Annotated in this window: 410 protein-coding genes, 1 tRNA gene, 3 rRNA genes, 8 pseudogenes and 3 riboswitches (2 of these 425 only partly in view); of the genes and pseudogenes, 161 read left to right on the top strand and 261 right to left on the bottom strand. The window is 71.9% G+C overall.

Going from position 1 to position 453,955, the window contains the following annotated elements; genetic code table 11:
• On the top strand, positions 1-1,017 hold the 3' portion of the coding sequence (locus OHS82_RS32910) for a PucR family transcriptional regulator (protein WP_328435090.1). 627 nt of this gene lie to the left of the window's left edge; the window shows 1,017 of its 1,644 coding nt (coding positions 628-1,644); its start codon lies beyond the left edge, outside the window; it ends in the stop codon at positions 1,015-1,017.
• 20 nt (positions 1,018-1,037) lie between these two features.
• Here OHS82_RS32910 and OHS82_RS32905 read toward each other — a convergent pair whose 3' ends face one another.
• From OHS82_RS32905 to OHS82_RS32885, 5 genes are all read right to left on the bottom strand, one after another.
• Positions 1,038-2,165: a glycosyltransferase family 4 protein gene (locus tag OHS82_RS32905; protein ID WP_328435089.1), complete on the bottom strand. Its 1,128-nt coding sequence runs from the start codon at positions 2,163-2,165 to the stop codon at positions 1,038-1,040.
• Between the two features lie 275 nt (positions 2,166-2,440).
• Positions 2,441-4,159, bottom strand: a complete 1,719-nt coding sequence (gene recN / locus OHS82_RS32900) for a DNA repair protein RecN (protein ID WP_266723960.1) — start codon at positions 4,157-4,159, stop codon at positions 2,441-2,443.
• A gap of 164 nt (positions 4,160-4,323) precedes the next feature.
• On the bottom strand, positions 4,324-5,229 hold the full coding sequence (locus OHS82_RS32895; protein WP_057579867.1) for an NAD kinase: 906 nt from the start codon (positions 5,227-5,229) through the stop codon (positions 4,324-4,326).
• A complete protein-coding gene (locus OHS82_RS32890) occupies positions 5,226-6,041 on the bottom strand; it encodes a TlyA family RNA methyltransferase (RefSeq protein ID WP_057579869.1) in 816 nt (271 codons plus the stop codon). The genes OHS82_RS32895 and OHS82_RS32890 overlap by 4 nt, the downstream gene beginning before the upstream one ends.
• Before the next feature lie 59 nt (positions 6,042-6,100).
• Positions 6,101-6,412, bottom strand: coding sequence for a hypothetical protein (locus OHS82_RS32885; RefSeq protein ID WP_328435088.1), 312 nt, complete (start codon positions 6,410-6,412; stop codon positions 6,101-6,103).
• Positions 6,413-6,454: 42 nt separating this feature from the next.
• Between OHS82_RS32885 and OHS82_RS32880 the strand changes: the two genes are divergently transcribed.
• Positions 6,455-6,802: an SCP2 sterol-binding domain-containing protein gene (locus OHS82_RS32880; protein WP_057579873.1), complete on the top strand. Its 348-nt coding sequence runs from the start codon at positions 6,455-6,457 to the stop codon at positions 6,800-6,802.
• Here OHS82_RS32880 and OHS82_RS32875 read toward each other — a convergent pair.
• Genes OHS82_RS32875 through OHS82_RS32860 form a run of 4 tightly spaced genes read right to left on the bottom strand, consistent with a single transcriptional unit; the run spans position 6,786 to position 10,891 of the window.
• Positions 6,786-7,691 (bottom strand): ABC transporter ATP-binding protein, encoded by a 906-nt coding sequence (locus OHS82_RS32875; RefSeq protein ID WP_328435087.1) that lies wholly within the window; start codon positions 7,689-7,691, stop codon positions 6,786-6,788. The two genes, OHS82_RS32880 and OHS82_RS32875, sit on opposite strands and share 17 nt — an antisense overlap.
• The gene (locus OHS82_RS32870) at positions 7,688-8,776 is read right to left on the bottom strand and encodes a FecCD family ABC transporter permease (protein ID WP_443061813.1); all 1,089 of its coding nucleotides are present in this window, start codon (positions 8,774-8,776) and stop codon (positions 7,688-7,690) included. The genes OHS82_RS32875 and OHS82_RS32870 overlap by 4 nt, the downstream gene beginning before the upstream one ends.
• Positions 8,773-9,819 carry a FecCD family ABC transporter permease gene (locus tag OHS82_RS32865; RefSeq protein WP_328435086.1) on the bottom strand — a complete coding sequence of 349 codons (1,047 nt, stop codon included), beginning with the start codon at positions 9,817-9,819 and terminating at the stop codon, positions 8,773-8,775. Before OHS82_RS32865 ends, OHS82_RS32870 begins: the two co-directional genes overlap by 4 nt.
• Positions 9,820-9,862: 43 nt before the next feature.
• A complete protein-coding gene (locus tag OHS82_RS32860; protein WP_328435085.1) occupies positions 9,863-10,891 on the bottom strand; it encodes an HAD hydrolase-like protein in 1,029 nt (342 codons plus the stop codon).
• 73 nt (positions 10,892-10,964) lie between these two features.
• Here OHS82_RS32860 and OHS82_RS32855 point away from each other — a divergent pair, with 73 nt between their 5' ends.
• A complete protein-coding gene (locus tag OHS82_RS32855) occupies positions 10,965-12,248 on the top strand; it encodes a DUF1015 domain-containing protein (protein ID WP_057579882.1) in 1,284 nt (427 codons plus the stop codon).
• Positions 12,249-12,332: 84 nt separating this feature from the next.
• On the opposite strand, the gene OHS82_RS32850 is transcribed toward OHS82_RS32855, so the two are convergent.
• From OHS82_RS32850 to OHS82_RS32825, 6 genes and pseudogenes are all read right to left on the bottom strand, one after another.
• Positions 12,333-13,130: a tetratricopeptide repeat protein gene (locus OHS82_RS32850; RefSeq protein WP_057579921.1), complete on the bottom strand. Its 798-nt coding sequence runs from the start codon at positions 13,128-13,130 to the stop codon at positions 12,333-12,335.
• A gap of 495 nt (positions 13,131-13,625) precedes the next feature.
• A pseudogene (locus tag OHS82_RS43600) lies at positions 13,626-14,393 on the bottom strand (tetratricopeptide repeat protein); the annotation flags it as partial.
• A 94-nt stretch (positions 14,394-14,487) separates the two neighbouring features.
• A 5S ribosomal RNA gene (rrf, locus tag OHS82_RS32840) occupies positions 14,488-14,604 on the bottom strand.
• 101 nt (positions 14,605-14,705) lie between these two features.
• Positions 14,706-17,828 (bottom strand): 23S ribosomal RNA (locus tag OHS82_RS32835).
• A gap of 315 nt (positions 17,829-18,143) precedes the next feature.
• A 16S ribosomal RNA gene (locus OHS82_RS32830) occupies positions 18,144-19,669 on the bottom strand.
• The 16S, 23S and 5S rRNA genes sit together here, the layout of an rRNA operon.
• A gap of 529 nt (positions 19,670-20,198) precedes the next feature.
• Entirely contained in the window at positions 20,199-20,840 is a 642-nt protein-coding gene (locus OHS82_RS32825; protein ID WP_057582310.1) for a DNA-3-methyladenine glycosylase, read from the bottom strand.
• A gap of 155 nt (positions 20,841-20,995) precedes the next feature.
• On the opposite strand from OHS82_RS32825, the gene OHS82_RS32820 reads away from it, so the two are divergent.
• The 3 genes from OHS82_RS32820 (at position 20,996) to OHS82_RS32810 (ending at position 23,064) form a co-directional block, all read left to right on the top strand.
• Positions 20,996-21,778: a sporulation protein gene (locus tag OHS82_RS32820; RefSeq protein ID WP_057582309.1), complete on the top strand. Its 783-nt coding sequence runs from the start codon at positions 20,996-20,998 to the stop codon at positions 21,776-21,778.
• 42 nt (positions 21,779-21,820) lie between these two features.
• Positions 21,821-22,360, top strand: a complete 540-nt coding sequence (locus tag OHS82_RS32815) for a YbhB/YbcL family Raf kinase inhibitor-like protein (protein ID WP_057582308.1) — start codon at positions 21,821-21,823, stop codon at positions 22,358-22,360.
• Positions 22,361-22,557: 197 nt separating this feature from the next.
• Complete coding sequence (locus OHS82_RS32810; RefSeq protein ID WP_057582307.1) at positions 22,558-23,064, top strand: HNH endonuclease; 507 nt, start codon at positions 22,558-22,560, stop codon at positions 23,062-23,064.
• A gap of 64 nt (positions 23,065-23,128) precedes the next feature.
• On the opposite strand, the gene OHS82_RS32805 is transcribed toward OHS82_RS32810, so the two are convergent.
• The 3 genes and pseudogenes from OHS82_RS32805 to OHS82_RS32795 all read right to left on the bottom strand — a co-directional run.
• The gene (locus tag OHS82_RS32805) at positions 23,129-24,097 is read right to left on the bottom strand and encodes an SPFH domain-containing protein (RefSeq protein ID WP_328435084.1); all 969 of its coding nucleotides are present in this window, start codon (positions 24,095-24,097) and stop codon (positions 23,129-23,131) included.
• A 142-nt stretch (positions 24,098-24,239) separates the two neighbouring features.
• Complete coding sequence (locus tag OHS82_RS32800; RefSeq protein WP_057582305.1) at positions 24,240-24,671, bottom strand: NfeD family protein; 432 nt, start codon at positions 24,669-24,671, stop codon at positions 24,240-24,242.
• 320 nt (positions 24,672-24,991) lie between these two features.
• Positions 24,992-25,522, bottom strand: a pseudogene (locus tag OHS82_RS32795) (ABC transporter ATP-binding protein); the annotation flags it as partial.
• A gap of 153 nt (positions 25,523-25,675) precedes the next feature.
• On the opposite strand from OHS82_RS32795, the gene OHS82_RS32790 reads away from it, so the two are divergent.
• Positions 25,676-26,464, top strand: a complete 789-nt coding sequence (locus tag OHS82_RS32790; RefSeq protein ID WP_328435083.1) for a hypothetical protein — start codon at positions 25,676-25,678, stop codon at positions 26,462-26,464.
• A 114-nt stretch (positions 26,465-26,578) separates the two neighbouring features.
• On the opposite strand, the gene OHS82_RS32785 is transcribed toward OHS82_RS32790, so the two are convergent.
• The 4 genes from OHS82_RS32785 to OHS82_RS32770 all read right to left on the bottom strand — a co-directional run bounded on the left by OHS82_RS32785 (position 26,579) and on the right by OHS82_RS32770 (position 29,189).
• Positions 26,579-26,818 carry a chaplin gene (locus OHS82_RS32785; protein ID WP_057582302.1) on the bottom strand — a complete coding sequence of 80 codons (240 nt, stop codon included), beginning with the start codon at positions 26,816-26,818 and terminating at the stop codon, positions 26,579-26,581.
• Positions 26,819-27,009: 191 nt separating this feature from the next.
• Positions 27,010-27,255, bottom strand: coding sequence for a chaplin (locus tag OHS82_RS32780; RefSeq protein WP_057582301.1), 246 nt, complete (start codon positions 27,253-27,255; stop codon positions 27,010-27,012).
• A gap of 154 nt (positions 27,256-27,409) precedes the next feature.
• Positions 27,410-28,051 carry a response regulator gene (locus OHS82_RS32775; RefSeq protein ID WP_057582300.1) on the bottom strand — a complete coding sequence of 214 codons (642 nt, stop codon included), beginning with the start codon at positions 28,049-28,051 and terminating at the stop codon, positions 27,410-27,412.
• On the bottom strand, positions 28,044-29,189 hold the full coding sequence (locus OHS82_RS32770) for a GAF domain-containing sensor histidine kinase (protein ID WP_057582299.1): 1,146 nt from the start codon (positions 29,187-29,189) through the stop codon (positions 28,044-28,046). The genes OHS82_RS32775 and OHS82_RS32770 overlap by 8 nt, the downstream gene beginning before the upstream one ends.
• Positions 29,190-29,428: 239 nt before the next feature.
• Between OHS82_RS32770 and OHS82_RS32765 the strand changes: the two genes are divergently transcribed.
• The 3 genes from OHS82_RS32765 to OHS82_RS32755 all read left to right on the top strand — a co-directional run bounded on the left by OHS82_RS32765 (position 29,429) and on the right by OHS82_RS32755 (position 32,417).
• Entirely contained in the window at positions 29,429-30,127 is a 699-nt protein-coding gene (locus OHS82_RS32765; RefSeq protein ID WP_057582298.1) for an SDR family NAD(P)-dependent oxidoreductase, read from the top strand.
• Positions 30,124-31,233 carry an S-adenosylmethionine:tRNA ribosyltransferase-isomerase gene (locus OHS82_RS32760; RefSeq protein WP_057582297.1) on the top strand — a complete coding sequence of 370 codons (1,110 nt, stop codon included), beginning with the start codon at positions 30,124-30,126 and terminating at the stop codon, positions 31,231-31,233. Before OHS82_RS32765 ends, OHS82_RS32760 begins: the two co-directional genes overlap by 4 nt.
• Positions 31,234-31,691: 458 nt before the next feature.
• Positions 31,692-32,417: a transglycosylase SLT domain-containing protein gene (locus tag OHS82_RS32755; protein ID WP_057582296.1), complete on the top strand. Its 726-nt coding sequence runs from the start codon at positions 31,692-31,694 to the stop codon at positions 32,415-32,417.
• Between the two features lie 83 nt (positions 32,418-32,500).
• Here OHS82_RS32755 and OHS82_RS32750 read toward each other — a convergent pair whose 3' ends face one another.
• Positions 32,501-35,023: an ABC transporter ATP-binding protein/permease gene (locus tag OHS82_RS32750; RefSeq protein WP_057582295.1), complete on the bottom strand. Its 2,523-nt coding sequence runs from the start codon at positions 35,021-35,023 to the stop codon at positions 32,501-32,503.
• 246 nt (positions 35,024-35,269) lie between these two features.
• Between OHS82_RS32750 and OHS82_RS32745 the strand changes: the two genes are divergently transcribed.
• Together OHS82_RS32745 and serB are read left to right on the top strand one after the other, a co-directional pair.
• A complete protein-coding gene (locus OHS82_RS32745; protein WP_328435082.1) occupies positions 35,270-37,231 on the top strand; it encodes a streptophobe family protein in 1,962 nt (653 codons plus the stop codon).
• Positions 37,232-37,528: 297 nt separating this feature from the next.
• A complete protein-coding gene (serB, locus tag OHS82_RS32740; RefSeq protein WP_057582293.1) occupies positions 37,529-38,743 on the top strand; it encodes a phosphoserine phosphatase SerB in 1,215 nt (404 codons plus the stop codon).
• 131 nt (positions 38,744-38,874) lie between these two features.
• Here the strand turns inward: serB and OHS82_RS32735 are convergent, their stop codons facing one another.
• From OHS82_RS32735 to OHS82_RS32720, 4 genes are all read right to left on the bottom strand, one after another.
• Positions 38,875-39,393 (bottom strand): SixA phosphatase family protein, encoded by a 519-nt coding sequence (locus tag OHS82_RS32735; protein WP_057582292.1) that lies wholly within the window; start codon positions 39,391-39,393, stop codon positions 38,875-38,877.
• A 77-nt stretch (positions 39,394-39,470) separates the two neighbouring features.
• Entirely contained in the window at positions 39,471-39,680 is a 210-nt protein-coding gene (locus OHS82_RS32730; protein ID WP_057582291.1) for a hypothetical protein, read from the bottom strand.
• Between the two features lie 189 nt (positions 39,681-39,869).
• Positions 39,870-39,986: an SGM_5486 family transporter-associated protein gene (locus OHS82_RS32725; RefSeq protein ID WP_107105320.1), complete on the bottom strand. Its 117-nt coding sequence runs from the start codon at positions 39,984-39,986 to the stop codon at positions 39,870-39,872.
• 62 nt (positions 39,987-40,048) lie between these two features.
• Positions 40,049-41,566, bottom strand: coding sequence for a CynX/NimT family MFS transporter (locus OHS82_RS32720; RefSeq protein ID WP_328435081.1), 1,518 nt, complete (start codon positions 41,564-41,566; stop codon positions 40,049-40,051).
• A gap of 82 nt (positions 41,567-41,648) precedes the next feature.
• Here OHS82_RS32720 and OHS82_RS32715 point away from each other — a divergent pair, with 82 nt between their 5' ends.
• Complete coding sequence (locus OHS82_RS32715) at positions 41,649-42,374, top strand: FadR/GntR family transcriptional regulator (RefSeq protein WP_057582289.1); 726 nt, start codon at positions 41,649-41,651, stop codon at positions 42,372-42,374.
• On the opposite strand, the gene OHS82_RS32710 is transcribed toward OHS82_RS32715, so the two are convergent.
• The 3 genes from OHS82_RS32710 to fabG form a co-directional block, all read right to left on the bottom strand.
• On the bottom strand, positions 42,355-42,705 hold the full coding sequence (locus tag OHS82_RS32710; protein WP_057582288.1) for a hypothetical protein: 351 nt from the start codon (positions 42,703-42,705) through the stop codon (positions 42,355-42,357). The genes OHS82_RS32715 and OHS82_RS32710 overlap by 20 nt on opposite strands.
• Before the next feature lie 175 nt (positions 42,706-42,880).
• Positions 42,881-43,648, bottom strand: a complete 768-nt coding sequence (fabI, locus tag OHS82_RS32705) for an enoyl-ACP reductase FabI (RefSeq protein WP_057582287.1) — start codon at positions 43,646-43,648, stop codon at positions 42,881-42,883.
• Between the two features lie 5 nt (positions 43,649-43,653).
• On the bottom strand, positions 43,654-44,373 hold the full coding sequence (gene fabG / locus OHS82_RS32700; protein WP_057582286.1) for a 3-oxoacyl-[acyl-carrier-protein] reductase: 720 nt from the start codon (positions 44,371-44,373) through the stop codon (positions 43,654-43,656).
• Positions 44,374-44,617: 244 nt separating this feature from the next.
• Here fabG and OHS82_RS32695 point away from each other — a divergent pair, with 244 nt between their 5' ends.
• Genes OHS82_RS32695 through tyrS form a run of 3 tightly spaced genes read left to right on the top strand, consistent with a single transcriptional unit; the run spans position 44,618 to position 48,853 of the window.
• Positions 44,618-46,141, top strand: coding sequence for a TldD/PmbA family protein (locus tag OHS82_RS32695; RefSeq protein ID WP_057582285.1), 1,524 nt, complete (start codon positions 44,618-44,620; stop codon positions 46,139-46,141).
• Entirely contained in the window at positions 46,138-47,532 is a 1,395-nt protein-coding gene (locus OHS82_RS32690; RefSeq protein ID WP_057582284.1) for a metallopeptidase TldD-related protein, read from the top strand. The genes OHS82_RS32695 and OHS82_RS32690 overlap by 4 nt, the downstream gene beginning before the upstream one ends.
• A gap of 55 nt (positions 47,533-47,587) precedes the next feature.
• Positions 47,588-48,853, top strand: coding sequence for a tyrosine--tRNA ligase (gene tyrS, locus OHS82_RS32685; RefSeq protein ID WP_328435080.1), 1,266 nt, complete (start codon positions 47,588-47,590; stop codon positions 48,851-48,853).
• A gap of 68 nt (positions 48,854-48,921) precedes the next feature.
• On the opposite strand, the gene OHS82_RS32680 is transcribed toward tyrS, so the two are convergent.
• Positions 48,922-49,200: a GlsB/YeaQ/YmgE family stress response membrane protein gene (locus OHS82_RS32680; RefSeq protein WP_057582282.1), complete on the bottom strand. Its 279-nt coding sequence runs from the start codon at positions 49,198-49,200 to the stop codon at positions 48,922-48,924.
• A 202-nt stretch (positions 49,201-49,402) separates the two neighbouring features.
• Between OHS82_RS32680 and OHS82_RS32675 the strand changes: the two genes are divergently transcribed.
• Both OHS82_RS32675 and OHS82_RS32670 read left to right on the top strand, forming a co-directional pair.
• Positions 49,403-49,810 (top strand): DUF3099 domain-containing protein, encoded by a 408-nt coding sequence (locus tag OHS82_RS32675; protein ID WP_057582281.1) that lies wholly within the window; start codon positions 49,403-49,405, stop codon positions 49,808-49,810.
• 197 nt (positions 49,811-50,007) lie between these two features.
• On the top strand, positions 50,008-50,241 hold the full coding sequence (locus tag OHS82_RS32670) for a hypothetical protein (protein WP_057582280.1): 234 nt from the start codon (positions 50,008-50,010) through the stop codon (positions 50,239-50,241).
• Between the two features lie 43 nt (positions 50,242-50,284).
• On the opposite strand, the gene moaA is transcribed toward OHS82_RS32670, so the two are convergent.
• From moaA to OHS82_RS32655, 3 genes are all read right to left on the bottom strand, one after another.
• Positions 50,285-51,274, bottom strand: a complete 990-nt coding sequence (gene moaA, locus OHS82_RS32665; RefSeq protein WP_057582279.1) for a GTP 3',8-cyclase MoaA — start codon at positions 51,272-51,274, stop codon at positions 50,285-50,287.
• Between the two features lie 159 nt (positions 51,275-51,433).
• Positions 51,434-53,059: a solute symporter family protein gene (locus OHS82_RS32660; RefSeq protein ID WP_057582278.1), complete on the bottom strand. Its 1,626-nt coding sequence runs from the start codon at positions 53,057-53,059 to the stop codon at positions 51,434-51,436.
• Positions 53,056-53,412 (bottom strand): DUF485 domain-containing protein, encoded by a 357-nt coding sequence (locus OHS82_RS32655; RefSeq protein ID WP_057582277.1) that lies wholly within the window; start codon positions 53,410-53,412, stop codon positions 53,056-53,058. Before OHS82_RS32655 ends, OHS82_RS32660 begins: the two co-directional genes overlap by 4 nt.
• 304 nt (positions 53,413-53,716) lie before the next feature.
• On the opposite strand from OHS82_RS32655, the gene OHS82_RS32650 reads away from it, so the two are divergent.
• Both OHS82_RS32650 and OHS82_RS32645 read left to right on the top strand, forming a co-directional pair.
• Complete coding sequence (locus OHS82_RS32650) at positions 53,717-55,246, top strand: S8 family serine peptidase (RefSeq protein ID WP_328435079.1); 1,530 nt, start codon at positions 53,717-53,719, stop codon at positions 55,244-55,246.
• Between the two features lie 180 nt (positions 55,247-55,426).
• Positions 55,427-56,836 carry a CoA transferase gene (locus tag OHS82_RS32645; protein ID WP_328435078.1) on the top strand — a complete coding sequence of 470 codons (1,410 nt, stop codon included), beginning with the start codon at positions 55,427-55,429 and terminating at the stop codon, positions 56,834-56,836.
• Positions 56,837-56,849: 13 nt separating this feature from the next.
• Here OHS82_RS32645 and OHS82_RS32640 read toward each other — a convergent pair whose 3' ends face one another.
• The 3 genes from OHS82_RS32640 to OHS82_RS32630 all read right to left on the bottom strand — a co-directional run bounded on the left by OHS82_RS32640 (position 56,850) and on the right by OHS82_RS32630 (position 59,431).
• Entirely contained in the window at positions 56,850-57,530 is a 681-nt protein-coding gene (locus OHS82_RS32640) for a lysoplasmalogenase (RefSeq protein WP_057582311.1), read from the bottom strand.
• On the bottom strand, positions 57,527-58,495 hold the full coding sequence (locus tag OHS82_RS32635) for a sterol desaturase family protein (protein ID WP_328435077.1): 969 nt from the start codon (positions 58,493-58,495) through the stop codon (positions 57,527-57,529). The genes OHS82_RS32640 and OHS82_RS32635 overlap by 4 nt, the downstream gene beginning before the upstream one ends.
• Positions 58,496-58,720: 225 nt before the next feature.
• A complete protein-coding gene (locus OHS82_RS32630; RefSeq protein WP_057581322.1) occupies positions 58,721-59,431 on the bottom strand; it encodes a VIT1/CCC1 transporter family protein in 711 nt (236 codons plus the stop codon).
• A gap of 301 nt (positions 59,432-59,732) precedes the next feature.
• Between OHS82_RS32630 and OHS82_RS32625 the strand changes: the two genes are divergently transcribed.
• The 5 genes from OHS82_RS32625 (at position 59,733) to OHS82_RS32605 (ending at position 64,799) form a co-directional block, all read left to right on the top strand.
• On the top strand, positions 59,733-60,734 hold the full coding sequence (locus OHS82_RS32625; protein ID WP_057581345.1) for a DEDDh family exonuclease: 1,002 nt from the start codon (positions 59,733-59,735) through the stop codon (positions 60,732-60,734).
• A 117-nt stretch (positions 60,735-60,851) separates the two neighbouring features.
• Positions 60,852-61,085, top strand: coding sequence for a hypothetical protein (locus tag OHS82_RS32620; protein ID WP_079041440.1), 234 nt, complete (start codon positions 60,852-60,854; stop codon positions 61,083-61,085).
• A 93-nt stretch (positions 61,086-61,178) separates the two neighbouring features.
• Positions 61,179-61,970, top strand: a complete 792-nt coding sequence (locus OHS82_RS32615) for an SURF1 family cytochrome oxidase biogenesis protein (RefSeq protein ID WP_277922406.1) — start codon at positions 61,179-61,181, stop codon at positions 61,968-61,970.
• Positions 61,971-62,250: 280 nt separating this feature from the next.
• Complete coding sequence (locus OHS82_RS32610; protein ID WP_328435076.1) at positions 62,251-64,038, top strand: glycoside hydrolase family 15 protein; 1,788 nt, start codon at positions 62,251-62,253, stop codon at positions 64,036-64,038.
• A 5-nt stretch (positions 64,039-64,043) separates the two neighbouring features.
• Positions 64,044-64,799 carry an SDR family oxidoreductase gene (locus tag OHS82_RS32605; RefSeq protein ID WP_328435075.1) on the top strand — a complete coding sequence of 252 codons (756 nt, stop codon included), beginning with the start codon at positions 64,044-64,046 and terminating at the stop codon, positions 64,797-64,799.
• Positions 64,800-64,949: 150 nt separating this feature from the next.
• Here OHS82_RS32605 and amaP read toward each other — a convergent pair whose 3' ends face one another.
• From amaP to OHS82_RS32580, 5 genes are read right to left on the bottom strand one after another with little or no spacing between them, the layout of a single operon-like run.
• A complete protein-coding gene (amaP, locus tag OHS82_RS32600) occupies positions 64,950-65,528 on the bottom strand; it encodes an alkaline shock response membrane anchor protein AmaP (protein WP_057581311.1) in 579 nt (192 codons plus the stop codon).
• A gap of 5 nt (positions 65,529-65,533) precedes the next feature.
• Positions 65,534-66,169 carry a DUF6286 domain-containing protein gene (locus tag OHS82_RS32595; RefSeq protein ID WP_328435074.1) on the bottom strand — a complete coding sequence of 212 codons (636 nt, stop codon included), beginning with the start codon at positions 66,167-66,169 and terminating at the stop codon, positions 65,534-65,536.
• Positions 66,166-66,594, bottom strand: a complete 429-nt coding sequence (locus tag OHS82_RS32590) for an Asp23/Gls24 family envelope stress response protein (protein ID WP_107105293.1) — start codon at positions 66,592-66,594, stop codon at positions 66,166-66,168. The genes OHS82_RS32595 and OHS82_RS32590 overlap by 4 nt, the downstream gene beginning before the upstream one ends.
• A complete protein-coding gene (locus tag OHS82_RS32585) occupies positions 66,591-66,776 on the bottom strand; it encodes a hypothetical protein (RefSeq protein WP_057581307.1) in 186 nt (61 codons plus the stop codon). The genes OHS82_RS32590 and OHS82_RS32585 overlap by 4 nt, the downstream gene beginning before the upstream one ends.
• Positions 66,777-66,820: 44 nt before the next feature.
• Positions 66,821-67,294 (bottom strand): Asp23/Gls24 family envelope stress response protein, encoded by a 474-nt coding sequence (locus OHS82_RS32580; protein WP_057581340.1) that lies wholly within the window; start codon positions 67,292-67,294, stop codon positions 66,821-66,823.
• Positions 67,295-67,403: 109 nt separating this feature from the next.
• Here OHS82_RS32580 and OHS82_RS32575 point away from each other — a divergent pair, with 109 nt between their 5' ends.
• Entirely contained in the window at positions 67,404-68,261 is an 858-nt protein-coding gene (locus tag OHS82_RS32575; RefSeq protein WP_328435073.1) for a nucleopolyhedrovirus P10 family protein, read from the top strand.
• A 142-nt stretch (positions 68,262-68,403) separates the two neighbouring features.
• Here OHS82_RS32575 and OHS82_RS32570 read toward each other — a convergent pair whose 3' ends face one another.
• From OHS82_RS32570 to abc-f, 3 genes are all read right to left on the bottom strand, one after another.
• Positions 68,404-69,207, bottom strand: a complete 804-nt coding sequence (locus OHS82_RS32570; RefSeq protein ID WP_057581303.1) for an enoyl-CoA hydratase/isomerase family protein — start codon at positions 69,205-69,207, stop codon at positions 68,404-68,406.
• A 151-nt stretch (positions 69,208-69,358) separates the two neighbouring features.
• Positions 69,359-69,580, bottom strand: coding sequence for a helix-turn-helix domain-containing protein (locus tag OHS82_RS32565; RefSeq protein ID WP_004002281.1), 222 nt, complete (start codon positions 69,578-69,580; stop codon positions 69,359-69,361).
• 414 nt (positions 69,581-69,994) lie between these two features.
• Entirely contained in the window at positions 69,995-71,593 is a 1,599-nt protein-coding gene (gene abc-f, locus OHS82_RS32560; protein ID WP_057581301.1) for a ribosomal protection-like ABC-F family protein, read from the bottom strand.
• Positions 71,594-71,823: 230 nt separating this feature from the next.
• On the opposite strand from abc-f, the gene OHS82_RS32555 reads away from it, so the two are divergent.
• The gene (locus OHS82_RS32555) at positions 71,824-72,237 is read left to right on the top strand and encodes a VOC family protein (RefSeq protein ID WP_057581338.1); all 414 of its coding nucleotides are present in this window, start codon (positions 71,824-71,826) and stop codon (positions 72,235-72,237) included.
• Positions 72,238-72,321: 84 nt separating this feature from the next.
• Here the strand turns inward: OHS82_RS32555 and OHS82_RS32550 are convergent, their stop codons facing one another.
• From OHS82_RS32550 to OHS82_RS32540, 3 genes are all read right to left on the bottom strand, one after another.
• A complete protein-coding gene (locus OHS82_RS32550; RefSeq protein ID WP_199863886.1) occupies positions 72,322-73,755 on the bottom strand; it encodes a hypothetical protein in 1,434 nt (477 codons plus the stop codon).
• 226 nt (positions 73,756-73,981) lie between these two features.
• Positions 73,982-75,136: an alpha/beta hydrolase gene (locus tag OHS82_RS32545; RefSeq protein WP_328435072.1), complete on the bottom strand. Its 1,155-nt coding sequence runs from the start codon at positions 75,134-75,136 to the stop codon at positions 73,982-73,984.
• A 103-nt stretch (positions 75,137-75,239) separates the two neighbouring features.
• Positions 75,240-75,938 (bottom strand): class II aldolase/adducin family protein, encoded by a 699-nt coding sequence (locus tag OHS82_RS32540; RefSeq protein ID WP_057581295.1) that lies wholly within the window; start codon positions 75,936-75,938, stop codon positions 75,240-75,242.
• 164 nt (positions 75,939-76,102) lie between these two features.
• Here OHS82_RS32540 and OHS82_RS32535 point away from each other — a divergent pair, with 164 nt between their 5' ends.
• The 8 genes from OHS82_RS32535 to OHS82_RS32500 all read left to right on the top strand — a co-directional run bounded on the left by OHS82_RS32535 (position 76,103) and on the right by OHS82_RS32500 (position 84,863).
• Positions 76,103-77,356 (top strand): inorganic phosphate transporter, encoded by a 1,254-nt coding sequence (locus OHS82_RS32535; RefSeq protein ID WP_328435071.1) that lies wholly within the window; start codon positions 76,103-76,105, stop codon positions 77,354-77,356.
• Between the two features lie 34 nt (positions 77,357-77,390).
• On the top strand, positions 77,391-77,612 hold the full coding sequence (locus OHS82_RS32530) for a hypothetical protein (RefSeq protein WP_057581292.1): 222 nt from the start codon (positions 77,391-77,393) through the stop codon (positions 77,610-77,612).
• A 222-nt stretch (positions 77,613-77,834) separates the two neighbouring features.
• Positions 77,835-77,974: riboswitch (cobalamin riboswitch) on the top strand.
• Positions 77,975-78,074: 100 nt separating this feature from the next.
• Positions 78,075-79,019, top strand: a complete 945-nt coding sequence (locus OHS82_RS32525) for a cobalamin biosynthesis protein (RefSeq protein ID WP_328435070.1) — start codon at positions 78,075-78,077, stop codon at positions 79,017-79,019.
• Positions 79,016-80,548, top strand: a complete 1,533-nt coding sequence (locus OHS82_RS32520) for a cobyric acid synthase (protein WP_057581288.1) — start codon at positions 79,016-79,018, stop codon at positions 80,546-80,548. The genes OHS82_RS32525 and OHS82_RS32520 overlap by 4 nt, the downstream gene beginning before the upstream one ends.
• Positions 80,545-80,709 (top strand): hypothetical protein, encoded by a 165-nt coding sequence (locus tag OHS82_RS32515; RefSeq protein WP_328435069.1) that lies wholly within the window; start codon positions 80,545-80,547, stop codon positions 80,707-80,709. Before OHS82_RS32520 ends, OHS82_RS32515 begins: the two co-directional genes overlap by 4 nt.
• Positions 80,706-82,772 carry a putative cobaltochelatase gene (locus OHS82_RS32510; protein WP_057581286.1) on the top strand — a complete coding sequence of 689 codons (2,067 nt, stop codon included), beginning with the start codon at positions 80,706-80,708 and terminating at the stop codon, positions 82,770-82,772. The genes OHS82_RS32515 and OHS82_RS32510 overlap by 4 nt, the downstream gene beginning before the upstream one ends.
• On the top strand, positions 82,772-83,371 hold the full coding sequence (cobO, locus tag OHS82_RS32505; RefSeq protein ID WP_057581284.1) for a cob(I)yrinic acid a,c-diamide adenosyltransferase: 600 nt from the start codon (positions 82,772-82,774) through the stop codon (positions 83,369-83,371). The genes OHS82_RS32510 and cobO overlap by 1 nt, the downstream gene beginning before the upstream one ends.
• A 4-nt stretch (positions 83,372-83,375) precedes the next feature.
• Positions 83,376-84,863: a cobyrinate a,c-diamide synthase gene (locus OHS82_RS32500; protein WP_443042378.1), complete on the top strand. Its 1,488-nt coding sequence runs from the start codon at positions 83,376-83,378 to the stop codon at positions 84,861-84,863.
• Positions 84,864-84,949: 86 nt separating this feature from the next.
• Here OHS82_RS32500 and OHS82_RS32495 read toward each other — a convergent pair whose 3' ends face one another.
• The gene (locus OHS82_RS32495; protein ID WP_057581280.1) at positions 84,950-85,678 is read right to left on the bottom strand and encodes a ZIP family metal transporter; all 729 of its coding nucleotides are present in this window, start codon (positions 85,676-85,678) and stop codon (positions 84,950-84,952) included.
• A gap of 126 nt (positions 85,679-85,804) precedes the next feature.
• On the opposite strand from OHS82_RS32495, the gene cobC reads away from it, so the two are divergent.
• The gene (cobC, locus tag OHS82_RS32490; protein ID WP_328435068.1) at positions 85,805-87,487 is read left to right on the top strand and encodes an Rv2231c family pyridoxal phosphate-dependent protein CobC; all 1,683 of its coding nucleotides are present in this window, start codon (positions 85,805-85,807) and stop codon (positions 87,485-87,487) included.
• A gap of 164 nt (positions 87,488-87,651) precedes the next feature.
• Here cobC and OHS82_RS32485 read toward each other — a convergent pair whose 3' ends face one another.
• The 5 genes from OHS82_RS32485 to OHS82_RS32465 form a co-directional block, all read right to left on the bottom strand.
• On the bottom strand, positions 87,652-88,638 hold the full coding sequence (locus tag OHS82_RS32485) for an SCO1860 family LAETG-anchored protein (RefSeq protein WP_057581278.1): 987 nt from the start codon (positions 88,636-88,638) through the stop codon (positions 87,652-87,654).
• 218 nt (positions 88,639-88,856) lie between these two features.
• Positions 88,857-89,948: an amidohydrolase family protein gene (locus OHS82_RS32480; protein WP_057581276.1), complete on the bottom strand. Its 1,092-nt coding sequence runs from the start codon at positions 89,946-89,948 to the stop codon at positions 88,857-88,859.
• Positions 89,949-89,957: 9 nt separating this feature from the next.
• Positions 89,958-90,752: an amino acid ABC transporter ATP-binding protein gene (locus OHS82_RS32475; RefSeq protein WP_057581274.1), complete on the bottom strand. Its 795-nt coding sequence runs from the start codon at positions 90,750-90,752 to the stop codon at positions 89,958-89,960.
• The gene (locus OHS82_RS32470; RefSeq protein WP_057581334.1) at positions 90,749-91,582 is read right to left on the bottom strand and encodes an amino acid ABC transporter permease; all 834 of its coding nucleotides are present in this window, start codon (positions 91,580-91,582) and stop codon (positions 90,749-90,751) included. Before OHS82_RS32470 ends, OHS82_RS32475 begins: the two co-directional genes overlap by 4 nt.
• Entirely contained in the window at positions 91,579-92,430 is an 852-nt protein-coding gene (locus OHS82_RS32465) for a transporter substrate-binding domain-containing protein (protein WP_328435067.1), read from the bottom strand. Before OHS82_RS32465 ends, OHS82_RS32470 begins: the two co-directional genes overlap by 4 nt.
• A 174-nt stretch (positions 92,431-92,604) precedes the next feature.
• On the opposite strand from OHS82_RS32465, the gene OHS82_RS32460 reads away from it, so the two are divergent.
• The 6 genes from OHS82_RS32460 (at position 92,605) to thpD (ending at position 97,821) form a co-directional block, all read left to right on the top strand.
• Positions 92,605-93,705, top strand: coding sequence for an aminotransferase class V-fold PLP-dependent enzyme (locus tag OHS82_RS32460; protein WP_057581270.1), 1,101 nt, complete (start codon positions 92,605-92,607; stop codon positions 93,703-93,705).
• A 72-nt stretch (positions 93,706-93,777) separates the two neighbouring features.
• A complete protein-coding gene (locus tag OHS82_RS32455) occupies positions 93,778-94,305 on the top strand; it encodes a DinB family protein (protein ID WP_057581269.1) in 528 nt (175 codons plus the stop codon).
• A gap of 269 nt (positions 94,306-94,574) precedes the next feature.
• The gene (ectA, locus tag OHS82_RS32450) at positions 94,575-95,081 is read left to right on the top strand and encodes a diaminobutyrate acetyltransferase (protein ID WP_057581268.1); all 507 of its coding nucleotides are present in this window, start codon (positions 94,575-94,577) and stop codon (positions 95,079-95,081) included.
• Between the two features lie 76 nt (positions 95,082-95,157).
• Complete coding sequence (gene ectB / locus OHS82_RS32445; RefSeq protein ID WP_057581267.1) at positions 95,158-96,429, top strand: diaminobutyrate--2-oxoglutarate transaminase; 1,272 nt, start codon at positions 95,158-95,160, stop codon at positions 96,427-96,429.
• A gap of 94 nt (positions 96,430-96,523) precedes the next feature.
• Positions 96,524-96,937: an ectoine synthase gene (locus OHS82_RS32440; RefSeq protein WP_057581266.1), complete on the top strand. Its 414-nt coding sequence runs from the start codon at positions 96,524-96,526 to the stop codon at positions 96,935-96,937.
• Positions 96,934-97,821, top strand: coding sequence for an ectoine hydroxylase (thpD, locus tag OHS82_RS32435; RefSeq protein ID WP_328435066.1), 888 nt, complete (start codon positions 96,934-96,936; stop codon positions 97,819-97,821). The genes OHS82_RS32440 and thpD overlap by 4 nt, the downstream gene beginning before the upstream one ends.
• A 75-nt stretch (positions 97,822-97,896) precedes the next feature.
• On the opposite strand, the gene OHS82_RS32430 is transcribed toward thpD, so the two are convergent.
• The 5 genes from OHS82_RS32430 to OHS82_RS32410 form a co-directional block, all read right to left on the bottom strand.
• A complete protein-coding gene (locus OHS82_RS32430) occupies positions 97,897-98,949 on the bottom strand; it encodes an aminotransferase class V-fold PLP-dependent enzyme (RefSeq protein WP_328435065.1) in 1,053 nt (350 codons plus the stop codon).
• 95 nt (positions 98,950-99,044) lie between these two features.
• Positions 99,045-99,761, bottom strand: coding sequence for a DsbA family oxidoreductase (locus tag OHS82_RS32425; RefSeq protein ID WP_057581263.1), 717 nt, complete (start codon positions 99,759-99,761; stop codon positions 99,045-99,047).
• A 136-nt stretch (positions 99,762-99,897) separates the two neighbouring features.
• Positions 99,898-100,404: a GNAT family N-acetyltransferase gene (locus OHS82_RS32420; RefSeq protein ID WP_199863885.1), complete on the bottom strand. Its 507-nt coding sequence runs from the start codon at positions 100,402-100,404 to the stop codon at positions 99,898-99,900.
• 56 nt (positions 100,405-100,460) lie between these two features.
• Positions 100,461-101,069 (bottom strand): DUF1349 domain-containing protein, encoded by a 609-nt coding sequence (locus OHS82_RS32415; protein WP_057581262.1) that lies wholly within the window; start codon positions 101,067-101,069, stop codon positions 100,461-100,463.
• A 37-nt stretch (positions 101,070-101,106) separates the two neighbouring features.
• On the bottom strand, positions 101,107-102,636 hold the full coding sequence (locus tag OHS82_RS32410; RefSeq protein WP_079041438.1) for an aldehyde dehydrogenase (NADP(+)): 1,530 nt from the start codon (positions 102,634-102,636) through the stop codon (positions 101,107-101,109).
• Between the two features lie 123 nt (positions 102,637-102,759).
• Here OHS82_RS32410 and OHS82_RS32405 point away from each other — a divergent pair, with 123 nt between their 5' ends.
• From OHS82_RS32405 to OHS82_RS32395, 3 genes are all read left to right on the top strand, one after another.
• Entirely contained in the window at positions 102,760-103,533 is a 774-nt protein-coding gene (locus tag OHS82_RS32405) for an IclR family transcriptional regulator (protein ID WP_057581260.1), read from the top strand.
• A gap of 33 nt (positions 103,534-103,566) precedes the next feature.
• On the top strand, positions 103,567-104,037 hold the full coding sequence (locus tag OHS82_RS32400; RefSeq protein WP_057581259.1) for a GNAT family N-acetyltransferase: 471 nt from the start codon (positions 103,567-103,569) through the stop codon (positions 104,035-104,037).
• 79 nt (positions 104,038-104,116) lie between these two features.
• Positions 104,117-105,574, top strand: a complete 1,458-nt coding sequence (locus OHS82_RS32395) for a peptidoglycan D,D-transpeptidase FtsI family protein (protein WP_057581258.1) — start codon at positions 104,117-104,119, stop codon at positions 105,572-105,574.
• A gap of 45 nt (positions 105,575-105,619) precedes the next feature.
• On the opposite strand, the gene OHS82_RS32390 is transcribed toward OHS82_RS32395, so the two are convergent.
• The gene (locus OHS82_RS32390; protein ID WP_057581257.1) at positions 105,620-107,071 is read right to left on the bottom strand and encodes an NCS2 family permease; all 1,452 of its coding nucleotides are present in this window, start codon (positions 107,069-107,071) and stop codon (positions 105,620-105,622) included.
• Between the two features lie 264 nt (positions 107,072-107,335).
• Here OHS82_RS32390 and OHS82_RS32385 point away from each other — a divergent pair, with 264 nt between their 5' ends.
• A complete protein-coding gene (locus OHS82_RS32385; protein ID WP_057581256.1) occupies positions 107,336-107,899 on the top strand; it encodes a SigE family RNA polymerase sigma factor in 564 nt (187 codons plus the stop codon).
• Positions 107,896-108,765 (top strand): hypothetical protein, encoded by an 870-nt coding sequence (locus OHS82_RS32380; protein WP_057581255.1) that lies wholly within the window; start codon positions 107,896-107,898, stop codon positions 108,763-108,765. The genes OHS82_RS32385 and OHS82_RS32380 overlap by 4 nt, the downstream gene beginning before the upstream one ends.
• Positions 108,766-108,810: 45 nt before the next feature.
• Here the strand turns inward: OHS82_RS32380 and OHS82_RS32375 are convergent, their stop codons facing one another.
• The 17 genes from OHS82_RS32375 to OHS82_RS32290 form a co-directional block, all read right to left on the bottom strand.
• Positions 108,811-109,608, bottom strand: a complete 798-nt coding sequence (locus OHS82_RS32375) for an HAD family acid phosphatase (protein WP_057581254.1) — start codon at positions 109,606-109,608, stop codon at positions 108,811-108,813.
• 76 nt (positions 109,609-109,684) lie between these two features.
• Positions 109,685-110,797 carry a right-handed parallel beta-helix repeat-containing protein gene (locus OHS82_RS32370; protein ID WP_057581253.1) on the bottom strand — a complete coding sequence of 371 codons (1,113 nt, stop codon included), beginning with the start codon at positions 110,795-110,797 and terminating at the stop codon, positions 109,685-109,687.
• A gap of 139 nt (positions 110,798-110,936) precedes the next feature.
• Positions 110,937-111,968, bottom strand: coding sequence for a pectinesterase family protein (locus tag OHS82_RS32365; RefSeq protein WP_057581330.1), 1,032 nt, complete (start codon positions 111,966-111,968; stop codon positions 110,937-110,939).
• 4 nt (positions 111,969-111,972) lie between these two features.
• Positions 111,973-113,088: a pectinesterase family protein gene (locus OHS82_RS32360; protein WP_328435064.1), complete on the bottom strand. Its 1,116-nt coding sequence runs from the start codon at positions 113,086-113,088 to the stop codon at positions 111,973-111,975.
• An 89-nt stretch (positions 113,089-113,177) separates the two neighbouring features.
• On the bottom strand, positions 113,178-114,497 hold the full coding sequence (locus OHS82_RS32355) for a pectate lyase family protein (RefSeq protein ID WP_057581252.1): 1,320 nt from the start codon (positions 114,495-114,497) through the stop codon (positions 113,178-113,180).
• A gap of 57 nt (positions 114,498-114,554) precedes the next feature.
• On the bottom strand, positions 114,555-115,352 hold the full coding sequence (locus tag OHS82_RS32350; protein WP_057581251.1) for a rhamnogalacturonan acetylesterase: 798 nt from the start codon (positions 115,350-115,352) through the stop codon (positions 114,555-114,557).
• A 93-nt stretch (positions 115,353-115,445) separates the two neighbouring features.
• Complete coding sequence (locus tag OHS82_RS32345; protein WP_057581250.1) at positions 115,446-116,783, bottom strand: ABC transporter substrate-binding protein; 1,338 nt, start codon at positions 116,781-116,783, stop codon at positions 115,446-115,448.
• Positions 116,784-117,340: 557 nt separating this feature from the next.
• Complete coding sequence (locus OHS82_RS32340; RefSeq protein ID WP_328435063.1) at positions 117,341-118,861, bottom strand: glycoside hydrolase family 43 protein; 1,521 nt, start codon at positions 118,859-118,861, stop codon at positions 117,341-117,343.
• Positions 118,858-119,712: a PmoA family protein gene (locus tag OHS82_RS32335; protein ID WP_057581248.1), complete on the bottom strand. Its 855-nt coding sequence runs from the start codon at positions 119,710-119,712 to the stop codon at positions 118,858-118,860. Before OHS82_RS32335 ends, OHS82_RS32340 begins: the two co-directional genes overlap by 4 nt.
• Positions 119,712-120,872 carry a Gfo/Idh/MocA family protein gene (locus OHS82_RS32330; protein ID WP_057581247.1) on the bottom strand — a complete coding sequence of 387 codons (1,161 nt, stop codon included), beginning with the start codon at positions 120,870-120,872 and terminating at the stop codon, positions 119,712-119,714. The genes OHS82_RS32335 and OHS82_RS32330 overlap by 1 nt, the downstream gene beginning before the upstream one ends.
• Before the next feature lie 193 nt (positions 120,873-121,065).
• Positions 121,066-121,965, bottom strand: a complete 900-nt coding sequence (locus OHS82_RS32320) for a carbohydrate ABC transporter permease (protein ID WP_328435062.1) — start codon at positions 121,963-121,965, stop codon at positions 121,066-121,068.
• Complete coding sequence (locus OHS82_RS32315) at positions 121,962-122,897, bottom strand: carbohydrate ABC transporter permease (protein WP_057581245.1); 936 nt, start codon at positions 122,895-122,897, stop codon at positions 121,962-121,964. The genes OHS82_RS32320 and OHS82_RS32315 overlap by 4 nt, the downstream gene beginning before the upstream one ends.
• Before the next feature lie 192 nt (positions 122,898-123,089).
• Entirely contained in the window at positions 123,090-124,811 is a 1,722-nt protein-coding gene (araD, locus tag OHS82_RS32310) for an L-arabinonate dehydratase (protein WP_057581244.1), read from the bottom strand.
• A complete protein-coding gene (locus OHS82_RS32305; RefSeq protein ID WP_057581243.1) occupies positions 124,808-125,719 on the bottom strand; it encodes a dihydrodipicolinate synthase family protein in 912 nt (303 codons plus the stop codon). The genes araD and OHS82_RS32305 overlap by 4 nt, the downstream gene beginning before the upstream one ends.
• Positions 125,716-126,390, bottom strand: coding sequence for a GntR family transcriptional regulator (locus tag OHS82_RS32300; RefSeq protein WP_057581242.1), 675 nt, complete (start codon positions 126,388-126,390; stop codon positions 125,716-125,718). The genes OHS82_RS32305 and OHS82_RS32300 overlap by 4 nt, the downstream gene beginning before the upstream one ends.
• Before the next feature lie 220 nt (positions 126,391-126,610).
• Entirely contained in the window at positions 126,611-127,372 is a 762-nt protein-coding gene (locus tag OHS82_RS32295) for an MBL fold metallo-hydrolase (protein ID WP_328435061.1), read from the bottom strand.
• A 74-nt stretch (positions 127,373-127,446) separates the two neighbouring features.
• Positions 127,447-128,043 (bottom strand): TIGR03086 family metal-binding protein, encoded by a 597-nt coding sequence (locus OHS82_RS32290; protein ID WP_328435060.1) that lies wholly within the window; start codon positions 128,041-128,043, stop codon positions 127,447-127,449.
• Positions 128,044-128,200: 157 nt separating this feature from the next.
• Between OHS82_RS32290 and OHS82_RS32285 the strand changes: the two genes are divergently transcribed.
• Positions 128,201-129,445 carry an MFS transporter gene (locus tag OHS82_RS32285; RefSeq protein WP_328435059.1) on the top strand — a complete coding sequence of 415 codons (1,245 nt, stop codon included), beginning with the start codon at positions 128,201-128,203 and terminating at the stop codon, positions 129,443-129,445.
• On the opposite strand, the gene OHS82_RS32280 is transcribed toward OHS82_RS32285, so the two are convergent.
• The gene (locus OHS82_RS32280; RefSeq protein WP_057581238.1) at positions 129,382-130,548 is read right to left on the bottom strand and encodes a hypothetical protein; all 1,167 of its coding nucleotides are present in this window, start codon (positions 130,546-130,548) and stop codon (positions 129,382-129,384) included. The genes OHS82_RS32285 and OHS82_RS32280 overlap by 64 nt on opposite strands.
• Positions 130,545-131,489, bottom strand: coding sequence for a 5-dehydro-4-deoxyglucarate dehydratase (locus OHS82_RS32275; protein ID WP_057581328.1), 945 nt, complete (start codon positions 131,487-131,489; stop codon positions 130,545-130,547). Before OHS82_RS32275 ends, OHS82_RS32280 begins: the two co-directional genes overlap by 4 nt.
• Positions 131,490-131,716: 227 nt before the next feature.
• Between OHS82_RS32275 and OHS82_RS32270 the strand changes: the two genes are divergently transcribed.
• Positions 131,717-132,526: an NAD-dependent epimerase/dehydratase family protein gene (locus tag OHS82_RS32270; RefSeq protein WP_057581237.1), complete on the top strand. Its 810-nt coding sequence runs from the start codon at positions 131,717-131,719 to the stop codon at positions 132,524-132,526.
• A 124-nt stretch (positions 132,527-132,650) separates the two neighbouring features.
• On the top strand, positions 132,651-133,829 hold the full coding sequence (locus OHS82_RS32265) for a TerD family protein (RefSeq protein ID WP_107105289.1): 1,179 nt from the start codon (positions 132,651-132,653) through the stop codon (positions 133,827-133,829).
• 64 nt (positions 133,830-133,893) lie between these two features.
• On the opposite strand, the gene OHS82_RS32260 is transcribed toward OHS82_RS32265, so the two are convergent.
• From OHS82_RS32260 to OHS82_RS32235, 6 genes are all read right to left on the bottom strand, one after another.
• Positions 133,894-134,466, bottom strand: a complete 573-nt coding sequence (locus tag OHS82_RS32260) for a TetR/AcrR family transcriptional regulator (protein ID WP_057581235.1) — start codon at positions 134,464-134,466, stop codon at positions 133,894-133,896.
• A gap of 78 nt (positions 134,467-134,544) precedes the next feature.
• Entirely contained in the window at positions 134,545-135,561 is a 1,017-nt protein-coding gene (locus tag OHS82_RS32255) for a 1-aminocyclopropane-1-carboxylate deaminase (RefSeq protein WP_057581234.1), read from the bottom strand.
• Between the two features lie 121 nt (positions 135,562-135,682).
• Positions 135,683-136,372: a GntR family transcriptional regulator gene (locus tag OHS82_RS32250; RefSeq protein WP_057581233.1), complete on the bottom strand. Its 690-nt coding sequence runs from the start codon at positions 136,370-136,372 to the stop codon at positions 135,683-135,685.
• Between the two features lie 102 nt (positions 136,373-136,474).
• Positions 136,475-138,058 carry a TROVE domain-containing protein gene (locus OHS82_RS32245; RefSeq protein WP_057581232.1) on the bottom strand — a complete coding sequence of 528 codons (1,584 nt, stop codon included), beginning with the start codon at positions 138,056-138,058 and terminating at the stop codon, positions 136,475-136,477.
• Positions 138,059-138,577: 519 nt separating this feature from the next.
• A complete protein-coding gene (locus OHS82_RS32240) occupies positions 138,578-140,053 on the bottom strand; it encodes an alkaline phosphatase PhoX (RefSeq protein ID WP_057581231.1) in 1,476 nt (491 codons plus the stop codon).
• Positions 140,054-140,225: 172 nt separating this feature from the next.
• Entirely contained in the window at positions 140,226-141,653 is a 1,428-nt protein-coding gene (locus OHS82_RS32235; protein ID WP_328435058.1) for a hypothetical protein, read from the bottom strand.
• 292 nt (positions 141,654-141,945) lie between these two features.
• Here OHS82_RS32235 and OHS82_RS32230 point away from each other — a divergent pair, with 292 nt between their 5' ends.
• A complete protein-coding gene (locus OHS82_RS32230; protein ID WP_057581229.1) occupies positions 141,946-143,772 on the top strand; it encodes an endonuclease/exonuclease/phosphatase family protein in 1,827 nt (608 codons plus the stop codon).
• 12 nt (positions 143,773-143,784) lie between these two features.
• Here the strand turns inward: OHS82_RS32230 and OHS82_RS32225 are convergent, their stop codons facing one another.
• The 3 genes from OHS82_RS32225 to OHS82_RS32215 all read right to left on the bottom strand — a co-directional run bounded on the left by OHS82_RS32225 (position 143,785) and on the right by OHS82_RS32215 (position 145,971).
• Positions 143,785-144,516 carry an SRPBCC domain-containing protein gene (locus tag OHS82_RS32225; protein ID WP_328435057.1) on the bottom strand — a complete coding sequence of 244 codons (732 nt, stop codon included), beginning with the start codon at positions 144,514-144,516 and terminating at the stop codon, positions 143,785-143,787.
• Positions 144,517-144,532: 16 nt separating this feature from the next.
• Entirely contained in the window at positions 144,533-145,144 is a 612-nt protein-coding gene (locus OHS82_RS32220) for an ArsR/SmtB family transcription factor (RefSeq protein WP_328435056.1), read from the bottom strand.
• A gap of 344 nt (positions 145,145-145,488) precedes the next feature.
• Positions 145,489-145,971, bottom strand: a complete 483-nt coding sequence (locus OHS82_RS32215; protein ID WP_057581226.1) for a DUF3618 domain-containing protein — start codon at positions 145,969-145,971, stop codon at positions 145,489-145,491.
• Between the two features lie 259 nt (positions 145,972-146,230).
• Between OHS82_RS32215 and dapA the strand changes: the two genes are divergently transcribed.
• The 3 genes from dapA (at position 146,231) to OHS82_RS32200 (ending at position 148,242) form a co-directional block, all read left to right on the top strand.
• Positions 146,231-147,163 carry a 4-hydroxy-tetrahydrodipicolinate synthase gene (dapA, locus tag OHS82_RS32210; RefSeq protein ID WP_057581225.1) on the top strand — a complete coding sequence of 311 codons (933 nt, stop codon included), beginning with the start codon at positions 146,231-146,233 and terminating at the stop codon, positions 147,161-147,163.
• Between the two features lie 232 nt (positions 147,164-147,395).
• Positions 147,396-147,998: a hypothetical protein gene (locus OHS82_RS32205; protein WP_057581224.1), complete on the top strand. Its 603-nt coding sequence runs from the start codon at positions 147,396-147,398 to the stop codon at positions 147,996-147,998.
• Positions 147,979-148,242 carry a hypothetical protein gene (locus OHS82_RS32200; protein WP_328435055.1) on the top strand — a complete coding sequence of 88 codons (264 nt, stop codon included), beginning with the start codon at positions 147,979-147,981 and terminating at the stop codon, positions 148,240-148,242. Before OHS82_RS32205 ends, OHS82_RS32200 begins: the two co-directional genes overlap by 20 nt.
• A 61-nt stretch (positions 148,243-148,303) precedes the next feature.
• Here OHS82_RS32200 and dapD read toward each other — a convergent pair whose 3' ends face one another.
• A complete protein-coding gene (gene dapD, locus OHS82_RS32195) occupies positions 148,304-149,293 on the bottom strand; it encodes a 2,3,4,5-tetrahydropyridine-2,6-dicarboxylate N-succinyltransferase (protein ID WP_057581222.1) in 990 nt (329 codons plus the stop codon).
• Positions 149,294-149,490: 197 nt separating this feature from the next.
• On the opposite strand from dapD, the gene OHS82_RS32190 reads away from it, so the two are divergent.
• Positions 149,491-150,375: a winged helix-turn-helix transcriptional regulator gene (locus tag OHS82_RS32190; RefSeq protein ID WP_328435054.1), complete on the top strand. Its 885-nt coding sequence runs from the start codon at positions 149,491-149,493 to the stop codon at positions 150,373-150,375.
• Between the two features lie 58 nt (positions 150,376-150,433).
• Here the strand turns inward: OHS82_RS32190 and OHS82_RS32185 are convergent, their stop codons facing one another.
• Entirely contained in the window at positions 150,434-150,997 is a 564-nt protein-coding gene (locus OHS82_RS32185) for a TetR/AcrR family transcriptional regulator (protein ID WP_057581220.1), read from the bottom strand.
• On the bottom strand, positions 150,997-151,317 hold the full coding sequence (locus OHS82_RS32180; RefSeq protein ID WP_057581219.1) for a DMT family transporter: 321 nt from the start codon (positions 151,315-151,317) through the stop codon (positions 150,997-150,999). The genes OHS82_RS32185 and OHS82_RS32180 overlap by 1 nt, the downstream gene beginning before the upstream one ends.
• A 323-nt stretch (positions 151,318-151,640) precedes the next feature.
• On the opposite strand from OHS82_RS32180, the gene OHS82_RS32175 reads away from it, so the two are divergent.
• Positions 151,641-152,483 (top strand): AbfB domain-containing protein, encoded by an 843-nt coding sequence (locus tag OHS82_RS32175; protein ID WP_057581218.1) that lies wholly within the window; start codon positions 151,641-151,643, stop codon positions 152,481-152,483.
• Between the two features lie 109 nt (positions 152,484-152,592).
• Here OHS82_RS32175 and OHS82_RS32170 read toward each other — a convergent pair whose 3' ends face one another.
• The 8 genes from OHS82_RS32170 to OHS82_RS32135 form a co-directional block, all read right to left on the bottom strand.
• Positions 152,593-152,925, bottom strand: a complete 333-nt coding sequence (locus OHS82_RS32170; protein WP_005477879.1) for a metal-sulfur cluster assembly factor — start codon at positions 152,923-152,925, stop codon at positions 152,593-152,595.
• On the bottom strand, positions 152,922-153,392 hold the full coding sequence (sufU, locus tag OHS82_RS32165; protein WP_057581217.1) for a Fe-S cluster assembly sulfur transfer protein SufU: 471 nt from the start codon (positions 153,390-153,392) through the stop codon (positions 152,922-152,924). Before sufU ends, OHS82_RS32170 begins: the two co-directional genes overlap by 4 nt.
• A 19-nt stretch (positions 153,393-153,411) precedes the next feature.
• The gene (locus tag OHS82_RS32160) at positions 153,412-154,668 is read right to left on the bottom strand and encodes a cysteine desulfurase (protein ID WP_057581216.1); all 1,257 of its coding nucleotides are present in this window, start codon (positions 154,666-154,668) and stop codon (positions 153,412-153,414) included.
• Positions 154,665-155,429 (bottom strand): Fe-S cluster assembly ATPase SufC, encoded by a 765-nt coding sequence (gene sufC, locus OHS82_RS32155; protein WP_057581215.1) that lies wholly within the window; start codon positions 155,427-155,429, stop codon positions 154,665-154,667. Before sufC ends, OHS82_RS32160 begins: the two co-directional genes overlap by 4 nt.
• 7 nt (positions 155,430-155,436) lie before the next feature.
• The gene (locus OHS82_RS32150; protein ID WP_057581214.1) at positions 155,437-155,754 is read right to left on the bottom strand and encodes a non-heme iron oxygenase ferredoxin subunit; all 318 of its coding nucleotides are present in this window, start codon (positions 155,752-155,754) and stop codon (positions 155,437-155,439) included.
• On the bottom strand, positions 155,754-156,935 hold the full coding sequence (sufD, locus tag OHS82_RS32145) for a Fe-S cluster assembly protein SufD (protein ID WP_057581213.1): 1,182 nt from the start codon (positions 156,933-156,935) through the stop codon (positions 155,754-155,756). Before sufD ends, OHS82_RS32150 begins: the two co-directional genes overlap by 1 nt.
• Positions 156,936-156,997: 62 nt before the next feature.
• On the bottom strand, positions 156,998-158,419 hold the full coding sequence (sufB, locus tag OHS82_RS32140) for a Fe-S cluster assembly protein SufB (RefSeq protein WP_057581212.1): 1,422 nt from the start codon (positions 158,417-158,419) through the stop codon (positions 156,998-157,000).
• Positions 158,416-159,159: a helix-turn-helix transcriptional regulator gene (locus OHS82_RS32135; protein WP_057581211.1), complete on the bottom strand. Its 744-nt coding sequence runs from the start codon at positions 159,157-159,159 to the stop codon at positions 158,416-158,418. Before OHS82_RS32135 ends, sufB begins: the two co-directional genes overlap by 4 nt.
• Positions 159,160-159,342: 183 nt before the next feature.
• Here OHS82_RS32135 and OHS82_RS32130 point away from each other — a divergent pair, with 183 nt between their 5' ends.
• The 4 genes from OHS82_RS32130 to OHS82_RS32115 all read left to right on the top strand — a co-directional run bounded on the left by OHS82_RS32130 (position 159,343) and on the right by OHS82_RS32115 (position 163,000).
• On the top strand, positions 159,343-160,140 hold the full coding sequence (locus OHS82_RS32130; protein WP_057581210.1) for an aminoglycoside N(3)-acetyltransferase: 798 nt from the start codon (positions 159,343-159,345) through the stop codon (positions 160,138-160,140).
• Positions 160,141-160,228: 88 nt separating this feature from the next.
• Positions 160,229-161,152, top strand: a complete 924-nt coding sequence (locus OHS82_RS32125; RefSeq protein ID WP_057581209.1) for an ABC transporter ATP-binding protein — start codon at positions 160,229-160,231, stop codon at positions 161,150-161,152.
• Between the two features lie 50 nt (positions 161,153-161,202).
• Positions 161,203-161,919, top strand: coding sequence for an ABC transporter permease (locus OHS82_RS32120; RefSeq protein ID WP_057581326.1), 717 nt, complete (start codon positions 161,203-161,205; stop codon positions 161,917-161,919).
• A 55-nt stretch (positions 161,920-161,974) separates the two neighbouring features.
• Positions 161,975-163,000 (top strand): COX15/CtaA family protein, encoded by a 1,026-nt coding sequence (locus OHS82_RS32115; protein ID WP_328435053.1) that lies wholly within the window; start codon positions 161,975-161,977, stop codon positions 162,998-163,000.
• A 24-nt stretch (positions 163,001-163,024) separates the two neighbouring features.
• Here the strand turns inward: OHS82_RS32115 and OHS82_RS32110 are convergent, their stop codons facing one another.
• The 3 genes from OHS82_RS32110 to OHS82_RS32100 form a co-directional block, all read right to left on the bottom strand.
• Entirely contained in the window at positions 163,025-164,131 is a 1,107-nt protein-coding gene (locus OHS82_RS32110; RefSeq protein WP_057581207.1) for an amidohydrolase family protein, read from the bottom strand.
• A 91-nt stretch (positions 164,132-164,222) separates the two neighbouring features.
• Positions 164,223-164,579, bottom strand: coding sequence for a hypothetical protein (locus OHS82_RS32105; protein ID WP_057581206.1), 357 nt, complete (start codon positions 164,577-164,579; stop codon positions 164,223-164,225).
• 107 nt (positions 164,580-164,686) lie between these two features.
• On the bottom strand, positions 164,687-165,640 hold the full coding sequence (locus OHS82_RS32100) for a heme o synthase (protein WP_057581205.1): 954 nt from the start codon (positions 165,638-165,640) through the stop codon (positions 164,687-164,689).
• A 354-nt stretch (positions 165,641-165,994) separates the two neighbouring features.
• Here OHS82_RS32100 and tkt point away from each other — a divergent pair, with 354 nt between their 5' ends.
• Genes tkt through pgl form a run of 5 tightly spaced genes read left to right on the top strand, consistent with a single transcriptional unit; the run spans position 165,995 to position 172,680 of the window.
• The gene (tkt, locus tag OHS82_RS32095) at positions 165,995-168,082 is read left to right on the top strand and encodes a transketolase (protein ID WP_328435052.1); all 2,088 of its coding nucleotides are present in this window, start codon (positions 165,995-165,997) and stop codon (positions 168,080-168,082) included.
• 33 nt (positions 168,083-168,115) lie between these two features.
• Positions 168,116-169,234, top strand: a complete 1,119-nt coding sequence (tal, locus tag OHS82_RS32090; RefSeq protein ID WP_057581203.1) for a transaldolase — start codon at positions 168,116-168,118, stop codon at positions 169,232-169,234.
• 4 nt (positions 169,235-169,238) lie between these two features.
• Positions 169,239-170,762: a glucose-6-phosphate dehydrogenase gene (gene zwf, locus OHS82_RS32085; RefSeq protein ID WP_057581202.1), complete on the top strand. Its 1,524-nt coding sequence runs from the start codon at positions 169,239-169,241 to the stop codon at positions 170,760-170,762.
• The gene (opcA, locus tag OHS82_RS32080) at positions 170,759-171,901 is read left to right on the top strand and encodes a glucose-6-phosphate dehydrogenase assembly protein OpcA (RefSeq protein ID WP_057581201.1); all 1,143 of its coding nucleotides are present in this window, start codon (positions 170,759-170,761) and stop codon (positions 171,899-171,901) included. The genes zwf and opcA overlap by 4 nt, the downstream gene beginning before the upstream one ends.
• A complete protein-coding gene (gene pgl, locus OHS82_RS32075; RefSeq protein WP_057581200.1) occupies positions 171,898-172,680 on the top strand; it encodes a 6-phosphogluconolactonase in 783 nt (260 codons plus the stop codon). Before opcA ends, pgl begins: the two co-directional genes overlap by 4 nt.
• 100 nt (positions 172,681-172,780) lie before the next feature.
• Here the strand turns inward: pgl and pgi are convergent, their stop codons facing one another.
• The 11 genes from pgi to uvrC all read right to left on the bottom strand — a co-directional run bounded on the left by pgi (position 172,781) and on the right by uvrC (position 187,533).
• Entirely contained in the window at positions 172,781-174,436 is a 1,656-nt protein-coding gene (pgi, locus tag OHS82_RS32070) for a glucose-6-phosphate isomerase (RefSeq protein WP_328435051.1), read from the bottom strand.
• A 374-nt stretch (positions 174,437-174,810) separates the two neighbouring features.
• Positions 174,811-175,146 (bottom strand): RNA polymerase-binding protein RbpA, encoded by a 336-nt coding sequence (locus OHS82_RS32065; protein ID WP_078615979.1) that lies wholly within the window; start codon positions 175,144-175,146, stop codon positions 174,811-174,813.
• A gap of 211 nt (positions 175,147-175,357) precedes the next feature.
• Complete coding sequence (gene secG / locus OHS82_RS32060) at positions 175,358-175,594, bottom strand: preprotein translocase subunit SecG (protein WP_079041347.1); 237 nt, start codon at positions 175,592-175,594, stop codon at positions 175,358-175,360.
• A 158-nt stretch (positions 175,595-175,752) separates the two neighbouring features.
• Complete coding sequence (gene tpiA, locus OHS82_RS32055) at positions 175,753-176,529, bottom strand: triose-phosphate isomerase (protein ID WP_057580305.1); 777 nt, start codon at positions 176,527-176,529, stop codon at positions 175,753-175,755.
• 6 nt (positions 176,530-176,535) lie between these two features.
• On the bottom strand, positions 176,536-177,747 hold the full coding sequence (locus OHS82_RS32050) for a phosphoglycerate kinase (RefSeq protein WP_057580304.1): 1,212 nt from the start codon (positions 177,745-177,747) through the stop codon (positions 176,536-176,538).
• A gap of 133 nt (positions 177,748-177,880) precedes the next feature.
• Positions 177,881-178,891 (bottom strand): type I glyceraldehyde-3-phosphate dehydrogenase, encoded by a 1,011-nt coding sequence (gene gap / locus OHS82_RS32045; RefSeq protein WP_057580303.1) that lies wholly within the window; start codon positions 178,889-178,891, stop codon positions 177,881-177,883.
• Between the two features lie 230 nt (positions 178,892-179,121).
• On the bottom strand, positions 179,122-182,076 hold the full coding sequence (locus OHS82_RS32040) for a M14 family metallopeptidase (protein WP_328435050.1): 2,955 nt from the start codon (positions 182,074-182,076) through the stop codon (positions 179,122-179,124).
• A 144-nt stretch (positions 182,077-182,220) separates the two neighbouring features.
• Complete coding sequence (gene whiA, locus OHS82_RS32035; RefSeq protein WP_057580302.1) at positions 182,221-183,210, bottom strand: DNA-binding protein WhiA; 990 nt, start codon at positions 183,208-183,210, stop codon at positions 182,221-182,223.
• Positions 183,201-184,268, bottom strand: coding sequence for a gluconeogenesis factor YvcK family protein (locus tag OHS82_RS32030; protein WP_057580301.1), 1,068 nt, complete (start codon positions 184,266-184,268; stop codon positions 183,201-183,203). Before OHS82_RS32030 ends, whiA begins: the two co-directional genes overlap by 10 nt.
• Positions 184,265-185,332, bottom strand: coding sequence for an RNase adapter RapZ (rapZ, locus tag OHS82_RS32025; protein ID WP_079041345.1), 1,068 nt, complete (start codon positions 185,330-185,332; stop codon positions 184,265-184,267). Before rapZ ends, OHS82_RS32030 begins: the two co-directional genes overlap by 4 nt.
• Positions 185,329-187,533 carry an excinuclease ABC subunit UvrC gene (gene uvrC / locus OHS82_RS32020; protein WP_328435049.1) on the bottom strand — a complete coding sequence of 735 codons (2,205 nt, stop codon included), beginning with the start codon at positions 187,531-187,533 and terminating at the stop codon, positions 185,329-185,331. Before uvrC ends, rapZ begins: the two co-directional genes overlap by 4 nt.
• Positions 187,534-187,806: 273 nt before the next feature.
• Between uvrC and OHS82_RS32015 the strand changes: the two genes are divergently transcribed.
• Positions 187,807-188,775, top strand: coding sequence for a hypothetical protein (locus tag OHS82_RS32015; RefSeq protein ID WP_057580299.1), 969 nt, complete (start codon positions 187,807-187,809; stop codon positions 188,773-188,775).
• A 444-nt stretch (positions 188,776-189,219) separates the two neighbouring features.
• Here OHS82_RS32015 and uvrA read toward each other — a convergent pair whose 3' ends face one another.
• On the bottom strand, positions 189,220-192,246 hold the full coding sequence (uvrA, locus tag OHS82_RS32010; RefSeq protein ID WP_328435048.1) for an excinuclease ABC subunit UvrA: 3,027 nt from the start codon (positions 192,244-192,246) through the stop codon (positions 189,220-189,222).
• A gap of 234 nt (positions 192,247-192,480) precedes the next feature.
• On the opposite strand from uvrA, the gene OHS82_RS32005 reads away from it, so the two are divergent.
• A complete protein-coding gene (locus OHS82_RS32005) occupies positions 192,481-193,167 on the top strand; it encodes a maleylpyruvate isomerase family mycothiol-dependent enzyme (protein ID WP_328435047.1) in 687 nt (228 codons plus the stop codon).
• Positions 193,168-193,176: 9 nt separating this feature from the next.
• Complete coding sequence (locus tag OHS82_RS32000; protein ID WP_057580296.1) at positions 193,177-193,830, top strand: MBL fold metallo-hydrolase; 654 nt, start codon at positions 193,177-193,179, stop codon at positions 193,828-193,830.
• A gap of 312 nt (positions 193,831-194,142) precedes the next feature.
• On the opposite strand, the gene OHS82_RS31995 is transcribed toward OHS82_RS32000, so the two are convergent.
• The 4 genes and pseudogenes from OHS82_RS31995 to OHS82_RS31980 form a co-directional block, all read right to left on the bottom strand.
• Positions 194,143-194,388, bottom strand: a complete 246-nt coding sequence (locus tag OHS82_RS31995; RefSeq protein WP_157876376.1) for a hypothetical protein — start codon at positions 194,386-194,388, stop codon at positions 194,143-194,145.
• A gap of 495 nt (positions 194,389-194,883) precedes the next feature.
• A pseudogene (locus OHS82_RS31990) lies at positions 194,884-195,219 on the bottom strand (MerR family transcriptional regulator); the annotation flags it as partial.
• A 26-nt stretch (positions 195,220-195,245) separates the two neighbouring features.
• Positions 195,246-196,016 (bottom strand): SDR family NAD(P)-dependent oxidoreductase, encoded by a 771-nt coding sequence (locus OHS82_RS31985; protein WP_328435046.1) that lies wholly within the window; start codon positions 196,014-196,016, stop codon positions 195,246-195,248.
• Positions 196,017-196,567: 551 nt separating this feature from the next.
• On the bottom strand, positions 196,568-197,494 hold the full coding sequence (locus OHS82_RS31980; RefSeq protein ID WP_057580326.1) for an NADP-dependent oxidoreductase: 927 nt from the start codon (positions 197,492-197,494) through the stop codon (positions 196,568-196,570).
• A 137-nt stretch (positions 197,495-197,631) separates the two neighbouring features.
• On the opposite strand from OHS82_RS31980, the gene OHS82_RS31975 reads away from it, so the two are divergent.
• A complete protein-coding gene (locus OHS82_RS31975; RefSeq protein WP_443041032.1) occupies positions 197,632-198,675 on the top strand; it encodes a GlxA family transcriptional regulator in 1,044 nt (347 codons plus the stop codon).
• 72 nt (positions 198,676-198,747) lie between these two features.
• Here OHS82_RS31975 and OHS82_RS31970 read toward each other — a convergent pair.
• Positions 198,748-198,878, bottom strand: a pseudogene (locus OHS82_RS31970) (IS630 family transposase); the annotation flags it as partial.
• Between the two features lie 193 nt (positions 198,879-199,071).
• Between OHS82_RS31970 and OHS82_RS31965 the strand changes: the two are divergent.
• The 4 genes and pseudogenes from OHS82_RS31965 to OHS82_RS31950 form a co-directional block, all read left to right on the top strand.
• A pseudogene (locus OHS82_RS31965) lies at positions 199,072-199,197 on the top strand (hydrolase); the annotation flags it as partial.
• Between the two features lie 345 nt (positions 199,198-199,542).
• Positions 199,543-200,427 (top strand): ABC transporter substrate-binding protein, encoded by an 885-nt coding sequence (locus OHS82_RS31960; RefSeq protein ID WP_057580293.1) that lies wholly within the window; start codon positions 199,543-199,545, stop codon positions 200,425-200,427.
• The gene (locus tag OHS82_RS31955; RefSeq protein ID WP_057580292.1) at positions 200,424-201,350 is read left to right on the top strand and encodes an amino acid ABC transporter permease; all 927 of its coding nucleotides are present in this window, start codon (positions 200,424-200,426) and stop codon (positions 201,348-201,350) included. Before OHS82_RS31960 ends, OHS82_RS31955 begins: the two co-directional genes overlap by 4 nt.
• Positions 201,347-202,120, top strand: coding sequence for an amino acid ABC transporter ATP-binding protein (locus tag OHS82_RS31950; RefSeq protein WP_199863819.1), 774 nt, complete (start codon positions 201,347-201,349; stop codon positions 202,118-202,120). The genes OHS82_RS31955 and OHS82_RS31950 overlap by 4 nt, the downstream gene beginning before the upstream one ends.
• Before the next feature lie 107 nt (positions 202,121-202,227).
• Here the strand turns inward: OHS82_RS31950 and aroQ are convergent, their stop codons facing one another.
• On the bottom strand, positions 202,228-202,701 hold the full coding sequence (aroQ, locus tag OHS82_RS31945; protein WP_057580291.1) for a type II 3-dehydroquinate dehydratase: 474 nt from the start codon (positions 202,699-202,701) through the stop codon (positions 202,228-202,230).
• Between the two features lie 96 nt (positions 202,702-202,797).
• Here aroQ and OHS82_RS31940 point away from each other — a divergent pair, with 96 nt between their 5' ends.
• Together OHS82_RS31940 and OHS82_RS31935 are read left to right on the top strand one after the other, a co-directional pair.
• On the top strand, positions 202,798-203,844 hold the full coding sequence (locus tag OHS82_RS31940) for a S66 family peptidase (RefSeq protein WP_328435045.1): 1,047 nt from the start codon (positions 202,798-202,800) through the stop codon (positions 203,842-203,844).
• Between the two features lie 103 nt (positions 203,845-203,947).
• On the top strand, positions 203,948-205,219 hold the full coding sequence (locus tag OHS82_RS31935; protein ID WP_328436134.1) for an MFS transporter: 1,272 nt from the start codon (positions 203,948-203,950) through the stop codon (positions 205,217-205,219).
• 95 nt (positions 205,220-205,314) lie between these two features.
• Here the strand turns inward: OHS82_RS31935 and OHS82_RS31930 are convergent, their stop codons facing one another.
• The 7 genes from OHS82_RS31930 to OHS82_RS31900 form a co-directional block, all read right to left on the bottom strand.
• Positions 205,315-206,415 (bottom strand): calcium:proton antiporter, encoded by a 1,101-nt coding sequence (locus tag OHS82_RS31930; protein ID WP_328435044.1) that lies wholly within the window; start codon positions 206,413-206,415, stop codon positions 205,315-205,317.
• A gap of 100 nt (positions 206,416-206,515) precedes the next feature.
• Positions 206,516-206,827: an antibiotic biosynthesis monooxygenase family protein gene (locus tag OHS82_RS31925; RefSeq protein WP_057580287.1), complete on the bottom strand. Its 312-nt coding sequence runs from the start codon at positions 206,825-206,827 to the stop codon at positions 206,516-206,518.
• Positions 206,828-206,955: 128 nt separating this feature from the next.
• Entirely contained in the window at positions 206,956-207,957 is a 1,002-nt protein-coding gene (locus OHS82_RS31920; protein ID WP_107105249.1) for a TerC/Alx family metal homeostasis membrane protein, read from the bottom strand.
• A gap of 222 nt (positions 207,958-208,179) precedes the next feature.
• Positions 208,180-210,231: a TerD family protein gene (locus OHS82_RS31915; RefSeq protein ID WP_328435043.1), complete on the bottom strand. Its 2,052-nt coding sequence runs from the start codon at positions 210,229-210,231 to the stop codon at positions 208,180-208,182.
• 62 nt (positions 210,232-210,293) lie between these two features.
• Entirely contained in the window at positions 210,294-210,872 is a 579-nt protein-coding gene (locus tag OHS82_RS31910) for a TerD family protein (RefSeq protein ID WP_057580284.1), read from the bottom strand.
• Positions 210,873-211,033: 161 nt separating this feature from the next.
• Positions 211,034-213,178, bottom strand: coding sequence for an excinuclease ABC subunit UvrB (uvrB, locus tag OHS82_RS31905; protein ID WP_057580283.1), 2,145 nt, complete (start codon positions 213,176-213,178; stop codon positions 211,034-211,036).
• A 72-nt stretch (positions 213,179-213,250) separates the two neighbouring features.
• The gene (locus OHS82_RS31900; protein ID WP_057580282.1) at positions 213,251-214,117 is read right to left on the bottom strand and encodes an MHYT domain-containing protein; all 867 of its coding nucleotides are present in this window, start codon (positions 214,115-214,117) and stop codon (positions 213,251-213,253) included.
• A 280-nt stretch (positions 214,118-214,397) separates the two neighbouring features.
• Between OHS82_RS31900 and OHS82_RS31895 the strand changes: the two genes are divergently transcribed.
• From OHS82_RS31895 to OHS82_RS31885, 3 genes are all read left to right on the top strand, one after another.
• On the top strand, positions 214,398-215,270 hold the full coding sequence (locus OHS82_RS31895) for a glycerophosphodiester phosphodiesterase (protein WP_328435042.1): 873 nt from the start codon (positions 214,398-214,400) through the stop codon (positions 215,268-215,270).
• Positions 215,271-215,328: 58 nt separating this feature from the next.
• Positions 215,329-215,883: a methylated-DNA--[protein]-cysteine S-methyltransferase gene (locus OHS82_RS31890; protein WP_057580280.1), complete on the top strand. Its 555-nt coding sequence runs from the start codon at positions 215,329-215,331 to the stop codon at positions 215,881-215,883.
• 202 nt (positions 215,884-216,085) lie between these two features.
• Positions 216,086-217,378: an MFS transporter gene (locus tag OHS82_RS31885; protein WP_057580279.1), complete on the top strand. Its 1,293-nt coding sequence runs from the start codon at positions 216,086-216,088 to the stop codon at positions 217,376-217,378.
• Here OHS82_RS31885 and OHS82_RS31880 read toward each other — a convergent pair.
• Positions 217,369-217,797, bottom strand: coding sequence for a VOC family protein (locus OHS82_RS31880; RefSeq protein WP_057580278.1), 429 nt, complete (start codon positions 217,795-217,797; stop codon positions 217,369-217,371). The genes OHS82_RS31885 and OHS82_RS31880 overlap by 10 nt on opposite strands.
• 99 nt (positions 217,798-217,896) lie before the next feature.
• On the opposite strand from OHS82_RS31880, the gene OHS82_RS31875 reads away from it, so the two are divergent.
• On the top strand, positions 217,897-218,805 hold the full coding sequence (locus OHS82_RS31875; RefSeq protein WP_057580277.1) for a pseudouridine-5'-phosphate glycosidase: 909 nt from the start codon (positions 217,897-217,899) through the stop codon (positions 218,803-218,805).
• A 28-nt stretch (positions 218,806-218,833) separates the two neighbouring features.
• Here OHS82_RS31875 and OHS82_RS31870 read toward each other — a convergent pair whose 3' ends face one another.
• Complete coding sequence (locus OHS82_RS31870; protein WP_328435041.1) at positions 218,834-219,136, bottom strand: hypothetical protein; 303 nt, start codon at positions 219,134-219,136, stop codon at positions 218,834-218,836.
• Between the two features lie 28 nt (positions 219,137-219,164).
• Between OHS82_RS31870 and OHS82_RS31865 the strand changes: the two genes are divergently transcribed.
• Positions 219,165-220,109: a carbohydrate kinase family protein gene (locus tag OHS82_RS31865; RefSeq protein ID WP_057580323.1), complete on the top strand. Its 945-nt coding sequence runs from the start codon at positions 219,165-219,167 to the stop codon at positions 220,107-220,109.
• Between the two features lie 169 nt (positions 220,110-220,278).
• On the opposite strand, the gene OHS82_RS31860 is transcribed toward OHS82_RS31865, so the two are convergent.
• A complete protein-coding gene (locus OHS82_RS31860) occupies positions 220,279-221,073 on the bottom strand; it encodes a methyltransferase domain-containing protein (protein WP_057580322.1) in 795 nt (264 codons plus the stop codon).
• Between the two features lie 233 nt (positions 221,074-221,306).
• On the opposite strand from OHS82_RS31860, the gene OHS82_RS31855 reads away from it, so the two are divergent.
• Complete coding sequence (locus OHS82_RS31855) at positions 221,307-222,434, top strand: magnesium and cobalt transport protein CorA (protein ID WP_057580275.1); 1,128 nt, start codon at positions 221,307-221,309, stop codon at positions 222,432-222,434.
• A gap of 21 nt (positions 222,435-222,455) precedes the next feature.
• Here the strand turns inward: OHS82_RS31855 and OHS82_RS31850 are convergent, their stop codons facing one another.
• On the bottom strand, positions 222,456-222,890 hold the full coding sequence (locus tag OHS82_RS31850) for a CBS domain-containing protein (protein ID WP_057580274.1): 435 nt from the start codon (positions 222,888-222,890) through the stop codon (positions 222,456-222,458).
• Between the two features lie 187 nt (positions 222,891-223,077).
• The gene (locus OHS82_RS31845) at positions 223,078-223,710 is read right to left on the bottom strand and encodes a hypothetical protein (protein WP_057580273.1); all 633 of its coding nucleotides are present in this window, start codon (positions 223,708-223,710) and stop codon (positions 223,078-223,080) included.
• Positions 223,711-223,790: 80 nt separating this feature from the next.
• Here OHS82_RS31845 and OHS82_RS31840 point away from each other — a divergent pair, with 80 nt between their 5' ends.
• The 3 genes from OHS82_RS31840 (at position 223,791) to OHS82_RS31830 (ending at position 226,993) form a co-directional block, all read left to right on the top strand.
• On the top strand, positions 223,791-224,528 hold the full coding sequence (locus OHS82_RS31840) for a DUF2293 domain-containing protein (protein WP_079041342.1): 738 nt from the start codon (positions 223,791-223,793) through the stop codon (positions 224,526-224,528).
• A 351-nt stretch (positions 224,529-224,879) separates the two neighbouring features.
• Positions 224,880-225,359 (top strand): anthrone oxygenase family protein, encoded by a 480-nt coding sequence (locus OHS82_RS31835; RefSeq protein ID WP_057580271.1) that lies wholly within the window; start codon positions 224,880-224,882, stop codon positions 225,357-225,359.
• A 146-nt stretch (positions 225,360-225,505) separates the two neighbouring features.
• Positions 225,506-226,993, top strand: a complete 1,488-nt coding sequence (locus OHS82_RS31830; RefSeq protein ID WP_057580270.1) for a glutamate synthase subunit beta — start codon at positions 225,506-225,508, stop codon at positions 226,991-226,993.
• 43 nt (positions 226,994-227,036) lie between these two features.
• Here OHS82_RS31830 and OHS82_RS31825 read toward each other — a convergent pair.
• A pseudogene (locus tag OHS82_RS31825) lies at positions 227,037-227,276 on the bottom strand (carboxymuconolactone decarboxylase family protein); the annotation flags it as partial.
• A 38-nt stretch (positions 227,277-227,314) separates the two neighbouring features.
• On the opposite strand from OHS82_RS31825, the gene pdxR reads away from it, so the two are divergent.
• Positions 227,315-228,757: a MocR-like pyridoxine biosynthesis transcription factor PdxR gene (pdxR, locus tag OHS82_RS31820; RefSeq protein ID WP_057580269.1), complete on the top strand. Its 1,443-nt coding sequence runs from the start codon at positions 227,315-227,317 to the stop codon at positions 228,755-228,757.
• Positions 228,758-229,156: 399 nt separating this feature from the next.
• Here the strand turns inward: pdxR and OHS82_RS31815 are convergent, their stop codons facing one another.
• Together OHS82_RS31815 and OHS82_RS31810 are read right to left on the bottom strand one after the other, a co-directional pair.
• The gene (locus OHS82_RS31815; RefSeq protein WP_057580268.1) at positions 229,157-229,411 is read right to left on the bottom strand and encodes a DUF397 domain-containing protein; all 255 of its coding nucleotides are present in this window, start codon (positions 229,409-229,411) and stop codon (positions 229,157-229,159) included.
• Entirely contained in the window at positions 229,412-230,272 is an 861-nt protein-coding gene (locus tag OHS82_RS31810; RefSeq protein ID WP_057580267.1) for a helix-turn-helix domain-containing protein, read from the bottom strand.
• Between the two features lie 267 nt (positions 230,273-230,539).
• On the opposite strand from OHS82_RS31810, the pseudogene OHS82_RS31805 reads away from it, so the two are divergent.
• The 3 genes and pseudogenes from OHS82_RS31805 to OHS82_RS31795 form a co-directional block, all read left to right on the top strand.
• A pseudogene (locus OHS82_RS31805) lies at positions 230,540-231,235 on the top strand (ATP-binding protein); the annotation flags it as partial.
• A 224-nt stretch (positions 231,236-231,459) separates the two neighbouring features.
• Positions 231,460-231,906 carry a hypothetical protein gene (locus OHS82_RS31800; RefSeq protein WP_057580263.1) on the top strand — a complete coding sequence of 149 codons (447 nt, stop codon included), beginning with the start codon at positions 231,460-231,462 and terminating at the stop codon, positions 231,904-231,906.
• 342 nt (positions 231,907-232,248) lie between these two features.
• Entirely contained in the window at positions 232,249-234,063 is a 1,815-nt protein-coding gene (locus OHS82_RS31795) for an ABC transporter ATP-binding protein (RefSeq protein ID WP_242433201.1), read from the top strand.
• Between the two features lie 56 nt (positions 234,064-234,119).
• On the opposite strand, the gene OHS82_RS31790 is transcribed toward OHS82_RS31795, so the two are convergent.
• The 5 genes from OHS82_RS31790 to OHS82_RS31770 all read right to left on the bottom strand — a co-directional run bounded on the left by OHS82_RS31790 (position 234,120) and on the right by OHS82_RS31770 (position 239,819).
• Entirely contained in the window at positions 234,120-234,296 is a 177-nt protein-coding gene (locus OHS82_RS31790; protein WP_199863817.1) for a hypothetical protein, read from the bottom strand.
• A 231-nt stretch (positions 234,297-234,527) separates the two neighbouring features.
• On the bottom strand, positions 234,528-236,516 hold the full coding sequence (locus OHS82_RS31785) for an FUSC family protein (protein ID WP_057580261.1): 1,989 nt from the start codon (positions 236,514-236,516) through the stop codon (positions 234,528-234,530).
• 326 nt (positions 236,517-236,842) lie between these two features.
• Positions 236,843-237,220 (bottom strand): hypothetical protein, encoded by a 378-nt coding sequence (locus tag OHS82_RS31780; protein ID WP_057580259.1) that lies wholly within the window; start codon positions 237,218-237,220, stop codon positions 236,843-236,845.
• 314 nt (positions 237,221-237,534) lie between these two features.
• Positions 237,535-238,326: an aspartate/glutamate racemase family protein gene (locus OHS82_RS31775; protein WP_242433199.1), complete on the bottom strand. Its 792-nt coding sequence runs from the start codon at positions 238,324-238,326 to the stop codon at positions 237,535-237,537.
• A 14-nt stretch (positions 238,327-238,340) separates the two neighbouring features.
• Positions 238,341-239,819, bottom strand: a complete 1,479-nt coding sequence (locus OHS82_RS31770) for an NCS1 family nucleobase:cation symporter-1 (RefSeq protein ID WP_057580257.1) — start codon at positions 239,817-239,819, stop codon at positions 238,341-238,343.
• Positions 239,820-239,973: 154 nt separating this feature from the next.
• On the opposite strand from OHS82_RS31770, the gene OHS82_RS31765 reads away from it, so the two are divergent.
• Positions 239,974-240,639, top strand: coding sequence for a GntR family transcriptional regulator (locus tag OHS82_RS31765; RefSeq protein ID WP_057580256.1), 666 nt, complete (start codon positions 239,974-239,976; stop codon positions 240,637-240,639).
• 86 nt (positions 240,640-240,725) lie between these two features.
• On the opposite strand, the gene OHS82_RS31760 is transcribed toward OHS82_RS31765, so the two are convergent.
• The 3 genes from OHS82_RS31760 to OHS82_RS31750 form a co-directional block, all read right to left on the bottom strand.
• Complete coding sequence (locus OHS82_RS31760; protein WP_079041339.1) at positions 240,726-241,610, bottom strand: uracil-DNA glycosylase; 885 nt, start codon at positions 241,608-241,610, stop codon at positions 240,726-240,728.
• A gap of 74 nt (positions 241,611-241,684) precedes the next feature.
• Positions 241,685-242,128, bottom strand: a complete 444-nt coding sequence (locus OHS82_RS31755) for a DoxX family protein (RefSeq protein ID WP_057580254.1) — start codon at positions 242,126-242,128, stop codon at positions 241,685-241,687.
• A 229-nt stretch (positions 242,129-242,357) separates the two neighbouring features.
• Complete coding sequence (locus OHS82_RS31750; RefSeq protein WP_057580252.1) at positions 242,358-243,095, bottom strand: class I SAM-dependent methyltransferase; 738 nt, start codon at positions 243,093-243,095, stop codon at positions 242,358-242,360.
• 179 nt (positions 243,096-243,274) lie between these two features.
• On the opposite strand from OHS82_RS31750, the gene OHS82_RS31745 reads away from it, so the two are divergent.
• Positions 243,275-243,541: a DUF6343 family protein gene (locus OHS82_RS31745; protein WP_057580250.1), complete on the top strand. Its 267-nt coding sequence runs from the start codon at positions 243,275-243,277 to the stop codon at positions 243,539-243,541.
• Positions 243,542-243,551: 10 nt separating this feature from the next.
• Here the strand turns inward: OHS82_RS31745 and OHS82_RS31740 are convergent, their stop codons facing one another.
• From OHS82_RS31740 to rpsA, 4 genes are all read right to left on the bottom strand, one after another.
• Positions 243,552-243,932, bottom strand: a complete 381-nt coding sequence (locus tag OHS82_RS31740; protein WP_057580247.1) for a tetratricopeptide repeat protein — start codon at positions 243,930-243,932, stop codon at positions 243,552-243,554.
• A 50-nt stretch (positions 243,933-243,982) separates the two neighbouring features.
• Positions 243,983-244,603, bottom strand: a complete 621-nt coding sequence (gene coaE, locus OHS82_RS31735; RefSeq protein ID WP_057580245.1) for a dephospho-CoA kinase — start codon at positions 244,601-244,603, stop codon at positions 243,983-243,985.
• A 102-nt stretch (positions 244,604-244,705) separates the two neighbouring features.
• On the bottom strand, positions 244,706-245,644 hold the full coding sequence (locus tag OHS82_RS31730) for a PAC2 family protein (RefSeq protein ID WP_057580244.1): 939 nt from the start codon (positions 245,642-245,644) through the stop codon (positions 244,706-244,708).
• Between the two features lie 202 nt (positions 245,645-245,846).
• Positions 245,847-247,352: a 30S ribosomal protein S1 gene (gene rpsA / locus OHS82_RS31725; protein WP_057580242.1), complete on the bottom strand. Its 1,506-nt coding sequence runs from the start codon at positions 247,350-247,352 to the stop codon at positions 245,847-245,849.
• Positions 247,353-247,727: 375 nt separating this feature from the next.
• On the opposite strand from rpsA, the gene OHS82_RS31720 reads away from it, so the two are divergent.
• Together OHS82_RS31720 and hrpB are read left to right on the top strand one after the other, a co-directional pair.
• A complete protein-coding gene (locus OHS82_RS31720) occupies positions 247,728-248,552 on the top strand; it encodes a class I SAM-dependent methyltransferase (RefSeq protein ID WP_370444152.1) in 825 nt (274 codons plus the stop codon).
• Between the two features lie 141 nt (positions 248,553-248,693).
• Entirely contained in the window at positions 248,694-251,237 is a 2,544-nt protein-coding gene (gene hrpB, locus OHS82_RS31715; protein ID WP_057580319.1) for an ATP-dependent helicase HrpB, read from the top strand.
• Here hrpB and OHS82_RS31710 read toward each other — a convergent pair.
• The 3 genes from OHS82_RS31710 to OHS82_RS31700 form a co-directional block, all read right to left on the bottom strand.
• Complete coding sequence (locus tag OHS82_RS31710; RefSeq protein WP_057580238.1) at positions 251,227-252,219, bottom strand: DUF3068 domain-containing protein; 993 nt, start codon at positions 252,217-252,219, stop codon at positions 251,227-251,229. The genes hrpB and OHS82_RS31710 overlap by 11 nt on opposite strands.
• 29 nt (positions 252,220-252,248) lie before the next feature.
• Positions 252,249-252,383, bottom strand: a complete 135-nt coding sequence (locus tag OHS82_RS31705) for an SPW_0924 family protein (protein ID WP_107105248.1) — start codon at positions 252,381-252,383, stop codon at positions 252,249-252,251.
• Between the two features lie 192 nt (positions 252,384-252,575).
• Positions 252,576-254,327 (bottom strand): lytic transglycosylase domain-containing protein, encoded by a 1,752-nt coding sequence (locus OHS82_RS31700; protein WP_057580236.1) that lies wholly within the window; start codon positions 254,325-254,327, stop codon positions 252,576-252,578.
• A 308-nt stretch (positions 254,328-254,635) separates the two neighbouring features.
• Between OHS82_RS31700 and OHS82_RS31695 the strand changes: the two genes are divergently transcribed.
• Positions 254,636-255,508, top strand: a complete 873-nt coding sequence (locus tag OHS82_RS31695; protein WP_057580234.1) for a DUF4184 family protein — start codon at positions 254,636-254,638, stop codon at positions 255,506-255,508.
• Here the strand turns inward: OHS82_RS31695 and OHS82_RS31690 are convergent.
• Complete coding sequence (locus OHS82_RS31690) at positions 255,474-255,899, bottom strand: hypothetical protein (RefSeq protein WP_157876375.1); 426 nt, start codon at positions 255,897-255,899, stop codon at positions 255,474-255,476. The genes OHS82_RS31695 and OHS82_RS31690 overlap by 35 nt on opposite strands.
• 676 nt (positions 255,900-256,575) lie before the next feature.
• On the bottom strand, positions 256,576-259,302 hold the full coding sequence (gene polA / locus OHS82_RS31685) for a DNA polymerase I (RefSeq protein ID WP_057580230.1): 2,727 nt from the start codon (positions 259,300-259,302) through the stop codon (positions 256,576-256,578).
• Positions 259,303-259,585: 283 nt separating this feature from the next.
• Here polA and OHS82_RS31680 point away from each other — a divergent pair, with 283 nt between their 5' ends.
• The 7 genes from OHS82_RS31680 (at position 259,586) to OHS82_RS31650 (ending at position 268,698) form a co-directional block, all read left to right on the top strand.
• A complete protein-coding gene (locus OHS82_RS31680) occupies positions 259,586-261,865 on the top strand; it encodes an FdhF/YdeP family oxidoreductase (protein ID WP_057580229.1) in 2,280 nt (759 codons plus the stop codon).
• Between the two features lie 52 nt (positions 261,866-261,917).
• Positions 261,918-262,406 (top strand): PaaI family thioesterase, encoded by a 489-nt coding sequence (locus OHS82_RS31675; protein WP_057580227.1) that lies wholly within the window; start codon positions 261,918-261,920, stop codon positions 262,404-262,406.
• Between the two features lie 586 nt (positions 262,407-262,992).
• Complete coding sequence (locus tag OHS82_RS31670) at positions 262,993-264,222, top strand: branched-chain amino acid ABC transporter substrate-binding protein (RefSeq protein WP_370444150.1); 1,230 nt, start codon at positions 262,993-262,995, stop codon at positions 264,220-264,222.
• Positions 264,223-264,336: 114 nt separating this feature from the next.
• Positions 264,337-265,266 (top strand): branched-chain amino acid ABC transporter permease, encoded by a 930-nt coding sequence (locus OHS82_RS31665; protein ID WP_057580225.1) that lies wholly within the window; start codon positions 264,337-264,339, stop codon positions 265,264-265,266.
• Between the two features lie 5 nt (positions 265,267-265,271).
• Positions 265,272-267,104 carry a branched-chain amino acid ABC transporter permease gene (locus OHS82_RS31660; RefSeq protein WP_079041338.1) on the top strand — a complete coding sequence of 611 codons (1,833 nt, stop codon included), beginning with the start codon at positions 265,272-265,274 and terminating at the stop codon, positions 267,102-267,104.
• A 5-nt stretch (positions 267,105-267,109) separates the two neighbouring features.
• Complete coding sequence (locus tag OHS82_RS31655; protein ID WP_057580316.1) at positions 267,110-267,985, top strand: ABC transporter ATP-binding protein; 876 nt, start codon at positions 267,110-267,112, stop codon at positions 267,983-267,985.
• Complete coding sequence (locus OHS82_RS31650) at positions 267,982-268,698, top strand: ABC transporter ATP-binding protein (RefSeq protein WP_057580223.1); 717 nt, start codon at positions 267,982-267,984, stop codon at positions 268,696-268,698. The genes OHS82_RS31655 and OHS82_RS31650 overlap by 4 nt, the downstream gene beginning before the upstream one ends.
• Before the next feature lie 68 nt (positions 268,699-268,766).
• Here the strand turns inward: OHS82_RS31650 and OHS82_RS31645 are convergent, their stop codons facing one another.
• Entirely contained in the window at positions 268,767-269,423 is a 657-nt protein-coding gene (locus OHS82_RS31645) for an ANTAR domain-containing response regulator (protein ID WP_057580221.1), read from the bottom strand.
• 100 nt (positions 269,424-269,523) lie between these two features.
• Here OHS82_RS31645 and OHS82_RS31640 point away from each other — a divergent pair.
• Positions 269,524-269,596, top strand: a tRNA-Leu gene (locus OHS82_RS31640).
• Between the two features lie 106 nt (positions 269,597-269,702).
• The gene (locus OHS82_RS31635; protein WP_057580219.1) at positions 269,703-270,461 is read left to right on the top strand and encodes a helix-turn-helix domain-containing protein; all 759 of its coding nucleotides are present in this window, start codon (positions 269,703-269,705) and stop codon (positions 270,459-270,461) included.
• Between the two features lie 10 nt (positions 270,462-270,471).
• Here OHS82_RS31635 and pyk read toward each other — a convergent pair whose 3' ends face one another.
• Positions 270,472-271,908 (bottom strand): pyruvate kinase, encoded by a 1,437-nt coding sequence (pyk, locus tag OHS82_RS31630; RefSeq protein WP_057580217.1) that lies wholly within the window; start codon positions 271,906-271,908, stop codon positions 270,472-270,474.
• 194 nt (positions 271,909-272,102) lie between these two features.
• Positions 272,103-272,804 carry an SIMPL domain-containing protein gene (locus tag OHS82_RS31625; protein WP_057580215.1) on the bottom strand — a complete coding sequence of 234 codons (702 nt, stop codon included), beginning with the start codon at positions 272,802-272,804 and terminating at the stop codon, positions 272,103-272,105.
• Positions 272,805-272,953: 149 nt separating this feature from the next.
• Here OHS82_RS31625 and OHS82_RS31620 point away from each other — a divergent pair, with 149 nt between their 5' ends.
• Complete coding sequence (locus OHS82_RS31620) at positions 272,954-274,768, top strand: bifunctional metallophosphatase/5'-nucleotidase (RefSeq protein WP_057580213.1); 1,815 nt, start codon at positions 272,954-272,956, stop codon at positions 274,766-274,768.
• A 96-nt stretch (positions 274,769-274,864) separates the two neighbouring features.
• Here OHS82_RS31620 and OHS82_RS31615 read toward each other — a convergent pair whose 3' ends face one another.
• The 4 genes from OHS82_RS31615 to OHS82_RS31600 all read right to left on the bottom strand — a co-directional run bounded on the left by OHS82_RS31615 (position 274,865) and on the right by OHS82_RS31600 (position 281,196).
• Positions 274,865-276,292 carry a lysine N(6)-hydroxylase/L-ornithine N(5)-oxygenase family protein gene (locus tag OHS82_RS31615; RefSeq protein WP_057580211.1) on the bottom strand — a complete coding sequence of 476 codons (1,428 nt, stop codon included), beginning with the start codon at positions 276,290-276,292 and terminating at the stop codon, positions 274,865-274,867.
• Positions 276,289-277,722 (bottom strand): pyridoxal phosphate-dependent decarboxylase family protein, encoded by a 1,434-nt coding sequence (locus OHS82_RS31610; protein WP_328436132.1) that lies wholly within the window; start codon positions 277,720-277,722, stop codon positions 276,289-276,291. The genes OHS82_RS31615 and OHS82_RS31610 overlap by 4 nt, the downstream gene beginning before the upstream one ends.
• A 409-nt stretch (positions 277,723-278,131) precedes the next feature.
• Positions 278,132-280,624 (bottom strand): aminopeptidase N, encoded by a 2,493-nt coding sequence (pepN, locus tag OHS82_RS31605; RefSeq protein WP_057580209.1) that lies wholly within the window; start codon positions 280,622-280,624, stop codon positions 278,132-278,134.
• A gap of 221 nt (positions 280,625-280,845) precedes the next feature.
• Positions 280,846-281,196: a chorismate mutase gene (locus tag OHS82_RS31600; RefSeq protein ID WP_057580207.1), complete on the bottom strand. Its 351-nt coding sequence runs from the start codon at positions 281,194-281,196 to the stop codon at positions 280,846-280,848.
• Between the two features lie 86 nt (positions 281,197-281,282).
• Between OHS82_RS31600 and OHS82_RS31595 the strand changes: the two genes are divergently transcribed.
• Positions 281,283-282,179 (top strand): hypothetical protein, encoded by an 897-nt coding sequence (locus OHS82_RS31595; RefSeq protein WP_057580205.1) that lies wholly within the window; start codon positions 281,283-281,285, stop codon positions 282,177-282,179.
• Positions 282,180-282,227: 48 nt separating this feature from the next.
• On the opposite strand, the gene OHS82_RS31590 is transcribed toward OHS82_RS31595, so the two are convergent.
• Both OHS82_RS31590 and OHS82_RS31585 read right to left on the bottom strand, forming a co-directional pair.
• A complete protein-coding gene (locus OHS82_RS31590) occupies positions 282,228-283,133 on the bottom strand; it encodes an SDR family oxidoreductase (RefSeq protein ID WP_057580202.1) in 906 nt (301 codons plus the stop codon).
• A gap of 67 nt (positions 283,134-283,200) precedes the next feature.
• Positions 283,201-283,971, bottom strand: coding sequence for an SDR family oxidoreductase (locus OHS82_RS31585; RefSeq protein ID WP_057580200.1), 771 nt, complete (start codon positions 283,969-283,971; stop codon positions 283,201-283,203).
• A gap of 54 nt (positions 283,972-284,025) precedes the next feature.
• Here OHS82_RS31585 and OHS82_RS31580 point away from each other — a divergent pair, with 54 nt between their 5' ends.
• Genes OHS82_RS31580 through OHS82_RS31565 form a run of 4 tightly spaced genes read left to right on the top strand, consistent with a single transcriptional unit; the run spans position 284,026 to position 287,399 of the window.
• A complete protein-coding gene (locus OHS82_RS31580) occupies positions 284,026-284,799 on the top strand; it encodes an enoyl-CoA hydratase family protein (RefSeq protein ID WP_057580198.1) in 774 nt (257 codons plus the stop codon).
• Positions 284,792-285,628, top strand: coding sequence for a CoA transferase subunit A (locus OHS82_RS31575; RefSeq protein WP_057580196.1), 837 nt, complete (start codon positions 284,792-284,794; stop codon positions 285,626-285,628). Before OHS82_RS31580 ends, OHS82_RS31575 begins: the two co-directional genes overlap by 8 nt.
• The gene (locus OHS82_RS31570; RefSeq protein ID WP_057580194.1) at positions 285,625-286,344 is read left to right on the top strand and encodes a CoA-transferase subunit beta; all 720 of its coding nucleotides are present in this window, start codon (positions 285,625-285,627) and stop codon (positions 286,342-286,344) included. Before OHS82_RS31575 ends, OHS82_RS31570 begins: the two co-directional genes overlap by 4 nt.
• Entirely contained in the window at positions 286,344-287,399 is a 1,056-nt protein-coding gene (locus tag OHS82_RS31565) for an NAD(P)H-dependent flavin oxidoreductase (protein WP_057580192.1), read from the top strand. Before OHS82_RS31570 ends, OHS82_RS31565 begins: the two co-directional genes overlap by 1 nt.
• Positions 287,400-287,515: 116 nt before the next feature.
• Here the strand turns inward: OHS82_RS31565 and OHS82_RS31560 are convergent, their stop codons facing one another.
• The 3 genes from OHS82_RS31560 to OHS82_RS31550 are packed head-to-tail and all read right to left on the bottom strand — an operon-like array spanning position 287,516 to position 290,148.
• Positions 287,516-288,673 carry an acetyl-CoA C-acetyltransferase gene (locus tag OHS82_RS31560; RefSeq protein ID WP_057580190.1) on the bottom strand — a complete coding sequence of 386 codons (1,158 nt, stop codon included), beginning with the start codon at positions 288,671-288,673 and terminating at the stop codon, positions 287,516-287,518.
• A gap of 35 nt (positions 288,674-288,708) precedes the next feature.
• Positions 288,709-289,344 (bottom strand): TetR/AcrR family transcriptional regulator, encoded by a 636-nt coding sequence (locus OHS82_RS31555; RefSeq protein ID WP_370444149.1) that lies wholly within the window; start codon positions 289,342-289,344, stop codon positions 288,709-288,711.
• A gap of 15 nt (positions 289,345-289,359) precedes the next feature.
• Positions 289,360-290,148, bottom strand: coding sequence for an SDR family oxidoreductase (locus tag OHS82_RS31550; protein WP_057580186.1), 789 nt, complete (start codon positions 290,146-290,148; stop codon positions 289,360-289,362).
• A 72-nt stretch (positions 290,149-290,220) separates the two neighbouring features.
• On the opposite strand from OHS82_RS31550, the gene OHS82_RS31545 reads away from it, so the two are divergent.
• Positions 290,221-291,360 carry an acyl-CoA dehydrogenase family protein gene (locus tag OHS82_RS31545; RefSeq protein WP_057580184.1) on the top strand — a complete coding sequence of 380 codons (1,140 nt, stop codon included), beginning with the start codon at positions 290,221-290,223 and terminating at the stop codon, positions 291,358-291,360.
• Entirely contained in the window at positions 291,357-292,355 is a 999-nt protein-coding gene (locus tag OHS82_RS31540) for an acyl-CoA dehydrogenase family protein (protein WP_277922398.1), read from the top strand. Before OHS82_RS31545 ends, OHS82_RS31540 begins: the two co-directional genes overlap by 4 nt.
• A 212-nt stretch (positions 292,356-292,567) precedes the next feature.
• Here OHS82_RS31540 and OHS82_RS31535 read toward each other — a convergent pair whose 3' ends face one another.
• Entirely contained in the window at positions 292,568-293,059 is a 492-nt protein-coding gene (locus tag OHS82_RS31535) for an FBP domain-containing protein (RefSeq protein WP_057580182.1), read from the bottom strand.
• Between the two features lie 104 nt (positions 293,060-293,163).
• Here OHS82_RS31535 and OHS82_RS31530 point away from each other — a divergent pair, with 104 nt between their 5' ends.
• Positions 293,164-293,733: a TetR/AcrR family transcriptional regulator gene (locus OHS82_RS31530; protein ID WP_057580180.1), complete on the top strand. Its 570-nt coding sequence runs from the start codon at positions 293,164-293,166 to the stop codon at positions 293,731-293,733.
• Positions 293,730-294,932 carry a GDSL-type esterase/lipase family protein gene (locus tag OHS82_RS31525; RefSeq protein WP_057580178.1) on the top strand — a complete coding sequence of 401 codons (1,203 nt, stop codon included), beginning with the start codon at positions 293,730-293,732 and terminating at the stop codon, positions 294,930-294,932. Before OHS82_RS31530 ends, OHS82_RS31525 begins: the two co-directional genes overlap by 4 nt.
• Here OHS82_RS31525 and qcrB (OHS82_RS31520) read toward each other — a convergent pair.
• The 5 genes from qcrB (OHS82_RS31520) to OHS82_RS31500 all read right to left on the bottom strand — a co-directional run bounded on the left by qcrB (OHS82_RS31520) (position 294,883) and on the right by OHS82_RS31500 (position 304,721).
• Positions 294,883-296,547, bottom strand: a complete 1,665-nt coding sequence (gene qcrB, locus OHS82_RS31520) for a cytochrome bc1 complex cytochrome b subunit (RefSeq protein ID WP_057580314.1) — start codon at positions 296,545-296,547, stop codon at positions 294,883-294,885. The genes OHS82_RS31525 and qcrB (OHS82_RS31520) overlap by 50 nt on opposite strands.
• A gap of 129 nt (positions 296,548-296,676) precedes the next feature.
• Complete coding sequence (locus OHS82_RS31515; protein WP_057580176.1) at positions 296,677-297,399, bottom strand: vWA domain-containing protein; 723 nt, start codon at positions 297,397-297,399, stop codon at positions 296,677-296,679.
• Between the two features lie 157 nt (positions 297,400-297,556).
• Complete coding sequence (locus OHS82_RS31510; RefSeq protein ID WP_057580174.1) at positions 297,557-299,017, bottom strand: glutamate synthase subunit beta; 1,461 nt, start codon at positions 299,015-299,017, stop codon at positions 297,557-297,559.
• Positions 299,010-303,608 (bottom strand): glutamate synthase large subunit, encoded by a 4,599-nt coding sequence (gltB, locus tag OHS82_RS31505; protein WP_199863816.1) that lies wholly within the window; start codon positions 303,606-303,608, stop codon positions 299,010-299,012. Before gltB ends, OHS82_RS31510 begins: the two co-directional genes overlap by 8 nt.
• 381 nt (positions 303,609-303,989) lie before the next feature.
• Positions 303,990-304,721 (bottom strand): VIT1/CCC1 transporter family protein, encoded by a 732-nt coding sequence (locus OHS82_RS31500; RefSeq protein ID WP_057580170.1) that lies wholly within the window; start codon positions 304,719-304,721, stop codon positions 303,990-303,992.
• Positions 304,722-304,991: 270 nt separating this feature from the next.
• Between OHS82_RS31500 and OHS82_RS31495 the strand changes: the two genes are divergently transcribed.
• The 7 genes from OHS82_RS31495 to OHS82_RS31465 are packed head-to-tail and all read left to right on the top strand — an operon-like array spanning position 304,992 to position 313,040.
• Positions 304,992-306,137, top strand: a complete 1,146-nt coding sequence (locus OHS82_RS31495) for an ADP-ribosylglycohydrolase family protein (RefSeq protein WP_242433197.1) — start codon at positions 304,992-304,994, stop codon at positions 306,135-306,137.
• Positions 306,134-307,507: an ADP-ribosylglycohydrolase family protein gene (locus OHS82_RS31490; RefSeq protein WP_328435040.1), complete on the top strand. Its 1,374-nt coding sequence runs from the start codon at positions 306,134-306,136 to the stop codon at positions 307,505-307,507. The genes OHS82_RS31495 and OHS82_RS31490 overlap by 4 nt, the downstream gene beginning before the upstream one ends.
• Before the next feature lie 8 nt (positions 307,508-307,515).
• Complete coding sequence (locus OHS82_RS31485) at positions 307,516-308,703, top strand: ADP-ribosylglycohydrolase family protein (protein WP_057580168.1); 1,188 nt, start codon at positions 307,516-307,518, stop codon at positions 308,701-308,703.
• On the top strand, positions 308,691-310,070 hold the full coding sequence (locus OHS82_RS31480) for an ADP-ribosylglycohydrolase family protein (protein ID WP_057580166.1): 1,380 nt from the start codon (positions 308,691-308,693) through the stop codon (positions 310,068-310,070). Before OHS82_RS31485 ends, OHS82_RS31480 begins: the two co-directional genes overlap by 13 nt.
• Positions 310,067-310,960, top strand: coding sequence for a ribokinase (gene rbsK / locus OHS82_RS31475; protein WP_057580164.1), 894 nt, complete (start codon positions 310,067-310,069; stop codon positions 310,958-310,960). Before OHS82_RS31480 ends, rbsK begins: the two co-directional genes overlap by 4 nt.
• A complete protein-coding gene (locus tag OHS82_RS31470; RefSeq protein WP_328435039.1) occupies positions 310,957-312,213 on the top strand; it encodes a CaiB/BaiF CoA transferase family protein in 1,257 nt (418 codons plus the stop codon). The genes rbsK and OHS82_RS31470 overlap by 4 nt, the downstream gene beginning before the upstream one ends.
• The gene (locus tag OHS82_RS31465; RefSeq protein WP_057580162.1) at positions 312,210-313,040 is read left to right on the top strand and encodes an HpcH/HpaI aldolase/citrate lyase family protein; all 831 of its coding nucleotides are present in this window, start codon (positions 312,210-312,212) and stop codon (positions 313,038-313,040) included. The genes OHS82_RS31470 and OHS82_RS31465 overlap by 4 nt, the downstream gene beginning before the upstream one ends.
• Before the next feature lie 95 nt (positions 313,041-313,135).
• Here OHS82_RS31465 and lgt read toward each other — a convergent pair whose 3' ends face one another.
• The 11 genes from lgt to hisI all read right to left on the bottom strand — a co-directional run bounded on the left by lgt (position 313,136) and on the right by hisI (position 322,171).
• The gene (gene lgt / locus OHS82_RS31460; protein ID WP_328435038.1) at positions 313,136-314,254 is read right to left on the bottom strand and encodes a prolipoprotein diacylglyceryl transferase; all 1,119 of its coding nucleotides are present in this window, start codon (positions 314,252-314,254) and stop codon (positions 313,136-313,138) included.
• 96 nt (positions 314,255-314,350) lie between these two features.
• Positions 314,351-315,127, bottom strand: coding sequence for a thioredoxin domain-containing protein (locus tag OHS82_RS31455; RefSeq protein ID WP_057580159.1), 777 nt, complete (start codon positions 315,125-315,127; stop codon positions 314,351-314,353).
• Positions 315,128-315,204: 77 nt separating this feature from the next.
• Positions 315,205-316,023, bottom strand: coding sequence for a tryptophan synthase subunit alpha (trpA, locus tag OHS82_RS31450; protein WP_057580157.1), 819 nt, complete (start codon positions 316,021-316,023; stop codon positions 315,205-315,207).
• Positions 316,020-317,303, bottom strand: a complete 1,284-nt coding sequence (gene trpB, locus OHS82_RS31445; protein WP_057580155.1) for a tryptophan synthase subunit beta — start codon at positions 317,301-317,303, stop codon at positions 316,020-316,022. Before trpB ends, trpA begins: the two co-directional genes overlap by 4 nt.
• A 74-nt stretch (positions 317,304-317,377) precedes the next feature.
• Positions 317,378-317,593 carry a tryptophan biosynthesis modulator TrpM gene (trpM, locus tag OHS82_RS43595; protein ID WP_368082551.1) on the bottom strand — a complete coding sequence of 72 codons (216 nt, stop codon included), beginning with the start codon at positions 317,591-317,593 and terminating at the stop codon, positions 317,378-317,380.
• A 21-nt stretch (positions 317,594-317,614) separates the two neighbouring features.
• A complete protein-coding gene (gene trpC / locus OHS82_RS31440; protein WP_057580152.1) occupies positions 317,615-318,424 on the bottom strand; it encodes an indole-3-glycerol phosphate synthase TrpC in 810 nt (269 codons plus the stop codon).
• Between the two features lie 146 nt (positions 318,425-318,570).
• Entirely contained in the window at positions 318,571-319,005 is a 435-nt protein-coding gene (locus tag OHS82_RS31435; protein WP_057580150.1) for a DUF2752 domain-containing protein, read from the bottom strand.
• Positions 319,006-319,105: 100 nt separating this feature from the next.
• A complete protein-coding gene (locus tag OHS82_RS31430; RefSeq protein ID WP_057580147.1) occupies positions 319,106-319,372 on the bottom strand; it encodes an HGxxPAAW family protein in 267 nt (88 codons plus the stop codon).
• Positions 319,373-319,527: 155 nt separating this feature from the next.
• Positions 319,528-320,175: a TIGR02234 family membrane protein gene (locus OHS82_RS31425; protein ID WP_057580145.1), complete on the bottom strand. Its 648-nt coding sequence runs from the start codon at positions 320,173-320,175 to the stop codon at positions 319,528-319,530.
• An 86-nt stretch (positions 320,176-320,261) separates the two neighbouring features.
• A complete protein-coding gene (locus OHS82_RS31420; protein WP_328435037.1) occupies positions 320,262-321,749 on the bottom strand; it encodes an anthranilate synthase component I in 1,488 nt (495 codons plus the stop codon).
• An 11-nt stretch (positions 321,750-321,760) separates the two neighbouring features.
• Positions 321,761-322,171 (bottom strand): phosphoribosyl-AMP cyclohydrolase, encoded by a 411-nt coding sequence (hisI, locus tag OHS82_RS31415; protein ID WP_328435036.1) that lies wholly within the window; start codon positions 322,169-322,171, stop codon positions 321,761-321,763.
• An 83-nt stretch (positions 322,172-322,254) separates the two neighbouring features.
• On the opposite strand from hisI, the gene OHS82_RS31410 reads away from it, so the two are divergent.
• Positions 322,255-322,890 carry a TIGR03085 family metal-binding protein gene (locus tag OHS82_RS31410; protein WP_057580139.1) on the top strand — a complete coding sequence of 212 codons (636 nt, stop codon included), beginning with the start codon at positions 322,255-322,257 and terminating at the stop codon, positions 322,888-322,890.
• Between the two features lie 51 nt (positions 322,891-322,941).
• On the opposite strand, the gene OHS82_RS31405 is transcribed toward OHS82_RS31410, so the two are convergent.
• From OHS82_RS31405 to hisD, 10 genes are all read right to left on the bottom strand, one after another.
• The gene (locus OHS82_RS31405; protein ID WP_057580312.1) at positions 322,942-324,126 is read right to left on the bottom strand and encodes an MFS transporter; all 1,185 of its coding nucleotides are present in this window, start codon (positions 324,124-324,126) and stop codon (positions 322,942-322,944) included.
• 244 nt (positions 324,127-324,370) lie between these two features.
• Positions 324,371-324,970 carry an ArsR/SmtB family transcription factor gene (locus OHS82_RS31400; protein ID WP_057580137.1) on the bottom strand — a complete coding sequence of 200 codons (600 nt, stop codon included), beginning with the start codon at positions 324,968-324,970 and terminating at the stop codon, positions 324,371-324,373.
• A 151-nt stretch (positions 324,971-325,121) separates the two neighbouring features.
• On the bottom strand, positions 325,122-325,877 hold the full coding sequence (hisF, locus tag OHS82_RS31395) for an imidazole glycerol phosphate synthase subunit HisF (protein WP_057580133.1): 756 nt from the start codon (positions 325,875-325,877) through the stop codon (positions 325,122-325,124).
• Positions 325,874-326,287: a RidA family protein gene (locus OHS82_RS31390; protein ID WP_057580130.1), complete on the bottom strand. Its 414-nt coding sequence runs from the start codon at positions 326,285-326,287 to the stop codon at positions 325,874-325,876. The genes hisF and OHS82_RS31390 overlap by 4 nt, the downstream gene beginning before the upstream one ends.
• A complete protein-coding gene (gene priA / locus OHS82_RS31385; protein WP_057580127.1) occupies positions 326,284-327,009 on the bottom strand; it encodes a bifunctional 1-(5-phosphoribosyl)-5-((5-phosphoribosylamino)methylideneamino)imidazole-4-carboxamide isomerase/phosphoribosylanthranilate isomerase PriA in 726 nt (241 codons plus the stop codon). The genes OHS82_RS31390 and priA overlap by 4 nt, the downstream gene beginning before the upstream one ends.
• Positions 327,006-327,662 (bottom strand): imidazole glycerol phosphate synthase subunit HisH, encoded by a 657-nt coding sequence (gene hisH / locus OHS82_RS31380; RefSeq protein WP_057580124.1) that lies wholly within the window; start codon positions 327,660-327,662, stop codon positions 327,006-327,008. The genes priA and hisH overlap by 4 nt, the downstream gene beginning before the upstream one ends.
• Positions 327,653-327,817 (bottom strand): hypothetical protein, encoded by a 165-nt coding sequence (locus OHS82_RS31375; RefSeq protein WP_057580120.1) that lies wholly within the window; start codon positions 327,815-327,817, stop codon positions 327,653-327,655. The genes hisH and OHS82_RS31375 overlap by 10 nt, the downstream gene beginning before the upstream one ends.
• A gap of 4 nt (positions 327,818-327,821) precedes the next feature.
• On the bottom strand, positions 327,822-328,424 hold the full coding sequence (gene hisB, locus OHS82_RS31370) for an imidazoleglycerol-phosphate dehydratase HisB (RefSeq protein WP_057580118.1): 603 nt from the start codon (positions 328,422-328,424) through the stop codon (positions 327,822-327,824).
• Positions 328,421-329,530, bottom strand: a complete 1,110-nt coding sequence (locus tag OHS82_RS31365; protein WP_057580115.1) for a histidinol-phosphate transaminase — start codon at positions 329,528-329,530, stop codon at positions 328,421-328,423. Before OHS82_RS31365 ends, hisB begins: the two co-directional genes overlap by 4 nt.
• Positions 329,527-330,852: a histidinol dehydrogenase gene (hisD, locus tag OHS82_RS31360; protein ID WP_057580113.1), complete on the bottom strand. Its 1,326-nt coding sequence runs from the start codon at positions 330,850-330,852 to the stop codon at positions 329,527-329,529. The genes OHS82_RS31365 and hisD overlap by 4 nt, the downstream gene beginning before the upstream one ends.
• Before the next feature lie 165 nt (positions 330,853-331,017).
• Here hisD and OHS82_RS31355 point away from each other — a divergent pair, with 165 nt between their 5' ends.
• The 4 genes from OHS82_RS31355 (at position 331,018) to ybaK (ending at position 335,035) form a co-directional block, all read left to right on the top strand.
• A complete protein-coding gene (locus OHS82_RS31355) occupies positions 331,018-332,592 on the top strand; it encodes an oxidoreductase (RefSeq protein WP_370444148.1) in 1,575 nt (524 codons plus the stop codon).
• Positions 332,593-332,728: 136 nt separating this feature from the next.
• Positions 332,729-333,772 carry a hypothetical protein gene (locus OHS82_RS31350; protein ID WP_057580110.1) on the top strand — a complete coding sequence of 348 codons (1,044 nt, stop codon included), beginning with the start codon at positions 332,729-332,731 and terminating at the stop codon, positions 333,770-333,772.
• A gap of 11 nt (positions 333,773-333,783) precedes the next feature.
• Positions 333,784-334,524 carry an LON peptidase substrate-binding domain-containing protein gene (locus OHS82_RS31345; protein WP_057580107.1) on the top strand — a complete coding sequence of 247 codons (741 nt, stop codon included), beginning with the start codon at positions 333,784-333,786 and terminating at the stop codon, positions 334,522-334,524.
• Positions 334,525-334,531: 7 nt separating this feature from the next.
• The gene (gene ybaK, locus OHS82_RS31340; RefSeq protein ID WP_057580104.1) at positions 334,532-335,035 is read left to right on the top strand and encodes a Cys-tRNA(Pro) deacylase; all 504 of its coding nucleotides are present in this window, start codon (positions 334,532-334,534) and stop codon (positions 335,033-335,035) included.
• A 205-nt stretch (positions 335,036-335,240) separates the two neighbouring features.
• On the opposite strand, the gene OHS82_RS31335 is transcribed toward ybaK, so the two are convergent.
• From OHS82_RS31335 to OHS82_RS31320, 4 genes are all read right to left on the bottom strand, one after another.
• Positions 335,241-335,924, bottom strand: a complete 684-nt coding sequence (locus tag OHS82_RS31335; RefSeq protein WP_079041334.1) for a DUF2567 domain-containing protein — start codon at positions 335,922-335,924, stop codon at positions 335,241-335,243.
• Positions 335,925-335,958: 34 nt separating this feature from the next.
• A complete protein-coding gene (locus OHS82_RS31330) occupies positions 335,959-336,783 on the bottom strand; it encodes an ABC transporter permease (RefSeq protein WP_443061812.1) in 825 nt (274 codons plus the stop codon).
• Between the two features lie 103 nt (positions 336,784-336,886).
• Positions 336,887-337,861 (bottom strand): ABC transporter ATP-binding protein, encoded by a 975-nt coding sequence (locus tag OHS82_RS31325; RefSeq protein WP_107444481.1) that lies wholly within the window; start codon positions 337,859-337,861, stop codon positions 336,887-336,889.
• 107 nt (positions 337,862-337,968) lie between these two features.
• Positions 337,969-339,189 (bottom strand): NYN domain-containing protein, encoded by a 1,221-nt coding sequence (locus tag OHS82_RS31320; protein ID WP_057580101.1) that lies wholly within the window; start codon positions 339,187-339,189, stop codon positions 337,969-337,971.
• A gap of 224 nt (positions 339,190-339,413) precedes the next feature.
• On the opposite strand from OHS82_RS31320, the gene OHS82_RS31315 reads away from it, so the two are divergent.
• Positions 339,414-339,578, top strand: a complete 165-nt coding sequence (locus tag OHS82_RS31315) for a hypothetical protein (RefSeq protein ID WP_199863815.1) — start codon at positions 339,414-339,416, stop codon at positions 339,576-339,578.
• Between the two features lie 91 nt (positions 339,579-339,669).
• Here the strand turns inward: OHS82_RS31315 and dnaE are convergent, their stop codons facing one another.
• Positions 339,670-343,209 carry a DNA polymerase III subunit alpha gene (dnaE, locus tag OHS82_RS31310; protein WP_057580098.1) on the bottom strand — a complete coding sequence of 1,180 codons (3,540 nt, stop codon included), beginning with the start codon at positions 343,207-343,209 and terminating at the stop codon, positions 339,670-339,672.
• Positions 343,210-343,423: 214 nt separating this feature from the next.
• Between dnaE and OHS82_RS31305 the strand changes: the two genes are divergently transcribed.
• The 5 genes from OHS82_RS31305 to OHS82_RS31285 all read left to right on the top strand — a co-directional run bounded on the left by OHS82_RS31305 (position 343,424) and on the right by OHS82_RS31285 (position 348,720).
• Positions 343,424-344,749, top strand: coding sequence for a DUF2252 domain-containing protein (locus OHS82_RS31305; protein ID WP_057580095.1), 1,326 nt, complete (start codon positions 343,424-343,426; stop codon positions 344,747-344,749).
• A 68-nt stretch (positions 344,750-344,817) separates the two neighbouring features.
• Positions 344,818-345,513 carry a hypothetical protein gene (locus OHS82_RS31300; protein ID WP_057580093.1) on the top strand — a complete coding sequence of 232 codons (696 nt, stop codon included), beginning with the start codon at positions 344,818-344,820 and terminating at the stop codon, positions 345,511-345,513.
• Positions 345,514-345,704: 191 nt separating this feature from the next.
• Positions 345,705-346,526, top strand: a complete 822-nt coding sequence (locus OHS82_RS31295; RefSeq protein WP_057580090.1) for a thioredoxin domain-containing protein — start codon at positions 345,705-345,707, stop codon at positions 346,524-346,526.
• A gap of 34 nt (positions 346,527-346,560) precedes the next feature.
• Positions 346,561-346,770, top strand: coding sequence for a hypothetical protein (locus tag OHS82_RS31290; RefSeq protein ID WP_328435034.1), 210 nt, complete (start codon positions 346,561-346,563; stop codon positions 346,768-346,770).
• Between the two features lie 267 nt (positions 346,771-347,037).
• Positions 347,038-348,720 carry an alkaline phosphatase D family protein gene (locus OHS82_RS31285; protein ID WP_057580085.1) on the top strand — a complete coding sequence of 561 codons (1,683 nt, stop codon included), beginning with the start codon at positions 347,038-347,040 and terminating at the stop codon, positions 348,718-348,720.
• Positions 348,721-348,732: 12 nt separating this feature from the next.
• On the opposite strand, the gene OHS82_RS31280 is transcribed toward OHS82_RS31285, so the two are convergent.
• Positions 348,733-349,302: a dienelactone hydrolase family protein gene (locus OHS82_RS31280; protein WP_057580083.1), complete on the bottom strand. Its 570-nt coding sequence runs from the start codon at positions 349,300-349,302 to the stop codon at positions 348,733-348,735.
• A 98-nt stretch (positions 349,303-349,400) separates the two neighbouring features.
• Here OHS82_RS31280 and OHS82_RS31275 point away from each other — a divergent pair, with 98 nt between their 5' ends.
• A complete protein-coding gene (locus tag OHS82_RS31275) occupies positions 349,401-350,501 on the top strand; it encodes a mechanosensitive ion channel family protein (RefSeq protein ID WP_057580081.1) in 1,101 nt (366 codons plus the stop codon).
• A 108-nt stretch (positions 350,502-350,609) separates the two neighbouring features.
• Here the strand turns inward: OHS82_RS31275 and OHS82_RS31270 are convergent, their stop codons facing one another.
• The 5 genes from OHS82_RS31270 to OHS82_RS31250 form a co-directional block, all read right to left on the bottom strand.
• Complete coding sequence (locus tag OHS82_RS31270; RefSeq protein WP_057580074.1) at positions 350,610-352,196, bottom strand: Na+/H+ antiporter; 1,587 nt, start codon at positions 352,194-352,196, stop codon at positions 350,610-350,612.
• A gap of 65 nt (positions 352,197-352,261) precedes the next feature.
• The gene (locus OHS82_RS31265) at positions 352,262-352,735 is read right to left on the bottom strand and encodes a GNAT family N-acetyltransferase (protein ID WP_057580073.1); all 474 of its coding nucleotides are present in this window, start codon (positions 352,733-352,735) and stop codon (positions 352,262-352,264) included.
• Positions 352,732-353,676, bottom strand: coding sequence for an RluA family pseudouridine synthase (locus OHS82_RS31260; RefSeq protein ID WP_328435033.1), 945 nt, complete (start codon positions 353,674-353,676; stop codon positions 352,732-352,734). Before OHS82_RS31260 ends, OHS82_RS31265 begins: the two co-directional genes overlap by 4 nt.
• Before the next feature lie 75 nt (positions 353,677-353,751).
• The gene (gene lspA / locus OHS82_RS31255) at positions 353,752-354,348 is read right to left on the bottom strand and encodes a signal peptidase II (RefSeq protein WP_057580068.1); all 597 of its coding nucleotides are present in this window, start codon (positions 354,346-354,348) and stop codon (positions 353,752-353,754) included.
• A 67-nt stretch (positions 354,349-354,415) separates the two neighbouring features.
• Entirely contained in the window at positions 354,416-355,393 is a 978-nt protein-coding gene (locus OHS82_RS31250) for a TraR/DksA family transcriptional regulator (RefSeq protein ID WP_328435032.1), read from the bottom strand.
• Positions 355,394-355,996: 603 nt separating this feature from the next.
• Between OHS82_RS31250 and ileS the strand changes: the two genes are divergently transcribed.
• The gene (gene ileS, locus OHS82_RS31245) at positions 355,997-359,128 is read left to right on the top strand and encodes an isoleucine--tRNA ligase (protein ID WP_057580064.1); all 3,132 of its coding nucleotides are present in this window, start codon (positions 355,997-355,999) and stop codon (positions 359,126-359,128) included.
• Positions 359,129-359,535: 407 nt separating this feature from the next.
• Here ileS and OHS82_RS31240 read toward each other — a convergent pair whose 3' ends face one another.
• From OHS82_RS31240 to rsmH, 16 genes are all read right to left on the bottom strand, one after another.
• Positions 359,536-360,792, bottom strand: coding sequence for a DivIVA domain-containing protein (locus OHS82_RS31240; RefSeq protein ID WP_328435031.1), 1,257 nt, complete (start codon positions 360,790-360,792; stop codon positions 359,536-359,538).
• Between the two features lie 52 nt (positions 360,793-360,844).
• Positions 360,845-361,129 carry a YggT family protein gene (locus OHS82_RS31235; protein ID WP_055633825.1) on the bottom strand — a complete coding sequence of 95 codons (285 nt, stop codon included), beginning with the start codon at positions 361,127-361,129 and terminating at the stop codon, positions 360,845-360,847.
• Positions 361,130-361,202: 73 nt separating this feature from the next.
• Positions 361,203-361,844: a cell division protein SepF gene (locus tag OHS82_RS31230; RefSeq protein ID WP_057580060.1), complete on the bottom strand. Its 642-nt coding sequence runs from the start codon at positions 361,842-361,844 to the stop codon at positions 361,203-361,205.
• 128 nt (positions 361,845-361,972) lie between these two features.
• Complete coding sequence (locus OHS82_RS31225) at positions 361,973-362,692, bottom strand: YggS family pyridoxal phosphate-dependent enzyme (RefSeq protein WP_057580058.1); 720 nt, start codon at positions 362,690-362,692, stop codon at positions 361,973-361,975.
• Positions 362,693-362,698: 6 nt separating this feature from the next.
• Complete coding sequence (gene pgeF / locus OHS82_RS31220; RefSeq protein ID WP_057580056.1) at positions 362,699-363,427, bottom strand: peptidoglycan editing factor PgeF; 729 nt, start codon at positions 363,425-363,427, stop codon at positions 362,699-362,701.
• Positions 363,424-364,614 (bottom strand): cell division protein FtsZ, encoded by a 1,191-nt coding sequence (gene ftsZ / locus OHS82_RS31215; RefSeq protein WP_057580054.1) that lies wholly within the window; start codon positions 364,612-364,614, stop codon positions 363,424-363,426. Before ftsZ ends, pgeF begins: the two co-directional genes overlap by 4 nt.
• Positions 364,615-364,891: 277 nt before the next feature.
• Complete coding sequence (locus OHS82_RS31210) at positions 364,892-365,686, bottom strand: cell division protein FtsQ/DivIB (protein ID WP_328435030.1); 795 nt, start codon at positions 365,684-365,686, stop codon at positions 364,892-364,894.
• 27 nt (positions 365,687-365,713) lie between these two features.
• Positions 365,714-366,811 (bottom strand): undecaprenyldiphospho-muramoylpentapeptide beta-N-acetylglucosaminyltransferase, encoded by a 1,098-nt coding sequence (murG, locus tag OHS82_RS31205; protein ID WP_057580051.1) that lies wholly within the window; start codon positions 366,809-366,811, stop codon positions 365,714-365,716.
• Positions 366,812-366,817: 6 nt separating this feature from the next.
• Positions 366,818-368,182, bottom strand: a complete 1,365-nt coding sequence (ftsW, locus tag OHS82_RS31200; protein ID WP_328435029.1) for a putative lipid II flippase FtsW — start codon at positions 368,180-368,182, stop codon at positions 366,818-366,820.
• Between the two features lie 108 nt (positions 368,183-368,290).
• The gene (gene murD / locus OHS82_RS31195; protein WP_266727412.1) at positions 368,291-369,709 is read right to left on the bottom strand and encodes a UDP-N-acetylmuramoyl-L-alanine--D-glutamate ligase; all 1,419 of its coding nucleotides are present in this window, start codon (positions 369,707-369,709) and stop codon (positions 368,291-368,293) included.
• Complete coding sequence (mraY, locus tag OHS82_RS31190; RefSeq protein WP_057580045.1) at positions 369,691-370,764, bottom strand: phospho-N-acetylmuramoyl-pentapeptide-transferase; 1,074 nt, start codon at positions 370,762-370,764, stop codon at positions 369,691-369,693. The genes murD and mraY overlap by 19 nt, the downstream gene beginning before the upstream one ends.
• Positions 370,761-372,191, bottom strand: a complete 1,431-nt coding sequence (locus tag OHS82_RS31185; RefSeq protein ID WP_057580042.1) for a UDP-N-acetylmuramoyl-tripeptide--D-alanyl-D-alanine ligase — start codon at positions 372,189-372,191, stop codon at positions 370,761-370,763. Before OHS82_RS31185 ends, mraY begins: the two co-directional genes overlap by 4 nt.
• Before the next feature lie 4 nt (positions 372,192-372,195).
• Positions 372,196-373,719: a UDP-N-acetylmuramoyl-L-alanyl-D-glutamate--2,6-diaminopimelate ligase gene (locus OHS82_RS31180; protein ID WP_328435028.1), complete on the bottom strand. Its 1,524-nt coding sequence runs from the start codon at positions 373,717-373,719 to the stop codon at positions 372,196-372,198.
• 273 nt (positions 373,720-373,992) lie between these two features.
• Complete coding sequence (locus tag OHS82_RS31175; protein WP_277922397.1) at positions 373,993-375,960, bottom strand: peptidoglycan D,D-transpeptidase FtsI family protein; 1,968 nt, start codon at positions 375,958-375,960, stop codon at positions 373,993-373,995.
• Positions 375,961-375,965: 5 nt separating this feature from the next.
• Positions 375,966-376,529 carry a septum formation initiator family protein gene (locus tag OHS82_RS31170; RefSeq protein ID WP_328435027.1) on the bottom strand — a complete coding sequence of 188 codons (564 nt, stop codon included), beginning with the start codon at positions 376,527-376,529 and terminating at the stop codon, positions 375,966-375,968.
• Between the two features lie 45 nt (positions 376,530-376,574).
• Entirely contained in the window at positions 376,575-377,531 is a 957-nt protein-coding gene (rsmH, locus tag OHS82_RS31165) for a 16S rRNA (cytosine(1402)-N(4))-methyltransferase RsmH (RefSeq protein WP_079041332.1), read from the bottom strand.
• A 260-nt stretch (positions 377,532-377,791) separates the two neighbouring features.
• Between rsmH and OHS82_RS31160 the strand changes: the two genes are divergently transcribed.
• The 4 genes from OHS82_RS31160 (at position 377,792) to OHS82_RS31145 (ending at position 383,558) form a co-directional block, all read left to right on the top strand.
• A complete protein-coding gene (locus OHS82_RS31160) occupies positions 377,792-378,400 on the top strand; it encodes a beta-class carbonic anhydrase (protein ID WP_079041331.1) in 609 nt (202 codons plus the stop codon).
• 252 nt (positions 378,401-378,652) lie between these two features.
• Positions 378,653-379,687 (top strand): AAA family ATPase, encoded by a 1,035-nt coding sequence (locus OHS82_RS31155; RefSeq protein WP_328435026.1) that lies wholly within the window; start codon positions 378,653-378,655, stop codon positions 379,685-379,687.
• Positions 379,687-381,060: a DUF58 domain-containing protein gene (locus OHS82_RS31150; RefSeq protein WP_057580308.1), complete on the top strand. Its 1,374-nt coding sequence runs from the start codon at positions 379,687-379,689 to the stop codon at positions 381,058-381,060. Before OHS82_RS31155 ends, OHS82_RS31150 begins: the two co-directional genes overlap by 1 nt.
• Positions 381,057-383,558 carry a transglutaminase TgpA family protein gene (locus OHS82_RS31145; protein WP_057580030.1) on the top strand — a complete coding sequence of 834 codons (2,502 nt, stop codon included), beginning with the start codon at positions 381,057-381,059 and terminating at the stop codon, positions 383,556-383,558. The genes OHS82_RS31150 and OHS82_RS31145 overlap by 4 nt, the downstream gene beginning before the upstream one ends.
• Positions 383,559-383,642: 84 nt before the next feature.
• On the opposite strand, the gene OHS82_RS31140 is transcribed toward OHS82_RS31145, so the two are convergent.
• From OHS82_RS31140 to OHS82_RS31130, 3 genes are all read right to left on the bottom strand, one after another.
• A complete protein-coding gene (locus OHS82_RS31140) occupies positions 383,643-384,047 on the bottom strand; it encodes a DUF3040 domain-containing protein (protein WP_057580028.1) in 405 nt (134 codons plus the stop codon).
• 276 nt (positions 384,048-384,323) lie between these two features.
• Positions 384,324-385,115, bottom strand: coding sequence for a class I SAM-dependent methyltransferase (locus OHS82_RS31135; protein ID WP_057580026.1), 792 nt, complete (start codon positions 385,113-385,115; stop codon positions 384,324-384,326).
• A gap of 294 nt (positions 385,116-385,409) precedes the next feature.
• Positions 385,410-385,976, bottom strand: coding sequence for an SAV_6107 family HEPN domain-containing protein (locus OHS82_RS31130; RefSeq protein WP_057580024.1), 567 nt, complete (start codon positions 385,974-385,976; stop codon positions 385,410-385,412).
• Positions 385,977-386,146: 170 nt separating this feature from the next.
• On the opposite strand from OHS82_RS31130, the gene OHS82_RS31125 reads away from it, so the two are divergent.
• From OHS82_RS31125 to OHS82_RS31105, 5 genes are all read left to right on the top strand, one after another.
• Complete coding sequence (locus tag OHS82_RS31125; RefSeq protein WP_057580022.1) at positions 386,147-387,019, top strand: ATP-binding cassette domain-containing protein; 873 nt, start codon at positions 386,147-386,149, stop codon at positions 387,017-387,019.
• Positions 386,991-389,075, top strand: a complete 2,085-nt coding sequence (locus tag OHS82_RS31120) for a YhgE/Pip family protein (protein WP_057580021.1) — start codon at positions 386,991-386,993, stop codon at positions 389,073-389,075. The genes OHS82_RS31125 and OHS82_RS31120 overlap by 29 nt, the downstream gene beginning before the upstream one ends.
• A gap of 44 nt (positions 389,076-389,119) precedes the next feature.
• Entirely contained in the window at positions 389,120-389,746 is a 627-nt protein-coding gene (locus tag OHS82_RS31115; RefSeq protein WP_057580019.1) for a TetR/AcrR family transcriptional regulator, read from the top strand.
• Positions 389,747-390,189: 443 nt separating this feature from the next.
• Positions 390,190-390,804: a DUF4126 domain-containing protein gene (locus OHS82_RS31110; RefSeq protein ID WP_057580017.1), complete on the top strand. Its 615-nt coding sequence runs from the start codon at positions 390,190-390,192 to the stop codon at positions 390,802-390,804.
• 37 nt (positions 390,805-390,841) lie between these two features.
• Complete coding sequence (locus OHS82_RS31105; protein WP_057580015.1) at positions 390,842-392,326, top strand: phytoene desaturase family protein; 1,485 nt, start codon at positions 390,842-390,844, stop codon at positions 392,324-392,326.
• Positions 392,327-392,461: 135 nt separating this feature from the next.
• Here OHS82_RS31105 and OHS82_RS31100 read toward each other — a convergent pair whose 3' ends face one another.
• The 6 genes and pseudogenes from OHS82_RS31100 to OHS82_RS31075 all read right to left on the bottom strand — a co-directional run.
• A complete protein-coding gene (locus OHS82_RS31100; RefSeq protein WP_057580013.1) occupies positions 392,462-393,469 on the bottom strand; it encodes an SCO2102 family sporulation regulator in 1,008 nt (335 codons plus the stop codon).
• A gap of 56 nt (positions 393,470-393,525) precedes the next feature.
• Positions 393,526-394,449, bottom strand: a complete 924-nt coding sequence (gene metF / locus OHS82_RS31095; protein WP_057580011.1) for a methylenetetrahydrofolate reductase [NAD(P)H] — start codon at positions 394,447-394,449, stop codon at positions 393,526-393,528.
• A 154-nt stretch (positions 394,450-394,603) separates the two neighbouring features.
• Complete coding sequence (gene thiE, locus OHS82_RS31090) at positions 394,604-395,251, bottom strand: thiamine phosphate synthase (protein WP_328435025.1); 648 nt, start codon at positions 395,249-395,251, stop codon at positions 394,604-394,606.
• 76 nt (positions 395,252-395,327) lie between these two features.
• Positions 395,328-395,693, bottom strand: coding sequence for an Rv2175c family DNA-binding protein (locus OHS82_RS31085; protein ID WP_057580009.1), 366 nt, complete (start codon positions 395,691-395,693; stop codon positions 395,328-395,330).
• A gap of 65 nt (positions 395,694-395,758) precedes the next feature.
• Positions 395,759-397,000, bottom strand: coding sequence for an NAD(P)/FAD-dependent oxidoreductase (locus OHS82_RS31080; RefSeq protein WP_079041330.1), 1,242 nt, complete (start codon positions 396,998-397,000; stop codon positions 395,759-395,761).
• A gap of 161 nt (positions 397,001-397,161) precedes the next feature.
• A pseudogene (locus tag OHS82_RS31075) lies at positions 397,162-397,494 on the bottom strand (hypothetical protein); the annotation flags it as partial.
• A gap of 52 nt (positions 397,495-397,546) precedes the next feature.
• Positions 397,547-397,658, top strand: a riboswitch (TPP riboswitch).
• On the opposite strand from OHS82_RS31075, the gene thiO reads away from it, so the two are divergent.
• The 5 genes from thiO to OHS82_RS31050 all read left to right on the top strand — a co-directional run bounded on the left by thiO (position 397,656) and on the right by OHS82_RS31050 (position 402,867).
• Positions 397,656-398,822, top strand: coding sequence for a glycine oxidase ThiO (thiO, locus tag OHS82_RS31070; RefSeq protein ID WP_057580006.1), 1,167 nt, complete (start codon positions 397,656-397,658; stop codon positions 398,820-398,822). Its footprint overlaps the riboswitch before it by 3 nt.
• Positions 398,823-398,830: 8 nt before the next feature.
• Entirely contained in the window at positions 398,831-399,031 is a 201-nt protein-coding gene (gene thiS / locus OHS82_RS31065; protein ID WP_057580307.1) for a sulfur carrier protein ThiS, read from the top strand.
• Between the two features lie 3 nt (positions 399,032-399,034).
• Positions 399,035-399,829 carry a thiazole synthase gene (locus OHS82_RS31060; protein WP_057580004.1) on the top strand — a complete coding sequence of 265 codons (795 nt, stop codon included), beginning with the start codon at positions 399,035-399,037 and terminating at the stop codon, positions 399,827-399,829.
• Positions 399,830-400,013: 184 nt separating this feature from the next.
• On the top strand, positions 400,014-401,954 hold the full coding sequence (gene pknB, locus OHS82_RS31055; protein ID WP_328435024.1) for a Stk1 family PASTA domain-containing Ser/Thr kinase: 1,941 nt from the start codon (positions 400,014-400,016) through the stop codon (positions 401,952-401,954).
• A gap of 34 nt (positions 401,955-401,988) precedes the next feature.
• Positions 401,989-402,867: a deoxyribonuclease IV gene (locus tag OHS82_RS31050; RefSeq protein WP_079041329.1), complete on the top strand. Its 879-nt coding sequence runs from the start codon at positions 401,989-401,991 to the stop codon at positions 402,865-402,867.
• 22 nt (positions 402,868-402,889) lie between these two features.
• On the opposite strand, the gene OHS82_RS31045 is transcribed toward OHS82_RS31050, so the two are convergent.
• Positions 402,890-403,522 carry a sulfite oxidase-like oxidoreductase gene (locus tag OHS82_RS31045; RefSeq protein WP_057579999.1) on the bottom strand — a complete coding sequence of 211 codons (633 nt, stop codon included), beginning with the start codon at positions 403,520-403,522 and terminating at the stop codon, positions 402,890-402,892.
• 185 nt (positions 403,523-403,707) lie between these two features.
• Here OHS82_RS31045 and bfr point away from each other — a divergent pair, with 185 nt between their 5' ends.
• Positions 403,708-404,187 carry a bacterioferritin gene (gene bfr / locus OHS82_RS31040; protein ID WP_057579997.1) on the top strand — a complete coding sequence of 160 codons (480 nt, stop codon included), beginning with the start codon at positions 403,708-403,710 and terminating at the stop codon, positions 404,185-404,187.
• A 7-nt stretch (positions 404,188-404,194) separates the two neighbouring features.
• Here the strand turns inward: bfr and OHS82_RS31035 are convergent, their stop codons facing one another.
• Both OHS82_RS31035 and OHS82_RS31030 read right to left on the bottom strand, forming a co-directional pair.
• Positions 404,195-404,437 (bottom strand): (2Fe-2S)-binding protein, encoded by a 243-nt coding sequence (locus OHS82_RS31035; RefSeq protein ID WP_328435023.1) that lies wholly within the window; start codon positions 404,435-404,437, stop codon positions 404,195-404,197.
• A gap of 123 nt (positions 404,438-404,560) precedes the next feature.
• Positions 404,561-405,913: a class II 3-deoxy-7-phosphoheptulonate synthase gene (locus tag OHS82_RS31030; protein WP_057579993.1), complete on the bottom strand. Its 1,353-nt coding sequence runs from the start codon at positions 405,911-405,913 to the stop codon at positions 404,561-404,563.
• 119 nt (positions 405,914-406,032) lie between these two features.
• Here OHS82_RS31030 and OHS82_RS43590 point away from each other — a divergent pair, with 119 nt between their 5' ends.
• Entirely contained in the window at positions 406,033-406,089 is a 57-nt protein-coding gene (locus tag OHS82_RS43590) for a trp operon leader peptide (RefSeq protein WP_078912442.1), read from the top strand.
• 112 nt (positions 406,090-406,201) lie between these two features.
• Positions 406,202-408,064 carry an anthranilate synthase family protein gene (locus OHS82_RS31025; RefSeq protein ID WP_057579991.1) on the top strand — a complete coding sequence of 621 codons (1,863 nt, stop codon included), beginning with the start codon at positions 406,202-406,204 and terminating at the stop codon, positions 408,062-408,064.
• A gap of 4 nt (positions 408,065-408,068) precedes the next feature.
• Here the strand turns inward: OHS82_RS31025 and OHS82_RS31020 are convergent, their stop codons facing one another.
• The 4 genes from OHS82_RS31020 to OHS82_RS31005 are packed head-to-tail and all read right to left on the bottom strand — an operon-like array spanning position 408,069 to position 411,974.
• Entirely contained in the window at positions 408,069-409,097 is a 1,029-nt protein-coding gene (locus tag OHS82_RS31020; protein ID WP_057579989.1) for a 6-phosphofructokinase, read from the bottom strand.
• A 54-nt stretch (positions 409,098-409,151) separates the two neighbouring features.
• A complete protein-coding gene (locus OHS82_RS31015) occupies positions 409,152-409,847 on the bottom strand; it encodes a response regulator (RefSeq protein ID WP_057579986.1) in 696 nt (231 codons plus the stop codon).
• Positions 409,844-411,070 (bottom strand): MacS family sensor histidine kinase, encoded by a 1,227-nt coding sequence (gene macS / locus OHS82_RS31010; protein WP_057579985.1) that lies wholly within the window; start codon positions 411,068-411,070, stop codon positions 409,844-409,846. The genes OHS82_RS31015 and macS overlap by 4 nt, the downstream gene beginning before the upstream one ends.
• Positions 411,071-411,110: 40 nt before the next feature.
• Positions 411,111-411,974: a lysophospholipid acyltransferase family protein gene (locus OHS82_RS31005; RefSeq protein ID WP_328435022.1), complete on the bottom strand. Its 864-nt coding sequence runs from the start codon at positions 411,972-411,974 to the stop codon at positions 411,111-411,113.
• Positions 411,975-412,132: 158 nt separating this feature from the next.
• On the opposite strand from OHS82_RS31005, the gene OHS82_RS31000 reads away from it, so the two are divergent.
• Entirely contained in the window at positions 412,133-412,912 is a 780-nt protein-coding gene (locus OHS82_RS31000) for an alpha/beta hydrolase (protein ID WP_057579981.1), read from the top strand.
• The gene (locus OHS82_RS30995) at positions 412,905-413,543 is read left to right on the top strand and encodes a hypothetical protein (RefSeq protein WP_057579979.1); all 639 of its coding nucleotides are present in this window, start codon (positions 412,905-412,907) and stop codon (positions 413,541-413,543) included. The genes OHS82_RS31000 and OHS82_RS30995 overlap by 8 nt, the downstream gene beginning before the upstream one ends.
• A gap of 318 nt (positions 413,544-413,861) precedes the next feature.
• On the opposite strand, the gene OHS82_RS30990 is transcribed toward OHS82_RS30995, so the two are convergent.
• From OHS82_RS30990 to OHS82_RS30965, 6 genes are all read right to left on the bottom strand, one after another.
• The gene (locus OHS82_RS30990; RefSeq protein ID WP_057579978.1) at positions 413,862-414,617 is read right to left on the bottom strand and encodes an endonuclease/exonuclease/phosphatase family protein; all 756 of its coding nucleotides are present in this window, start codon (positions 414,615-414,617) and stop codon (positions 413,862-413,864) included.
• 92 nt (positions 414,618-414,709) lie between these two features.
• Positions 414,710-415,663 (bottom strand): ROK family glucokinase, encoded by a 954-nt coding sequence (locus tag OHS82_RS30985; RefSeq protein WP_057579976.1) that lies wholly within the window; start codon positions 415,661-415,663, stop codon positions 414,710-414,712.
• Between the two features lie 67 nt (positions 415,664-415,730).
• Entirely contained in the window at positions 415,731-416,246 is a 516-nt protein-coding gene (locus OHS82_RS30980) for a DUF5304 domain-containing protein (protein ID WP_057579974.1), read from the bottom strand.
• A gap of 81 nt (positions 416,247-416,327) precedes the next feature.
• A complete protein-coding gene (locus OHS82_RS30975) occupies positions 416,328-417,503 on the bottom strand; it encodes an ArsA family ATPase (protein WP_328435021.1) in 1,176 nt (391 codons plus the stop codon).
• Positions 417,504-417,630: 127 nt separating this feature from the next.
• Positions 417,631-418,074 carry an SRPBCC family protein gene (locus OHS82_RS30970; protein WP_057579970.1) on the bottom strand — a complete coding sequence of 148 codons (444 nt, stop codon included), beginning with the start codon at positions 418,072-418,074 and terminating at the stop codon, positions 417,631-417,633.
• An 80-nt stretch (positions 418,075-418,154) separates the two neighbouring features.
• Complete coding sequence (locus OHS82_RS30965) at positions 418,155-418,910, bottom strand: metallophosphoesterase family protein (RefSeq protein ID WP_057579968.1); 756 nt, start codon at positions 418,908-418,910, stop codon at positions 418,155-418,157.
• Between the two features lie 365 nt (positions 418,911-419,275).
• Between OHS82_RS30965 and OHS82_RS30960 the strand changes: the two genes are divergently transcribed.
• Positions 419,276-421,072, top strand: coding sequence for an AMP-dependent synthetase/ligase (locus OHS82_RS30960; RefSeq protein ID WP_328435020.1), 1,797 nt, complete (start codon positions 419,276-419,278; stop codon positions 421,070-421,072).
• Positions 421,073-421,100: 28 nt separating this feature from the next.
• On the opposite strand, the gene OHS82_RS30955 is transcribed toward OHS82_RS30960, so the two are convergent.
• The gene (locus OHS82_RS30955) at positions 421,101-422,687 is read right to left on the bottom strand and encodes a GMC oxidoreductase (RefSeq protein ID WP_057579963.1); all 1,587 of its coding nucleotides are present in this window, start codon (positions 422,685-422,687) and stop codon (positions 421,101-421,103) included.
• Positions 422,688-422,892: 205 nt separating this feature from the next.
• Positions 422,893-424,047: a glycosyltransferase family 4 protein gene (locus tag OHS82_RS30950; RefSeq protein ID WP_328435019.1), complete on the bottom strand. Its 1,155-nt coding sequence runs from the start codon at positions 424,045-424,047 to the stop codon at positions 422,893-422,895.
• Positions 424,048-424,169: 122 nt separating this feature from the next.
• Here OHS82_RS30950 and OHS82_RS30945 point away from each other — a divergent pair, with 122 nt between their 5' ends.
• Positions 424,170-425,426, top strand: a complete 1,257-nt coding sequence (locus OHS82_RS30945; RefSeq protein WP_443041033.1) for a glycosyltransferase 87 family protein — start codon at positions 424,170-424,172, stop codon at positions 425,424-425,426.
• Here the strand turns inward: OHS82_RS30945 and OHS82_RS30940 are convergent.
• Positions 425,387-426,751: an MATE family efflux transporter gene (locus tag OHS82_RS30940; RefSeq protein WP_328435018.1), complete on the bottom strand. Its 1,365-nt coding sequence runs from the start codon at positions 426,749-426,751 to the stop codon at positions 425,387-425,389. The genes OHS82_RS30945 and OHS82_RS30940 overlap by 40 nt on opposite strands.
• A 120-nt stretch (positions 426,752-426,871) precedes the next feature.
• Here OHS82_RS30940 and OHS82_RS30935 point away from each other — a divergent pair, with 120 nt between their 5' ends.
• Positions 426,872-427,408 (top strand): PadR family transcriptional regulator, encoded by a 537-nt coding sequence (locus tag OHS82_RS30935; RefSeq protein WP_328435017.1) that lies wholly within the window; start codon positions 426,872-426,874, stop codon positions 427,406-427,408.
• A gap of 130 nt (positions 427,409-427,538) precedes the next feature.
• Here OHS82_RS30935 and OHS82_RS30930 read toward each other — a convergent pair whose 3' ends face one another.
• From OHS82_RS30930 to OHS82_RS30910, 5 genes are all read right to left on the bottom strand, one after another.
• A complete protein-coding gene (locus OHS82_RS30930) occupies positions 427,539-428,741 on the bottom strand; it encodes a hypothetical protein (protein WP_328435016.1) in 1,203 nt (400 codons plus the stop codon).
• Between the two features lie 39 nt (positions 428,742-428,780).
• Positions 428,781-429,803 carry a C40 family peptidase gene (locus OHS82_RS30925; protein WP_057579954.1) on the bottom strand — a complete coding sequence of 341 codons (1,023 nt, stop codon included), beginning with the start codon at positions 429,801-429,803 and terminating at the stop codon, positions 428,781-428,783.
• Between the two features lie 196 nt (positions 429,804-429,999).
• Positions 430,000-431,034, bottom strand: coding sequence for a C40 family peptidase (locus OHS82_RS30920; RefSeq protein WP_057579951.1), 1,035 nt, complete (start codon positions 431,032-431,034; stop codon positions 430,000-430,002).
• A gap of 213 nt (positions 431,035-431,247) precedes the next feature.
• Positions 431,248-432,591 carry an NYN domain-containing protein gene (locus tag OHS82_RS30915; RefSeq protein WP_057579950.1) on the bottom strand — a complete coding sequence of 448 codons (1,344 nt, stop codon included), beginning with the start codon at positions 432,589-432,591 and terminating at the stop codon, positions 431,248-431,250.
• Between the two features lie 69 nt (positions 432,592-432,660).
• Positions 432,661-432,900 (bottom strand): hypothetical protein, encoded by a 240-nt coding sequence (locus OHS82_RS30910; protein ID WP_020129990.1) that lies wholly within the window; start codon positions 432,898-432,900, stop codon positions 432,661-432,663.
• Positions 432,901-433,082: 182 nt separating this feature from the next.
• Between OHS82_RS30910 and OHS82_RS30905 the strand changes: the two genes are divergently transcribed.
• Together OHS82_RS30905 and OHS82_RS30900 are read left to right on the top strand one after the other, a co-directional pair.
• Entirely contained in the window at positions 433,083-433,868 is a 786-nt protein-coding gene (locus OHS82_RS30905; RefSeq protein ID WP_057579948.1) for a rhomboid family intramembrane serine protease, read from the top strand.
• The gene (locus OHS82_RS30900; protein WP_057579946.1) at positions 433,865-434,146 is read left to right on the top strand and encodes an Lrp/AsnC family transcriptional regulator; all 282 of its coding nucleotides are present in this window, start codon (positions 433,865-433,867) and stop codon (positions 434,144-434,146) included. Before OHS82_RS30905 ends, OHS82_RS30900 begins: the two co-directional genes overlap by 4 nt.
• Before the next feature lie 92 nt (positions 434,147-434,238).
• Here the strand turns inward: OHS82_RS30900 and OHS82_RS30895 are convergent, their stop codons facing one another.
• The 6 genes from OHS82_RS30895 to ctaE form a co-directional block, all read right to left on the bottom strand.
• Positions 434,239-435,603: an aminotransferase class V-fold PLP-dependent enzyme gene (locus tag OHS82_RS30895; protein WP_057579945.1), complete on the bottom strand. Its 1,365-nt coding sequence runs from the start codon at positions 435,601-435,603 to the stop codon at positions 434,239-434,241.
• Between the two features lie 180 nt (positions 435,604-435,783).
• Positions 435,784-435,900: riboswitch (SAM riboswitch) on the bottom strand.
• Between the two features lie 75 nt (positions 435,901-435,975).
• Positions 435,976-437,040, bottom strand: coding sequence for an anthranilate phosphoribosyltransferase (gene trpD / locus OHS82_RS30890; RefSeq protein ID WP_057579943.1), 1,065 nt, complete (start codon positions 437,038-437,040; stop codon positions 435,976-435,978).
• 146 nt (positions 437,041-437,186) lie between these two features.
• On the bottom strand, positions 437,187-438,833 hold the full coding sequence (qcrB, locus tag OHS82_RS30885; RefSeq protein ID WP_057579937.1) for a cytochrome bc1 complex cytochrome b subunit: 1,647 nt from the start codon (positions 438,831-438,833) through the stop codon (positions 437,187-437,189).
• A complete protein-coding gene (gene qcrA, locus OHS82_RS30880; protein ID WP_057579933.1) occupies positions 438,830-439,888 on the bottom strand; it encodes a cytochrome bc1 complex Rieske iron-sulfur subunit in 1,059 nt (352 codons plus the stop codon). Before qcrA ends, qcrB (OHS82_RS30885) begins: the two co-directional genes overlap by 4 nt.
• Positions 439,885-440,697 carry a cytochrome bc1 complex diheme cytochrome c subunit gene (qcrC, locus tag OHS82_RS30875; RefSeq protein WP_057579932.1) on the bottom strand — a complete coding sequence of 271 codons (813 nt, stop codon included), beginning with the start codon at positions 440,695-440,697 and terminating at the stop codon, positions 439,885-439,887. Before qcrC ends, qcrA begins: the two co-directional genes overlap by 4 nt.
• A 62-nt stretch (positions 440,698-440,759) precedes the next feature.
• Positions 440,760-441,380, bottom strand: a complete 621-nt coding sequence (gene ctaE, locus OHS82_RS30870; protein ID WP_057579930.1) for an aa3-type cytochrome oxidase subunit III — start codon at positions 441,378-441,380, stop codon at positions 440,760-440,762.
• A gap of 178 nt (positions 441,381-441,558) precedes the next feature.
• Between ctaE and OHS82_RS30865 the strand changes: the two genes are divergently transcribed.
• Positions 441,559-441,963 carry a hypothetical protein gene (locus OHS82_RS30865; protein ID WP_266727309.1) on the top strand — a complete coding sequence of 135 codons (405 nt, stop codon included), beginning with the start codon at positions 441,559-441,561 and terminating at the stop codon, positions 441,961-441,963.
• Between the two features lie 45 nt (positions 441,964-442,008).
• Here the strand turns inward: OHS82_RS30865 and OHS82_RS30860 are convergent, their stop codons facing one another.
• The 4 genes from OHS82_RS30860 to ctaC all read right to left on the bottom strand — a co-directional run bounded on the left by OHS82_RS30860 (position 442,009) and on the right by ctaC (position 446,481).
• Positions 442,009-443,262, bottom strand: coding sequence for a L,D-transpeptidase (locus OHS82_RS30860; RefSeq protein ID WP_057579925.1), 1,254 nt, complete (start codon positions 443,260-443,262; stop codon positions 442,009-442,011).
• Between the two features lie 131 nt (positions 443,263-443,393).
• Positions 443,394-443,792 carry a cytochrome c oxidase subunit 4 gene (locus OHS82_RS30855; protein ID WP_057579922.1) on the bottom strand — a complete coding sequence of 133 codons (399 nt, stop codon included), beginning with the start codon at positions 443,790-443,792 and terminating at the stop codon, positions 443,394-443,396.
• The gene (ctaD, locus tag OHS82_RS30850) at positions 443,789-445,525 is read right to left on the bottom strand and encodes an aa3-type cytochrome oxidase subunit I (RefSeq protein WP_328435015.1); all 1,737 of its coding nucleotides are present in this window, start codon (positions 445,523-445,525) and stop codon (positions 443,789-443,791) included. The genes OHS82_RS30855 and ctaD overlap by 4 nt, the downstream gene beginning before the upstream one ends.
• The gene (gene ctaC / locus OHS82_RS30845; RefSeq protein ID WP_057583403.1) at positions 445,522-446,481 is read right to left on the bottom strand and encodes an aa3-type cytochrome oxidase subunit II; all 960 of its coding nucleotides are present in this window, start codon (positions 446,479-446,481) and stop codon (positions 445,522-445,524) included. Before ctaC ends, ctaD begins: the two co-directional genes overlap by 4 nt.
• A gap of 334 nt (positions 446,482-446,815) precedes the next feature.
• On the opposite strand from ctaC, the gene OHS82_RS30840 reads away from it, so the two are divergent.
• On the top strand, positions 446,816-448,270 hold the full coding sequence (locus OHS82_RS30840) for a cysteine desulfurase/sulfurtransferase TusA family protein (RefSeq protein ID WP_328435014.1): 1,455 nt from the start codon (positions 446,816-446,818) through the stop codon (positions 448,268-448,270).
• Between the two features lie 17 nt (positions 448,271-448,287).
• On the opposite strand, the gene OHS82_RS30835 is transcribed toward OHS82_RS30840, so the two are convergent.
• The gene (locus OHS82_RS30835) at positions 448,288-449,262 is read right to left on the bottom strand and encodes a carbohydrate kinase family protein (protein WP_057583399.1); all 975 of its coding nucleotides are present in this window, start codon (positions 449,260-449,262) and stop codon (positions 448,288-448,290) included.
• A 130-nt stretch (positions 449,263-449,392) separates the two neighbouring features.
• On the opposite strand from OHS82_RS30835, the gene OHS82_RS30830 reads away from it, so the two are divergent.
• Both OHS82_RS30830 and OHS82_RS30825 read left to right on the top strand, forming a co-directional pair.
• The gene (locus OHS82_RS30830) at positions 449,393-449,602 is read left to right on the top strand and encodes a hypothetical protein (protein ID WP_057583397.1); all 210 of its coding nucleotides are present in this window, start codon (positions 449,393-449,395) and stop codon (positions 449,600-449,602) included.
• Between the two features lie 165 nt (positions 449,603-449,767).
• The gene (locus OHS82_RS30825; RefSeq protein ID WP_328435013.1) at positions 449,768-451,843 is read left to right on the top strand and encodes a hypothetical protein; all 2,076 of its coding nucleotides are present in this window, start codon (positions 449,768-449,770) and stop codon (positions 451,841-451,843) included.
• Between the two features lie 168 nt (positions 451,844-452,011).
• On the opposite strand, the gene OHS82_RS30820 is transcribed toward OHS82_RS30825, so the two are convergent.
• Positions 452,012-452,368: a HesB/IscA family protein gene (locus OHS82_RS30820; protein ID WP_015033024.1), complete on the bottom strand. Its 357-nt coding sequence runs from the start codon at positions 452,366-452,368 to the stop codon at positions 452,012-452,014.
• A gap of 323 nt (positions 452,369-452,691) precedes the next feature.
• Between OHS82_RS30820 and nadA the strand changes: the two genes are divergently transcribed.
• Positions 452,692-453,876 (top strand): quinolinate synthase NadA, encoded by a 1,185-nt coding sequence (gene nadA / locus OHS82_RS30815; RefSeq protein WP_057583475.1) that lies wholly within the window; start codon positions 452,692-452,694, stop codon positions 453,874-453,876.
• Positions 453,877-453,930: 54 nt separating this feature from the next.
• On the opposite strand, the gene OHS82_RS30810 is transcribed toward nadA, so the two are convergent.
• A protein-coding gene (locus OHS82_RS30810; protein WP_057583394.1) for a protein kinase domain-containing protein crosses the window boundary here: on the bottom strand, positions 453,931-453,955 show its 3' portion. The gene runs 2,192 nt beyond the window's last position; the window shows 25 of its 2,217 coding nt (coding positions 2,193-2,217); its start codon lies beyond the right edge, outside the window; its stop codon occupies positions 453,931-453,933.

Here is a 453,955-nt window from a genome sequence, read left to right as displayed (position 1 = left end):
TGGGAGGGGCTGCGCGGCCCGCAGAAGGACGCGCCGCCGCCCGCGGGCTCGGTGCTGGTGGACGTGCCCGGCGGCGGTCCGGGGGCGGGTTCGGTACGCGCCCGGCTCGTGCTGCTGCCCGTGCGCGCCCCTCTCGCACCGGTGCACCGGATCGCCGCCGACCGGGCGGCCGGGATCCTGGCCGTGGTGCTGATGCAGGCCCGCCAGGAGGAGGAGCTCGCCGCCCGCGGCCGGGGCGACTTCTTGACCGACCTCGCCGAGGGCCGGATCGCCGCGCAGGACGCTCCGGCGCAGGCGCGGGTCCTCGGGTTCCGGCCCGGCGCCGGCCCGTTGCTCCCGGTCGTCATGAGGCTGGGCGAAGGGATCTCCCCGGGCGCGGGCTGGGCGGTGCTGGCCCGGGCGGTCGCCGAGGAGCTGACGTCGGTCGGTGTGCCGGTGCTGCTGGGCGTGCGGCCGGTGGAGGGACGGGTGCCGGTGCTGCTGGGCCTGCGCACGGAGCAGGAGCGTCCGACGGTGGCGGACCGGGTCGCGGCGGCGCTGCGGGCGGGAGTGGAACGGGCCGGGATGCGGCGGCCGGGGGCGCAGCCGCCCGTGGTCGTCGTCGGGGTGGCGGGCGGCTGGGCGGCCGCCTCGGCGGGACTGCGGCACGCGGCGGAGACGGCGACGGCCGCTCAGGGTCTGCCGGACCGCCCCTGGTACGACGCCCGGCGCCTGGACATCGACCTGCTGCTGTGGCGGTTGCGCGGCCACCCGGACCTCGCGGCCTTCGTCGACCGGGCGATCGGCCCGGTCCGTGACCACGACAGTCGCTCCAAGCCTTTGCTGCTGCCGACCCTGGAGACCTACCTGGCCCATGCCGGACGGAAGGCGGAGACGGCCCGCGAACTGCATCTGAACCGGCAGACGCTCTACAACCGCCTCGCCCGCATCGGCGAGCTGCTCGGCACCGATCTGGACGACCCGCAGACGGTCCTGGCGTTGAGCCTGGCCCTGCGGGCGCGCAGGCACCTGCCCTGACGGTCCGCGGACGACCGGTGTCAGATCATGGGCCGGGGCTGCGTCAACTCGTCGTAGACGCTGAGGACCTGGGCGACGGTCTCGTCCTCGGTGGGCCAGGTGGCCGTCTGCCGGGTGCCCAGGTCCCGCAGCCGCTCGCACCGTTCGGGATCGTCGAGCAGGCGTACGACGGCGGCGGAGAAGGCGTCGGCGTCGCCGGCGGGCACCAGTTCGGCCGCGTCGCCGACGAGTTCGCGGACACCGCCGGCCAGCGCCGCGACGAGCGGCACACGCGCGTGAAGGGCCTCCTGCGCGAGGACGGACCGCGACTCCCCGCCACCGGGCAGGAGCGCCAGGTCGGCGGCGGCGAGCAGCTCACTCGCGTCCTCCCGTCGGCCGAGCAGCCGGACCGGCAGTTCCTCGTCCTCGATGCGGCGCTGGAGCTCCGCCCGCTGCGGACCCTCGCCCGCGATCACGACCAGGGGCGCGCAGTCGAGCCTGCGCCATGCGCGGGCGGCGTCCAGCAGGAGGCCGTAGCCGCGGTGACGGTCCAGGGAGCCGACCGCCATGAGCAACGGGCGTCCGACGGCGCCCAGTTCGGCTTTCAGCTTGGAGGCCGGCCGCTCGGTGTCCTGCGGGTCCCCGTCCCGGCGGGGGCCGGGCAGCGCCACGGCGGCGAGCCGCGCGTCACGGGCTCCCGTGCGCCGGGCCCGGTCGACGAGGTCGGAGGTGGTGCCGAGGACGACCGCGGCCGTCCTCGCGACCCGGCGCTCCAGCAGCCGCAGCAGATGGGCGCGGGCGCCCTCGGCGTGCGCACGGTTGTGCCAGGTGACGACGAGCGGGGTGGAGCGGCCGCTGAGCGCGAGGACGGCGCGGAAGGAGGCGTGCAGTCCGTGCGCGTGGACGAGGTCGGCGCCCGTGCAGGCCGCGCGGAGCGCCGCCACGGACCCCGGATCGCTGCTGCGGGGCACGTGCACGTGTTCGGCGCCGACACCGGTGAAACCGTGGGCGTGATCGGCTTCGACGGGGGCGCACACCGTCACCCGCACGCCCCGCGCGAGGAGCCCCGCTGCCAGGGAGCGCACGTGTGCGCTGCTGCCGGCGTTGCCCCCGCCGAGCACCTGTACGGTGCGCAGCGACGACTGGCCGTTCGGTGAGGGACTGCTCACGTGGCCGGGGCTCCTGGTTCGGCGTCGGACGGTCACGGGGAAACGTACAGAAGGTCCGCGGGCGGAGGGTGGACCGCCGGCGTTCCTCCACGTACTACGCCCAAGGATGCCAGCACGCACCGGTGTTCCGTGCCCTGGAGCCCCACGGCGAGGGGCCACAGACCCCACTCTGTCACCCACACGGGTGAAGAGAGCCGCAACTTCGTTCGCACTGCCGAGCCGAACGCCGACCGAGTCCGCCGGTCGCCCTTCGGCCGGCCTCGACGCCCCCGCCGCTACCCGTCCGCCCGGGCCGTGGCGAGGAGTTCCTCCGCGTGGGCGCGGGCCGTCTCGGAGTCCTCCTGGCCGGCGAGCATGCGTGACAGCTCGCGGATGCGCTCCTCGCCCTCGAGGACCTTCACCCCGGACCGGGTCACCGTGCCGTCGTTGGTCTTCTCCACCAGCAACTGCCGGTCGGCGAAGGCCGCGACCTGCGGAAGGTGTGTGACGACCACGACCTGAGCCGTCTTCGCGAGCCGCGCCAGCCGCCGGCCGATCTCCACGGCCGCCTTGCCGCCGACGCCCGCGTCGACCTCGTCGAAGAGATACGTCGGAACCGGGTCCGTCCCCGCGAACACGACCTCGACGGCCAGCATCACCCGGGACAGCTCACCGCCGGACGCGCCCTTGGCGATGGGCCGCGGCGGCGCGCCGGGATGCGGGGCGAGCAGCAGCTCGACCTCGTCCACACCGGCCGGACCGTAGGCGACCGGACGGCCGCCGACCTCGACGCCCTCCGGGTCCTCGGTCTGCCCGATCGCGAAGGACACGCGCGCGTGCGGCATCGCCAGCGACGCCAGCTCGGCGGTCACCGCGGCGGCGAACTGCCCGGCGGCCTCCGTGCGCGCGTCCGTCAGCGCCTGCGCCAGCCCGCCCAGTTCGGCCCGCAGGGCGTCCCGCTCGGCGGTCAGCTCGTCGATCCGCTCGTCGTCGCCGTCCAGTTCGGTGAGCCGGGAGGCGCTCTGCTCGGCCCAGGCGAGGACGGAGTTCACGTCCTGCCCGTACTTGCGGGTGAGCGCGGTCAGCGCGGCCCGCCGCTCCTCCACGGCCGACAGCCGCAGCGGATCGGCGTCGAGGTCGTCGGCGTACCCGGCCAGTTCCCCGGCCACGTCGCCGAGCAGGATCCCGATCTCCCCGATCCGGTCGGCGAGCGCCGCCAGCGCCGGATCGTGCGACCTGACGGCCTCCAGGGCCCGCTGTGCGCCCGCGACGAGGGTGGCCGCGTCGATGCCCTCGGGGTCCTCGGGATTGGCGGCGAGAGCGGCGTGGGCGGCCGTGGCGGCCGAGGACAGCGCCTCCGCGTGCCCGAGCCGCTCGGCCTCCTCCGCGAGCTCCACGTCCTCGCCGGCGCGCGGCTCGACGCCGGCGATCTCCTCGAGCCCGAAGCGCAGCATGTCGGCCTCCTGGGCCCGCTCACGCGCGCGCGTGACGATCTCCTCCAGCTCGCCGGCCACCGCCCGCAGCCGCCGGTAGGCCTCCGTGTACTTGGCGAGCGGCACGGTCACCGTGTCGCCCGCGTACCGGTCGAGCGCCTGCCGCTGCCGGGACTGCTTCAGCAGCCCCTGCTGGTCGGTCTGGCCGTGCACGGCCACCAGCTCGTCCGCGAGCTCGGCGAGCACGCCCATGGGCACGCTCCGCCCGCCCACGTGCGCCCGCGACCGCCCCTCGGCGGAAACGGTACGGCTGATGAGCAGCGCTCCGTCGTCGAGCTCGGCCCCGGCCTCCTCGGCCCGGACGACCACCGAGGAGCCGGCGGGCAGGGCGATCCGCCCCTCGACCACCGCCTTCTCCGCGCCGATCCGCACGAGCGCGGGATCGGCACGCCCGCCCAGCAGCAGCCCGAGGCTGGTGACGACCATGGTCTTGCCCGCGCCCGTCTCGCCCGTGACCGCGGTGAACCCCGGCGACAGCTCGACGACCGCGTCGTCGATGACACCGAGCGACCGTATCCGCATCTCCTCCAACACGGAGAAGACCTTACGAGGTCCGGCGGCAGAAGTGCGAGGCACCCTGTCACCCGCGCGGGTGGAGATGACCGGTGGCGCGCCATCCGCGCGACCGGCCGCTCACTCTCCGCAGCCGCCGCCCGGCCCGCCGGCCCCGCGGACCTGCGGCGCTCTCAGTGCCGCGCGCCGCGCCACCCGGACACCGGCAGCGCGAACTTCGCCACGAGACGGTCGGTGAAGGAGGCGTGGTGCAGCCGCGCCAGCCGTACCGGCACACTGCCCCGCCGCACCTCGACCCGGGCGCCCGGAGGCAGCTCGAAGGTCCGCCGCCCGTCGCACCACAGGACGCCCGGCGGGATGTGCGGCAGCAGTTCCACGGCCAGCACCGAGTTCGGCGAGGTCACCAGGGGCTTGGCGAACAGCGCGTGCGCGCTGATCGGCACCATCAGCAGGGCCTCGACCTCGGGCCACACCACGGGACCGCCGGCCGAGAAGGCGTACGCCGTGGAGCCGGTCGGGGTCGACAGGACGATGCCGTCGCAGCCGAACCCGGTGACCGGCCGCCCGTCGATCTCCAGCACGACCTCCAGCAGCTTCTCGGCGCCGGCCTTCTGCACCGCCGCCTCGTTCAGCGCCCAGTCGGTGTGCACGATGTCACCGTTGCGGTGCACGATGACGTCGACGGTCATCCGCTCCTCGACCTCGTACGACTTCGTCACCACCCGGTCGACGACCTTGTCCAGGTCGTCCCGCTCGGCCTCCGCGAGGAAGCCGACGGAGCCGAGGTTGACGCCGAGCATCGGCACCCCGGAGGCCCGCGCGAACTCCGCGCCGCGCAGCAGCGTGCCGTCGCCGCCCAGCACGATCAGCAGCTCGCAGCCCTCGAGGCACTGCGGGGTGGCCTCGGAGACCAGCTCCACCTCGTCCGGCAACGGCAGGTCGGCGGCCTCGTACTCGAGGACGCGCACCCCGATGCCCTCGCGCAGCAGCCCCTTGACGACCAGCTCGGCACTGCGGATGGCCGCCGGCCGCCCGGTGTGGGCGAGCAGGAAAACAGTACGAGCTCGGTTCAGAGTCACCGCGGCCCCTCCGCAACTGCACGGTCGACGTCGGCCGGGTCGAGGACAGGAGCCCCGGCCCGAAGCCACAGAAAATACTCGACATTGCCCGACGGCCCGGGCAGCGGACTGGCGGTGACGCCCTGCACCCCGAGCCCCAGGTCCCACGCCTTCCCGGCGACCCCCCGCACGGCCTCGGCCCGCAGCTGCGGACTGCGCACGACGCCGCCGCTGCCGAGCCGTTCCTTCCCCACCTCGAACTGCGGCTTGACCATCATCACCAGGTCCGCGTCCGGCCCGGCGCACCGGGCCAGGGCGGGCAGCACCAGCCCCAGCGGGATGAAGGACAAGTCCCCCACGACAAGATCCACAGGCTCCCCATCGATCGCTTCAAGCGTCAACTCGCGTACGTTCGTACGGTCCTTGACGGTGACGCGTTCATCGCTCTGCAGAGACCAGGCGAGTTGTCCGTATCCGACGTCGACGGCGACGACGTGCGCGGCCCCCGCCCTCAGCAGCACGTCCGTGAACCCGCCGGTCGAGGCTCCGGCGTCCAGCGCCCGCCGCCCCTTCACCACGAGCCCGCGCGGCACGAACGCCTCCAGCGCGCCGGCCAGCTTGTGGCCGCCGCGGGACACGTAGTCGGGGTCGTCGGCGTCGACGGAGACGACGATCGCGGCCGCCGTCTCCACCTGCGTGGCCGGCTTGGTCGCGACGGTCCTGCCGACGGTGACCCGCCCGGCGGCGATCAGCTGCCCGGCGTGCTCACGCGAACGCGCGAGCTTGCGGCGGACCAGCTCCGCGTCCAGACGGCGACGTGCGACTCCTGCCACGTTCGGTTCAGCTCCTGTGTTGTCCGTACGGCGATTCGGGGGGGCGAGACCGGACGGTCTCATCCAGGGGTGACGGTCGGGCGACCGGCGGGACCCGCAGGCCCCGGGCGGGCGTCGAGCGCCGTGAGCGCGTCGCGCAGCCCCCGGTGTACATCCTCGTACACCTCGAGGTGTCCGTCGGTTGCGAGGTGGTCGGCGTCGGCCAGCCGTTCCAGGTGCGCGTCCGCCTCGGCGTGGCCGGTGGGGGTGCGCGGCACGCCCAGCGGGGCGGGGGCGGCCGGGTCGTGCTCCGGCTCCGGCTCCGGCTCCCGCTCCTCGGGCGCGGTCCGTGCCTGCGGCTCCGTCCCCGTCTGCGGCACTGTGTCGCTCATGCCCAGACGCTACCTCGAACGTCTGGGGTACCGTCGGTCGCCATGGCCACGATCGAGGAGTGCCGCGCCGCACTCGAGAAGCTCTCGGACAACATGAGCCGCGCCGAGGGGGACGTCCGGGCGGCCGCGGCCCTGGACCGCTCGGTGAGCTGCCGGATCACCGACCTGGACGTCACGTTCGTCGGCCGGATGACGGCCGGCCGGATCACCGTCCACGACACCCTGCAAGGTCCCCCTCGGGAGAAGGCCGAGATCCGGCTGACGATGACCGGCGACGACCTGGTCGCGCTGGTCGCCGGCGAGCTGAACTTCGCCAAGGCGTGGGGCTCCGGGCGGGTCGGGCTCGAGGCCGGCCTGCGCGACCTGTTCCAGCTCAGGAAGCTTCTGTAGCGACCGCCGAAGCCGGTGCGGCGACCGCCGTTACCGCCCGCCCGGCCTGCGCCCGCGCCCTCCGCGCCGCCGGCACCACCAGCGGCGTCCCGGTCTCCGGATCGTCGATGACCTGGCAGCGCAGTCCGAAGACCTCCTCCACCAGCCCGGCCGTGACGACGTCGTCCGGCGCACCCTGCGCGATGACCTCGCCGCCCTTCAGCGCGATCAGGTGGGTGGCGTACCGGGCCGCGTGGTTGAGGTCGTGCAGCACGGCCACCAGCGTGCGCCCGTGCTCCTCGTGCAGCTCGGCGCACAGGTCGAGCACGTCGATCTGGTGCTGGATGTCGAGGAACGTGGTCGGCTCGTCGAGCAGCAGCAGCGGGGTCTGCTGGGCGAGGGCCATCGCGATCCACACCCGCTGGCGCTGACCGCCGGACAGCTCGTCGACATACCGGTCGGCCAGCTCGCCGACCCCGGTCCGTGCCATGGACTCGCGCACGACCCGCTCGTCCTCGGCCGACCACTGGCGCAGGATCCCCTGGTGCGGGTAGCGGCCCCGCCCGACGAGGTCGGCGACGGTGATCCCGTCGGGGGCGACGGACGACTGCGGCAGCAGCCCCAGCGTCCGCGCGACCTTCTTCGCGGGCATCGACTGGATGACCTGCCCGTCGAGCAGCACCCGCCCCTGGTGCGGCTTCAGCATCCGCGACAGCGCACGCAGCAGCGTCGACTTGCCGCAGGCGTTCGGGCCGACGATCACCGTGAAGGAGTGGTCCGGTATCTCCACCGACAGCTCTTCGGCGATGACCCGCTGGTCGTAGGCGAGGGTCACGTTCTCGGCGGACAGGCGGTTCACGGTGCTCCTTCGGTTGTTCGGCCCACGGCCCTCGCGGGCGGGGGTGTTCATATCCGGCCCGCCTTGCGCTCGGTGACGAGGAGCCACAGCAGGTAGACGCCGCCCAGCACGCCGGTGACCACGCCCACGGGCAGCTGTCCGTTCCCGAAGAGCCGTTGCGCGGCCAGGTCGGCGGTGACCAGCAGGGCGGCGCCCATGCACAGGGACGGCACGAGGTTCGGGCCGGGCGAGCGGGTCAGGCGCCGGGCGAGCTGCGGCGCGGTGAGCGCCACGAAGCTGACGGGGCCCGCGGCCGCGGTCGCGGCGGCGGTGAGCAGCACGGCCGCGACCATCACCACCAGCCGCACCCGCTCCACCCTCACCCCCAGCGCATGGGAGACGTCGTCGCCCATCTCCGTCATCCGCAGCCCGCGCGCGTGGGCGAGGACGAGCGGCACGAGCACACAGGCCAGCGCGAGCAGCGGCCACACCTGCTTCCAGTCACGGCCGTCGAGGGTCCCGGTCATCCACACGACGGCGCGCGCCGCGTCGACGAAGTCGGCCTTGGTCATCAGATAGCCGTTGACCGCCGTCGCGACGGCCGAGACACCGATGCCGACGAGCACCAGCCGGTACCCGTGCACCCCCCGCCGCCATGCCAGCAGGTAGATGAGGGCCCCGGTCACCAGGCCGCCCACCAGCGCGCCGACGGTCACCTGGGTGGCGCTCCCGGAGAACAGCACGATCATCACGAGCGCGCCGGCCGTCGCCCCCTGGCCGAGCCCCAGCACGTCCGGGCTGCCCAGCGGATTGCGCGAGACGGCCTGGAACAGGGCTCCGCCGAGCCCGAGCGAGGCGCCGACGAGCAGCCCCACCAGGACCCGCGGCAACCGCAGTTCGTCGACGATGAACTCCTGTCCGGCGTCGCCGTCGCCGAGCAGCGTCCGGACGACGTCACCCGACGAGATGGGGAAGTCCCCGGTACCGATCAGCACCACGCTCGCGGCGAGCGCGGCCACCACCAGCAGCACGACGACGGTGAGCGCCCGCACGTCCAGGCGGACGGACAACCCGCCCGGGCCGCGCAGCGCACGGCTGCCGCGAGAGGTCCGGCGCTCGGGCTCCTGCGCGCTGTTGGGCCTTTGCGCGGTCTTCACAGCTGGGCCGTCCTACGCCGTCGTACGAGAAAGATGAAGACCGGGCCGCCGATGATCGCGGTGACGATGCCGACCTGGACCTCCGACGGACGGGCCACGACCCGGCCGACGACGTCCGAGCCGAGCAGCAGCACCGGCGACAGGACCGCCGCGTACGGCATGATCCAGCGCAGGTCGGGGCCGGTGAACGAGCGGACGACGTGCGGGACCATCAGGCCGACGAACACGATCGGCCCGCAGGCGGCGGTCGCGGCGCCGCTCAGCACGGTCGCGGCGAGCATCGACAGCGCCCGGGTGCGGGTGAGGTCCGCGCCGAGCGCCCTCGCCGTGTCGTCGCCCATGGCCACGGCGTTCAGCGGCCGGGCGAGCACGAACGCGAGGAGCGTGCCGACCACCAGGAAGGGCAGCACCTGCCGGACGGTTTCCTCGGTCGCCGACGACAGCGAGCCCACCGTCCAGAAACGCATCCGGGCGAGCGCCGCGTCGTCCATGATCATCACGGCCTGGAGGTAGCCGTAGAGGGCGGCGCTGATCGCGGTGCCGGCGAGCGCGAGCCGCACCGGTGTGGCCCCGCGGCTGCCACCGAGGAACCAGACCAGCGCACCGACCGCCGCCGCGCCGAAGAACGCGAACCACACATAGCCGTTGAGGCTCGTGACACCGACGTAGGTGATGGCGGTGACGACGGCCGCCGACGCGCCCGCGTTGATGCCGAGCAGCCCGGGGTCGGCCAGCGGATTGCGCGTCAGCGCCTGCAGCACGGCCCCGGACAGGCCGAGCGCGGCCCCGACGAGCAGCCCCAGCACGGTCCGCGACAGCCGCTCGTCGACGACGACGTCCGCGTACGTGCCCGAATCCGCGAACAGCCCGTGCCAGACCTGCGCGACGGACAACTCCTTGGCGCCGACGGCGATGCTCGCCACCGCCACCAGCAGGAGAAGCACCAGGGCGGCGAGGAGCCCCACGGCCCGCGACGCCGCCCGCCGGTTCGGCGGCGCGAGGGCGGCCTGCGCACGCTGTTCGGGAACACTGTCGACCAACACCCAGTTAGGTTAGCCTACCCTCTCATCCTCTTCGGAGCCGGTGTCACAACCCCAGTCTCGCCAGCGCCTTCCCGGCGCCCAGCTCGCAGACCCCCTCGCCCGCGGCCGCCCAGGCCGTCGCGCACAACGCCCGCAACCCGTCCAGGCTTTCGCCCTCCCCCGACAGCTCCAGCCTTTCGGCGCCGGCGCTCGCCGTCCAGCCGCCGCAGCGGAAACCCTCGCCGTCCGCGGTGACCTCCGGCTGCCCGGTGAGCATCCCGCGCAGGTCCGCGTCGACATACGTCGGCCGGTGCTGCGGCGGCGCGGCCAGCAGCTGCGCCCCGTCGGTGACCCCGGTGAGGACGAGCAACGAGTCGACCTCGCCGTTGAACGCCCCCTCGATGTCCGTGTCGAGCCGGTCCCCGACGACCAACGGCCGCTCGGCGCCCGTCCGCAGGATCGTCTCCCGGTGCATGGGAGGCAGCGGCTTGCCCGCCACCTGCGGCTCGGCACCGGTCGCGATCCGCACCACCTCGACCGCCGCACCGTTGCCCGGCGCGATCCCCCGGCCGCTGGGAATCGTCAGATCCGTGTTGGACGCGAACCACGGCACCCCGCGCGCGACCGCGTACGACGCCTCCGCGAACCGCCCCCACGCCAGATCGGGCCCGCCGAAGCCCTGCACCACGGCCGCCGGATCGTCGTCCGCCGACTCCACCGGCACGAGCCCGCGCTCCCGCAACGCGACCCGCAGGCCCTCCCCGCCGATCACCAGCACCCGCGCCCCCGCCGGCACCTGCTCACTGATCAGCCGCGCCACCGCCTGCGCCGAGGTGATGACCTCGTCGGCGCCCGTCGGTATCCCCAGCTCGGTGAGGTGCCCGGCCACCGCGTCGGGTGTGCGCAGCGCGTTGTTGGTGACATACGCGAGCCGCATGCCCCCCGCGCGCGCGGTGGCCAACGACTCGACCGCGTGCACGATCGCGTTGCCGCCCGCGTACACCACCCCGTCGAGATCGAGCAGCGCCGTGTCGTACGCCTCGCTCAGGGCCTGCCCACTGGCCTCGGGCCTCGTCCTGACGCTTCGGCTCATTCCGCATCGCTCCTCGTTCGCTCCGCTTTCCCCCGATCATCCCGCATGCCACCGACACACGTACGATGCCGGGATGAACTCAGCAGGTCACTCGGAAGCGACGGCGCCCCGAGGCCTGGAACTCACCCCGTTCCGAGGCCTGCGCTACGACCCCGACCGGGTCGGCAGTCTCGCCGCCGTCACCTCCCCGCCCTATGACGTCGTGGTACGCCCCGACGGCCTGCACCACCTCCAGGACGCGGATCCGTACAACATCGTCCGGCTGATCCTCCCTCAGGCCACCAGCCCCGAGGACCGCAACCGACAGGCCGCCGGCACCCTGCGGCGCTGGCTGGCCGAGGGCGTCCTGACGGCGGACGCAGAGCCCTCCCTGTACGTCTACGAACAGCGGCACGCGGACGGCATGCTCCAGCGCGGCCTCATCGGCAACCTGCGGGTCTCGGACCCGTCGGAGGGGACCGTCCTCCCCCATGAGGACGTCATGCCGCACGTCGTCGCGGACCGCGCGGCGCTGATGCGCGCCACGCACGCGAACCTCGAGCCGCTCCTGCTCACGTACCGCGGCGGCGGCGCGGCGACGGAGACGGTCGACCGCACGGCCGCCGGCCCCCCGCTGCTGTCCACCACCACGGACGACGGCTACAGCCACCGCCTGTGGGCGATCACGGACCCCGCCGAGACGGCCCGCGTCCAGGCGGATCTCGCACACCGCCAGGCACTCATCGCCGACGGCCACCACCGCTGGGCGACCTACCTGCGACTCCGCGCGGAGCACCCGTCGCCCAGCCCCTGGGACCAGGGCCTGGTCCTCCTGGTCGACACCGCCCGCTACCCCTTGCGCGTCCGTGCCATCCACCGCCTCCTGCACGGCCTGCCGGTCGCCGACGCCCTGTCCGCGCTCGAGGGCCTGTTCCGCGTCCGCCGGCTGGACGTCTCCCTCCCGGAGGCCCTCGACGCCCTCGCCGACGCCACGACCGCGGGCAACGCGTTCCTGCTGGCCGGCGACGACGCCTTCCATCTCGTCGACCGCCCCGATCCCGCCCTCCTGGACCGGACGGTTCCGGTCGACCGCCCCGAGGCCTGGCGCACCCTGGACGCGACGGTCCTGCACGCCACGCTCCTGGCGCACGTATGGCACGTCCCCGAGGACGACCCGGCCCGCATCGCCTACATCCACGACACGGCGGCCACGGTGCGCAAGGCGCGACGCGACGGAGGCACGGCGGTCCTGCTCCACCCCGTCCGCGAGGAGGTCGTCCGCGACCTGGCCCGGCAGGGCGTCATGATGCCCCGCAAGTCCACGTCCTTCGGTCCCAAACCGGCCTCGGGCCTGGTCCTGCGCGCCCTGGACGTCTGAGAGGACGCGCCCCGAACGCACGAAGGGGCGGGACCCGGTGACCCGGATCCCGCCCCTCTTCGCCGTCACCGACGCGCGCGCACGTCAGTCCTCGTCGCGGTCGTCCCCGCGGTCGTCCTTCTCCGCAGCCGCGTCGTCGTCCTCGGCCGCGTTCGCCGCCGCCTCGACGACGCCCTCGTCGGTGTCGCCCTCGCCCTCGCTCTCGTCGAGAGCGTCGACGAAGTCCACCCCGTCCAACTCGGCAAGCCGGTCGGAGGCGTCGGTGCTGCCGTCCCGGTCCGCTTCCACGGCCTTGGCGAACCACTCGCGCGCCTCGCCCTCACGCCCTGCGGCGAGCAGTGCGTCGGCGTACGCGTACCGCAGCCGCGCGGTCCACGGCTGGACGGCGCTCGCGGCCAGCTCGGGGCTCTGCAGCGTCACGATGGCCGCGTCCAACTGCCCCATGTCGCGCCGGGCGCCGGCGGCGACGAGCCGCATCTCCACCTGGCCGGCCTTGTCGAGCTTGTTGACCTCGGGGGCGCCGGCCATGTCCAGGGCCTTCTCCGGCCTGCCGAGCCCACGCTCGCAGTCGGCCATGACGGGCCACAGCTCCGCGCTGCCGGTCATCCGCCGTGCGGCCCGGAACTCGGCGAGCGCCTCGCTGTACTTCTGGTTGGCGTACGCGGCGAACCCGCCCGCCTCCCGCACAGCGGCGACGCGCGACGCCAGGCGCAAGGCGATCTTGGAGTACGCGTAGGCGCGCTCGGGGTCCTCGTCGATCAGCCGCGCGACCATCACCAGGTTCTTCGCGACGTCCTCGGCGAGCGTCTTGGGCAGGCTCAGCAGCTCCTGCCGGACGTCCTTGTCGATCTCCTCGCCGGTGACGTCCTCCGGAATCGGCAGCCGCTTGATCGGCTCCCGGTCCCGGTCGTCACGGAAACGGCTTCCGCCGCCCTGCCGGTCGTCCCGGCCGCGGAAACCGCCACCCGGTCGCCCACCACGGTCGTCCCGACGGGGGCCGCGGTCGTCCCGCCCACGGAACCCACCGCGTTCCCCGCCACGGTCATCCCGCCGACCGAACCCACCACGGTCATCACGCCGGTCATCACGCCTGTCGTCGCGCCGCTCGTCCCGACGGAACGCCGGACGGTCACCGCGGTCATCCCGACGGTCGTCACGCCGGTCGTCCCGGCGGAACGCCGGACGGTCCCCACGATCGTCACGGCGATCGTCCCGACGGTCGTTGTCCCGACGGAAGGCCGGACGGTCCCCACGGTCATCCCGACGGTCGTCGCGGCGGTCGTCGCGGCGGTCGTCGCGGCGGAACGGGGGTCGGTCGTCGCGGCGGTCGTCGCGGCGGAACGCCGGACGGTCGCCGCCGCGGTCGTCCCGGCGCGGGGCGGGCCGGTCGGCGCGGTCGTCGCGACGGAACGCCGGACGGTCACCGCCGCGGTCGTCCCGACGCGGTCCGCGGTCACCTTCACGCCGGTCGTCCCGGCGGTCGTCGCGCCGGCCGAAGCCACCACGGTTGTCGTCACGACGGAAACCACCACCGCTGTCGTCCCGACGGCCGAAGCCGCCGCCGGCCCGGTTGTCGTCCCTGCGGAAACCGCCACGGTTGTCGTCCCGACGGTCGTTGTCCCGACGGAAGGCCGGACGGTCCCCACGGTCATCCCGACGGTCGTCCCGGCGGTCGTCGCGGCGGAACGGGGGTCGGTCGTCGCGGCGGTCGTCGCGGCGGAACGCCGGACGGTCGCCGCCGCGGTCGTCCCGGCGCGGGGCGGGCCGGTCGGCGCGGTCGTCGCGACGGAACGCCGGACGGTCACCGCCGCGGTCGTCCCGACGCGGTCCGCGGTCACCTTCACGCCGGTCGTCCCGGCGGTCGTCGCGCCGGCCGAAGCCACCACGGTTGTCGTCACGACGGAAACCACCACCGCGATTGTCGCCACGGCGGTCGTCGTCCCTGCGGAAACCACCGCGCTCACCGCGGCCGGCGGAACTCTGGTCGTCGCGACGACCATTGCTCCCGCGGTCGTTGTCACGCCGGTCGTTGTCGCGGCGGAAACCGCCACGCTCACCACGGTTGGCTCCGCGGTCGCCGCGGTCCCCACTGTCCCGTCGCCGCTGGTCGCGCTCCGGTCGGTCGTCGGGAGAGTTGGTGGACATCGGTGACTCCTGTCTTCGGTACCGCAAACATTGTAAAAACAAAAGGACCCCTGGTCCCAGCTGAACGCTGGGACCAGGGGTCCTTCCAAAGATTGCTCGGCGGTGTCCTACTCTCCCACAGGGTCCCCCCTGCAGTACCATCGGCGCTGTGAGGCTTAGCTTCCGGGTTCGGAATGTAACCGGGCGTTTCCCTCACGCTATGACCACCGAAACCCTAATGGTTTCGAGCGAACAAGCACACTTTTCACTTGTTTCGAGCTCTTACCGGCAACAGTCGTTGCCTCAGAACTAACACAGTGGACGCGAGCAACTGAGGACAAGCCCTCGGCCTATTAGTACCAGTCAGCTTCACCCATTACTGGGCTTCCACATCCGGCCTATCAACCCAGTCGTCTACTGGGAGCCTTACCCCATCAAGTGGGTGGGAATACTCATCTCGAAGCAGGCTTCCCGCTTAGATGCTTTCAGCGGTTATCCCTCCCGAACGTAGCCAACCAGCCATGCCCTTGGCAGAACAACTGGCACACCAGAGGTTCGTCCGTCCCGGTCCTCTCGTACTAGGGACAGCCCTTCTCAATATTCCTGCGCGCGCAGCGGATAGGGACCGAACTGTCTCACGACGTTCTAAACCCAGCTCGCGTACCGCTTTAATGGGCGAACAGCCCAACCCTTGGGACCGACTCCAGCCCCAGGATGCGACGAGCCGACATCGAGGTGCCAAACCATCCCGTCGATATGGACTCTTGGGGAAGATCAGCCTGTTATCCCCGGGGTACCTTTTATCCGTTGAGCGACGGCGCTTCCACAAGCCACCGCCGGATCACTAGTCCCGACTTTCGTCCCTGCTCGACCCGTCGGTCTCACAGTCAAGCTCCCTTGTGCACTTACACTCAACACCTGATTGCCAACCAGGCTGAGGGAACCTTTGGGCGCCTCCGTTACTCTTTAGGAGGCAACCGCCCCAGTTAAACTACCCATCAGACACTGTCCCTGATCCGGATCACGGACCCAGGTTAGACATCCAGCACGACCAGACTGGTATTTCAACGACGACTCCACCTGAACTGGCGTCCAAGCTTCACAGTCTCCCAGCTATCCTACACAAGCCGAACCGAACACCAATATCAAACTGTAGTAAAGGTCCCGGGGTCTTTCCGTCCTGCTGCGCGAAACGAGCATCTTTACTCGTAGTGCAATTTCACCGGGCCTATGGTTGAGACAGTCGAGAAGTCGTTACGCCATTCGTGCAGGTCGGAACTTACCCGACAAGGAATTTCGCTACCTTAGGATGGTTATAGTTACCACCGCCGTTTACTGGCGCTTAAGTTCTCAGCTTCGCCACACCGAAATGTGACTAACCGGTCCCCTTAACGTTCCAGCACCGGGCAGGCGTCAGTCCGTATACATCGCCTTACGGCTTCGCACGGACCTGTGTTTTTAGTAAACAGTCGCTTCTCGCTGGTCTCTGCGGCCACCCCCAGCTCATGGAGTAAATCCAATCACCAGTGATGGCCCCCTTCTCCCGAAGTTACGGGGGCATTTTGCCGAGTTCCTTAACCATAGTTCACCCGAACGCCTCGGTATTCTCTACCTGACCACCTGAGTCGGTTTAGGGTACGGGCCGCCATGAAACTCGCTAGAGGCTTTTCTCGACAGCATAGGATCATCCACTTCGCCACAATCGGCTCGGCATCAGGTCTCAGACTATGTGGTGTGCGGATTTGCCTACACACCGTCCTACACCCTTACCCCGGGACAACCACCGCCCGGGATGGACTACCTTCCTGCGTCACCCCATCACTCACCTACTACAAGTCTGGTCCGTCGGCTCCACCACTTTCCATTCCCCGAAGGGTCCGGAACGGCTTCACGGACTTAGCATCGCCTGGTTCGATGTTTGACGCTTCACAGCGGGTACCGGAATATCAACCGGTTATCCATCGACTACGCCTGTCGGCCTCGCCTTAGGTCCCGACTTACCCTGGGCAGATCAGCTTGACCCAGGAACCCTTAGTCAATCGGCGCACACGTTTCTCACGTGTGAATCGCTACTCATGCCTGCATTCTCACTCGTGAACCGTCCACAACTACCTTCCGGTGCTGCTTCACCCGGCACACGACGCTCCCCTACCCATCACGATCCCCGTTGGGGGTATATATCGCAATGACACGACTTCGGCGGTACGCTTGAGCCCCGCTACATTGTCGGCGCGGAATCACTAGACCAGTGAGCTATTACGCACTCTTTCAAGGGTGGCTGCTTCTAAGCCAACCTCCTGGTTGTCTCTGCGACTCCACATCCTTTCCCACTTAGCGTACGCTTAGGGGCCTTAGTCGATGCTCTGGGCTGTTTCCCTCTCGACCATGGAGCTTATCCCCCACAGTCTCACTGCCGCGCTCTCACTTACCGGCATTCGGAGTTTGGCTAAGGTCAGTAACCCGGTAGGGCCCATCGCCTATCCAGTGCTCTACCTCCGGCAAGAAACACACGACGCTGCACCTAAATGCATTTCGGGGAGAACCAGCTATCACGGAGTTTGATTGGCCTTTCACCCCTAACCACAGGTCATCCCCCAGGTTTTCAACCCTGGTGGGTTCGGTCCTCCACGAAGTCTTACCTCCGCTTCAACCTGCCCATGGCTAGATCACTCCGCTTCGGGTCTTGAGCGTGCTACTGAAACGCCCTGTTCGGACTCGCTTTCGCTACGGCTACCCCACTCGGGTTAACCTCGCAACACACCGCAAACTCGCAGGCTCATTCTTCAAAAGGCACGCAGTCACGAGACGCCAAGCAAGCTTGACGTCCGACGCTCCCACGGCTTGTAGGCACACGGTTTCAGGTACTATTTCACTCCGCTCCCGCGGTACTTTTCACCATTCCCTCACGGTACTATCCGCTATCGGTCACCAGGGAATATTTAGGCTTAGCGGGTGGTCCCGCCAGATTCACACGGGATTTCTCGGGCCCCGTGCTACTTGGGTGTCTCTCAAACGAGCCGTTGATGTTTCGACTACGGGGGTCTTACCCTCTACGCCGGACCTTTCGCATGTCCTTCGCCTACATCAACGGTTTCTGACTCGCCTCACAGCCGGCAGACTGTGAAAGAGAGATCCCACAACCCCGTACACGCAACCCCTGCCGGGTCTCACACGTATACGGTTTGGCCTCATCCGGTTTCGCTCGCCACTACTCCCGGAATCACGGTTGTTTTCTCTTCCTGCGGGTACTGAGATGTTTCACTTCCCCGCGTTCCCTCCACATACCCTATGTGTTCAGGTATGGGTGACAGCCCATGACGACTGCCGGGTTTCCCCATTCGGAAACCCCCGGATCAAAGCCTGGTTGACGGCTCCCCGGGGACTATCGTGGCCTCCCACGTCCTTCATCGGTTCCTGGTGCCAAGGCATCCACCGTGCGCCCTTAAAAACTTGGCCACAGATGCTCGCGTCCACTGTGCAGTTCTCAAACAACGACCAGCCACCCATCACCCCCAACCTGAGCTGGAGTTCACTGGGGCCGGCATCAGAAGGACGACCTCACGGCCATACCCTCAGACACCCAACAGCGTGCCCGGCACCCCCGCCACTCGTGATCAGCTTTCCACGCTCCGAAGAGCAGTACTTGCAGCCCGAGATGACTGAGAGTGCCGAATAATCAACGTTCCACCCATGAGCAACCAGCATCGGACGTTCGCCGATGAACTGGCCTCTGAACCAGCCCCGAAGGACCGGCTTAGAAGTGCTCCTTAGAAAGGAGGTGATCCAGCCGCACCTTCCGGTACGGCTACCTTGTTACGACTTCGTCCCAATCGCCAGTCCCACCTTCGACAGCTCCCTCCCACAAGGGGTTGGGCCACCGGCTTCGGGTGTTACCGACTTTCGTGACGTGACGGGCGGTGTGTACAAGGCCCGGGAACGTATTCACCGCAGCAATGCTGATCTGCGATTACTAGCAACTCCGACTTCATGGGGTCGAGTTGCAGACCCCAATCCGAACTGAGACCGGCTTTTTGAGATTCGCTCCACCTCACGGTTTCGCAGCTCTTTGTACCGGCCATTGTAGCACGTGTGCAGCCCAAGACATAAGGGGCATGATGACTTGACGTCGTCCCCACCTTCCTCCGAGTTGACCCCGGCAGTCTCCTGTGAGTCCCCATCACCCCGAAGGGCATGCTGGCAACACAGAACAAGGGTTGCGCTCGTTGCGGGACTTAACCCAACATCTCACGACACGAGCTGACGACAGCCATGCACCACCTGTACACCGACCACAAGGGGGCGACCATCTCTGGCCGTTTCCGGTGTATGTCAAGCCTTGGTAAGGTTCTTCGCGTTGCGTCGAATTAAGCCACATGCTCCGCTGCTTGTGCGGGCCCCCGTCAATTCCTTTGAGTTTTAGCCTTGCGGCCGTACTCCCCAGGCGGGGAACTTAATGCGTTAGCTGCGGCACCGACGACGTGGAATGTCGCCAACACCTAGTTCCCACCGTTTACGGCGTGGACTACCAGGGTATCTAATCCTGTTCGCTCCCCACGCTTTCGCTCCTCAGCGTCAGTAATGGCCCAGAGATCCGCCTTCGCCACCGGTGTTCCTCCTGATATCTGCGCATTTCACCGCTACACCAGGAATTCCGATCTCCCCTACCACACTCTAGTCTGCCCGTATCGAATGCAGACCCGGGGTTAAGCCCCGGGCTTTCACATCCGACGTGACAGACCGCCTACGAGCTCTTTACGCCCAATAATTCCGGACAACGCTTGCGCCCTACGTATTACCGCGGCTGCTGGCACGTAGTTAGCCGGCGCTTCTTCTGCAGGTACCGTCACTTTCGCTTCTTCCCTGCTGAAAGAGGTTTACAACCCGAAGGCCGTCATCCCTCACGCGGCGTCGCTGCATCAGGCTTTCGCCCATTGTGCAATATTCCCCACTGCTGCCTCCCGTAGGAGTCTGGGCCGTGTCTCAGTCCCAGTGTGGCCGGTCGCCCTCTCAGGCCGGCTACCCGTCGTCGCCTTGGTGAGCCATTACCTCACCAACAAGCTGATAGGCCGCGGGCTCATCCTTCACCGCCGGAGCTTTCAACCCCCACCCATGCGAGTGGAAGTGATATCCGGTATTAGACCCCGTTTCCAGGGCTTGTCCCAGAGTGAAGGGCAGATTGCCCACGTGTTACTCACCCGTTCGCCACTAATCCCCACCGAAGTGGTTCATCGTTCGACTTGCATGTGTTAAGCACGCCGCCAGCGTTCGTCCTGAGCCAGGATCAAACTCTCCGTGAATGTTTTCCCGTGATCGGGATCGCACACACGAGAGCGGAACGTCGAGCGGAATAAGCCCGGCGTTCACAACGTCCTCGCTGTGTTTGTTTCAAAGGAACCTCATCCTCGGCTATCACTGCCGGGGACGGGGTATCAACATATCTGGCGTTGATTTTTGGCACGCTGTTGAGTTCTCAAGGAACGGACGCTTCCTTTGTACTCACCCTCTCGGGCTTTCCTCCGGGCAGTTTCCCTTCGGTCTTGCGTTTCCGACTCTATCAGACCGTTTTCCGATCCGATTCCCTGTCGGGGGGTTTGCCTCAAGGCTTCGGGCTTTCGCCCTGCGGCCTTTCGACATTCACTACGCTAGCCGATTCCCCTCGTAACTCATAATCGAGTTCCGCAGGGTTCGAATTCAGGCATGCAGGCATGCCGAAATCGCTCCCGTTGAGGGATGTTGTAGGTAGTGGGTTGGCCACTTCCGGCTGCAGGCGATCGCCGTACCCGGTTCAAGCGGCTCGGGCTACGTTACGCCCAGGCCAACAGCGAGTCAACTTGGGCGACGCCTGGGGGCATGGGCCCGGTAGGGGCTCACCGTCGGGTCGTCAGCTACCCAGTAACGCCAGGGGTGTACGGCTCCGTCGCCGGAGACTCCGGTGCGCGGACCGCTGCGTACCTGGTCCGAGGCGACGGAGGCGCCGGTCAGGATGCGGAGGGGGGTCTCCTCGGCGGCACAGGCGTCCGTCCCGTCGAGTGCCCGGTCCACGCCCAGGGCGGTGGCCAGGCGGGCAGGGCCTTTGGCCAGTTCCTTGTCATTTCGGGCCGAGAGTCGACGTTTACGTGCCGCTTCGGTCCCCTCGACGATCTCCCCGGCGCGCAGCAGGACGGCACTCGCCCTGCCCTCCGGACCGCAGACGAGGTTCATGCAGTGCCACATGCCGTAGGTGAAGTAGACGTACACGTGTCCGGGGGGACCGAACATCACGCTGTTGCGGGCCGTGGGGCCGCGATAGGCGTGGGAGCCGGGGTCGTTCGGGCCGTCGTAGGCCTCGACCTCCGTGAGACGCAGGACGATCGGACCGTCGGGGGTCGTGCGGACCAGGAGCCGGCCGAGGAGATCGGGCGCCACCTCCAGGACAGGGCGGTCGAAGAAGGTCCTGGGCAGGGGCGTACGGTCGGGGGTCGCGATCATGCCCTCCGAGCGTAGTGCAGACCGGGGGGTGCGTCGGGGTGGTCAGCGGGCACTCGGCTTGCCAGGGTGAGGAACGCGGAACCGGCCTCGTCCGGATCGCGTTTGTAGGGATCGAGGGATCCCGTCCGCAGAAGGTCGTAGGTAGAGGGAGAGTCATGGCGTTCAAGAAGCTGCTCGCGAGTCTGGGGGCCGGCGGGGCTTCGGTCGAGACCGTGCTGACCGAGGTCAACGTCGTTCCGGGCGGTGTCGTCCAGGGCGAGGTGCGGATCCAGGGCGGGTCCGTCAACCAGGAGATCGAGGGGCTGTCCGTCGGGCTCCAGGCCAAGGTCGAGGTCGAGAGCGGGGACCAGGAGTACAAGCAGGACATCGAGTTCACCAAGCAGCGGCTCGGCGGCGCGTTCGAGCTCCAGGCCGGCGCGGTGCACGCGGTGCCGTTCGGGCTGGAGATCCCGTGGGAGACGCCGATCACGATGATCGACGGGCAGGCGCTGCGCGGGATGCACATCGGTGTGACGACCGAGCTGGCGATCGCGCGGGCCGTGGACTCCGGTGACCTGGACCCGGTCAACGTGCATCCGCTGCCGGCGCAGAAGGCCATCCTGGACGCCTTCGTCCAGCTGGGCTTCCGGTTCAAGAACGCGGACATGGAGCGCGGGCACATCCGGGGCACGCGCCAGAAGCTGCCGTTCTACCAGGAGATCGAGTTCTTCCCGCCGTCCCAGTACCGGGGGCTGAACCAGGTCGAGCTGAGCTTCGTGGCCGACGAGCACACGATGGACGTCGTGCTGGAGATGGACAAGAAGCCCGGACTGTTCAGCGAGGGCAGTGACACCTTCCGTTCGTTCCAGGTGGGTCTGCAGGACTACCACGGGACGGACTGGGCCGGGTACCTCAACCAGTGGCTGTCCGAGGTCGGCAGCAGGCGCAACTGGTTCTAGGCTCGGAACCGCAGACTCCAGAACCGTTCAGGAGGTACCCAGGTGACCGAGCTCAAGAGGCGGCCGCTCCCCCATGACTTCCATCCTCCCGTGCCGTCGTTCACGGTGACGAGCGAGGACGTCGAGGAAGGGGGCACGCTCAAGGCCGACCAGGTCCAGGCCAAGGGCAACACCTCTCCGCATCTGCGGTGGGAGGGCTTCCCGTCCGAGACCAAGAGCTTCGCCGTGACCTGCTTCGACCCCGACGCCCCGACGGGCAGCGGGTTCTGGCACTGGGTCGTGTTCGACATCCCGGCCTCGGTGACCGAGCTGCCGGCGGGTGCGGGCGGCGGCAGCTTCGAGGGGCTGCCGGAGAGCGCCGTGCAGGTGCGCAACGACTACGGCAGCAAGGACTTCGGCGGAGCCGCCCCGCCGCCCGGGGACGGGCCGCACCGGTACGTCTTCACGGTGTACGCGGTGGACCAGGAGAAGCTCGGTCCGGACGCGGAGGTCTCTCCCGCCGTCGTCGGCTTCAACCTTCGGTTCCACGCCATCGCCCGCGCTCAGCTGATCGGTGAGTACGAAGATCCCACGGAGGGATGATTCAGCTCATCGTTCATGGAACGTTTGCCCGCCCCTGGTCTTGGAAGTGATCAGGGGCGGGCATTTTTGTTGCCGGGGGTCGCGGGGGTCGCCTCCCGTGGAGCAGCAGATATTGCGTTGTCCATCTCGGCGTGCCCGGCCAGAGTTGGTCCCAGCCTGCCACGGGGTGGGCCGGTGCACACAGGAGGTGGGCTGGTATGCGGGACACGCTGGTGCTGAACGCGAGCTTCGAGCCGCTGTCGACGGTGACGTTGAACCGAGCCGTCGTTCTGGTGCTCCAGGACAAGGCCGTGGTCGAGCAGGCCCACCCCGAACTGCGGATGCGCGGTGCCGAGGTCGACATCCCGGCGCCCCGGGTGATCAGACTGTGCAGGTACGTACGGGTGCCGTTCCGAAGACAAGCGCCGTGGTCGAGGCGCGGTGTGCTGATCAGGGACCGTCACCGGTGCGCGTACTGCGGTCGTCGGGCGACGACCGTGGACCACGTGGTGCCTCGGGCTCAGGGTGGTCAGGACGCGTGGCTGAACACGGTCGCCTCGTGCGCGGAGGACAACCACCGCAAGGCGGACCGGACTCCGGAGCAGGCGCAGATGCCGTTGCTGCGGCAGCCGTTCGAGCCGACTCCGGCGGACGCCATGCTGCTGGCGCTGGGGCAGGACGACCTGGCCGCGCTGCCGGAGTGGCTGACGCTGGACGCCGCGTAGCCCGTATCCGTACGTGTGTGGGGCCCGCCTTCTGTCGGAAGGCGGGCCCCACACACGTCGGCGGTCAGTCGAGGGACGGCTTCTCACGCCGCTCGTTGCCGCCACCGTTGTTGCTGTTGTTTCCGTTGTTGCCGTTTCCGTTGCCGGAGTTGCCGCCGAACGGGCCGAAGTTGCCCATGGCGCCGGACAGTCCCTTCAGGGCGTCGCCGATCTCGCTGGGCACGATCCACAGCTTGTTGGCGTCGCCTTCGGCGATCTTCGGGAGCATCTGGAGGTACTGGTAGGAGAGCAGCTTCTGGTCCGGGTCGCCGGCGTGGATCGCCTCGAAGACGGTGCGCACGGCCTGCGCCTCGCCCTCGGCACGCAGGGCGGCTGCCTTGGCCTCACCTTCGGCGCGCAGGATCTGCGACTGCTTCTCGCCCTCGGCCGTGAGGATCGCGGCCTGGCGGGTGCCTTCGGCGGTGAGGATCGCGGCGCGCTTGTCGCGGTCGGCGCGCATCTGCTTCTCCATCGAGTCCTGGATGGAGGTCGGGGGCTCGATGGCCTTGAGCTCCACGCGGTTGACGCGGATGCCCCACTTGCCCGTCGCCTCGTCGAGGACGCCGCGCAGGGCCGCGTTGATCTCCTCACGGGAGGTCAGGGTCCGCTCGAGGTCCATGCCGCCGATGATGTTGCGGAGCGTGGTGACGGTGAGCTGCTCGATGGCCTGGATGTAGCTGGCGACTTCGTACGTCGCCGCCCGGGCGTCGGTCACCTGGTAGTAGATGACGGTGTCGATGTTCACGACCAGGTTGTCCTGGGTGATCACCGGCTGCGGCGGGAACGGCACGACCTGTTCGCGCAGGTCGATGCGGTTGCGGATGGTGTCTATGAACGGAACGACGATGTTGAGGCCCGCGTTGAGTGTCCGCGTGTAGCGGCCGAACCGCTCCACGATGGCGGCACTCGCCTGCGGGATGACCTGGATCGTCTTGATCAGGGCGATGAAGACCAACACCACCAGAATGACCAGGACGATGATGACCGGTTCCATCGCGGCTCCCCGTACCTTTCTCCGCCTCGGCGCTTTCGGAAGATCTTATGTCTGTTGAAGATCTTGCTGGTCGAGTCTGACAGACCGTCGTGCGGCTCGCGAGGTGTTCGGTTCACTTACGTCGTACGGGAGTTGTGCAAGGTCAGATGACGATCGCCGTGGCTCCCTCGATGTCCACGACGTCGACCTCCTGCCCCACGTCGTAGGCGCGTTCGGTGTCCAGCGCGCGGGCCGACCAGATCTCCCCGGCGAGCTTGATGCGGCCCCCCGCGCCGTCGACGCGTTCCAGCACGACGGCGTGCTTGCCCTTCAGGGCGTCGATGCCCGTGGCGAGTCGGGGACGCTGCCGGTCGTGCCGCATCGCGATGGGCCGGACGACGGCGATGAGGGCGACGGAGACGACGATGAACACGAGTACCTGCGCCACCGCGCCGAGGCCGAGGCCCGCGGCGATCGCGGCGGCCACGGCGCCGACCGCGAGCATGCCGAACTCGGGCATCGCGGTCACCACGAGCGGGATGCCCAGTGCTGCCGCGCCGACGAGCCACCACACCCACGCGTCGATGTCGTTCACACGGTCATGGTAGGGCCGTACGTCCCGCCGGGGACAGGGCGCGTAGGGGGCGGTCAGGACAGCGGAAGGCCCTGCGCCGTCCAGCGGTCACCGACCTGTTCCACGACGAGCGGGAGGCCGAAGCAGAGGGAGAGGTTGCGGGACGTGAGCTCGAGTTCGACCGGGCCCGCGGCGAGGACCTTGCCCTGGCGGATCATGAGGACGTGGGTGAAGCCGGGGGCGATCTCCTCGACGTGGTGGGTGACCATGATCATCGAGGGGGCGACGGGGTCCCGGGCGAGGCGGCCGAGGCGGCGGACGAGGTCCTCGCGGCCACCGAGGTCGAGGCCGGCGGCCGGCTCGTCGAGGAGCAGCAGTTCCGGGTCGGTCATCAGGGCGCGGGCGATGAGGGTGCGCTTGCGCTCGCCCTCGGAGAGGGTGCCGAACTTCCGGTCGAGGTAGTCGCTCATGCCGAGGCGGTCGAGGAAGGCGCGGGCGCGCTGCTCGTCGACGTCCTCGTACTCCTCCTGCCAGCCTGCCGTCATGCCGTAGGCGGCGGTCAGGACGGTCTGCAGGACGGTCTGCCGCTTGGGGAGCTTGTCGGCGAGGGCGATGCCGGCCATGCCGACGCGCGGGCGCAGTTCGAAGACGTCGGTGCCGGGCTTGCCGAGGGGCTCGCCGAGGACGGTGACGTCGCCGGAGCTCGGGAAGAGGTAGGTGGAGGCGATGTTCAGGAGGGTCGTCTTGCCGGCTCCGTTCGGGCCGAGGATGACCCAGCGCTCGCCCTCCTTGACCGACCAGGAGACCTGGTCCACCAGAGCCCGGCCCTCACGGACCACGGATACGTCCTGAAGCTCCAGAACATCGCTCATGAGCGCGTTGTCTCCCCTTGCAGTGTGGCCGGTCGTCTGTCGCGGGCGCCAGTGGCTCGGACCGCCGCGCGTGGGTGGGCGCGGCCCCTCCGGGAAAATCTACGCCACCGGTCGGGCGGCCCGTTCCATCGGTCCGGTCCTTAGGGTGGGGGGATGCTTTCGGAACCGCGCTCTGGTCGCCTTGCCGCTTGGGGAAATGCCCTGTTGGCCGGATTCGTCTCGCCGGACGACGCCGTCCTCGCCGTCGTCGGGGAGGACGCCGTGCATCGCGTGGAGGGGCTGCCCGGTGAGACGGGGCCGGTCGGGCTCACGCTCGCACTGGGCCGGCTGCGGACCCTCGGCGTCACCGGACTGCGGGTGGCGCTGCCCGTGCCGGGACATCCGCTGGGGCTGAGCGGGCCGCCGGAGTTCAACGCGCGGGCGCTGGAGGCGGAGGAGGCGGTGGTCGGTCACGGCGCCGGGTACGGGCTGGTGCCCCAGGTGTACGAGGCCGGGCCCGAGGGCGATGTGCACGTCGAGGTGGTGTGGCACTGCCTGGCGGTGCGGGAGGCGCCGCCGGCCGACGTGCCGTCGCTGGGCGAGGCGGAGCGGGAGCTGGCGGAGGCGTTGCGGGACGCCACGGCGGTGTTGTCACGGCTGGACCTGGCCGGGTCGGGGCCGGTCGCGGAGGCGGCGATCGACGCGTACCGGGCGCGGGCCGAGCGGGGGCGGGAGGTGCTGGCGCCGGGGTATCCGCCGCGGGCGGTGCGGGTGCTGGAGCTGGCGCAGCGGGTGGGGATGCTGGTGTCCCTGGCGTACGAGAAGGGGCCTGGGGGCGCGGTCACCTCCGGTGAGATGGCGGCGCGGGGCGAGGCGTTGCGGCCGGTGGAACGGACGGCCCGGCGGGCACTGGTCGCCGCGTACAACTCCGTTGTGGAGGAGCGGGAGCGGGGGGTGCGGTGAGCGGTGTCTGTGACCGGTTGCCGCTTCGTTGGTGCGGGCGGCCGGGGTGGGGTGTGCGGAGGGGCCCACGCGTCTGTGTCGACGGGTGGGCCCCTCCGGGGTGTGGCTGCGAACTCAGTCGTTGAAGCAGGTGTTGCCGAACGCCGGGTTCAGGGCGCCGATCACGTTGATCGTGTTGCCGCAGAGGTTGATGGGGACGTGCACCGGGACCTGGACCAGGTTGCCCGAGATGACGCCCGGCGACTTCACGGCCGCGCCCTCGGCACCCGCGTCGGCGACAGCGGCACCGGCCGAGGCTCCCGCGGCGATACCGGCGACGGTGAGGGCGACGGCGGCCTTCTTGGCGATGTTCATGGAAAGCATTCCTCCTGCGGTTGCGTGTCCGACCCGGCCGCGGGTCGTGCGCTGCCCAACGCGGCAGCTCCCGGGACGGTGTGGGGCGGGCCGGGAAGACACCTCGTTCGGATGATTGGGGCGACAAACAGACCGGCCTCCCACGGTGGGCGCCGGGGTGGCCGGAGGTCACTGCGGGACCGGCAGTGGTGTCAGTGGTTGAGTCCCAGGTTGCCGAAGGCCGGGTTCAGCACGCCGATGACGTTGACGCTGTTGCCGACGACGTTGACCGGGACCTGCACCGGGGCCTGGACGAGGTTGCCCGAGACGACGCCCGGCGAGCCCTTGGCCTCGCCGAGGGCGGTGGCGCCGTCGGCGGCGGAGGCCATGCCGGCGCCGGCGGCCATCAGCCCGCCGGCCACCATCGTCACGGCCGCTGCCTTCTTCAGGTTCTTCACTTCTGAGCCCTCCTGGTGATCGCCGCGGCAGTCACCGCGGCACGCACGGGAGAACGGCCGGGAGCCCCCCGGAGATACGCCGTCCGGGGGACATTCCCACGACGGTATGAATCTCGGATCGGAAGTTAACCCTCCGCATCGCCCTTCCGGGACCTCAGCCGGCCACTCCGTGGCGGACCGCCCACAGTGCGGCCTGGGTGCGGTCCGCCAGGTCGAGCTTCATCAGGATGTTGGAGACATGCGTCTTGACGGTCTTCTCGGAGAGCACCAGCGCGCGGGCGATCTCCCGGTTGGACCTGCCGTCCGCGATCAGGCCGAGCACCTCGCGTTCGCGTTCGGTGAGCGAGCCGCCCCTTCCCTGGCCCGAGCCGCTCTCCTCCTGGGACAGGAGTGCGTCGGCCACCTCGGGCTGCAGCAGGATGTGGCCGGCGTGCACCGAGCGGATGGCGCCGGCCAGGGCGTCGGGGTCCACGTCCTTGTAGACGTACCCGGCGGCGCCCGCGCGCAGGGCGGGGACCACCGTGCGCCGTTCGGTGAAGCTGGTGACGATCAGCACACGCGCGGGGTTGTCGAGATCGCGGAGCTTGCGCAGCGCCTCGACACCGTCCATCCCGGGCATCTTGACGTCCATCAGGACGACGTCGGGTCTCAGCTCCTCGGCGAGGGCGACCCCGTCCGCGCCGTCGGCGGCCTCGCCGACGACCTCTATGTCGTCCTGCACCTCCAGGAAGGTGCGCAGACCCCGGCGGACGACCTGGTGGTCGTCGACGAGCAGCACCTTGATTGGGTCAGCCACCAGGAGCCTCCATCTCGATCGTGGTGCCCTCGCCGGGCGCCGATACCACCGTGAGCGTGCCGCCGACCCCGCTCGCGCGGTCGCGCATGGACACCAGTCCGAGATGGCGGCCGGCCCGGCGGACCGTCGTCGGGTCGAAGCCTGCGCCGTCGTCGGTGACGCGCAGGACCGTGTCCGGGCCGCGCTTGCCGAGGGTCACGGCGACGTGTTCCGCGCCGGAGTGGCGCAGGGCGTTGTGCAGGGCCTCCTGGGCGACCCGCAGCAGCGCCTCCTCCTGGGCGGCGGGCAGGGCGCGGACGCCGTGGCCGGCGAAGGTCACCCGCGCGGAGTGGGCGCGGTCGAGGACCTGGATGTGAGTGCGCAGGGTGGCGACGAGGCCGTCCTCGTCGAGGGCGGCCGGGCGCAGTTCCACCACGGCGGCGCGCAGCTCGTCGGCGGCCTCGGCGGCGAGGGCGGCGACCTGGTGCAGCTCCCCCTTCGCGCGCGCGGGGTCGCGGTCGACGAGGGTCGCGGCGGCCTGGGCCGTCAGACGCAGGGAGAACAGCTTCTGGCTGACCGCGTCGTGCAGTTCGTGGGCCAGCCGGGAGCGCTCCTCGGCGATGGTCAGTTCGCGGCTGCGCTCGTACAGGCGGGCGTTGGTCAGGGCGATCGCGGCGTGCTGGGCGAGGATCGACAGCAGTTCCTCGTCGTCCTGCGTGAAGCCGCAGCCGCCGTCGGGCTTCGGACAGTTCTTGTTCGCCAGGAACAGGGCTCCGATGACCTCGTCGCCGTCACGGATGGGCAGGCCCAGGAAGTCGGACATGTCGGGGTGGGCGGAGGGCCAGCCCTCGAAGCGCGGGTCCTCGCGGACGTCGGCGAGGCGCTCGGGGCGGGCCTCGCGCAGCATGGCCGCCAGAATGCCGTGCTGGCGGGGCAGCGGGCCGATGGCCTTCCACTGCTCGTCGCTGACGCCGTCGACCACGAACTGGGCGAAGCCTCCGTGGTCGTCGGGGACGCCGAGGGCCGCGTACCGGGCGTCGAGCAGCTCACGGGCGGAGGCCACGATCGTCTTGAGGACGTCGCGCACCTCGAGGTGCCTGCTCATGGCCAGCAGCGCGGAGCTCACGGCGGCGAGGCCGGACCGGGGGCCTTGACTCATGTCCTCACGGTACCGGCGGGGTCCGACAGCGCGGATCGGACCTGTGACGGCCGCGGACCCGGGCGGGAGACCTAGGACCGAGGTCCTCGGTCCGGCGGCCTGGGTCCGGGGACCGGGTGCGCGGGCGTACGTCGAAGGGACCCGCCGGGCTGCGTCCGGCGTCCGACGCGGGAGCGGCCGGCCCGTTCCTACGGTGGGCGCACCGCCGGACGAGGCGGTCGGACGAGGGGACGGTTGTCATGCCGGTAGCGATCATCACGGGGGCGTCGAAGGGGCTGGGCCGGGCGCTGGCGGAGGCGCTGGCCGCGCGGGGCTGGGATCTGGTGCTGGACGCGAGGACGGGGGAGGTGCTGAAGGAGACGGCGGCGGCCGTGGCGTCGTACGGGACGCGGGTCGAGGCGCTCACGGGGGACGTCACGGACCCGGGGCACCGGATCGGGCTGGTGGCGGCCGCCGGGCGGCTCGGCGGCTGCGACCTGCTGGTGAACAACGCGAGCGCGCTGGGGGCCGAGCCGCTGGTGCGGCTGGAGAAGCTGCCTCTGGACGGGCTGCGGCGGGCGCTGGAGGTGAACGTGGTGGCGGCGCTGGGGCTGGTGCAGGAGGCTCTGCCGCTGCTGCGCGGGGCGCCGGCCGGCGCGGTGATCACCGTGAGCTCGGACGCGGCCGTGGAGGCGTACGAGTCGTGGGGCGGGTACGGGGCGTCCAAGGCGGCCCTGGACCGGCTCGCGGCGGTGCTCGGGGTGGAGGAGCCGGGGATCGCGGTGTGGGCGGTCGATCCCGGGGACATGGCGACGGACCTGTATGCGGCGGCCGTCCCGGACGACGGTGATCCCCGGCCGGATCCGGCCGGGGTGGCGGCGGCCTTCGTGCGGCTGTTGGACGAGCGGCCTGCCGGCGGGCGGTACGGCGCATCGGCCCTTCTGGGCGGACGGCGATGAGGCCGGCGGCGGGGACCGCCCCGTACGAGCACGTCCGGGAGTGGGAGCGGGTGCCCGAGGAACTGTCGGCGCGGGTGCCGGCCGAGCAGCGCGGGCCGGGGCGCGGCCGGGACGACGTACGGCTGCTGGTGTCGCGGGGGACGGAGGTGACGCATCACGCGTTCCGGGAGCTGCCGGGTGTGCTGCGGGCCGGGGACCTGCTCGTGGTGAACACCTCCCCGACGCTGGCGGCGGCCGTGGACGGGCGGATCGGTCACGCGCGCGTGGTGGTGCACTTCTCCACGCGCGGAGACGACGGGCGGTGGGCCGTCGAGCTGCGGGATCCGGACGGGGCCGGTTCGACACGCGCGCGTGCGGGCGGGCCGGCGGGGGCGGAGGTCCGGGTGCCCGGGGGTGTGCGGCTGGCGCTGGAGGAGCCGCTGAGTCCGGGCGGAGGGCGGTTGTGGTGGGCTCGGGTGTCGCCGGGCGGCTCGGTGCCCGGCCTGCTGCGGGAGCACGGCCGGCCCATCCGTTACGCCTACACGGAGCGGGACCAGCCGCTGTCCGCCTACCGGACGGTGTTCGCGCTGCCCTCTGCGGACGGGGCGGGCAGCGCGGAGATGCCGAGCGCGGCACGTCCTTTCACGGCGGGGCTGGTGGCGGAGCTGGTGAGCCGGGGGGTGCAGTTCGCGCCGGTCGTCCTGCACACCGGGGTGTCGTCGGCGGAGGCGCACGAGCCGCCGTACCCGGAGCGGTTCGCGGTGCCGCAGACGTCGGCGCGGCTGGTGAACGCGGTGCGGGCCGGGGGCGGGCGGGTGATCGCGGTGGGGACGACCGCTGTGCGGGCGCTGGAGTCGGCGGCCGGGGCGGACGGGGTGGTCCACGCGCGTGCGGGGTGGACGGAACTGGTCGTCACTCCGGAGCGCGGGGTGCGGGCGGTGGACGGTCTGCTGACCGGGCTGCACGAGCCGCAGGCGTCGCACCTGCTGATGCTGGAGGCGGTGGCGGGCTCGCCGGCGCTCGACCGCGGCTACGGCGCGGCGCTGCGCGGGCGCTACCTGTGGCACGAGTTCGGGGACGTGCACCTCCTCCTGCCCCCGGAGGGCGCCGCCTCGGCCCGGGGCTGACTCGGAGGACGGGGCGCGGAGCACGGCCGCGGACACGGACGTGTGCGTGGGCGTGGGTACGAGTACAGGACACCGGTGCGGGCATGGGTGCGAGGCATGGGTGGGACGTTGGCGCGAGGCACTGACGCAGAGCATTGCTTCGGCAACCAGCTGTGAGAACGATCTGTGCGCCATGTGAGCCCGCACATAGGGCCCACATCACGTACTAGGGGCATTAGGAGACAAAGGGGCACGCGATGAACGGGGCAGATGGTTCTATCTGTCCCGTTTTGCCCTTCCCCGATCCACTATCGGGGATCGTACGTCACACCTTTGCCTGGGCATTTTGCGGCCGCTAAGAATTGCTCTCGTCGCTCAGCGCCGTGGGTTCGCCCCACGGTGCTCGTGCCTCAAGCACCCGCTGTCCGGCCGTCGGACGAAGAGAGCGACCTCCGCGCTATTCGAAGAGGTCCTTCCGCATGCCCAAGAACACTCACAAGATCGCGATCGCCGGTGCCGCCACGCTCGGTGCAGCCGCCCTCGCCTTCTCCGTGGTGCCGGCCGACGCGCAGACGACCACTACGGACGCCGTCTCCACGGCCCGGGTCGCCTACAGCTCCAAGCCCGTGCAGGACGTCAAGGCCGACGTGACCGACCAGCTGGCCGCCAAGAGCGTGAAGGTCGAAGCCATCGCGGCGAAGAAGAAGGCCGCCGCGGCCGAGGCAGCCAAGAAGAAGGCCGCGGCGAAGGCCGCAGCCGCGAAGAAGAAGGCCGCCGCCGCTGCGGCCGCCAAGCGCAAGGCCGCCGCAGCGCACAAGGCCAAGGAGGCCGCGAGCCGGTCCGCCAAGCGCGCCGTGATCAAGAAGGCGTCCGTCAAGCGGTACGCCAACAACCTCGACGGCTGGATCAAGCACTCCCTGGACATCATGAAGGCCAAGGGCATACCGGGCTCCTACGAGGGCCTGCACCGCAACATCATCCGGGAGTCCTCCGGTAACCCGAACGCCATCAACAACTGGGACATCAACGCCATCAACGGCATCCCGTCCAAGGGGCTGCTCCAGGTGATCCCGCCGACCTTCAAGGCGTACCACGTCGCCGGCACGTCGTGGAACATCTACGACCCGGTCGCCAACATCACCGCCGCCGCGAACTACGCGGCCGACAAGTACGGCTCGATGGACAACGTCGACAGCGCGTACTGAGACCCCCGCACGCCGAAGGGCGGCACCCCGACGCAGGGGTGCCGCCCTTCGGCGTGTGCGCGCACCGAACCGGTGCGGGAGACCTACTTGCGCATGACCTCGGGCTCGTGACGGCGCAGGAAGCGGGCCACGAAGAAGCCGCAGATCACGCCGAGGACGACGAGCGCCGCCATGTCGAGGCTCCAGGCGCCGACGGTGTGCTCCCACAGCGGGTCCGTCCCGCCGCCGTCCTTGGGCGGGCTGATCTTGTTGAAGTCCAGCGTGGCGCCCGCGGCGGCGACGGCCCAGCGCGACGGCATCAGGTACGAGAACTCGTTGACGCCGACCGCGCCGTTCAGGGTGAACAGGCAGCCGGTGAAGACGACCTGGATGATCGCGAACATCACCAGCAGCGGCATGGTCTTCTCGGCCGTCTTCACCAGCGACGAGATGACCAGTCCGAACATCATCGACGTGAAGCCCAGCGCCATGATCGGGATGGAGAGCTCGAACATGGTGGCGGTGCCGAGGACCAGGCCCTCCTTCGGGATCTCCCGGCTCGCGAAGCCGATGACGCCGACCATCAGGCCCTGGAGCAGGGTGACCACGCCGAGCACGAAGACCTTGGACATCAGGTACGCGGAACGGGACAGGCCGGTGGCGCGTTCCCGCTCGTAGATGACCCGTTCCTTGATGAGCTCGCGGACCGAGTTGGCGGCGCCCGCGAAGCAGGCCCCGACCGCGAGGATCAGCAGGACGGTGGTGGCCGTGCCGTTGGGGATGATCCGGCCGGTCTTCGGGTTCACCGGGTTGGGCAGCAGGCTGTTGCCGGAGTCGATGAGCAGGCTCACCGCGCCGAGGACGGCCGGCAGGATCACCGTCAGGGCCAGGAAGCCCTTGTCGGAGGCGATCACCGAGGCGTAGCGGCGCACCAGGGTGACGAACTGGGACATCCAGCCCTGCGGCTTCGGCGGCTTCATCGCCTGCATCGGCGGCATCTGTACGGACTGCGGCGCGATGGCGTCGATGTCCGCGGCGTACATCTGGTAGTGCTGCGAGCCCTTCCAGCGGCCCGCCCAGTCGTAGTCGCGGTAGTTCTCGAAGGCGGAGAAGACATCGGCCCAGGTGTCGTAGCCGAAGAAGTTCAGTGCCTCCTCGGGCGGGCCGAAGTAGGCGACCGCACCGCCCGGCGCCATCACCAGCAGCTTGTCGCAGATCGCGAGTTCGGCCACCGAGTGCGTGACGACGAGGACCGTGCGGCCGTCGTCGGCGAGACCGCGCAGCAGCTGCATGACATCGCGGTCCATGCCCGGGTCGAGGCCGGACGTCGGCTCGTCCAGGAAGATCAGCGACGGCTTGGTGAGCAGCTCCAGGGCCACCGAGACGCGCTTGCGCTGGCCACCGGAGAGGGAGGTGACCTTCTTCTCCTTGTGGATGTCCAGCTTCAGCTCGCGCAGCACCTCGTCGATGCGGGACTCGCGCTCGGCGGGCGTGGTGTCGGCCGGGAAGCGCAGCTTGGCCGCGTACTTCAGGGCCTTCTTGACGGTCAGCTCCTTGTGCAGGATGTCGTCCTGCGGGACCAGACCGATGCGCTGGCGCAGCTCGGCGAACTGCTTGTAGAGGTTGCGGTTGTCGTAGAGGACGTCGCCCTGGTTGGCGGGCCGGTAGCCGGTCAGCGCCTTGAGCAGCGTCGACTTTCCGGAACCGGACGGTCCGATGACCGCGATCAGCGACTTCTCCGGGACGCCGAAGGAGACGTCCTTGAGGATCTGCTTGCCGCCGTCGACCGTGACGGTCAGGTGGCGGGCGGAGAAGGAGACCTCACCGGTGTCGACGAACTCCTCGAGCCGGTCGCCGATGATCCGGAACGTCGAGTGGCCGACGCCGACTACGTCGGTCGGACCGAGCTGGACCGAGCCGCCCTTCGGGATCGGCTGGCCGTTGACGTAGGTGCCGTTGTGCGAGCCGAGGTCGCGGATCTCCATCCGGCCGTCGGGCGTCGAGTGGAACTCGGCGTGGTGACGGGACACCTGCAGGTCGGAGACGACCAGTTCGTTCTCCAGCGCACGGCCGATGCGCATCACGCGGCCGAGGGAGAACTGGTGGAACGTGGTCGGGCTGCGATCGCCGTAGACCGGCGGCGCCCCCGCGCCTCCACCGGGCCCGCTCTGCGCGTACGGCTCGCCCGCGCCCTGCTGCTGCGGGACGTGCGCCCCCGGCTGCGGCGGCGGCCACCCGGCCTGCCCGGCCTGCGGCTGCGGCGCGGCCTGCTGGGCCCAGCCCGGGTTCGCGGCCTGCGCCGCGTACGGCTGCTGGGGCTGCGCGGCGGGCGCCTGCGCCCCCGCAAGGCTCAGCCGCGGCCCGTCGGTCGCGTTGCCCAGATGCAGCGCCGAGCCGGGACCGACCTCCAGTTGGTGGATCCGCTGCCCCTGCGCGAACGTGCCGTTGGTGCTGCCGTGGTCCTCGACGACCCAACTGCGGCCGTTGAAGCTGACCGTGGCGTGACGCCAGGAGACCCTGGCGTCCTCCAGGACGATGTCCCCCTGCGGATCCCGTCCGAGGGTGTAAGACCTGGACGGATCGAGCGTCCAGGTGCGTCCGTTCAATTCCAGTACGAGTTCCGGCACTCCAGCCCCACTGAGTTGTCCCCCGAGTAGCCCCATCAACGGGGAGTCTAGGGATGTCGAACATCGGGGGGAACTATTTCAGTAGCGGCCCCCTGACCGAAAGTCGGGCCTTGTGAAGAGCGTGCGCGGACGCATCGGCCGTTGACGTTGACGGGGTTGAAAACGGGCCGGAGAGTGGTAAACGCACGCGAGGGGGACGGAAGCGGCGATCTTCGCCCGCCCCGCGCTGCGGATCGGGGGGTCTGCATGGGTTCCGGTACGGATGTCGGCGGCCGTGGGAAGACGGTGGACGCCGGGGGCGTGCCGTGGCTGGACGTGCTGCTGGCCGCGATCGCCGCGGTGAGCTGGGCGTTGATCGCCATGGCGGGCACGGCGGCGCTGGGCCTGCATCTGCTGGAGGCGGACTCCGCCGGGTCGTTGGGCCCGATGACGGCCGCGGTGGTGGTCCTGGGCGCCGGCGGCTCGGTGACGCCGTCGGGTGACGTGTCCGCTTTCGGTCTCACCGGCGCGCAGACGACCACGGCCATCGAGATCACGCCATTGGGGGTGAGCCTGGTGGGCGCGCTGCTGCTGTCCTGGTTCTTCCTGCGGTCCCTGCGCGGGGCCGGAGTTGCGATCGCCCCGGCCGAACTCCTCGCACGGGTGGGCTCGGTGGTCGCGCTCTTCGTGGCGATGCTCGGCGGACTCGCCTGGGCGGGGCACGACGTCATCACGCTCGACGGGGGCGCACTGGGCCTTGACGACCTTCCCGGAGGCGGCGGGGGCGGTCTCGAGGTTCCGGGTCTCGGGGACATCGGGGGTCTGCTGCCCGATCGGCTCGGCGATCTGGTCGACGCGCGGGCCGCGGTCGGCTTCCGCGTCGACACGGCGCCCACGCTGCTCGGCGGCCTCGGCTGGTCGCTCGGCATCCTGCTGATCGCTCTGCTGGCCTCACGCCGGACGCCGTTGCCGCGCGGCTGGGAGCCGGTGCACCGGGTGGTGCGTCCGGCGGCGTCGGCCGTCGTCACCGTGCTGCTGGTGGCCGTGGCGGCCGGGTCCGCCGCGGCGGCGTACGCGGCGGTCGGCGACGACCATCCCCGGCGGATAGCGGGAGCGGCGCTGCTCGGCGCACCGAACGGGGTCTGGCTGGGGGTTCCGCTCGGCCTGTTCGTCCCGTGGGACGGCCGGGCCACGGGTGCGCTGACGAGCCTGCTCCCGCACCCCCTCGACGACCTCCTGCGGGCCGGCACCGAACAGCCGGTGACCCTGAGCCGCCTCGCGGAGCTGGACGGACGGGTGTGGCTGCTGGGAGTGGCCACGGCACTGATGATGCTGCTGGCGGGGGTGCTGACGGCCGTACGGACGCCGGTGGAGGCAGCCGGGGCAGCGGGCGGGGCGGGCACGATGGGCGCGGTGGGGGCGGTGGGCGCGGTGGAGGCCGGCGCGGGGGCGGGGCAGGTCGGCGTCGGCGGTTTCGTGGCGCGCTGCGCCCTGCGGCTGGGGGTCGTGACGGCCCTGGCGTTGTTCCTGCTCGTCCGGCTGACGGGGGTGTCCGTGAACGCCTCGCTCTCCGTGCTCGGGTTCGACGCGTTCGGGGCCGGTGTCCAGCTGCACGGGCGGCCGGGCACGGCACTGCTGCTGGGCGGCGCGTGGGGGGCGGGGGCGGGCGCCGCCGGGGCGCTGTTGGCCCGGCTCACGGGGGCCGCGGGACGGTGGGCGTGGGCGGCGGAGACGGCACGGGGTGACGCGGGGCGCACGCGGCCGACGGCGCACGCGGCGGGCAGGGGTCGGCAGGATTACGGATCTCCGGGAGACGCGGGTGACCCGGCCGGACCGTACGCGCCGAGCGGGTCGTACCGGCCGCCGAACCCGGCGACCAATCCCTACCTGCGCGTTCCGGACGAGCTCAGGGACCCGCAGGAGCCGAGGGCACCGGAGGACGCGCGGCCGGGGGCCACCCGGGAGGGCGGGGCCGGGCCGTCGGGGCCCTACGGCAGTTCACGGCGGGACGAACCGCCGCCCGGGCCTGACGACGTCTACGGCGCCCCGACCGTCGTCCGCCCCCTGGGTCCCTCGCCCCGCTCACCCCGACGGCCTGCGGGCCCGCGCCCCGGTCCGCGCGCGGGCGAGCGCCCGCCGACGGGACCGGAGGACGGCCCGCCGCCGCCACCGCCTCCCCCGCCGCCTGCGCCGCCCCGGGGGCCGAGGACACCGCGGGGACCCCGGTGAGGAAGGGGCCGCCCCCGGCGCCCGACGGGCGGGCGGGACCGGCGAAGCGGGGCGGGACGGGGCCGCCCCGGGCCCGAGCGGTCGGGGCGGGGGCACCGGCGTGGGGCGGACGGAGCGTCGCCGTTCGCCGAGGCGGGCGTCGGCCCGAGCGACGGCCTGGGCGTCGTCCAGAGCATCGGCCTGGGCATCGGCCGGAGCATGGGCCGGGGCGTCGTCCGGGAGACGCGAACCGTTCGCTGTCCGTCAGGCGGACCTGAGCGGCGGGCGGCACTGGGTGCCGGATACGGTGGGTACACCATGAGCGCTTTGCAGACTTCGTCCTCTGACGTGCCCACGCTCCTTGTCAAGATCTTCGGCAAGGACAGGCCGGGCATCACGGCCGGCCTCTTCGACACCCTCGCCGCCTACTCCGTCGACGTGGTCGACATCGAGCAGGTCGTCACGCGAGGCCGGATGGTGCTGTGCGCGCTCGTGACCGAGCCGCCGGCCGGCCTCGAGGGGGACCTGCGCTCGACGGTGCACAGCTGGGCCGAGTCGATGAAGATGCAGGCCGAGATCATCTCCGGCACCGGCGACAACCGTCCGCGCGGTGTCGGCCGGTCGCTGGTCACCGTGCTCGGGCACCCGCTCACCGCGGAGGCCACGGCGTCGATCGCCGCGAAGATCACGAAGGCCGGCGGCAACATCGACCGTATCTTCCGGCTCGCCAAGTACCCGGTCACCGCCGTCGAGTTCGCCGTCTCCGGTGTGGCCGCCGGGCCGCTGCGCACCGCCCTGGTCACGGACGCGGCGGCGCTCGGCGTGGACGTGGCCGTGGTGGACGCCGGTCTGTACCGGCGGGCCCAGCGGCTCGTCGTCATGGACGTCGACTCCACGCTCATCCAGGACGAGGTGATCGAGCTCTTCGCCGCGCACGCCGGCTGCGAGGACGAGGTCGCCGCGGTGACGGCTGCGGCGATGCGCGGCGAGCTCGACTTCGAGCAGTCGCTGCACGCGCGTGTGGCGCTGCTGGAGGGGCTGGACGTCTCGGTCGTGGACAAGGTGCGCGCCGAGGTGCGGCTGACCCCCGGCGCGCGGACGCTGATCCGGACGCTGAAGCGGCTGGGCTACCAGGTGGGCGTCGTCTCCGGCGGATTCACCCAGGTCACGGACGATCTGCAGGACCGGCTGGGGCTGGACTTCGCCCAGGCCAACACGCTGGAGATCGTCGACGGGAAGCTGACCGGCCGGGTGACGGGCGAGATCGTCGACCGCGCGGGCAAGGCGCGGCTGCTGCGCCGGTTCGCCGCCGAGGCCGGTGTGCCGCTGTCGCAGACCGTGGCGATCGGCGACGGCGCCAACGACCTGGACATGCTGAACGCGGCCGGACTGGGAGTCGCCTTCAACGCGAAGCCGGTGGTGCGCGAGGCCGCGCACACGGCGGTGAACGTGCCTTTCCTGGACACCGTCCTGTATCTGCTCGGCATCACCCGCGAAGAGGTCGAGGCCGCCGAGATGCACGACGAGCAGTAGCCCGACCCTCGCGAGGGCACATCCGTTCGGAATCCGATCGGCCGAGTACACCGGCCCGCAGTGACGGGCGCGGACGAGCACGGAGGGCCCGGCGCTACGGCGGCGCCGGGCCCTCCCATGTGCCGGTCGGGTTACTCGGAGGGGGCCCAGTAGTCGAGCAGCGTGGCGACGCCCGGCTCCAGCGACTTCCAGGAGCCGTCGAAGGAGATGACGGCGAAGGCGGCGGCCGGGAAGCCTCGGCTGTGCATGCGCTCCCCCGCGTCCCCGTCGACCTGGCCGGAGAGGACGTCGGCGAGCCCCTGGATTCCGGGGTTGTGGCCGATCAGGACGAGGTTGTGCACGTCGTCGGAGGTTTCGTTGAGCAGGGCGATCAGCTCGCCCGGCGAGGCTTCGTAGATCCGCTCCTCATAGACGGTTTTCGGCCGGTGCGGGAACTCCTGGACGGCGAGCTTCCACGTCTCCCGGGTGCGGACCGCGGTGGAGCACAGGGCCAGGTCGATGGGGATGCCGGTGTCGGTCAGCTTGCGTCCGGCGACGGCGGCGTCCTTCCGGCCCCGTTCAGCGAGCGGACGCTCGTGGTCGATCACCTGCGGCCAGTCGGCTTTCGCATGGCGGAAGAGGACGATCCTGCGGGGTTCTGCGACGCTCATGACTCCCAGCTTCGCACGAAACAGGCCATGGGGCGCAGGGAGTTGACATGCGGTCCCACCAGCGGTCCCGAGCCGGCCTAGCGGGCGACGAGCTGCTGGACGCGCTCGACGAGATGGGTGATCGCCGGGTCGCCGCCCGCCGCGTGGGCGTCGACGGGGTTCAGTATCAGCACCAGCAGGGTGATGAAGGCCAGCGTCGGGAGGGCGAGCGCCCACCAGGGCAGCAGGTTGTCGACGCCGCCCCGGGCGGCTGCCGGGTGGGCCTTGGAGTGCGTGGGGGCCGGCATGGGTGCCTCCGCTGTCTTCGAGTCGTCCGCAGGCCGTGGCCGGTGATCCGCGTCGTGCGGTCACAGTTCGAAGTTACGGAAACGGGCGCCGTCAACCCATCCGGTGACCCACCCACTTGACCCTGACCCTCACCCCCTAGGGGACAGGGGGGTTAACCCCACCCCCGGCGGCACGCCGGGCCGTCCGGGTCAGGGGGAGGCGACGGTCGCGATGACGGCGATGATCACGAAGATGGCGAGGAACGAGCCGAAGACGAGGAGCATCTTCTTCTGGCCGTTGCGCGGGTTCGGGTCGAGCACTGGCATGCGGCCAGTCTCGCACCCGCAGGCCCGGGCGGTGGCGTCGGGGGTCCGCGGGGCCCGTCCGGTCAGCGGGCGGCCTCATCCTCCACCGTGCGGTCACGGCCCGCCAGGACGCCGACGACCGTCTGCGGGATCATCAGCGCCGTCATGAGCGCGAGGGGCAGACCCCAGCCGCCGCTGTGCTGGTAGAGCACCCCGACCAGCAGCGGACCCGGAATGGAGATCAGGTAGCCGGTGCTCTGGGCGAAGGCGGAGAGCTGGACCACGCCCGCGCCGGTCCTGGCGCGCATCCCGACCATGGTGAGCGCCAGCGGGAAGGCGCAGTTGGCCACGCCCAGCAGCAGGGCCCAGGCCCAGGCGCCACCGGCGGGAGCCAGGTACAGGCCGGCGTACCCGACGAGACCGCAGGCGCCGAGCGCGACCACGATCGGGCCCTGGTGCGGCAGCCGGGTGGCGACGCGCGGTATGACGAAGGCCAGCGGCACGCCCATCGCCATCGTGACGGCGAGGAGCAGTCCGGCGGTGCTCGCCGGAACGCCCGCGTCGCGGAAGATCTGCGGCATCCAGCCCATGGTGATGTAGGCGGCGGTGGCCTGGAGGCCGAAGAAGACGGCGAGCGCCCAGGCGGTGCGACTACGGGTGATGCGCAACGGGGCGGCGGACGGCCGGACGGACGGGAGACCGGTGGACGGGCGGCCGGTGGACGGGCGGCCCTTGGACGAGTGGCCCATGGACGAGTGGCCACCCGACGGTGCCCGGTCCGAGGGCACCCGGTCCGAGGGCACCGGGTCCGGCGACGAGCGGTCCGACCGGGAGCGACCCGGCGCGTGCCGGCCGAACGGCTGCTGCTGTGCTTCCCGGGCGGGAGCCGGGTCGGGACGCGCGGCCGTACGCGCCCCGCCCGCAACCGTGACGCGTCCGTGCCCGTTGCCGACGGCGCTGTCACCCTCGCGCACCAGCGGCAGCCACGGCAGGACGGCCGCCGCCGCGAGGCCGGCCCACACCGCGAGGCCGGTCTGCCAACTGCCGCCGAGGGCCCCGGTCATGGGCACCGTGACGGCGGCGGCGACGGCGGTGCCGAGGGCGAGGGCCATCGAGTACAGGCCGGTCATGGAGCCGACCCTGTCAGGGAAGTGGCGCTTGACGATGACGGGCATCAGGACGTTGCTGACGGCGATGCCCATGAGGGCGAGGGCGCTGGCGGCGAGGAAGCCGGCGGCGCCGCCGACGTAGGGGCGCATCAGCAGTCCGGCGGTGATGGCGGCCATGCCCGCGCACACGACCGCGCCGGCCCCGAAGCGGCGGGCGAGGCGGGGGGCCGTGACGCCGAAGGCGGCGAAGCAGAGCGGGGGCACCGAGGTGAGCACGCCGGCCACGCTGCCGCTCATGCCGAGCCCGTCGCGGACCTCTTCGAGGAGCGCGCCGAGGCTGGTGATGGCCGGGCGCAGGTTGACGGCGGCCAGCACGATGCCGACCACGAGCAGCCGTGTCCGCCACACGCGCGTGGCGGCGTTCGAGGGCTCGTCCGTGGGCTGCGCACGGGTGGGCGGTGCGGCCATGGGCCGTGTCTGCTCGCTTGCCATGCCGTCCATCATAGAATCATAGGATGATTGGTTGTCCATGCCCGGGCGTCACCCCACCGCCCAGCCCGTGCGAAGGTGTGCCATGCCCCTGAGCCATCCCCGCCGCTCGGCGCTGTCCGAGCAGGTCATCGCCGCGCTGCGCTCCCAGATCACCTCGGGCGAGTGGCCGGTCGGCGCGCGCATCCCCACGGAACCGGAACTGGTCGAGCAGCTGGGCGTCGCGCGCAACACGGTCCGAGAGGCGGTCCGGGCGCTGGCGCACAACGGGCTGCTGGACATCCGGCAGGGTTCGGGCACGTACGTCGTGGCGACCAGCGAGCTGGCGGGCGTGATGCACCGCCGTTTCGCCGACGCCGACCCCGGGCACATCGCCGAACTGCGCGCCACGCTGGAGTCGAGCGCGGCGAAACTGGCGGCCGTACGGCGCACCGAGAAGGACCTCAAGCAGCTGGACGCTCTTCTGCTGCGGCGCGAGGAGGCGTGGGCGTCCGGCGACGCGGAGACGTTCGTGGCGGCCGACACGACCTTCCACCTGGCCGTCGTGGCGGCCTCCCACAACGACGTCATGACGGCGATGTACGCGGACCTCGGCGAGGTGCTGCGCGACTGGCTGCGCGAGGACGTGGGCGCGGAGCTCACGCCGGATACCTACATGGACCACACCCGGCTGGTGGATGCGATCCGCGCGGGCGAGGCGGAGGCGGCCGCCGTCGAGGCGGCGAGCTATCCGCTGGTGTGCCGGCCCGGCCGGTTCGGCTCGCCCGCCGGCGGACCGCCCCCCTCAGGGCTCACACCTGCTGGTGGCTGACCCAGGCCGAGCGGACCTCCTTCCAGCAGCGTCCGGTGAGCCGTACGGTCCGGGCGGGGTCCGCGTCGGCGGGGGCGCCGTCGGTGTCGAGGTCCCACCAGCGGTCGCACTCGATGTGCAGACGGACCCGGTCGGTGTCGGCGTAGGGGTTGTGGCAGTAGGCGACGACGCGGGAGCCGTGGACGCCGACGCGGCACTCCGCGCCGAACGGCTTCGGCACGGCGGCTTCGCGCGTCTTCACGCGTGCGTGCGGCGACGCGTCGTACGGCAGCGAGAACACGAGACAGAGCGCGACGACGGTCGCTGGGGCCAGGCTGCGGGACAGGCGCACAAGGGGGACCTCCTCGGCCGAGCTGGGGAGGGAACCACGCGTCGTACGGGGCGCGCACTCCAGCGTGCCCGGTCGTGGCCGTCCGCCGCCCGGACAGGTACGCCGAACGAGTGACGCCCCGCCCCCCGCGCGATGCGGGGAGCGGGGCGCCGAAAAGCCGGCCGGAGGCCCGGGATCAGGCTCCGATGGCGTGCAGACCGCCGTCCACGTGGACGATCTCGCCGGTCGTCTTCGGGAACCAGTCGCTGAGCAGGGCGACGACGCCGCGGCCGGCCGGCTCGGGGTCCTTGAGGTCCCACTCCAGCGGCGAGCGGTCGTCCCAGACGGCGGCCAGCTCGGAGAAGCCCGGGATGGACTTGGCGGCCATCGAGCCGATCGGGCCGGCGGAGACCAGGTTGCAGCGGATGTTCTGCTTGCCCAGGTCGCGCGCCATGTAGCGGCTGGTGGCCTCCAGGGCGGCCTTGGCCGGGCCCATCCAGTCGTACTGGGGCCACGCGAAGGACGCGTCGAACGTGAGGCCGACGACCGAGCCGCCGTTCTGCATCAGCGGCAGGCAGGCCATGGTGAGCGACTTCAGGGAGTACGCCGAGACGTGCATGGCCGTGGCGACCGACTCGAACGGCGTGTTGAGGAAGTTGCCGCCGAGGGCGTCCTGCGGCGCGAAGCCGATGGAGTGCACGACGCCGTCGAGGCCGCCGAGCTCCTCGCCCACGATGTCCGCGAGACGGCCGAGGTGCTCCTCGTTGGTGACGTCGAGCTCGATGACCTTGGTCGGCTTCGGCAGCTTCCTGGCGATGCGCTCGGTCAGCGTGGGCCGCGGGAACGCGGTCAGGATGATCTCGGCGCCCTGCTCCTGGGCCAGCTTGGCGGTGTGGAAGGCGATGGAGGACTCCATCAGCACACCGGTGATCAGGACGCGCTTGCCCTCGAGAATTCCGCTCATGGTGATCAGTGACCCATTCCCAGTCCGCCGTCAACGGGGATGACGGCTCCAGTGATGTACGCGGCGTCGTCCGAGGCGAGGAACCGCACCGCCGCGGCGATCTCGTGCGGCTGCGCGTACCGGCCGAGCGGGACCTGCGAGACGATGCCCGCGCGCTGCTCGTCGGTGAGCACCTTGGTCATGTCGGTGTCGACGAAGCCGGGCGCGACGACGTTGAAAGTGATGTTGCGGGATCCCAGCTCACGGGCCAGGGAGCGCGCGAAGCCCACCAGGGCGGCCTTGGAGGCGGCGTAGTTCGCCTGTCCCGGCGAGCCGTACAGCCCGACCACCGAGGAGATGAGCACGACGCGGCCCTTCTTGGCGCGCAGCATGCCGCGGTTGGCGCGCTTGACCACGCGGAAGGTGCCGGTCAGGTTGGTGTCGACGACCGAGGTGAAGTCCTCCTCGGACATGCGCATCAGCAGCTGGTCCTTGGTGACGCCGGCGTTGGCGATCAGGACCTCGACGGGGCCGTGCTCGGCCTCGATCTCCTTGTAGGCCTGCTCCACCTGCTCGGAGTCGGTGATGTCGCACTTGACGGCGAGGCAGCCCAGTTCCGTCAGGGCGGCCGGCGGCTCGCCCGTGCGGTACGTGATGGCGACCTTGTCGCCGGCGTCGGCGAACGCGCGGGCGATGGCGAGGCCGATGCCCCGGTTTCCTCCGGTGACGAGAACCGAGCGGCTCAACGGATCACCCTTTCGATAGGGGTCTGACGCACCCGCCCGAACTCTGGGTGGCAGGCGGCTTCCCCCGAAACCTATCGGTCTGCTTCCTCACGACGACATTCGGGCACCGACAGTGGCTCACGGGGCTGACTGTGGGGTCTCTACAGAAAGTTTGCGCAAGCGGCCCGGAAAGGTGTGGTCCGGGGGCCGCCGGGCGCGACATGATCGAGGTCTTCACCCGCGACGACACCAGGGAGAGACCTAGGTGCCCCATACCATCGATGAAAGCTTCACGGCACTACCCCTGCGCGCACTCGCCGACGCCGCGCTCGCACGCGCGCGTGCGCTGGGCGCGGAGCACGCGGACTTCCGGTTCGAGCGGGTGCGCAGCGCGTCCTGGCGGCTGCGGGACGCCAAGCCCGCCGGGTCCTCGGACACGACCGACCTCGGGTACGCGGTGCGGGTGGTGCACGGCGGCACGTGGGGGTTCGCGTCCGGCGTGGATCTGACGATGGACGCCGCGGCCAGGGTCGCCTCGCAGGCGGTGGCGATGGCCAAGCTCTCCGCACAGGTGATCAAGGCCGCCGGCTCGGACGAGCGGGTGGAGCTGGCGGACGAGCCGGTGCACGCGGACAGGACGTGGATCTCGTCGTACGAGATCGACCCGTTCACCGTGCCGGACGAGGAGAAGGCGGCGCTGCTCGCGGACTGGAGCACGCGGCTGCTGGCGGCGAACGGCATCAACCACGTCGACGCCTCGCTGCTGACCGTCCACGAGAACAAGTTCTACGCCGACACGGCCGGGACGGTGACCACCCAGCAGCGGGTGCGGCTGCACCCGGCGGTGAACGCGGTGTCGGTCGACGAGTCCAGCGGCGAGTTCGACTCGATGCGCACCGTCGCGCCGCCCGCCGGACGCGGCTGGGAGTACCTGACCGGCACCGGCTGGGACTGGGACGACGAGCTGGCCCGGATCCCCGAGCTGCTCGCCGAGAAGATGCGCGCGCCGAGCGTGGACCCGGGGCTCTACGACCTGGTCGTCGACCCGTCCAACCTGTGGCTGACCATCCACGAGTCCATCGGGCACGCCACCGAGCTGGACCGCGCCCTCGGCTACGAGGCCGCCTACGCCGGCACCTCCTTCGCCACCTTCGACCAGCTCGGGAAGCTGCGCTACGGCTCGGAGCTGATGAACGTCACGGGCGACCGCACCGCCGAGCACGGCCTGGCGACCGTCGGGTACGACGACGAGGGCGTCGAGAGCCAGTCCTGGGATCTGGTGAGGGACGGCACGCTCGTCGGCTACCAGCTGGACCGGCGGATCGCGAAGCTCACCGGATTCGAGCGGTCCAACGGCTGTGCGTTCGCCGACTCCCCCGGCCATGTGCCGGTACAGCGCATGGCCAACGTGTCGCTGCGGCCTGATCCGGCCGGGATGTCCACCGAGGACCTCATCGGCAGCGTCGACCGGGGCATCTACGTCGTCGGCGACCGCTCCTGGTCCATCGACATGCAGCGCTACAACTTCCAGTTCACCGGGCAGCGGTTCTTCCGGATCGAGAACGGGCGGATCACCGGACAGCTGCGGGACGTGGCCTACCAGGCGACGACCACCGACTTCTGGGGTTCGATGGCGGCGGTGGGCGGTCCGCAGACGTACGTCCTCGGCGGTGCCTTCAACTGCGGAAAGGCCCAGCCGGGTCAGGTGGCGGCGGTGTCGCACGGCTGCCCGTCGGCCCTGTTCAAGGGCGTCAACATTCTGAACACCACGCAGGAGGCCGGTCGATGAGCGCCCGTAGCACCAAACCGCACGAGGTCGTCGAGCGCGCCCTCGAGCTGTCGCGGGCCGACGGCTGTGTCGTCATCGCCGACGAGCAGTCGACGGCGAACCTGCGCTGGGCGGGCAACGCGCTGACGACGAACGGCGTCACCCGCGGGCGCACGCTCACGGTGATCGCCACGGTCGACGGCAAGGAGGGCACGGCCTCCGGCGTCGTCTCCCGCGCCGCGGTGACCGGGGACGAGCTGGAGCCCCTCGTGCGGGCCGCCGAGGCCGCCGCGCGCGGTGCGCACCCCGCCGAGGACGCCCAGCCCCTGGTCACAGGCGTGGCGCCGTCTCCCGAGTTCACGGAGGCGCCGGCCGAGACCTCGTCCGCGGTGTTCGCCGACTTCGCGCCGGCCCTGGGCGAGGCGTTCGCACGCGCGCGTGCGGGCGGCCGCGAGCTGTACGGGTTCGCCAACCACGAGCTGGTCTCGACGTACGTGGGCACCTCGACGGGTCTGCGGCTGCGGCACGACCAGCCGAACGGGACGCTCGAGCTGAACGCCAAGTCCCCGGACCGCACGCGTTCGGCGTGGGCGGGACGATCGACCCGCGACTTCAAGGACGTCGACCCGGCGGCGCTCGACGCCGAGCTCGCCGTACGGCTGGGCTGGGCGGAGCGGCGGATCGAGCTGCCGGCCGGCCGGTACGAGACGCTGCTGCCGCCGACCGCGGTGGCCGACCTGATGATCTACCAGCTGTGGTCGGCGTCCGGCCGGGACGCGACCGAGGGCCGGACGGTGTTCTCCAAGCCCGGCGGCGGCACCCGGGTCGGCGAGAAGCTGACCGACCTGCCGCTGACCCTGCGCAGCGACCCGAACGAGCCCGGCCTGGAGTCCGCGCCGTTCGTCATCGCGCACACCTCCGGCGGTGACCAGTCGGTGTTCGACAACGGGCTGCCGCTGCGGTCCACGGAGTGGGTCGGCGGGGGCGAGCTGAAGAACCTGACGACCACCCGGCACAGCGCGGCGCTGACCGGACTGCCGGTGGCGCCGGGGGCCGACAACCTGATCCTGGACGGCGGGGCGGACCGCTCGCTGGAGGAGATGGTGGCCGCCACCGGTCGCGGTCTGCTGCTGACCTGTCTCTGGTACATCCGCGAGGTCGACCCGGCGACCCTGCTGCTGACCGGTCTGACCCGGGACGGCGTGTACCTCGTCGAGGACGGCGAGGTCGTCGGCGAGGTCAACAACTTCCGGTTCAACGAGTCGCCGGTCGACCTGCTGGGCCGGGCGACGGAGGCGGGGCGCACGGAGAAGACGCTGCCCCGGGAGTGGAGCGACTGGTTCACCAGGGCCGCGATGCCCGCCCTGCGGGTGCCGGACTTCAATATGAGCTCTGTCAGTCAGGGCGTATAACCTCGTAGCCGGCAGTCACCCGGCTGCGCGAAGATCATCAAGGAGACCGAGAACTGTGACGGACATCGTCGACGAACTGACGTGGCGGGGGCTGATCGCCCTCTCCACGGACGAGGACGCATTGCGCAAGGCGTTCGCGGACGGTCCTGTCACGTTCTATTGCGGCTTCGACCCGACCGCGCCCAGCCTGCACCTCGGCAACCTCGTGCAGATCCTGACGATGCGCCGCATCCAGCAGGCGGGCAACCGTCCGCTGGGCCTGGTCGGGGGCGCCACCGGTCTGATCGGCGACCCGAAGCCGAACGCGGAGCGCACGCTGAACGCGCCCGAGGTCGTCGCCCAGTGGGTGGAGCGGCTGCGCGCGCAGATCGCGCCGCTGCTCGACTTCGAGGGCCCGAACGCGGCCGTCATGGTCAACAACCTGGACTGGACCCAGGGCATGTCGGCCATCGAGTTCCTGCGCGACGTCGGCAAGCACTTCCGGGTGAACAAGATGATCGCCAAGGAGGCCGTCTCCCGGCGGCTCAACTCCGACGCGGGCATCAGCTACACCGAGTTCAGCTACCAGATCCTGCAGGGCATGGACTTCCTGGAGCTGTACCGGCGGCACGGGTGCACCCTGCAGACCGGCGGCAGCGACCAGTGGGGCAACCTCACCTCGGGCACCGACCTGATCCACCGGGTCGAGCCCGACGCCGTGGTGCACGCCCTGGGCACCCCGCTGATCACCAAGGCGGACGGCACCAAGTTCGGCAAGACGGAGTCCGGCACGGTCTGGCTGGACCCCGAGATGACGACGCCGTACGCGTTCTACCAGTTCTGGCTGAACGCGGACGACCGGGACGTCTCGAAGTTCCTGCGCATCTTCAGCTTCCGGTCCCGTACGGAGATCGAGGAGCTGGAGCGGCAGACCGAGGAGCGGCCGCAGGCCCGGGCCGCGCAGCGCGCGCTGGCGGAGGAGCTGACGACGCTGGTCCACGGTCCCGACCAGACGGCGGCGGTGGTCGCCGCGTCCAGGGCCCTCTTCGGGCACGGCGAGCTGGGCGACCTCGACGCGCGGACGCTGGCCGCGGCCCTCTCCGAGGTGCCGCACATCCAGGTCGCCGAGCTCGGGCCGGTCGTGGACCTGTTCGCCGAGGTCGGCCTGGTGGCCAGCAAGTCGGCGGCGCGGCGGACCGTGAAGGAGGGCGGGGCCTACGTGAACAACGTCAAGGTCACGGCCGAGGACGCGGTGCCCGCGGCGCAGGAGCTCATCCACGGGCGGTGGCTGGTGCTGCGGCGAGGGAAGAAGAACCTGGCCGCCGTGGAGGTCACCGGCTGACGGCCTGAGCGGCAGTGGCGCGAAGGGGCGGCTTCCCGTGGGAGGCCGCCCCTTCGTCGCGTGCGCGCTCAGGCCCGGTGCTTCCTCTTGCCCAGCGTCGCCATGTAGAGCATGTCGCCGAGGGCGACGATGATGATGGCTGCGATCAGCTGGAACGCGTGCCGGCTCCAGTCGATGCCGGACGTGGACTCGACGCCTGCCGCGCGGGCGATCGCGTTGCCCACGATCGCGCCCAGCATGCCGAAGATCGTGGTCAGCCAGAGAGGGCTGTGCTGCTTGCCCGGGATGATCGCCTTCGCGATCAGGCCCAGCACGAATCCGACGATGATCGCCCACAACCAGCCCATGGCTGCCTCCTTTTCCGGCTCTGCGTGAGCAGTGGCCTCAAGTCTCGAGCCGCTCGCCGTACGACGCATGTCGGGTACGGCCGTACGCGGGACGGCGCAGTAGGGTCGCCCGGACCGCAGACGCCCCGGTCTCCAGGACTGCGCAGCCGCGGCGTAACGTGGAGAGCCGGGGGAAGGACGACGCGGGCGGACGGGGAATGTCATGCGGAAGCAGGGTGGCGGCGGGAACGCCCAGGTGTTCCGGATCACCGGCGCACGCCAGGGGCTCCAGGACGATGTGCGGGGCCGGCAGCGGCGCTACATCATCTCGATGTCGGTCCGCACGGTGGCGGTGATCCTGGCGGCGACGCTGTGGAACGTGGAACGGCATGTGGCCGTGGTGGCGCTGGTTCTGGGCCTGGTGCTGCCCTATATCGCGGTGGTGGTCGCCAACGCCGGCCGGGAGAACGTGCCGTCGCTCCCCTCGACGTTCGTCGGCGTGCCCGTGCGGCCCATGATCGCGGCCCCGCACGCGGACGACGGCGCCGCGCGATCCGCCCCCGAAGAGGAGGGCTTCGCGGAACCCGGCGGGGAGGAACCGGCGCCCGGACAGGCTGAGCGACAGCCGTGAACGGGCCATGAGCGGACTGTGCGCCAAGCTCAGGAAAAGCTCAGATCAATCATGTTGTTCCAGTGCCGTGGGGGTGGTCCGTCGTGACATACTTCGTACGCGCTCCGCATCCCCCGTCGGAGCGACGGACCGACGCCGGGCAGCTCCCCCCGTGGCTGCTCGGCGTCGCCTTTGTGTGCGTGTGGTGAGACGACTCTGTGAGTGACGAGACCCCCATCTGTTCTGCCAAGGGCTGCCGTGTCGACGCGGTGTGGGTGCTGGCCTGGAACAACCCGAAGATCCATACGCCGGAGCGGCGCAAGACGTGGCTCGCGTGCGAGGAGCACCGCGAGCATCTGTCGCAGTTCCTCGGCGTCCGGGGCTTCCTCAAGGACGTGGTCGCGCTGACCGATTGGGAACCCCCGGAGGGGTCCCGGGACAAGGCCGTCTGAAGGCCGTCCGAGCGGTCCCGGCACCCGCCGGTCCGGGGCCGCGCTAGCCGCCGATCGCCGACATCGGCCGGTCCGGCTGCAGGAAGCTCGGGTCGTCCAGACCGGAGCCCGCCTTCTTTCCCCACATGGCCAGGCGCCAGATGCGGGCTATCTCCTCGTCGGGGGCGCCGGAGCGCAGGGCCGCTCGCAGGTCCGTCTCCTCGCGGGCGAAGAGGCAGGTGCGGACCTGGCCGTCGGCGGTGAGGCGGGTGCGGTCGCACGCGGCGCAGAAGGGCCGGGTGACGGAGGCGATGACGCCCACGCGGTGCGGGCCGCCGTCCACCAGCCAGCGTTCGGCCGGGGCCGAACCGCGTTCCTGCTCGCCCTCGGCGGTGAGGTCGAAGCGGGTGCGCAGGGAGGCCAGGATGTCCCCGGCCGTCACCATGCCCTCGCGCTTCCAGCCGTGCTGGGCGTCCAGCGGCATCTGCTCGATGAAGCGCAGCTCGTAGTCGTTCTCCACGGCCCAGGCGAGGAGGTCGGGAGCTTCGTCCTCGTTGAGGCCCGGCATCAGGACCGAGTTCACCTTCACCGGTGTCAGGCCCGCCTCTCGGGCGGCTTCGAGGCCCTCGAGGACGTCCTTGTGACGGTCCCTGCGGGTGAGGGTCTTGAAGACGTCGGGGCGCAGGGTGTCGAGGGAGACGTTGACCCGGTCCAGGCCGGCCGCCTCGAGGGCCCGGGCGGTGCGGCGCAGGCCGATGCCGTTCGTCGTGAGGGACATCTGGGGGCGGGGCTCCATCGCGGCGACGCGCTCGACGATGCCGACCAGGCCCGGGCGCAGCAGGGGCTCGCCGCCGGTGAAGCGGACCTCCTCGATGCCGAGGGAGGTGACCGCGACGTCGATGAGGCGGACGATCTCGTCGTCCGTGAGGAGGTCGGGCTTGGCCAGCCACTGCAGGCCCTCCTCGGGCATGCAGTAGGTGCAGCGCAGGTTGCACCGGTCGGTCAGTGAGACCCTCAGGTCGGTGGCCACTCGGCCGTAGGTGTCGATGAGCACGTGGGCCCCCTCCCTCGTGGTGGATCGCGTGACTGTTCCGTCACTTGCGAGCCTACGTGACACCGCCGACAGCGACAGGGCCCGATCCCACGAGGTGGGACGCGGCCGCTTCGTAGGGATCTACGACGCGGCCGCGGTCGGGGCGGGGCGGACGGCCGCTCAGTGGGCCCCGGTGCCGGTCAGGGAGCGCACCTCCAGCTCGGCGTACTTGGCGTCGTCGGGCTTCTCCTTCGACAGGAGGGTGCCGACGATGCCCAGCAGGAAGCCGACCGGGATCGAGATGAGGCCGGGGTTCTCCAGGGGGAACCAGTGGAAGTCGACGTCGGGGAACATCGAGCTGGGCTTGCCGGAGACGACCGGCGAGAACAGCACCAGGCCGACGGCGGTGACCAGGCCGCCGTAGATCGACCACAGGGCCCCGGACGTGGTGAACCGCTTCCAGAAGAGGCTGTAGAGGATCGTCGGGAGGTTGGCGGAGGCGGCCACCGCGAAGGCGAGGGCGACCAGGCCGGCGACGTTCAGGTCGCGGGCGAGGGCGCCGAGCAGGATGGAGACCGCGCCGATGCCGACGGTCGCGTATCGGGCCGCGTTGATCTCCTGCTTCTCGGAGGCCTGCCCCTTCTTGATGACGTTGGCGTAGATGTCGTGCGCGAAGGACGAGGACGACGCCAGGGTGAGGCCGGCGACCACCGCGAGGATGGTGGCGAAGGCGACCGCCGAGATGGTGGCCAGCAGGATGGCGCCCCAGTTGGAGTCGACGCCGCCCAGATGCAGCGCCAGGAGCGGGGCGGCCGTGTTGCCTGCCTTGTTGGAGGCGATGATCTCGTCCGGCTTGATGAGCGCGGCGGCGCCGAAGCCGAGGGCGAGCGTCATCAGGTAGAAGGCGCCGATCAGGCCGATGGCCCACAGGACCGACTTCCGGGCGGCCTTGGCGGTGGGCACCGTGTAGAAGCGGATCAGGATGTGCGGCAGGCCGGCGGTGCCCAGGACGAGGGCGATGCCGAGCGAGATGAAGTCCAGCTTGGTGGTGCCGGTGGCGCCGTACTTCAGGCCCGGCTCCAGGAAGGCCGCGCCCTTGCCGCTGTTGTCGGCGGCCGAGCCCAGCAGGTCGGAGACGTTGAAGTCGAACTTGAGCAGCACCAGGAAGGTGAGCAGCAGGGCGCCGGCGATGAGCAGGACGGCCTTGACCATCTGCACCCAGGTGGTGCCCTTCATGCCGCCGATGGTGACGTAGACGATCATCAGCACGCCCACGAGGGCGACGATGCCGATCTTGCCGGCGTCGCTGGTGATGCCCAGCAGGAGCGAGACCAGGACGCCCGCGCCCGCCATCTGGGCGAGCAGGTAGAAGATCGAGACCACGATGGTGGAGGTGCCGGCGGCGGTGCGGACGGGACGCTGGCGCATGCGGTACGCGAGGACGTCGCCCATGGTGTAGCGGCCGGAGTTGCGCAGCGGCTCCGCCACCAGCAGGAGGGCGACCAGCCAGGCCACCAGGAAGCCGATGGAGTACAGGAAGCCGTCGTAGCCGAAGAGGGCGATGGCGCCCGCGATGCCGAGGAAGGACGCGGCGGACATGTAGTCGCCGGAGACGGCGAGGCCGTTCTGGAAGCCGGTGAACTGGCGGCCGCCGGCGTAGAAGTCGGCGGCGTCCTTGGTCTGGCGGCCGGCCCAGACGGTGATGACGAGAGTCGCGGCGACGAACACCGAGAACAGGACGATGATCAGTGTGCGGTGCTCACTGGCCTCGCCCGCGGCGAGCAGGGTCTGCTGGGCGGTGCTCATTCTCCGCTCTCCATCCGGGACTTGATCGCGTCGGCCTTGGGGTCGAACTTGGCGGCGGCGGTGCGCGCGTACCACCAGGCGATGAGGAACGTGGTGAGGAACTGGGCGAGGCCGAGGGTCATCGCCACGTTGAAGTTGCCGAAGAGCTTGGTGCCCATGAAGTCGCCCGCGTAGTTGGAGAGCAGGACGTACAGCAGGTACCAGGCGATGAAGGCGACGGTCAGCGGGAAGGCGAAGCCGCGGTAGGCGCCGCGCAGTTCACCGAACTCCGCGCTCTCCTGCACCGCGACGAACTCCTCGGTGGTGGGGAGCCGGCTGGGGGTCTTCGAGGGGGGCGGTGTCTCGGTGGCCACGGAGTCTCCTCGCATTGCGGACGGGCGGGACGGGCGGGTCGGGCGGGGCTCGATCGTGCACGGGCTCCCTGACCAAGGGCACGGCGGCGCGCTAGGGGCGGTTCAACTCGATCGGGTACTTGTCGCCCGGGTTCCGTCGCGTCCGTGCGGGCAGCGGCGGCGGTCCCTTCCGGAAGTCGTCGCCCGAGGTCGTTGCTGGCCGGCGAGTCAGTTGGATAGCTTCGGCACAGCACCACCCGTCATGTACCTGCCGAGCAGGATCTGTGCTCGGCCAGGTCCCCTTTCCGGATGATGTGGAGACCCCATGGCTCATCTGCCTTCCAAACGCCGCCTCGCACTCGCGGTACCCGTCGTGCTGTCGCTGACCGCCTCTCTCGGCTTCCTGCCGACTGCGGCCTCCGCGGCTCCCGCCACGACATCCGCCACCCGGGCGACCGACGCCCCGGCGCTGGCGTACGTCGTCAACACGAGGGTGGACCACCGCACGATCGGGTCGGTGAAGAAGGCGATCGCCTCGGTCGGCGGCACCGTCGTCGCGTCCTACGAGAGGATCGGCGTGCTCGTCGTCCACTCGGCGAACCCCGACTTCGGTCCGCGGATACGCGCGGTGCGGGGTGTGCAGTCGGCCGGCGCCACCCGCACGACTGCGCTGAGCCCCGCCGGGACCACCGACGAGGGCGCGGTGCAGGTCCTGTCGAAGGCGGAGGCCGCGAAGGTCGCGAAGGCGTCCGGCACGGCGGGGCAGAGCGAGCCGCTCGAGGCGGACCAGTGGGACCTGCGTGCGATAGGCGCCGACAAGGCCGCCGAGATCAACCCGGGCAGCAGGCGGGTGACGGTCGCCGTGATCGACACCGGCGTCGACGACACCCACCCGGACCTCACCGCGAACTTCTCCGCGTCCCAGTCGGCGAACTGCGTCGGCGGCGTCGCGGACACCAGCGCGGGCGCCTGGCGTCCGTACACCGCGGAGGACTACCACGGCACCCATGTCGCCGGTGAGATCGCGGCCGCCCGCAACGGCGTCGGCGTCGCCGGCGTGGCACCGGGCGTCAAGGTCGCGAGCATCAAGGTGAGCGACCCCAAGGACGGCCTCTTCTACCCGGAGAACGTCGTCTGCGCGTTCGTGTTCGCCGCCGACCACGGCGTCGAGGTCACGAACAACAGCTACTACGTCGACCCGTGGCTGTACAACTGCATGGACGACCCGGACCAGCGGGCCATCGTGGACGCGGTCAACAGGGCCCAGCTGTACGCCCAGAAGAAGGGCACGCTCAACGTGGCCTCGGCGGGCAACTCCAACCACGACCTCGACTCCGACGCCATCGTGGACGCGTCCAGCCCCGACGACGCCACGCCGGTGACGCGCACGATCGACCCGCACGAGTGCTTCGACGTGCCGACCCAGCTGCCGGGTGTCGTCACCGTGAGCGCCACGGGCGTCAAGGGCACCAAGTCGTACTACTCCAGCTACGGCCTCGGCGCGATCGACGTGGCGGCTCCGGGCGGCGACAAGTACCAGATCCCGGGCACGCCGTCCGCCAACGGACGCATCCTGTCGACGCTGCCGAACAACACGTACGGCTACCTGCAGGGCACCTCGATGGCGTCGCCGCACGTGGCCGGTGTCGCCGCGCTGCTCAAGTCGACGCATCCGTACGCGAGCCCCGCCCAGCTGCAGGCGCTGCTCAAGCTCCAGGCGGACAGCACCGCCTGCCCGACCGAGCCGTACGACGGTGACGGCAACGGCGTCGTCGACGCGACCTGCGTGGGCGGGAAGCGGCTCAACGGCTTCTTCGGCCACGGTGTCGTGAACGCGCTGCGCGCCGTGAAGTAGTAGCTCAGGCCGCCACGACCGTGGCGCACGAGGTTCGAGGGCCGGGCGGTCATCCGCCCGGCCCTTTCGCGTGCGGCGACACCTGCTCGACGGACGGGGTGGACGGGAGGGACGGGGTGGAGGGGGTGGAGGGAGTGGAGGGCATATATATTGATCGAATCAATAATGCATCATACAGTCATGACTGACATCGAGTTCGCATGGTCGGAACTGGGCGGCGATCCCGCTCTCCTCACGCGCGTGTCGACGGTCGTCCGGGACGGCGCGCTGCCGGCGCGGCTGCCCGTACGGCAGCTGGCGCGCGCCTGTGTGGGCGCGTGCGCGCTGGCCGCCGCCGAGCTGGGGGCGCGACGGGCGGGCCTGCCCGAGACGCCCGAAGTGCGGGTGGACGACGCAGCGGTCGCCGCGGCGTTCGTCAGCGAACGGCAGACGCTGGTCGACGACCGGGCGCCGGTGCTCTTCGCCCCGCTGTCCCGGTTCTGGCGGACCGCCGACGGCTGGGTGCGCACCCACGCCAACTACCCGCACCACCGCGAGCGCCTGCTGAGCGCGCTCGGCCTGCCCGCGGACGCCGACAGTGCGAACTCCCGTCCCGCCGCCGTCGAGAGCGTTCTCGCCGGTCGCCGGGCAGGGGACGTCGAGGACGCGGTGCACGCGGCAGGCGGTCTGGCGGTCGCACTGCGCACGCCTCGGCAGTGGGCGTCCCACGAGCAGGCCGCCGCCATCGCCGGCCGGCCCCTCGTCGAGCGGAGCAGGCTGGACGGAGCACGCGTGCGTGCCCTCGCGCCGGTGGGCGGCGGCCCCCTGCTGCCGGCCGCCGGAGTACGCGTCCTGGACCTGACCCGGGTCCTCGCCGGGCCGGTCGCCACCCGCACCCTCGCCCTGCTGGGCGCCGACGTCCTGCGCGTGGACGCTCCCGGTCTGCCCGAACTGCCGGACCAGCACGCCGACACGGGCTTCGGCAAGCGCTCGGCCCTGCTGGACCTCGCCGTGGACCGGCGGACCTTCGAGGAGCTGCTCGCGACGGCGGACGTCGTCGTCACCGGGTACCGGCCGGGCGCGCTCGACCGGTTCGGGCTCGCCCCCGAGGCACTGGCCGAACGCCGGCCCGGAGTGGTCGTCGCACAGGTGTCGGCGTGGGGGGCGTACGGGCCCTGGGGCGACCGACGGGGCTTCGACAGTCTGGTGCAGGCGGCCACCGGCATCGCGGCCGTCGAGGGCTCGGCCGAACGGCCCGGAGCGCTGCCGGCGCAGGCCCTGGACCACGGGACCGGCTATCTGCTGGCGGCCGGCGTGCTGCGTGCGCTGACCGAGCAGTCGGCCGACGGCGGCGCCCGCCTCGTCCGGCTGGCCCTGGCCCGGACGGCGGCATGGCTGACCGACGACGCCCGGAGCGGGGAAGGAGACCCGGGTCAGGACGTGCGGCGAACCGGGGACGACCGCCTCGACCCGACGCCGTGGCTCGCGCACACCGACAGTCCTCTCGGGCGGCTGCGGTACGTCCTGCCGCCGGTGCGCTTCGTCGGCGGGCCGGCCGACTGGGCGCGCCCGCCGGGCCGCTGGGGGGCCGATCCGGCCCGCTGGCTCTGAACGGCGGGGCCCGTCACCCGGGGCCGGCGAGGACCTGCCTGCCGCCGGCCTGTTCCTGCGCCGGGCGTCGCCCGCCGAGGGCGCCTCGGACCAGCAGGAACTGCGCGGCGATATAGGTGAGCATGATCCACAGGTCGGGGCGCGGCGGCTGCGGCCAGTCCGCGACGCCGGTGGCGATGAGCGTGTCGGAGAGCAGGAAGAGCGCGCCACCGGCGCCGGCGACCGCGCCGACCCGGGCGGCGGCGGTGTAGGCCATGGCCGTGAGCAGGGTGCTGTAGGCGGCGACGGGCAGGCGCAGCTCCGCGGGCAGGTCGGGCCGGAGCAGGACGACCGTCGTGATCAGGGCGACGGCGTAGCAGGGAGCGAGGAGCAGGGCGCCCGCGCGGGAGCGGCCGGCGCGGGTGAACAGCACGAGGTAGCAGACGTGCCCGGCGGCGAAGGACGCCATGCCGGCGAGGAAGGCGGCGTCGGCGTCGAACAGCAGGAGGGTGTCGCCGCCCCAGCCGCACAGCAGGGCGGCGACGAGGAGCCGGGGGGCGCCGCGCAGGGCCGCCCAGGCCGCGAGGAGAGGCATCAGGAGCGGCTTGGCGACGGCGTGTCCGGGCTCGAGGCCGACGGCGAGGCTGAGCAGGTCGACGGCGGCGGCGAGCGCGAACAGGCCGAACAGGGCCGACGGGACGCGGGAGCGGGTCACGCGGCCGTGGTCTCCCCGACCGGCGCGGCCGGCGCGGCCGGCGACGCCGGCGCGGTCGCGGTCGGCCCGGTGGGAGACGGCTCGGTGGGGGCCGGCTCGGTGGGGGGCGGCTCGGTGGGGGGCGGCCCGGGCCGGGCCGACGGCTGCCAGCCCGGCCCGCCGAAGACCCGCCCCGCCCGTTCGCGCCAGCCCGCCGCGGCCCTGACGTCCTTGGCGATGGCGACGTACTCGTGGGTCGCAACCTTGATCGGGTTGAACGTGTTGATGTTCTTGGTCAACCCGTACACGGGCCGGTCGGTCTCGGGCACGAAGGAGCCGAACAGCCGGTCCCACACGATGAGGATGCCGCCGAAGTTGCGGTCCAGGTAGCCGCCCTGGGAGGCGTGGTGGACGCGGTGGTGGGACGGCGTGTTGAACACGAACTCGAACCACCGGGGCATCCGGTCGATCCGCTCGGTGTGGATCCAGAACTGGTAGACGAGGTTGGCCGAGGAGCAGAAGGCCAGCGCGGCCGGGTGGACGCCGGCGGCGATCAGCGGAACGTAGAAGGGCCAGACGGTCAGCGTGGTCCAGGGCTGGCGCAGCGCGGTCGTGAGGTTGAACTTCTCGCTGGAGTGGTGGACCACGTGACAGGCCCACAGGACCCGGATGACGTGGTGGCCGCGGTGGGACCAGTAGTAGAAGAAGTCCTGCGCCAGCAGCATCAGCGGGAGCGTCCACCACAGGACGGGCACGCGCAGCGGCGTCAGCTCGTAGATCGCGGTGTACGTCGCGACGATCGGGATCTTCCAGACGAGGTCGAAGACGAGGCTCCCGAGCCCCATGCCGACGCTGGTCGCGGCATCCTTCGTCTGATACCCGGCGGCGTCCTCGTCGGGGTGGACGCGGACGCTGATGATCTCGATCACGGTGAGCACCACGAAGGCGGGTATCGACCACAGCACGACATCGGGCAGGTTCGGCATGCCGGCACCGTAGAACCGCTGGTGGGCTGCGGCTAGACGGTGTTACCGACAAGTATTTCCAGGGGTATGCGCTTGCTTATTGGTGATCCCCGCCAAGCCGCGACGACGCACCCCGCCCGCTTCACGCCTCCATCACACCTCGTCGCCATACCGCCGCCGCCTCGGGCGCGCGGCCGCCCCACACCCCTGTCGCCCACGCCCCGGCCTGCTCACACCCCAGGCCGCTCACACCCCCGTGGCCCCCATGAGCGAGCCGACCAGGTACGTCACCCCCATCGCCAGGGCTCCGCCGCTCACATTGCGCACCACCGCCCGCCCGGGGGCCGCGGCGCCCAGCCGGGCGCCGGACCAGCCCGTGGCGGTCAGGGCCACCAGGACGGACACGACGGTCACCGGGAGGCGCCGGTCGGCCGGGGGCAGCACGACGGCCAGGAGCGGCAGCAGGGCGCCCACCGTGAAGGCGAGGAAGCTCGCCCAGGCCGCATGCCAGGGATCGGTGAGGTCGTCGGGGTCGATCCCGAGCTCCACGCGCGCGTGCGCCCGCAGGGCGTCCCGTTCCGTGAGCTGGACGGCCGCCTCCCGGGCCACGTCCCGGGACAGGCCCCGCTCCTCCAGGAGCTCCGTCAGCTCCTCCAGCTCGGCCTCGGGCTGCTCTCTCAGTTCCCGCCGCTCCAGCGCGAGCGCGGCCTTCTCGGAGTCCCGCTGGGTCGACACGGAGACGTACTCGCCCGCCGCCATGGACATCGACCCGGCGAGCAGCCCGGCGAGGCCGGCCGTCAGCAGCGCGGAGCGGTGGTCCGTGGCGCCGGCCACGCCGACGACGAGACCGGCGGTGGAGACGATGCCGTCGTTGGCGCCGAGGACCGCGGCGCGCAGCCAGTTGAGCCGGGATCCGAGCGAGCCGTCGTGGGCCTCGGCGTGGGTGGGTTCCGTCACAGGACGGAGGATGACACCTCGCAGGCCGAGGGTCGTGCTGCGACGCCCGGCTGCGGGAGCGGACGAGCGGGCGGCCGGGCGGGCGGCCGGGAACGAGGAGGGAGTCGGACGAGGGGCGGACGAGGGACGAAGAAGCGGAACGGCGTTGGAGGCGACCGGAGTTGCGCCGCCGTCGGCCGGGTGCCGGGCGCACGCGTGCGTACGCCCCGCGAACTCCCGTGCGACCCGGAGGACTTCCCACGCCCTGCGGCACGGGGCGGGGGCGTCGGGGTGTCGGTGGCGGCCCGTATCCTCAGTGACCATGCTCGAAGACCACACGACGACAGCGTCGTCCCCCACGGAGTGGCCGACCGCGTATCCCCGGGGATACGCGGTCGTTGACGTGGAGACCACCGGCCTGGCGCGGGACGACCGGATCATCTCCGCGGCCGTCTACCGGCTGGACGCGCGCGGCGAGGTCCAGGACCACTGGTACACGCTGGTCAACCCGCAACGCGACCCGGGCCCGGTGTGGATACACGGTCTGACGAGCGACGTACTGGCGGGCGCGCCCCTCTTCCACGAGGTGGCGGAGGAGTTCGCCGCCCGGCTCGACGGCCGGGTGCTCGTCGCGCACAACGCCGTCTTCGACTGGCAGATGATCGCGCGGGAGTACGCGCGCGCGGAGCGCGAGGCACCCGTGCGGCAGCGGCTGTGCACCATCGCGCTGTCCAAGGAGTTGGGGCTGCCGCTGCCCAACCACAAGCTGGAGTCGCTCGCGGCCCACTTCGGCGTCGTACAGCAGCGGGCGCACCACGCGCTGGACGACGCCCGCGTGCTGGCGGAGGCGTTCCGGCCGAGCCTGCGGGCCGCGGCGGAGGGCGGAGTCCGGCTGCCGCTGCTCGAGTGCCGTCCGCTGACGGAGTGGGCCGACCGTCCGGCGCCCCTGATCGGGCGGCAGGCGAGCGGCCCGGGGGGCGGCTACGGCGGCTACCGGCCCAGCAGTTGGCGACCGTCCCGGAAACGGCCGGTGTGCCCGCATCCGAACCCGGGGCGGTACGAGGACGGCCGACGGCTCAAGCAGGGCATGCGGGTCGCCTTCTCGGGAGACACCTCGGTCGAACGCGAGCTGCTGGAGGACCGTGCCGCCGAGGCCGGGCTGCATGTCGCCACGAGCCTGTCCCGGCTGACCAGCCTGCTGGTCACCAACGACCCCGACTCGGGCACGTCGAAGGTGGTGAAGGCGCGGCAGTTCGGGACGCCCGTGGTGGACGAGGCCGCGTTCGGGCAGCTCCTGCGGGATGTGGAGCCCGCCGACGAGTGACCCGCGCGGACGACTGCGCGAACCCCGCCGGCGCCGACCGGTGCGTACGGGTGATTGCCGCGCGACTCGCCCGCCGCCCGCTCGCCCGCGCGGGGGCGACGGCTCACCCTGTGGCGCATGGCGAGATGCGAAGTTTGCGGCAATGACTACGGAATGACCTTCGAAGTGCACGCGCAGGGCGCGGTCCACGTCTTCGACTGCTTCTCCTGTGCGATCCATCGCATGGCACCCATCTGCGAGCACTGCAGGGTGCAGATCATCGGCCAGGGCGTCGAGGTGGAGGGTCACTGGTACTGCGGCGCGCACTGCGCCCGCGCGGAGGGCCGGGTGGGGATCGTCGACAAGGTCTGAGCCCGCTTCCGGCAGCCCGTGACGGCCGGCCGCCGAGGACGTCCCGCGGCACCCGGCCGCATGCGCCCCACGACCGAGTTGTACGGTCGTGGGGTGTACCGCTTCCTGTTGTCCCGGCAGTGGGTGATCCTCACGCTGGTCTCCCTCCTCCTCATCCCCACGATGATCAGGCTGGGCTTCTGGCAGATGCACCGCTACGAGGAGCGCACCGCGCGCAACCAGCTCGTCTCCGACGCGCTGGCCGCCGACGCGGTGCCCGTCGAGAAGCTGACCGCCGTCGGCCATGTCGTCACCCGCAGCGAGCGCTACCACAACGTGAGCGCCACCGGCGTCTTCGACGCCGGGCACGAGGTCGTCGTCCGGCGCCGGGTGAACGCCGACGAGACGGTCGGGTTCCACGTCCTCACCCCGCTCGTCCTGACGGACGGCAAGGTGCTGCTGGTCAACCGGGGCTGGATCGCCGCGGACGGCCCGAGCCAGACCGCCTTCCCCGAGATCCCCGCGCCGCCCGGCGGCAGGGTCACGGTCACCGGGCGGCTGATGCCCGACGAGACGACCGCGGCGAGCGGCATCAAGGACCTCAAGGGACTGCCGGACCGGCAGGTCATGCTGATCAACAGCGAGCAGGAGTCCCGGCGGCTCGGCGCCCAGGTGCTCGGGGGCTACATCGCGCTGACGGCGCCCGCGCCCAAGGGCGACAGCCCCGAACTGCTGGGCCCGCCCGGCAGCGAGGACGCGGCGCTGAACTTCGCGTACACCATCCAGTGGTGGCTGTTCGCCGCGGGCGTCCCCGTCGGGTGGCTGATCCTCGTCCGGCGCGAGGCCCGCGACCGGGCCGCGGCGGCCGCCCGGGAGCCGGAGCCGGCCGAGCCGGCGACGGTGTAGCACCGCCTGCCCGGCCGGACCCCGACACGCCACCCGCCCCGCCACGCCCGCCGCCCTGTCCGCTCCGGCGTCCCGCGCGTCAGCGGCGGCGGCTGCTCGTGCTCGCCGTGCTGATGGCCGTCGTCTTCGCCCTGGCGACACTGATCGGCCTGTGGGTGCTGAACCGGGCGCCGTCGGACCGGGGCGTCGTCCTCTCGTCGACGGCGGCCCGGCGCACCCGACGTCACTCACCCGGCCGCACCCCTGATTGCCTCCCCGGTCCGCCGGGAAACCGCAAGGCGTGCACCCCCGCATCGAGGACTACGCCCTCATCGGCGACGAGCAGACCGCCGCCCTGGTCGGCATGGACGGTTCCGTCGACTGGCTCTGCCTGCCCCGCTTCGACTCCGGAGCCTGCTTCGCCCGCCTCCTCGGCGACGAGGAGAACGGTCACTGGCGCATCGCCCCGCAGGGCGTGACGGGCGCCTGCACCCGGCGCGGCTACCGGCCCGACACGCTCGTCCTGGACACCGAGTGGGAGAGCGCCGACGGCGCGATCCGGGTCACCGACCTGATGCCGCAGCGCGATCAGGCCCCCGACGTGGTGCGCGTCGTCGAAGGGCTGCGCGGCCGGGTCGCCGTCCGCAGCACGCTGCGGCTGCGCTTCGACTACGGCTGGGTCGTGCCGTGGATGCGCCGCGCCGACGGGCACCACGTGGCGGTCGCCGGACCCGACGCGGTCTGGTTCCGCAGCGAACCGGGCGTGCACACCTGGGGCGAGGACTTCACCACGCTCTCCGAGTTCACCCTCGCCGAGGGCGAGTCGGTCGCCTTCGTGCTCACCTGGCATCCCTCGCACGAGTCCCGCCCAACGCTCGTCGACCCGTACGAGGCGCTCGCCACCAGCGTCGACGACTGGCGGCGATGGGCCGCCCGCTGCCGCTACACCGGCCCCCACCGGGACGCCGTCGTCCGCTCCCTGATCACCCTCAAGGCCCTCACCTTCCAGCCGACCGGCGGCATCGTGGCCGCACTCACCACCTCGCTGCCGGAGGAGGTGGGCGGCGTCCGCAACTGGGACTACCGCTTCTGCTGGCTGCGCGACTCCACCCTCACCCTCGGCGCCCTCCTCGCGGCCGGGTACGAGGAGGAGGCCGAGGCGTGGCGCAACTGGCTGCTGCGAGCCGTCGCGGGCGATCCGGCGGACCTGCAGATCATGTACGGGCTGTCCGGCGAGCGGCGGCTGCCCGAGTCCGAGCTGCCTTGGCTCTCCGGCTACGAGGGCTCCACGCCCGTACGCATCGGCAACGGCGCCGTACAGCAGCTCCAGCTGGACGTCTACGGCGACGTGATGGACTCCCTGTCGCTGGCCCGGACCTCGGGCATGTCGCCCCGGCCGCACATGTGGTCCCTGCAGTGCGCGCTGATGAACTGGCTGAGCGACAACTGGCGGCAGCCGGACGAGGGGCTGTGGGAGGTGCGCGGCGGCCGGCGGCAGTTCGTGCACTCCAAGGTCATGGTGTGGGTCGCCGCCGACCGGGCCGTCCGCGCGCTGGAGGCGTACCCGGAGCTCAGCGGCGACCTGACCGGCTGGCGGGACCTGCGCGACGAGGTGCACCGCGAGGTGTGCGAGAAGGGCTACGACCCGCGGCGCAACACGTTCACCCAGTACTACGGCTCGGCCGACCTGGACGCCTCCCTGCTGCTCATCCCGCGCGTCGGCTTCCTGCCGCCGGACGACCCGCGCGTCGTGGGCACCGTCGACGCGATCCGTGCGGAGCTCGGGCACGACGGCCTGCTGCACCGCTACAGCACCGAGGGCGCGCCCGTCGACGGTCTGCCGGGCGACGAAGGGGCTTTCCTGGCCTGCTCGTTCTGGCTCGCCGACGCCCTGCACATGACGGGCCGCACGAAGGAGGCCCGCGAGCTGTTCGAACGGCTCGTGGGTCTGGCCAACGACGTGGGGCTGCTGGCGGAGGAGTACGACCCGGTGGCCGGGCGGCACCTCGGCAACTTCCCGCAGGCGTTCAGTCACGTCGGCCTGGTGAACACCGCCCTCACCCTGTTCGACGGCGAGGAGGCAGGATAGGAGCCATGGATCTTGGACTGAAGGACCGGGTGTACGTCGTCACCGGGGCCACGCGCGGACTCGGCAACGCCGCCGCGCGTGAGCTCGTCGCGGACGGCGCGAAGGTCGTCCTCACCGGACGGGACGAGAAGCGCGTCGCCGACGCCGCGGCCGAGCTGGGCCCGAACGCCCTCGGCGTCGCCGTGGACAACGCCGACCCCGGCGCCGCGGCCCGGCTGATCGCGGCGGCCCGGGACGCGTTCGGCGGGTTCGACGGGGTGCTGGTGAGCGTGGGCGGCCCGCCGCCCGGGTTCGTCGCCGACAACACGGACGAGCAGTGGCAGAGCGCCTTCGAGTCGGTGTTCCTCGGGGCGGTCCGGCTGGCCCGGGCGGCCGCCGCCGAGCTGGAGGCGGGCGGGGTCGTCGGTTTCGTGCTGTCGGGCTCGGTGCACGAGCCGATTCCCGGGCTGACCATCTCCAACGGCCTGCGGCCCGGGCTCGCCGGGTTCGCCAAGTCGCTCTCCGACGAGCTGGGGCCGCGCGGCATCCGGGTGGTGGGCCTGCTGCCGGCGCGCATCGACACCGACCGGGTGCGGGAGCTGGACGGTCTGTCGGCCGACCCCGAGGCGACCCGGGCCGCGAACGAGTCCCGGATTCCGCTGCGGCGCTACGGCCTGCCGGAGGAGTTCGGACGGACGGCCGCGTTCCTGCTGTCGCCGGCCGCCTCCTACCTGACCGGGATCATGGTGCCCGTCGACGGCGGTATGCGGCACGGCTTCTGAGCACCGCACATCGCCGCAATCACCGAGTCGGAGCGGGCCGGGCGCCCGCCCGCGACCCGCGACGGGTCGTCCCCGCGCGGGTGGCCGGGCGGCCCCGCGCGAGTCGTCGGCGCGGGCGGCCGGGCGGGTGCCCGTACCCGTCCGCGCCGGTCAGGTGACCCGCTCCGACTTGTGCCCGGCCGCCGTGAGGCGGACTTCGGCCGGCAGGGCCCGCAGCGCCGCGGAGTCCCGCGCGTGGGCCAGCGCGTGGTCGCTGAGGTCGTCCAGGACGGTCACCGGCTCCGCGTGCGGCTCCAGCAGCAGACGCGCCCGGGCCTCGGGGGCCTCGCTCCGCCCGGCCAGCCGGACGTGCGCCTGGGCGACGCCGTCCAGCCGGGACGCCTCACCCGACAGCACCCCTTCCAGGGCGCGACCGCGCAGCAGCGCTCCCGCGCCGTCTCCGGTGTCGACGAGGACCTCGGCGAGGCGGCGGCGGTGCAGCACCGCGCCCAGCCACCACAGCGTGAGCAGGACGAGAAGGGCCAGGACGGCGATCACCGTCGGCCACCACCACGCCTCGCCGCGCCAGTGGGTGCGTTCGGCGGCGCTGAGGAGCGCGTCGTGCGGGCCGTCGTGCAGCCACCAGGACGGCGGGGGCGCGCCGAGCCCCACGGCCAGCACCGCGCCGCCGACGGCGAGCAGCACCAGTCCGACGAGGGCGAGGAGCACACGGTTCACGGTTGCGGGCATCGCCCTCACCCCTTCTTCCCGGCCCGGCGCACATGGACGGAGAGCGTGAGCGGCCGGACCAGCCCCAGGCCGTGGACCGCGTCGGTGAGGACGGAGTCCAGGTCGGCGCGGACGTCGTCCGGATCGCGGAAGTGGGAGACGACGGACACGTCGGCCCTGCGACGGCCCGCGCGCGCCCGCGCCGACCGCACGCCGGCGACCTCCATGGCCCGGTCGCGCAGCACCAGGGCGGCGGCGGCACGGTGCAGACCCGCGCGCACGTCGGGGCGCGGGCGGCGCATCGGCAGCATCTGCCGGACCCCCGGCGTGACGGCCAGGACGATCAGCCACAGGCCGAGCGCGGCCGCGACCCCGGCGCCGACGAGCACCCATGTGTCGTCGACGGGACGGTCGGCGAGCTGGTGGGCGAGTCCGCGCCGCCAGGCCATGGCGGGCCGGTGGACGCGCACGGCGACCACGTCGTAGAGGAACACACCCGCGACCGCCGCCAGCAGGACCGCGACGACGCCGGCCGGGACGCGGCGCGCCGACCAGAACCGGTGGTCGGCGCGGCCGTCGCCGTCCCGGCCGGGCGGGGCCTTTGCCGGTGCCTTCTCCAGGACGTGCGCCGTGCCGTTCCGCGGGCCTCCCGGCTCGCTCATCGCGTCCTCCCGTGTGCCGCACCGGGGTCCGGCGCCAGGTGGAGCCGTTCGACCTGGACGGCGACCTCCGGAACCGTCATTCCCGCCAATGCGCCTACCCGCTCGGTGACATGCCGACGCACGGCGCGACAGCGCGCGCCGAGGTCGCTCGGGTAGTCGAGTTCGAGTTGGACATGGACGTGCGCGGCGTCGACGGGGCCTCCCCCGCCCGAGCCGGGGTGCGCCGGGCGCACGACGACGGTGGCGTGCGGGCGGCCGGCGTCGGGCGGCAACGGGCCCACCGCCTCGCGCGCGGCCTCGGCGGCGATCTTCGCCACGACCCGGTCGGCGATGCGGGTCGCGCCGCGTCCGCCCGGGGGGACGGCGGCGGCCCGGCGTGCGCCGAACCCGTCATCGGCGTCGCCTCCCCCGCTCACCGGGTTCACCGGCGCCGGTCGTCGCGGGTGCGGAAGAAGTCGCCGAGCTCCAGGTCCCCCTCCAGGAACCTGCCGACGACGAACCCGACGACGCCCAGCGCCGCCACCAGCAGAAAGGCCCCGAACCCGCCGAAGTACCCGGCGAAGCCCAGCGCCATGCCGGCGATCATGCCGACCACGGCCATGCTCAAGGTGCTCTCCCCTCGGCGGTCCGGTCACCCGGCCGTCTCTCGTCTCACTGGATCCGGGGCTCCGGCTCCTCGTCCTCTTCGTCGGGCAGTTTGACGTCGCTCACCGCGACGTTGACCTCGACGACCTCGAGGCCCGTCATCCGCTCCACCGCCGCGATCACGTTCTCCCGCACGGCCTGGGCGACGTCGGCGATGGCCACGCCGTAGTCGACGACGATCTCGAGGTCGAGCGCCGTCTGCACTTCGCCGACCTCGGCCTTGACGCCACGGGAGACCGACTTCGAGCCGCCGGGCACCCGGTCGCGCACGGCGCCGAAGGTACGGCTGATGCCGCTGCCCATGGCGTGGACGCCGAGCACGTCGCGGGCCGCGAGGCCGGCGATCTTCTCCACGACACCGTCGGCGATGGTGGTCCGCCCGCGGGTCGCCGGGGCCCCGCCGCCGCGCCGGGCCGCCTTGCGGGTCTGCAGCGGTTCGGTCCCGCCCTCGGGGGTCTGCGTACGGATCTGCTGCTCCATCGACTCGCTCATCGCCGTACGTCCTTACGTCCGGTTCGTTTCGTCATCCCTCCGACCACGGTAAGCGCGGTTGCCCGACCTCGCTTACGGGATGCGGCAGGCTTGAGCAATGACGTCGGACGGATGGACGGGCGCGGTGCGGCGCCGGCTGGGACTCGGCAGACTGCTTCCCCTCGGTGGGCCGCGGGACGGCGCGTGGCTCACCGAGGCGGCGGCGGAGGCGGTGTTGCGCCGGGCGGCGCACAACGTGGCAGGTGTACGGCTGGGAGTGCTGCGACTGGAGCTCGCCGATCCGGACGGGCCGTTCGAGCCCGCCGTGCCGGCTCCGCCGAGTGCGCTGCCGCCGGGGCCCCTGCGGGTGACCGCGGAGTGCGCGGCGGCGGCGTACGAGCCGCTGCCGACGACGACGGAACGGCTGCGCAGCGCGCTGGCGACGACCGCCACGCTGCGGCTCGGACTGGTGGTGTCGGAGATCGACCTGCGGGTGACGGAACTGCTCGACAGGGGGCCGGAGAGTGAGGCGGACACCGGGGTGAGACCGGACGCCGGTGCGGGCGCGGGCGCGAGGCCGGACATGGCGACGGGACCGGAGACGGGCGCGGAGTCGGGACCGGAGAGGGGCGCGGCACCGGGCCCGGGGCCCGGCCGGCAGCCCCGGCCGGGCGTCACACCGGCGTCGGCCCCGGCGCCGGGCGGTGCCGACCTGGCGGGCGACGAGGCTCTCGCCGCCGCGGCGGCCCTGGCCGTGCCGGGGGTGACCGGTACGAGCGGCGTCCTCGGGCGGGCGGTCCGGCTCGAGGGGCGTCACGACGCGACGGCAGCTCTGCCTCGCCGCCACGTCCAGCTGGAGATCACCGCGGCCGCGACCCCTCGCACGCTGGACGTGGCGCTCGCGGTCCGCACCGCCGTGTCGGCGGCCCTGCCGGACCGTCCGACGGTCGCCGTGCTGGTGACGGCGGTCGACTGAGAGCGGGCGGCCGAGGGCGGCGGCCGGCGCCCGCCCTCCTCCGCGGCGCCGGCCGGACGGGGCTCACAGGTGGCCCAGGCGGCGCCGGGGGCACAGGGGGCACGGGTCACGACGGACGCCGGGCGGCGGCCTCAGCCGGTGGTCACTCCCCCAGACCGGCCATGTCGCGCAGACGGCGGGCCTGGGCGGCGCGTTCGGCGGCTCGCTGGGCGTCGTAGGTGCGGTCGCCCGCGCCGCGCAGCAGCGCCTTGGTCTCGATGACGGCCTCGCGGGGCGCGGCGAGGATCGCCGTGGCCAGTTCCCGGACCGTGGCGTCGAGGTCCTGCACGGGAACGGCGATGTTGGCGAGCCCGGTGCTCACCGCCTCCTCGGCGTGCACGAAGCGGCCGGTCAGGCAGATCTCGACCGCGCGGCCGTAGCCGACGAGGGAGACGAGGGGGTGGGTGCCCGTCAGGTCCGGCACGAGGCCGAGGCTGGTCTCGCGCATGGCGAACTGCACGTCGTCCGCGACGACGCGCAGGTCACAGGCGAGGGCCAGCTGGAAGCCCGCTCCGATGGCGTGTCCCTGGACGGCGGCGATGGACACGACGTCGTTGCGCCGCCACCAGGTGAAGCCCTCCTGGAACCCGGCGATGGCGGCGTCGAGTTCGGCGTCGTCACCGCGTGCGAGATCGATGAAGGACGGTTCGCCCTCGATCCCCTCGGGCGTGAACATCTGCCGGTCGAGCCCCGCGGAGAAGGACTTGCCCTCGCCGCGCAGCACGACCACGCGGACGGAGCCCGGCACCAGCCGCCCGGCCTCCGCGAGCGCCCGCCACATGGCAGGGCTCTGCGCGTTGCGCTTGGCCGGGTTGGCCAGCGTCACCGTGGCGAGCGTGTCGTCGACGGTGAGCCGTACGCCGTCCTTGTCGAGCAGGGGAACGAGTTCCTGGTCGGGCGTGGCCATGGGGCGCCTCCGGTGGGTGCGGTCAGCTAGCGGTCAGCTAAGTGACTGCACAGTAACCACCCGGCCGGTCTCAGGTTCTCCCGGGCCCCTCACAGGACCCGGAAGGACGCCGGCCGAGTGACCACCGTCGAAGCCGATGGGCCGCCCCCGGTCAGGACGAGGCGGCCTTCTTGCCTCGAGTCGCCCCGCCACGCCCACGGAGCGTGACGCCCGACTCGCTGAGCATCCGGTGCACGAAGCCATACGAGCGGCCGGTCTCCTCGGCCAGCGCCCGGATGCTCGCACCGGAGTCGTACTTCTTCTTCAGGTCTGCCGCGAGCTTGTCGCGCGCGGCGCCGGTCACCCGGCTGCCCTTCTTCAGAGTCTCGGCCACCCGTGCCTCCTCATGGGAAGTGCGCTCTGGTCTCCTCATGATCACCCCTCAGCGGCCCGATGGCCACCCATTCGGCAAGGTCCGTGCGACAGGGTTTTGACGACGGGAGCGGGCGCCCACAAACGGAATCCATGATTCCAGCCGACGGCGTTCGTACGACCGAACGGGTTGCTCCGCGAAAGGGCAGGTCAGAGACGCGCGACGGCCGACCCCCTGTCGACAAAGGGATCGGCCGTGACATGGATGTAGGACACACCTCGATACGAGGAGATCTCACACAGATGATGGATCACCGGTAGGCCGAATGATCCAGACGGATGATCCACCACGCGGGATCGGGCATCGGCCCGGGTCTCCTCGCGGCGGACCGCCGGACTCCGCGCGGCTCCGGCGGCTCCCGTCGCCGGGCGCCGGTCAGGCCAGGGCGACCAGGTCCGCGTAGTCGGCGCCCCACAGGTCCTCGACGCCGTCGGGGAGCAGGATGATCCGCTCGGGCTGCAGTGCCTCCACCGCGCCCTCGTCGTGCGTGACGAGGACGACCGCGCCCTTGTAGGTGCGCAGCGCGCCGAGGATCTCCTCGCGGCTGGCCGGGTCGAGGTTGTTGGTGGGCTCGTCGAGCAGCAGCACGTTGGCGGAGGAGACCACCAGGGTCGCGAGGGCCAGCCGGGTCTTCTCACCGCCGGAGAGGACGCCGGCGGGCTTGTCGACGTCGTCGCCGGAGAACAGGAACGAGCCGAGCGTCTTGCGGACCTCGACCAGGTCCAGGTCGGGGGCGGCGGACCGCATGTTCTCCAGGACCGTGCGCTGCGGGTCGAGCGTCTCGTGCTCCTGCGCGTAGTAGCCGAGCTTGAGACCGTGACCGGCGACGACCTCACCCGTGTCGGGCTGCTCGGCGCCGCCGAGCAGCCGCAGCAGGGTCGTCTTGCCGGCGCCGTTCAGACCGAGGATGACGACGCGCGAGCCCTTGTCGATGGCCAGGTCGACGTCGGTGAAGATCTCCAGCGAGCCGTAGGACTTCGACAGGCCCTCGGCCATCAGGGGCGTCTTGCCGCAGGGGGCGGGCTCGGGGAAGCGGAGCTTGGCGACCTTGTCGGAGGCGCGCACGGCCTCCAGGCCGGAGAGCAGCTTGTCGGCGCGGCGGGCCATGTTCTGCGCGGCGACCGTCTTGGTGGCCTTGGCGCGCATCTTGTCGGCCTGCGAGTGCAGCGCGGCGGCCTTCTTCTCGGCGTTCTGCCGCTCCCGCTTGCGGCGCTTCTCGTCTGACTCGCGCTGCTGCTGGTAGAGCCGCCAGCCCATGTTGTAGACGTCGATCTGGGAGCGGTTGGCGTCCAGGTAGAACACCTTGTTGACGACCGTCTCGACCAGGTCGACGTCGTGGCTGATGACGATGAAGCCGCCGCGGTAGGTCTTGAGGTAGTCGCGCAGCCAGACGATCGAGTCGGCGTCGAGGTGGTTGGTCGGCTCGTCGAGAAGCAGCGTGTCCGCGTCGGAGAAGAGGATGCGGGCGAGCTCCACGCGGCGGCGCTGACCGCCGGAGAGCGTGTGCAGGGGCTGGCCGAGCACCCGGTCGGGCAGGTTGAGCGCGGCGGCGATGGTGGCGGCCTCGGCCTCGGCGGAGTATCCGCCCTTGGTGAGGAACTCCGTCTCCTGGCGCTCGTACTGGCGCATCGCCTTGTCGCGCGTGGCGCCCGAGCCGTTGGCGATCCGCTGCTCGTTCTCGCGCATCTTGCGGATCAAAACGTCGAGGCCGCGCGCGGAGAGGATGCGGTCGCGCGCGAGGACGTCGAGGTCGCCGGTGCGGGGGTCCTGCGGGAGGTAGCCGACCTCTCCGGAGCGGGTGACGGTGCCGCCCGCCGGGATGCCCTCGCCGGCCAGGACCTTGGTCAGCGTCGTCTTGCCGGCGCCGTTGCGCCCGACCAGACCGATGCGGTCGCCCTTGGCCACACGGAAGGAGGCGTTCTCGATGAGGATGCGGGCGCCGGCGCGCAGCTCGATGCCGGAGGCGGAGATCACGGACAGACTCCAGTGCGAGGTCGTTGGCGGGATGGGCGGCTGAGGACGTTCCCGCCGTCTAATGCGCGAGGAGAATGGCCATGGGGGCCAGTCTAACGGGACCGTGCAAGCACTTTTTCTGCGTTCAGGTGTTCGATCTTCGCGGGAGGCGTCGTCGCGGGGCGTTGTCGGTGGTGGCTGCCAGACTGGGCGGGCACGAATCCGGCACGGGTCACAAGGGAGTGATCGGCATGGCAGGCACGAACGGCGGGCGCCCGAGCGTCTTCCCGACGGTGTTGTACGCCGACGCGAAGGCCGCGATCCGGCAGCTCACGGAGGCCCTGGGCTTCACCGAACTGTCCGTGTACGAGGGCGAGGACGGCAAGGTCCTGCACGCCGAGCTGGTGCAGGGCAACGGCGCGGTGATGCTCGGCTCGAAGGGCCGCGGCGGCGTCTTCGACACGGCGATGAGGCAGGCGGGCCCGGCCGGCGTCTACGTCGTGGTGGACGACGTGGACGCACACCACCGGCGGGCCGCGGAGCACGGCGCGGAGATCCTGATGCCGCCGACCGACCAGGACTACGGCTCTCGCGACTACATGGCCCGCGACCTCGAGGGCAACATCTGGAGCTTCGGCACGTACGCGCCCGAGACCTCGGGCTGAGCGCCCGTCGGCCGTCCCGCCATGGGCCGTCCCGCGGTCGGCCGCCTCGCGGCCGGGTCGCCCCGCGCTCGGTCGCCCCGCGGGTCAGCTGCCGCCGGTGTGCACCTGGAAGGCGGCCCGGCGGACCGCCTTGGCCAGCGCCGGATCGGGATGCGCGGCGGCCAGCGCCACCAGCACCTGCACGGTGCGCGGATGCCCTACGGCCCGCACCTCGGTCAGCAGGGCCGGCACGGTCGGCTGCAGCGCGGACTCCAGGTGGCGGACCAGCATGGGCGCCTCCCCGTGGTCGGCGACGGCCGCGGCGGTGTCGACCCACAGCCAGGTGGCCTCCTCCCGGGTGAGCACCTCGTGGGCGTCCTCCGGGTCGACGCCGTCGTGCTCGGCGAGCCACAGCAGGGCGTACGGCCGCAGGGCGGGCTCCTCGACGACGGCACGGACGTCCGGCTCGGCGGGGGCGCCGACCACGCGCAGCGCCTCGAAGGCGAGCCCGCGCAGCAGGGCGTCGTCGCCGCGGGCGGCGAGCAGCAGTTCGTTGACGGCGCTGCCGACGGTCCGGGCGGCGAGCCAGGCGCGGTACTCGGCGCGGGCCGCGTTCGGCCGGAGCTGGGCGCAGCCGCGGAGCATGCCCTCGGCCGACTGCTCGATGTTGCCGGCGGGGCTCTGCGCGGCGACGCAGATCTGCTCCAGCTTGACCCAGACCGCCCAGCTGCCCAGCGGCGTCAGGGTGGCCTGCCCGCCGCCGCAGGTGAGCGCTCCCACCGAGGCGAGGGCGTGCAGGGCCCAGTCGAGGAGGGGAGCGAGCTCGGCGTCCTGGGCGGGCTCCGCCGGGTCGGCGTCGACGGGGACCGGGGCGAGCGGGGCCGCGGGTTCGGACCCTGCGCCGTAGGGCACCTCGCAGCGCTCGGTGCGCAGTTCGGTGACGCGCTGGCGCAGCAGGTCCAGAAGCTGCTCCACGGGGACGGGCCCGGCGGACAGCTGGAGGAAGGAGAGCACCTGCGGCATGGCCGAGACGACCTCGGCGACGGCGGCCGGCTCCTGCTCCTCGGGTTCCGGTGAGGCGAGCGACCAGGCGTCGAACAGGGCGACCCAGCCGCGCAGGACGGCGCTGTCGTCACGGTCCCAGGCGCGCAGCCGCCAGCCGGGCCGGGCGCTGTCCCCGTGCACCTCGACCAGTCCGGCGAGGCGGGCGGTGTCCCAGTCTGCGCGGATCCGATCGGTCGTCAGACCCAGATCGGAGGCCGCCCGTTCGGCGGTCGTCTCCGAGAGGGTGGCCTTGCCGTCGGCCGTCGCCGCGTCACGGCCGGGGCCGAGGGCGTTGTCCGCCCAGCGGGCGACGCGGGCCGCGGCGGCCAGTCCGGAGCGCGCCATTCTGGCCAGCTCCGCGGGCGCCGGAGTGCCCTCCGGCGGGCGGGGGGCGGGGCGGCGCGGGCGCCGCTCGTTCACAGCTGAGGGGGCGGCGGCCAGGGGTCGCGGGCGGACGAGTCGAAGCCTGGAGTCGCGCGGGATACGGGACGTCACGGGTGCAGTCTTCCGGTTGACGGTCCGAAAACCCAAACGGAATGGCTCGGCGGGCCGCAGGACCGCCCGGATCACGGGGTGCCGTGAGGGCCGCGGAGACGTCTTCAAGCCAGTGGTACCGGGTTAAACGGAACGAACCGTCCCGCTCCGCTCGGACCACGACGAGACGCCGGTCCCGGCCGGGGCGCGGGCAGGGACGCGGGGCAAGGACGCGGCCGGGGGCGGGTCACATCAGGGGGGTCAGGAAGCGGCGGAGGGTTTCCTCGTAGGCGCGGGGGTCGGGGTTCCACATGGCGCCGTGCGGGGCGTGCGGGACGGTGTGGAGGGCTACCAGGTCGGGGCGGCGGTCGGCGAGCCGGCGACTGTCGGCCCAGGGGGCGACGGCGTCGTCGGGCCCGTGGAACACCAGCGTCGGGACCCGCAGCCGCGCCGGGCTGCCGTCCGCGCCGCCGGGACCGCCCGTGCCGCCGGTGCCGGGGGAGCCGCCCGCCATGCCGGCGCGGCCCTCGGCGGCGCGGACGGCGAGCGGCAGCAGGGCGGCGGGCGTGTGCCGGGCGGCGGCGAGGGCGCGCACCGTGGACCGCCAGTCGAGGACCGGGGAGTCCAGCACGAGTCCCGAGACCAGGTCGCGCAGGCCGGAGTCGGCGGCGGCGCGCAGGGCCATGGCGGCGCCCGTGGACCAGCCGAGCAGGACGACCCGCCGGGCGCCGTAGCGCGCGGCGTACCGCATCGCCGCGTCCAGGTCACGCCACTCGGTCGCGCCGAGGTGGTTCAGGCCGTCCGGGGGACGGGGCGCGCCGAGGTCGCCGCGGTAGGCGAGGGCGAGCACGGGGAAGCGGGCGCCGTGCAGGAAGCCGATGAGGTTGAGGGCGTGCTCCCGGGTGGTCCCCAGACCGTGCACGGCGATCACCCAGGTGCGGCGGGCTCCGGGGACGAACCAGGCGGGCAGGTTGCCCAGTTCGCCGGGCACGTCGACGTCGGCGTGGTCGAGGCCGAGGGCGCTGCCGGGGTCGCCGACGTACAGGTTCGGGGTGAGCCAGACCGCGTCGCCGGCGTCCAGGGAGCCGTGGGTGACGCGTTCCAGCCGGCGCACGACGGTGTCGGCGGAGTGCGGGGCGTCGGGCAGGACCGGGCCGACGACGGCGTGGGAGCCGTTGCCGGAGAGGCCGTAGGCGCCGGGGCGCAGGGCCGCGAGGTCGCGCGTGAGGGTGACCTGTCCGGCGGCCGTGCCGTGCACGGTGAGCCGGGGCTCGGTGGGCAGGGGCCGGCCGGGCGGCGCCTTCAACGCGGCGTCGCTGGCGAACCGCCCGACGGCGACACCGGCGGCGCCGGCGGCCAGGGCTGCGGTGACGGCGGCGGCCGTCGCTGTGACAGTGCGCACGAGCCCAGTGTCGTGGCCATTGCGCAGACCGGCCAGTGGTGCGGCCGCCGGGGGTGACGCACGCGGGAAAGCCGACCGCCCGCCCGGCCGTCGGCCCCGGCCGTCAGCCGGGCTGCCCGTACCCCCGCAGACGCTCCCCCACCTGGGCGACCTGTTCCTCCGTCAGGAGTGCGGGCGTGCGGCCGGGCACCGAGGAGGCGGTCAGCCACAGGCGGCACATCCACTCCAGTTGGGCCGTGCGGTCGTACGCCTGGTCGAGGCCGGCGCCGTGGGTCAGGGTGCCGTGGTTGCGCAGGAGGCAGCCGGACCGTCCCTCGAGGGCCCGGAGCGTGTGCGCGGCCAGCTCCTCGGTGCCGTACGCGGCGTAGGGCGCGACGCGGACGGGTCCGCCGAGCGCGCTCGCCATGTAGTGGACGAGGGGGAGCTCGTCGACGAGGGTGGAGACGGCCGTGGCGTGCACGGCGTGGGTGTGCACGATCGCCCCGGCGTCGGTGGCCCGGTACACGGCCAGATGCATGGGCAGTTCGCTGGTGGGGACCAGGGCGCCGAGGACCTGCCGGCCGGTGAGGTCGACGCCGGTGACGTCGTCCGGGGCGAGCCGGTCGTAGGGCACGCCGGACGGCGTCACGAGCACGGTGTCGCCGACACGCACCGAGACGTTGCCCGAGGTGCCGACGACCAGCCCGTCGGCGACCGTGCGGCGGGCGGCCGCCACCAGTTCCGTCCAGGCCCGCGCCTCCTCGGGGGACGCCCGCCGCCCCTGCCGCCGGACGTCCGGTCGCTCGCCTCGATGCTCAGCCATGCCGCGATCCTGCCAGGCGCTCCCGGGGCCCGCCCGTGCCCCTCGCGCGGGCGATATCGCAACCCCGCCATCCGGACACCGTGACGCCCGCCTCAGTTCATCTTCCGTTCACCCAGGTTGCCTACGGTCAATCAGCCAATGACTTCGAACGATTGCCTGGGTAAATGGAAAACTTCTCGCTGATCCTCGCGATTGTGGTGGTAACCGCACTTGCGTTTGATTTCACGAACGGTTTTCACGACACCGCCAACGCGATGGCCACGACCATCTCGACCGGTGCACTCAAGCCCAAGGTCGCGGTGGCCATGTCCGCCGTGCTGAACCTTGTGGGAGCCTTCCTCTCGGTGGAGGTCGCCAACACGATCTCCAAGGGTCTCGTCGACGAGACCGGCATCCGTCCCGAGGTCATCTTCGCCGCCCTGGTCGGCGCGATCCTCTGGAACCTGCTGACCTGGCTGGTGGGCCTGCCCTCCAGCTCCTCGCACGCCCTGATGGGCGGTCTGATCGGCGCCACCATCGCCTCGGCCGGCACGGGCGCCGTGCACGGTGACGTGCTGGTCACCAAGGTGCTGCTGCCGGCGGTCGCCGCGCCGATCGTCGCGGGCCTCGCGGCGATGCTCGCCACCCGCCTCTCCTACACGCTGGGCCGCAAGGCCGACGGCAGGGCCGCGGACAAGGGCTACCGCGCGGGCCAGATCGCGTCGGCCGGCCTGGTCTCCCTCGCCCACGGCACGAACGACGCCCAGAAGACGATGGGCATCATCACCCTCGCGCTGGTCGCCGGCGGCGCCGTGGCCCCCGACTCCGACCCGCCCACCTGGGTCATCCTGTCCGCCGGTCTGGCCATCGCGCTCGGCACCTACCTCGGCGGCTGGCGCATCATCCGCACGATGGGCAAGGGGCTGACCGACCTCCAGCCGCAGCAGGGGTTCGCGGCCCAGACCAGTGCCGCGACGGTCATCCTGGCCTCCTCGCACCTCGGCTTCTCCCTCTCCACCACGCATTCGGTCTCCGGTGCGGTGATGGGCGCGGGGCTGGGCCGCAAGGGCGGCGTGGTCCGCTGGTCGACGGCGACCCGCATGTTCGTCGCCTGGGGTCTGACCCTCCCGGCCGCGGCCCTGGTGGGCGCACTCGCCGAGTCGGTCACCGGGCTCGGCGACTGGGGCACGGGCGTGGTCGCCGTCTTCCTGATCGCCTCCAGCGCGGCCATCTGGAAAATCTCCCGTCGCGAGGTCGTCGACGCGTCGAACGTCAACGAGGCCGAGGAGCCGGCCGGTGTGATCACCACGGCCATCGCCATGGTCGCGCCGCCTCCCACGGGCATGCCGGCCGAGGACGTCACGACGGACCTGACGGCCACCATCCCGGCGCCGGCCGCGCCGCCCGCCCCCGCCGCTCCCCCGGCCGCGGCCGTCTGAGCCCGCGCCACCGGAACGAAGGAAGAGAACCGGCATGAAGATCGACTGGGCAGCCCTGGGCTCCGTGTTCGGCGTCAGCCTCGTGGTCACCGTGGGCCTCGTCGCCCTGTTCACCCTCGGGGTCATGGGCCTGTCGCGCAGGGAACGCGCGACGGCCGAGGGCGGCTCGGCCGCCCTCGCGGTGACGGGCGCGTACGCGTGCTTCGCCGCCTGCGCGGCGGCGGTGGCCTACGGCATCTCGCTGATCGTGGTCTGACACGTCGTCGTCCGACGGGTCGCGGTTCGGCAGGTCGTGGTTCGACGGATCGTGGACCTTCGCGGGGTGCGGGACGGATCGCCGTCCCGCACCCCGTTCCCGTACCTCGTCCGCGTGCCCGGTGCGCGTACCCGCGCTCCGCACCCCGTTCCCGAACCCCGTCGGCCCCGCCGTGTGGGGTTCTGCACATCCTCCCCGCGCAGGTCAACAGCAAGTTGACGGCCCTTCCGGGCCCGTGGTGGACTGCCCGGGCCATTACGGCGGCAGAAGAGGAAGCCGGTGCGAGTCCGGCGCGGTCCCGCCACTGTCACCGGGGAGGAAATCCCCCGGGAGCCAGGAACTCTCGCCGCCGGTCTCGTCGAACCAGGGCGCGGACACCCTGAGTGAGGACCTCTGCCATGTGCGGCTGCCGACCGAGCGTCACCACCGAGCCGACCCCCGCCCCCACAGCCGGCTGACCCGATGGGTGCCGAGCGCGTCCACGCGTACGGCGCCGCCGCCGGCCTTCTCGGCGACCTGCTCCTCGGCGACCCCCGCCGCGGGCATCCGGTCGCCGTGTTCGGGCGGGCCGCGGGCGCCGTCGAACGGCTGCTGTGGCGCGACCACCGGGGGTGGGGCGCCCTGCACACCGTCGTGTGCGCCGGCGGCGCCGTCGCCCTGGGGGCCGTCGCCTCGCGGGGTGCGCGCCGCTCCCCCGCCGCCTCCGTCGCCCTGACCGCCGCCGCCACCTGGGCCGTCGTCGGGGGCAGTTCACTCGTCCGCGAGGCACGCGCGATCGGGCGGGCCCTGGAGGCGGGGGACGTCGAGGCGGCCCGCGCACGACTGCCGCACCTGTGCGGGCGGGATCCCCAGGCGCTGGACGCCGACGGGATCGCCCGGGCCGTCGTGGAGTCCGTCGCCGAGAACACCTCCGACGCCGTCGTCGGGGCGCTGGTGTGGGGCGCCGTGGGCGGCGTGCCGGGACTGGTCGGGTTCCGGGCCGTCAACACCCTTGACGCGATGGTCGGTCACCGCTCGCCGAGGTACCTGCGGTTCGGCTGGGCCTCCGCCCGGCTCGACGACCTCGCCGGGTGGCCGGGGGCGCGGCTGACCGCCGTGCTGGCCGCCGCGGCGGGGGACGATCCGCGCGGCGCGCTGCGGGCCTGGCGAGCCGACGCCCGCAGTCACCCGAGCCCCAACGCGGGCCCCGTGGAGGCCTCCTTCGCGGGCGCCCTCGGGGTGCGGCTGGGCGGGACCCTGGCGTACGACGGGCGGGTCGAGCACCGGCCGGTGCTCAACGGGGCGGCCGGACGGGCCGTCGCCGTGCACGACATCGAACGCGCCGCACGGCTCTCCCGCCGCGTCGGTCTGCTCGCGCTCGGCGTCACCGTCGCCGCGCGCCTGGTCGCGAAGGGACGTCAGTCATGAGCGGGGGGCTCCTCGTCGCCGGCACCACCTCGGACGCCGGCAAGAGCGTCGTCACCGCGGGGATCTGCCGGTGGCTGGTGCGACAGGGCGTCAAGGTCGCGCCGTTCAAGGCGCAGAACATGTCCCTCAACTCCTTCGTGACGCGCGAGGGCGCCGAGATCGGACGGGCGCAGGCCATGCAGGCGCAGGCCTGCCGGGTGGAGCCGACCGCGCTGATGAACCCCGTGCTGCTCAAGCCGGGCGGGGAGCGCAGCAGCCAGGTCGTGCTGCTGGGCAGGCCGGTGGGCGAGATGAGCGCCCGCGGCTATCACGGAGGCCGGCAGCAACGACTCCTCGGCACCGTTCTCGACTGTCTCGCCGAGTTGCGGGGCACGTATGACGCGGTGATCTGTGAGGGGGCGGGCAGTCCCGCCGAGATCAACCTGCGGCGGACCGACATCGTGAACATGGGGATCGCGCGGAGCGCGCGGCTGCCCGTGCTCGTCGTCGGCGACATCGACCGGGGCGGGGTGTTCGCGTCGTTCTTCGGCACGGTCGCCCTGTTGTCGCCCGAGGACCAGGAACTGGTCGCCGGGTTCCTCGTCAACAAGTTCCGGGGGGACGTCTCCCTGCTGGAGCCGGGCCTGGACATGCTGCACGGGCTCACCGGGCGGCGGACGTACGGGGTGCTGCCGTTCCGGCACGGGCTCGGGATCGACGAGGAGGACGGGCTGAGGGTCTCGCTGCGGGGAACCGTGCGGGAGTCGAACACCGCCCCGCCGGTCGGCGAGGACGTGCTGCGGGTCGCCGTCTGCGCGGTTCCGCTGATGTCCAACTTCACCGACGTGGACGCGCTGGCCGCCGAGCCCGGCGTCGTCGTGCGGTTCGTCGACCGGCCCGAGGAACTGGCCGACGCCGACCTGGTCGTCGTACCGGGGACCCGGGGCACCGTGCGGGCGCTGGAGTGGCTGCGCGAGCGCGGGCTGGCCGACGCGCTGGTGCGCCGGGCCGCCGAGCAGCGGCCCGTCCTCGGCGTCTGCGGGGGCTACCAGATCCTCGGCACGCGGATCGAGGACGAGGTCGAGAGCCGGCTCGGCCGGGTCGACGGGCTCGCACTGCTCCCCGTGCGGGTGCGGTTCGCCCCGGAGAAGACCCTCACCCGCCCGGTCGGCGAAGCCCTCGGCGAGCCCGTCGAGGGGTACGAGATCCACCACGGGGTGGCCACCGTGGACGGCGGGGAGGCGTTCCTCAGCGACGACCGCGGGAACCCCCTGGACGGCTGCCGGGTCGGTCAGGTCTGGGGCACGCACTGGCACGGCTCGCTGGAGTCGGACGGGTTCCGGCGGGCCTTCCTGCGCGAGGTGGCCGCGGCCGCGGGCCGGCGTTTCGTGCCCGCTCCCGACACCTCGTTCGCCGCGCTGCGCGAGGAGCAGCTGGACCGGCTCGGCGATCTGATCGAGGAGCACGCGGACACCGACGCTCTGTGGCGGCTGATCGAGTCGGGCGCGCCGCCGGGGCTGCCGTTCGTTCCCCCGGGGGCTCCCGCATGAGCGGCCGCGCTCGCGCCCGCACGGGGGCCGGGCCGTCGCCGTCGGCCGGCGGCGTCCCGTTCACGGGGGAGTCCGGCCGGTGGCCGCGGCGCGACACCACCGAACGGCTGCGGGACGTCCGTCCCGAGCCGGAGGGCGAGTTGGAAGGCAACGAGAAGTGAGTACTCCTTTCCCGTTCACGGCCGTCGTCGGCCAGGACGACCTGCGGCTCGCGCTGCTGCTGAACGCCGTGTCGCCGGCGGTGGGCGGTGTGCTGGTGCGCGGCGAGAAGGGCACCGCCAAGTCGACGGCGGTACGGGCGCTGTCCGCGCTCATGCCGGCGCTGGACGCGGTGACCGGCTGCCGGTTCTCCTGCGACCCGGCCTCGCCCGACCCGGCCTGCCCGGACGGACCGCACGAGCCGGGGGCGTCCGAGACGCGGCCTGCGCGCATGGTCGAGCTGCCGGTCGGCGCCTCCGAGGACCGGCTGGTGGGCGCGCTGGACATCGAACGGGCGCTGGCGGAGGGCGTGAAGGCCTTCGAGCCGGGGCTCCTCGCCGACGCGCACCGGGGCATCCTCTACGTCGACGAGGTCAACCTCCTCCACGACCACCTGGTCGACCTGTTGCTGGACGCGGCCGCGATGGGCGCCTCGTACGTCGAGCGCGAGGGCGTCTCCGTACGGCACGCGGCCCGGTTCCTGCTCGTCGGCACCATGAACCCCGAAGAGGGCGAGCTGCGGCCGCAGCTGCTCGACCGGTTCGGGCTGACGGTGGAGGTGGCGGCCTCGCGCGAGCCCGACCAGCGGGTGGAGGTGGTGCGGCGGCGGCTCGCGCACGACGACGATCCCGAGGCGTTCGCCGCGCGCTGGGCGGACGAGGAGGCCGCCGTCCGCAGCCGGATCGCGGCCGCGCGCGAGCTGCTGCCGTCGGTGCGGCTGGGCGACGCGGCGCTGCGTCAGATCGCGGCGACCTGCGCCGCGTTCGAGGTGGACGGCATGCGCGCCGACATCGTCATGGCGCGCACAGCCACCGCGCTGGCCGCGTGGGCGGGACGGACCGACGTGCTCGCGGAGGACGTACGGCAGGCGGCGCTGCTCGCGCTGCCGCACCGCAGGCGGCGCAACCCCTTCGACGCGCCCGGACTCGACGAGGACAAACTCGACGAGACGCTCGAGGAGTTCGGCGGCTCGGACGACGAGGACCCCGACCCCGGCCCGCAGGGCCCCGAGGGCGGCCCCGGCGACGGTCCCGAGGGCGGCCCCGACGGCGGGGGCGGGCTGCCGCCGGGGTCGGGCGACGCGGTCGGCGACGCCACCGTGCCGCCGCAGGGCGACGGCGCCGGCCCCGACGCCGGGCGCGGGGAGGGCGGCGCGGAGCCGGCGCCGGCCGGCCCGGGAGCCGGGGAGCAGTCCCCCGTGCGGGCCGCCGAGCCGTTCCGCACCAAGACGCTGAGCGTGCCCGGCATCGGCGAGGGCGCCGCCGGGCGGCGGTCGCGGGCGCGTACCGAGCACGGCCGGACCACGGGCGCCCGGCGCCCCAGGGGCGCCCTCACCAAGCTGCACCTGGCGGCGACCGTGCACGCCGCCGCCCCGCACCAGCGGGCGCGGGGCCGGTCCGGGCCGGGGCTGGTGGTGCGGCGCGACGATCTGCGGCAGGCGGTCCGGGAAGGGCGTGAGGGGAACCTCGTGCTGTTCGTCGTGGACGCCTCGGGGTCGATGGCCGCCCGGCAGCGCATGGGCGCCGTGAAGGGCGCGGTGCTGTCGCTGCTGCTGGACGCGTACCAGCGGCGGGACAAGGTCGGGCTCGTCACCTTCCGCGGCTCGGGCGCGGACGTCGCGCTGCCGCCCACCTCGTCGGTGGACGCGGCCGCCGTACGCCTGGAGTCGCTGCCCACCGGAGGGCGCACGCCGCTGGCCGCCGGGCTGCTGCGGGCGCACGACGTGCTGCGCGTGGAGCGGCTGCGGGATCCCGCGCGGCGGGCGCTGGTCGTCGTGGTGACGGACGGACGGGCCACCGGGGGCCCCGAGCCGGTCGCGACGGCCGGACGGGCCGCCCGGCTGTTCGCGGCCGAGGGCGTCGCGAGCGTCGTCGTCGACTGCGAGTCGGGGCCGGTACGGCTCGGGCTCGCCGGGGAGCTCGCCGCGGAGCTGGGGGGAACCGCCGTCACGCTGGACGAGCTGCGGGCGGACTCCATCGCGGGACTGGTGAAAGACGTGCAGGGGACTTCGAGGAGGGCCGCTTAATGCCGCAGGGACAGCCGAGTGTCGTGCCGGACGACGGACTGACGACGCGTCAGCGTCGCAACCGGGCGCTCGTCATGGTGCACACGGGCATCGGCAAGGGGAAGTCGACCGCCGCCTTCGGGCTCGCGCTGCGGGCCTGGAACCAGGGGTGGCCGATCGGGGTGTTCCAGTTCGTCAAGTCGGCGAAGTGGAAGGTCGGCGAGGAGAACGCGCTGCGGGTGCTGGGGGCGTCCGGCGAGGGCGGTTCCGTCGACTGGCACAAGATGGGCGAGGGCTGGTCGTGGGTGCAGCGCGACGAGCAGCTCGACAACGAGGAGAAGGCCCGCGAGGGCTGGGAGCAGGTCAAGCGGGACCTCGCCGCCGAGGCGTACAAGCTGTACGTGCTCGACGAGTTCGCCTATCCGCTGCACTGGGGGTGGATCGACGTCGACGAGGTGATCTCGGTGTTGCGGGACCGGCCGGGGACGCAGCACGTCGTGATCACCGGACGCAACGCGCCCGAGAAGCTCGTGGACTTCGCCGACCTGGTCACCGACATGTCCAAGGTCAAGCATCCGATGGACGCGGGGCAGAAGGGGCAGAGGGGCATCGAGTGGTGACGCCGTGCTGACGCCCCCCGCTGCGACGCCGTCCGCGCCCCCGGCGCCGGCGCCCGCGGCCCCCTCCTGCGTGCCCCGGCTCGTGATAGCCGCGCCCTCCTCGGGCAGCGGCAAGACCACCGTCGCGACGGGGCTGATGGCCGCGTTCGCCGCGCGCGGGCTCGCCGTGTCCCCGCACAAGGTCGGGCCGGACTACATCGACCCCGGGTACCACTCGCTCGCGACCGGGCGGGTGGGCCGCAACCTCGACGCGTACCTGTGCGGGCCGGAGCTGGTCGGCCCGCTGTTCGCGCACGGCGCCCGCGGCTGCGACCTGGCGGTCGTCGAGGGCGTGATGGGGATGTACGACGGGGCCGCGGGAGAGGGCGAGCTGGCCTCCACCGCCCAGGTGGCGAAGCTGCTGCGGGCGCCGGTGGTGCTCGTGGTCGACGCCTCGTCGCAGTCCCGGTCGGTGGCGGCGCTCGTGCACGGGTTCGTTTCCTGGGACCCGCAGGTGCGGGTCGGGGGCGTGATCCTCAACAAGGTCGCCTCGGACCGGCACGAGGAACTGCTGCGGGACGCGCTGGAGTCGGCCGGGACGCCGGTGCTCGGCGTGGTGCGGCGGGCCTCGCGGGTGGACACGCCGTCCCGGCACCTGGGGCTGGTGCCGGTCGCCGAACGGCGGGCCGAGGCGGTCGACTCCGTCGCGGCGATGGCGGCGCAGGTGGCGCAGGGGTGCGACCTCGAAGCGCTGCTCGCGCTGGCGCGCGGGGCGGGAGAGCTGTCCTGCGCGCCGTGGGACGCGGCCGAGGCCCTGCGTGCCGCCGTGCCCGTGCCGGCGCCCGTGCCGGCCCTCGACGCCCGGGCTCCGCGGTCCGACGCCCGCGGGCCGGCGTCGGGGGGCACGGGCCGGCCGGTGGTCGCCGTGGCCGGCGGCTCCGCCTTCACCTTCTCCTACGCCGAGCACGCCGAGCTGCTCACCGCCGCCGGCGCCGACGTCGTCCCCTTCGATCCGCTGCGGGACGAGCGACTGCCCGAAGGAACCGCCGGGTTGGTCGTCGGGGGCGGATTCCCCGAGATGTACGCGGCCGAGCTGTCCGCCAACGAGCCGCTGCGCAAAACGGTGGCGGCCCTCGTGGACCAGGGGGCGCCCGTCGCCGCCGAGTGCGCCGGACTGCTCTACCTGTGCCGCGAGCTGGACGGGCAGCCCATGTGCGGGGTGCTCGACGCGACCGCGCGGATGAGCGGACGGCTCACGCTCGGCTACCGGGACGCGGTCGCCGTGAGCGACAGCGCGCTGGCCGTGGCCGGGACCCGGATGCGGGGCCACGAGTTCCACCGGACCGTCGTGGAGCCCGGCGCGGGCGCCACCCCGGCGTGGGGGCTGCGGACCCCGCAGCGGCGGCTCGAGGGGTTCGTGGAGCGGGGTGTGCACGCGAGCTATCTGCACACGCACTGGGCGTCCGAGCCGGGTGTGGTGCGCCGGTTCGTGGAGAGGTGCCGGACGTCATGAGCGGCGGGCCGGCCGTGCGGGCCGTCGGGGAGCCGGAACCGCGCGCCGCCGCGACCGGCCCCCTTCCGACGCGCGTGCACAGGCGCTCAGGACGCCAGGCCGACCACCAGCCAGATGAAGGCCGCGCCCGCGATCGTGCACAGGACGGTCGAGCGCGCCGGGTGCTCGTGGTGGGCCTCGGGGAGGATCTCGGCGGCCGCCAGGTACAGCAGCGCGCCGCCGAAGAACCCCAGGTAGCCGCCGAGCACCTGCTCCGGGATGGTGACGAAGGACGTCGAGGCCGCGCCCACGACCGGCGCCGCCGCGTCCGCCACCAGCATGGCCTGGGCCTTGCGGCGGGCGTTCCCGTAGAGGCTCGTGATCGTGTACGTGTTGAAGCCGTCCGCGAAGTCGTGGGCGATGACCGCGAGCGCCACGGCGGCTCCCATGCCGCCGTCCACCTGGAAGGCCGCACCGATCGCCACGCCGTCCATCGCGCTGTGCCCGACCATCGCGGCGGCGGCCGTGAGACCCACCTCGGGCGCGCGCAGGACCGCCTCCTCCGCGCCGTGCGCGGCCTGGCGGGCCGCGAGCAGCCGTTCCACCAGATGGGCCAGCAGGAACCCGGCCACGAAGAGCAGCAGCGCGGCCGGCACGCCGAAGACCTCGGTGCCGGCGGCGTCGAGCGCCTCCGGCAGCAGGTCCAGCCCGACCACGCCCAGCATCAGGCCGCCGGCCAGGCCCAGCACGAGGTGACGGCGGTCGGTCACGCGCTGTGCCGTCCAGCCGCCGGCCAGCGTCATGAGGAACGCGCCGAGCGCGACGAAGACCGCCATGGACCCTTGCTATCCGATCGACCCCCGATCGCGCACATCCGCGCCACGACCTGACGGCCGCGAAGCCCTGACGAAACACCCGATACCGCCTGAACCGCACAGACCATGGTGAGAGGACGTGCCCGCATGACCGACGCCGCCACCGGCCCCGGGCACGGCCCCGCGACGTCCGGGACCGCGGGCGGGCATGCCGCGGCCGCCCTCGTCGTCGGGGTCGGGGCGTCCACGGGGGTTCCCGCCGCCGAGGTGTTGGAGCTGGTGGAGAACGCGTTGCGGGAGGCGGGAGGGTCCGTGCGCGACCTCGCCGAGCTCGCCACCGTCGACGTCAGGGCCGGCGAACCGGGCGTCGTGGAAGCCGCCCGCCGGCTGGGGGTGCCCGTGGTGACGTACTCCGCGCGGGAGCTGGCGGGTGTGGCGGTGCCCCACCCCTCCGACGCGCCGTTCGCCGCCCTGGGCACCGCGTCGGTGGCGGAGGCGGCCGCGCTGATCGGCGGCGGTGAGCTCGTGCTGCCCAAGCGCAGGTCGGCCGGGACACCGGCGAGGGCGACGTGCGCCGTCGCGCGCCGGCCGGGCCACCCCGGCCCACCGGACCCGCCCGCCGAAACCGCGCGCACGCCGCCGGAAACCGCGACGCGCGCCACCCGCACGGACACCCCCCACCCGGGCATCACCCTCACGGACAGGGAAACGCGCACTCCCATGCACACTGACGGACAAGCTGACGAGCTCACCGACGGCCTGGCCGGCGTTCCCGACGGCGGGCACGACCTGCGCCATCACGGGGACGCCGAGACGCGGGACGACGGCTCGGCCCTGGTCGATCTCGCCGTGAACGTCCGCGCGGACACGCCTCCGCGCTGGCTGCTCGAGCGGGTCGCCGCGTCCCTGAGCGGCCTCGCGGCCTATCCGGACGGGCGGGCCGCGCGGGCGGCCGTCGCGGCGCGGCACGGGCTGCCCGTGGAGCGGGTGCTGCTGACGGCGGGCGCGGCGGAGGCCTTCGTGCTGCTGGCGCGGGCCCTGCGGGTGCGGCGGCCGGTGGTCGTGCATCCGCAGTTCACCGAGCCGGAGGCGGCGCTGCGCGACGCCGGGCACCAGGTGGGCCGGGTGCTGCTGCGCGCGCGGGACGGCTTCCGGCTGGATCCGGCGGCGGTTCCCGACGACGCCGACCTGGTGGTGATCGGCAATCCGACGAACCCCACGTCGGTGCTGCACCCCGCGGACACCCTCCGACGGCTGGCGCGGGCCGGACGGACGCTGGTCGTCGACGAGGCGTTCATGGACGCGGTGCCGGGCGAACGGGAGGCTCTCGCCGAACGGACGGACGTGCCCGGTCTGGTGGTGCTGCGCAGCCTGACCAAGACCTGGGGGCTCGCGGGGCTGCGGATCGGGTACGTCCTCGCCGCGCCGGAGACGATCGCCGAGCTGGAGCGGGCACAGCCGCTGTGGCCGGTGTCCACGCCGGCGCTGGCCGCCGCGCAGGCGTGTGTGGAACCGCGGGCGCTGGCGGAGGCCGTGCACGCGGCGCACCGCATCGCCGCGGACCGGGCCCATCTCGTCGCCGGTCTCGAGGAGTTCGCCTCGGACGGGCTGCGGGTCGCGGGGCCTGCCGAGGGCCCCTTCGTGCTCGTCCGGCTGCCGCGGGCCGCCGCGGTCCGCCGGCAGCTGCGGGTCCTGGGGTTCGCGGTCCGGCGCGGGGACACCTTCCCGGGACTGGACGAGGAGTGGCTGCGGCTGGCGGTACGGGACCGGGCGACGGTGAACCGTTTCCTCCAGGCGCTGGACCAGGCGCTGGCGCTGACGCGCGACTGACGGGACTCGGGGTACGGGACGCGAGGGACGGGACGCGAGGGAGCCGGCGGGGGAGCCGCGACAGGACGGGGCGCAGAGGCTCGGACGGGGCGCAGAGGCGGCGCGACGACCGGGCGGGGCACGGGCACCGGGGGACGTCGGCGCCCGTGCCCCGCCCCGTTCGGTCAGCCCCGCCGACGGGTCAGCGCCACCGCTCCCCCGCCCGCGAGCAGCAGAGCCACGGCGCCGCCCGCGACGTACGGGGCCGGCGAACCGCCGCCGGTCCGCGCCAGGTCGGCCTCGGCGGGCGCGGCCTGCGGTCGGACGTCAGGGGCCACGGCGGCGCTCGGCGCGGCCGGCCGTTCCTGCTCCTCCCCCTGCTCCTCCTTCCCCGTCCCCTCCCCCTGTGGCCCGCCCTGTTCTCCGGCCCGCTCCCCCGGCTCTGCGACGGGCGCCTCGCAGGTGGCCTCGGCGAGCGTCACCGTGCCGGTGACGTCGGCGACGTTGAGCTGCAACGGGTCGACGGAGACGGTGAGTTCGAGGGCGGTGGCGGCGGCCGTGCGGGTGGTGGTCCCGCGCTGGGACAGGTCGAGCCGGACCTGTCCCACACCCGGCACCTTCACGTCCGTCGTGCCGCCCGTGCTCACCGACACCTTCTTGCCCAGGACCGTCAAGGAGCCGAGCAGGTTCGCGACGGCGACCGGAGGCCGGCCGGTCTCGCAGGTCGCCTTCGAGGTGACCGTGCCGACCTCGACGAGGGAGAGCAGCGGGAGGCCGGGGACGTGCAGCCTGGCGTGGACGACTCGGGTGGACGCCTCGGCCTTCCTCTCGTCCACCGTCGCCCTGGCCTCGGCGACGTCGGCGCGCAGCACGCTGAACGGCCTTCCGCCTGCGACGCCGTCCAACTCGGCTGTCAGCGCGGTCTTCTCGGCGCTCTGCGGCGCGTGCACCTCGTTGAGGGAGACGGCGAGCGGGACGCCGGCGGATCTGTTGAGCAGGGCCACGTCGAGGCCGGTGCGCAGCACGGCGGCGCTCGCGCGGCCCCGGCCGTCGCCCGCGTGGGCGGGGCCCGCGCCGGCCAGGGCCGCGGGACCGGCGGCGAGGGCCGTGGCCGCCGCGACGGCGGCGACGCGACGGGCGCGTGCGGGCATGCGGAAGGTGTTGCCGTTCAAGGGTGGGACCCCCAGAAGAGACGCTTCGGGACCCCGCAAGAATCGCGTACGAAGGGTGAACGGTCAGCGCGCCGACCCGAGTTCACTCCAACGTGAGATTTCCGCGCACACCTTCGAATCCACCGGCACGTACGTTCTGCGTCGTCACCCTCGCGGCACACTCCTCGGAGCGCCTCAGGCCACGGTCCGCGCGCCTCAGGTCACCGGTTCGGCGCGCCTCAGCCCACGATCTTCCCGTTCAGCACGACCCTGCGGGGCGCCGCCAGCACGCGGACGTCCGCCCGCGGGTCCGTCTCGTACACCACCAGGTCCGCCGGAGCGCCCTCGTCCAGGCCGGGGCGTCCGAGCCACGCGCGTGCGCCCCACGTCGTCGCGGAGAGCGCCTGCAACGGGGGGATGCCCGCGGTCACCAGCTCGGCGACCTCCGCCGCCACCAGACCGTGCGGCAGCGTGCCGCCGGCGTCCGTGCCGACGAAGACCGGGATGCCGGCGTCGTAGGCGGAGCGGACGGTGTCGTACCGGTGGGCGTGGAGCCTGCGGATATGGGCCGACCAGCGCGGGAACTTGGCCTCCCCGCCGGCGGCGAGATCCGGGAAGGTGGCGATGTTGACCAGGGTCGGGACGATCGCCACGCCCCGTTCGGCGAACAGCGGGACGAGGTCGTCCGTCAGACCCGTCGCGTGCTCGATGCAGTCGATGCCGGACTCGACCAGATCACGCAGCGAGTTCTCGGCGAAGCAGTGCGCCGTGACGCGCGCGCCCAGCCGGTGGGCCTCGGCGATGGCCGCCTCGGCCGCCGCCCGCGGCCAGCTGGGGGCCAGATCGCCGGCCTCGCGGTCGATCCAGTCGCCGACCAGCTTGACCCAGCCGTCGCCGCGCCGGGCCTCCCGGGCGACGTACGCGACGAGGTCGTCGGGCTCGATCTCGTGCGCGTAGCCGCGCAGATATCGGCGGGTGCGGGCGATGTGCCGGCCCGCCCGGATGATCTTCGGGAGGTCGTCGCGGTCGTCGGTCCAGCGGGTGTCCGAGGGTGAGCCGGCGTCCCGCAGCAGCAGGGCGCCGGCCTCGCGGTCGGTGAGCGCCTGCTTCTCCGCGACGTCGGGTTCGACCGGCCCGTGCCCTCCGAGGCCCACATGGCAGTGCGCGTCGACGAGACCGGGCAGCGCCCAGCCCTCGACGGTGCGGACCTCACGGGCCCCTGCGGGACGGTCGTAGGAGATCCGGCCGTCGACGACCCACAGCTCGTCGCGGACGTCGTCGGGCCCGGTCAGGACCCTGCCCTTCACGTGCAGCACCGGATGATCGCTCATGCGTGCACCCTAGCCAGTGCTCCTGCCCACCTGGTCGGAGGTCTCCTCCTCCACGTCGGCCATCGCCGGGTCGAGGAGGCGGGAGAGGAAGTGGCGGGTGCGCTCGTGCCGCGGTGCGCCGATGACCTGGGCGGGGGCGCCGTCCTCGACGATCACTCCGCCGTCCATGAAGACGACCCGGTCGGCGACCTCGCGGGCGAAGGTCATCTCGTGGGTGACGACCATCATCGTCATGCCCTCGTTCGCCAGCATGCGCATGACGGCCAGGACGTCGCCGACCAGCTCCGGGTCGAGCGCCGACGTCGGCTCGTCGAAGAGCATCACGTCGGGGCCCATGGCCAGGGCGCGGGCGATCGCGACGCGCTGCTGCTGGCCGCCGGAGAGGGAGGCGGGATAGGCGTGCGCCTTCTCCGACAGGCCCACCCGCTCCAGGTTCTGGGCGGCGACCTTCGCGGCCTCCGCCTTGCCACGGCCCAGCACCCGGCGCTGCGGCAGCGTCAGGTTCTCGGTCACCGACAGGTGCGGGAACAGGTTGAACTGCTGGAAGACCATGCCGATACGGCGTCGCACGGCGTCGATGTCGACGTCGGGGTCGGTGAGCTCCGTGCCGCCGACGAAGACCTGGCCGCTCGTGGGCTCCTCCAGCAGGTTCACGCAGCGCAGCAGCGTCGACTTGCCGGAGCCGGAGGGGCCGATCACGCAGACGACCTCGCCCCGGCCGATCTCCAGGTCGATGCCCTGGAGCACCTCGTTGTCGCCGAACGCCTTGTGCAGGCCGCGCACTTCGATCTCGGGTCGGCTCATTTCACGGCCTCCTGGGCCTTGGCCTCCATGCGGCGCACGACGAAGCCGAGCGGGACGGTCACCAGCAGGTAGCACAGGCCGGCGACCAGGATCGGCGTGGAGTTGGCGGTGTCGCTGGCCAGGTCCCGGCCGAACTTGGACAGTTCGCGCTCCTCAAGGGTCACGCCGAGGAGCAGGACCAGGGAGGAGTCCTTGAAGAGGATGATCAGTTCGTTGGTGAGCGGCGGCAGGATGATCCGGAACGCCTGCGGGATGACGATGGAGATCATCGCGCGGGCCGGCGAGAAGCCGAGCGAGCGCGCCGCCTCCATCTGCCCCTTGGGCACCGCCTGGATGCCCGCGCGGAACGTCTCCGCCATGTACGCGGCGCCCACCAGGCCGAGCGCGAGGGCCGCCTTGCCGTAGGTGCCGCCGACGATCTCCGTGCCGGGGAAGGCCAGCGGCACGGCCACGCCGATGAACACGAAGATCAGCAGGGCGGGCAGACCGCGGAAGATCTCGATGTACACGCCGGCCACCCAGCGGTACGGGCCGACCGAGGACAACCTCATCAGCGCGATGACCAGGCCGAGCACCAGCCCCAGCAGGAAGCCCGACAGCGTGTACAGGACGGTGTTCTTCAGCGCGAGCGTGATGACGTCCGGGAACATCTCCTTCGCGATGTCCCACTGGGCGAACTGGTTCTTCAGCCGGCCCCAGTCGGCCGTCACCGCGAAGACGATCACGGCGGCGACGAACACGGCGTACTGCGCGCCGCGGGACAGCCGGCGCTTCTGCCGCCGGGTCAGTCCCTTCTTCTTCGGCTGGAGCGGTACGTCCGCGGCGGTCATGACGCCGACGGGGAGGCCGCGGACGCGTCGTACGGGCCGATCCACTTCTCGTACAGCGTCTTGTACGTGCCGTCGGCCTTCGCGTCCGCCAGCGCCTTGTTGATCGCGGCGACCAGCTTCGCGTTGCCCTTCTTCACCGTGAAGCCGTACTGCTCGCCGGTGTTGAGGTTGTCGACGACCTTGAAGGCGTCGGCGTTGGCCTTGTCCTTCAGCCAGCCCTGGACCACCGGGTAGTCGATGATGACGGCCTTGACCTGGCCGGTGCGCAGTCCGTTGAGGACGGCGTCGGAGGACTCGAAGGAGACCGCGTCGAAGCCCTGCTTCTCGGCATAGTCCTCGCCGGTGGTCTGCGCCTGCGCGCCCAGCTTGACGCCCTTGGACTTCACGTCGGCGAGCGAGGAGACGCCCGCGCCCTTGTCGACGAGGACGGCCTGCGTGGCCTCGAAGTAGGGGTCGGAGAAGTCGACGTTCTTCTTGCGCTCGTCGGTGATGGTCATGCCGGCCGCGGCGAGGTCGCACTGGCCGGAGTTGAGGAAGGCGCCGGTCTTGAAGTTCTCGAAGGGCGTGTCGACGATCGCCTGCTTCACGCCGAGGTTCTTGGCGACCAAGTCGATCAGGGAGACGTCGAAGCCCTGCACCTTGCCGTCGATCTCCGACTGGAAGGGCGGGTAGGGCAGGTGGGTGCAGGTGGTGAGCTGGCCCGCCTTGACGAGCTCGACCCCGCCGGCGGCGGTCTTGGAGCCACTGCCGCCGCCGTCGCTCGACGTGCAGGCGGCCACGAGCACGAGCCCGGCCGTCGCGGTGGCAGCGGCCAGGATGCGGGTCCGGCGCCCGGAGAGGGTGATCACGGCGGGCCTTCCTGTAAGGGAACTAAGGGTTCCGATTATAAGGAGATGTTTGGGAGTCTCAAACCAATCCGATGGTCACGAGGCCGTCGGGCCTGCGAAGTCACCGGTGGGGAGGGGGGAGGACGTCCCGGTTACTCTCGTCACCTCTACCCCGTCAGTGAAGAGAGCACCGTCGTGACACACCCGTTCCTGGACCTCGCACCGCTGAGCGCCGCACATTTCGCCTCGATCGAGGCCCGGGTGGCGCGACTGCTGGACACCCGGCAGGACGTCGTGGTCACGCAGGGCGAGGCGCTGCTGCCGCTGGAAGGGGCGATCCGGGGCGCCGCGGGTCCGGGCACCACGGCCCTCAACGTGATCACCGGCCCGTACGGGCAGACCTTCGGCGACTGGCTGCGGGACTGCGGCGCGACCGTGATCGACCTGGCGGTCCCCTTCCACACGGCGGTGACGGCCGCACAGGTCCGCGAGGCGTTCGCCGAGCACCCGGAGATCGACTTCGTGTCGCTGGTGCACGCGGAGGCGGCGACCGGCAACACCAACCCGGTCGCCGAGATCGGCGAGGTGGTGCGGGAGCACGGCGCGCTCTTCTCGCTGGACGCGGTCGCCTCGATCGGCGCGGAGCCGGTGCTGCCGGACGCGTGGGGCGTGGACCTGTGCGTGATCGGCGCGCAGAAGGCGATGGGCGGCCCGGCAGGCGTCTCGGCGGTCGCGGTGAGCGAGCGGGCGTGGGCGCGGATGTCCGCGAACCCGACAGCCCCGCGCCGCTCGTACCTGTCCCTGCTGGACTGGAAGCAGCGGTGGATCGACGGCGGCCGCAAGGCCCTGCTGCACGCGCCGGCGCAGCTGGAGATGCTGGCCCTCGAGGCGTGCGTCGAGCGGATCGAGACCGAGGGGCTGAAGACGTTCATGGCCCGGCACGCGTCCGCGGCGGCGGCGACGCGGGCGGGCGCGCTGGCGCTGGGCGGCGGGCTCGAGCCGTACGTGCACGACCCGGCGGAGGCGGCGCCGGTCGCCACGACGCTGCGGGCGCCCGCGGGCGTGCCGGCGTCGGAGCTGGTGGCCCGGGCGCTGGCGAGCGACCCCGCACTGCCGCTGGCCGCGGGCGGCGGCGCGCTGGCCGGCGAGATGATCCGGGTCAACCACTACGGGGCGGACGCCACCCTGGACGCGGTGCGCGGATCCCTGGCCGCTCTGGGCGCCGCACTGGCGGAGAGGGGCCTGACCGTCGACCCGGCCGCCGCCCTCCGGGCCACGGAGGACGACCGGAGCTGAGGGGAGCGACGGGACCGGCCGGAGGCGGCCGGAATCGACCGTCGGCGCCGGGGCGGATGGCATGCTGCCGGAATGACGACGGATGCGCACCGGACACTTCCCGACGGCCGCCCGGTCCCGCTGCTGACCGGCGAGGAACTCCCCATGCTGGAGAGCTGGCTGGCGTTCCACCGGGCGACGCTGGAGCTGAAGTGCGCCGGGCTGGACGACGAGCAGGCGCGGACGGCGTCCGCCGAGCCGTCCTCGCTCACCCTCCTCGGTCTGGTGCAGCATCTCGCCGAGGTCGAACGCAACTGGTTCCAGCGGGCGTTCGCCGGTCTCGAGGTGCCGCCGGTCTTCGGGGAGAGGACCGGCTACGCACTCGACGCGGACCGCGGGCTCGACGAGGCGCTGACCGTCTGGCGGCGGGAGATCGCCCGCGGGCGCGAGCTGATCGCCGGGCGGTCGCTCGAGGACACCGGCCGGATCGTGGACGGCCCGATGACCGGGCTCGAGATCAGCCTGCGCTGGGTGCTCCTCCACATGATCGAGGAGTACGCCCGCCACAACGGCCACGCCGACATTCTCCGCGAGCGCCTCGACGGAGTGACCGGAACCTGAACGGAAGGTAATTCGGGAATTCATTCCAGGTATTTTCCAGGGAACTTCCCGACGATAGGTTTCCCGAGTTCTTCTGCCCCGCTCCCGAATATCTAAACGCAGCGATTTCCGGACGCCCGGGAACTGCGTGACGCATTGCACAAGCTCGACTATATGCACCTTTTGCACGGTGCGAAAGCGGACAAACTGACGTTCAGTCTCTGTGGCATCACGGAATCACCACGGCCTCTCCATGCGTTATCGAATTTCGCTCGGTAAGTTCAATCCGCATGACTGCCGCACAAGCAGACCTGCGTATCGACCGCCCGTCGGTGGCTGACGGAGCCGCCCTCTGGCGTCTCGCCAAGGAATCCGGAACGCTCGATCTGAACTCCTCCTACAGCTACCTGCTGTGGTGCCGCGACTTCGCCGCCACCTCGGCGGTGGCGCGTGCGGAGGGCGGCGAGCCGGTCGGGTTCGTCACCGGCTACGTACGGCCGCAGGACCCGCACACCCTGCTGGTCTGGCAGGTGGCCGTCGACGCCGCACACCGGGGTCGCGGACTCGCCGCCGCACTGCTCGACGGGCTGACCGCGCGGCTCGCCGCGCAGCGCCCGCTCACCGCCGTCGAGACCACCATCACGCCGGGCAACACCGCCTCCGAGCGGCTGTTCGCCTCGTTCGCCGAACGGCACGGGGCGACCGTCACCCGCGAGGTGCTGTTCGACGCCGGGCTGTTCCCCGACGGCCCGCACGACCCCGAGGTGCTGTACCGGATCGGCCCGCTCTCCTTCTGATCTCCCCGCGCTCCCCCGCGTCCGCGCACCCCGTTACCGCTCTCCTGCCGACCCCACACCAAGGAGTGTTTTCGCCGTGACCCTCACCCAGCCCGACCTCAGCGTCTTCGAGACCCTCGAGTCCGAGGTGCGCAGCTACTGCCGCGGCTGGCCCGTCGTCTTCGACCGCGCGCAGGGCAGCCGCATGTACGACGAGGACGGCCATCGGTACCTGGACTTCTTCGCCGGCGCCGGATCGCTCAACTACGGCCACAACAACCCCGTGCTGAAACGGGCGCTGATCGACTACCTGTTGCGGGACGGCGTCACGCACGGGCTCGACATGTCGACCGTCGCCAAGCGGACGTTCCTGCAGACCTTCCAGGACCTGGTGCTGCGCCCCCGTGACCTGCCCTACAAGGTCATGTTCCCGGGCCCGACCGGCACCAACGCCGTGGAGTCCGCGCTGAAGCTGGCGCGCAAGGTGAAGGGCCGCGAGGCCATCGTGTCGTTCACCAACGCGTTCCACGGCATGTCCCTCGGGTCGCTCGCCGTGACCGGCAACGCCTTCAAGCGGGCCGGCGCCGGCGTCCCCCTGGTGCACGGCACGCCCATGCCGTTCGACAACTACTTCGACGGTCAGGTCCCGGACTTCCTCTGGTTCGAGCGGCTGCTCGAGGACCAGGGCTCCGGCCTCAACAAGCCCGCCGCTGTGATCGTCGAGACCGTGCAGGGCGAGGGCGGCATCAACGCCGCGCGTCCGGAGTGGCTGCGCGCGCTCAAGGAGCTGTGCGAGCGCCAGGACATGCTGCTGATCGTCGACGACATCCAGATGGGGTGCGGGCGCACCGGGGCCTTCTTCTCCTTCGAGGAGGCCGGAATCGTCCCGGACATCGTCACGGTGTCCAAGTCCATCAGCGGCTACGGGCTGCCCATGTCGCTCTGCCTGTTCCGGCCGGAGCTCGACGTGTGGGAGCCGGGCGAGCACAACGGCACCTTCCGCGGCAACAACCCGGCCTTCGTCACCGCCACCGCCGCGCTCGAGACGTACTGGGCCGACGGGTCGGCCATGGAGAAGCAGACCCGGGCGCGCGGCGAGCAGGTCGAGCAGGGGCTGATCTCGATCACCGAGGAGAACCTCGCCGACGTCAAGGAGTACCGGGGCCGCGGTCTGGTGTGGGGCCTGGAGTTCCACGAGAAGGCGCGGGCCGGCCGGGTGGCGCAGCGCGCCTTCGAACTCGGGCTGCTGATCGAGACGTCCGGCCCGGAGAGCGAGGTCGTCAAGCTGCTGCCGGCGCTGACCATCACCCCGGAGGAGCTGGACGAGGGCCTCAGCATCGTGGCCCGGGCCGTGCGGGAGACCCTCTGACGCTCCCGTGCGGGCCGGGCGCGACCCCGGCCCGCCCACCCGGCCGCTTCCGCGGCCGGCCATCCGTCACCTACCTAGGAGGCATCGCGACACCGTGATCGTCCGTTCGTTCAAGGACATCGAGGGCACCGACCGGCATGTGCGGGCGGCGTCCGGCACCTGGGAGAGCAAGCGCATCGTCCTGGCCCGGGAACGGGTCGGATTCTCGCTGCACGAAACGATTCTGTACGCGGGCACCGAGACGTCGATGCACTACGCGAACCACATCGAGGCCGTCGTCTGCGTCGAGGGCGAGGCCGAGCTGACCGACCACGAGAGCGGGCTGACGCACACCGTCACGCCCGGGACCATGTACCTCCTCGACGGGCACGAGCGGCACACGCTGCGCGTCAAGGAGGACTTCCGCTGCCTCTGCGTGTTCAACCCGCCGGTGACCGGACGGGAGGACCACGACGAGAACGGCGTCTACCCCCTGCTGACCGAGCCCGAGGAGGTGCAGGCATCGTGACCACGCTCACCGATCTCTACCCCACCCGTGGCACCACCGAGGTGTCCGTCCCCCGTCAGGACCCCGTCGTCTGGGGCTCCCCCGACGCCCCCGGCCCGATCCCGGCCGCCGGTCTGCGGTCGTACGAGCGCGACGGCTTCCTCACCGTCGACCAGCTGATCGGCGACGACGAGGTCGCCGTGTACCGGCGTGAGCTGGAGCGGCTCGTCGCCGACCCGGAGATCCGGGCGGACGAGCGGTCGATCGTCGAGCCGCGTTCGAAGGAGATCCGGTCCGTCTTCGAGGTGCACAAGATCAGCCAGGTGTTCGCCGCGCTGGTCCGTGACGAGCGGGTCGTCGGCAGGGCCCGGCAGATCCTGGGGTCGGACGTGTACGTCCACCAGTCGCGGATCAACGTCAAGCCGGGCTTCGGGGCCGGGGGCTTCTACTGGCACTCCGACTTCGAGACCTGGCACGCCGAGGACGGTCTGCCGAACATGCGGACGGTGTCCGTGTCGATCGCGCTGACCGAGAACTTCGACACCAACGGCGGGCTCATGATCATGCCGGGCTCGCACCGGACGTTCCTCGGCTGCGCCGGCGCCACGCCCAAGGACAACTACAAGCAGTCGCTGCAGATGCAGGACGCCGGCACGCCGTCCGACGAGGCGCTCACCTCGCTGGCCGGCGACCACGGCATCAGGCTGTTCACCGGCAAGGCCGGGTCGGCGACCTGGTTCGACTGCAACTGCATGCACGGGTCGGGCGACAACATCACGCCGTTCCCGCGCAGCAACGTCTTCATCGTGTTCAACAGCGTGGAGAACACGGCCGTGGAGCCGTTCGCGGCGCCGATCCGCCGTCCGGAGTTCATCGGGGCGCGGGACTTCACCCCGGTGCGGTGAACCGCTGCGCGGCCCCCTGACGCCGGGCTGACCCGACCGACCGCCGCCGGAACCTTCCGGGGGCGGTCGGTCGCGTCAGCCCGCCAGGACCTCCAGCAGACGGTCGACGTCGGCCTCCGTGTTGTAGAGGTGGAAGGCGGCGCGCAGATTGCCGGCGCGGTCGGAGACCTGGATGCCCGCCGCGGCCAACCCGGGCTGACGATGACCGAGTCCGGGCACCGAGACGATCGCGGAGCCGGGCGCGGGGAGGGGTTCGTGTCCGAGCGTGGCGAGTCCGGCGCGGAAGCGGTCGGCGAGGGACAGGTCGTGGGCGCCGATCGCCTCGACGCCGATCTCCTCCACCAGTTCGAGGGAGCGTCGCAGGCCGGCGTAGCCGGACAGGGCGTGTGTCAGGTCGAACCGCCGTGCGGAGCGGGCGAGTTCGGCCACCGGGCCGTAGCAGCTGTTCCAGGGCTCCTCGCCGGCCACCCATCCCGCGAGGATCGGCGCCAGCCCGCCGAGGTCCTCCGGGACGACGAGGAACGCCGTGCCGTGCGGGCCGAGCAGCCATTTGAAGGACACGGCGGCGGAGAAGTCGTACGCGCCGGCCTCTGCTGGCAGCCATCCGGCCGCCTGCGAGAAGTCGACGTAGGTGCGCGCCCCGTGCTCCCGGGCCGCTTCCCGCAGGGCGGGCAGGTCGGCGATCCGGCCGTCGGCGGACTGCGCGGCGCTGACGGCGACCAGCGCGGTGCCGGGACGGACGGACTCGGCGATCCGCTCCAACGGGACGGCACGGACCTTGAGGTCGCCGCGGACGTGGAACGGGTTCAGCACGGACGTGAAGTCGTCCTCGGCGGTGAGCACTTCGGCGCCGGCCGGGAGCGAGGCGGCGATCACACCGGAGTGCGCGGCGACCGAGGCGCCGAGAGCCACCCGGGTCGCGGGGACGCCGGTCAGCCGGGCGTATGCGGCCCGGCAGGCCTCGACGTCCTCGTACAGCGGGGTCAGCGGCCGGCCCTCCGCCCGCAGCAGCGCCGCCTCCTGCAGGGCGGCGACGGCCCGCGCGGGCAGCAGACCGTTGCTCGCGGTGTTCAGGTACGTGGTCTTCGGGGTGAACTCGGCACGGACGAGGCTCTCGAAGGTCTCCATGCGTCCACTCTGGGCCCCGCGGATCTCCCCGTCCATTGCCGATTTTTACGCGATTCCGCTAAGCAACACTTATGGATGGGCGCTGACCTGCGGTTTCAGCGCTGGGGAACCTCGCAGCCGTCCGGGCCGCAGGCCTGCGCGCCACCGTCGTCGATCAGCTGCAGCGGTGAGCGGTCCCCCCACGCCCGGTTCAGGGCCTGGGTGAAGACCTCCGCGGGCTGGGCGCCCGAGACTCCGTAGGCGCGGTCGAGGACGAAGAACGGCACGCCGTTCGCGCCGAGCTCCGCGGCCTCGCGCTCGTCGGCGCGGACCTCGTCGGCGTACGCGGTCCGGTCGGCGAGGACCGTGCGGGCGGCGTCGGCGTCCAGACCGGCCTCCACCGCCAGCTCCACGAGCCGCTCGTCGCCCTCGGTGAAGACGGACCGCTCCTCGGCGAAGTTCGCCCGGTAGAGGATCTGGATCAGCTCGTCCTGGCGGCTCTGCTCCTTGGCGAAGTGCAGCAGACGGTGCATGTCGAAGGTGTTGCCGTGGTCGCGGTCCCGGGTGCGGTAGTCGAGGCCCTCGGCGGCGGCCTGCGCGCCCAGGTTCTCCTCGCCGGCCTGCGCCTGCGCCTGGCTCATCCCGTACTTCTTGGTGAGCATGGCGAGCACGGGCTGGACGTCGCCCTTGGCACGGCCCGGGTCCAGCTCGAAGGAACGGTGGATCACCTCGACCTGGTCGCGGTGCGGGAAGGCCTCGAGCGCCTTCTCGAAGCGGGCCTTGCCCACGTAGCACCACGGGCAGGCGATGTCGCTCCAGATCTCGACGCGCATGTCTCGGCTCTCTTCAGGTCGTGCGGCTGACACGGAGGTTCCCTCCGCCAGGTGCATGAACGTTCAAGCAGCCCGCTTCATTCCCCGTTCGCCGCCCGCCGCTCCCGCCCGCCGCTCCCCACTCCCCCGCCGCCGGTCAGGAGCCGTCGGGCACCCGGAACCTGAGCCACAGGTGGTGATCCCCCTCGGCGGGCGGGTGCTCCGGGTCCGGGACCCAGCCCTGACGGGTGTAGAAGGCCTGCGCCCGCCGGTTGTCGACGTGCACGTCGAGCACGGCCGTGCGGCGGCCGTCCGCCCGCCACTGCTGGACACAGGCCGCGTGCAGGGCCGTACCGATCCCGGCACGCCAGTGGCCGGGGTCGACGTGGAACTGGAACAGCTTGACCGCGTGCGCGGGCGCGCCCTCCGGCGTGCGGAAGGAGGCCAGGCCGACGATCCGCCCCCGCTCGAGGACGCACAGCACATGCCCGTCCCGCCGCTCGACGGCCGTGCGCCAGTTGGCGAGCCAGTCCGTGCCGTCCTCGGGGACCCCGTCGGGGTAGTACGTGGCCCGCGCCCGCGCGTGCAGGGCGGCGACCGCCGCCGTCTCGGCGGGCACGGCCGTGCGGATCACCCGGTCTGCGGTGACGCGATCTCCGATCATGCCCGGGAGGACGTGACGACCGTCGCCCCGGTTCCGTCCCCCGGTCGCGAAACCGGTCAGCTGCCGTCCCTCAGGTCGTCCGGCCACTCGGGCCTGAACTCGAGGTGGTCGTAGGTCACCACGCATCCCTCCCCGATCGGCGACTGCGTCATGAAGCCGACCAGGGCCGCGCCGGTCAGCTCCTCGTCGCCCAGGGTGAACAGGCGGACGAAGGTCCAGCGGCGGCCGTCGCGGGAGGCGTGGAAGGCGAAGGCGCGACCGGTCCGGCTCACCCGCAGCCAGACCGAACTCCCCTCCACGGTGAAGGCGTTGGCGTCGTCGGAGTGTCCCCGGGTGACCACCGTGCAGACGGTCGCCACGTCCGGGGAGTACTCCAGACAGAGCTTGGCCCAGGCCCGCTCGCCGACCTGGACGTACAGCGTCCCCGCGTCGAAGGCCCCGGTGAATCCGACCGTGACCCGCGCGATCAGCTGGAAGTCGCCCTCCGGGGCCCCCAGCAGCCGGGGGGCGTCGGCGGCGGCGTCCAACGCCTCCCCGGTGGGCGTCACGAACCGGTCCTGCCGCGCTCCGGCCCACCCGGTGAGCACCCCGTCCTCGTGGAACCAGTGCCCGTCGGGCCCGTACGTCCGGAGGGGAAAGGGCAGTTCGGGGAGCGAGAAGTCCATGGTCTGATTATCGGACGTCCGCGCGCAGGCTCATGCGCTATCGCTCCAGCCGCCCGTTGAACCGGCGCGGAAGACCCAGCTCGTTGTCGTCCCGCAGCTCCACGGGGAGCAGCGCGGCGGGGGTGTTCTGGTAGGCGACCGGCCGCAGCCACCGTTCGATCGCGGTGCCGCCCACCGAGGTGGAGGTCGACGTGGTGGCGGGATAGGGCCCGCCGTGGTGCTGCGCCGGTGCGACGGCGACGCCGGTCGGCCAGCCGTTCACCAGCACGCGCCCGGCCAGCGGCGTCAGCTCGGCGAGGATCTCCCCGCCGCGTCCCTCGCCGGCCGCCTCGCCCTCGGACAGCTGGACGGTCGCCGTGAGGTTGCCCGGCAGCCGCGACAGCACGGCCCTGACCTCGTCGTCGTCCTCGTAGCGGGCCACGACGGTGACCGGCCCGAAGCACTCCTCGAGCAGCAGGTCGTGCTCGCCCTCGGCGGTGAGCCGGGCGGCGGGCACGGTCAGGAACCCCGCGCTGACGGTGTGCTCCCCGCCCGCGCCGGGGGTGACCGGCGACTCCACGTCGGGCAGCCCGGCGCGCTCGGCGACCCCGGCGACGAAGTTGTCCCGCATCCGGTGGTCGAGCAGCACGCCCGCCTCGGTGTCGCTCACGGCGTCGGTCAGGGACTTGAGCAGCCCGTCGCCGGCCGCGCCGGACGGCACCAGGACCAGCCCGGGCTTGACGCAGAACTGCCCCACGCCCAGCGTCATCGACCCGGCGAGACCGGTCCCGATGGCCTCGGCGCGCTCGGCGGCGGCCGCCTCGGTCACCACGACGGGGTTCAGCGACCCCAGCTCCCCGTGGAACGGGATCGGCGTCGGCCGGGCGGCCGCCGCGTCGAACAGGGCCCGTCCGCCCCGGATCGAGCCGGTGAAGCCGGCGGCGGCGACCAACGGGTGCCGGATCAGCTCGAGGCCGGCGTCGAAGCCGTGCACGAGGCCGAGCACGCTCGCCGGGACGCCGTGCTCGGCGGCGGCCGTGCGCACCACCTTGGCGACCAGCTCGGACAGCCCCGGGTGGTCGGGGTGGGACTTGACGACGACCGGGTTGCCGGCCGCCAGCGCGCTGGCGGTGTCGCCGCCGACGACGGAGAAGGCGAAGGGGAAGTTCGACGCCGAGTACACGGCCACCACGCCGAGCGGCACCTTGTAGCGGCGCAGGTCGGGAACGGGCGGGGTGGCGGTGTCGTCGGGGTGGTCGACGACGACGTCGAGGAAGGCGCCCTCGTCGACGATGTCGGCGAACGCGCGCAGCTGGTAGCAGGTGCGGGCGAGCTCGCCGTTCAGCCGGACCGGGCCGAGCGCGGTCTCGGCGTCGGCCACCTCGACGAGGGTGTCCTTTGCGGCCTGGAGGCGGTCGGCGGCGGAGCGCAGGAAGGCCGCGCGGACGGTGCGGTCCGTGAGGGAGCCGCGCGTTTCGTGGGCGGCACGGACGACGGCGTCGACCTCCTGGGCTGTGGCCTCCACCGCAACCTGTTCGCGCTGCTTCCCGGTTCGGGGGTCGACACTCCAGACTGGTGCTGCTGCCACCGCGGGTCCCTCCACGTTTGGTACTGGCTCATCCACCAGGGGCGTTCGATAGGCTGAACGCTGTCTCTGATGCTGAATATGCTGTCGGAGCGTATTTCCCGTCGAACGAAGGGGTCAAGGGCGATGTCGGCTGTCGAGACGGGGGGCGGAGCGCAGGTCAAGTCCGCGGTGAGAACGGTTGAGCTGCTGGAATACTTCGCCGGCCGCCCCGGGATGCACTCCCTCGCGTCGGTCCAGGAGGCCGTCGGATACCCCAAGTCGAGTCTGTACATGTTGCTGCGCACGCTCGTGGAACTGGGCTGGGTGGAGACGGACGCGACGGGCACGCGGTACGGCATCGGGGTGCGAGCGCTGCTCGTCGGCACCTCGTACATCGACGGCGACGAGGTGGTCGCCTCCGCCCGGCCGACCCTGGACCGGCTCTCGGACGACACCACCGAGACCATCCACCTGGCCCGGCTGGACGGCACGAACGTCGTCTACCTCGCCACCCGCCAGTCGCAGCACTACCTGCGCCCGTTCACCCGCGTCGGCCGCCGGCTGCCCGCGCACTCCACCTCGCTCGGCAAGGCCCTGCTGAGCACCCACACCGACGAGCAGGTCCGCAAGCTGCTGCCGGAGACGCTCCCGGCGCTCACCGAGCACACGATCACGGACCGCGAGAAGCTCATCGAGGAGCTGCACCAGGTCCGCGAGCAGGGCTTCGCGGTGGACCGCGAGGAGAACACCCTGGGCCTGCGCTGCTTCGGCGTGGCGATCCCCTACCGCACACCGGCCCGGGACGCGATCAGTTGCTCGGTTCCGGTGGCGCGGCTCACGCCGGCCCACGAGCAGCTGGTGAAGGACGCCCTGTTCGACGCACGCGACCGGCTGACCCTGGCCACCCGGCGGCTGTGAACGCCGGGACGGCAAGGCTCTAGGCTCTGCGGTATGCCGATCGCTCTGCGCCGGGTCCACGACAGCGATCTGCCGGTGTTCTTCCGGCAGACGAACGACCCCGAGTCCCTCGCCATGGCCGCCTTCACCCCGGAGGACCCGACCGACCGGGACGCCTTCGACGACCGCTGGAAGAGGATCCGCGCCTCCTCCGCCGTGGTGCGCACGATCCTGGTGGACGGAGACGTGGTGGGCAGCGCGGCCGTGTACGGGGAGCCGGGCGAGCGCGAGGTGACGTACTGGGTGGACCGTGCGTACTGGGGCCGGGGCATCGCCACGGCGGCGCTGACGGTCCTGCTCGCCGAGGTCCCGGAGCGTCCGCTGTTCGCGCGGGCGGCGGCCGACAACGCCGGTTCGCTCCGGGTCCTCGTGAAGTGCGGCTTCGTGCCCACCGCCCGCGCCACCGGGTACGCCGCCGCGCGCGCGGCGGAGATCGAGGAAGTCGTCCTGCGGCTGGAGAACTGAGCCGGGCGCAGATGAACAGGCGATGAGAAACCGGGACGGAGGGAACGCACCCCCCCGTCCCGTTCGTCTTTCCCATGCCATGAACAAGACGATCAGACGCGCCTCGGTCTTCACGCTGCTGCTGGTGTTCGCCCTGCTGCTGCGGGCGACCTGGGTGCAGTTCTACGAGGGCCGGGCGCTCGCGGACGACACCCACAACCGGCGCAACGCGATCACGACGTACGCGGCGCCGCTCGGGAACATCATCGTGGCCGGGAAGGCGATCACCGGCTCGGCCGTCACCTCGGACAGCGACCTCAGATACAAGCGCACCTACACGAACGGCGAGCTGTACGCGGCGGTCACCGGCTACGCCTCGCAGAGCTACGCCCCGACGCAGCTGGAGGGCGTGTACGCGGACCTGCTCAACGGCACGGACCCCCGGCTGAAGACGGTCCTGGACACGGTCACGAACCAGCGGGCGGACCCGGGCGACGTGCTCACCACGATCGACCCGGCGGTGCAGAAGGCGGCGTACGACGCGCTCGGCGACAAGAAGGGCGCGGCCGTCGCCATCGACCCGGCGACGGGCCGGATCCTCGCGGTCGTCTCGACCCCGTCGTACGACCCGTCGTCGCTGACCGACGCCGACACCGCCGGCACGGCCTGGAAGAAGCTGAACGCCGACCCCGACAAGCCCCTCGTCAACCGGGCGCTGCGGCAGCCGCTGGCGCCGGGCTCGACGTTCAAGCTGGTGGTGGCCGCCGCCGCGCTGGAGGACGGGCTGTACACGTCCGTGGACGAGAGGACCGACAGCGCGGACCCGTACACCCTGCCGGGCACGCGGACGGACCTGAACAACGAGAACACGTCCGCGCCCTGCGAGGACGCCTCGATCCGGGTCGCGCTGCAGTACTCCTGCAACAACGTCTTCGCGCACATGGCCGTCCAGCTCGGTCAGGACAAGCTGAAGACGATGGCCGACAGGTTCGGCTTCGACGACGACAGCCAGGACGTGCCGGTACGGGCCTACGCGAGCGTGTACCCGTCCGGCATGGACGCCTCGTCGACCGCGCTGACCGGCATCGGCCAGTTCGACGTGACGGCGACCCCGCTGCAGATGGCCATGGTGTCGGCGGCCCTCGCCAACGGCGGCAAGCTGGTCTCGCCGCACATGGTCGAGCAGATCACGAACGGCGGCGGCGACGTCCTGGAGGACTACGACGACAAGGCGGCCACCACCCAGGTGGTCAGCTCCTCGACCGCCGAGCAGCTGCGGTCGGCGATGCAGACGGTCGTCGAGAAGGGCACGGGCACCAACGCGCTCATCGACGGCGTCACCGTAGGCGGCAAGACGGGCACCGCCCAGAACGGCGAGAACAACAGCAAGGCCCCGTACGCCTGGTTCACCTCGTACGGCAAGTCGGACTCGTCCGGCGCGCAGGTCGCCGTCGCGGTCGTGGTCGAGCAGTCGGACGCGGCGCGTTCCGAGGTCAGCGGCAACGGCCTGGCCGCGCCCGTCGCGAAGGCGATGATGAAGGCGGCGCTGCGGAAGTGACCGGCGGTTGCGGGGGCGGACCGGGGAACGGCCGCCCCCGTCACGTCACTTGACGCCGAGGATCTGCTCGATCGGGTCGATCGCGAAGTACACCAGGAACATCGCCGAGGCCCCCCACAGCAGCCAGTGCACCTCCTTCGCCTTGCCGAGCACGGTCTTGACGACGACGTACGCGACGAAGCCGGCGCCGATGCCGTTGGTGATCGAGTAGGTGAAGGGCATCACCGCGATGGTGAGGAAGGCCGGGATCGCGATCTCGTACCTGTCCCAGTCGATGCTCTTGACCTGGGTCATCATCAGGAAGCCGACGGCGACGAGGGCCGGGGCGGCCGCCTGGAGCGGGACGATGGTGAGGACCGGCGTGAGGAACAGCGCGAGGGCGAAGAGCGCGCCGGTGACGAGGTTGGAGAACCCGGTGCGCGCGCCCTCGCCCACGCCGGCCGCCGACTCGATGTAGGAGGTCGCGGAGGACGACGAGGCCGCGCCGCCCGCGACCGCCGCCGCGCCGTCGATGAGCAGCACGCGGCCCAGGTTGGGCACCTCGCCCTTGTCGTTCAGCAGTCCGGCCTCGGCGCTGATGCCGACGACCGTGCCCATGGTGTCGAAGAAGTCGGACAGGAGGAGCGTGAAGACCAGCAGGACGACGGTGACCACACCGGTCTGACCGAACGCGCCGAACAGGCTGAAGTGTCCGATCAGCCCGAAGTCCGGGGCGCCGACGACGTCGTCCGGCCACGAAGGCGTGGTCAGTCCCCAGGACTTGATGTCGGCGAGCGAGTCGATGACGATCGCGAGCAGCGTCATCGTCACGATGCTGATCAGGATCGCGCCCTTGACCTTGCGGGCGAGCAGTGCGACGGTCAGCAGCACGCCGAGGCAGAAGACGAGGACGGGCCAGCCGCCCAGCGTGCCGGTGCCGCCGAGCTGGACGGGGACGGTGGTGTGCGCGGCGTCGGGGATGCGGCTGACGAAGCCGGCGTCGACGAAGCCGATGAAGGCGATGAACAGGCCGATGCCGACGCTGATCGCCTGCTTGAGCGGCTGCGGGATGGCGTGCATGACGGCCTCGCGCAGCCCGGTCGCCACCAGCACGCAGATCAGCAGGCCTTCGAGGACGATGAGGCCCATCGCGTCGTCCCAGCTCATCAGCGGGGCGATCTGGAACGCGACGACCGCGTTCAGGCCGAGACCCGCGGCGAGCGCGAGGGGAAGGTTGCCGCCGACGCCCATGACGATGGTCATCACCGCGGCCACCAGGGCGGTGGCGGTGGTGAGTTGGACGCTGTCGAGGCGGTGCCCGAACTTGTCCTCGGCGCTGCCCAGGATGATGGGATTCAGGACAAGTATGTAGGCCATGGTGAAGAACGTGGCGGTGCCGCCGCGTATCTCCCGGGCGAACGTGGACCCTCGTTCGGATATCCGGAAGTACCGGTCGACGCTGTTCACCGCCGGTCTCTCACGGGTGGGCCGGTCGGCCTTCTGCTGCGTCTCGGACATGGCTGCCACTCCTAGGGGCCGGAACGATCTCGATGCGGATGCTGGCTGGATTGTTCCCTCGTTGAACCCTCTTCAGGTTTTCGCCGTGTTACGGAATCGGGCTCCGGACACGTTCGACCTGCCATGTGACGTTCGAACCCCCGACCGAACCGGGCGGTCGCGCACTGCTACGCTTCCCGATCTCGTCCCGACCGCCTCCCCGGGACATCCCCATGTCATCCACATGGCACGCACAGCACAGGTCGCATCGAGAAGAGGTCACCCGTGGGCACAGTCGTCGACGACGCCGCCTCCGTGGAGTTCCACGCCTTCTTCGACCGCCACTACGCCGAACTGTCCCGTCTCGCCTGCCTGCTGACCGGCGAGACGGACGCCGCCGACGACCTGGCGGCGGACGCACTGCTCGCGCTGTGGAACCGCTGGGACCGGGTGCGCGCCGCCGACCACCCGGTCGCGTACGCGCGCGGAGTGGTCGCCAACCTCGCCCGCACCCGCATCCGCAGCGCCGTCCGCGAGCGCCGCAGGATCGCGCTGTTCTGGTCGCAGCGCGAGGAGAAGACCGAGAATCCCGACGTCGCCGGCGTCGTGGACGTGCAGTCGGCGCTGCGTAGACTGCCGTTCCGCAAACGGGCCTGCGTGGTGCTGCGGCACGCCTTCGATCTGTCGGAGAAGGACACCGCGCTCGCGCTCGGCGTCTCCGTGGGTACGGTGAAGAGCCAGACCTCCAAGGGGATGGCCGAGCTGCAGAGGCTGCTGGGCGGCAAGAGTGCTCCGCTCAGGGTGCCTGCGATGGCACGCGACCGTCAGGCCGCAGGGAGGGACCGATGACGACGCAGCGGGACGTGCACGGCGAACTGCGCACCCGGCTGCACGCGGCGGCCGAGGCGCACGAGCCCGACCGGGCGCGCATCCTGGCCCGGGTCGAGCGTGGGATGGCCGGACAGGGACAGGCGCAGGTCCGCTCCGCCCATCGGGCGACCCGCCCGCCGTTGTGGAGCTGGGCGCGGATCGTGGGCGCGACGGCCGCGGTCGCGGGCCTGCTCGCGGTCGGCGGTTACGCGGTGGCATCCGCGGTGAAGGGCGGCGCCCCGGCGCAGCCGGCCGTCTCCGTCTCCTCGCCGCCGGTCGAGTCGCCGGGCGCCACCAGCCGCCCTCCGGTCTCTCCCCGGCCGACTCGGACCCCGGGCGGCGGCAGGACGCCGGCCGGGCCGGGCGTCTCCCCGCCGAAGAGCCCTGCGGCCAAGCCCTCCGCGCCCGCGGCCTCCCTGCTGCCGGCCACGACCGACGAGGCGGAGGGCCCGCTGTGGTCGGACGGCTCGCTCGACCTGCACAGCAACGACTTCTGGGCGCAGAGCAACGTCACGCTGAAGACGTCCGAGGCGCTCACCGCGCTCACCGTGCAGCTGAAGGTCGCGCAGACCGGCGGGGTCTCGTCGACGGGCGCCTGGCGCTCGCTGCCCGAGGGCGACTTCGAGTTCACCGCGGCCGAACGGGACGGCTTCCTCGTCTACACCTGGGTGCTCAGGCAGGGCCGTACGGTCCCCAAGGGCGAGTGGGTGTTCGCCGGGCAGTACGACCACGACCGCGGCGGCCGTGACGCGAAGGACGACGCCTATGCGGTCACCGGCCGCTCGGACGGCCGTCAGATCGTCGTGGGCGGCGACTTCGCCTCGCACGACGACGACAAGGACTGAGCATGCCGTGCGGGGACGGGAACGGTCCCGCCCCCGCACGGGACGTCAGCCGACGAAGTACGTCGGGTTCGGCAGCTTGTACGTGCGGTCGGCGTAGCCGCCCTCGAGGTCGGAGTACTGGTCGCCGAAGTTGGCGATGATCTCGTACCCGAGGTCGTCCTCGATGTGCTTGCGGGTGCCGGACTTGTACTGGACCGTCGTGCAGGTCCAGGCGCCCGGGGTGGCGCAGGCGCTCAGGTAGGACGGCGGAGCGGCGGCGTTCTTGAGGAACATGTGCGCGGCGTCGAGGTTGACGTCGGCGCCCACCTTCTTCAGGTTCTCGACCGCGGCGGTGCGCTGGGCCTCGCCGAGACCCGAGTTGTAGAAGACCTCGACGCCCTTCTTCTCGGCGTACTGCACCAGTTCGGGGCTGCCGAAGACCGCCGGGCGGTCGGCCTTGTTCACGTACGCCGCCCAAGTGGCGGAGTTGTAGGTGTAGTTGTACCGCTTCTCGTAGTCGAGGCTGAGCAGCAGGGTGTCGTCGATGTCGAAGACGACCGCGGGCCGCTCGTGCTTCCTGACCGCCTTGCGGGCAGCCTGGTCGATGTACTTCCGCGCGGCCTTGTCGATGCTCGCGAGGTCCTTGGCGTACGGGCTGGCCGGCGACGCCTGGTACACGCCGTTCGCGTCCGGGGCGGTGCCGTAGTAGGTGTCGATGTCCTTCACCAGGAGCCCGATGTTGTAGGGCTCGTGCGTGGAGTTGGCCGTGGACTGGCCGGCCGTGGCCGCGCCGGCGCCGTAGAGCGCGGCGCCGGCGACGGCGCAGGCCGCGGCGACGGCCGCGATGCGCAGTGGCTTATGCATGACACGTTTTCTACGCGCGTCACGCGGGTGAGCGCGAGACCCGCCGGGCAAAAAACGGGTCAAGCGCCCCGACGGCTCAGTTCATGGTCGCTCCGATGGTCGTCGACCCGGTGGTCAGGAACGTGGTCGCGGGCAGGGCGCCGCCTGCGCCGCGGGCGTTGTAGGCGCTGCTCGCGTCCGTCGACCGGAAGGCGGGCGTCGAGACGCCGGAGTCCCAGTTGTTGCCGGACGAGGTGACCTTCGAGCCCTTGCCGACCGAGCCGCCGCCGTTGCTCACCGCGAGGTTCTTGCCGAGCCTGGCCGAGCTGGTGGCGAAGTAGTAGCCCCACTTGCTGTTGGCGTAGGCGGTGGTGCGGTTGAGGACGAGCGCGCCGGTGTTGGAGTTCTCCGTGAAGCCGTTCCCGGCGTTGCCCCAGGCCGCGGAGTTGTTGACGACGTGGGCGACCACCTCGCCGTCGCCGCCCAGTTTGTAGCCGTTGCCGTCGCCCGCGAAGGCCGCATCGGACCAGCGGTTGACGCCGTTGCCGAAGGACCAGGTGTGCTCGACGGTGACGGGCGAGGAGAAGGACCAGAAGTCGATGCCGTCATCCGCGTTGTTGTAGAGGCGGGCCCCGGTGATGAGGTTTCCGCTGCCGGAGCCGAACTTCACGGCGATGCCGTCGGCGTTCTCTCCGTGGTTGGCGGCGTCGTAGTTGCCGTAGCTGTCGATGTTCCTGACGGTGTTGTCGACCGTCCCGTCGCCGGTGAGGGTGAAGCCGGAGTCGCCGCCGTTGACGGTCTTGACGTTGTTCCAGTCGGTCCCCGTGCAGGACTGGCAGACGACCGCGCTGTCCGGGGAGTTCTGGAAGGTGAGGTTGGAGACGTTCCAGTAGTCGGCGGTCAGCTTGAAGATCCAGGCGCCGTCGGGCAGGGACGATCCGTCGATCTTCACCGTCTCCGAGCCGTACGCCGTGAGGGTCACCGGGGAGGAGGAGGTGCCGTTGGCCGTCGACTGGAGGGTGGCGGTCGGGTAGTAGGTGCCGGCCCGGACCTGGATGACCGTGCCCGCGGTGGCGTTCTTGATGGCGTTGGACAGGTCGGTGGAGTTGCTGACCACCACGGTGGCGGCCTGTGCCTGGGTGGGCAGGACGGCGAGTCCGCAACCGAGGGCGAGGGCGGCGAGGGCGAGACGAGCGGTACGACGAGACATGGAGTGCGGGTCCTTTCCGTCGTTCACGGGGGAAGTGGGGAGGAGACGCGGCGGTGGGGGGAACCGGGAGGAGACAGAGCGGAGGTGGGGGAGGGATGGGGGGGAGGAACGGGGTGGAGCGGGCGGGACGCCGCCGGGGTCACCGGCGCCCGTAGGGTCTCCAGTCCCCCAGATACGTCCGCGGGGTGTGCAGGGCCGCCTCCGCCGCGGTCAGCTGAGGCCGGTTCTCCGGGACCGGCGCCGCCGCACCCGGACCGCAGTTGGCGTACTCGCGGAAGCGCATGGTCTGCCACGGGTAGGCCTCGCGCATGTTGACGTACGGCGTCACCGCGTCGATGCCGGGGCCGATCCAGGTGTCCCGGACGACCAGCGAGGGCCAGGCGGTCGTCTCGTAGGACGGCACCCAGGGCCGCGCGATCTTGTACGCGGCGTCCTCCGCTTCGGAGGTGATCCGGCTGCGCAGGGCGAGGAAGCCGTAGGGGTCGGCCCGGGCGGTGGCCGGTGCGAAGACCATGCCCTTGGGGGTGAAGGCCACGTCCCGGCGCAGGGTGTGGAAGCGGCAGCCGTCGAAGACGGCCCGGGCCCGCCCGAAGACGAAGTCGACGTCGCCCTCGATGTGGCAGCGGTGGAAGTACTGCCGGTCGAAGGCGTCGAGTGCGGTGGTGTCCGCGAAGAGGGTGTCCTGGTGGGCGAGGAGTCGGACGTTCTCGAAGTGCGTGCGGTCGCCGGTGACGTAGGCGGCCACCGCCTGGGTGCCGGTGATCTCCGGGTGGTCGGCGCGCAGCCAGTCGTTGGCGAGGGTGAGGTCGCGCACGGTGAGTCCGGGTGCGGCGGAGGCGAAGGTGGCGGAGCCCGCGGTGCCGTAGGCGCCCGAACCGTCCGGCCTGGCAGTGCCGCCCGCGTTGTCGTACACCACGACGGCGGCGCGCGGGTCGCGGCTCGCGCCGCGCAGGGTCAGCTCGGCCGTGTCCGCCGGGACGACGACGACCTCCCGGTACGTTCCCGGGTGGACGACGATCGTCCAGCCGGGGCCGTCGACCGCGTCCACGGCCGCCTGGACGCTGTCGCCCGGGCGGACGTGCAGGACGCGGCGGGACCGCGCGTGGGCGGCGGGCGCCCCGGCGAGCAGGGCGGCGCCGGTGGCGGCGGCCAGAAGTGTGCGTCGGGACAGCATCTCAGCACGCCCCCTTCCAGGGCTCCCAGTCGCCGAGGTGGGCCTCGCGGGTCGCGGACCCTGCCTGGTCGCGGGTGAGCTGCGGGCGGTTCTCGGGGACGGTGATCCGCGCTCCCGGCCCGCTGTTGCGGTACTCGGCGAACCGCTGGTTCTGCCAGGGGAAGGAGGCCGACATGTTCGTGTAGGGCGCGGCCGCGTCGATGCCGGCGTCCATCCAGGTGTCGCGGACGGTGAGCATCGGGCGGGCGGTGGTGTCGGAGCTGGGCACCCAGGGGCGGGCCAGTTTGTAGAAGGCGTCGGGGGCCTCGCTGCTGATCCGGCTCCGGACGACCAGCTGGCCGAGCGGGTTGGCGCCCGCCGTGGAGGGCGCGAAGACGAAGCCGTAGGGCGCGGCGGCCAGGTCGGTGCGGTTCAAGGTGCGGAAGTGGCACTGCTCGTGGACGGCGGTGGCGCGGCCGAAGACGAAGTCGACGTCTCCCTCCACGTAGCAGTGCGCGTAGTACTGCCGGGCGAAGGCGGTCAGGGACATCGAGTCGGCGTACAGGGTGTCCTGGTGCCCGAGGAAGCGGCAGTGGTGGAAGGCGGAGCGGTCGCCCTGGACCTTGACGGCGACGGCCTGGGTGCCGGTGATGTCGGGGTGGTCGGCGCGCAGCCAGTCGTTGGCGAAGGTGATCCGGTGGGCGGTGAAACCGGCGGCCTGCAGGGTGGCGGTGGCCGAGCCGGTGGTGCCGTAGGTGCCGCCGCCGGGCTTGGGGGTGCCGGCCGCGTTGTCATGGACGATCACGACGTCCCGGGGGTCCTCGGAGGCGCCGATCCAGGTGGCCTCGGCGCGGGTGGCGTCGAGGACCACCGTCTCCCGGTAGACGCCGGGGGCGAGGACGAGGGTCCAGCCGCTGCCCGCGGCCGCGGCGACGGCGTCCCGCACGGTCGTGAAGTCGCCCCGGCCGAGCGGGTCGACGTAGAGGGTCTGCGGGGTGCGGCGGGCGGCCGGGGAGCCGTGGCGGCCGAACGGGCGGCGGCCGACGGCGACGGCCCGGGCGGACGGGGCGGTCAGGGCGAGGGCGCCGGCCGTGCCCGCGCTCACGGCGAGGAACCGCCTTCTCGAAACGGGGTGCATGCGGGTGCTCCTTGACGGTGCGGCTCTGCGGGGGTGGCCGGGGCGACGAAGGGCGTCGTCGCCCCGGCCGTCGGTCGGGTGGTGCGAGGTCAGCCGAGGCGTCCCGCGCCCGCGCCGCAGTCGACGATGCGGGGCACCGCCTTCGGCGGGTCGACCCTGGTGCGCAGGGTGGGGGTCCAGCCGGCGCCGGACTCGAGGGTCTCGGCGGGGATCTGGGCGTTGTGGACGGCGATCAGGTCGGTCTGCACACCGTTGACGTAGTTGTCGGCGGCGGTCAGCGGCGAGACGTTCCACCGCTTGAGCACCTTGGCCGCGCTGACCCCCTGCGGCAGGGTGAACGCGTTGTGCTCGGCGACGAGCTTGGACTCCTTGCCGATGCCGAAGCTGTAGGAGTAGTCGCCGTTCGCGACGAAGTGGTTGTTGTAGGAGTCGACCTGCCCGAAGCGGACGCGGGGCGCGCGTTCGACCAGGTTCGCGAACAGGTTGTGGTGGAAGGTGGTGCGCAGGTGCCCCCGGTCGCCGGCGGCGGTGGACTCGCTGTCGCTGTTGCCGATGAGGATCGTCTTGTCGTGGTCGCTGAAGACGTTCCAGGAGGCGGTGACGTAGTCGGCGCCGCGCACGATGTCGAGTTCGCCGTCGTGCTGCTGGTAGAGCATGCCGAAGTAGGTCGGGGCGGCGCTGTCGGGGTGGGTGCCGTCGGTGAACGTGTTGTGGTCGAGCCAGACGTGCGTGGCGCCGTAGACCACGGCGGTGTCGTACTCGGAGTTCCAGTTGCCCTTGGCGCCGTCGGTCGGGTCCCACTGGGGGAAGCAGTCGATGGGCGACTCGAAGGACAGGTTGCGCAGGATCACGTTGTCGACGGCCTTGATCTGCAGGCTGACGCCCTTGAACCCGGCGCCCCGGCCGACGCCGACGATGGTGGTGTTGGAGGGGACGTTCGCCTTGATGGCCTTGTCCTGGTTGGCGGCCGACACCCGCCGCAGCCCTTCGGGACTGCCGTCGGGTTCGGCGGCGAGATCGGTGTCCAGTCCCCAGGCCTCGGGCGAGTACTTCGCCAGATAGGCGTCGAAGTCGTATCCGGGCGCGGCGAAGGCGTCGCAGCCCTCGGCGACGGCGTCGATGACGCCCTTCACCTTGATGATCTTCGGTGTGTCGCCCCCGGCGGCGAGGGCGGCCTTGAACTCGGCCCAGGTGGTGACGGTGTGGACGTGGGCGGCGTCGGCGGCCGAGCCGCCCGTCGTGCCGGTGCCGTACGAGGCCCAGCCGTCGTTCGCGGGCAGCGCCTGCCGGCCGAGGTCGCGGGCGGCGGGCCGGGCCTGGGCGGACGTCGTGCCGGTCACGGACAGCACCAGCGCGGTGCAGCCCACCAGGGCAGCAATGACACGTCCATGACATCTCTGTGTACGCACTGTGCGGGTCTCCTTCTGTCACGTCGCGGGGCGGGCCACGCCCGCGGGGAGGGACTACTACGTCAGCGGGTCGGGCCAGGTGATCCAGGACGCGGGGATCTGCTCGTTCAGCCGGACCGCGTCACACGGGGCCAGCACCCTCGTGCGCAGCAGCTCCCGTACGACGAGCCGCGCCACGGCGATCGCGCCCGGCGGGTTGAAGTGCGTGTTGTCCTGCTCGGTCGCGGTCCAGTTGAAGTACGTCTTCGTCTCCTCGACGCCCAGTCGCTGCCAGAGCGCCAGCGACAGCGCCTGGACGTCGAGCAACGCGACCCGCTCCTGCGCGGCGAGCGCGCGCATGGCGGCGGGGTACTCCCCGTGCGTCGGCAGGGCCGTGCCCGCGGCGTCGAACCGTCGCCGCTCCACGGGCGTGACGAGGACCGGCCTGGCCCCCTTCGCCCGGGCGCCGGTGAGGTACTGGCGCAGGCAGTCCTGGTACGTCGTCCAGGGCTCGGTGTAGCGGGTGGGGTCGGTCGTCTTCTCGTCGTTGTGCGCGAACTGGACGAGCAGCAGGTCCCCCGGCCGGATCGCCGCGAGGACGGCGTCGAGCCTGCCCTCGTCGATGAAGCTCTTGGAACTGCGGCCGTTCACCGCGTGGTCGGCAACGGGCAGTCCGGTGTGCAGGAAGAAGGGCAGTGCCATGCCCCACCCGGTCTCGGGTGCGGCGTCGGAGTACTTCTGGGCGGCGGTGGAGTCGCCGGCGATGTAGAGCGTGCGGGTCCGGCGGGCGCCGGCGTGAGCGGGACCGGCGGCCATGGCGCCGAACGGAACGGCGGCGAGCGCCGCGGCGGTGACCTGTCTGCGGGTGAGGGACACCAACGTGCACCTTTCGCGGGTGGGAGACGGGGGAACCGCGCGACCGGCCGGGGCGGGCCGGCGGTGCCCCCGCGACGACAGTCGCCCGAGCGGTTACTTGTGGTTCTTCTTCCAGTCGGCCTGGGCGGTGTTCAGCTGGTCGGCCAGCGTGTCCAGGAACTGCTTCGCCGTCATCTTGCCGAGCAGCAGCTTCTGGAAGTTCGGCTCGTTGTCCGCCTTCGAGACGGTGTTCCAGTCGGGCAGGTAGTAGGGCAGCTGCACGATCTTCGTGGTGGTGCCCGTCAGCGCCTCGGCGGCCAGCTTCGTGGGCTCGGACTCCTGTACCCAGCTGTCCTGCGCCGCCTCGAGGTTGGCCGGCACCTGCCCCGCCGACTTGTTCCACTTGCTGTTCGACTGGTGCGAGGCGGCGAACTCGATGAACTTCCATGCGGCGGTCTTGTTCTTGCTCGTCTTGAACAGGCCCAGCCCGTCCACCGGGTTGGAGACCTGTACCCGGGTGCCGTCGTCCGCCGTCGGAGCGGGGACGCCCTTGAACTTGCCCGCCAGCGCCTTCTGGTGGTCCTTGTACGAGCCCAGGTTGTGGCTCAGCATGCCGATGGTGCCGGAGTCCCACTGGGCGACCATCTTGGTGAAGTCGTTGTTGACGTCGGCGGCCGGGGTGTCCTTCTTGTACAGGCCGACGTACTTCTCCAGCGCGGCCACGTTCTTCGGGTCGTTGACGGTGGTCTTGTCACCGCTCCAGAACTCGGTGATCCCGCTCTGCCCGTAGGTCGCGTCGAGGGCCGGGGAGATCGAGCCGGAACCGCCGCGGATGGTGTAACCGAAGGCGTTCTTGTCCTTGTCGGTCAGCTTGTCGGCGGCCGCGTAGAACTTCGACCAGGTGGTCGGCGCGTCCAGGCCCGCCTTCTGGAAGAGGTCCGTGCGGTACCAGAGAGTGCCGTTGTTGGCGGAGGTCGGCACGGAATACGTCTTGCCGTCGACGCCGGCGGCCTTGACGCTGTCCAGGAACTTCGCGTTGAGCTTGCCGCCGAGCCCGCTCTTGTCCAGACGGCCGTCGAGCGGTTCGAGGGCGCCCTGCGCCGCCACCTCGGCGAGCATCGCGGTGCCCACCCCTCCGACGTCGGGCAGTCCGCCGCCCTGGATGGCGGTGTCGTACTTGGACTGGACGCTGTCGGAGGGCACACCGACGTACTTCACCTTGATGTCCGGGTTCGCCTTCTCGAAGTCGGCGATGATCTCCTTCCAGACGTCGGTGCGGGGGCCGCCGTTGTTGTCCCAGAAGGTGATCTCCCCCTTGCCGGAGCCGTCGCCTCCCTTGTCTCCCGCCGCGCCGCTGCCGTCGTCACCGCAGGCGGTGGCGGTCAGCGCGAGCACGGTTCCCACGGCGAGGGCCAGGGCGGCGCGCCTGCTTCTGCGGATGCTGCTTGTCATGTGGTCGGCTCTCTTCTTCCGGATCCCTGCGGAGATATGAAGTTGTGGGGGGTCAATGGGTGGTGCGGTGGGTGGTGCGGCGGCGCGGTCGCCCAGCCGTCCTCGCCCTCGGGGTGGGCCGCGACGGTATGCGCCTTCGCGCACGCGTCGCTCGGCCGAGGGCGGTCGGCGGTGGCGGTCGGCGGTGGCGGTCGCCCCGGCCCGTGGGTGCGGTGCTCCGCGAACCGGGCGTCCCGCCGCGGGAACCCGCTCGGACCGGTCGACGGCGACGGGTCCCGCACGCACACCCGACCGGGCACCGTCGGCCCGGGGCGGTCGGTCGTCAACGCGTCATGGTCACCACGGGACTTGAGCGCGAGCGCGTCACCGATCCGCGCGGCCTTCGCCGCGGCAACGGTTCCAGGCGCCATGGCGGTCCCGGGCACCATGGCCGTCCCCGGCACGGAGGCGGTCCCCGGTGCCACGGTGACGGCCGCCAGGGCCGCGGCCGGTCCTGGCAAGCGCTTGCTAGGGAAGTGCGTCATTGCGGCTCCCAACAGGCTTACGGCGGAAGTGGGTCAGAGCGGTCTGATACGGAACTCGCTGAACGTGGCCGCACCGGCGTGCCCGGTGCCGACCGGCGCGACGGCGAAGAGGCCGAGCAGGGCCCCCACCCAGCGCCAGGGGGTGGCCGCGAAGACGGGACCCGAAGGACGCGGGCCGTCGCCGACGTCGTACGCGAAACCACAGCGCGCGCCCGCGCCGATCTCGATCCGCAGCCGTGCCCGACCGTCGGGGGCGAGGCGTGGGCGGGACGCGTCCCGCTCCCTCCCGGCGACCGGCTCGGCGAACCGGTGGACGAGCCTGACCGTGCCGTCGGCGTCCCGCTGGAGCCCGATCCAGCCGAACGCGTCGCCGAGGACCGTGAGTCCGGCGCGTGCTCCCGGTTCCTCGCTGTGCAGCCGCAAGTCCACCTCTACGGCGGAGGGGACACCGGGCAGCCGCTGGGTGAGGACGTTCGGCAGGGTGCGCAGATCATGCGCGTCCGGTGTTCGCACGCAGGTCAGCCGCAGTCCGTCGGCCGAGTGCCGGACGGCCCAGCCGTCATGGGGGTTGGCCGTCCACGACCACTGACGGCCCGGGCGCCCGCCGGGGAAGTCGTCGTCGGCGGCGGGCGCCGCGGGCGGCTGCGCGGGCAGAGCGGGCCGCCGGTGCGTCAGGACGGGGGCGCCCTCGTCGCCGATCACCGGCCAGCCTCCCGCACCGTCCCAGCGCATCGGCTGGAGGTGGACGACCCGGCCGTACGCGCCGCGCTGCTGGAAGTGCACGAACCAGTCCTCGCCGGACGGGGTGCGCACCCAGCCGCCCTGGTGCGGGCCGTTGACCTCGGTGTCCTTCTGCTCCAGGACGATCCGCTCCTCGTACGGGCCGAAGAACTCGCGCGCCCGGAACGCGCCCTGCCAACCGGTCTCCACGCCTCCGGCCGGGGCGAAGATCCAGAACCAGCCGTCGTGCCGGTAGAGCTTCGGGCCCTCGAGGGTGAACCAGCCGGGGATGCCGTCACCGTCGACGATCACCTTGCCCTGGTCGAGGAGGGACGTCCCGTCGGGGTGCATACGGTGGCCGGTGAGCCGGTTCTTGACGCCCGCGCGTGACTTCGCCCAGGCGTGCACCAGATAGGCCTCGCCGCTCTCCTCGTCCCACAGGGGACACGGGTCGATCAGGCCCTTGTCCGCCTTGACCAGGTGCGGACGGGTCCAAGGCCCGCGGATGCCGGGCGCGTTGACCTGGAACACACCCTGGTCGGGGTCGCCCCAGAAGATCCAGAGACGGTCGTCGTGGTGCCGTAACGAGGGCGCCCACACCCCGCAGTCGTGCCGCGGCGTCCTGAAGTCGCCCGCCGGCTCCAGGCGTTCCAGGGCGTGGCCGACCAGGGTCCAGTTCACCAGGTCGCGCGAGTGCAGCAGCGGCAGTCCGGGCGCCCGGCCGAAGCTGGAGGCGGTGAGGTAGAAGTCGTCGCCGACGCGCACGACGTCCGGGTCGGACCAGTCGGCGTTCAGGACCGGGTTCGTGTACGTCGCGTGCCGCTCCCCCGTCACTGGCTGACCGCCTTGCGGACCAGAGCCGCGGCCTCGTCCCGGGCCAGACGGCCGTCGGCGACGACGGTGACGATCCGGCGTACGACCGTCTCCCCGGGCGGGACGGGCAGCCGTTCGACGGAGGCCAGCGAAGAGCCGACGCCTGGGTACTCCGCGGTGCGGACGAACCAGGGGTCGCGGCGGGTGGCGGCGGTGGCGCCCGCGAAGACGAGCGTCCAGCCCGCGCCGGCCAGCGCGAGCCAGTCTGCGCGGGCGCCGTGCACGGACGCCTCGCCCTCCGTGCCCGCGGTGAAGACGTCGGGGGCCCGGTCCTCCTTGCGGGCCCGCCAGAAGAAGCCGCCGTAGGCCGCGCCGGGACGTCCGTTCGTCGCCGGGCTGCCGATGGACAGCGGGGCGCCCGAGACGTTGGTGAGGGAGAAGGTGAAGTCCAGCGCCCAGGCGGTGGCGGTCAGTTCGGTCGTCGCGACCGTCCGGCGCTCGCGCAGCAGCTCCGTGCCCGACGCCACCCAGCGCAGCTCCTCCACGAAGCCGTCGGGGTCGCGCAGCTGGAAGGACGCGTGCCGCTGCGCGCCGTGGTCGTCCAGCTCGGTCGGGCCCCGGTCGCGGACGTAGGTGCGACCGCCCCAGAAGTTGTGCCCCTCGACGTCGGGTACGGCTACACCGACGCCGAGGTGGTGAAGGTGGTCGGCGGGACCGAGCTCGGTGACCGTGACGCCGGCCAGGGTGGTGACGGGGTGCAGATAGGGGCGCGGGGAGAGCCGGGCGGGCAGCTCGGGCCGCGTGACATAACGGCCGACCGGGCGGCCGGCGGCACGCAGGACGACCGGTGAGTCGGGTGCCTGTGCGGTCATCAGGGGCTCACCTCCTTGGGATGCGCGGTCGTGAACGCCCAGGGGGCGCCCAGTTCGGAGTAGAGGGCGAGGGTGTCGGCGGCGGCCGCGACGAGGCCGTCGACGCCGGGGACGACGCGTCGTTCCTCGTCGGGCAGCAGACGCCAGGCGTCGTCGGGCAGCTGCACCGGGTCGGGTGCGACCCGGATCGCCTCGACGACCCGCATGAACGACTCGGTGACGGCGGGCGGGACCAGCAGTTCCGTCCCGTCGGCGAGATGCTCGACCAGGTTCTCCAGCAGGTCGGTGCTGCCGTACTCGAACTCCTCGGGGCCGTGGCCGGCTCGCTGGAGCAGGACGCGGTCCTGCTTGTACCAGTACGTGATCCGGCCGCGGCTGCCGTGCACGACGACGTACGGGTCGTCGGGGTCCTCGGCGCACAGCGTGGCCGCGACGACGATCTGCAGACCGTCGGCCGTGGTGACGCGGACGCAGGAGGTGTCGTCGGACTCGATGGCGTTCGCGTGCGCCAGCTCGGTCTCGATGCCGTCGACGTCCTCGGCGCGGGTCGCCCCGGCCAGCGCGAGGGCGGTGGCGACGGCGTGCGCGAGGGGGTTGGTGAGCGCCCCGTCGATGACGTCGACGCCGTTCAGCCGCCGCCTGCCCGCCCAGGGGGCACGCCGGAAGTAGGACTCGGCACGGGCCCAGGCGCCGGCGCCGCCGACCCCCGTGACCTCGCCGATCACGCCGTCGCGGATCAGGGCGCGGATCGCGGGCACGGCGTGCGAGCCCAGCGACTGGAAGCCGACCTGGCAGGCCACGCCGGCCTCGGCGATCCCGTCGGCCATCCGGCGAAACTCCGCGTACGACGGCGCCGGCGGCTTCTCCAGCAGCAGGTGCACGCCCTTGCGGGCCGCGGTCAGCGCGAGATCGGCGTGGGTCGGGATCGGGGTGCACACCACGGCGATCCGGGCGCCGGTGGAGTCGAGCAGCGCGCCGAAGTCCGCGGACTGCTCGGGCGCGCCGAGGCCCTCGGGGATCTCGGCCGGGGTCAGCGGGGTCAGTTCGCAGACGCCCGCGAGACGGACGATGCCCTTGTCCTGGAGCCTGCGGATGTTGTCCAGGTGCCAGCGGCCGTGGCCGCGCGCGCCCGCCAGGACGATCGGTACAGCGGTGCTCATGGATTCCTCCCTGCGCCCGCGCCGCGTGCCACCGTGCGGTCGGCTCCCGCGGCGCTGTCGATCTTTGCGTGCAGGGTAGGCGTCCGGCCGACGTCCGCCGTGAGGTGACGCTCGCCGCCGCCGTCGTGGGCGCCGTGGATCGCGGGGCGGCCCACGGGCCGGCTTCCCGCGGACGTGACGGCCCGACGGCTCCTCATCCCTTCACCGCCCCGGCGCTGAACCCGGTGATCAGCCACTTCTGGATGAAGGCGAAGACGATCACCACGGGGACGGCGGCGATGATGCCGCCCGCCGCCAGCGCGCCCAGGTCGACGCTGTCCGCGCTCATCAGGGTGTTGAGGCCGACGGGGATCGTCTGCTTGGTCTGGTCGGAGAGGAACATCAGGGCGAACAGGAAGTGGTTCCAGGCGTGCACGAAGGCGAAGGAGCCGACGGCGATCAGCCCGGGCCGCAGCAGCGGCAGGACGACGATCCGGAAGGCGGTGAACCGGTTGCAGCCGTCGACCCAGGCCGCCTCCTCCAGGGAGTAGGGCACGTTCCGGATGAAGCCGCTGATCAGGATGATCGACAGAGGCAGCTGGAAGACCGTCTCGGCGATGATGACGCTGCCCAGCGAGTTGATCATCTTCAGCTCGGCGAAGATCTGGAAGAGCGGGACGAGCAGCAGCGCGCCGGGCACGAACTGGGTGCACAGCAGGGCGAGCATGAAACCGCGCTTGATCTTGAAGTCGAAGCGCGCGAGGGCGTATCCGCCGGCCAGGGCCACGCCGGTGGTCAGCAGCAGCGTCGCCACACCGGTGAGCATGCTGTTCTGGAAGTAGACGGCGAAGTCACGCTCGTTCCAGACCTTCTCGAAGTGGTCGAAGGTCATCGGCCAGGGCACCAGCGAGGTGGAGCCGGCCGGGCGGAGCGCGAAGAGCAGGATCCAGTAGAAGGGGACCAGGGTGAAGACGAGGTAGATCCCCAGCGGGACGTAGATCTGCCAGCGGGGGGCCTCGTCCCAGGCACGCTTGTGCCGGGACGGGCGGTGGTCGGGTGCGGCGGGCTCGCGCACCGGGGCGGGCACGACCTCGGGGGCCTCCTTGGTGATCACTTGTCGCCTCCTCCGAACTTGCTGAGCCGCAGATAGACCATCGAGCAGAAGAGCAGGATCACGAACGCGACCGTGGTGAGCGCGGACGCGTAGCCGAAGTTGTGGCCGTCGACGCTGGTGTTGGCGATGTAGAGCGGGAGGGTGGTGGTCTCCCCCGCCGGGCCGCCGCCGGTGAGCGTGTAGAGCAGGTCGACGTTGTTGAACTCCCACACCGCGCGCAACAGCGTGGACAGGACGATGGCGTCCTTCAGATGGGGCAGGGTGATGTGCCAGAACTGCTTGATCCGGCCGGCGCCGTCGACCTCGGCGGCCTCGTACAGGTCCTTCGACACGGACTGCAGGTCGGCGAGGATGAGGATCGCGAAGAAGGGGACGCCGCGCCACAGGTCGGCGACGATCGCCGCCGAGAAGACGGTGGAGGTGTCCGAAAGCCAGCTGGTGCCGTACTCGCCGATCCCCATGTCCGCGAGGTAACGGGTGATGCCCGTCTGGGAGTTGTAGAGCAGCACCCAGATCGCGGAGGTCAGCACGCCGGAGACGGCCCACGGGGAGAAGACCAGCGCGCGGCCGAGCGAACGTCCCACGAAGGTCTGGTTGACGATCAGCGCCAGCGCCAGTCCGAACAGCAGCTGCAGCCCGACCTCGACGAAGACCCACTGGGCGCTGAAGGTCAGCGTGTCCCAGAACTGCGGGTCGTCGGTGAAGGCGTGGACGAAGTTGTCGAAGCCCGCGAAGCCGTTGCGCCACGGTTTGGTGGGGTTGTAGTTCTGCAGGCTGTAGTAGAAGACGCTGACGACCGGGTAGGCGATGAAGCCCAGCATCAGCAGGGCCGCCGGCGCGATCAGCAGGTACGGCAGCCTGCGGGGCGTGGCGGAGGCACGGCGCCGCCGGGGTGGCGCGGGCCGTTTCGCCACGGCTGCGGCTTGGGCCATCACTGTTCTCCGTTCTCGGTGCGTCGTGCGTACGTCGTGCGACGTACCAGGTGCGAGGGGCGAGGTACGAGGCGCGACCTTCGGGAAGCGCTTTCTCCCTGTGCAGGCGTGTGCCTCGTCCTGCTGTTGTCGCGTGGTGCGGTGATCCCGTGGTGCGGTGATCCGTGGTGCGGTGATCCGTGGTGCGGTGGTTCAGCCCGCGTACGGGTCGGCGACCCGGCCCGGACGGGCGAGGAACTCGAAGTCGCAGCCGGTGTCGGCCTGCGTGATCTGCTCGTTGTAGAGCGCTCCGTAACCGCGCTCGTCACGGGTGGGCGGCGGCGTCCAGTGCGCCCTTCGCCGCTCCAGCTCCGCGTCGTCCACATGGAGATGGAGGGTGCGCGCCTCGACGTCGAGGGTGATCGGGTCCCCGCTGCGGACCAGGGCCAGCGGACCGCCGACGTACGACTCGGGCGCGACGTGCAGCACGCACGCGCCGTAACTGGTGCCGCTCATCCGGGCGTCGGAGATCCGCACCATGTCCCGCACGCCCTGCTTCAGCAGGTGGTCGGGGATGGGCAGCATGCCGTACTCGGGCATGCCGGGGCCGCCCTTGGGCCCGGAGCCCCGCAGCACGAGCACGCTGTCGGCGGTGATGCCGAGGGCGGGGTCGTTGATCGTCCGCTGCATGGTCCGGTAGTCGTCGAAGACCACGGCCGGACCCGTGTGCTTGAGCAGGTGCTCCTCGGCGGCGATGTGCTTGATGACCGCGCCGTCCGGGCAGAGGTTGCCGCGCAGCACGGCGACTCCGCCCTCGGCGGCCACGGGGTCGTCCCGGAGCCGGATGACGTCGTCGTTGTGCACCTGCGCGCCGGCCAGCTGCTCGCGCAGGGTGTCGTGGGAGACCGTCGGCCGGTCCAGGTGCAGCAGGTCGGTGATGCGGGAGAGGAAGCCGGGCAGGCCGCCGGCGAAGTGGAAGTCCTCCATGAGGTACTTGCGGCCGCCGGGGCGTACGTCGGCGAGCACCGGCACCGTGCGGGCGATGCGGTCGAAGTCGTCGAGGGTGAGCCGGACGCCCGCGCGGCCGGCCATCGCGATGAGATGGATGACGGCGTTGGTGGAACCGCCGAGCCCGAGGACGGTCGTCACCGCGTCCTCGAACGCCTCCGCGGTGAGGATGTCGCTCAGCCTGCGGTCGCTGTGGACCAGTTCGACGATGCGCATGCCGGTCATGGCCGCCATCCGGTCGTGCCCGGAGTCGACGGCCGGGATGCTCGACGCGCCCGGCACCGTGACGCCCAGCGCCTCGGCCGCGGCGGTCAGCGTGGACGCCGTGCCCATCGTCATGCAGTGGCCGGGCGAACGGGCCAGGCCGCTCTCCAGCTCGGTCATCTCGCAGTCGCCGATGAGACCGGCCCGCTTGTCGTCCCAGTACTTCCACATGTCGGTGCCGGAGCCGAGGACCTCGTTGCGCCAGTGGCCCGGGAGCATGGGCCCGGCGGGCACGAAGGCGGTCGGCAGGTCGACCGAGGCCGCCCCCATGAGCAGGGCGGGCGTGGACTTGTCGCAGCCGCCCATCAGCACCGCCCCGTCCACCGGGTAGGACCTCAGCAGCTCCTCGGTCTCCATCGCGAGCAGGTTGCGGTAGAGCATCGGGGTCGGCTTCTGGAAGGTCTCGGAGAGGGTGGAGACCGGGAACTCGAGGGGGAAGCCGCCCGCCTGCCAGACCCCGCGCTTCACGGCCTGTGCGCGGTCGCGCAGGTGCACGTGGCAGGGGTTGATGTCGGACCAGGTGTTGAGGATCGCGATGACCGGCTTGCCGAGGTGCTCCTCGGGGAGATAGCCGAGCTGACGGGTGCGGGCGCGGTGGCTGAAGGACCGCAGACCTTCGGTCCCGAACCACTGGTGGCTGCGCAGTTCCTCGGGCGCCTTCATATGGACCACCCGGCGGCGATGGCGGCCACCTCGGCGCGCTCGTCCTCGGGCAGCGTCCTGCTCGGCGGACGGACCTCGCGCCGGCACAGACCCAGGGAGGCGAGGGCCTCCTTGACGACCGTGACGTTGTTGGCGGAGCCGCCCGCCGCCCGCAGTTCCTCGAAGCGTCTGATCTGCTCCCACACCTTCATCGCGGCGGGGTAGTCACCCGAGCGGAGCGCCTCGATCATGTTCAGCGAGACGGCCGGGGCGACGTTCACCAGTCCGGAGGTGAAGCCGGTGGCGCCGGCGGAGAAGTAGGAGGGCGCGTACGGCTCGGCCAGTCCTGCGACCCAGACGAACCGTTCCAGGCCCGCGTCCCGCGCGAAGGCGGCGAACCGCGAGGCGTCCGGCACGGCGTACTTGACGCCGATGACGTTCGGGCAGGCGTCGGCGAGTTCGGCGAGGCGTTCGCCGTGCAGCTGCGCGTTGCGGATGTAGGGGACGACGCCCAGCTCCGGCACCGCCTCGGCGATCTCCCGGTGGTAGTCGACCCAGCCGCTCTGCGAGACGTAGGGGTGCACCGGCTGGTGGACCATCACCATCTGCGCGCCCAGTTCACGGGCGTGCCGGGCGGTGGCCACGGCGGTCGGCACGTCGTGGCCGACGCCGGCCAGAATCACGGCCCGTCCGTCCGCCTCGTCGGCGGTCAGCTCGAGGACCAGCCGGCGCTCCTCGGGGGCGAGGGCGTAGAACTCGCCGGTGTTGCCGTTCGGAGTGAGGGTGGTGATGCCGCCGTCGAGCAGCCTGCGCACCAGAGCCCGGTGGGCGACCCGGTCGACGGAGCCGTCCTCGGCGAACGGGGTCACCGGGATGGCCACCACGTCGGCCAGGGCCGCACGCTGGGTCTCGAACGCCACGCTGCTCATTCCCGGCCTTCCTGTTCGGGTGACCGGTCCGTCTCGGCGGTCTCGGGGAACGCCCGTTGCACGAAGGACGCGATGTGGGCGTGCAGGGCGCGGGCCGCGCCGTCGGCGTCGCCGGCCAGGGCGAGCCGCAGGATCTCGCGGTGCTCGCCGGCCTCCCGCTCCCAGGAGGGCGAGGCGGCCCAGGCGACGGCGGAGACCAGGGCGGCCTGGTCGCGGACCTCGTCGAGCATCCGGCCGAGCAGCGGGTTCCCGCACGGCAGGTACAGGGCGCGGTGGAACTCCCGGTTGGCGAGGGAGCGTTCGGCGGTGTCGGTCGCGTCGTCCGCCCTGGTCAGCGCGGAGCGCGCGGCGTCAAGGGAGGCGCCCCGGCGCACGGCACGCTTGAGCGCCTCGGGTTCGAGGAGCAGGCGGACGTCGTACACCTCGCGCGCCATGTCCGCGTCCACCATGCGCACCGTGACGCCCTTGTACTGGCTCATGACGACCAGTCCGGTGCCGGCCAGGGTCTTGAGTGCCTCGCGCACCGGGGTCTTGGAGACCCCGAACTGCGCGGCGAGCTCGGTTTCGACCAGGGCCTGACCAGGCGTCAGGCGCCCGGTGAGGATGCGGCGTTTGATCTCCTCCAGCACGTACTGCGTGCGGGACGGGATCGGCGTGGGCACAGAGGTCATGCGCGCCTCTCGGATGTCGCGTATCTGATGTCGCGTATCTGATCTCGCGTATCGCGTCTCATATATGACGTACGAAGTACGACGCGTTGAAGGTAGAAGCGCCTCTGTGTTTCGTCAATGCTTCTGACAAAGAAGTGCCGGAAGGGGAAAGCTCCGGGGGCGACTCAGGGGGACGACTCGGAGGGAACGGCGGAGGAAAACGGCTCGGAGAGAGAACGGCTCAGAGGGGGATGGTCTCGCCCTCGCGCGCGGTACGGGCCGGACCGCCGAAGGCGACGGCCGCCCGGTCGGTCGCCGCCTTGCGGGTCAGTGTGGGACCCACATGGGTGATGTACAGCTCGCGCACCCCCGCCTTGCGGGCCGCGTCCCCGGCGTCCTCCGGCGTGAGATGGACCTGCTCGTCATGTTCGCCTTCGCGATGGCCGTCGATGTCCGCCTCGCACAGGAACAGGTCGGCGCCGGAGGCGAGTTCGGTGAGCGCCCCGCACGGGCCGGTGTCCCCGGAGTACGCGAGGACGCTCCCCTGGCACTCGACGCGCAGCCCGTACGCCTCGGTGTCGTGCGCCATCGCGCGCGAGGTGAGGCGCAGGTTCCAGTGGCGCACGGTGTGCCCGTCGAACAGGGCCCTGAAGTCGAGGACGTCGCTGAGGAACCGCACGTCCGACCGGCCGAGGAAGCCCGCGACGCGCCGGGCGCAGTCGAGCGGCGCGTACACCGGGATCGGGGCCGGCGGGGTCATCCCGCCGTAGGCGAACGCATAGGCGGCGGCGAGGAGATCGGCGCTGTGGTCGGCGTGCAGATGGGAGATCCAGATCGCCGTGAGCCGCTCGGGATCGGTGTGCCGCTGCAATTCGGCGAACGTGCCCGGCCCGGCGTCCACCCACACCTCCGCCCCCGCTCCGCGCACCAGGTAGCCGGAGCAGGGGCGGCCCGGAGCCGGGTGCGGAGAGGCGGTTCCGAGGACGGTCAGACTGAGGGGCATGGTCGCGAGCGTACGTTTCGCCCCCGTCCGACGCCCCCCGACTACGTCCGTCTACGGCAACCTGATGCCCGCGTCTACGGCCGGCCCGGCCCTCCCGGATCGCGTCCGCTGAGTCCCAGCGCCCGGTCGAGCAGGGGCGCGTCGTCGGGGACGGGGACGACGGGCCCGAAGACGCCGTTCCCGGTGGCGGGGTCGACCGCGCCGGCGAGGAAGGCGTGCGCCGCCGCCAGCGCCGCGGGGTCGGGCTCGTACGCCTGGCCGGTGGCCCGGGCCAGGTCCCAGCCGTGGATCACCAGCTCGTCGGCGGCGACGGCGGCCGCGACCGCGCCGGGCAGGTCCACGCCGCCGGCGCGGGTCATGCCGGTCCAGGCGGCGGGGTCGCGCCAGGCCTCGGCGAGGGCGTCGAGCGCCTTGGCGAGCTCCTCGCGCCAGCCGGGGCCGACGTCGGGCGCGGCGGCGTCGGGCGGGGTGTCGGTGGTGGGGCCCAGGTCCTTGCGGGCGGCGTCGCGGAAGGCCACGGCGAGGCCGGTCAGGTGCCCCAGCAGGTTCCGGACGGCGCAGCCGGGGCAGGGCGTCCCGTCGTCGAGCCGGTCGTCGCGGACCGCCTCCGCGAGGCGCGCCACGACGGCGGCCTGGGGGCCGAGGTCGAACGGGATGGTCGTGTCGGTCATACGGGGTGGACCGGCAGCGCCGCGAGAACTCATCGGCGCGGCGCGCGTTTTTCCCGGCACGCCGTGGTCCGGAGGCCGCCGGAGGCCGCCGGGCGGGGCACGGATAGGGCACCTGCCCGATGCGTCGCCGGGGGCCTTAGGCCCACGATGACCAGGCATGACGAAGAACTGGTCCGTGGTGCGCGTCCTGCGGGACCGCGGCGCGGCGATCTTTCTGACGGCGTCGGTGGTCTCCGGTTTCGGGACCTCCGCGCTGTGGCTGGCGGCCGGCGTGTGGGTCAAGGACCTCACCGGCTCGAACGGGCTGGCGGCGCTGTCCGTGCTGGCGCTGTGGGCGCCGACCCTGGCCGGCCCGCTGCTGGGCGCCCTCGCCGACCGGGTCCGCCGGCGGCCACTGCTCATCGCCGTCAACCTGGGCCCTGCGGCCCTGCTGCCGGCACTCCTCGCCGTCGGCTCCCCCGGCCGGCTGTGGCTGCTGTTCGCGGTGCTGCTCGGGTACGGGGCCGCCGCCGTCGTGGCCGACGCGACCGAGTCCGCACTCGTCGCCGCCGTCGTCCCCGTGGGGCTGCTCGGCGACTTCAACGGGCTGCGCACCACGACGACGGAGGGCATGAAACTGGTGGCCCCGCTGGCGGGCGCGGGGATCTACGCGGCCTACGGCGGTCCCGCCGTGGCCCTGCTCGACGCGGCCAGTTTCGTGTGCGCGGCCGGGCTCTACGCGTGCGTGCGGGTCCACGAGGCACACCCGCGACCGGGCGGGCGCGGCCCGCGGGGCGGGACGGCCGAGGGTGTCCGCTTCCTGTGGGGGCACCCGTTGCTGCGCCCCCTGGTCGTCGCCGGCGGTACGACGATGCTGTGCGCTGGCCTCAACGGCGCGCTGCTCTACGCCGTGATCGAGGGACTCGGTCGCCCTCCCGAGTACGCCGGCGCGCTCTACGCCGTGCAGGGGGCCGGGTCGGCCGCGGTGGGCCTGCTGTCGGGGCCCGCGCTGCGGCGGTTCGGGGAACGGCGGTTCGCCGCGTGCGGGATCGCCCTGACGGCCGTCGCGGTCGCGGTGCGGGCGGTGCCGTCGGACGCGGTGGCCCTGGTCTGCGCCGCGGCGATCGGGGCGGGGCTGCCGTGCGTGCTGATCGCCGCGCTGACGGCCGTCCAGCGGGAGGCGCCCGACGCGCTGCTGGGCCGGGTCGCCGCCACGGCCGGCACCCTGATGTACGCGCCGAACGCGCTCGGCCTCGCGCTGGGCGCCGCCCTGGTGGAACTGCTGCCGTATCAGCCGCTGCTGGTCGCCCTCGGGCTGGTGCGGCTGGTGACCGTCGTGCCGCTGTTCCGCGGCGGCGCTCAGCGGGCGGCCAGCGCCTCGCGCACGGACGCCAGGTCCCCGTCCGACGCCAGTCCCGCGTGATACAGCCGGATCTCCGTCGCCCCGGACTCCTTCGCCCGCGCCGCGTCCGCCGCGAGCGTGCCGGGACTGCCGCCCATGCCGGAGACGACCCCCAGGTTGGCGGCGAGGACCGTGCCCTCGCGGCGGTGCCCGGCGAACGGCGTCAGCAGCCCGGGCCCGCCGGCGCAGGGCACGACCACGCCGTCCGCCACGGACAGGACGTGCGCCGGGTCGACGCCCGGGTTGGCGCCGACGTGGTGGGTCACGGGGTCGGCGTGCAACAGGACCTGGAAGCCGTCGGGCGCCGCCGCCCGCACCGCGCTCACCGCCGTCTCCTGGAGGGTGCGGGCCCTGTCGTCGCGCCACGCGCGCGTGGCCGCCGCCGTGTCCTCGCCGAGCAGCTTCTCGACGCCCGCCCAGCCCTGCGCGTCGTCCGCCTCCCCGCGCCACAGCGGTTCCAGCGCGTCCCGTACGGCGGCGGCGAGCGCGTCGGCGTCCAGCCCCTGCTCGCCGTAGCCGGCCCGGCAGGCCGGGCAGAAGCAGAGCGCCATCAGGTACTGGCCGGCGTCCCCGAGTCCGACGCCGCCGGTCTTGTCGTGGGCGTGCAGATGCTGGAGGCCGTACCAGCCGAGGGACTCCAGTTCGACGCCGTTCGCGCCGGGGCGGACGGCCGCCTCGGCGGCGAGGTCGACGAGGTACGCGCGCGTGTCGGGCTGGGCGATGCACGGCGCCCAGGGGTAGCGGTCGCCGTAGGCGTTGACGACCGAGGTGTCCGGATGCTCGGCGCCCAGCCGGGAGTTGTGCGCCAGCACCACCCAGGAGTGGACGTCGAGACCGGCGCCCGCGAGTGCCCGGGCGGCCTCCGCGAAGGCGTCGCCGGGCGCCCAGTCGCCGGCCGGGTACGGGCGCAGGGCGCGGCCCGCCCACCGCTCGCCGGCCGGGTACAGCACGGCCGCGTGCTCGGCGGTGACGACGCGGTGCCGCGGGTGGCGCGGGGTGAGGGCGCGGGTGGAGTGGTAGGCGGCGGCCAGGGTCACCTGTTCGACGCCGAGCCCGGCGATCAGGTCCGGCGCCCCGGGGTCGCCGACGACGTCCCAGGGGTAGACGAATGTCGACGCCTTCACGCGGTTTCCTCCTCCAAAAGCGCGTAGCCGCGCTCGATCACCTGGGCGAGCTGTTTGACGTGGTCCTCGCCCGGCTCGTGCAGCGGCGGGCGGACCTCCCCGACCTCGAGGCCGCGCAGCCGCACTCCGGCCTTGACCAGGGAGACGGCGTATCCGCGGCCCTGGGCCCGCAGTTCGACGAAGGGCCGGTAGAACCCGTCGAGCAGGCGGTGGACCGTGGGGTCGTCGCCGTCGGCGAGGGCCCGGTGGAAGGCCAGGGCGATCTCGGGCGCGAAGCAGAACACGGCCGACGAGTAGAGGTCGACGCCCAGGGAGCGGTAGGCGAGCTGGGTCTGTTCGGCGGTCGGCAGGCCGTTGAAGTAGAGGAAGTCGCCGGGGGCCTCGGTGCGCACGGCGCTGATGGTCCGCTGCATGAGGTCGAGGTCGCCGAGGCCGTCCTTGAGGCCGACGATCCCCTCGGTGCGGGCGAGTTCGACGACGGTCGTCGGGGTGAGGACGGCGTTGTCGCGCTGATAGACGATCACCGGGAGGTCGGTCGCCGCCGCCACCTCGCGGTAGTGGCGCAGCAGGCCCTCCTGGGCCGCGACGACGAGGTAGGGCGGCAGCGCCAGCAGGCCGTCCGCGCCGGCCGCCCGCGCCCGGCGGGCGTAGCGCACGGCGAGCGCGGTCCCGTAGCCGACGCCCGCGACGACCGGCACCCGGCCGGTGGTCTCGTCGACGGCCGCCCGCACCGCGGCCTCGAACTCCTCCGGCGTCAGCGCGTGGAACTCGCCGGTGCCGCAGCACGCGAAGACGGCGCCGGCGCCGGCCTCGACGCCCCGGCGGACGTGCGCGCGGTAGACGTCGAGGTCGAGCGAGCCGTCGGGGCCGTACGCGGTGACGGGGAAGAACAGCGGTCCGCCGGCGACGCGCAGGCGGGCGGCGAGCGGGGCTGGCGTCACGGAGCTCCCTGAGGCGACACGTGCGTTCTTCTGATCGATGTCCACATCTCTGAACGCACTCAGCCTATGAAGCCCTTTCCCGCCCGGTCAAGCCCGGCACTCCCGCGAGAAGGGCGGAACGGCCTGGTCCGCGGCACACTTGACGCGAGACACGGGAGATCCTTAGCGTGTCCACGCATGTGAATACCGTCCACGCATGCGGCCGTAGATGCCAAGGAGACCCGAGGATGCCCGCTCCCCGCACCGTCCTGCTCACCGGCGCCGCCGGCGGCCTCGGCACCCTGATGCGGGACCTGCTGCCCGCCTACGGCTACCGTCTGCGCCTGCTCGACCTGCGCCCGGTCGACGGCGAGCCCGCCTCGATCGTCGCCGACCTGGCCGACAAGGACGCGGTACGCGAGGCCGTGCGAGGCGTCGACGCGATCATCCACCTCGCGGGCATCTCCCTGGAAGCCCCCTTCGAGAAGATCCTCAAGGCGAACATCGAGGGCACGTACCACCTGTACGAGGCCGCCCGCGAGGAAGGCGTGCAGCGGATCGTCTTCGCCTCCTCCAACCACGCGGTCGGCTTCACACCGCGCCCCCGGGGCGACGACCCCCTGATCCCCGTCGAGACCCCGCACCGCCCGGACACCTTCTACGGCCTGTCCAAGTCCTTCGGCGAGGACCTCGCCCAGCTCTACTGGGACAAGCACGGCCTGGAGAGCGTGTCGGTGCGCATCGGCTCCTGCTTCGCCGAACCGACGAGCGTGCGCATGCTGTCGGTGTGGATGAGCCCCGCCGACGGCGCCCGCCTCTTCCACGCGGCCCTGACCGCCGAGAACGTCGGCCACACCATCGTCCACGGATCCTCGGCCAACACCCGGCTGTGGTGGGACCTCGGCACCGCCCGGGCGCTCGGCTACGAGCCGCAGGACGACTCCGAGCCGTACGCCGAGAAGCTGATCGCCGAACAGGGCGAGCTGGACCCGGAGAACATCGCGCACGCCCACCTCGGCGGCCACTTCGTCAGCGACCCGCCGATCTGGCCGTACTGACGGCGACACCGCGAGGCCGTGACGCGTGACCGACGTTCCGGCGGCGTCGCGGGGCGGCTGCGGGAGGAGTGCTCAGGTAAGGGAACGGCAAAGTGGGCTCGGTCGTTCACCGGGTATGACAGCTATGACCCCCGGCTCGAACATCCCGCTCCCCACCGCGCGCGTGACGGTGGACGTCGCCGCCCCGGTGCGGCTCGACGTTTCGGGCCTGCTGCTCACCGCCGACGGCAAGGTGCGCTCCGACGACGACTTCATCTTCTACAACCAGCCCGCCGGCCCGGGGGTGACCTACCGCTCGGGCGGCGGCGCCTCCCCCGACGCCATCGTGGTCGACACCGCCGCCGTCCCGCCGGGCATCGAGAAGATCGTGGTCACCGCGAGCCCGGACGCCGCGGGGCAGACGTTCCAGGGCGTCGAGCCGACGGCCACGATCCGCAGCGCGGACGACGGCGGCGTCCTGGCCACCTTCACTCCCCCGCGGCTCGGCACGGAGACGGCGCTGGTGGTCGTCGAGATCTACCTGCGCAACGGCGCCTGGAAGGCCCGCGCCGTCGGTCAGGGATACGCCGACGGCCTGGCCGGGATCGCGACCGACTTCGGTGTGACGGTGGAGGAACCGGCGGCCCCGGCCGCCGCGCAGGCGCCGCCGGCGCCCGCCATGGCACCCACCGCCCCCGCCGCCCCGCCGATGCCGCAGGCGCCGCCCCCGCCCGCGCCCGGCACCGGGAAGATCAACCTGGACAAGGGGCGCGTCAGCCTCCAGAAGAACCAGACGGTGTCCCTCGTCAAGGGCGGCCGCCCGCTGCTCTCGCAGGTCAAGATGGGCCTCGGCTGGGAGCCCGCGTTCCGCGGCAAGGACATCGACCTGGACGCCTCGGTCATCGCCTACGGTCCGCAGCGCAACCACATCGACAGCTGCTACTTCGGCAAGCTCTCCATCGTCAACGGCGCGATCAAGCACTCCGGCGACAACCTCACCGGCGAGGGCGGCGGCGACGACGAGGTGATCGTCGTCGACCTCGGCCGGCTGCCCCAAGAGGTCAGCGGGCTGGTGTTCACGGTCAACTCGTTCTCCGGGCAGAAGTTCACCGAGGTAGCCAAGGCCTACTGCCGTCTGCTGGACGCCTCCAGCGGCGAGGAGCTCGCCCGCTTCGACCTCACCGGCGCCGAAGCACAGACCGGCGTGCTGATGGCCAAGCTGATCCGGCAGTACTCCGGCGAGTGGGAGATGACGGCGATCGGCACCTTCGTGAAGGCACGGACTGTGCGCAACATGGTCAAGCCGGGCGCCGAGTCCCTCTGATCCGCGGGTCGTCGAGCAGTCGTCCGGCCCGGGGCGCCCGCCACCACGGGGGCGCCCGCCGCCGTCACCGCGCGGGCCGCAGCCCCTCTGTCAGCAGCGACACATACCGGCGGACGGCGCTCCCGTCCCCGTTCGCCAGCTCCGACGCCGTGGCCACCCCGTGGGCGAGCCGCAGCACGTCGACCGGGTCGACGTCCGCCCGCAGGGCGCCCTCCCGCTGGGCCGCCTCCACCAGCCGGGCCGCCGCCTCCTTCACCGGCGCACCGCACGTGGTGACCGCCGCCGCTCCGCCGTCCGTCACGGCGGACCCCAGGAGCGACTTCATCCCGCGCACCTCGAGCGTCCCGGCGCACAGCTCGTTGAGCCATTCCACCAGCGCCTCGCCCGCGGGAAGCCGGGCGGCCAGCTCGTCGGCGCGGGCCGCGAGCGCCTCGAGGCGGTCGAGGTAGGCGGCCTCCAGAAGCGCCTGCCGGGTGGGGAAATGCCGGTACAGCGTGCCGGACCCGACGCCCGCCCGCCTGGCGATGTCGTCGAGGGAGGCCCGCTCCCCATGCTCGGCGAAGGCCTGGGCGGCCACCTTCAGCAGGCGCTCGTGGTTGCGGCGGGCGTCCGCACGCATGGGCCTGACCTGCGGCATCCACTTACTCCTCGCGCACCGGGGACTCCCTTCGCACCCTAACGGGCCGCGTCGGCGCGGGACACCGGCCGCGAGCGGTCAGAACAGGGCGCTGTAGGCGTTCAGCGCGGGCTGCCCGCCGAGGTGCGCGTACAGCACGGTCGCGTCGGGGCCGATCTCGCCGCGGGCCACCAGGTCGACGAGCCCGGCCATCGACTTCCCCTCGTAGACGGGGTCGGTGACCATGCCCTCGGTCCGTGCGGCGAGCCGCATCGCGGCCAGCGTCGTCTCGTCCGGGACGCCGTACACGCCGGCGTGGTACCGCTCGTCGAGTTCGACGTCCCGGGCGGTCAGCTCGCGCCGCACGCCGATCAGCCGGCCCGTGCGGTGCGCGATGCGGGCGATCTGCTCCCGGGTCCTGGCGGGCTCGGCCGAGGCGTCGATCCCGAGGACGCGCCGGGGCCGGCCGCCAGCCTCCTCCAGCGCGGCGAACCCGGCGACCATGCCCGCCTGGGTGGACCCGGTCACTGAACAGACGATCACCGTGTCGAAGAAGACGCCCAGCTCCCGTTCCTGTTCGGCGACCTCGTGAGCCCAGTTCGCGAAGCCCAGTCCGCCGAGCGGATGGTCCGAGGCGCCGGCCGGGACGGCGTACGGCTTGCCGCCCGACTCCTCGACCTCCCGGAGCGCCTGCTCCCAGCTCTCCTTGAAGCCGATCCCGAACCCGGCCCGCACCAGCCGGACGTCGGCGCCGGCGAGCCTGCTGATCAGGATGTTGCCGACCTTGTCGTAGACGGAGTCCGGCCACTCCACCCAGCTCTCCTGCACCAGCACGCACTTCATCCCCGCCCGGGCGGCACAGGCCGCGACCTGGCGGGTGTGGTTGGACTGCACGCCGCCGATCGAGACGAGCGTGTCGCAGCCCTGCGCGAGGGCGTCGGCGACCAGGTACTCCAGCTTGCGGGTCTTGTTCCCGCCGTACGCGATCCCGGAGTTGCAGTCCTCGCGCTTGGCCCACAGGGCGGCTCCGCCGAGGTGGGCGGTGAGGCGTTCCATCGGATGGACGGGCGACGGGCCGAAGAGCAGGGGGTAACGCTCGTACGAGGAGAGGGACACGGTGCCTCCGGGAGCAGGGGTCGGTCGGTGCCACCGGTACGCGCGAACGGTCGCGTGATCAGCCGGTGCGATCGGTGGCGTGATCAGTCGGTGCGAACGGTCTGCGCGAACGGTCGCGTGATCAGTCGGCGCCGTCGGCGTCGGTGTCGTCGCAGGGGTCGGTGTCGTCGGCGTCCTCGGTGTCGGCGAGGTCCGCGAGGGTGCGCCAGATCTCCGCCGTGACCCGGACCGCCTCGTCCACGTCGCCGGCGGCGCACGCCCGGATCAGCCGACCGTGCAGCCCGGCCGAACGGCAGGTGCCGCCCTCGCCGAAGCGGCGTCGCTCCAGCCGCCGGATGAGAGGGGTGTAGCGGGCGACGGTGGCGGCTGCTGCCCGGTTGCCGGCGGCCCGCACGATGACGTCGTGCAGCTCGTCGTCGGCGCGCAGGGCCGCGTCCACGTCTCCGGCGCGCACGGCCTCGGCGAAGCGTTCGTTGGCCGCGCGCATCCCCTCGACGTCCGCCGCGAACAGCCGGGGCACCGCGATCCGGGTGACCAGCTCGTGCATGGCGCCGACCACGGCCGCCGCGTCCCGTACGTCGGAGGCGACCACGGGCGTGACGCGGGTGTAGCTCTGCGGCTTGCTCTCCAGCAGACCCTCGTCGACCAGCCGCGCGAAGGCCTCGCGCACCGGCGCCCGGGACAGCCCCAGCCGCTCCGCGAGATCGGCGTCGCGCACCACCGCGCCGGGCGCGATGGCCCCGGCGACGATGGCGTCACGGATCGCCGCGTAGGCGCGGTCCCTGAGCAGAGTGCGTGGCACAGCCTCCATGAATTGAAATGTTAGATATCAGTCCGTCGCGCGACAAGGGCCGGCGGAAAAGAAACGCGGCCCGCGCCTTCGGTGAAGGCGCGGGCCGCACGACCGCGGGACTCAGGCCGCCCACGGCCACTTCGTGTCGTCGGCTGCCTCCAGCAGCGGCACCATCCGGAAGGCCGCGTCCGACAGCCCTCCGAAGGTGTGCCGCTTCGCCGTGCCCGACGGGCCGTGGCCCGCGCGGTAACCGGCCAGGTTCCAGGTGTAGACCGGCACGTGCGCCGGAACCTGGTCGGTCGGGCCGCCGTGGCGGCTGAAGGCGTACTGCTCGTCGGTGACGAGCAGCACCCGGTCGTGCCCCCGGTAGTGCCGGCGCACGGCCTCGGTGGTGTCCGTACCGCCGAGGTCCCCGAAACGCTCCAGAATCTTCAACACAGACTCCCCCTTACGAAACGTGATCTCCTTGCTGGTGCTGCCGAACTCGACGAGGTCCGCGTCGGCCGCCCGCAGGGCGAGCGCCGTGCCGAAGACCGCCGCCGCGTCGGCCCGGTTGAGCTCCGAACGCTCCGACAGCCGCGAGTAGAACATCGAGCCCGAGCGGTCGACGAGCACCAGCGTCCGGCCGGGCAGCGCGGGCACGTTGGCCAGCGAGTGGCCGAGCGCCCGCTCCAGCGGGTACGCCCAGCGCAGCGACGGCGCGTGCTGGTACGCGGCGAGGTACCGGAACGGGAACTGCCGCGAGCGCGCGACCTCCGCCGGGTCGCTGATCCTCGCCGCCACCTGGGCGGCGACCTCGTCGCAGACTCCCGCCTCGTCGAAGTTGCGCAGGTTGCGGACCAGCGCCATCGCGCCCATGGACGGAATGACCGCCTCCCAGGCCGCCTTGTCCATCGGCCCCTGCAGCCAGCCCGCCAGCGCCTCCCAGGTCATGCCCGCCTCGGCCAGACGCTCCGCGCCCCGTGCCCCCGTGACGACCCTGCGCCGCTCGGCGGGACGCAGTTCCATCAGGTCGCGGTGCGCCGCCAGGAGCGGCAGCGAATCGGGTACCACGGCCGTGTCCGGGTGGTGCCGGCGGTCGAGGGCGTACTGGAAGAGGTCGCCCTGCCACGCCTTGGCCGGATCCGGTGCGGCGTGCACCAGGTTCAGGATGTCGCCGAAGCGGTAGCCCTTGGACGCCGTGTCGTACTTCAGCAGCGACTTGGCGTGGTAGAGCCGCCGCACGGCGTCGGCGACGCCGCGCTTGACGGGCTTGGGGATGTTCCGGCCGTACGTCGCCGTCCAGTACGCGAGCAGCTCGCCGGGCTCGTCCGGCCGCTGCAGGACACGGTCCACGACCTGCCGGTTCGAGGGGCCGCCGGTGGCGCCCGCCGCCAGCCGCGCGTGGACGTACTCGGCGGCGCCGACGAGCGCTGCGGTGCGGAGGTTGCCCTCGCCGCGCAGCCAGCCGAGCAGGCCGGCCGTCCAGTCCGGGTCGCTGACGGCGAGTTCGCGCACCAGCTTGGCGAAGCGGTCGTCGCGGGCCTCGCCTGCCTCGTAGAAGGTCTGCTGGGAGACGAAGTTGGCCACCGCCAGCAGGAAGAGCTCGGATCGGGCGTCCCGCTCGTGGCCGCGGCCGCCCTGGTGGGTGGCCAGCGTGCGGCCCGTGGTGGTCACGGGCGAGGTGGGCTGCGCCTTGCGGGCACGGACATTGAAACGCGCCATGGTGAATTCCCCCGAATTCGACATTCATCGAGTCCGCCGGTCGGCGACTCGTTTTTCGGGGAGGCGCAGCAAAGGGAAGGTGCCCGAGATCAGGGGTCGGCGACGGACTTAGCCAGATGCTCTACCCGACTGAGCTACACCGACCTGAAGTCGATGACGGGACTCGAACCCGCGACCGTCCGATCCAATGAAGTAACCGTTGCCTGCGCACCGGGCACCCACCTCATGCTGCGCCTCCCGAGATCAGTTCGGCGGCGGCATCGGTTTCTGTTGGAGAGAAGTAGCCGCAGCCCGCGCACCGGAAGGTGCTGTGAAGTTGTGGTGTCCAGAGATCGAGGCCGGCGGAACCGACAAGGTGCTCTGCCCCTGAGCTACACCGGCGTGTCGTGCCGGCGGCGGGATTCGAACCCGCGGCCTCCCCATTAAGAGTGGAAGTAGGTCCTGCCTTCGCACCTGGACATGCATCACTTTAGGAGGAGGGCCGCGGGACGGGCGAGCGAATTAAATGCCGTTCACCGCTTACCGCTTGTGGCGCTTCCACGGCCCGGTGATCGCCAGCATGATTCCGGGCGTCTGGATGTTGGCGTACAGGGTGTGGCCGTCGGGCGAGAAGGTGACCCCGGTGAACTCGCTGTACTCCGGCTTGTCTTCGGTGCCGATGTTCAGTTCGTTGCGGGCGATGGGGTAGGTGCGGCCGCTGTCGGTGGCCCCGAAGAGGTGCTGGACGCCCTCGCCGTCCTCGGCGATGACGAGGCCGCCGTAGGGTGAGACGGTGATGTTGTCGGGGCCGTCGAAGGCGCCGTCGACGGACGGGTCGGGGTTCACCCCGAGCAGCACCTTCAGGGTCAGCGTGCGGCGCTTGGGGTCGTAGAACCAGACGGCGCCGTCGTGCTGCACGGGGCTCTCGTCACGGGCGTAGGAGGAGACGATGTACGTGCCGCCGTCGGCCCACCACATGCCCTCGAGCTTGCGGGCGCGGGTGACCTGGCCGGCGGTGAACTGCTTGCGGACGGACACCGTGCGGGCGTCCCGGTCCGGGACGTCGACCCAGTCGACGCCGTACACCGTGCCGGTCTTCGTGGCACGGGAGAGGTCGTCGACGAACTTCCCGCTCGAGTCGAAGCACTTGAAGGCCTGCAGGACGCCCGCGTCGTCGGCGAGGGTGCGCAGCCTGCCGCGGCCGTGGTGGAAGCCGGCCGGCGGAGTCCAGCGGAAGAGCAGGCCGTTGGGTCCCGAGGCGTCCTCGGTGAGGTAGGCGTGGCCGCGCCGGGGGTCGATGACGACGGCCTCGTGGGCGTAGCGGCCGAACGCCTTGATCGGCTCGGGGGCGCGGTTGGCGCGGCGGTCGGCGGGGTCGACCTCGAAGATGTAGCCGTGGTCCTTGGTCATGCCGTTCTGGCCGGCCTTGTCCTCGGTCTCCTCGCCGGTGAGCCAGGTGCCCCAGGGCGTGGTGCCGCCCGCGCAGTTGGTGGAGGTGCCGGCGATGCCGACCCACTCGGCGACGTGGCCGCCGGGGCGCACCTCGACGACCGTGCAGCCGCCGGCCGCCGCCGGGTCGTAGACGAGGCCCTCGGTGAGCGGGACCGGGTACTGCCAGCCCGCGCGCGGTCCCTTCAGCTCGTGGTTGTTGACGAGCAGGGTCGCGCCGCGCGGGCCGCAGAAGGCGGCGGTGCCGTCGTGGTTGGACGGGGTGATCTCGCCGGACTCCAGCTTGGTCCTGCCGCTGTACGTGATGACGCGGTACTTGAACCCGGCGGGCAGCGCGAGCAGGCCGTGGGGGTCGGGGAGCAGCGGTCCGTAGCCGACCCCGTGGTGCCCGCCGGCCGCCGGACCCCGTGCCGCGTCCGCGGCGTGTTCGGCGTCCGCGGTGTGGTCGGCGTCCGTGGCGGCGAGGGCGTTCGGCGCGCTGGCGAGGGCGCCGACGCTGCCCGCCAGCGCGACTCCGGCGCCGGTGAGCGCGGACTGCCTGGCGAAGTCCCTGCGGGTGAGCGACATGGTGTGTCTCCTGAGACGGTGAAGTGCCGGGGAGGGGGGTGGACCTCGGTTCGGCGTCACCGTCCCGTCCATGCCTGAACGGGGGTTGAACGGAAGGCGGCTTCGGGGGACCCGCTTTCATGAATCCGTACGCATCAGGCCACGGAAGCTCAAAGAGGTCCCCCTCGGACGGTCAGCCGCCCTGCTGGGAACGCGCCTTGAAGGCGGCCTTGCGGGCCTCCTTCGCGATGCGCTTGTCGGGGTGCAGGCGTCCCATCGCCTCGAGGACGTCGGGGGTGGCCGGGTGGTCGACGCGCCAGGCGGCCGCGAAGAACCCGCTGTGCTGCTGCGCCAGTCCTTCGACGAGGGCCTGCAGCTCCTCGGAGTTGCCCTCGGCGGCGAGCTGTGCGGCCAGGGTGTCGATGGTGAGCCAGAAGACCAGGTCCTCGGAGGGGGCGGGCACGTCCGTCGCGCCGAGCTCACTGAGCCAGACGCGGGCCAGTCCGCCGAGTTCGGCGTCGTCGAGGACCTCGCGGACGGCGGGCTCGGCCTGACCGCCGAGCAGGGAGAGGGCCTGCTGGCAGCGCAGCCGGCGCAGTGGGGCGCCGGGGTCCGAGCCGCGGGCGGCGGCCAGCAGCTCCCGTGCGGCGGCGAGCGGTTCGCGGCGGGCCAGCCAGTGCTCGGTCTCGGCGAGGGCGGCGCGCGAGCCGTAGCCGGCGCTGCCGTCGAGGAGGGCGTCGGCGCCCTTGTCGGCGAGGTCGCCGACGGCCGGGGCGTCGAAGCCGGCCTCCAGCAGCCGGGCCCGCATGCCGTAGAGGCCGAGCGGGGTGAGGCGGACCATGCCGTAGCGGGAGACGTCGGTCTCGTCGACCGGGGCGGCGGGCTCCTCGCCGGGGTCCGCCATCAGGGCCTCGTCGACGGGGCGGTAGGCGACGAGGCCGATGGGCTCCAGGAGCCGGAACTGGTCGTCGAGCCGCATCATCGCGTCGGAGACCTGCTCCAGGACGTCGTTGGTGGGCTCGTCCATGTCCCCGGGCACGAGCATGGAGGCGGCGAGCGCGGGGAGCGGGACGGGACCGTCGCCGGGGCCGTCCTCGCTGGCGGTGAGGAGGTAGAGGTTGCCGAGCACGCCGTCGAGGAACTCGGCCTCGGCCTCGGGGTTCCAGTCGAGCCGGGAGAAGTCGACCTCGCCGCCCTCGTCCATCGCGTCCATGAGCTCGTCCAGGTCGGGGACGGCCGCGTCGGCGAGCACGGTCTCCAGGGCGCCGAGCCAGACGGCGAGGACGTCGTGCGGGGAGCCGGCGGTGAGCTGGGCCAGTTCCTCACCGGCCGCGACGGTGCCGGCCTCCTCGTCGACGATCTCCACGAGTCCGGCGTCCACGGCGACCCGCCAGGCCTCGCTCGCGTAGGCGGCGGCGTCCTCCCCGGTCAGCCCCAAGGACTCGGCGGCGGGCGCCAGTTGCTCCTCCACGAGCCCGCCGCCGGCGTCGACCCGGGTGTCGGGCCCGGCCCAGCGGGCGAGCGACACGGCCCGGGAGAGCAACGGCGTGGACAGCGCGTCGCGCGCCAGCTCCGCTTCGGGGTGCAGGCGCACCGGCGGCAGGGGGGAGCTGTCTGACATCGGCTGGTTCTCCTAGGCGCTTCGTGCCACCGGCCCGCTGTGGGCACTGGGCCACTCAGCCTAGACGGATATGCACGCATGCCGCCCGGTTCATCTCCCGGTCAGGTGCAGTACATGGCCGAAACCTTGACAAGTGGCCTGACCAGGCAGGAGATTGACGCGCGTAGAAATCCGATGGACATGTGTTCACTGTATTTTCTACGCGCGTCGCGGACCGCCCCACCGGTCGCGGCCCCAGCGTCCCTGCTCCACCCTCGTCCCGGCGCTCACGTACGTCCCCGGAGGGATTCCGTTGCCGAGCAAGAAGTCCGCGCGTCTCGCCGCGCTCACCGTCGCCGCAGTGTGTTCCGCGGCCTCCACCGTCGCCCTGTCCGCCCCCGCGCACGCGGAGACGGTCGCCATCCACGACATCCAGGGCACCACCCGGATATCGCCGTACGCCGGCAAGGCGGTCACGGGTGTGGCCGGAATCGTCACCGGCGTGCGCACCTACGGTTCGTCCAAGGGGTTCTGGATCCAGGATCCGAATCCGGACGCCGACCCGGCCACCAGTGAGGGCGTCTTCGTCTTCACCAGCTCCGCCCCCAAGGTCGCCGTCGGCGACTCCGTCACGGTCACCGGCACGGTGTCGGAGTTCGTGCCCGGCGGCACGTCCACCGGCAACCAGTCGATCACGGAGATCACCAAGCCGACGGTGACGGTCCTGTCCAGCGGCAACGCGGTCCCGGCGGCGACCGTCGTGAACGCGCGGTCGGTCCCGGCCGCCTACACCCCGGCCGGCGACGCGGCGGCGGCCAACTCGATCAACGGCCTGACGCTGCGGCCCGGCACCTACGCCCTGGACTACTACGAGTCCCTCGAGGGCATGAACGTCCAGGTCGCCGACGCCCGCGTGGTCACCGCGACCGACCCGTACACCGAGTTGTGGGTCACGGTGAAGCCGCGGGAGAACACCAGCCGCAGCGGCGGCACGCTGTACGGCTCCTACACGTCGCAGAACACCGGCCGGCTGCAGATCCAGTCGCTCGGCGCGACGGCCGACTTCCCCGTCGCGAACGTCGGCGACACCCTCGGCGGCGTCACCGCGGGCCCGCTGGACTACAACCAGTTCGGCGGCTACACGCTCGTCGCCAACCAGCTCGGCGCGCTCAAGAGCGGCGGTCTGCAGCGGGAGACGACGCAGAAGCAGAGGAAGGGCGAGCTGGCGGTCGCCACGTACAACGTCGAGAACCTCGACCCGTCGGACGCCACGTTCGAGGAGCACGCCGCCGCGATCGTGAACAACCTGAAGTCGCCCGACATCGTGTCCCTGGAGGAGATCCAGGACGACAACGGCGCGACGAACGACGGCACGGTCGCCGCCGACGTGACGGTCGGCAAGCTGATCGACGCGATCGTGGCCGCCGGCGGCCCGAAGTACGACTGGCGCTCGATCGACCCCGTGAACAACGCGGACGGCGGCGAGCCGGGCGGGAACATCCGCCAGGTGTTCCTGTTCAACCCGCAGCGGGTGTCCTTCACCGACCGCGCGGGCGGCGACTCCACCACGGCCGTCGCCGTCTCCAAGGTGCACGGCAAGGCGCAGCTCAGCGCCTCGCCCGGCCGGATCGCCCCCGCCGACGCGGCGTGGGCCAACAGCCGCAAGCCGCTGGCCGGCGAGTTCGTCTTCCGTGGCCGCACGGTCTTCGTGATCGCCAACCACTTCAACTCCAAGGGCGGCGACCAGGGGCTGACCTCGCAGTACCAGCCGGTGGCGCGCAGCTCGGAGGTCCAGCGCCACCAGCAGGCGACGCTGGTCAACGCGTTCGTCAAGGACATCCTCGCGGTGCAGAAGAACGCGGACGTCGTCGCGCTCGGCGACATCAACGACTTCGAGTTCTCCGGCACCGCGCAGATCCTCGAGAGCGACGGCGCCCTGTGGTCGGCGATCAAGTCGCTGCCCCGCAGCGAGCGGTACAGCTACGACTACCAGGGCAACCAGCAGGTCCTGGACCAGATCCTGGTGAGCCCGTCGATCCGGCGCGGCTGCGGCTTCGCGTACGACAGCGTGCACATCAACTCGGAGTTCCACGACCAGATCAGCGACCACGACCCGCAGGTGCTGCGCTTCGAGCCGTGATCCACGGCGCGGTCAGGGCCGGCTGAACACGCCGTTCAGCCAGCCCTGCCACGCCTTCCCCGTAGCCTCGGCGTCGGCGTCCGGCGCGAAGTCATGGACGCTGACGCCGACCGGCGCGCCCCAGCGGCCGCGGCCGAAGACACGGATGAGGGCGGTGCCGGTGCGCAGTCCGACGAAGTACGGGTTGCGGTAGTCCAGCACGGCGTCGAACTCCTGCGGCCCGCGCACGGTCACCCGGGCGCCCTGGGCGTCGTCCGCCGAGAGGCCGAGCGCCGCGCCGACCTCGGCGAGGGCGCCGGCGGTGGCCGACGCGCCGGGACCCTCGGCCGAGGCGAACGTCACCGGGCGGGGCGCGAAGTGCGTGAGGTACTCGCGCAGGGTGTGCAGATAGAAGTCGGTGTGCTTGGCCGCGCCGTCGTACTGGTTGTCCCAGTCGTCCGTGAAGACACCGCTGTGCACATAGCGCACCCAGGCCCGCCGGCCGCCGTCGCGCCCCTCGATGACGTGCTCGAGCTGGTTCACGCTCTGGATGTCGAACCCGACGTCCTCGCTGCGGACGGTGAGGTGGTGCGGCGGGTCCCAGGCGGTGACGGTCGAACCGAAGGCGGCGGTACCGCCCACCCGCGGCTCGGGCGGGTCCATCGGCCACAGATAGGCGCCGGTGCCGTGCGTGACGGCCTCCCACACCTGCTCCGGGGTGGCGTCGACCTCGAACTCGCTGACGATCTCGAATTCCTTGGACATGGTGAGCTCCTGCTGCCTATCGGTCCAGTTCGGGGGTCTGCTGCTGGTCCTTGACCGTCGGATGCACGGCGACGACGATCCGGTGATCGCGGCCGCCCTCCGCGTCAGGGGCGTCGTACTTGCGGATCAACTCGCCGACGCCGGCCGTCAACTCCTGGATGAACGCGGCCCGTTCGACCGCGGAGGCGAAGCGCACCTCACCGTCCAGAGCGAAGGTCGCCAGCTGCCGGCGGGCCTTGGCGGCCCCGGTGATCAGCGAACCGACGTCCCTGACCAGCCGGGCGCCGAGGGCGAGCATCCATCGGGCGGAGAGCTGGTCGCGGAAGCGGTCCGGGTCGGGCTGCACCTGGGCGAGGGCGAGCGGCGAGATCACGTACGACGCCGCGGTCGCCCGCATCAGCCGCTCGGTGACGTTGCCCTTGCGCCGCTCGCCGGCCAGCTCGACCAGGCCGTGCCGCTCCAGCGACTTCAGGTGGTAGTTCACCTTCTGCCGCGGCAGCCCGACCTTCCCGGCCAGCATCGCGGCCGACGCGGGTCCGGCGGCCAGCTCGGCGAGCAGTCGGGCCCGTATGGGGTCCAGGGAGGCGGCTGCGGCCTCGGGGTCCTCGATCACGGTGACGTCCAGCATGCGTCCACCGTCTCACCGAACACTTTTTTTGTCCAGGGGATTCGAGTTTTCGGTTGGGGGCGTGGCGTCGGCATGGCGTCCCGCGGGTCGGGCGGCGAGCAGGCCCGAGGCCCGGCACCCGATGGTCGGGGCGCCGGGCCTCGGTGGGCCGAAACGGCGAAGGTCCGCGGGGCATGGTCCGCGCGAGTCGTGGTCCGCGGGCGGCGGGCTGCGGGCGGCGGACTGCGGACTGCGGTCCGCAGGTGATCGTCCGCGGGGGCGGTCCGCGGGCAGCAGGTAACGGTCCGCGGGCAGTGGCCCGCGTGCAGCGGTCCGCGCGTAGGCGAGCTAGGCCGCCGGCCCGGTCACCGCCTCAGGCGATTCCTCCCGACAGCCGCGGCCGCGACCAGCGTCACGGCGGCCGCCCCCGCGAGCACCGCCGGCCGCCGACGCCGCAGCGCGAACCGGACGTCGGCGTGCGCGGTGCCGGCGGCGCGGATGGCGTGTCCGGTACGCGGGGTACGCGGCGTGTGCGGGGTGTGCAGGGTGCGCGCCGGGCGGCGTGACGGCATCTGCGCCAGGGCCGCCAGGGCGTTTGCGCGGCTCGCGGGCCCCTCCCCCGCACGACGGGGACGGCCCGCCCGTTCCCGCACGTGCCGCCCGGCCTGGGACGCCGTGCTGCGCAGTTGCACGCTCACCGCGCCGGCCCGGTCCAGGAGGTCGGCGGCGCGGGCGCCGGCACGGCCGCGCACATCGGCACGGGTGACCAACTCCCCAGCCGCCGAACCCAGTTGCCGTCCGGTTCGCTCGATCTGCCGGCGCAGGCCGGCCGTCGTCCTGTGCGTCATCGGCGCACCCTCTCCCTGTCTCGGCGACGTCGGCCCCGATACCCGCCGAGAAGCACTTCGGGGCGGGCGGCGCGACCCGCTCACGGCCCGCCGCCTCCTGCGGATTCCGAGCCCTCCGGGTACCCCCGCCGCCCTCCGCCATCCCTGCGCCGGATCGCCTCTACGGCACTGCGGACACCTCCACCTCGTAGCACTACTTACACATATCTCGCAGAAGAATTAAGTGGAGCTTCACTGTGACCCAGCCGAGACTACTCGCATGACGAAGCCCTCACCGCCCCCGGCCCGCGCCTTCGCCCTTGCTCCCACCCGGGGCCCCGTCTTCGGACGTGCGCTCTGCGCGATGGTCACCCCCTTCACCGGCTCGGGCGGGCTCGACCTCGACGGCGCGCAGCTACTGGCGGACCGGCTGGTGTCCGCGGGCTGCGACGGGCTGGTGCTCTCCGGCACCACGGGCGAGTCGCCGACCACCTCGGACACCGAGAAGGCGGACCTGGTGCGGGCGGTGCGGGAGGCCGTGGGCGAGCGGGCGTCGATCGTGACGGGAGTGGGCACCTTCGACACCCGGCACACCCTGGAGCTGGCGTCGGACGCCGAGAAGGCGGGCGCGGACGGCGTTCTGGTGGTCGGCCCGTACTACAGCCTGCCTCCGCAGGACGCCCTGGAGGCGTACTTCCGGGACGTCGCGGACGCCTGCGGGCTGCCCGTGATGCTGTACGACATCCCCGGCCGCACCGGCGTCCGGATCGAGCCGGACACGCTGATCCGACTCGCCGAGCACCCGAGGATCGTCGCGGTCAAGGACTGCTCCGCCGACTTCCTCGGCGCGCACAAGGTGCTCGCCCGCACCGCGTTGGCGTACTACGCGGGCTGCGACGAACACAACCTCGCCCTGTACGCGGTGGGCGCGGCCGGTTACGTCAGCACGGTCGCCAACGTGGCCCCGGAGCGGATGCGCGCCGTCCTGGACGCGTTCGACGCGGGCGACACCGCCGAAGCAGCCCGGCTCCAGCGCGGGACTGCGGAGCTGGTGGAGTCGATGATGGCGTCGGGTCTGCCCGGGGCCGTCACCGCCAAGGCACTGCTCGGCGATCTGGGGTTGCCGGCCGGGCCGGTCCGCCCGCCGCTGCGACCCGCCGGCCGCGACACCCTCGCCGGTCTGCGCGCGGCCCACGAGCGCCTGACGGCCTGACGACCTGATCGCCCCCGAGCACGCGGCCCGGCCTCCCGGCGGACCCGGCCCGACGGCCCGCGCCCCCTTCGGCCTGCCCGCCGGCCCGCCAGCCGACCTGCCCGCCAACCGGTGCCGCGCAGTGGTCCTGCAGCGCGGCGGCTCCGAGCGCTCGGGCGGCCACTCCCCCACAGACTCACAGGTGCCGGGAATTCCCCGGCGCACGTGCGGCGGTGTTGCGTACGGTGGCCCCATGAGCCGGCCGCTGCTCTACCTCGACGTCGACGGTCCCCTCAATCCGTATGCCGCGCGCCCGACGAAGCGACCTGCGGGCTATACGACGATCAGGGCGTCCGTGGGCCGGCCGCGCCCCCTGCGGGTGTGGCTGCACCCGGAGCACGGCGCCGCTCTGCTCCGTCTCCCCTACGAGCTGTGCTGGGCCACGACCTGGATGGCGGAGGCCAACCGCTGGATCGCCCCCGTGGTCGGCCTGCCCGAGCTGCCGTACGTCGACTTCGGCGCGGTGCTTTTCGCCCACCGGTCCGACGGCGTCCAATGGAAGACGGAGTCGATCGTCACGCACGCGGCAGGCCGACCGTTCGCCTGGGTCGACGACGAACAGTCGTCCGCCGACTCGGCGTACGTCACCGCCCACCACCCGGGACCGGCCCTGCTGCACCACGTCGACCCCCGCGTGGGCCTGCGGGCCGAGGACTTCACGGCGCTGGCCGCGTTCGCCGCCGGCCTGCCGACCGGAGGCGACGCCCTCCCCCGGCAGGCGGCACCGGGACCGTCGTCGACACCGCCCGAAAGCGGCCGGGGGGAGGAGGGGCGGCGTGTCCCAGGAGGAACGTGACGCCAGGCTCGGCCTCACCGGCCTGCCCGGCGCGGAGCGCGAGGCTCGGACACGCCTGCTGACGGAGCGGGTGCAGCGGGATGCCGCCACCGCGAGGGCGGCACTGCGGGCACAGCGCGCACGGCGGGCGTCCGCGAGCGCCGCTGCCGACGCACCCGCCCCGGCGCACGCCGGGGCGGCAGCCGCCGACGACACCACGAACGCGCCCACGGACACATGCGCCACGACCCGCCAGGACGAATGAGCCGACGACGCCCACGTCCCAGGCGTCACCGCGGGGCGGCCGCGGGCCGCGACCGCGGTGATCAGTTGTGGCTGTGGAGGATCTCGTTCAGGCCGCCCCAGACCGCGTTGTTCGGGCGGGCCTCGACCGCGCCGGTGACCGAGTTGCGGCGGAAGAGGATGTTCGAGGCGCCGGAGAGCTCGCGGGCCTTGACGATCTGGCCGTCGGGCATGGTGACGCGGGTGCCGGCGGTGACGTAGAGGCCGGCCTCGACGACGCACTCGTCGCCGAGGGCGATGCCGACGCCCGCCTCCGCGCCGATGAGGCAGCGCTCGCCGATGGAGATGATCACATTGCCGCCGCCGGACAGCGTGCCCATGGTGGACGCGCCGCCGCCGATGTCGGAGCCGTCGCCGACGATGACGCCCGCGGAGATGCGGCCCTCGACCATCGAGGTGCCGAGGGTGCCGGCGTTGAAGTTGACGAAGCCCTCGTGCATGACCGTGGTGCCCTCGGCGAGGTGCGCGCCGAGGCGGACCCGGTCGGCGTCGGCGATGCGGACGCCCTTCGGGGCGACGTAGTCCGTCATACGCGGGAACTTGTCGATGGACGTGACCTGGAGGTGCAGTCCCTCGGCGCGGGCGTTCAGTCGGACCTTCTCGACGTCGTCGACGGCGACCGGGCCGAGCGAGGTCCAGGCGACGTTGGCGAGGTGGCCGAACATGCCGTCCAGGCTCTGCCCGTGCGGCTTGACCAGCCGGTGGGAGAGCAGGTGCAGACGCAGGTAGACGTCGTGCGCGTCGAGCGGCTTGTCGTCGAGGGAGGCGATGACCGTGCGGACCGCGACCACCTCGACGCCCCGGCGGGCGTCCGGGCCGATCGCCTTCGCGGCGGCCTCGCCGAGGAGCTCCACGGCCTGGCCGGCGGACAGCCGCTCGGTGCCGGACGGGCCCGGCTCGGCGACGAGCGCGGGCGCGGGGAACCAGGTGTCGAGAACAGTGCCGTCGGCGGCGATCGTGGCGAGGCCGGTGGCCGCGGCGCCGGTGGTGCGAGGAGCAGTCGTGTCGGTCATACGGGCAACCTAACCGGCGGGGGGCCGCAGAGGCCAACCCGCACAGCGGTGTCTCAGGAGGCGGGCCGCGGGACCCCGCCCGCCTGCTGAGTTCCCCTTGGGAACCAACTGTGTCAGCATGGCCGCTGCCACCTCTGCGAGAGGGCCGGGAGCAGCCCGGCGAGCCGGGGACGGCCGGGAGAAGGAGGGCGGGGCACATGGCGCGCAGGACGAGTCTGGAGGACTCCGGCTGCGCCATCGCGCAGTCCCTGGACGTCGTCGGGGACTGGTGGACCCTGCTGATCGTCCGGGACACCGCGCGCGGCGTGCACCGGTTCGACGAGCTCCAGCGCGAACTCGGCCTGTCCCGGAAGGTGTTGACGGAGCGGCTGCGCCTGCTGGTCGAGGCGGACGTGCTCAGCCGGGTGCCGTACCAGGACCGCCCGCCGCGGTACGAGTACCGGCTCACTCCGCGCGGCCGGGCCCTGCTGCCGGTCCTGGTCGCCCTCCAGGACTGGGGCGACACCTGGATCCTCGGCGACGGCAGCGCCACGGCCACGGCCGAGGAGACGTCCGCCGAGGCGCGGCGTGTGCACGCCCTCGTGGGCGCACGGCTTCCCGCGCTCCGGCTGGTCGACGACCGGGGGACTCCGCGCGATCCGGTGCCGGACGACGCCTCCTGCACCGTTCTCTACTGCTTTCCCGGCGCCTACGCCCGCCCCGACGGCTATCCGCCGGGCTGGACCGACATCCCGGGCACGTCGGGCTGCACCCTGGAGTCGCGCACCTACCGCGACCGTCTGGCCGGGTTCCGCGCGGCGGGCGCCGCGGTGCACGGGGTCTCCACCCAACGTCCGGACGAGCAGCGGGCGTTCGCCGAGATGGAGCGGCTCGGCTTCCCGCTCCTCTCCGACGCGGACCTGACGCTGATCAGCGCCCTGCGCCTGCCGACGTTCCGGGCCGCCGGGGCGAGCCGGCTGAAGCGGCTGACCCTGATCGTCGACCGGGAACGGGTCGTGCGCCATGTGCAGTACCCGGTCACGGACATCGCGGGCAGCGTGGCGGCGGCCCTGGAGGCGGTGCGCGACCTCGTAGCCCGGTGAGGAAGCGCCGGGCGCGCCGGCCCGCCGGGACCGGGCCCGCCACGGGACGGGACGGTGTTCAGCGGCGTGCGGCGCCCGGACGAGCGGGGACGAGCAGCCGGGCCAGGACCTCCCGGGTGTACTCCTCGTCATAGGGGGAGTCCGTCAGCAGGACCTGGAGGCAGATGCCGTCCATCAGCGCGACCAGGGCCCGCGCGGTGCGGGGGTCGGTACGGCGGGCGAGCAGAGCGGCGAGGTCCTCGGCCCACTCCGCGGCGACGGGGCGCAGCGCCGGGCGGCGCAGGGCGGCCAGGTAGAGCTCGTACTCCAGCTCGACGCCGGTGCGGTCGCCGGCCAGCCACTCGCCGAGCAGTCCGGCCAGTTCCGTCGGCAGGTCGACGCGGGCGTCCGTCAGTCCGCCGTGCGCCGCGACCGCTTTGGCGAAACCCTCGCTGGCCTGCCGCAGGGCGGCGGTCATCAGCTCGTCGAGGGTGGCGAAGTGGTACGTCGTGGAGCCGAGCGGGACGTCGGCCTCGGCCGCGACCGAGCGGTGGCTCAGGCCGGCCAGCCCCTTCGCCCCGACGACCCGGATCGCCGCGTCGATGATCCGCTGGCGCCGCTCGGGATCGTAGCGGCGGGCCATCAGTGCGCACCGCCCAGGTTCAGCAGGACCACTCCCCCGACGATCAGCAGAACTCCCGCGATCTTGACGGGCGTCAGGGCCTCCCCGAACAGGACGAGCCCGATGAGGGCGATGGCCGCGGTGCCGGCCCCGGCCCAGATCGCGTAGGCGGTGCCGATCCCGACGGTCTTCAGCGTCTGCGCGAGGAGGAGGAAGGACAGCAGGTAGCCGACGGCCGTCAGCAGCGCGGGCCAGAGCTTGCTGAAGCCCTCGCTGTACTTCATGGCCGTCGTCGCGGCCACCTCGGCGGCGATGGCGCCGGCGAGTGTCAGGTATCCCATGCGTACAAGCGTACACAACGATGCGTACGCACGTACACATGGATGCGCGCAACCGTCCCCGCCGACGCCCGCCCCGTACACATGGGTGCGCACCCGTGCGTACGCCCCGGTACGCACAACGGCAGGCATCGGCACGCATCCGCACGCACATCGGCACACACCGGCGCACCGGACGCCCGCCGCTCGCGCCCAAGTGGCGGGAGATTCGAAAGCGTTATGGAAAGCGCTCGCCCAAACGGATGAACGCGAGCCACAGCTTCCACTACTGTTTCACCGTTCACTCACCGGCTCTTGCAGCCGGGACGCCGCTGGAGGAACAGCGCATGCCAGAAGACAAGTCCCGGCCGTCCCAGGAGCAACCCTGGGAGAACGGCTGGGCCCCGGACACCTCCCGGGCCCCCGGAACGCGGCGCCTGTGGTTGGCCGGCGGCCTCGCCGTCGCCACCGTCCTGGCGTGCGTGACCGCGATCGCCTTGAACGACAGGCCCGTTGAACAGAAGTCCGAGGCCGGCCGGCAGCAGACGCTGTCGGACGACGAGACGGCCGGCGGCCTCATCTCCTTCGCCTCGCCCTCCGCCAGCGGGTCCCCGACACCGACGGGGAAGAAGCACACGTCCGCGTCCCCCTCGGCGTCGGCCTCGCCGGAGGCGTCCTCCTCCCCACGGCCGCAGGGCAGTTCCTCGCCGGGCGTCTCGGCCGCCCCCTCGGCGCACGCGCCCGGGAAGCCGTCCGGCCCGCCGGCCTCCGGTGACGAACGGTCAGTACAGGCGGTCAACTACCCCGACCGCTACTGGCACGTGAGCGGTTCGCTGGTGAAGCTCGACGCGCCGCGCGGCTCGGAGTCCCGCGAGGACTCCACCTTCCACGTGGTCAGCGGGCTGTCCGACAGCTCCTGCATCTCGTTCGCGACGCACGACGGCCGGTACCTGCGCCACCGCAACTTCGTCCTGCGCGCCGACTACAACGACGGCTCCTCGCTGTTCCGGCAGGACGCCACCTTCTGCCCCGGCTACTCGGGGGAGCCGGGCGCGGTACTGCTGCAGTCGGTGAACTACCCCAACTACGCGCTGCGCCACAAGGACTTCGGGCTGCGCCTGGACCCGTGGGGCTACAACACGACGAACCGGGCCGACTTCTCCTTCCGGCTGGTGAGCCCGCTGGGCTGAGTCCCGGTGCCGGTGCAGCACGGACGCACACGGAAAAGCGGCGGCGCCCCGGTCGGGGCGCCGCCGCTTTCGCACACCGAGTGCGCAGGGGCTCTCGGACGTTGCAGCCTCAGACGTTGAAGCCGAGCGCGCGCAGCTGCTCGCGGCCGTCGTCGGTGATCTTGTCGGGGCCCCACGGGGGCATCCAGACCCAGTTGATGCGCAGCTCGTTGACGATGCCGTCCGTGGCGGACTTGGCCTGGTCCTCGATGACGTCCGTCAGCGGGCAGGCCGCGGAGGTCAGGGTCATGTCGATCGTCGCGATGTTCGCGTCGTCGATGTGGATGCCGTAGATGAGTCCGAGGTTGACGACGTCGATGCCCAGTTCCGGGTCGACCACGTCGTACAGGGCCTCGCGGACCTCCTCCTCGGAGGCCGGCTTCATCTCCAGGGTCTCGCTCATGCCGTCTTCCTTTCGACGTCGGCGTCGGCGCCCAGCGCCTGGGCCGTCGCGTCCTTCCACGCCATCCAGCTGAGGAGGGCGCACTTGACCCGGGCCGGGTACTTGGAGACGCCGGCGAACGCGACCGCGTCCTCCAGCACCTCCTCCATCGCGTCGTCGGGCTCGATCTTCCCCTTGGACTGCATCAGCTCCAGGAAGGTCTCCTGGATCTTCTGCGCGTCGGCCAGGTCCTTGCCGACCAGCAGGTCGTTCAGCACGGACGCGCTGGCCTGGCTGATGGAACAGCCCTGGCCCTCGTAACTGACGTCCTCGATCCTCGTGCCGTCGTACTTCACCCGCAGGGTGATCTCGTCGCCGCACGTCGGGTTCACGTGGTGCACCTCGGCGTCGCCATCGCGCAGACCACGCCCGTGCGGGTGCTTGTAGTGGTCCAGGATGACGTCCTGGTACATCGAGTCCAGCTTCATGCGCTCGCTCGCCAACCCCTCAGCCGAAGAAGTTCCGTACGTGCTCCAGACCGTCGACCAGGGCGTCGATCTCGGCCGTCGTGGAGTACAGATAGAACGACGCTCGTGTGGTCGCGGGAATTCCGTAGCGCAGGCAGACGGGACGGGCGCAGTGGTGGCCCACCCGGACCGCGATGCCCTGCTCGTCGAGCACCTGGCCCACGTCGTGCGGGTGGATGTCGCCGAGCGTGAAGGAGATCGCCGCGCCCCGGTCCTCGGCCGTCGTCGGGCCGATGATCCGCAGGCCGGGGACGTCGCCGAGCCTGCGCACCGCGTACTCGGTGAGCGCGTGCTCATGGGCGAGGATCTTGTCCATGCCGATCGCGGACAGGTAGTCGACGGCCGCGCCCAGACCGACCGCCTGCGCGATCGGCGGGGTGCCCGCCTCGAACTTGTGCGGCGCCGGGGCGTACGTCGACGAGTGCATCGACACGGTCTCGATCATCTCGCCGCCGCCGAGGAACGGGGGCAGGTCCTCGAGCAGCTCCTGGCGGCCCCAGAGGACGCCGATGCCGGTCGGGCCGCACATCTTGTGGCCGGTGAAGGCCACGAAGTCGGCCTGGAGGGCCTGCACGTCCATCGGCATGTGCGGCGCGGCCTGCGAGGCGTCGATGCACACCAGCGCGCCGACCTCCTGCGCGCGGCGCACTATCGCCTCGACGGGGTTGACCGTGCCGAGGATGTTCGACACCAGCACGAAGGAGACGATCTTCGTCTTCTCGGTGATGATCTCGTCGATGTTCGAGAGGTCGAGCCGGCCGTCGTCGGTCAGGCCGAACCACTTCAGCTTCGCGCCCGTGCGCTGCGCCAGCAGCTGCCACGGCACGATGTTGGAGTGGTGCTCCATCTCGGTGATGACGATCTCGGTCTCGTGGTCGACCCGGTAGGGCTCGTCGGCCCAGCCGAGCATGTTGGCCACGAGGTTGAGCGACTCGGAGGCGTTCTTGGTGAAGATCACCTCGTCGCGGCTCGGCGCGTTCACGAACGCGGCGACCTTGTCGCGCGCGCCCTCGTACAGCGCCGTGGCCTCCTCGGCGAGCACATGCACACCGCGGTGGACGTTGGCGTTGTAGCGCTCGTAGTAGTCACTGAGAGCGTCCAGCACCTGGCGCGGCTTCTGCGAGGTCGCCGCGTTGTCCAGGTACACGAGCTTCTTGCCGTCGTGGATCTGTCGATCCAGGATGGGGAAGTCCTTGCGGATCGCCTCGACGTCGAGGAGGCCCGGCAGCTGTGTCACGCGGATACGCCACCCTTCGTGTATGCCTCGTAGCCCTCGTTCTCCAGCTTGTCGGCGAGCTCGGCGCCGCCGGACTCGACGATGCGGCCGGCCGAGAAGACGTGGACGAAGTCGGGCTTGATGTAGCGCAGGATGCGCGTGTAGTGCGTGATCAGCAGGGTGCCGACCTCGCCGGTCTCGCGGACGCGGTTGACGCCCTCGGAGACGATGCGCAGGGCGTCGACGTCCAGACCGGAGTCCGTCTCGTCGAGGATCGCGACCTTCGGCCGCAGCAGCTCCAGCTGGAGGATCTCGTGGCGCTTCTTCTCACCGCCGGAGAAGCCCTCGTTGACGTTGCGCTCGGCGAAGGAGGTGTCCATGTTGAGGCGCTGCATGGCCTCCTTGACCTCCTTGACCCACAGACGGAGCTTGGGGGCCTCGCCGCGGATCGCGGTGGCGGAGGTGCGCAGGAAGTTCGACACGGAGACACCGGGGACCTCGACCGGGTACTGCATCGCGAGGAACAGGCCGGCGCGGGCGCGCTCGTCGACGGACATCTCCAGGACGTCCTCGCCGTCGAGGGTGACGGTGCCGCCGGTGATCGTGTACTTCGGGTGACCCGCGAGCGAGTAGGCGAGCGTCGACTTGCCGGAGCCGTTGGGGCCCATGATGGCGTGCGTCTCGCCCTGCTTCACGGTGAGGTCGACGCCCTTGAGGATCTCCTTCGTGGCGTTGTCGGCCTCGACGGTGACGTGCAGGTCTCGGATTTCAAGCGTTGCCATGGGTGCCTCAGGACTCCTGGGTGAGGGAGACGAGCACGTCGTCCCCTTCGATCTTTACGGGGTATACGGGGACGGGTCGCGTCGCGGGAAGGCCGGACGGTTTGCCGGTGCGCAGGTCGAACGAGGAACCGTGCAGCCAGCACTCGATCTGACAGTCCTCCACCTCGCCCTCGGAGAGCGAGACGTTCGCGTGGGAGCAGATGTCGTGAACGGCGAACACCTCCCCCTCGGTACGGACGACCGAGACCGGCGTGCCGTCGAGCTCCACCCGCTTCGGGGTGTCCTCCTCCAGCTCGCTCAGTCCACAGGCGCGTAGGTAGGCCATCAGACCGTGGCCTCCAGCTCGGTCTCGATCTTTCCGAGCAGCCGTTCCTCGATGTCGGCCACGCCGATCTGCTGGACCAGCTCGGCGAAGAAGCCGCGGACCACCAGGCGACGGGCCTCGTCGGCCGGGATGCCGCGGGCCATCAGGTAGAAGAGCTGCTCGTCGTCGAAGCGGCCGGTGGCCGAGGCGTGGCCGGCGCCGACGATCTCGCCGGTCTCGATCTCCAGGTTCGGCACCGAGTCGACGCGCGCGCCGTCCGTGAGAACCAGGTTGCGGTTCATCTCGTAGGTGTCGGTGCCCTCGGCCTTGGCCTCGATGAGCACGTCGCCGATCCACACGGCGTGCGCGGCCTCGCCCTGGAGGGCGCCCTTGTAGACGACGTTGGACTTGCAGTGCGGCACGTTGTGGTCGACCAGCAGACGGTGCTCGTGGTGCTGGCCGGCGTCCGTGAAGTACAGACCGAACAGCTCGGCCTCGGCGCCCGGGCCGGCGTACGTCACGCGCGGGTGGAGGCGGACGAGGTCGCCGCCGAAGGTCACCACGACGGACTTGAAGCTCGCGTCACGGCCGACGAGGGCGTTGTGCTGGGCCACGTGCACGGCCTTGTCGTCCCAGTCCTGGACGGAGACGACGGTCAGCTTCGCGCCGTCCCCGAGGACGTAGTCGACGTTGGCGGCGATCACGGCGTCGCCGGTGTGGTCGATGACGACGACGGCCTCGGCGAACGCGCCCAGCTCGATGACCTGGTGGCCGTAGGACACCCCGCCCTCGCCGTGCACCGCGATGCGGATCGGCTCGGTGAGGACCGTCTCCTTGGGGACGGTGACCACGCCGGCCTTCTCGAACGCGGAGTACGCCTGGGCGGCGACCCGGTCCACCGGGGTGCCCGCCTTCCCGAGGCGCGGGTCGTCGCGGTCCACGAGTTCGACGGTGACGCCTTCAGGGGCCTCGACGGCGACCTTCACGCCACCGCCCGTCGCGACGGCGGTGCCGTCGTGCAGGCCGCGCAGCCGCTCCAGCGGCGTGAACCGCCACTCCTCCTCGCGACCGTGCGGGACCGGGAAGTCCGCGACGTCGAAGGACGCGGGCGCGCTCATGCGCGTGGCGACGGTCGACTCGGCGGCCACCGCGATCTGTCCGGCGGTGGTGGACCCCACCGGGATGTTCTGAGCCTCAGCCATGGCTGTCGGTCTGCTCTCTTCCTACGTCAGATTTCGCTAGCTGCTTGCCCGGGCGGCGGTTCTTAACCGACCGCGCCTTCCATCTGCAGCTCGATCAGCCGGTTGAGCTCGAGGGCGTACTCCATGGGCAGCTCCTTCGCGATGGGCTCGACGAAGCCGCGCACGATCATCGCCATCGCCTCGAACTCGGTCATGCCACGGCTCATCAGATAGAAGAGCTGGTCGTCGCTGACCTTGGAGACGGTGGCCTCGTGGCCCATGGACACGTCGTCCTCACGGACGTCCACGTAGGGGTACGTGTCGGAGCGGGAGATGGTGTCGACGAGCAGCGCGTCGCACAGCACGTTCGACTTGGAGCCGTGGGCGCCCTCGCCGATCTCGACGAGACCGCGGTAGGACGTACGGCCGCCGCCACGCGCCACGGACTTCGACACGATGTTCGACGAGGTGTTCGGCGCCATGTGGACCATCTTGGAGCCGGCGTCCTGGTGCTGGCCCTCGCCCGCGAAGGCGATGGAGAGGGTCTCGCCCTTGGCGTGCTCGCCCATCAGGTAGACGGCCGGGTACTTCATCGTCACCTTGGAGCCGATGTTGCCGTCGATCCACTCCATGGTCGCGCCCTCGTACGCCACGGCGCGCTTGGTGACCAGGTTGTAGACGTTGTTCGACCAGTTCTGGATGGTCGTGTAACGGCAGCGGGCGTTCTTCTTGACGATGATCTCGACCACGGCGCTGTGCAGCGAGTCCGACTTGTAGATCGGGGCCGTGCACCCCTCGACGTAGTGCACGTAGGCGCCCTCGTCGACGATGATCAGGGTCCGCTCGAACTGGCCCATGTTCTCCGTGTTGATGCGGAAGTAGGCCTGGAGCGGGATCTCGACGTGCACGCCCTTCGGCACGTAGATGAAGGAGCCGCCGGACCACACCGCGGTGTTCAGCGACGCGAACTTGTTGTCGCCGACCGGGATGACCGTGCCGAAGTACTCCTTGAAGAGCTCCGGGTGCTCCTTGAGCGCGGTGTCGGTGTCGAGGAAGATGACGCCCTGCTCCTCCAGGTCCTCACGGATCTGGTGGTAGACCACCTCGGACTCGTACTGGGCCGCGACACCGGCCACGAGGCGCTGCTTCTCCGCCTCGGGGATGCCGAGCTTGTCGTACGTGTTCTTGATGTCCTCGGGCAGGTCCTCCCAGGACTCCGCCTGCTTCTCGGTGGAGCGCACGAAGTACTTGATGTTGTCGAAGTCGATGCCCGACAGGTCCGAGCCCCAGTTCGGCATGGGCTTCTTCTCGAAGAGCCTGAGGCCCTTGAGGCGGAGCTTCGTCATCCACTCGGGCTCGGACTTCTTCGCGGAGATGTCCCGGACGACGTCCTCGTTGATGCCGCGCTTAGCAGAGGCGCCGGCCGTGTCGGAGTCGGCCCAGCCGTATTCGTACTTGCCCAGACCCTCGAGTTCGGGGTGGGCAGTCTCCGTGGGGAGAGTCATGCGGGGTTCCTCCCGGCCGTGCTAGCGGATGCGTTCTGGGTGGCTGTGGAAACTCTGGGGATGAACGTCGTGCAGACGCCGTCGCCGTGCGCGATGGTCGCCAGCCGCTGGACGTGCGTCCCGAGCAGCTGGGAGAAGATCTCGGTCTCCGCATCGCAGAGCTGCGGGAACTTCTCCGCGACATGGGCGACGGGGCAGTGGTGCTGGCACAGCTGCTCGCCGACCGGTGCGCTGCGCGCCGTAGCAGCGTACCCGTCCGCGCTCAGGGCCTTGGCCAGGGCTTCGGTGCGCTCTTCCGGGGCGGCCGCCTCGATCGCCTCGCGGTATCTGGCGGCCTGCTCGGCGATCCTCGCGCGCGCGAAGGCGACCACGGCCTCGTCCCCGCCGAAGCGGTCCTGGATCCAGCGCAGGGCGTCCGCGGCGAGCTTGTCGTAGGACTGGTCGAAGGCGTCCCGGCCGCAGTCGGTGAGGGCGAAGACCTTGGCCGGACGGCCGCGGGTGCGCGCGCCGTACACGCGCTGCTCACGGGGCTGCACGACGTCGTCGGCGACCAGCGCGTCGAGGTGCCTGCGCACGGCGGCCTGGGTGAGGCCCAGCCGGCCGGCCAGCTCGGCGACGGTCGAGGGCCCGTGGTCCAGGATGGACCGCGCGACCCGGTTGCGCGTCGAGCGCTCACCGGTCGCGATCTCCTCCTGCGGGGTCCCCGTGGGGGTCTCCCGAGCCTCGCCGACGTTTTTCACAACGCCATTGTTGCGTAATTCCTCAGGGGCAGGCAAGCCGTGCTTGATCCACCTGGCGGTGCCCTGCATCACTTAGGCATACCTAATCTGACCTGGAGAAACGATCTTTGATCGATCGGCGCCGCCCGGCCCGGCGCATCGACGGCTGGCGGCCGCGACCGTCTTCCAGGAGACTGCCCGACCATGCCCACACCTCCTCCCACCGGCCCACTCGTCACCCGGAGCACCCTCGCGGCGGACCTCCGGGCGCTCGGTGTCGCATCCGGGGAAATCCTCCTGGTCCACTCCTCCCTCAGCTCCCTCGGCTGGGTGTGCGGGGGCGCCGTCGCGGTGGTGCACGGGCTGCTGGACGCGCTCGGCCCCGACGGCACGCTCGTGGTCCCGGCCCAGAGCGGGCACCTGTCCGATCCGGCGGCCTGGAGCGATCCGCCGGTGCCGGAGCCGTGGTGGGAGACGATCCGGGCGGCCATGCCCGCGTACGACCCCCTCATCACCCCCACCCGTGGCGTCGGCGTCGTCCCGGAGACGGTCCGCACCTGGCCGGGCGCCCGGCGCAGCGCGCATCCGCACGCCTCTTTCGCGGCGCTCGGGGCACGGGCCGCCGAGATCGTCGACGGGCACGCGCCCGACTGCCGGCTGGGCGAGAACAGCCCGCTGGCCCGCCTGGAGCAGGAGGGCGCGCGGGTGCTCCTGCTCGGCGCGGGCTACGGAGCGTGCACCAGCTTCCACCTCGCCGAATACCGCGTCCCCGCCCCGCTGGTGCGGGTGGGACGGCCCGGTCCGGACGGCTGGGAGGAGGTCACCGAGGTGTCGATCAGCGCCGCCCGATTCGACGAGCTCGGTCATGACTTCGAACGGGACCGGCCCATCGTGCGGGGCAGGGTCGGCGCGGCCGAGGCCCGGCTGTTCCCGGTCGCGGACGCGGTGGCCTACGCGCAGCGGTGGCTGCCCCTGCACCGTTCCCGCGAGGACGAGTGCTGAGAACCCCGGCGGGCCGATCCCGCCGGTGGCGGCCGGTTCCCGTACCCGGCGGTCCGGCTTTCCGACCGCGAACCTAGACTCTTGAGCCATGCGAAGTGAGCCTGTCGTCCGGGTCCAGGCCCTGGTGAAGCGGTACGGGGCGAAGACCGCGGTGAACGGCCTCGATCTGACGGCCCGGGCGGGCGTCACCGCCGTCCTCGGACCCAACGGCGCCGGCAAGACGACCACGGTCGAGACCTGCGAGGGGTACCGCAGACCGGACTCCGGCACGGTGCGCGTGCTCGGCCTCGACCCGGTGGCGCAGGCCGCCGAACTGCGTCCCCGGATCGGCGTGATGCTGCAGTCGGGGGGCGTGTACTCGGGTGCGCGGGCCGACGAGATGCTCCGGCACATCGCGAAGCTGCACGCGCATCCGCTGGACGTCGACTCCCTCGTCGAGCGCCTCGGTCTCGGCTCGTGCGGCCGTACGAGCTACCGCCGGCTCTCCGGCGGCCAGCAGCAGCGCCTCGCGCTCGCGATGGCCGTCGTCGGCCGCCCGGAACTGGTCTTCCTGGACGAGCCGACGGCCGGCCTCGACCCGCAGGCCCGCCGCGCCACCTGGGATCTGGTGCGCGACCTGCGCGCGGACGGCGTCTCGGTCATCCTGACCACCCACCACATGGACGAGGCCGAGCAGCTCGCCGACGACGTGGCGATCATCGACGCCGGCACCGTGATCGCGCAGGGCTCCCCCGAGGAGCTGTGCCGCGGCGGCGCCGAGAACACCCTGCGCTTCACCGGCCGCCCCGGGCTCGACGTCGGCTCGCTGCTGAAGGCCCTGCCGGCCGACAGCTCCGCCGCCGAGCTGACCCCGGGCTCCTACCGGATCGTGGGCAAGGTCGACCCCCAGCTGCTCGCGACGGTCACCTCGTGGTGCGCGCAGCACGGGGTGATGCCGGACCGGATCTCGGTGGAACGCCACACCCTGGAGGACGTCTTCCTCGAACTGACCGGCAAGGAGCTGCGCTCGTGACCGCCACCGGCACCTACACCCCCCGGCCCGGCGCGGCCCCGCTCCCCCGCATGATCGCGGCCCAGGCCGCGCTGGAGACGAGGATGCTGCTGCGCAACGGCGAGCAGCTGCTGCTCACCGTGGTGATCCCGACGCTCCTGCTGGTGCTGTTCAGCACGGTGGACGTCGTCGACACCGGCGCGGGCGAGGCGGTGGACTTCCTCGCCCCCGGCATCCTGGCGCTCGCCGTGATGTCGACGGCCTTCACCGGCCAGGCCATCGCCACCGGGTTCGAGCGCCGCTACGGGGTGCTGAAGCGGCTCGCCTCCTCCCCGCTGCCCCGCTGGGGCCTGATGACGGCGAAGACCCTGTCGGTGCTGGTCACCGAGGTCCTCCAGGTGATCCTGCTGACGGGGATCGCCTTCGCGCTGGGCTGGAGTCCGCACGGCGACCCGGCGGCCGTCGTGCTGCTCCTGGTCGCCGGGACGGCCGCCTTCTCCGGCCTCGGCCTGCTGATGGCGGGCACCCTGAAGGCGGAGGCGACGCTGGCCGCGGCGAACCTCGTGTTCCTGCTGCTGCTGGTGGGCGGCGGGGTGATCGTGCCCCTGGACAAGTTCCCGCCCGGCGCGCAGGACGTGCTCGGGCTGCTGCCCGTCACCGCGCTCTCGGACGGCCTGCGCGACGTGCTCCAGCACGGCGCGGGAACGCCCTGGGGCGACCTCGGGATCCTGGCGGTCTGGGCCGTCGTGGGGCTCGCCGCGGCCGGCCGGTTCTTCCGCTGGGAATAGCGACGCCCGACCGCCGGGGACCCTCGTGAAACCGTGCACAAGCGGCCCGCTTACGATGGGACGCGTGCTGAACGTGACCCGTGCCGACGCCGTAGCCGCCGTGCGCAACCCCCTCGCCTTCATCGCCGCACGCTGGACCCCCGCTCCCCGGACGGTTCGGCGGGCGGCTCTCTTCGCGCTCGTGATGTCGGTGGTGATCGTGGTCACCGGCGGCGCCGTCCGGCTCACGGGCTCCGGCCTCGGCTGCCCGACCTGGCCCAAGTGCACCGACGACTCGCTCACCACGACGAGCGCGATGGGCTTCCACGGCGCCATCGAGTTCGGCAACCGCATGCTGACGTACGTGCTGTGCGCGGCCGTCGGCTGGGCGATCATCGCCGCGCGCTCGGAGAAGCCGTACCGCCGCAGCCTGACCCGGCTGGGCTGGGCGCAGTTCTGGCTGGTGATGAGCAACGCCGTGCTCGGCGGGATCGTCGTGCTCGTCGGACTCAACCCGTACACGGTCGCGGCGCACTTCCTGGCCGCCTCGGCGCTGATCGCGGTCGCCGCGGTGATGTGGCAGCGCGCCAAGGAGGGCGACGGGGAGCCCCGCCCGCTGGTCGGCAGGCCCGTACAGCAGCTGGTGTGGTTCCTGGTCCTCGCCTCGATCCTGCTGATCGCCGTGGGCACGGTGGTCACCGGCGCGGGACCGCACGCCGGCGACTCCAGCGAGGTCGCGCGGATGCCGCTGGACTGGGAGACGGTGGCCAAGCTGCACGCCGTGCTCGCCTGGATCGTGGTGACGCTGACGTTCGCCCTGTGGTTCATCCTCAAGGCGGTGGACGCCCCGAAGAGCCCGCTGGACCGTACCCGGGACCTGTTCCTGGTGCTGCTCTCCCAGGGCGTCATCGGCTACGTTCAGTACTTCACCGACCTCCCCGAGATCCTGGTCGGACTGCACATGCTCGGCTCGTGCCTGGTGTGGATCGCCGTCCTGCGGGTGCCGCTGGCGCTGCGCGAACGCGCCGGGACGGCGACCACCGGCCTGCCGCACCCGGCACCGGAGGCGACGGAGGCGACGGCCGGCAGCACGCGCGCCTGACCGCCCGCCGTCCGTCCGGGCGCCTCAGCCCAGTCGGTACACCCTGCGGGCGTTGCCGGCCGCGATCAGTGCGGCCACCCGCTGCGCGTCCCCGGGCGACCAGGCGCCCTCCGCGACCCAGCCGCCCAGCACCCGCGCCAGCGCCTCGCGGAACAGCCGGGCCCCGACCACGTGCAGTTCGGGCAGCCCGTGTGCGCCGGTGGAGAAGAGGATCTTCCCGAAGGGCGCCAGCTCCAGGATCTCCGCGAGGACGGTCGCCGCGCGGGCGCCGGTCCTGACGAGGGCGGCCCCGGAGTCGGCGTACACGTGCGGGAAGACCCCCGCGAGGTGGGCGGCGTGCCGGTGGTAGGGGTAGCCGTGGAGCAGGACCAGATCGGTGCCGAGGCCGGCGGTGGCGCGGACGAAGTCGGTGAGCAGGACGGGGTCGGTGCGGTCGATCCGCGCGCCCGGCGCCCCGAGGCCCGCGTGCAGTTGCAGGGGGAGTTCGGAGGCGACGGCACTCCACAGCAGATGCCGCAGCAGCACCGGGTCGCTCAGCTCGCCGCCGACCCTGCGCGCGGCCAGCCAGCGGCCCGCCGCGCCGCGCACCTCCCCCGGTCCCGGCGGCTCGGGCGCGAGCGCGAGGCCGTGCCGCAGGCCCGCGACGGAGGTGAACGCCACGGCGTTCGCGGCGGCACCGTGGACCGCCTCGGCGAGATTCGCCAGGAAGGACTCGACGGTGCCGGAGGTGTCGGCGACCTGCTCGGCGAGAAGTTCCAGACGCACGATCTCGCGGGCCTCGGCGGCGCCCGTGGAGGCCAGCTCGCCCGGTCCGGTGAGATCGCCCGGCAGGCCCGTGTCGACCAGGTACGTCGTGATGCCGCTGCCGCGCAGCAGCCGGCGGCCCGCCTCCAGTGCGCCGAGTTCACGACGCCGGGCGAGGTAGCGCGCGGGCGGCGCGTGCGGTTCCAGGCCGAGCAGCGGGGGGCACCAGCGGCGCACCGCGAACCCCGTCTGAGTGTCGAACAGTGTCGTGCCGGGGGCCGGCGGGCCCGAGGACAGAGCCAGCTGGGCCTCGAAGGTGCCGAGACCCAGCTCCGTTCGCAGGACGCCGTGGCAGTACTGGTCCACCAAGGACGGCGTTTCGATCATCCGGACTCCCGGGAGATGGACCACGTCGCTTCTACGGGTCCTAACGGGTGACCGGGGCGTCAGGTGTTGCTGGCGGCCGACTGTTCGCCGCTCAGCCGTTCTTCGGACCGCCGACCTGGATGCCCGCCATCCGCGTCCACTCGTAGGGGCCGGTGCGCACCTTCGCCGCGAACTCCCCGTCGAAGGCCTCGTGGACGGTGATGCCGGCCTTCTCGACGGCCTGCCCGGCGACGGCGACCGAGGGGGCCACCAGGTCGCCCCAGCCGCCGTCCTCGCCGACCAGGACGATACGGGCGCCGCGCTCGCCGAGGTGCGCGACCTGGCCCTCGGCTCCGCCGTGCTCCTTGGCGAAGGCGCTGATCCGCCGGGCGAGCCGTGCCGCCGTGCGCTCGGACTTCGCGGCCTGCTTGGCGTCGGCGGTCTCGTCAACCTGCTTGGTGTCTGCCATGGCCAGGATGCTACCGACGGGTAGATCGAACGGCGACGGCCGGGGTGCGTGGCCTTGACCACGCACCCCGGCCGTGAGCCGTGGAGAAAGGGGGCGCCGCGCAGCGGCTACCGCAGGAAGGGGTCCACCGCGACCGCCACGAAGAGCAGCGACACATAGGTGATGGACCAGTGGAACAGCCGCATCTCCTTCAGCTTGCCGCCCGTGGCCTCAGCCTTCGCCCGGTTCTGCAGTCCGTGCGCCTCCCACAGCCACCAGCCGCCAGCCAGCAGCGCGACCGCGGTGTAGAACCAGCCGGTGTAGCCCAGCGGCTGCAGCAGCAGCGAGACGCCGACCATCACCCAGCTGTAGAGGACGATCTGCTTGGCGACGGCCTTGTTGGAGGCGACGACCGGCAGCATCGGCACGCCGACGCGCGCGTAGTCGTCCTTGACCTTCATGGACAGCGGCCAGTAGTGCGGCGGCGTCCAGAAGAACATGACGAGGAACAGGACGACCGGCGCCCAGGACACCGAGTTCGTCACGGCCGACCAGCCGATCAGGACCGGCATACAGCCGGCGATGCCGCCCCACACGATGTTCTGCGAGGTGCGCCGCTTGAGGATCATCGTGTAGACGACGACGTAGAAGAGGAGCGCGCCGAGGGCGAGCCAGGCCGACAGCCAGTTGACGGTCAGGCCGAACAGCAGGGTCGAGACCACCGCGAGGGTGATTCCGAAGGCGAGGCATTCACGCGGGCTGACCATCCCGGTGACCAGCGGACGCTGCGAGGTGCGGTCCATCAGCGCGTCGATGTCACGGTCGATGTACATGTTCAGCGCGTTCGCGCCGCCCGCGGACAGGTATCCGCCCAGGCAGGTCAGAACCACCAGGCCGAGGTCCGGAACGCCCTGCTGCGCCAGGAACATCACCGGGACGGTGGTGATCAGCAGCAGTTCGATGATCCGCGGCTTGGTCAGCGCCACGAACGCCTTGACCCGGGCCCCGACCGGCCGCCGGCTCGGGCTCTGACTCGCCCCGACAATCCCCACTGGACGGGATTCAACGGCCGTCACGCACACCCCTGACAGAGACTCCCAGCGAGCTCCCCACGTGAATACGGGGTAAAGGCTCGCGCGTACCACGCCACTGTAGACGTTGCCCATACCCCGATATTCGCGGGGGTGGGGTCGTGTTGGACGGCGCCCCCGGAAGAGCCGGGAGGCACTCTGTTGAGCACTCGTACGAGCGGCTCCGTATTCACTTGCTGAACAGGAAACTCACCGGTCGGCGGGCGGATCGCGAAGCTACCCCGCAGTCTGGAATGACTCGAAAAAATGCACGTTCTGACGGGGGTAGGCTCGACAACGGCCGGTGGGCGCCGCGTGCACCGGTATTCGACATGCGTGACATGTGGAGAGGAGCCCTGACCCAGGGTGAGCACCAAGCCGACCACCACAGACCTCGAGTGGACCGAGCTGGACCAGCGGGCCGTGGACACCGCCCGCGTCCTGGCCGCCGACGCCGTACAGAAGGTCGGCAACGGCCATCCCGGTACGGCGATGAGCCTGGCGCCTGCCGCGTACACCCTCTTCCAGAAGGTGATGCGACACGACCCGGCGGACGCCGACTGGGTCGGCCGCGACCGCTTCGTGCTGTCCGCGGGCCACTCGTCCCTGACGCTGTACACCCAGCTGTACCTGGCCGGTTTCGGCCTGGAGCTGGACGACCTGAAGGCGTTCCGCACCTGGGGCTCGAAGACCCCGGGACACCCGGAGTACGGCCACACCACGGGCGTCGAGACGACGACCGGCCCGCTGGGCCAGGGTGTCGCCAACGCCGTCGGCATGGCGATGGCCGCGCGCTACGAGCGCGGGCTGTTCGACCCCGACGCCCCGGTCGGCGAATCGCCGTTCGACCACTTCGTGTACGCCATCGCCGGTGACGGCTGCCTCCAGGAGGGCATCTCCGCCGAGGCGTCCTCGATGGCCGGCCACCAGAAGCTCGGCAACCTGGTCCTGCTGTGGGACGACAACCACATCTCGATCGAGGGCGACACCGAGACGGCCGTCTCCGAGGACACGGTGAAGCGGTACGAGGCGTACGGCTGGCACGTGCAGCGCGTCGCCCCCAAGCCGGACGGCGACCTGGACCCGCACGCCCTCTACGACGCCATCGAGGCCGCGAAGCTGGTGACGGACAAGCCGTCCTTCATCGCGATGCGCTCGATCATCGCCTGGCCCGCGCCGAACGCGCAGAACACCGAGGCCGCGCACGGCTCGGCGCTCGGCGACGACGAGGTCGCCGCGACCAAGCGCGTCCTGGGCTTCGACCCGGAGCAGTCCTTCGAGGTCGCCGACGAGGTCATCGGGCACACCCGTGGCGCCCTGGACCGCGGCCAGGCGGCCCGCGCCGTGTGGGAGAAGTCGTTCCAGCAGTGGCGGGACAACAACCCCGACCGCGCCGCCGAGTTCGACCGCGTCGCCGCGGGCGAGCTGCCCGCCGGCTGGGAGGAGAAGCTCCCGGTCTTCGAACCCGGCAAGGGCGTCGCCACCCGTGCCGCGTCCGGCAAGGTGCTCCAGGCGCTCGGCTCGGTCATCCCCGAGCTGTGGGGCGGCTCCGCCGACCTCGCCGGCTCCAACAACACGACGATCGACAAGACGTCGTCGTTCCTCCCCGAGGGCAACCCGCTGCCCGAGGCGAGCCCGTACGGCCGCACGATCCACTTCGGCATCCGCGAGCACTCCATGGCCGCGGAGATGAACGGCATCGCGCTGCACGGCAACACGCGCGTCTACGGCGGCACGTTCCTCGTGTTCTCCGACTACATGCGCAACGCCGTCCGGCTGTCCGCCCTGATGCACGTGCCGGTCACCTACGTGTGGACGCACGACTCCATCGGCCTCGGCGAGGACGGCCCCACCCACCAGCCGGTCGAGCACCTCGCGTCGCTGCGCGCCATCCCCGGCCTGAACGTGGTCCGCCCGGCCGACGCCAACGAGACCGCGATCGCCTGGCGCGAGATCCTCAAGCGGTGGACGAAGGTCTTCGGCAAGGGCGCCCCGCACGGTCTGGTCCTCACCCGTCAGGGCGTGCCGACCTACGAGCCCAACGAGGACACCGCCAAGGGCGGCTACATCCTCTTCGAGGCCTCCACGGGATCGCCGGAGGTGATCCTCCTCGCGACCGGCTCCGAGGTGCACGTCGCCGTCGAGGCGCGCGAGCGGCTGGAAGCCGACGGCGTGCCCACCCGGGTGGTCTCCATGCCGTCCGTGGAGTGGTTCGAGGAGCAGGACCAGGGGTACCGGGACAGCGTCCTGCCCCCGTCCGTCAGGGCCCGCGTGTCGGTCGAGGCCGGTATCGGCCTCACCTGGCACAAGTACGTCGGCGACGCCGGCCGCATCGTTTCCCTGGAGCACTTCGGTGCTTCCGCCGACGGCAAGGTCCTCTTCCAGGAGTACGGCTTCACTGCCGAGAACGTGGCGGCTCAGGCGCGGGAATCCCTCGCCGCCGCCCAGCGCTGACGCTCACACACGACCCGTAGGAGATGTAATTCCATGACAGACGCACTCAAGCGCCTCTCCGAGGAGGGCGTCGCGATCTGGCTGGACGACCTGTCGCGCAAGCGGATCACGTCCGGCAACCTCGCCGAGCTGATCGACCAGCAGCACGTCGTGGGCGTCACCACCAACCCGTCGATCTTCCAGAAGGCGATCTCCCAGGGCGACGGCTACGACCAGCAGCTCTCCGACCTCGCCTCCCGCGGGGTCACGGTCGAAGAGGCCATCCGCATGATCACGACGGCGGACGTCCGCGACGCCGCCGACATCCTGCGCCCGGTCTTCGACGCCACCGGCGGCCAGGACGGCCGGGTGTCCATCGAGGTGGACCCGCGCCTCGCACACCACACCAAGCCGACGGTCGCCGAGGCCAAGCAGCTCGCCTGGCTGGTCGACCGCCCCAACACGCTGATCAAGATCCCGGCCACCATGGGCGGCCTGCCGGCCATCACCGAGGTGATCGGCCTGGGCATCAGCGTCAACGTCACGCTGATCTTCTCCCTCGAGCGCTACCGCCAGGTCATGGACGCCTACCTGTCCGGCCTGGAGCAGGCCAAGGACCGCGGCCTGGACCTGTCGAAGATCCACTCCGTGGCGTCCTTCTTCGTCTCCCGCGTGGACACCGAGATCGACAAGCGCCTCGACGCGCTCGGCACCGACGAGGCCAAGGCCGCCCGCGGCAAGGCCGGCCTCGCCAACGCCCGCCTCGCCTACCAGGCGTACGAGGAGGTCTTCGCCGGCGAGCGCTGGGCCGCGCTGGAGAAGGCGGGCGCGAACAAGCAGCGTCCGCTGTGGGCCTCCACCGGTGTGAAGGACCCCGCGTACAAGGACACCCTGTACGTGGACGACCTGGTGGCGCCGAACACGGTGAACACCATGCCGGAGGCGACCCTGTTCGCGGCCGAGGACCACGGCGACATCACCGGCAACACCGTCGCCGGCACCTACGAGCAGGCCCGCGCCGAGATCGACGCCGTCGAGAAGCTGGGCATCTCCTACGACGAGGTGGTGCAGCTCCTCGAGGACGAGGGCGTCGACAAGTTCGAGGCGTCCTGGAACGACCTGCTCAAGTCGACCGAGGCGGAGCTCCAGCGCCTCGCCCCCTCGAAGGGCTGAGAATTTGTCGAGCAGCAACCCGCTGCGTGACCCCGCCGACCGACGGCTCCCGCGTATCGCGGGGCCGTCGGGCCTGGTCATCTTCGGCGTCACGGGCGATTTGTCCCGGAAGAAGCTCATGCCCGCCGTGTACGACCTCGCGAACCGGGGTCTGCTGCCGCCGGGCTTCTCCCTGGTCGGCTTCGCCCGCCGGGAGTGGGAGCACGAGGACTTCGCGCAGGAGGTCCACGACGCCGTCAAGGAGCACGCCCGCACACCCTTCCGCGAGGAGGTCTGGCAGCAGCTCGTCCAGGGCATGCGCTTCGTGCAGGGCACCTTCGACGACGACGACGCGTTCGACCGGCTGCGCGCCACGATCGACGAACTCGACCGGGCCCAGGGCACGGGCGGCAACTTCGCCTTCTACCTGTCGGTGCCGCCGCGTTCCTTCCCGGTGGTCATCAAGCAGCTGAAGAAGCACGGGCTGGCCGACCAGCAGAACGGCTCCTGGCGACGCGCGGTCATCGAGAAGCCGTTCGGCCACGACCTCGCCTCGGCCGAGGAGCTCAACAAGGTCGTCCACGAGGTCTTCGGCTCGGACCAGGTCTTCCGCATCGACCACTACCTCGGCAAGGAGACCGTCCAGAACATCCTGGCGCTCCGCTTCGCCAACACCATGTTCGAGCCGATCTGGAACCGGTCCTTCGTGGACCACGTGCAGATCACCATGGCGGAGGACATCGGCATCGGCGGCCGGGCCGGCTACTACGACGGCATCGGCGCCGCCCGTGACGTCATCCAGAACCACCTCCTGCAGCTCATGGCGCTGACCGCCATGGAGGAGCCCGCCTCCTTCGACGCCGACGCGCTGGCCGCGGAGAAGACCAAGGTGCTCGGCGCCGTCCGGCTGCCGAAGGACCTGGGCCGCGACACCGTGCGCGGTCAGTACGCGGCGGGCTGGCAGGGCGGCGAGAAGGCCGTCGGCTATCTCGAAGAGGACGGCATCGACCCCAAGTCGAAGACCGACACCTACGCGGCCGTCAAGCTGGGAGTGGACAACCGCCGCTGGGCGGGCGTCCCGTTCTACCTGCGCACCGGCAAGCGGCTCGGCCGGCGCGTCACCGAGATCGCGGTCGTCTTCCAGCGGGCCCCGCACTCGCCCTTCGACTCCACGGCCACCGAGGAGCTCGGGGCGAACGCCATCGTCATCCGGGTCCAGCCCGACGAGGGCATCACGGTCCGCTTCGGCTCCAAGGTGCCCGGCACCTCCATGGAGATCCGGGACGTGTCGATGGACTTCGCCTACGGCGAGTCCTTCACCGAGTCCTCGCCCGAGGCGTACGAGCGGCTGATCCTGGACGTGCTGCTGGGCGACTCGAACCTCTTCCCCCGCACGGAGGAGGTCGAGCTGTCCTGGAAGATCCTCGACCCGATCGAGCAGCACTGGGACAAGAACGGCAGGCCCGCGCAGTACCCGTCGGGCACCTGGGGGCCGGTCGAGGCCGACGAGATGCTCGAGCGAGACGGACGGAGCTGGCGCCGGCCATGAAAACGGACCTCACGGACACCACTGCCAGCAAGATCAACAAGGCGCTGGTGCAGGGCCGCCGTGCGATAGGCACACCCGCCGTCGGCATGGTGCTCACCCTCGTCGTCGTCACGGACGAGGAGAACGCCTACGACGCCCTGAAGGCCGCCGACGACGCGTCGCACGAGCACCCCTCGCGCACACTCGTGGTCATCAAGCGCGTCTCCCGCTCCTCCCGGAGCCGCACCCAGTCCCGCCTCGACGCCGAGGTGCGCCTCGGCGCGGACGCCGGCAGCGGCGAGACGGTCATCCTCCGGCTGTACGGCGAGGTGTCCGACCACGCCCAGTCCGTGGTGCTGCCGCTGCTGCTGCCGGACGCACCCGTCGTGGTCTGGTGGTCGGTGGACGCTCCGCGCGACCCCGCGGGCGACCCCCTGGGCGCCCTGGGCCAGCGCCGGGTCACCGACAGCTACACGGCGGAGAAGCCCGTCGACGAGCTGCGCTCGCGCGCCGAGAGCTACGAGCCGGGCGACACCGACCTCGCGTGGGCCCGGATCACCCCGTGGCGTTCCATGCTGGCCGCCGCGCTCGACCAGGTCAGCTGCGAGATCGTGTCAGCCGAGGTGGCGGGCGAGGAGTCCAACCCGAGCGTCGAGCTGCTCGCCATGTGGCTCGCCGACCGGCTCCACGTGCACGTCCGGCGCGCGGTCTCGGCCGGACCCGGTCTGACCCAGGTGCGGATGGAGACCACCGGAGGCCCCATCACGCTGCACCGGTCGGACGGGGCGATGGCCACCCTGGCGCTGCCCGGCCAGCCGGACCGGGCGGTCGCGCTCAAGCGCCGGGAGACGTCCGAGCTGCTCGCGGAGGAGCTGCGCAGGCTCGACCCCGACGACACGTACGCGTCCGCCCTGCGGTTCGGCGTGGACCGGCTGGGCGGTCTCCAGTCGGCCGCCGAGCGGGTGGCGGAGCGGGCCGAGGCGGCCTCCCAGCCGCCGCCCTCCCTCCCCGTCCGCGGGGTGCCGGAACCGGCTGCCGCCGACCGTGACTCCGCCCCGGCGGCCCCCGCCGCGCCGGCCGTCGCCGCGCCCGGCTCCGGTGACGCCGACCGGCCGTCTCCGGCGCGGATGCCCCCGGTCAGGAAGGCGGATCCGCAGTGAACACGCCCCAGCTGGTCGTGCACCGCGACAAGGAGCTGATGGCACAGGCCGCCGCGGCCCGTCTGATCACGAAGATCGTGGACGCCCAGGCCTCCCGGGGCCAGGCGTCCGTGGTCCTCACCGGCGGCCGCAACGGCAACGGCCTGCTGGCCGCGCTGGCCGCCGCGCCCGCCCGTGACGCCGTCGACTGGAGCCGTCTCGACCTGTGGTGGGGCGACGAGCGGTTCCTGCCCGAGGGCGACCCGGAGCGCAACGACACGCAGGCCCGTGAGGCCCTGCTGGCCTCCGTCCCGGTGGACCCGAAGCGTGTGCACGCCATGCCCGCGTCGGACGGTCCGCACGGCGCCGACGTGGAGGCGGCCGCGGCCGCCTACGCCGAGGAACTGGCCCGCGCGGCCGGTCCCGAGAACCATGGCACGGTCCCGTCCTTCGACGTGCTGATGCTGGGCGTCGGCCCGGACACCCATGTGGCCTCGCTCTTCCCGGAGCTGCCGGCCGTGCGGGAGACCGAGCGCACGGTGGTGGGCGTGCGCGGCGCGCCCAAGCCCCCGCCGACCCGGGTCACCCTCACCCTCCCGGCGATCCGGGCGGCCCGTGAGGTGTGGCTGCTCGCGGCCGGCGAGGACAAGGCCCGGGCCGCGGCGATCGCCCTGTCCGGAGCGGGCGAGATCCAGGCCCCGGCCGCGGGAGCCCGGGGACGCGCCCGCACCCTGTGGCTGCTGGACTCGGCGGCGGCCTCCCAGCTGCCGAGGTCGCTGTATCCGCCGGCTTCGTCGTAACGCCTTCTCCGCAACAGCAGTCGACGCCGGGTCCCGTCCAGGGACCCGGCGTCGACTCGTTCACCGCACCGTCAGAAGCGACGTTCCGGTCCGGGCCGCCTCACCGCCGGCCGCGCAGCTCCCGGTACTCGGCGACGAGGGCCCGGGTGGACGCGTCCAGGCCGGGCACGTCGGCGCCTTCGGTCAGGGCCGGCTCGACGCGCTTGGCGAGGACCTTGCCGAGCTCCACGCCCCACTGGTCGAAGGAGTCGATGTTCCAGACCGCGCCCTGCACGAACACCTTGTGCTCGTAGAGGGCGATGAGCTGACCGAGGACGGACGGGGTGAGTTCCTTCGCCAGGATCGTCGTGGTGGGGTGGTCGCCCTTGAACGTCTTGTGCGCCACCAGCTCCTCCGGCACGCCCTCGGCGCGGACCTCCTCGGGCGTCTTGCCGAACGCCAGCGCCTGCGTCTGCGCGAAGAAGTTCGCCATCAACAGGTCGTGCTGCGCGCCGAGTTCGCCGCTCAGTTCGTCGACCGGCCGGGCGAAGCCGATGAAGTCGGCGGGGATGAGCTTCGTGCCCTGGTGGATCAACTGGTAGTAGGCGTGCTGCCCGTTGGTGCCCGGCGTGCCCCACACCACCGGTCCGGTCTGCCACTGCACGGGCCGGCCCTCGCGGTCCACCGACTTGCCGTTGGACTCCATGTCCAGCTGCTGCAGGTAGGCGGCGAACTTCGACAGGTAGTGGCTGTAGGGCAGCACGGCGTGCGACTGCGCGTCGTGGAGGTTGCCGTACCAGACGCCCAGCAGGCCCAGGATGAGCGGGGCGTTGGACTCGGCGGGCGCGGTGCGGAAGTGCTCGTCGACGAGGTGGAAGCCGTCGAGCATCTCCCGGAACCGCTCCGGGCCGATGGCGATCATGAGCGACAGGCCGATCGCCGAGTCGAAGGAGTAGCGGCCGCCGACCCAGTCCCAGAACTCGAACATGTTGGCCGTGTCGATGCCGAAGCCGGCGACCTTCCCGGCGTTCGTCGACAGCGCCACGAAGTGCTGGGCGACCGCCTTCTCGTCGCCGCCCAGTCCGTCGAGGAGCCAGGAGCGGGCCGAGGTGGCGTTGGTGATCGTCTCGATGGTGGTGAAGGTCTTCGACGCGACGATGAACAGCGTCTCCGCCGGGTCCAGATCCCGGACCGCCTCGTGCAGGTCGGCGCCGTCCACGTTGGACACGAAGCGCACCGTGAGGTCGCGGTCGCTGTAGCTGCGCAGCGCCTCGTAGGCCATCGCCGGGCCCAGGTCGGAGCCGCCGATGCCGATGTTGACGACGTTGCGGATGCGGCGGCCGGTGTGTCCGGTCCACTCGCCGGAGCGCACCCGCTCGGCGAAGCCGGCCATCCTGTCGAGCACGGCGTGCACCGCCGGGACCACGTTCTCCCCGTCGACCTCGATCACCGCGTCGCGCGGGGCGCGCAGGGCGGTGTGCAGCACCGCCCGGTCCTCGGTGGTGTTGATCTTCTCGCCGCGGAACATGGCGTCCCGGAGCCCGAAGACGTCGACAGCCGCGGCCAGCTCACGCAAGCGTCGCAGCGTCTCGTCGGTGACCAGGTGCTTGGAGTAGTCGATGTGCAGGTCGCCGACCTGCAGGGTGTGACCGGCGCCGCGGTCGGGGTCGGCGGCGAACAGCTCCCGCAGCCGCACCTCGCCGAGCTCTTCGCGGTGTTCGGCCAGAGCGGTCCACTCGGGCGTCTGGTTCAGCCTCGTACGGCCGTCTGCGTTCATCTCGGACTTCAGCCCTTCCTCACCTGTCCGTGCTGCCTCGCACGCCTTGCCCCGCCGCTCCCAACCTAGTTGATCAGAAGGTGGCACGAGCGGACGTGCCGTTGCCCGCGGGGCAACAGGAGGTACGTCCCGGAGGCGCTCGGGTATCAGCCCGGCGGACGGTGTGTGGGAAGAGACGGGGCCGGCGAACCGTGGAGGGCAGCGCGGACGGCCGTTCCGCGGGGCGGGGACGGCCCGCGCGCGAAACAGTTCCGGCCGGGAGCCCTCGGGCGCCCGGCCGGTGTGTCGCCAGGGTCTTTCTTCCGGATCAGGCCGCTCAGAGCTGCGGCACCTCCTGGCCCCCGCGACTTCCGGCAGGACCCGAGAGACAGGCCCTAGATCTCGCCCCGCAGTTTGGCGAGCGCCTCGGCGAGGATCGCCTCGCCGTCCGCGTCGCTGCGCCGCTCCCGCACATAGGCGAGGTGCGTCTTGTAGGGCTCGGTGCGCGGCGGGTCCGGGGGGTTGTCCCGGTCCTGCCCGGCGGGAAAGCCGCAGCGCGGGCAGTCCCAGGTCTCGGGCACCTGCGCGTCGCTGGCGAAGCTGGGCACCGTCTCGTGTCCGTTGGAGCACCAGAAGGAGATGCGCAGACGGGGCGCGGACTCGCCCCGCTCGGCCTCGCCCATCGGCCCCGCCCCGACCCGGCTACCTCGGATCGCGTTGCCACTTGCCACGGTCGTAACTCCCTGCGTGATGGTGCCGCGAAGCGAGTCGGCGTTTCGCTTCGCTGCGAGCGCCTCAGTCTACGTAAGGCCCAACGCGCGTCCAGTGATTGGAGTTACAGCTCCCACACCTGGACGCAAGCCCCATGATAGGCCGCGCTCTGCTGCGCGTACCGAACATGGGGCCTTACGTACCGGAATGTGCGTGCCTGTGAGAAGCTGATCAGTTGTTCGTCTTCATCAGGATGCCGAGGACGATGATGGAGGCGAACCACAGCATCCCGACGACGACGGTGATGCGGTCGAGGTTGCGCTCGGCGACCGAGGAACCGCCGACGGAGGACTGCATGCCGCCGCCGAACATGTCGGAGAGACCGCCGCCCTTCCCCTTGTGCATCAGCACCAGCAGCATCAGCAGCAGGCTGAAGACGATCAGGGCGATCGAGAACCCCAAAACCACGGCTGGACCAACTTCCTCGGATTCGGATAAGGACCGGAACGGACAACGGGGACACAGCGCCGCTTTCCTCGTGCGGCTCCGCCGCGTGGCGTGCCGCATGGCGCTATGCCCCCGCAAGGGTACGACGGATCGCCGCTACCGCATACTCACAGCTCGGATCACTGGTCGCGGAAGCGCACGATCTTGACGAACTCGTCCGCGTCCAGCGAGGCGCCGCCGACCAGCGCGCCGTCGATGTCGGCCTGCGCCATGATCTCGGCGACGTTGCCGGACTTGACGGAGCCGCCGTACTGGATGCGGACCTTGTCGGCCAGCTCCTGGGTGTAGAGCTCGGCGATCTTGGCGCGGACGGCGGCGCAGACCTCCTGCGCGTCCTCGGCGCCGCAGACCTTGCCGGTGCCGATGGCCCACACGGGCTCGTAGGCGATCACGACGGACTCGGCCTGCTCGGCCGGGAGGTCCTTCAGGCCGCCCTCGACCTGCGCGAGGGTGTGGGCGACGTGGTTGCCCGCCTCACGGACGTCCAGCTCCTCGCCGACGCACAGGATGGGGGTCAGGCCGTGCTTGTAGGCGGCCTTGACCTTGGCGTTCACCAGCTCGTCGGTCTCGTCGTGGTACTGCCGGCGCTCGGAGTGGCCGATCGCCACGAACGTGCACTTCAGCTTGGCGAGCATCGCACCGGAGATCTCGCCGGTGTAGGCGCCGGAGTCGTGCGCCGAGATGTCCTGGGCGCCGTACTTGATCTTGAGCTTGTCGCCGTCGACCAGGGTCTGCACGGAGCGCAGGTCGGTGAAGGGCGGCAGGACGGCGACCTCGACGGCCTCGTAGTCCTTGTCGGCCAGGGCGAAGGCGAGCTTCTGGACGTGCGCGATGGCCTCGAGGTGGTTGAGGTTCATCTTCCAGTTGCCCGCCATCAGCGGCGTACGAGTGGTCATGCGGGGTCAGCCTTCCAGTGCGGCGAGGCCGGGGAGCGTCTTGCCCTCGAGGTATTCGAGGGAGGCGCCGCCACCGGTCGAGATGTGGCCGAATGCGTTCTCGTCGAAGCCGAGCGTGCGCACGGCCGCGGCGGAGTCTCCGCCGCCGACGACTGTGAAGCCGTCCGAGTCGATGAGAGCCTGGGCGACCGCCTTGGTGCCCTCGGCGTAGTCGGGGTGTTCGAAGACGCCCATCGGACCGTTCCAGAACACGGTCGCGGCGTCGGCGAGCTTGCTCGCGTACAGCTCACCCGTCTTCGGGCCGATGTCCAGGCCCAGCCGGCCCTCGGGCATCTTGTCCGCGTCGACGGCGGCGTGCTCGGTGGGCGCCTTGGCCTTCAGGTCCGGGAATCCGGGCGAGACCACGACGTCGACCGGGAGGACCAACTCGACGCCCTGCTTCTCGGCGCGTTCCAGGTACTCGGTGACGACCGGGATCTGGTCCTCCTGGAGGAGGGAGGCGCCGACCTCGTGGCCCTGGGCCTTGAGGAAGGTGAAGGCCATGCCGCCGCCGATGAGGATGCGGTCGGCCTTGCCGAGCAGTTCGTCGATGACGGCGAGCTTGTCGGAGACCTTGGAGCCGCCGAGCGCCACGACGTAGGGGCGCGCGACGTCCTGGGTGAGCTTCTTCAGGACGCCGACCTCGGTGGCGATCAGGTAGCCGGCGTAGTGCGGCAGCTTGCCCGGGAGGTCGTAGACGGACGCGTGCCGCCGGTGCACCGCGCCGAAGCCGTCGCCCACGTACACGTCGGCGAGGACGGCCAGCCGGTCGGCGAAGGCGGCCCGCTCGGCGTCGTCCTTCGAGGTCTCGCCGGCGTTGAAGCGCAGGTTCTCGAGGACCGCGACCCGGCCGTCGGCGAGGCCGGCGACGGTGGCCGTGGCGGAGTCGCCGACGGTGTCGGTCGCGAAGGCCACGTCGGCGCCGAGGAGTTCACCGAGGCGCGCGGCGGCGGGAGCGAGGGAGAAGGCCGGGTCCGGAGCGCCCTTGGGGCGGCCCAGGTGGGAGGCGACGACCACGCGGGCGCCCGCCTCGGCCAGCGCCTTGACGGTGGGCAGCACGGCGCGGATACGGCCGTCGTCGGTGATGGTGGTGCCGGCCAGCGGCACGTTCAGGTCGGCGCGGACGAAGACGCGCTTGCCTGCGACGCCTTCGGCGAGAAGTTCGTCGATCGTCTTCATTGAGTGGGCTCCCGGGAGGACTGGTGGTGCTCGTGATCCTAAGAGGGCTGGTCTGCACGTGAGTCAGGGCCCGGGCGGCGCGTCGTTGCGCCGCCCGGGCCCTGCTCTCACATCAACGTGCTCGCTCTGTCGATCAGAGCTGGTTGCCGACGAAGACCGTCAGGTCCACGAGGCGGTTGGAGTAGCCCCACTCGTTGTCGTACCAGCCGAGGATCTTCACCGAGTTGCCCTCCTGGACCATGGTCAGGGAGGAGTCGAAGGTGCAGGAGGCCGGGTCGCTGACGATGTCCGAGGAGACGATCGGGTCCTCGGTGTAGGCCAGGTAGCCCTTGAGGTCGCCGTCCTCGGAGGCCTTCTTGAACGCGGCGTTGACCTCGTCCTTGGTGACCTCGCGCTGGAGGGTCACGACCAGGTCGGTGGCCGAGCCGGTCGGGACCGGGACGCGCATCGCGATGCCGTCGAGCTTGCCCTTGAGCTGCGGCAGGACCAGGGCGGTGGCCTTGGCGGCGCCCGTCGTGGTCGGGATGATGTTCTCGGCGGCGGCGCGGGCGCGGCGCAGGTCCGAGTGCGGGAAGTCCAGGATGCGCTGGTCGTTGGTGTACGCGTGGACCGTCGTCATCAGACCCTTGACGATGCCGAAGTTCTCGTCGAGGACCTTGGCCATCGGCGCCACACAGTTGGTGGTGCAGGAGGCGTTGGAGATGACGTGGTGGTTCGCCGCGTCGTACTTGTCCTGGTTGACGCCCATCACGATCGTGATGTCCTCGTCCTTGGCCGGAGCCGAGATGAGGACCTTCTTGGCGCCGCCCGCGATGTGCTTCTCGGCGTCGGCCTTCTTGGTGAAGATGCCGGTCGACTCGATCACGATGTCGACGCCGAGGTCGCCCCACGGGATGTCGGCGGGGTTGCGCTCGGACAGCACCTTGATGGTGTGGCCGTCCACGGTGATCGTGTCTGCCGTGTGCGACACCTCGGCCTTGAGACGGCCCAGGATGGTGTCGTACTTGAGCAGGTGAGCGGTGGTCGCGGTGTCACCCAGGTCGTTGACAGCCACGATCTCGATGTCAGCACCCTGCTCCAGCAGCGCGCGGAAGTAGTTACGACCGATGCGGCCAAAGCCGTTGATGCCTACGCGGATCGTCACGAACCGATCTCCTCGTTGGTACGCCGGCCACGAGGTGCCGGCGAGCTGTATTTGGGATGTCCCCGACCACCCACGACCCTACCTCTCCGGGACCGCCGGAGTGACATCGAGTCGGCCCATACACGGCACGGCGGTCCGTACCCGCCAGTAGGGGTACGGACCGCACGGGCCGGACGGGCCTGATCACTCGATCCGGTTACGAACCGTCACGAAGGGTTGACTTGGGCGTGTCATCGCGCAAGTGAGGCGAGGGCCTTTCCGATGAGCGCCTTGCGGTCGGCCGCCGCGGCGACGTGCTCCAGGCCGAAGCCGAGCAGCACGGTGTCGTCGGTGGTGACCGCTCCGTACGTCTGGAACAGGACGCCGGTGCGCGCCCAGTCCTTCAGGACGGCCGGGCTGCCCGCGGGCGGTCCGCCGGCCTTCCAGGCGCCGAGCGACGTCTCGAAGCCCTCGGTCTCGACGGCGCCGCCCCCGACGACCAGCGAGGCGTCGTCCGCGAGGACGCCGCGTCCGCCGCTGCCCGGGTCGGTGACATAGGCGATCGAGACCTCGACGTTCTTGCCCGCGTACGCGCTCAGGTCGAAGTTCACCTGCTGCCAGCCGCTGGAGGCGCCGGTGAGGGCGTTCCAGGCGCCGGTGGACCCGGTCGCGGAGCAGTCGTTCGCGCCGAGGGTGAGGTAGTGCCCGAGCCACGGGTGCTCACCGACGTAGAAGCCGGCCCCGCACTCCGCGGGCACCGCGGTGCGGGTGGCGCCGCCCGCCTCGGGCAGCGTGGTCCAGTCGTCGCCGCCGACGGTGTGGATCTCGACGATCGCGTTGTCGTAACCCGGCTCGGTGTCCCACAGCAGCCGGGTGCGCAGCGTCGGCTTGCTCGCCGCGCCGACGCCGCTGAGGTCGATGGTGCGGGTGAGCCGCTTGTAGGCGTCGTCGGTGTGCACGGCCGCGGCCATGTACGAGCCCGCGTACGGCCCGTAGGGGTTGACCGTGCCGGCGAACTGGCCGGCGCCGGCGCTCGCGAACTGCGGGAAGGCGGCCGCCGGCAGCTCGTCCGAGGTGACCGCGTAGGTGCCGGCCTTGTCGAGCGGGTTGCCCGTGGCCGGGCCGAGGGCCGCGCTCAGTCCGCCGAGCCTGCCGGAACCGGTGAATCCGGTGGCTCCGGGGGTCGAGGTGCGGGAGTAGGCGCCCAGGTAGTACTGGCTGAAGTCGTTCGACGGGGTGCCGTCGGCGAGGGCGACGCTGCCGCCGGCCAGCTCGCCCGCCTCGATCAGCTTGCCGCCCTCGTTGAGGAAGGCGCGCAGCGCGAGCTGGGTCGGGTTGCCGGGGGCACTCGCGCCCGTGTAGTGGACGACCGTGCGGAAGTGGCTCAGCACCCCGAGCGGGTCGGGCGCCCCCTGGGCGGCGACGTCCCAGACGATCGCCTTGCGGCCGTTGGCCTTCAGCGCGTCCAGGTAGGTCTGCGCCTGCGTGGCGGCCGCGCCCTCCTCGGCGACCACCAGGGTGTCGGCCTGGGGCCGCGCGGCGATCGTGTAGGTGAAGTGCGTGCTGGAGACCTTCCTGCCGTTCTCGGCCTTCCCGGTGAACCACACCTCGACCTTGTCGCCCGGCCTGCCGTCCTTCACCCTGGCCCGGTACGCGTCGAAGTAGAGGTTGTCCTCGCCGCCGTAGGTCTCGCCGCCCTTCCAGTGCCGGAGCGCCTGGTCCCGGGTACGGCCGCCGTTGACGCGGTACTTGAGCTCCTTGTCGCGGACCGCCTTGCGTACGACGACGGAGACCTGCTGGTCCGCGCCGCGCGCGTACGACGTGGTGAACGGCGCCGGGGTGAAGTCGGCGGCGGTCGGACCGACCGAGGACTTCGGGCGGTCGGGGCGCGCGGCGGACTCGGCGACCGAGAGCGCGAACGGGACGTTCTTGGCGAACTCGGCCTGGATCAGCTTCTCGTCGTCGGGGAAGGTGAAGACCGACTGGCAGTCCCCGCTCTTCCACTGGTCGTCGGGGTCGACGTTCGAAGCGGTCTGACAGGTCGACATCTCGGGGGTGAACATGGCCATGCCGTTGACGTTCGAGGCGTGGCCGTCCGCCTCCCCGTTGGTCGTGTACAGCTCCGAGGAGACCTGCGGGTGGTAGCCCGGGACGGCCGACTTCTCGGGCGTGCCGGCGAGCGCCTCGTAGGCGACGTCGTCCGGGGTGTCGGTGGCGACCTGCCAGCCGACCCCGTAGAGGAGGAGTTCGGCGGCGGAGTGGTAGTTGATGCCGTAGGTGAAGCCGATGCGCTTCTCGAAGGCGTCGAGCGCCCTGGTCTCGGGCTCGGAGGCGGGCTTGGCGCCGCGGTAGGTCTCGCTGGTGGGGTTCGGGGACGAACCCTCGTTGTCGTAGCCCCACTTGTAGGCGAAGTTGCGGTTGAGGTCGACGCCGTCGCCGGTGGAGATCGCTCCGTCGCCGTTGACGTCCCGCAGGTTCTTGCGCCACATGCGGTTGTCTCTGCTCTTGAAGGTGTAGTCGTATCCGTCGGGGTTGGCCGACAGGACGAACCACAGCTCGTTGGAGTCGACGATCTTCTTGACGCGCTTGTCGGTGCGGTAGTTGTCCAGGTAGTAGTGCATCAGCCGCCGGGTCATCTCGGGGGTGATCCACTCGCGCGCGTGCTGGTTGGACATGTACAGCACCGAGGGCTTGGAGCCGTCGGCGGACTTCTTCGCGTCCCTGGTCAGTTTGACCGCGAGGATGTCCTGGCCGTTCACCGTCTTGCCGAGGGAGACGACCTTGGTGAGACCCGGGTTCTGCCGGCCGGTGCGCAGGATCTCCTCCCGCAGGCCGCCGCTTCCGCTGTACGGGCGGAACACGCCTTCGGCGGCGGCCGCCACGCGGTTCTCGGACGTGGCGGACAACGTGTGCTCGGCGAGCCGCACGCCCTGCCTGCCGAGTTTCTTCGCCTGTTCGTCCGTCAGGTAGACCTCGACGGTGGCCGTGCCCTTCGCGGGCACCTGCTCACTGAGTTCGTGTCCGTCCTGTCCGGCCGCCAGCAGCAGGGGTACCTGCTGTCCGGTGACCTCGGCACGGAACACCTTGACCTCGGCCGGATCGGGCTTCGGTGAGGGTGCGGGCTGCGCCTGGGCGATGGGCGCGAATGCCGCTCCGCCGAGCAGGAGTGCGCCGACAGCGAGGATCGATCTCGCTCTAGGTCTCATGAACCCCCCTAGCGTGAGTTCGCCACAGCAGCGAACTCTGCCAGGCTCATGACAGTTCATGATCCAGTCAAGAGCGCCTCATAGCCAGACAAAAGCCGGTGGAGTCGCCCGATCGGACGTCTCCACCGGCTTTCTGACGACCGATCAGCCCACCAGGTTGTCGGCGAGCTCCTCGCTGAGGTTGCACTCCGTGCCCGGGATGCCGAGATCCGAGGCCCGCTTGTCGGCCATCGCCAGCAGCCGGCGGATCCGCCCGGCGACCGCGTCCTTCGTCAGCGGCGGGTCCGCGAGCGCGCCCAGCTCCTCCAAGGAGGCCTGCTTGTGGTCCATGCGCAGCCGGCCGGCTGCCGCGAGGTGCTCGGGCACCTCGTCGCCGAGGATCTCCAGAGCGCGCTGGACGCGGGCCCCGGCGGCGACCGCGGCGCGGGCCGAGCGGCGCAGGTTGGCGTCGTCGAAGTTCGCCAGCCGGTTCGCCGTGGCGCGCACCTCACGGCGCATCCGCCGCTCCTCCCAGGCCAGCACCGACTCGTGCGCGCCGAGCCGGGTGAGCAGGGCGCCGATCGCGTCGCCGTCGCGGACCACGACCCGGTCGACCCCGCGCACCTCGCGGGCCTTCGCCGCGATGGAGAGCCGGCGGGCCGCGCCGACCAGCGCGAGCGCGGCCTCGGGGCCCGGGCAGGTCACCTCCAGCGAGGACGAGCGGCCGGGCTCGGTGAGCGAGCCGTGCGCCAGGAACGCGCCGCGCCAGGCCGCCTCGGCGTCGCAGGTCGCGCCGGAGACCACCTGCGGGGGCAGGCCCCGGATAGGGCGCCCGCGGCCGTCCACGAGCCCCGTCTGCCGGGCGAGCTGGTCACCGCCCGCGACCACCCGCACGACATAGCGCGAACCGCGGCGCAGACCGCCGGGCGCCATCACGATCAGCTCCGAGCCGTGCCCGAAGATCTCCAGGATGTCCCGCTTGAGCCGACGGGCCGCCATCGCCGTGTCCAGCTCCGCCTCGATCACGATGCGCCCGCTCACCAGGTGCAGGCCGCCGGCGAACCGCAGGATGGCGGAGACCTCCGCCTTTCTGCAGCAGGTCCGGGTGACGGGGAGCCGGGAGATCTCATCCTTCACCGCTGCCGTCATCGCCATGGGCCGATCCTTCCATGCATCCGAAAAATACGGTCGTACGCGGCGGCCAACAGCTCCGGGTCGTGCCTCGGGGTTCCGTCGGGCCGGGCCACCGGCGCCAGCTCGACCGCGGCTCCGAACCTCTTGGCGGCGTCGGCCAGCGAGTCGCGGTCGGGCACGGCTGCCTCGTCGGCCAGCACCACGTCCAGGGCGAGTTTAGGGGCGTGTCGTCCCAAAACCTCCAAATGACGCTGCGGGGAGAAGCCGTCGGTTTCACCGGGTTGCGGAGCGAGGTTCAAGGAGAGCACCCGGCGGGCCTTCGTCTCCATGAGCGCGTCGAGCAGATCGGGCACCAGCAGATGCGGCATGACCGAGGAGAACCAGGAGCCCGGCCCCAGCACCACCCAGTCGGCGTCCAGGACCGCTTCGACGGCCTCCGGGACGGCCGGCGGGTCGTGCGGCACCAGGTGCACGGACTGCACCTCGCCCGGCGTCAGCGCCACGGTCGCCTGCCCGCGGACCGTGTCCACGTCGTCGGGCCGCTCGGGATCGTGCCCCTTCACCAGCGCCTGGAGTTCCAGCGGCACGGCGGACATCGGCAGCACGCGCCCCTGTGCGCCCAGCAGCCGGCCGACCAGGTCCAGGGCCTGGACGTGGTCGCCCAGCTGTTCCCACAGGGCGACGATCAGCAGGTTGCCCACCGCGTGGCCGTTGATCTCGCCCTGGGACTGGAAGCGGTGCTGGATGACCCGGGCCCAGGTCTGGCCCCAGTCGTCGTCGCCGCACAGCGCGGCGAGCGCCTTGCGCAGGTCGCCGGGCGGCAGGACGCCCAGTTCCTCGCGCAGACGGCCGCTGGAGCCGCCGTCGTCGGCCACCGTGACCACGCCGGTGAGGTCGCCGGTGATCCGCCGCAGTGCGGTGAGCGAGGCCGACAGGCCCATGCCGCCGCCGAGGGCGACCACCTTGGGCTGGGCGCCGCGGCGGCGCGGTTTGGCGCCGCGGGCCTCGGCAGGCCGGCCCGTGCGCCCCTCCGGGGCGACCCTGCGCAACCGGCCGAGCCGTGGAGAACGTCCCGTCATTCCCGTCCCATGTCCCGGTGTACGACCACCGTCTCCACGCCCTCGGCCGCGAGGCGCGCGGCGAGCTTCTCCGACATGGCCACCGAGCGGTGCTTGCCGCCCGTGCAGCCGACCGCGATGGTCACATAGCGCTTGCCCTCCCGGCGGTAGCCCGCGGCGACCAGCTGGAGGAGCTCCGCGTACCGGTCCAGGAACTCCTTGGCGCCGGGCTGGTTGAGGACGTACGCCGAGACCTCCTCGTTGAGCCCGGTGAAGGGGCGCAGCTCCGGGACCCAGTGCGGGTTGGGCAGGAAGCGCATGTCCACGACCAGATCGGCGTCGACCGGCAGGCCGTACTTGAAGCCGAAGGACATGACGGTGGCCCGCAGCTCGGGCTCCTCCTCGCCAGCGAACTGGGCGTCCATCTTCGCGCGCAGTTCGTGCACGTTGAGGCTGGAGGTGTCGATGACCAGGTCGGCGTCGCCGCGCAGCTCGCGCAGCAGCTCGCGCTCGGCGGCGATGCCGTCGACGATGCGGCCGTCCCCCTGCAGGGGGTGCGGACGCCGCACCCCCTCGAATCGGCGCACCAGGGCGTCGTCGGACGACTCGAGGAACACGATCCGCCGGGTGACGCCCTTGGTCTCGAGGTCGGCGAGCGACTCGCGGAGGTTGTCGAAGAAGCGCCGGCCGCGGACGTCGACGACGACCGCGATCCGCGCCACGTTGCCCTGGGAACGGGCGCCCAGCTCCACCATCGTCGGGATCAGGGCGGGCGGCAGGTTGTCGACGACGAACCAGCCGAGGTCCTCCAGACACTTGGCCGCGGTCGAGCGGCCGGCCCCGGACATGCCGGAGATGATCACCAGCTCGGGGATGGCCGCCTCGGGGATCCCGGGCGGCGAGACGTCGGTAGTCACCTGTGCTCCGTCTTCATGGCGTGCTTCTTGCTGCGGGCTGTCGGGGACCGCGGGGTGCTGGGCAGGATCCTCGCCGGGATCCCTGTGTCCCTGCTGGGACGCGGCTGTCGGCACAGTAGTGGGCGGCTGTTCCCGCCGGTGCGTGGGGTCTGCGTCGTGCTCGGTCATGTCTCCTGCCCCCGTCGTTCTTCCGGGGCGCCCGCGGTGACGGGGTCTCCGGGGGAATCCGGCGTGGTGCCGGGCTCCTCTTCCTCAATGATCTCTCCGGTGGCCGTGTTCACGGCGGGGGCGGGCGGCGCCGCCCGGACGAGGGCCGCGGCGATGGTCTCGGCCGTCTTGCGGCCTATCCCCGGGACCTCGCAGATCTCCTGGACCGTCGCGGCCCGCAGCTTCTTCACCGAGCCGAAGTGCTTGATCAGCGCCTGCTTGCGGGTCTCCCCGAGACCGGGCACCTCGTCGAGCGGGCCGGAGCGGAAGCGCTTGGCGCGCTTGGCGCGCTGGTAGGTGATCGCGAAGCGGTGCGCCTCGTCGCGGACGCGCTGGAGCAGGTAGAGGCCCTCGCTGCTGCGGGGCAGGACGACCGGGTCGTCGTCCCCCGGCAGCCAGACCTCCTCCAGGCGCTTGGCGAGGCCGCAGACGGCGATGTCGTCGATGCCCAGCTCGTCCAGCGCCCGCCTGGCGGCCGCCACCTGCGGCTGTCCGCCGTCGACGACGACGAGCTGGGGCGGGTAGGCGAAGCGCCTGGGACGACCGTCCTCGTCCTTGAGGCTGCTGGGCAGGGGCGCTTCGGCGGCATCCGTGAGGAGCTCCCCCGCGCCGTGGGCAGAGGCGCTTGCGGAGGTGCTTCCGGTGGCGTACGCGGGGATGCCGTCCGCGGCGTCGGCGGAGGGCGTGCCTGCGCCGTCGGCGGGCGGCGTCCCCGTGGCGGTGACGGGGGTGCTCTCGCCGTCGGTCCACTCGCCCGTCCGCTCCTTCTCGCCGAGGTAGCGCCGGAAGCGGCGAGTGATCACCTCGTGCATGGAGCGGACGTCGTCCTGGCCCTCGAAGCCCTTGATCTGGAAGCGGCGGTACTCGCTCTTGCGCTGGAGGCCGTCCTCGAAGACGACCATGGAGGCCACCACGTCGTCGCCCTGGAGGTGGGAGATGTCGTAGCACTCGATCCGCAGCGGGGCGCTGTCCAGGTCGAGGGCCTCGGCGATCTCCTCCAGGGCACGCGAACGCGTGGTCAGGTCGGAGGCGCGCCTGGTCTTGTGCAGTACGAGCGCCTGCTGCGCGTTGCGCTCGACGGTCTCCATCAGGGCCTTCTTGTCGCCCCGCTGCGGGATGCGCAGTGACACGTTCGACCCGCGGCGCCCGGTGAGCCACTCCTGGACGGGTTCCACGGGCTCGGGCAGCGCCGGGACCAGGACCTCCTTGGGGACGGAGTCGCCGCGCTCCTCGCCGTACAGCTGCTGGAGTGCGTGCTCGACGAGGGCGCCGGTCGTGACGTCCTCGACCTTGTCGGTCACCCAGCCGCGCTGACCGCGCACGCGCCCGCCGCGGACGTGGAAGATCTGGACGGCCGCCTCCAGCTCGTCCTCGGCGACGGCGATCAGGTCGGCGTCGGTCGCGTCCGCCAGCACGACCGCGTTCTTCTCCATGGCCTTCTTCAGGGCCTCGATGTCGTCGCGCAGGCGGGCGGCCCGCTCGTACTCCATCTCCTCGGCCGCCTCCGTCATCTGCTTCTCCAGGCGGCGGAGGTAGGTGCCGGTACGGCCGGTCATGAAGTCGCAGAACTCGTCGGCCAGTTCCCGGTGGTCGTCGACGTCGATGCGGTCCACACAGGGCGCGGAGCACTTGCCGATGTAGCCGAGCAGACAGGGCCTGCCCGTGCGCGACGCGTTCTTGAAGACGCCGGCGGAGCAGGTGCGCACGGGGAAGACGCGCAGCAGCAGGTCGACCGTGTCCCGGATCGCCCACGCGTGCGCGTACGGCCCGAAGTACCTGACGCCCTTCTTCTTGTGGCCGCGCATCACCTGCACACGCGGGTACTCCTCGTTCATGGTGACCGCGAGGTACGGGTAGCTCTTGTCGTCGCGGTACTTGACGTTGAACCGGGGGTCGTACTCCTTGATCCAGGAGTACTCCAGCTGCAGCGCCTCGACCTCCGTGGACACCACCGTCCACTCCACCGACGCGGCCGTGGTGACCATCGAGCGGGTGCGCGGGTGCAGGCCCGCCAGATCCTGGAAGTAGCTCGCCAGGCGCTGGCGCAGGCTCTTCGCCTTTCCGACGTAGATCACCCGGCGGTGCTCGTCGCGGAACCGGTACACCCCGGGAGAGTCCGGGATCTGTCCCGGCTTGGGGCGGTAGCTGGAGGGATCGGCCATGTCTCACACCCTACTGGCGCGGGGTGACACTCCGGTGGGGCTGTGGACAACGCTCGGGGCGGGGGACGAGGGCACCCGACTCGGCCATACGCACATGCCACTCGGGCATCAGGTGTTGTCGGGACTTGGTCAACACGCTTCAATGCGGGGGAACTCGGGGCCCTGAACGCCGCCTTACGGATGTGAAGACGCTCCGCGTGGCCGGCAAGGCCCCGGCCCCTCGCACGAACGGTCCGACCAGCCGTCGTGAGCATTCACAGAAAGGCCCCTTGCATGCCGCACGCCACACAGCACGCGGACACCGCCGCCCAGGCCCCCGCCGCGGAACTGGACACGGCCCTGCAGGGCGGCCCCTTCCATGTGGCGCTGCGGGCCGCGATCGCCGCCCGCGGACTGCCGCTGCAGCGCGTCCAGCATCACCTGTCGCGGTACGGGGTCAGGGTGGGCGTGACGAGCCTGAGCTACTGGCAGCAGGGCGCCCGGCGGCCGCAGCGCCCCGAGTCGCTGCGCGCCGTGCGGGCACTGGAGGAGATCCTGCATCTGCCGGACGAGTCCCTCATCCGGCTGCTGGCGGAGTCCGACGACGGACACGGGGCCACTTCGGCGAGGGCGTCCGAGGGCCGCTCCTACCGTTCGCTGCTGGAGGCCTCCGGAGCTCTCGAACAACTGCTCACCGAACTGGAGTGCTCCGTGGACGGGGGTCTGCACACACTCGGCCATCACGAGCGGGTACGCATCGGGGCGCGCCGCGAGCTTTCCGGCCGGGAGTCGCAGCACATCGTGCGCGCCCATCGCGACGGCGTCGACCGCTTCGTCGCCGTCCATCACGGCGACCCCGGATGCGCGCCGGAGCGGATGACCGTGCACGCCCTGGAGAACTGCCGGGCCGGACGCGTCCGCCGCCATCACGACACCGGCGTGCTCGTGGCGGAGTTCCTGTTCGACACCAGGCTGCGGACCGGCGAGACCTTCCTCTTCCGCTACGGCGTCGAGGACGGCACGGCCGGCGTGTGCCGCGAGTACGTGCGCGGCTTCGGGGGGGCCGGCGGCCAGTACGCCCTGCAGGTCCGCTTCACGGAGAACGCGCTTCCCGTGCGCTGCCACCGCTTCACCCAGCACTCGGCCGCGGCCCCGCGCGGCGGCCGCCAGGAGCTGCCGCTCAGCGGCCGGCACCGCTCGGTGCACCTGGTGGAGCCGCGGGTGCGGTCGGGGATGGTCGGCATCGGCTGGGACTGGGACTGAACGGCTGCGCGCCGACTCGGCGGGCCGGGTGAGCGGGTGGAGCGCGCCGACGTCGTGGACACCGTCCGGGGAGGCGCCGGGGACGCCGTGACCGCGGCCAGCCCTGCTGCATGGCTTCTCGGCGCGCGACGCCCTGCCCCCGGCCGCGCCCGGCCGCCCCGCCGCGCCGGGCGCGCCGACGGGCTGGGACGGCTGCCGCGCCGCGCGACCCGTGCGGCGGCGGTCGGTCACCTGCGCCCGGGCCCGCGGAGCCGCCCGTATGCCGCTGCATGCCGCCGTGGCGGGCGTCGAGCCGAGCGCCGGGGGCCTGAACCTCCGCGGCCGCGCCGTCGGACGCTCACGCTCACGCCAGGAGACGCGACGGCGCCCCGCGGGAGTTCCCGCGGGGCGCCGTGCTTGCGCCGTTGCGCGCGGCAGGGCCGGGCCCACGCGCGCGTGACCTCGTCAGGCCTTGCGCGCCCGCGCCGTCTTCTTCGCGGGTGTCGCCTTCGTCGTGGCCGACTTGGCTGCAGCGGACTTCGCCGCGGTGGTGGCCGTGGCGGCCGTCTTCCGCGTCGTCGTCCGGGCCGCGACCGTCTTCTTCGCCGCGGTCTTGCGCGGGGCCTTGACCGGGGCCCCGTCGCTGATCCGGTCGGCGTCGAGGATCTCACGCAGGAACTTCCCGGTGTGGCTGGTCGGCACCGCGGCGACCTCCTCCGGCGTGCCCTCGGCGATGACGAGTCCGCCGCCCGCGCCGCCCTCGGGACCCATGTCGACGACCCAGTCGGCGGTCTTGATCACATCGAGGTTGTGCTCGATGACGATGACCGTGTTGCCCTTCTCGACCAGGCCCGAGAGGACCTTCAGCAGCTTGCTGATGTCCTCGAAGTGCAGGCCCGTGGTCGGCTCGTCCAGGACGTAGACCGTACGGCCGGTGGAGCGCTTCTGCAGCTCGCTGGCGAGCTTCACACGCTGTGCCTCGCCGCCCGACAGGGTGGTCGCGGCCTGGCCGAGCCGGACGTAACCGAGGCCGACGTCCTTCAGGGTGTTGAGGTGGCGGGCGATCGCGGGGACCGCCTCGAAGAACTCCGTCGCCTCCTCGATCGGCATGTTCAGGACGTCGGCGATGGACTTGCCCTTGTAGTGGACCTCCAGGGTCTCCCGGTTGTACCGGGCGCCGTGGCAGACCTCGCACGGGACGTAGACGTCCGGGAGGAAGTTCATCTCGATCTTGATCGTGCCGTCGCCGGCGCAGTTCTCGCAGCGGCCGCCCTTGACGTTGAAGGAGAAGCGGCCGGGCAGATAGCCGCGGACCTTCGCCTCGGTCGTCTCCGCGAAGAGCTTGCGGACGTGGTCGAAGACGCCGGTGTAGGTGGCCGGGTTGGAACGCGGGGTGCGGCCGATGGGCGACTGGTCGACGTGCACGACCTTGTCGACGAGGTCGTCGCCGTCCACACGCGTGTGCCGTCCCGGGACGTTCCTCGCGCCGTTCAGCTCGCGGGCCAGGTGCGTGTACAGGATGTCGTTGACCAGCGTGGACTTGCCGGAGCCTGACACGCCGGTGACCGCGGTGAACAGACCCAGCGGGAAGGACACGTCGATGTCCTGCAGGTTGTTCTCGCGGGCGCCGTGGACGGTGAGCCGGCGCGAGGGGTCCTGCGGACGCCGGACGTCCGGCAGCGGGATCGCCTTCTTGCCGGACAGGTACTGCCCCGTCTGCGACTCGGCGTTGGCCAGCAGCTCCTTCAGGGAGCCGCTGTGCACGACCTTGCCGCCGTGCTCGCCGGCGCCGGGGCCGATGTCGACGATCCAGTCGGCGACCTTGATGGTGTCCTCGTCGTGCTCGACGACGATGAGCGTGTTGCCCATGTCCCGCAGCCGGACCAGGGTCTCGATCAGCCGGTGGTTGTCACGCTGGTGCAGACCGATGGACGGCTCGTCGAGGACGTACAGGACGCCGACGAGGCCGGAGCCGATCTGGGTGGCCAGCCGGATGCGCTGGGCCTCGCCGCCGGAGAGCGTGCCGGCCGCACGGTTGAGCGAGAGGTAGTCCAGGCCGACGTCGACGAGGAACCGCAGCCGCTCGTTGACCTCCTTGAGGACCCGCTCGGCGATCTTCTTGTCACGGGCGTCGAGCTTCAGCTCGCCCAGGAACTCCGCGCAGTCGCTGATGGACATCCCGGAGACCTCGGCGATGGACTTCTCCATGACCGTGACCGCGAGGACGAGCGGCTTCAGCCGGGTGCCCTGGCAGGTGGGGCAGGGCACCTCCCGCATATAGCCCTCGAAGCGCTCCCGGCTGGCGTCGCTCTCGGCCTCGCCGTGCCGGCGCTTGACGAACGGGACGGCCCCTTCGAAGGGCGTGGTGTACACCCGCTCCCGGCCGTAACGGTTGCGGTAGCGGACCTCGATCTGCGTCTTGTGGCCGTACAGCAGGGCCTTCCTGGCCCGCTGGGGCAGGCCCGCGAAGGGGATGTCGGTGCGGAAGCCGAGCGCGTCGGCGAGCGCGCCGATCAGTCGGCCGAAGTAGTCCTTCGTGTGGCCGTGCGACCAGGGGTGGATGGCCCCCTCGTCGAGGGACTTGTCCTCGTCCGGGACGATCAGCTCGGGGTCGACCTCCATGCGCGTGCCGATGCCGGAGCACTCGGGGCAGGCGCCGAAGGGCGAGTTGAAGGAGAAGGAGCGCGGCTCGAGCTCCTCGAAGGACAGGTCGTCGTACGGGCAGTACAGGTGCTCCGAGTACATGCGCTCGCGCTCGGGGTCGTCGTGGGCGAGGTCGACGAAGTCGAGCACGACCATCCCGCCCGAGAGACCGAGGGCGGTCTCCACGGAGTCGGTGAGCCGGCGCTTGGCGGTGTCCTTCACCGTGAGGCGGTCGATGACCACCTCGATGGTGTGCTTCTCCTGCTTCTTCAGCGTGGGCGGGCTGGACAGCTGGACCGTCTCGCCGTCCACGCGCGCGCGGCTGTAGCCCTTGGTCTGGAGATCGGCGAAGAGGTCGACGAACTCTCCCTTGCGCTCGCGCACCAGCGGCGAGAGCACCTGGAAGCGGCTGCCCTCCGGCAGCTCCAGCACCTTGTCGACGATGGCCTGCGGCGACTGGCGGGTGATCGGCCGGGCGCACTCGGGACAGTGCGGCTTGCCGATGCGCGCGAAGAGCAGCCGCAGGTAGTCGTAGACCTCGGTGATCGTGCCCACGGTGGAGCGCGGGTTGCGCGAGGTCGACTTCTGGTCGATCGAGACGGCCGGGGAGAGGCCCTCGATGAAGTCGACGTCCGGCTTGTCCATCTGCCCGAGGAACTGCCGGGCGTACGACGAGAGGGACTCGACGTAGCGCCGCTGGCCCTCGGCGAAGATGGTGTCGAAGGCCAGTGAGGACTTGCCCGACCCCGACAGGCCCGTGAAGACGATGAGCGCGTCGCGTGGCAGGTCGAGCGAGACATTCTTGAGGTTGTGCTCGCGCGCGCCACGGACGATGAGACGGTCGGCCACGCCGGTCCGCACCTTTCTTGAGAGAAGTGACAGGGGCGGGGCCCCCGTCTTCCTCAGACTAGGGGGAGCCACTGACAACGCCGGTCGGGATTCAGCCGGGGTTCACCGGTTCACAACAATCCCCGGCCTTCCAGCATGCCTGACGCCGCCACCGACCTTATAGCACGTGCATTCGATTAGCGGGCTCGGCCGACCACCTTCACCCGAACGAGTGGCGAGGCTAGGGTCAGCAGCATGATTGATCACGCTCATGACCTGGAGTCCGTACACGCCGCGACCGAGCGGCTGCTCAGCGCAGTCGCCGGATGGAGCGACGCATCGGTCGCCGAGCCGTCACGACTGCCCGGCTGGAGCCGTGGGCATGTCCTCGCCCACCTCGCCCGCAACGCGGACGCCCTGGTGAACGTCCTCGAGGGCCGTCCCATGTACGCCGACGCACAGGTGCGCGACGCCGACATCGAACGGGACGCCCCGCGTGCCCTGCGGGTCCAGCTCGCGGACGTCCGGGAGAGCGCGGCCCGCTTCCAGTCGGCCGGGGCCGCGCCCGCGGACTGGTCGCGCACGGTGGAGCTGCGCAACGGCGTCGTCGACTCGGCGGCCCGGGTGCCGTTCCGGCGCTGGGTCGAGGTCGAGCTCCACGCCGTGGACCTCGGCGTGGGCTACGAGCTGGAGGACCTGCCGGCGGAGTTCACCGAGCGGGAGACCGCGTTCCTCGCCGAGCGGTTCACCGGACATCCCGACGTGCCGCCGACGCGACTCACGGACGGCACGCGCGCGTGGCACACGGGCCGTAAGGCCGACGTCCCCGAGGTGACCGTCACCGGCACCCCGGCGGACCTCCTCGGCTGGCTCGCCGGACGCCGTGACGGAGCCGGGCTGACGACCGACGGCGGGCCGCTCCCGGCCCTTCCCCCGCTATAGGCTGCGGCCATGACGTACAGCGGACAGGTGACGGTCGGCGGCCCGGCGGACGTGCACGAGCTCAAGGACCTGATGATCACCAAGATCGCGGTCGGCCCGATGAACAACAACGCCTACCTGCTGCGCTGCCGGGCCACCGACGAGCAACTGCTGATCGACGCGGCGAACGACGCGCAGGCACTGCTCGGCACCATCGGTGACGACGGCATCGCGTCCGTCGTCACCACCCATCAGCACGGCGACCACTGGCAGGCGCTCGCCGAGGTCGTGGCGGCCACGCGGGCGCGCACCTTCGCCGGCCGCGAGGACGCCGACGGCATCCCGGTGCCGACCGACGTCCCGGTCGTCGACGGGGACGTCATCCGGGTGGGGAACGTGGAGCTGACGGCACGCCACCTGGTCGGGCACACGCCGGGCTCGATCGCCCTGGTCTACGACGACCCGCACGGCCACCCCCACGTCTTCACCGGCGACTGCCTGTTCCCGGGGGGTCCTGGTCGGACAACACGTCCGGAGGAGTTCAACTCCCTGATGGGCGGCCTGGAGACCAAGCTCTTCGACGTCCTGCCCGACGAGACGTGGATCTACCCCGGCCACGGCAACGACACCACGATCGGCACGGAGCGGCCCCACCTCGCGGAGTGGCGCGCACGAGGCTGGTAACCGTCCAACGACGACCGTCCCCGTTTCGAAACCGAAGCGGGGACGGACGCGCGTTCAGGCCCGCCGGCGCTCGGGCAGCGTGGTTGCAGGATGACCGCCGTCCGTGACCAGTCCGATGGCCACCCGGCGCGGTCCCACTCTTCGGGTTGCGCTGCCTTGTCTCGGCAAGAAGCTCCGGGTCGGCCGGCGGGCGCACAACGCCTGGCGCCGTACGCCCGAAGCAGGTAACCGCCGCGTCTTCCTGGCCGGCGTGACAGATGGCCCCCCGCATGGTCACCAAAACCGGGCGGGGGGGCCATCCGCTTGTCCGGATCACAGATCCTCGGTGTCCCGCACGTCAATCTCGAACTCCAGATCGGGAATCACATCGAGCTGCTTCTTCACCGCTTCACGGGCATCACCGGTCAGCGATACCGATACCCCGGCGGGGACGTCGGGAGCGTCCGAACGGTTGACGGATGCCACGATCGCATCCGGATCCACGTTCTCCAGCGCGTGGAGAACCTCGTCGACACGGTCGTTCCGCACAGTCGTAGAGACGTAGGTACGGACAGTCATGGTTGTCTCCCTGGTGGTAGCCCCACTCCTCCGGCCCGCCGCCCGCCGTCCTCATCCGGCGGGTACACGACCACGGGCATCACGGAAGCCATACGCCAGCGTCACCCAGGCGGCTGCAGGCCGCATCCTCGTACCCCTGCCCGGCTGGTGAATGGTTCCGCTCGGGGTGGGGTGCGCGGCTACGGTCGGGCATGGCGAAGAGCAGGCGGCGGAAGCCGGTGAAGGACCGTAAAAATTCCGAGGCTCGGAAGTCGGGTAATCCACGGGTTCTCTTTACGCGGTCTCCGGAGAAGTTTTTGCGACCGTCGCTTGAGTTGCTGTCCGAGGTGGCGATCGCGGCACCGTTGGCTATCAACTCTGCGGATGGTTCGGGTGATCGGCTGGTCGAGTTCGACATTCACGTACTGAACCGCGGGGCGAACAGCATGACGGCTGTTCGAGTGCTTCTGGAGCAGGGGTATTGGGAATACGCGGTCGGTGTTGTTCGTCAGCTATTCGCAACGCGGCTTCCAGCCGGTCGCGGGCCTCGGTCTGGGCAGCGATCCGTTGGTTGAGGACCGCCAGCCGTTCCAGCGCGACCCGCAGGCCCTGGTCCGAGGGTGGTGCGGCAGCCACATCGCCGTCCAGACAGGGCAGGAACACCCGCACGTCGTCCAGGGTGAGCCCGGCGGCCAGCAGGTGGCGGATGTTGCGGACTCGCACCACGGCCTGCTCGTCGTAGAGGCGGTAGCCGTTGGAGGCCCGTTCGGAAGAGATCAGCCCGGCCTGCTCGTAGTGCCGCAGCGCACGAGCGGTCGTCCCAGTTGCCGTGGCCAGCTCACCGATCCGCACCTATCCCACCTCCCAGACCACTCCTATCACGCCACGACCGCTCCCCCGTCGACCGGAAGCACCACTCCGGTGACGAACGACGCAGCCGGTGCAGCAAGCTGGGTGATCGCCCAGGCCACCTCCTCGGGGCGACCGATCCGGGCCAGCGGGGTGTGCGCCAGCTGCCACTCCCGCACTGCGACCATCCGCTCCGGCGCCAGGCCCTGGTGCTCACCGATGGGGGTGTCGATCGCGCCGGGGGCGACCGCCACCACCCGGACCCCGCGGGATGCCAGCTCGACCGCCCAACTGCGGGTCAGCAGCTCCAGAGCGGTCTTGGTCGCCGCATAGACCGAGCTACCCGGCCAGGCCCGCTGCCCCACCGACGTACTGACATTGACGATCACCCCGCCCGACGCCTCCAGGAGCGGCAACGCGGCCTGAGCCAGCAGGATGGGGGCGATGAGGTTGGTGGCAAGCTGAGTCTCGATCATCTCCGGCGTCAGCATGCCGAGGGCGCCAGTGCGCACAATGCCGGCGTTGTTGACCAGCACGTCCAGCCGACCATGCCGCTCCAGCACGGCCTGAAGAATCCGGGCGGGCTCGCCCTCGGCGGTGATATCGGCGGTCAGCGCTGTGATCCGGTCGTTCTCGGCAGCGGTCTCCAGGAGCGGCTCGGCTCGCCGCCCGATCGCGACCACGTGGGCGCCCTCGACGGCGAAGGTGCGAGCGGTCGCCCGGCCAATCCCGGTGCCGGCTCCCGTGACGACAACGACCCTACTGGTCTGCGGTGTGGTGTTGTTGCTCATGCCGGTCATCGTTCAACCCTGCCGCCAGCGACAAGGTCAAATCAGCGCCTGGCGAGCGGCAGCCACCGCGGTGATCGCCGCCAACGCATTCTTCCAGCCTCGGCGGCGAGACCCGCCTCACGGTGACAGAAAGACTGCTGAATGAGCGCCTGTGACAAGTCGGATGCCTCGTTGGTGACAACCAGACTGCTCCGACCGTCCCCATTCGCCGGCTCAACCGGTCCCGCTGGTGACAACTCCCGAGCTTCGGCTCATTTCGGCGCCCTCCAGACGATGCGGGCTCAGCATCGAGGTATGGAGTTCAGCCGGGAAAAGGGCAGGCCGATAGACGACCAGCACTTTGCACAGCTGGAGCGGCACTTGCAGGACGACTTCGCGGACTTCCGCGCGAACTCGAACAGCGGCACGGTTAAGTAGTTCCGTCCTGTCCGGCCGTGCCCGCAGGTCCGCCCCGTCCCGTTCGGCCGCGCCCGGAGCCCCGGGACCGACCTGTCCCGGGGCTCCGATCCCGCTCCACCTGCCCGCAGCCGACCCGGCCGGGGCGGCCGGGGCGGCCGGCGTCAGGCGACGCTCAGGACGATCTTCCCGGTGGTGCGGCCCTGCTCGCCGATCTCGTGCGCCTTCGCGGCCTCGGCCAGCGGGACGACGGTCTCGACCACGGGCCTGAGCGCGCCCCGCTCGGCCAGGGCGGCGATCTCGCGCAGACCCAGGTGGTCGGGCTCGACCAGCATCCACACCGCCCGCACGTGGCCGGGGACGTCGGCGGGGACGTCGTCGGGGCCGGGCAGGGTGATCAGCCGGCCGCCCGGGCGCAGCACCGTCAGGGACCGCTCGGCGTTCTGGCCCCCGAGCCCGTCCAGCACCACGTCCACGTCCCCGACGGCGTCCTCGAAGCGGACCGTGCGGTAGTCGATCACCTCGTCCGCGCCCAGCTGCCGCAGCAGGTCGTGCTTGCCGGCGCTGGCCGTGCCGATGACGTACGCGCCGCGGGCCTTGGCGATCTGCACGGCCAGGTGGCCGACCCCGCCGGCCGCCGCGTGCACCAGCACCCGCTCACCGGCGCGCACCCCGGCGGTGTCCACCAGGGCCTGCCAGGCGGTCAGCGCGGCCAGCGGCAGCGCCGCCGCCTGCACGTGGGTGAGGTTCGCCGGCTTGGGCGCGAGGTGGCGGGCCGGGGCGACGACGTACTCGGCGTAGGCGCCGGCCTGCCGCGGGAACAGCGGCATGCCGTACACCTCGTCCCCGGGGCGGAACATCCCCACGCCCGGCCCGACGGCCTCCACGGTGCCGGAGACGTCCCAGCCGACCGCCGGGACCTCGCCCCACTCGATCAGGGCCCCGCTGGCCCGGGTCTTGAAGTCCACCGGGTTCACACCGGCCGCGTGGACCCGCACCAGGACCTCGTTCAGTCCCGGCTCGGGCCGGGCGACCTCACGCTCCACGAGCACTTCCGGTCCGCCCCACTGCTCCACGACCACCGCACGCATGCTGTCCGCCTCACTCTTTTCCGTCTTGATCGGATACCGGGCCGCCCGGGCCCTTCCCGGCGCGACGCAGTCCACGATCCGGCACCCGCCCCCACCATGGTGTTGGCCGTCTGGCCACTATGTGACAGGATCTGGCCATGAGCGAGATGCAGTGGCCGTGCACCGACCCCCGGCCCGACCCGAGCGCCGACGCGGCCGGGCGGCACCGCATCGCCGTCCTCGCCCTGCCCGGCGTCCCGCCCTTCGAACTCGGCATCCCCTCCCGCGTCTTCGGCAGCGTCCTGGACGCCGGCTCACGCCCGCTGTACGAGGTCACCGTCTGCACCGCCGACGGCGCCCCGGTCCTCAGCGACGCCGGGTTCACCGTGCAGCCCGCGGCCGGTCCCGAGGCCCTGGCCGCCGCGGACACCGTGATCGTCCCGCCCACGCACGCCATGCCCGAGCTGGGCCGCGGCGGCCCGCTGCCGCCCGAGGTCACCGCGGCCATCGCAGGCATCCGGCCCGGCACCCGCCTGGTGTCCATCTGCACCGGCTCCTACGTCCTGGCCGCCGCGGGCCTCCTCGACGGCCGGCCCGCCACCACCCACTGGAACCTCGCCCCCGAGTTCCGCCGCGCCTACCCCCGCGTCAAGGTCGACGAGGAGGTCCTCTTCGTCGACGACGGCGACGTCCTGACCTCCGCCGGCGTCGCCGCCGGCGTCGACCTGTGCCTGCACATGATCCGCCGCGACCACGGCGCCGCCGCCGCCAACCGCGCCGCCCGCATGTGCGTCGTCCCGCCTTGGCGGGACGGCGGCCAGGCCCAGTACATCGACCGCCCGGTGCCCGAACCCACCGCCGCCACCACCACCGCCACCCGCGCCTGGGCCCTGGAACACCTCGGCGAACCCCTCTCCCTGAACCGCCTGGCCGAGCACGCCCGGATGAGCCTGCGCTCCTTCACCCGCCGCTTCCGCGACGAGGTCGGCATGACCCCCGTGCAGTGGCTCACCGCGCAACGCCTGGAACTGGCCAAGCAGTTGCTGGAGACCACCGACCTGTCCATCGACCTGGTCGCCCACCGCTGCGGCTTCGGCTCCGCCAACTCCCTGCGCGCCCACATGCGCACCGCCTTCGGTGTCTCACCCGCCTCCTACCGCCGCACCTTCCATACCGACGACCTGGTGGAAGCGGGCGTCTGAGGACACATCAGCGCCGCACATACCCGCTCCGCGGGCCGGCCGGGATCCGCCTGATCATCCGCTGCCGGTGCCCCCTCCAGCGGAGGCCAGCAGCATCATCGCCCGCCGGTAGCGCACCGAACTCGTGTGGCCCGGCGCACGATCTGCTGCAGCTTCTGCCCCTCGTGGTCGGTCAGTCTGCGTACACGGACGGGCTCGGCCACCGCGCCTCCAGCGGTCGGATCGGATGTCACCGCACATGCAACCGCCACGACCGCCGACCCGGCGAACCCACGGCGGGTCACGCGGCGGGACCCTCGTCGGGGAGGTCGTCCCGGAGCGCGGCGAGCTGGTCGACGTCGAGGACGGCCACGTCCTCCAGCTCGGTCCAGTCATCGGCGGCCGCGACGTCCAGCAGACGCCGAGACGAAGATCTTCGACGTGCTTCCGGACGAGACCTGGGGCTATCCGGGACACGGCGACGACACGGCGCTCGGCGCCGAGCGGGCGCATCTGCCGGAGTGGCACGCGCCCGGGTGGTGACCCCACCCGCACGGGGCGCGCACCTGATGAACGCGCGCCCCGTGTGAATCGCGTGCACGCGCCGACGCTCCACGCGCGCTCCCCCTGTACGTGGTTGCGCGGTCAACTGGTTGCAGCCCCGCGCGGGATGACGGCTCCGGCGCGGATGGGCCGCCGGTCCACGTTCCCCGCCCTCGACCGGCGGCCCGGGCGAACCCCCGCACCGCGTCACGGGGGGGCCGCCCGCGCGCGCCTCGCGCACCGCCGTTCACCCGGGTTCACAAGAACGCAACACCTGTTCCCACCATGCGGACAAAATCCGGCGTGACCTCGACAAACCAGGGTTTTCGCTGCCACTCTCCGGCCATGCACCTCGCCCCTCGTGTCCTGCGCCGCGCCGTCGCCGGCGCCACCGTGGCCCTCCTCGCCACCGCCGTCGGTTGCGCCCCGCAGCCCGAGGAGAAGGCGGCCCCCACCGCCTCCGGTTCGCGCGCGAACACCTGCGCCAAGGGCGGACTGGCCACCGAAACCCCCGGCAAGCTCACGATCGCGACCGACGAGCCCGCCTACGAACCGTGGTTCAAGGACGACAAGCCGACGAACGGCGAGGGCTTCGAGTCGGCGGTGGCCTACGCGGTGGCGGGACAGCTCGGTTACGGCAAGAACGCCGTGGTCTGGCAGAGCGTGCCGTTCAACAAGGCTTTCGCACCGGGTGAGAAGACGTTCGACTTCGACATCAACCAGGTGTCGATCAGCGACGAGCGCAAGAAGGCCGTGGACTTCTCGTCCGGCTACTACGACGTGCGCCAGGCGGTCGTCGCGCTGAAGGGCTCGAAGGCCGCCGGGGTGACGGGCGTCGCCGGTCTCCGGGGCCTCAAGCTGGGCGCACAGGTCGGCACGACGAGCCTCGACACAATCGACGACGTGGTGAAGCCGACGCGGCAGGCGGCCGTGTACGCGAAGAACGACCAGGCCAAGTCCGCACTCAAGAACGGCCAGGTCGACGCCATCGTCGTCGACCTGCCGACCGCCTTCTACATCACCGCCGCCGAGGTGACCGACGCCGAGATCGTCGGCCAGTTCGAGAACCGGGGCGGCGCGCCGGAGCAGTTCGGGCTGGTCCTCGACAAGGGCAGCGCGCTCACCGGGTGCGTGTCCGGCGCCGTGGACGCCCTCCGCAAGGACGGCACGCTGGCGCGGATCGAGCAGCGGTGGCTCTCCGACGCCGTCGACGCCCCGGTGCTCAAGTGACGCTCACCAAGGACGAGTCCGGCCGGGAGGGGGCGGACGACCCGGGCGACATGACCGGCAGCGGCGCGACCGGGGACGCCTACGTCCCGTCGCGGCGCCGGCTGGAGCGCGAGCGCTACCGGCGCACACGGGCCCGGCGTGCCACGGCGATCGCCGCGCTCTCCACCCTCGTCACGGCCGTGGTCCTCTACCTGGTCGTGATCGGTGCGCCCGGCTGGCCGCGCACCAGGGAGACCTTCTTCAACGGGCAGTACGCGCGCGAGGCGTTCCCCAAAGTCCTCGAAGGGCTGTGGCTGAACGTCCGGCTGCTGCTGGTCTGCGGGGCCGCCGTACTGGTGCTCGGCATGCTCATCGCCATCGCCCGCACCCTGCGCGGCCCCGTGTTCTTCCCGCTGCGGGCGCTGGCGGCGGCGTACACGGACTTCTTCCGCGGTCTGCCGCTGATCATCAACCTGATGATCGTGGTGCTGGGCGTCCCGGCCCTGCGGCTGCAGGGCGTCACCGTGGACCCCGTGCTGCTGGGCGGCACGGCCCTGACGCTGACGTACTCGGCCTACGTCGCCGAGGTGTTCCGGGCCGGCATCGAGTCCGTGCACCCCTCGCAGCGGGCGGCGGCCCGCTCACTGGGGCTGAGCAACCGGCAGGCGCTGCGCCACGTGGTGCTCCCCCAGGCCGTGCGCCGTCAGGTGCCGCCGCTGCTGAACGACCTGGTGTCGCTGCAGAAGGACACCGGCCTCGTGTCGATCGGCGGTGCGATCGACGCCGTCCGGGCGGCGGACATCATCGTGGGCCGCAGCCTGAACTACACCCCGTACATCGTCGCCGGGCTGGTCTTCGTGGCCCTGACCATTCCGATGACCCGCTTCACGGACTGGGTGACGGCCCGGATGGACCGTCAGCGGGCCCAGGGAGGAACGACATGAGCGACGCGCCCGCCGCGCCCGCCGACGCGCCCGTGCTGCGGATGGAGTCCGTCCGCAAGACCTTCGGCGCGACCGTCGTGCTGCGGGACGTCGACCTGGAGGTCGCACCGCACACGGTGACCGCGCTGATCGGCGCCTCCGGCTCCGGCAAGTCCACACTGCTGCGCTGCGCCAACCTGCTGGAGGACGTCGACGACGGCGCGATCTGGCTGGACGGCGAGGAGATCACCGATCCGCGCGTCGACCAGGACGCGGTACGGCGCCGTATCGGCGTGGTCTTCCAGGCGTACAACCTCTTCCCGCACATGACGGTCCTGGAGAACATCACGCTCGCCCCGCGCCGCGTGCACGGCGTCGCCCGCAGGGCGGCCGAGGAGCACGCCGGGGAGCTTCTGGAGCGGCTCGGGCTGGCGGGCAGGGCGGGCGAGTACCCCGACCGGCTCAGCGGCGGCCAGCAGCAGCGGGTCGCGATCGTGCGCGCCCTGGCGGTACGCCCGCGGCTGCTGCTGCTCGACGAGATCACCGCGGCCCTCGATCCCGAACTGGTGGGCGAGGTCCTCAACGTGGTCCGCGACCTGAAGGACGACGGCATGACCATGGTGCTGGCCACGCACGAGATGGGCTTCGCCCGCGAGGTCGCCGACCAGGTCTGCTTCCTCGAGGGCGGCGTCGTCCTGGAGCGCGGAACGCCCGAGGAGGTCTTCGGCGCCCCGCGGCAGGAACGCACACGGCGCTTCCTGCGACGCATCGTGGAGGCGGGCCGGCTCTGAGGCGGCGGCTCCTCCGCAGTGACGCGTGCTCCTCCGCAGTGGCCTGTGCCTCTACGGAGTGACCTGATCCTCCGGAGCGGCGCGTGGTCGTCGCTGTGCGGTCGTCCCTACGTGTTCGCCTTGCCCGGTCCCGCCAGCGCCGCGACCCGCTGCACGCCGAACACGTACCCCTGCACCCCGCAGCCCGCGATGACGCCGTCGGCGCGCAGCGACACGTAGGAGTGGTGCCGGAACGACTCGCGCTGGTGGATGTTGGAGATGTGGACCTCCAACACCGGCAGGCCGTCGCAGGTGTTGAGCGCGTCGAGGATCGCCACGGACGTGTGCGAGTAGGCGCCCGGGTTGATCACGATGCCGCAGTGGTTCAGCCGCGCCTCGTGGATCCAGTCGACCAGCTCGCCCTCGTGGTTGGACTGGCGGAAGTCCACCGTGGCGCCGTGCCCGGCCGCCGCCTCGACGCACATCGCCTCGACGTCGGCCAGGGTGTCGGACCCGTAGATCTCCGGCTGACGCTGCCCCAGAAGATTCAGGTTGGGGCCGTTGAGGATCATGATCGGGGCGTGGGACAGGCTGCGGGGCACGGTTCCTCCGGTCCGTCGGGGCGGCCGTCCGGGGCCACCGCTCGACCCCGGTCTATCACGGTGAAAGTGCAGGGCGGAAAGCCCTACGCTCCGGGCATGACCACCCCCGCGTATCCGCCCAAGCCCTCCCCCGGAGACCGCATAGCCGTCCTGTCGCCCTCGGCAGGCCTGCCCGCGTTGTACCCCCGCCCCTACGAGCTGGGCCTCGCCCGGCTGCGCGAGGACTTCGGCCTGGAACCGGTCGAGTACCCGACCACGCGCACGATGGGGGCGACGCCGCAGGCGCGCGCCGACGACATCCACGCCGCGTTCGCCGACCCGGACATCACCGCGGTGATCGCGACGATCGGCGGGGACGACCAGATCACCGTGCTGCCCCACCTGGACCGGGAGTTGATCCGGGCCCACCCCAAGCCGTTCTTCGGGATGAGCGACAACACCAACCTGCTGGCGTTCCTGTACCGATCCGGTGTCGTCGGCTACCACGGCACGAGCGTGATGGTCGAGTTCGGGCGGCCCGGAGCCATGCACCCGCAGACGGCCGAGTCCCTGCGGGCCGCGCTGTTCACCTCGGGCCCCTACGAGCTGCGGCCCGCCGAGCGGTGGGGCGACGTCAACGGCGACTGGGCCGATCCGGCGACCTTCGCGGCCGAGCCGGAGACCCCGAAGAAGGGCGGCTGGACCTGGCGGGGCCCCGACCGCGTGGTGGAGGGCCGCAGTTGGGGCGGCTGCCTGGAGATCCTGTCCTGGCTGCTGATGGCCGACCGCGAGGTCTCCCCCGACCCGTCGGCGTACGACGGCGGCGTGCTGATCCTCGAGACCTCGGAGGAGCTGCCGAGCGCCACGGAGGTCTTCCGGGTCCTGCGCAGCATGGGCGAGCGCGGCCTGCTGCGGCGCTTCCCCGCACTGCTCATGGCCCGCGCCAGGACCTGGTCCTTCGAGCAACCCAACTCCCCCGAGGCGGGAGCCCGGTACGCCGCCGAACAGCGCGAGGCGGTGGAACGCGCGCTGGCCGCCTACGCCCCCGACACGCTGGCCGTCTTCGACGTCGACTTCGGCCACACCGACCCCCAGCTGGTCCTCCCCTACGGCGGCACGGTCCGCGTGGACGGCCCGGCCCGGCGCATCACGGTCACCTACTGAGCCGACGGGGCACCGGGCCGTGATCCCGTGCGCCCCGTAACCGGTGGTCGCCGGGGCGGGTTGACGCGGCATGCACGACGCACCCACCGCGGGGACGCCCTCCATGCTCCGGCTCGCGGCCGCCTCGCTCGCCGGGACCGCCATCGAGTTCTACGACTTCTTCGTCTACGGGACGGCGGCCGCACTTGTCCTCGGGCCCCTGTTCTTCCCCACGTTCTCGCCGCTCGCGGGGACGCTGGCCGCGTTCGCGACGTTCGGCGTGGGCTTCGTGGCCCGGCCGCTCGGGGCGGTGGTCTTCGGCCACGTCGGGGACCGCCGCGGACGACGCCCCGTCCTCGTCGTCTCCCTGCTGCTGACCGGCGCCTCGACCGTCGCGGTCGGCTGTGTGCCGACGTACGACGCGATCGGCGTGGCCGCTCCCCTGCTGCTGCTCGTGCTGCGCTTCCTGCAGGGGCTGGGGCTCGGCGGCGAGTGGGGCGGGGCGGTGCTGCTGACGGCGGAGCACGCGCCGGCCGGGCGGCGGGCCCTGTGGTCGAGCTTCCCCCAGGTCGGGCCGGCGGTGGGCTTCCTGCTCGCCAACGGGACGGTGCTGGCGCTCTCGGCGGCGCTGACCGACGCGCAGTTCGCGCAGTGGGGATGGCGGGTGCCTTTCTGGGCGGCGGGCGCGCTCGCCCTGCTCGGGCTGTGGCTCAGGTCGTCGCTGCCCGAGAGCCCCCGCTTCCTGGAGATCGACGACCACGCGCGCGTGCCACTGGCCGAGCTGCTGCGCGACCACTGGCGTCTGGTCCTGCTGACCGGCGGCGCGCTCGCCGTCGGGTACGCGGTCTTCTACGCCGTGACGACCTGGTCGCTGGCGTACGCGACGGAACGGCTCGGCGTGAGCCGGACCGTCATGCTGATCTGCGTCATGGCCGCCGTGGTGGTCAAGGGGGCGCTGACGCCCGTGATGGCGCTGCTCGGCGACCGCCACGGGCGGCGGCCGCTGTGTCTCGCCGGCTGCGCGGCGGCGGCGCTGTGGATGTTCCCGATGGTGGCGCTGCTCTCGACCGGCGAGCCGCTGCCGATGTTCCTCGGCTTCCTCGGCGCGCTGATCGCGTTCGTCACGATGTTCGCGGTGGTGGCGGCCTATCTGCCGGAGCTGTACGCGCCGCGCGTGCGCTGCACGGGTGCGTCGGTCGGCTACAACCTCGGCGGGGTCCTCGGAGGGGCGCTCACGCCTGTCGTGGCGACGGCTCTCGCGGAGCATTCGGGACGCGTCCCGTGGGGTGTCGGGGCGTATCTGACGGGGATCGCGCTGCTCAGCCTGGGCTGCTTCGCGCTGCTGCCGGAGACCCGTCCGGTGGCGGTGAAGGCGGCACAACCCGTCACGGACTGACCCTGGGCGAAGAGGGTGCCGAGCGCTTCGATGAGCGGCCGGAGGACGCCCCCGACGTCGTACGTGATCCGCGGTCGCGGGAGCGGACCGCGGCGCTACGGATTGATCGCCAGTTCCAGGTATGCGGCGAACAGCACCAGATGGACGCCGCCCTGCAGCGGGGTGGCCCGTCCCGGGACCACCGTCAGCGAGCTGACCACGATGGTGAGCGCCAGCAGCACCATGTGGGTGGAGCCGAGCCCCAGGACGAGGGGTCCCGAGAGCCAGATCGAGGCCAGGGCGACCGCGGGGATGGTCAGGCCGATGCTGGCCATGGCGGAGCCGAGCGCGAGGTTGAGGCTGGTCTGTACCCGGTCGCGGCGCGCGGAGCGCAGTGCGGCGATGGTCTCGGGGAGCAGTACGAGCAGTGCGATGACCACGCCGACGACCGCCTGGTGGAGTCCGGCCGCCTCCACCCCGGACTCGATCGTGGGCGACACCCCCTTGGCCAGGCCCACCACGCCGATCAGGGCGAGACCGAGCAACCCGAGGCTGATCAGCGCCGTCCTGGAGGTGGGGACGCCGGCGTGGTCGTCCGCGGTGATCACGTCTCCCTGGCGGGTGACCGGCAGGAAGTAGTCGCGGTGCCGTACGGTCTGCGTCGCCACGAAGAGGCCGTAGAGGATCAGCGAGGAGACGGCGGCGAAGGTGAGCTGGACGCCGGAGAACTCCGGACCCGGCTTGCTCGTGGTGAAGGTCGGCAGGACGAGGCTCAGCGTGGCCAGGGTGGCGACGGTCGCCAGGGCGGCTCCCGTGCCCTCCGGGTTGAAGACCGCTGTGCCGTGGCGCAGGGAGGCGACCAGGAGACAGAGGCCCACGATGCCGTTGCAGGTGATCATCACGGCCGCGAAGACCGTGTCTCTGGCCAGCGTCGAGCTTTTGTCTCCGCCGTCGACCATCAGGGTGACGATGAGCGCCACCTCGATGATCGTCACCGCGACGGCGAGGACGAGCGAGCCGAAGGGCTCACCCACCCGGTGCGCGACGACCTCCGCATGGTGCACGGCGGCCAGGACCGCTCCGGCGAGGACCAGGGTCACCAGCGCGACCAGCGGGCCCGGCAGGTCGCGCCCCCAGGTCAGGACCAGCAGAACGACCGCCAGCGCCGGCACCAGGGCCGTCCACCGGGTCGTGACCGATCTGAGCCGAGCGATCATGCGGTGATCGTCGCAGAGCCGTGCGGGCCGCGCACTCCGGCCCGCACGGCCCGTAGGGCCCCTGAGGCCCCGTACGGCAAGGCCCCCTGCGGCGGCGTCCTCAGAACTCGGCGGCGTCCACGACGTCGCAGTCGGTGAAGGTCGGCGGCCGGGTGCACAGCGCGGCCATCCGCTGCGCGAACTTGCCCGTCTCCTCGGACTCGCTGTTGCGCATGGCTGCCTCGTAGGAGTCGAACTCGACCACCACGAGGTAATGGTCCGGCCGGTTCCTGTCCCTGAGGACGAGGCGGCGCTTCGGGGCGTCCTCCCGGCCCGCGAAGCCCTGTTCCCCTTCCTCGGCGAGAGCGCGCATCTCGTCGATGCGGTCGGTCTCGAAGTCGACGATCTGCACGAACTTCTGCGACGTGCTCATGGTGCCTCCACCCCCCGGCTGCGGCGTCCCGAGTGGAAACGCCCGGCTACCAAGGAAGCACCGGGAGCGGTGCTCGGCAATTCGCCGCGCACCGCTCCCGGGGGTGGTTGTTCCTACGTCGTGCGTGGTCAGGCTCCGATGCTGTCCTTCGGAGCGCCTTCACTCGCCGTCTGCGCCTCCTCGTCCGCCGCCTGCTTCCGGGAGGCCCGCAGGCTGGTGATCGTGGTGACGATCAGGACCGAACAGATGACGCCGAGCGAGACCGGAATGCTGATCTCGGGCACGTGCACCCCGGACTCGTGCAGCGCGTGCAGCACCAGCTTCACGCCGATGAAGCCGAGGATGATCGACAGGCCGTAGCTGAGGTGGACCAGCTTCCTCAGCAGACCGCCGATGAGGAAGTACAGCTGCCGCAGACCCATCAGCGCGAAGGCGTTCGCGGTGAAGACGATGTACGGGTCCTGCGTCAGCCCGAAGATGGCGGGGATGGAGTCGAGGGCGAAGAGCACGTCGGTCGTGCCGATCGCGAGCATCACGACCAGCATCGGGGTCATGACCCGCTTGCCGTTCTGCTCGATCCACAGCTTGGTGCCGTGGTAGCGGTCGGCGACGCCGAACCTGCGCTCGGCGGCCTTGAGCAGCTTGTTCTCCTCGAACTCCTCGTCCTCGTCGTCGGCCCGTGCCTCCTGGATGAGCTTCCAGGCCGTCCAGATCAGGAAGGCGCCGAAGAGGTAGAAGACCCAGGCGAAGCTGGCGAGGATCGCCGCGCCCGCCGCGATGAAGATCGCCCTCAGGACCAGGGCTATCAGGACGCCGACGAGCAGGACCCGCTGCTGGTACTGCGACGGGACCGCGAACTTGCCCATGATCAGGACGAACACGAAGAGGTTGTCGACGCTGAGCGACTTCTCGGTGATGAAGCCCGCGAAGAACTCTCCGGCGGGCTGCCCCCCGGAGAAGAGGAACAGGCCGAGGCCGAACAGGCCGGCCAGGGCGATCCAGACGACCGTCCAGATCCCGGCTTCCTTGATCGAGACGTCGTGCGGTTTGCGGCCGATGAAGAAGTCGACCGCGATCAGGGCGGCCAGGCCGACGATGGTCAGAACCCACAGGTTCACGGAAACATCCACTGCGCCTCCGGCAGTACGTAACGGCAGGTGAACAGCGCCGTCGCGCTGCCGGAGGTCTCTTCCACCCGTGACGGGCCGGTGCCCCGGGATCAGGCCTGATCCGTATTGACGGGTACACCGCAGCAGGGAGTACTCCCCTCCGTGAGAAGAAGAGTACCCCAATCACCAAGAGAAGGTAAAGCGGATGGCAAAAGAAAGGCCAAGTCCGCTGGTCAGGGAACTTTACGAATAGTTGGTGCGGGCCGCCGCCACCTGTGCCAGCACCTGCTCCAGCACCTGGCTGCCGGGCGGGACCAAGGCCGGTTCGTACGTCCACGCATGGCCCACCCAGGGGTCGGCGAGGTGCTCGTCCGCCACCGGGGTCAGCCGCAGCAGCCCGCGCCACAGCGGGTCCAGCAACGGACCGTAACCGGCCGCGTCCTCCCGGTCGGCGACCATCATCAGGTGCACGCCGACGGACGGCCCCTCGTCCGCGAGATAGCGCAACTGGGTCACGGCACGGTCGTCGAAGCCGTGCGGGAAGTCGTTGACCACCAGCAACTGCTGGGCGGTGTCGAACCCCGGCGGCAAGGAGTCGGCCACTCCGCCGCGCACGGCCATCTGCACCAGGTCGACGCGCTCGGTGAGCTGCCCCAGGACCGCCGCAACGCCCGCCGCACCGGCCGCGGGCGGGGCCGCGAGGACCCCGGACCGCACCAGCGGCGACAGCTCCCTGGCTGCCGAACCGGCCGGGTCGAGGACGTGCACGGTGAACTCGCCGACCGGATGCACCGCGAGCAGCCGGGCCGTGTGCGCCACGGCCGACTCCATGGCCAGGCGACGCATGTCGTGCGAGTCGGCGAACAGCCCGTCGGACGAGCCGGTGCGGCCGCTGTCGATCCACAACCCGCGTTCGAGCGGCAGCCGGACCAGCATCGGGATGCGCAGCGGTTCGCTCTCGGGCACGTGGAGGTCGCCCAGACGCAGCGCCATGGGCATCTCCATCGGGACGCGGTAGGCGTGCCAGACGGGGTTGTCCCAGCGCGCGTACGCGGCGGGCAGCGCCGGTTCGACGACGTCGGCCTCGGCGCCGAGCTGGCCGAGGTCGCGGTCCAGGGCCTCCCGGGCCTGATCGACGAGGCTGCTGTGCTTGGCCTGCGCCGCCTCGCGGGCGGCGTCGCCCTGGCCGCCGATCCTGCTGCGCGGGTCGGACAGGACCTGGTCGAGCTCCTTCTCCATCCGCGTGTCCGCGAAGTCGACCGCGCTGCGGTATGCGGCGGTGCTGCGGGCCAGGTCCTCGAACATGCCCCAGACCTGGTTGTAGAGCCGCTCCTCCATGGACCAGCCGGTCGCGTCGCCGGCCACCGGCCGGGCGGGTTCCCCGGGCTGCGCCGGGGGCGCGGCGGGCGGCGGCGGAGGCGGGGCCGTGTTCTGCCGACGCGGATGGCTGTAGTCGATCGGACCGCCGGCGGCCGCGGACGCCGACTGCGCGGGCTCGGGTTCGGACGGCGTGGCGCCGCCCGCCGCATCGGCGGCCCCGTGGGGGTTCGGCGTCGCTCCGTACGGGCCGCCGGTGCTCTGGCTCCCCGAGATGCCCTGGGCGCCGTGCGTTCCCTGGGCGCCGGGGGTGTTCTGGGCGCCGTACGGCGAGCCGCTCTGCTCCGGGCCGAGCGCGGACGCCGCCGTCTGCCGGGAGCGGTCGCCGTCGGGCGTGCGCGGCGGCGGGGCCGGCACCGAGCGGGCCAGGCCGCGCACCACGGCCTCGTTGATCTCGGCCGCGAGCCGGTGCGCCTGCGGCAGGCCCTGGTCGGTGAGGAGTTCGGCCATGCCGCCCGCATAGCCCTGGCCGACGGCGCGCACCTTCCAGGCGCCCTGCCGCCGGTACAGCTCCAGCGCGACGACGGCCGACTCCGCGTCCAGTCCGGTGAGGGTGAAAGTGGCGATCTCTGCCCCGTCGAGGCCGGTGACCGCGACGAAGGGGGCCGCGACCGCGCCGAAGCCGGTCGGTCCGCCGACTCCTGTGGGCAGCGCCAGCACGACGCCGACCCGGTGCACGACGGCCGGCATGGCGTCCAGGTCCACCGCGAGGCGGTGATCCGCGGCGGCCTGGCGGGAGACCTCCAGGCCGGGCAGCGTGGGCACGCCCGGATGGGCCACCCACTCGACGCCGTGGATTCTGCCGCTCTCGTCGCCGAGAACGGCCGTCGCCACGACGGGCTTGCCGGCCGAGATCCGGATCTCGAGCCGGACCTGGGAGAGCGGGTGGTTCTGCCCCCGCACCAGCTCGGCCGTCATCGCCTGTCGTCCCCCTGCGTCACGTGTGGTGTTGTGGTGGTGCCGCTCGCCGGCCGACGGCCTTACAGCGCCGGAAGGATCGCGGGCATCAGGTCCTGGAAGGTACGGCCGTTGGCCGGAGTGCCGAGGGCCGTCATGTTCCAGCCCCCGCCGACCCGGTGCACCTTCGCCATGATCTGCGCCGTGTACGCTCCGCCGCCCGCGAGCGTGTAGCGCGCCAGTTCCTGGCCGTTGGTCTCGTCCACCAGGCGGCAGAAGGCGTTCTGCACCTCCTGGAACGTCTGGCCCGTGAAGGAGTTCACGGTGAAGACGATCTGGTCGATGTGGACCGGCACACGCGCGAGGTCGACGAGGATCGCCTCGTCGTCGCCGCCCTGGCCGACCCCGCCGACCAGGTTGTCACCGGTGTGACGGACGGAGCCGTCGTCGCTCACCAGGTGACGGAAGAAGACGACGTCGACCGGCTGCTTGTCCGCGAACAGGACGGCGGAGGCGTCGAGGTCGATCTCCCGGGTCCGGGAGCCGAACAGGCCGCGCCGCGGGGCCGCCTGCCAGCCGAGACCCATGCGCACCGCGGTCAGGCTGCCCCCGTCGTTCTTCTGCAGACTGATGGCCTGACCCTTGGTCATGTTGACGGTCACGCGCTGATTCCCCTCTCGAGCTGTCCCCTGTTGCCGCGGCGCCCGCGGTTGACGGAAACCCTACGCAAAGGCACTGACAGTGCCGCACCCAGGCCCGCACTTTGTGTCGGTCTTGCAACACAGCATGCGCGGGGCCGGGGCACAGGAGTCGCACGGGTCCGTCAGGCCAGACCCGCCTCTTTCATCTGGCGCAATTCCTTCTTCATCTCGGAGACTTCGTCGCGGATCCGGGCGGCCACCTCGAACTGCAGGTCCGCTGCGGCGGCCCGCATGCGCTCGGTCATCTCCTCGATCTGCTCGGCGAGTTCGGCCGCCGGGCGGTCGGTCGGCACCGTAGCCGCCGCCTTGCCCCTGGCCTGCCCGGACTTCGCGCCCTTGACCGCCTTGTCGCCGAGGGAGGGCACCGGGGCCTTGGTGGCGCGGCCGTCCTTCTTCGCCCGGTAGCCGGACCCGAGCAGCTGCTCCGTGTCGACCTCCTCGCGGGCGATCTGCGCGACGATGTCGTTGATCTTCTTGCGGAGCGGTTGCGGGTCGATGCCGTGGGCCGTGTTGTAGGCGACCTGCCGCTCCCGGCGGCGGTTGGTCTCGTCGATGGCCCGTTCCATGCCCGGGGTGATCTTGTCGGCGTACATGTGGACCTGACCGGAGACGTTGCGCGCCGCGCGGCCGATGGTCTGGATCAGTGAGGTTCCGGAGCGCAGGAAGCCCTCCTTGTCGGCGTCGAGGATCGCCACCAGAGACACCTCGGGCAGGTCCAGGCCCTCCCTCAGGAGGTTGATGCCGACCAGGACGTCGAACTCGCCGGCGCGCAGTTCGCGCAGCAGCTCGATACGCCGCAACGTGTCGACGTCGCTGTGCAGATAGCGCACCTGGATGCCGAGTTCCAGGAAGTAGGCCGTGAGGTCCTCGGCCATCTTCTTGGTGAGCGTGGTGACCAGGACGCGCTCGTCCTTCTCGACGCGTTCGCGGATCTCGTGCACCAGGTCGTCGATCTGGCCCTCGGTGGGCTTGACGACGACCTCGGGGTCGATGAGGCCGGTGGGGCGGATGATCTGCTCCACGACGCCGTCGCCGCGCGAGAGCTCGTACTTGCCGGGCGTCGCCGACAGATACACGGTCTGCCCGATGCGTTCCTGGAACTCCTCCCACTTCAGCGGGCGGTTGTCGAGGGCCGACGGCAGCCGGAAGCCGTGGTCGACGAGGGTGCGCTTACGGGAGGCGTCTCCCTCGTACATGGCGCCGATCTGCGGCACGGTGACATGGGACTCGTCGATGACGAGCAGGAAGTCGTCCGGGAAGTAGTCGAGCAGTGTGTTCGGCGGGGAGCCGGGCGAGCGGCCGTCGAAGTGCATCGAGTAGTTCTCCACGCCGGAGCAGGAGCCGATCTGGCGGAGCATCTCGAGGTCGTACGTGGTGCGCATGCGCAGGCGTTGCGCCTCGAGCAGCTTGCCCTGCTTCTCCAGCTCGGCCAGGCGCTCGCCGAGCTCCTTCTCGATGTCGTTCGCGGCCCGCTCGAGACGCTCGGGGCCCGCCACATAGTGCGTGGCGGGGAAGATGTACAGCTGCTGGTCCTCGCTGATGATCTCGCCGGTGAGCGGGTGCAGCGTGGACAGGGCCTCGATCTCGTCGCCGAACATCTCGATGCGGACGGCGAGCTCCTCGTAGACCGGGAAGATCTCGATGGTGTCGCCGCGCACCCGGAAGGTGCCGCGGGTGAACGCCAGGTCGTTGCGCGTGTACTGGATGTCGACGAAGCGGCGCAGCAGCTGGTCCCGGTCGAGCTCGTCGCCGACCCTGAGGGGGACCATCCGGTCCACGTACTCCTGCGGGGTGCCGAGGCCGTAGATGCAGGAGACCGAGGCGACCACGACGACGTCACGGCGGGTGAGCAGCGAGTTGGTCGCGGAGTGGCGCAGGCGCTCGACCTCCTCGTTGATCGAGGAGTCCTTCTCGATGTAGGTGTCCGACTGCGGTACGTACGCCTCGGGCTGGTAGTAGTCGTAGTACGAGACGAAGTACTCGACCGCGTTGTTCGGCAGCAGCTCACGGAACTCGTTCGCCAGCTGGGCGGCCAGGGTCTTGTTCGGCGCCATCACCAGGGTGGGGCGCTGAAGCTTCTCGATCATCCACGCGGTGGTGGCGGACTTTCCGGTGCCGGTCGCGCCGAGCAGGACGACGTCCTTCTCGCCCGCCTCGACGCGCTTGGCGAGTTCGGCGATGGCCGTCGGCTGGTCGCCGCTGGGCTGGTAGGGACTGACGACCTCGAAGGGCGCCACCGTGCGTTCGATGTGGGAAACGGGCCGCATGCCATCCACCGTACGACCCCCCACTGACAACGGGGTCCGATCAGGGGTTTCGGGGCGTTCGCGGACGCCGGCTCAGCGGTTCTGCGGGGTGCGGGACTCCCGCCCGGTCACGTTGCGGCGGCCACGGAGGCGGGCGCTGCGCGCCGGGTCCCCGACGGCCGGGCGCGCGGGGACGCCGGGTTTGTGCGGGGCGGGGGTCCGGCCGGGCTTGCCCGTCACCATCAGCGGGTCGAACATCACGACGGCGCCGGCGAGGCAGAGGAACGCGAGGGGGCCGATCAGCATCGGTGCGAGCAGGGTCGCCGGCGAGTCGCCGGGGGTCTGCGCCCCGCCCGTGTGCAGGTGGACGCTGAGGGCGGCCATGCCGGTGTAGTGCATGCCGGTGACGGCGAGCCCCATGACCAGAGCGGCGCCCACGCTCCACAGGAAGCCCCTGACCTGCCCCGCGGCCCACAGGGCGGCGGTGGCGGCGGCCATGGCGATGGCGACGGAGGCGTAGACGGTGAGCGTGTTGTACTCGAACGTGCCGTTCAGACGCATCCCGGCCATGCCCAGGTAGTGCATGGACGCGATGCCGAGACCGGTGAGGGTCCCCCCGGTGAACAGCGCGGTTCCGGTCGCGCCCCGGTAGCCGACGATGAAGATCCCGACGCCCACCATGACGACGGCGACGCCCAGGCTGCCGTAGGTCATGGGTTTGTCGTAGTGGATCGGAGCGCCGCGGACGCTGAAGCCGATCATCGCGACGAAGTGCATGGTCCAGATGCCGGAGCCGATCGCCGCGGAGCCGAGGGCGAGCCAGCCCGGCCGCCAGGAGTGGGCGACGAGCAGGGCTCTGGTGGTGCAGCGCAGACCCAGCGCACCGCCGAGGCAGGCCATGACGTAGGCCACCACCGGGGTGACGAGTCCGTAGCTGAAACCGTCGACCGTGCCGTGCATGCGCGGTTGCCCTTCGCCCTGTTGCGGATTGTGCCCGATGTCTCTGGAACGCGGCCTTCCGGGCCGCTGCGCGCGGTCAAGGCTGAAGGAAAGTATGACTCCCACCGGAATGGTCGAACGATTTTCCGGCAAAGAAACACGTCCTTGCCCCACATGTGCGGCACCAGTGAGCGGCGTCGGGCGTCTCCTCCCCTTGTGTGGTCGTCCCCCGCCTCCTCCGCCGTGAACTCTTCGCTGTCACAGTTGAGCTGTATGTGATCGCTCGACGCGAGGAGTACGCATGCGCACACGCGTAGTTGCCGTCACGACCACCGCGATCCTGGGCGCCGTGCCGCTCCTGCTCCCCGTACACAGCGCCCGCGCGGGCATCGCGCTGCGGCCTGCGGTGATCGCCCACCGGGGCGCCTCCGCCCTGGCCCCGGAGAACACCCTGGACGCCGTCGACCGTGCGGCGTCGCTGGGCGCCCTCTGGGTGGAGAACGACGTCCAGCGCACCCGTGACGGCGAACTCGTCGTCGTCCACGACGACAGCCTCCGCCGGACGACCGACGTCGAAGAGGTCTTCCCGGGCCGCGCTCCCTGGAAGGTGAAGGACTTCACCGCCGCCGAGATCGCGCGGCTCGACGCGGGAAGCTGGTTCGGCCCCGCCTACGCGGGCGTGCGCGTGCCGACGCTGACGCAGTACGTCGACCGGGTCGACCGCAACCACCAGAAACTGCTTCTGGAGATCAAGAACCCCGAGCTGTACCCGGGCATCGAGCAGGACGTCCTCGAACTCCTGGGCGACGAGGGGTGGCTGGACGTGCGCCACCTCGCCAACCGGTTGATCGTGCAGAGTTTCAGCGCCGACTGCCTGCGGACGGTCCACCGGCTGATGCCCGAGGTGCGGATCGGCCTGCTCGGCATGCCGGCGCTGTCGGACCTGCCCCGGTTCTCGGTGTTCGCCGACCAGATCAACCCGTCCTACACCGCCCTCTCCCCGGCGTACGTCGCCGCCGTGCACGAGCTCACCGGGCCGCACGGGCGGCCGGTGAAGGTCTTCGCCTGGACCGTCGACGCCGCGGCGACGGCCCGGGCCGTCGCCGGGTACGGCGTCGACGGCGTCATCACCGACAGGCCCGACGTGGTGCGGCGGGCGCTGTACTGGTACTGACGTGCGGGCCGTACGGCCCTCACGGGGCGTTGTCGGTGGCTGCCCGTACCGTGGGCACATGGACAGCCATGCGGAGTACGGGCAGCGGGTCGTGTGGGCCGTCGTGGGCACCGACATCGGGCCGCTGATGCTGGCGGCGAGTCCCGAGGGGCTGCTCAACGTCGTCTTCCACGCCACCGACGCGGTGCGCGACAAGGCGCTCGCCAGGCTTGCGGAGCGGCTGGGCACGGAGCCCGTCGAGGCGCCCGGCTCCCCGTTGCTGGCCGAGGCGACACGCCAGTTCGCGGCCTATTTCTCCGGGGAGCGGCAGACCTTCGCGCTGCCCCTGGACTGGTCCCTGATCTCGGGCTTCAACCGCCAGGTGCTGCGCGAGCTGGCGTCCGGTGTTCCGTACGGGGCCGTCGTGGGCTACGGCGATCTGGCGCAGCGGGTGGGGCAGCCGGGGGCGGCGCAGGCGGTGGGAGCGGCGATGGGGTCCAACCCGCTGCCGGTCGTCGTGCCCTGCCACCGGGTGGTGGAGAGGGACGGCGGCATCGGCGGCTTCGGCGGCGGTCTGGAGACCAAGAGGAAGCTGCTCGCTCTGGAGGGCGTCCTGCCCGAGCCGCTGTTCTGAACCGTTCGCATCGGTGGTCCGAGCCGCTCCGCCGGGGTCTGGGCGGCGCGGGGCAGAGGGGGGAGACTGCGCCGGTGACCCGCATGTCCGTCCGTCCGCGTGGCCGGACCGCCGCGCACGGCCACGCGGTGGCGCAGGTCCCTGTCGTGGTGCGGGTCGTCCGTGCGGCGACGCAGACCTGTGCCGTGGAGAGGAGCCTGATGTGACCGCCGCCGAACGCGCCGCGGCACCGCCCGTGGACGCGGTGCACCTGCCCGCCCTGCGCCGTCGCACGACCGCCGTGCTGATCACCAGCCAGATCCTCGGCGGGCTCGGCGTCGCCACCGGCATCGCGCTGGCCGCCGTCCTGGCCCGGCAGGTCAGCGGCACCGAGGCCCTGTCCGGGCTCGCGCCCACGGCGACCGTCGCGGGTACCGCCGTGCTGTCGATGCCGATGGCCGCGTTGATGACCGCGCGCGGCCGCCGGCCCGGGCTGGTGCTGGCCTACCTCGTCGGCGCGCTGGGAGCGGGCGTCGTCGTGGTGGCGGCGCGCCTCGGGAGCTTTCCGATGCTGCTGTGCGGCATGGCCGCGTTCGGCGCGGCGTCCTCCGCGAATCTGCAGGCCCGGTTCGCCGCCGCCGACCTCGCCGAGCCGCAGCGCCGCGCCCGGGCCATCTCCCATGTCGTGTGGGCGACGACCGTCGGTGCGGTCCTGGGCCCGAACATCGCCGCACCCGCCGGCCGCAGCGTCACCGGGCTGGGGATACCCGCGGCGGCCGGACCCTTCCTGTGGGCGGCCGGCATCTTCGTCATAGCCGCGCTGGTGGTGGCGGTGCTGCTGCGCCCGGACCCGCTGCTGACGGCCCGCGCGCTCGCGCCGGAGGACGAGCGGTCCCCCGAGGCCCGTTCGCTGCGGGCGGGTCTGGCGGCCGTCGCGGCCTCGCCGTACGCGCGGCTGGCGCTGGTGACGGTGGCCGTGTCGCACACGGCGATGGTCTCCGTCATGTCGATGACCCCGGTGGACCTCGCCCACCACGGCGCGAGCATCGAGCTGATCGGGCTGGTCATCAGCGGGCACATCGCCGGCATGTACGCGTTCGCACCGTTGATGGGGCGGCTGGCCGACCGGGTGGGGCGCTTCTCGGTGACGGGCCTCGCGGCCGGGCTCCTTGTCCTGGCCCTGTTCCTGGCCGGCACGGCCGGCGACGACCACCGGCAGACCGCCGCCGGGCTGTTCGTCCTCGGCCTCGGCTGGTCGGCCGGGCTGGTCTCCGGTTCGGCGCTGCTGACCGACGCGGTGCCGCAGTCCGCGCGGGCCGCCGCGCAGGGGATCTCCGATCTCACCATGAACGCCTCGGCGGGTGTCGGCGGGGCGATCGCCGGGCTCGTGGTGGCGCGGGCGAGCTACGGGTGGCTCAACGTCGCCGCGGCGACCCTGCTGCTCCCGCTGACGGCTCTGGCTCTGTTCACCTGGAGCGGGGAGCGCGGCGGCGAGGGCGGGGCTCCTCAGTCGTAGTGCCGTGCCTCGACGACGTTGCCGTCCGGGTCGCGGAAGTAGAAGCTGCGCGTGGCGTCGCCTCGGGCGCCGAAGGAGCCGTGCGCGAGGTCCGACACCGGGACGGCGCGTTCCTCCAGGCGGGCGCGCAGGGCGTCGAAGTCCCCTCTCGGCAGGGCGAGGCAGACGTGGTTCACGGGGTGCCCCGCACTCTCGGCGGCGCCGGGAAGCATCGTCATGCGCTCCGCCGCCGACGACGGCATCAGGTCGAGCAGACAGTCCTCGTTGACGCGGACGGAGGGGAAGGGCTCCTCGCCGGCGACGAACTCGGCGAGCCTGACGGGCGTCAGCCCGACGGCCTGTTCGTAGAAGCCGGCCGCGGCCGCCGGGTCGCGCACCCACAGGACGACGTGGTCGAGACGTGCCGTGTGATCCGTCATGCCTTCCAGGCTGGTGTCCTGCCCCACAGGACGCAAGGGTTTGACCGGGCGCGCCGCCCGCCAGAGATGAGAGGAGACCGACGGACAGGAGGCGGGCGCGTGGTGCTGGTGGTGTCGGAAGAGGTGCGGAACGCGGTCGACGCGCGTCAACCCGTGGTGGCACTGGAGTCAACGATCATCTCGCACGGGCTGCCCCGCCCGCGCAATCTGCAGGTGGCGCTGGAGCTGGAGTCCGTCGTGCGCGCGGAGGGCGCCGTGCCGGCGACGATCGCCGTGCTGGACGGGCGGCCCCATGTGGGCCTGGACGAGAAGCAGCTGGAGCGGGTCGCCAACGAGGACGGGTTCCGCAAGCTGGGCCATCGCGACCTGCCGCTGGCGGTGGGCTCCGGTGCGAGCGGGGCGACCACGGTGTCGGCGACGGCCCTCCTGGCGGCGCTGGCGGGCGTCCGGGTGTTCGCGACGGGCGGCCTCGGCGGGGTGCACCGGGAGTGGACGGTCACCCAGGACGAGTCGGCCGACCTGGGGCTGCTGGCGAGCACACGGATCACGGTGGTCTGCGCGGGGGTCAAGTCGATCCTGGACGTGCCCGCGACCCTGCAACGGCTGGAGACGCTGGGCGTCGCCGTCGCCGGGTACGGCACCGACCGCTTCCCCGGGTTCTACCTGTCCGACTCGGGTCATCCGGTGGACTGGACGCTGCACGGTCCGAAGCAGGTGGCCGACGTCATGCGGGCCCAGGACGCGCTCGGGGCGCCCCGGTCGGCCCTGATCGTCGCCAACCCGGTCCCCGAGGAGGAGCAGCTGGATCCCGCGCTGCACGCGCGTATGCTCGCCGACGCGCTGCACGCGTGCGAGGAGGCCGGCGTCTCCGGGCAGGGCGTCACGCCGTTCCTGCTCGACTACCTGGTCCGGCACACCGACGGGGCGTCCCTGAGCGCCAACCTGGCGGCGGTCCGCGGCAACGTGCGCCTGGCGGCGCGGATCGCGACGGCGTGGTCCGAGGCGTGACGGCGCGACCGGACGGGGCGCACCACCATCACGCCGGCCCGGTCCGGAACGCGGAGACGTCCGCGGACGCGAGGCCGCACGCGGACGCGGAGGGGACCTCCGGCACGGAGGGGACCTCCGGCACGGAGGGGACCTCCGGCACGGAGGGGATGTCCGGCACGGAGGGGACCTCCGGCACGGAGGGGATGTCCGGCACGGAGGGGACCTCCGGCACGGAGGGGATGTCCGGCGCGGAGGGGATGTCCGGCGCGGACGTGCGGGTCGGATCCGGGGCGGTCGTGCGGGCCGGGGCGACGGCAGGACCGAAGGCGGCGTCCGTGTCCGAGGGCACGTCCGGACGCGCACCGTCGGGTCCTCCGATCGGCGGTGCGCTGCTGGTCGTCGGGGACGTGGTGACGGACGTCGTCGCCCGGCACAGGGGCACGCCGGCCTCGGGAACGGACACGGTCGCGGTGATCCGGACGCTGCCGGGCGGCGCGGGCGCCAACGTGGCGTGCTGGGCCGCCCACTGGGGCTGTGCGGACGTCCGGCTGCTCGGCCGGGTGGGCGCGGAATCGGTGACCTGGCACGAAACGGCTTTGACCGCCGGCGGGGTGCGGCCCCTCCTCGTCGTGGATCCACAGGCGCCGACCGGCACGGTGATCTGCCTCGTCGACACGGACGCGGCAGCGGAGCGGACGTTCCTCACCGACAGCGGCGCCTCCCTGCGCCTCGCCCCCGCCGACTGGTCGGAGGCGCTGCTGGACGGCGTCGGCCGGCTCCATCTCTCCGGCTATCTCCTGTTCTCGGAGTCGGGACGGGCGCTGGTGCGTACGGCGTCGGCGGCGGCACGCGCGCGCGGAATCCCGGTGAGCCTCGATCCCGCGTCGGCGGGCTTTCTGGTGGAACTGGGCCTCCCCCGCTTCCTGAGCCTCGTCCAGGACGTGGACGTGCTGCTGCCCAGCCGTGACGAGGCCCGTCTGCTCACCGGGGTGCCCGACGGGGCGGACGCGGCGGCCGAGCTGAGCCGCCATGTGCCGCTGGTGGTGGCCAAGCAGGGGGCGGACGGCGCGCTGGTGGCCCGCGGGGGCACTGTCCTCGCCCGCGTTCCCGCGGCCCCCGCGGCTCCCCGGGACACCACGGGCGCCGGCGACGCGTTCACCGGTGCGTTCCTCGCCGCGCTGCTCACGGGCGTCGACGCCGCGGTCGCGGCGGTCGAGGGATGCCGGGCAGGGGCCCGGGCCGTGGAACGGGTGGGCGCCAGACCGCCGACACCGGAAGAGGACAAGGCGACGACGACGGACCGGCCCGTCCGGGCGGGCTGACGCCACGCACCGCCCGTGCCGGGCGCTCCGGGGGGCGCCGAGTCGTCCGTCCCCGCCCGTGCGCCTCTCCTCGCCCCCGTTCCACGGCGCGCCTTCACCAGGGCCCCCGTTCCGCGGCGCGCCCTTCCCGCGGCGCGGCCTGCGCCCTCCGCGGGCCTCTGCGGTCTCGTTACTCCTTGCGTCCCCAGGCCGAGATCATCGGGGCCGTCGCCAGGTCCATGCTGCCCTCGGCGACGTTCGCCAGATGACGGTCGATCTCCTCGTCCGTCGCGACGCCCGCCCCGACGAGCTGCTCGCGGATCTGGCGCACCGTCGCGGACTCCAGGGCGGCGGAGGCGGGCGAGGTGACGGGGAAGTAGGCGTCGGCCTCGACTCGGCGCAGTCCGGCCTCACGCAGCAGCCGGGGCAGCTTGCGGCCGTAGGAGAGGTCGGCACCCCGGCCGGCGAGGAGCTCACGGAAGCCGTGCCGCAGACGGTTCGCGAGCTGCTGCTCCGGGCCGTGCTCGTCGGGGCAGAGCAGCGGCTGCAGGGCGGGGTCGGCGTCCTCGATCAGCAGCCGTCCGCCCGGGCGCAGTGCGCCCACCATCGACCGCAGCGCCCGCTCCCGGTCCGGCACGTGGACCAGAACGAGCCGGGCGTGCACCAGATCGAAGCCCTCCATCGGCGGCTCGCCGGCGCCGAGGTCGTGGACGCGGACCTCGATCGGCGGGCGGGCGGCCGACGTCAGCCGCGAGGTGTCGATGTCGGTCGCGAGGACCTTGCCGGTCGGACCGACCTTCTTCGCCAGCCAGGACACGACGGAGGTGCCGCCCGCGCCGGCCTCCCAGCACCGCCAGCCGGGGCCGACCCCGAGCCCTTCGAGATGACGGAACGTGGTCGGGTCGAAGAGTGCGGCGAAGGCGTCGAAGCGTTCCCCCGCCTCGGGCTGCCGGTTGTCGAGGAGGTATCCGTCGGGTCGCGTCATGCGCCGATCATCCCAGCCGTGCGACCCGCCGGAGGTGGTCGACGCGGCCGGGATCATGTGTCGGGAGAGGCGGGCGCGGCTCCCCTGAGCAGCCCGAAATCCCTTCGTCCACAGGTGGGAACAAAGCGGAATCCTTCCTTTCCACAGGCTTGCCCACGGCGTGCGCGGGCCTGGCAGACTGGCGCGGCAGGGCGCAGGTCACGGCGCGGGAAGAAACACGCAAGGAGACCCGGATGACCATGGCGGGGAATCTGCGGAAGGTCACGGGCCTCGGAAGGGTCGGCGGCCTGCGTGGGGTGGCACGGCTGGCGCGGCGACGCCCCCGGGTCGACCTGAGCCATCACGCACGGTCCCCGCTGGGGTCCTCGGTGGTGAACTGCGTGACGTACCGGGACGGCGTGCGGGCCGAGCACGGCGTGGATCTCGTCGACACGGTGGAGCGGGTGCGCCGGAGCGGTCACGGCTTCGTGTGGCTCGGTCTGCACGAGCCGACGAACGACGAGTTCGCCGGCGTCGCCCAGCTCTTCGACCTGCATCCACTGGCCGTCGAGGACGCCGTCGAGGCCCATCAGCGGCCGAAGGTCGAGCGGTACGGCGAGACGTTGTTCGCGGTGTTCAAGACGGTCTGCTACGTCGAGCACGAGGAGCTGACCGCGACGAGCGAGGTGGTCGACACCGGCGAGATCATGGTGTTCGTCGGACGGGACTTCGTGATCACGGTGCGGCACGGGCGGCACGGCTCGCTCGGACCGTTGCGCGAGGCACTGGAGTCCGACGCGGCGCAGCTGGCCAAGGGGCCGTCGGCGGTGCTGCACGCCGTCGCGGACCACGTGGTCGACGACTATCTCCACGTCGTCGACGCCGTGCAGGCGGACATCGACCAGGTCGAGACGGACGTGTTCGCGGAGAACGGCGCACGGGCCGACCCGGGGCGCATCTATCAGCTCAAGCGGGAACTCCTGCAGCTGAAACGGGCGGTGGTCCCGCTCGGCCGTCCCCTGCTGGACCTCGCGGACCGGCCGGTGCGGGTGGTCGACCCGGAGATACAGGCCTACTTCCGGGACGTCTCGGACCACCTGTTGCGTGCCACGGAGCAGATCGCGGCCTTCGACGAGCTGCTCAACTCGATTCTGCAGGCGCATCTGGCGCAGGTCACGGTCGCGCAGAACGAGGACATGCGCAAGATCACGGCGTGGGCGGCGGTCATCGCCGTGCCGACGATGGTCTGCGGGGTGTACGGCATGAACTTCGACTCCATGCCGGAGCTGCACTGGAGGTTCGGTTATCCCTTGGTCATCGTGGCGATATCCATCGGCTGCCTGATCCTGCACCGCGGCTTCCGGCGCAACGGCTGGCTCTGACGGCGGCGGCCCGGGGTGTCGTCATGCCGGGGTCGGCCCGCTCCTCGCGTAGACGCTCTCCGCCCAGGCGGCGATCTGGTCGTCGGTCAGGTGCCGGGCGAGGTCGGCTTCGCTGATCATGCCCACCAGGCGTTTGTTCTCGATGACGGGAAGCCGGCGGATCTGGTGGTCCTTCATCTCCTGCAGCACCTCGCCGACGTCCGCGCGCGCGTCGATCCAGCGTGGTGTTCCGTGGGCCATGTCCCCGGCGGTGACCTGGGCGGGGTCGCGGCCCACGGCCACACAGCCGACGACGATGTCCCGGTCGGTGAGGATGCCGCAGAGCCGCTCGTTCTCGTCGCTGATCGGCAGCGCCCCGACGTTCAGTTCGCGCATCAGCTGGGCGGCGCGGTCGAGGGTCTCGTGGGCGGGGATCCACTGGGCGCCCCGGTGCATGATGTCTCCGGCGGTGGTCATGACGTACCTCCCGGTGCCGGGCGGCCGGCGCGGCGCGGGGGCGCCGCAGTCCCGGCGCCCTTCATTCTCGCCGCGCCGCCGGGCGCCCGCATCTCAACTCCGCACGGCTCGTCGGGCGGAGAGGCCGGGTGCCGTCCCTGCCGTGGGCGGTTCGCCGGCGCCGAAGTCGCCCGCGCGGTCCCGGAGGTCAGCCGCCCCAGGCCGGGTGGCGGGGGTCGTCCGCCCGGACGAGCACATCCGCGGTGGCGGCGGGGTCGGTCTCCTGGGCGTACCGCTCGAAGGCAGGCAGCGTCCACTGGTCGGCTTCGGGGGTACGGCGTCGCAGGGCGGCAGGGGAGAGGAGGGCGTGGACCGTCAGGTCGAAGGGGAACCAGTGCCGCAGCAGGAGCGGACCGTGCAGCAGCAGAAAGCCTCCCGGCGGCAGCGGGACGTAGTCGCTGCGGGTGGCACGGTCGGTGACGGGGTCCCGCAGGTCGGGCAGGATGCGCCCGTCGCCGTCGGCCTCGAGCGGGTTGAACACCTCGCGCCACAGGGCGCCGGTGTCGAACCAGCCGTCGAGGTACGCGTCCACGTCGTGACGGCCGTACTCCAGGCGGAGGGAGGCCGGGCGCAGGAAGCCGTGCGCGTCCACGACGCGCGAAGGCCGGCCGCGGGTGCGCAGCGCTTCCGCGACGCGCTCGGCGAGGTCTCCGGGGCGGGCCGCCGGCGCGCCGTCGAAGGCGATGCGGCGCCAGGGGCTGCCGTCGTCCGGTTCCAGCTCGAGCAGGCGCTCGGTGAGGACGTCGCCGAGCCGTTCCCAGGTGATCGCTTCGAGTCGCACACGGCCATGATGCGTCAGGCGGATCAGGTGACCGGAGGTGGGCAGGTGCCGCTGTGCCGGGGACGGGGAATGACACCCCCATGGCAAGCGCAGCCCTCCCCACCCCCGGACCCGCGGTCGGTGTCGGGTCCGGCCTTCTGGCCGTCCAGCCGTTACGGCGGAAGCAATGCGCCGGTTGCCGACGCGGGCCGTTGCCGATGCTGGTCCTGGAGGACGCCGCGCCGCGCTGCCTGGACTGCGCCGACCTCGGGCACCTGGTGTTCCTGCCGAGCGGCGACACGGCGCTGACGCGCAGGTCACGGGAGGAGAGCGGGCTGTCGGTGGTGGTCGTCCGGTTCAACCGGCGCAAGGGTCGGTACGAACGGCAGGGCGTCCTGGTCGAGGAGGCGGCGCTCGCCCGTGCCGAGGAGCGGTGCCTGGCGGACGCGGAGGCCCGGCGCCGGCGCCGGGCGCGCGACGCCAGGCTGCGGTCTGCGCAGGACGCGCGCTTCGCCGAGTCGTTCGCGGCCGAGATCTTGCGGCTGTTCCCCGGCTGTCCGGAAGACCGGGCGCACGGGATCGCCGCGCACGCCTCGCTGCGCGGCAGCGGCCGGGTCGGCCGCAGCGCCGCCGGGCGGGCGCTGTCCGAGGCGGCGGTCGTCTTCGCGGTCAGGGCGTCGGTCCGGCACCTGGACACGCCGTACGACCGGCTGTTGATGAGCGGCGTGCCACGGCACGAGGCGCGCCGCCGGATCGCGGGGGACGTGGAGACCCTGATCCGCACATGGGGCGGGGACCGGGACGTCCGGACGGCCCGGGACGGCGTCACCGCGGCCTAGCAGAGGCGGGGTACGTACCGCGCGGCTCTGAGAGGGCGGAGGGGACGACCGGGACGGGGCGGCGATGCCGGGCGCCGGCGCTCCGACGCCTGGGACACCGGGGCCCCGCGCCACGCGCCCCGCGCCACGCGCCCCGCGTCTGGCGCCCCGCGTCTGGCGCCCCGCGCCCCGATGTCTTCGACGCCCCCGCGCACCGGGGGGCCGGGCGCCCCGGCACCCGGTGGCGACCCGGACGCCCGCGCATGCCGTCGCGCGTCTCGACGATGGTCGACGATCATGAGCGGGTTTTCACTTGAGGTGAGAGGCGGTACCGGGCAGGATCACGCTCGACGGGTGGGAGTTGACGTTGTCATGATCGAGGGACCGTATGTGGTGCTCGCGGTGCTGGGCGCACTGACGACGGGACTGATGGCCGGGGTCTTCTGCGCCTTCTCCGTCCTGGTGATGCGAGGGCTCGCCGCGCTGCCGCCCGCGCAGGGCGTGGCGGCCATGAACGCGATCAACACCTCGGCGATGACACCGGTGTTCATGGTCCTGTTCCTCGGCTCCGCGGCACTGTGCGCGGTGATCACCGTGGTGACGTTCGTGTTGTGGCCGGACCACGGGACCGTGCGCCTGCTGGTGGGCAGCGCGCTGTACCTGTGCGGCGCGTTCGGCGTGACCGTCATGGCGAACGTGCCCCGCAACGAGACGCTGATGCGGAAGGAGGCGGACACGCCGGAGGCCGTCGCGTACTGGCCCGTCTACCTGCGGGAGTGGACGCGGTGGAACCATGTGCGCACGCTCGCGTCCGCGGCCTCGGCGGCCGTCTACCTCCTCGCCCTGGTCTGACCGAAGCGCCTCCGATCCGACCGAAGCACCTGTGTCACTCCCCCATCACTCCCCCCTGCGTACGGGGCCGACAGAACGTATCGTGGCCTGGAGAGTGCCGCCCGACGACGCTCGGCCTGTCGTACGCGTACGCAAGGGGCACGCCCATGGCCGATCCCAAGGGATTCATGACCACACCGCGCCGGGACTGGCCCCGTCGGCCGGTCGGGGAACGGGTCGCGGACTGGGACGAGGTGTACGTCCCCGGGGCGCTGCTGCCCATCATCAGCGAGCAGGCCGACCGGTGCATGGACTGCGGCGTCCCGTTCTGCCACGAGGCCTGCCCGCTCGGCAATCTGATCCCGGAGTGGAACGACCTGGTGTCGCGGGAGGACTGGCGGGCGGCCGGCGAGCGGCTGCACGCGACGAACAACTTCCCCGAGTTCACCGGCCGGTTGTGTCCGGCGCCGTGCGAGGCGGGTTGTGTCCTGGCCATCAACCAGCCCGCCGTCACCATCAAGAACGTCGAGGCGGCCATCGCCGACCGGGCCTGGGCCGACGGACTGACCCCGCCGCGGCCGCCGGACCGGCTGTCGGGGAAAACGGTGGCCGTGATCGGCTCCGGGCCCACCGGACTGGCCGCCGCGCAGCAGTTGACCCGGGCCGGGCACACGGTCGCCGTCTACGAGAAGGACGACCGCGTCGGCGGACTGATGCGGTACGGCATTCCCGCGTTCAAGATGGAGAAGCGGCATCTCGAACGACGGATCGAGCAGATGCGGGCCGAAGGCACGAAGTTCCGCACCTCTACCACGGTCGGGCGGGACGTCATGGCCGCCGATCTGCGCTCCCGCTACGACGCCGTGGTGATCGCCACCGGTGCGACCGAGTGGCGCGAACTGCACGTCCCAGGACGGGAGTTGACCGGCATACACCAGGCGATGGAGTATCTGCCGCTCGCCAACCGGGTGTGCGAGGGGGATCTGGAGAGGTCCCCGATGTCCGCCGCCGGGAAGCACGTCGTCATCGTCGGCGGCGGCGACACGGGCGCCGACTGCCTGGGCACCGCGGTGCGCGAGGGCGCCGCCTCCGTGACCCAGTTGGACATCTACGCACAGCCCGGCGCCGAGCGCGACGAGGACGCCGACCCCTGGCCGACGTATCCGAAGATCTACCGCCTCTCGGCGGCGCACGAGGAGGCGCGCGACCTGCGGTCCGCGCCGGCCGCGGACGCGGACGCCCGGCTGTTCGCCGCGTCCACGCTCCGCTTCTCCGGCGACGAGACCGGTCACGTGCGGTCCCTGCACCTCACCGAGGTGGACGCACGCCGCAGGCCGGTGGCCGGCACGGCACGCGCGCTGCGCACCGACCTGGTGCTGCTCGCCCTCGGCTTCTCCGGACCCGACCGGGAGGACGGGCTCGTCGAACAGCTCGGGCTGGCCCTGGAGCCTCGCGGGACGATCGCACGGGACGCCGGTTTCGCGACGAACGTCCCCGGCGTCTTCGCCGCGGGGGACGCGGCGCGCGGCCAGTCGCTGATCGTGTGGGCCATCGCCGAGGGGCGGGCGGTGGCGGCGGCCGTCGACCGCCTTCTGACGGGCACTTCCCGGCTGCCGGCGCCGATCGGCCCGTACGACCGGCCGATGAGCGTCTAGGGCCGGCACCGGAGCCGGCCGGCTCTCGTCGAGGCGGGCCGGGGGCCGCGGCCCCGGCACAGACGTCGTCCGGGACGTCGTCGTCGGCCGCCGGCGTCACCGCGTCCGTCAGGGCCGGGGCGGCCTGCTCCCGCTCGGTGAAGAAGGCGGGCCTCGCGGCAGACGGCGACCATGTGCAGCCGCTCCTCGCTCTCGCCGGCCCCGCGACGCCGCCCGTGTGCACGGCGTCGCCCGTGTGCATGTGCAGGCGGCAGGCGCGGCCGTTCAGACCGGAGGCGCGGATCGCAGGGAGCGAAAAGACCGTCTGTAGGGTGCATCCTCATGGCGGATTCATGGGTCAATTCTGCGGAGCGGATCGGCGCGGACCTGCATCTTGAGCTGTCCGGGCCGGGCGGGCGGCGAGCCGCGCTCATCCGGGCGCTGCGCGAGGCCGTGCGCAGTGGGCGGCTCCCTCCGGGAACCCGTCTGCCGCCCTATCGTTCACTCGCCGCCGACCTGGGCGTCGCCCGCAACACGGTGGCCGACGCGTACGCGGAACTCGTCGCGGAAGGCTGGCTGACAGCCCGGCAGGGCTCCGGCACGCGGGTGGCCGAGCGGGCCGAGCCGCTGCGCCGGACCGAGCGCGTGGCCGTCAGGGCGCCCGCACGCGCGCGTGACCCCCGGCACGATCTGCGGCAGGGTGTTCCGGACGCTTCCTCGTTCCCGCGTGCGGCCTGGCTGGCCTCCTACCGGCGCGCCCTCCAACGGGCGCCCGCCGAGGCGTTCGGGCCCGGCGACCCCGCCGGGCGCAGGGAGTTGCGGGAGGCCCTGACCGAGTATCTGGCACGCGCGCGTGGTGTGCGCACCGTGCCCGAGCGCCTTGTGATCTGCTCGGGCTTCGCTCACGCACTGCGTCTGCTGTTCGCCCCGGGCAGCGGGGTGCTGCGCGGTCCGCTGGCCGTGGAGGCCTACGGGCTGGGCTTCCACCGGGAGCTGCTGGCGACGGCGGGCGTGCGGACGACGCCTCTTCCCCTGGACGAGGACGGGGCCCGCGTCGGAGAGCTGGGGCGCGAGCGGGCGGTGCTGCTCACGCCGGCGCACCAGTTCCCGACCGGCGGCCCGCTGCACGCGAACCGCCGGGCGGCGGTGATCGACTGGGCACGCGCGCGTGGCGGCGTCGTCCTGGAGGACGACTACGACGGGGAGTTCCGCTACGACCGCAAGCCGGTCGGGGCGGTCCAGGGACTCGATCCGGAGCGGGTGATCTACATCGGCTCGGTCAGCAAGAGCCTGTCGCCCGCGTTGCGCATCGGCTGGATGGCGCTGCCCGGGCGCTACGTGGACGGGGTCCTCGCGGCCAAGGGCGAGCGGGAGGCGTGGGCGAGTGTTCTGGACCAGCTCAGCCTGGCCGACCTCATCGCTTCCGGGTCGTACGACCGTCATGTGCGGCGTATGCGGCAGCGGTACCGCGGTCGCCGGGACCGGCTGGTCGAGGCGCTCGCCGCACAGGCGCCGCACGTCGAGGTCACCGGGGTGGCGGCCGGTCTCCACGCGGTGCTCAGGCTGCCGCCGGGCACCGAGCGGTCGGCCCTGAGGGCTGTCGCGGGGCAGGGCGTCGCGCTGGACGGCCTGGCGGGCTTCCGTCACCCGGGCACGGGCATGGCGGCGCAGGACGGACTCGTCGTCGGTTACGCGACGCCGCCGGACCACGCCTACGGCGCGGCGCTGGACGCACTGTGCCAGGGACTCCCGCCGGACCCGCGGCGGCACCGCGCCGACAGCTGAGGGACAGCGGGCCGTCGCCGGGGTGCGGGAAGGGCGCGTGCGGAGGGGCGTGTGCGGCGGGGCCGTTCCCACGCCCCGTCCTGCCCTCCCCTGCCACCTCCTCTCGCGCCTTCTGCCTCGCGCCTTCTGCCTCGTGCCTTCTGCCTCGTGCCTTCTGCCTCGTGCCGTCTGCCTCGTGCCGTCTGCCTTGTGTCTTCTGCCTTCTTCCTCAAGGGCGCGGGCCGTACCCCCGCTCGACGGCGGGGGTCGAGGCCTGCCCGGTCATGAAGTACTCCGTAAGCGTCCGAAGCGGTCGATGAAGATCAATTCAGTGCCAAAATTAGGAAGTCGAGCGGGAAGAAGGCAATCACGGCAGTCGATAGACGGCCGGGGCATCGCAGAAACGTCACGCCAGTCACGTCAGGACAACAGGAAGTCCGCCTCTCCCGCCTTCGCTCCCTCGATGAAGGCCGTCATCTCGTCGGTGGTGTAGATCAACGCCGGACCGTCCGGGTCGGTGGACTGGCGGACGGCGATCCGGCCGTCGGCGAGCTTCATCGCCTCCAGGCAGTTCCCGCCGTTCCCGCCGCTCCACGGCTTGTGCCAGCCTTCGCTGCCCAAGTCCCGCGCGGGCATGCCGTTGTAGACCCGTTTGCGCGGCTTGATGCGATCCATTCACAACTCCTTGCGGAGATCCCGGAGGATCTCCTTCGTGCGATGTGCAGTAGCGGCCTGCGCCGCCATGCGGTCCATGACCTCGAGGTGGGTCGCCACCTCGGTGCGCGCGTCGAGATAGACCGCGCCGGTCAGGTACTCGCTGTAGACCATGTCCGGAAGCTCCGGCATGGCGAATCGAAAGAGCACGAAGGGCCCGTACGTGCCCGGATGCGGCCCGTTCGCGAACGGGGCGACCTGCAACGTCACATTCGGCAGCTCCGCGGCCTCGAGCAGTTTGTCGATCTGCGCGCGCATCACCTCCGGGCCGCCGGCGGAGCGGCGCAGGACGGTCTCGTCCATCACGACCCACAACCGGGGCGCGTCCTCGCGGGTGAGCAGATCCTGGCGTTGTATGCGCAGCGCGACGAGACGCTCGATGTCCTCCGGCCGGGTCTGGCCGATGGCGCCGGACCTCAGGACCCCGCGCGCGTAGTCCTCGGTCTGGAGCAGTCCGGGGACGAAGTGGGGCTCGTACTGGCGGATGAGGGCCGCGGCGCCCTCCAGGCTGACGTGCATCGAGAACCAGCCGGGCAGGACGTCGTGGAACCGCTGCCACCAGCCGGGCTTGTTGGCGTCTTCGGCGAGCTGGACGAAGCCCTCGGCCTCCTCGTCGGTGACCCCGTAGGCCTTCAGCAGCAGCTGGAGATAAGGGATCTTGAGGCTGACCTCGGCCATCTCCATGCGGCGGACGGTGGCGGGCGCGACGCGGAGGATGCGGGCGGCTTCCTCGCGCTTGAGCCCGGCGCGTTCCCGCAGGTCCAGCAGACGCCGACCGAGGACGACCTGCCCGACCGTCGGCGCGGACCGCGGTTCGCTCACGCTCCACCTCCACGAAGAGCCCGGCCGGTCGCGCGGGGTCCCACGAGCCCCGCCCCGGCCGGTCCACGAAAGAATCCCGACAGCCCTACGGCGCCACTCGAGGACATGGTCCGCAGATCTGTACGGATGAGTACGGATCTCCGGCGATCCCGACCGGCGCCGTTCTACGTGCTGTTGCGGAGCAGTGTGCCACGGCCCTCCACCGCGTCACACAGCACTCTGCATTTTTCAGAGTGACACTTGCCAAGTGTTCACGGCGGGGCGATAGTGGCAAGCGTGATTCCGTCCGCGCCCTTAGGAACAGACGCTGCCGCAGGCCGCCCCCAGGGTCTCGGTGCCAGCGCGGGAGCAGGCCCCGACCAGGCCGCTGCCGAGCGCCGGTTCCGATTCGAGCTGGCCGCCCACCCGGGTTCCCCCGCCCAGGCCAGACGCCTGACGAGGGCCCGGCTGACGGGCTGGTCGGTGTGCGAGGACACCTGTGACACCGCCGCCCTGGTCGTCTCCGAGCTGGTCACCAACGCGATCGTGCACACGGCGAGCGACATGGTCGTCTGCGAGCTGCACGACGGCGACGACCTGGTCCGCATAGCCGTGCGCGACCAGGGCTGCGCCCCCGGTGAGCCGCACCCCTCGCCGCAGCGGCCCGAGGAGGAGCACGGCCGGGGACTGATCCTGGTCGAGGCCCTCTGCCACTCCTGGGGCGCCCAGGAACACGGGCCCGGCCTGCTGGTCTGGGCCGATCTGCCGCGCAAGGCCGACGCGCCCCGCGACCCGGCCGAACCCTGCAACAGCCTCGCCGCCGACGCAGCGCATCCCTGCGACCTCGGTGACCTCCTCGATACCCAGGACGAGTTCCACGACGGTCCCGCACGGCCGTCCGCCGACCCCGCGGGGCCGCGCAACGACCTCGGCTGGGGCGCCCGCCCGAAGCCGGGCACGGGCGACGACCCGGCCGACGAGGACGAGCCCGAACAGCGGCTCCACGCGCCGACCGACCCGGCGGCCCGCCCGCACCCCGCGTCCGCCACCGGCGTCCTCGCCGCCCGCGTGGCACCGCAGTGGCACCGCACGGCCGAGCACAACGCCGTCGGGGGCCCGGGCGCCCGACACGGCCGCACGCCCAACCACCCCGCGGCCGCGCTCCCGCTCCCCCAGCCGCTCGAGCACGGTCGCGAGCGGGGCAGGACGTGAGCCCCGGCCCCGGCCGGGCACCGGTGCGCACGCTCGACACACTGGTGCGCCTGCACCGCGGACCGGGCGGCACGTCCGCCGCCGCGGCCCCGCGCCGACTCGCCGTCCCGGAGGGCATGACCGCCCCGTTGGGATGCGACGCCGTCTCCGTCCCCGCCCGCCTGGGGCCGCTGCTGATGCCGCGGCTGCCGCGCATGGGCTGTGTCTACGCCGACCGGGCGCACTGGTGGTGGCTGGTCCCGTCGGACTCCGACTACGCGCTGGAATGGCCCGCGCCCGCGCACTACGCCACGGGCGCGCTCCTCACGGACTCCCCGCAGGTCCCCGGTCTCATCCACCGGCCGGACGGCACCCTTCCGTACACCCCGCCGATCCCCCTGTACCTGGCCGTGTGCCGCCTCACGGGCACGACGCCCGCCTGGTCACGGCCGATCAGCGCCTGACGGACACCTCCCGGACCTCTGCGAGCGGCCGTCGCCGCCGCCGTCCCGGCGCACGCCCGCGCGTCCCGTCTCCCTGCTCCTGCGCCCTGCCATCGAGGTTCCTCCTCCCGCGATAGTGGCCGTCGTCCGCGATCGCGATCGGGGAGGCCGACGGTGGGGCAGGCACGACAGGCGGGAAAGGGACGTCCGACGGAGGAGGAACAGCGAGCGGAGGCGGGGGAGACACGTCCCGACGAGCGTGACGTCTCCGAGTCGGAGCGGCTGCTGTTCGGCGGACCGCTCCGCTACGACACGGGCTGGAACCAGCACCGGGACGCCTTCCTGGAGCTCAACTTCCGGGCCATGGTGACCCGGCTGCCGTCCCTGCTGACCGCGACCCTCCGCCTGGCCCGGCAGGCCGACCCGCGAGCCGCCCGCATCGTCCTGGCGGCCGAGATCGCCCGGGGCGCGGCACAGGCGGTCGGCCTGCTGGCGATGAACGCCGTGCTGGGCCGGCTGATCACCGGCGGCGTGATCGAGGACCGGCTGCGCGGCGCAGCCCCCGCACTGGCCCTGATGGCCGCCGTGCTCCTGCTCTCGGCACTGCTGCGGGCCGCTTCGACGTATGCCACCGGGCGGCTGGAGCCCAAGGTGGAGCGGGTGGCGACGGAGCTGTACCTGGAGCGGGCGGCCGCGGTCGAGCTCGCCGCGATCGAGGACCACGCCTTTCACAAGCTGCTGGACACCGCCCAGTACGGAGCCCGCTCCAGCCGATACATGATCAGCCACGGCACGCGCGTGGTGAACGCGCTGATCTCCCTGATCGCCTCGGCCGGCGTCCTGACGGTGCTGCATCCGCTCCTGCTGCCGTTGCTGGTGACGATGACCCTGCCCAGCGCCTGGAGCGCCCTGACGAACGCCCGACGCCGCTACGAGTCCTTCCACACCTGGGTGCAGCACGCGCGCGCGGGGCACCTCATCGCCGGTCTGCTCACCGAACCCGCGGCGGCGCCCGAGATCCGCGTCCACGGGGTCGGTCCGTTCCTGCTGCGCCACTTCCGCGCGATGTCCGAGACCGCCGAGGCGGAGCAGGCCCGGCTGGCCCGGCTCGCCGCCCGCACCGGGCTGGTAGCGGCGACCTGGACGGGGGTGGCCACGCTGGCCACCTACGCCACGCTCGGCGGCCTGCTGTTCACCGGGACGATGGCGTTGGCGGTGGCGGGGACGGCCGTCATCGCGATCCGCAGCGGCTCGGCGAGCCTCAACACCCTGGTGCTCGAGGTCAACCAACTGCACGAGGAGGCCCTGTTCGTCGGCGATCTGCAGCGGCTGTACGTCGAGGCGGCCGAACGGGCGATCCCGGCGGGCGGCGTGGCCCTCCCGGACGATCCGCGCGAGATCCGCTTCGAGAGCGTCACGTTCGGCTATCCGGGCGAGTCGGCGCGCCCCGCCCTCGACGACGTCACCCTCTCACTCCCGCTGGGACGGATCATCGCGCTGGTCGGGGAGAACGGATCCGGCAAGACGACTCTGGTGAAACTGCTGGCCGGGCTGTACAAGCCGGACCGGGGACGGATCCTGTGGGACGGCGTGGACGCCGCCGACGCCGACCGGCACCGGCTCGCCGAGCGGATCGCGATGGTGGCGCAGGACTTCAAACGGTGGCCGTTCACCGCCCGGGTCAACATCGCCGTCGGGCGTTCCGCCGTGCCGTTGACCGAGGAACGGCTGGCCGCCTCGATCGCGGAGGCGGGGGCCGGGGATGTCGTCACGGACCTCCCGCGTGGTCTGGACACCCTGCTCGCCCGGCACTTCAGCGGCGGACACGAGCTGTCCGGCGGCCAGTGGCAGCGCCTGGGCATCGCACGGGCGGCGTACCGGCGCGGGCGCATCCTGATCGTGGACGAGCCGACGGCGGCCCTGGACGCCCGGGCCGAGCTGGAGGTCTTCGAGAAGATCCGCGCGCTGGCCGACAGCGGCCAGACGGTCGTGCTGATCACCCACCGGCTGGCGTCGGTCCGGCACGCGGACCTGGTGCACGTTCTCGACCAGGGCCGGCTGGTGGAGTCCGGGACGCCGGACGAGCTGCTGGCGGGCGGCGGCGTCTACGCCGAGCTGTACGCGCTCCAGGCCGAGCAGTTCACGGTGCAGACGCCGGCCCGCTCCCCGTCGGGCTGACACCCGTGACCGGCGGCCGTCTCCCGGTCACCGGCGGGCACCGGCCGGCTGCCGTCTCACCGCGCGGCGTCGACGCTGCGGACGACGACCAGGAACGTGTCCGTGGCGAGGTCCATGACGACCTCGGCGGCCAGTCCCTCCATGCGCCGCGCGTGCGCGAACTCCTCCGCGGGCCACGACCCGCGCGGCCCGCCCGCGGGAAAGCGTTCGAGCACGGTTCGCCCGTTCACCATCTCGCACCTCCGATCAGCGTCGTACTTGTAGGAGTTAACGCTTCGCAGAGGCCGATCGCCTCGCCCGGTTGCCGGACTGAGACATAGGTGACACGCGTTCGGTGCGGAGTGTGAGAATCCGGTCACCTGACGAACATCCCCGCACCCTGCGTGTCCGTGCTCGCACACGTCTCATCTGTCGCAGGGTCGGGACAGCGCGGGCGGCACCGCGCAGCGCCGTCGCGGAAGACCTCAGCCCGGTGCGGAGAGGTTCGCCCGCGTCGCGGGAGGCAGGGAGGGCGCCGGGCCGGGCAGCCCCACCCGCGCGCTGCCCACCGCGAGTTCACCGAGGAGCTCGGTGAGGCGATTGCGGTGCCGGGTGGTGAGCCGTCCGGTGTCGTCGAGGTGGACCGCGCAGGCGGTGGTCGTGTCGACGAGCCGTTCCAGGGCGGCGGCGACCTCGTCCGTGCCCTGTGTGTGCCGGGCGAGCGCGGGCAGTTCGTGGGCGGCGAGAGCTATGGCGGTGCGGGCCTCGGCGAGCGTGCGGTAGGCCTCACGGCGCAGCGTCCAGCGGACGGAGCGGTCGTCGGCGCCGCCGAGGACCGAGCCGTCCTCGGAGCCACGCAGAGCGGAGCCGTCCTCCGAGGCGCCGAGAGCAGGGCCGCCGTCGCCGGTGCCGGCGAGAACGTGGGCGAGGTAGGCGTGCGCGGCGACTGCGGCCGCCGCGAGCTGGGCGCGCACCTGTCCGCCGCGCTCCGCCGGCATCGGCAGATGCCCGACGATCAGCACGATCGCGCAGGCCAGCAGCGTCTCCACGATCCGGCTGACCGAGGCCTGCGGCTCCCCGCCGACCATCACCAGTGCCAGGACGAGGACGGTGGCGACGGCGGTCTGGGCGGCGAAGTGCCGGGTGGCGACCGGTATCAGCGCACCGCAGACGGCGACGAGCGCGACCAGCCCCTCCGGCCGGGGCAGCACGGCGGCGAGGCCGGCGAACAGCAGCGCCCCGAGCACGGTGCCCGCCGCCCGGCAGAGCACCCGGGACACCAGGGGCCCGAGGTCGGGTTTCACCAGGAACACGGCGGTGGCGGGCAGCCAGTACCAGTGCGGATGCCGCCCGTACCCGTGCGAGTGGTAGAGGGTCTGCGCGACGGCGACGGCGACCCCGAAGGAGAGGGCGACCCGCAGCCCGTACTCGCGACCGCCCGCCCCGAACGCGGCGCGCAGCAGGTCGCGTGCGCCGCGCCGCCGGGTGTGCAGGTCGCTCGCGCGCCCCTGGTCGAAGGCGTCCGCGGCGTGCAGCAGGGCGTCGTCGAGGGCGCGCAGCGCGGGGGCGGACCGGGAGGGCGCCGGCAGCGGGCCGGTGTGCGTGTTCCGACGTACGGCGGCGGCGAGCCGGCGAGGTCCGAGGGAAGCCCGTTCCGAGAGCGGTTCCCCGGTCCAGGCCAGTGCGGTCGCGGCCTCGGCGAGCGGCAGCGCGGCGGCGTACTGGGCATGCAGCCGCCGCTCGACCGCGGAGCCCGCCCGGCGGCGCAGCCGGGGGCCGGCCAGCGCGTCCTGGGCATGGTCGAGGGCGGCGGTGAGGGCGGCCCGGCGTTCGATGGCGCGCCCCGTGCCTACGGTGTCGAGCAGCTCCGCGACGGCGTCGTAGACACGGGCCACCGCGTCCCGCTCCCCGTCGAAACGGAAGTCGCCGGTCAGCGCGCCAGGCGTGGGCAGCGCGAGCCGCAGTGCCAGCAGCCAGCCCGCCCCCGCGAGGTAGGCGAGAGCGCGTGTCCATCCCTCCTCCGGCAGCGGCATCCCGGCCCCGACCGCCGCGCCGACCAGCAACTGCGTACCCGCCGCGGAGGCGACGGGCCCGATCGCGCTCATCCCGCCGGCGAGGAGCCCGAGGCCGGTCAGGACGGCCGTCAGCGCGACGGCCCCCAGGTGCTCCCCGCCGTACGTGCCGGTGAACAGTCCGGCCGCTCCGGCGAACGCGGGCGCCCCCAGCCGTTTGACGGAGGCCCGTCGGCTGCCGGGCCGGTCGTTGATCCCGGCGAGCATGGCGGCGATGGCGGCGACCACCCCGAGCGAGATCTGCCCGGAGAGCAGAGCGGCCAGGAGAAGGGGGCCGGCCGACAGCGCCCCGCGGGTGACCGCGCTCCACGGCACCGGCCCGCGCTGGGTGCGCAGGGCGTGGGAGAGCCAGGGAGGCAGAACGGCATGTGCGCGAGCGGGAATGTGCGGGCGCGGGAACACGGAGCTCCTGTCGGGGCGAGGGCGGGGGTGCGCCTTCGGGCGACGGTGGCCGGGGCGGTCAGCGGTGAGCTGTGGTGTCCACGGTAGGCGGTGGTTCCGTGCGGAGCGGGGCCGTTGCGTTGCGACGAGGTGACGGAGGTGGCAGAACACGCGTTCTTTATGAACGCAACGCCCGAAGAGCACCTCTCGTGCCGAAAGCAGGGCGTCCCGTCCGATCCGGCCGCTCCTCCCACTCCGCCCGTTGCGCCCGCTCCTCCCGCTGCGCCCCTCCTCCCGCCGAGGAGGGGCGCACGGCCTTCGAACGCGTCGTGCCGGTCAGATCAGCGTCACCAAAGGTTCGCGTGACGGTGGCGGGTCGGCGGATGGTCCAGTTCCTCGGCCTCGGCGAGGAGAGCGCCGGGCGGGGCCGCACGCAGACGGTTGCGGGCGGTCGAGCGGAAAACGGCCAGGGCTGCGCGGGCACGCCGCTCGTAGGGGCCGTCGACCTGCTCGTTCAGGCTCCGGGGAAAGGTGTGGGCGCGGAACGCCACGACCAGCAGTACGGGCGTCGGACGCCGCCGCTCGCGCCGCGCGCGAGTCAAGTCCGCGGCGCGGTAACGAAGTTCCACGAGGCGGTGGCCCGTGGCGGAGTGCCGGCTCTGCTCGAACAGGTCAAGCGGTTCGAGGCGATGCCGGAGACGGACGTGATGGACGGTTCGGGACATGGCAGACCTTCTGCGGCCCGCCGGAACTTCCGGCGTGGCCCGCTAGAAGTCCGCCCCCGTGAAACGGCCCAGGTTCTTGCTGCGCATGCCACCAAGCCTTGCGAAGACGGTCCGCTCTGTCCAACGGTTAAACCGCCGGGTGCGCGTCAGCGGCGCGGGCGACAGTGGCGTGGGCGGGGTCGGCGGCAGGGCGGGCGGCGTGGGCGGATCGGCAGCAGGACGGCCTACGTCGGCGCGGGCGGAGGTGCCCCAGGGGCCGTCAGTCGCCGCGCTGCTCCGGGGCCGCGCCCGTGCCCTTCCCCGGCGGACTCACGTCACCGGGGCGGACTCGCGTCACCGGGCGATGGGCCCGGGCCGTCCGTCCGGGCCGCCCATCCGCCCGGGCCGGCCGCCCGGGCGGGCCGCCACGCTCTCCCCTTGGGCTCCGGTTTCGCGAAGCTCCCTGCACGGCTGGTGCTCAGCCCCAGCCCCACCAGTCCTTCCGCGAGTTTCACCGCAGCCCCCACCCCGTCCACGACCGGCAGGCCCAGCTTGTCCCCCACCGCCCGCTGCAGCCCCGTCATCCCGGCGCATCCGAGGACCAGCACCTCGGCCCCCGCCCGCCGGGCCCGTTCGGCAGCGGCCAGGAAGGCCGCCTCCGTGCGCTCGGCGTCCCCGAGGTCGAGAACACCGAGCCCGGTGCCCACCACGGCGGCGCAGTTGCGTCCCACTCCGGCGAGCTCCAGGCTGTCCTCGATCTGACCGCAGGAGCGCTCCAGCGTGGTCACCACCCCGTACCGGCGCCCGAGCAGGCACGCCAGGTGCGCCGCGGCCTCGGTGATGTCGACGACGGGCACGTCGACCAACTCCCTTACGCCCTCCCGGCCGTGCTCGCCGAAACCGGCCATGACGACGGCGTCGTAGGGCGGTCCGGCATAGGTGCGCAGCGCGTCCATGACCGCCGCCGCGGAGAGATAGCTGTCCAGCCAGCTCTCCGCCGACTCGGGACCCCAGTCGGGGGTCAGTCCGGTCACGGCGGTGCCCGGGCCTGCCGCGGCCCGGGCACCTCGCACGATCTCCTCGGTCATCTCCCGCGTGGTGTTGCAGTTGGTGACGACGATCCGCACGTTCCGCACCCTGGTCAGGCCTCCACCGGCTTCTCGGCGACGACCGCGGCGCCGGCCGTTCGCTCGTCGCGGCACAGCAGGACGTAGAGACCGGCACCGAGGGCCGTCCCGATGAACCAGGAGTAGGGAGCGACATCGCTGAACGTCTTCACCAGCGCGAGGACCGCCGCCACCGCCGCGGAGGGCAGGAACGCCCACAGGGCCCTGGGGTTGACGCCCTTGCGGTAGTAGTAGCGGGAGCCGGGCCGGCCGTCGAACAGTTCCTGCACGTCGACCCGGCCGCGCTTCACCCAGTAGTAGTCGACCATGATCACGCCGAACAGCGGGCCGAGGAAGGCCCCGAGGCCGCCGAGGAAGTAGTTGACGACGGTCGGGTTGGAGAAGAGGTTCCAGGGCGTGACGACCAGGGCGGCGACCGTGCTGATCATGCCGCCGACCTTGAACGTGATCTTCTGCGGCCAGACGTTGGCGAGGTCGTACGCCGGCGAGACGAAGTTGGCCACGATGTTGACGCCCATGGTCGCGATGGCGAAGGTGAGCGCGCCCAGGACGAGCACCCAGGTGTTGCCGACCTTGGCGACCAGTTCCGCCGGGTCGGTGATGGCCTCGCCGAACACCTCCAGCGAGCCGGCCGTCACGATCACGGAAACCACCACGAAAGCCGTCGAGTTGAGCGGCAGACCCCAGAAGTTGCCGCGCCGGACCGTCCGGTAGTCGGGCGCGAAGCGGGAGAAGTCGCAGAAGTTGAGCATCAGGGTGCCGTAGGTGGCGAGGATCAGGCCGATCGCGCCGAACCACTGCCGCCACTGCTCACCGACGGAGACCGGGTGCGGGGTGGAGGTGAGCGAGATGGTCCAGCCGGCCTTGGACAGCACCCACACCGCGAGGGCGATCATCACCAGCCAGATCGCCGGACCGCAGAAGTCCTGGAACTTGCGCACCGACTCCATGCCCTGGCTGATGATCAGCGCCTGGATCAGCCACAGGGACACGAACGACATCCAGCCGAGCGCGTCGAGTCCCAGGAACGAGTTGTGCGTCCAGGACTCGAGGCCCGGCCAGGCCGCCAGCAGCATCACGTTGACGGCGACGGAGGCGAGGTAGGTCTGGATTCCGTACCACATGATGGCGATCACGGCCCGGATGAGGGCCGGGATGTTGGCTCCCCAGACCCCGAAGCTGATGCGGCTGACGACCGGGAAGGGCACCCCGTGCCGCTGGCCGATCCTGCCCATCCAGTTCATGCCGACGTAGATGAGCACGAAGCCCACGAGGAGGGACGTGAAGATCTGCCAGACGTTCATGCCGAGGACCAGCAGACCGGCGGCGAAGGTGTAGTTGCCGAGGTTGTGGACGTCCGACATCCACATGGCGAAGAGGTCGAAGACCTTCCAGTTCCGCTTGTCGGCGGGCGCGAGGTCTTCGTTGGTGAGCCGGGGGTCGGGGACGAACGCTGGCGCGCCGGTGACTTCGGCGCTGTCGGCGAGGGACACGGGGCCTCCCTGAACGAGGGGACGGAGGAGGAGGACTACGACCGGTCGTTTGGTATACCAAACTGCGGACATGGTCCCGCCGTCAAGCGTTCTGACCGATGTCCGTCCCGTTACGGCCCGGTAAAAGCCCCCTCGCATCGGCGAAGATGGGTCCATGACGAAGATCGAACCGCTCGGAGCGGTGCGCGAACGGGTGTTGGGCGCCCTTCGGCAGGAGATCATCGCCGGCAGTCTCCGCCCCGGAGACCGACTCGTCGAGCGTGAGCTCGCCGATCGCTTCGGCGTCTCCAGGGTTCCGGTGCGGGAAGCCATCCGGGCCCTCGTGGCCGAAGGCTTCGTCCTGTTCGAAACCCCGCGCCGTACCGTCGTACGCCCCTTGAGCCCCACCGACGTCATCGAGCTCTTCGAACTGCGCGAGGCCCTGGAGGTCTACGCCGCCGGGCTCGCCGCCGCCCGCGCCACCCCGGAGGACCTCGCCGAGCTGCGCGAACTCCTGACACGCGCGGCGAGCGCCACCGAAGCCGGGGACGCCGAGACGATCACCGACATCAACACCCGCTTCCACGACCGCCTCCTCGCCATGGCAGGCAACACCTTGCTGATCTCGGTCATGGAACCCGTCGCCGGACGCCTGCAATGGCTCACCCGCCGCAACGAGGAATGGCCCCAGCTCCTCACCGAACACCAGGAGCTCTACGACGCCATCGCCTCCGGCGACCCCGACCGCGCCCGCACCCACGCCCTCCACCATGTACAGGCCAACTACCGCTCCACCGTGCGGCACCTCTTCGGAGACGTCCACGAAGCCCCCTCCACCTGAACCTCGCTGCAGAGAGTCCAACCGCCGCGACAGCAAACCCCCGCCCACGGCCACGGACGGTGAGCCCTGGCCCATAGGAGACCGGACTACGCCAGTCCCGCCGCCCCTGCTGCCGTCCGGAGCACATCGCGCAGCATCTCGGGAGTGAGCCGGCCGGTGAAGGTGTTGCGCTGGCTGACATGGAAGCAGCCGAAGACGTCGAGACCGTCGCCGTCCTGGAGGCCGTCCTGCGGGCCGTCCTGCGGGCCGTCCAGACGCACCCGCGTTCCATGCGCGAAGCCGGGCCTCGGCCGCGGCACAACCCAGCCCGCCTCGGCGAACGCGGGCAGCGCGGCCTGCCAGCCGAAAGCGCCGAGCACCACGACCGCGCGCAACGTGGGCCTCAACAGCCGCAGCTCCTGCACGAGCCAGGGCCGACAGGTGTCCCGCTCCCCCGGAGTGGGCCGGTTGGCCGGCGGCGCACAGTGCACCGGCGAGGTGACCCGCACGCCGTACAGCTCCAGGCCGTCGTCGACGGAGACGGCGGTGGGCTGCGAGGTCAGCCCCACGTCGTACAGCGCCTGATACAGCACGTCCCCGGAACGGTCGCCCGTGAACATCCGCCCCGTACGGTTCCCACCGTGCGCGGCCGGGGCCAGCCCGACGATCAACAGTCGTGCGTCGGCCGGCCCGAAGCCGGGAACGGGCCGCCCCCAGTACGTCCAGTCCGCGAACGCCGCCCGTTTGTCACGCGCCACCTCCTCACGCCAGGCCACCAGCCGTGGACACGCGCCACACCCCGCGACCCGCCGGTCAAGCTCGACCAGCGCCGAGCCGGACCCGCCGCGCGGTCCGCTGGAGACGCCGGCGACGGAACGACCCGAGCCGGCGCGGGGGCCGCCGGAGGCACCGGGGGCGCCGGAGCCGTCGGGGGTGCCGGAGCCGTCGTTGCGGGAGGTGGAGGCGTCGGAGGCGGAAGCGGAAGCATCCATGTCTCCACCGTAAGACCGCGCCGAGCAAACCCTGGGGGGCCACCCCCCCTCCCCCTCCCCCCGCCCCTTCCCCGTCACACCCAGCGTCGTGCAGCCCGCAGCAGATCCGCGTTCGACTCGCGTCGGGTCCAGGCGACGAGCGCGAGCGGCACCAGCAGGATGAGCGGTGTCGCCGCGTTCTGGCCGTCGAAGGCCGTGACCTGGACGACGAACGCGCCCACCATCAGCGCCCCCAGAGCGATCGCCGCCACGGACTGGAGGACGGGGACCAGCAGGGCGATCGCACCGACGAGTTCGAGGGCGCCGATGGTGTACATGCCTGCGCTGCCCCAGCCCAGGGTGTTGAAGGCCTCGGAAGCCGACGGGTGCGCGATCAGCTTGGGGAGCGCGCTGGCGACCCCGTAGAACAGCGCGAGGATCACCTGCAGGCCCCGCAGGGCGATCCGGGCGCGGCGGCCCCCGGTGGGAGCGGAGGGGGAGTCGGTCGTGGTGGCGAGCGGAGCGGTGGTCTCGGACATGGGGTTCTCCTGTGGTGAGCGGTTCGTCGTGGTGTCACGCCGGTCGCAGAGGTAGACCGCTCTCCGGCACCCAACTCATCGCCTCGCACCAGGTTTTCCCGCCCGGGATCCTCTCCCTCCTTCCTCACCCTTCCTCCCCCCTTCGCTCTCCCTCCCCCTTCCGCCGCCCTCTCCCCGCTCGCCTCCTCCCCCTTCCTCCATCTCCCTTGCCGTCAGCGCTGCTTCACGGTCACGCCCCTCCTGCCCCGCTGTCGTGCGCGGGCTCCCGGCTCCCGTCCGGTCCCTGGTCCGTGATCGGCACCGCCCGTACCCAGACCCGGTCCTCCGTCAGGTACCGGTCGACTCTCAGGCCGGCTTCGGCCAAGGCCTCCTCGAACTGTTCGCGGGTCAGGGGCCGGGACAGAAAGGTCTGTGTCCAGACGGCGTCGGGGAACTCGAACTCCGCGTGCACGGAGTGGACGCCGTCCCCGACGGGCTCGGCCGAGGCGACCCGGATCGTGAAGCCGCCCGGGTCGACCCGTTCGCGGGGCACGTTGGTGTGGTAGTCCTCGCCCTCCCGTTGGATCAGCACGCATCCGCCGTCGGCGACGTGGCGTAAGCAGGTTCGCAGCAGCCCGCGCCGGACCTCGACGTCACCGCTGTGCACGAGGAAGGAGGCGAGCATGACCACGTCGAACGTCTCGCCCAGGTCGAGGTGCTCGATCGGGCTGCATATCGTGCGCGTTCCGCGGACGCGTTCCAGCATCTCGGCGGACTCGTCGACGGCGGTGACGGTGAATCCTCGCTCCAGCAGGGCGTGGGTCACTCGCCCCACACCGCTGCCGAGTTCCAGGATGTGGGCGCCGGCGGGCGCCGCCGCCGCGACGACGTCCGGCTCGTTCCCGACCGGGAGGCGGGTGTAGAACTCGACCGCGCAGCCGTCCGGGGTGATCGCACCGGGGCCGGTTCCCTTGTATCCGTGGCGCATTTCTCGTGTCATACCCGTCCAACGGGCGGGTTGCGGAGGGCCGTTCCCACCCTGGGGCGGTTCACCCGTTCGAGGGATGGCCCGCTGTTCGAGCGTGTCCGCGGGGGCGGTGGAGGCGAGGGAGTCTGTGGATGGCGTCCGGGCGGAGGAGTACGTTGAGGTGAGGAGCCGTGATCGGGATGCGTACGGGCAGTGAGCCGATGACAGCGCGCAGTGCGCTGCGGATGCGTCTGTGGCTGTCCCTGTGGGGACTGGTCTGGGCGGTCTTCGGGACGGCCGCGTTCGCCGTGGTGGGGCGCCCGGGGTGGGCGGCGGCCTGCGGGGTGCTGTGGCTGGTGATCACGGTCGACCTGGCGGTGGTCCTCAGGCACATGCGGCAGGGCCCCCACTACCAGCCGGGCCGGGACATCCCCCCGTACCGGCCGCCGGAGCACCGTCCGCGGTGACGGGACTGCCTCAGCTGTCGAAGCGTGCGGCCTTCAGGTACTCGGGGTTGGGGTCGAGTGCGGCGGCCAGCCGGAAGTGACGTTTGGCCTGGTCGCCGCGGCCCTGTCGTTCAAAGGTGCGGCCGAGTGCGAAGTGCGCGAACGCGTTGTCCGGCTCCCGCTCCAGAACGACGGTGAACTCCAGCTCGGCGGGGCGCAGTTGAGCGGCGGCGAAGAAGGCGCGCGCCCTCAGGAGCCGGGCGGCGGTGTTCTCGGGGTGTGCGGCGATGACCGAGTCGAGCAATTTCACCGCGCCCCGCGGGTCCCGTGCGGCGAGGAGCTGTTCCGCGGCACGGAAGTCGATGACGTGTGTCTCCGGAGTACGTCCGGTCGAACCTGCGGTATTGGGCACGGAAAAATCCTTCCCTTGCTGGAAGGGTTCAACGCGCGGAGCCGGCGGCGCTATTCCGGGGAGGCCCCGCGCCGCGCGTGTGCCCGGCGTACGAGGTCGTCCCAGACGTCCTGTACGCGTTGTTCCAGCTCGGCCAGTGGCACGTCGTTGTCGATCACGATGTCGGCGACGGCCCGGCGGTTCTCGCGGGTCGCCTGGGCGGCCATGCGGGCGCGGGCGTCGTGCTCGGTCATGCCGCGCAGCCGGACGAGCCGGTCCAGCTGGGTGTCGGGTGCCGCGTCGACGACGATGACGACGTCGTAGAGGGGGGCGAGGCCGTTCTCGGTGAGGAGGGGGACGTCGTGGACGACGACGGCGTCCTCGGGGGCCGCCGTCTCGAGGTCGTGGGAGCGGGCGCCGACGAGGGGGTGCACGATCGAGTTGAGGACGGCCAGTCGCTCGGGGTCCGCGAAGACGATGGAGCCCAGCCGGGGACGGTCGAGGGCGCCGTCGGGTGTCAGCACGTCCTTCCCGAAGGCGTCGACGACGGCCGCGAGACCGGGGGTGCCCGGGGCGACGACCTCGCGTGCGATGCGGTCCGCGTCGATGAGCACGGCTCCGCGCTCGACGAGCAGCCGTGACACCTCGCTCTTGCCGGCGCCGATCCCGCCGGTCAGGCCCACCTTCAGCATGAGCGGAAGCTTAGGCCCTACCGGTGACGGCGCACCCGGCGGGCCGGGTGTACCGCTTCCGGGCGCCACTGTCCGCGCGGTGCCCGGGAAGCAGTCGGCTGCTCAGCCCTCGCCCTCCCGTTCCGCCAGGAAGCGTTCGAATTCCAGGCCGATCTCGTCGGCGGACGGGATGTCGACGGGCTCGGCGAGCATGTTTCCGCGGGTCTCGGCGCCGGCGGCGGCGTCGTACTGGTGCTCGAGGCCCTGGACGAGAGAGGTCAGCTCCTCGTCGCCTTCCTGGATCTGGCGGTCGATCTCGGTCTGCGTGCGGTGTGCGTCCGTGCGCAGGGCGTGGGCGACGGCGGGCAGGACCAGGCCGGTCGCCGCGGTGATCGCCTCGAGGACCGTGAGGGCGGCGTCGGGGTACGCGGAGCGGGCGATGTAGTGCGGCACGTGTGCGGCGACGCCCAGGATGTCGTGGCCGGCTTCCATGAGGCGGTACTCGACGAGCGCTTCGGCGCTGCCGGGGACCTGGGCCTCGTCGAAGGGGCTGCGGTGGCCGGGCATGAGGTCGGTGCGGTTGCCGTGCGGGGTGAGGCCCACGGGTCGCGTGTGCGGTACGCCCATGGGGATGCCGTGGAAGTTCACGGACAGGCGGACGCCGAGCCGCTCGATGATCTGCTGCACGGCGGCGGCGAAACGCTCCCACTCCACGTCCGGCTCGGGGCCCGACAGCAGGAGGAAGGGGGCGCCGGTGGTGTCCTGGAGGAGCCGCACCTCGATGGCCGGTTCCTCGTACTCGGTCCACCGGTCGCGTTTGAAGGTGAGCAGCGGGCGGCGGGCGCGGTAGTCCACGAGCCGGTCGTGGTCGAAGCGGGCGACGAGTTGGTGGGGCAGCGAGTCGAGAAGCCGCTCGACGATCTGGTCGCCGGTTTCGCCCGCGTCGATGTATCCGTCGAAGTGGTAGAGCATGACAAGTCCGGCCGACTCCTGGGCCAGCGCCATGTCGACGACTGCCAGGCCCTTCGGCTCCCATGCGTACAGACTCTGCGGATCAAGCACTTGGACCGCTCCTCCTCGTGTTCCTTTTCAACAACACTCTTGGGAGCGTGGGCATTCCCGGCCGATCCTCATGATCGGACGACTGGTACGGGACGGGGCCGCGGTCAGCACCGAGGGCCCGCACTTCGAAAGGTGCGGGCCCTCGGCCACGTGCTATGCCTCAGTGGCTGCGATCACTGCTGATCGCTGCGGTCTGCTGCGATCAGCTCTGGCCGCCGGCCAGCTTCTCGCGCAGCGCGGCAAGCGCCTCGTCCGAGGCCAGCGCGCCGGACGTGTCGGCACCCTCGGAGGAGTAGGAGCCGCCGCCACCGCTGGACGCGGCCGGAGCCGCACCCGCCGTGTCGCCGCCCTCGGCAGCGGCCTTCTCGTCCGCCTCGCGGGACTTGATGACCTGAGCCTGGTGCTGCTCGAAGCGCGTCTGCGCCTCGGCGTACTGGTTCTCCCAGACCTCACGCTGCGACTCGAAGCCCTCGAGCCAGTCGTTGGTCTCGGGGTCGAAGCCCTCGGGGTAGATGTAGTTGCCCTGGTCGTCGTACGACGCGGCCATGCCGTAGAGCGTCGGGTCGAACTCGACCGAGGCCGGGTCGGAGCCGAAGGACTCGTTGGCCTGCTTCAGCGACAGCGAGATCCGGCGACGCTCGAGGTCGATGTCGATGACCTTGACGAAGATCTCGTCGTTGACCTGGACGACCTGCTCCGGGATCTCCACGTGGCGCTCGGCCAGCTCGGAGATGTGGACCAGACCCTCGATGCCCTCGTCCACGCGGACGAACGCACCGAACGGAACCAGCTTCGTGACCTTGCCGGGCACGACCTGGCCGATCTGGTGGGTGCGGGCGAACTGCTGCCACGGGTCTTCCTGGGTCGCCTTCAGCGACAGGGAGACGCGCTCGCGGTCCATGTCGACGTCGAGGACCTCGACCGTGACCTCCTGGCCGACCTCGACGACCTCGGAGGGGTGGTCGATGTGCTTCCAGGACAGCTCGGAGACGTGGACCAGACCGTCGACGCCACCCAGGTCCACGAAGGCACCGAAGTTGACGATCGAGGAGACGACGCCGGAGCGGACCTGACCCTTCTGGAGGGTCGTGAGGAACGTCTGGCGCACCTCGGACTGGGTCTGCTCCAGCCAGGCGCGGCGGGACAGGACCACGTTGTTGCGGTTCTTGTCCAGCTCGATGATCTTGGCCTCGAGCTCCTTGCCCACGTAGGGCTGGAGGTCGCGGACGCGGCGCATCTCGACGAGGGAGGCCGGCAGGAAGCCACGGAGGCCGATGTCGAGGATGAGACCACCCTTGACGACCTCGATGACGGTGCCGGTGACGATGCCGTCCTCTTCCTTGATCTTCTCGATCGTGCCCCAGGCGCGCTCGTACTGTGCGCGCTTCTTCGAGAGGATCAGGCGGCCTTCCTTGTCCTCCTTCTGGAGAACGAGGGCTTCGATCTCGTCACCGACGGCGACGACCTCGTTGGGGTCGACGTCGTGCTTGATCGAGAGTTCGCGGCTCGGGATGACACCTTCGGTCTTGTAACCGATGTCGAGCAGGACCTCGTCCCGGTCGACCTTCACGATGACGCCGTCGACGATGTCGCCGTCGTTGAAGTACTTGATCGTCTCGTCGATCGCGGCGAGGAAGGCTTCCTCGTTACCGATGTCGTTGACCGCAACCTGCGGGGTGGTGGCGGTGGTCTCGGTGCTGCTCGTCATGTGGGAAAGGGCTCCGGTTACGGACAGAAAGTCGTAGGTACTGCTACGCCGGGAGCCCGTGTCGCTCTGAAGAAGCCGGACAGCCAAGGACGCGCCCCACCAGGAACTGGTGACGACGCCTCGAAAACCGAGGGGACAACAACAGATGCGAGCGCAGCCTGCTACGTCTGAGGTGCGCAGGCTCGCAGCGCAACTTGTAGCATACGGGGGCAGCCGGGCAGGGTCAATGCGCGAAGGCGCACACCCGGGGCGGAACACCGCATACCCGGCACACAACCTTTCTCCTGAGGCCACGCAGGCCGCGGGAAGTCCCTCCGGCGACACCCTGGGTGCGCCGTCGGGCGGGTTGCACGGAAGAGTACGACGAGGGAGCCCATCATCCAAGAGCCCGCATCGTCCGAGCCGGCCTTCGAGCCGGAAGCCACCCGACGCGACGCCGACGTCGCCGAGAGCTCCCGGGCCAACCGGGGCTGGTGGGACCGCAACGCGGACGAATACCAGGTCGAGCACGGCACCTTCCTCGGCGACGACCGCTTCGTGTGGGGACCCGAGGGTCTGGACGAGGTGGAGGCCGAGCTGCTCGGCCCGCCGGAGGAACTGAAGGGCAGGTCGGTCCTGGAGATCGGCGCCGGCGCGGCGCAGTGCGCGCGCTGGCTGGTCGCGCAGGGCGCCCTCCCGGTCGCCCTGGACCTCTCCCACCGGCAGCTCCAGCACGCGCTGCGCATCGGCGGCTCGTTCCCGCTGGTGTGCGCAGACGCGGGCGCGCTGCCCTTCGCGGACGCCTCCTTCGACCTGGCGTGCTCGGCGTACGGGGCGCTGCCCTTCGTCGCCGATCCGGTGCTGGTGCTGCGGGAGGTGCGGCGGGTGCTGCGTCCGGGCGGGCGTTTCGTGTTCTCGGTGACCCACCCGATCCGCTGGGCGTTTCCCGACGAGCCGGGTCCCGAGGGCCTGTCCGTGTCCTCCTCCTACTTCGACCGCACTCCTTACGTCGAACAGGACGATCAGGGCCGCGCCGTGTACGTGGAGCATCACCGCACGCTCGGCGACCGGGTCCGCGACATCGTGGCGGGCGGGTTCCGGCTGGTGGACCTGGTCGAGCCGGAGTGGCCGGCCTGGAACTCGTCGGAGTGGGGCGGCTGGTCCCCGCTGCGCGGAAACCTGATCCCGGGCACGGCCGTCTTCGTCTGCGAGCGGGACTAGGGCGGACGGCCGCCGGCGCCGTCCTGCCGTCCCTCTGCACGTCCGCCGTCGCCGTCCTGCCGTCCCTCTGCACGTCCGCCTGCCCGTCCGCGCACGCGCGCGTACGTGCAGAGACGGGGCGCGTACGACACTGGGGGCGTGATCCCCCGTTTCGACGCCCTGGACGCGCTGCCCGTGCGGGCCGCCCTGCCCGAACTGAACGACGCCCTGGAGGGGCACGGCGCCGCCGTGCTCGCCGCGCCGCCCGGCACCGGCAAGACGACGCTGGTGCCGCTGGTGCTGGCCGGGCTGCTGGGCGAGGGGCCCGCGCGGCGGGTGGTGGTGGCCGAGCCGCGGCGTATCGCGGCGCGGGCCGCGGCGCGGCGGATGGCCTGGCTGCTGGGCGAGAGGCCCGGGGACAGCGTCGGTCACACCGTGCGCGGGGAGCGGGTCGTCGGGCGGCACACGCGGGTGGAGGTCGTCACGACCGGCGTGCTGCTGCAGCGGCTCCAGCGCGACCAGGAGCTGACGGGCGTCGACGTGGTGGTGCTGGACGAGTGCCATGAGCGCCATCTCGACGCGGACACCTCGGCCGCGTTCCTGTGGGACGTGCGCGAGACGCTGCGGCCCGAGCTGCGGCTGGTGGCCGCTTCCGCGACGACGGACACGGCCGGGTGGGCGCGGCTGCTGGGCGGGGCACCGGTGGTGCGGGCCCGCGGCTCGGCGTTCGACGTCGAGGTGGTGTGGGCGCCGCCGGTGCGCGCCGTGCGGCCGCCGCACGGGATGCGCGTCGATCCGGCGCTGCTGGCGCATGTGGCGTCGGTGGTGCGGCGGGCGCTCGCGGAACGGTCGGGGGACGTGCTGTGTTTCCTGCCGGGCGTCGGGGAGATCGCGCGGGTCGCGGGGCAGCTGGGGGCGCCGGCCGGGGTGGACGTGCTGCAGGTGCACGGGCGGTCGCCGGCGGAGGTGCAGGACGCGGTGCTGTCGCCCGGTGTGCGGCGCCGGGTGGTGCTCACCACGTCCGTGGCGGAGTCCTCGCTGACCGTGCCGGGAGTGCGGGTGGTCGTGGACTCGGGGCTGGCGCGGGAGCCGCGGGTGGACCACGCGCGTGGGCTGAGCGCGCTGACGACCGTGCGGGCTTCGCAGGCCGCGGGACGGCAGCGGGCGGGGCGGGCCGGGCGTGAGGCGCCGGGGGCGGTGTACCGGTGCTGGGCGCAGGCGGAGGACGTCCGGCTGCCGGCGTTCCCGGCCCCGGAGATCAAGGTGGCCGATCTGACGGCGTTCGCGCTGCAGGCTGCCTGCTGGGGCGATCCGGACGCGTCGGGGCTCGCGTTGCTCGACGCGCCGCCGGCCGGGGCGATGGCGGCGGCGCGGGAGCTGCTGACGGCGATCGGCGCGGTGGACGCGGCGGGCCGGGCGACGGCCCGCGGGGTGCGACTGGCTCGGCTGGGGTTGCATCCGCGGCTGGGGCGGGCGCTGCTGGACGGGGCGGCGCTGGTGGGGGTGGAGCGGGCGGCGGAGGTGGTCGCGCTGTTGAGCGAGGAGGCGCCGCGGGAGTACGGCGACGATCTGGCGGCGGCGCTGCGCGGCGCCCGGCGCGGGGGCGACGGCTATGCCGGGAGGTGGCGGTCGGAGGTGCGGCGGCTGCGGGCCGTCGCGGCGGACGTCGGCGTGCCGGCCGCGCGATCGGTGTCGTCGGGTTCGCGGGGCGCGGGGAGCGGTGCGGTCGCCGGTGAGGATCTGGCCGTGGGCCACGTGGTGGCACTGGCCTTCCCGGAGCGGGTCGCGAGGTCCGACGGGGGGTCGTGGCTGATGGTCTCGGGCACCCGGGCGGAGGTGCGGGAGGGGTCGGGTCTGCGGGGCGCCCGCTGGCTGGCGGTCGCCGTCGCGGACCGGCCGGTCGGCAGGGGGCACGCGCGTGTGCAGCTGGCGGCGGTGGTGGACGGGGAGGTGGCGCGGCTCGCTGCCGGTGCGCTGCTGGACGAGCGGGACGAGGTGCGCTGGGCCGATGGGGACGTGGTGGCGCGGCGGGTGGAGCGGCTCGGGGCGGTGGAGCTCGGGGCGCGGCCGCTGCGGGACGCCGACGCGGCACTCGTGCGCGGTGCGCTGGTGGAGGGGCTGGAGAAGGAGGGGCTGGGTCTGTTGCGGTGGTCGGCCGAGGCGGCCGTCCTGCGCGAGCGGCTCGCTTTTGTGCGGTTGCGGCTCGGTGAGCCGTGGCCCGACGTCGGCGACGCGTCGTTGCACGCGCGCGTGGACGAATGGCTGGAGCCGGAGCTCGGTCGGGCCCGGCGGCGGAGCGATCTCGGGCGGATCGACGCCGGGGCGGCGCTCGGACGGTTGTTGCCGTGGGCGTCCGGTGAGGCGGGCCGGCTGGACGAGCTGGCGCCCGAGCGGATCGCCGTCCCCAGCGGGTCCAGGGTGCGGATCGACTACGCGGACCCGGAGCGGCCGGTGCTGGCGGTGAAGTTGCAGGAGATGTTCGGGCTGCAGGAGTCGCCGCGGGTGGCGGGGGTGCCGTTGCTGGTGCATCTGCTGTCGCCCGCCGGGCGGCCCGTGGCCGTCACCGCCGACCTCGCGTCCTTCTGGAGGGAGGGCTACAAGGGGGTGCGGGCGGAGCTGCGCGGCCGGTACCCGAAGCATCCCTGGCCGGAGGATCCGGCGGCCGCCGAGCCGACCCGGCACACGAACGCGCGGCTCAGGCGGTGACCGGCTGTGGTGCGGCGGGGGCGGCGGGCGCGGGCGGCCGGGGGCGGCGGGCGCGGGCCTCCAGGCAGAGAGAGAGCGACAGGAGCAGGACGGCCGGCAGGAGGAAGCCCCACGGCAGGTAGGAGGTCAGCAGCAGGACCAGGGTGCGGTTGGCCTTGACGACGGACACCGTGTGGTCGATGTAGTCCTCACGCATCTTGACGTGTCCGGCGAACGCGGTGACCTTGGCGCGGCCGCCGAGGAGGGTGCCGCCGCGCAGTTCCTCCTGGTGGATCTCCTCGCCGTTGACGGGTGCTCCGGTGACGGGCTCGACCCAGAACTTGCGGACCGTGGTGTACCAGCGGGTGGTGCCGGTCTTGGCGATGTCCGCCGGGGTGATGCCCTTGACCGGCATCGTTTTGGGCATGGCGACCTGGGTCCAGGGGACGGTCTGCTCGAAGTAGTAGACCTTCAGGCCGCGGAAGGTCCGGGTGCCCCGGTAGTGGATGGGGGCGCTGGTGCGGGTCTGGGCGTCGAAGTACTCGTAGTCGCGCTTCTCCGTCAGGAAGGGCCACTTGAACTCGATGCCCTTGCGGCGGACGGGGTCGCCGTCGACCATCTCGCCGGTGGCGTGGACGGGTTCCTGGGTGTGGGCGTCGAAGATGTAGCGCTCGGGGACCTCGGAGACCATCTTGCCGTCGGGTCCCTGGACGTAGGACAGGCCGTCCCAGACGACGACGTCCCGGCCGGCCGTCTTCTCGATCTTCTCGGAGGCTTCGACGTCGCCCCTGAGGGTCTGCACGATGGTGACCTTGGGGACGGTGCGGGCGGTCAGGCTGGCGTAGTCGAGGAGGGTGGCGTTCCTGGCCTCGAGGACCATCGTCTGGTACTCGTTCGCGGGGATCTTGGCCAGGCGCGGGAAGGCGTACCAGCGCATCAGCGGGGAGAGCGCCGCGAAGAACACGGCGAGGGCGAGCAGGATCAGGCTTGTCTTGCGGCGCATCCGGGCCTCCTTCGCGGGCGGTGGTGCGGTCAGGGGTGGGCGGGGACGGTCGTCAGGAGGGGTTTCGGGGAGGTCCGTCCGGCCGGGGCGCCGACCGCGGTGAGGGTGAACACCAGGGCGAGCGCGAGGGCGAGGCCGGTCGCGGCGGCGATCAGAGCGCGCATCGGGGCCTCCTGAAGCGGCGGAACTCCGCAGAGAGCTGACAAGGCGTCAGGTCGGGCACCGTAGCAACGGGCGCGCGAGATGAGAACACGTCGGACACGACGACGACGGCCCCTCGGTGCGGAGAGGGGCCGCCGTCGTCGTGCGGAGGCGGTGTGGACCGCGTGCGGGCGGGTGCGCCCGGCCGCCCGGACCTACGAGGCGGAGGGCGTCGCCTCCGGCTCCGACTCCACGGGTGCGGGGGTCGGCGTCGACGTCTCGGCGGCCGTGACGGTCAGTTCGACCGTGAGGACGGCTCCGCCGGTGGTGGTGATGCGCAGCAGGTAGACGCCGGCGGTGTCGTCCGCGTACAGCTGGGGCAGCCGCAGCAGGCCGTCGGCGTCCGTCTGCAGGTCCAGGGTGCGGACGGGGTTGCCGGCCGCGTCCTTGAAGTAGGGGCCCTTGTCGTTCGTGGTCGGGTCGTCGGCCGACTTGACCAGGGTGGCCGTGGCCGCGACCTTGTCCGCCGCCGCCCCCTTGTACGTGGCCTTCACCTCGACGGGCGCGGCGAACTGGCCGCCGGCGGTGCAGGTGAGTGCGGCGTCACCGGTGCGGGCGAGGGCGTCGGCGGCCCGGGGGGTGACGGTGGCCGCGTAGTCGAGGGCGGACAGCGTACGACCGAGGACGGTGGCGCGGACGGTGAAGGCGCCGCTCTTCTCGCCCGCCTGGAGGGTGGGCGCGAGGGCGATGCCCTTGCTGTCGGTGACGATCGTGGCGACGCTCTCGCCGCCGGTGAACTCGGCGTCGGTGTCGCCCACGATCGTGAAGCGGATCCTCACCTTGGCGACGGCCTTGCCGGCCGCCGTCTCCGCCCGGGCGCTGACGCGGTCCGTGTAGACGTCGCCCGCCATGGCGGTGATCTTCGCCGGGCCCGCGGCCTCGAGGTGGTGGACCGTCTCGGTCGGTGTGGGGGCCGGCGTGGGCGTCGGGGTCGGCTTGGTGGGCTTGGACGGCTTCGTCGGCTTACCCGGCGTGGACGGCTTCGTCGGCGTGCCGGGCGTGCTCGGGACCGACGGCGTGCCGGGCGTCATCGGGACGGACGGCGAGGACGGCGTGTAGTCGTCGCTGCGGTCGGTCGGCACGGTGCCGGTGCCGTCGGGGATCTCGTGCGAGCCCTTGCGGTAGTACTCCAGCCACGACAGGACGGTGTTCAGGTAGTCCGTGGAGTTGTTGTAGCTGAGGATCGCGGTGCGCATCCCGGACGTCGTCGCCATGTCCCAGCCGTAGCGGCACAGGTAGTGGCCGGCGGCGAGTGCGGCGTCGTAGATGTTGTTGGGGTCCTTCTTGCCGTCGGCGTTGCCGTCGCGGCCCGCCCACGCCCAGGTGGACGGGATGAACTGCATGGGGCCCACGGCGCGGTCGAAGGTGCTGTCGCCGTCGTAGGCGCCGTTGTCGGTGTCCCTGATGTTGGCGAAGCCGCTGCCGTTGAGGACCGGTCCGAGGATCGGCGAGACGGTCGTGCCGTCGGCGGTGACGTTGCCGCCGCGCGCCTGGCCCGACTCGACCTTGCCGATGGCGGCGAGGAGTTGCCAGGGCAGGTTGCAGCCCGGCTTGGCCTGCGCCAGCTGGGCCTCGGCCTTCTTGTAGGCGTCGAGGACGGTCGCGGGGATGCCGGCCTCACCGGTGCCGGCGCCCGCCGGAGTGGTGGCGGAGCTCTGGGTCGGCGCCGGGTTGGGGCTGTGCAGGGGCGGCAGGTCCGTGTAGTACGGCGAGTTGCCGGTGGCGCTGCCGTCCGTGCCCGGGTCCGCGCCGTTCTCGGCGGCGGGGGTGTCAGCGGCGGTCCGTCTGCCCTGGGTGTCGGCAGTGACGTCCGGTGCCTGGGACGCGGCCAGAGCCGCCACCGCCAGTGCGGCCACGGTCGTGTTGACCGCTCCCTTGCGCAGCCTTGTGCCGAAGTGCGCCGACATGAAGTGAGACCCTCCCGGTGTCGCCGTTGCCACTCGCGTGACGAATCAACTGCCACTCGTGTGACGATCAACCGGCCCCGCAGGTTGCACGCGTGGGCGGTTTGCGCTGTTCTGTTCTTCTGTTCGGCACACCGTCGGACGCGGCGACCCAGGCGACCCTACGACAACTTCTTTTTGACCGGCACCCGTTCGGGCGCCGTTTTCACCGGCCGCTCACGCGGCGAGGACCCGGGAACCGCGCCCCGCACACCGGACGTCGTTGATCATCGGGTCGGCCGGCCCGTCGACATCCGCCCCCGGGAGCCCCGTTGCCGTTCACTCTGAGTCATGCCGCGGCCGTGCTGCCCGCCGTGCGCACCGACGGCTCCGGCCGCGGACGGCTGGTGCCGGCCGTTCTCGTGGCGGGGTCGTTCGCCCCCGACCTCACCTACTACGCGGCGAGCGTCCTGCCCGAGGCCATGGAGTTCGGCGACGTCACGCACTCCTTCCCCGGCGTGTTCACGGTCGACGTGCCGCTGGCGTGGGCGCTCGTGGGGCTGTGGCTGCTGGTGCGCGAACCGCTGGTCGCGCTGCTGCCGCGCGCCCGGCAGGGCCGGACCGCCGCACTGACCCGTTGCGGAGCGCCCCGCGCGCGTGCCCGTGCGTCCACCGCCCTGTGGTGGTACGTGTCGGCGGTGGTCGGCGCGCTGACCCACGTGGTGTGGGACGCGTTCACACACCTCGACCGCTGGGGCATGCGGTTGTTCCCCGTGCTCGGCGAGAAGATCGCCGGCTCGCCCCTGTACTGGTATCTGCAGTACGGCGGGTCTGCGGTCGCTGCGGTCGTGATCGCCGCGTTCCTGGTGCGCGCGGTGCGCCGGACGCCCGATGCCGAGCCGGCGGGGGTCGCGGTGCTGTCGGCTGCGGACCGGTGGTGGGCCGCCGCCGTGATCGGCTGCTGCGCGCTGGTCGCAGCGGTGCGGCGGGCGACGCGCTGGTGGGACTACTGGGGTGCGCGCGACGCGAAGCCGTGGGAGCTCGTCCCGACGGTGTGTTTCGGCGCGGGATCGGGGCTGGTGCTGGGGGTGCTGGTGTACGCCGTCGGCGTGCGGGTGTGGCGTCCGGCCGCCCCCGGTGGGCCCGCCGGGGAACCGGAGCCGACGGAGGTCAGCGTGGGAGGACACCGTCCCCAGGCTCGGTGAGGGGCGCGGGGGGCGCGACGAATAGCGGGATGCGGGAGGCCGCCCTGCGCGGTCCGCGAAGCCGCCCGAGGACGCCGAGGGCGAGCGCCAGATGGCCGTGCAGCGCCTCGGCCCACAGCCGCCGGGCGTCGCCGCGCGGGACGAGGCGGCGGACGAGCCGGGACACCGACGGGCGCACGAGTCCGGCGAACGCCGTGCCGCGCAACCGGAGGACGGCCGTGCGCAAGGCGGCGCCGGGGGTTCCCGGAATGCGGGGAGTGGCGGCCCGGGGAGCGCGGGCGGGGCGCGGGCGGCTCCAGGGAGCGTCACCGGGGCGGAGCCGCCCGCGGGCGGCTGCCGGGGCGTGCACGCGTGCGTGGGCCTTTCGGCGGTGGAGCAGGCGTATACCCATGGCCGCATCCTGGCGGCGGGAGTCGGCCGGGTCCTGTTCTCGGGGGCCACGCGGGTGAGGGTCCATGAAGGCAGGGGCCGCCCGGTCCGAGGTTCTGACCGTGCCGGCTGAGCACCGCCGGCAGGCCGGCCCGCGGTCGCGGGCACGCGATGCGCCACCGGCCGCCCGGGCCACCCGACCGCGCGCAGCAGCCGCGCCGACGGCCGCCGGCCCGGTCTGCAGGCAGCCCGCTCGACCGGCCGTGGACCCGCCCCGGCCTCCGGACCGCGCAACGACCCCCGGAGTACCCGCCCCGCCGGCCCCCGAGACACGACCGGCAGACCTGCCCACCTGCCCACCTGCCCACCTGCCCACCTGCCCACCTGCCGGAGAGCCAGTGCCCGCCGTGACCGCGCCGGAACCCTGAACGACCCCACGCCGTGCCGAAAACCTGGACGACGCCGCGTCGGACCCGAGGCGTGAAGGACGTCCCGTCGCCGCCCGATCGGCTGCCGGAAGCCCGGCCGGTCACCGCCGCAGGCACGAGCCGCCCGTTCGGAACCCGGGAAGACGCGCCCGGACACCCGGCCGGCCGCCGGGCTTCACCGGCCGCCGGCCCGACCGCCCGAGCGGCCTTCGGGGCCGGGCCGGCCTCCGCGGGCCGGTCGAACTCCGCGGGGCCGCCCGGCCGTCGAGGTCAGTGCGCCGCCGACTCCCAGTCCGTGCCCGCGCCGACCGACACGTCGAGAGGGGCCCTGAGCTGGACGGCCCCGGCCATCTCGCGGCGGACCAGCTCCTCCACGGCCGCGCGCTCGCCCGGGGCGATCTCCAGGACGATTTCGTCGTGGACCTGGAGCAGCATGCGCGACGTGAGGTCCGCCGCCCGCAGCGCGGTGTCCACCTTGAGCATGGCGATCTTGACGATGTCCGCCGCCGTGCCCTGGATGGGCGCGTTGAGGGCCATGCGCTCGGCCGCCTCGCGACGCTGACGGTTGTCGCTGTTGAGGTCGGGCAGATAGCGGCGGCGGCCGAACAGGGTCGCCGTGTAGCCGGTCGCCCGCGCCTCGTCGACGGCGCGCCGCAGGTAGTCCCGTACTCCGCCGAAGCGTTCGAAGTAGGCGTCCATCAGGGCGCGGGCCTCGCCGGCCTCGATGTTCAGCTGCTGGGACAGGCCGAACGCCGACAGCCCGTACGCCAGCCCGTACGACATGGCCTTGATCTTGCGGCGCATCTCCGCGTCCACCGCGTCCCGCTCGACGCCGAACACCTGGGAGGCGGCCGTGGTGTGCAGGTCCTCGCCGGAGGTGAACGCCTCGATGAGACCCGCGTCCTCGGAGAGGTGGGCCATCACGCGCAGTTCGATCTGGCTGTAGTCGGCTGTCATCAGCGACTCGAAGCCCTCGCCGACGACGAACCCGCGGCGGATCGCCCGGCCCTCGTCAGTGCGGACGGGGATGTTCTGCAGGTTGGGGTCGGTGGACGACAGACGGCCCGTCGCGGCGACCGTCTGGTTGAACGTCGTGTGGATACGGCCGTCCGCGGCGATCGTCTTGATCAGGCCCTCGACGGTGACACGGAGCTTCGCCTGCTCGCGGTGGCGGAGCATGACGACCGGCAGCTCGTTGTCCGTCTGGCCGGCGAGCCAGGCCAGCGCGTCGGCGTCGGTGGTGAAGCCGGTCTTGGTCTTCTTCGTCTTGGGCAGGCCCAGTTCGCCGAACAGGACCTCCTGGAGCTGCTTGGGCGACCCCAGGTTGAATTCGTGGCCGGCGGCCGCGTGCGCCTCCTTCACGGCCTGCTGGACCGCACCCGCGAACATCTGCTCCATGGCCTCCAGATGGGCCCGGTCGGCCGCGATGCCGTGCCGCTCCATGCGGGCCAGGAGGGCCGACGTCGGCAGCTCCATGTCGCGCAGGAGGTCCGCCGCGCCGACCTCCTCCAGACGGCCGCGGAAGGATTCGCCGAGGTCCACGATCGTGCGGGCCTGCACCATGAGCGCCTCGGCCTCGGCGCCGTCGTCCGTGCCGAAGGCGAGCTGGCCGTCGGCCGCGGCGGCCGGCGCCAGTTCACGGCCCAGGTACTCCAGGGACAGCGCGTCCAGGTCGAAGGAGCGACGGCCAGGCTTGACCAGGTAGGCGGCGAGGGCGGTGTCCATGAAGACGCCGGCGACGGACCAGCCGTGCTCGGCGAAGACCCGCATGACGCCCTTCGCGTCGTGCAGCACCTTGGGGCGGTCGGCGGCGGCGAGCCAGGCCGCCCACGCGTTCTCCTCCGCCTCGTCGAGTTCCGTCGGGTCGAACCAGGCGGCCGCTCCCCCGGCGGCGGCGAGGGCGATCTCGGTGACCGAACCGGCGCCCAGCGCCCAGGCGTCGACGGTGGCCACGCCCAGGGTCTGCGTGCCGTGCTCGGCGAGCCAGCCGGCCAGCTCGCCCGCGCCCAGCACCGTGCCGTCCAGTTCCACACCGCCGGTGATCACCGGGGCGGCCTCGGCCTCCTGGCCGCCCGGGTCGACGGCGAGCAGCCGCTCACGCAGCGACGGGTTCCTGATCTCCAGGGTGTCGAGGATCATCGCGACGGCCGTGCGGTCGTACGGGGCACGCTCCAGGTCGGTGACCGACCCCGGCAGCTCGACGTCGCGGACCATCTCGGTGAGGCGGCGGTTGAGCTTGACCGATTCGAGGTGGTCGCGCAGGTTCTGCCCGGCCTTGCCCTTGACCTCCTCGACGCGCTCGACGAGTTCCGCGAACGAGCCGAACTGGTTGATCCACTTCGCGGCCGTCTTCTCGCCGACGCCGGGGATGCCCGGGAGGTTGTCGGACGGGTCGCCGCGCAGGGCAGCGAAGTCGGGGTACTGCGCCGGCGTCAACGCGTACTTCTCGAAGACCTTCTCCGGGGTGAACCGGGTCAGCTCCGAGACGCCCTTCGTCGGATACAGCACGGTGGTGTGCTCGGAGACCAGCTGGAAGGAGTCGCGGTCGCCGGTGACGATCAGCACCTCGAAACCCGCGGCCTCGGCCTGGGTGGTCAGGGTGGCGATGACGTCGTCGGCCTCGAAGCCGTCCACCGCGAAGCGGGAGACGTGCATCGCGTCGAGCAGTTCGCCGATCAGCTCGACCTGCCCCTTGAACTCGTCGGGCGTCTTGGAGCGGTTCGCCTTGTACTCGGTGAACTCCTCGGAACGCCACGTCTTGCGGGAGACGTCGAACGCTACCGCGAAGTGCGTGGGCGCCTCGTCACGCAGTGTGTTGGCGAGCATCGACGCGAAGCCGTAGATCGCGTTGGTGGGCTGGCCCGTCGCGGTGGTGAAGTTCTCCGCGGGCAGCGCGAAGAACGCGCGGTAGGCCAGCGAGTGCCCGTCCATGAGCATCAGGCGCGGACGGCTTGCGCCGGAGGGGGTCTCGGTCTTCTTCGATGCTGTCTCTGCCACGACCCCGATCCTGCCACGCCCCACTGACACTCGGTCCCGGCCGCCACGGATCCCGCCATTCCCGCCCCCGGACCCGGCCCTCCCGACCGGCCCGCGGACCCGGTGCGCCGGCCCGCCCCCGCCGGACCGGGCTCGCCCGGCCACGTGCGGCGCGCGGCCGCACGGACAGCCCCCGGACCGCACGGGCGACGATCCGCCGCAGGCCCGCCCCGGTTCGATGTCGGCGTCGCATGCGAGGATCTGGGGCGTATCGCACCCATGGCAGGTCGAAGGAGAGCGCGCGATGGCAACGAAGCCGCCGAAGGCTGATCCGGTCCAGGACGCGCCGCTCGTCGCCGAGCCGAAACACGCGGCGGCGGGCCTGCCGGCCGTCGGACACTCCCTGCGGATCGCCCAGCAGCAGATGGGCGTGAAGCGCACCGCGCTGACGCTGCTGCGCGTCAACCAGAAGGACGGCTTCGACTGCCCCGGCTGCGCCTGGCCCGAGCCCGAACACCGGCACACCGCCGAGTTCTGCGAGAACGGCGCGAAGGCGGTCGCCGAGGAGGCGACCCTGCGCCGCGTCACCCCGGAGTTCTTCGCCGAGCACACCGTCGCCGACCTCGCCGGCCGCAGCGGCTACTGGCTCGGGCAGCAGGGACGCCTCACCCACCCCATGTACCTGCCCGAAGGCGCGGACCGCTACGAGCCGGTCACCTGGGAGCGCGCCTTCGACATCATCGCCGAGGAGAGCGCCGCCCTCGCCTCCCCCGACGAGGCCGTCTTCTACACCTCGGGCCGCACCAGCAACGAGGCCGCGTTCCTGTACCAGCTCTTCGCGCGCGAACTCGGCACGAACAACCTGCCGGACTGCTCCAACATGTGCCACGAGTCGTCCGGCTCGGCGCTGTCGGAGACCATCGGCATCGGCAAGGGCAGCGTCCTGCTCGAGGACCTCCACCAGGCCGACCTGATCATCGTCGCCGGGCAGAACCCGGGCACCAACCACCCGCGCATGCTCTCCGCGCTGGAGAAGGCCAAGGCGGGCGGCGCGAAGATCATCAGCGTCAACCCGCTGCCCGAGGCCGGCCTGGAGCGCTTCAAGAACCCGCAGACGCCACAGGGCATGGTCAAGGGCGCGGCGCTCACCGACCTGTTCCTGCAGATCCGCATCGGCGGCGACCAGGCCCTCTTCCGCCTCCTCAACAAACTCGTGCTGGAGACGGACGGCGCGCTCGACGAGGCGTTCATCGCCGAACACACCCACGGCTTCGAGGAGTTCGCCGACGCCGCCCGCGCCGCCGACTGGGACGAGACGCTCACCGCGACCGGCCTCACGCGCGCGCAGATCGAGGAAACCCTGCGCATGGCGCTCGCCTCGAAGCGCACCATCGTCTGCTGGGCCATGGGCCTCACCCAGCACAAGCACTCCGTGCCCACCATCCGCGAGGTCGTCAACTTCCTCCTGCTGCGCGGCAACATCGGCCGCCCGGGCGCGGGCGTGTGCCCGGTGCGCGGTCACTCCAACGTGCAGGGCGACCGCACCATGGGCATCTTCGAACGGCCCGCGCCGGCCTTCCTGGACGCCCTGGAGAAGGAGTTCGGCTTCGCGCCGCCGCGCGAGCACGGCTTCGACGTCGTAGGGGCCATACGCGCACTGCGCGACGGCGAGGCGAAGCTGTTCTTCGCCATGGGCGGCAACTTCGTGGCGGCCTCCCCCGACACCGACGTCACCGAGGCGGCCATGCGGCGCGCCCGGCTGACCGTGCACGTGTCGACGAAGCTGAACCGCTCGCACGTCGTCACGGGCGCGCGCGCCCTGATCCTGCCGACGCTGGGCCGCACGGAGCGCGATCTGCAGGCCGGCGGCGAGCAGTTCGTGACGGTGGAGGACTCCATGGGCATGGTGCACGCCTCCCGGGGCCGCCTCGCGCCCGCCGGCGCACGACTGCTGTCCGAGCCCGCCATCGTCTGCCGCCTCGCGCGCCGGGTCCTCGGCGCGGCCAGCCGGACGCCGTGGGAGGAGTTCGAGAAGGACTACGGGACGATCCGTGACCGCATCGCGCGCGTGATCCCCGGCTTCGAGGACTTCAACGCGCGCGTGGCCCGGCCGGGCGGCTTCACCCTGCCGCACGCCCCGCGCGACGAGCGCCGCTTCCCCACCGCCACCGGCAAGGCCAACTTCACGGCCGCGCCGGTCGAGTACCCCCGGCTGCCCGAGGGCCGTCTGCTGCTGCAGACGCTGCGCTCGCACGACCAGTACAACACCACGATCTACGGCCTCGACGACCGCTACCGGGGCATCAGGAACGGCCGCCGGGTCGTCCTCGTCAACGCCGAGGACGCGCGGGCGTTCGGCCTCGCGGAGGGCACGTACGTGGACCTGGTGAGCGAGTGGCGGGACGGCGTGGAGCGGCGCGCCCCCGGCTTCCGCGTGGTGCTCTACCCGACCGCGAGGGGCTGCGCGGCCGCGTACTACCCGGAGACCAACGTGCTGGTCCCGCTGGACGCCACCGCGGACACCAGCAACACGCCCGCCAGCAAGTCCGTCGTGGTCCGTCTGGAACAATCGGCGACCGACTGAGCGTTCGCTTAAGTCACCGCCGGACTTGTATCGACGAACGGAGCCGGGCCCCATGGGCGAGCAGCAGCACGTGAAGTTCCCGCAGGAAGTCATCGACGAGTACGCCGCGCTCGGCGTGGACATCCTCGCCCTGTTCTCCGCCGGACATCTCGGCACCCGCATGGGCGTGCAGATCCTCGAGGCCTCCGCCGACCGGGTCGTCGCCACGATGCCGGTCGAGGGCAACACCCAGCCCTACGGACTGCTGCACGGCGGCGCCTCCGCGGTCCTCGCCGAGACGATCGGCTCGGTCGGCGCCATGCTGCACGGCGGCAGCTCCAAGATCGCCGTCGGCGTCGACCTGAACTGCACCCACCACCGCGGAGCACGCTCCGGCCTGGTGACCGGCGTGGCCACGCCGGTGCACCGCGGACGCTCCACCGCCACCTACGAGATCGTGATCAGCGACGAGCAGGAACGCCGTGTGTGCACCGCACGGCTGACCTGCCTGCTGCGCGACGTCCGCGCCGGCGACGGGACCCACCTCCCCTCGGGCGGCTGACGCCTGCGGGGTGCGCCGCCCGGCGTCCCCTGCCCCCCGGCAGCCCCGGGGGGCCGACGGCACACCCCGCCCGGGCTCAACTCACCCGGCCCGCCCCGCATTCCGCCGATTTCCCCGAAGCGGAGCGGGTAACTCCCCGCGGAAAAGCGTCGCTTAACGTCGGACTTTCTTTCCCGGACGTAACTCTACGTAATGCGCGCGCAATGCGAGAACGGGGCTCCGGCACCGGCCCGCACTATGCGCACCAGCTCTTCGAAGGCCTACAGGTCGCCTCCAGCAACGAATCCCGGTCATTACCAAAACGCTCGAGACACCTGAACCCCGTCGGGTTCGTCCTGCACGTTCTCACTATGTGGACAGGACGAATCAGCCTTAAATCCGCTCTTCCACCCTCCAAGTACCGCTCTGCATTACCTCGTGTCATAACAAGAGCGTCACAGCCTTGGTCAGACCCTCCTCCGAGTTCCCTCCCCGCGCCTAGAGTCACGCCCAGTCACCGCGCCACCGGTTTCGAAGTCCATTCGGCCCAGCGCTCGACTCGGCGCGTTCCAGGGGGGACCGCCGTGCCAGGGAAAGGACCTGATTCGTGCGTCAACGTTCGATCATCGCCATCACCGCCGCACTCGCGGCGGGATCGCTGACACTCACTGCCTGTGGGTCGCGTGACGACGACGGCAAGAGCAGCAGCGGAGACAAGACCACCGTCGTGATCGGCGTCGACGCCCCGCTCACCGGCGACCTGTCCGCGCTCGGCCTCGGCATCAAGAACTCCGCCGACCTCGCCGCCAAGACCGCCAACAAGAAGGAATACGTCAAGGGCGTCGAATTCAAGATCGAAGCCCTCGACGACCAGGCCCAGCCCTCCGTCGGCCAGCAGAACGCCCAGAAGTTCATCAGCGACAAGGAAGTCCTCGGCGTCGTCGGCCCGCTGAACTCCAGCGTCTCCCAGCAGATGCAGAAGCCCTTCAGCGACGCAGGCCTCACCCAGGTCTCCCCCGCCAACACCGGCACCGAGCTGACCCAGGGCGACGGCTGGAAGACCGGCAACTCGGTCCGCCCGTTCAAGACGTTCTTCCGCACCGCCACCACGGACGAGATCCAGGGCGCCTTCGCCGCCGAGTACCTCTTCTCCAAGGCCGGCAAGAAGAAGGTCTACCTGATCGACGACCAGAAGACCTACGGCGCCGGCCTCGCCGCCTCCTTCAAGGCGAACTTCACCAAGCTCGGCGGCCAGATCGTCGGCACCGACCACGTCAACCCCGACGACCGCGACTTCAACGCCGTCGTCGCCAAGATCAAGAAGACCGGCGCCGACGCCCTCTACTACGGCGGCGAATACCCCGCCGCCGCACCCCTGAGCCAGCAGCTCAAGGACAGCGGCCAGAACATCCCGCTCATGGGCGGCGACGGCATCTACTCCGGCGAGTTCCCCAAGCTCAACAAGAAGGCCGAAGGCGACCTCGCCACCTCCGTCGGCAAGCCCGTCGAAGACCTGCCCTCCGCCAAGGAGTTCATCGCGAACTACAAGACGGCCGGCTACAAGGACGCCTACGAGGCCTACGGCGGCCTCACCTACGACGCCACCTGGTCCGTCATCGAGGCCGTCAAGCTGGCAGTCGAAGGCAACGACGGCAAGGTCCCGGCCGACGGCCGCAAGGCAGTCCTCGACGCCATGGCCAAGGTCAAGTTCGACGGCGTCACCGGCACCATCTCCTTCGACGAGTTCGGCGACACCACCAACCACATGATGACCGCCTACAAGGTCACCGGTGGCGCGTGGAAGCCCGAATACAGCGCCGCACCCAACGTCAGCTGAACGAAGCAGGAGCAGCCACACCTCCCCACTTCACGCATTGATCAGGCCGCGCGGGAGTGCCCACCAGCGCTCCCGCGCGGCGCCATATCCGAACCACTCCACGGAGGCCCTGCGGTGCACGAACTGCCGCAACAGCTGGCCAATGGACTCATCCTCGGCGCGATGTACGGACTCATCGCGATCGGTTACACGATGGTCTACGGCATCGTTCAGCTCATCAACTTCGCCCACGGCGAGATCTTCATGGTCGGGGGCTTCGGGGCCCTCACCGTCTGGCTCATCCTCCCCGGCGGCTTCGCCCTCGGCGCAGCGATACCCCTCATGATCCTCGGCGGCGTCATCGTCTCCGTCGCCGTCGCCACCGCAGCCGAGCGCTTCGCCTACCGGCCCCTGCGCACCGCCCCGCGACTGGCACCCCTCATCACCGCCATCGGCCTCTCCATCGTCCTCCAGCAGGCCGTATGGATGTGGTACCCCGACGCCAAGAAGGACCGCCCCTTCCCCCAGTTCGACGGCGGCCCCATCGACGTCCTCGGCGCCAACATCCAGCGCGGCGACCTCTTCGTCCTCATCGCCGCACCCCTGTGCATGGTCGCCCTCGGCTTCTTCGTCACGAAGACCCGCTCCGGCCGCGGCATGCAGGCCACCGCCCAGGACCCCGACACCGCCAAGCTCATGGGCATCAACACCGACCGCATCATCGTCATGGCCTTCGCCATCGGCGCCGCGTTCGCCGCCATCGCAGCAGTCGCCTACGGCCTCAAGAACGGCCAGGTCGGCTTCCGCATGGGCTTCCTCATGGGCCTCAAGGCCTTCACCGCAGCCGTCCTCGGCGGCATCGGCAACATCTACGGCGCCATGCTCGGCGGCCTCGTCCTCGGCGTCGCCGAATCCCTCGCCACCGGCTACATCGGCGACATCCCCGGCATGGACCTCTTCGGCGGCGGCGCCTGGAAGGACGTGTGGGCGTTCGCCCTCCTCATCCTCGTCCTGCTGTTCAGGCCACAAGGCCTGCTCGGCGAACGCGTCGCGGATCGGGCGTGATAGCGATGACCACCAACATCCCCACCCAGAAGAGCACCGACGCCGTCAAGACGCCCACCGGCGACACGGCCCCCCTCATCCCGCTGCCCGCGGCCCTCGCCCCCGTCCTCACCCTCGCCGGATCCGCCGCCGCCCTCGTCGGCACCTTCCTCGCCTGGACCTGGACCGACGAGTTCCCCGGCAACCTCACCATCACCGGCTACCCCGGCGGCCTCCAGGTCCTCACCCTCATCGGCGCCGCCCTCACCATCCTCCTCGTCCTCTCCGGACAAGGCATCCGCGGCCTGCGCTGGCTCACCCCCGGCGGCACCCACAGCCCCGTCCGCGCCGCCAGCCTCGGCGTCCTCGGCGCCACCGGCTACGCCCTCGGCGCCATCAGCTACGTCCTCGGCGGCATCGTCAACCTCGAACCCGGCGCCTGGGTCTCCGCCATCGGCGCCCTCATCGCCACCATCGGCGCCTTCGCACTCCCCGCCGACGTCCCCCGCGACGCCGACGACGCGACGAACGCCTGGGCCCAGTTCCGCCACAGCCTCGCCGCCCCCGAACCCGGCCGCGCCAAGGAACTCCCCTCCTGGGCAGAGATCCTCATCATCTCCACGGCCTTCGGCATCGGCCTCTACGTCTTCTCCTTCGGCATCGGCATCGACACCGACAACCCCGAGCTGTTCATCGGCTTCCTCATCATCACCGGGTTCAGCTTCACCGCACTCACCCGCGCCGGCCTCCTCAAGCGGCTCTCGGCACTGACGGCCAAACACCGCACCGTCACCCTCACCGCCGCCTTCGTCGCCGCGATCTGCTTCCCCTTCACCCAGACCAACGACCAGTTCGCCCTCATCGGCGCGAACATCCTCATCTTCGCCACGGTCGCCCTGGGCCTCAACGTCGTCGTCGGCCTCGCCGGCCTCCTCGACCTCGGATACGTCGCCTTCCTCGGCGTCGGCGCCTACGCCGCCGCCCTGGTCTCCGGCTCCCCCCAGTCGAGCATCGGCGTCCAGTTCCCCTTCTGGGCGGCCGTCCTCACCGGCGCCGCCGCCTCACTGATCTTCGGCGTGCTCATCGGCGCCCCGACCCTGCGGCTGCGCGGCGACTACCTCGCCATCGTCACCCTCGGCTTCGGTGAGATCTTCCGCATCACCATGAACAACCTCAACGGCAACAGCGGACCCGACGTCACCAACGGCTCCAACGGCATCCCGAACATCCCCGACCTGGAGATCTTCGGATTCAACCTCGGAATCCCGCACGACGTCCTCGGCCAGGAGCTCACCCGCTCCGGCAACTACTACCTGCTGATGCTCCTGTGCACCCTCGTCGTCGTCACGGTCTTCCGCCGCAGCGCCGACTCCCGCATCGGCCGCGCCTGGGTCGCCATCCGCGAAGACGAGACAGCCGCCACCGCCATGGGCATCAACGGCTTCCGCCTCAAGCTCCTCGCCTTCGCCCTCGGCGCCTCCCTCGCCGGCCTCGCCGGCACCGTGCAGGCACACGTCTCCTACAGCGTCACCCCCGAGCAGTACCAGTTCGCCGGCTCCGTGCCGCCCAACTCGGCCTTCCTGCTCGCAGCGGTCATCCTCGGCGGCATGGGCACCATCAGCGGGCCGCTCGTGGGCGCCGCACTGCTCTACCTCATCCCCGCCAAACTCCAGTTCATGGCGGAATACCAGCTGCTCCTCTTCGGCGTCGCGCTCATGCTCCTCATGCGCTTCCGCCCCGAAGGCCTCGTCGCCGACCGCAGGAAGCAGCTCGAGTTCCACGAAACCGGACAGCTCGACGTACCCGACGACAAGGGCCTGCCCGAGACCGCCACCGGCGTCGCCAAGGCAGGGGCGTGACCGCGATGACCACCACCACGACAACCGCCACGACCACCACGGTCCTCGACGCCTCCGGCGTCACCATGCAGTTCGGCGGCCTCACCGCCGTACGCTCCGTCGACCTCACCGTCAACAGCGGCGAGATCGTCGGACTCATCGGCCCCAACGGAGCCGGGAAGACCACCTTCTTCAACTGCCTCACCGGCCTCTACATCCCCACCACCGGCACAGTCAGCTACAAAGGCACCGTCCTCCCGCCCAAACCCCACCTGGTCACCCAGGCCGGCATCGCCCGCACCTTCCAGAACATCCGGCTCTTCGCCAACATGACCGTCCTGGAAAACGTGCTCGTCGGACGCCACACCCGCACCCACGAAGGCCTCTGGTCCGCGCTCCTGCGCCTGCCCAGCTTCAAAAAGGCCGAAGACGCCTCCCGCGAACGAGCCATGGAACTCCTCGAGTTCACCGGCCTCGCCGCCAAGGCCGACCACCTCGCCCGCAACCTCCCCTACGGCGAACAGCGCAAGCTCGAAATCGCCCGCGCCCTCGCCAGCGACCCCGGCCTCCTCCTCCTCGACGAGCCCACCGCCGGCATGAACCCCCAGGAGACGCGCGCCGCCGAAGAGCTCATCTTCGCCATCCGCGACCAGGGCATCGCCGTCCTCGTCATCGAGCACGACATCCGGTTCATCATGAACCTCTGCGACCGCGTCGCCGTGCTCGTCCAGGGCGAGAAGATCGTCGAAGGCCCCGCCGAAGTGGTCCAGGCAGACGAACGCGTCATCGCCGCCTACCTCGGCACCCCCTTCGAGGGCGCGCCGGGAGCGGAAGAAGTCGCCGAAGTCGAAGCCGCAGAGGCCTCCGAGGCGCACAGCACCACGGAAGGAGACGAGAAGTGACCGCACTGCTCGAGGTCGAAGACCTCAGGGTCGCCTACGGCAAGATCGAGGCGGTCAAGGGCATCTCCTTCAAGGTCGCCGCAGGCGAGGTCGTCACCCTCATCGGCACCAACGGCGCCGGCAAGACCACCACCCTGCGCACCCTGTCCGGACTGCTCCAGCCCCTCGGCGGCCAGATCAAGTTCGACGGCAAGGTGCTCAACAAGATCCCCGCCCACAAGATCGTCTCGCTGGGGCTGGCCCACTCCCCCGAAGGCCGGCACATCTTCCCCCGCATGACCATCGAGGACAACCTCCGCCTCGGCGCCTTCCTCCGCAACGACAAGGAAGCCATCGAGAAGGACATCCAGCGCGCCTACGACCTCTTCCCCATCCTGGGAGAACGCCGAAAGCAGGCCGCAGGCACCCTCTCCGGCGGCGAACAGCAGATGCTCGCCATGGGCCGCGCCCTCATGTCCCGGCCCAAACTGCTCATGCTCGACGAACCCTCCATGGGCCTCTCACCGATCATGATGCAGAAGATCATGGCCACCATCCAGGAGCTCAAGTCCCAGGGCACCACCATCCTGCTCATCGAGCAGAACGCCCAGGCGGCCCTCTCCCTGGCCGACCACGGCCACGTCATGGAGGTCGGCAAGATCGTCCTGTCCGGCACCGGCCAGGACCTCCTCCACGACGAGTCCGTCCGCAAGGCCTACCTCGGCGAGGACTGAACCACCCGCACACGACGAGGCCCGCGCCCCTTCTCCGGGCGCGGGCCTCGTCGTCTGCACCGCGGGGCTTACGCCTTGTCCGCCTTCTTCTCCTCGGCGTCCTGGATCACGGCCTCCGCCACCTGCTGCATCGACATCCGACGATCCATCGACGTCTTCTGGATCCACCGGAACGCCGCCGGCTCCGTCAGCCCGTACTCCGTCTGCAGAATCGACTTCGCCCGGTCCACCAGCTTGCGCGTCTCCAGCCGCAGCGTGAGGTCCGCGACCTCGTTCTCCAGCTCCCGCAGCTCCGTGAAACGCGAGACGGCCATCTCGATCGCCGGGACGACATCGCTCTTGCTGAACGGCTTCACGAGGTACGCCATCGCCCCCGCGTCACGCGCCCGCTCGACCAGGTCGCGCTGCGAGAACGCGGTCAGCATCAGCACCGGCGCGATGCGCTCCTCGGCGATCTTCTCCGCCGCGGAGATGCCGTCCATCTTGGGCATCTTCACGTCCAGGATGACGAGGTCCGGCTTGTGCTCGCGGGCGAGCTCGATCGCCTGCTCACCGTCACCGGCCTCGCCGACGACGCTGTATCCCTCCTCCTCCAGCATCTCCTTGAGGTCGAGGCGGATCAGCGCCTCGTCCTCGGCGATGACGACACGGGTCGTCAGCGGAGGCACGTGCGACTTGTCGTCGTCGGGCGCGTCTACTGGCTGGGGCGACTCGGGGGCGGTCACGGGGGCTCCTCGTTCAGGGGCGGGTACTGCTGACAAGAGCCTACCTAGCTGCGGTAAGGTAGTGACACAGCGGGTGACCGCTGACCTTCGTTTCGAAGGGGCCCCGGTAGCCCAGCGGTAGAGGCCATGGATTCAAAACCCATCCAGCGTCGGTTCGAATCCGACTCGGGGCACTTTTCCTTGGTTCCCAAGGTCATGAAAGAAAAGCGGATGTTCCCGTTCTCGTGAACATCCGCTTTTTGCTGCGTGTCGTCGCGAGCACGCTCACACAGTGGGCACATGTACGACGTCAGCACACGCAAGCGGGCACTCGCGCTGGTTGCGCAGGGCCGCAGTCTCAACTCCGTGAGCAAAGAAACCGGCATCTCCCGCGCCGCAATCCGCTCCTGGCAGGACCGACTTGAGCCAGTGCCCCGAATGGCACCCCCACTGCCCGAACCACCGAGCGACCGAGTCGCGTACTCGTATCTGCTCGGCCTCTATCTCGGCGACGGGTGCATCAGCGCACATCCACGCGGTAGCGGGCACTATCTCCGCATCGCCTGCGCGGATGCCTGGCCGGGACTCATCGATGCGTGCGAGACCGCCATTCGCGCCGTCAATCCCGCACGCACGGCGCATCGAGTCCAGGCCCAGGGCTGCGTGTCGGTGGTCGGCTACTACGCCCATTGGCCGTACCTGTTCCCCCAGCACGGCCCCGGCAAGAAGCATGAACACCTCATCGTGCTCGAACCGTGGCAGCAGGCCATCGTCGATGAGCACCCCTGGGAGTTCGTCCGCGGCCTCATCCACTCCGACGGATGCCGCATCACCAACTGGACCGAGAAGACCATCGGCGGCGTACGCAAGCGCTACGAGTATCCCCGGTACTTCTTCACCAACAGGTCGGACGACATCCGGCGGCTGTTCACCGACACCCTCGACGAGGTCGGCGTGGAGTGGACGACGCTCGCCCGCGGCTGTCAACCCCTCAACATCTCCATCGCGAAGAAGGCCTCGGTAGTGCTCATGGACGCCCACGTAGGCCCCAAGCACTGACCCCTGAGCTCTACCTCGGGCTGTCGTCCTCGCCGATGTGGTGGACTCGGACCAGGTTCGTGGAGCCCGAGACGCCGGGCGGGGAGCCGGCCGTGATCACGACGACGTCGCCCTTCTCGCAACGGCCGTACTGCAGCAGCAGCTCGTCGACCTGGTCGACCATCGCGTCCGTGGAGGCGACCGCCGGGCCGAGGAACGTCTCGACGCCCCAGGTCAGGCTCAGCTGGGAGCGGGTCGCCGGTTCCGGGGTGAAGGCGAGGACGGGGATCGGGGAGCGGTAGCGGGAGAGGCGGCGGACGGTGTCGCCGCTCTGGGTGAAGGCGACGAGGAACTTCGCGCCGAGGAAGTCGCCGATCTCGGCGGCGGCGCGGGCGACGGCTCCGCCCTGAGTGCGGGGTTTGTTGTTCTCGGTGAGGTCGGGCAGGCCTTTGGCGAGGAGGTCTTCTTCCGCGGCTGTGACGATCTTCGCCATGGTGCGGACGGTCTGGACGGCGTGTTTGCCGACGCTGGTCTCGCCGGAGAGCATGACGGCGTCGGTGCCGTCGAGGACGGCGTTGGCGACGTCGCTGGCCTCGGCGCGGGTGGGGCGGGAGTGCTCGATCATGGAGTCGAGCATCTGGGTGGCGACGATGACGGGTTTGGCGTTGCGCTTGGCGAGCTTGATGGCGCGTTTCTGGACGATGGGGACCTGTTCGAGCGGCATTTCGACGCCGAGGTCTCCGCGGGCGACCATGATGCCGTCGAAGGCGGCCACGATCTCGTCGATGTTCTCGACGGCCTGGGGCTTCTCCACCTTGGCGATGACGGGGAGTCGGCGGCCTTCCTCGTCCATGATGCGGTGGACGTCGAGGATGTCGCGGCCGCTGCGGACGAAGGAGAGGGCGATGACGTCGAAGCCGGTGCGCAGCGCCCAGCGCAGGTCTTCTTCGTCTTTTTTGGAGAGGGCGGGGACGGAGACGGCGATGCCGGGGAGGTTGAGGCCTTTGTGGTCGGAGATGACGCCGCCTTCGACGACGCGGGTGTGGACGCGGGGGCCGTCGACGTGGGTGACTTCGAGGGTGACTTTGCCGTCGTCGACGAGGATGCGTTCGCCGGGGGTGACGTCGTCGGCGAGGCCTGCGTGGGTGGTGCCGCAGCGGGTGCCGTCGCCTGCGATGCCTTCTTCGACGGTGATGGTGAAGGTGTCTTCGCGTTCGAGGAGTACGGGGCCTTCGGCGAAGTGGCCGAGGCGGATCTTCGGGCCTTGAAGGTCGGCGAGGGTGCCGACGCTGTGGCCGGTTTCGTCTGCGGCTTTGCGGACGTGGCGGTAGCGCTCCTCGTGTTCGGCGTGGGTGCCGTGGCTGAGGTTGAAGCGGGCGACGTCCATTCCGGCTTCTACGAGGGCTTTGAGCTGGTCGTAGGAGTCGGTTGCGGGGCCCAGGGTGCAGACGATTTTTGCTCGGCGCATGTTTCGAGCTTATGTCTTACCGGTGGGTAGCGAATTGGGGGCACGTGACTGCTCAACAACCTTTGGGTGAAGGGTTGTTGACAACTTCTAAAGTGTGCGGGGTGCCGCTCTTCTGAGCGACCGTGCCGATATCCACGGGATTCTTTCTCGGTACACGGATTCCCCGAACGGGTGAATTCAGGCTGTCGGCGGATTTACAGGGCCGGTGGATTCATGGTGAACCGTGCGGTGACCTCGGCGCGGACCTGGATGCGCTGGGGTTCGAGGTCGAGGGGTTCTGGGTCCTGGGGTTCGGCGTCCGCCGCGGCGCGGGAGAAGCGGACGGTGTGGCGGTCGAAGGCGGAACGGGGCCTGGGGCCGCCTGTCGCGGTGTCCGTGAGTTCGAGGAGGGCGGCGACGGTGGTGTCGAGTGCTTCGGCGTATTCCCTGGCGCGTTGGACGGCGTCGTGGACGGCGTGGCGGCGGGCGGTGCGGTGGGCCGGTGAGGTGGGGCGCAGGTCCCACCAAGGGCCGTCGACCCGGGTGAGTTCGAGGTCGGCGAGGCGGGTGGCGAGTTCGCCGAGGGCGGCGAAGTCGGTGAGTTCGGCGGTGAGGCGGACGGTGCCGCGGTAGGTGCGGACGCGTTCTCCTCGGCGGTGCGGTTCGAGTTCGGGGGTGAGGGTGAGTGCGCCGGTGGAGAGGTTCTCGACGGAGTCGCCGTAGGACTTGAGGAGGTCGAGGGCGGTGGTGTTGCGGCGGGTGAGGTCGGCGAGGGTGGTGCGGCGGTCGCGGCCGCGGGCGGTGAGGGTGACGGCGATGCGGGCGACTTCGGGGTCGACTTCGAGTTCGGCCTCGCCGCGGACTGTGAGGAGGGGGGTGTCGGGGGTGCCGTACGGGGGGTTCTGCGGGGAGGTCATACGTCCCACCTTGTCACTGGTTTCGGCGTTCGGGGGTGTGGGTCGACCCTTGCGGTCATCAGATCGCAACCTCCTGGACCTGTTGCCGTCGGCGGTGGCCGGGTCAGAATCTACGCGCGTCGTTGACCATCCCCCGAGGAGCACGAGACATGCCGTTGAACCGCCGGAAGTTCCTGAAGAAGTCCGCCGTGACCGGGGCGGGGGTGGCGATCGCGGGAGCTGTGGCGGCCCCGTCGGCGCAGGCCGCGGCGGCGAAGCTGCCGGGGAAGCCGGTCAAGCAGCCGAAGCGGTATGCGCTGACCGTGATGGGCACGACGGACCTGCACGGTCATGTGTTCAACTGGGACTACTTCAAGGACGCGGAGTACAAGGACGCGGCCGGCAACGCGCAGGGTCTGGCGCGGATCTCGACGCTGGTGAACCGGATCCGTGCGGAGAAGGGGCGCGAGAACACGCTGCTGCTGGACGCGGGTGACACGATCCAGGGCACTCCGCTGACGTACTACTACGCGAAGGTGGACCCGATCACCGCCAAGGGCGGTCCGGTGCATCCGATGGCGCAGGCGATGAACGCGATCGGGTACGACGCGGCGGCGCTGGGCAACCACGAGTTCAACTACGGCATCGAGACGCTGCGGAAGTTCGAGTCGCAGTTGCGGTTCCCGTTGCTGGGGGCGAACGCGGTGGACGCGAAGACGCTGCGGCCGGCGTTCCAGCCGTATGTGATCAAGACGTTCTGTGTGAAGGGCGCGCCGCCGGTGAAGGTGGCGGTGCTGGGCCTGACGAACCCGGGTATCGCGATCTGGGACAAGGCGTACGTGCAGGGGAAGCTGGCGTTCCCGGGTCTGGAGGAGCAGGCGGCGAAGTGGGTGCCGAAGCTGAAGTCGCTGGGTGCCGATGTGGTGATCGTGTCGGCGCACTCGGGTTCGTCGGGTACGTCGTCGTACGGTGACCAGCTGCCGTATGTGGAGAACTCGGCGGCGTTGGTGGCGCAGCAGGTGCCGGACATCGACGCGGTGTTGGTGGGGCATGCGCATGTGGAGATTCCGGAGCTGAAGGTCGTCAACGCGAAGTCGGGGAAGACGGTCGTGCTGTCGGAGCCGTTGGCGTATGCGGAGCGGCTGTCGGTGTTCGATGTGGAGCTGGTGTTCGAGAAGGGGCGGTGGTCGGTCGAGTCCGTGTCTTCGAAGGTGCTGAACTCCAACTCGGTCGCGGACGACCCGAAGATCACGAAGTTGTTGGGTGACGAGCACGCGAAGGTCGTCGCGTACGTCAACCAGGTGGTGGGTACGGCGACGGAGACGTTGACGACGGTGGAGGCGCGGTTCAAGGACGCGCCGATCATCGACCTGATCACGAAGGTGCAGGAGGACGTCGTCAAGGCGGCGTTGGCGGGGACGTCGTATGCGTCGCTGCCGGTGATCGCTCAGGCGTCGCCGTTCTCGCGGACGTCGGAGATCCCGGCGGGGAAGGTGACGATCCGGGATCTGTCGAGCCTGTACGTGTACGACAACACGCTGGTGGCGAAGTTGATGACGGGTGCTCAGGTGCGGGCGTACCTGGAGTACTCGGCGCAGTACTTCGTGCAGACGGCGGCGGGTGCGGTGGTCGACACGGAGAAGCTGACGAACGCGGCGGGGCGTCCGGACTACAACTACGACTATGTGTCGGGTCTGTCGTACGAGATCGACATCGCGCAGGCGGTGGGTTCGCGGATCAGGAATCTGACGTTCAACGGGGCGGCGTTGGACGATGCGCAGCAGTTCGTGCTGGCGGTGAACAACTATCGGGCCAATGGCGGTGGCGCGTTCCCGCATGTGGCGTCGGCGCAGGAGTTGTGGTCGGAGTCGACGGAGATCCGTACGCGGATCTCGGAGTGGGTGACGGCGAAGGGTGTGCTGGACCCGAAGGACTTCGCGTCGGTGGACTGGAAGCTGACGCGTGACGGTACGCCGGTGTTCTAGGGGTTTTTGAGGTCCCTGGTTCCCTGGGGCGGTGTGTCGTGCGGTGGCCTGGTGGGTCACCGTGTGCGCACCGCCCTTTTCGTGTCCTGGTGGTGTCTAGCGCCGGTCGACGAGGGGGGTGAGGGTGGGTGCCTGTCGGGCTGTGGGGACGCGGGGCTGGGGTTGGGGTTGTTCGAGTCCGAAGGTGGTGAAGGCGGTTCGGGTGGGCAGGGGGTAGGTCTCTTTTCCGGTGAGGGCGTTGAGGATGGTGGCGCTGCGCCAGGCGGCGAGTCCGAGGTCGGGGGTTCCTACGCCGTGGGTGTGGCGTTCGGCGTTCTGGACGTGGACGTTGCAGCCGGTGGCGGTGATGGAGGGGTCGAGGACGAGGCGGAAGTGTGCGTCGATGCGGGGGCGTTCGCTGTTGTCGCGACGGATGTAGGGGTCGAGGCCGGCGAGGATGCGGTCGGGGGTGCGTTCGCGGTGGCCGGTGGCGAGGACGACGGCGTCGGTGGTGAGGCGGCTGCGGGTGTTCTGCTGGGTGTGTTCGAGGTGGAGTTCGATCCGGGTGGTGGAGATGCGGCCGGCGGTGCGGACGGTCACGCCGGGGGTGAGGACGGCGTCGGGCCAGCCGCCGTGGAGGGTGCGGCGGTAGAGCTCGTCGTGGATGGCGGCGAGGGTGCCGGCGTCGATGCCTTTGTGGAGTTGCCATTGGCCGGTGAGCAGGCGGTCGCGGACGTTTTCGGGGAGGGCGTGGAAGTAGTGGGTGTAGTCGGGGGTGAAGTGTTCGAGGCCGAGTTTGGAGTACTCCATGGGGGCGAACGCTTCGGTGCGGCCGATCCAGTGGAGTCGTTCGTGGCCGGTGGGGCGGTTGCGGAGGAGGTCGAGGAAGACTTCGGCGCCGGACTGTCCTGATCCGACGACGGTGATGTGGCCGGCGGTGAGGAGAGTGTCGCGGTGGGCGAGGTAGTCGTCTGCGTGCAGGACGGGGACGCCGGGTGCGTCGACGAGGGGGCGCAGGGGGTCGGGGATGTGGGGTTCGGTGCCGATGCCGAGGACGACGTTGCGGGTGTAGGTGCGGCCGAGGGCTTCGGCTTCGCCGGCTGCGTCGAGTTGGGTGAAGTCGACTTCGAAGACGTCGCGTTCGGGGTTCCAGCGGACGGAGTCGACGTGGTGGCGGAAGCGGAGTCCGGGGAGTTGGTCGGCGACCCAGCGGCAGTAGGCGTCGTATTCGGCGCGCTGGATGTGGAAGCGCTCGGCGAAGTAGAAGGGGTAGAGGCGGTGGTGGGTTTTGAGGTAGTTGAGGAAGGTCCAGGGGCTGGTGGGGTCGGCGAGGGTGACGAGGTCGGCGAGGAAGGGGACCTGGATGCGGGCGCCGTCGATGAGGAGGCCGGGGTGCCAGTCGAAGCGGGGGCGTTGTTCGTAGAAGACGGCGTCGATTTCGGCGAGGGGGTGGGCGAGGGCGGCGAGGGCGAGGTTGCTGGGTCCGACGCCGATGCCGACGAGGTCGCGGGGGGTGTCGGCGTCGGGGTGCGGGGGCGTGTTCATGCGGGGGTGTTTCCTTCCACCAGTCGCAGGAGGGCGGTGAGGTCGGCGGGCCGGGTGTGGGGGTTGAGGAGGGTGGTCTTGAGCCAGAGCCGGCCGTCGAGGCGGGCCCGGCCGAGGACGGCGTGGCCTTGGGTGAGGAGGCGGCGGCGGATGTCGGCGACGGCGGTGTCGGTGGCGTGTGCGGGCCGGAAGAGGACGGTGCTGAGGGTGGGTGGGGCGTGGAGTTCGAGGCCGGGGTGGGCGGTGACGAGGTCGGCGAGGTGCCGGGCGTGGTCGCAGACCTGGTCGACGAGGGCGCCGAGGCCGCTGCGGCCGAGGGTTTTGAGGGTGACGGCGATCTTGAGGGCGTCGGGGCGGCGGGTGGTGCGCAGGGAGCGGCCGAGGAGGTCGGGGAGGCCGGCTTCGGTGTCGTCGTCGGCGTTGAGGTAGTCGGCGTGGTGGTGGAGGGCGGTGAGGTCGCGGGGGTCGCGGACGGCGAGGAGTCCGGCGGCGACGGGCTGCCAGCCGAGTTTGTGGAGGTCGAGGGTGACGGTGTGGGCGGCTTCGAGGCCGGTGAGGAGGGGTCGGCGCCGGTTGCTGAAGAGGAGGCCGCCTCCGTAGGCGGCGTCGATGTGGAGGCGGGCGCCGTGGGTGTGGCAGAGGGCCGCCAGGGCGGGGAGGGGGTCGATGAGTCCGGCGTCGGTGGTGCCTGCGGTGGCGGCGACGAGGAGGGGGCCGGGGCGGGTGGTGAGGGTGTGGTGGAGGGCGGCGGGGTCGAGGACGCCGGTGGGGGTGGGGAGGATGGCGGGTTCGGGGAGGCCGAGGAGCCAGGCGGCGCGGGGCAGGGAGTGGTGGGCGTTGGCGCCGCAGACGAGCCGGAGGGCGGGTCCGTGTGCTTCCCGGGCGAGGAGCAGGGCGAGGTGGTTGGCTTCGGTGCCGCCGGTGGTGACGAGGGCGTCGGCGGGGGCCGTGGCGGTGGCGGTGGACGGTGTGGGGGCGGTGCCCGGCTGCGTGGGGGTGGTGGGGGGTGTCCGGGTCGGGTGGCCGTAGATCTCCGCGGCGAGGGCGTGGGTGAGCAGGGTTTCCAGTTCCGAGGCGGCGGGGGCCTGGTCCCAGGAGTCGAGGGAGGGGTTGAGGGCGGAGGCGGCGAGGTCGGCGGCGGTGGCGACGGCGAGGGGTGGGCAGTGCAGATGGGCGGCGCACAGGGGGTGGGCGGGGTCGGCGGCGCCTTCGGCGAGGGCGCGGACGAGGGTGTGCAGGGCGTCGGGGTCGCCGTGTTCGGGCAGCGGGTCGCCGACGGCCTCGCGGACGTGTGCGGCCACCGTGCGCGGTCCGCCTGCGGGCAGCGGCCCGCCGCGGGAGCGGGCGCCGGCGTCGAGCGCGTCGAGGACGGTCGCCAGCAGGGGGCGCAGGGCGTCGGAGCCTTCGGGGCCTGAGGCGAGGGGCGGCATGCTCACGGGGGTTCCTCCGGGGCCGGGGGCGGATGCCCGCAGCGGGGAGGTCCAGCTTGTCGGCTGGGACGGCGACGCGTCCGGAAAGCCCGGGGACAGGAACCCGAAAGTGTGGTGGACGCCGTGCGGGATCATCCGGAGCCCGGTGCGGTGGCGGTGGGAGGTTCCCGCCGGTGCCGGGGGGAACCGTCGGCGGGGCCTGGGGCGCACGGTGGCCGGGGCGCTGCTGGCGCGGGCGGCGGGGCTCAGGCGCGTGACGAGGGCAGTGGCATCGGGTTGGGCGCCGGGGGAACGGTTTCGTCCGGCGGTCGGGCCGCGCGAAGGGGCGGTGCGCGGGCCGAGTTGTGGCTCGGCCGGGCCGTAGGGCCCCGCACGCCGGCCGGGGCGTGCGGGGCCGTCGCCGGGGGTGTCAGCCCTGGTGGGCTTCGCGTACTCGCAACGCGCGTGCCAGGTCGTCGAGTTGGTCGACGAGTTTGCGGCGCAGGGCCGGGATGGGGTGGGCGTCGGTGAGGCACTGTTCGCCCAGCCGCAGGGTGTCGGGGTCGACAGCGTGGCCGGGGAAGGCCCAGCGGCCGGCGGCGTCCGCGATGGCGGGGCCGCGGCGGGCGGCGACGGCGACGGCGTCCTGGTAGAAGCGTGGGACGTAGTCGGCGACGAGGTCGGCCTGTTCGGGCTGCCAGAAGCCCTGGGCGGTGGCGGTGAAGAGGTAGTTGGAGAGGTCGTCGTCCTCGAACATGGCGGCCCAGGCGGTGCGTTTGGCCTCGGCGTCGGGCAGGGCGGCCCGGCAGCGGGCGGCGCCTTCCCGGCCGGTGGCGGAGGGGTCGCGGTCGAGTTCGGCGGTGATGGCGGCGTCGTCGACGGCGCCGAGGACGGCGAGCCGGGCGAGGACGCGCCAGCGCAGGTCGGGGTCGAGTTCGGGGCCGCCGGGGACGGTGCCGTCGGCGAGCCAGGCGGCGATGGTCTCGGGGTGGGCGGCGACGGCGATGAAGTGGCGTACGGCGATGAGGCGCAGGCTGGGGTGGTCGCCGTCCTCGGTGCGGCGGATGAGGTCGCGGCAGAGCGCGGAGAGCGCGGCGAGGGCGGCGGGGCGCTGTTCGGGGGTGGCGTAGCGGTCGGCGGCCTGGCCGGAGGCGAAGGTGAGGACGCCCTGGACGAGGGCGAGGTCGGTCTCGTGCGGGAGGTGGGCGCGGGCGGTCTCGAGGTAGGCGGCGGGGGCGAGTTCACCGTCGCGGACGGCGTCGCGCAGGGCGTTCCAGACGACGGCCCGGGTGAGGGGGTCGGGCAGGCCGCTGAGGCGGGCGCGGACGGTGTCGAAGGATCCGGGGTCGAAGCGGACCTTGGCGTAGGTGAGGTCGCCGTCGTTGAGGAGGAGCAGGGCGGGGCGCTTGCCGAGGGGTTCGGGTGTGCTCTGCGGGATGTCGATCTCGAGGCGGCGGCGCAGGGTGAGGTGGCGGTTTTCGTCGGCGAGGTCGAGGTCGTAGAGGCCGACGCCGACGCGGTGGGGGCGGCTGCCGTGGTGGTCGACGGTGAGGGTGTGGTCGCCGTTGGAGCCGCTGAGGGTGGGGACGAGGGTGTCCACGCCGGTGGTGCGGAGCCAGGCGTCGGCCCAGGCGTGGACGTCGCGGTCGGTGTGGGCGGCGAGGGAGTCGATGAAGTCGGCGAGGGTGGCGTTGGCGAAGCGGTGTCGGGCGAAGTGGGTGTTGATGCCGGCGAGGAAGTTCTTCTCGCCGAGCCAGGTGACGAGCTGGCGCAGTGCGGAGGCGCCCTTGGCGTAGGAGATGCCGTCGAAGTTGAGAAGTGCGGAGGCGGTGTCGTCGACGTTCTCGGGGGCGACGGGGTGGGTGGAGGGGCGCTGGTCGGCGTCGTAGCCCCAGGGTTTGCGGACGACGCCGAACTCGGTCCAGGTGCCGTGGAAGCGGGTGGCTTCGGTGAGGGTCTGGTAGCCCATGTACTCGGCGAAGGACTCGTTGAGCCAGATGTCGTCCCACCACTGGAGGGTGACGAGGTCGCCGAACCACATGTGGGCCATCTCGTGGGCGATGACCATGGCGCGGGTCTGGCGTTCGGTGTCGGTGACGGCGGAGCGGTAGACGAACTCGTCGCGGAAGGTGACGAGGCCGGGGTTCTCCATGGCGCCGGCGTTGAACTCGGGGACGAACGCCTGGTCGTAGGAGTCGAAGGGGTAGGGCTCCTCGAACTTCTCGTGGTAGCGGTCGTAGCACGCGCGTGTGATGTCGAGGAGTTCGTCGGTGTCGGCGTCGAGGTAGGGGGCGAGGGAGCGGCGGCAGTGCAGGCCGAAGGGCAGTCCGCGGTGTTCGGTGCGCACGGAGTGCCAGGGGCCGGCGGCGACGGCGACGAGGTAGGTGGAGATCAGGGGGGTGGGTGCGGCCTGCCAGCGGCCGTCGCCGAGGTGTTCGGTGATGCCGTTGGCGAGGACGGTCCAGCCGTCGGGGGCCTGGACGGTGAGTTCGAAGACCGACTTGAGGTCGGGCTGGTCGAAGGCGGCGAAGACGCGCTGGACGTCTTCCATGAACAGCTGGGTGTAGAGGTAGGTCTCGCCGTCGGTGGGGTCGGTGAAGCGGTGCATGCCTTCGCCGGTGCGGGAGTAGCGCATGCTCGCGTGGACGCGCAGTTCGTGCTCGCCGGCGGTGAGGCCGGTCAGGGGGAGCCGGTTGTCGTCGAGCGTCTCGGGGTCGACGGGCTCGCCGTCGAGGGTGACGGAGTGCAGTGCGGCGGGCCTGATCTCGACGAAGGTGTCCTCGTGGGTGCGCGCGGCGAACCGGATGACGGTGCTGGACTCGAAGGTCTCGTCGCCGGTCGTCAGGTCGAGCTCGATGGTGTAGCGGAGGACGTCGAGGAGCTTGGCACGGTTCTGCGCTTCGTCGCGCGTCAGTACGGACATGCACGACATGCTGCCTGATGCCGCTGGCCGGGCACAGGGGCGGATCGGTACGCGCCCTATGTCCCTTCTCGCGCCGGAGCGCCGGTCCTGTGCCGATTCCGCTCCGGGCATGTGCCGGTCGCCTGCCGGGCATGTGCCCGGTCGCCTGCCGGTCGTGGCGCCGGTCGTGGTGCCCGCGGCCGCGGTCTCGGCCGCAGCGCTGCGGGGCGGTGTGGATCAGATCAGCTGTGCGGGGGTGCCGCGGCGTCCTCGGCGATCCGCTCATGGTGTCTGATCACTTCAGCGATGATGAAGTTGAGGAACTTCTCGGCGAAGGCGGGGTCGAGCTTGGCGTTCTCGGCGAGGGTGCGCAGCCGGGCGATCTGGCGGGCTTCGCGGGCCTGGTCGGCGGGCGGGAGCTGGTGGCGGGCCTTGAGATGGCCGACCTGCTGGGTGGCTTTGAAGCGTTCGGCGAGCATGTGCACGACGGCCGCGTCGATGTTGTCGATGCTGTCGCGCAACCGGGCGAGCTCCTCGCGGACGGCGGGGTCGACGTCGCCGGCGCCGGGCGCGCGGGTGTTGCTGGTGGTCATGGGCGATCACCCTAGGGCATGTCCGGACGGGCGTTGCGGGCTGCCCGTACAGTGGAATGGGGTCCTCGGCGTGTTGGGGGTGCGGCGTGGCGAACGGCGGTCCGGTCGAGCACGGTTACCCGCATCTGGAGACGGTGCGGGCGGCGGTGACGGCGTTGTACAGGCGGTTGTCGTACGACACGATCCACCAGTTCGCGACGAGTGTGGCGCCGGCCGACGTGGCGTTCTGCGACACCGATGATCTGCATCTGGGGGCGCAGCGGGTGGCCCGGGAGCTGGTGCGGCACTACCGGTTGCCGGACGCGCGGATGGTCGTGGCGTTCCGGGAGATGGAGCATGCGGCGCACATCGAGCTCGCGGCGGGGCCGGAGTACTTCGTCGAGCTGAACGACCGTTTCCGCACACATCGTCGGGACATCGGTGCGGCGCTGGCGCACGAGATCATGCACGTATACCTGCACCGGGTGGGGTTGTCGTTCGCGGGGACGCGGGACAACGAGATTCTGACGGACACGGCGACGACGTATCTGGGTGCGGGCTGGCTGCTGCTGGACGCCTACCGGGTGGACGGGGCGTCGTCGCAGAAGCTGGGGTATCTGACGCCGGAGGAGTTCGGGTACGTGCTGGCGAAGCGGTCGCTGGTGTTCGGCGAGGATCCGTCGGTGTGGTTCACGAGCGCGCAGGCGTACGAGGCGTACGGGCGGGGTCTGGAGCGGGCGCGGTTCGACGAGCGGCAGCCGCCGCTGACGGCGGCGGGCTGGGCGGGCCGGCGGCGTTATGCCCGTGACCGACGGCATGCGCAGGGCGTTCGGGCGGGTCCTGGGGATGCGGGCGCCCCGTATGCGTTCGTGCACGATCCGCAGGGGCCGTTGCGGGTGACGTTCGCCTGTCCTACCTGTCGTCAGCGGATTCGGGTTCCGGTCAGGGGGCGGGTCCGGGCCCGCTGCGGGTTGTGCAGGACCGTGCTGGAGTGCGACACGTGAGGTGGGTGCGGTGGCGGATCGACGCGGCCCCGTGCCGGTGGGCGGGTGTCACGCGCCGTAGGGGCGTCCGGGGGGTTCCGCGTCCGCGAGGAGCTTGCGTGCGGCCTCTCCCGCCTCGGCGGGGCTGCGGCGTCTTCCGGTGTCCGCGGTCGGGCCGGGCCGCCAGCCCTGCATGACGGTGATCCGGCCGCCCTCCGTCTCGAAGACGTGTCCGGTGACGCCTTCACTGGCGGTGGAGCCGAGCCAGACGACCAGCGGGGAGACGTTGGCGGGGGCCATGGCGTCGAAGCCGGTCTCGGGGGCGGCCATGGCGGCGGCGAAGGTGTGTTCCGTCATGCGGGTGCGGGCGGCGGGCGCGATCGCGTTGACCTGGACGCCGTAGCGGGCGAGTTCGGCGGCCGCGACGAGGGTGAGTCCGACGATGCCGGCTTTCGCGGCGCTGTAGTTGCCCTGCCCGACCGAGCCGAGCAGTCCCGCGCCGCTCGCGGTGTTGACGATGCGGGCGGCGGGTGTGCGGCCCGCCTTGGCCTCGGCGCGCCAGTGCGCGGCGGCGTGTTTGAGGGTGAGGAAGTGGCCCTTGAGGTGGACGCGCAGGACGGCGTCCCAGTCCTCCTCGTCGAGGTTGACGAGCATGCGGTCGCGCAGGAAGCCGGCGTTGTTGACGAGGGTGTCGAGCCGGCCGTACGTCTCCAGGGCGGTCGTCACGAGGGACGCGGCGCCCTCGGGGGTGGCGATGTCGCCGCCGTGGGCGAGGGCGGTGCCGCCGGCCGCGCGGATCTCGTCGGCGACCTGCCGGGCGGGGCTGTCGGGGCCGGGGGCGCCGTCGAGTCCGACGCCGAGGTCGTTGACGACGACCCGGGCGCCCTCGGCGGCGAAGGCGAGGGCGTGGGCGCGCCCCAGGCCGCGTCCGGCGCCGGTGACGACGACGACCCGTCCGTCGCAGATTCCGCTCATCGCGGTTCCCCTCTCACGTCTCTCATGTCTCTCACGTCTGTCATGCCGCCAGGTCGTTCAGGTCCGCTCAGGTCCGCTCAGGTCCGCTCGGGTCGTCTCGGGTCGTCTTGTCGGCGGTGGCGGCGTCGAGGAAGGCGGGCCGTTCGCCTCCGCCGTGCAGGAGCAGGCTGGCTCCGCTGATGTAGGCGGCCGCGTCGGAGGCGAGGAAGACGGCCGCGTCGCCGACGTCGTCGGGGAGGGCGAGGCGGCCGAGGGGGACGGTGCGGGCGACGGCCTCGACGCCGTCGTCGTCGCCGTAGTGGAGGTGGGTGCGCTCGGTGTGGACCATGCCGACGACCAGGGTGTTCACCCGGATCTCCGGCGCCCATTCGACGGCCATGGACCGTGCGAGGCTCTCCAGGCCTGCCTTGGCGGCGCCGTAGGCGGCGGTGCCGGGTGAGGGGCGGCCGCCGCTGACGCTGCCGATCATCACGATGGAGCCCCGCGCGCGCCTGAGGTGGTCGTGGGCGGCGAGGGACACCGTGAGCGGGGCGAGGAGGTTGAGCTCGATCACGCGGGCGTGGCGGTGCGCGTCGGCCGCGGCGAGCGGCCGGTACGGGGCGCCTCCCGCGTTGTTGACGAGGACGTCGAGCCGGGGCATCCCGGCGAAGAAGGTCCGTACGGAGTCGGCGTCCCGTACGTCCAGCGGCACGAACCGGGCTCCGTGCAGCGGGGTGTCGGGGGGCCGTCGGGCGCAGACGACGACCTCGGCGCCGGCGCGCGCGAGGGAGCGCGCGATCCCGGCGCCCACTCCCCGGGTGCCGCCGGTGACGACGGCGACCTTCCCGTCCAGCTTCATCGGCTGCTACCTTCCACCTAACAAACGTTTGGTGGAAAGGTAGCTGATGCTTCCATGGGTGTCTCCACCTCGTCCCCGGAAAAGGGGGCGGAAAAGGGAATCGCGCTCGTCACGGTCGACTTCCCGCCGGTGAACGCCCTGCCGGTGCACGGCTGGTTCGCCCTGGCCGACGCCGTGCGCGCGGCCGGCCGCGATCCGGGCACGCGGTGCGTGGTGCTGGCCGCCGAGGGGCGGGGCTTCAACGCGGGCGTCGACATCAAGGAGATCCAGGCGCAGGGGGCGGGCGCGCTGATCGGCGCCAACCGCGGCTGCTTCGAGGCGTTCGCGGCGGTGTACGAGTGCGAGGTCCCCGTCGTGGCGGCCGTCCAGGGGTTCTGTCTGGGAGGGGGCGTCGGCCTCGCGGGGAACGCGGACGTGATCGTGGCGAGCGAGGACGCCGTGTTCGGGCTGCCGGAGCTGGACCGGGGCGCGCTGGGCGCGGCCACCCATCTGGCCCGGCTCGTGCCCCAGCATCTGCTGCGCGCCCTCTACTACACCTCGCGCACGGTCACGGCGGCCGAACTGCAGGCGCACGGCTCGGTGTGGCGGGTGACGCCCCCCGGTGAACTGCGCGCGGCCGCGCTGGAGCTCGCCGGTGAGATCGCCGCGAAGGACGGCGAGCTGGTGCGCCTGGCCAAGGCCGCCATCAACGGCATCGATCCGGTCGACGTGCGCCGCAGTTACCGCTTCGAGCAGGGGTTCACGTACGAGGCGAGCGTCGGCGGCGTGGCGGACCGGGTCCGGGACGCCTTCGGCAGGGTCGCACGGGAGGAGAGCTCGGGTGAGTGACAAGACGATGAGCGCCGAGGAGGCCGTCTCCCGTCTGGAGAGCGGCATGACGCTCGGCATCGGCGGCTGGGGTTCGCGCCGTAAGCCGATGGCGCTGGTGCGGGCGCTGCTGCGGTCGGAGGTCACCGACCTCACCGTGGTCTCGTACGGCGGCCCCGACGTCGGCATGCTCGCGGCGGCCGGGCGGATCCGCAGGCTGGTCGCCGCGTTCGCCACGCTGGACTCGATCCCGCTGGAGCCGCACTACCGGGCGGCCCGCGAGAGCGGGGCGCTGGAGCTGACGGAGGTCGACGAGGCGATGTTCCTGTGGGGGCTGCGTGCGGCGGCGCACCGGTTGCCGTTCCTGCCCGTGCGGGCGGGCCTCGGCTCGGACGTGATGCGGGTCAACCCCGGCCTGCGCACGGTGACGTCGCCGTACGAGGACGGGGAGACGTTCGTGGCCATGCCCGCCCTGCGGCTGGACGCGGCGCTGGTGCACGTCAACCGGGCCGACCGGCTGGGCAACGGTCAGTACCTGGGGCCGGACCCGTACTTCGACGACCTGTTCTGCGAGGCGGCGGACGCGGCGTACGTCAGCTGCGAGCGCGTCGTCGACACGGCCGAGCTGACGAAGGAGGCGCCGCCGCAGTCGCTGCTGATCAAGCGGCACACGGTGACGGGGGTGGTGGAGGCTCCGAACGGGGCGCACTTCACGTCCTGCGCACCCGACTACGGCCGGGACGAGGCGTTCCAGAAGCGGTACGCGACGACGCCCTGGGCGCAGTTCGCCGCCCGCTACCTCGCCGGGGACGAACAGGCGTACCGGTCGGCGGTCGGGGAGGACTCGTGAGCCGGACCACGCGTGCCGAGTACTGCGTGATCGCCTGCGCCGAGGCCTGGCGGGGCGCGGGCGAGATCCTGGCGAGCCCCATGGGAGTGATCCCCTCGGCCGGCGCCCGGCTCGCCCGGCTCACCTTCTCGCCGGATCTCCTGCTGACCGACGGCGAGGCGCTGATCGTGCGTCCGGACGGCACGACGGAGGGCTGGCTGCCCTACCGGCAGCACCTGGAGCTGGTCACCGGCGGCCGGCGGCACGTGATGATGGGCGCGAGCCAGATCGACCGGTACGGGAACCAGAACATCTCCTGCGTCGGCGACTGGGCGAAGCCGGTGCGGCAGCTCCTCGGGGTGCGCGGCGCACCCGTCAACACCCTGAACAATCCGACGAGTTACTGGATCCCGAGGCACTCCCGGCGGGTCTTCGTCGCGAAGGTCGACATGGTGTGCGGTGTCGGGTACGACCGTGCGGCCGGCGCCCGGCACCACCGCATCCCGCGGGTCGTCTCCGACCTCGGCGTCTTCGACTTCGCCACGCCCGACCGGTCGATGCGGCTGGCCTCGCTGCATCCCGGGGTGAGCGTCGAGCAGGTCCGGGAGGCGACGGGGTTCGATCTGGCCGTCGCGGACGAGGTGCCGTACACCCGTGAGCCGACGGCGCAGGAGCTGCGGCTGATCCGTGAGGTGATCGACCCGGGCGGCGCCCGCGCCCGGGAGGTGCCGGCCTGATGGAGACGTCGTTCACCCGGCTGGTCGGGGTCCGTCACCCGATCGTGCAGACCGGCATGGGATGGGTGGCGGGTCCGCGGCTGGTGTCGGCCACGGCTCAGGCGGGGGCGCTCGGCGTCCTGGCCTCGGCGACGATGACCCTCGACCAGCTGCGGTCGGCGGTGCGGGAGGTGAGGTCGCGCACGGACGCGCCGTTCGGGGTCAACCTGCGGGCCGACGCGGCGGACGCCGGCGACCGGGTCCGGATCATCGTCGACGAGGGGGTGCGGGTCGCGTCGTTCGCGCTGGCCCCCTCCGCCGAGCTGATCGCCGGCCTCAAGGAGGCGGGTGTCGTCGTCATCCCGTCCATAGGGGCCCGCCGGCACGCCGAGAAGGTGGCGGCGTGGGGCGCGGACGCGGTGATCGTGCAGGGCGGTGAGGGCGGCGGCCACACCGGCGAGGTGGCGACGACGGTCCTGCTGCCGCAGGTGGTGGACGCGGTGGACGTCCCCGTCGTGGCGGCGGGCGGCTTCTTCGACGGGCGGGGGCTGGCGGCGGCGCTGGCGTACGGGGCGGCCGGCGTCGCGATGGGCACGCGGTTCCTGCTCACGTCGGACTCGCCGGTCCCGGAGGCGGTGAAGGCGCGGTATCTGGCGGCGACGGTACGGGACGTCACGGTCACCCGGGCGGTGGACGGCCTTCCGCACCGCATGCTGCGCACGCCGCTGGTCGACGGTCTGGAGGCCGCGGGCCGGGTCCGGGCGCTGCTGCGTGCGGCGCGTCACGCGGCCGGCTTCCGCAGGCTGTCGGGTCTCACCTGGCGGCAGATGGTCCGCGACGGCCTGGCGTTGCGGCACGGCAAGGACCTCGCCTGGAGTCAGGTGCTGCTGGCCGCGAACACGCCGATGCTGCTGAGGTCCGCGATGGTGGAGGGTCGCCCCGAGGCGGGTGTGATGGCCGCCGGGCAGGTCGCCGGGGTGATCGACGACCTGCCGTCGTGCGCGGAGCTGGTGGAACGGATCATGAAGGAGGCGCAGGACGTGCTGACCGCCCTGGACCGGCTCGCGAACCCCTGACGCCCTCGCCTCCTCGCCCGGCGCCCGGTCCGGCCCGCGCCTTCGCCGCCCGCCCGGACCGCCTTGCAGCCGTTGCGACCGGCCCTCCGCGCGGCTCCGACGGGGCCGGTGTCCCGTCAGAGCCGCTCGATGATCGTCACGTTGGCCTGGCCGCCGCCTTCGCACATCGTCTGCAGTCCGAACCGGCCGCCCGTGCGCTCCAGTTCGTGCAGCAGCGTGGTCATCAGCTTCGCGCCGGTCGCGCCGAGCGGATGGCCGAGGGCGATCGCGCCGCCGTTGACGTTGACCTTCTCCGGGTCCGCGCCGGTCTCCTTCAGCCAGGCCAGGACGACGGGCGCGAACGCCTCGTTGATCTCGACGAGGTCGAGGTCGTCGATCGTGAGGCCGGTCTTCTTCAGGGCGTGCGCGGTGGCCGGGATCGGGGCCGTCAGCATGCGGATGGGGTCCTCGCCGCGCACCGAGAGATGGTGGACGCGGGCCCGCGGCCGTAGCCCGTGCTCGCGGACGGCGTCCTCGGAGGCCAGCAGCAGCGCGGCCGCGCCGTCGGAGACCTGCGAGGAGCAGGCGGCGGTCACGGTGCCGCCGTCGATGACGGGCTTCAGCGCGGCCATCTTCTCCAGGGAGGTGTCCCGGCGCGGCCCCTCGTCGGTCGTCACGTCCCGGTGGGCGACGGTCTCGCGCGTGAAGCGGCCCTCGTCGATCGCGCGTACCGCCCGCAGGTGGGAGCGCAGGGCGAACTCCTCCTGGTCCTGCCGGCTGATGCCCCACTTGGCGGCGATCATCTCGGCGCCGGCGAACTGGTTGACGGGCCGGTCCCCGTACCGTGCCCGCCAGCCCTCGCTGCCGGCGAACGGGCCCTGGGTGAAGCCGAGCGGTTCGGCGGCCTGCCGGGTGGCGAAGGCGATCGGGATCTGCGACATGTTCTGCACACCGCCCGCGACGACCAGGTCCTGGGTGCCGGACAGCACGCCCTGGGCGGCGAAGTGCACGGCCTGCTGCGAGGAGCCGCACTGCCGGTCGACGGTCACGCCCGGCACCTCCTCGGGGAGCCCGGCGGCCAGCCAGCAGGTCCGCGCGATGTCCCCGGCCTGCGGTCCGACGGTGTCCAGACAGCCGAAGACGACGTCCTCGACGGCCGCCGGGTCCACGCCCGAACGGGCGACGAGCTCCTTCAGGACGTGCGCGCCGAGATCCGCCGGGTGCACGCCGGACAGACCTCCCCCCCGCCGCCCGACGGGCGTACGGACCGCTTCGACGATGTAGGCCTCGGCCATGGCAACTCCCTCATGCAAAGGGGCACGTCAGTGGACTATTCACGGACGGCGATGCCGTCCAGCACCATCGACAGGTACTGGCGGGCGATCTCCTCCGGGCTGTGCTGCCCGCCGGGCCGGTACCAGGACGCGGCGACCCACACCGTGTCGCGGACGAACCGGTAGGTGAGACGGACGTCGAGATCGGCCCGGAAGACCCGGGCCGCGACTCCGCGTTCCAGCGTGGAGAGCCACGCCGTCTCGAACCTGCGCTGTGAGTCGGCGAGGAACGCGAACCGTTCCTGCACCACGAGCTGCCTGCTCTCCTTCTGGTAGATCGCGACGGCGGCGCGGTGCCGGTCGATCTCCCGGAACGACTCGGTGACCAGCGCCTCGAGGGTCTCGCGGGGGCCCAGCGGGGCGGCGAGGACGGTGTCGTAGCCGTCCCACAGCTCGTCGAGGAAGCTGCGCAGGATCTCCTCGAGCATCGACTCCTTGGAGTCGAAGTGGTAGTAGAGGCTGCCCGCGAGCATGCCCGCGTGGTCCGCGATCTTGCGCACGGTGGTGGCGTTGTAGCCCTGCTCGGCGAAGACCTCGGCGGCGGTCTCGAGGAGTTCGCGGCGACGGGCGGGCGCGGCGGTCACCTGGGGCTTCTTCTTCGCAGGGGGCGTACGGGGCTTCGTAGGAGGCACGCGTCCATTGTCGTCCTAAGGATGCTGGCCGCTGACGGAGACCACTTCGCCGGTCATGTACGAGGAGTAGCCGGACGCCAGGAACACGATCACGTTGGCGACCTCCCAGGGCTCGGCGTACCGTCCGAAGGCCTCGCGTCCGGTGAGCTCCTCCAGTAGTTCGGCGGAGGTGACCTTCACCAGGTGCGGATGCATGGCGAGGCTGGGTGAGACGGCGTTGACCCGCACGCCGTAGGCGGCGGCCTCGATCGCCGCGCAGCGGGTCAGCGCCATCACGCCCGCTTTCGCGGCGGCGTAGTGCGCCTGTCCGGCCTGGGCGCGCCAACCGACGACGGAGGCGTTGTTGACGATGACGCCGCCGCCGGTGTCGCGCATCCGCCGCAGGGCGGCCCGGGTACAGCGGAAGGTGCCGTTCAGCGTGACGTCGAGGACGCGTGTCCACTGTTCGTCCGTCATGTCCGCGAGGTGCGCGGTGCCGCCGAGGCCGGCGTTGTTGACCACGACGTCCAACCTGCCGTGGGCGGTGACGGCGGCGTCGAACAGGGCCCGCACCTGGTCCTCGTCGGTGACGTCGCAGGGCAGGGCCGCCACCGACGCCGGCCCGAACTCCTCGGCCAGCGCGCTCTCGTGGGCCTTGAGCCGCCGGGTGTGGGCGTCGCTGATCAGCACGCGCGCCCCTTCCTCCAGGAAGCGCCGTGCGACGGCTCCGCCGATGCCGGCCCCGGCCGCGGCCGTGACGACGGCGGTGCGCCCCCTGAGCAGCCCGTGGCCGGGCACGTATGCCGGACTCTCGACGCCTGTCATGGAGCCACGCTAACCTACCAAACACTTGTTAGGGAAGAACGGTCCCGCGAAAGCACCCGTAGGAGAGCGCCCGTGGATCTCACGCACTCCCCCGCCGACGAGGCGTTCCGCGCCGAGGCCCGGGAATGGCTGCACGCGCATGTGCCGCCCGAGCCGCTGCCCTCGCTGGAGACCGCCGAGGGCTTCGCCGCGCACCGCGCGTGGGAGGCCGAACTGGCCTCGGGCGGCTGGTCGGTGGTGAACTGGCCGCGCCGGTACGGCGGACGGGAGTGCGGCCTCGTGCGCTGGCTGCTCTTCGAGGAGGAGTACTACGCGGCGGGCGCCCCGGGCCGGGTCGGCCAGAACGGCGTGAGCCTCCTCGCGCCGACCCTGTTCGAGCACGGCACCGAGGAGCAGCGCGCGCGGGTGCTGCCCGCGATGGCGCGCGGCGAGACCGTCTGGGCGCAGGCCTGGTCGGAGCCGGAGGCCGGTTCGGACCTGGCCTCGCTGCGCGCCCGCGCGGTGCGGGTCCCCGGCGGCTGGCGGCTCGGCGGCCAGAAGGCGTGGTCCTCGCGCGCGGCCTTCGCCGACCGCGCCTTCGGCCTCTTCCGCAGTGACCCCGGGGCCCCGAAACCCCACCAAGGGCTCACCTACGTCATGTTCGACCTGCGCGCGGAGGGCGTCACCGTCCGCCCGATCGGCCGTCTCGACGGGAAGCCGGCGTTCGCCGAGCTGTTCCTGGACGAGGTGTTCGTGCCGGACGAGGACGTGATCGGCGAGCCCGGCCAGGGCTGGCGGATCGCGATGGCGACGGCGGCCGACGAACGCGGGCTGACGCTGCGCTCCCCCGGCCGCTTCCTCGCAGCGGCCGAGCGGCTGCACGCGCTCTGGCGGGCGCAGGGCAGTCCGCAGGGCGCGCGGGCACAGGTCGCCGACGCGCTGATCGGCGCCCGCGCCTACCAGTTGGCCACTTACGCGACCGCCTCCCGGTTCCTCGGCGGCGAGCGCGTCGGAGCCGAGGCGAGTCTGAACAAGGTCTTCTGGTCCGAGTACGACATCGCCCTGCACGAGACGGCGCTCGACCTCCTCGGCGAGGAGGGCGAGTTCGCCGACGCGGAGTGGTCGCAGCGGTATGTCTTCGCGCTCGCCGGACCGATCTACGCGGGCACGAACGAGATCCAGCGCGACATCATCGCCGAGCACCTGCTCGGTCTGCCGAGGGGGCGCCGGTGACGGTCTCGCCGCACACCCCCGCACCGGCGGCGCCCGAGCCCGCGCCGCGCTTCCTCCTCGACGCCGAGCAGCGGGCCTTCGCCGGGTCGCTGGGCGCGATGCTGACCGCGGCCGGCGCACCCGCCGTGATCCGTGACTGGAGCCGCGGCGAGCGGGCGTCCGGGCGGGCGCTGTGGTCGCGGATCGCCGCGGCCGGGGTCTTCGCGCTGGCCGTCCCTGAGGCGTACGACGGGCTGGGGCCGCGACCGGTCGAACTGGCTGTCGCCTTCGTGGAGTTGGGGCGGTATGCGGTGCCCGGGCCGCTGGTGGAGACGGTGGCCGCGGCCGCGGCGCTCAGCGCACCGGGCCCGGCCGGGCGGTTCCTGCCGGGTCTGGCCTCGGGCGAGTCGATGGCGACGCTGGCACGGGAGGGCGGGTACGCCCTGGACGGCGACGCGGCGACGGCACGTCTCGTCCTGGCCGCGGACGGGCTGCGGCTCGCCCCGGGACACGGCCCGGTCCGCGCGTCCCTGGACCCGGCCCGCCGGCTCACCCGGCTGCTGCCGGGCGGTGAACTCCTCGACCCGGACCCGCCCGCGGGCCGCGCCCTGCTGTGGGCCCGTCTCGCCACCGCCGCGCAGGCGCTGGGCGTGGGCCTCGCCCTGCTGGACCGGACGGTGGGGTACGTGCGCCGGCGCGTCCAGTTCGGCGTGCCCATCGGGTCGTTCCAGACGGTCAAGCACCGGCTGGCGGACGCGAAGATCGCGCTGGAGTTCGCCCGCCCCCTGGTGCTGGGCGCGGCGGTGACGATGGCCCCGGCGGACGTGGCCGCCGCGAAGGTGAGCGCCTGCGAGGCGGCGTACGCGACCGCGCGCACCGCGCTCCAGCTGCACGGCGCGATCGGCTACACGGCGGAGTACGACCTGTCGCTGTGGCTGACCAAGGCCCGAGCGCTGCGTACGGCGTGGGGTGATCCGGACGCCTGCCGGGCGCAGGTGCTGCGCGACCGCGCCTGAGCCGCCGCCGCGGGATGGCGCACCCCCCGGCCGGCCCCGCGACGCGCGGGTGAGAGACCACGGACGCAGGACGGCAGACGACAGACAGCGGGCGGCGAAGGCAGACGGAATACGGCGGCCAGCGGACAGTGGACGGCGACGGCAGACGCCAGACGGCAGACGCCAGACGGCAGACGGCAGACGGCAGACGGCAGACGGCAGACGGCAGAGGGTCAGCCCGTCACCGTGGCGACGAACGCGGCGAGGTGGGCGACCGTCCGCTCGATCCTCTCCTCCAGCGTGATCGTCTCGTGCAGTCGCGCCCCGACGCCCGCGTCCCGCTTGCCCCGCACGTACAGCGAGCAGGCGAGGTCGCTGCAGATGTAGGCGCCCACCGAGTTGCCCTGCTGGCCGGCCCGGCCTGCCTTCGGCGCGACCATCAGCGAGACGCCGCCGGAGTGGGTGGTCAGACACAGCCTGCACATGCTGCGCCGGGACTGCCCGGGGGCGGCGGCGGAGGTGCGCAGGGCGAGGGCCTTCAGCCTGCCGTCGAGTTCCACGGCGAGGTAGGCGCGGTCGGGGGCCTGGGGGTCGCGCCAGCCCAGATAGTCCAGGTCGTCCCAGGGACGGTCGGTGAGGTCACGCGGCACGGACAGGCGCTTGGCCTCGCCCTTGGAACAGTTCACGAACGCGGCGCGGATCTCTGCTTCGGTCAGCGGCTTCATATAGGCGAGGCTAAATTGCCTAAATACTTTAGGCAAACGCATAATGGGTGAAGGCCATCGGTGAAGGCCCGGGGGTGCAGACCCGAGCGACGGGAAGGACGAACATGGGGCGGGTCGGACTGACCACGGAGCGTCTGGTGCGGGCGGGCGCGGAGCTCGCCGACGAGGCCGGCTTCGAGGAGGTGACCGTCTCGGCGCTGGCCCGGCGGTTCGACGTCAGGGTCGCGAGTCTGTACTCGCACGTGAAGAACTCGCAGGACCTCAGGACCCGGATCGCGCTGCTCGCCCTCGAGGAGCTCGCCGACCGGGCCGCCGACGCGCTGGCGGGCCGGTCCGGCAAGGACGCGCTGACCGCGCTGGCCGACGTCTACCGCGACTACGCGCACGAGCATCCCGGCCGCTACGCCGCCGCCCAGCTGCGGCTCGACCCCGAGACGGCGGCCGCGAGCGCCGGCGTCCGGCACGCGCAGATGACCCGGGCACTGCTGCGCGGCTACGACCTCGAGGAGCCGGACCGTACGCACGCGGTCCGGCTCCTCGGCAGCGTCTTCAACGGTTACGTCGCCCTGGAGCTGGGCGGGAGCTTCAGCCACAGCGCGCCGGACACGGACGAGACCTGGGCCCGCGTCCTGGACGCCCTCGACGCCCTGCTGCGCAACTGGCCCGCCGCATGAGCCGCGCGCCGGGCCCGGGCTGGGTCACGACGCCGGTCACCGCCGATCTGCTGCGCGGAGCACTCGACCTGGAGCGCACCGAGCACGGCGTGCTGCCGCACCGGCTGCCCGCACGCGCGCGTGCCCAGTGCGCCGACCCGCAGCTCGCCATGGCCGAGTCCCAGCCGTCGGGCGTACGGCTCGCGTTCCGCAGCGAGGCCACCGCCGTCGAGCTGGACGTCCTGCCCACCAAGCGGGTCTACGTCGGCGGTCCGCCCCGCCCGGACGGCGTGTACGAACTGCTCGTCGACGGCCGTCCGGTCAGGACGGCCAGTGTGACGGAGGGCGGCCGCGTCCAGACCGTCGACCTGGTGGCCGAGACCAGCGACACCCGGTCCGGTCCGGTCGCCACCCTGCGGTTCACGGACCTGCCGGCCGGGGTCAAGGACCTGGAGATCTGGCTCCCGCACGACGAGACCACCGAACTGGTCGCCCTGCGCACCGACGCCCCGCTGACCGCCGCCCCGGCGCACGGCCGGCCGGTCTGGCTGCACCACGGCAGTTCGATCAGCCACGGCTCGGACGCGGTGCGCCCCACCGCGATCTGGCCCGCCCTCGCCGCCTCGCTGGCCCGGGTGGAGCTGATCAACCTGGGCCTGGGCGGCAGCGCCCTGCTGGACCCGTTCACCGCCCGCGCGCTGCGGGACACCCCGGCCGACCTGATCAGCGTCAAGGTCGGCATCAACGTGGTGAACCTGGACCTGATGCGGCTGCGCGCCTTCACCCCGGCCGTGCACGGCTTCCTCGACACGATCCGCGAGGGCCGTCCGGACACGCCCCTGGTGGTCGTCTCACCGATCCTGTGCCCGATGCACGAGGACACGCCGGGCCCCACCTCGCTCGACTTCGCCTCCGCCGCCGCGGGCAGGGCGCTGTTCCAGCCGATGGGCGATCCGGCCGAGGTGGCGTACGGAAAGCTGACCCTGCGGGTGATCCGCGCCGAACTGGCCCGGATCGTGGCCGAGCGCGCCGCCGACGACCCACACCTGCATTACGTCGACGGCCTCGACCTGTACGGCGAGGCCGACGCCGTCGGGACACCGCTGCCCGACGGCCTCCACCCGGACGCGGCCGGTCACCGCCTGATCGGCGAACGCTTCGCGCGGGTCCTCACGTCCCGTCTCCCCCATGTCCCCCATGACCCCCGTGGCCTCCGGTGAGTTCGCGGTACTCCCCGGGCGTCGGCTTGGGGATGTGGCCGTCCGCGCCGAACATCGCCCGGGCCAGCCGCGCCCGCACCCGCTGGGAGACGGTGACCGGCCGCCGCACCCCGTTGTGGTCGACGAGCGGCCCGATCTCGTACGGCGGGTGCTGCTCGTGCTGGGTGAGGGTGAACAGCCGGTCCCGGCCGAGGGGTTCGTGGACCTCGACGTACTCGCCGTGCGGCAGGCGTCTGATGGTGCCCGTCTCCCGGCCGTGCAGCACCATGTCGCGGTCGCGGCGCTGCAGTCCGAGACAGATCCGCTTGGTGACCACGAAGGCGACGACGGGGGCGACGAACACGGCGACCCGCACGAACCAGGTGATCGCGTTGATGGACAGATGCAGATGGGTGGCGACGATGTCGTTGCCGCCGCCGAGCAGCAGCACCGCGTACAGGGTCAGCCAGGCCACGCCGAGGCCGGTGCGCACGGGGGCGTTGCGCGGCCGGTCGAGGATGTGGTGCTCGCGCCTGTCGCCGGTTATCCACGCCTCGACGAAGGGATAGACCCCGAGGGCGAGCAGGATCAGCGGGAAGAGCGAGAACGGGATGAGGACGCCCGGCTCCAGGGTGTGGCCCCAGGCGTTGATCTCCCATCCCGGCATCACCCGGATCAGCCCCTCGGAGAAGCCGAGGTACCAGTCCGGCTGGGCGCCCGTCGTCACCTGGTCCGGCCGGTACGGCCCGAACGCCCACACCGGGTTGACGCTCGCGATCCCGCCCATCACCGCGAGCACGCCGAAGACCAGGAAGAAGAACCCGCCGGCCTTCGCCATGTAGACCGGCATGAACGGCATGCCGACGACGCTCTTCTGGTCGCGTCCGGGTCCCGGATACTGCGTGTGCTTGTGGAAGAACACCAGGACGAGGTGGGCGACGACCAGCCCCAGCATGATGCCGGGCAGCAGCAGGACGTGGATCGGGTAGAACCGGGAGATGATGTCGTGCCCCGGGAACTCGCCCCCGAAGAGGAAGAACGACAGGTACGTCCCGACGATCGGGACGGACAGGATCGCGCCGTCGGCGAACCGCACGCCGGTGCCGGAGAGCAGGTCGTCGGGGAGCGAGTAGCCGGTCAGACCGGTGAGGATGCCGAGGAACAACAGCAGCCAGCCGAACACCCAGTTGACCTCGCGCGGCTTGCGGAACGCGCCGGTGAAGAACACCCGCATCATGTGCACGAGCATGCCGGTGACGAAGACCAGCGCCGACCAGTGGTGGATCTGCCGGATCAGCAGGCCGCCGCGGACGTCGAAGCTGATGTCGAGCGTCGACTCGTACGCCCGCGTCATCGTGATGCCGTTGAGGGGCGCGTAGGAGCCGTGGTAGACGACCTCGGCGCTGCTCGGCTCGAAGAACAGGGTGAGGTAGACGCCGGTGAGGATGAGGATCAGGAAGCTGTAGAGGCAGATCTCGCCCAGCATGAAGGACCAGTGGTCCGGGAACACCTTGCGCAGGTTGGCCTTCGCCAGCGTGTACAGCCCGAGCCGTCCGTCCGCCCAGTCCGCGACCCGCTCGCCCTTGCCCGGCTCCCCCCTCGGCCGTGAACTCCCCTCCTGCGCCGCCTCGTTCACCGATCCCACGTACTCGCCCATACGTCGCCGCCTCCCCGTCGGACCTTCCTCAGGGTGGCACGGACGACCCGCTGAGCCAACGGTGCGGACGGTTCCGGACGGCCTGTGCAGGCACCGCCGCCTCCGCCGCTACGGTCGTACGATCCCGTGCGCCCGGGCGGCCGTCAGCCACCCCGGGAACTCGCTCACGAGCCGGTCGTAGAGATCGGCGTCCGACACCTTCCGCGGATCCGGACCGGCGTGGAAGAAGCCGGCGTTGTCGACCGCCCGTTTCGCCGGGACGGGCAGTTCGTCGAGCCTGCGCAGGAAGTCGAACTGCTTGCTGCCGCGGTCGCCGAAGCCGATGAACTGCCAGAACAGGGGCAGCTTGGAGGCCTTGCACAGATAGCGCTCGGCGGCGAGCTTGTTGACGGGGCCGCCGTCGGTCTGGAAGACGACGAGCGCGGGTTCGCGCGCCCCGCTGTCGAGGTAGTGGTCGATGACGGCGTCCATGGCGAGGTGGTAGCTGGTCCTGCCCATGTGTCCGAGCCCGGCCGCGATGCGGTCCACCCGTCCGCGGTGGTCGGCGAGGGCGATGTCGGTGACGGCGTCGACGTCGGTGGAGAAGAAGACGACCGGCACCCGGCCGTCGTCGTCGAGATGGGCGGAGAGTCCCAGCACCCGGTCGGCGAGCGCCTGCACGCTGCCGTCCTCGTAGTACGGCTTCATCGACCCCGAGTAGTCGACGACGAGGTAGACGGCGGCCCGCTGCCCGTCGAGGCCGTGCCTGGCGAGGGACGCCCCGGCGCTCTTGTAGAGGCTGACCAGCGCGGGTGCGGTCTCCTGGACCTTGGTGAGACTGATCGCGACCATGGCGCACAGCCTTCCACACCCACCGCCCCCACTCGGGGAACAGGTGTACGGAAAGGCGACGGCGCCTGCCCAGTCGTCCGGTCGGGGACTGTGGGCAGGCGCCGTCAATGTTCCGCACGCCTTTGTACGGGACGTCTGGTGCCTTTCGGCGGGGCCGTCAGACCATCAGCGAGCGGTCCGTCGGGCGGATCGGGGCGGGCAGGTCGCTCGCCCCGGTCAGGAACCGGTCGACGCCGCGGGCGGCCGAGCGGCCCTCCGCGATCGCCCACACGATGAGCGACTGGCCGCGGCCGGCGTCTCCGGCGACGTACACGCCGGGCACGTTGGTCGCGAAGTCGGCGTCGCGCGCCACGTTGCCGCGCTCGTCGAGCTCCAGGCCGAACTGCTCCACCAGGCCGTTCTCCCGGTCGGTGCCGGTGAAGCCCATGGCGAGGGTGACCAGCTGGGCGGGGATCTTGCGCTCGGTGCCCGGCTTGGGCGTCAGCCTGCCCTCGACGAACTCGACCTCGGTGAGGTGCAGCCACTGGACGTTGCCGTCCTCGTCGCCCTCGAAGTGGGTGGTGGAGACGGAGTAGACCCGCTCACCGCCCTCCTCGTGCGCGGAGGTGACCTTGTAGAGCATCGGGAACGTCGGCCACGGCTGGCCCGGGTTCCGCTCCTCGCCCGGCCGGGGCATGATCTCCAGCTGGGTGACGGAGGCCGCGCCCTGGCGGTGGGCGGTGCCCACGCAGTCGGCGCCGGTGTCGCCGCCGCCGATGACCACGACGTGCTTGCCCTCGGCCGTGATCGGGGGCGCCACGAAGTCGCCCTCCTGGACCTTGTTGGCCAGCGGCAGGTACTCCATCGCCTGGTGGACGCCCTTGAGCTCACGGCCGGGGACCGGCAGGTCACGGGCGGTCGTGGCGCCGGCGGCGATCACGACGGCGTCGTAGCGCTTCTTCAGGTCGGTGGCCTTGAGGTCGCGGCCGATCTCGATGCCGGTGCGGAAGCGGGTGCCCTCCGTGCGCATCTGCTCGATGCGGCGGTTGATGTGCCGCTTCTCCATCTTGAACTCGGGGATGCCGTACCGGAGAAGGCCGCCGATGCGGTCCGCGCGCTCGTAGACGGCGACGGTGTGGCCGGCCCGGGTGAGCTGCTGGGCGGCGGCCAGGCCCGCCGGGCCCGAACCGATGACCGCGACCGTCTTGCCGGACAGGCGTTCGGGCGCCTGCGGAGCGACGTCACCGGTCTCCCACGCCTTGTCGATGATCGAGACCTCGACGTTCTTGATGGTGACGGCCGGCTGGTTGATGCCGAGCACGCACGCCGACTCGCAGGGAGCCGGGCACAGCCGCCCGGTGAACTCCGGGAAGTTGTTCGTCGCGTGCAGCCGCTCCTGCGCGGCCGACCAGTCCTCGCGGTAGGCGAAGTCGTTCCACTCGGGGATCAGGTTCCCGAGCGGACAGCCGTTGTGGCAGAACGGGATGCCGCAGTCCATGCACCGACTGGCCTGCTTGCCGATGATCGGCAGCAGCGAACCGGGGACGTAGACCTCGTTCCAGTCCTTCAGCCGCACGTCGACGGGGCGGGACTTGGCGACCTCACGGCCGTGGTTCAGGAAGCCCTTCGGGTCAGCCATGGGTCGCCGCCTCCATCATCTTCTCGGTGATCTCGGACTCGGAGAGTCCCGCTCGCTCGGCGGCGTCCTTGGCGGCGAGCACTGCCTTGTACGTGCTGGGGATGATCTTGCTGAAGCGCTCCACGGCCGTGTCCCAGTCGGCGAGCAGCTTCTCGGCGACCGTCGAGCCGGTCTCCTCGGCGTGGCGGCGCACCACGTCGTGCAGCCACAGCCTGTCGGTGTCGTCGAGCGCCTCGACGGCGTCGAGGTTGCCGACGTTGACGTGGTCGCGGTTCAGGTCGATCACATAGGCGATGCCGCCGGACATGCCGGCCGCGAAGTTGCGGCCCGTCTCGCCGAGGACCACCGCGTGACCGCCGGTCATGTACTCGCAGCCGTGGTCGCCCACGCCCTCGGAGACGACCGTCGCGCCGGAGTTGCGGACGCAGAACCGCTCGCCGGTGCGGCCGCGCAGGAACAGCTCGCCGCCGGTCGCGCCGTAGGCGATGGTGTTGCCCGCGATGGTCGAGTACTCGGCGAGGTGGTCGGCGCCCCGGTCCGGGCGGACGATGACGCGGCCGCCGGAGAGGCCCTTGCCGACGTAGTCGTTGGCGTCGCCCTCCAGGCGCAGCGTGACGCCACGCGGGAGGAAGGCGCCGAAGGACTGGCCCGCGGAGCCGGTGAAGGTGATGTCGACGGTGTCGTCGGGCAGGCCCGCGCCGCCGAACCGCTTCGTCACCTCGTGGCCGAGCATGGTGCCGACCGTGCGGTTGATGTTGCGGATGGAGACCTGGGCGCGCACCGGCTGGGCGTCGGTCGCGGAGTCCGCGGCGAGGGCGTCGGCGGCGAGCTTGATGAGCTCGTTGTCGAGCGCCTTCTCCAGGCCGTGGTCCTGCGAGATGACCTGGTGCAGGGCCGCGCCCTCGGGCAGGGCGGGCACGTGGAAGAGCGGGGCCAGGTTGAGGCCCTGTGCCTTCCAGTGGTCGACGGCGCGCTCGACGTCGAGGACCTCGGCGTGGCCGACGGCCTCCTCGATCGAGCGGAAGCCCAGCTCGGCCAGCAGTTCGCGGACCTCTTCGGCGATGAACTTGAAGAAGTTCACGACGTACTCGGCCTGGCCGGCGAAGCGGTCGCGCAGCACCGGGTTCTGGGTGGCGATGCCGACCGGGCAGGTGTCCAGGTGGCAGACGCGCATCATGACGCAGCCGGAGACGACGAGCGGCGCGGTCGCGAAACCGAACTCCTCGGCGCCGAGCAGCGCGGCGATGATCACGTCGCGGCCGGTCTTGAGCTGGCCGTCCGTCTGGACCACGATCCGGTCGCGCAGGCCGTTGAGCAGCAGGGTCTGCTGGGTCTCGGCGAGGCCCAGCTCCCAGGGGCCGCCCGCGTGCTTGAGCGAGGTCAGCGGGGAGGCGCCGGTGCCGCCGTCGTGGCCGGAGATGAGCACGACGTCCGCGTGGGCCTTGGACACACCGGCCGCGACCGTGCCGACGCCGACCTCGGAGACCAGCTTCACGTGGATCCGCGCCTGCGGGTTCGCGTTCTTCAGGTCGTGGATCAGCTGGGCCAGGTCTTCGATGGAGTAGATGTCGTGGTGCGGCGGCGGGGAGATCAGGCCGACGCCCGGGGTGGAGTGCCGGGTCTTGGCGACCCACGGGTAGACCTTGTGGCCGGGCAGCTGGCCGCCCTCGCCGGGCTTGGCGCCCTGGGCCATCTTGATCTGGATGTCGTCCGCGTTGACCAGGTACTCGGAGGTGACGCCGAAGCGGCCGGAGGCGACCTGCTTGATGCTGGAGCGGCGCGCGGGGTCGTACAGGCGCTCCGGGTCCTCGCCGCCCTCACCGGTGTTGGACTTGCCGCCCAGCTGGTTCATGGCGATGGCGAGGGTCTCGTGCGCCTCCTGGGAGATGGAGCCGTACGACATGGCGCCGGTGGAGAAGCGCTTGACGATCTCGGAGACGGGCTCGACCTCGTCGACGGAGATCGAGGGGCGGTCCGACTTGAGGCCGAAGAGCCCGCGCAGGGTCATCAGCCGCTCGGACTGCTCGTTCACCCGGCCCGTGTACTGCTTGAAGATGTCGTAGCGGGCCGTGCGCGTCGAGTGCTGGAGGCGGAAGACCGTCTCCGGGTCGAACAGGTGCGGCTCGCCCTCGCGGCGCCACTGGTACTCGCCGCCTATCTCCAGGGCGCGGTGCGCGGGCGCGATGCCGGAGGCGGGGTAGGCCTTGGCGTGGCGGGCGGCGACCTCCTTGGCGACGACGTCGATGCCGATGCCGCCGATCTTGGTGGCGGTGCCGCTGAAGTACTTCTCGACGAAGGCGTCGTCGAGGCCGACCGCTTCGAAGACCTGTGCGCCGCGGTAGGAGGCTACGGTCGAGATGCCCATCTTGGACATGACCTTCAGGACGCCCTTGCCGAGCGCGTAGATCAGGTTGCGGATCGCCTGCTCGGGCTCCATGCCGCCGAGGAAGGTGCCCGCGCGCAGCAGGTCCTCGACGGACTCCATCGCCAGGTACGGGTTGACGGCGGCGGCGCCGAAGCCGATCAGCAGGGCGACGTGGTGGACCTCGCGGACGTCTCCGGCCTCGACCAGCAGGCCCACCTGGGTGCGCTGCTTGGTGCGGATGAGGTGGTGGTGGACGGCCGCGGTGAGCAGCAGCGACGGGATCGGCGCGTGCTCGGCGTCGGAGTGGCGGTCCGACAGGACGATGAGCCGGGCGCCGTTGTCGATGGCGGCGTCGGCCTCGGCGCAGATCTCGTCGATGCGGGCGGCGAGCGCGTCACCGCCGCCGTGCACCCGGTACAGGCCGGAGAGGGTCGCGGCCTTGAAGCCGGGCATGTCGCCGTCGGCGTTGATGTGGATGAGCTTGGCCAGCTCGTCGTTGTCGATGACCGGGAACGGCAGGGTGACGGTGCGACAGGACGCGGCGCTCGGCTCGAGCAGGTTGCCCTGGGGGCCGAGGGAGGAGCGCAGCGAGGTGACGAGCTCCTCGCGGATGGCGTCCAACGGCGGGTTGGTGACCTGCGCGAACAGCTGGGTGAAGTAGTCGAAGAGCAGGCGCGGCCGGGCGGAGAGCGCGGCGATCGGCGAGTCGGTGCCCATGGAGCCGAGCGGTTCGCCGCCGGTCTTGGCCATCGGCGCGAGGATGACGCGCAGCTCTTCCTCGGTGTAGCCGAAGGTCTGCTGGCGGCGGGTGACCGAGGCGTGCGTGTGCACGATGTGCTCACGCTCGGGCAGGTCGCCGAGCTCGATCTCGCCGGCCTCCAGCCACTCGGCGTACGGGTTCTCGGCGGCGAGCTGCGCCTTGATCTCGTCGTCCTCGATGATGCGGTGCTCGGCGGTGTCGACGAGGAACATCCGGCCGGGCTGCAGGCGGCCCTTGCGGACGACCTTGGCGGGGTCGATGTCGAGGACGCCGACCTCGGAGCCGAGGACGACGAGGCCGTCGTCGGTGACCCAGTAGCGGCCGGGGCGCAGACCGTTGCGGTCGAGGACCGCGCCGACCTGGGTGCCGTCGGTGAAGGTCACGCAGGCCGGGCCGTCCCAGGGCTCCATCATCGTGGAGTGGAACTCGTAGAAGGCGCGCCGGGCCGGATCCATGGTGTCGTGGTTCTCCCACGCCTCCGGGATCATCATCAGCACGGAGTGCGGCAGCGAGCGGCCGCCGAGGTGGAGCAGTTCGAGCACCTCGTCGAAGGACGCCGAGTCGGAGGCGTCCGGCGTGCACACCGGGAAGATCCGCTCGATGGCCTTGTCGTCCTGGCCGAACAGGTCCGAGACGAGCTGCGACTCGCGGGCGCGCATCCAGTTGCGGTTGCCCTTGACGGTGTTGATCTCACCGTTGTGCGCGACGAAGCGGTAGGGGTGCGCGAGCGGCCACGACGGGAAGGTGTTCGTGGAGAAGCGCGAGTGGACGAGCGACACGGCCGAGGCGAAACGGCGGTCGGACAGGTCCGGGAAGAAGGGCTCGAGCTGGCCGGTGGTCAGCATGCCCTTGTAGACGATCGTGCGCGCGGAGAGCGACGGGAAGTACACGCCGGCCTCGCGCTCGGCGCGCTTGCGCAGCACGAACGCCTTGCGGTCGAGGTCGATGCCCTGGCTCGTGCCGTCGCTCACGAAGAGCTGGCGGAAGGCCGGCATCGTGGAGCGGGCGGTCGCGCCGAGGAGTTCGGGGGCGACCGGGACCTCGCGCCAGCCGAGGACGGTGAGGCCCTCCGCGGCGGCGATCGTCTCGATCTGTGAGACGCAGGCCTCGGCGCCGTCCTCGGGGAGGAAGGCGATGCCGACGGCGTAGTGGCCGGCGTCGGGGAGCTCGAATCCGGCGACCTCGCGGAGGAAGGCGTCCGGGACCTGGGTCAGGATGCCCGCGCCGTCGCCGGAGTCCGGCTCGGAGCCGGTGGCGCCGCGGTGCTCGAGGTTGCGCAGAACGGTCAGCGCCTGCTCGACCAGCGCGTGGCTCGCCTCGCCGGTGAGGGTGGCCACGAAGCCGACGCCACAGGCGTCGTGCTCGTTGCGGGGGTCGTACATACCCTGCGCAGCAGGGCGAGCATCCATGAAGGACCAGTTCTGGCCATTCGCGGAATGCTGGGACGGCTGGCGCGGCGTACGCATCGGCTCTCCCGTCGTCGTCTCAGGTGGCATATCTGCTGGCGAAGGGACGACGTTGGCCCTCTGCGGAACGCAAAATTTCGTGCAGGTTACATGATGGAGCGGTTCTCGGGAACCGGATACTCCGTTCCAGCATGCGGACGCCACGGACGCGCGGCGGGGGTTCCTCGCACGTGGCTGAAAGGTATGGGGGCCGGACGGGACGAGATCGGTCGGATCGTTGCCCGGCGGACCGGAAGGGCGGGGGGAGCGGCGTCACCCACCCCGCGAGTGCGCCGCAGGCGTCATTGCCCACAGCGCTTACGGCTCATGCCCGCTGGTTAAGCACTCGAAACCAGTCGGTAACGGCTACCTATGCGGCCCATCGCATAGGTAGCAGCCGATCTATCCTACGGCCGTTCCGAAGAAGCTGCCCAGGGCGTACGTCACACCGGCCGCCGCACCGCCGAGGGCCAGCTGCCGCAGCCCGCTGAACCACCAGGTCCGCGCCGTCACCCGGGCCACCACCGCGCCGCAGCCGAACAGGCCGAGCAGGGCCAGCAGCACGGCCGGCCACAGGGAGGAGGCGCCGAGCAGATACGGCAGGACGGGCAGCAACGCGCCCAGTGCGAACGATCCGAAGCTGGACACCGCGGCGACCAGCGGCGAGGGCAGATCGGACGGGTCGATGCCCAGCTCCTCGCGGGCGTGTATCTCCAGGGCCTGCTCGGGGTCGCGCGACAGTTGCTGGGCGACCTGCCGGGCGAGTGCGGGTTCGACGCCCCGGGACTCGTACAGGGCGGCGAGCTCGGCCTCCTCGTCCTGGGGGTGCTTGCGCAGCTCCCGCCGCTCGACAGCCAGTTCGGCCTCGACGAGTTCGCGCTGCGAGGCGACGGAGGTGTACTCGCCGGCGGCCATGGAGAAGGCGCCGGCGGCCAGCCCCGCGAGGCCGGTGACGACGAGGGTCTGCTGTCCCACGGATCCGCCGGCGACACCGGTCATCAGGGCGAGGTTGGAGACCAGGCCGTCCATCGCGCCGAAGACGGCGGGGCGCAGCCAGCCCCCGTTGACGTCACGGTGGGTGTGGTTGTCGCGGTGCGCCTCGTGCAGCGGCGCCTCGGTCTCGATGATGGCCACGGAGATCCCCCAGTAAGCTGAGCCAAAGCTAAGTTTAGACTGATTCTAAGTTCCTACAACGCGAAGATACGCCTCCCCATTCCGCTCCGCCAGCAAGGAAAGGCTGGGCTAACCTGCGCTTTTACCTTCGAGCGCTCATTCGATCGGCTATCCGCACAGATGTCGACCGGGTGACATGAAGGGCTTCGAGGCTCGGGTCAACCGCCGATGGTGGGACACATCCGCAGACGGTTCCGCGCCCGAGCGGAGCCATGGTGGAGGAGGACGCCTATGGCGACGATCCGTGAAAGAGCCCGCGGCGCCCTGCTCGGCCTCGCCGTCGGAGACGCCCTGGGCGCCCCCGCCGAGAACATGAAGCCCTCGCAGATCCGCGCCCGCTGGGGCCGCATCACCGGCTACGTCGCCGACCGGCCGGCCGGCACGGACGACACCGAGTACGCGATCTTCTCCGGCCTGCTGCTCGCCCGGCACGGCTCCGCGCTCACCCCGGCCCACGTCGAGTCGGCCTGGCACCAGTGGATCGCCGACCGGGACGAAGGCCCCTTCCGGGGCGCGGGATTCAGCGAGCGCGGCACCCTGGAGAACCTCCGCCGCGGCCTCGCGGCGCCCATCTCGGCGCAGCACCGGCACGCCTGGAGCGACGGCCTGGCGATGCGCGCGGCCCCCTTCGGCGTCTTCGCCGCGGGCCGCCCGGCGGAGGCCGCCCGGCTGGTCGCGATCGACGGCGCGGTGAGCCACGACGGCGAGGGCATCTACGGCGGGCAGGCGGTCGCGGCGGGAGTGGCCGCGGCGATGGCCGGGGCGCCGCCGGTCGCGGTGGTCGCCTCGGCTCTCGCGGTGGTCCCCGAGGACTCCTGGACGGCTCGTTCCCTGCGCCGGGCGGCAGCGGCGGCCCACCGCGGCGAACGGGCCGTGCGCTCGGCCGTCGTCGTCGGCGGCTACCCGTGGACCGATCTGGCGCCCGAGGCCGTCGCCCTCGCGTTCGGCGCCTACGCGGCAGCCGAGGGCGACTTCCGCGAGGCGGTCCTCACGGCGGTGAACATGGGCCGCGACGCGGACACCACGGCGGCGGTGGCGGGCGCCCTGGCCGGCGCCACCCGGGGGGTCTCGGCGATCCCGCAGGACTGGGCGGCGGCCATCGGCCCGGCGCGGGGCACCTGCCTGCCCTCGATGGCGGGCCATCACGTGCTGGACGTGGCCGAACTGCTGGTGCCGGGCGAGGGCGGCAAGTGGGGCGAGGGCGTCGTCGGGGCGGACGTCGTGCCGATCCTGATGAGCCCGGGACGGCTCTCCCACCCGGACCCGACGGCCTTCGCCCTGACAGCGGCGACGACAGCTGCCACGACGGCGACGACGACTGCGGCGACCGTGACGGCGACGGCGACGGCGAACGACAGCGCGGAGGCCTGCCCATGACACCGCCCGCCCCCTGGGACGACGAGACGATGACGGCCGCGGCGGCCACGGAGAGCGCGGCGGGCATCGCGGTCACGGCGCCGCCCCGCGCGCCCGCGGCCCCCGACGGCGAGGCCGATCGCGCCCCGCAGGGCCCGTCCGCACCCGACCGCGAGAGCCGCAGCGGAGCGGCCGGACGCCACCACGCCGGACCGGCGGGCCGGACCGACAGGCCCGCCGGCGACGCCGAACCCGCGAGACCCGCCCGCCCGCGGCACGCGCGGCGCATCGAGGGCCTGCTGCTGGGCCTGGCCGCGGGCGACGCCGCCGGGTGGCCCGCCGCCCGCCATCGCGCCGCCCGGATGCCGGACTGGACCCGCCGTCTGACCAGGGAGCTCGACACCTTCGCCGAACACAACGCGACGACCACCCTGCCCGTCCCCATCGCCCTGAACCAGCCCCCCGAACCCCTCCGGCTCGGCCCCTCCGACGACGCCGAGTGGGCGGCGTTCGCCGCCGAGGCGGTGCTGCGGGCCGGCGATGACACCGCCCTCGGCGACCTCGGCCGAGATCGCCGGATGCGCGCCGCCATCGACCTCGCCTGGAACGCGATCGCCAGTGAGGTCGCGGCGGCGGCCGACCGCGCGCCGGAGGTCGAGTCCGCCGTCCTGCCCCTGCGCGCCCGCATCTCCGTCCGCGCCGGACTGGGCAATCTCGTCGCCGGACTGCGGCCCCCCGCCACCGGCCACGACAACCCGCACTACTTCGACGACGCGGCCTGCGTGCGCGCCTGCGTCCTCGCGGTGGCGCACGCCGGCGATCCCCGGGCCGCCGCCGGGCTCGCCGAGTTCGACGCCCGCTACACCCAGGACGGCGACGGCGTGCACGGCGCCCGGGCGATGGCCGCGGCGCTGGCGCTGGCCCTGGCCGGAGCGGACGTCGAGGCCTGCACGACGGCGGCGCTCGGCGAACTCCCCGCACACACGGAGATCGGCCGCAACGCCCGGCACGCGCTGGACCTGGCCCGCGGCGCACCGAGCGCGTTCGCGCTCGTCCCGCTGCTGGAACACCAGATCGTCGACCACGTCTACAGCTACGGCATCGCCGCGGCGGAGACCGTGCCGGTGGCGCTGGCCCTCGCGACGGCGTCCGGCGGCCGCATCGGCGAGGCGGTGCCGGCCGCGGCCTGCCTCTCCCGGGTCGCGGACTCGGCCCCCGCCCTGGCGGGCGCGCTCACCGGGGCGCTCGGCGGCGCCGCCGCGATCCCCGAGGCGTGGCGCGACAGCTGCCGCGTCCTCTCCGGCTGCGCACTCCCGCGGCTCACCGGCACCGATCTGGTGGAACTCGCCGGGCTCCTGGAAACCGCACAACCGGCCCCACCAGGAGGATGATTCGGGGCATGACGCCCAAAGCAGAAGAAAGCAACGGGGCAACCCTGGAGGAGCGCATCACCGGCGCCCTGGTCGGCGCGGCCGTGGGCGACGCCCTCGGCGGCCCCGTCGAGGGCTACACCCCGGAACAGATCCTCGAACGCCACGGCGGCCGCGTGCACGGCGTCGTCGGGCCCTGGCACGGCGACGACTGGCGCACCGCCCGCCCCATCGCGCCGTACCACAAGGGCGACGGCCACGTCACCGACGACACCCTGATGACCCATGCGCTGATCAGGGTCTACGCCACGGTCCGCGACCACCTGGACGCCTACGCGGTCGCCGGCCACCTCGTCCCGGACCTGATGACGACGCCCCGCTGGATCCCCGAACTGGAAGCCGAGGCGCTCCCCCTGCACCGGATCTTCCTGGCGGAGAAGTGGCTGGTCACACGGCTCCACTACGGCCATGTGGACCCGCGGGAAGCCGGCGTCGGCAACATCGTCAACTGCGGCGCGGCGATGTACATGGCCCCGGTGGGCCTGGTCAACGCGGCCGACCCGGCGGGAGCGTACGCCGAGGCGCTGGACGTCGCGGGCGCCCACCAGTCGTCCTACGGCCGGGAGGCGGCGGGTGTCTTCGCCGCGGCGGTGGCGGCCGCGTGCACGCCCGACGCGACCGCGGAGTCGGTGGTGACGGCCTGTCTGGCGCTGGCGAAGGACGGCACGCGCACGGCGATCGAGAAGGTCTGCGAGGAGGCGGCCCGGCACGGCGACGTCGAGTCCGCGCTCGTCCCGCTCAGGGAGTCGGTGGCGCCCTACGACACGGTGGGACCCGACTACCGGCGGCCCTCGCTCGGCGCGCGCCGCCCCTCCCGGCTGCACGCGATCGAGGAACTCCCGGTCGCCCTGGGGATGGTGCTGGCGGCGGGCGGCGACTACCGCCGGGCGGTCCTCGGCTCCGTGAACTACGGCCGCGACTGCGACTCGATCGCCACGATGGCGGGCGCGGTGGCCGGCGCTCTGGGCTCACCGGTCCCCGAGGACTGGTCGAAGCAGGTCGCCGAGGCCAGCCGCCTCGACCTGTGGCAGCCGGCGGCGACGCTCACCGAGGTCGCCCGCGAGGTCTTCCACCGCGACGTCGAGCGCCGCCGCGACCACGAGCGGGCGTTCCGCGCACTCGGAGGCGCCCCCGGAGGCTCCGGATGCTCCGACTGACCTGGGTCCAGCCCGAGGACCTGCTCGGCCACGAACTGCGCCAGGCGGCCGAGGACGGCCGGGAGCCGTGGGCGGTCGCCGCCCGCTGGCGAGCGGCCGGCGGCCACGACGCGCCGCCCCGCGCCGGCGCGTCCGGGCAACGGGCCTCCGGCTATCTCCGGCTCCTCGCCGACGACCTGCTCGACGAACTGGCGGACCTGCCCAGCAGACTGGCCGAGGACGAGCCGACCGAACTGGAGAAGATCAGAGCGCTCTGCCCCCGGTGGCCGGGCCGGCCGGGCGGCACGAGAACCCCGGCGCCCTCGCAGGCCCGCCTGGAAGCCGCCTGGCTGGGGCGGGCCGCCGGCTGCCTCCTGGGCAAACCGGTGGAGAAGCTTCCCCTGGACGCCGTCCGCCGGCTGGCGCGGGCCGCCGGAAACTGGCCCCTGGACGGCTACTTCACCGCCCGGGGGGTTCCCGGCCCCCTCCTCGAGGAGCACCCGTGGAACCGCCGCTCGGCGCCCACCTCGCTGGCCGAGAACATCGACGGCATGCCCGAGGACGACGACCTCAACTACCCCCTCCTCAACCTCCTGCTGCTGCAGCGCCACGGCAGGGGCTTCACCACCGCCGACGTGGCCCGGCTCTGGCTCGACGAACTCCCCGCGGGCCGCACCTTCACCGCCGAACGCGTCGCCTACCGCAACCTCCTCTGCGGCGTCGAACCCCCGCACACCGCCCGCCACCGCAACCCCTTCCGGGAGTGGATCGGCGCCCTGATCCGCGCCGACGTGCACGGCTGGACCAACCCCGGCGACCCGGCTGCCGCAGCCGAGCAGGCGCACCGCGACGCCGTCCTCACACACACCGGCAACGGCGTCTACGCGGCGATGTTCACGGCGGCCGTCGTCGCCGCGGCCGCGACCGGCGCCCTCGACGTGCACACCTGCCTGCACACCGGCCTGTCGGTGGTCCCGCCCCGCTCCCGGCTCGCCGTCGCCGTCACCCACGCGATCCGGCTCGCCGGGGAGCACGCCGACTTCGACACCGTCGTCGACGAACTCCACGTCGCCCACCGGAGCGCCCACTGGGTGCACGCCGTCCCCAACACGGCCCTGATCGCCGCCGCCCTCGCCCACGCGGACGGCGACTTCGCCGGGTCCATCTGCCGTGCCGTGTCGGGAGGCTGGGACACCGACTCCGACGGCGCGACCGCGGGCGGCGTCGCCGCCCTGCTCACCGGCGGCCCGGCCGCCCTCCCCGACCGCTGGACGGCCCCCCTCAAGAACCGGCTCGCCACCTCCGTCGCCGACTTCGACGGCGTCGGCTTCGACGCCCTCGCCCACCTCACCCGGTCCCTCATCCCTCGGGAGGCATCCCGCCCATGACCGACATCGTCGTGCTCGGCAGCACGAACATGGACCTCGTCGCCTACGTGGCGAAGCCCCCGCAGCGCGGGGAGACCGTGACGGGACGGGAGTTCCGCACCCTCCCCGGCGGCAAGGGCGCCAACCAGGCGACCGCCGCCGCCCACGCCGGCGGCGCCGTCTCGATGATCGGGGCGGTCGGCAACGACTCCTTCGGCGCCCGGCTGCGCTCCACGCTCGAGCACGCGGGCGTCAACACCGACCACCTGCGCACCGTCGAGGCCCCCTCCGGCACCGCGCACATCGTGGTGGACGACGACGGCGGCAACGCGATCGTCGTGGTGCCCGGCGCCAACGGCACCGTCGACCATCTCGCCCCCGGCGACGAAGGCCTCATCGCCTCCGCGGACGCGCTCCTGCTGCAACTCGAAGTGCCCCTGGCCGCGGTCGTCGCCGGTGCCCGGGCCGCCCACAGGCACGGCGTGCGCACGATCCTCACCCCCGCCCCAGCCCGGCCCCTGCCGCCGGAACTCCTCGACGCCACCGACCTGTTGGTGCCCAACGAGCACGAGGCGACCGCGCTCACCGGCCGCACCGACCCGCACGAGGCGGCCGCCGTCCTGCTGGACAGCGTCCCCGAGGTCGTCATCACCCTCGGCGCGGCCGGCAGCCTCTACGCCGCCCGGGGCGCCGAACCCCTCACCGTGCCCGCTCCACGCGTCACCGCCGTGGACTCCACCGGCGCGGGCGACACGTTCGTCGGCGCCCTCGCGGTGGCGCTGGGCGAGAAGCGGCCCGTACGGGAGGCCCTGGCCTGGGCGGCGGCCGCGGCCGCGCTGTCCGTCCAGCGTCCCGGCGCCTGCGCGTCGATGCCGTACCGCTCCGAGATCGAGACGCAGTACGCCTCATGACCGAACCCCGCACGACCGAACCTCGCACGACCGAACGCGTCGGGACCACGCCCCCCGTGGCCGGGCCGGCCGCTCCCCTGCACGGCGTCCGGGTCCTCGACCTGGCCACCCTGTTCGCGGGACCTCTCGCCGCCACCCTGCTCGGCGACTTCGGCGCGGACGTCGTCAAGGTCGAACACCCCGAGCGCCCCGACCCCTCCCGCGGGCACGGCCCGTCCAAGGACGGCGTGGGCCTGTGGTGGAAGCTCCTCGGCCGCAACAAGCGCACGATCACCCTGAACCTGTCCACGCCGGGCGGCCGCGACACCCTGCTGCAGCTCGCCGCCACGGCCGACGTGATCATCGAGAACTTCCGTCCCGGCACCCTGGAGAAGTGGGACCTCGGCTGGGAGGAGCTGTCGTCGGCGAACCCCCGTCTGGTCCTCACCCGGGTCACCGCCTTCGGCCAGTTCGGCCCCTACGCGCACCGCCCCGGCTTCGGCACGCTCGCGGAGGCGATGAGCGGCTTCGCGGCGATCACCGGCGAACCGGACGCCCCGCCCACTCTCCCGCCCTTCGGCCTGGCCGACTCGATCGCCGGCCTGGCCACCGCCTATGCCGTCATGACGGCCCTCACCGCCCGCGACCGCACCGGCGAGGGCCAGGTCGTCGACATGGCGATCATCGAGCCCATCCTCACCGTCCTCGGCCCCCAGCCCCTCTGGTACGACCAGCTGGGCTACGTCCAGGCCCGTACCGGCAACCGGTCCGCCAACAACGCCCCGCGCAACACCTACCGCACGGCCGACGGGGACTGGGTCGCCGTCTCGACGTCGGCGCAGTCGGTCGCGGAACGGGTGATGCGGCTCGTCGGCCGCCCGGAGCTGATCGACGAGCCGTGGTTCGCCACCGGCGCCGAGCGGGCCGCCCACACCGACGTCCTCGACGAGGCGGTCGGCTCCTGGATCGCCCGGCACACCCGCACCGACGTCCTCGCGGCGTTCGAGAAGGCGGAGGCGGCGATCGCCCCGGTCCAGGACGTCCGGGACGTGCTGTCGGACCCCCAGTACCAGGCCCTGGACACCGTCACCGCGGTGGACGACCCGGAGCTGGGCCGGATCCGGATGCAGAACGTCCTGTTCCGGCTCTCCGCGACCCCCGGCGCGATCCGCTGGGCCGGCCGCCCGCACGGCGCCGACACGGACGCCGTCCTGACCGAGCTGGGCCTGACCGCGGACGAGCTGAGCACCCTGCGCGAGGCGGGTGCCCTGTGAAGAAACCCCCACTGACCTGGCTCTACGTTCCCGGTGACCGCCCGCAGACGGTCACCAAGGCCCTCGCCTGCGGCGCCGACGTCGTCATCGTCGACCTGGAGGACGCGGTCGCCCCGGACCGCAAGGAGTACGCGCGTGCGGCCACCGCCGAACGTCTTTCGGAGCCCCAGCCGGTACCGGTCCACGTCCGGGTGAACTCCCTGGACACCCCCTACGCCGCGGCGGACCTGCGCACCGTGGCCGCCCTCCCCGGCGTCTGCGGTCTGCGCCTGCCCAAGGTGACGGCCCCGCACCAGATCACCCGGGTCGCCGAGAGCGTGCCCCGGAGCGATCGCGGCGCCACGCCCCTGCACGCCCTGCTGGAGACCGCCCTCGGCGTGGAACACGCCTACGCCATCGCCCGCGCCCACCCCTCCCTGCGCGGCATCGCCCTCGGCGAGGCGGACCTGCGAGCGGATCTGGGCGTCCGCCACGACGCGGGCCTCGACTGGTCCCGCTCCCGGGTCGTCGTCGCCGCCCGGGCCGCAGGGCTGGCGCCCCCGCCCCAGTCGGTCCACCCCGACATCCGCGACCTGGACGGCCTGGCCACCAGCTGCGCCCACGGCCGCACCCTCGGATTCCTCGGACGCGCCGCCATCCACCCCCGGCAGCTCCCGATCATCGAACAGGCCTACCTGCCGACCCAGCAGGAGCTGGAGGACGCCGAGACGATCGTGAAGGCGGCCATCACCGAACGGGGCGCCCAGGCCCTCCCGGACGGACGGTTCGTCGACGCCGCGGTGGTGGCGGCCGCGCACCGCACGCTGGCCCTGGCCGGCCGGGACTGACCGGCCGGCGAGGCCGCGACCCGCGGTCGCACGACGAGGGCGCCCGGGTTCACCGGGCGCCCTCGTCGTCGTACGCGTCGTCGCAGCGACGGCCGTCAGCTCTTCTTGCCGGCCGACTCCGCCTCGTCCTTGACGTCGGCCTGCGCCTCGGTCTTGGCCTCGGCCCCGGCCCTGGCCTTGTCGGCCTTGTCGGTCACGGCCTCGGTGCCGTCCTCGGCCACGGCCGTGGTCCCGGCCCCGCCGTCGGCCCCGGACGCGTCCTCGGCCTTCTCGGTCCCGGTCCCGCCGGCGCCCTTCGTCTTGGCGGACTCCGCCGTCGCCCCGGACGAGGACGACTCGGCCCCGGGCTTCTCCTCTCCGTCGGCGGAGGCGTCCCCGGCCGTGTCGCCGGAGGCCTGCGCGGCAGGCTCGACGACCTCTTCCCGGCCCGGCCGCTTCTTCGCCGAGACGACGATGTACACCACCGCGAGCAGGAAGACGACCAGCGCGGTCCAGTCGTTCAGCCGCAGGCCCAGGATGTGGTGAGCGTCGTCGACCCGCATGTACTCGATCCAGGCGCGGCCCACGCAGTACGCGGCGACGTACAGGGCGAAGGCCCGCCCGTGGCCCAGCTTGAAGCGCCGGTCGGCCCAGATGACGAGGAGGGCGACGCCGACGCACCACAGCGACTCGTACAGGAACGTCGGGTGGTAGTAGCCGGGCACCCGCCCGTCCGCCGAGGACGTGATGTGCAGGGCCCAGGGAAGGTCGGTCTCCTTGCCGTACAGCTCCTGGTTGAACCAGTTGCCCCAGCGGCCGATCGCCTGCGCGAGGGCGATGCCCGGGGCGATGGCGTCGGCGTAGGCCGGCAGCGGGATGCCCCGGCGGCGGCAGCCGATCCACGCGCCCACCGCGCCGAGCGCGATCGCGCCCCAGATACCGAGGCCGCCCTCCCAGACCTTGAAGGCGTCCACCCAGTCCCGGCCCTCGCTGAAGTACAGCTCGTAGTCCGTGATCACGTGGTAGAGCCGGCCGCCGACGAGTCCGAAGGGCACCGCCCAGACGGAGATGTCGGCCACCGTGCCGGCCTGCCCGCCCCGGGCGACCCAGCGCCTGTTGCCGAGCCAGACCGCGACGAAGACGCCGATGATGATGCAGAACGCGTAGCCACGCAGCGGAACGGGGCCGAGGTACAGCACCCCGTGCGACGGGCTGGGAATGTAGGCAAGTTCCATGGCAGGGTCGACGCTACCCTGCCACGCACGGCCGACGATGGGCAGCCCGGCTACGGCTCCATAACGGGCTGGTGTGAAAGGGCCTGGCCCGCGGTGTCACCCCTGGTCGGCCTCCTCCACCATCTTCTTCAGCTTCTCCGGCGTCATCGACCGGTCCTGATAGATGTTCTTGCCGTTGAACAGCACGGTGGGGGTGCCGCCGAAGCGGCCGTTCTGGAAGGCCTGGTTGGACTTCACGACCCAGCTGTTGTGGGTGCCCTGCTCCACGCAGGCGCGGAACGCGGGCGTGTCGAGCCCGTCGACCTTGCCGGCGAGTTCGATCAGCCGGCTGTTCTCGGCGTACTCGTCCTTCGTCTCTTCCGGCTGGTTCTCGTACAGCACGTCGTGGTAGGCGGGGAACTTTCCGGCGTCCTGGGCGCAGGCCGCCGCGTTGGCCGCGTTGCGGGAGCCGCTGCCGCCCATGTTGCCGTCGATGAGGGTGGCCAGGTGGTACTCGACCTTCAGCTTCCCGCCCTGCGTCAGCTCGTGGATCGTGGGCCGGTACGCCGTCTCGAAGGCCTTGCAGGCCGGGCAGCGGAAGTCCTCCCACACCGTGAGCGAGGACTTGGCGCCGTCCTTGCCGACGGGGATCGCGAGGGCGTCCTCGCCCTGGGCTCCCGAGGGCGCCACGACCGGGCCCGCCTTGTCGCTGCTGTCGTCCTTGCCGGAGTTCGCGGCGACGACGCCGATCACCGCTGCCAGCCCCAGCACGCACACCACGCTCGCGCCGACGATCAGTGTGCGCCGCCGCCGCTCGGCCGTCTTCTGCTTCTCGCGCTCCGCCGCCAGCCGCTCCCGGGCAGTGCGCTTTCCGTCACGATTCTTCTCGCTCACACCCCCAGAACGAACCGGGGAGGCGCAATGCGCCTCCCCGACCCCAGGTCCACCCGTTCGGGTGACCGGTGTTCCCCTCACGCCCGGCGGCGCACGCCCTTCGCCAGATCGCCCGCGAGGGCGCGGACCGCCTCGACGCCGGCCGCCTCGTCCGGCGCGTCCAGCATCCGCTTGACGAAGGCCGAGCCGACGATCACGCCGTCGGCGAAGCCCGCCACCTCGGCGGCCTGCCGGGCGTCCGAGACGCCGAGGCCGACGCAGACCGGCAGGCCCGACCCGGTGGCCCGGGTCCGTTCCACCAGGTCGTGGGCCTGCGCGCCGACCGACTCCCGGGTGCCGGTGACACCCATCAGCGAGGCTGCGTAGACGAAGCCGCTGCCCGCCTCGGTGATCTGCGCGAGCCGGGCGGCCCGGCTGCTCGGCGCGACGACGAAGACGGTCGCGAGGCCGTGCTTGTCGGCGTGCTCCCTCCACAGGGCCGACTCCTGCACCGGCAGGTCGGGCAGGATGCAGCCCGCACCGCCGGCCTCCGCCAGTTCGGCGGTGAACCGCTCGACGCCGTAGCGGTCGATGGGGTTCCAGTACGTCATGACGAGGACCGGCTTGCCGGTGGCCTCGAACGCCTCGCGGACCGTGCGCATGACGTCCGCGATGCGCACCCCGCCGCGCAGGGCGATGTCGTCGGCGGTCTGGATGACCGGGCCGTCGAGGACCGGGTCGCTGTGCGGCAGTCCGACCTCGACCACGTCGGCGCCTCCGTCGAGGACGGCCTTGATCGCCTCGATGCCGCCGTCCACGGTCGGGAACCCGGCCGGGAGGTAGGCGATGAGCGCGGCGCGGTCCTCGGCCTTCGCGGCCGCGAGGGTGTCCGACAGCAGCTGGATGTTCCCGCTCACTTCGCGTCTCCCTCGATCTCCGCGGTGGCGGCCGCGTCGGCGGCGACCTCGGCGTCGGTGTCGTACAGCCCGAAGTAGCGGGCGGCCGTGTCCATGTCCTTGTCGCCGCGACCCGACAGGTTCACGACGATCAGCCCGTCCGGGCCGAGTTCCCTGCCGACCTCCAGGGCGCCGGCCAGCGCGTGGGCGCTCTCGATGGCCGGGATGATGCCCTCGGTGCGCGACAGCAGGCGCAGCGCCTGCATGGCCGCGTCGTCGGTGACGGCGCGGTACTCGCCGCGGCCGGTGTCCTTGAGGTAGGAGTGCTCGGGGCCGATGCCCGGGTAGTCCAGGCCCGCCGAGATGGAGTACGGCTCGGTGATCTGGCCCTCGTCGTCCTGGAGGACGTAGGAGCGCGACCCGTGCAGGATGCCGGGCTCGCCCGCGGTCAGGGTCGCCGCGTGCTCGCCCGTCTCGATGCCGTGCCCGGCCGGCTCGCAGCCGATCAGACGCACGCCGGCGTCCGGGATGAAGGCGTGGAAGAGGCCGATGGCGTTGGAGCCGCCGCCGACGCAGGCGACGGCCGCGTCGGGCAGGCGTCCGGCGCGCTCCAGGATCTGGCGGCGGGCCTCGACGCCGATGACCCGGTGGAAGTCGCGGACCATGGCCGGGAAGGGGTGCGGTCCGGCGACCGTGCCGAACAGGTAGTGGGTGCGGTCGACGTTGGCGACCCAGTCGCGGAACGCCTCGTTGATGGCGTCCTTCAGGGTGCGGCTGCCGGACTTCACGGCGACGACCTCGGCGCCCAGCATGCGCATCCGGGCCACGTTGAGGGCCTGGCGCTGGGTGTCGATCTCACCCATGTAGATGGTGCACTCGAGCCCGAAGAGGGCGCAGGCGGTGGCCGTGGCGACGCCGTGCTGGCCCGCGCCGGTCTCGGCGATCACGCGGGTCTTGCCCATGCGCCGGGTGAGCAGCGCCTGGCCGAGCACGTTGTTGATCTTGTGGGAGCCGGTGTGGTTGAGGTCCTCGCGCTTGAGGAACACCCGGGCGCCGCCGGCGTGCTCGGCGAACCTCGGCACCTCGGTGAGGGAGCTGGGGCGGCCGGTGTAGTGCACGAGCAGGTCGTCGAGCTCACGGGCGAACTCGGGGTCGTGCTTGGCCTTGTCGTACTCGACGGCCACCTCGTCCACGGCGGCGACGAGGGCCTCCGGGATGAACTTGCCGCCGAACGCGCCGAAGTAGCCCTCGACGGTGGGGACCTGACCCTCGGGGTCGGGAATGAAGAACTCGCTGGGCATGCGGAAACCTCACGGTGAGACGGTTTGGTGTGCGGACACGAAACGCCGTGGGGGCGGGGTCGTCGGACGGACGGCTAGCGGCCGTCGGTTGCCTGTCGCGCAGTACCCCGCGCCCCTGGGGGGCGCCGCTGCCATCGCATGCCGTTCACCTGGCCGGGTTCGTCCCCGATGACGTACCGCACGCGTCGGCCGTGCACCCGGCGGGCGGGCGCGCGGCAGCCACGGGGGCGGCAGCCGCGCGCGAGGCGGGCGTACCGGTCCGTGGCGGTCGCGGGGGTCGTCGGAGTCATCGGGGCAAGCCTAGCGGGAGATCAGCCCCGGCCGTGGCGCAGTGCGGGGTGCTCGCCCGCCGCCACCAGGTCGGCCACCGCGGTCTTGGGGTCGCGGCCGGTCACCAGGGACTCGCCGACGAGGACCGCGTCGGCGCCGGCGTTGGCGTACGCGATGAGGTCGTGCGGACCTCGCACCCCGGACTCGGCGATCTTGACGATGCTCGCCGGGATCTCGGGGGCCACCCGCTCGAAGGTGCCCCGGTCTACCTCGAGGGTCTTCAGGTTGCGCGCGTTGACGCCGATCACCTTGGCGCCCGCGTCGACGGCGCGCTCCACCTCGTCCTCGTCGTGGACCTCGACGAGCGGGGTGAGACCGATGGAGACGGCACGCTCGATCAGCGACTCGAGAGCCGACTGCTCCAGGGCGGCCACGATGAGCAGCGCGAGGTCGGCGCCGTACGCGCGGGCCTCCCACAGCTGGTACGAGGTGACGATGAAGTCCTTGCGCAGGACGGGGATGTCCACCCGGGCGCGGACCGCCTCGAGGTCGGCGAGCGAGCCGCCGAACCGGCGCTGTTCGGTGAGGACGGAGATGACCGCCGCGCCGCCCGCCTCGTAGTCGGCGGCGAGGCCGGCGGGGTCGGCGATCGCGGCCAGCGCGCCCTTGGACGGGCTGGAGCGCTTGACCTCGCAGATCACCTTGACGCCGTCACCGCGGAGCGCCGCGACGCCGTCCTTGGCGGCGGGGGCCTTGGCCGCCAGCTCCTTGAGCTCGTCGAGGCTGACGCGCGCCTGCCGCTCCGCGAGGTCGGCACGGACTCCGTCGATGATCTCGTCGAGCACACTCACGCGAGCGGCCCCCTTCCGGCTGAGAGACGGTCGGCGCTTTTCGCGACCGAGGGAGAAACAGATGGTCACTCGATGGTATCCGGAGCGGGGCGATGGCCTCGCATCCGGTTGACGGCGGTCCCACTACCTGGACATCGCCCTGTCGATCAAGGGTGTAGCCAGCCGCCGAACGGCAGGTTCCGGACAACCGTGAAGACCAGCAGCAACGCGCCCAGCGTCCACAGCTGCACGGAGGTGGGGTCGACGCGCACGGGCCGGCCGCGCGCCACGCGGACCACCCAGACGGTCCACACGACGGCGAAGCCGAGGAAGGCGACGACGGCCGGCGCGTTGTCGTGCAGGGCGGTCTGCAGGTCGCCGTGCACGAAGGCGTGCGCGCTGCGCAGGCCTCCGCAGCCGGGGCAGTACAGGCCCGTGTAGCGCAGCAGGGGGCAGGCCGGGTAGTGGCCGGGTTCGTTGGGGTCGACGGCCCCGACGTAGGCGAAGGCCCCGGCGACGGCCGCGAGGATGCCGGCGGGCACGGCCAGGCGTCCGAGGGCGGTGGTCGTCACGCTGCGGCTGTCGGCGTTCACGGTTCGCATTGTGCCCCGCCGGGGCCGCACGCGCGCGTGCGGGGGCGGCCGCGCACGGGTGAGGGGCGGCCGGTTGACCACCGGCCGCCCCTCGGGAGGTACGGGTCGCTCAGCCCTCGGCGCCCGCCGGCTCGCGGGTGGCCGTTGCCGTGGCCGTCGTCTGGTGCACCGGCTGGGCCGCGGTCTTCGGCCGGCCCAGGCCCGCCGCCCGCATGGCGAGGCCGACGAATCCGGAGAGCGCCACGATCGCCATGCCGGCCCAGAAGCCGAGCGGCTCGGCCATCACCATGAACGCGCCCGCGACGGTGAACCCGATGATGGCGATGGTGACACCGGTCCAGGCGGCCGGGGTGTGTCCGTGGCTGCTGCCCGCCATGACTTGCTCCTCATTGCTGTCTCTGTGTCCGTCCGAGCCGGACGCTCGTCGTCCATTGTCCCGTACGCGCACGTCTGACGGACGCGGGGGTGGGATCCGGTCGCGTCGGATGCGCCACATCGGCGGCCCGGGACGGCGACCTGGTCAGGGGCCTGTCAGGCGGGGCCGGCGCCGGTCGGGTCCTCGCCCCGGTCCAGAGCCTTCCACATCTCTTCGGGCCGGTCCGGGTCGGCGGGCCTGGCGGCGCGCCGGGGACGGGGCGTGCCGTCACGTTCGTAGCGGCCCGACATGGCGGGCCAGCGGCGACCGTAGCGCAGGGCGAGAAGGCCCGCGAGAAGGATCAGGGCGCCGCCCGCGGCCGCCGCGTAGGGCCAGGCGGTGTGGGTGAACGAGGCGACGGTGGCCGAGGTGTCACCGGAGGCCTTGGCGGCCTGCTCGTCGAGCGCGGAGCCGTCGCGCGCGCCGATCAGGGCGGTGGCCATGATTCCGGCGCCGGACAGCGCGAGCAGCACGGAGACGGCGAGGCGGCCCGTGCGGCGGACGGCGAAGACGGCGACGAGCGCGGCGAGGCCGACTATCGCGAGCGCCGCGGGCACGCCCGTCACGTCGCTGCCCCTGGCGGTCAGCGGGAAGGCGCCGCCGGCCACCGTGGCCGTGCCCTCCGACCAGCGCTGTCGGGTGGACAGCAGGGCCACGGCCGCGCCCAGCGCGCCGCACAGCAGGGCGAGGGCGAGGCTCCGGCGGCCCGACCGGGCGGACGCGGTCTCGGAACGGGGGTCAGGAGCAGCAGTCACGTACTCCACTATCGCCTGAACCCGGGGCGATACGTCACCCGGGGTTCAGTGAGACGCGTCCTATCGGGCGGCGGACGCCCCGGCCGCCGGCCTGCTCAGGCGCTCCGGTCGCCGAGGCGGTTGGCGGTGTGGACGGCGCGCAGGACGGCCGCCGCCTTGTTGCGGCACTCCTGGTCCTCGGCGACCGGGTCGGAGTCGGCGACGATGCCGGCGCCGGCCTGGACGTAGGCGGTGCCGTCGCGCAGCAGGGCCGTGCGGATGGCGATGGCCGTGTCGGAGTCCCCCGCGAAGTCCAGGTAGCCCACGCAGCCGCCGTACAGGCCGCGTCGGGACGGCTCCAGTTCGTCGATGATCTGCATGGCGCGCGGCTTGGGGGCGCCGGAGAGGGTGCCGGCGGGGAAGCAGGCGGTGAGGACGTCGAAAGCGGTGCGGCCGGCGGCGACCTGGCCGGTGACGGTGGAGACGATGTGCATCACGTGCGAGTACCGCTCGACGGACATGAAGTCGACGACCTCGACCGAGCCGGGCTCGCAGACCCGCCCCAGGTCGTTGCGGCCCAGGTCGACGAGCATGAGGTGCTCGGCGCGCTCCTTGGGGTCGGCGAGCAGCTCGTCGGCGAGCGCCTGGTCCTCCTGCGGGGTGGCGCCCCGGTGCCGGGTGCCGGCGATGGGGTGGACCATGGCCCGTCCGTCCTCGACCTTGACCAGGGCTTCCGGGGAGGAGCCCACGACGTCGAAGCCGTCGAAGCGGAACAGGTACATGTACGGGGAGGGGTTGGTGGCCCGCAGGACCCGGTAGACGTCCAGCGCGCTCGCGGTGCAGGCCGTCTCGAAGCGCTGGGAGGGGACGACCTGGAAGGCCTCGCCCGCGCGGATGCGCTCCTTGACGTCCTCGACGGCCGCCCGGAAGTCGGGGCCGCCCCACAGGGCGGTGTACTCGGGCAGTTCGGAGGGCGGCAGGACGGCCGGCGGCTGGGCGACGGCGCGGGAGAGGTCGGCCTCCATGGCGTCCAGCCGGGCGACCGCGTCGGCGTGGGCCTCGTCGACGCCGGTGTCGAGGTCGTTGTGGTTGATCGCGTTGGCGATCAGCAGGACGGAGCCCTCCCAGTGGTCCATGACGGCGAGGTCGCTGGTGAGCAGCATCGTCAGCTCGGGCAGCTTCAGGTCGTCGCGCTCGCCGGGGCCGATCTTCTCCAGGCGGCGCACGATGTCGTATCCGAGGTAGCCGACCATGCCGCCGGTGAAGGGCGGCAGGCCCTCCTGGTGGGGGGTGTGCAGGGTCTCGACGGTGGCGCGCAGCGCGGCGAGCGGGTCGCCCTCGGCGGGGACGCCGACGGGCGGGGCGCCGAGCCAGTGGGCCTGGCCGTCGCGTGCGGTGAGCGTGGCGGAGCTGCGGACGCCGACGAAGGAGTACCGGGACCAGGAGCGGCCGTTCTCCGCGGACTCCAGGAGGAAGGTGCCGGGGCGCTCGGCGGCGAGCTTGCGGTAGAGCGCGACCGGGGTGTCGCCGTCGGCGAGGAGCTTGCGGGTGACCGGGATGACCCGCCGGTCGGTGGCCAGCTTGCGGAACGTCTCGAGGTCCATGGCGGCTGACCTTACTGATCCGCGGCCGGGACGCCGGAATCGGCGTTCGCGGCGTCGGCGGCGTCCTTCAGGAGCACGTCCACCTCGAAGCAGGTGCGCGCGCCGGTGTGGCAGGCGGCGCCGGTCTGGTCGACCTGGACGAGCACGGTGTCGGCGTCGCAGTCGAGGGCCACTGACCTGACCTGCTGGACGTGGCCGGAGGTGTCGCCCTTGACCCAGTACTCGCGGCGGCTGCGCGACCAGTAGGTGCAGCGGCCGGTGGTGAGCGTGCGGTGCAGCGCCTCGTCGTCCATCCAGCCGAGCATGAGCACCTCACCGGTGTCGTACTGCTGGGCGATGGCGGGGACGAGCCCGTCGGGGCTGCGCTTGAGACGCGCGGCGATGTCGGGGTCCAGGCTGCTGGGCGTGGGCGTGCTGGTCATGCCTGCCATTGTGCCGCGCGCCACTGACGGTGACGGCGCGGTGTCCACTGGGCGGACCGTGCGCGGGGTCGTAGGCTGGCCGCATGTCCACTTTCGCGAAGCGTGAACGGCTCCTGCTCGCCGACCTCTTGGAGACCGCGGGCCCTGAGGCGCCCACGCTCTGCGAGGGCTGGCAGACCCGTGACCTGGCCGCGCACGTGGTGGTGCGCGAACGCCGTCCGGACGCTGCCGGGGGCATCCTGATCAAGCAGCTCGCGTCGCGCCTGGACCGGGTGATGGAGGAGTTCGCCGCGAAGCCGTACGACGAGCTGATCCAGCTGATCCGCACGGGTCCGCCGCGTTTCTCCCCGTTCCAGCTCAAGCAGCTCGACGAGGCGTCGAACACCATCGAGTTCTACGTGCACACGGAGGACGTCCGCCGGGCCAGGCCCGACTGGTCCTCGCGTGAGCTCGACCCGGTCTTCCAGGACGCGCTGTGGTCGCGTCTGGAGCGCACCGCGCGCCTGATGGGCCGCGGCACCCCGACGGGCCTGGTCCTGCGCCGTCCGGACGGCCGTACGGCGGTCGCCAACCGTGGCACGCCGGTCGTGACGGCGACGGGTGAGCCGTCGGAGCTGCTGCTGTTCCTGTACGGCCGGCAGAGCGCCGCCGTGGTGGAGCTGGACGGCGAGAAGGAAGCGATCGACCGGCTGCACGGCGGCAAGCAGCTCGGCATCTGAGCCGCGCGGGCCGGCAGCCGGGCGTCGGCGGCCCGGCCCCATGGGGTGGGGTCAGCGCGGCAGTTCGGCGCGGCGCAGGGTGCGCACGCTCAGGGCCACGACCCCGCCCAGTGCGCAGACGGCGGCGCTGACGACGAAGACGGGTCCGGTGCCCCAGGCTCCGACGGCCGCGGCCGACACCGGCATGCTGAGCGGGGTGAGGCCGACGCTGACGAGACCGGAGACGGCGGTGACGCGGCCCAGGTAGGCCGGGTCGGCCTGGGTCTGCAGCAGGGCTCCGCACACGGCGCCGCTGAGCCCGGCGAGCAGCCCGATCAGCAGGGCCGTGCCGACGGCGGAGACGAGGGTGGGCGCGAAGGCGAGGCCGCCGATGGCCACGGAGCCCGCCAGGAGCGACGAGCCGGCCAGCCGGCCTGCGCGCGGGAGCCGTCCCCGCAGGGTCAGCAGCAGCGAGGCGGCGCCCGCGCCGACGCCGAACCCGGAGAGCACCCACCCCATGCCTGCGGCGCCCCAGCCGCGTTCGTCGGCCAGCAGGGTCAGGCCCACGTTGAGGGGCCCGACGAAGCCCAGGTCGCCGAGGGCGATGGCCAGCAGCAGCGGGGCGAGGACGCGGTGGCGGCGCACGTACTGCAGGCCCGCCAGCAGATCGCTCCGGGCGGTGCCGCCGGCGGCCGCCTTGTCGTCGGCGGGCAGCTCGCGGATGCGCACGGAGCACAGCAGCGGCACCGAGACCGCTATCAGCAGCCCCGCCAGGGCGAACGCGGCGGCCGCTCCGCCGACCGCCACCCCGAGACCGCCGAGCGGCCCGCCGACGACGCTCGCGAACCGGATGGCGAGGCCGCGCATGCCCTGGACGCGCGCGAGCTGCCCGCGGCTCGTCACGCGCGCGGGGAGCGCGCCCACGGCCGGCATGAAGACGGCGTCGACGGCGCCGAAGACCAGGGCGAGCAGGGCGAGCGGCCACAGGCCGGGAGTCGTCGCGTACAGCAGCGCGGCCACTGCCAGGACGGCCGCGCAGCGCACCGCGTCGCTGCCGATGACGACCCGGCGCGGGCCCAGCCGGTCGGCGATCACTCCCCCGCCCAGCATCAGCAGGGCCCGCGGCACCGCGCTCGCCGTCATCACCAGCCCGGCCTGTGCGGGGGTGCCGGCCTGTACGGCGGCCCACGACAGGGCGATGTAGTAGACGCTGTCGCCGACCATGGAGGCGGTGTAGGCGGTGAGCCAGCGCAGCACGTTGGGGTCGCGGTGGGCGGCGGGTTCGGGGGCGGGGGGTTCGGGGGCTGTGCGCTGGACGGTCTCGTGCGTGGCGGTGGTCACCGGCAGCCTCTCTCCCACGGGAGCGGACACGGAATCGGACGTGGAATCCGGCACTGAATCCGGCACGGAATCCGGCACGGAATCGGGTACGGCATCGAAGGCGGGGGCGGAGGCGGTGCCCGACGCGGCATCGGAGCCGGGGCCGCCGCCGAGCGAGGGATCAGGCACGGAACGGGAACGCGTACGTGTGCACCGAGACGTTCTCCCGGCCCTCGGCCGCCTCGCCGGGCCGAGCGGCCTCGGCGGCCCTGCCCCGCTCGTCGTACCTGCGCAGGAGCGCGAGCATCTCGGCGTTGAGCTCCGCCAGTTCGTCCGCGGTGAGCCGCAGGATGGACTCGGAGGACTCGGCGCTGCGGTTCCACTCGGGGCCCCAGTGGGTCCGCTCGTCGAGCCAGCGGCGGTACATGTCCATGCGGTCCTCGGCGAAGAGCCGGCTGGCCGCGGTGTGCGCGGCCGCCTTCTCCGGGGCGTCGCGGAAGTCCTCGTCGCGGATGCTCACGCCGTCGGAGGCGAGCCGCCACCAGCGCTCGCGGCCGTCCGCGCTCTGCGGCTCGGCCTCCTCGATGAGCCCGTGCTCGGCGAGCTTGCGCAGGTGGTAGCTGACGAGCGAGACGGCCTCGCCGACCTGGTCGGCGAGGTGGGAGGCGGTGGCGACGCGGGCGACGGTCAGCCCGCGGTACAGCTGCATCCGGAGGGGGTGGGCGAGCGCCTTCAGCGTGCCCAGGTCCGTGATCCGGCGATTGCGCTCCCTGTCTGTCATGCCTCCCACCGTAGACAGGAAGGAATAGTTGCGCAATATTTTTTGCGCAACTTCTCTTTCCTGTTTCGGCGCGAGTAAGCCCCGGCCGCCAGGCGACCGGGGCTTACCGCGTGTCAGGAGCGCCGCGCGTCGCGGAGCGCGTCCACCGGCGTCACCGCACCGGGTGTCCCGCTTCGCGCAGGGTCTGCTTGACCTCGCCGATCCGCAGGTCGCCGAAGTGGAAGACGGACGCCGCGAGCACCGCGTCCGCGCCCGCCTCGACGGCCGGCGCGAAGTCCGTGAGCCGGCCTGCGCCGCCGGAGGCGATCACCGGGACCGTCACGTGCTTGCGCACCGCGGCGATCATCTCCAGGTCGTAGCCGTCCTTCGTGCCGTCCGCGTCCATCGAGTTGAGCAGGATCTCGCCGGCGCCCAGCTCCGCCGCCCGGTGCGCCCACTCGACGGCGTCGATGCCGGTGCCACGGCGGCCGCCGTGGGTCGTCACCTCGAAGGAGCCCGACTCCGTGCGCCGGGCGTCCACCGACAGGACCAGCACCTGCCGCCCGAACCGTTCGGCGATCTCCCTGATCAGCTCCGGGCGGGCGATCGCGGCGGTGTTGACGCCCACCTTGTCGGCGCCGGCCCGCAGCAGCTTGTCGACGTCCTCCGGGGTGCGGACCCCGCCGCCCACGGTCAGCGGGATGAACACCTGCTCGGCGGTGCGGCGCACCACGTCGTACGTCGTCTCGCGGTTGCCGGAGGAGGCGGTGATGTCCAGGAACGTCAGCTCGTCGGCGCCCTCGGCGTCGTACACCTTGGCCATCTCGACGGGATCGCCCGCGTCGCGCAGGTTCTGGAAGTTGACGCCCTTGACCACCCGGCCGGCGTCCACGTCCAGGCAGGGGATGACTCGTACGGCCAGCGTCATGGCGCGGACACCTCCTCTTCGCCGCCCGAGCGGAACGCCTCGACCTCGACCTCGACGACCAGGCTCGGGTCCACGAAGCCGGACACGATGACCATGGACGCGGCCGGCCGGACGGCGTCGAACAGCTCCTTGTGGGCGCGCCCGATGTCGTCGACGTCCCGCGCGTGGGTGAGGTACATGCGCGTGCGGACGACGTCGTCGCGGCCGAGCCCCAGCTTCTCCAGCGCGGCGAAGGCCACGTTGAAGGCGTTGATCGTCTGCTCGTACGGCCCCCCGGCGGCGATCTCGCCGTCCACCACGGAGGTGCAGCCGGAGACGAGCACCAGCCCGCCCGGCAGCTGCACCGCGCGGGAGTAGCCGAAGGCCTCCTCCCAGGGTCCGCCGGACCCGATCCGGCGCACCTCGCTCACCGGGCCACCGCTTCCAGGGCCTCTTCCAGGGTGAACGCCTTCGCGTACAGCGCCTTGCCGACGATGGAGCCCTCGACGCCGAGCGGGACCAGCTCGGCGATGGCCCGGAGGTCGTCCAGCGACGACACGCCGCCGGAGGCGACGACGGGCCGGTCGGTGACCGCGCAGACGTTCTTCAGCAGCTCGAGGTTCGGGCCCTGCAGGGTGCCGTCCTTGGCGATGTCGGTGACCACGTACCGCGCGCAGCCCTCCTGGTCGAGACGGGCCAGCGTCTCGTAGAGGTCGCCTCCGTCGCGGGTCCAGCCGCGGCCGCGCAGGGTGGTGCCGCGGACGTCCAGACCGACCGCGATCCTGTCCCCGTGCTCGGAGATGACCTTGGCGACCCACTCGGGCGTCTCCAGGGCGGCCGTGCCCAGGTTCACCCGCGTGCAGCCGGTGGCGAGGGCGGCGGCGAGGGTGTCGTCGTCGCGGATGCCGCCGGAGAGCTCCACCTTGATGTCCATCGCCTTCGCGACCTCGGCGATCAGCGCGCGGTTGTCGCCGGTGCCGAACGCGGCGTCCAGGTCGACCAGGTGCAGCCACTCGGCGCCCGACCGCTGCCAGGCGAGGGCCGCCTCGAGCGGAGAGCCGTAGGAGGTCTCGGTCCCGGACTCGCCGTGCACGAGACGGACGGCCTGGCCGTCGCGGACGTCGACGGCGGGGAGGAGTTCGAGCTTGCTCACAGTGTTCCGATCCAGTTGGTGAGGAGCTGGGCTCCGGCGTCGCCGGACTTCTCGGGGTGGAACTGCGTGGCCCACAGGGCGCCGTTCTCCACGGCGGCCACGAACGGCTCGCCGTGCGTCGCCCAGGTCACCCTGGGGGCGCGCATCGCCGGGTTGAGCACTTCCAGGGACCAGTCGTGGACGGCGTAGGAGTGCACGAAGTAGAAGCGGGCGTCCGCGTCGAGGCCGGCGAACAGCTGGGAGTCGGCCGGGGCGTCCACGGTGTTCCAGCCCATGTGCGGCACGACGTCCGCCTGCAGCGGCTCGACGGCGCCGGGCCACTCGTCGAGGCCCTCGGTCTCCACGCCGTGCTCGATGCCGCGCTCGAACAGGATCTGCATGCCGACGCAGATGCCCATGACCGGCCGTCCGCCGGAGAGCCGGCGGCCGATGATCCAGTCGCCGCGGGCCTCCTTCAGGCCGCGCATGCAGGCGGCGAAGGCGCCGACGCCCGGCACCAGCAGTCCGTCGGCGTTCATCGCGGTGTCGAAGTCACGGGTGATCTCGACGTCCGCGCCGGTGCGCGCGAGGGCGCGCTCGGCGGAGCGGACGTTGCCGAAGCCGTAGTCGAAGACCACGACCTTCTTCGCGCCGTTCGCGCTGCTCAATTCCACACCTCCAGCCGCATCACACCGGCGACGAGGCACATCGCGGCCCCTATCGAGAGCAGCACGATCAGGCTCCGGGGCATCTGCTGCTTGACGAAGGAGTAGATGCCGCCGGCCAGGAAGAGGCCGACGACGATCAGGATGGTCGACAGTCCGGTCATGGCTTTACAGCGCGCCCTTCGTGGAGGGGAGGATGCCGGCCGCGCGCGGGTCGCGCTCGGACGCGTAGCGCAGGGCCCGGGCCAGCGCCTTGAACTGGCACTCCACGATGTGGTGCGCGTTGCGCCCGTAGGGCACGTGCACGTGCAGCGCGATCTGCGCCTGGGCGACGAACGACTCCAGGATGTGCCGGGTCATCGTCGTGTCGTACTCGCCGATCATCGGCGCCATCTTCTCGGGCTCGGTGTGCACGAGGTAGGGGCGGCCGGAGAGGTCGACGGTGACCTGGGCGAGGGACTCGTCCAGCGGGACCGTGCAGTTGCCGAAGCGGTAGATCCCCACCTTGTCGCCGAGGGCCTGCTTGAAGGCGGCGCCCAGCGCGAGGGCGGTGTCCTCGATGGTGTGGTGCGAGTCGATGTGCAGGTCGCCGTCGGTCTTCACGGTCAGGTCGAACAGACCGTGCCGGCCGAGCTGGTCGAGCATGTGGTCGTAGAAGCCGACACCGGTCGACACGTCGACCTTGCCGGAACCGTCGAGGTCGATCTCGACGAGGACCGAGGTCTCCTTCGTGGTGCGCTCGATTCTTCCGACGCGGCCTTCGCGAGTCATGCGCTCGTCTCCTTCTTCAGTTCACGGACCGCGTCGAGGAACGCGTCGTTCTCTTCGGGGGTTCCGGCGGTGACCCGAAGCCAGCCGGGCACCCCGTTGTCCCGGACCAGGACGCCCCGGTCGAGGATCTGCCGCCACACCGCGTGGGCGTCGTCGAACCGCCCGAACTGCACGAAGTTGGCGTCGGACGGCGTGACCTCGTAGCCGGCCGCGAGCAGTTCGCCCACCAGGCGGTCCCGCTCCGACTTCAGCTGTTCGACGTACTTCAGCAGGGTGTCGGTGTGTTCCAGGGCGGCCAGCGCGGTCGCCTGGGTGACCGCCGACAGGTGGTAGGGCAGCCGGACCAGCTGGACGGCGTCCACCACCGCCGGGTGCGCGGCGAGGTACCCGAGGCGCAGGCCCGCCGCGCCGAAGGCCTTCGACATCGTGCGCGACACGACGAGGTGCGGCCGGCCCTCGATCAGCGGCAGCAGCGAGTCGCCGTGGCTGAACTCGATGTACGCCTCGTCGACCACGACGATCGACGGCTTCGCGGCCTGGGCGGCCTCGTACAGTGCGAGGACCGTCTCGGCCGGGACCGCGGTGCCGGTGGGGTTGTTGGGGGTGGTGACGAAGACGACGTCGGGGCGGTGCTCGGCGATGGCCCTCTCGGCGGCCGCGAGGTCGACGGTGAAGTCGGCGCCTCGCGGCCCGGAGATCCACCCGGTCCCGGTGCCGCGGGCGATGAGAGCGTGCATCGAGTACGACGGCTCGAAGCCGATGGCCGTGCGGCCGGGTCCGCCGAAGGTCTGCAGCAGCTGCTGGAGGACCTCGTTGGAGCCGTTGGCGGCCCACACGTTGCCCGCGGCGACCTCGTGCCCAGTCGTGTCGCTGAGGTACTTCGCCAGCTGCGTCCGCAGCTCCACGGCGTCGCGGTCCGGGTACCGGTTGAGCTCGCGGGCCGCGTCGCGCACCCGCTCGGCGATCCGCTCGACCAGCGGCTCGGGCAGCGGGTAGGGGTTCTCGTTCGTGTTCAGCCGTACGGGGACGTCCAACTGGGGCGCGCCGTAGGGGGACTTGCCGCGCAGCTCGTCCCGTACGGGGAGATCGTCGATTCCGAAGCTCACTTGCTCGTCGGCACCTTCCATGCGAACCGCGCCTTGATCGCCGCCCCGTGGGCGGGCAGGTCCTCCGCCTCCGCCAGCGTCACCACGTGGTGCGCGACCTCGGCGAGCGCGTCGCGCGTGTAGTCGACGATGTGGATGCCGCGGAGGAAGGACTGCACGGACAGCCCGGAGGAGTGGCAGGCGCAGCCACCCGTGGGGAGCACGTGGTTGGAGCCGGCCGCGTAGTCGCCGAGCGAGACCGGCGCCCAGGGCCCGACGAAGATCGCGCCCGCGTTCCGCACCCGGTCGGCCACGGCGGCGGCGTCCGCCGTCTGGATCTCCAGGTGCTCCGCGCCGTAGGCGTCGACCACCCGCAGACCCTCCTCGACGCCGTCGACCAGCACGATCGCGGACTGCCGGCCGGCGAGCGCCGGGACGATCCGGTCCTCGACGTGCTTGGTGGCCGCGACCTGCGGCTCCAGTTCCCTGGCGACCGCGTCCGCCAGCTCGACGGAGTCGGTGACCAGGACGGCGGCGGCCAGCGGGTCGTGTTCGGCCTGGCTGATCAGGTCGGCGGCGACGTGCACGGGGTCGGCCGTGGCGTCGGCGAGGACGGCGATCTCGGTCGGTCCCGCTTCGGCGTCGATGCCGATCCTGCCGGCGAAGTAGCGCTTGGCGGCGGCGACCCAGATGTTGCCGGGGCCGGTGACCATGTTCGCGGGCGCGCAGGACTCCGTGCCGTACGCGAACATCGCGACGGCGGTCGCGCCACCGGCCGCGTACACCTCGTCGACGCCGAGCAGGGCGCAGGCGGCGAGGATCGTCGGGTGGGGCAGGCCTGCGAACTCGGCCTGGGCGGGCGAGGCCAGGGCGATGGACTCGACGCCCGCCTCCTGGGCGGGCACCACGTTCATCACCACGGAGGACGGGTAGACCGAGCGGCCGCCGGGCGCGTACAGACCGACCCGGTCGACGGGCACCCACTTCTCGGTCACGGCGCCGCCGGGCACGACCTGCGTCGTGTGGGTCGTACGGCGCTGCTCGCGGTGGACGAGGCGGGCGCGGCGGATGGACTCCTCCAGGGCCGCGCGCACGTCGGGGTCGAGCCCGTCCAGCGCGTCGGCGATCGCGCGGGCCGGGACCCGTACGGATTCCAGCCGCACCCCGTCGAACCTCTCGGCGAAGTCGATCAGCGCCGCGTCGCCACGATGATGCACGGCCTCGCAGATCGGACGCACCTTCTCGAGGGCGGCCGAGACGTCGAAGTCGGCTCGGGGCAGCAGGTCGCGCAGGGCGGGTCCCTCGGGAAGGGCGTCGCCGCGCAGATCGATTCGGGAGATCACGTGGCCAATTCTCTCAGACCGGGATCGGGCGTCGTCCGCGCGTATCAATGGCTGATACAGACCGTGGCCGGAACTCGGAAGATCGCCTTCACGTTGGGTGTTCGGGGGGTCACTCAGCGGGCAGAACAGCCGTGCGAAACCCAGGAGTGACGGAGGGGGTGACGGGTGACAGCGGTCACCGACGGCGCCGGCGATCTGCCGGACGACCTGACCGCGGCCGAGGCGGGCATGTGGCAGGCCTTCCGCAACGGCAGCGCGTACGACCTGAGCAGCGGGGACACGGTCGTCGACGATCCGCACGGCGGCCATCCGTGGGGCGGGGCGCGGACGGTGCGGGCCCGGATCGTCGCCTGGCTGCTGCTGGACGGGCCGCCGGCGCTGGCCGGCCGGGTGGCCTCGATGAAGCTGGCCGGCGTGCAGATCAGCGGCTCGCTGGATCTCGCGGGCGGCACGGTGGTGCCGTACGTGGAGATGAAGCGCTGCCGGTTCGAGCGGGACGTGCTCCTGCCCGAGGCGCGGTTCACGACCATGCGGATGGTGGACTGCTCGGTGCCGCGGCTGGAGGCGGCGCGGGTGCACACCGAGGGCGATCTGCACCTCCCGCGCTGCCGCTTCCACAACGGCGTGCGGCTCACCGACGCGCACATCGGCACCGACCTGCTGCTGAACCAGGCGATCGTCTACCGGGACCGCACCGGCCGGTCCATCGCCGCCGACGGCATGACGGTCGGCCAGGACCTCCAGGCCGAACTGCTCGAGTCGCACGGCGAGCTGAGCCTGCGCAGCGCCAAGATCGGCGTGTCGCTGAGTCTGCGCGGGGCGCGGCTGGCCAACCCGTACACGCGGCTCGCGCTGAACGCGCCCCAGCTGACCGTGGAGCGTTCGCTGTACCTCACCCCGGCCGGCGTCGGCGGCCACGCGCTGAGCGGTGTCACCCCGGCCCGCGGGACGCGCATCCAGCGTTTCGAGTGCCGGGGCGGGATACGCCTGGACGACGGCCGGTTCGGGGACGCGGTGGACCTGGAGCGGGCCCGGTTCGTCCTCACGGACGAGCAGGAGCTGTCGCTGCGCCGGGTGCAGACGCCCGAGCTGCGCTTCCTGGGCGAGCAGCCGCTGCGCGGCAAGGTGGTCCTGTCCGGCGCCCGGGTGATCAACCTGGTGGACCGGGCGAGTGCCTGGCCGGGTCCGGGCGCGCTGCACATGGGCGGCTTCGCGTACGAGAACCTGGTGCCGCAGGGACCGTTCCCGCTGGCCGAGCGGTTGCGCTGGGTGGCCGCGGCGACGGCCGAGTACGCCCCGGAACCGTACGAGCGGCTGGCGGCCGTGCTGCGGACCGGCGGGGAGGACGAGGACGCGCGCGAGGTGCTGCTGGCCAAGCAGCGCCGTCGTCGTGAGACCCTGCCGCCGGCGGCGAAGCTCTGGGGCTACGCGCAGGACTGGACGGTCGCGTACGGATACCGGCCGGGCCGCGCGGCGGTGTGGATGGCGGTGCTGTGGGCGGCGAGCTCGCTGGCCTTCGCCCACGCCGCGCACCCGCCCGTCGACCGGCAGGGGCACCCGCCCTGGAACCCGGCCCTGTTCGCCCTCGACCTGCTGCTGCCGGTCATCGACCTCGGGCAGGTCGGCCAGTGGCAGCTGAGCGGCGGCTGGCAGTGGCTGTCGACGGCGCTGGTCCTGCTCGGCTGGATCCTGGCGACGGCCGTGGCGGCGGGGGCGACGAGACTGCTGCGCCGGGGCTGAGGGACAGCGGGTCCGCAGGGGTGCGCAACGGAAAAAGTTGTTGAACGCTCACCTTTACCATCCCTTGACCTCGGGGCGTACAACTTTCCGCAGGTTGCGTGAAGCCTCTGGCGCAATCTGAAGCCGCGGCTTTTCAATGGTCGGCACCATGGCTCTGCTCCCCCCGTTCATCCGTGCCTCCCGGAGCTCCCGGCAGGCACGGATCGCCGCCCCCCACAGCGCCGCCGGGCTCCCCGCCGACGACGAGGTGCTCCTCGACGTGCCCGACGACCGACTCGGGCCCGCCCTGGTCGCCGCCGCCCTCGGCGCCTACGCGCCCGCCGCCGAACTGCTGGCCCACACCCGGGAACGGGCCGAGTGGGAGTACCGCGACCGGTACACGACCCGGCTCGCCGCCTTCGCCCGCTCCCGCCCGGAGTGGTTCGAGGACTGGCGCGCAGCCGCACCGCGCGACCCCGACGTCCTGCTCGTGGCCGCCCAGCTCGCCGTGGCGCGGGCCTGGGGGTCGCCCGCCCGGGCCGAGCTGCTGCGCGAGGTGAGCCCGCTGATCACCGCCGCCGCGCAGAGCGACGTCCGCGACCCGGTGCCGTGGCGGATAGCCCTGGACCACGCCCGCGGCTCCCGGGCCGGGCACAAGTACTTCGGCGAGCTGTGGGCTGCCGCGGTGCGCCGCGCCCCGCACCACTACGGCTGCCATGTCGCCGCCAAGCGCTATCTGGCCGAGTCCTGGCACGGCTCCCACCGCGAGTGCTTCGACTTCGCCGACCGGGCCGCGCAGGACGCGCCGGCCGGTTCCCTGGTCCAGGCACTGCCGGCCCGGGCCGCCTTCGCCTATCTCACGGACGGCTGCGGGCCCGAGGTGCCGCGCGAGCGGCTGGACGCCGCCGCCGACCGCGCCGTCGCGCTCTCCGCGCGTTTCCCGGCCGCCGACCCGTGGCCGGCCGAGATCCGCAACGTGCTGACGTACGTCCTGGTCCGCCTGGACCGCCGCGACGACGCCCTCGCCCAGCTGCTGCTGATCGGCCCGTATGCCACCTCCTTCCCGTGGGGACGGCTGTCGGACGACCCCCTCGGCCACTTCCTGGCCGTGCGCGAGGAGGTCCGCTCGGGGCCGTCCGACCACCCCCCGTGGCAGCCGGGTGGCGGGCACGGCGGACGAGCCCGGCCGCTGGACCATTAGGCTTCTGCGTCGTGACCACCGTCCGTCTGCCGCTCTTCCCGCTGAACTCGGTGTTGTTCCCGGGACTCGTGCTCCCGCTCAACGTCTTCGAGGAGCGCTATCGCGCCATGATGCGCGATCTTCTGAAGACCCCCGAGGACGAATCGCGCCGGTTCGCCGTCGTGGCCATCCGTGACGGCCACGAGGTGGCGCCCAGCGCCCGGGGGCTCCCCGACCGCACGGCGGTGACCGAGCGCGGCCCGGCCGCCGGTTTCGGCGACGACCCCGCCAGGACGTTCCACGGCGTGGGCTGCGTGGCCGACGCGGCGACGATCCGCGAGCGCGCCGACGGAACCTTCGAGGTGCTGGCGACGGGCACCACCCGCGTCAAGCTGCTGTCGGTGGACGCGTCGGGCCCGTTCCTGACGGCGGAGCTGCAGGAGCTGCCGGAGGAACCGGGCGACGAGGCGGGCGCCCTCGCCGAGGGCGTACTGCGCGCCTTCCGCCAGTACCAGAAGCGGCTGGCGGGCGCCCGCGAGCGCTCGCTGGCCACCGGCGCGGACCTGCCGGACGACCCCTCGGTGGTGTCGTACCTGGTGGCGGCGGCGATGATGCTGGACGTCCCGAGCAAGCAGCGCCTTCTGCAGGCCCCCGACACGGCCTCACGTCTGCGGGACGAGCTGACCGTGCTGCGCGCCGAGACGGCGATCATCCGCAGCCTGCCCTCGCTGCCCGCGGCGGAGCTGACCCGCGCCCCGACCAGTCTCAACTGAAGGCCCCATGGCGAAGAAGCCGAAGAAGCAGCAGCAGTCCGGCGGCACGCCCGCGACGGTGGCCCTGACGGCGGCGGGCGTGGACTACACGGTCCACGCCTACGACCACGACCCGGGCCACCCGTCCTACGGCGAGGAGGCGGCCGAGGCGATGGGCGTCTCCCCCGACCGCGTCTTCAAGACCCTGGTCGCGGACGTGGACGGAGCCCTGACCGTGGCGGTGGTCCCCGTCGCGGGCTCCCTCGACCTGAAGGCCCTGGCCTCGGCGGTGGGCGGCAAACGGGCGGCGATGGCCGACCCGGCGCTCGCCGAACGCACCACGGGCTACGTCCGCGGCGGCATCTCCCCGCTCGGCCAGCGCAGGAAACTGCGCACGGTCCTGGACGACTCGGCGACGACGCACGCCACCATCTGCGTCTCGGCGGGCCGCAGAGGCCTGGAGGTCGAACTCGCCCCGGCGGACCTGACCGCCCAGACCGACGCCCTGCTGGCCCCGATCGCCCGCCCCTGACCGACCCCACTCCCCCTTCGCCCCGGCCCACCTTCCAGCCCGTCCGGCCTTCCAGCCCGTCCGGCGTTTGAGGACGAGGCCGTCCAGGCCGACGGGGGTCCAGGGGGCGGAGCGCCCTGGAGGGGTGGCCGCAGGGGCAGCGCCCCTGGAGACGGGACGGGAAGGGGCGGCGGGGGCGAAAACCGCCCCCCGCCGCTGCCCGCCCCTACGCCGTAGGCGCCCCGTACGCGTCCTTCGGCGCCTCCCCGTACGGCGGGAACGGCTCGGGATCCCGGGGTCCGAACAACGCCGTGAGCCCCAGATGCACCAGCATCGCGGCCAGCGACCACGCCAGCAGCGCCCCCTTCGCCCCGAGCTTCAACGGCGCCGAGAACGTGACGCCCTTGCCGGCGGCCTGCGCGTGCGCGATCACATCGGAGTCGGGCCCGAGCCACACCCCGAGCCGCCAGGCCAGCAGCGAGCCGAGAAGACCGCCCAGGCCGAGCGCCACCACCAGGGGCACTCCCCCGCGCCGCCGCCACATGAAGACCGCCGCCGCACTCACGGCGCCGCAGGCCAGGGCCAGCAGGGTGAACGTGCCGTCCACCCCGATCGCCTGCTCCCCCTCGGTGTCCTTGAAGTAGACGACCCAGCTGCCGTCCGACAGCTCGCCGACGAGCGGCACCTGCGGCGCCAGCCACACCCACAGCAGCCCCAGCAGCACCCCGACGAGGGCGACCCCCACCGTGATCACGGCGGCTTCCCGCAGTTCGGTCTTCATCCCGGGCCCGTCCTGTCCGTACGCGCCGTCGTGGGGCGCGGTGGCCGCGTACCCTCCGGACGACGGCGGCCAGGCCTCGTGCGGAGACGGTTCGTGCGGCGGCGGAGGCGGAGTCAGCGGTGCGGTCACACTGACATCGTGCCAGGCGCGCCCGTGCGGCGCGTCACCGGACGGCGGCCCGGCGGTACGCCCAGGTCGCGACGGCCAGCGAGACGACGCCCACGCCCGCGCACACGGCGAGGTCGCCGAGCACGAACGCCCAGTCGGGGTGCGGCCCGAAGGTCCGCGCGAAGGCCTCGACCCCGTAGGTGGACGGGAGCAGGTCCCGGGCGAGACGCACCGCCTCCGGCATCCGGTCCGGCGGCAGGACGCCCAGCAGCAGCGCCGCCGACATGCCGAGCTGCCCCAGCACGGTGGCCAGCTCCGGCCGCGGCGCGAGCAGCCCGAAGGCCGCGCCGAGTCCGGACAGCGCGGCGCCCGCCAGGGGGATGACGGCCGCCAGCACCCACAGATGGGTCAGCGGCAGCCCGAACAGCGCACAGCCGAAGACCGCGGTCACCAGCGTCCCCGGCACGGTGAACGAGGCGTAGGCCCCGGCCGCGCCCAGCACGACGGCGGCCGGCGGCACGGGCAGGGTCGCGTAGTGGTCCAGCCCCCCGCTCGCCCGCAGCTGCCCGAAGTACTGCGCGAGCAGGTTCAGCGCGACGAAGGCCACGACGAGCACCGCGGAGCCCGCCACCACGGCCTCCGCCTCGTTTCCGCCGTCCACCACGCCACGCATCATGATCAGGATGCCGACCGACTGGAAGGTCGCCACGAACAGCAGCGGGATGCGCGCCACCCGCGCCCGGGACAGCTGCGCCCGGTACACGGCCACGAGGGACGGCCACAGCCGGGCACGCGGCGCGAGTTCGGCGGCCGCGGCGCGGGGCGTCTCGGTGACGGCCCGGGCGCCGCCCGGCAGAACCTCGGCGGGTACGACACTCACGTGGCGCTGCTCCTCTTCCCTACGGCTCTCATACCGTCCCATACGGGCCCGGCGGCCCGCCCGCTCAGCCCGCCGCCCGTGGCGCTCGCCGTCCACGCCGCGCTCACGCCCGCACCAGCCCCTGCCGCGCCGCCCCGCCGAGCGCCAGGTAGACGTCCTCCAGGCTCGGCGTGGCAAGGGTGAAGTCGTCCAGCGCGGCGAAGGCGGCCCCGCCGGTGACGGTGGCGACGACCGCGCGGGCCTCGTCGGGGGCCAGCCGCAGCGTCCAGCGACGCCCCGACTCCAGGGCCCGCTCGCGCAGCGCGGCGACCTCGGGCACGTCCAGCGGCGCCCGCTCCCGCCACACCAGCTCGACCCGGACTTCGTCGGCGACCTGCTCCTTGAGGCCGGCGGGGGTGTCGCAGGCGATGACCCTGCCCTGGTCGAGGACGGCGACCCGGTCGAGCACGGTCTCCGCCTCGATGACGTTGTGGGTGACCAGCAGCACGGTCGTGCCGCGTTCCGCACGCCGACGGTCCACGGCGGCCCACACGGCCCGCCGTGCCACCGGGTCCATGCCGGTGGTCGGCTCGTCCAGCACCAGCAGCGGCCGCTCCCCCACCAGGACGGCGGCGAAGCAGGCCAGCCGGCGCTGACCGCCGGACAGTTTGCGCAGGGGTCGTCCGGCGAGCGGGGTCAGGCCCAGTTCGTCGAGGACGGCGTCCCGCTCCCGGCGTGCCGTGTGCACGTCGAGGCCGCGCAGCCGCGCGGTGGTCTCGGCGGCGAGGGAGACGGTGAGGTCGTCGAGGGCGGTGGACTCCTGGCCGAGGTAGGCGAGGATGCGGGCGGCCCGCTCGGGGTGACGCACGATGTCGTGGCCGAGGATCTCCACGCTGCCCGCGTCGGGACGCATCAGCCCGGTCATCTGCCGGACGAGGGTGGTCTTGCCGGCGCCGTTGGGTCCGAGCAGCCCGAAGATCTCACCGCGCCGGATGTCCAGCCGTACGTCGTCGGTGGCCCGGACCTCGGGTGTCGCGGGAGTGCCGCGCCGGCCGCGGACCGCCGGATAGGTCTTGGTCAGACCGCGCACGGCACACACGACCTCGTTCCCGTGCCGGAGGGGCGGTGCCGCGCGCGTACTCACAAGGGACGAGAGTACGGGGTCGCGGGCCGTCGCTCACGGTCGGGGCGTCGCGGGCGGCCCGCTCAGTCCGCCGCCGGAGCGTGCCCGGCGGCCGTGCGCACGTCGATCTCGCGCCAGAATCCCGCCCGGATGGCGTACCGGTCGTGCTCGTCGATCTGGTCGTCCTTGTGGGCGAGCAGACCGAAGCGGGCCGCGTACCTCAGCAGCTCGCCGTCGATGCGGTGCGGGATGCGCGGGTACATGCCGGACAGCTTCTGCAGATGGCTCTGGTCGCCGAGGCGCGCCATCCACCGGCGGGCGAACACCTGTCCCACCTCGTAGGGGTCGCCGCCGACGGTGGTGATGTCCTCCTCGCGGTCGGCCCACCGCTGTTCCGCCGTGGTGACCTGCGCGAGCGTCGGCATGGAGGCGACGTCGGCGGGCTCGGGGGCGGCCCCGGGGCGGTCGACCCAGCCCTTGTCGGAGGACCAGCGCAGGGTCGCGGTGGCCGGATGCTGGACGGCGGGCGACCCCGGCGCCCGCAGAGCGGCGAGGTCCTTGGGCGTGGGGACGCCCTTGGGGGCCGGGACGCGGTCCTGCGCGCCGGTGTCGGAGCCGGCGGTCACCGAGGGGTGCTCGGCCTCCTCGGAGGGCCGCTCGACGGTGGGGGCGAGCCCGGAGTCGGGCAGCGGAGCGGAGAGGATCGCGGCGATCTCGGGACGGGGCGCGGGCGGCGGCGCGCAGACCCCGCCGAGCTCCTTCGCGCGGACCGCCTTGGTGATCCAGATGCGGTCCAGGACGCGCCGCTCGTCGGCCTCGGCGACGAGGTCCTCGGACTGGTTGTAGTCGCCGTCGGCGGCCTGGACGGCCCAGAGGTGGACGGCGACGCCGTGCTCCTTGGCGGCCATCATCCCCGGCAGCAGGTCGCCGTCGCCGGTGACGAGGACGACGTCGGAGCAGGCGCGGTTGCGGGCCAGCTCGGTCAGCTCGGCGTGCATGGCGGCGTCGACGCCCTTCTGGGCCCACCGTCCGTCGCTGCGGGTCAGGGCGCCCAGCCGGACCGTGACCCGGGGCATCACGCGCAGTCTGCGGTGCTCCGGCTGGGGGACGCGGTCCGGGGCGCCGTCGAACCAGTAGATGCGCAGCAGCGGGCGCTCGGTCTCGGACTCGGCCTGTTCGCGCAGGCCCTGGACGAGCGCGGAGTGGTCGACGGTGATACGGGATCGCGAGGGTTCCCCGGCGAGGAGACTCGCGGCCGCCCCCAGCAGATACCCGGCGTCCACCAGGACGATGCAGCGGTCCACACGACTCACCCTCTTTCCGGGAGGTTTGCTTCGGGCTTCCTTCGAGTCTGCCCGACCGCGCGGAGGTTAACGGCCGGAACTCGATCTTCGGCGTGGCGTTTGGAGGCGCCACACTCCGACGACCCCTGTCACGGACGGTAATTATCCGAAATGCGTTGTAAGTCAGCCTATGTGAATCTGGTCCCGGCCCTGGCCCCTAGATCCCCCACAGGAGGCAGATCACCATGGCCAAGAACAAGAAGCAGGTTCGTAAGCAGCCGCAGTCCGAGCGTGGTCCGCAGGCGGCACAGCCGTCCTCGATGGAGTCGCAGACCGAGCAGCGCATCGCCCAGGCGACGCCTGCCGACATCGCCCGCAAGGGCCGGCAGAAGCGCTTCGGCCACAACTGACGTCTGCACCGCGGGCCGTTGCGGCCCGGCATGCACGAGGGGCGCATCCGGTGCCGGATGCGCCCCTCGTCGCGTCGTGTTCCCCGCGCGGTCAGCCCGCCAGGCAGGACGGGCCGAGCAGGACCTTCAGGTCGCCGAAGAGAGCGGGGTCGGGCTTGACCCGGTGCCGGTCCAGACGCAGGACGGTCGTCTTCGTCGGGCCCTGGAGCCTGATCCGGACCTCGCTGTCGCCCTTGTGGTGGGTGAGGATCTCGCCGAGACGGTTGATCATCGGCGGGGTGACCCGGGTCGCCGGGATGGTGAGGATCACGGGCGCGTTGGTGCCCGCGTTCGACAGGTCCGGGACCTGGAGCTCCATCGCGACCAGCCGCGGCACGTCCTCGCGCTTGTCGAGGCGGCCCTTGACGAAGACGACGGCGTCCTCGACGAGTTGGGTGGAGACGAGCTGGTAGGTCGCCGGGAAGAACATGCACTCGATGGAGCCCGCGAGGTCCTCCACGGTGGCGATCGCCCAGGCGTTGCCCTGCTTGGTCATCTTGCGCTGCAGGCCGGAGATGATGCCGCCGATGGTCACCACCGCGCCGTCCGCGTGCTCGCCCCCGGTGAGCTGGGCGATCCCCGCGTCCGCCTTGTCGGACAGCACGTGCTCCAGGCCGAAGAGCGGGTGGTCGGAGACGTAGAGACCGAGCATCTCCCGCTCCTGGGCGAGCAGATAGGTCTTGTCCCACTCGTCCTCGGTGAAGACGACGTCCAGGCCGAAGCCCGGCTCGCTGGTCTCCTCCTCGCCCATGCCGCCGAAGAGGTCGAACTGTCCCTCGGCCTCCTTGCGCTTGACCGCGACCACGTTGTCGATCATCGGCTCGAAGTGCGCGGTGAGACCCTTGCGGGTGTGCCCCAGGGTGTCGAACGCGCCCGCCTTGATCAGCGACTCCGTGGTGCGCTTGTTGCAGGCGACGGCCTCGACCTTGTCGAGGTAGTCGGGGAAGGAGCCGTACTTGCCCTTGGCCTTGCGGCTCCTGATGATCGACTCCACCACGTTGGTGCCGACGTTGCGGACGGCCTCGAGGCCGAAGAGGATCACGTCGTCGCCCTGGGCGGCGAAGTTGTGCACCGACTCGTTGACGTTCGGCGGGAGCACCTTGATGCCCATGCGCCGGCACTCGTTGAGGTAGACGGCCGACTTGTCCTTGTCGTCCTTGACCGAGGTGAGCAGTCCGGCCATGTACTCGGCGGGGTGGTTCGCCTTCAGGTAGGCGGTCCAGTACGAGACCAGGCCGTACGCGGCGGAGTGCGCCTTGTTGAAGGCGTAGCCGGCGAACGGGACCAGCACGTCCCACAGGGCCTTGATCGCCTCGTCGCTGTAGCCGTTCTTCTTGGCGCCGGCCTGGAAGATGGTGAAGTTCTTCGCCAGCTCGTCGGGCTTCTTCTTGCCCATCACGCGGCGGAGGATGTCGGCCTCGCCGAGCGAGTACCCGGCGATGATCTGGGCGGCCTTCTGCACCTGCTCCTGGTAGACGATCAGACCGTAGGTGACGGCCAGGACCTCTTCGAGGGGCTCCTCCAGCTCCGGGTGGATCGGCGTGATCTCCTGGAGCTTGTTCTTGCGCAGCGCGTAGTTGGTGTGCGAGTCCATGCCCATCGGGCCCGGACGGTAGAGCGCGGAGACGGCGGAGATGTCCTCGAAGTTGTCGGGCTTCATCAGACGCAGCAGCGAGCGCATGGGGCCGCCGTCGAACTGGAAGACGCCGAGGGTCTCCCCGCGCTGGAGGAGTTCGAAGGTCTTCGGGTCGTCGAGCGGCAGGGCCAGCAGGTCGAGGTCGACGCCCTTGTTGGACTTCACCATCTTGACGGCGTCGTCCATGATCGTCAGGTTGCGCAGGCCGAGGAAGTCCATCTTCAGCAGGCCCAGCGACTCGCACTGCGGGTAGTCCCACTGGGTGATGGTCACGCCGTCCGTGTGCCGCACCCAGATCGGGGCGTGGTCGACGATGGGCTCGCTGGACATGATCACGCCGGCCGCGTGCACGCCCATCTGCCGGACCAGGCCCTCGACGCCCTTGGCGGTGTCGATGACCTTCTTGACGTCCGGCTCGTTCTCGTACATCGCGCGGATCTCGCCCGCCTCGCTGTAGCGCGGGTGCGAGGGGTCGGTGATGCCGTTGAGGTCGATGCCCTTGCCCAGGACGTCGGCCGGCATGGCCTTGGTGAGCCGGTCGCCCATCGCGTACGGGTAGCCCAGCACGCGCGCGGAGTCCTTGATGGCGTTCTTCGCCTTGATCTTGCCGTAGGTGCCGATCATGGCGACCTTGTCGGCGCCGTACTTCTCGGTGACGTACCGGATCACCTCGACGCGCCTGCGCTCGTCGAAGTCGATGTCGACGTCGGGCATGGAGACGCGCTCGGGGTTGAGGAACCGCTCGAAGATCAGGCCGTGCGGGATCGGGTCGAGGTCGGTGATGCCCATCGCGTAGGCGACGATCGAACCGGCCGCGGAGCCACGCCCCGGGCCGACCGCGATGCCCTGGTTCTTCGCCCACATGATGAAGTCGGCGACGACGAGGAAGTAGCCCGGGAACCCCATCTGGATGATGACGTCCATCTCATACTCGACCTGCTTCTGCCGGTCCTCGGGGACGCCGCCCGGGAAGCGGCGGTCCATCCCCCGCCGGACCTCCTCCTTGAACCAGGTGACCTCGGTGAAGCCGTCGGGGATGTCGAACTTCGGCATGAGGTTCTTCGCCTCGAACATGCCGGTGGTGTCGATCTGCTCGGCCACCAGGAGGGTGTTGGCGCAGCCCTCCTGCCAGGCGTCCGAGGAGTCGATGGCGTACATCTCGTCCGTGGACTTCAGGTAGTAGCCGGTGCCGTCGAAGCGGAAGCGGTCCGGGTCCGAGAGGTTCTTGCCGGTCTGGATGCACAGCAGCGCGTCGTGCGCGGTCGCCTCGTGCGCATAGGTGTAGTGCGAGTCGTTGGTGACCAGCGGCGGGATGCCCAGCTTCTTGCCGATCTCCAGAAGGCCGTCACGGACCCGGCTCTCGATCTCGATGCCGTGGTCCATCAGCTCCAGGAAGTAGCGGTCCTTGCCGAAGATGTCCTGGTAGTCGGCGGCCGCCTTCAGCGCCTCTTCCTTCTGGCCGAGCCGCAGCCGGGTCTGGAGCTCGCCCGAGGGGCAGCCGGTGGAGGCGATGAGCCCCTCGGACCACTGGGCGATGGTCTCCTTGTCCATCCGGGGCCACTTCTGCAGCCAGCCCTCGGCGTACGCGTCCGACGAGAGCCGGAAGAGGTTGTGCAGGCCCGTCGCGTTCGCCGCCCAGATCGTCTTGTGGGTGTAGCCGCCGGAACCGGAGACGTCGTCGCGCTTCTGGTGCGGCTGGCCCCACTGGATCTTGCGCTTGTTGCGCCGCGACTCGGGGGCGACGTACGCCTCGATCCCGATGATGGGGGTCACGCCGGCCTTCTTCGCCGTGTGGAAGAAGTCGTAGGCCCCGTGGAGGTTGCCGTGGTCGGACATGGCGATGTGCGTCATGCCCATCTCGTTGCACGCGTCGAACATGTCCTTCAGCCGCGCGGCACCGTCCAGCAGCGAGTACTGGGTGTGGACGTGCAGGTGCGTGAACGGCGGCTTTGACACGGCTGCGGCCTCCAGGGGAAACATGGGTCGACTGGTGTCCCACCGGTTGCGGGCGGTCGGGGGGACAGCGTCGAAGTCTATGCCTGACCACTGACACGCGGACCGCTGCGCCGCGTACCTTCACCCGAGGGAAACGGGCACTCCCGCGTACCTTCGTCCGTTGGAGACGGCGAAGACGCCGTCGTACACGTCATGCACCAGGAGGCACCCAGCGATGTCGGTTCCGCAGCTCGACGACGAGCACCGCGGCGAGCAGATCCTCGCCGTCTTCGACACCGCGTTCGGCGAGCTCCTGGCCGCCGACCCGGCCGCGTTCCGCGTGAAGTTCCGGAAGATGGCGGCCTCGGCGTTCGCGTTCTACCGGGGCACCGCCGGCCTCTTCTACCACGACCTGGACGCGGAGAAGCGGGGCGGCCCGTTCCTGGACGAGCGCACCTCGCGCGTGTGGATCCACGGCGACCTGCACGCGGAGAACTTCGGCACGTACATGGACGCCAACGGCCGGCTGATCTTCAACGTCAACGACTTCGACGAGGCCTACGTCGGCCCCTTCACCTGGGACCTCAAGCGTCTCTCCGCCTCCCTCGCCCTCATCGGGTACGCGAAGGCGCTCGGCGACGACCAGATCACGGAGCTGGTGGAGGTCTACGCGGGCGCGTACCGCGAGCGCATCCACGCGCTGGCCACCGGCGCGAAGAGCGACGAGGTGCCGCCCTTCACCCTGGACACCGCCCAGGGCCCGCTGCTGGACGCGCTGCGCGACGCCCGTGCGCTGACCCGCTTCGGGCTGCTGGACTCGATGACGGAGATCCGGGACTTCGAGCGTCGCTTCGCACCCGGCGGCGGCTCCATCGAGCTGGACGCCGCCACCCGTTACAAGGTGCTCGCCGCCTTCGACGGCTATCTGGAGACGCTGCCGGAGACGTCGCTGGCCCGCCCGGACTCCTACCGGGTGAAGGACGTCGTCGGCCGCCGCGGCATCGGCATCGGCTCGGCCGGTCTGCCGTCGTACAACATCCTCCTCGAGGGCCACAGCGACGCCCTGGAGAACGACGTCGTGATCTACATCAAGCAGGCGCAGACCCCGGCCGTCTCCCGGCACATCACCGACCCGGCGATCCGCGGCTACTTCCAGCACGAGGGCCACCGCACGGTGATCTCCCAGCGCGCCCTCCAGCAGCACGCGGACCCGTGGCTGGGCTGGACCGAGCTCGGCGGCGCCGGCCAGCTGGTCGCCGAGGTCTCGCCGTACGCGGTCGACCTGGACTGGGGTGACATCGACGACCCGGAGGAGATCGCGGGCGTCGTCGCCGACCTGGGCCGGGCCACCGCCACCATGCACGCGGCGGCGGACGACACCTCCGGCGAGTCCCTGGTCCCCTTCTCCACCGAGCGGGCCATCGACGCGGCGATCGCGGCCGACGAGGAGGGCTTCGCACCCCTCCTGGTCGACTTCGCGCACGGCTACGGCGCACGCGCGCGTGCCGACCACCAGATCTTCGTCGACCTGTTCCGCAACGGCCGGATTCCGGGTCTGTGACAGTAGGCCTTCTCACAGGGACTCTTTAGGGGTCCCCTACCGCGGTACGTGACACACTCTCCTCCGCTATGGACATATCCGGGACCCGCCTCAGAGCCGTACGCGCGGCGCTGTTCACGGCCTTCGTCGTGACGCTCAGCACCGCGTCGCACGTGCTGCTGTCGCGGGCCCCGCTGCCGCTCAACACGGTGGCCGCCGTCGCGGCCGCCGTGTTCGCCCTCGCGTACGCCCTCGCCGGCCGCGAGTGCGGCTTCGGGCGGATCGCCGCCTGGCTGATCCCGCTGGAGCTGGCGGCCGACACCGTCTTCACCACCGGCCAGCACGTCTGTTACGGCAGGGCCGGCGGCCCGGTCGCCGGCCCACTGGCCTCCTTCGGCTGGGACGTGCTGTGCGGTGACGGCGCCCGCGTGGGCACCCCGCTGGCGCAGGTCGCCGGGGGCCCCGGTCCCACGGGACTGGGCGGACACCTCACGCACGTCTACCCGGCCGCCGCCTGGCTGCTGCTCGCCGCGCACATCTGCGTCGGCCTGATCGCCGCCGCCTGGCTGCGCCGGGGCGAGCGGGCGCTCGTCCAGCTGCTGCGGGCGGCCACCGCGACCACCTTCCGGCCCCTGCTGATCGCGGTGGCCGCCGTGACCGTACGACGCGCCCCGGCGGCCCGCCGCCTGCCGCGGCCCGCTCGCCGCGCGGCCACCGCCCGCGACCGGCTCCTCGTGCACTCCCTGGGACGGCGTGGACCGCCGCGCTCGCCCGCCGCGGTCTGAACAGACCACACGTCCGCACGGACTCGTCCCCACCGACTCGTCCCCCGGGCACGTCCGCACGGGCAGGTCCGCTCGGGCAGGTCCGCTCGGGCACGTCCGCACGGACCAGGCGTTCCGGGCACCACCTCAGTTCCTCAGTCCCCACACGAACTTCCGCGTACGACGTGTGCGCGTCCCTTTTGGAGATCACCATGAGCAAGCGGAACAGCGCTGCGGCGAAGACGGCGGCCCGGGAGCGGCTGCGCATCGAGCGCGAGCGCGAGGCCAAGCGCGCCAAGACCAAGCGTCAGATCATCGTCGGCCTCTCGGTCGTCGGCGTACTGGCCGCCGCCGGCGGCATAGGTTACGCCGTCGTCCAGGCCAACAAGCCCGAGTACTGGGACAACGTCAAGAGCCAGAAGCTCGTCAAGCCCGCCAACACCACCGGCGAGGACGGCACGACCGTCGTCATCGGCAAGGCGGACGCGAAGAAGACCCTCGCGATGTACGAGGACCCGCGCTGCCCGATCTGCGCCCAGTTCGAGCAGACCGTCGGCCCGACCGTCGACAAGGAGGTCGCGGCCGGCAAGTACAAGATCCAGTACGTGGGCGCCACGTTCCTCGACGACAAGCTGACCGGCGAGGGCTCGAAGAACGCGCTGAGCGCTCTCGGCGCGGCGCTGAACGTCAGCTCCGAGGCCTTCCTCGAGTACAAGACCGCGCTGTACTCGACGAAGTACCACCCCGAGGAGACCGAAGACAAGTTCAAGGACGACTCGTACCTGATCAAGGTGGCGGACACGGTCTCCGCTCTGAAGAACAACGCCAAGTTCCAGAGCGCCGTGAAGAACGGCACCTACGACAAGTGGGCTCTGGTCATGAGCGCGAAGTTCGACTCGGACAGCAAGAAGTACGACATCCAGGGAACCCCCTCCCTCGTGATGGACGGCAAGCTCATCAAGGCCGCCAACGGCAACGTCCCCATGACCGTCGCCGACTACGAGACCGCGATCGCCGCAGCGCTCAAGGGCTGAGCACCGGAAATGCCCCGGACCGTGAAAACGGTCCGTGGCATTCCGCTTTTCCCGGCCCGGAAACCGGACCGCCGTCGCCCTCGAACGAGTCGGCCTCCCCGGCACGGCGTTCCACGCATGGTGCGGGGTCTACAACACGTCCGGGAACTTCTGGGTGTACGGACGGGTGGGCAGCGGCCAGGTCAAGGGCTGGATCTTCTCCGAGAACCCGTCCCTGTCCTCCGGGTCGGTGAACATCCGCTGACTCCGACATTCGTGACGGCCCGTCAGTTCCTCGGCGGGCCGTCACGTTCTGCCCGGAGCATTTCCGGGGGGAGTGCGAGAGGGCGACCGGAGGGGGTCGGCGGGCCTCCGGGGGCGACAACGGCCGCCTGGCGCAGCGGCGGAAGACCGGCCGCGACGCCCGTCCCTGCGGACTCGGGGACCGGCGTCCGACGCGCAGTCGAAGAGCGGGCGAACTTCTTTCCGGTTCGCCCGCTCTCGGTCGTACTCGTCAGTAATCTGATTGCCCGTGACCAGTCGATACAGATCCTCCACGAGCGCCGACGTCCCGTCAGAGCGCCCCGACTCCCTCTCCCCGCGCCGCCGTACGGTCGTCAAGGCCGCGGCGGCGACCGTCGTCCTGGCCGGACCGCTCGCCGCCGCGCTCCCGGCCCGCGCCGCCGCGGAGACCCCGGCGTTCCTGCACGGTCTCGCCTCCGGCGACCCGCTGCCCGACGGCATCCTGCTGTGGACCAGGGTGACGCCCGCCGCCGAGGCGACACCGGGCTCCGGACTCGGCCCGGACACCGAGGTGAGTTGGGTCGTCGCCACGGACAGGGCGCTGACGAACGTCGTCAACAAGGGCTCGACCACCGCCACCGCTGCCTCCGACCACACCGTCAAGGCCGACATCCGCGGCCTCCAGCCGGCCACCGACTACTACTTCCGCTTCTCGGCGGGCGACGCCCGGACCCCGGTGGCGCGTACCCGCACCGCGCCCGCGGCGGACGCCGCCGTCACGGGTCTGCGCTTCGGCGTGGTCTCCTGCGCCAACTGGGAGGCCGGCTACTTCTCCTCGTACCGTCACCTCGCGGCCCGCGGCGACCTGGACGCCTGGCTGCATCTCGGGGACTACATCTACGAGTACGGCACCGGCGAGTACGGAGCCCGCGGCGCCGTCGTACGGCAGACCGCGCCCACCCACGAGATCCTCACGCTCGCCGACTACCGCACCCGGCACGGCAAGTACAAGACGGACCCCGACCTTCAGGCTCTGCACGTGAAGGCCCCGGTCATCGCGATATGGGACGACCACGAGTTCGCCAACGACACCTGGTCGGGCGGCGCCGAGAACCACACCGAAGGCGCGGAGGGCGCCTGGTCGGCCCGTCAGGCGGCCGCGAAGCAGGCCTACTTCGAATGGATGCCGGTCCGGCCCGCGATCGCCGGCACCACCTACCGCCGGCTGCGCTTCGGCAAGCTCGCCGATCTCTCCCTGCTGGACCTGCGTTCCTTCCGCTCCCAGCAGGTCAAGGTCGGCAACGGCACGGTCGACGACCCGGACCGCACGATCACCGGGCGCGCCCAGCTGGACTGGCTGAAGGCCGGGCTGAAGGCGTCGGACACCACCTGGCGGCTGGTCGGCAACTCGGTGATGATCTCGCCGTTCGTGATCGGCTCGCTCTCCGCGGACCTGTTCAAGCCGCTCGCCAAGCTGCTCGGCCTGCCGCAGGACGGCCTCGGCCTCAACACCGACCAGTGGGACGGCTACACCGACGACCGCCGCGAGCTCCTCGCCCACCTGCGCGCGAACGCCATCCGCAACACCGTGTTCCTCACCGGTGACATCCACATGGCGTGGGCCAACGACGTGCCGGTGGACGCCGGGACGTACCCGCTGTCGGCCTCGGCCGCCACCGAGTTCGTGGTCACCTCGGTGACCTCCGACAACCTCGACGACATCGTGAAGGTGCCCGAGGGCACGCTCACCGCGATCGCCTCGCCCGTCATCCGGGCCGCGAACCGGCACGTCCACTTCGTCGACACGGACCGGCACGGCTACGGCGTCCTGGACATCACCGCCGAACGCGCGCAGATGGACTACTACGTGCTGTCCGACCGCACCAGCGCCACCGCGACCTCCTCCTGGCAGCGCTCCTACCGCACCCGCAGCGGCACCCAGAAGGTGGAACGGACGTACGACCCCGTCTAGGTCGTTCAGCCGCTACAGGCTCTCGAGGAAGCCGAGCGCCACCCGCCAGGTGGCCTCGGCCGCCTCCTCGTCGTAGTCGGGCAGCCCGGGGTCGGTGTACAGGTGCCCGGCGCCCGCGTACCGGTAGACCTCCACATCGGCGCCGGCCCGGCCCATCTGGAGGTACCAGGCGCTCAACCAGTCGTCGGTCTCGAACGGGTCCGGCTCCGCGACGTGCAGTTGCACCGGGAGGTCGTCCACCGAGACGTTCGGCGCGAGGTCCGAGGTGCCGTGCAGAAGGAGCAGGCCGCGCGCCTTGTCGTCGCCGAGGGCGAGGGTCTGGGCGATCGACGCGCCGAGCGAGAACCCGGCGTAGACCAGCCCGCGCTCGGAGTAGGGCGCGGCGGCCAGCACGGCTCTCTTCAGCAGCTCGTCCTTGCCGATCTCCTCGTTGTACGCCATGCCCTCCTCGACCGTGTCGAACGTGCGCCCCCCGAAGAGGTCCGGCGTCCAGACCTCGTGCCCGGCGGCACGCAGCCGGTCCGCCGCGGCGCGCACCGCCGGCCGCGGACCATAGGTCGAGTGAAAGAGCATGATGTTCATGCGCCCATGGTGCCAGCCCGCACCGAAAGCCCCCGGCGTGCGCCTCTTCACACAAGTCACAGGTTCAGGACCCCGCCGACTCGGTTACGTTCGAAGGCATGGAGAACCTGCTCCGCCCCGTGATCGTGGTGGGCGGCTCGGTGATGCTGACCGTCCTCATCGGCTGGGCCACCGACCGCCTGCTGTCCAAGGCCGACCGACGGCACCCGGAGACCCCGCTGTGGGGTCTGCTGCGCCGTGGCCGCATCCCGTACCAGCTGGTGCTGTGCGCGGCGATGCTCAGAGGGTCCTACGACGAGGCGCAACTGCTGGACGACCACCGGGTGGGCATCGGCCGCACCCTCACCCTGGTGCTGATCGGCGCGGCGGCCTGGCTGGTGATCCGCATCGCGGGGGCGGTCGTCGAGACGTCGTACTCGCGCTATGCGCGCATGCACCGCGACGCGGCCCGGGTCCGGCGGGTGCGGACCCAGGTGTCGCTGATCATGCGGGTGGTCTCGGCCGTCGTCGGCGTGGTCGCCGCGGCCTCGATGCTGCTGACGTTCCCCGCCATGCGCGCGGCGGGCGCCTCGCTGCTGGCCTCGGCCGGGATTCTCGGCATCGTCGCCGGTGTGGCCGCACAGTCGACGCTGAGCAACTTGTTCGCCGGCCTGCAGATCGCCTTCGGCGACATGGTGCGCATCGGCGACACGGTCGTGGTGGACGGCGAATGGGGCACGGTCGAGGAGATCACCCTGACCTTCCTGACCGTGCGGACCTGGGACGAGCGCCGGATCACGATGCCCGTGTCGTACTTCACCTCGAAACCCTTCGAGAACTGGTCGCGCGGCACCCCCCAGATGACGGGCATCGTCTACTGGCACGTCGACCACGCGGCGCCCGTGGAGGCGATGCGCGAGAAGCTGCGCGACATCCTGCGCGAGTGCCCGGCCTGGGACGGGCGCGCCTGCGGCCTCGACGTCACCGACACCACGCCCAACACCATGCAGGTGAGGGCCCTGGTCACGGCCAAGGACGCCGACGACATCTGGACGGTGCGCGTCGCGGTCCGCGAGCAGATGATCCGCTGGCTGTCCAAGGAGCACGCGTACGCGCTTCCCCGGGTCAACACGGCGGACGCGGCGCTGCCTCCGGGGCGCCTCCCCGGCCAGTCCGCCTCGCCCGACGGCGCCGCCCGCCGCGTCCACGAGACCCGCTGACGAACCGCTGACCGACGGCTCCCGGGCCCCCGGGCCCCGGGTTCCCTCACCGTGACGAGACCGGCCCCGCCCTCCCTCCTGTCCGAGGCAGGGCGGGGCCCGCCTCACTCACTTCAGGCTGCGCACGTCCAGGTGCCGCAGCACACGGTCCACGATCTCCGGGTCGGCGCCCGGCTCGCTGCGCGCCGCGACCACCTCGTGCCGTGCCGCGCTCAGCATCTCCCCCTGGATGCGGCGCACCCGCTTCAGCCGGCGCACCCGCTGATCGTGCCCTTCCCGGCGCTCGTCCTCGCCCACGTCCGGGCTGATCCGCAGTCCGATGTCGAAGGCCCGGCGCAGCATCTGCTCGGACAGTTCCTCCGACAGGTCCTCCGCGGCCTCGATCTCCCGCAGCCGCTGCTTCGCCGCCTTGGCCGCGCGCACCGCCAGTTCCTTCTCGAACGCCTTCTCCCGGTCGCTGTCCGACCGGACGTCGAGCCGCTTCACCAGCCAGGGCAGGGTCAGCCCCTGGAGGACCAGAGTCGCCATGATCACGCCGAACGCGATGAAGACGATCTCGTCCCGGTCGGGGAAGGGGCCGCCGTCGTCGGTCTTCAGCGGGACGGCCAGCGCCAGCGCCACCGAGGCCACCCCCCGCATCCCCGACCACCACATGACGAGGGTCTCCCGCCAGTTCGTCGGGATGTCCTCGAGGTGGTCCTTCCTGGCGTGCAGCCGTTGCGTCAGCCACGTCGCCGGCAGCAGCCACAGCAGGCGTACGACGACGACCACCGCCACGATCACCGCCGCCCATCCGAGCATCTCCCCCCACCGACCGGACGCCGTGCGGATCGCGTTGTGCAGTTCCAGGCCGATCAGCCCGAACGCGACGCCCGTGACCAGCGTGTCGATGATGTCCCAGAAGGTGTGGCCGGCCAGCCGGGTCAGCACGTCGTCGGGGTCGGTGGCGTACTCGGCGAGGAACAGCGCGGTGGTCAGCACCGCCAGCACCCCGGAGCCGTGGAACTCCTCCGCCAGGACGTAGGAGGCGTAGGGCACCAGGAGCGTCAGCCCGATCTGCAGCGTCGTGTCCCCGAGGACGTCCAGCAGCCGGTTCGCGCCCCAGCCGAGCGCGACGCCCACCGCCACCGCGACCACCGCGGACAGCACCAGGTCGAGTCCGGCCCGCCACGGGGAGAACGTCCCGCTCACGGCGGCGGCGATCGCGACGTGGTAGAGCACGATGGCCGTCACGTCGTTGAACAGCCCCTCGCCCTCCAGGATGGAGACCAGCCGGCGGGGCAGCCCGAGCTGTCCGGCCACCGCGGTCGCCGCCACCGGGTCGGGCGGCGCGACCAGCGCCCCGAGCGCCACCGCGGCGGCCACCGGCAGCCCCGGCACGATCGAGTGGGCCACTGCGGCCACACAGACCGTGGTGACGAACACCAGCGCCACGGCCAGCAGGAAGATCGGCCGCACATTCGCCGCGAACTGCCGCCACGAGGTCCGCCGTACCGCCGCGTACAGCAGCGGGGGCAGCAGGAGCGGCAGGATCAGATCCGGCGGGATCTCCACGTTGGGCACGAAGTCGAGCACCGCGAGGACTATTCCGAGCAGGGTCATCAGCACCGGCGCGGGCAGTCCGAACCGGTCCCCCACGGGGACGCTCACCACGGCCCCGAGCAACAGGACGAACAGCAGGGCCAACTGGTCCACGGTCAGCGCTCCGGGTCTAGACGATCAATGCATCCAGGCCTTCAGCGTCGCACGCCCGCCGTCCGCTACAGCGAACGCCGCATGGACCGATGCGGAATGCCCGCCTCCAGGTCCTCCGGCCCGTAGGCCGTGTACCCCAGCCGTTCGTAGAAACCCAGCGCCCGGGTCTGTGCGTGCAGGTCCACGGCCGTAAGCCCCCGCGCGCGTGCCGCCTCCTCGACGGCCCGCACCAGCGCGACCCCGACACCCAGTCCGCGCGCCTCGCGCGTCACGGCGAGCCGCCCGAGCGAACCCACCGAGGGGTCGCCTCCGGTCCTGGCCGCGGCCGCGTCGCCGTACAGCAGTCGCCCGGTCCCGAGCGCGACGCCGTCCTCCCGGACCGCCAGCAGGTGCACGGCGCCGGCGTCGTGCTCGTCGTACTCCAGGTCCTCGGGGACGCCCTGTTCGCCGACGAAGACCTCCTTGCGCACCGCGAAGCACGCCTCCCGGTCGGCGAGGTCCTCGGCGACGCGCACCGTGTACGCGGGCGTGCCGGTCACCCGTAGGTCTCCTCGCGGACCTGGTCCAGGGCCTTGGCCAGGTCCTCGGGGTAGTCGCTGGCGAACTCCGCCCACTGTCCGTCGCCGGGGTGCTCGAAGCCCAGCCGCACGGCGTGCAGCCACTGCCGGGTCAGGTGCAGCCGCTTGGAGAGCGTCGGGTCGGCCCCGTACGTCAGGTCGCCCACACAGGGGTGGCGGTGGGCGGCCATGTGCACGCGGATCTGGTGGGTGCGGCCCGTCTCCAGCTTCACGTCCAGCAGGGAGGCCGCGCGGAAGGCCTCGATCAGGTCGTAGTGCGTGACGGAGGGCTTGCCCTCGGCGGTGACCGCCCACTTGTAGTCGTGCTGGGGGTGACGGCCGATGGGCGCGTCGATCGTGCCGCTGGTCGGGTCGGGGTGGCCCTGGACGAGCGTGTGGTAGCGCTTGTCGACCGTGCGCTCCTTGAACTGGCGCTTGAGCGAGGTGTAGGCACGCTCGGACTTGGCGACCACCATCAGCCCGGAGGTGCCGACGTCGAGCCGGTGCACGATGCCCTGGCGCTCGGCGGCGCCCGAGGTGGAGATGCGGTAGCCGGCCGCGGCCAGCCCGCCGATGACGGTGGGGCCGCTCCAGCCGGGCGACGGGTGCGCGGCCACGCCGACGGGCTTGACGATCACGACCACGTCGTCGTCGTCGTGCACGATCTCCATGCCCTCGACCGGCTCGGCGACGATCTGCACGGGCGCCGGGGCCTGCGGCATCTCGACCTCCAGCCAGGCCCCGCCGCTGACCCGCTCGGACTTGCCGACCACCGAGCCGTCGACCGTGACCTTCCCCGCCGCGGCCAGCTCGGCGGCCTTCGTACGGGAGAAGCCGAACATGCGGGAGATGGCGGCGTCGATGCGCTCGCCCTCCAGGCCGTCCGGCACGGGCAGGGTACGGATCTCGGGAATCGTGCTCACCCGTCGAGTATGCAGGACGACCACGACACCGCCGTACGGGCAGCCTGTGGACGACCGGCGGCCGACCGGGCCGGGTCAGTCCTTGTGGACGGTCCCGTCCGGGTCGAGTCCCTTGAAGGAGAGCAGGACGATCAGGATGCCGCCGCACACGATCGCCGAGTCGGCGAGGTTGAAGACGGCGAAGTGCTTCGGCGCGATGAAGTCCACGACCGCGCCCTCGAAGACGCCGGGCGCCCGGAAGATCCGGTCGGTGAGGTTGCCCAGCGCGCCGCCCAGCAGCAGACCGAGCGCGATCGCCCAGGGCAGGCTGTACAGCTTGCGCGCGAGCCGGGCGATCACCACGATCACCGCCGTGGCGATCACCGTGAAGATGACCGTGAAGGCCTCGCCGAAGCCGAAGGCGGCGCCCGCGTTGCGGATGGCCTCGAACCGCAGCCAGTCCCCGACGATGTCGATCGGCGCGTGGTGCTCCAGCTTGGCGACCACGATCATCTTGCTGACCAGGTCGAGTGCGTACGCGAACGCGGCGACGGCGAAGAGCACGGCGATGCGGCGCTTGCCCCTGGGCCGCGCGCCGGCGCTCTCCTGCTCGCCCGGGCCGGACGACTGCTCCGGCTCGGACCCCGCCTCTGGGGTGTCCGGCGTACCGATGACGCGCTCCGCCTCTGCCACGTGAGTCCCTCAACCTAGGTACCTGACTGAGGACGAGGGTACGGCACGCCCCCCGCCTGCCAGGTGATCAGTACCGCCGCTCCTGCTTCTGCTTGCACTCGACGCACAGCGTGGCCCTCGGGAAGGCCTGCATCCGAGCCTTTCCGATGGCGTTGCCGCAGTTCTCGCACAGCCCGTAGGTGCCGGCGTCCAGCCGTTCCAGGGCGTGTTCGGTCTGGATCAGCATCTCGCGCGCGTTGGCGGCCAGCGCCAGTTCGTGCTCGCGCGTGATGTTCTTGGTGCCGGTGTCGGCCTGGTCGTCGCCCGCGCCGTCCCCCGAGTCCCGCATCAGCCCCGTCAGGGCCGCCTCGGACGCGGCCAGCTCCGCTCGCAGCCGCGCCTGCTCGGAGTCGAGCTCCGTGCGGGCCTCCTCGACCTCCTCCGGCGTCCACGGCTCCTCGCCGGGGCGTACCGCCAGTTCGCCGGGCTCCGCCGCGGCGAGGCGTGCCTTGGGGACGGCGGTCTTCGCCGCCGTGGCCGTACCCGGAGTCTTCTTCGCAACCACAGTCGTGGCTCCCGTCTGCTCCGCGGCCGAGGCCGCGCCCACCTTCTTGGCCGTGTTCTTCCTGCCCGCGCTCGTCGCGGCCACGCTCTTCGCACCGGCCGCCTTCCGGGCCGCCGGCTTCTTGGCGGTGGCCTTCGCCGCTGCCGATCCCGGCGCGGCGGCTTTCTTCGAGGCGGTCTTCCCGGCGGTCGTCCGTTTCGCGGCCGCCTTCGCGGCCGTCTCCTCCACGGCCACCTGCTTCCCGGTGGTCTCGCCGGCGGAGGCGTCCTTCGGGGCGGCGCCCGACTTCGCCGACGCCTTCCTGGCCGCCGCCTTCCTGGCCGCCGCCTTCGTGTCCGGATTCGTGACCGCCTTCGCGTCCGGCTTCTTCGTCCCGGCGGCGGCCGACGACCGACCGGACTTCACCGCTGTCACGGCCTTCACGTCCTCGGCCGCGCCGCCGGGGTCGTCCGTGGACGTGCCGGACGCCGGCTGCTGTACGGCGGTCTTTTTCGCCACCATGGCCGCGGCCCCTTCACATTTTGTGATCTTGCACGCAAATCGTGCTGGGACGATAAATCGACTTGGAGCCCGCGGCAACGGGGCACACCGCCCGATTCGCCCTCCTCGCGCACGCCACGCGGGGGGCCTGCATCCGTTGTGCCCAGCTCCCCGCCGGGTAATCCGCCGCACCGGGCGCCCCGGTACGCGGCCACGCGCGGCATCCCGCCCGGCGACCATTCGGGGCATCCGGGGCCGGGCCGCGGACCGCGCCCGAGGCCTCCGAAAAGCGGTCGGCCGCCGTCGCCGGGGAGCCGTACACTGGGCGGAGCGAAAAGCGTGGATGGGGACGAGTAGCGGCGTACGCAGCCCAGAGCGACCCGGGGACGGTGAGAGCCCGGGGGCGAGCGCGACGTGAAGATCACCCCGGAGCCGCCGGAGGAAGACCCCGAGGGGGTTGGTAGAACCGGCATCGCGACCCCAATGAGGGGGCTCGTCGGCGCGCAGGGCGCACCGGAGGGCCAAGGAGGGTGGTACCGCGGGAGCGCGCCGCACACGGCGTCCACAGGCAAGAAGGCTCTCGTCCCTCCGACGGAAGGCAGTACGTCCGCCGGAGGAAGATCGATGACGCAGTACCGCCAGGTGCCCGCCCAGGTCGACCTGCCCGCCCTCGAGCACGCGGTGCTCGAGTTCTGGCGCGAGCAGAAGATCTTTGCCAAGAGCCTGGAGCAGTCCGAGGGCCGCCCCGAGTGGGTGTTCTACGAGGGTCCGCCCACCGCCAACGGCATGCCGGGCGCCCACCACATCGAGGCGCGCGTCTTCAAGGACGTCTTCCCCCGCTTCCGCACCATGCGCGGCTACCACGTGGCCCGCAAGGCCGGCTGGGACTGCCACGGCCTGCCGGTGGAGCTCGCGGTCGAGAAGGAGCTCGGCTTCAGCGGCAAGCAGGACATCGAGGCGTACGGCATCGCCGAGTTCAACGCCAGGTGCCGGGAGTCCGTGCTCCGCCACACCGACGCCTTCTCCGACCTGACGACCCGCATGGGCTACTGGGTCGACCTCGACGACGCCTACGTCACGATGGACCCCGAGTACATCGAGTCGGTCTGGTGGTCGCTGAAGGAGATCTTCGACAAGGGTCTGCTGGTCCAGGATCACCGCGTCGCCCCCTGGTGCCCCCGCTGCGGAACCGGCCTGTCCGACCACGAGCTGGCCCAGGGCTACGAGACGGTCGTCGACCCCTCCGTGTACGTCCGTTTCCCGCTCACCTCCGGTCCGCTCGCCGGCGAGGCCGCCCTCCTGGTGTGGACGACGACCCCCTGGACGCTGGTCTCCAACACGGCCGTGGCCGCGCACCCCGAGGTCGCCTACGTCGTGGCGACCGACGGCCAGGAGAAGCTCGTGGTGGCCGAGCCGCTGGTCGCCAAGGCGCTCGGCGAGGGCTGGGAGACCACCGGTCAGACCTTCACCGGCGCCGAAATGGAGCGCTGGACCTATCAACGTCCGTTCGAGCTGGTGGAGTTCCCGGAGCCCGCTCACTACGTGGTGAACGCCGAGTACGTCACCACCGAGGACGGCACGGGTCTGGTCCACCAGTCGCCCGCCTTCGGTGAGGACGACCTCAAGGTCTGCCGCTCCTACGGCCTTCCCGTGGTGAACCCCGTCCGCCCGGACGGCACGTTCGAGGAGTCCGTCCCGATGGTCGGCGGCGTCTTCTTCAAGAAGGCCGACGAAAAGCTCACCGAGGACCTCCAGCAGCGCGGCCTCCTCTTCCGGCACATCCCGTACGAGCACAGCTACCCGCACTGCTGGCGCTGCCACACCGCGCTTCTGTACTACGCGCAGCCGTCCTGGTACATCCGCACCACCGCCGTCAAGGACCGCCTCCTCCAGGAGAACGAGAACACCAACTGGTTCCCGGACACGGTCAAGCACGGCCGGTACGGGGACTGGCTGAACAACAACATCGACTGGGCGCTGTCCCGCAACCGCTACTGGGGCACCCCCCTGCCGATCTGGCGCTGCGAGGACGACCACCTCACCGTCGTCGGCTCCCGCGCGGAGCTCACCGGGCTGACCGGCACGGACCAGTCCGGGCTTGACCCGCACCGCCCGTTCATCGACGACGTCACCTTCGCGTGCCCAGAGTGCGCGAAGACGGCCACGCGCGTGCCCGAGGTGATCGACGCCTGGTACGACTCGGGCTCGATGCCGTTCGCCCAGTGGGGATACCCGTACAAGAACAAGGACCTGTTCGAGGCGCGTTACCCGGCGCAGTTCATCTCCGAGGCCATCGACCAGACCCGGGGCTGGTTCTACACGCTGATGGCGATCGGCACCCTGGTCTTCGACAAGTCGTCGTACGAGAACGTCGTCTGCCTCGGGCACATCCTCGCCGAGGACGGCCGCAAGATGTCCAAGCACCTGGGCAACATCCTGCAGCCGATCCCGCTGATGGACCAGCACGGCGCCGACGCGGTCCGCTGGTTCATGGCGGCCGGCGGCTCCCCCTGGGCGGCCCGCAGGGTGGGCCACGGCACCATCCAGGAGGTCGTCCGCAAGACGCTCCTGACGTACTGGAACACGGTCGCCTTCCAGGCGCTGTACGCCCGGACGTCCGGCTGGGCGCCGAGCGGGGCCGACCCGGCCCCGGCCGACCGCCCGGTCCTGGACCGCTGGCTGCTGTCCGAACTCCACGCCCTCACCGACCAGGTGACGCAGTCGCTGGAGGCGTACGACACCCAGCGCGCCGGCAAGCTGCTCTCGGCGTTCGTGGACGACCTGTCCAACTGGTACGTCCGCCGTTCCCGCCGACGCTTCTGGCAGGGCGACAAGGCGGCGCTGCGCACCCTGCACGAGGTCGTGGAGACGGTCACCAAGCTGATGGCCCCGCTGACCCCGTTCATCACCGAGCGGGTCTGGCAGGACCTGGTCGCCCCCGTCACCCCGGGCGCCCCGGAGTCCGTGCACCTGTCGGCCTGGCCGGAGGCGGACCTCTCGGCGATCGACCCGGAGCTGTCGAAGCAGATGGTCCTGGTCCGCCGCCTGGTGGAGCTGGGCCGCGCCACGCGCGCGGAGTCCGGCGTCAAGACCCGCCAGCCGCTGCGCCGCGCGCTCATCGCGGCCACCGGATTCGACGCGCTCTCCCCGGCGCTGCACGCGCAGATCACCGAGGAGCTGAACGTCGAGTCCCTGGCGTCCCTCTCCGAGGTCGGCGGCTCGCTGGTCGACACCACCGCCAAGGCGAACTTCCGCGCCCTGGGCAAGCGGTTCGGCAAGCGCGTCCAGGACGTGGCCAAGGCCGTCGCGAACGCCGACGCGGCCGCGCTCTCCCTCGCCCTGCGCGAGGGCACGGCCTCGGTCGAGATCGACGGCGAGACGATCACCCTGGCCCCCGACGAGGTGATCATCACGGAGACCCCGCGCGAGGGCTGGTCGGTGGCCTCCGACTCCGGCGCCACCGTCGCCCTCGATCTGGAGATCACCGAGGAGCTGCGCCGCGCGGGCCTGGCCCGGGACGCCATCCGCCTGATCCAGGAGGCCCGCAAGAACAGCGGCCTCGACGTGGCCGACCGCATCGCGCTGCGCTGGACCGCGACCGACCCGGGAGCCGTCGACGCCCTGGACGGGCACGCCGGCCTGATCGCCGACGAGGTCCTCGCCACGGACTTCGCCCGGGGTGAGGCGGACGACACCTACGGCGCCCCGTTCACGGACGAGGCCCTGACGCTGACCTTCCGCCTGCGCAAGGCGTAAGGCGTAAGGCCGTACGACGCGGGGCCCGGATCCCTCAGGGATCCGGGCCCCGCGCTCGTCGCTGCGCGGCGGTCACGACGCAGACGGTGAAGGACAGGTCCGCGCGCCGAGGACCACCGTCACGCCGAAGCCGACGGCGGCGAGGACGTCACGCATCACACCCGACATCGCCTCGTTCAGGACCGGCGCCACGCCCCAGCCGATCCAGACGCCGCCACCCGCTGCCGTGCCTGCAGCGTCTCCGCGTCGGCCCGGGCGTCCTCCTGCGGCTGCTTGCCTCTCGCCCCCCATGCCACGCAGGCCGGCGGTGTTCGGTCGCAACGCGCGTAAAAAGGGCGGGACCCCGGATGGTGATCCGGGGTCCCGCCCTTTGAACGCTGCCGACGCCTAAGGCGTACTACTGGCCGTCAGTTGTCGTCCTCGTCGATGAGAAAGCCGCGCATCGGCGAGGGAGCCTGGCCCATCGGGGAGGGACCCTGCGGACGTACCGGAGCCATCGGCTGAGTCATCGCCGGAGACATCTGCTGCTGACCGCCGTAGGACGGGGCAGCCGGGCTCGGCGCGCCCATGCCCGGGTTGCCGCCGTAGGACGGGGCGCTTGCGCCGGCCGGAGCCATGGAGGGCGCCGGGGACGGCGGCAGGGAGGCCGTGGCCGGAGTACGCGGCGGCGCGAGGGAGTCGTCCGCCTGGGTCTCCAGCTGACGCAGCTGGGACTCGAGGTACGACTTCAGACGCGTGCGGTACTCGCGCTCGAAGCCGCGCAGGTCCTCGACCTTGCGCTCCAGCGTGGCGCGGGCGGACTCCAGGGAGCCCATCGCGACGCGGTGCTTCTCCTGCGCGTCCCGCTCCAGGGCGTCGGCCTTGGCACGGGCGTCCCGCTCGAGACCCTCGGCGCGGCTGCGGGCCTCACCGACGATCTTGTTGGCCTCGGAACGGGCCTCGGCGATCGCCTGGTCGGCGGTCTGCTGGGCCAGCGAGAGGACACGGGCGGCGCTGTCGCCACCGGGGCCCTGACCGGGGCCGCCCATCGGACCGCCCATGGGGCCGCCCATCGGACCACCCATCTGCTGCTGCATGGGCTGGCCACCCATCGGACCCTGACCCATGGGGCCCTGGCCCATCGGACCCTGACCCATCGGGCCGGGACCCATCGGACCCTGACCCATGGGGCCGGGACCCTGGGGACCGCCCTGACCGCCGGGACCGGCGGGCAGCTGCGGGGCGCCGCTCGGCAGCTGGGGCGGGCCACCCATGGGGCCACCCATCTGCTGCTGCGGCGGGCCCGATATGCCCGCGGGCACCGGTCCGCCGGGACCTCGCATGCCCTGCTGCGGCATTCCCTGCGGGGGCATCCCCTGCTGGGGCATGCCCTGCTGCTGCATGCCGCCTTGCTGCATGCCGCCCTGCTGCATGCCACCCTGCTGCTGCATGCCGCCCTGCTGCTGGTCCTGCTCCGGCGGCTTGCGCATGTTCTGCTGGTTCTGGGCAGCAGCGCGCGTGGCCGCGGCCAGTTTGGCCCGCAGATCCTCGTTCTCACGGAGCAGGCGGGTCAGTTCGGCTTCGACCTCATCGAGGAAGGCATCGACCTCGTCCTCGTCATAGCCTTCTCGGAGGCGGACGGTCGTGAACTGCTTGTTCCGCACGTCCTCGGGGGTCAACGGCATCTCTTCACCTCAACGTAGTCGTCGGCATCGGCAAGACGGTAGTTCACATCGCTCACAGCCGACTCACGATCGAGATCAGGATGTAGACGATGATCATCAGTACGAAGAAGGACAGGTCGAGCGCCACGCCCCCGAGACGCAGCGGCGGGATTACCCGCCGCAGAAGCTTGAGCGGTGGATCGGTGACAGTGTAGGTGGCCTCCAGAACGACCACCATCGCCTTGCCGGGCTGCCATGAGCGGGCGAACTGGAAGACGTAGTCCATGACCAACCGGAAGATGAGCACGATGAGGAACACCATCAGCGCGATGTAGACGACATCCAGGACCACGCCCATGTTCGGTGCTTCCCTCTCCCCTGTTTCCGTGCTGCTCTGTACTGCTTTGTACTGCTTCTACCGGTCTTGTGTCTCAGCTCTGGTTGAAGAACCCGCCTTCTGCGATGCGGGCCTTGTCCTCCGCCGTGACATCGACGTTAGCAGGCGACAACAGGAACACCTTCTGCGTCACCCGCTCGATGCTGCCGTGAAGACCAAACACCAAACCGGCCGCAAAGTCGACAAGTCGCTTCGCGTCTGTGTCATCCATCTCAGTCAGATTCATGATCACAGGGGTGCCCTCGCGGAAGTGTTCCCCGATGGTACGGGCCTCGTTGTAGGTCCGAGGGTGAAGCGTGGTGATCCGGTACGGCTCTCGTTCCGACACGACCTTGGGCATGATCACCGGTGCGTTCTTCTCCAGGGACTGACGTTCTTGTGTGATGGACGCCACGGGCGCGATGCGCGCCGGACGCCCGGATTCCGCGGGGAGCGAAGAGGATCGCGCCATCGGCTCACGAGGGGCGGGCGGCTGTGTGATTCGCACCTCTTCGTCCCTTTGGGACTGATGTGCACCGTGAGACTGGTGCGCCGACTCGTGCCGCCGGTGGTCCCGCTCCGGTTCCGGGTCGAGCTCGGGTTCGAAGTCGTCGTCGGGGTCGAATCCCCTGCCGTCGTACCCATCGTCCTCCACGAGGCCGAGGTAGACCGCCATCTTGCGCATCGCGCCGGCCATGCTCTGAGTCCTCCGCTCTGTGGTGGATCGACTTTTTACTGCCAAGTCCTTCGATCCACGTGGCCCTTATGGCCGCCTTTCGGCGGTAATGACCATATTTTCTGCTGTGGTCCGACTTCCTGGCGACGTTACCCGAGCCCGGGGCGGACTCCGAGTACCGCAGTGCCGACGCGTACATGTGTCGCTCCGGCCGCCACGGCCTCCTCGAGATCCGCACTCATCCCGGCGGACACCATGTTCGCAGCCGGATGAGCTCGGCGCAGGTCAGTCGACAAATCCATCAACCGCCCGAACGCCGCTCGTTGGCGTCCGGCGAACTCCCCGGTCAGAGGGGCGACCGTCATCAGTCCCTCGAGCCGCAGCCCCGGGGAGCCGGCCACCAGGTCGGCCAACTCCGCGACGCCGCCCGGGGCCACGCCGCCGCGTTCGCCCCGCTCGCTCACCCCCGCGTCGAGGGCGACCTGGATGAGGCACCCCACCTCGCGCCCCGCCCGCACCGCCTCCTTCGACAGGGACGTCGCCAGCCTGGCGCGGTCGACGGACTGCACCACATCCGCGTAACCGACCACCGAACGCGCCTTGTTGGTCTGCAGCTGCCCGACGAAGTGCCAGCTCAGCGGCAGGTCGGAGCACTCGGCCGCCTTCGGCGCCGCGTCCTGGTCCTTGTTCTCGGCGACATGGCGCACGCCGAGGTCGGACAGGATGCGCACGTCGCTCGCCGGGTAGGTCTTGGTGACCACGATCAGGGTCACCTCGTCCCGCCCCCGTCCGGCGGTCGCGCACGCGGCGGCGATGCGCTCCTCCACTTTCGCCAGGTTCGCGGCGAGTTCGTCCTTACGGTCCGTCATGCCCTATCAGTCCAGCCAGACATATCCCGCGAGTCGCCCCGTGGTGCGATCGCGGCGGTATGAGAAATGGTCCTTCGACTCCCTTGTGCACACCGACGACCTCACCCGGTCACGTACCCCGAGCCGGTCGAGCTGTGCGTGCACCCCGGCGGCGACGTCGACGGCGGGAGTGCCCCACCCGGTCTCGGCGTGCGCCGCCGGTTCGACGGCTGCGACCTCGGCGCGCATCGCCTCCGGCACCTCGTAACACCGCCCGCACACGGCAGGTCCGGTGCGGGCGACGATCCGGGCGGGGTCGGCGCCGAGCGACGTCATCGCGTCGATCGCGGCGGGCACGATCCCCTTGACCATCCCCGGTCTTCCCGCGTGCGCGGCGGCGACGACGCCCGCGACCGGATCGGCCAGCAGGACGGGCACGCAGTCCGCGGTCAGCACGGCGAGGGCCAGCCCGCGGGTGGCGGTGACCAGGCCGTCCACCTCGGGGACGGGCCGGGCGGCCCACGGCCCCTCGACCTCGGCGACGTCGGCGCCGTGCACCTGGTTCATCCAGACGACCCGGCTCGGGTCGAGGTCGAGCGACTTGGCGGCGAGCTCACGGTTGGCGAGCACGGCGTCGGACTCGTCACCGACCGCTCCACCGAGGTTGAGCTGCTCATACGGAACGGCGCTCACCCCGCCCCACCGGTCGGTGAAGGCGAAGTGCGCGCCGCTCACGCTCTCGCGCTGTCCTATCACTTCAGGAAGTCCGGCACGTCCAGCTCCTCGGCCGCGCTGTCCGAGTAGGTCCGCGACGGCGGCACCGGCGGGGACGACGGGAGGTCGGCCACCGGCTCGGGCACCGGCTCCGGCTCCTCCTTCGGGGTCACGCTGCCGAGCGAGCCGAAGGACGGGCGGCTCTCGGGCTGCCGTACCGGAGTGGGCTCGTCGCGCCGGGCCGAGGACGAGCCCATGACGGTCTCGCGGCGGGCCGGCGGCTGGCCGCCGTCGAAGCCGGCCGCGATCACGGTGACCCGGACCTCGTCGCCGAGGGCGTCGTCGATGACCGCGCCGAAGATGATGTTGGCCTCGGGGTGGGCGGCCTCGCTGACCAGCTGGGCGGCCTCGTTGATCTCGAACAGGCCGAGGTCGGAGCCGCCGGAGATGGAGAGCAGCACGCCCCGGGCGCCGTCGATGGAAGCCTCCAGGAGCGGCGAGGAGATCGCCATCTCGGCGGCGGCCACCGCGCGGTCGTCGCCCCGGGCCGAGCCGATGCCCATGAGGGCCGAACCGGCCTCGGACATGACCGACTTCACGTCGGCGAAGTCGAGGTTGATCAGACCGGGGGTGGTGATGAGGTCGGTGATGCCCTGGACGCCGGAGAGCAGGACCTGGTCGGCCGACTTGAAGGCGTCGAGGACCGAGACCTGGCGGTCCGAGATGGACAGGAGCCGGTCGTTGGGGATGACGATGAGCGTGTCGACCTCTTCGCGGAGTTCCGCGATGCCGTCCTCGGCCTGGTTGGCGCGGCGCCGGCCCTCGAAGGTGAACGGGCGGGTGACCACGCCGATGGTGAGGGCGCCCAGGGAGCGGGCGATGTTGGCCACGACCGGCGCGCCGCCGGTACCGGTGCCGCCGCCCTCTCCGGCTGTCACGAAGACCATGTCGGCCCCCTTGAGGACCTCCTCGATCTCCTCGCGGTGGTCCTCGGCCGCCTTGCGGCCGACGGCCGGGTTGGCGCCGGCGCCGAGTCCGCGGGTCAGTTCGCGGCCGACGTCGAGTTTGACGTCGGCGTCGCTCATCAACAGCGCCTGCGCGTCCGTGTTGATGGCGATGAACTCGACGCCCTTGAGACCGACCTCGATCATCCGGTTGATGGCATTGACACCACCGCCGCCGACACCGATGACTTTGATGACTGCGAGGTAGTTCTGCGGTGCTGCCACGTCGAAGGCCTCTCGCCTCGAGTTACGTGTCGTCGCGTCACAGGTGATGCGATCCGACGACTGATGCCGAATGGGACGGTCCGTTTCGCCGACCCGAACCCTAACGCTGAAGTTTAGGGTTACCAGTGTGTCCGTTCCTTGAAGTCTTCTGAACAGGACACTAAGTCGACAAGTGGCGCCCGTTCAACGAACACGCCGAACCTCCCGTTTTTCTTTTCACCCTATGTGATCAGCCATGTCGCTGCCCAACCAGGGTGCTGGCCTGCGCTGATGTGCGTCAACTCCCCGATGACGCAGGGGCGGTGGGAGCGCTGACGTCGAAGTGCCGCGCGGCCGGGGCGGCTTTCATGAGAGCGGTGAGTGCGCGGCCCTTGGCGGCGCCGTTCTCGGCGCTGCCCCAGGCCACCGTGCGGCCGCCGGTCAGCCGCAGTGCGATGTCGTCGTAGGAACGGACCTTGACCAGCCGTGTCTCGCGGGCGACGGCGGACGGCAGCGAGTCGGCCGCCCGGACCGCCTCCCGCGTCAGCCGGGCCTCTCCGAACCGACGCAGACTCGCCGCCGCCGATCGCGAGGAGGAGGCCGCCATTTCCAGCATCGGGATGCCCTTCGGGGCCTCGGAAACCGTGGCGAAACGGACGCCCTCGTCGTCCACTTCCACGAAGTTCGCCCCTTTTCGGACCAGAAGAACCGGCGTTCGCTCTACCACTTTCACGCTGATTTCGTGCGGCCAGGAACGGACCGCCTCAACCGAGTCGATCCGGGGCAATTCCTTGCGGAGTCTCGCCTCGATCGCGTCGGTGTCGACCGAGACGAGCGGAGTTCCGACGGTCACGGCGGCGACTTCGCGCACCTGTTGCGGAGTCAGCACGACGGTTCCGGTGACGGTGACCTCCCGCACCCGCAGCCACTGCGAGCCGTACAACGCCCAGACGGCGCCCGCGCCGAGGAGGGAGACGGCCAACACGAGAACGATGATCATACGAACCCGGCGTGGCCCCAACCGTCGGACGAGGGGCGGGCCGGACGACTCCTGCTGGCGTGCACCGCGCTCGGCGGTGGCGGATCCGGCCACGCTCCCCTGCCCTTTCGTCCATCGTGCCTAACGGTGTGCACGAGAGGCGGCGATCGCCTCGTACACCATGCCGACGAGCAGTTCGTCGGCGTCCCGGCGGCCGAACTCGCTGGCGGCCCGGGACATCTCGTACAACCGGTGCGGATCGGCGAGCACGGGCAGGACGGTCTCCCGCACCCACTCGGGGGTCAGTTCCGCGTCGTCGACCAGCAGACCGCCGCCCGCCTTCACCAGCGGCTGGGCGTTCAGCCGCTGTTCGCCGTTGCCGATGGGCAGCGGGACGTAGGCGGCCGGGAGCCCGACGGCGGAGAGCTCGGCGACGGTCATCGCGCCCGCACGGCAGAGCATCATGTCGGCGGCGGCGTACGCGAGGTCCATCCGGTCCACGTACGGTACCGGGATGTACGGGGGCATCCCCGGCATCTGCTGCACCTGCGGCAGTTCGTTCTTCGGGCCGACCGCGTGCAGGATCTGGATGCCGGCCTGCTGCAGCCAGGGCGCGACCTGCTGGACGACCTCGTTCAGCCGCCGGGCGCCCTGCGAGCCGCCGGAGACCAGCAGGGTCGGCAGGTTGGGGTCGAGGCCGAACATGTGCCGGGCCTCGGGACGGGCGGCGGCGCGGTCCAGGGTGGCGATGGACCGGCGCAGCGGGATGCCGATGTAGCGGGCGTCGCGCAGCTTGCTGTCGGGTGTGGAGACGGCCACCCGGGCCGCGTAGCGCGAGCCGATCTTGTTGGCCAGACCGGGGCGGGCGTTGGCCTCGTGGACGATGATCGGCACGCCGAGGCGCTTGGCCGCGAGATAGCCGGGCAGGGCCACGTAACCGCCGAAGCCGACGACCGCGTCCGCCCTGGTGCGCTCCAGGATCTGCTCGGCGGCCTTGATCGTGCCGCGCAGCCGGCCCGGGACGGTGATCAGCTCAGGGGTGGGCTTGCGCGGCAGGGGTACGGCGGGGATCAGCGCGAGGTCGTAGCCCCGCTGCGGAACGAGCGTGGTCTCCAGGCCGCGCTCCGTGCCCAGGGCCGTGATCCCCACAGTGGGGTCCTGCCTGCGGAGGGCGTCCGCGAGGGCGAGCGCGGGCTCGATGTGGCCGGCGGTCCCCCCACCAGCGAGTACGACATGCACCGAAATTCACCGCTCTCCGGACGGGCGCGCCGCCGAGGCACGCCGTCGCATCGTTTTCCATCTCCGGAAGGCCCGTGCGAACGCGGAGCCCCCCGCCCCCCGCTTTCTACCAAAGCGGCGGGGCCGCATCGCAAGCGCCGCCCGCGCAGCGGGCTCGTCGCGTGCGAAAGCGATCAGCAGCCCGATGGCGAACATGGTCGGCAGCAGGGCGGAGCCCCCGTAGGAGAACAGCGGGAGGGGGACTCCGGCGATCGGCAGCAGGCCGAGCACCGCACCGATGTTGATCACCGCCTGAGCGGTGATCCAGGTGGTCACGCCTCCCGCGGCATACCTCACGAAGGGGTCCTCCGTGCGTCCGGCCACGCGGATACCCGCATAGCCTAGAGCCGCGAACAGGGCGAGCACCGACAGCGTCCCCGCGAGACCCAGTTCCTCGCCGGTGACGGCGAAGATGAAGTCGGTGTGCGCTTCGGGGAGTTGCCCCCATTTCTCCACACTCGCCCCGAGCCCCGAACCGAAGATCCCGCCGGAGGCCAGGGCGTAGATGCCGTGCACGGCCTGCCAGCAGGAGTCGCCCGGGCCGGGATCGGTCGCGCCGATGCACTGCAGCCGGGCCATGCGGTTGGGGCTGGTCTTGATGAGGATCACGCCGAGCGTGGCGGCGATCGACAGCACGCCGACGAACAGCCGCGTGGGCGCACCCGCCAGCCACAACAGGCCGAAGAGGATCGCCGTGAGGATGATCGCCGTGCCCATGTCGCCGCCCAGCATGATCAGCCCGAGCAGCATGAAGGCGACCGGGACGAGCGGCACGAGCATGTGCTTCCACTGGCTCAGCAGCTTCTTGTCCTGTTTGCGGGCGAGCAGGTCGGCGCCCCACAGCACGAGGGCGAGCTTGCCGAACTCGCTGGGCTGGATCTGGAAGGAGCCGCCCAGGGAGATCCAGTTCTGGTTGCCGTTGACCGACATCCCTATCCCGGGGACCTGTACCAGCGCCATCATGAAGACCGCGCCGGCGAGGATCGGGTAGGCGAGAGCGCGGTGCAGCTTCACCGGCATGCGGGACGCGACCAGCAGCAGCACCGCTCCGATGGTGGCGGCGAGGAACTGCTTGCGGAAGAAGAACGAACCCGGCAGCGACATCTGCAGCGCGGTGATCTGAGAGGCCGAGTAGACCATCACGAGGCCCAGCACGGTGATCAGCAGGCTGCCGCCGAAGATCAGGTAGTAGGCCGTCAGCGGCCGGTCCCAGGCCTTCTGCACGCGCGCGTGCAGCCGTCGTACGGGGTTGCCGCGGCGCGGCCGGGAGGCGCCGGCCGGTCTGCGGACGGTTCGCTGGACGGGCGGCCGCCCGGTACGGCTACCGGGCATCTGCCGCTCCGCTGTTCGCGGCGCAGCCGCTGCGCTCGGCTGCTGCGCCGTACGTCGGCCGTGACGGTCCCACGCGTCCCTCCCAAGGTCGCCCGGCAGGCGGCCGGGTCAGGTTCCGAGTTCGCGGACGGCCTGAGCGAACGCGTCACCGCGCTGGTTGTAGTTGACGAACATGTCCATGGAGGCGCAGGCGGGGGCGAGGAGCACCGTGTCGCCCTCGGCGGCGAGCCGCCGGGCCTCCTGGACGGCTGCGGACATCGCCCCAGTGTCGGTCCGGTCGAGGTCGACGACGGGTACTTCCGGGGCGTGTCGCGCCAGGGCTTCCCGGATCAGGGCGCGGTCGGCGCCGATGAGCACCACGCCGCGAAGCCGCTCGGCCGACTCGGCCACCAGCTCGTCGAAGGTCGCGCCCTTGGCCAGTCCGCCGGCGATCCACACGATCGACCCGTACGCAGCCAACGAGGCCTGCGCCGCGTGGGTGTTGGTCGCCTTGGAGTCGTCGACGTAGGCGACGCCGTCCACGTCGGCCACGTGGGCGATGCGGTGGGCGTCGGGCACGAAGGCGCGCAGGCCGTCCCGTACGGCCTTGGGGGGCACTCCGAAGGCCCGGGCGAGGGCCGCCGCGGCAAGGGCGTTGGCGATGTTGTGCGGGGCCGGCGGATCGACGTCGGCGACCTCGGCGAGCTCCTGGGCGTTCTTCTGCCGGTCCTCGACGAAGGCCCGGTCGACCAGGATGCCGTCCACCACGCCGAGTTGGGACGGGGCGGGGGCGCCGAGGGTGAAGCCGATCGCCCGGCAGCCCTCCTCGACGTCGGCCTCGCGCACCAGGTCCTCGGTGGCCTTGTCGGCGACGTTGTAGACGCAGGCGACCCGGTTGCCCTCGTAGACGCGCCCCTTGTCCTTGGCGTACGCCTCCATGGAGCCGTGCCAGTCGAGGTGGTCGGGGGCGAGGTTGAGGACGGCGGCGGAGTGCGCGCGCAGGGACGGCGCCCAGTGCAGCTGGTAGCTGGACAGTTCGACGGCCAGGACGTCGTAGCGCTCGTCGCCGAGCACCGCGTCCAGCAGGGAGACGCCGATGTTGCCGACGGCCGCCGTGCGCAGGCCGGCCGCCTCGAGGATCGACGCGAGCATCCGGGTGGTCGTCGTCTTGCCGTTGGTGCCGGTGACGCACAGCCAGGGGGCGGCGTCCGGGCCCCTGAGCCGCCAGGCGAGTTCGACGTCGCCCCAGATCGGCACCCCGGCCGCGCGGGCCGCCGTGAACAGCGGCTTGTCGGGCTTCCAGCCGGGTGCGGTGACGACCAGTTCGGCGCCCTCGGGCAGGGTCGCCCCGTCACCGAGGCGCACGGTGACGCCGAGCGCCTCCAGCCCTGCGGCCTGCTCACGCGCGCGTGCGTCGTCGCCGTCGTTGACGACGGTGACGTTCGCGCCGAGCCCGTGCAGCGCCTTGGCCGCCGGGATGCCGGAGACGCCGAGCCCGGCGACGGTGACGTTCTTCCCCTGCCAGTCGGTCACTTCTCTGCTGCCCATCCCGCGTAGAAGATGCCCAGTCCGACGATCACACAGATGCCCTGGATGATCCAGAAACGGACCACCACGAGGACTTCGGACCAGCCCTTGAGTTCGAAGTGGTGCTGCAGCGGCGCCATCCGGAACACGCGCTTGCCGGTGAGCTTGAACGAGCCGACCTGGATGACCACCGACATGGTGATCAGGACGAACAGACCGCCCATGATGGCCACCAGCAGCTCCGTGCGGGAGCAGATGGCGAGGCCCGTGAGGACGCCGCCGAGCGCCAGCGAACCGGTGTCGCCCATGAAGATCTTGGCCGGCGAGGTGTTCCACCACAGGAAGCCCAGGCAGGCGCCCATCAGTGCCGCCGAGATGACCGCGAGGTCCAGCGGATCGCGCACCTCGTAGCAGGCGTTGGGGTTGGTCAGCGTCTCGCCGTTGGCGCAGGACTCCTGGAACTGCCAGACGCCGATGAAGGTGTAGGCGCCGAAGACGAGCACGGAGGCGCCGGTGGCCAGGCCGTCCAGACCGTCCGTCAGGTTCACGCCGTTGGACATCGCGAGGATCATGAACAGCGCCCAGACGACGAACAGCACGGGGCCGATCGTCCAGCCGAAGTCCGTGATGAAGGACAGCTTCGTGGAGGCCGGGGTGTTGCCGCGGGAGTCCGAGAACTGCAGCGACAGCACCGCGAAGGCGATGCCGACGATGAGCTGGCCGGCCATCTTCGCCTTGGCCCGCAGACCGAGCGAGCGCCGCTTGACGATCTTGATGTAGTCGTCGAGGAAGCCGACCAGGCCCATGCCGCACATCAGGCCCAGCACCAGCAGACCGGTGTAGCTCGGCGGATTGCCCGTGATCAGCTTGGACAGGAAGTACGCGGCGACCGTCGCGAAGATGAAGGCGATGCCGCCCATGGTCGGCGTACCGCGCTTGCTGGCGTGCTCGCGCGGGCCGTCGTCGCGGATGTACTGGCCGTAGCCCTTGCGCGCCAGCAGCTTGATCAGCAGCGGCGTGCCGATCAGCGTCAGGAAGAGGCCGATGACGCCCGCGAAGAGGATCTGATTCATCATCGGGCGACGACCTCACCCTCGCCGTCGGTCGCGAGCAGCGCCTGCGCGACGGTCTCGAGACCGACCGAACGGGACGCCTTCACGAGCACGACGTCCCCCGGGCGCAACTCGCTGCGCAACAGGTCGACAGCCGCCTGTGCGTCGGACACGTGCACCGACTCCTCACCCCACGAACCCTCGTTGTATGCGCCCAGTTGCAGCCAGGCGGCTTCCCTGCCCCCGACCGCGACGAGCTTGCCGACATTGAGCCGGACGGCGAGCCGTCCGACCGCGTCGTGCTCGGCGAGCGCCTCGTCCCCGAGCTCGGCCATCTTGCCGAGCACCGCCCAGGTCCGGCCCCCCTTCGCCCGTGAGGCTTCGCCCATGGCTGCCAGTGCACGCAGGGCAGCTCGCATGGACTCAGGGTTCGCGTTGTAGGCGTCGTTGACGATCGTCACGCCGTCCGGGCGCTCGGTGACCTCCATACGCCAGCGGGAGAGGGAGCCCGCCTCGGAGAGCGCGGTGGCGATCTCTTGCGCGGACATGCCCAGCTCATGGGCGACGGCGGCCGCGGCGAGCGCGTTCGACACGTGATGCTCACCGTACAGGCGCATGGTCACATCGCTGCACCCGGAGGGTGTGTGAAGGCTGAAGGCAGGCTGTCCGGTGTCCGTGAGTCGCACGTTCTCGGCCCGAACGTCCGCTTCGCCGGACTCTCCGAAAAAGACCGCCTTCGCCTTCGTACGGGAGGCCATGGCCCGGACCAACGGGTCGTCGGCGTTGAGGATCGCGACGCCTCCGTCGGCCGCCGGGGGCAGCGACTCGACCAGCTCGCCCTTTGCCTGTGCGATCTGTTCGCGACCGCCGAACTCGCCGATGTGAGCGGTGCCGACGTTGAGGACGAGGCCGATCTTCGGGGGCGTCAGATCGGCGAGGTAGCGGATGTGGCCGATTCCGCGGGCGCCCATCTCCAGCACGAGGAAACGTGTTTCCTCGGTGGCCGACAGGGCGGTCAGCGGCAGTCCGATCTCGTTGTTGAGCGAACCGGGCGTGAACACGGTCGGCGCCTTGCGCCGGAGCACCTGGGCGATCAGGTCCTTGGTGCTGGTCTTGCCGGCCGAGCCGGTGAGCGCGACGAGGGTGGCGCCGAGCCGGTGCACGACGTGCCGGGCGAGGGCCCCCAGCGCCGCCTGGACGTCGTCCACGACGATCGCGGGCACACCGACCGGCCGGGAGGCCAGTACGGCCGCCGCGCCCGCCTCGACGACCGCTGCCGCGTAGTCGTGGCCGTCCACCCGTTCGCCGACGAAGGCGACGAAGAGGCTGCCGGGCGCCACCTCGCGGGAGTCCCGGACGACCGGTCCGGTGACTTCCACGGACGGATCCGGTATGTCGTGTGTCTGCCCGCCGACGACTGCTGCGATCTCGGCGAGGGAGAGGGCGATCACAAGTTCATCCCTGGGTCTGCTGGATAGCTTCGCGAAGCACCTGGCGGTCGTCGAACGGACGGACCACCCCGGCGATGTCCTGGCCCTGCTCGTGGCCCTTGCCCGCGACCAGCACGGTGTCCCCGGCGTGCGCGCGCGCCACGACCGCGGCGATCGCGGCGGCCCGGTCCTCGAACAGCTGCACGTCGCCGCGCTCGTGGGCCGGTACCGACGCCGCGCCCTGGAGCATCGTCGCGAGGATCGCGAGGGGGTCCTCGGAGCGGGGGTTGTCGGAGGTCAGTACGGCGGTGTCGGCCAGCCGGGCGACGGCGGCGCCCATCGGGGCGCGCTTGGTGCGGTCCCGGTCGCCGCCGCAGCCGAGGACCACGTGCAGCCGGCCCTTGGTGACCTTGCGCAGCGCCCTGAGCACCGACTCGACGGCGTCCGTCTTGTGGGCGTAGTCGACGACCGCGAGGTAGGGCTGCCCGGCGTCCACCCGCTCGAGGCGGCCCGGCACGCCCGGCACGGCGGCGACGCCGTCGGCGGCGGTCCGCGGGTCGATGCCGGCGACGGCGAGGGAGACGATCGCGGCGAGGGTGTTCGCCACGTTGAAGCTGCCCGGCAGCGGCGACCTGGCGCCGACCCGCACGCCGTCCGGACCCAGGACGGTGAACGTCGAGTCCAGCGGGCCGGTCTCCACGTCCACCGCGCGCCAGTCGGCGTCCGGGTCGCCCTCGGCGGAGAAGGTGACGACCGGCACCTCCGCCTCCTGGACCAGCCGGCGGCCGTACTCGTCGTCGAGGTTGACCACGCCGAGTTTGCTGCGTTTCCGCGTGAACAGCTGCGCCTTGGCCCGGAAGTAGTCCTCCATGCCGGAGTGGAACTCCATGTGCTCCGGGCTGAGGTTGTTGAAGACGGCGATGTCGAAGACGCAGCCGTCGACCCGCCCGAGGACCAGCGCGTGGCTGGACACCTCCATCGCGACCGCCTCGACGCCGCGCTCGCGCATGACGGCGAACAGGGCCTGGAGGTCGGTGGCTTCGGGGGTGGTGCGCTCGGACTTGATGCGCTCGTCGCCGATGCGCATCTCGACGGTGCCGATCAGCCCGGTGGACCTGACCGGCTTCAGGCCGCCCTCGACGAGGTACGCGGTGGTGGTCTTGCCGGAGGTGCCGGTGATGCCGATCTGGAGCAGGTCGCGGCCGGGGCGGCCGTAGATCGTGGCCGCCAGTTCGCCCATGGCCCCGCGCGGGTCGTCGACCACCAGGACCGGCAGGCCGGTCTCGGCGGCGCGGTCGGCTCCGGCGGGGTCGGTCAGGACGGCGACCGCGCCCAGGCCCGCGGCCTGGGTGACGAAGTCGGCTCCGTGCAGGCGGGCGCCGGGAAGGGCGGCGTACAGGTCGCCGGGGCGGACCGCCCGCGAGTCGTGGGTGATGCCCGTGACGTCTGCGGCGGTGTCGGCCGGCTGCGCGGCGCCCAGCTGATCGGCGAGCTCCGCGAGGGGTGTGGCGGAGACCTGGGCCGGTCGCGGCGGTCCCGGATATGTCACGGAAGCGCCCTTCTGGGTGGTTTGGGACTGATCAGCGTGTGGCACGGCGGTGAGCGTACCGGGCGTACCCGCCTGCGGGCGAAGCGAGGGCGAGGCCGTCGGCGGACTCGCGGGCGGCCCGGCGGGGGACGCCGTGGGCGGTGCGGGAGTCGCGGGGTCGGGAGTGATCATGGTCACGGGCTGGTTCCTGGCTTGCTCGGCGCTGAACAGTGGCGTTCGGGGGTTCGAGGGCGGACGGGGACGGAGTGCTCCGGCCGGGGCGTGGCCCGGCGCTCAGGGCGTGAAGGAGACCGGGAGGTTCGCGGCCTTCGCCCCGGTCGGTGGGACCTGCAGGGTCTTCAGGGCGAACTCCATGACCTGCTTGAAGACGGGGCCGCAGATCTGGCCGCCGAAGTAGCTGCCCTCGGTGGCGTTCTGGATGGCGCAGTAGACGGTGATGCGCGGGCTGTCCGCGGGCGCGAAGCCGGCGAACGACGAGGTGTACCCCTTGTAGGTGCCGGTGGCCGGATCCACGCGGTTGGCGGTGCCCGTCTTGCCCGCGACGCGGTAGCCGGGGATGCGCGCCTTGGCGCCCGTGCCCTCCCGGTCGTCCACGACCGACTCCAGCATGTGGGCGAGGGTCTTCGCCGTCTTCTGGCTGACGACGCGGCTCTTCGCGGGCGACGCGGCGGGCGTGAAGCGTCCGTCCGGCCCCTTGGTGCCGCGCACCAGGGTGGGCTCGACGCGCACGCCGCCGTTGGCGATCGTCGAGTACACGGAGGCCGCCTGGACCGCGTTGAGGGACATGCCCTGGCCGAAGGGAATCGTGTACTGCTGCGAGGTCGACCACTTGTCGGGCGGGGCGAGGATGCCCTTCGTCTCGCCGGGGAAGCCGAGGCCGGTGTGGCTGCCGAGGCCGAACTTGCGCAGGTACGAGTACAGGACGCGGTTGGCCTCGGCCTGGGTCTTGCCGAGCTGTCCGGTGGCCAGGATCGTGCCGATGTTGCTGGACTTGGCGAGCACCCCGTTGAGCGTGAGGTACCAGGTCGGGTGGTCGATGTCGTCCTGGAAGAGCCGGTCGCCGCGGTGCAGCCGGTTGGGCACGGTGACGTGCGTCAGCGGGGTGGCGGCGTTCTCCTCCAGCACGGCGGCCATGGACATGATCTTGGCGGTGGAGCCGGGCTCGTAGGCGTCCTGGACGGCCGCGTTGCCCAGGGCGCCGGGGTCGGCCTTCGACAGGTCGTTGGGGTCGAAACCGGGCGAGTTGGCCAGGGCGAGGATCTCGCCGGTGCGGGTGTCCTGCACGATGACGTAGCCGCGGTCCGCCGCGGACTTCTGCACCTGCTCCGTGATGGCGTTCTGCGCGGCCCACTGGATGTCGCGGTCGATCGTCAGCTCCACGTCGGAGCCGGGCACCGCGGGCGTCTCGGTGGAGCCCACGGTGGGCACCTGACGGCCGCCGGACTGGGCGTAGCGGATCTTGCCGTCCTTGCCGGACAGCGTGGAGTTCAGCTGCTGCTCGACACCGCCGCCGCCCCTGCCGTCGGCGTTGACCCAGCCCAGTATCCCGGCGGCGAGCTCCTTGTTGGGGTACACGCGCTTGCTGCTGGGCACGGAGAACAGCCCGGCGAGGACGTTGACCGTGGAGCGGTCCGTCTCCGCCTTGGCGGAGAGCGCGGACCTCAGGTCCCGGATCTGCTTCCACACCTGCGGGGTCTGCCGCCCGGCGAGCTTGACGTAGCGCAGGTTCCGGTCCTTCGGCCGCAGCTTCTTGACCAGGGCGGACTGCTGCTGGCCGAGGATCGGCGCGAGAAGGGCGGCCGCCTGCTCGGGACCGTCGTCGATCTTCAGCTGCGCGCGGGCGAACATGGTGGGGTCGGCCGTGATGTCGTAGGCGTCCTCGCTGGTCGCGAAGGCCACGCCGGTGCGGTCGGTGATCTCGCCGCGCTCGGCGGGCAGCACCTGGCCGACGTACCGGTTCTGCTCGGCCTTGGCGGCGTAGGTGCTCGCGTCGACGGCCTGCACCTGCAGGAGGCGGACGACGAAGGCGATGAGCACCAGGGCCAGCGCGAGGCCCACCATGCGCAGCCGGGGGCGGGGGCTGCCGAGCCGGATGACACGCGGGGCGGCGCCGCGGGGAGGCGGTGCGGTCGGACGGCGGGCCGGGCGGGCGCCGGGTCCCGGTCGCCGCTGGGCGGACGCGGGACGGGAGGGCCGGGCGGGGCCGGGCACACGCCGGCGCGGCGGTTCCCTGTCGGACACTTCCGTCACCTGCCGGGGGTCTCGGGGGTGGCTGCGGTCGGGTCGGGGGCCGCGCTCCGCGCGGGGGCGGCGTCCTGCCCGGAGAGGTCCTGCCCGGCCAGGGCGCCGGCCGGCGCGTCGGAGCCGGCCGGTCCGGGCGACTGCGGGAGCGTCCGGGAGAGCCTGACGGTCTCCGGCGGCCGGACGACGGGGTCCGGGGACTGCCGGGCGGCCGCGGACGGGACGCCCTTCACGGTGCCGTCGGGGTTCAGGAACGCCGGGTCCCCGCCCGGGACCATGCCCAGTTCGCGCGCGCGGCGCTGAAGGGCGTCCGGGGCGGAGTAGGAGTCGATGTCCCGCTGGAGCGCCTGCTCCTCGTCGGTGAGGCTCTTGGTGTCCTTCTGCAGGTCGTCCATCTTGAACGAGCCCTCGCTGAGGGCCGAGTTCAGCACGAGCAGTCCGATCAGGCCGCCGCCGAGGAGCAGGACGACCAGGAGGACGAACGGAGTGCGGGCGGCCTGCCGGGGGCCGGCCGGGAAGAGCCGCGCGAGGCGGGCGGCCCTCCCCTTCAGCGCGGGTCTACTGCTCACTCGCCCTCCCCCGGACCGGGTGTGCGGACCCTCTGCTCACGCCCGTCATTCGATGGACTCCCTGATTCGCTCGGCACCGCGCAGCCGCGCCGGGGCGGCGCGCCGGTTCTCGGCGATCTCTTCCTCGGTGGGAAGTTCGGCACCGCGGGTGAGCAGCTTGAGTCTCGGCTGGTAGCGCTCGGGGACGACCGGCAGCCCGGGGGGCGCGGTGTTGGCGGCGCCGGCCGCGAACACCTGCTTCACCAGCCGGTCTTCGAGCGAGTGGTACGACAGGACGGCGATCCGCCCGCCCACGCCGATCGCCCGCACCGCGGCCGGGATCGCCCGCTCCAGGACGGAGAGTTCGCCGTTCACCTCGATGCGCAGCGCCTGGAAGGTGCGCTTGGCGGGATTGCCGCCGGTGCGCTTGGCGGCCTGCGGAAGGGCGCCCCGGATCAGTTCGACGAGCCGGGCGCTGTTGGTGAACGGCTCCTCGTCGCGCTCGCGCACCACCGCGGAGACGATCCGCTTGGCCTGCTTCTCCTCGCCGTACGCCCGCAGGATCCGCACGAGTTCGCCCGGCGGGTAGGTGTTGAGGACCTCGGCGGCGCTGACGCCGGTCGTCTGGTCCATGCGCATGTCGAGGGGGGCGTCCTGGGCGTAGGCGAACCCACGGTCGGCCTCGTCGAGCTGCATGGAGGAGACGCCGAGGTCGAACAGGACGCCCTGCACGCGCGCGACGCCGAGCCGGTCCAGTACGTCGGGGAGCTCGTCGTAGACCGCGTGCACGAGGGTGGCGCGCTCACCGAAGGGGGCGAGGCGCTCGCCGGACAGGCGCAGGGCCTCCTTGTCGCGGTCGAGGGCGATCAGCCGGGCCTCGGGGAACCGGGTCAGCAGGGCCTCGCTGTGCCCGCCGAGGCCGAGCGTGCAGTCGACGACCACCGCTCCGGGCTCCTGGAGGGCCGGGGCCAACAGGTCCAGGCACCGCTGGAGCATCACCGGGACGTGTCGACTGTGACTCAAGGGGGCCTCTCAGATCCGGCGGGTGATGACGCACCGCCGGGTCCCCGCCCCTCGTGAAGGGAAGGCCTGCCGGCGCCGCGGGGAGATCTCGGCGGCCGGGCCGGGGTCTCACGGGTTCAGTCCAGCAGGGAGATCGTCGCCTCCCGCTTCTCGTCACTTTAGTCCACGGGGTCTCGCGGTCAATCAACCGGCCTGCGCGGCGCGGCCCGGGGCGTTCCGGCCGCCCGCAGCCTTGTGGCATACCTCACAAAGTGGGCGTGATGACGCTCTTTTTCCTCTCTCACAGCAGGACCGCGACGCGTGTGACCAGTACCGTCATGGATATGACGACTTCCGCATCCGTACCCAGTGAGACCGCGGGCGCCATACGCGGCGGGACCGTGACCGACCGCCTCGTGGAGGCCAACGAGCGGTACGCCGACGCCTTCACCGACCCCGGCATGGACGCCCGCCCCGTACTGCACGTCGCGGTCGTGGCCTGCATGGACGCCCGTATCGACCTGCACGCCGCGCTCGGCCTGGAGCTCGGCGACTGCCACACGATCCGCAACGCGGGCGGCGTGGTCACCGACGACGTCATCCGCTCGCTCACCATCAGCCAGCGCAAACTGGGTACCCGCAGCATCGTCCTGATCCATCACACGGGGTGTGGTCTGGAGGCGATCACCGAGGATTTCCGTACCGAGCTGGAGATGGAGATCGGCCAGCGTCCGGCGTGGGCGGTGGAGTCCTTCCGGGACGTCGACCAGGACGTCCGGCAGTCGATGCAGCGGGTGCGCACCTCGCCGTTCCTGGTGCACACCGACGACGTCCGCGGCTTCGTGTTCGACGTGCGGACCGGGCTGCTGCGCGAGATCGACCCCGCGTGACCCACGCGACTCCGTCGTCGTTCTTGCCTGTCGTTTCGCTGTTGATGTGCGTCCCCCGGACGCCCGAACGGCCACAACCCCGACATATCACGGACAGTTGTCCACACGCGAGTGACACGAATCGGTAACGGCAGCAAGAATGCGGATGTGACGCCGCGCTGAGCAGTTCGCGGGTGGTGTCCGTGATTCGGGGTGGGCCGGTTAGCGCGACAGAGCGTCGGCCCGTGAAAAGTACGGGCCGAGGAGGGCCGGGTGACGACCTATGACGATCGAGCGAGCCTCACAGATCTGACCGCCACTGTGGAGCGTGTCCGCAGTTCGGTGGAGGGAGTGATCGAGGGCAAGCCCGAGGTCGTACAGCTTTCGCTGACCGTGCTGCTCGCCGAGGGGCACCTGCTGATCGAGGACGTGCCGGGCGTCGGGAAGACGATGCTGGCCAAGGCGCTGGCGAAGTCCATCGACTGCTCGGTGCGCCGTATCCAGTTCACGCCCGACCTGCTGCCCTCGGACATCACCGGCGTGTCCATCTGGGACCAGCAGCGCCGGGACTTCGAGTTCAAGCCGGGCGCGATCTTCTCGCAGATCGTGATCGGCGACGAGATCAACCGGGCCTCGCCCAAGACGCAGTCGGCGCTCCTGGAGTCCCTGGAGGAGCGCCAGGTCACCATCGACGGGCAGACCTACGAGCTGCCCAGCCCGTTCATGGTGGTGGCCACGCAGAACCCGGTCGAGATGGAGGGCACCTACCCGCTGCCCGAGGCGCAGCGCGACCGGTTCATGGCTCGGGTCTCCATCGGCTACCCGAGCGCCGAGGCCGAGCTGCAGATGCTCGACGTGCACGGTGGGGTCAGCCCGCTGGACGACCTTCAGCCGGTCGCCCACGCACACGAGATCGTCAAGCTGATCGACGCCGTCCGGAGCGTCCACGTGGCGGACTCGGTGCGGCGCTACGCGGTCGACCTGGTCGCCGCCACCCGGACCCACCCCGACCTCAGACTCGGCGCCTCGCCGCGCGCGACGCTGCATCTCGTGCGCGCCGCGAGGGCGACCGCCGCGCTGGCCGGCCGGGACTACGCACTGCCGGACGACGTCCAGAACCTCGCCGTGGCCGTGCTCGCCCACCGTCTGCTGCCCACCGCACAGGCCCAGCTCAACCGGCGCACGGCGGAGCAGGTCGTCGAGGACATCATCCAGCGCACCTCGGTGCCGGCGACGCCCCAGCAGCACGGATACGGGCTGGGCAACGGCACCCAGGCGTACGGCCGGCAGCAGCCGCGGAGGCTGTGATGACCGCCGGGGGGACCGGGCAGCCGTCCGCCGGCCAGGCGGGGAAGGGGGACTGGGGCGGCGCGCGCACGGCTCTGGCCGGCCTGACCACCCGCGGCCGTTCCTTCCTGGCGGCCGGCGTCGCGGCCGCCGTCTGCGCCTACGTGCTCGGACAGCCCGACCTGCTGCGGGTCGGGCTGCTGCTGGCCGCCCTGCCGCTGATCTGCGCGGCCGTCGTGTACCGCACCCGCTACCGGGTCGCCGGCAGCCGCCGGCTCGCCCCCGCGCGGGTGCCGGCGGGCAGCGAGGCCCGCGTCCATCTGCGGATGGACAACGTCTCCCGACTGCCCACCGGACTGCTGATGCTCCAGGACCGGGTGCCGTACGTGCTCGGCCCGCGCCCCCGTTTCGTGCTGGACCGGGTGGAGGCGGGCGGCCGCCGCGAGGTGTCCTACCGGGTCCGCTCCGACCTGCGCGGACGCTACCCGCTGGGCCCGCTCCAGCTGCGCCTGAGCGACCCCTTCGGCATGTGCGAGCTCACCCGGTCCTTCTCCACGCACGACACCCTGACGGTGATACCGCGCGTGGAACCGCTCCCCCCGGTGCGGCTGGGCGGCGAGGCCAAGGGGTACGGCGACGGGCGGCAGCGCTCGCTGGCCCTGGCCGGCGAGGACGACGTCATCCCGCGCGGCTACCGCTACGGCGACGACCTGCGCCGGGTGCACTGGCGCTCCACCGCCCGCTACGGCGAGCTGATGGTGCGGCGCGAGGAACAGCCGCGGCGCTCCCGCTGCACGGTGCTGCTGGACACCCGGGGCCTGGCCTACCGGGGGGCGGGGCCGGACTCCGCCTTCGAGTGGGCGGTCTCCGGCGCCGCGTCCGTGCTGGTGCACATGCTGGAGCGGGGCTTCTCCGTGCGGCTGCTGACGGACACCGGCACCTCCGTGCCCGGGGCGGGCGCCGACGGCTACGCCGGGGGCGGCCAGGAGTCGACGGACGCGGCCGGGCTGATGATGGACACCCTCGCGATCGTCGACCACTCCGACGGCGCGGGTCTGTCCCGGTCGTACGACGTGCTGCGCGGCGGCCACGAGGGGCTGCTGGTGGCCTTCCTCGGCGATCTCGACGAGGAGCAGGCGGCGATCGCGGCGAAGATGCGCCAGCGCAGCGCGGGCGCGGTCGCCTTCCTCCTGGACGGCGACGGCTGGGTGCGTGAACCGAACGGCGCCCCCGATCCGATGAAGAGGCAGGAGGAGCGGCTGCGGATGCTGCGCGAGGCGGGCTGGACGGCCCTGAGCGTGCCGCGGGGCGCATCGCTGAACGAGCTGTGGCGGCTCGCGGAGCGCGACCGGGCGGGCGTTGCGGCTTCGGGTGGCGGGGAGGGAAGGGCATGAGCGGGCGGGCTCGACTGACACTGTGCTCGGCGGCGGCGACGCTGCTGGCCTCGTGCGCCCTGCTGCCCCTGGTGGAGCCGGCGACGTGGCTGCTGCAGGCCGCGTTCCTGCTGGCCGTCCAGTCCGGGGTGGGCGCGGCGGCCCGGCGGGTGCCGCTGGCCCGGCCGCTGACCGTGGCCGTCCAGGCACTGGTCACGCTGATGGCGCTGACCCTGGTCTTCGCCCGGGGGCACGCGGTTCTCGGGCTGGTCCCCGGCCCGGACGCCTTCCGGCACTTCGGCGACCTGCTGCAGGCGGGCGCCGACGACGTCGGGCGGTACGCGATACCGGCCCCGCTGTCCGACGGCATCCGGCTGATGGTGATCGGCGGGGTCCTGGTGATCGGCCTTGCCGTGGACACCCTCGCGGTGACGTTCCGCAACGCGGCCCCGGCCGGTCTGCCACTTCTGGCGCTGTACTCGGTCGCCGCCGGGCTGTTCGACGGATCGGCGGACTGGCTGTGGTTCCTGGTGGCCGCCGCGGGCTATCTGATGCTGCTGCTCGCCGAAGGCCGGGAGCGGCTCTCGCAGTGGGGCAGGGTCTTCGGCGGAGCCTCGCACAGCCCGGGCGAGCCGTCCGGACCGGTGGCCCCGGTGCGCACCGGCCGGCGCATCGGGATGGCGGCACTGGGCGTCGCCCTCGTGGTGCCGCTGCTGCCCCTGCCGGCCATCCAGGACGGCCTGCTGGGCGGGACGGGGGCCGGCGTGGGCGCCGGCAACGGCAGCGGGGGCACGATCTCCGCGGTGAACCCGCTGGTGTCGCTGCGCGACAGCCTGAACGTCGACGAGGACCGCACGGTCCTGACCCTGCGCACCAACAGCGGCAACCTCTCGGACCTGTATCTGCGGATCGTGTCCCTGGACGACTTCGACGGCACCACGTGGAAGCCGGCCAAGCGCCACATCACGGCCGTGCCGGACGACTTCCCGGCGCCCACCGGTCTGGGGACCGACGTGAAGCGGGCGGAGATCACCACCCGGATCGCGGCCGCCGGCAGCTACGCGCAGGACTGGCTGCCGATGCCCTATCCCCCCAGCGGCGTGCAGATCAAGGGCAACTGGCGTTACGAGCCGGTCGGCATGACCCTGGTCGGCGACCACGGCCAGAACACCAGCGGCAAGACGTACCAGGTGAAGAGCCTTGACGTGCAGCCGACGGCGCAGCAACTGGCCTCCGCGGCCAAGGCCCCCGAGTCGATCCGGCGGGAGTACACCAAGGTCCCGGACAGCCTGCCGACGGTGGTGGCGAAGCAGGCCCGGGAGATCACCAAGAACGCCACGAGCGGTTACGAGAAGGCGGTCGCGCTCCAGGACTACTTCGCGGTGACCGGCGGCTTCGAGTACGACACCCAGGTCGAGGTCGGCAGCGGCCCGGGCGCGATCGCCCGCTTCCTGCGGGACAAGCAGGGCTTCTGCGTCCACTTCTCGTTCGCCATGGCGGCGATGGCCCGCACGCTGGGCATCCCCGCGCGGGTCGCGGTGGGCTTCGCTCCGGGCTCCCCGCAGGCGGACGGCACGGTGACGGTGAGCCTGAAGGACGCGCACGCCTGGCCGGAGCTGTACTTCGAGGGCGTCGGCTGGACGCGCTTCGAGCCGACGCCCACGCGTGGCTCGACGCCGACGTACACGCTGCCGGAGACCTCGGGCCAGGCGCTGCCCGATGTACCGCAGGCCTCCCGCTCGGCGGACGCCGCTCCGTCGGCCGCCCCGTCGGCGAACGCCAGCTGCTCCGCCACGGACAGAAAGCTCGGCAACTGCGCCGACCCGCTGCCGCTGGACCAGGCGGACCAGGGCGCGGGCGGCACCCCGTGGTACCGGATCGCCGGCTGGGCCCTCCTGGGAGCCGCGGCGCTCGCCCTGCCGCTGCTGCCGATGCTGTGGCGGCTGCGACGGCGTTCGGTGCGGCTGGCGTCCGCCCAGCACGCCGCCGCCACGGCGTCCGGCGCGCCGCCCGGCCGCCGTAAGGACGAGACGCACGGCCGGAGCGACGGCGGCGAGCCCGCGGTGCTGCTGGACGTGCCGCCGCAGGAGGCCGCCGAGGCGGCGGCCGTACATGTCCTGGCGGTGTGGCGCGAGCTCACCGACACGGCCTGGGACTACGGCATCGAGCCGGACGAGGCGCTCACGCCGAGGCGGGCCGCGGCGCGGATCGTGCGGATCGGGGAGCTGGACGAGACGGCGAGCCGTTCGGTGCACCGGGTCGCGGACGCCGTGGAGCAAGTGCTGTTCGCCCCGGTGCCCAGGGCCGAGGCCGGCCTGGCGGACGAGGTCCGCCGGGTGCGGGCGGCCCTGCGGGAGAACGCGGGCAGGCGCACGCGGGTGCGTGCCGTGGTGGCGCCGCGTTCGGCCGTCCGCGCGGTGTGGGACCTCGCCGACCGCTGGATCGCCGTCAAGGCGTCCTGGGCGGCCCGTTTGACGACGCTGGTCCGCCGCCCGTCCCGCCACCAGCCGAGCGGCTGAGGAAGAGCGGGCGGGAGACAGAGCGAGGGGGCGACCACCCTGCCGGGTGGTCGCCCCCTCGATGTCGTTCGTCGGTGGGCGGAGTCAGTGGCCGCCCTGCTCGTCGCGCCGGCGCTGCCAGCGCTGCTCGATACGGTCCATCATGGAGCGCTTCTGCCGACCCTGACCGCGGGTGCGCGGGGCGCCCGGGGCTCCCGCCGCAGCCTGCTCGCCGGGCTTGGGGGCCTTGCGCCAGCCGGTCACGGCGAGCACCGCGCATCCCAGCATGACGAGGAAGCCCACCACGCTCAGCCAGACCTGCTTGGCGACCATTCCGGCCATGAGGAGCGCGATACCCACGAGGAAGCCAGCGACCGCCTGGTAGACCCGCCGCCGGGTGTACGTACGCAGCCCGCTTCCCTCGAGCGCCGACGCGAACTTGGGATCTTCGGCGTACAGCGCTCGCTCCATCTGCTCGAGCATGCGCTGCTCGTGCTCCGAGAGCGGCACGGAGTCCTCCTCATCGTGCAGTCGCCGGGGCGACCCTGGGGGTCCCTTCAGGATAGGCAGGGAATCGCCCCCGTGAAACCCGCCCCTCTACGCCAATTGGCCAACCGGAGCCCGCCATGGGCGTCCCGGCTCGCTGAGGTGTCCATTCCCCGGCAGCCGACCCGTCATGCCGGGCGGTCTCCCTCGATCATACGGCGCACCGGGCCGGAACGGGGGGCCTGTGGCGTACTACATGCACAGTCAAGCGCCTGATCAGCGGTACGACCCGGGAGGCGCTCAGCTCCCGTCGGTCCCCCGTGTCTCACCGAGCACATGAAGCTGGGTGGCCACGGAGTGGAACGCGGGGAGCTCGGCGGCGGCCTCCTCGAGCTTGAGCAGCGCCTCGAGGGCGCCGGGCTCGGTGTCCACGAGGACGCCGGGCACGAGGTCGGCGAAGACCCGGACGCCGTGCACCGCGCCGACCTGGAGGCCCGCGCCCTCCACCAGGGCGGTGAGCTGCTCGGCGGTGAAGCGGCGCGGCACGGGGTCGCCCTCGCCCCAGCGGCCGTCCGCGCCGGTGAGCGCCCGGTGGGCCTCGGTGAAGTGGCCGGCGAGGGCGCGTGCGAGCACGGCTCCGCCGAGGCCGGCCGCCAGGAGGCTGACGAGGCCGTCGGAGCGCAGCGCGGCCACCGCGTTGCGGACGCCCTCGGCCGGGTCGTCGACGTACTCCAGGACGCCGTGGCACAGGACGGCGTCGTAACCGCCGCGCTCGACCACGTCGAACAGCCCGTGGGCGTCGCCCTGGACGCCCTTCACGCGGTCGGCGACGCCCGCCTCGGCGGTGCGTCGCTCCAGGGCGAACAGCGCGTTGGGGCTGGGGTCGACGACGGTGACCCGGTGCCCGAGGAGGGCTACGGGCACCGCGAAGTTGCCGCTGCCGCCCCCGGTGTCGAGGACGTCCAGCGACTCACGACCGGTCGCCTTGACCCGGCGCTCCAGGGCGTCCTGGAGGACGTCCCAGACCACGGCGGTGCGCAGAGAGGCGCGGGAGCGGGGGTGGGAGGCGGGCGGGCGCATCGGATCCGACACGGCAGTTGACTCCTCGGCGCGGCACCGCCTCTTGCGCGGCGGAGCGAACGGGCTGCCTCCCCGGGCCCGGCCCGCGCCGGTGCGCGGGCAGGTGGAGAGGAGGCTTCAGGCGCCTTCCACCCTATTGCCTCCGCCGCCCCGACCGGTGCCGTCGGTCCCCCGCCGGACCGACCAGGACAGGCGGCGCCGGCCGTAACCTCCCCGGCCGGCCCGCAGACCGCTCCCGGGGCGGTGCGCGACCAGGTGTCGGCGGTGCCCGGCGCCGACGGGGGTGCGCGGTGTCGGGCGGGCATGTCAGCCGGCATCCGGCAGGTCGCGCCGGTGTGCGGCGGGGCCGCCGGGGTCGTCCTCCTCGTGGCGCGGCTGGGGCAGGACCGGCTGGAGCACCAGCATGCGCTCGACGAGACGGAGGAACATCGCCACGTCGCGGATCAGGTCGTCGGCGTCCCGACGCCCGGCCGCGCCCTGGATGCCCGCCTCGGCCCGGGCGCGCCGCCGGGCGCCGGAGGCGAACAGCGCGCTCCACTCGGTGAGTTCGGGGGCTATCTCGGGAAGCACCTCCCAGGCGCTGCGGATGCGGGCGCGGCGGCGGGAGGAGGGTTCGGGGCGGCCGCGGGCGGCGAGCACGGCCGCCGCGGTGCGCAGGGCCGCGAGATGGGCCGTGGCATAGCGGTCGTTGGGGGTCTCGAGGGCGGCCGCCTCCTCGAGGCCCGCGCGGGCCTGGGCGAGCAGGTCGAGGGCGGCGGGCGGGGCTGTGGTGCGGCGGAGCACGGGGTGCACATCGCTCGCCGGGCCGGTCAGTGAGGGGGCAGGGCCGGTGGCGCGGCGCCGGTGTGCGGCGGCTGCGTGGTGGTTGGCCATGACGAACCTCCTGTCGTCAGTGTGACGGCGCGTCCGATACGGGCTGCCGTATGTGCCCATCGTGCGGTATGCCACTGACAATCCGTTCTGACCTGGGACTTTGCCTCGATCGAAAGTTCGGGTTAGTTTTGCACTGACCAGTCAGTTCAAAAACCCACCGGGGGGAACCAGTGGACGAAGTCGGTGTCGCAGCCGACGGCTTGGGGCTGCGAGGCCCCCGCGGATGGGCGTTCCGAGGCGTGGACGTCGACGCGGAGCCGGCATCGCTGATCGCGATCGAGGGGCCCTCGGGCTCCGGCCGGACGAGCCTGCTGCTCGCCCTCACCGGGCGGATGAGGACCACGGAGGGAACGGCGGCCGTCGGTGCGGCCCGGCTGCCGAGGCAGATGGCCGCCGTACGGCGCGTCAGCGCGCTCGCGCACGTCGCCGGTGTGACGGACCTCGAGCCGGCCCTGACGGTCGGCGAGCACCTGCGCGAACGGGCACTGCTGCAAAGGCGGTTCGACGGCTCCGTCAGGGATCTGCTGCGCCCGCGCGCGCAGCGGGAGGCGCGCACGGCGTCGCGGATCGACACCGCGCTCGCGGCCGCCGGGCTCGACCGCGAGACCCTGCCCAAGGGCGCGCGCACCGCCGTCCGCGATCTGGAGCGCACCGAGGCCCTCCGGCTCTCCGTGGCGCTGGCGCTCATCGGGCGTCCGCTGCTGCTCGGCGTCGACGACATCGACCTGAAGCTGACGGACGCCGAGCGGACCGAGGTCTGGACGCTGCTCAGGTCGCTCGCGGAGGCGGGGACGACGGTCCTCGCCGTGTGCGGCGGCGAGGCTCCCGCGGACGCCGTCCGGGTCCGCACGGACCCGGGCACGGCCGCCGTGGCACCGGCCCCGCAGGACGGCGTCCGCACGCGAAACGCACCGGAACCCGTGCCCACCGGGGCGGGGCAGGACGGCGACCACGCCGTGGACACCGGACCGGGCGCCACCGACGCCCGGGCCGACGACGAGAAGGAGGGTGCGCATGCGGACGCCGAGACTGGCCGCGCTTGAACTACGGCGGTTCGGCCGGGGCAGGCTCCCGCGGGCGGCCCTGGTCGCGCTGCTGCTGCTGCCGCTGCTGTACGGAGCGCTGTACCTGTACTCCTTCTGGGACCCGTACGGCAGGCTCGACCGCATCCCCGTGGCGCTGGTGAACGACGACACGGGCGCGACCGCCGACGGCAAGCGGATCACCGCCGGGGACGACATCACCGCGAAGCTGCGCGACAGCGCGGTCTTCGACTGGCACGAGGTGAGCGCCCGGGAGGCACGCGCGGGCGTGGAGGACGGCAGGTACTACCTGTCGCTGACCATGCCCGCCGACTTCAGCCGGCGGATCGCCTCCAGTTCCGGCGACTCCCCCGCGACGAGCGCCCTACAGGTGCGCACCAACGACGCGAACAACTACATCGTCGGGCAGATCTCCCGGACCGTCTTCAGCGAGGTGCGCACGGCCGCGTCCACGAAGACCTCCCGGTCCTTCCTCGACAAGATCTTCGTTTCCTTCTCCGACATCCACGGCAAGACCCAGGAGGCCGCGGACGGGGCAGACGACCTGACGGGCGGCATCGGGAAGGCCGCGAAGGGCTCCAAGGCCCTCGCCGACGGGCTCGGCGACGCCAAGGACGGCAGCGGCAAGCTGGCCAAGGGGCTGACGACGCTCGACGAGCGCGCCGACGCCCTGGAGGACGGCTCGCAGAAGGTCGCGGACGGCACCCAGGCGCTCGCCGACAAGGTCAACGGATTCTCCGGCGCGGTGGGGCCCTTCCTCCAGGACAACGAGAAGACCATCGGCGACACCGCCCAGCTGGTCGCCGACTCCGCCGAGCTGATCGACGGCGATCTGGCGGCCCTGGTGAAGGCGGCGCCACCCGCCGCCAAGGCCGCCCACACGGCCTCGGACGCCCTCGCCGCCATCCACAAGTCACGCTGCGAGACACCTGTGCTGCCCGACCCCGCCTGCGCCGAGCTGGCGAAGGCCAAGGACTCGGCCGCCGACGTCGCGACGGTCGCCGACGACGTCAACACGCTGGTCGCGGACCAGGACGGCGACCTGAAGACGCTCCGCACGAACCTGGGCGCCCTGCGGAAGCAGGCGCAGTCGCTCGCCGACGACGCCCCGCATCTCTCCGAGGACCTCGCCGACGCCGTGACCAAGGTCAACGCGCTGAACACGGGCGCCTCGAAGGTGGCCAAGGGCGTCAAGAAGCTGAACGGCGGGCTCGGCACCGCCAAGACGGGCTCCGTGAACCTGGACGCGGGCGTCGGCAAGTTGGAGACCGGCGCCGAGAACCTCGACGGCGGCATGTTCAAGCTCTCCGACGGGTCCGGCAAGCTCGCCGACGGCCTGCACGACGGCGTCCGACGGATCCCCGACTACGACGAGCCGCAGCGCGACGCGCGCACCGCCGTCATGGCCGACCCCGTGCGGCTCGCCTCCCAGGACCTGCACAAGGCGCCTAACTACGGCACCGGATTCGCCCCGTACTTCATCCCGCTGTCGCTGTGGGTGGGGGCGATGGTGGCGTACATGCTGATCGCGCCGATGAACCGGCGTGCGCTGGCCGCCGGCGCCCCGGCGTGGCGGATCGCGCTGGCGGGCTGGCTTCCGGTGGTGGCGATCGGCGTGCTGCAGACCACGGCGCTGATGGCCGTGCTGCACTGGTGGGTCGGTCTCCAGATGGTGCGGGCGGCGGGCACGGTGGGCTTCCTGTTCCTGGTGTCGGCGTGCTTCGCGGCGCTCGTGCAGTGGCTCAACGCGCGCTTCGGCGCGGCGGGCCGGATCCTCGTCCTCGCCCTGCTCATGCTGCAGCTCACGTCCGCGGGCGGCACCTATCCCGTGCAGACCAGCCCCGGCTTCTTCAACGCGGTCCACCCCTACCTGCCGATGAGTCACGTGGTCGACGCACTGCGCCGGCTCATCACGGGCGGCGGCCTGGCACCGGTGTGGCACGCGTGCGTGGTGCTCGTCGCCTTCACCGCGGGAGCCCTGGCGCTGACCGCCCTGTCGGCGCGCCGCCGGCAGGTGTGGACGCCGGCCCGGCTGCACCCGGAGCTGACCCTGTGAGGATCCGTCGTCCGGGCGGCCCAGTTCCTGTGACAATCGGGACCATGGAAAGCAGCACCGCCCCGGGCGGCCGCACCCGCCGCGAGGCCACCCGGCAGAAGCTCTACGAGGCGGCCGTCACCCTGATCGCCGAGCAGGGCTTCTCCGCGACCACCGTCGACGAGATCGCCGAACGGGCCGGCGTCGCCAAGGGCACGGTCTACTACAACTTCGCGAGCAAGTCGGTCCTGTTCGAGGAGTTGCTGCGGCACGGCGTGGGCCTGCTCACGGCCTCGCTGCGCGAGGCCGCCGAGCGCACGGCCCGGGAGGGCGGCGGCAAGGTCGACGCGCTCGACGCGATGATCCGCGCGGGCCTCGTCTTCATCGACCGCTACCCGTCCTTCACCCAGCTGTACGTGGCCGAGCTGTGGCGCACCAACCGGGCCTGGCAGTCCACGCTCATGGTGGTCCGGCAGCAGGCGGTGGCCGTCGTCGAGGAAGTGCTGCGCGAGGGCGTGGCGGGCGGCGAGTTCAGCGACGAGATCGACGTACAGCTGACGGCGTCCGCGCTGGTCGGCATGGTCCTGGTGGCCGCCCTCGACTGGCAGGCCTTCCAGCCGGAACGGTCACTGGACGACGTCCATTCCGCGCTCTCCCGGCTGTTGCAGGGACGGGTCAGCGGGTGCCGCTAGCCGAACGGCACGCGCGTGCCGAGGCGAGCGACCTCCCCACGCGCGTGCAGCGGCGCCGTCGACGCGCGGGCACACGAAAGCGCCGGTCCGCAGCGGCCACGTCCCCCGTGGGCCGCCGCTGACCGGCGCTTCCTCGTGCTCCCCCGTTCCCCCTTCTTCTCCCCCGTGTCCCCCGTTGCCCCCGTTCGGTCGTCCCCCTGGGGATCCCCCGTGCCTCGCTCCCGCCGAACCCTCCGGCGGAAGGAGCGGATCGAGGGCCGCTCCGTTCCGGCGCCCCGTGTCGCCGGTGCCGGAGCCGCCCCTCTCTCCGTGTCTCCACTCTCCCGTCCTCGCAGGTCGACGCCCATCCGTGCGCATACTCAACTCACCCCCTAGGTACGCGTACTCAGGCCCGCGCGCTCATCCCCAGGACGCCGTGCGGCCGACTCGTTACGATCGCCTCCGTGTCCGTACTCCCCCTCGTCTTCACCAGCGGCTGGGCCAGCGGCGTCAACGCCTACGCGGTGGTGCTGCTGCTCGGCGTGTTCGGCGCCACCGGCCTGAGCGACGACGTCCCCGGGACGCTCCAGCGCCCCGAGGTGCTCATCGCCGCGGGCGTCCTGTTCCTGTGCGAGGCGGTCGCCGACAAGATCCCGTACGTCGACTCGGCGTGGGACGCGGTGCACACCGTCGTCCGGCCGGCGGCGGGAGCCTGGGTGGGCGCGGTGCTCGCCGGGCAGAGCGGCTCGCTCTCCGACGCGGCGGCCGGCCTGATCGGCGGTTCCACGGCGCTGGCCAGCCACGCCGTCAAGGCCGGCACCAGGATGGCGGTGAACTCCTCGCCGGAGCCGTTCAGCAACGTGATCGTGAGCCTGGCCGAGGACCTCGGCGTCGCCGGGATCGTGACGTTCGCGATCTTCCATCCGGTGGCCGCCTCGGCCGTCGCGGCGACGCTGCTGGTGGCCGGGCTGACGGTGCTGTTCTTCCTCGTCTCCCGGATCCGGCGGTTCCTGCGACGCAGGGCGCAACGGCGGGAGGAACGCCGGCTCACCCGGCTCCCGTGGCCGCCGCCGGGCTGACGGCGTGGGTGTCGGCGGCGGCCGATAAGGTCGCGGCATGGCAGGGATTGCGGTGATCGGCGCCGGCATGGGCGCGCTCGCGGCGGCCGCCCGGCTGGCCGTCGCGGGCCACCGGGTGACGGTGTACGAGCGGACGGACACGTACGGCGGAGCGGTGCGCCGCTTCGAAAAGGACGGGTTCGGCTTCGACACCGGTCCCGGGCTGCTTCCGCTCCCGGCCGTCTGGCGCGACCTGTTCGTCAAGACCGGCAAGGAGCCGCTGGAGGCGTGCGTCGAGCTGGTCCAGGTAGACCCGTCGGCCCGCCACGTCTTCGCCGACGGAACCGAGGCGGCCCTGCCGAACGCCTCACGCGCGGGGGTCGTCTCCGCGCTGGACGAGGCACTGGGTGCGCAGGCCGGGCAGCGCTGGGGCGACTTCCTGGTGCGGGCCCGCGAAGCCTGGGACCGCACCCGCCGCCCGCTCCTGGAGGAGCCCTTGTGGCCCGACTGGTCGGTGCTGGCCGACCGCGAGCCCTACCCGGCGGTGCCGCACAGGCGTCTGGTGCGCACCCGGCGCGCCGGCACCCTCGCCGAGGTGGGCGCCTGGGAGCTGCGCGACCCCCGGCTCGCCGCGCTCCTGGAGTCCCACGCGCTCGCGTACGGGCTCGACCCTCGGGTCGCTCCGGCGAGCGCGGCCGTCCTGCCGTACATGGAGCACGCCTTCGGCACGTGGTACGTGCGCGGGGGGATGCGGGAGCTGGCCCGCGCGGTGTACGAGCGGTGCCTGGCCCGCCGGGTCGGGTTCGTCTTCGACGCCGAGGTGACGCGCGTACTCGAGAAGGACGGCCGGGCCGCGGGCGTGGAGCTGGCCGACGGCCGCGTGGCGGACGCGGACTTCGTGGTCGCCCCGGGCAGCTTCGCGGGCCTGCCCGTCCGGGGCGAGGGCGAGGTCGTCCCCCAGCGTTCCCTGCCGAGCCGGCTGACCGTGCTGATGGCGCTGCGCGGCCCCCGTCCGCGGGACGCCGCACATCGCACGGTGGTGCACACGCAGGACCGAGAGGGCGAGCTGGCGGGCCTCTTCGGCGCCGTGCCGTCCGCGCCCGCGCTGCCGACGGTGACGGTCCTGCGGCCGGACGACGCCCGGCTGGTCCCGGACGGCGACCACGAGGCGGTCACGATCACTGCCGTGGTGCCCGCCGGACCGGAGTTGCCCGGCGACCAGACGGAGCTCCGGGCGGACGCCCTGGTCGCCGCCGCCGAGCGGGCCGTCCCGGGCCTGCGCGACCGCGTCCTGTGGCGGGAGGTGCGCACCCCGGCCGACATCGCACGGGAGACGGGTGCGGCGGGCGGGGCCGTTCCGGCGCCGGCGTTGGCGGCGGCCGGGGGGCGGCTGCTGCATCCCGCCAACTCCACCGGACTGCAGGGCCTGTTCGCCGTCGGCGGCTGGTCGCATCCGGGCGGCGGGCTGCCGCACGCGGGGATGTCGGGCGCGTTGGTGTCCGGTCTGATCGTGGAGGGGCCGCAGTTCCGGGGCTCGCAGTGAGCGCCCGGGGGCGCGGCGGGCGCACGGCTCGGAAGCCGGCGAACGGGGCTCGGCGGTGAGCGCCGGGTACGGTCGGTGGGCGGACCGGGCCCGCGGTGACGGTCGGCCGGGGCACGCGGTGGGTGAACGCGGCCGTCAGAACCGATACTGCTCGTCGTAGCCGGTTCCCTGGCCGGGCCCCTGCTGCTGTCCTTCGCCCTGGTAGGGGTACTGCTGCTCGGACGGGAAGTCGCCGCCCAGGGGATCGTCGGTGTTGCGCTGCTGCGGGACCCAGACGCCGCCGGCCGGGGTCTCGCCGTAGCCGCCGCCCGTGCCGTACTGGTCCTGGCCGTAGCCCTGCTGCCCGTACTGCTGCTGCCCGTAGGCGGGGTCGTAGGAGCCTCCGCCGTAGGTCTGGGTGCCGATGTACGGGTCGGAGTAGGCGGCGTACTGCTGCTCGCCGGTGGCGTCGTAGCCGTACTGCTGCTGGTAGCCGGAGTAGCCGTCGTAGCCGTAGTTCTGGTCGGCGCCCTGGGCGGCGGTGGCGTACTGGTCCTGCTGCTGGCCCTGTTGCTGCCCCTGGCCGGTCGATGCCGCGTACGCGGCATCGCTGTATATGCCGTAGGAGCCGGTGTCGTCGGGCATCGGCTGCGGCTCGTAGACGGAGGCGACCGCGGTGTCGGCGGTGCGGGCGGCGGGGGTGAAGACGTCGTCGCGGTCGAAGTCGTCGTCGTAGGCGTCCCCGGCGCCGCGGCCGCGGACGGAGTCCGCTGCGTCGGCGTCGTAGGGCGCACCGGAGTCGAAGCCCTCCTCGGCCGCCTGCAGACCGGAGACCTCGAGGCTCGGGTCCTGGCGCTCGGCCTTGCCGCGGCGGCGTTTGGCGACCTCGCCGCCCTCACCGTCCGCGTCGGCGCGCCGGAAGGCCCAGCCCTCGGCGAAGCCGCGCCGGAAGGACAGCGTGACGTAGGTCTGGCCGACCGCGAAGGCGACCGCGCCCAGTGCGATGACGACGACCGACGGGATCAGGACACCGAGAACCACGCCGAGGAAGCCCACGAAGGCCAGCAGCCGCCAGCGCAGCCGCGCCTTGTACTGCAGCAGCACCTCACCCAGCAGCCACAGCGCGACGATGCCGAACGCGATGTAGAGGACCGTCCAGCCCATGTACGCCCCTCTCCCAGTGGCCGCTACGCAGTGTGTCGTAAGTCGGTGCGACCGGTCTAGGCCTGCGGCGGATGGTGCAGGCCCAGGTTCTCGTAGATTTCCAGCGTCGCCGTGGAGCTGTTGAGCGTGATGAAGTGCAGTCCGGGCACTCCCTCGGCCAGCAGCCGTGCGCAGAACTCCGTGGCGAAGTCGATGCCAATGGAGCGTACAGCGGACGGATCGTCTTTGGCTGTGAGGATCCGCTCTTTCAGGGCGGCCGGGAAGTGGGCGTTGCTGAGCTGGGGCAGGCGTTCCAGCATCTTCACACTCGTCACCGGAAGCACCTCGGGGATGACCGGAGTCACACAGCCGGCGGCCTCGACGCGGTCGCGCAGCCGCAGATAGGAGTCGGGCTCGAAGAACATCTGCGTGATGGCGTAGTCGGCGCCGGCCCGGCACTTGTCGACGAAGTGCGCGACGTCCTTCTCCCAGGCGTCGGAGCGCGGGTGCATCTCGGGGAACGCGGCGACGCCGACGCAGAAGTCGCCCGACTCCTTGATGAGCTGGACGAGTTCGGCGGCGTACGTCAGACCCTGCGGATGCGGGACCCAGGCGCCCATGGGGTCGCCGGGCGGGTCGCCGCGCACGGCCAGCATGTTGCGGATGCCGGCGTCGGCGTACTGGCCGATGATGTTGCGCAGCTCGGCGATGGAGTGGTTGACCGCGGTGAGGTGGGCGACCGGGGTCAGGGTGGTGTCCGCGACGATCTGCTCGGTCTCCTTCACGGTGCCCGCGCGGGTGGAGCCGCCGGCGCCGTACGTCACGGAGACGAAGTCCGGGGCGACCGCCTCGACCCTCCTGAGGGCGCTCCACAGGTTTCGCTCACCCTTGGGAGTCTTGGGCGCCGAGAACTCGAAGGAGTACGTCGTCTTGCCCGTGGCGAGCATGTCGCGCACGGTGCGCGCGTGGTCCGTCCTGGTGGATGCGGTTCCTAGGGCCATACCCGCAGGTTAGTCAGGGGTGGGCGGTCCCCCAACCGGATGCGGGATATTTGCCCGAATTGCCGACTTGTTGTCCATCCCTTGGACAGTCGTACGGGAAACGACCGTATGAGCCGGAGCCAGGCGGGCCGGCCGACGGGCCGCCCGCCTCGTCCTACGCCTCGCTCAGCCGCTTCGCGAACTCGGCCGCCGCGGCGCCCGGGTCCGCCGCCTCGGTGATCGCCCGGACGACCACCACCCGGCGGGCGCCCGCCGCGAGCACCTCGTCGAGGTTGTCGAGGTCGACGCCGCCGATGGCGAACCACGGCCGGTCGGTGCCGAGGCCGGCGGTGTGCCGGACCAGGTCGAGGCCGGGGGCGTGCCGGCCGGGCTTGGTGGGGGTCGGCCAGCACGGGCCTGTGCAGAAGTAGTCGACGCCCTCCTGGACCGCGGCCGCCTCGGCCTCGGCCGCCGCGTGCGTGGAGCGGCCGACGAGGACGTCGTCGCCGAGGATCGCGCGGGCCGCGGGGACCGGGAGGTCGCCCTGGCCGAGGTGGAGGACACCGGCCCCCGCGGCGTGCGCCACGTCCGCGCGGTCGTTCACCGCGAGCAGCCTGCCGTGCCGGGCGCAGGCGTCGGCGAACACCGTCAGGTGCTCCAGCTCCTCGGCCGCCTCCATGCCCTTGTCGCGCAGCTGGACGATGTCGACGCCGGCCGCGAGGACGGCGTCGAGGAACTCCGGGAGGTCACCCTGTCGGGTGCGGGCGTCCGTGCACAGGTACAGCCGGGCCGCGGCCAGGCGGGTGCGGGCGGTGTCGGGCATACGAGGTCCCCCAGGGTGGTGGCGTACGGGGGCCTGGTGCACCCCCGTACACCGGGTGTCGGTGCGGATCCGCGGGTCAGACGGCGAGCGCCTGGGCGCGGCGCTTCACCTCCGTGCCGCGATTCTCACTCAGGGCCTGCGCGGGCGTACCGGGCAGGCTCGGGTCGGGGGTGAAGAGCCACTCGAGCATCTCTTCGTCCTTGAAGCCGTCGTCCCGCAGCAGCGTCAAGGTTCCGACCAGGCCCTTCACCACCTTGTCCCCGTCGATGAAGGCGGCGGGGACGTGCAGCGCACGGTTCTCGCCCCGGCGGACGGCGATGAGCTGGCCGTCCTTGATCAGCTGCCGTACGCGGATCACGTCGACATCGAGCATCTCCGCGATGTCGGGCACGGTGAGCCAGGCGGGGACGAGAGCATCGGTCTTTGCGTCAATCTCGGTCACGGGAACAAGCCTGCCATCTGCCACCGACAGTCGGAAGCCGGGCCGGTCCGACCAGGGGGCGGGAGTCAGGCGGTGGCCGCCTTCAGCGGCCGGGCCGGGTCCACGAGGAGCCGCGGGTTCATCGGCGTGCCTGCCTCGATCAGCCGCCTGCCCTGGGCGAGGTCGCGCGGCCGCCCCACGGCCAGCAGGGCGACCAGGCGGTCCTCGTGCAGCCAGCAGACGGTCCAGGCCGGCCCCGAAGGCTCGCCGCGCCACAGCAGGGCGTCGGCGTCGGCGTGGTGACCGGCGTACTGGACGAAGCGGCCGAACTGCTCGGACCAGAAGTACGGGACCGGGTCGTAGGGGACCGGGGGCTCGCCGGTGGCCGCGCCGAGGATGTTCGCCGCGACCGTGCGCGGCCCCTGGAGGGCGTTGTCCCAGTGGTGGACGAGGAGCCGCTCGCCGTACCTGCGCGACGGGAAGGAGGCGCAGTCGCCGACCGCGTACACGTCCGGCAGGCTCGTGCGCAGGCTCTCGTCCGCCACGACCTCGTGGTGCGCGCCCAGCTCGACGCCGGAGCCGGTGAGCCAGGCGGTCGCGGGGCGGGCGCCGATGCCGACCACGACCGCGCCCGCGGGCAGCCGCGAGCCGTCGTCCAGCACGACGGCGCCGGGCTCCAGGCGCGCCACGCGCGCGTGGGTGCGCAGGTCGGCGCCGCTGTCGGCGTACCAGTCGGCCATCGGGGCGGCGACCTCGGGCGGCAGCGCCCCGGCCAGCGGACGGTCGGCGGCCTCGACGACGGTGACCGCGCAGCCGGCCTCGCGTGCGGCCGTCGCGAACTCCGCGCCGATCCAGCCGGCGCCGACGACCACGATCTCGTGCTGCCGGGCGAGGACGGGCCGCAGGCGCTCGGCGTCGTCCAGGGTGCGCAGCAGGTGCACGCCGGGCACGCCCTCGGAGCCCGGCAGCCGGACCGGCTCCGCACCGGTGGCGAGGACGAGCACGTCGTACGGGACGGGCCCGCGTTCGGTGTCCAGCTCGTGGTCGGCGGGACGCAGGCCGAGGACCTCGCGCCCGAGCTCCAGCCGGATGCCGAGGGCTTCGAAGTCGACGTCGAAGGCGGAGTTCTCGGCCTTGCCCAGCAGCACGGCCTTGGACAGCGGGGGCCGGTCGTAGGGCTGGTGGGGTTCCGCGCCGATCAGGGTGACGGCTCCGTCGAAGCCCTGCTCGCGCAGGGCGACCGCGGTCTGGACCCCGGCCATGCCCGCGCCGGCGACGACCACGCGCCGCGCTCCGGACCGGCCCTCTTCCTGCCTCTGCTCGCTCACCCGATCACCATAGACACCTGACGTTTCGTCAGTCAGCCGCCCTGCTCGGTGACCTGTTCCACACCGCGCCGGACGTCCTGTGCACCGCGCGGGGATTCCTCCCCTTCATGCGGGATTCCATCCGGGATTTCATCCAGGATCTCGTCCGGGATCTCGTCCGGGATCTGCTCCACGACGCTGGTGCCGTGTCCGGGCTGCGACTCCCACTCCCACGTCTCGTCCAGGCGCAGCCTGCCGTCGGGCAACTCCAGGACCGTCGACACGCAGTGTCCCGAGGAGGTCGTCCCGTCGTGCTTGAGCTGGACGTACCGGAAGTCGAGCCGGTCCCCCTCACGGGTGCCCACCAGGTGCCCGCGCACGACGTCGCCGCCCGCGTAGTCGGCCCAGACCGCCCCGTCCCGCTCGTGGTAGGCGAAGCGGGTGCGCAGGCCGACCTGCCCGGGAGCCTGGTCGGCCACGGGGGCGAGGACGAGGCCGTCGAGCGAGCGTGCCATGGGCGGGGGCTCCCTTACTGAGGCGTGTCACGTCGGGCTAGGGTGGCCAACGTAGAGCACTCGCGGGAGCCCGGACGCACCGGGCTGAGAGGGAGGCTGGCGGCCTCCGACCGTACGAACCTGATCCGGGTCATGCCGGCGAAGGGAGGGGCTGGACGCCCATGTCGTCTCCACGCACACCAGACGTCCTCGTCATCGGGGGCGGGATCATCGGTCTGGTCACCGCCTGGCGGGCCGCGCAGCGCGGCCTCGCGACGGCGGTGGTGGACCCGGAGCCGGGCGGCGGGGCCGCCCAGGTGGCCGCCGGGATGCTGGCCGCCGTCACGGAACTCCACTACGGCGAGCAGACCCTGCTCGGTCTCAACCTCGCGTCGGCCCGCCGCTATCCGGACTTCGCGGCCGAGCTGACGGAGCTGACCGGGCTCGACGTCGGCTACCGGCGCTGCGGCACGCTCGCGGTCGCGCTGGACGCCGACGACCGCACCCATCTGCGCGAACTGCACGCCCTGCAGCGGCAGTCGGGGCTGGAGTCGGAGTGGCTGTCCGGGCGCGAGTGCCGGCGTCTGGAGCCGATGCTCGCGCCGGGGATCCGTGGCGGACTGCGGGCCGACGACGACCACCAGGTCGATCCGCGGCGGCTGGCCGGGGCCCTGACGGCCGCCTGCGAGCGGGCGGGCGTCGTCTTCCACCGCACATGGGCGGAGCGGCTGACGGTCGTCGGAGACCGGGCGACGGGCGCCGTCCTGCGGGACGGCACGACGGCGACGGCGGGACAGGTGGTGCTCGCCGGCGGCAGTCTGAGCGGACGGCTCGCGGGCGTACCGGCGGACGTGCTGCCCGCCGTACGGCCCGTCAAGGGGCAGGTGCTGCGGCTGGCCGTGCCGGCGCGGTGCGCGCCGTTCCTGAACCGGACCGTGCGGGCCGTGGTCCGCGGCAGCCAGGTCTACCTGGTCCCCCGGGAGAACGGCGAACTGGTGGTGGGCGCGACCAGCGAGGAGCTCGGCTGGGACACCACCGTGACGGCGGGGGGCGTGTACGAGCTGCTGCGCGACGCCCACGAGCTGGTCCCGGGCATCACCGAGCTGCCGCTCACCGAGACGCGCGCGGGACTGCGTCCGGGGTCCCCGGACAACGCGCCGCTGCTGGGGCCGACGGAGCTGCCCGGGCTGTTGCTGGCCACCGGTCACTACCGCAACGGCGTGCTGCTGACGCCGGTGACCGGTGACGCGATGGCGCAGGTCCTGGCCACCGGGGAGCTGCCGGACGAGGCCCGACCCTTCACCCCCCGGCGTTTCGGCGCCGCCGCACTCTTGGAGCAGCCCGCGTGAACGACCGTCTGAACGTCTCGGTCAACGGGGAGCGGCGGGAGTTCGCTCCCGGCACCGCTCTCGAAAGCGTCGTGCGGTCCCTGACGCCCGCGGCCTCCGGGGTGGCGGCCGCCCTCAACGAGACCGTCGTCCCGCGCGCGCAGTGGCCGTCCACGGCGCTGTCCGACGGGGACCGCGTGGAAGTCCTCACCGCGGTCCAGGGAGGCTGAGCCATGGCCGACGACGACCTCGTCCTCGGGGGGACGTCCTACTCCTCCCGGTTGATCATGGGCACCGGGGGTGCGCCCAGCCTGGAGGTGCTGGAGCGGGCCCTGGCCGCCTCCGGCACCGAGCTGACGACGGTCGCGATGCGCCGGGTGGACCCGTCGGTGCACGGGTCCGTGCTGTCGGTGCTGCAGCGGCTCGGCATCCGGGTGCTGCCGAACACGGCGGGGTGCTTCACGGCCGGCGAGGCCGTGCTGACGGCACGGCTGGCCAGGGAGGCGCTGGGGACCGACCTGATCAAGCTGGAGGTCATCGCCGACGAGCGGACGCTGCTGCCGGACCCGGTCGAGCTGCTGGACGCGGCGGAGACGCTGGTGGACGAGGGCTTCACCGTGCTGCCCTACACGAACGACGATCCGGTCCTGGCCCGCAAGCTGGAGGACGTCGGCTGCGCGGCGGTGATGCCGCTGGGGTCGCCGATCGGGTCCGGCCTCGGGATCCGCAACCCGCACAACTTCCAGCTGATCGTCGAGCACGCGCGTGTGCCGGTGATCCTGGACGCGGGGGCCGGCACGGCGTCGGACGCGGCGCTGGCGATGGAGCTGGGGTGTGCGGGGGTGATGCTGGCGTCGGCGGTGACGCGGGCTCGGGATCCCGAGCGGATGGCGTCCGCCATGCGGGCCGGCGTCGAGGCGGGCAGGTCGGCCCGGCTGGCGGGCCGGATCCCCCGCCGCTACTTCGCGGAGGCCTCGTCCCCCGTCGAGGGCCTGGCCGCCCTGGACCCGGAACGCCCCGCTTTCTGACGCCGGCCGGCGGACGGGCCGGAGGCGGCCGGCGGCCGGACGTCACCGGGGCGGGCCCCGCCCGGGCCACGCGCGCGCCCGGCCCGGACGCTACCCGCGGGTTCGCGTCACAGCTCGGCTGCAGTCGCGCTGCGATCCCGGTGTGATCGGCGGGGTGTCGGTGACGGCTCGTACACTCACCTGCGTGGACACGACCCTTCAGGACCCTCTGGTCGGGCAGGTGCTCGACGGCCGGTATCGCGTGGAGGCGCGGATCGCGGTCGGCGGGATGGCCACGGTCTACCGGGCCGTGGACACCCGCCTCGACCGCGTGCTCGCGCTCAAGGTGATGCATCCGGCGCTCGCCGCCGACGCGGCGTTCGTCGAGCGGTTCATCCGGGAGGCGAAGTCCGTCGCCCGCCTGGCTCATCCGAACGTCGTGCAGGTCTTCGACCAGGGCGCCGACGGCTCGTACGTCTATCTCGCCATGGAGTACATCGCCGGCTGCACCCTGCGGGACGTGCTGCGCGACCGCGGTGCCCTGCAGCCGAGGGCCGCACTCGACATCCTGGAGCCGGTCCTCGCCGCACTGGGCGCCGCGCACCGGGCCGGGTTCGTGCACCGGGACATGAAGCCCGAGAACGTGCTGATCGGGGACGACGGCCGGGTCAAGGTCGCCGACTTCGGCCTGGTGCGCTCGGTGGACACCGTCACCAGCACCACCGGGGCGGTGCTCGGCACCGTGTCCTACCTCGCCCCCGAGCAGATCGACCAGCCGGGCGCCGCCGATCCCCGCGTCGACGTGTACGCGTGCGGCGTCGTGCTCTACGAGATGCTCACCGGCGACAAACCGCACGAGGGGGACTCCCCCGCGATCGTGCTCTACAAGCACCTCCACGAGGACGTCCCCGCGCCCTCGGCGCTCGTCCCCGGGCTGCCGTTCGAGCTGGACGAACTCGTGGCGTCGGCCACCGCGCGCACGCCCGCGGTCCGGCCGCACGACGCCGTCGCGCTACTCGGACAGGTCCGGGAGGCGCGCGCCCCGCTCACCGAGGAACAGCTGGACGCGCTGCCGCCGCAGGCCCTCTCCGGTGAGCACGACAACGCCGAGGACCGCACGAGCGTGATCCCCCGCTCGCTCACCGTCCCCCGCCCGCTGCCGGTCAACGAGGACGAGCCCGCCGACGACGCGGCCGCGCTCCACCGGACGTCCCGGTTCCAGAGCCCGCCTCCGCTGCCGCCGCGGCGTCGTTCCGGGCGGCCCGGGCGTGGAGTGATCGCGCTCGTCACCGTCGTCCTGCTGGTGCTCGGCGTGGGCGCGGGCGTCTGGTACATCAACTCCGGCCAGTTCACCAAGGTCCCCTCGGTGCTGACGCAGAAGGAGGCCGACGCCCGCAAGCGTCTGGAGGCTGCGGGGCTGGGTGTCGGCAAGGTCCGGCACACGTACAGCGACACGGCCGAGCGCGGCACGGTCACGGAGACGGACCCCGGGCCCGGCGCCCGGATCCGGAAGAACGACTCGGTGGCGCTCACCGTCTCCGACGGCCCCGAGATCGTGAAGGTGCCGGACGTGCAGGGCGCGGCGCTGAAGAAGGCCGAGCAGCTGCTGAAGAAGGACGGCCTGGAACCGGGTCTGGTCACCGAGGAGTTCAGCGACGACATCGCCCGGGGCGCGGTGATCAGCACCGATCCGGAGGCCGGAGCGCAGCGCCGCGCGGGCACCGCGATCTCGCTCGTCGTCAGCAAGGGCAGCCCGGTCGACGTCCCCGACGTCTCCGGCGAGGACCTGGACGACGCCAGGACCGCGCTGGAGGAGGCCGGCCTGACGGTGAAGGTCTCCTCCGAGCAGGTCAACTCCGAGGTCGACAAGGGCAAGGTCGCGGCGCAGACCCCCAAGGCGGACAGCCAGGTCGCCGAGGGCGACACCGTGACGCTGACGCTGTCCAAGGGCCCGGAGATGGTCGAGGTCCCGAACGTGGTCGGCGCGAGCGTGGACGACGCCAAGTCGCTCCTGGAGCAGTCCGGGTTCAAGGTCGACGAGGACCGCGGCCTGCTCGGCCTGTTCGGGGACACCGTGAAGAAGCAGTCCGTCGACGCCGGGAAGTCGGCTCCCAAGGGGTCGACGATCACGATCACCATCCGGTGACGGACCGGGCGGGCGGGCATGACACCCTGACCGGGTGAGTGCTCGTCCCCCCTTCCCCTCCCGCAATCCCGTCGGCGGCCATGTGCCGGTGGCCGGCGGTCTGCACCGCGTGGGCATGTCGTACGCGCACGACCTCGAGGCCGAGACGGTCCAGGTGTTCGTGGCCAACCCGCGCGGCTGGGCCACACCGCCGGGCGACCCACGGCAGGACGAGGCCTTCCGGGAGGCGTGCGAGGCGCGGTCGGTCCCGGCGTACGTGCACGCCCCGTACCTGATCAACTTCGGCTCGCACACCGAGGCGACGGCCGAGCGGTCGGTGGAGTCGATGCGGCACTCGCTGCGCCGGGGGCGGGAGATCGGCGCGCTGGGCGTGGTCGTGCACACCGGGAGCGCGACGGGCGGACGGGACCGGTCGGTGGCGCTGAAACAGGTGCGCGAGTGCCTGCTGCCGGTGCTGGACGAGCTGACCCACGACGACGACCCGTTCCTGCTGCTGGAGTCCACCGCCGGGCAGGGCTCCTCGCTCTGTTCCCGGACCTGGGACTTCGGGCCGTACTTCGAGGCTCTGGACTCCCACCCCAGGCTGGGCGTCTGCCTCGACACCTGCCACATCTTCGCGGCCGGTCACGACCTGGCCGGTCCGTCCGGCATGCACCGGACCCTCGACCTGCTGGTGGACACGGTCGGCGAGGGCCGGCTGAAGCTGATCCACGCCAACGACTCCAAGGACGTGGCCGGCGCCCACAAGGACCGGCACGAGAACATCGGCGCGGGTCACATCGGAGAGGACGCCTTCCGCGACCTGATGACCCACCCGGCGACGGCGGGCGTGCCGCTGATCATCGAGACGCCCGGCGGCCGGGAGGGCCACGCGGCGGACGTGCAGCGGCTGAAGAAGCTGCGGGACTGCTGAGGGCGCCCTGCCCGGGAGCCGGTCAGAGTTCGGGGCCGTCCCCGGGCTCCTCCTGGTAGGAGTAGCGCTGCTCGCTCCAGGGGTCGCCGATGTTGTGGTAGCCGCGCTCCTCCCAGAAGCCTCGGCGGTCGGCGGTCATGTACTCGATGCCACGGACCCACTTGGGGCCCTTCCAGGCGTAGAGATGCGGGACGACCAGACGCAGCGGGAAGCCGTGCTCGGCCGTGAGCAGCTCGCCGTCCTTGTGGGTGGCGAAGATCGTGCGCTCGGCGGCGAAGTCGGAGAGCCGCAGGTTGGAGCTGAAGCCGTACTCGGCCCACACCATCACATGGGTGACCCCGGCGGCGGGCGGTGCGATCTCCAGGATCGTGCGGGCCGGGATGCCGCCCCACTCGGCGCCGAGCATGCTGAACTTCGTCACACAGTGCAGGTCGGCCAGCACGGAGGCGTACGGGAGGGCGGTGATCTCGTCGTGGTTCCAGCAGCTCTTCCCGCCGTCGGCGGTGGCGCCGAAGACCCGGAACTCCCAGCGCTCGGGACGGAACTTGGGGACCGGGCCGTAGTGGGTGACGGGCCAGCCGCGCTGCAGTCGCTGTCCCGGCGGAAGCTCGGACACCGCCTCTTCTCCAGATTCGCGCTCCACCGGATGACCCATGACTCCATCCTGACAGACCCCGGACGATGCACATGACCAGCCATGACCGGGCATATCCCGAATCGGGCAACTGATACTAAGCATGCACTAACTTACTAAGTACGCACTTACTGGACGATCTTCGATGCCGGTGAAATCATGCGGCGGAACCTCCCGAATTCTCCGACGTGGAAGGAGCCTCTGCGATGCAGGGCGACCCCGAGGTCATCGAGTTCCTCAACGAGCAGCTCACCGGCGAACTCACCGCCATCAACCAGTACTTCCTCCACGCCAAGATGCAGGAGAACTTCGGCTGGACGAAGCTGGCGAAATACACGCGGCACGAGTCCTTCGACGAGATGAAGCACGCCGAGGTGCTCACCGACCGGATTCTCTTCCTGGACGGGCTGCCGAATTACCAGCGGCTGTTCCATGTGCGCGTCGGCCAGACGGTCAAGGAGATGTTCGAGGCCGACCGGCTGGTCGAGGTGGAGGCGATCGACCGGCTCAAGCGCGGCATCAAGGTGATGCGCGAAAAGGGCGACATCACGTCCGCGAACATCTTCGAGTCGATCCTCGAGGACGAGGAACACCACATCGACTATCTGGACACCCAGCTGGAGCTGGTGGAGAAGCTCGGAGAGGCGCTCTACATCGCCCAGCTGATCGAGCAGCCGGAGAGCTGAGCCCTGACTAGGCGGCTTCCTCGAGGTCTTCGTACTCCTCGAGTCCGGCGAGGACCGGCCTGCCCTGGGCGGCGAGGTCGCGGCGCGGCAAGGCGCCCCGGCCGAGGATCGCCTGGATACGACGGACGCACGACCCGCAGTCCGTGCCCGCCTTGCAGGCGGAGGCGATCTGGCGGGGGGTGCAGGCTCCGTCGTCCGCGTGCTGCTGGACCTGCGCCTCGGTCACACCGAAGCAGCTGCATACGAACACGCGGATTCACCTCCCGCCGAGATCAATAAGGCTAACCTAACCTTACCCGGCGGTCGACGAACGCAAAAGTGGAGTGGGGCGCGGATCGTATGTGATCCGCGCCCCACTCCCATGACCGGAAGGTCACTGGTCCCGGTACATCTCCGCCACGAGGAACGCCAGGTCCAGGGACTGGCTGCGGTTCAGCCGGGGGTCACAGGCCGTCTCGTAGCGCTGATGGAGGTCGTCGACGAAGATCTCGTCGCCGCCGCCCACGCACTCGGTGACGTCGTCGCCGGTGAGCTCCACGTGGATGCCGCCCGGGTGGGTGCCGAGCGCCTTGTGGACCTCGAAGAAGCCCTTGACCTCGTCCAGCACGTCGTCGAAGCGGCGGGTCTTGTGGCCCGAGGCCGCCTCGTAGGTGTTGCCGTGCATCGGGTCGGTGATCCAGGCCACCGTGGCACCCGAGGCGGTGACCTTCTCCACCAGCTCGGGCAGCTTGTCGCGGACCTTGTCGGCGCCCATGCGGACGATGAAGGTCAGCCGGCCGGGCTCGCGGTCGGGGTCCAGACGCTCGATGTACTGCAGCGCCTCCTCGGCCGTGGTCGTCGGGCCGAGCTTGATGCCCACCGGGTTGCGGATCTTCGAGGCGAACTCGATGTGCGCGTGGTCCAGCTGCCGGGTGCGCTCGCCGATCCACACCATGTGCGCCGAGACGTCGTACAGACGCCCGGTGCGGGAGTCGACCCTGGTCAGCGCGGACTCGTAGTCGAGCAGCAGCGCCTCGTGCGAGGAGTAGAACTCGACCGTCTTGAACTCCTCCGGGTCGGCCCCGCAGGCGTGCATGAAGTTCAGTGCCTGGTCGATCTCGCGGGCGAGCTGCTCGTAGCGCTGGCCGGACGGGGACGACTTCACGAAGTCCTGGTTCCAGGCATGCACCTGGCGCAGGTCGGCGTAGCCGCCGGTGGTGAAGGCGCGCACCAGGTTGAGCGTCGAGGCGGACGCGTTGTACATCCGCTTCAGCCGCTCGGGGTCCGGGACGCGGGCCGCCTCGTTGAAGTCGAAGCCGTTCACCGAGTCGCCGCGGTACGTCGGCAGCGTCACGCCGTCGCGGGTCTCGGTGTTCTTGGAACGCGGCTTGGAGTACTGGCCGGCGATCCGGCCGACCTTGACGACCGGCACGGAGGCCGCGTACGTCAGCACCGCGCCCATCTGCAGCAACGTCTTGAGCTTGTTGCGGATGTGGTCGGCCGACACCGCGTCGAAGGCCTCGGCGCAGTCGCCGCCCTGGAGGAGGAACGCCTCTCCCTTGGCGACGGCCGCCAACCGGGCGCGCAGCTGGTCGCACTCGCCCGCGAAGACGAGCGGCGGATACGACTCGAGGTCCGCGATCACTGCGCGCAGAGCCTCGGTGTCGGGGTACTCGGGCTGCTGCGCCGCGGGCAGGTCTCGCCAGGTGTTGCCAGCGCTCGCGCTGGTCTTAGCGTTCACGGTCACGCCCTCAACACTACGGGGTCGTGTCACGTCGTTTTCGCACCGGCTCGACAGGTGAGACGCCGTACCGCTCACCTGAGGCCTCCCCGCGACCCGGGGGCACATGGGGTAGGGTGCGGCGCATGTTCGCGCTTTCGACCCAGAACTGGTGGTGGACCGCTCATCCGGCGGCCCACTGACTGCGCGTACGCACGACTTCGCGAAGGCCGCCCCAGAGGGCGGCCTTCGGTGTTTTCCGGGCCCGGCCGTCCCTCTGGCGACAAGCTCCTCCCAGAGAGAAGGACACGCCCCATGCATCTGCTCGACCTGCCGGCCGATCCCCGCCCGTTCGCCCTGCTGCGCCGCCGCACGCCGGGCCACGACGAGAACGTCGTCGAACTGCTCCTTGGCCCGGTCCGCGCCTACGACCGGCTGGCCGACCTCCCCGACGAGGGCCTCGCCCTGGTCCCCTTCCGCCAGATCCGCGAGCGCGGCTTCGACGTGCGTGACGACGGCACCCCGCTCTCGGTGCTGCACCCCGAGGAGACCCACACCTTCCCGCTCGAGGACGTCCTCTCCCAGCTGCCCGCCCACGACGTGCGCGTCCGCGACGGCGCCTTCGACGTCGGCGACGAGGAGTACGCCCGGATCGTCGGGCGGGTGCTGCGGGACGAGATCGGGGGCGGCGAGGGCGCGAACTTCGTGATCCGGCGGACCTACGAGGGGGAGATCCCCGGGTTCTCCCGGGCCGACGCCCTCGCCCTGTTCCGGCGGCTGCTGGAGGGCGAGCGGGGCGCGTACTGGACGTTCGTGGTGCACACCGGGGACAGGACGCTGGTCGGGGCGAGCCCCGAGGTGCATGTGCGGATGTCCGGCGGCACGGTCGTCATGAACCCGATCAGCGGCACCTACCGGTATCCCGCCGAGGGGCCGAGCCCCGAGCACCTGCTGGACTTCCTCGCCGACGGCAAGGAGATCGAGGAGCTGTCGATGGTCGTCGACGAGGAGCTCAAGATGATGTGCACGGTCGGCGACATGGGCGGGGTGGTGGTCGGACCGCGGCTGAAGGAGATGGCGCACCTCGCGCACACCGAGTACGAGCTGCGCGGGAAGTCGTCGCTGGACGCTCGGGAGGTGCTGAAGGAGACGATGTTCGCGGCGACCGTGACCGGCTCGCCCGTGCAGAACGCCTGCCGGGTCATCGAGCGGCACGAGGTCGGCGGGCGGGGGTACTACGCCGGCGCGCTGGCGCTGCTGGGCCGGGACCCGGGCGGGGCGCAGACCCTCGACTCCCCCATCCTCATCCGCACCGCCGACGTCGATGCCGCCGGGCGGCTGCGGGTGCCGGTCGGGGCCACGCTGGTGCGGGGGTCGGACCCGGCGGGCGAGGTGGCGGAGACGCACGCCAAGGCGGCCGGGGTGCTGGCGGCGCTGGGGGTGCGCGCGGGCCGGCCGGACGCGCGGGCCGTGCCGCCGAGGCTCGCCGACGACCCCCGGGTGCGGGCGGCGCTCGACGGGCGGCGCGCCTCGCTGGCGCCGTTCTGGCTGCGGATGCAGGAGCGGACGCGGGAGCTGACCGGGCACGCGCTCGTCGTCGACGCCGAGGACACCTTCACGGCGATGCTGGCGCACGTGCTGCGCTCCAGCGGTCTCGAGGTGGACGTCCGGCGCCACGACGAGGACGGGCTGCGCGAGGCGGTGCTCGCGCACGAGGGGCCGGTGGTGCTGGGGCCCGGTCCGGGCGATCCGTCCGACCTGGACGATCCGAGGATGCGGCGCCTGCGGGAGCTGACCGCCCGGGTGCTGCGGGAGCACCGGCACGGGGTGCTCGGCGTGTGCCTCGGCCACGAGCTGATCGCGGCCGAGCTGGGGCTGGACATCGTCCGCAAGGAGGTGCCGTACCAGGGGGCGCAGACGGAGATCGACCTGTTCGGGCGGGCCGAGACGGTGGGCTTCTACAACAGCTTCGTGGCGCGGTGCGGCGACGCGGCCGCGCAGGAGCTCGCGGCGCACGGGGTGGAGGTGAGCCGGGCCCCGAACGGCGAGGTGCACGCTCTGCGGGGGCCCGGGTTCGGCGGGGTGCAGTTCCATCCGGAGTCGGTGCTGACGCTGAACGGGACGTCGCTGGTGCGGGAGGCGGTCGCCCGGCTCCGCGCGACGGGCCTGCCCTCGTAGGGGCTCAGCCGAAGAACACTCCCACCTCCGCGTACAGCCGCGGGTCGACGGTCTTCAGCCGGGCCGTCGCCTCGGCGATCGGTACCCGGACGATGTCCGTGCCGCGCAGGGCGACCATCTTGCCGAAGTCGCCCTCGTGCACGGCGTCGACGGCGTGCAGGCCGAAGCGGGTGGCGAGCCAGCGGTCGAAGGCGCTCGGGGTGCCGCCGCGCTGGACGTGGCCGAGGACCGTCGTGCGGGCCTCCTTCCCGGTGCGCCGCTCGATCTCCTTGGCCAGCCACTCGCCGACGCCGGAGAGCCGCACATGCCCGAAGGAGTCCAGCGACCCGTCCTTGAGGACGACGTCGCCGTCCCGGGGCATCGCGCCCTCGGCGACGACCACGATCGGCGCGTACGACGAGCGGAAGCGGGAGGTCACCCAGGCGCACACCTGGTCGATGTCGAAGCGCTGCTCGGGGATGAGGATGACGTTGGCGCCGCCCGCCAGCCCGGAGTGGAGAGCGATCCAGCCCGCGTGACGGCCCATCACCTCGACGACGAGGACCCGCATGTGCGACTCGGCGGTGGTGTGCAGCCGGTCGATGGCCTCGGTCGCGATGCCCACGGCGGTGTCGAAGCCGAAGGTGTAGTCGGTGGCGGACAGGTCGTTGTCGATGGTCTTGGGGACGCCCACGCAGGGCACCGCGAACTCGTCGCAGAGGCGGGCGGCGACGCCCAGGGTGTCCTCCCCGCCGATGGTGACGAGCGCCTCCACCGCCGACTCGGCGAGGGTCTCCCGGATGCGGCGGACACCGTCCTCCTCCTTGAAGGGGTTGGTCCGTGAGGAGCCGAGGATCGTGCCGCCGCGGGGCAGGATGCCCCGGACCGCGGGGATGTCGAGGCGGACCGAGCGCTTCTCGAGCAGACCCCGCCAGCCGTCCCGGAAGCCGACGAAGTCATGGCCGTACTCCTGGACGCCCTTGCGGACGACGGCCCGGATGACGGCGTTGAGGCCGGGGCAGTCGCCGCCTCCGGTCAGTACTCCGACGCGCATGGAAAGTGTCCCTTCGCCGCAGTTGCCTGACGAAGAGTCAGTGTCGCGCGCGGGTCACTCCTCGTCGAGGCCCCGTTCGATCGCGTACCGGACCAGTTCCACCCGGTTGTGCAGCTGGAGCTTGCCCAGGGTGTTCTGGACGTGGTTCTGGACCGTGCGATGCGAGATCACCAGGCGTTCGGCGATCTGCTTGTAGCTCAGGCCCTTGGCGACGAGCCGGAGCACCTCGGTCTCGCGGTCGGTGAGCCGGGGGGCGTTCGGCTCGTCGCTGTCGGCGGCCGAACCCGGGTCGGAGGCGAGCCGGCGGTACTCGCCGAGGACCAGGCCGGCCAGCCCCGGGGTGAACACCGGGTCGCCGGCGGCGGTGCGCCGCACGGCGTCCAGCAGTTCCTCGGTGGACGCCGACTTCAGCAGATACCCGGTCGCGCCGGACTTCACCGCCTCCAGCACGTCGGCGTGCTCGCCGCTCGCCGACAGCACCAGGACCCGCAGGGCGGGGTTCGCGGCGACGACCTCCTTGCACACCTGGACGCCCGGCTTGGCGGGCAGGTTCAGGTCCAGCACGAGCACGTCGGGCGTGACGGCCCTGGCGCGGCGCACGGCCTGCTCGCCGTCGCCGGCGGTGGCGACCACGTCGAGGCCCGACTCGGCCAGGTCGCGGGCGACCGCGTCGCGCCACATGGGGTGGTCGTCGACCACCATCACCCTGATCGGAGCCCCGGTTCCCGCCCCGCCGTGTTCCTGGCTCATCGCCGTCCCGCCTTCCCCCGCTGCACGTTCTTCTCCTTCGGCACCGTCAGTTCGACCTCCGTGCCCTGTCCCGGCGTCGAGATCAGCTCGGCGCCGCCGCCGAGGTCCCGCAGCCTGCCCCGGATCGACTGGGCGACCCCGAGCCTTCCCTCGCCCTCGGCCTGCGCGAGCCGGCCCTCCGGGATGCCCGGCCCGTCGTCCCGCACGGTGACGACGACCGTGTCCGGCTCGTCCTCGACCAGGATCCACGCCCGGGCGTCCTCCCCCGCGTGTGCGCGCACGTTGTCCAGGGCGGCGCCGACCGCTGCGGCCAGTTCCCGTGCGGCCCTCGCGGGCAGCAGCACCGCGGCGCCGGGGTCGGCGAGGTTCACCCGGGCGCCCGCGAAGGGGGCGAGCAGCGCGCGCAGGTCGACGGCCTCGGGGTGTTCCACCGGCTCCTCCACCGCGTAGACGACGGCGCCGTCCGCCGCGTCCTGCGAAACCCGGGAGACCGGCACGAGGCCGCCGGAGACCAGCATGCGCAGCGCCACCTCCTGCTCGCCGGCCATCCGGCCCAGCTCGGCAGCCTCCCCGCCGATGACCGCGCCGCGCCGCTGCACCATGGCGAGCACCTGCAGCACGCTGTCGTGGATGTCGCGGGCGAGCCGTTCCCGCTCCCGGGTCGTCGCCTCGATCTCCAGGGCGCGGGCGAGGGTGCGCTCGGAGGCGCGGGCGACCTCGACGACGTACCCGATGGCGATGGAGGCGACCCAGACGAGGACGACGTTGTGGACGGTGTCGCGGGCCGGGGTGCCGCGCTCGACCAGGTTGGTCACCGCGACGGCCGTGGAGGCGAACGCCGCCCAGCGCCAGCCGCCCTTGATGGCGAACGCCAGCACCGAGCCCGCGGTCCATATCGACGGCAGCGTCGGGCCGCCCGACTGGATGCGTTCGTGGCTGTCCGCGACGGTCGTGAGCATGATGCCGGTGAGCGCGACGGTGAGGTCGGCGGCGAGGAAACGCTTGGTGCAGCTCGCGGCGCTCGCGACCCTGGGCAGGGTGGCCACCGTCCAGACGAACAGCACGCAGTAGTAGGCGACCGCGACCCAGGGCCGGGCGAACCCGTCGTAGGCGGTGGCGAAGAACCCCACCGCGTAGAGCATCGTGAGCACTCGGTAGCCGGCGAGCGCACGCCACAGCGGCAGCTCGACCGACATCTTCATGACTCTCTCGCGTCTGGCCATCCGTCCCCCGCCCCCGGGCCGCCGACTACGGCTCTTCGCCCTACTGCTCCGAGTCCCGCTGTTCTGCGTCCGGCTGCTCCGCGTCCGGCTGCCCTGCGCCTGGCTGCTCCGCGTCCGGCTGCTCCGCGTCCTTCTTCGCGCGGTCCTTCTCGGCCTGGTCCTTCTCGGCCTGGTCCTTCTCGGCCTGCGCGAGCGCCGCCTTCGCGGCCTTCTCGGCTTCCTTGTCGGCCTTCGCCGCCTCCGCGATCTGCCGCTTGGCGGCGGTCGCGTACATGTCGACGTACTCCTGGCCGGAGAGCTTCATGATCTCGTACATGACCTCGTCGGTCACGGCCCGCAGCACGAACCGGTCGTGCTCCATGCCCTGGTAGCGGCTGAAGTCCAGCGGCTCGCCGATCCGGATGCCCGGCCGCATGATCTTCGGGAGGACCTTCCCGGGCGGCTGGATCTTCTCGGTGTCGATCATGGCGACCGGGATCACGGGCGCCCCGCTGGCGAGCGCCACGCGCGCGAGGCCGCCCGGCTTGCCGCGGTAGAGGCGGCCGTCGGGCGAGCGGGTGCCCTCGGGATAGATCCCGAAGAGCTCTCCGCGCTCCAGCACCTCGACGCCGCTGCGGATCGCGGCCTCGCCGGCGCCGCGCCCGCCGGAGCGGTCCACCGGGAGCTGGCCGACGCCCTTGAAGAACGCCGCCGTCAGCCGGCCCTTCACGCCGGGCGTGGTGAAGTACTCGGCCTTCGCGATGAAGGTGACCTTGCGGTCGAGCACCGCGGGCAGGAAGAACGAGTCGGAGAACGACAGGTGGTTGCTCGCGAGGATCGCGGCGCCCTCGGCGGGGATGTTCTCCAGGCCTTCCACCCAGGGCCTGAAGGCGACCCGCAGGGGTCCCCCGATAGCGACCTTCATCGCGCCGTACAACAACCGACTGCCTCCTGTTTGTGTCGCACAGACCTTAACCCGGGCCGGTGGCAATGGCTCCGACGGCCCTGGTCGGTGTCAGTGGGGTCGCGTACGGTGAAGCACACGTCCCTCCATGAAGAACAGACGAAGACAGGAGACCGAAGGTGCCGGTCCTTCCTGGAGCCGAGCCGTACCGCCATGAGGGCGGGGAGGTCGGAGTGCTCCTCTGTCACGGCTTCACCGGTTCCCCGCAGTCGCTGCGCCCGTGGGCGCGGTACCTGGCCGAGCAGGGCCTGACGGTCTCGCTGCCGCTTCTGCCCGGCCACGGCACGCGCTGGGAGGACATGGCTCTGACCGGCTGGCAGGACTGGTACGCGGAGGTGGACCGCGAGTTGCACGCCCTGCGCCGGCGCTGCGCGGCGGTGTTCGTGGTCGGTCTGTCCATGGGCGGCGCGCTGGCCCTGCGGCTGGCCGCGAAGCACGGGGAGGGGGTGGCCGGCGTCGTGGTCGTCAATCCGGCGAACAAGGTGCACGGCCTGTCCGCGTACGCCCTCCCGGTGGCCCGTCATCTCGTCCGCACGACCAAGGGGATCACGAGCGACATCGCGAAGGGCGGCGTCGCGGAGAGCGGGTACGACCGGGTGCCGTTGCACTCCGCGCACTCCCTGCGCGCCTTCCTGCGGCTGGTCGACGGCGAGCTGCCGCAGGTCACCCAGCCGCTGCTGCTGCTGCACAGCGCGCAGGACCATGTGGTGCCGCCGGCCGACTCGGCCCGGGTGCTGAGCCGGGTGTCGTCGACGGACGTGACCGAGATCCTGCTGGAACAGAGCTACCACGTGGCAACGTTGGACCACGATGCGGACCGGATCTTCGAGGAGAGCTACGCGTTCATCGGCCGGATCGCGCCCAGTGTCGGCAAGGAAGGGACGGCCGTAGGTGGCTGAGCACGACTCCGACCGCGAGGACCGGGAGAACCGGGACGAGCGGGACGGCCGGGAGGCCCGGGAGGGCCGCGAGCCGGAGGAGCAGAGCGTGCCCTTCGATGAGGCGGCCGCGTGGGCGGCGATCGTCGCGGGGTACGGCGACGAGCCGCCGGACCCGCCGGGCGCCAAGCCGTTCAAGTCGGTCGAGGACCTGGCGCTCCTCGAGGTCGAGGCGAACGACGAGGAAGCCGGGGCGGACACCGGCGCGGAGCCCGCGAAGGAGTCCGGCGAGGAGAAGAAACCGGCCAAGCCGCTGGGCAGTTCGGTCGCCTTCGCGCCCGGCGTCGGCCCACGCGACTACGCGTCGCCCGAACCGGCCGAGGACGACTTCGACGAGGACGACGAGGGCCACTTCGTCCCGCCGGAGCCGCCGCCGCTGCCCACCGCCGACACCACGTCCAGGTTCGCCTGGCTCGGGGTGCTCGGTGGCCCGGTGCTGCTGCTGCTCGCGGTGGTGCTCGGCTGGGAGATGACGTGGTGGCTGACGACCATCGGCATCGGCGGCTTCCTGGGCGGCTTCGCCACGCTGGTGACGCGGATGCGCACGGACGACGAGGACGAGGGCGACCCTGGCCGGGGGGCAGTCGTCTGACCTGCGGTCGTCGGATCTGACGTCGTCGGATCTGACGTCGTCGGATCTGACGTCGTCGGCATTGCGGTCGTCGGCATTACGGTCGTCGGATCTCGTAGTCGCACGTTGCGCTCGCCGGCCCTTCGGTCCTCGGCGTTGCGGTCGTCGGCGGTCAGGCGGTCCGACCTGCGGCGGGCCGGCAGTCCGGACGTCGGGCACGGGCCGCGGCGGGCGGCGGCCCGTCCGGGACAGGACCGGCGTGACGGTCCGCGGCCGCCCGTCGGGGCAGGCAGGCCGCACGGCCTGTGGGCGCCCTGCCGGGCGAGGCCGACCGGAAGTTCAGGCCGCGGGCACGCGCAGCGCGGCCAGCACCGGCAGGTGATCGGTGGCCGCGCGCAGGTCGGACTCGGTGACGCCGGGCAGTCCGGCCGGCACCCCGCAGCCCAGCACCTCCACGGCCTTCGTCGCGAAGATCCCGTCGATGCGGCGGTCCGGGCCGGTGGCCGGGAAGGTGTGCTCGGCGCCCCAGGGGGCGGCGGTGCGGCAGTCCTTGAGGGCCGCCGCGAGCCGGCCGAAGGTGCGGCCTTCAGGCCCTTCGTTGATGTCGCCGCCCACGATCGCGTGCTCCACGCCCAGACCGGCCAGCCGGTCGAGGAGCAGGCCGCCGTGCTCACGGCGCTCGGCCGCCGTCAGTCCCAGATGGCAGCTGACGACGCCCAGGCGGGCGCCCGCGAAGCGGACCACGGCCGTCGCCAGACCCCGGCGGAACTGGCCCGGGGTGAGCGGCAGCAGCACGTCCTCGGTGCGTTCGACGGTCGCCCGCAGTGAACACAGGACGGCGGGACCGGCCGCCGTGCCGCCGCCGGTGAGGATCACCTGACCGGAGGCGGCCGCGAGACGGGCGAGCTTCTTGCGCCAGCGGAAGAAGAGCGGGGACTCCTGGACGAGCACCAGGTCGGGGGCGCAGGCCGTGATCACCCGCGCGAGGGCGTCGGTGTCGTCCCGCATCGAGCGGACGTTGTAGCTGAGGACCCGGATGACGGCCGAACCGTCCGGCTCGGTGCGGGAGTTGGGAAGCGGCGACGTCGTCGGCATGGTGATCAAGATACGCCGCCCCGTCCCGTACGTCCGTAAAAGCGAACGGGGGCCGCGAGCAGCCCCCGTGTGGACGCAGACGCCCGGTACGACTAAATGATCGGGTCGGGCTCCCTCGCCAGGTCCGCCGCGCCGACCAGCCCCGCCTTGTTGCCGAGCTGCGCCGCGATGACGTCGGCCACCGGGCGCCAGTTGCCGCCTACCAGCCAGCGCTTGTACGACTTGCGGATCGGGTCGAGGACCAGGTCGCCCTCGTCCGAGAGCCCGCCGCCGACGATGAACGCGGACGGGTCGAAGAGCGACGCCAGGTCGGCGAGGCCGGCGCCGGCCCAGCGGGCGAGCTCGCGGTAGGAGTCCACGGCGACCGGGTCGCCCTGCCGGGCGGCCATGGAGATGTGCTTGCCCTCGATGCCGTCGGGGCTGCCGTCGCCGAGCCCGAGCAGCACCTCGGCGCGCTCGGGGGTGGCGTTGGCGCGCTGCTTGGCGTAGCGCACCAGGGCGCGGCCGGAGGCGTACTGCTCCCAGCAGCCCTGCGAGCCGCAGCCGCACAGCAGGCCGTCCGGCACCATCCGGATGTGGCCGAACTCGGCGGCCACGCCGAAGTGCCCCCGGCGCAGCTTGTTGCCGATGATGATGCCGCCGCCGAGGCCGGTGCCGAGGGTGATGCAGATGACGTTGCGGTGGCCCTTGCCGGCGCCGAACTTGTACTCGCCCCAGGCGGCGGCGTTGGCGTCGTTCTCCACGACCACGGGGAGACCCACGCGGGCCTCGACCTTCTCCTTCAGCGGCTCCTGGCGCCAGTCGATGTTGGGCGCGAAGTAGACCGTCGAGCGCTGGCGGTTGACATAACCGGCCGCGCCGATGCCCACACCGACGATGGCGTGCCCCACGCGCGCGCCGTCGACGGCGGCGGCGATGGCGTCCACGATGCCCTCGGGCGTGCCCGGGGTCGGCACCTGGTGGGTCGAGAGGATGTTGCCTTCCTCGTCGACCACGCCGGCCGCGATCTTCGTGCCGCCGATGTCGACGCCGATGGTGAGTCCCATGAATCCCTCAGTTCCGGTCGAGCCCCGCTACGGTCAACCGTACCCGAGGCCCTGCCGTCGAAGGGCTTCAGTCCAAGTCGATGCGCTGGCCGGGACCGGTGCCGTCACCGTCGTCGCGTCCCGGTCCGGGCGGCTCGTCCCGCGGGTCGTTCGCGTCGGCCGTCCAGCGGCCCTCCTGGGTCTGGACGGCGGAGCGGTAGGCGGCGAGGAGTTCGGTTCCGGCCGCCGCGAGGTGGTCGAAAACGTCGGGATTGCGCTCGATCACGGGTTCCACGGCCGCCTTGGCCTGCTGGACGACCTGGCGGACGACCTGCTGGGCGGCGGGTCCGGCGACCGCCGTGAGCAGCGGGGACTGCAGAGAGGACAGTTTGTCGCCGACGGCGTCGAGGAGCTTGCGCAGCTCCTCGGCGGCCGAGCCCTGGGGCGGACCGTACTCCGCGCGGCGGCGGGCCTTCTCCGCCGCCAGATCCTCGGCGGCGGCGGTGGCCCAGGCGTCGGCGTCGCTCACGCGGGGCGGCACGTCGGCGGACTCGGTCCCGGCGGGCTGCCCTGCGGCGTCGGGCGTGGGGCGCTCTTCGCTCATGGCGGACTCCTGACGACTCCTGGTGGACGGCGCCGGTCTGCGGCTCGTCACTCCGACGTTACCCGAACGGCGGTATGCCGTTCACTGTCCGCGCGGCCACAGCCCGGGATCCGGGGCGAAGCGCACGCACAGCTCGCCGTCGCGCAGGGCGGCGCCGTCGACCCCGCAGCGGCGCAGCACGGAGGGCAGCGCGACGATGCGACGGAACGCTCCGGCGCTGACGACGAGTTCGTCGCCGCGCCGGACGAGGTCGAGTTCCTCGCGTATGGCGCCGGGCAGCGGGATGTGCCAGACGAGCACGCCGTCCTGGGCGAGCCGGTCGACGACGGGCCACTCGACCGGGGAGGCCGCCGGGTTGACGGCGGGGACGGCGAGCGCGGCGAGGTCCTCGGCCCCCCGGGGGTCGTGGCCGAGGTGGGCGACGGTCGCCGCGTCGGACCACTCGCCGAGGGCCTTGTGCTGCTGGGCGGCGATCCCGGTGAGCGGTCCGGTGTGCGGTCCGGTGTGCGCCGCCTCCTCGGGCAGCACGCGGTTGGCGACGAGCGCCTCGACGGGCAGGGCGCGCAAGGCGAGGCCCAGGCGGGCCTCGCGGACGGCGTCGACGCCCGCCGGTCCGGGCTCGGCGACCAGGCGGACGGCGGTGCGGCGGTCGGCGAGGACGGCCTCGACGGCGGCCAGCTCCAGGTCCCAGCGGGCGGTCGTCTCGTACAGCTGCTCGGCGGGCATCGGCACTCCGGCGAGCCGGCCGAGCATGGGGCGCAGGGCGCGGGCCGCCTGGCGTTCCGGTGGGAGCAGCCGGCGCAGGTAGCGGCGCAGCTCCTCGGGGAGGGCCAGCAGGGCGAGGGCCTGCGGGGCGGGCGGCAGATCGACGACGAGGAGGTCGTGGGCCTCGGCGAGGGCGGCGTCCCGCAGTGCGCGCAGCAGGGTCAGTTCCTCGGCGCCGGGCAGCGGGGTGACCTCCTCCGGGTCGAGCCGGGAGGCGCCGACCAGGTCGAGGAGGGTGGCGGCGCGGTCCTGGAAGCCGGTGAGGTCGTCGCGGAAGCCGGCGGCCGCGTCGGGACGCCAGGCGGTGAGGCCGGGGGCGACCCGTACGGGGCTCGGCCCGGTCCGCGTCCCGAGCGCCGCGCCGAGGGTGTCGGAGCGGTCGGCGCTGAGGACGAGGGTGCGGATGCCTCCGGCGGCTGCGTGGTGAGCGGTGGCGGCCGCGATCGTCGTACGGCCGCTGCCGCCGGGGCCGGTGATCAGGAGGGTGCGCATGGTGGGGAACGGTACCTGTCGTGGCGCCCTGGGGGCTGCGCCCCGGAACCCCCGCCCCGGCCCGTCAGGGGCCTCGTCCTCGATCGCAGGACAGGCCGACGGCGAACGTGCCCGAGGCGGGGACCGCCTACTTCTCGCCCGACTCCACGCGCTTCTTCAGGCCCGCCAGCGCGCGGTCGATGATGACCTTCTCCGCCTTGCGCTTGATCATGCCCAGCATGGGGATCTTGACGTCCACGGTCAGCCGGTAGGTGACCTGGGTGCCGCCGGCGCCGGCCGGCTTGAGGAGGTAGGAGCCGTCGAGCTGGCGCAGCATCTGGGACTTCACCAGCGTCCAGGACACCTCGTGCTCGCCGGTCCAGGTGTAGCCGAGGACCTGGTCGTCCTTGATCGCGCCGGCGTCCATGACCAGACGGACCTGTTCGGCGCGGCCCTGGCCGTCCTCCTTGAGGACCTCGGCCTGCTTCACCTCTCCGGTCCAGTCGGGGTAGCGGGCGAAGTCGGCGATCACCGCCATGACGTCGGCCGGTGCCGCCTCGATCGTGATGCTCGAGCTGGTGTGTTCCGCCATCGCCGTGGCTCCTTGGGATACGGGCCCGTAAAGGTACGTGGGTGCAGCGTGAAGGCTACCGCGCGGCCCGCCGGGCGAGTTCACCACTCCAGCGCCCAGGGCTTCCCGCTGCCCGCGAAGTGGCCGACGTTCACGCACTCGGTGGCCCCGATCCGCATCCGGCGGGCGAGCGGCTGGTGGACATGGCCGAACAGGGAGTAGCGGGGGCGGGTGCGGCGGATCGCGTCGAGCAGGGCGCGGCTGCCCCGTTCGAAGCGGCGGGCCACGGTGTCGTAGACGAGTTCCGGCACCTCCGGCGGGATGTGGGTGCACAGCACGTCCACTTCGCCGACGGCCTCGATCTTGGCGGCGTACTCCTCGTCGCTGATCTCGTAGGGGGTGCGCATCGGCGTCCTCAGGCCGCCGCCCACGAAGCCGAAGACGCGTCCGCCGATCTCCGCCCGCTGCCCGTCGAGGACGGTCGTGCCGGGTCCGGCGAACTCGGGCCACAGCTGCGGCATGTCGACGTTGCCGTAGGTGGCGTAGGTCGGGGTCGGGAACGCCGGGAACATCTCGCCGTACTGCTTGCGGACCGCCTTCTCGATCAGCGCGGCCCGGTCGCCGCCGACGCCGGCCCACAGCCGGCCGCCGAGCTCGCGGGCCTCCTCGAAGCGGCGGGCGGTGCGCAGCTCGACGAGACGGTCGGCGTTCTCCACGCCGAACAGGTCGGGGAAGATCCCGCGGGAGTGGTCGGCGTAGTCCAGGAACAGGACGAGGTCGCCCAGGCAGATCAGCGCGTCCGCGCCCTCTCCGGCGCGGGCGAGATCGCGCGCGTTGCCGTGCACGTCGCTGACCACGTGGATGCGTGTCCGGCGGTTCTCGGGCGGTGTGGATGCCATGTCGATCAAGGGTAGGCGTGTGCGGCATATGTGAACAGTGGCGGCCCGGATACCGGTTACTGGCCAGTCAGTAAAGTGGTGGACTACTGTCGCCCGGTAGACACCAATCTGTGTGACGCAGCGAACATCTCGTCGGACCCCCCTGTCGAAGAGGCCATACCGACGGGTAACGTCCGGGCAGTCCAGTTGTGCTCAGGTTTTCAACCACGGAGATTCCGGCCACGGAGATTCCGCCGAGACATCTGAGCGCATGCCCGAGCCATGGACCGCATCGTCGCATCGCACAACGTCGTGGCGCCGGCGCCCTATGAGGAGCAGCAGTCTTGCGCGAGTTCAGCCTTCCGGCTTTGTACGAGGTCCCTGCGGACGGCAATCTGACCGACATCGTCCGCAGAAACGCCGCGCAGCACCCCGAGGTCGCCGTCATCGCCCGCAAGGTGGACGGCGTCTGGCAGGACGTGACGGCCACGGCGTTCCTCGCCGAGGTGCACGCCGCCGCCAAGGGTCTCATCGCCTCCGGCGTCCAGCCCGGCGACCGGGTGGGCCTGATGTCGCGCACCCGCTACGAGTGGACGCTGCTCGACTTCGCGATCTGGTGCGCGGGCGCGGTCACCGTCCCGGTGTACGAGACCAGCTCCCCGGAGCAGGTGCAGTGGATCCTCTCGGACTCCGGGGCGACGGCCGTCGTCGTCGAGCTGGACGCCCACGCGGCGGCCGTGGAGTCGGTGCGCGAGTCGCTGCCCGCGCTGAAGCACGTCTGGCAGATCGAGGCCGGCGGCGTCGAGGAGCTCGGGCGGCTCGGCAGGGACGTCTCGGACGAGGCCGTCGAGGAGCGCAGCTCGCTGGCCAAGGCCGACGACCCGGCGACCATCGTCTACACCTCCGGCACGACCGGCCGGCCCAAGGGCTGTGTGCTCACCCACCGCAGCTTCTTCGCCGAGTGCGGGAACGTCGTGGAGCGACTGCGGCCGCTGTTCCGCACCGGCGAGTGCAGCGTCCTGCTGTTCCTGCCCCTCGCGCACGTCTTCGGCCGACTGGTGCAGATCGCCCCGATGATGGCGCCGATCAAGCTCGGCACCGTCCCGGACATCAAGAACCTCACCGACGAGCTGGCGTCCTTCCGCCCGACGCTGATCCTGGGCGTGCCGCGGGTCTTCGAGAAGGTCTACAACTCCGCGCGCGCCAAGGCGCAGGCGGACGGCAAGGGCGCGATCTTCGACAAGGCGGCGGACACCGCGATCGCCTACAGCAGGGCCCTGGAGCTGCCGGCCGGCCCGCCGCTGAAGCTGAAGATCAAGCACAAGGTCTTCGACCGGCTCGTCTACAGCAAGCTGCGCGCGGTGCTCGGCGGCAGGGGCGAGTACGCGATCTCCGGCGGCGCCCCGCTGGGCGAGCGCCTCGGTCACTTCTTCCGCGGCATCGGCTTCACCGTCCTGGAGGGCTACGGCCTCACGGAGTCCTGCGCCGCGACCGCCTTCAACCCGTGGGACCGTCAGAAGATCGGCACGGTCGGCCAGCCGCTGCCCGGCTCGGTCGTGCGGATCGCGGACGACGGCGAGGTGCTGCTGCACGGCGAGCACCTGTTCAAGGAGTACTGGAACAACCCGGGCGCCACCGCGGAGGCGCTGGCCGACGGCTGGTTCCACACGGGTGACATCGGCACCCTTGACGAGGACGGCTACCTCGCGATCACCGGCCGCAAGAAGGAGATCATCGTCACCGCGGGCGGCAAGAACGTCGCGCCTGCCGTGATCGAGGACCGCATCCGGGCGCACGCGCTGGTCGCGGAGTGCATGGTGGTGGGCGACGGGCGGCCGTTCGTGGGCGCGCTGATCACCATCGACGAGGAGTTCCTGGGCCGTTGGGCCTCCGATCACGGCAAGCCGGCGGGCTCGACCGCGGCGTCGCTGCGCGATGACGCCGACCTTCAGGCCGCCGTCCAGTCGGCGATCGACGACGGCAACGCCGCGGTCTCGAAAGCGGAATCGGTGCGGAAGTTCCGCATTCTCTCCTCCCAGTTCACGGAGGACTCGGGCCACCTCACGCCGTCGCTGAAGCTCAAGCGCAACGTGGTGGCGAAGGACTACGCGGGCGAGATCGAGGCGATCTACGCCAAGTGACGTGCTCGGCGCACCTCCTGGTGGGGTGTCATGGCGCGGCGTCCTCAACGAGGACCCGCGCCATCGTGCGTTCGGCGAGCGCGGTGATGGTGACGAACGGGTTCACCCCGATGTTGCCGGGCACCAGCGACCCGTCGGTGACGTACAGCTTCGAGTAGCCCTTCACCCGGCCGTAGTCGTCGGTCGCCTTCCCCAGCACGCAGCCGCCGAGCGGGTGGTAGGTGAAGTCGTCGGCGAAGACCTTGTTGGACGTGCCGAACAGGTCGTAGCGGTAGATCGTGGCGTTCGCCGCGTTGACCCGGTCGAACAGTTTCTTCGCCATGGCCACCGAGACCGCGCTCTGTGCGGCGCTCCAGCCGAGCTTCACCCCGCCGGACGCGGCGTCGTACGTGAAGGAGGCCCGCTGCGGGTTCTTGGTGATCGCCAGATAGAGGCTGACCCAGTGTTCCAGCCCCGTGGGCAGCGGGGCGATCTCGGCGAAGACGGGGTTGGCGGCGTTCGCCCAGTCGTCGATGCCCATGACCGGCATGGTCGACTGGTTGGCCCCGACGGTGTCCCACAGGTGGTTGGCCCGGCCGAGCATGACGTTGCCGTTGGTTCCCCAGCCCGCCCCGACGCTCGCGTTCAGCGCGGGCAGCGTGCCGGTCTCCCGGGCGCGGACGAGGAGTTCGCTGGTGCCGAGGCTGCCGGCGCCGAGGAAGAGATAGGTGCAGCCGTACTGCTTGGTCTCGACGATCCGGCCCGTGTCGTCGATGCGGTCGGCGGTCAGGACGTACGTCCCGTCGTTCGCCCGGCTGACCGCGCGCACCTTCTCCATGGTGTGGATCGTGACGTTGCCGGTGCCGAGCGCGGACGCCAGGTACGTCTTGTCGAGGCTGCGCTTGCCGTGGTTGTTGCCGTAGATGACCTCCTGGCCGAGCGCGGACTTCACGGCGGTGCCCGCCGCCTCGCGCTGCATGTAGTCGAAGTCGTAGACGCTGGGCACGAACGTGGTCTTCAGCCCGGCTTTCGCCGCGTGCTTGCGGGAGACCCGGCTGAACCGGTACCACTCGGTCGACTCGAACCAGGCGGGGTCCACGGTGTTGACGCCGAGCATGGCGCGGGCGCGCGGGAAGTACGTCGCGTACATCTCCGCCGCGTCCACGGTGGGGAACTGCTCGGCGAAGTAGGACTGCAGCGGAGTGACCGCCATCGAGCCGTTGACCAGGGAGCCGCCGCCGACGCCCCGGCCCACGAAGACGGACATGTCGTCGAAGTGCACGCGGTCCAGGACACCGGGGTAGCGGGCGATGTCCTTGTTGACGAGGTCCAGCCACAGGAAGGTGGCGAGGGGCGCCTCGGTGCGGGTGCGGAACCACATGGACCGCTGGTCGGGGGAGGCGGTGTTGCAGAACACTTTGCCGTCGGCGCCGGCCGTGTTCCACAGCCGGCCCATCTCGAGGACGAGGGTGCGGATGCCGGCCTGGCCCAGTCGGAGGGCGGCGACGGCGGCGCCGTAACCGGAGCCGACGATGATCGCCGGGGCGGATTCGACCGCTGCGGGCTCGTCGGCGCGGGCCGACTGCAGGCCCACGCGGGTGAAGCCGAGGGTGGCCGCCGTCTGCAGGGCGGCCATACCAAGGATTTGACGTCTCGTCAGCTGACGCTGCATCAGTTTGGCTGTCATGTGCGCAGCATCGGCGGATTGCCGCCGTCCGGCTAGTGCCGCGGAGGGCAAAGATGGGACAGGTCGGAAAAAACCGAGCAGAGACGGTCCCGAGCGAACGATCCGGGACGGTCCGCACAGTGGCGTCGCCGGGCGAAACCTCCGCGGACGCGCCCTACGCCGGGTCGACGAGGAGGGTCCGCAGCTTCTCCGCCAGCAGGTCCCAGCGCCATCGCTCCTCCACCCACTGCCGCCCGCGCTCCCCCATCCGGCGGCGCAGCTCGGCGTCCCCGAGCAGGACGACGATCCGTTCGGCGGCCTCGGCCGGCGAGCCGCCGCGCACCACCCAGCCCGTCTCCCCGTCGAGCACCGCGTCGGGCGCGCCCCCGGAGTCGCCGGCGACGACGGGCAGTCCGGTAGCCGAGGCCTCCAGGTAGACGATTCCGAGGCCTTCGACGTCGAGGCCGCCACGCCGCGTCCGGCACGGCATCGCGAACACGTCCCCGGCGCCGTAGTGGGCGGGCAGCTCGGACCAGGGCACAGAGCCCGTGAAGCGGACCGAGCCCGCGACTCCCGTCTCGCGCGCGAGCCGGCGCAGGTCCTTCTCGTAGGGACCGCCCCCGACGACCAGCAGCACGGCGTCCGGCTGGGCGGCCAGGATCCGGGGCATGGCCAGGATCAGCGTGTCCTGGCCCTTGCGCGGCACCAGCCGCGAGACGCACACCACCACCGGCCGGTCGGTCAGCCCGAGCCGCGCACGGACCTCGTCGCCGCCCGAGCCCGGGTGGAAGGTCTTCTCGTCGACGCCCGGCGGCAGCTGCGTCATCCGCCCGGCCGCCTCGGCGCTCAGCGCCGTCGCGATCCGCGAGCGGGTGTACTCGCCCAGGTAGGTGATCGTGTCCGTGGCCTCGCCGATCCGGCCCAGCAGCTGCCGGGCGGCGGGCAACTGCGCCCATCCGGCCTCGTGCCCGTGGGTGGTGGCCACCAGCCGCTCGGCGCCCGCCCTGCGCAGCGCCGGCGCCATCAGCCCGAGCGGCGCGGCCGCCCCGAACCACACCGAGGTGCAGCCGTGCTCCCGCAGCAGCCCGGCGGCCCGACGGGTCGCTCCGGGCGTCGGCAGGAGCATCGTCGTGGAGTCCCGGACGACGGTGAAGGGCTGCTCCGCGTCGAAGGCGGCCGTCGCCTCGACGCCCTCGCGGGAGCGCTTCCAGGTCGACGCGTAGACGACGAGGCGGTCGGGGTCGAGGCGGAGCGCCATGTTGTGCAGGAACGCCTGGATGCCGCCCGGGCGGGGCGGGAAGTCGTTCGTCACGATCAGGGTCTTGTGCATCGCAGCCGACCCTATCCAAACGCTGTTCACCGCCGCGTCCGGCCGCGCTCGACAGCCCGCGGGGGGATCATGGCGCTCACGGGCGCCCGAGCGGACGGGCGAACAGGAACGGACGGCTCCCGGTGCAGATGACGGACGCGGGACGGCCCCTGACGGGCCTGCTGACGACCTGGGGCATGACCCGGCTCGTCCTGCTGCTCTTCGTCTTCAAGGTCCTCGAGTTCCCCGGCCCCGACGTCACCAGCGACGTCTGGGCCACCTACCGGGACTGGTACGAGGGCTTGCGCGGCGGCGCGTTCCCGGCGGCCGACGTCACCTGGCAGTACCCGCCCGCCGCCGCCCTCGCGATCCTCTCCCCGGGCCTGCTGCCCTTCCTCGACTACGCGTCGGCGTTCTTCGTGCTGGCCTTCCTCGCCGACCTCGCCGTCCTCATGCTCCTGCTGCACACGGGTCTGCGCCCCGGCCGGTCGCTGCGCGGCGCCTGGCTGTGGACGGCGGGCGCCGCGCTGCTCGGCCCGACCCTGTACTCCCGCTACGACGTGATGGTGACGGCGGTCGCGGTCGGCGCGCTGGTGGCCGGCGTACGGCGGCCCGCCGTGATGGGTGCGCTGACGGGCTTCGCGGCGCTGCTCAAGGTCTGGCCGGTGCTGCTGCTGGCGGGCGCCGTGCGCAGGCGGGCCTGGGGCGCGGCGGCGGTGACGGCCCTCGCGCTGTCCGCCCTGTTCGCGCTGGCCATGCCCGGCGCCTTCGGATTCCTCGCCTTCCAGCGCGACCGGGGCACCGAGGTGGAGTCCGTGGGCGCTCTCGTCCTCCATGTCGCGCGGCGGTTCGGCTGGCCGGGCGAGGTGCTGTTCCGCTACGGCTCGCTGGAGTTCACCGGGCCGTACGTGGACGTGGTGAACGACGTGGCGCTGGGGCTCACAGTGCTCGCGTCGGGCTGGCTGCTGCTGTGGCGGTGGCGGAGCCGGCTGACCGCGAGGTGCCTCGGACCGCGTCCGCTCGCCGAGGCGGCCTTCACGGCGGTGCTGCTGTTCACCGTCACCAGCCGGGTGATCAGTCCGCAGTACCTGGTGTGGCTGATCGGCCTCGCGGCGGTCTGCCTGTGCTTCCGCGACAGCCGGATGACCCTTCCGGCCGGCCTGGTCCTGGCTGCCGCGGCGGTGACGGTGCTCGAGTTCCCGGTCCTGTTCGAGGACGTCGTCGCGAGCACCCTCCTCGGCGTCTGCCTGATGGTCCTGCGCAACGGGCTGCTGGTGGCCGCCGCCCTCACCGCAGCGGTACGTCTGTGGCGCTCGACGGCGCCGACGCCCGTGCCCGCCGGCTCCGGCGGCCCGGGCGGTCAGACGGCCCGCGCCGGCGAGCGCAACGTCTCCTCCTGACCTGGCCGCCACGCCCGCCGCAGCACCGCGGCCACCGCCGCGCACTGCACCGCCATCCCGAGCGTCAGGGCCAGGCACACCCCGGGCAGCCCCCATTCCGAGAGCCCGTACGCCAGCGGCAGCTGGACGGCGGCGCCCAGTACGGTCACCCGCAGCAGCACGGGCGCACCGCCGCTTCCCTCGAAGACCCCGCCCAGAGCGATGAATCCGCCCATGAGCAGGAGGTAGGGCCCGATGCAGCGCAGGAAGACCACCCCCTGATGGGCCACCGCGGGGCCGGAGCCGAAGGCGGCCATGACGACGGGGGCCGTCACGCTCAGCAGCAGGGCGGCCGCGAGACCCGCGCAGCCCGAGACGAGCACCGCCTGCAACCCGATCGCCCGCCGCACCCGCGCGGTCGCGGCCGCTCCCGGGCGCAGGGCCGGCGTTCCGGCCGCGCCCAGCGTGTGCGCGGTGTGGATGGACGCCGCCTGGCGGACCGCGTAGAACGCCATGGTCGCCACGTACAGCACCTTGTAGGCGATCGCGTAGGCGGCCACCGCCGTCACTCCGAGCCTCGCCACGACCGCCACCAGGGCCAGCGTTCCGGCCTGCCGCACGGTGAAGTCCGCCGACATGGGCAGCCCGGTGGTCAGCGTCCGCCGCAGGGAGGCGGCGACGCCGAGGGCGGGCGGGGCGCCGGCGGCCTCCCTCGGCAGGGGGGCGCGGCGCAGGGCGAGCAGCCCGGTTCCGAGGGCGACGGCCCGGCACGCCACCGTGGAGGCGGCGGCGCCCGGGACGCCGTACAGGTGGATGAACAGCGGGTCGCAGAGCAGGATGAGGCCGTTCGCCAGCAGGGCCAGCCGCATCGGGGTCCTGGTGTCGCCCGCGCCCTTGAGGATGCCGTCCACGAGCTGCTGGGCGAAGAAGACGGCGATGCCCGGCATCGAGACGGCGAAGTAGGAGACGGCGAGCGGGAGGGCCGGGCCGCCGTCCCCGCCGAGGACCAGCCGGGACAGCGGCTCGCGCAGCAGGAAGCCGCCGGCCGCGACCACGGGGGTGATCGCCGCGCACAGCGCCCAGCCGCCCCGGACCGCCGCGCGCACCGCCGCCGGGTCCCGCGCCCCTCGGGCATGCGCGACCAGCACCGTCGTCCCCGAGGCGAACACCAGCGCGACGCCGAGCAGCACGTTCTCGGCGTTGGTCGCGACCGCGACGGCGGCGACCGCCGGCCCGCCGAGGCGGGACACCCAGAACGTGTTGATGATCCCGGCGGCCACGGAGGCCAGCAGGGACAGGTAGACCGGGTGGGCGAGCGAGACGAGTCGTCTGCGATGGCTGTCCATGACGGATCCCCCTGGGACGGGCCGCCCCGGCGCGCGACCCTGATCGAGATGCCGGGATACCTCTAATCGAGGTAGCTCGATAAGAGGTAACATGGGGACGCCGAGACCGCAAGGAGTGTCATGCTCGAGCTGTCGATCCTCGGGTTCCTCGCCGAGGAGCCCCTGCACGGGTACGAGTTGAAGGAGCGCATCAAGGCCCTGACCGGCCACGTCCGCCCGGTCAGCGACGGCGCCCTCTACCCGGCGATCAACCGGCTCGTCGCCGCCGGCACGCTCGACCAGCACACCGAGGACGGCGCGAGCGCGGCCCCCCGCCGGGTCCTGACCCTCACCGAGCAGGGCCGCGCAGACCTGCTGGAACGCCTGCGGCGGCCGAAACAGGCCGAGATCACCGACCAGGTCCGCTTCAACACCGTCCTGGCGTTCCTGCGGCACCTGCCCGACCGCCTGGAACAGGCCGCCGTCCTGCAGCGCCGCCTGGACTTCCTGCAGACGCCGACGAGCTTCTTCTACGACGACGGCGAGCCCGTCCGGGCGGAACAGGCGCACGACCTGTTCCGGCAGGGCATGCTGCGCGTCGCACGGGCCACGGGCCGGGCGGAGCGACACTGGCTGCACGAGGCGATCGCGGAACTGACCCGCCCGGACCCCGGGTGACCGCGCCGCTTCGCCGCGGACCGGGCCGAACCGGCCCCGCGGGCAGTCCCGCCGGCCCGCAGTCCCACTGATCCGCAGTCCCGGCGGCCAGCAGTCCCGCCGATCCGCAGTCCCGCCGGTCCGACGCGGGTCAGCCGAGCTGCGACTTCAGGTAGGCCTGCCAGTCCGCCGTGAACTCCGCCAGGGTGACGCCGAGCGTGCTGCGCAGCGCGCTCTCCACCGCCCCCGACCGCTTCCCGTGCGCCCCCACCGCCCGGTAGAAGGCGTCGAGTCTCACCTCGCCCCACCGATCGGCGACCATGCGGCAGGCCAGCCAGCCGCCCTCGTAGGCCGTGGCCAGCCGCTCGGTGTCGCCCGTGAAGCCGAAGTCGCCGTCGGCGGGCAGCGCCGCCGACGCCTTCCCCTCGGTGACGGCTCGCTGGAGTTCCGGCGCGGCCTCGGCGGGCGTGCGGCCGGTGTCGCGGTAGCCGACCCAGTCGGCGTACCCCTCGGACAGCCACAGCGGGGTGGCGGCGTTGGTGTGGGCGCGCGTCGCGACGTGCGTCGTCTCATGGGTGAGGACCACCTGGCGGCCGACCCGGCCGAGCATGGCGTACGCGTCGGGGTTGACGATGACCCGGTCCGCGGGCGCCTTGGCGCCGCCGCCCGTCTCGCCGGTCGTGACCGCGGCTATCCCCCGGTAGGAGGAGGCCGGCGAGCCGAGCAGCGCCGCCATGCCGTCCAGCGACTTCGGCACGAGGACGACGACGTGCCCGGCCCAGTCGGTGCCCCACGCGGCCGAGACCTCGGGGACGGCGTCGTCGGCCAGCCCGGCGAAGGCCCGCAGCCGCTCGTCGGTCTGACCGACCCCCAGCACCAGGCTGTGCGCGCCCCGCACGACGCGCACCGCGCCCTGGTCCCAGAGTTGCTGGGCGGCCTTCCCGGCGGGCTTCTCCGAAGCCACCGACCACCGCCCGGAGCCGTCGCGGGCCAGGCGCAGGGTACGGCCCACGGTCACCGGCGCCCGGTCGTAGCCCGCCACCCGGTAGCTGAGCTCGGCGTCGGCGGTGGCGGCGTCCCCGGCGCGGTGCAGGGCCGTCACCCGGTAGGACCAGGCCGCCAGCGGCACGGCCCGCAGCGAGGCGTACCCGGTCGCGGTCCCGGTGGCCGCGTAGGCACGCGCGTCATGTCCGAGGACCGCGGCGGCCCGCCGGTCCAGGACCCGCTGGACGTCGGCCCGCGCATGGTCCGGTCCGGCGCGCCCGCCGCAGGCGACCAACCCGACGAACAGCGGGGCCAGCAGCAGGCAGAGCCCGCGCACCCCGGCGCCGCGCGCCCGCCTTCGACCAGCCATTCTCCCGATCGTACGGCGGCAGGGGCCGGTGGGACCCGGTCAGGGCCTGGTGACGGACGACACCGGCATCATCCCGACCGGGTCGTAGCGCACCGGCGCGCCCGGGTAGGGAGCGTGGATGACCTGCCCGTTGCCGACGTACATGCCGACGTGGCTGGCGTCGGAGCGGTAGGTGACGATGTCGCCGGGCTGTGCCTGGGAGAGCGGCACCCGGCGTCCGGCGTGCGCCTGGGCCTGCGAGGTGCGCGGCAGGGAGACCCCGGCCTGCGCGTACGACCACTGCATGAGGCCCGAGCAGTCGAATCCGGAGGGGCCGTTGGCGCCCCAGATGTACGGCTTGCCGAGCGCGGAGCGCACGGCGGCCACGGCCGCGCCCGCCCGGCCCGACGCGGGTACGGCGCCGGTGAGGTCCGGCAGGCCGTCGCGGCCGGACCGGGAGGCCCGGTCGTAGGCGGCGCGTTCGTCGGACGGCAGCGAGTCGAGCAACTGCCGGGCCCTGGCGAGTTTCTGCTCCACGCTCTGCTTGTGACGCGTGACGGCCTTGCGGCTCTTCTCCAGCTCGGCGAGCTTGCGGGCGGCCTCCGAGCGCTCCTGGGCGAGTTCGCGCAGCGCGCTCTGCAGGGTGCGCAGTTCGCCGGCCTGGCGGGCGGTGACGCGGTCGAGGACGGACGCCTTGGCGAGGTACTCCTCGGGGTCGTCGGAGAACAGCAGCGCCAGCGAGGGGTCGAGGCCGCCGGAGCGGTACTGGGCGCCCGCCAGCGACCCGAGCTCGTCGCGCATGTCGTTGACGCGCGCCTGCTGGCGGGCGATGTGGTCCTGGGCCAGGCCGACCTGCTCCCGCAGGGTGTCTGCGCGCTCGTCGGCCTTGTTGAAGGCCTCGGTGGCCTTCTCGGCCTCCTCGTAGAGACGGTCCACCTCGGCACGGGTGTCGTCGTGCGGCGCGGCCGTGGCCGGTACGGCGGAGACGGCGCCGAGTGCGGCGGCCGCGACGGACAGCACGCTCAGGGCGCTGCAGGCGCCCCGGTCGAACCCGGACTGTGCAAGGCGACGATGGGACCCCACGGGAAGCCGCGCTCCTTCCACCGGCGGACAGAACGCGGCAGACAGTAGCCCCGCGACAGGGGGTCGGCCAAAGACCTCGGCGGGCACGCACAGTGACGCCCCGCCGCTGACGCAGGTCACCGGCGGGGCGTGGGGTCACTTCTCGTCGCCACGATTCGCCCGTTCGGGCGGCGTGGTGTCCCGATCTTGAGGACGGTCAGATCCGGACGCCGAACTGGAACGGCATGTTGTCGATCGACTCGTAGCGCACGACGGTGTTGGTGCGCGGGGCGTGCAGCACCTGGCCGTTGCCCGCGTACAGGCCGACGTGGTGCTGGTCGCCGTAGAAGATGACCAGGTCGCCGACCTTGAGGTCGGACTTGCTGTAGATGCGCGTGCCGTCGTTGGCCTGGGCCTGCGAGGTACGCGAGATGTGGACGCCCGCCTGGCCGTAGGCCCAGGAGGTCAGGCCCGAGCAGTCGTACGTGGCGGTCCCGGTGGCGCCGTACTGGTACGGCTTGCCGAGCTGCGTCTGGGCGGCGCGGAAGGCGGCCATGGCGAAGCCGGAGCCAGGCGGAGTGTCGCCGAGGTCGACCCGATCTCCGGCGTCGCGGCTGGCGCGGGCGTCGGCGGCGGAGAGGGCCGCCTTCTCCTTGGCCGTCAGCGTGTTGAGGAGCTTCTGCGCCTCGGCCAGCTTCCCCTGGACTTCCTTCTTCTTCTTGCCCAGCTCGGTGCGGGTGGTGGCGAGGTCCTTGAGCTTGGTGGACGCCTCGCTGCGCTCCTGCGCGAGCTCGCGCTGCTTCTCCTGGATCTTCTTCAGCGCCTCGACCTGCTGGGCGCTGAGCTGGTCGGCGGCGGACGCCTTGTCCAGGTAGTCGTCCGGGTTCGAGGAGAGGAGCAGCTGCAGGGAGGGGTCGATGGAGCCGGTGCGGTACTGGGCCGCGGCCGCCAGGCCCATGGAGTCACGCAGCTCGTTGAGGTCTGCCTGACCGCGGGCGACGTTGTCCTGGATGGTGGAGATCTCCTTCTGGAGCTTCTCCTGCTTCTCCTTGGCCCCGTTGTACGTCTCGGTGGCCTGCTCCGCCTCTTCGTAGAGCTTGTCGACCTTGCTCTTGACCTCGTCCTTGGTGAGCTTCTCGCTGGGCGCCGCGTTGGCGGCCTGGGAGCTCAGCACGACGGCAGCGGCGGCTGCGGTGGTCAGCACGGTCACGCGCGCGCGACTCGGCTGCTTCGGTCGACGATGGGACGCCACGGAGACGGGCTCCTTCTTTTGAGTGATCACCCGTTTGGAGGTTCGATCACCAGACCTTAGTGACCTTCCCGTGATCAGTTCAAATCCCCCGGCAGAAAAAACCCATCACGCAACGCAGTTTTTTCACACAACTCACGTGCAGTGATTGACCGATTGACGCTACGTTGCGTGACGATTCCGCCAATTCGGTCATTGAGCCCGCAACTTCGACCTTCAGGACAGTCGCTTCAGAAGCACCGCGGAAGCCACCGGTCGGGCACCCGCCTTCGCGATCCCGTCGGCCACCTCACGGTCGGTCGAGGCGACGATGACCGGCCGGCCGGGCGGCTCGGCCCGCACCAGCTGCCGGATCAGCTCGTCGGCCGTGATCCCCGGCTTGGAGAACAGCACCCGCACCCCGCGCGGCGGCGCGAGCAGCACCGGAGCGACGAGCTCGGCGCCGTCGAAGACACAGGTGACCTCGGCGCCGGTCTGCGCGGCGAGTTGCGAGAGCTGGCCGAGCAGCCGCAGCCGCTGCTTCTCCAACGGCATCTGCGGATAGCCGGTCTTGGTGACGTTGTACCCGTCGACCACGAGATGCGCCTGCGGCAGTGCGAGCAACTGATCGAGAATGGCCGGATCGTGCTCCGACAGGGCCCGTGCGGCGATGTCCTTCGGCGTCATTCGTCCTGGTTCGACCGCGTCGACGGTCTCCGCGGGCCGCACCGACACCGGCGGCAGCGCCAGTTCGCGCCGCAGCCCCTGGGCCGCGTCGAGCACCGTGTCCAGCAGCAGCCGCACCCGCATGTCCTCGACGCTGCGCCCCTCACGGGCGGCGCGCCGGGCGGCTTCCAGAGCGGCCTCGGCCTCCCCCAGGCGCGCCTTCAGCCGCCGTGACTCGCTCTCCGCGGCGGACACCTGGGCGTGCCCCTCGGCGCGCCCGGCCTCCATCTCGCCCTGCACCTTGCGCAGGGCCGCCTCGCCGCGCTTGACGTCACTGAGGGCCGACCGCAGCTTGCGGTGCAGCGACTCCGTCTCCTTCTTCGCCGCGTCCAGCTCGGCGCGCAGCCGCTCGGTGTCCGACCGGGTCTGCTCCCGTGCCTGCTCGAGCTCCTCGCGCAGCCGCTCCAGTTCGGCGCGGCTCTCCTCGTCGGCCCGCTCGGCGTCGGCCCGCAGGGCCTCCTCGCCGGCCGACGTCACCAGCTTCACCCAGCCGACGGGCCGCAGAACATAGGCCGCGGCCGCCACGTCGAGCGGGTCCGCGGCCGGGGTGGGCGAGCCGGAGTCGAGAGCGCCGGACAGTTCCGGCTGGGCCTCTCTGAACTTCTCGGCGATGCGCTGTCTGAACAGCGGATCGGTCTCCAGCGCGGCCGCCATCGCGTTGCCCGCGAACTTGGCGCGCCGGTTGGGCGCGAAACGGGCGTACTGGCGCAACTGGGCGGGCAGTTCGCCGACGGTCAGTCCGCCGAAGCCGTCGGAGACGATCGTGACGACCCTGCGCCGCACGCCGTCCGGCAGCGGACGGTCGAGCATCTCGGCGGCGCCGTCGCCCGGCCCCCCGCCTGCGCTCTCCACCATCCGTCACACCCCAATACTGTGCGGGCCCTCCCCCGCTCTCGACTTCACTCGAGCGGGGGGACCCCGTCGTCAGGAACCGGCGCCCGGCCGATCCACGAGTTCCACCTGGTCCACGGCATTGCACCAGCGACACCGCACCGACTCGATGGTCTCACTGACCACCTCGCGCTCCTCGACCTTCGGCTCGCCCGCGAGGTCCAGGTGCACGTACTCGACGACCTTCGACGAGCGCGTCACGTCGAACCGCGTGAGGTTGCCGCAGAGAGTGCAGCGCCACCGCGTGGCGGCGGTCGGCAGGGGAACCGTCATCGTGACTTTCCACTTCCTTCTGGTGTCGTGCTCGCTGTGCCGGGTCGGGCCCAAGGCTCCCCCGTGCGTGTGGCTCGTAACCCTACGGCCTGGCGGGTACCCGCCGCCCGTCCGTCCACGGCGACCGTGCGGCGGCGAGGCGCTCCGGGCAGGTGCGTCCCGTTACGTCATGCTCTGTACCCATGATCAGCAACTGGAACGGGACGGTCGGCAGAGCGGTCAGGAACCCCTCGGCGCCGGTGACCTACGGACTGATCGCCCTGTGCTGCCTGATCTTCCTGGTCAGCCCCGCCTCGGGCCTCGATCCGGCGTACGGGGCCGGCGACGAGCTGGTGGCCGCCCAGCGGGCCTATTTCCGGCGCTGGGGCGTGGTGCCCGCCGAGCTCTTCGAGGGCGCGCCCCGGGCCGTCCTCACCCCCGCGACCGCGCTCTTCGTCCACGGCAGCTGGGTGCACCTGCTGGGCAACATGCTCTTCCTCTACGTCTTCGGGGCGATGACCGAGGACCGGATGGGCCGCGTCGAGTTCGCGCTCTTCACCGTCGGCTGCGGCTATCTGGCCCTGCTGGGCTACGCCGCCGCCGACGCCGGGTCGTCGCAGTCCCTGGTCGGCGCCTCCGGGGCGATCTCCGCGGTGCTCGGCGCGTTTCTGTACCTGTTCCCCCGGGCGCGGGTCACCAGCCTCCTTCCGTTCCTGTTCTTCCTGCCGCTGCGCTTCCCGGCGTGGGTCGTGCTGCCCTTCTGGGCGGCCGTGCAGTGGATGGCGGCGGGACAGGCGCCCAGGGGCCCGGGGGTGGCCTATCTGGCGCACCTGGTGGGCTTCGGCCTGGGGCTCCTCTACGCGTGGGCGCGTTTCGGGATCGGGAAGGGTCCGCCGGGCCGCCCGGGAAGGGCGGCGGCCGGCGACAGGCGGGCGGCTAGAGTGAGGGCCGCCCCAGCTCCGGCCTCCGAGGGAGAGAACCAGCCGTGATCACCGCGATCGTCCTCATCAAGACCAGCGTGGACCGGATCCCCGAGATCGCCGAGCGGATCGCCTCGCTGGAGTCCGTGAGCGAGGTCTTCTCCGTGACGGGGACCTACGACCTCATCGCGATGGTCCGGGTGAAGCAGCACGAGGACCTCGCCGAGGTCATCCCGGGCAGCATCAGCAAGATCCCCGGGGTCGAGGGGACGGACACCCACGTCGCGTTCCGCACGTACTCGCAGCACGACCTCGAGGCGGCGTTCGCCATCGGCCTGGACTCGTAGACTCCGCGGGTCGGGCGCCCGGCCGCGCAGCTCCCCGCGCCCCTGAGGGGGTTTCCCCACCGGGACGCAGGGGCGCCGCGTGGTCGGCGGGGTCAGTCCACCGCCGGGACGCAGCGGCCGTCCTCCGTGCGGTACCGCCACTTCGCGCCGTCGGTCACCAGCTCGCGGACCGCGGTCACGAAGCGTTCGACGTGCTCGTCGGGGGTGCCCGCGCCGAAGCTCACCCGGATGGCGTTGAGGGACCTCTCGCCCGGAGCCGCGTCGGGGGCGCCGCACTCGCCCTGCGCCTCGGGGGCGCCGCCCAGGAGGGTGCGGACCAGGGGGTGGGCGCAGAAGAGGCCGTCGCGGACGCCGATGCCGTACTCGGCGGACAGGGCCGCGGCGAAGTGGGAGCTGTTCCAGCCCTCGACGACGAAGGAGATCACGCCGACGCGCGGGGCGTCGTCGCCGAAGAGGGACAGGACCCGGACCTCCGGGACCTCCGCGAGGCCGGTGCGCACCTTCTCGATCAGGTGCCGCTCCCGTGCGACCAGGGCGTCGAAGCCGGCCTCGGTGAGGGCCTTGCAGGCCGACGCGATGGAGTAGGCGCCGATCACGTTCGGGGAGCCGGCCTCGTGGCGGGCCGCGCTCTCGTGCCACTCCACGTCCACTCCCCCGTCCTCGCGCCGGGTGACCTTGCGGCTCGCGCCGCCGCCCGCGAGGTACGGGTCCGCCGCGACCAGCCAGTCCGCGCGGCCGGCCAGCACGCCGGAGCCGAAGGGGGCGTACAGCTTGTGGCCGGAGAACGCGATCCAGTCGACGTCGAGGTCCTGGACCGACACCGGGTGGTGCGGGGCCAGCTGGGCGGCGTCCAGGACGATCCGGGCGCCGTGGGCGTGCGCCGCCGCCGCGAGCTCGCGCACCGGCCACAGCTCACCGGTGACGTTCGAGGCGCCGGTGACGCAGACCAGCGCCGGGCCGTGCGGGTCCCGGGCGGCGAGGGCCCGCTCCAGGGTCTCCACGGCCTGGCCCGGGGTGCGCGGGGCGTCGAGGCAGGAGACCCGGGCGTCCTGCCAGGGCAGCAGCGAGGCGTGGTGCTCGGTCTCGAAGACGAAGACCTGGCAGTCGGCGGGCAGGGCGCGGGCCAGCAGGTTCAGGGAGTCCGTCGTCGAGCGGGTGAAGACCAGCTGGTCGTCGGGGCGGCAGTCGAGGAACTCGGCGACGGTCCTGCGGGCGTTCTCGAAGAGGTCCGTGGAGAGCTGGGAGAGGTAGCCGGCGCCGCGGTGCACGCTGCCGTAGTACGGGGCGTAGGCGGCGACGTCGTCCCAGACGCGCTGGAGGGCGGGGGCGCTGGCCGCGTAGTCGAGGGCCGCGTAGGCGACCTCGCCGCCGGTGACGAGCGGGACGGTGACATCCCGGCCCAGAACGTCCAGCGGGGCACAAACGGGGCGGGTGACGGCAGCGGTGGAGACGGACATGGCGAACTCCCGTGAGAGGAAAGGGGGAACCGCCGTGCGAGCGGACATGGCTCGAGCACGGAGGAAGGTGAAAGGGGGGTGCGGAGGCGGGGCTCTACGCCCTATCGCATTCGCTGGCTCACAGGAGACTCCCTCGGACGACCCAGGACCCCTGGCGTTCTCACTCGAAAGAGTGCGAGGGATCCGCGCTTGCCGTGGACCTCGTTGCCCACGACCTGGTCTTCACCCGGGGCACCCCGCCACGGACGGAGGGTTGCCGGACAGTCGGCCGGGGCCTCATGACTGTCACTCATGACCTGGTACAGGAACCTACGCGAGCCGATCACGGTCCCGCAACCCGTGTCCGGATGGCGGGACCGCGTCTCACGGCCGTCAGGCGTTGCTGGCCGCGACCCAGCGCTCCAGCGCCCGCTTGGCCGCACCGGAGTCGAGTGATTCCGCGGCCCGCGCCATGCCGGCCCGGATCTCCTCGGCCAGCGTCCCGCCGCCCGGTTCGAGCGCCACGAGCGCGGCCGCCGAGTTCAGCACGACGGCGTCGCGCACCGGGCCGCGCTCACCCTCCAGCAGACGGCGGGCGACCTCGGCGTTGTACGAGGGGTCCCCGCCCCGCAGGGCCTCCACCGGCACGAGGTCGAGACCGACGTCCCGCGGGTCGAAGGTCTCCTCGGTGACCTTGCCGTCGCGCACCACCCACACACGGGAGGTGGCCGTCGTGGTCAGCTCGTCGAGGCCGTCGTCGCCCCGGAAGACCAGGGACGAGTTGCCGCGTTCGGCGAAGACGCCCGCGACGACCGGCGCCATGAGCGGATCGGCGACGCCGACGGCCTGTGCCCGCACCTTGGCGGGGTTGGTCAGCGGGCCGAGGATGTTGAACACCGTGCGGATGCCCAACTGCCCGCGCGCCGCGCCGACATGACGCAGCGCCGGATGGAACTTGATCGCGAAGCAGAAGGTGATCCCGGCCTCCTGCGCCACCTCGGCCACCCGGCGCGGGGTCAGCTCCAGGTTGACGCCGAGCTTCTCCAGCACGTCCGAGGCGCCGGACGCGGAGGACGCGGCCCGGTTGCCGTGCTTGACGACCGTGGCGCCCGCACCGGCCACGACGATCGCCGACATCGTGGAGATGTTGACCGTCTTCGCGCCGTCGCCGCCCGTGCCGACGATGTCGACGGTCGGCCCCGGCACCTCGATCAGGTTGGCGTGCTCGTACATCGCCCGGACCAGCCCGTTGATCTCCTCGACGGTCTCGCCCTTGGCCCGCAGCGCCACCACGAACCCGGCGATCTGCGCGTCGGTGGCCTCGCCGCGCATGATCCGGTCCAGCGCCCAGAACGTGGCGTCCGCGCCTTGGTCGCGGCCGTACAGCAGACCGTTCAGCACCTCGGGCCAGGAACGGCCCGCCGCGGTGTCGCCTCCAGCGGGGGTCACAGCGCTCATCAGCCGCTCCTGGGTGTCGTACGGATCTTCCGTGGGTGCCGTGGAAGACGTGTGTGCCCACCCTATCCAGCCGACGGGCACGGCAAAGGGCCCCGTCCGACAACCGGACGGGGCCCTTTCACCGTGGCGTGGCGACGCCTCGACGATCAGTGGTGGCCGTGGCCGCTCGTGATCTCCTTGTACTCCTCGACGGTGGGCTTCGGGATCTGCTGGTCCTCGCCGAAGTACGCTCCGCTGATCTTGGCGCGGAGCTTCTCCTTGCCCGTCACCTTGCGCTCGACGCCGTTGTCGTCGACCGTGGCGCCGATCGCGGCCGGCTCGTACTGCTCGTGCGCCGTGAGCGTGTGCAGCTGCTCCTGGCTGAGCGGCTCGTGGATCTCGATGAACTCACCGTGCGGCAGGCGCTTGATGGTGCCGGTCTCCCGGCCGTGCAGCACCTTGTCCTTGTCGCGGCGCTGCAGACCGAGGCAGATCCGCTTGGTGAGGATGTACGCGAGGACCGGTCCGACGAAGAAGAAGATCCGGACGAACCAGGTGATCGAGTTGATCGACAGGTGGAAGTGGGTGGCCCACAGGTCGTTGCCACCGCCGACCAGCGTGATCATGTACATCGTGACCCAGGCGACGCCGAGCGCCGTACGGGTCGGCGCGTTGCGCGGGCGGTCCAGGATGTGGTGCTCGCGCTTGTCGCCGGTGATCCAGGACTCGATGAACGGGTAGAGCGCCAGCGCCGCGAGGACCACGCCGAACAGGACCAGCGGGATGAACACGCCCAGGACGAGCGTGTGACCCCAGAGGTTGATCTCCCAGCCCGGCATGAAGCGGATCAGGCCCTCGGCGAAGCCCATGTACCAGTCGGGCTGGGCACCGGTCGACACCTGGTCCGGACGGTAGGGGCCCATCGCCCAGATCGGGTTGATCTGCGCGATCGCCGCGATGACCGCGATGACGCCGAAGACCAGGAAGAAGAAGCCTCCGGCCTTGGCCATGTACACGGGCAGCAGCGGCATGCCGACGACGTTCTTGTTGCTCTTTCCGGGGCCCGCGAACTGCGTGTGCTTGTGGTAGAAGACCAGGATCAGGTGGCCCACCATCAGGCCCAGCATGATGCCGGGCAGCAGCAGGATGTGGATCGAGTAGAACCGCGCCACGAAGTCGTGGCCGGGGAACTCGCCGCCGAAGAGGAAGAACGAGATGTACGTGCCGACGACCGGCATCGACAGGATCGCGCCCTGGGTGAAGCGCACACCGGTGCCGGAGAGCAGGTCGTCCGGGAGCGAGTAACCGGTGAAACCGGTGAACATGCCGAGGACGAACAGCAGGAAGCCGAACAGCCAGTTGACCTCACGCGGCTTGCGGAACGCGCCCGTGAAGAACACACGCATCATGTGCACGAACATGCCGGCGAGGAAGATCAGCGCCGCCCAGTGGTGGATCTGCCGGATGAGCAGACCGCCCCGCACGTCGAACGAGATGTGCAGGGTCGAGCTGAACGCCTCGGACATCAGCTGTCCCTGGAGCGGGACGTAGCTGCCGTGGTACTCCACCTCGTTCATCGACGGGTGGAAGAACAGCGTCAGGTACACACCCGTCAGGATGATGATGATGAAGCTGTACATGCACACTTCGCCCAGCATGAACGACCAGTGGTCGGGGAAGATCTTGCGCATGTTGGCCTTGGCGAGGGAGTAGATCCCGAGCCGGCCGTCGGCCCAGTCGGCGATCCGCTCGCCGGCCGGAGCCTTCCCGCGTGCGCGGGACTCGTTGCTCTCGTGGTTCTCTGTGGTGCTCATCCGCGCTCCCAGAAAGCAGGACCGACGGGCTCCTCGAAGTCGCCGCGCGCCTCGAGGTAGCCCTCGTCGTTCACGCCGATGCGCAGCTGCGGCAGGGCGTGACCGGCGGGACCGAAGATCACTCGGGCGCCGTCGGAGAGGTCGAAGGTGGACTGGTGGCAGGGGCACAGCACGTGGTGCGTCTGCTGCTCGTACAGGGAGATCGGGCAACCGACGTGGGTGCAGATCTTCGAGTACGCCACGATGCCGTCGTGCGACCACTCGAGCTCGCGCTTGTCCTTGATGTTCTCCGGCTGCAGCCGGACGATCATCAGGGCCGCCTTGGCGATCTCGTTCTGGAAGTCCTCGTCGTGCTCCTCCAGGCCCTCGGGCTTGGCGAAGGTGAGAGAACCGACCGCGACGTCCGAAGGACGCAGCGGCTCGTTCGTGTTCATGTTGACGAGCAGCTTGCCCTTGGCCCACAGCGTGTGACGGAGCTTGTCCTCGGGCAGCGGGCCGAGGTCGCGCAGCAGCACGACGCCGGACAGCGGCACCAGGGCGACCGCGCCGAACAGCGTGTTGCGGATCAGCTTGCGGCGGCCGAACGCGGACTCCTTGGCGCCCTGCCGGAAGTCCGCGTGGACCTTGGCGCGGACCTCGGGGCTCGCGGCGATCGGGTGGCGCTCGTCGGCGACCTCGACGTCCGACATCAGGGTGCGGGCCCAGTGGACCGCGCCGGCGCCGATGGTGAACAGCGCCGTGCCCAGCGTCAGACCCAGCGCGAAGTTCAGCGCGCTGAGGTGGCCGATCGGGAACACGAAGATCGACTTGTCGGCCGGGATCGCCACGTACGAGGCGATGAAGCCGACCGTGGCGAGCATCGACAGCGTGAACAGGAAGGCGACCGCACGCTCGGACCGCTTGGCGGCCCGCTCGTCGATGTCCTGGACGCGGTGCTCGTGGGGCGGCAGACCGGGGTCGGCGAACGGGTTCTGCTCGTCCGCCACGTCCACCGCGCCGTGCGCGTGGCCCTGCTCTACGGGCAGGTTCTCTTCTGGAATGTCTTGGCTACTCATGACTTCTTGGCCTTTGCGGTCCGAGCGGCGACCCAGACGGCGACCGCGATCAGGGCGCCGAGTCCGAAGATCCAGGCGAACAGACCCTCACTGACCGGCCCGAGGCCGCCCAGCTCCAGACCACCGGGGTTGTCGGTGTCGCTGCTGTTGACCGCGTGCAGGTACGCGATGATGTCCTTCTTGTTCTGCTCCGACAGGGTGGTGTCGGGGAAGGAGGGCATGTTCTGCGGGCCGGTCTGCATCGCCTCGTAGACGTGCTTCGGGTCCACGTCCTCGAGGGTCGGAGCGAACTTGCCCTTCGTCAGGGCGCCGCCCTTTCCGGTGAAGTTGTGGCACTGCGCGCAGTTGGTGCGGAACAGGTCGCCGCCCTTGGCGATGTCCGCGCCCTCCGGGCCGTACTCGGCCTCGGTCGGGACGGTCGGGCCGGCGCCCAGCGAGGCGATGTACGCGGCGAGCTGGTCGATCTCGGCCTGCGAGTAGATGTTCTTCTTCTTCACCACCTGCGGGCCCTGGGAGGTCGCCGCCGGCATGCGGCCGGTGCCGACCTGGAAGTCGACGGCCGCGGCGCCCACGCCGACCAGGCTCGGACCGTCGGAGCTGCCCTGACCGCCGGTGCCGTGGCAGCTGGCGCAGCCGACGGCATAGAGCTTCTTGCCCTCGTCGATGGCGAGGGACTGGGCGGTGTCGTCTGCCTGCGCCTTGCTCGCGGGCGCGAGCGCGGAGAACAGCCACCCTGTGCATGCCAGCGATAGGACTAGGACGACGAGCGCCGCCAGCGGATGGCGTCGTCGTGCGGAGAGCTTTTTCACGGATTACCCCGGTGTCAGGATCTTCTGCGTCGATGCTTGTGGAGGTGCGGGAGCGGGCCCGGCTACTTGATCAGGTAGATCGTGGCGAAGAGGCCGATCCAGACGACATCGACGAAGTGCCAGTAGTAGGACACGACGATGGCCGCGGTCGCCTGCTCGTGGGTGAACCTCTTGGCCGCGTAGGTACGCCCGAGGACGAACAGGAAGGCGATGAGGCCGCCCGTCACGTGCATGCCGTGGAAGCCGGTGGTCAGGTAGAACACCGAGCCGTACGGGTCGGAGGAGAGCGAGAGCCCGTCCTTCTTCACCAACTCCGTGTACTCGTAGATCTGACCGCCGATGAAGATCGCACCCATGATGAAGGTGACGATGAACCACATTCTGAGCTTCTTCACGTCACCGCGCTCGGCGGCGAAGACGCCGAGCTGGCAGGTGAGCGAGGAGAGCACCAGGATCGTGGTGTTGGTGGCCGAGAACGGAAGGTTCAGCGCCTCGGCCATCTCCTTCCAGTGATCAGGACCCGTCACCGATCGCAGGGTGAAGTACATCGCGAAGAGGGCCGCGAAGAACATCAGCTCGGAGCTCAGCCAGATGATGGTTCCGACGCTGGTGAGGTTCGGCCGATTGACCGACGGGTGCGCGTGCCCGGTTTCTACTGTCGTTGCTGTCGCCACGACCGACATTATGTCGGTCCCTTATCCCGCCCTCACTCCGGGGGGTGCCGTTCGGAGTGATCGCCCCGTGTGTAGTGCCCGTATGGCCCATCGAAGTGGTGTTCCAGGCGGTGTGGACGAGGTGGGTGAGGGAGTAGCATCCGCGGCATCGGTTCTGTCCGTACGACGCTGATGTCACGGAGGAAGCATGCAGGCGACCGCCACGGTGCTGGTCTACAGCGACGACGCCAACACGCGGGAGCAGGTGCGGCTCGCGACCGGGCGCAGGCCCGCGCCGGACGCCCCTGTGGTGGAGTTCGTGGAGTGCGCGACGGCGCCGGCGGTGCTGCGGGAGCTCGAGAAGGGCGGCATCGACGTCGTCGTCCTCGACGGGGAGACCGCCCCCATGGGCGGCATGGGTCTGTGCCGTCAGCTCAAGGACGAGGTCTTCCGGTGTCCGCCGGTGCTGCTGCTCATCGGGCGGCCCCAGGACGCGTGGCTCGCGACCTGGAGCCGCGCGGACGCGGCTGTGACGCTGCCCGTGGAGCCCGTGGAGTTCGCGGGGGCGCTCGCGGCCCTGCTGCGGACGAAGGGCCTTCAGCAGAGCGCGTAGCGGCTCAGGGGGCGGGACGCGGTTCGTCGTCGCCCCCCGCGCGGTTCAGACCGCCGCCGGACTCAGGCGTGCCGTCTCCGCTTGCGTCTTCTGCTTGGCGCCCGTCAGAGCGCTGCCCTTGGTCCATCTGGCCCAGTCCAGGTTCCAGTCGCCGAAGCCGTTGCCGAACGTCTCCATGGTGTCGCCGTTGCTGTTGACGACCTGAACGACGTCGCCCTGGCGGATGTTGTCGAAGAACCACTCGGCGTTGGCCGTGCTCATGCCGGTGCAGCCGTGGCTGACGTTGGCGTACCCCTGGGAGCCGACCGACCAGGGGGCGGCGTGGACGTACTCGCCGCTCCAGGTGACGCGGGTGGCGTAGTAGACGGGCAGGTCGTACGAGTCCGCGGAGCCCTCGGCGATGCCGACGGTGGTCCCGCGCATACGTACGTAGTACTCCTTGCCCAGGACGACCTTGACGCCGTTGCGGGTGTCGAAGCCGGGCTTGCCGGTGGTGACGGGGATCTGCTTGATCTCCTGGTTGTTCCTGGAGACCGTCATGGAGTGCGTCGACGCGTCCGTCACGGCGATGACCCGGTCGCCGGTGGTGAGTCGGAGCTCCTTCACGGGGCCGCCCCACAGCCGGTCGCTGATCTTGATGCCGTCCAGGTTGCTGTGGGCGCGGACGGTGGCGTGGGCGGGCCAGTACTCCTTGGGCCGGTAGTGGAGCTCCTTGTCGTCCACCCAGTGCCAGCCGCCCTGGGCGAAGGGCGTGGAGTCCACCTTCAGCCCCCGTTCGACGACAGCCCGCTGTGCGGGGTCCTTGACCGGCTGGTCGAGTTTGGCGACGACGGGCTGGCCGACGCCGTACTCGCCCGCCTCGGGGCCGAACTCGACCGCCAGCCGCTTCTTTACGGTGGGCTTGCCCGTGTCGAAGGAGAGGACCCGGCGGCCGGGCGCCCCGTCGTCGTCCTCGGTGCTCACCCGGACCGTGTAGTGGGCGCCGGCGGCCAGGGGTTCGGTGCTGCGCCAGCGGCTGCCGTCGGCGGAGAGTCGGCCCGCCACGTAGCGGCCGGTGGAGTCGACGGCGGTGACGTCCGTGATGCGGTCGCTGTCGTCGGCGGTGACCTCGAGAGGCTTGTCCGGGTCGGCCTTCTTCCCGTCGCCGTCGGGGGCGTTGAAGGAGATCTGGTCCGTCGCGTCGTAGGGGCGCGCGGAGAGCGGGTTGCCGTCGGAGCCGCAGGCGCTTGCGACCGCGCCCAGGGCGATCACCAGCAGGGTGCAGCCGACGACGGTGCGGGGGCGGGGTTGGTGGCTCATGACTTCACGCTAGGGAGCCGCCCCCGCGGCGGCGCGCTGAGTGACACGGACGGAGCACGCCCGCTACGGCAAAAGCGTGAGCCCGGACGCTCCTGACGGAGTGTCCGGGCTCTCGCCGCGTTCAGCGCGTGTTACTGGGTGCGGCTCTCACCGCGGTAGTACTCGAAGACCCAGCCCCAGAGACCGATCATGATCATCGGGACGGAGAAGTAGAGCAGCCACCAGCCGACCGCGACACCGAGGAAGGCCAGGGCGCCGCCGATGGCGAGCGACAGCGGCTGCCAGCTGTGCGGGCTGAAGAAGCCCAGCTCGCCGGCGTCGTCCGCGACGTCCGCCTCCTTGTTGTCCTGCGCGCCCGCGTCGACCCGCCGGGCGGTGAAGCCCAGGTAGAAGCCGATCATGATGCACAGGCCGAAGGCCAGGAAGAGCGCCGTGGTGCCGGCCGGCTCCTTCGACCACACGCCATAGACGATCGCCATGGCGAGGACGAAGACGCTCAGCCAGACGAACATCTTGCCCTGGATCTTCACTTGCCGGCCTCCTTGCTGCCCGCGATGGCGCTGGCGCCGTGGCCGCTGTGCTCCAGCTGCTCGAGCGCGGCGATCTCCGGGTGGTGCAGGTCGAACGCCGGGGATTCGCTGCGGATCCGCGGCAGGGTGAGGAAGTTGTGGCGCGGCGGCGGGCAGGAGGTGGCCCACTCCAGGGAGCGGCCGTAGCCCCACGGGTCGTCGACGCCGACCGGCTTGCCGTACTTGGCGGTCTTCCACACGTTGTAGAAGAACGGCAGCACGGACAGACCGAGGACGAACGAGCTGATCGTCGAGATCGTGTTCAGGGCGGTGAACCCGTCGGCGGCGAGGTAGTCCGCGTAACGACGCGGCATGCCCTCGGCGCCCAGCCAGTGCTGGACCAGGAAGGTGCCGTGGAAGCCGATGAACAGCGTCCAGAACGTGATCTTGCCGAGCCGCTCGTCGAGCATCTTGCCCGTCATCTTCGGCCACCAGAAGTGGAAGCCGGAGAACATCGCGAAGACGACCGTGCCGAACACGACGTAGTGGAAGTGCGCCACCACGAAGTACGAGTCGGAGACGTGGAAGTCCATCGGCGGCGAGGCCAGGATGACGCCGGTCAGACCACCGAAGGTGAAGGTGATCAGGAAGCCCGTCGCCCACAGCATCGGCGTCTCGAAGGACAGCGAGCCCTTCCACATCGTTCCGATCCAGTTGAAGAACTTCACGCCGGTCGGGACGGCGATGAGGAACGTCATGAAGGAGAAGAACGGAAGCAGCACACCGCCGGTGACGTACATGTGGTGCGCCCACACCGTCACGGACAGGCCCGCGATCGAGATCGTCGCGGCGATCAGGCCCATGTAGCCGAACATCGGCTTGCGGGAGAAGACCGGGATGACCTCGGAGATGATGCCGAAGAACGGCAGGGCGATGATGTACACCTCTGGATGGCCGAAGAACCAGAAGAGGTGCTGCCACAGCAACGCGCCGCCGTTGGCCGCGTCGAAGACATGTGCCCCGAATTTCCGATCCGCCTCCAGCGCGAACAGCGCGGCGGCGAGGACGGGGAAGGCCAGCAGGACCAGGACGGCCGTCAGCAGCACGTTCCACGTGAAGATCGGCATGCGGAACATCGTCATGCCCGGCGCGCGCATGCAGATGATCGTGGTGATGAAGTTGACCGCGCCGAGGATCGTGCCGAAGCCGGAGAAGGCCAGACCCATGATCCACAGGTCGGCGCCGAGGCCCGGCGAGCGGACCGCGTCCGACAGCGGGGAGTAGGCGAACCAGCCGAAGTCGGCCGCACCCTGCGGGGTGAGGAAGCCGCCCACGGCGATGGTCGAGCCGAACAGGTAGAGCCAGTAGGCGAACATGTTCAGCCGCGGGAACGCCACGTCGGGCGCGCCGATCTGCAGCGGCATGATCCAGTTCGTGAAGCCGGCGAACAGCGGCGTCGCGAACATCAGCAGCATGATCGTGCCGTGCATCGTGAACGCCTGGTTGAACTGCTCGTTCGACATGATCTGCAGGCCCGGACGGGCGAGCTCGGCGCGCATGAGGAGCGCCATGACGCCGCCGATGCAGAAGAACGCGAACGACGTGACCAGGTACAACGTACCGATGGTCTTGTGGTCGGTGGTCGTCAGCCACTTCACCACGACGTTGCCGGGCTGCCGGCGCCTGACCGGCAGCTCGTTCTCGTACGAGTCCTCAGCTGCGGAGGCACCCTGGGGTTCGTTGAGGATGCTCACAGGACGTTCGACTCCCGGTTCTTCTCGGGGCTCGTTTGTTCGATGCCGGCCGGAACGTAACCGGTCTGCCCGTTCTTGGCGATGTCCTTCAGGTGCTGCTCGTAACGCTCCGGCGAGACGACCTTCACGTTGAACAGCATCCGGGAGTGGTCGACGCCGCAGAGCTCGGCGCACTTGCCCAGGAAGGTGCCCTCGCGGTTGGGGGTCACCTGGAAGGAGTTGGTGTGACCCGGGATGACGTCCTGCTTCATGAGGAACGGCACCACCCAGAAGGAGTGGATGACGTCCCGCGAGGTGAGGACGAAGCGGACCGTCTTGCCCTTGGGGAGCCAGAGGGTCGGGCCCGGGTTGTGGGTCTGCGGGTTCTTCTCACCGGGGGTGCCGCAGGTGTAGACGCCGCCCGCGTCGGACGGGAAGTCCTTCTTGTACCGGTCCGGGATCGCGGCCAGGTTCTTGTCGGTCTTCGCGTCCCCGCTGGAACCGGCGACGTTCTCGATGTAGTTGAAGCACCAGCTCCACTGGAAGCCCACCACGTTGACCGTGACGTCGGGCTTCTTCTCGAGGCTCAGCAGCTTCGACTCGTCACGGGCGGTGAAGTAGAACAGCACCGAGACGATGATGATGGGGACGACCGTGTACAGCGCCTCGATCGGCATGTTGTACCTGGTCTGCGGAGGAACTTCGACCTTTGTGCGGCTGCGCCGGTGGAAGAAAGCACTCCACAGGATCAGGCCCCACACCAGCACGCCGGTGGCCAGCGCGGCAGCCCAGGAGCCCTGCCACAGGGAGAGGATCCGCGGAGCCTCTTCTGTGACCGGGGTGGGCATACCAAGGCGGGGGAAGTCCTTGTATGTGCAACCGGTGGCGGTCGCCAGGACCAGGCCCGCGGTCATTGCCTGCAGCAGCTTCCGCCGCATCGGGCGCCGCGGCGAGCGGTCGGAGCCGTTGGGACTCACGTAGCGCCTTCCCGAGAGTCTCGCCCGCGCGGTTGGCTGCGGCCTGCCTTCTCGCTGGTCGGTCGCCGCCCTGCGTCGGGCAGGGGTTTGGATGTTTATGCGGACCAAACCCTAGCCGACGCCCTCCGGGGGGTCGCGGGGAGGGTGGCATACGCGCCGCCCGTCACCCCGAAGGGGTGGGACGAGCGCCTGATAGCGCCTAATAGCTCGTCAATGCGGCTTGTGCGGCGGCTGCGGCACGCCGTGGCCGGTCGCGTCCGCGCGGCCGGGCCGTGGATCGAAACAGTCCCGTACCCCTGGAGTACCGGCCTCACCGGCGCTTTACCGTTGGGGTGTGGCCTACTTCGACGCTGCTTCCGCCGTCCCGCTCCATCCCGTCGCCCGGCAGGCCCTGTCGGCCTCGCTCGACGAGGGGTGGGCGGATCCCGCCCGGCTGTACCGGGAGGGGCGGCGGGCACGGATGCTGCTGGACGCGGCACGGGAGGCGGCGGCCGAGGCCGTCGGGTGCCGGCCGGACGAGCTGGTGTTCACGTCCTCCGGGACGCGGGCCGTGCACTCCGGGATCGCGGGCGCGCTGGCGGGTCGTCGGCGGGCCGGACGTCACCTGATCGTGTCAGCCGTCGAACACTCCTCGGTACTCCATTCGGCCGAGGTGTTCGAGGCGGAGGGCGGGGCGGTGACCCGGACGCCGGTGACGCGGACCGGCGCGGTGACCGTCGAGTCGTACGCCGACGCCCTGCGCTCGGACACCGCGCTCGCGTGTCTGCAGTCGGCCAACCACGAGGTGGGCACCGAGCAGCCGGTGGCGGCGGTGGCCGAGCTGTGCCGGGAGGCGGGGGTGCCGTTGCTGGTGGACGCCGCCCAGTCGCTGGGGTGGGCGGCCGTGGAGGGCCCGTGGTCGCTGCTGGCGGCGAGCGCGCACAAGTGGGGCGGGCCGTCGGGCGTCGGGCTGCTCGTCGTGCGCAAGGGCGTCCGGTTCGCGCCGCAAGGGCCCCTGGACGAGCGGGAGTCGGGGCGTGCGGCCGGGTTCGAGAACCTTCCGGCGATCGTGGCCGCGGCGGCCTCGCTGCGGGCGGTGCGGGCTCAGGCGGCGGCCGAGGCGGACCGGTTGCGGGAGCTGACGGCGCGGATCCGCGCGCGGGTGGCGGACGTCGTCCCGGACGTCGAGGTGGTCGGGGACCCGCATCGACGGCTGCCCGGGATCGTGACCTTCTCCTGTCTGTACGTGGACGGGGAGACGCTGCTGCACGAGCTGGACCGGGAGGGTTTCTCGGTCTCGTCCGGATCGTCCTGCACCAGCAGCACGCTGACGCCCAGCCATGTGCTGCGGGCGATGGGGGTGCTGAGTGAGGGAAATGTGCGGGTCTCGTTGCCGGCGGGAGCGGCCTCGGCCGACGTGGAGCGGTTCCTCGACGTGCTGCCGGGGGTCGTGGCGGCGGTGCGGGAGAAGCTCGGCGCGCCCCTGCCCGGCCCGGCGGACGCCCGGCAGGTCCGGCCCGCCGGGGACGCGCCGACGGCGGACACGGCCTCGGCGGACACGGTCTCGACGGACGGGGACGCGGTGGAGGCGCTCGTGGTGGACGCGCTGGGCAGGCGGTGCCCGATCCCGGTCATCGAGCTGGCGAAGGTCATCGGGGACGTGCCGGTGGGCGGCACGGTGCGGGTGCTGTCCGACGACGAGGCGGCCCGGCTCGACATCCCCGCGTGGTGCGAGATGCGGGGGCAGGAGTACGCCGGTGAGGAGCCGGCGGACCGAGGCTCTGCCTACGTGGTCCGCCGGCTGTCCTGAGTCGGGCCCGGTCCCTGTCAGGCCAGGTGCTTGCGGACCTCGGTGCCCGCCTCTTCGCCGTAGGCCTTGGTGAAGCGATCCATGAAGTGGCCGCGGCGCAGCTGGTACTCCTGGGTGCCGACCGTCTCGATCACCAGGGTGGCGAGCATGCAGCCGATCTGGGCGGCGCGCTCGTGGGAGACGCCCCAGGCGAGGCCGGAGAGGAAGCCGGCGCGGAAGGCGTCGCCGACGCCGGTGGGCTCGACCTTTGCCTCCTCCTCCGGGCAGCCGACCTCGATCGGGTCCTCGCCGGCGCGCTCGATGCGGACGCCGCGCGCGCCGAGAGTGGTGACGCGGTGGCCGACCTTGGCCAGGATCTCGGCGTCCGACCAGCCCGTCTTGGACTCGATGAGGCCCTTCTCGTACTCGTTGGAGAAGAGGTACGAGGCGCCTTCCAGCAGTATCCGGATCTCGTCGCCGTTCATACGGGCGATCTGCTGGGAGAAGTCGGCGGCGAACGGGATCGCCCGGGACCGGCACTCCTCGGTGTGCCGGAGCATGGCCTCCGGGTCGTCGGCGCCGATCAGGACCAGCTCGAGGCCGCCCACGCGGTCGGCGACGGTCTTCAGCTCGATCAGCCGGGCCTCGCTCATCGCGCCCGTGTAGAAGGAGCCGATCTGGTTGTGGTCGGCGTCGGTGGTGCACACGAAGCGGGCGGTGTGCAGGGTCTCCGAGATACGGACCGAGGCCGTGTCGACGCCGTGCCGGTCCAGCCAGGCCCGGTACTCGTCGAAGTCCGCGCCCGCGGCGCCGACCAGGATCGGGCGGGTCCCGAGCTGTCCCATGCCGAAGGCGACGTTCGCGCCCACCCCGCCCCGGCGTACGTCCAGGTTGTCGACCAGGAAGGAGAGCGAGACCGTGTGGAGACGGTCCGCGACGAGCTGATCGGCGAAGCGGCCGGGGAACGTCATGAGGTGGTCTGTCGCGATGGAGCCGGTGACTGCGATGCGCACGGCGTGGACTCTCCTGAGGGGAGGGGGATTGACAGTTCACGCTACCCGGTCGGCTCGCGCCACTGAAGCAGAGGAAACTACCCGATAGTAGATCTTTCTTCGCGGGCCACGGCGTGCCTACCGTTCGACTATGACGAACCTCAAGGTCCACGCACCCGCTCCGGCCGACCTCGACGGCGACCTCGCGTCGCTGCGCGGCGACTGCGCGCGGATGGCTCCGCACTGGGCCGCCCCGGAGAAGATCACTTCCCACCCGGTCTCGCCGTCACTCATCCACGGCGTGGACGTTCCCGCGACGTCGGCGCGGCTGCTGGAGGCGATGCCGGACTACGGCAACTAGGACCTGCCGTTCGGATCACTCCGGGTGGCCCCTGGGGTGATCCCCCGATATTTCCTTCGGTACGGCGCACGGAAGGGAACCGTGCGCTCCCCCGCCGCGTCCCATCGGCGTCCCTCGTGAGGGGGACGCGGGGTACGACAGCAGGGCAGCCGAAGGAGCGATGCGGTGAACACCGAGCGACCCGAGAACGACGACGCCGCGCGCGAGCCGGAGAAGACGTCTTCCGCCGAGGCGAAGGCGCAGGACGACGCGCGGCCGCAGGATGCCGAGCGGGTACAGGACGCCGAGCAGTCGCGGCCGGGCGAGGCCGGGCCGACGGAGGCGGAGCCTGCCGGCGCCGGAGCCGACGCCGAGGTCGACGAGGCCGGACGCGTAAAGGCGGAGGCCGGGCCGACGGATGCTGAGCCCGCTGCTTCGGACGAGGTCGCTACGGAATCCGGCGTGACACGGGCCGGCGGCTCGGACCCGGCCGACGGGCCGGAGGCGGACGGCGGCTCGGACCCGGTCGACGGGCCGGAGGCGGACGGCGGCTCGGACCCGGCCGACGGGCCGGAGGCGGACGGCGGCTCGGACCCGGTCGGCGGTTCGGGCGAGGCCGGCGCCGCGAAGGAGGCCGCCGCTTCGCGTGAACCGGGCGCGTCCGACGAACCCGGTGAGAAGCCCGGGGCCTCGACGAAGGCCGCTGACCCGGTCGAGGCCGGAGTTCGTGACCAGGGCGCGGTCCTGGACGGGCCCGCGGCGGCGGACGGCGGCGGCGACGGTCACGGCGAGCACGTCGTCGGCGCGGCGGGCGGCGGGGGGCCGGTTCCCGGACCCCGGCGCCGCTCCCCCCTGCTCATCGCCTCCGTCGCTGCGGCCGTACTGCTGGTGGGCGGCGGCGGCGCCTACCTGACCGCCGGCGCGGCGGGCGGCTCGGGCGGCGGCTCCGGTTCGGGGTCGCCCTCCGGCGGCGGCACACCCGCCGCGCTCGCCCTGGACGACTACGCCGCGGGCAAGGGCGCCTCCCAGGGTTCCTCGAACGGCATCGCGCCCGGCGAGCCCAACCCCTACGGGGTGACCTACCAGGCCGCCGGCACACTGCCCGACGGTCACGGCTCCGCGCCCGTCTACTGGGCGAAGGGCGAGGTCACCGCCGACGAGGCGGCCCGGCTGGCGAAGGCGCTGGGGGTCGACGGCACGCCGGTGGCCGACGGCGAGGCCTGGCGGATCGGCGCCGGCGACAGCTCCGGGCCGGCGCTGCGGGTGAACCGGCAGGCGCCCGGCATGTGGACCTTCACCCGGTACGCCCCGGGCACCGACAACTGCACCTCGCTGAGCGACAAGTGCGCCCAGTCCCCGACGCCGGCCACCGACGAGCCGGTGAGCGAGGCGGCCGCGAAGAAGGCGGCCGCGCCGGTCCTGAAGGCGCTCGGGCAGGACGACGCCAAGGTTGACGCGAGCCTGACCATGGGCGCGCAGCGCATGGTGAACGCCGATCCGGTGGTCGGCGGGCTGCCGACCTACAGCTGGACGACCGGGATCAGCGTCAACGCGCAGGGCGAGGTCGTGGCCGGGAACGGGCAGCTGGAAGCGCCCGCGAAGGGCGACACGTATCCCCTGGTGAGCGCGCAGGAGGCGCTCGACGCGCTGAACGCCGCGCCGGGGACCGACCACCGGATGGGCATCGGCGGCTGCGCCAGCCCGGTGCCGTTGAAGGACCGGCTGGAGAGCCCGTGCGGCGCCTCGACGTCCGCTCCCGAGCGGCAGACGGCGACCGTCGAGGACGCGGTGCTCGGGCTGGCCCCGCACACTTCCGGCGGCCGGCAGGTCCTCGTGCCGTCCTGGCTGTTCGCCGTGAAGGCGGCGGGGGACGCGGACGGCTACACCGTGGCGCAGCCGGCCGTCGAGCCGGCGTATCTCAAGTCCGCCACGACGCCCGCCCCCATGCCGCGGCCGACCGGCTCCTCGGGCGCCCGTGACGTGAAGGTGGACGGCTACTCCGCCGAGGGCAGGGAGCTGACCGTCGGCTTCACCGGCGGGGTGTGCGCCGACTACAAGGCGACGGCGACGGAGAGCAAGGACGCGGTGAAGATCACCGTCACGCAGACGCCCTGGCCGGACAAGGTCTGCATCATGATCGCCAAGGAGTACCACCAGGTCGTGCAGCTGGACGCACCGCTGGGCGCCCGGAAGGTGGTCGGCTCCGACGGCGCGGGCGTACCGCTGGAGAAGCCGGGGGCCCGGCTTCCGCAGACCCGGTAACCCCCGGGGCGGGCTCCGGACCGACAGGACCCGGGAGCGGCCCGGGCGAAGCGGCCCGGGCGGGATTGTCCTGGACAGAGCGCAGCACGAAGGCGGCGGTCCCCTCCGAGAGGGGGCCGCCGCCTTCGCGTGGCTCGGCTGCGGTTCGCGGTGGAACCGGGCGACGGCCTAGCTGAAGGAGTCGCCGCAGGCGCAGGAACCCGTCGCGTTCGGGTTGTCGATCGTGAAGCCCTGCTTCTCGATGGTGTCGACGAAGTCGATGGAGGCGCCGCCCAGGTACGGGGCGCTCATGCGGTCGGTGACGACCTTGACGCCGTCGAAGTCCTTGACCACGTCACCGTCGAGCGAACGCTCGTCGAAGAAGAGCTGGTAGCGCAGGCCGGAGCAGCCGCCGGGCTGAACGGCGACACGCAGCGCCAGGTCTTCGCGGCCTTCCTGGTCGAGCAGGGCCTTGACCTTCGCCGCGGCGGCGTCGGACAGGAGGATGCCGTCGCTGACAGTGGTCTTCTCGTCCGATACGGACATCTACATCTCTCCCGGGTTGTACGGAGACTGCTTGCCGACGTGTGCAACCGTCGGGACCGCGGATTCATTCCGGGGCCGAGGACTCAGGTTTCCGTTTCTTTCCTCTTCTTGTCTTTCATGCTCGCACACCCGCGGTGGAGCGGACAGCGCCCTCCGGACCCGCGCCGAAAACGCGGACCCGACGCCGGCCCTGACGCCGGTGCGCCGGCGGGTCCGCGTTTCGGGATTCACGTCACATCGACGCAATGACCATCGTGAAAGTGCCGGGACGCGGGTTATGATAGATAACGTCAATTCGACGAAAAGTAGAAAGGGTGCGTGTCGTGACCACCGCCCAGCCCACGGAGCTCGACGTACAGCCGACTCCGCTCGCCCTGTTGCTGCTCGGCCGCGAGGCCGACCCGAAGAGTGAGCGGGGCGTCGAGTGCCCCGGCGACCTGCCCTCGCCCTCGGACCCGGACCTGGTCGAGCGCGCCCGCGCCGCCAAGGAGAAGCTCGGTGACAAGGTCTTCGTGCTCGGTCACCACTACCAGCGCGACGAGGTCATCCAGTTCGCCGACGTCACGGGCGACTCCTTCAAGCTGGCCAGGGACGCGGCCGCCCGTCCGGAGGCCGAGTACATCGTCTTCTGCGGTGTGCACTTCATGGCCGAGTCCGCCGACATCCTGACCTCCGACGACCAGAAGGTCGTCCTGCCCGACCTCGCCGCCGGCTGCTCGATGGCCGACATGGCCACCGCCGAGCAGGTCGCCGAGTGCTGGGACGTGCTGACCGAGGCCGGCGTGGCCGAGCAGGTCGTGCCGGTCTCGTACATGAACTCGTCCGCGGACATCAAGGCGTTCACGGGCCGCCACGGCGGCACCATCTGCACCTCGTCCAACGCCGAGCGGGCCCTTGAGTGGGCCTTCCGGCAGGGCGAGAAGGTGCTGTTCCTGCCCGACCAGCACCTCGGCCGCAACACCGCCGTGCGGGACATGGGCATGTCCCTCGACGACTGCGTCGTCTACAACCCGCACAAGCCGAACGGCGGGCTGACCGCCGAGCAGCTGCGCGACGCGAAGATGATCCTGTGGCGCGGCCACTGCTCGGTGCACGGCCGCTTCAGCCTGGAGTCGGTCGAGGACGTCCGCGCCCGGATACCCGGCGTCAACGTACTCGTGCACCCCGAGTGCCGGCACGAGGTCGTCGCCGCGGCCGACTACGTCGGCTCGACCGAGTACATCATCAAGGCGCTCGAGGCGGCCCCGGCCGGCTCGAAGTGGGCCATCGGCACCGAGCTGAACCTGGTCCGCCGGCTGGCGAACCGTTTCGCGCCCGAGGGCAAGGAGATCGTCTTCCTGGACAAGACGGTCTGCTTCTGCTCGACCATGAACCGCATCGACCTCCCCCACCTGGTGTGGACCCTGGAGTCGCTGGCCGCGGGCAAGCTGGTCAACCGCATCGAGGTCGACCGGGAGACCGAGGAGTTCGCCAAGCTGGCGCTGGAGCGGATGCTGGCCCTGCCGTAGCCGGGCCGCCGGCGCCCCCGTCGACCCGGATCAACCGGATCACCCCGACTGCGGTCACTTGTCGGGGTGACCGGGATCC

The organism is Streptomyces sp. NBC_00425 (genome assembly GCF_036030735.1).
GTDB lineage: Bacteria > Actinomycetota > Actinomycetes > Streptomycetales > Streptomycetaceae > Streptomyces.
The sequence above is the reverse complement of the archived record's forward strand: the minus strand, read 5'-3'. Positions and strand labels throughout refer to the sequence as shown.

Excerpts from the sequence above, each read along its gene's own strand:
- OHS82_RS31790 (WP_199863817.1), bottom strand. The coding sequence starts at position 234,296 with ATGGTGAACGGGCGAACCGTGCTCGAACGCTTTCCCGCGGGCGGGCCG.
- uvrB (WP_057580283.1), bottom strand. The coding sequence starts at position 213,178 with ATGCGGCCCGTTTCCCACATCGAACGCACGGTGGCGCCCTTCGAGGTC.
- OHS82_RS32735 (WP_057582292.1), bottom strand. The coding sequence starts at position 39,393 with ATGAGCGTCGCAGAACCCCGCAGGATCGTCCTCTTCCGCCATGCGAAA.
- OHS82_RS32405 (WP_057581260.1), top strand. The coding sequence starts at position 102,760 with ATGTCGGCTGTCGAGACGGGGGGCGGAGCGCAGGTCAAGTCCGCGGTG.
- OHS82_RS32400 (WP_057581259.1), top strand. The coding sequence starts at position 103,567 with ATGCCGATCGCTCTGCGCCGGGTCCACGACAGCGATCTGCCGGTGTTC.
- OHS82_RS32755 (WP_057582296.1), top strand. The coding sequence starts at position 31,692 with ATGCCCAAGAACACTCACAAGATCGCGATCGCCGGTGCCGCCACGCTC.
- OHS82_RS31705 (WP_107105248.1), bottom strand. The coding sequence starts at position 252,383 with ATGCGCGCTCTGATCGCCGCCGCGACCGGCCTCGCCCTCGCGCTCGCC.
- OHS82_RS31295 (WP_057580090.1), top strand. The coding sequence starts at position 345,705 with ATGAGCAAGCGGAACAGCGCTGCGGCGAAGACGGCGGCCCGGGAGCGG.
- OHS82_RS31240 (WP_328435031.1), bottom strand. The coding sequence starts at position 360,792 with ATGCCGTTGACCCCCGAGGACGTGCGGAACAAGCAGTTCACGACCGTC.
- ectA (WP_057581268.1), top strand. The coding sequence starts at position 94,575 with ATGACTGCCGCACAAGCAGACCTGCGTATCGACCGCCCGTCGGTGGCT.
- OHS82_RS31485 (WP_057580168.1), top strand. The coding sequence starts at position 307,516 with ATGACGCCCAAAGCAGAAGAAAGCAACGGGGCAACCCTGGAGGAGCGC.
- OHS82_RS32050 (WP_057580304.1), bottom strand. The coding sequence starts at position 177,747 with ATGAAGACGATCGACGAACTTCTCGCCGAAGGCGTCGCAGGCAAGCGC.
- OHS82_RS32420 (WP_199863885.1), bottom strand. The coding sequence starts at position 100,404 with ATGATCGGAGATCGCGTCACCGCAGACCGGGTGATCCGCACGGCCGTG.
- OHS82_RS31620 (WP_057580213.1), top strand. The coding sequence starts at position 272,954 with ATGCCGTTGAACCGCCGGAAGTTCCTGAAGAAGTCCGCCGTGACCGGG.
- OHS82_RS32105 (WP_057581206.1), bottom strand. The coding sequence starts at position 164,579 with ATGGCAGACACCAAGCAGGTTGACGAGACCGCCGACGCCAAGCAGGCC.
- OHS82_RS32855 (WP_057579882.1), top strand. The coding sequence starts at position 10,965 with ATGAACTCAGCAGGTCACTCGGAAGCGACGGCGCCCCGAGGCCTGGAA.
- OHS82_RS31305 (WP_057580095.1), top strand. The coding sequence starts at position 343,424 with ATGTCGGTTCCGCAGCTCGACGACGAGCACCGCGGCGAGCAGATCCTC.
- OHS82_RS31835 (WP_057580271.1), top strand. The coding sequence starts at position 224,880 with ATGATCGAGGGACCGTATGTGGTGCTCGCGGTGCTGGGCGCACTGACG.
- OHS82_RS31925 (WP_057580287.1), bottom strand. The coding sequence starts at position 206,827 with ATGAGCACGTCGCAGAAGTTCGTGCAGATCGTCGACTTCGAGACCGAC.
- OHS82_RS32880 (WP_057579873.1), top strand. The coding sequence starts at position 6,455 with ATGGCCACGATCGAGGAGTGCCGCGCCGCACTCGAGAAGCTCTCGGAC.
- OHS82_RS31615 (WP_057580211.1), bottom strand. The coding sequence starts at position 276,292 with ATGAACACGCCCCCGCACCCCGACGCCGACACCCCCCGCGACCTCGTC.
- qcrA (WP_057579933.1), bottom strand. The coding sequence starts at position 439,888 with ATGAGTAGCCAAGACATTCCAGAAGAGAACCTGCCCGTAGAGCAGGGC.
- OHS82_RS31915 (WP_328435043.1), bottom strand. The coding sequence starts at position 210,231 with ATGACGGCCGAGCTGGTGCGGGGGCAGAACCACCCGCTCTCCCAGGTC.
- OHS82_RS32415 (WP_057581262.1), bottom strand. The coding sequence starts at position 101,069 with ATGGACTTCTCGCTCCCCGAACTGCCCTTTCCCCTCCGGACGTACGGG.
- OHS82_RS32175 (WP_057581218.1), top strand. The coding sequence starts at position 151,641 with ATGCCAGAAGACAAGTCCCGGCCGTCCCAGGAGCAACCCTGGGAGAAC.
- OHS82_RS31780 (WP_057580259.1), bottom strand. The coding sequence starts at position 237,220 with ATGTCCCGAACCGTCCATCACGTCCGTCTCCGGCATCGCCTCGAACCG.
- OHS82_RS31995 (WP_157876376.1), bottom strand. The coding sequence starts at position 194,388 with ATGACTGTCCGTACCTACGTCTCTACGACTGTGCGGAACGACCGTGTC.
- hisB (WP_057580118.1), bottom strand. The coding sequence starts at position 328,424 with ATGACTCGCGAAGGCCGCGTCGGAAGAATCGAGCGCACCACGAAGGAG.
- OHS82_RS31610 (WP_328436132.1), bottom strand. The coding sequence starts at position 277,722 with ATGCCGCCCCTCGCCTCAGGCCCCGAAGGCTCCGACGCCCTGCGCCCC.
- OHS82_RS32825 (WP_057582310.1), bottom strand. The coding sequence starts at position 20,840 with ATGATCGCGACCCCCGACCGTACGCCCCTGCCCAGGACCTTCTTCGAC.
- OHS82_RS31655 (WP_057580316.1), top strand. The coding sequence starts at position 267,110 with ATGACCACCACCACGACAACCGCCACGACCACCACGGTCCTCGACGCC.
- OHS82_RS31015 (WP_057579986.1), bottom strand. The coding sequence starts at position 409,847 with ATGAGCCAGGAACACGGCGGGGCGGGAACCGGGGCTCCGATCAGGGTG.
- rpsA (WP_057580242.1), bottom strand. The coding sequence starts at position 247,352 with ATGACGAGCAGCACCGAGACCACCGCCACCACCCCGCAGGTTGCGGTC.
- OHS82_RS32150 (WP_057581214.1), bottom strand. The coding sequence starts at position 155,754 with ATGGCCTACCTACGCGCCTGTGGACTGAGCGAGCTGGAGGAGGACACC.
- OHS82_RS32250 (WP_057581233.1), bottom strand. The coding sequence starts at position 136,372 with ATGGAGGCTGTGCCACGCACTCTGCTCAGGGACCGCGCCTACGCGGCG.
- OHS82_RS31515 (WP_057580176.1), bottom strand. The coding sequence starts at position 297,399 with ATGGTCGCGATCAGTCTCACCAAGGTCCAGGAGACCGCACCCGCGCTG.
- OHS82_RS32730 (WP_057582291.1), bottom strand. The coding sequence starts at position 39,680 with ATGCCGGCCCCCACGCACTCCAAGGCCCACCCGGCAGCCGCCCGGGGC.
- OHS82_RS31950 (WP_199863819.1), top strand. The coding sequence starts at position 201,347 with ATGAGCGACGCGCCCGCCGCGCCCGCCGACGCGCCCGTGCTGCGGATG.
- OHS82_RS32495 (WP_057581280.1), bottom strand. The coding sequence starts at position 85,678 with ATGGCGGTCTTCGTCGCGCTCGGCGCGTTCCTCATGACGCTGGCCGGC.
- OHS82_RS32260 (WP_057581235.1), bottom strand. The coding sequence starts at position 134,466 with ATGCCGCAGGTCAGGCCCATGCGTGCGGACGCCCGCCGCAACCACGAG.
- OHS82_RS32525 (WP_328435070.1), top strand. The coding sequence starts at position 78,075 with ATGGGTGCCGAGCGCGTCCACGCGTACGGCGCCGCCGCCGGCCTTCTC.
- OHS82_RS31470 (WP_328435039.1), top strand. The coding sequence starts at position 310,957 with ATGACCGAACCCCGCACGACCGAACCTCGCACGACCGAACGCGTCGGG.
- coaE (WP_057580245.1), bottom strand. The coding sequence starts at position 244,603 with ATGCTGAAGGTGGGCCTGACCGGCGGGATCGGCGCCGGCAAGAGCGAG.
- lgt (WP_328435038.1), bottom strand. The coding sequence starts at position 314,254 with ATGGAACTTGCCTACATTCCCAGCCCGTCGCACGGGGTGCTGTACCTC.
- OHS82_RS32690 (WP_057582284.1), top strand. The coding sequence starts at position 46,138 with ATGAGCGCCCGTAGCACCAAACCGCACGAGGTCGTCGAGCGCGCCCTC.
- OHS82_RS32555 (WP_057581338.1), top strand. The coding sequence starts at position 71,824 with ATGGCAGGCACGAACGGCGGGCGCCCGAGCGTCTTCCCGACGGTGTTG.
- OHS82_RS32190 (WP_328435054.1), top strand. The coding sequence starts at position 149,491 with ATGGCGCGCAGGACGAGTCTGGAGGACTCCGGCTGCGCCATCGCGCAG.
- OHS82_RS31060 (WP_057580004.1), top strand. The coding sequence starts at position 399,035 with ATGGCCGACGACGACCTCGTCCTCGGGGGGACGTCCTACTCCTCCCGG.
- OHS82_RS32285 (WP_328435059.1), top strand. The coding sequence starts at position 128,201 with ATGACGAAGAACTGGTCCGTGGTGCGCGTCCTGCGGGACCGCGGCGCG.
- OHS82_RS31980 (WP_057580326.1), bottom strand. The coding sequence starts at position 197,494 with ATGCGTGCGGTGGTCGTGGAGCAGTGGGGCGGACCGGAAGTGCTCGTG.
- OHS82_RS31115 (WP_057580019.1), top strand. The coding sequence starts at position 389,120 with ATGGAAAGCAGCACCGCCCCGGGCGGCCGCACCCGCCGCGAGGCCACC.
- OHS82_RS32660 (WP_057582278.1), bottom strand. The coding sequence starts at position 53,059 with ATGAGCACCGCCCAGCAGACCCTGCTCGCCGCGGGCGAGGCCAGTGAG.
- OHS82_RS31530 (WP_057580180.1), top strand. The coding sequence starts at position 293,164 with ATGGGGCGGGTCGGACTGACCACGGAGCGTCTGGTGCGGGCGGGCGCG.
- OHS82_RS31935 (WP_328436134.1), top strand. The coding sequence starts at position 203,948 with ATGCTCCGGCTCGCGGCCGCCTCGCTCGCCGGGACCGCCATCGAGTTC.
- OHS82_RS32810 (WP_057582307.1), top strand. The coding sequence starts at position 22,558 with ATGCGGGACACGCTGGTGCTGAACGCGAGCTTCGAGCCGCTGTCGACG.
- OHS82_RS31120 (WP_057580021.1), top strand. The coding sequence starts at position 386,991 with ATGCGGACGCCGAGACTGGCCGCGCTTGAACTACGGCGGTTCGGCCGG.
- OHS82_RS32240 (WP_057581231.1), bottom strand. The coding sequence starts at position 140,053 with ATGTCGCTCACCCGCAGGGACTTCGCCAGGCAGTCCGCGCTCACCGGC.
- OHS82_RS31490 (WP_328435040.1), top strand. The coding sequence starts at position 306,134 with ATGACACCGCCCGCCCCCTGGGACGACGAGACGATGACGGCCGCGGCG.
- OHS82_RS32650 (WP_328435079.1), top strand. The coding sequence starts at position 53,717 with ATGGCTCATCTGCCTTCCAAACGCCGCCTCGCACTCGCGGTACCCGTC.
- murD (WP_266727412.1), bottom strand. The coding sequence starts at position 369,709 with ATGGGCAGCAGAGAAGTGACCGACTGGCAGGGGAAGAACGTCACCGTC.
- gltB (WP_199863816.1), bottom strand. The coding sequence starts at position 303,608 with ATGCGTACGCCGCGCCAGCCGTCCCAGCATTCCGCGAATGGCCAGAAC.
- OHS82_RS31150 (WP_057580308.1), top strand. The coding sequence starts at position 379,687 with ATGACCGCCGGGGGGACCGGGCAGCCGTCCGCCGGCCAGGCGGGGAAG.
- OHS82_RS32235 (WP_328435058.1), bottom strand. The coding sequence starts at position 141,653 with ATGTCAGACAGCTCCCCCCTGCCGCCGGTGCGCCTGCACCCCGAAGCG.
- OHS82_RS32005 (WP_328435047.1), top strand. The coding sequence starts at position 192,481 with ATGATTGATCACGCTCATGACCTGGAGTCCGTACACGCCGCGACCGAG.
- thiO (WP_057580006.1), top strand. The coding sequence starts at position 397,656 with ATGTCGTCTCCACGCACACCAGACGTCCTCGTCATCGGGGGCGGGATC.
- OHS82_RS32785 (WP_057582302.1), bottom strand. The coding sequence starts at position 26,818 with ATGAACATCGCCAAGAAGGCCGCCGTCGCCCTCACCGTCGCCGGTATC.
- OHS82_RS31495 (WP_242433197.1), top strand. The coding sequence starts at position 304,992 with ATGGCGACGATCCGTGAAAGAGCCCGCGGCGCCCTGCTCGGCCTCGCC.
- OHS82_RS32520 (WP_057581288.1), top strand. The coding sequence starts at position 79,016 with ATGAGCGGGGGGCTCCTCGTCGCCGGCACCACCTCGGACGCCGGCAAG.
- OHS82_RS31105 (WP_057580015.1), top strand. The coding sequence starts at position 390,842 with ATGGCAGGGATTGCGGTGATCGGCGCCGGCATGGGCGCGCTCGCGGCG.
- OHS82_RS31350 (WP_057580110.1), top strand. The coding sequence starts at position 332,729 with ATGGTCGGCACCATGGCTCTGCTCCCCCCGTTCATCCGTGCCTCCCGG.
- OHS82_RS32360 (WP_328435064.1), bottom strand. The coding sequence starts at position 113,088 with ATGCACCCCGTTTCGAGAAGGCGGTTCCTCGCCGTGAGCGCGGGCACG.
- thiE (WP_328435025.1), bottom strand. The coding sequence starts at position 395,251 with ATGCCCGACACCGCCCGCACCCGCCTGGCCGCGGCCCGGCTGTACCTG.
- OHS82_RS31025 (WP_057579991.1), top strand. The coding sequence starts at position 406,202 with ATGCATCTGCTCGACCTGCCGGCCGATCCCCGCCCGTTCGCCCTGCTG.
- OHS82_RS31765 (WP_057580256.1), top strand. The coding sequence starts at position 239,974 with ATGACGAAGATCGAACCGCTCGGAGCGGTGCGCGAACGGGTGTTGGGC.
- OHS82_RS31830 (WP_057580270.1), top strand. The coding sequence starts at position 225,506 with ATGGCCGATCCCAAGGGATTCATGACCACACCGCGCCGGGACTGGCCC.
- ileS (WP_057580064.1), top strand. The coding sequence starts at position 355,997 with ATGACGCAGTACCGCCAGGTGCCCGCCCAGGTCGACCTGCCCGCCCTC.
- rbsK (WP_057580164.1), top strand. The coding sequence starts at position 310,067 with ATGACCGACATCGTCGTGCTCGGCAGCACGAACATGGACCTCGTCGCC.
- OHS82_RS31225 (WP_057580058.1), bottom strand. The coding sequence starts at position 362,692 with ATGACGGACCGTAAGGACGAACTCGCCGCGAACCTGGCGAAAGTGGAG.
- OHS82_RS31525 (WP_057580178.1), top strand. The coding sequence starts at position 293,730 with ATGAGCCGCGCGCCGGGCCCGGGCTGGGTCACGACGCCGGTCACCGCC.
- OHS82_RS31855 (WP_057580275.1), top strand. The coding sequence starts at position 221,307 with ATGACCATGGCGGGGAATCTGCGGAAGGTCACGGGCCTCGGAAGGGTC.
- OHS82_RS31860 (WP_057580322.1), bottom strand. The coding sequence starts at position 221,073 with ATGACGCGACCCGACGGATACCTCCTCGACAACCGGCAGCCCGAGGCG.
- OHS82_RS30955 (WP_057579963.1), bottom strand. The coding sequence starts at position 422,687 with ATGGCCGCCCTGCAGACGGCGGCCACCCTCGGCTTCACCCGCGTGGGC.
- OHS82_RS31625 (WP_057580215.1), bottom strand. The coding sequence starts at position 272,804 with ATGACCTCCCCGCAGAACCCCCCGTACGGCACCCCCGACACCCCCCTC.
- OHS82_RS31400 (WP_057580137.1), bottom strand. The coding sequence starts at position 324,970 with ATGACAGACAGGGAGCGCAATCGCCGGATCACGGACCTGGGCACGCTG.
- OHS82_RS32215 (WP_057581226.1), bottom strand. The coding sequence starts at position 145,971 with ATGACGCACAGGACGACGGCCGGCCTGCGCCGGCAGATCGAGCGAACC.
- OHS82_RS32580 (WP_057581340.1), bottom strand. The coding sequence starts at position 67,294 with ATGGAGCAGCAGATCCGTACGCAGACCCCCGAGGGCGGGACCGAACCG.
- OHS82_RS32185 (WP_057581220.1), bottom strand. The coding sequence starts at position 150,997 with ATGGCCCGCCGCTACGATCCCGAGCGGCGCCAGCGGATCATCGACGCG.
- OHS82_RS32370 (WP_057581253.1), bottom strand. The coding sequence starts at position 110,797 with ATGTCTCGTCGTACCGCTCGTCTCGCCCTCGCCGCCCTCGCCCTCGGT.
- OHS82_RS30820 (WP_015033024.1), bottom strand. The coding sequence starts at position 452,368 with ATGTCCGTATCGGACGAGAAGACCACTGTCAGCGACGGCATCCTCCTG.
- recN (WP_266723960.1), bottom strand. The coding sequence starts at position 4,159 with ATGCGGATACGGTCGCTCGGTGTCATCGACGACGCGGTCGTCGAGCTG.
- OHS82_RS32535 (WP_328435071.1), top strand. The coding sequence starts at position 76,103 with ATGGAAAACTTCTCGCTGATCCTCGCGATTGTGGTGGTAACCGCACTT.
- OHS82_RS31590 (WP_057580202.1), bottom strand. The coding sequence starts at position 283,133 with ATGAGCGGAATCTGCGACGGACGGGTCGTCGTCGTCACCGGCGCCGGA.
- bfr (WP_057579997.1), top strand. The coding sequence starts at position 403,708 with ATGCAGGGCGACCCCGAGGTCATCGAGTTCCTCAACGAGCAGCTCACC.
- OHS82_RS32110 (WP_057581207.1), bottom strand. The coding sequence starts at position 164,131 with ATGATCGAAACGCCGTCCTTGGTGGACCAGTACTGCCACGGCGTCCTG.
- OHS82_RS31315 (WP_199863815.1), top strand. The coding sequence starts at position 339,414 with ATGGCCAAGAACAAGAAGCAGGTTCGTAAGCAGCCGCAGTCCGAGCGT.
- OHS82_RS31635 (WP_057580219.1), top strand. The coding sequence starts at position 269,703 with ATGTACGACGTCAGCACACGCAAGCGGGCACTCGCGCTGGTTGCGCAG.
- OHS82_RS31550 (WP_057580186.1), bottom strand. The coding sequence starts at position 290,148 with ATGACAGGCGTCGAGAGTCCGGCATACGTGCCCGGCCACGGGCTGCTC.
- trpD (WP_057579943.1), bottom strand. The coding sequence starts at position 437,040 with ATGAGCGCTGTGACCCCCGCTGGAGGCGACACCGCGGCGGGCCGTTCC.
- OHS82_RS31795 (WP_242433201.1), top strand. The coding sequence starts at position 232,249 with ATGGTGACCCGGCTGCCGTCCCTGCTGACCGCGACCCTCCGCCTGGCC.
- amaP (WP_057581311.1), bottom strand. The coding sequence starts at position 65,528 with ATGCCCGCAACCGTGAACCGTGTGCTCCTCGCCCTCGTCGGACTGGTG.
- OHS82_RS31585 (WP_057580200.1), bottom strand. The coding sequence starts at position 283,971 with ATGAAGCTGGACGGGAAGGTCGCCGTCGTCACCGGCGGCACCCGGGGA.
- OHS82_RS32675 (WP_057582281.1), top strand. The coding sequence starts at position 49,403 with ATGCGGAAGCAGGGTGGCGGCGGGAACGCCCAGGTGTTCCGGATCACC.
- OHS82_RS31960 (WP_057580293.1), top strand. The coding sequence starts at position 199,543 with ATGCACCTCGCCCCTCGTGTCCTGCGCCGCGCCGTCGCCGGCGCCACC.
- OHS82_RS32720 (WP_328435081.1), bottom strand. The coding sequence starts at position 41,566 with ATGGCAAGCGAGCAGACACGGCCCATGGCCGCACCGCCCACCCGTGCG.
- OHS82_RS30930 (WP_328435016.1), bottom strand. The coding sequence starts at position 428,741 with ATGGCTGGTCGAAGGCGGGCGCGCGGCGCCGGGGTGCGCGGGCTCTGC.
- OHS82_RS31275 (WP_057580081.1), top strand. The coding sequence starts at position 349,401 with ATGGAGAACCTGCTCCGCCCCGTGATCGTGGTGGGCGGCTCGGTGATG.
- OHS82_RS32625 (WP_057581345.1), top strand. The coding sequence starts at position 59,733 with ATGCTCGAAGACCACACGACGACAGCGTCGTCCCCCACGGAGTGGCCG.
- OHS82_RS30915 (WP_057579950.1), bottom strand. The coding sequence starts at position 432,591 with ATGGTGGAGAGCGCAGGCGGGGGGCCGGGCGACGGCGCCGCCGAGATG.
- OHS82_RS32860 (WP_328435085.1), bottom strand. The coding sequence starts at position 10,891 with ATGAGCCGAAGCGTCAGGACGAGGCCCGAGGCCAGTGGGCAGGCCCTG.
- OHS82_RS32605 (WP_328435075.1), top strand. The coding sequence starts at position 64,044 with ATGGATCTTGGACTGAAGGACCGGGTGTACGTCGTCACCGGGGCCACG.
- OHS82_RS31895 (WP_328435042.1), top strand. The coding sequence starts at position 214,398 with ATGCGCACACGCGTAGTTGCCGTCACGACCACCGCGATCCTGGGCGCC.
- OHS82_RS32645 (WP_328435078.1), top strand. The coding sequence starts at position 55,427 with ATGACTGACATCGAGTTCGCATGGTCGGAACTGGGCGGCGATCCCGCT.
- OHS82_RS32455 (WP_057581269.1), top strand. The coding sequence starts at position 93,778 with ATGACGACGGATGCGCACCGGACACTTCCCGACGGCCGCCCGGTCCCG.
- mraY (WP_057580045.1), bottom strand. The coding sequence starts at position 370,764 with ATGATGAATCAGATCCTCTTCGCGGGCGTCATCGGCCTCTTCCTGACG.
- OHS82_RS32540 (WP_057581295.1), bottom strand. The coding sequence starts at position 75,938 with ATGGCTGAGCATCGAGGCGAGCGACCGGACGTCCGGCGGCAGGGGCGG.
- OHS82_RS32765 (WP_057582298.1), top strand. The coding sequence starts at position 29,429 with ATGCCGGTAGCGATCATCACGGGGGCGTCGAAGGGGCTGGGCCGGGCG.
- OHS82_RS30950 (WP_328435019.1), bottom strand. The coding sequence starts at position 424,047 with ATGCACAAGACCCTGATCGTGACGAACGACTTCCCGCCCCGCCCGGGC.
- OHS82_RS31750 (WP_057580252.1), bottom strand. The coding sequence starts at position 243,095 with ATGCGCCACGGATACAAGGGAACCGGCCCCGGTGCGATCACCCCGGAC.
- OHS82_RS31375 (WP_057580120.1), bottom strand. The coding sequence starts at position 327,817 with ATGACCGGACTGTCGACCATCCTGATCGTCGTCGGCCTCTTCCTGGCC.
- OHS82_RS32570 (WP_057581303.1), bottom strand. The coding sequence starts at position 69,207 with ATGGCCACGCCCGACCAGGAACTCGTTCCCCTGCTCGACAAGGACGGC.
- sufD (WP_057581213.1), bottom strand. The coding sequence starts at position 156,935 with ATGGCTGAGGCTCAGAACATCCCGGTGGGGTCCACCACCGCCGGACAG.
- trpM (WP_368082551.1), bottom strand. The coding sequence starts at position 317,593 with ATGACTCCGACGACCCCCGCGACCGCCACGGACCGGTACGCCCGCCTC.
- OHS82_RS32040 (WP_328435050.1), bottom strand. The coding sequence starts at position 182,076 with ATGAGACCTAGAGCGAGATCGATCCTCGCTGTCGGCGCACTCCTGCTC.
- OHS82_RS31700 (WP_057580236.1), bottom strand. The coding sequence starts at position 254,327 with ATGTCGGCGCACTTCGGCACAAGGCTGCGCAAGGGAGCGGTCAACACG.
- OHS82_RS32575 (WP_328435073.1), top strand. The coding sequence starts at position 67,404 with ATGACGTCGGACGGATGGACGGGCGCGGTGCGGCGCCGGCTGGGACTC.
- OHS82_RS32130 (WP_057581210.1), top strand. The coding sequence starts at position 159,343 with ATGCCCACACCTCCTCCCACCGGCCCACTCGTCACCCGGAGCACCCTC.
- OHS82_RS32820 (WP_057582309.1), top strand. The coding sequence starts at position 20,996 with ATGGCGTTCAAGAAGCTGCTCGCGAGTCTGGGGGCCGGCGGGGCTTCG.
- OHS82_RS31940 (WP_328435045.1), top strand. The coding sequence starts at position 202,798 with ATGACCACCCCCGCGTATCCGCCCAAGCCCTCCCCCGGAGACCGCATA.
- ftsW (WP_328435029.1), bottom strand. The coding sequence starts at position 368,182 with ATGCCCGGTAGCCGTACCGGGCGGCCGCCCGTCCAGCGAACCGTCCGC.
- OHS82_RS30975 (WP_328435021.1), bottom strand. The coding sequence starts at position 417,503 with ATGCGCACCCTCCTGATCACCGGCCCCGGCGGCAGCGGCCGTACGACG.
- sufB (WP_057581212.1), bottom strand. The coding sequence starts at position 158,419 with ATGACTCTCCCCACGGAGACTGCCCACCCCGAACTCGAGGGTCTGGGC.
- OHS82_RS31745 (WP_057580250.1), top strand. The coding sequence starts at position 243,275 with ATGCGTACGGGCAGTGAGCCGATGACAGCGCGCAGTGCGCTGCGGATG.
- OHS82_RS31300 (WP_057580093.1), top strand. The coding sequence starts at position 344,818 with ATGGACATATCCGGGACCCGCCTCAGAGCCGTACGCGCGGCGCTGTTC.
- OHS82_RS31850 (WP_057580274.1), bottom strand. The coding sequence starts at position 222,890 with ATGACCACCGCCGGAGACATCATGCACCGGGGCGCCCAGTGGATCCCC.
- OHS82_RS32220 (WP_328435056.1), bottom strand. The coding sequence starts at position 145,144 with ATGCTGGACGTCACCGTGATCGAGGACCCCGAGGCCGCAGCCGCCTCC.
- OHS82_RS32760 (WP_057582297.1), top strand. The coding sequence starts at position 30,124 with ATGAGGCCGGCGGCGGGGACCGCCCCGTACGAGCACGTCCGGGAGTGG.
- OHS82_RS31690 (WP_157876375.1), bottom strand. The coding sequence starts at position 255,899 with ATGGGTATACGCCTGCTCCACCGCCGAAAGGCCCACGCACGCGTGCAC.
- tpiA (WP_057580305.1), bottom strand. The coding sequence starts at position 176,529 with ATGACCACTCGTACGCCGCTGATGGCGGGCAACTGGAAGATGAACCTC.
- OHS82_RS31675 (WP_057580227.1), top strand. The coding sequence starts at position 261,918 with ATGGGCGAGCAGCAGCACGTGAAGTTCCCGCAGGAAGTCATCGACGAG.
- OHS82_RS32330 (WP_057581247.1), bottom strand. The coding sequence starts at position 120,872 with ATGAGCACCGCTGTACCGATCGTCCTGGCGGGCGCGCGCGGCCACGGC.
- OHS82_RS32315 (WP_057581245.1), bottom strand. The coding sequence starts at position 122,897 with ATGGCCCAAGCCGCAGCCGTGGCGAAACGGCCCGCGCCACCCCGGCGG.
- OHS82_RS32390 (WP_057581257.1), bottom strand. The coding sequence starts at position 107,071 with ATGTCCGAGACGCAGCAGAAGGCCGACCGGCCCACCCGTGAGAGACCG.
- OHS82_RS31130 (WP_057580024.1), bottom strand. The coding sequence starts at position 385,976 with ATGGCCAACCACCACGCAGCCGCCGCACACCGGCGCCGCGCCACCGGC.
- OHS82_RS32380 (WP_057581255.1), top strand. The coding sequence starts at position 107,896 with ATGACGACGCAGCGGGACGTGCACGGCGAACTGCGCACCCGGCTGCAC.
- qcrB (WP_057579937.1), bottom strand. The coding sequence starts at position 438,833 with ATGAGCACCACAGAGAACCACGAGAGCAACGAGTCCCGCGCACGCGGG.
- OHS82_RS30895 (WP_057579945.1), bottom strand. The coding sequence starts at position 435,603 with ATGTCCGTCTCCACCGCTGCCGTCACCCGCCCCGTTTGTGCCCCGCTG.
- OHS82_RS31250 (WP_328435032.1), bottom strand. The coding sequence starts at position 355,393 with ATGGTGGCGAAAAAGACCGCCGTACAGCAGCCGGCGTCCGGCACGTCC.
- OHS82_RS30910 (WP_020129990.1), bottom strand. The coding sequence starts at position 432,900 with ATGACGGTTCCCCTGCCGACCGCCGCCACGCGGTGGCGCTGCACTCTC.
- OHS82_RS31760 (WP_079041339.1), bottom strand. The coding sequence starts at position 241,610 with ATGGATGCTTCCGCTTCCGCCTCCGACGCCTCCACCTCCCGCAACGAC.
- OHS82_RS31045 (WP_057579999.1), bottom strand. The coding sequence starts at position 403,522 with ATGGGTCATCCGGTGGAGCGCGAATCTGGAGAAGAGGCGGTGTCCGAG.
- OHS82_RS31985 (WP_328435046.1), bottom strand. The coding sequence starts at position 196,016 with ATGACCGGCATGAGCAACAACACCACACCGCAGACCAGTAGGGTCGTT.
- OHS82_RS31230 (WP_057580060.1), bottom strand. The coding sequence starts at position 361,844 with ATGGCCGGCGCGATGCGCAAGATGGCGGTCTACCTCGGCCTCGTGGAG.
- OHS82_RS32115 (WP_328435053.1), top strand. The coding sequence starts at position 161,975 with ATGGGACGCGTGCTGAACGTGACCCGTGCCGACGCCGTAGCCGCCGTG.
- OHS82_RS32470 (WP_057581334.1), bottom strand. The coding sequence starts at position 91,582 with ATGACCGCCGCGGACGTACCGCTCCAGCCGAAGAAGAAGGGACTGACC.
- araD (WP_057581244.1), bottom strand. The coding sequence starts at position 124,811 with ATGAAGGCGCCCGAGGAACTGCGCAGCCACCAGTGGTTCGGGACCGAA.
- OHS82_RS31755 (WP_057580254.1), bottom strand. The coding sequence starts at position 242,128 with ATGTCCGAGACCACCGCTCCGCTCGCCACCACGACCGACTCCCCCTCC.
- OHS82_RS32805 (WP_328435084.1), bottom strand. The coding sequence starts at position 24,097 with ATGGAACCGGTCATCATCGTCCTGGTCATTCTGGTGGTGTTGGTCTTC.
- OHS82_RS31680 (WP_057580229.1), top strand. The coding sequence starts at position 259,586 with ATGGCAACGAAGCCGCCGAAGGCTGATCCGGTCCAGGACGCGCCGCTC.
- OHS82_RS32530 (WP_057581292.1), top strand. The coding sequence starts at position 77,391 with ATGAAGATCGACTGGGCAGCCCTGGGCTCCGTGTTCGGCGTCAGCCTC.
- OHS82_RS31580 (WP_057580198.1), top strand. The coding sequence starts at position 284,026 with ATGGGTGTCTCCACCTCGTCCCCGGAAAAGGGGGCGGAAAAGGGAATC.
- OHS82_RS30865 (WP_266727309.1), top strand. The coding sequence starts at position 441,559 with ATGCAGGCGACCGCCACGGTGCTGGTCTACAGCGACGACGCCAACACG.
- OHS82_RS32395 (WP_057581258.1), top strand. The coding sequence starts at position 104,117 with ATGAACAAGACGATCAGACGCGCCTCGGTCTTCACGCTGCTGCTGGTG.
- OHS82_RS32620 (WP_079041440.1), top strand. The coding sequence starts at position 60,852 with ATGGCGAGATGCGAAGTTTGCGGCAATGACTACGGAATGACCTTCGAA.
- OHS82_RS32300 (WP_057581242.1), bottom strand. The coding sequence starts at position 126,390 with ATGACCTCTGTGCCCACGCCGATCCCGTCCCGCACGCAGTACGTGCTG.
- OHS82_RS32725 (WP_107105320.1), bottom strand. The coding sequence starts at position 39,986 with ATGCCAGTGCTCGACCCGAACCCGCGCAACGGCCAGAAGAAGATGCTC.
- pgi (WP_328435051.1), bottom strand. The coding sequence starts at position 174,436 with ATGAACGCAGACGGCCGTACGAGGCTGAACCAGACGCCCGAGTGGACC.
- OHS82_RS32305 (WP_057581243.1), bottom strand. The coding sequence starts at position 125,719 with ATGAGCAGCGTGGCGTTCGAGACCCAGCGTGCGGCCCTGGCCGACGTG.
- tal (WP_057581203.1), top strand. The coding sequence starts at position 168,116 with ATGACAGACGCACTCAAGCGCCTCTCCGAGGAGGGCGTCGCGATCTGG.
- OHS82_RS31430 (WP_057580147.1), bottom strand. The coding sequence starts at position 319,372 with ATGGCGGGCAGCAGCCACGGACACACCCCGGCCGCCTGGACCGGTGTC.
- OHS82_RS32170 (WP_005477879.1), bottom strand. The coding sequence starts at position 152,925 with ATGAGCGAGACCCTGGAGATGAAGCCGGCCTCCGAGGAGGAGGTCCGC.
- OHS82_RS30935 (WP_328435017.1), top strand. The coding sequence starts at position 426,872 with ATGCTCGAGCTGTCGATCCTCGGGTTCCTCGCCGAGGAGCCCCTGCAC.
- OHS82_RS30990 (WP_057579978.1), bottom strand. The coding sequence starts at position 414,617 with ATGCCGACGACGTCGCCGCTTCCCAACTCCCGCACCGAGCCGGACGGT.
- cobO (WP_057581284.1), top strand. The coding sequence starts at position 82,772 with ATGCCGCAGGGACAGCCGAGTGTCGTGCCGGACGACGGACTGACGACG.
- OHS82_RS31145 (WP_057580030.1), top strand. The coding sequence starts at position 381,057 with ATGAGCGGGCGGGCTCGACTGACACTGTGCTCGGCGGCGGCGACGCTG.
- dapA (WP_057581225.1), top strand. The coding sequence starts at position 146,231 with ATGACGAAGCCCTCACCGCCCCCGGCCCGCGCCTTCGCCCTTGCTCCC.
- sufU (WP_057581217.1), bottom strand. The coding sequence starts at position 153,392 with ATGAAGCTGGACTCGATGTACCAGGACGTCATCCTGGACCACTACAAG.
- OHS82_RS32335 (WP_057581248.1), bottom strand. The coding sequence starts at position 119,712 with ATGACCGCACAGGCACCCGACTCACCGGTCGTCCTGCGTGCCGCCGGC.
- OHS82_RS31510 (WP_057580174.1), bottom strand. The coding sequence starts at position 299,017 with ATGGCTGACCCGAAGGGCTTCCTGAACCACGGCCGTGAGGTCGCCAAG.
- OHS82_RS32290 (WP_328435060.1), bottom strand. The coding sequence starts at position 128,043 with ATGACCGACACGACCATCCCGTTCGACCTCGGCCCCCAGGCCGCCGTC.
- uvrC (WP_328435049.1), bottom strand. The coding sequence starts at position 187,533 with ATGGCCGATCCCTCCAGCTACCGCCCCAAGCCGGGACAGATCCCGGAC.
- pyk (WP_057580217.1), bottom strand. The coding sequence starts at position 271,908 with ATGCGCCGAGCAAAAATCGTCTGCACCCTGGGCCCCGCAACCGACTCC.
- OHS82_RS32205 (WP_057581224.1), top strand. The coding sequence starts at position 147,396 with ATGAGCCGGCCGCTGCTCTACCTCGACGTCGACGGTCCCCTCAATCCG.
- OHS82_RS32480 (WP_057581276.1), bottom strand. The coding sequence starts at position 89,948 with ATGAGCGATCATCCGGTGCTGCACGTGAAGGGCAGGGTCCTGACCGGG.
- OHS82_RS30905 (WP_057579948.1), top strand. The coding sequence starts at position 433,083 with ATGATCAGCAACTGGAACGGGACGGTCGGCAGAGCGGTCAGGAACCCC.
- OHS82_RS31660 (WP_079041338.1), top strand. The coding sequence starts at position 265,272 with ATGACCACCAACATCCCCACCCAGAAGAGCACCGACGCCGTCAAGACG.
- OHS82_RS30980 (WP_057579974.1), bottom strand. The coding sequence starts at position 416,246 with ATGAGCGAAGAGCGCCCCACGCCCGACGCCGCAGGGCAGCCCGCCGGG.
- serB (WP_057582293.1), top strand. The coding sequence starts at position 37,529 with ATGAGCGCTTTGCAGACTTCGTCCTCTGACGTGCCCACGCTCCTTGTC.
- hisF (WP_057580133.1), bottom strand. The coding sequence starts at position 325,877 with ATGACGCTGGCCGTACGAGTCATCCCCTGCCTGGACGTGGACGCCGGC.
- metF (WP_057580011.1), bottom strand. The coding sequence starts at position 394,449 with ATGGCCCTAGGAACCGCATCCACCAGGACGGACCACGCGCGCACCGTG.
- fabI (WP_057582287.1), bottom strand. The coding sequence starts at position 43,648 with ATGAGCGGAATTCTCGAGGGCAAGCGCGTCCTGATCACCGGTGTGCTG.
- OHS82_RS32515 (WP_328435069.1), top strand. The coding sequence starts at position 80,545 with ATGAGCGGCCGCGCTCGCGCCCGCACGGGGGCCGGGCCGTCGCCGTCG.
- OHS82_RS31005 (WP_328435022.1), bottom strand. The coding sequence starts at position 411,974 with ATGAAGGTCGCTATCGGGGGACCCCTGCGGGTCGCCTTCAGGCCCTGG.
- pepN (WP_057580209.1), bottom strand. The coding sequence starts at position 280,624 with ATGTCCGTACTGACGCGCGACGAAGCGCAGAACCGTGCCAAGCTCCTC.
- OHS82_RS32125 (WP_057581209.1), top strand. The coding sequence starts at position 160,229 with ATGCGAAGTGAGCCTGTCGTCCGGGTCCAGGCCCTGGTGAAGCGGTAC.
- OHS82_RS31930 (WP_328435044.1), bottom strand. The coding sequence starts at position 206,415 with ATGATCGCTCGGCTCAGATCGGTCACGACCCGGTGGACGGCCCTGGTG.
- OHS82_RS31880 (WP_057580278.1), bottom strand. The coding sequence starts at position 217,797 with ATGACGGATCACACGGCACGTCTCGACCACGTCGTCCTGTGGGTGCGC.
- OHS82_RS32375 (WP_057581254.1), bottom strand. The coding sequence starts at position 109,608 with ATGCATAAGCCACTGCGCATCGCGGCCGTCGCCGCGGCCTGCGCCGTC.
- opcA (WP_057581201.1), top strand. The coding sequence starts at position 170,759 with ATGAAAACGGACCTCACGGACACCACTGCCAGCAAGATCAACAAGGCG.
- hisI (WP_328435036.1), bottom strand. The coding sequence starts at position 322,171 with ATGACCAGCACGCCCACGCCCAGCAGCCTGGACCCCGACATCGCCGCG.
- OHS82_RS30860 (WP_057579925.1), bottom strand. The coding sequence starts at position 443,262 with ATGAGCCACCAACCCCGCCCCCGCACCGTCGTCGGCTGCACCCTGCTG.
- OHS82_RS31410 (WP_057580139.1), top strand. The coding sequence starts at position 322,255 with ATGTCCACTTTCGCGAAGCGTGAACGGCTCCTGCTCGCCGACCTCTTG.
- OHS82_RS31975 (WP_443041032.1), top strand. The coding sequence starts at position 197,632 with ATGAGCGAGATGCAGTGGCCGTGCACCGACCCCCGGCCCGACCCGAGC.
- OHS82_RS32225 (WP_328435057.1), bottom strand. The coding sequence starts at position 144,516 with ATGTCCAAGGAATTCGAGATCGTCAGCGAGTTCGAGGTCGACGCCACC.
- sufC (WP_057581215.1), bottom strand. The coding sequence starts at position 155,429 with ATGGCAACGCTTGAAATCCGAGACCTGCACGTCACCGTCGAGGCCGAC.
- OHS82_RS31565 (WP_057580192.1), top strand. The coding sequence starts at position 286,344 with ATGGAGACGTCGTTCACCCGGCTGGTCGGGGTCCGTCACCCGATCGTG.
- OHS82_RS31280 (WP_057580083.1), bottom strand. The coding sequence starts at position 349,302 with ATGAACATCATGCTCTTTCACTCGACCTATGGTCCGCGGCCGGCGGTG.
- OHS82_RS32790 (WP_328435083.1), top strand. The coding sequence starts at position 25,676 with ATGCTTTCGGAACCGCGCTCTGGTCGCCTTGCCGCTTGGGGAAATGCC.
- OHS82_RS32875 (WP_328435087.1), bottom strand. The coding sequence starts at position 7,691 with ATGAACACCCCCGCCCGCGAGGGCCGTGGGCCGAACAACCGAAGGAGC.
- OHS82_RS31020 (WP_057579989.1), bottom strand. The coding sequence starts at position 409,097 with ATGCGCGTCGGAGTACTGACCGGAGGCGGCGACTGCCCCGGCCTCAAC.
- OHS82_RS32245 (WP_057581232.1), bottom strand. The coding sequence starts at position 138,058 with ATGGCGCGTTTCAATGTCCGTGCCCGCAAGGCGCAGCCCACCTCGCCC.
- OHS82_RS32015 (WP_057580299.1), top strand. The coding sequence starts at position 187,807 with ATGCCGCACGCCACACAGCACGCGGACACCGCCGCCCAGGCCCCCGCC.
- cobC (WP_328435068.1), top strand. The coding sequence starts at position 85,805 with ATGACCGACGCCGCCACCGGCCCCGGGCACGGCCCCGCGACGTCCGGG.
- OHS82_RS32745 (WP_328435082.1), top strand. The coding sequence starts at position 35,270 with ATGGGTTCCGGTACGGATGTCGGCGGCCGTGGGAAGACGGTGGACGCC.
- OHS82_RS31480 (WP_057580166.1), top strand. The coding sequence starts at position 308,691 with ATGCTCCGACTGACCTGGGTCCAGCCCGAGGACCTGCTCGGCCACGAA.
- OHS82_RS32345 (WP_057581250.1), bottom strand. The coding sequence starts at position 116,783 with ATGACAAGCAGCATCCGCAGAAGCAGGCGCGCCGCCCTGGCCCTCGCC.
- OHS82_RS32180 (WP_057581219.1), bottom strand. The coding sequence starts at position 151,317 with ATGGGATACCTGACACTCGCCGGCGCCATCGCCGCCGAGGTGGCCGCG.
- OHS82_RS31600 (WP_057580207.1), bottom strand. The coding sequence starts at position 281,196 with ATGACCACCAGCAACACCCGCGCGCCCGGCGCCGGCGACGTCGACCCC.
- rapZ (WP_079041345.1), bottom strand. The coding sequence starts at position 185,332 with ATGACCGAGCACGACGCAGACCCCACGCACCGGCGGGAACAGCCGCCC.
- OHS82_RS32715 (WP_057582289.1), top strand. The coding sequence starts at position 41,649 with ATGCCCCTGAGCCATCCCCGCCGCTCGGCGCTGTCCGAGCAGGTCATC.
- OHS82_RS30940 (WP_328435018.1), bottom strand. The coding sequence starts at position 426,751 with ATGGACAGCCATCGCAGACGACTCGTCTCGCTCGCCCACCCGGTCTAC.
- OHS82_RS32425 (WP_057581263.1), bottom strand. The coding sequence starts at position 99,761 with ATGCGCGTCGAGATCTGGAGCGACATCGCCTGCCCGTGGTGCTACGTG.
- OHS82_RS31100 (WP_057580013.1), bottom strand. The coding sequence starts at position 393,469 with ATGGGCTGGACGGTCCTCTACATCGCGTTCGGCATCGTCGCGCTGTGG.
- OHS82_RS30970 (WP_057579970.1), bottom strand. The coding sequence starts at position 418,074 with ATGGCGGAACACACCAGCTCGAGCATCACGATCGAGGCGGCACCGGCC.
- OHS82_RS32475 (WP_057581274.1), bottom strand. The coding sequence starts at position 90,752 with ATGAGCCGACCCGAGATCGAAGTGCGCGGCCTGCACAAGGCGTTCGGC.
- OHS82_RS31815 (WP_057580268.1), bottom strand. The coding sequence starts at position 229,411 with ATGGATCGCATCAAGCCGCGCAAACGGGTCTACAACGGCATGCCCGCG.
- dapD (WP_057581222.1), bottom strand. The coding sequence starts at position 149,293 with ATGACCGACACGACTGCTCCTCGCACCACCGGCGCCGCGGCCACCGGC.
- OHS82_RS32635 (WP_328435077.1), bottom strand. The coding sequence starts at position 58,495 with ATGCCGAACCTGCCCGATGTCGTGCTGTGGTCGATACCCGCCTTCGTG.
- OHS82_RS32030 (WP_057580301.1), bottom strand. The coding sequence starts at position 184,268 with ATGACGGGACGTTCTCCACGGCTCGGCCGGTTGCGCAGGGTCGCCCCG.
- whiA (WP_057580302.1), bottom strand. The coding sequence starts at position 183,210 with ATGGCGATGACGGCAGCGGTGAAGGATGAGATCTCCCGGCTCCCCGTC.
- OHS82_RS31560 (WP_057580190.1), bottom strand. The coding sequence starts at position 288,673 with ATGGCCGAGGCCTACATCGTCGAAGCGGTCCGTACGCCCGTCGGGCGG.
- OHS82_RS32000 (WP_057580296.1), top strand. The coding sequence starts at position 193,177 with ATGACGTACAGCGGACAGGTGACGGTCGGCGGCCCGGCGGACGTGCAC.
- OHS82_RS32120 (WP_057581326.1), top strand. The coding sequence starts at position 161,203 with ATGATCGCGGCCCAGGCCGCGCTGGAGACGAGGATGCTGCTGCGCAAC.
- OHS82_RS32295 (WP_328435061.1), bottom strand. The coding sequence starts at position 127,372 with ATGCCCCTCAGTCTGACCGTCCTCGGAACCGCCTCTCCGCACCCGGCT.
- macS (WP_057579985.1), bottom strand. The coding sequence starts at position 411,070 with ATGGCCAGACGCGAGAGAGTCATGAAGATGTCGGTCGAGCTGCCGCTG.
- OHS82_RS32270 (WP_057581237.1), top strand. The coding sequence starts at position 131,717 with ATGCCCGCTCCCCGCACCGTCCTGCTCACCGGCGCCGCCGGCGGCCTC.
- OHS82_RS32885 (WP_328435088.1), bottom strand. The coding sequence starts at position 6,412 with ATGAGCGACACAGTGCCGCAGACGGGGACGGAGCCGCAGGCACGGACC.
- pdxR (WP_057580269.1), top strand. The coding sequence starts at position 227,315 with ATGGCGGATTCATGGGTCAATTCTGCGGAGCGGATCGGCGCGGACCTG.
- trpB (WP_057580155.1), bottom strand. The coding sequence starts at position 317,303 with ATGCCCAGCGAGTTCTTCATTCCCGACCCCGAGGGTCAGGTCCCCACC.
- OHS82_RS32595 (WP_328435074.1), bottom strand. The coding sequence starts at position 66,169 with ATGAGCGAGCCGGGAGGCCCGCGGAACGGCACGGCGCACGTCCTGGAG.
- OHS82_RS30830 (WP_057583397.1), top strand. The coding sequence starts at position 449,393 with ATGACGAACCTCAAGGTCCACGCACCCGCTCCGGCCGACCTCGACGGC.
- OHS82_RS31710 (WP_057580238.1), bottom strand. The coding sequence starts at position 252,219 with ATGCGCCGCAAGACAAGCCTGATCCTGCTCGCCCTCGCCGTGTTCTTC.
- OHS82_RS31160 (WP_079041331.1), top strand. The coding sequence starts at position 377,792 with ATGACGCTCTTTTTCCTCTCTCACAGCAGGACCGCGACGCGTGTGACC.
- ctaE (WP_057579930.1), bottom strand. The coding sequence starts at position 441,380 with ATGTCGGTCGTGGCGACAGCAACGACAGTAGAAACCGGGCACGCGCAC.
- OHS82_RS32770 (WP_057582299.1), bottom strand. The coding sequence starts at position 29,189 with ATGAGTCAAGGCCCCCGGTCCGGCCTCGCCGCCGTGAGCTCCGCGCTG.
- OHS82_RS32680 (WP_057582282.1), bottom strand. The coding sequence starts at position 49,200 with ATGGGCTGGTTGTGGGCGATCATCGTCGGATTCGTGCTGGGCCTGATC.
- ybaK (WP_057580104.1), top strand. The coding sequence starts at position 334,532 with ATGGCGAAGAAGCCGAAGAAGCAGCAGCAGTCCGGCGGCACGCCCGCG.
- OHS82_RS32265 (WP_107105289.1), top strand. The coding sequence starts at position 132,651 with ATGACCCCCGGCTCGAACATCCCGCTCCCCACCGCGCGCGTGACGGTG.
- OHS82_RS31420 (WP_328435037.1), bottom strand. The coding sequence starts at position 321,749 with ATGGACCTCGAGACGTTCCGCAAGCTGGCCACCGACCGGCGGGTCATC.
- OHS82_RS31435 (WP_057580150.1), bottom strand. The coding sequence starts at position 319,005 with ATGCGAACCGTGAACGCCGACAGCCGCAGCGTGACGACCACCGCCCTC.
- OHS82_RS31235 (WP_055633825.1), bottom strand. The coding sequence starts at position 361,129 with ATGGGCGTGGTCCTGGATGTCGTCTACATCGCGCTGATGGTGTTCCTC.
- OHS82_RS31535 (WP_057580182.1), bottom strand. The coding sequence starts at position 293,059 with ATGAAGCCGCTGACCGAAGCAGAGATCCGCGCCGCGTTCGTGAACTGT.
- OHS82_RS31890 (WP_057580280.1), top strand. The coding sequence starts at position 215,329 with ATGGACAGCCATGCGGAGTACGGGCAGCGGGTCGTGTGGGCCGTCGTG.
- OHS82_RS31840 (WP_079041342.1), top strand. The coding sequence starts at position 223,791 with ATGGCAAGCGCAGCCCTCCCCACCCCCGGACCCGCGGTCGGTGTCGGG.
- OHS82_RS31900 (WP_057580282.1), bottom strand. The coding sequence starts at position 214,117 with ATGCACGGCACGGTCGACGGTTTCAGCTACGGACTCGTCACCCCGGTG.
- OHS82_RS32430 (WP_328435065.1), bottom strand. The coding sequence starts at position 98,949 with ATGGAGACCTTCGAGAGCCTCGTCCGTGCCGAGTTCACCCCGAAGACC.
- OHS82_RS30985 (WP_057579976.1), bottom strand. The coding sequence starts at position 415,663 with ATGGGACTCACCATCGGCGTCGACATCGGCGGCACGAAGATCGCGGCC.